The sequence below is a fragment of the Stieleria marina genome (genome assembly GCA_007741555.1).
Classification (GTDB): Bacteria; Planctomycetota; Planctomycetia; order Pirellulales; family Pirellulaceae; genus K23-9.
In genome coordinates, this window is sequence record CP036526.1 from 1,326,443 (window position 1) to 1,787,815 (window position 461,373).

Annotated in this window: 325 protein-coding genes, 3 tRNA genes and 2 pseudogenes (2 of these 330 only partly in view); 134 read left to right on the plus strand and 196 right to left on the minus strand. The window is 54.8% G+C overall.

The annotated features are described in order from the left end of the window. Positions 1–1,178, plus strand: partial view of a pre-peptidase C-terminal domain-containing protein gene (locus K239x_RS04665; protein ID WP_145416475.1) — the final stretch only. The gene continues 24,331 nt to the left of window position 1, outside the view; only the last 1,178 of its 25,509 coding nucleotides appear in the window; its start codon lies off the left edge, out of view; the stop codon is at positions 1,176–1,178. A 426-nt stretch (positions 1,179–1,604) separates the two neighbouring features. Here the strand turns inward: K239x_RS04665 and K239x_RS04675 are convergent, their stop codons facing one another. Next, on the minus strand, positions 1,605–3,854 hold the full coding sequence (locus K239x_RS04675; RefSeq protein WP_145416477.1) for a cation:dicarboxylate symporter family transporter: 2,250 nt from the start codon (positions 3,852–3,854) through the stop codon (positions 1,605–1,607). 107 nt (positions 3,855–3,961) lie between these two features. Here K239x_RS04675 and K239x_RS04680 point away from each other — a divergent pair, with 107 nt between their 5' ends. After that, positions 3,962–5,749 (plus strand): arylsulfatase, encoded by a 1,788-nt coding sequence (locus K239x_RS04680; RefSeq protein WP_145416478.1) that lies wholly within the window; start codon positions 3,962–3,964, stop codon positions 5,747–5,749. 402 nt (positions 5,750–6,151) lie between these two features. After that, positions 6,152–7,042, plus strand: coding sequence for a serine/threonine-protein kinase (locus K239x_RS04685; protein WP_145416479.1), 891 nt, complete (start codon positions 6,152–6,154; stop codon positions 7,040–7,042). A 33-nt stretch (positions 7,043–7,075) separates the two neighbouring features. Here the strand turns inward: K239x_RS04685 and hemG are convergent, their stop codons facing one another. Together hemG and K239x_RS04695 are read right to left on the minus strand one after the other, a co-directional pair. Further along, complete coding sequence (gene hemG, locus K239x_RS04690) at positions 7,076–8,524, minus strand: protoporphyrinogen oxidase (protein ID WP_145416480.1); 1,449 nt, start codon at positions 8,522–8,524, stop codon at positions 7,076–7,078. 199 nt (positions 8,525–8,723) lie between these two features. Continuing rightward, on the minus strand, positions 8,724–9,962 hold the full coding sequence (locus K239x_RS04695; RefSeq protein ID WP_145416481.1) for a hypothetical protein: 1,239 nt from the start codon (positions 9,960–9,962) through the stop codon (positions 8,724–8,726). Between the two features lie 332 nt (positions 9,963–10,294). Here K239x_RS04695 and K239x_RS04700 point away from each other — a divergent pair, with 332 nt between their 5' ends. Further along, positions 10,295–11,266 carry a ferredoxin--NADP reductase gene (locus K239x_RS04700; protein WP_419189675.1) on the plus strand — a complete coding sequence of 324 codons (972 nt, stop codon included), beginning with the start codon at positions 10,295–10,297 and terminating at the stop codon, positions 11,264–11,266. A gap of 133 nt (positions 11,267–11,399) precedes the next feature. Further along, positions 11,400–12,683 carry a glucose-1-phosphate adenylyltransferase gene (locus K239x_RS04705; RefSeq protein ID WP_145416482.1) on the plus strand — a complete coding sequence of 428 codons (1,284 nt, stop codon included), beginning with the start codon at positions 11,400–11,402 and terminating at the stop codon, positions 12,681–12,683. Between the two features lie 358 nt (positions 12,684–13,041). Here K239x_RS04705 and ilvB read toward each other — a convergent pair whose 3' ends face one another. Further along, positions 13,042–14,820, minus strand: a complete 1,779-nt coding sequence (gene ilvB, locus K239x_RS04710) for a biosynthetic-type acetolactate synthase large subunit (protein WP_145416483.1) — start codon at positions 14,818–14,820, stop codon at positions 13,042–13,044. Between the two features lie 290 nt (positions 14,821–15,110). Between ilvB and K239x_RS04715 the strand changes: the two genes are divergently transcribed. From K239x_RS04715 to K239x_RS04730, 4 genes are all read left to right on the plus strand, one after another. After that, a complete protein-coding gene (locus tag K239x_RS04715; RefSeq protein WP_145416484.1) occupies positions 15,111–15,500 on the plus strand; it encodes a fluoride efflux transporter FluC in 390 nt (129 codons plus the stop codon). Beyond that, positions 15,497–18,313, plus strand: a complete 2,817-nt coding sequence (locus K239x_RS04720; protein WP_419189676.1) for a YCF48-related protein — start codon at positions 15,497–15,499, stop codon at positions 18,311–18,313. Before K239x_RS04715 ends, K239x_RS04720 begins: the two co-directional genes overlap by 4 nt. 87 nt (positions 18,314–18,400) lie before the next feature. Continuing rightward, positions 18,401–19,540, plus strand: coding sequence for a hypothetical protein (locus tag K239x_RS04725; RefSeq protein ID WP_145416486.1), 1,140 nt, complete (start codon positions 18,401–18,403; stop codon positions 19,538–19,540). A 73-nt stretch (positions 19,541–19,613) separates the two neighbouring features. After that, positions 19,614–19,898 (plus strand): hypothetical protein, encoded by a 285-nt coding sequence (locus K239x_RS04730; RefSeq protein WP_145416487.1) that lies wholly within the window; start codon positions 19,614–19,616, stop codon positions 19,896–19,898. Between the two features lie 10 nt (positions 19,899–19,908). Here K239x_RS04730 and K239x_RS04735 read toward each other — a convergent pair whose 3' ends face one another. Further along, on the minus strand, positions 19,909–21,180 hold the full coding sequence (locus K239x_RS04735) for a hypothetical protein (protein ID WP_145416488.1): 1,272 nt from the start codon (positions 21,178–21,180) through the stop codon (positions 19,909–19,911). 257 nt (positions 21,181–21,437) lie between these two features. Continuing rightward, positions 21,438–23,162: a DUF1570 domain-containing protein gene (locus K239x_RS04740; RefSeq protein WP_145416489.1), complete on the minus strand. Its 1,725-nt coding sequence runs from the start codon at positions 23,160–23,162 to the stop codon at positions 21,438–21,440. 11 nt (positions 23,163–23,173) lie between these two features. On the opposite strand from K239x_RS04740, the gene K239x_RS04745 reads away from it, so the two are divergent. Beyond that, positions 23,174–24,724 carry a sulfatase family protein gene (locus K239x_RS04745; RefSeq protein WP_419189677.1) on the plus strand — a complete coding sequence of 517 codons (1,551 nt, stop codon included), beginning with the start codon at positions 23,174–23,176 and terminating at the stop codon, positions 24,722–24,724. A 63-nt stretch (positions 24,725–24,787) separates the two neighbouring features. After that, positions 24,788–25,975: a redoxin domain-containing protein gene (locus K239x_RS04750; RefSeq protein WP_145416491.1), complete on the plus strand. Its 1,188-nt coding sequence runs from the start codon at positions 24,788–24,790 to the stop codon at positions 25,973–25,975. A 128-nt stretch (positions 25,976–26,103) separates the two neighbouring features. Here the strand turns inward: K239x_RS04750 and K239x_RS04755 are convergent, their stop codons facing one another. Both K239x_RS04755 and K239x_RS04760 read right to left on the minus strand, forming a co-directional pair. After that, complete coding sequence (locus K239x_RS04755; protein ID WP_145416492.1) at positions 26,104–27,315, minus strand: glycosyltransferase; 1,212 nt, start codon at positions 27,313–27,315, stop codon at positions 26,104–26,106. 6 nt (positions 27,316–27,321) lie between these two features. Next, entirely contained in the window at positions 27,322–28,593 is a 1,272-nt protein-coding gene (locus K239x_RS04760) for an alpha/beta fold hydrolase (protein WP_145416493.1), read from the minus strand. A gap of 292 nt (positions 28,594–28,885) precedes the next feature. Here K239x_RS04760 and K239x_RS04765 point away from each other — a divergent pair, with 292 nt between their 5' ends. The 3 genes from K239x_RS04765 (at position 28,886) to K239x_RS04775 (ending at position 33,968) form a co-directional block, all read left to right on the plus strand. Continuing rightward, positions 28,886–31,321: a DUF1592 domain-containing protein gene (locus tag K239x_RS04765; RefSeq protein WP_419189678.1), complete on the plus strand. Its 2,436-nt coding sequence runs from the start codon at positions 28,886–28,888 to the stop codon at positions 31,319–31,321. Positions 31,322–31,405: 84 nt separating this feature from the next. Beyond that, complete coding sequence (locus K239x_RS04770) at positions 31,406–32,632, plus strand: DUF1552 domain-containing protein (protein WP_145422161.1); 1,227 nt, start codon at positions 31,406–31,408, stop codon at positions 32,630–32,632. 46 nt (positions 32,633–32,678) lie between these two features. Further along, entirely contained in the window at positions 32,679–33,968 is a 1,290-nt protein-coding gene (locus K239x_RS04775; RefSeq protein WP_145416494.1) for a glycosyltransferase family 4 protein, read from the plus strand. A 16-nt stretch (positions 33,969–33,984) separates the two neighbouring features. Here the strand turns inward: K239x_RS04775 and K239x_RS04780 are convergent, their stop codons facing one another. Genes K239x_RS04780 through K239x_RS04790 form a run of 3 tightly spaced genes read right to left on the minus strand, consistent with a single transcriptional unit; the run spans position 33,985 to position 36,482 of the window. After that, positions 33,985–34,215 (minus strand): DUF5989 family protein, encoded by a 231-nt coding sequence (locus tag K239x_RS04780; RefSeq protein ID WP_145416496.1) that lies wholly within the window; start codon positions 34,213–34,215, stop codon positions 33,985–33,987. A gap of 16 nt (positions 34,216–34,231) precedes the next feature. Beyond that, on the minus strand, positions 34,232–34,630 hold the full coding sequence (locus K239x_RS04785; protein ID WP_145416498.1) for a hypothetical protein: 399 nt from the start codon (positions 34,628–34,630) through the stop codon (positions 34,232–34,234). 16 nt (positions 34,631–34,646) lie between these two features. After that, positions 34,647–36,482, minus strand: a complete 1,836-nt coding sequence (locus K239x_RS04790) for a carbamoyltransferase family protein (RefSeq protein ID WP_145416500.1) — start codon at positions 36,480–36,482, stop codon at positions 34,647–34,649. Between the two features lie 233 nt (positions 36,483–36,715). Here K239x_RS04790 and K239x_RS04795 point away from each other — a divergent pair, with 233 nt between their 5' ends. Continuing rightward, positions 36,716–38,254 carry a DUF389 domain-containing protein gene (locus K239x_RS04795; RefSeq protein ID WP_145416501.1) on the plus strand — a complete coding sequence of 513 codons (1,539 nt, stop codon included), beginning with the start codon at positions 36,716–36,718 and terminating at the stop codon, positions 38,252–38,254. Positions 38,255–38,382: 128 nt separating this feature from the next. Then, a complete protein-coding gene (locus K239x_RS04800; protein WP_145416504.1) occupies positions 38,383–39,162 on the plus strand; it encodes a hypothetical protein in 780 nt (259 codons plus the stop codon). 24 nt (positions 39,163–39,186) lie between these two features. On the opposite strand, the gene K239x_RS04805 is transcribed toward K239x_RS04800, so the two are convergent. The 6 genes from K239x_RS04805 to K239x_RS04830 all read right to left on the minus strand — a co-directional run bounded on the left by K239x_RS04805 (position 39,187) and on the right by K239x_RS04830 (position 51,327). Then, complete coding sequence (locus K239x_RS04805; RefSeq protein WP_419189679.1) at positions 39,187–43,095, minus strand: tetratricopeptide repeat protein; 3,909 nt, start codon at positions 43,093–43,095, stop codon at positions 39,187–39,189. Between the two features lie 367 nt (positions 43,096–43,462). Beyond that, positions 43,463–44,275, minus strand: a complete 813-nt coding sequence (locus K239x_RS04810; protein WP_145416508.1) for a hypothetical protein — start codon at positions 44,273–44,275, stop codon at positions 43,463–43,465. A 191-nt stretch (positions 44,276–44,466) separates the two neighbouring features. Continuing rightward, positions 44,467–46,779 (minus strand): glutamine amidotransferase, encoded by a 2,313-nt coding sequence (locus K239x_RS04815; RefSeq protein ID WP_145416510.1) that lies wholly within the window; start codon positions 46,777–46,779, stop codon positions 44,467–44,469. Continuing rightward, complete coding sequence (locus tag K239x_RS04820) at positions 46,776–49,289, minus strand: BatA domain-containing protein (RefSeq protein ID WP_419189680.1); 2,514 nt, start codon at positions 49,287–49,289, stop codon at positions 46,776–46,778. The genes K239x_RS04815 and K239x_RS04820 overlap by 4 nt, the downstream gene beginning before the upstream one ends. A gap of 88 nt (positions 49,290–49,377) precedes the next feature. Then, the gene (locus tag K239x_RS04825; protein ID WP_145416514.1) at positions 49,378–50,265 is read right to left on the minus strand and encodes a DUF58 domain-containing protein; all 888 of its coding nucleotides are present in this window, start codon (positions 50,263–50,265) and stop codon (positions 49,378–49,380) included. A 15-nt stretch (positions 50,266–50,280) separates the two neighbouring features. Next, positions 50,281–51,327: an AAA family ATPase gene (locus tag K239x_RS04830; RefSeq protein ID WP_419189681.1), complete on the minus strand. Its 1,047-nt coding sequence runs from the start codon at positions 51,325–51,327 to the stop codon at positions 50,281–50,283. Here K239x_RS04830 and K239x_RS04835 point away from each other — a divergent pair. After that, entirely contained in the window at positions 51,326–53,827 is a 2,502-nt protein-coding gene (locus tag K239x_RS04835) for a DUF4159 domain-containing protein (protein ID WP_419189682.1), read from the plus strand. The two genes, K239x_RS04830 and K239x_RS04835, sit on opposite strands and share 2 nt — an antisense overlap. Positions 53,828–54,021: 194 nt before the next feature. Beyond that, positions 54,022–54,978: a hypothetical protein gene (locus K239x_RS28270; RefSeq protein ID WP_419189683.1), complete on the plus strand. Its 957-nt coding sequence runs from the start codon at positions 54,022–54,024 to the stop codon at positions 54,976–54,978. A 201-nt stretch (positions 54,979–55,179) separates the two neighbouring features. Here K239x_RS28270 and K239x_RS04845 read toward each other — a convergent pair whose 3' ends face one another. From K239x_RS04845 to K239x_RS04855, 5 genes and pseudogenes are all read right to left on the minus strand, one after another. Further along, positions 55,180–56,508 carry a 3-deoxy-D-manno-octulosonic acid transferase gene (locus tag K239x_RS04845; RefSeq protein WP_145416516.1) on the minus strand — a complete coding sequence of 443 codons (1,329 nt, stop codon included), beginning with the start codon at positions 56,506–56,508 and terminating at the stop codon, positions 55,180–55,182. A 180-nt stretch (positions 56,509–56,688) separates the two neighbouring features. Further along, positions 56,689–58,386, minus strand: coding sequence for an SEC-C metal-binding domain-containing protein (locus K239x_RS28275; protein WP_473163589.1), 1,698 nt, complete (start codon positions 58,384–58,386; stop codon positions 56,689–56,691). After that, positions 58,384–58,872, minus strand: a pseudogene (locus K239x_RS29025) (preprotein translocase subunit SecA); the annotation flags it as partial. The pseudogene K239x_RS29025 and the gene K239x_RS28275, both read right to left, overlap by 3 nt. Positions 58,873–59,205: 333 nt before the next feature. Beyond that, a pseudogene (locus tag K239x_RS28280) lies at positions 59,206–60,384 on the minus strand (preprotein translocase subunit SecA); the annotation flags it as partial. Between the two features lie 464 nt (positions 60,385–60,848). After that, positions 60,849–61,073, minus strand: a complete 225-nt coding sequence (locus K239x_RS04855) for a hypothetical protein (protein ID WP_145416520.1) — start codon at positions 61,071–61,073, stop codon at positions 60,849–60,851. Between the two features lie 371 nt (positions 61,074–61,444). Between K239x_RS04855 and K239x_RS04860 the strand changes: the two genes are divergently transcribed. From K239x_RS04860 to K239x_RS04875, 4 genes are all read left to right on the plus strand, one after another. Then, positions 61,445–64,480 (plus strand): CHAT domain-containing protein, encoded by a 3,036-nt coding sequence (locus tag K239x_RS04860; protein WP_145416522.1) that lies wholly within the window; start codon positions 61,445–61,447, stop codon positions 64,478–64,480. A gap of 205 nt (positions 64,481–64,685) precedes the next feature. Then, the gene (locus tag K239x_RS04865) at positions 64,686–66,128 is read left to right on the plus strand and encodes a Gfo/Idh/MocA family protein (protein WP_145416524.1); all 1,443 of its coding nucleotides are present in this window, start codon (positions 64,686–64,688) and stop codon (positions 66,126–66,128) included. Between the two features lie 299 nt (positions 66,129–66,427). Next, positions 66,428–69,520 (plus strand): DUF1583 domain-containing protein, encoded by a 3,093-nt coding sequence (locus K239x_RS04870; protein ID WP_419189684.1) that lies wholly within the window; start codon positions 66,428–66,430, stop codon positions 69,518–69,520. A gap of 196 nt (positions 69,521–69,716) precedes the next feature. Further along, a complete protein-coding gene (locus K239x_RS04875) occupies positions 69,717–72,797 on the plus strand; it encodes a carboxypeptidase regulatory-like domain-containing protein (RefSeq protein ID WP_419189685.1) in 3,081 nt (1,026 codons plus the stop codon). A 119-nt stretch (positions 72,798–72,916) separates the two neighbouring features. On the opposite strand, the gene K239x_RS04880 is transcribed toward K239x_RS04875, so the two are convergent. The 4 genes from K239x_RS04880 to K239x_RS04895 form a co-directional block, all read right to left on the minus strand. Then, positions 72,917–73,822 (minus strand): cation diffusion facilitator family transporter, encoded by a 906-nt coding sequence (locus tag K239x_RS04880; protein ID WP_145416530.1) that lies wholly within the window; start codon positions 73,820–73,822, stop codon positions 72,917–72,919. Between the two features lie 127 nt (positions 73,823–73,949). Next, positions 73,950–76,703: a hypothetical protein gene (locus K239x_RS04885; RefSeq protein ID WP_145416532.1), complete on the minus strand. Its 2,754-nt coding sequence runs from the start codon at positions 76,701–76,703 to the stop codon at positions 73,950–73,952. Positions 76,704–77,055: 352 nt separating this feature from the next. Next, positions 77,056–78,099 (minus strand): type II secretion system F family protein, encoded by a 1,044-nt coding sequence (locus K239x_RS04890; protein ID WP_419189686.1) that lies wholly within the window; start codon positions 78,097–78,099, stop codon positions 77,056–77,058. 201 nt (positions 78,100–78,300) lie between these two features. Beyond that, a complete protein-coding gene (locus K239x_RS04895) occupies positions 78,301–78,546 on the minus strand; it encodes a hypothetical protein (RefSeq protein WP_145416534.1) in 246 nt (81 codons plus the stop codon). A gap of 255 nt (positions 78,547–78,801) precedes the next feature. On the opposite strand from K239x_RS04895, the gene K239x_RS04900 reads away from it, so the two are divergent. Further along, positions 78,802–79,656, plus strand: coding sequence for a sensor histidine kinase (locus K239x_RS04900; RefSeq protein WP_145416536.1), 855 nt, complete (start codon positions 78,802–78,804; stop codon positions 79,654–79,656). 36 nt (positions 79,657–79,692) lie between these two features. Here K239x_RS04900 and K239x_RS04905 read toward each other — a convergent pair whose 3' ends face one another. The 6 genes from K239x_RS04905 to K239x_RS04930 all read right to left on the minus strand — a co-directional run bounded on the left by K239x_RS04905 (position 79,693) and on the right by K239x_RS04930 (position 85,187). Continuing rightward, positions 79,693–80,418 carry a BamJ family beta-barrel-assembly machinery protein gene (locus tag K239x_RS04905; RefSeq protein ID WP_419189687.1) on the minus strand — a complete coding sequence of 242 codons (726 nt, stop codon included), beginning with the start codon at positions 80,416–80,418 and terminating at the stop codon, positions 79,693–79,695. Between the two features lie 422 nt (positions 80,419–80,840). After that, on the minus strand, positions 80,841–81,926 hold the full coding sequence (locus K239x_RS04910; protein ID WP_145416538.1) for a serine/threonine protein kinase: 1,086 nt from the start codon (positions 81,924–81,926) through the stop codon (positions 80,841–80,843). A gap of 214 nt (positions 81,927–82,140) precedes the next feature. After that, positions 82,141–82,455 carry a 50S ribosomal protein L21 gene (gene rplU / locus K239x_RS04915; protein WP_145416540.1) on the minus strand — a complete coding sequence of 105 codons (315 nt, stop codon included), beginning with the start codon at positions 82,453–82,455 and terminating at the stop codon, positions 82,141–82,143. A 333-nt stretch (positions 82,456–82,788) separates the two neighbouring features. After that, positions 82,789–83,574, minus strand: a complete 786-nt coding sequence (locus K239x_RS04920) for an enoyl-CoA hydratase/isomerase family protein (protein ID WP_145416542.1) — start codon at positions 83,572–83,574, stop codon at positions 82,789–82,791. A gap of 118 nt (positions 83,575–83,692) precedes the next feature. Beyond that, complete coding sequence (locus tag K239x_RS04925; protein WP_419189688.1) at positions 83,693–83,923, minus strand: hypothetical protein; 231 nt, start codon at positions 83,921–83,923, stop codon at positions 83,693–83,695. Between the two features lie 253 nt (positions 83,924–84,176). Then, positions 84,177–85,187, minus strand: coding sequence for an FAD:protein FMN transferase (locus K239x_RS04930; RefSeq protein WP_145416546.1), 1,011 nt, complete (start codon positions 85,185–85,187; stop codon positions 84,177–84,179). Between the two features lie 337 nt (positions 85,188–85,524). On the opposite strand from K239x_RS04930, the gene K239x_RS04935 reads away from it, so the two are divergent. Beyond that, positions 85,525–85,613, plus strand: a tRNA-Ser gene (locus K239x_RS04935). A 169-nt stretch (positions 85,614–85,782) separates the two neighbouring features. Then, positions 85,783–85,855, plus strand: a tRNA-Lys gene (locus K239x_RS04940). Here the strand turns inward: K239x_RS04940 and K239x_RS04945 are convergent. Further along, complete coding sequence (locus K239x_RS04945; protein WP_145416548.1) at positions 85,853–86,836, minus strand: class I SAM-dependent methyltransferase; 984 nt, start codon at positions 86,834–86,836, stop codon at positions 85,853–85,855. The two genes, K239x_RS04940 and K239x_RS04945, sit on opposite strands and share 3 nt — an antisense overlap. A gap of 511 nt (positions 86,837–87,347) precedes the next feature. On the opposite strand from K239x_RS04945, the gene K239x_RS04950 reads away from it, so the two are divergent. Both K239x_RS04950 and K239x_RS04955 read left to right on the plus strand, forming a co-directional pair. Continuing rightward, positions 87,348–88,349, plus strand: coding sequence for a VanZ family protein (locus K239x_RS04950; protein WP_145416550.1), 1,002 nt, complete (start codon positions 87,348–87,350; stop codon positions 88,347–88,349). Between the two features lie 98 nt (positions 88,350–88,447). After that, positions 88,448–89,674, plus strand: a complete 1,227-nt coding sequence (locus K239x_RS04955; protein WP_145416552.1) for a CNNM domain-containing protein — start codon at positions 88,448–88,450, stop codon at positions 89,672–89,674. Between the two features lie 74 nt (positions 89,675–89,748). Here K239x_RS04955 and K239x_RS04960 read toward each other — a convergent pair whose 3' ends face one another. The 5 genes from K239x_RS04960 to K239x_RS28285 form a co-directional block, all read right to left on the minus strand. Next, on the minus strand, positions 89,749–90,285 hold the full coding sequence (locus tag K239x_RS04960; protein WP_145416554.1) for a type 1 glutamine amidotransferase domain-containing protein: 537 nt from the start codon (positions 90,283–90,285) through the stop codon (positions 89,749–89,751). 62 nt (positions 90,286–90,347) lie between these two features. Beyond that, positions 90,348–90,695, minus strand: coding sequence for a P-II family nitrogen regulator (locus K239x_RS04965; RefSeq protein WP_145422171.1), 348 nt, complete (start codon positions 90,693–90,695; stop codon positions 90,348–90,350). A gap of 904 nt (positions 90,696–91,599) precedes the next feature. Beyond that, positions 91,600–92,826 carry a porin gene (locus K239x_RS04970; RefSeq protein ID WP_145422172.1) on the minus strand — a complete coding sequence of 409 codons (1,227 nt, stop codon included), beginning with the start codon at positions 92,824–92,826 and terminating at the stop codon, positions 91,600–91,602. Between the two features lie 764 nt (positions 92,827–93,590). Beyond that, positions 93,591–94,880: a porin gene (locus K239x_RS04975; protein ID WP_145416556.1), complete on the minus strand. Its 1,290-nt coding sequence runs from the start codon at positions 94,878–94,880 to the stop codon at positions 93,591–93,593. A 274-nt stretch (positions 94,881–95,154) separates the two neighbouring features. Then, positions 95,155–95,277: a hypothetical protein gene (locus K239x_RS28285; protein ID WP_419189689.1), complete on the minus strand. Its 123-nt coding sequence runs from the start codon at positions 95,275–95,277 to the stop codon at positions 95,155–95,157. A gap of 168 nt (positions 95,278–95,445) precedes the next feature. Here K239x_RS28285 and ftsY point away from each other — a divergent pair, with 168 nt between their 5' ends. The 3 genes from ftsY (at position 95,446) to K239x_RS04990 (ending at position 98,516) form a co-directional block, all read left to right on the plus strand. Beyond that, the gene (gene ftsY / locus K239x_RS04980) at positions 95,446–96,519 is read left to right on the plus strand and encodes a signal recognition particle-docking protein FtsY (RefSeq protein ID WP_145416558.1); all 1,074 of its coding nucleotides are present in this window, start codon (positions 95,446–95,448) and stop codon (positions 96,517–96,519) included. Between the two features lie 32 nt (positions 96,520–96,551). Then, on the plus strand, positions 96,552–97,133 hold the full coding sequence (locus tag K239x_RS04985; RefSeq protein WP_145416560.1) for a MiaE family protein: 582 nt from the start codon (positions 96,552–96,554) through the stop codon (positions 97,131–97,133). Between the two features lie 336 nt (positions 97,134–97,469). Continuing rightward, positions 97,470–98,516 carry a hypothetical protein gene (locus K239x_RS04990; RefSeq protein WP_145416561.1) on the plus strand — a complete coding sequence of 349 codons (1,047 nt, stop codon included), beginning with the start codon at positions 97,470–97,472 and terminating at the stop codon, positions 98,514–98,516. An 80-nt stretch (positions 98,517–98,596) separates the two neighbouring features. Here the strand turns inward: K239x_RS04990 and K239x_RS04995 are convergent, their stop codons facing one another. Both K239x_RS04995 and K239x_RS05000 read right to left on the minus strand, forming a co-directional pair. Further along, a complete protein-coding gene (locus tag K239x_RS04995; RefSeq protein ID WP_419189690.1) occupies positions 98,597–98,902 on the minus strand; it encodes a hypothetical protein in 306 nt (101 codons plus the stop codon). 552 nt (positions 98,903–99,454) lie between these two features. Beyond that, positions 99,455–100,225: a methyltransferase gene (locus tag K239x_RS05000; RefSeq protein ID WP_419189691.1), complete on the minus strand. Its 771-nt coding sequence runs from the start codon at positions 100,223–100,225 to the stop codon at positions 99,455–99,457. Between the two features lie 543 nt (positions 100,226–100,768). On the opposite strand from K239x_RS05000, the gene K239x_RS05005 reads away from it, so the two are divergent. Beyond that, complete coding sequence (locus K239x_RS05005; RefSeq protein ID WP_145416567.1) at positions 100,769–101,056, plus strand: hypothetical protein; 288 nt, start codon at positions 100,769–100,771, stop codon at positions 101,054–101,056. 95 nt (positions 101,057–101,151) lie between these two features. On the opposite strand, the gene K239x_RS05010 is transcribed toward K239x_RS05005, so the two are convergent. The 3 genes from K239x_RS05010 to K239x_RS05020 all read right to left on the minus strand — a co-directional run bounded on the left by K239x_RS05010 (position 101,152) and on the right by K239x_RS05020 (position 104,899). Next, the gene (locus K239x_RS05010) at positions 101,152–102,504 is read right to left on the minus strand and encodes a DUF11 domain-containing protein (RefSeq protein WP_145416569.1); all 1,353 of its coding nucleotides are present in this window, start codon (positions 102,502–102,504) and stop codon (positions 101,152–101,154) included. Positions 102,505–102,569: 65 nt separating this feature from the next. Then, positions 102,570–103,367, minus strand: a complete 798-nt coding sequence (locus K239x_RS05015; protein ID WP_419189692.1) for a hypothetical protein — start codon at positions 103,365–103,367, stop codon at positions 102,570–102,572. A 95-nt stretch (positions 103,368–103,462) separates the two neighbouring features. Then, positions 103,463–104,899, minus strand: a complete 1,437-nt coding sequence (locus tag K239x_RS05020) for a hypothetical protein (protein ID WP_145416571.1) — start codon at positions 104,897–104,899, stop codon at positions 103,463–103,465. Positions 104,900–105,230: 331 nt separating this feature from the next. Between K239x_RS05020 and K239x_RS05025 the strand changes: the two genes are divergently transcribed. From K239x_RS05025 to clpX, 5 genes are all read left to right on the plus strand, one after another. Next, complete coding sequence (locus K239x_RS05025; protein ID WP_145416573.1) at positions 105,231–106,298, plus strand: hypothetical protein; 1,068 nt, start codon at positions 105,231–105,233, stop codon at positions 106,296–106,298. 65 nt (positions 106,299–106,363) lie between these two features. Continuing rightward, a complete protein-coding gene (locus K239x_RS05030) occupies positions 106,364–107,362 on the plus strand; it encodes a UbiA family prenyltransferase (protein ID WP_145416575.1) in 999 nt (332 codons plus the stop codon). Next, positions 107,359–108,240 (plus strand): TIM barrel protein, encoded by an 882-nt coding sequence (locus tag K239x_RS05035; RefSeq protein WP_145416577.1) that lies wholly within the window; start codon positions 107,359–107,361, stop codon positions 108,238–108,240. The genes K239x_RS05030 and K239x_RS05035 overlap by 4 nt, the downstream gene beginning before the upstream one ends. A gap of 329 nt (positions 108,241–108,569) precedes the next feature. Beyond that, positions 108,570–108,887 (plus strand): SHOCT domain-containing protein, encoded by a 318-nt coding sequence (locus K239x_RS05040; RefSeq protein ID WP_145416579.1) that lies wholly within the window; start codon positions 108,570–108,572, stop codon positions 108,885–108,887. Between the two features lie 471 nt (positions 108,888–109,358). Beyond that, entirely contained in the window at positions 109,359–110,642 is a 1,284-nt protein-coding gene (gene clpX / locus K239x_RS05045) for an ATP-dependent Clp protease ATP-binding subunit ClpX (protein ID WP_145416581.1), read from the plus strand. A 208-nt stretch (positions 110,643–110,850) separates the two neighbouring features. Here the strand turns inward: clpX and K239x_RS05050 are convergent, their stop codons facing one another. Together K239x_RS05050 and K239x_RS05055 are read right to left on the minus strand one after the other, a co-directional pair. Then, positions 110,851–114,519: a DUF1553 domain-containing protein gene (locus K239x_RS05050; protein WP_145416583.1), complete on the minus strand. Its 3,669-nt coding sequence runs from the start codon at positions 114,517–114,519 to the stop codon at positions 110,851–110,853. Positions 114,520–114,649: 130 nt separating this feature from the next. Continuing rightward, a complete protein-coding gene (locus K239x_RS05055; protein ID WP_145416585.1) occupies positions 114,650–116,092 on the minus strand; it encodes a DUF1501 domain-containing protein in 1,443 nt (480 codons plus the stop codon). A 228-nt stretch (positions 116,093–116,320) separates the two neighbouring features. Between K239x_RS05055 and K239x_RS05060 the strand changes: the two genes are divergently transcribed. Further along, positions 116,321–118,588 carry a protein kinase domain-containing protein gene (locus K239x_RS05060; protein WP_145416587.1) on the plus strand — a complete coding sequence of 756 codons (2,268 nt, stop codon included), beginning with the start codon at positions 116,321–116,323 and terminating at the stop codon, positions 118,586–118,588. A 79-nt stretch (positions 118,589–118,667) separates the two neighbouring features. Here the strand turns inward: K239x_RS05060 and K239x_RS05065 are convergent, their stop codons facing one another. The 8 genes from K239x_RS05065 to K239x_RS05100 form a co-directional block, all read right to left on the minus strand. Continuing rightward, positions 118,668–119,555, minus strand: coding sequence for a hypothetical protein (locus K239x_RS05065; RefSeq protein WP_419189693.1), 888 nt, complete (start codon positions 119,553–119,555; stop codon positions 118,668–118,670). Between the two features lie 149 nt (positions 119,556–119,704). Next, entirely contained in the window at positions 119,705–120,973 is a 1,269-nt protein-coding gene (gene fabF / locus K239x_RS05070; protein ID WP_145416589.1) for a beta-ketoacyl-ACP synthase II, read from the minus strand. Positions 120,974–121,234: 261 nt separating this feature from the next. Continuing rightward, entirely contained in the window at positions 121,235–121,480 is a 246-nt protein-coding gene (gene acpP, locus K239x_RS05075; RefSeq protein ID WP_145416591.1) for an acyl carrier protein, read from the minus strand. A 255-nt stretch (positions 121,481–121,735) separates the two neighbouring features. Further along, complete coding sequence (gene fabG, locus K239x_RS05080; RefSeq protein WP_145416593.1) at positions 121,736–122,494, minus strand: 3-oxoacyl-[acyl-carrier-protein] reductase; 759 nt, start codon at positions 122,492–122,494, stop codon at positions 121,736–121,738. A gap of 114 nt (positions 122,495–122,608) precedes the next feature. Further along, positions 122,609–123,565, minus strand: coding sequence for an ACP S-malonyltransferase (gene fabD / locus K239x_RS05085; protein WP_145416595.1), 957 nt, complete (start codon positions 123,563–123,565; stop codon positions 122,609–122,611). A 154-nt stretch (positions 123,566–123,719) separates the two neighbouring features. Next, complete coding sequence (rpmF, locus tag K239x_RS05090; RefSeq protein ID WP_145416597.1) at positions 123,720–123,902, minus strand: 50S ribosomal protein L32; 183 nt, start codon at positions 123,900–123,902, stop codon at positions 123,720–123,722. 129 nt (positions 123,903–124,031) lie between these two features. Beyond that, positions 124,032–125,015: a class I SAM-dependent methyltransferase gene (locus tag K239x_RS05095; protein WP_145416599.1), complete on the minus strand. Its 984-nt coding sequence runs from the start codon at positions 125,013–125,015 to the stop codon at positions 124,032–124,034. Positions 125,016–125,099: 84 nt separating this feature from the next. Continuing rightward, positions 125,100–125,903 carry a PEP-CTERM sorting domain-containing protein gene (locus K239x_RS05100; RefSeq protein ID WP_419189694.1) on the minus strand — a complete coding sequence of 268 codons (804 nt, stop codon included), beginning with the start codon at positions 125,901–125,903 and terminating at the stop codon, positions 125,100–125,102. A gap of 429 nt (positions 125,904–126,332) precedes the next feature. On the opposite strand from K239x_RS05100, the gene K239x_RS05105 reads away from it, so the two are divergent. Then, the gene (locus tag K239x_RS05105) at positions 126,333–127,910 is read left to right on the plus strand and encodes a PQQ-binding-like beta-propeller repeat protein (protein ID WP_419189695.1); all 1,578 of its coding nucleotides are present in this window, start codon (positions 126,333–126,335) and stop codon (positions 127,908–127,910) included. Positions 127,911–128,183: 273 nt separating this feature from the next. Here the strand turns inward: K239x_RS05105 and K239x_RS05110 are convergent, their stop codons facing one another. Then, the gene (locus K239x_RS05110) at positions 128,184–130,106 is read right to left on the minus strand and encodes a c-type cytochrome domain-containing protein (RefSeq protein WP_145416604.1); all 1,923 of its coding nucleotides are present in this window, start codon (positions 130,104–130,106) and stop codon (positions 128,184–128,186) included. 102 nt (positions 130,107–130,208) lie between these two features. Continuing rightward, complete coding sequence (gene galE / locus K239x_RS05115) at positions 130,209–131,201, minus strand: UDP-glucose 4-epimerase GalE (protein WP_145416606.1); 993 nt, start codon at positions 131,199–131,201, stop codon at positions 130,209–130,211. A 151-nt stretch (positions 131,202–131,352) separates the two neighbouring features. Between galE and xerD the strand changes: the two genes are divergently transcribed. After that, positions 131,353–132,306 carry a site-specific tyrosine recombinase XerD gene (xerD, locus tag K239x_RS05120; RefSeq protein ID WP_145416607.1) on the plus strand — a complete coding sequence of 318 codons (954 nt, stop codon included), beginning with the start codon at positions 131,353–131,355 and terminating at the stop codon, positions 132,304–132,306. 71 nt (positions 132,307–132,377) lie between these two features. On the opposite strand, the gene K239x_RS05125 is transcribed toward xerD, so the two are convergent. Together K239x_RS05125 and K239x_RS05130 are read right to left on the minus strand one after the other, a co-directional pair. Further along, positions 132,378–133,043: an FHA domain-containing protein gene (locus K239x_RS05125; protein WP_145416609.1), complete on the minus strand. Its 666-nt coding sequence runs from the start codon at positions 133,041–133,043 to the stop codon at positions 132,378–132,380. A gap of 344 nt (positions 133,044–133,387) precedes the next feature. Continuing rightward, positions 133,388–134,635 (minus strand): class I SAM-dependent rRNA methyltransferase, encoded by a 1,248-nt coding sequence (locus K239x_RS05130; RefSeq protein ID WP_419189696.1) that lies wholly within the window; start codon positions 134,633–134,635, stop codon positions 133,388–133,390. 402 nt (positions 134,636–135,037) lie between these two features. On the opposite strand from K239x_RS05130, the gene K239x_RS05135 reads away from it, so the two are divergent. After that, the gene (locus K239x_RS05135) at positions 135,038–135,316 is read left to right on the plus strand and encodes a ferredoxin family protein (RefSeq protein WP_145416611.1); all 279 of its coding nucleotides are present in this window, start codon (positions 135,038–135,040) and stop codon (positions 135,314–135,316) included. 184 nt (positions 135,317–135,500) lie between these two features. On the opposite strand, the gene K239x_RS05140 is transcribed toward K239x_RS05135, so the two are convergent. Beyond that, positions 135,501–136,103 carry an HNH endonuclease gene (locus K239x_RS05140; RefSeq protein ID WP_145416613.1) on the minus strand — a complete coding sequence of 201 codons (603 nt, stop codon included), beginning with the start codon at positions 136,101–136,103 and terminating at the stop codon, positions 135,501–135,503. A gap of 297 nt (positions 136,104–136,400) precedes the next feature. Between K239x_RS05140 and K239x_RS05145 the strand changes: the two genes are divergently transcribed. The 7 genes from K239x_RS05145 (at position 136,401) to K239x_RS05180 (ending at position 148,063) form a co-directional block, all read left to right on the plus strand. Continuing rightward, positions 136,401–138,170 carry a hypothetical protein gene (locus K239x_RS05145; RefSeq protein WP_145416615.1) on the plus strand — a complete coding sequence of 590 codons (1,770 nt, stop codon included), beginning with the start codon at positions 136,401–136,403 and terminating at the stop codon, positions 138,168–138,170. A gap of 300 nt (positions 138,171–138,470) precedes the next feature. Beyond that, positions 138,471–140,024, plus strand: a complete 1,554-nt coding sequence (gene gltX / locus K239x_RS05150; RefSeq protein WP_145416618.1) for a glutamate--tRNA ligase — start codon at positions 138,471–138,473, stop codon at positions 140,022–140,024. 102 nt (positions 140,025–140,126) lie between these two features. Continuing rightward, a complete protein-coding gene (locus K239x_RS28290; protein WP_419189697.1) occupies positions 140,127–141,791 on the plus strand; it encodes a cytochrome c in 1,665 nt (554 codons plus the stop codon). 293 nt (positions 141,792–142,084) lie between these two features. Then, positions 142,085–143,773, plus strand: coding sequence for a glutamine--tRNA ligase/YqeY domain fusion protein (locus K239x_RS05165; protein ID WP_145416620.1), 1,689 nt, complete (start codon positions 142,085–142,087; stop codon positions 143,771–143,773). A gap of 585 nt (positions 143,774–144,358) precedes the next feature. Continuing rightward, positions 144,359–145,483: a DUF1559 domain-containing protein gene (locus K239x_RS05170; protein WP_145416622.1), complete on the plus strand. Its 1,125-nt coding sequence runs from the start codon at positions 144,359–144,361 to the stop codon at positions 145,481–145,483. Between the two features lie 55 nt (positions 145,484–145,538). Further along, the gene (locus tag K239x_RS05175; RefSeq protein WP_145416625.1) at positions 145,539–145,982 is read left to right on the plus strand and encodes a carboxypeptidase regulatory-like domain-containing protein; all 444 of its coding nucleotides are present in this window, start codon (positions 145,539–145,541) and stop codon (positions 145,980–145,982) included. A 188-nt stretch (positions 145,983–146,170) separates the two neighbouring features. Then, the gene (locus tag K239x_RS05180; RefSeq protein ID WP_145416627.1) at positions 146,171–148,063 is read left to right on the plus strand and encodes a caspase family protein; all 1,893 of its coding nucleotides are present in this window, start codon (positions 146,171–146,173) and stop codon (positions 148,061–148,063) included. Between the two features lie 15 nt (positions 148,064–148,078). Here K239x_RS05180 and K239x_RS05185 read toward each other — a convergent pair whose 3' ends face one another. From K239x_RS05185 to K239x_RS05195, 3 genes are all read right to left on the minus strand, one after another. After that, complete coding sequence (locus tag K239x_RS05185) at positions 148,079–148,732, minus strand: RNA polymerase sigma factor (RefSeq protein WP_145416629.1); 654 nt, start codon at positions 148,730–148,732, stop codon at positions 148,079–148,081. Between the two features lie 140 nt (positions 148,733–148,872). Further along, the gene (locus K239x_RS05190) at positions 148,873–150,675 is read right to left on the minus strand and encodes a patatin-like phospholipase family protein (RefSeq protein ID WP_145416631.1); all 1,803 of its coding nucleotides are present in this window, start codon (positions 150,673–150,675) and stop codon (positions 148,873–148,875) included. 107 nt (positions 150,676–150,782) lie between these two features. After that, entirely contained in the window at positions 150,783–156,812 is a 6,030-nt protein-coding gene (locus K239x_RS05195; protein ID WP_145416633.1) for an alpha-2-macroglobulin family protein, read from the minus strand. A gap of 346 nt (positions 156,813–157,158) precedes the next feature. Here K239x_RS05195 and K239x_RS05200 point away from each other — a divergent pair, with 346 nt between their 5' ends. Then, positions 157,159–158,304, plus strand: a complete 1,146-nt coding sequence (locus K239x_RS05200; protein ID WP_419189698.1) for a DinB family protein — start codon at positions 157,159–157,161, stop codon at positions 158,302–158,304. Between the two features lie 11 nt (positions 158,305–158,315). Here the strand turns inward: K239x_RS05200 and K239x_RS05205 are convergent, their stop codons facing one another. Then, entirely contained in the window at positions 158,316–160,475 is a 2,160-nt protein-coding gene (locus K239x_RS05205; protein WP_145416637.1) for a glucuronyl esterase domain-containing protein, read from the minus strand. A gap of 135 nt (positions 160,476–160,610) precedes the next feature. Between K239x_RS05205 and K239x_RS05210 the strand changes: the two genes are divergently transcribed. After that, complete coding sequence (locus K239x_RS05210) at positions 160,611–161,372, plus strand: glucosamine-6-phosphate deaminase (RefSeq protein WP_145416639.1); 762 nt, start codon at positions 160,611–160,613, stop codon at positions 161,370–161,372. Between the two features lie 126 nt (positions 161,373–161,498). Here K239x_RS05210 and K239x_RS05215 read toward each other — a convergent pair whose 3' ends face one another. The 12 genes from K239x_RS05215 to K239x_RS05270 all read right to left on the minus strand — a co-directional run bounded on the left by K239x_RS05215 (position 161,499) and on the right by K239x_RS05270 (position 177,928). Further along, positions 161,499–162,788 (minus strand): sodium:calcium antiporter, encoded by a 1,290-nt coding sequence (locus tag K239x_RS05215; protein WP_145416641.1) that lies wholly within the window; start codon positions 162,786–162,788, stop codon positions 161,499–161,501. A gap of 108 nt (positions 162,789–162,896) precedes the next feature. Continuing rightward, on the minus strand, positions 162,897–165,953 hold the full coding sequence (locus K239x_RS05220; RefSeq protein WP_145416643.1) for a PVC-type heme-binding CxxCH protein: 3,057 nt from the start codon (positions 165,951–165,953) through the stop codon (positions 162,897–162,899). A gap of 53 nt (positions 165,954–166,006) precedes the next feature. Continuing rightward, positions 166,007–167,443, minus strand: coding sequence for a DUF1501 domain-containing protein (locus K239x_RS05225; RefSeq protein ID WP_145416645.1), 1,437 nt, complete (start codon positions 167,441–167,443; stop codon positions 166,007–166,009). 4 nt (positions 167,444–167,447) lie between these two features. Beyond that, positions 167,448–169,769 carry a PSD1 and planctomycete cytochrome C domain-containing protein gene (locus tag K239x_RS05230; protein ID WP_145416647.1) on the minus strand — a complete coding sequence of 774 codons (2,322 nt, stop codon included), beginning with the start codon at positions 169,767–169,769 and terminating at the stop codon, positions 167,448–167,450. Between the two features lie 95 nt (positions 169,770–169,864). Continuing rightward, a complete protein-coding gene (locus K239x_RS05235; RefSeq protein WP_145416650.1) occupies positions 169,865–170,512 on the minus strand; it encodes a hypothetical protein in 648 nt (215 codons plus the stop codon). A gap of 37 nt (positions 170,513–170,549) precedes the next feature. After that, positions 170,550–171,428, minus strand: coding sequence for a DUF1571 domain-containing protein (locus K239x_RS05240; protein ID WP_145416652.1), 879 nt, complete (start codon positions 171,426–171,428; stop codon positions 170,550–170,552). 98 nt (positions 171,429–171,526) lie between these two features. Beyond that, complete coding sequence (locus K239x_RS05245) at positions 171,527–173,248, minus strand: hypothetical protein (protein ID WP_419189699.1); 1,722 nt, start codon at positions 173,246–173,248, stop codon at positions 171,527–171,529. A gap of 509 nt (positions 173,249–173,757) precedes the next feature. After that, a complete protein-coding gene (infA, locus tag K239x_RS05250) occupies positions 173,758–173,979 on the minus strand; it encodes a translation initiation factor IF-1 (protein WP_145416653.1) in 222 nt (73 codons plus the stop codon). 238 nt (positions 173,980–174,217) lie between these two features. After that, positions 174,218–174,631: a 30S ribosomal protein S9 gene (gene rpsI, locus K239x_RS05255; RefSeq protein ID WP_145416655.1), complete on the minus strand. Its 414-nt coding sequence runs from the start codon at positions 174,629–174,631 to the stop codon at positions 174,218–174,220. Positions 174,632–174,742: 111 nt separating this feature from the next. Continuing rightward, positions 174,743–175,192, minus strand: coding sequence for a 50S ribosomal protein L13 (rplM, locus tag K239x_RS05260; protein WP_145416657.1), 450 nt, complete (start codon positions 175,190–175,192; stop codon positions 174,743–174,745). Between the two features lie 180 nt (positions 175,193–175,372). Continuing rightward, positions 175,373–176,767 carry a cryptochrome/DNA photolyase family protein gene (locus tag K239x_RS05265; protein WP_145422185.1) on the minus strand — a complete coding sequence of 465 codons (1,395 nt, stop codon included), beginning with the start codon at positions 176,765–176,767 and terminating at the stop codon, positions 175,373–175,375. Between the two features lie 252 nt (positions 176,768–177,019). Then, complete coding sequence (locus tag K239x_RS05270; RefSeq protein WP_145416659.1) at positions 177,020–177,928, minus strand: response regulator; 909 nt, start codon at positions 177,926–177,928, stop codon at positions 177,020–177,022. A gap of 206 nt (positions 177,929–178,134) precedes the next feature. On the opposite strand from K239x_RS05270, the gene K239x_RS05275 reads away from it, so the two are divergent. Next, positions 178,135–179,589: an A24 family peptidase gene (locus tag K239x_RS05275; RefSeq protein WP_419189700.1), complete on the plus strand. Its 1,455-nt coding sequence runs from the start codon at positions 178,135–178,137 to the stop codon at positions 179,587–179,589. A 91-nt stretch (positions 179,590–179,680) separates the two neighbouring features. On the opposite strand, the gene K239x_RS05280 is transcribed toward K239x_RS05275, so the two are convergent. Beyond that, positions 179,681–180,139 (minus strand): GNAT family N-acetyltransferase, encoded by a 459-nt coding sequence (locus K239x_RS05280; RefSeq protein ID WP_145416661.1) that lies wholly within the window; start codon positions 180,137–180,139, stop codon positions 179,681–179,683. 9 nt (positions 180,140–180,148) lie between these two features. Further along, a complete protein-coding gene (aroE, locus tag K239x_RS05285) occupies positions 180,149–181,639 on the minus strand; it encodes a shikimate dehydrogenase (protein WP_145416663.1) in 1,491 nt (496 codons plus the stop codon). 375 nt (positions 181,640–182,014) lie between these two features. Between aroE and K239x_RS05290 the strand changes: the two genes are divergently transcribed. From K239x_RS05290 to K239x_RS05305, 4 genes are all read left to right on the plus strand, one after another. Beyond that, positions 182,015–183,268 (plus strand): outer membrane protein assembly factor BamB family protein, encoded by a 1,254-nt coding sequence (locus K239x_RS05290; RefSeq protein ID WP_145416664.1) that lies wholly within the window; start codon positions 182,015–182,017, stop codon positions 183,266–183,268. A 133-nt stretch (positions 183,269–183,401) separates the two neighbouring features. Beyond that, positions 183,402–184,721: a coproporphyrinogen-III oxidase family protein gene (locus K239x_RS05295; RefSeq protein ID WP_145416666.1), complete on the plus strand. Its 1,320-nt coding sequence runs from the start codon at positions 183,402–183,404 to the stop codon at positions 184,719–184,721. Continuing rightward, positions 184,721–185,200 carry a glycine cleavage system protein H gene (locus tag K239x_RS05300; protein WP_145416668.1) on the plus strand — a complete coding sequence of 160 codons (480 nt, stop codon included), beginning with the start codon at positions 184,721–184,723 and terminating at the stop codon, positions 185,198–185,200. Before K239x_RS05295 ends, K239x_RS05300 begins: the two co-directional genes overlap by 1 nt. Before the next feature lie 104 nt (positions 185,201–185,304). After that, positions 185,305–185,562 (plus strand): hypothetical protein, encoded by a 258-nt coding sequence (locus tag K239x_RS05305; RefSeq protein WP_145416670.1) that lies wholly within the window; start codon positions 185,305–185,307, stop codon positions 185,560–185,562. Between the two features lie 65 nt (positions 185,563–185,627). Here the strand turns inward: K239x_RS05305 and K239x_RS05310 are convergent, their stop codons facing one another. Then, positions 185,628–186,110, minus strand: a complete 483-nt coding sequence (locus K239x_RS05310) for an FxsA family protein (RefSeq protein WP_145416672.1) — start codon at positions 186,108–186,110, stop codon at positions 185,628–185,630. A 134-nt stretch (positions 186,111–186,244) separates the two neighbouring features. Here K239x_RS05310 and K239x_RS05315 point away from each other — a divergent pair, with 134 nt between their 5' ends. From K239x_RS05315 to K239x_RS05335, 5 genes are all read left to right on the plus strand, one after another. Continuing rightward, entirely contained in the window at positions 186,245–187,063 is an 819-nt protein-coding gene (locus K239x_RS05315; protein WP_145416674.1) for a ThuA domain-containing protein, read from the plus strand. Between the two features lie 89 nt (positions 187,064–187,152). After that, on the plus strand, positions 187,153–188,010 hold the full coding sequence (locus K239x_RS05320; protein WP_145416676.1) for an alpha/beta fold hydrolase: 858 nt from the start codon (positions 187,153–187,155) through the stop codon (positions 188,008–188,010). A 30-nt stretch (positions 188,011–188,040) separates the two neighbouring features. Then, the gene (locus K239x_RS05325; RefSeq protein WP_145416678.1) at positions 188,041–190,173 is read left to right on the plus strand and encodes an outer membrane protein assembly factor BamB family protein; all 2,133 of its coding nucleotides are present in this window, start codon (positions 188,041–188,043) and stop codon (positions 190,171–190,173) included. Then, positions 190,173–191,546 carry an outer membrane protein assembly factor BamB family protein gene (locus K239x_RS05330; RefSeq protein ID WP_145416680.1) on the plus strand — a complete coding sequence of 458 codons (1,374 nt, stop codon included), beginning with the start codon at positions 190,173–190,175 and terminating at the stop codon, positions 191,544–191,546. The genes K239x_RS05325 and K239x_RS05330 overlap by 1 nt, the downstream gene beginning before the upstream one ends. Beyond that, complete coding sequence (locus K239x_RS05335; protein WP_145416682.1) at positions 191,543–192,667, plus strand: hypothetical protein; 1,125 nt, start codon at positions 191,543–191,545, stop codon at positions 192,665–192,667. Before K239x_RS05330 ends, K239x_RS05335 begins: the two co-directional genes overlap by 4 nt. Here the strand turns inward: K239x_RS05335 and K239x_RS05340 are convergent. From K239x_RS05340 to xseB, 6 genes are all read right to left on the minus strand, one after another. Then, the gene (locus K239x_RS05340; RefSeq protein ID WP_145416684.1) at positions 192,664–193,971 is read right to left on the minus strand and encodes a tryptophan 7-halogenase; all 1,308 of its coding nucleotides are present in this window, start codon (positions 193,969–193,971) and stop codon (positions 192,664–192,666) included. The two genes, K239x_RS05335 and K239x_RS05340, sit on opposite strands and share 4 nt — an antisense overlap. Before the next feature lie 130 nt (positions 193,972–194,101). After that, entirely contained in the window at positions 194,102–194,986 is an 885-nt protein-coding gene (locus K239x_RS05345; RefSeq protein ID WP_419190051.1) for a hypothetical protein, read from the minus strand. Positions 194,987–195,201: 215 nt separating this feature from the next. After that, positions 195,202–196,119, minus strand: coding sequence for an NAD(+)/NADH kinase (locus K239x_RS05350; protein WP_145416685.1), 918 nt, complete (start codon positions 196,117–196,119; stop codon positions 195,202–195,204). A gap of 115 nt (positions 196,120–196,234) precedes the next feature. Continuing rightward, positions 196,235–198,136 carry a 1-deoxy-D-xylulose-5-phosphate synthase gene (gene dxs / locus K239x_RS05355; protein ID WP_419189701.1) on the minus strand — a complete coding sequence of 634 codons (1,902 nt, stop codon included), beginning with the start codon at positions 198,134–198,136 and terminating at the stop codon, positions 196,235–196,237. A gap of 123 nt (positions 198,137–198,259) precedes the next feature. After that, positions 198,260–199,213, minus strand: coding sequence for a polyprenyl synthetase family protein (locus tag K239x_RS05360; protein WP_419189702.1), 954 nt, complete (start codon positions 199,211–199,213; stop codon positions 198,260–198,262). An 81-nt stretch (positions 199,214–199,294) separates the two neighbouring features. Next, positions 199,295–199,735 (minus strand): exodeoxyribonuclease VII small subunit, encoded by a 441-nt coding sequence (xseB, locus tag K239x_RS05365; protein WP_145416687.1) that lies wholly within the window; start codon positions 199,733–199,735, stop codon positions 199,295–199,297. A 250-nt stretch (positions 199,736–199,985) separates the two neighbouring features. Here xseB and K239x_RS05370 point away from each other — a divergent pair, with 250 nt between their 5' ends. Further along, positions 199,986–201,665: a hypothetical protein gene (locus tag K239x_RS05370; protein ID WP_145416689.1), complete on the plus strand. Its 1,680-nt coding sequence runs from the start codon at positions 199,986–199,988 to the stop codon at positions 201,663–201,665. Between the two features lie 474 nt (positions 201,666–202,139). Here K239x_RS05370 and K239x_RS05375 read toward each other — a convergent pair whose 3' ends face one another. From K239x_RS05375 to rpe, 10 genes are all read right to left on the minus strand, one after another. Then, on the minus strand, positions 202,140–202,928 hold the full coding sequence (locus tag K239x_RS05375) for a CPBP family glutamic-type intramembrane protease (protein WP_145416691.1): 789 nt from the start codon (positions 202,926–202,928) through the stop codon (positions 202,140–202,142). 51 nt (positions 202,929–202,979) lie between these two features. Then, entirely contained in the window at positions 202,980–204,722 is a 1,743-nt protein-coding gene (locus K239x_RS28295; RefSeq protein ID WP_419189703.1) for a hypothetical protein, read from the minus strand. 84 nt (positions 204,723–204,806) lie between these two features. Then, positions 204,807–205,382, minus strand: coding sequence for a hypothetical protein (locus K239x_RS05390; RefSeq protein ID WP_145416693.1), 576 nt, complete (start codon positions 205,380–205,382; stop codon positions 204,807–204,809). 245 nt (positions 205,383–205,627) lie between these two features. Next, positions 205,628–206,551, minus strand: coding sequence for a DUF4339 domain-containing protein (locus K239x_RS05395; protein ID WP_145416695.1), 924 nt, complete (start codon positions 206,549–206,551; stop codon positions 205,628–205,630). Between the two features lie 124 nt (positions 206,552–206,675). Beyond that, on the minus strand, positions 206,676–208,754 hold the full coding sequence (locus K239x_RS05400; protein WP_145416696.1) for a hypothetical protein: 2,079 nt from the start codon (positions 208,752–208,754) through the stop codon (positions 206,676–206,678). Positions 208,755–208,764: 10 nt separating this feature from the next. After that, positions 208,765–209,418, minus strand: a complete 654-nt coding sequence (locus K239x_RS05405) for an RNA polymerase sigma factor (RefSeq protein ID WP_419189704.1) — start codon at positions 209,416–209,418, stop codon at positions 208,765–208,767. A 56-nt stretch (positions 209,419–209,474) separates the two neighbouring features. Then, a complete protein-coding gene (locus K239x_RS05410) occupies positions 209,475–210,749 on the minus strand; it encodes a DUF1501 domain-containing protein (RefSeq protein ID WP_419189705.1) in 1,275 nt (424 codons plus the stop codon). A 73-nt stretch (positions 210,750–210,822) separates the two neighbouring features. Further along, positions 210,823–212,487 carry a DUF1549 domain-containing protein gene (locus tag K239x_RS05415; protein ID WP_145416698.1) on the minus strand — a complete coding sequence of 555 codons (1,665 nt, stop codon included), beginning with the start codon at positions 212,485–212,487 and terminating at the stop codon, positions 210,823–210,825. A gap of 175 nt (positions 212,488–212,662) precedes the next feature. After that, complete coding sequence (locus K239x_RS05420; RefSeq protein WP_145416700.1) at positions 212,663–213,244, minus strand: histidine phosphatase family protein; 582 nt, start codon at positions 213,242–213,244, stop codon at positions 212,663–212,665. After that, on the minus strand, positions 213,241–213,951 hold the full coding sequence (gene rpe, locus K239x_RS05425) for a ribulose-phosphate 3-epimerase (protein WP_145416702.1): 711 nt from the start codon (positions 213,949–213,951) through the stop codon (positions 213,241–213,243). The genes K239x_RS05420 and rpe overlap by 4 nt, the downstream gene beginning before the upstream one ends. Positions 213,952–214,634: 683 nt before the next feature. Here rpe and K239x_RS05430 point away from each other — a divergent pair. Then, the gene (locus K239x_RS05430; RefSeq protein WP_145416703.1) at positions 214,635–215,540 is read left to right on the plus strand and encodes a hypothetical protein; all 906 of its coding nucleotides are present in this window, start codon (positions 214,635–214,637) and stop codon (positions 215,538–215,540) included. 90 nt (positions 215,541–215,630) lie between these two features. Here K239x_RS05430 and K239x_RS05435 read toward each other — a convergent pair whose 3' ends face one another. Next, a complete protein-coding gene (locus tag K239x_RS05435) occupies positions 215,631–216,614 on the minus strand; it encodes an NAD-dependent epimerase/dehydratase family protein (RefSeq protein WP_145416705.1) in 984 nt (327 codons plus the stop codon). A 413-nt stretch (positions 216,615–217,027) separates the two neighbouring features. On the opposite strand from K239x_RS05435, the gene K239x_RS05440 reads away from it, so the two are divergent. Then, a complete protein-coding gene (locus K239x_RS05440; RefSeq protein ID WP_145416707.1) occupies positions 217,028–220,786 on the plus strand; it encodes an AsmA family protein in 3,759 nt (1,252 codons plus the stop codon). Positions 220,787–220,836: 50 nt separating this feature from the next. Here K239x_RS05440 and K239x_RS05445 read toward each other — a convergent pair whose 3' ends face one another. The 7 genes from K239x_RS05445 to K239x_RS05475 all read right to left on the minus strand — a co-directional run bounded on the left by K239x_RS05445 (position 220,837) and on the right by K239x_RS05475 (position 230,079). Further along, positions 220,837–221,310: a TFIIB-type zinc ribbon-containing protein gene (locus K239x_RS05445; RefSeq protein ID WP_145416709.1), complete on the minus strand. Its 474-nt coding sequence runs from the start codon at positions 221,308–221,310 to the stop codon at positions 220,837–220,839. A gap of 18 nt (positions 221,311–221,328) precedes the next feature. Further along, positions 221,329–222,735, minus strand: a complete 1,407-nt coding sequence (locus K239x_RS05450; RefSeq protein WP_145416711.1) for a PDZ domain-containing protein — start codon at positions 222,733–222,735, stop codon at positions 221,329–221,331. Then, entirely contained in the window at positions 222,735–223,454 is a 720-nt protein-coding gene (locus K239x_RS05455; RefSeq protein ID WP_145416714.1) for a P-loop NTPase family protein, read from the minus strand. The genes K239x_RS05450 and K239x_RS05455 overlap by 1 nt, the downstream gene beginning before the upstream one ends. 8 nt (positions 223,455–223,462) lie before the next feature. Next, positions 223,463–224,257, minus strand: coding sequence for an ABC transporter permease (locus tag K239x_RS05460; protein WP_419189706.1), 795 nt, complete (start codon positions 224,255–224,257; stop codon positions 223,463–223,465). A gap of 308 nt (positions 224,258–224,565) precedes the next feature. Then, the gene (locus K239x_RS05465; protein ID WP_145416718.1) at positions 224,566–226,299 is read right to left on the minus strand and encodes an adenylate/guanylate cyclase domain-containing protein; all 1,734 of its coding nucleotides are present in this window, start codon (positions 226,297–226,299) and stop codon (positions 224,566–224,568) included. Next, positions 226,296–227,813, minus strand: coding sequence for a serine/threonine protein kinase (locus K239x_RS05470; protein WP_419189707.1), 1,518 nt, complete (start codon positions 227,811–227,813; stop codon positions 226,296–226,298). Before K239x_RS05470 ends, K239x_RS05465 begins: the two co-directional genes overlap by 4 nt. A gap of 136 nt (positions 227,814–227,949) precedes the next feature. Beyond that, entirely contained in the window at positions 227,950–230,079 is a 2,130-nt protein-coding gene (locus K239x_RS05475; RefSeq protein ID WP_145416722.1) for an alpha/beta hydrolase family protein, read from the minus strand. 174 nt (positions 230,080–230,253) lie between these two features. Between K239x_RS05475 and ribA the strand changes: the two genes are divergently transcribed. The 6 genes from ribA (at position 230,254) to K239x_RS05505 (ending at position 240,370) form a co-directional block, all read left to right on the plus strand. Further along, entirely contained in the window at positions 230,254–231,465 is a 1,212-nt protein-coding gene (gene ribA, locus K239x_RS05480) for a GTP cyclohydrolase II (protein WP_145416724.1), read from the plus strand. Between the two features lie 144 nt (positions 231,466–231,609). Beyond that, the gene (locus K239x_RS05485) at positions 231,610–232,446 is read left to right on the plus strand and encodes a prephenate dehydrogenase (RefSeq protein ID WP_145416726.1); all 837 of its coding nucleotides are present in this window, start codon (positions 231,610–231,612) and stop codon (positions 232,444–232,446) included. A gap of 71 nt (positions 232,447–232,517) precedes the next feature. After that, entirely contained in the window at positions 232,518–235,478 is a 2,961-nt protein-coding gene (gene purL / locus K239x_RS05490; RefSeq protein ID WP_145416728.1) for a phosphoribosylformylglycinamidine synthase subunit PurL, read from the plus strand. A gap of 52 nt (positions 235,479–235,530) precedes the next feature. Then, on the plus strand, positions 235,531–236,529 hold the full coding sequence (locus tag K239x_RS05495) for an ATP-binding protein (RefSeq protein WP_145416730.1): 999 nt from the start codon (positions 235,531–235,533) through the stop codon (positions 236,527–236,529). A gap of 150 nt (positions 236,530–236,679) precedes the next feature. Next, positions 236,680–239,274 (plus strand): hypothetical protein, encoded by a 2,595-nt coding sequence (locus tag K239x_RS05500; RefSeq protein ID WP_145416732.1) that lies wholly within the window; start codon positions 236,680–236,682, stop codon positions 239,272–239,274. A 142-nt stretch (positions 239,275–239,416) separates the two neighbouring features. Continuing rightward, on the plus strand, positions 239,417–240,370 hold the full coding sequence (locus tag K239x_RS05505; RefSeq protein ID WP_145416734.1) for a DNA integrity scanning protein DisA nucleotide-binding domain protein: 954 nt from the start codon (positions 239,417–239,419) through the stop codon (positions 240,368–240,370). A gap of 112 nt (positions 240,371–240,482) precedes the next feature. On the opposite strand, the gene K239x_RS05510 is transcribed toward K239x_RS05505, so the two are convergent. The 7 genes from K239x_RS05510 to K239x_RS05540 all read right to left on the minus strand — a co-directional run bounded on the left by K239x_RS05510 (position 240,483) and on the right by K239x_RS05540 (position 248,945). Further along, on the minus strand, positions 240,483–241,802 hold the full coding sequence (locus K239x_RS05510; RefSeq protein WP_145422193.1) for an NAD(P)/FAD-dependent oxidoreductase: 1,320 nt from the start codon (positions 241,800–241,802) through the stop codon (positions 240,483–240,485). Positions 241,803–241,854: 52 nt separating this feature from the next. Continuing rightward, the gene (locus K239x_RS05515; protein ID WP_145416735.1) at positions 241,855–242,700 is read right to left on the minus strand and encodes a glycosyltransferase; all 846 of its coding nucleotides are present in this window, start codon (positions 242,698–242,700) and stop codon (positions 241,855–241,857) included. 214 nt (positions 242,701–242,914) lie between these two features. Then, positions 242,915–244,252 carry a glycosyltransferase family 87 protein gene (locus tag K239x_RS05520; RefSeq protein ID WP_145416737.1) on the minus strand — a complete coding sequence of 446 codons (1,338 nt, stop codon included), beginning with the start codon at positions 244,250–244,252 and terminating at the stop codon, positions 242,915–242,917. Positions 244,253–244,392: 140 nt separating this feature from the next. After that, positions 244,393–245,175, minus strand: coding sequence for an indole-3-glycerol phosphate synthase TrpC (gene trpC / locus K239x_RS05525; protein WP_145416739.1), 783 nt, complete (start codon positions 245,173–245,175; stop codon positions 244,393–244,395). Beyond that, entirely contained in the window at positions 245,175–246,695 is a 1,521-nt protein-coding gene (purH, locus tag K239x_RS05530; RefSeq protein WP_145422194.1) for a bifunctional phosphoribosylaminoimidazolecarboxamide formyltransferase/IMP cyclohydrolase, read from the minus strand. Before purH ends, trpC begins: the two co-directional genes overlap by 1 nt. Positions 246,696–247,077: 382 nt before the next feature. Next, the gene (hisF, locus tag K239x_RS05535; protein WP_145416741.1) at positions 247,078–247,845 is read right to left on the minus strand and encodes an imidazole glycerol phosphate synthase subunit HisF; all 768 of its coding nucleotides are present in this window, start codon (positions 247,843–247,845) and stop codon (positions 247,078–247,080) included. 212 nt (positions 247,846–248,057) lie between these two features. After that, the gene (locus K239x_RS05540; protein WP_145416743.1) at positions 248,058–248,945 is read right to left on the minus strand and encodes a fructosamine kinase family protein; all 888 of its coding nucleotides are present in this window, start codon (positions 248,943–248,945) and stop codon (positions 248,058–248,060) included. A gap of 228 nt (positions 248,946–249,173) precedes the next feature. On the opposite strand from K239x_RS05540, the gene K239x_RS05545 reads away from it, so the two are divergent. Continuing rightward, positions 249,174–251,093: a redoxin family protein gene (locus K239x_RS05545; protein WP_145416745.1), complete on the plus strand. Its 1,920-nt coding sequence runs from the start codon at positions 249,174–249,176 to the stop codon at positions 251,091–251,093. Between the two features lie 157 nt (positions 251,094–251,250). Here the strand turns inward: K239x_RS05545 and K239x_RS05550 are convergent, their stop codons facing one another. Together K239x_RS05550 and K239x_RS05555 are read right to left on the minus strand one after the other, a co-directional pair. Continuing rightward, on the minus strand, positions 251,251–252,435 hold the full coding sequence (locus K239x_RS05550; RefSeq protein ID WP_145416748.1) for a phospholipase D-like domain-containing protein: 1,185 nt from the start codon (positions 252,433–252,435) through the stop codon (positions 251,251–251,253). 509 nt (positions 252,436–252,944) lie between these two features. Continuing rightward, positions 252,945–254,339, minus strand: coding sequence for a hypothetical protein (locus K239x_RS05555; RefSeq protein WP_419189708.1), 1,395 nt, complete (start codon positions 254,337–254,339; stop codon positions 252,945–252,947). Between the two features lie 363 nt (positions 254,340–254,702). On the opposite strand from K239x_RS05555, the gene K239x_RS05560 reads away from it, so the two are divergent. The 3 genes from K239x_RS05560 to K239x_RS05570 all read left to right on the plus strand — a co-directional run bounded on the left by K239x_RS05560 (position 254,703) and on the right by K239x_RS05570 (position 262,871). Further along, on the plus strand, positions 254,703–257,507 hold the full coding sequence (locus K239x_RS05560; protein ID WP_419189709.1) for a hypothetical protein: 2,805 nt from the start codon (positions 254,703–254,705) through the stop codon (positions 257,505–257,507). A 141-nt stretch (positions 257,508–257,648) separates the two neighbouring features. After that, on the plus strand, positions 257,649–260,240 hold the full coding sequence (locus K239x_RS05565; RefSeq protein ID WP_145416754.1) for a DUF4347 domain-containing protein: 2,592 nt from the start codon (positions 257,649–257,651) through the stop codon (positions 260,238–260,240). Positions 260,241–260,354: 114 nt separating this feature from the next. After that, the gene (locus tag K239x_RS05570) at positions 260,355–262,871 is read left to right on the plus strand and encodes a DUF4347 domain-containing protein (RefSeq protein ID WP_145416756.1); all 2,517 of its coding nucleotides are present in this window, start codon (positions 260,355–260,357) and stop codon (positions 262,869–262,871) included. Positions 262,872–262,904: 33 nt separating this feature from the next. On the opposite strand, the gene thrS is transcribed toward K239x_RS05570, so the two are convergent. The 6 genes from thrS to K239x_RS05600 all read right to left on the minus strand — a co-directional run bounded on the left by thrS (position 262,905) and on the right by K239x_RS05600 (position 270,280). Continuing rightward, positions 262,905–265,124 (minus strand): threonine--tRNA ligase, encoded by a 2,220-nt coding sequence (gene thrS / locus K239x_RS05575; protein ID WP_145416758.1) that lies wholly within the window; start codon positions 265,122–265,124, stop codon positions 262,905–262,907. Between the two features lie 175 nt (positions 265,125–265,299). After that, positions 265,300–267,486 (minus strand): sulfatase family protein, encoded by a 2,187-nt coding sequence (locus tag K239x_RS05580; protein ID WP_145416759.1) that lies wholly within the window; start codon positions 267,484–267,486, stop codon positions 265,300–265,302. Between the two features lie 253 nt (positions 267,487–267,739). Next, positions 267,740–268,069 (minus strand): thioredoxin, encoded by a 330-nt coding sequence (gene trxA / locus K239x_RS05585; RefSeq protein ID WP_145416761.1) that lies wholly within the window; start codon positions 268,067–268,069, stop codon positions 267,740–267,742. Between the two features lie 130 nt (positions 268,070–268,199). Beyond that, on the minus strand, positions 268,200–268,868 hold the full coding sequence (locus K239x_RS05590) for an NUDIX hydrolase (protein ID WP_145416763.1): 669 nt from the start codon (positions 268,866–268,868) through the stop codon (positions 268,200–268,202). A 2-nt stretch (positions 268,869–268,870) separates the two neighbouring features. Continuing rightward, positions 268,871–269,617 (minus strand): sugar phosphate isomerase/epimerase family protein, encoded by a 747-nt coding sequence (locus K239x_RS05595; protein WP_145416764.1) that lies wholly within the window; start codon positions 269,615–269,617, stop codon positions 268,871–268,873. Positions 269,618–269,746: 129 nt separating this feature from the next. Beyond that, positions 269,747–270,280, minus strand: a complete 534-nt coding sequence (locus tag K239x_RS05600) for a shikimate kinase (RefSeq protein ID WP_145416766.1) — start codon at positions 270,278–270,280, stop codon at positions 269,747–269,749. 41 nt (positions 270,281–270,321) lie between these two features. Between K239x_RS05600 and K239x_RS05605 the strand changes: the two genes are divergently transcribed. Beyond that, positions 270,322–271,848 carry an SGNH/GDSL hydrolase family protein gene (locus tag K239x_RS05605; protein ID WP_419189710.1) on the plus strand — a complete coding sequence of 509 codons (1,527 nt, stop codon included), beginning with the start codon at positions 270,322–270,324 and terminating at the stop codon, positions 271,846–271,848. Between the two features lie 83 nt (positions 271,849–271,931). Then, complete coding sequence (locus tag K239x_RS05610; protein ID WP_145416768.1) at positions 271,932–273,131, plus strand: hypothetical protein; 1,200 nt, start codon at positions 271,932–271,934, stop codon at positions 273,129–273,131. A 66-nt stretch (positions 273,132–273,197) separates the two neighbouring features. Here K239x_RS05610 and K239x_RS05615 read toward each other — a convergent pair whose 3' ends face one another. Continuing rightward, entirely contained in the window at positions 273,198–276,203 is a 3,006-nt protein-coding gene (locus K239x_RS05615; RefSeq protein ID WP_419189711.1) for a c-type cytochrome, read from the minus strand. 409 nt (positions 276,204–276,612) lie between these two features. On the opposite strand from K239x_RS05615, the gene K239x_RS05620 reads away from it, so the two are divergent. Together K239x_RS05620 and K239x_RS05625 are read left to right on the plus strand one after the other, a co-directional pair. Next, positions 276,613–277,236 (plus strand): peptidylprolyl isomerase, encoded by a 624-nt coding sequence (locus tag K239x_RS05620; RefSeq protein ID WP_145416772.1) that lies wholly within the window; start codon positions 276,613–276,615, stop codon positions 277,234–277,236. A gap of 229 nt (positions 277,237–277,465) precedes the next feature. After that, a complete protein-coding gene (locus K239x_RS05625; RefSeq protein WP_145416774.1) occupies positions 277,466–278,113 on the plus strand; it encodes a GNAT family N-acetyltransferase in 648 nt (215 codons plus the stop codon). A gap of 28 nt (positions 278,114–278,141) precedes the next feature. Here the strand turns inward: K239x_RS05625 and K239x_RS05630 are convergent, their stop codons facing one another. Together K239x_RS05630 and K239x_RS05635 are read right to left on the minus strand one after the other, a co-directional pair. After that, complete coding sequence (locus K239x_RS05630) at positions 278,142–279,494, minus strand: DUF1552 domain-containing protein (RefSeq protein WP_145416776.1); 1,353 nt, start codon at positions 279,492–279,494, stop codon at positions 278,142–278,144. A 5-nt stretch (positions 279,495–279,499) separates the two neighbouring features. Beyond that, complete coding sequence (locus K239x_RS05635) at positions 279,500–281,803, minus strand: DUF1592 domain-containing protein (protein WP_145416778.1); 2,304 nt, start codon at positions 281,801–281,803, stop codon at positions 279,500–279,502. A 150-nt stretch (positions 281,804–281,953) separates the two neighbouring features. On the opposite strand from K239x_RS05635, the gene K239x_RS05640 reads away from it, so the two are divergent. Next, a complete protein-coding gene (locus K239x_RS05640; RefSeq protein ID WP_419189712.1) occupies positions 281,954–282,385 on the plus strand; it encodes a hypothetical protein in 432 nt (143 codons plus the stop codon). 20 nt (positions 282,386–282,405) lie between these two features. On the opposite strand, the gene ispH is transcribed toward K239x_RS05640, so the two are convergent. From ispH to K239x_RS05665, 5 genes are all read right to left on the minus strand, one after another. Beyond that, the gene (ispH, locus tag K239x_RS05645) at positions 282,406–284,001 is read right to left on the minus strand and encodes a 4-hydroxy-3-methylbut-2-enyl diphosphate reductase (RefSeq protein WP_419189713.1); all 1,596 of its coding nucleotides are present in this window, start codon (positions 283,999–284,001) and stop codon (positions 282,406–282,408) included. Between the two features lie 70 nt (positions 284,002–284,071). Next, positions 284,072–284,494, minus strand: coding sequence for a transcriptional regulator (locus K239x_RS05650; protein WP_145416784.1), 423 nt, complete (start codon positions 284,492–284,494; stop codon positions 284,072–284,074). Beyond that, positions 284,494–285,105, minus strand: a complete 612-nt coding sequence (locus tag K239x_RS05655; RefSeq protein ID WP_145416786.1) for a hypothetical protein — start codon at positions 285,103–285,105, stop codon at positions 284,494–284,496. The genes K239x_RS05650 and K239x_RS05655 overlap by 1 nt, the downstream gene beginning before the upstream one ends. 120 nt (positions 285,106–285,225) lie before the next feature. Beyond that, entirely contained in the window at positions 285,226–286,686 is a 1,461-nt protein-coding gene (locus K239x_RS05660) for a DUF1501 domain-containing protein (protein ID WP_145416788.1), read from the minus strand. A gap of 68 nt (positions 286,687–286,754) precedes the next feature. Continuing rightward, positions 286,755–289,226 carry a PSD1 and planctomycete cytochrome C domain-containing protein gene (locus K239x_RS05665; protein ID WP_419189714.1) on the minus strand — a complete coding sequence of 824 codons (2,472 nt, stop codon included), beginning with the start codon at positions 289,224–289,226 and terminating at the stop codon, positions 286,755–286,757. Positions 289,227–289,636: 410 nt separating this feature from the next. On the opposite strand from K239x_RS05665, the gene K239x_RS05670 reads away from it, so the two are divergent. From K239x_RS05670 to K239x_RS05680, 3 genes are all read left to right on the plus strand, one after another. Next, a complete protein-coding gene (locus K239x_RS05670; RefSeq protein ID WP_145416790.1) occupies positions 289,637–291,064 on the plus strand; it encodes a hypothetical protein in 1,428 nt (475 codons plus the stop codon). Beyond that, positions 291,061–292,284 (plus strand): XylR family transcriptional regulator, encoded by a 1,224-nt coding sequence (locus tag K239x_RS05675; protein ID WP_419189715.1) that lies wholly within the window; start codon positions 291,061–291,063, stop codon positions 292,282–292,284. Before K239x_RS05670 ends, K239x_RS05675 begins: the two co-directional genes overlap by 4 nt. Positions 292,285–292,439: 155 nt before the next feature. Then, complete coding sequence (locus tag K239x_RS05680; protein WP_145416791.1) at positions 292,440–293,126, plus strand: DUF374 domain-containing protein; 687 nt, start codon at positions 292,440–292,442, stop codon at positions 293,124–293,126. Positions 293,127–293,142: 16 nt separating this feature from the next. Here the strand turns inward: K239x_RS05680 and K239x_RS05685 are convergent, their stop codons facing one another. The 11 genes from K239x_RS05685 to K239x_RS05735 form a co-directional block, all read right to left on the minus strand. Then, positions 293,143–293,793 (minus strand): PEP-CTERM sorting domain-containing protein, encoded by a 651-nt coding sequence (locus K239x_RS05685; protein WP_145416793.1) that lies wholly within the window; start codon positions 293,791–293,793, stop codon positions 293,143–293,145. 139 nt (positions 293,794–293,932) lie between these two features. After that, a complete protein-coding gene (locus K239x_RS05690; RefSeq protein WP_145416794.1) occupies positions 293,933–294,601 on the minus strand; it encodes a hypothetical protein in 669 nt (222 codons plus the stop codon). A gap of 349 nt (positions 294,602–294,950) precedes the next feature. Beyond that, positions 294,951–295,394 (minus strand): TadE/TadG family type IV pilus assembly protein, encoded by a 444-nt coding sequence (locus K239x_RS05695; protein ID WP_419189716.1) that lies wholly within the window; start codon positions 295,392–295,394, stop codon positions 294,951–294,953. 129 nt (positions 295,395–295,523) lie between these two features. After that, a complete protein-coding gene (locus tag K239x_RS05700) occupies positions 295,524–296,615 on the minus strand; it encodes a vWA domain-containing protein (protein WP_145416797.1) in 1,092 nt (363 codons plus the stop codon). 63 nt (positions 296,616–296,678) lie between these two features. Then, on the minus strand, positions 296,679–297,068 hold the full coding sequence (locus K239x_RS05705; RefSeq protein WP_419189717.1) for a TadE family protein: 390 nt from the start codon (positions 297,066–297,068) through the stop codon (positions 296,679–296,681). Positions 297,069–297,293: 225 nt separating this feature from the next. After that, positions 297,294–297,845 (minus strand): TadE/TadG family type IV pilus assembly protein, encoded by a 552-nt coding sequence (locus K239x_RS05710; RefSeq protein ID WP_145416801.1) that lies wholly within the window; start codon positions 297,843–297,845, stop codon positions 297,294–297,296. Between the two features lie 39 nt (positions 297,846–297,884). Further along, positions 297,885–298,994, minus strand: a complete 1,110-nt coding sequence (locus K239x_RS05715; protein WP_419189718.1) for a vWA domain-containing protein — start codon at positions 298,992–298,994, stop codon at positions 297,885–297,887. Positions 298,995–299,044: 50 nt separating this feature from the next. Next, positions 299,045–299,530, minus strand: coding sequence for a TadE/TadG family type IV pilus assembly protein (locus K239x_RS05720; protein ID WP_419189719.1), 486 nt, complete (start codon positions 299,528–299,530; stop codon positions 299,045–299,047). A 145-nt stretch (positions 299,531–299,675) separates the two neighbouring features. After that, on the minus strand, positions 299,676–300,539 hold the full coding sequence (locus tag K239x_RS05725; protein WP_419189720.1) for an alpha/beta hydrolase family protein: 864 nt from the start codon (positions 300,537–300,539) through the stop codon (positions 299,676–299,678). A 15-nt stretch (positions 300,540–300,554) separates the two neighbouring features. Next, positions 300,555–301,484 carry a flotillin-like protein FloA gene (gene floA, locus K239x_RS05730; RefSeq protein ID WP_145422201.1) on the minus strand — a complete coding sequence of 310 codons (930 nt, stop codon included), beginning with the start codon at positions 301,482–301,484 and terminating at the stop codon, positions 300,555–300,557. 275 nt (positions 301,485–301,759) lie between these two features. After that, entirely contained in the window at positions 301,760–302,011 is a 252-nt protein-coding gene (locus K239x_RS05735; RefSeq protein ID WP_145416803.1) for a hypothetical protein, read from the minus strand. Positions 302,012–302,407: 396 nt separating this feature from the next. Here K239x_RS05735 and aroH point away from each other — a divergent pair, with 396 nt between their 5' ends. Continuing rightward, positions 302,408–302,833 (plus strand): chorismate mutase, encoded by a 426-nt coding sequence (gene aroH, locus K239x_RS05740; protein ID WP_145416805.1) that lies wholly within the window; start codon positions 302,408–302,410, stop codon positions 302,831–302,833. Positions 302,834–302,838: 5 nt separating this feature from the next. Further along, entirely contained in the window at positions 302,839–303,786 is a 948-nt protein-coding gene (locus tag K239x_RS05745) for a hypothetical protein (RefSeq protein ID WP_145416807.1), read from the plus strand. Between the two features lie 202 nt (positions 303,787–303,988). Here the strand turns inward: K239x_RS05745 and K239x_RS05750 are convergent, their stop codons facing one another. Beyond that, positions 303,989–305,224 carry a DUF418 domain-containing protein gene (locus K239x_RS05750; protein ID WP_145416809.1) on the minus strand — a complete coding sequence of 412 codons (1,236 nt, stop codon included), beginning with the start codon at positions 305,222–305,224 and terminating at the stop codon, positions 303,989–303,991. A gap of 200 nt (positions 305,225–305,424) precedes the next feature. Here K239x_RS05750 and K239x_RS05755 point away from each other — a divergent pair, with 200 nt between their 5' ends. Together K239x_RS05755 and K239x_RS05760 are read left to right on the plus strand one after the other, a co-directional pair. After that, the gene (locus K239x_RS05755; RefSeq protein ID WP_145416811.1) at positions 305,425–307,251 is read left to right on the plus strand and encodes a sigma 54-interacting transcriptional regulator; all 1,827 of its coding nucleotides are present in this window, start codon (positions 305,425–305,427) and stop codon (positions 307,249–307,251) included. A gap of 174 nt (positions 307,252–307,425) precedes the next feature. After that, positions 307,426–308,952, plus strand: coding sequence for a sulfatase family protein (locus K239x_RS05760; RefSeq protein ID WP_145416813.1), 1,527 nt, complete (start codon positions 307,426–307,428; stop codon positions 308,950–308,952). A 56-nt stretch (positions 308,953–309,008) separates the two neighbouring features. Here the strand turns inward: K239x_RS05760 and K239x_RS05765 are convergent, their stop codons facing one another. The 4 genes from K239x_RS05765 to K239x_RS05780 form a co-directional block, all read right to left on the minus strand. After that, positions 309,009–310,556 carry a serine protease gene (locus K239x_RS05765; protein ID WP_145416815.1) on the minus strand — a complete coding sequence of 516 codons (1,548 nt, stop codon included), beginning with the start codon at positions 310,554–310,556 and terminating at the stop codon, positions 309,009–309,011. A 71-nt stretch (positions 310,557–310,627) separates the two neighbouring features. Further along, the gene (locus K239x_RS05770; protein WP_145416817.1) at positions 310,628–311,968 is read right to left on the minus strand and encodes a DUF1501 domain-containing protein; all 1,341 of its coding nucleotides are present in this window, start codon (positions 311,966–311,968) and stop codon (positions 310,628–310,630) included. Between the two features lie 12 nt (positions 311,969–311,980). Beyond that, positions 311,981–314,209, minus strand: a complete 2,229-nt coding sequence (locus K239x_RS05775; RefSeq protein WP_419189721.1) for a DUF1549 and DUF1553 domain-containing protein — start codon at positions 314,207–314,209, stop codon at positions 311,981–311,983. A gap of 297 nt (positions 314,210–314,506) precedes the next feature. After that, the gene (locus K239x_RS05780) at positions 314,507–316,975 is read right to left on the minus strand and encodes an FAD-dependent oxidoreductase (protein WP_419189722.1); all 2,469 of its coding nucleotides are present in this window, start codon (positions 316,973–316,975) and stop codon (positions 314,507–314,509) included. A gap of 178 nt (positions 316,976–317,153) precedes the next feature. Between K239x_RS05780 and K239x_RS05785 the strand changes: the two genes are divergently transcribed. From K239x_RS05785 to K239x_RS05795, 3 genes are all read left to right on the plus strand, one after another. Further along, complete coding sequence (locus tag K239x_RS05785; RefSeq protein WP_419189723.1) at positions 317,154–318,656, plus strand: cryptochrome/photolyase family protein; 1,503 nt, start codon at positions 317,154–317,156, stop codon at positions 318,654–318,656. Positions 318,657–318,819: 163 nt separating this feature from the next. After that, a complete protein-coding gene (locus K239x_RS05790; protein ID WP_145416825.1) occupies positions 318,820–319,758 on the plus strand; it encodes a DUF6268 family outer membrane beta-barrel protein in 939 nt (312 codons plus the stop codon). 388 nt (positions 319,759–320,146) lie between these two features. Further along, entirely contained in the window at positions 320,147–321,094 is a 948-nt protein-coding gene (locus K239x_RS05795) for a GGDEF domain-containing protein (protein WP_145416827.1), read from the plus strand. Positions 321,095–321,134: 40 nt separating this feature from the next. Here the strand turns inward: K239x_RS05795 and K239x_RS05800 are convergent, their stop codons facing one another. From K239x_RS05800 to K239x_RS05810, 3 genes are all read right to left on the minus strand, one after another. Then, complete coding sequence (locus tag K239x_RS05800; protein ID WP_145416829.1) at positions 321,135–322,961, minus strand: alpha-amylase family glycosyl hydrolase; 1,827 nt, start codon at positions 322,959–322,961, stop codon at positions 321,135–321,137. A gap of 108 nt (positions 322,962–323,069) precedes the next feature. Further along, positions 323,070–324,425 carry a Y4yA family PLP-dependent enzyme gene (locus K239x_RS05805; protein ID WP_145416831.1) on the minus strand — a complete coding sequence of 452 codons (1,356 nt, stop codon included), beginning with the start codon at positions 324,423–324,425 and terminating at the stop codon, positions 323,070–323,072. A 252-nt stretch (positions 324,426–324,677) separates the two neighbouring features. Then, positions 324,678–325,640: an SHD1 domain-containing protein gene (locus K239x_RS05810; protein ID WP_145416833.1), complete on the minus strand. Its 963-nt coding sequence runs from the start codon at positions 325,638–325,640 to the stop codon at positions 324,678–324,680. 350 nt (positions 325,641–325,990) lie between these two features. On the opposite strand from K239x_RS05810, the gene K239x_RS05815 reads away from it, so the two are divergent. Continuing rightward, complete coding sequence (locus tag K239x_RS05815) at positions 325,991–326,554, plus strand: type 1 glutamine amidotransferase domain-containing protein (protein ID WP_145416835.1); 564 nt, start codon at positions 325,991–325,993, stop codon at positions 326,552–326,554. Between the two features lie 172 nt (positions 326,555–326,726). Here the strand turns inward: K239x_RS05815 and K239x_RS05820 are convergent, their stop codons facing one another. The 15 genes from K239x_RS05820 to rho form a co-directional block, all read right to left on the minus strand. Continuing rightward, the gene (locus K239x_RS05820) at positions 326,727–327,311 is read right to left on the minus strand and encodes a DUF421 domain-containing protein (RefSeq protein ID WP_473163568.1); all 585 of its coding nucleotides are present in this window, start codon (positions 327,309–327,311) and stop codon (positions 326,727–326,729) included. 133 nt (positions 327,312–327,444) lie between these two features. Continuing rightward, on the minus strand, positions 327,445–332,097 hold the full coding sequence (locus tag K239x_RS05825) for a PAS domain S-box protein (RefSeq protein WP_145416837.1): 4,653 nt from the start codon (positions 332,095–332,097) through the stop codon (positions 327,445–327,447). Positions 332,098–332,340: 243 nt separating this feature from the next. Next, on the minus strand, positions 332,341–333,117 hold the full coding sequence (locus K239x_RS05830; RefSeq protein ID WP_145416839.1) for a hypothetical protein: 777 nt from the start codon (positions 333,115–333,117) through the stop codon (positions 332,341–332,343). 23 nt (positions 333,118–333,140) lie between these two features. Next, complete coding sequence (locus tag K239x_RS05835) at positions 333,141–333,737, minus strand: CIA30 family protein (protein WP_145416841.1); 597 nt, start codon at positions 333,735–333,737, stop codon at positions 333,141–333,143. Beyond that, positions 333,718–333,891, minus strand: a complete 174-nt coding sequence (locus tag K239x_RS05840) for a zinc ribbon domain-containing protein (RefSeq protein WP_145416843.1) — start codon at positions 333,889–333,891, stop codon at positions 333,718–333,720. The genes K239x_RS05835 and K239x_RS05840 overlap by 20 nt, the downstream gene beginning before the upstream one ends. Before the next feature lie 225 nt (positions 333,892–334,116). Continuing rightward, positions 334,117–334,806 carry a ligase-associated DNA damage response endonuclease PdeM gene (gene pdeM / locus K239x_RS05845; RefSeq protein ID WP_145416845.1) on the minus strand — a complete coding sequence of 230 codons (690 nt, stop codon included), beginning with the start codon at positions 334,804–334,806 and terminating at the stop codon, positions 334,117–334,119. 89 nt (positions 334,807–334,895) lie between these two features. Further along, on the minus strand, positions 334,896–337,403 hold the full coding sequence (locus K239x_RS05850) for a ligase-associated DNA damage response DEXH box helicase (protein ID WP_145416846.1): 2,508 nt from the start codon (positions 337,401–337,403) through the stop codon (positions 334,896–334,898). A gap of 93 nt (positions 337,404–337,496) precedes the next feature. Continuing rightward, on the minus strand, positions 337,497–339,092 hold the full coding sequence (locus tag K239x_RS05855; RefSeq protein WP_145416848.1) for an ATP-dependent DNA ligase: 1,596 nt from the start codon (positions 339,090–339,092) through the stop codon (positions 337,497–337,499). Beyond that, a complete protein-coding gene (locus K239x_RS05860; protein WP_145416850.1) occupies positions 339,089–340,123 on the minus strand; it encodes a ligase-associated DNA damage response exonuclease in 1,035 nt (344 codons plus the stop codon). Before K239x_RS05860 ends, K239x_RS05855 begins: the two co-directional genes overlap by 4 nt. A 76-nt stretch (positions 340,124–340,199) precedes the next feature. After that, positions 340,200–341,609 (minus strand): UdgX family uracil-DNA binding protein, encoded by a 1,410-nt coding sequence (locus K239x_RS05865; RefSeq protein ID WP_145416852.1) that lies wholly within the window; start codon positions 341,607–341,609, stop codon positions 340,200–340,202. Positions 341,610–341,615: 6 nt separating this feature from the next. Next, positions 341,616–342,869, minus strand: a complete 1,254-nt coding sequence (locus tag K239x_RS05870) for a putative DNA modification/repair radical SAM protein (protein WP_145416854.1) — start codon at positions 342,867–342,869, stop codon at positions 341,616–341,618. A 164-nt stretch (positions 342,870–343,033) separates the two neighbouring features. Continuing rightward, positions 343,034–343,384: a hypothetical protein gene (locus tag K239x_RS05875; protein ID WP_145416856.1), complete on the minus strand. Its 351-nt coding sequence runs from the start codon at positions 343,382–343,384 to the stop codon at positions 343,034–343,036. Positions 343,385–343,713: 329 nt separating this feature from the next. Continuing rightward, on the minus strand, positions 343,714–344,934 hold the full coding sequence (locus K239x_RS05880; protein ID WP_419189724.1) for an AI-2E family transporter: 1,221 nt from the start codon (positions 344,932–344,934) through the stop codon (positions 343,714–343,716). Between the two features lie 339 nt (positions 344,935–345,273). Next, positions 345,274–345,356, minus strand: a tRNA-Ser gene (locus K239x_RS05885). A 68-nt stretch (positions 345,357–345,424) separates the two neighbouring features. After that, a complete protein-coding gene (gene rho, locus K239x_RS05890; RefSeq protein ID WP_145416858.1) occupies positions 345,425–346,768 on the minus strand; it encodes a transcription termination factor Rho in 1,344 nt (447 codons plus the stop codon). A gap of 1,095 nt (positions 346,769–347,863) precedes the next feature. Between rho and K239x_RS05895 the strand changes: the two genes are divergently transcribed. Next, on the plus strand, positions 347,864–348,925 hold the full coding sequence (locus K239x_RS05895; protein WP_145416860.1) for a thioredoxin family protein: 1,062 nt from the start codon (positions 347,864–347,866) through the stop codon (positions 348,923–348,925). A 253-nt stretch (positions 348,926–349,178) separates the two neighbouring features. Here the strand turns inward: K239x_RS05895 and tkt are convergent, their stop codons facing one another. Then, the gene (gene tkt, locus K239x_RS05900) at positions 349,179–351,230 is read right to left on the minus strand and encodes a transketolase (protein ID WP_145416862.1); all 2,052 of its coding nucleotides are present in this window, start codon (positions 351,228–351,230) and stop codon (positions 349,179–349,181) included. 509 nt (positions 351,231–351,739) lie between these two features. Between tkt and K239x_RS05905 the strand changes: the two genes are divergently transcribed. Beyond that, a complete protein-coding gene (locus tag K239x_RS05905) occupies positions 351,740–353,431 on the plus strand; it encodes a GAF domain-containing hybrid sensor histidine kinase/response regulator (RefSeq protein ID WP_419189725.1) in 1,692 nt (563 codons plus the stop codon). Positions 353,432–353,713: 282 nt separating this feature from the next. Here K239x_RS05905 and surE read toward each other — a convergent pair whose 3' ends face one another. Continuing rightward, entirely contained in the window at positions 353,714–354,475 is a 762-nt protein-coding gene (gene surE, locus K239x_RS05910; protein ID WP_145416866.1) for a 5'/3'-nucleotidase SurE, read from the minus strand. A gap of 281 nt (positions 354,476–354,756) precedes the next feature. On the opposite strand from surE, the gene guaA reads away from it, so the two are divergent. The 5 genes from guaA (at position 354,757) to K239x_RS05935 (ending at position 363,653) form a co-directional block, all read left to right on the plus strand. Continuing rightward, on the plus strand, positions 354,757–356,376 hold the full coding sequence (gene guaA / locus K239x_RS05915; protein WP_145416868.1) for a glutamine-hydrolyzing GMP synthase: 1,620 nt from the start codon (positions 354,757–354,759) through the stop codon (positions 356,374–356,376). Between the two features lie 6 nt (positions 356,377–356,382). Continuing rightward, on the plus strand, positions 356,383–358,059 hold the full coding sequence (ettA, locus tag K239x_RS05920; protein ID WP_145416869.1) for an energy-dependent translational throttle protein EttA: 1,677 nt from the start codon (positions 356,383–356,385) through the stop codon (positions 358,057–358,059). Positions 358,060–358,180: 121 nt separating this feature from the next. After that, positions 358,181–358,510, plus strand: a complete 330-nt coding sequence (locus K239x_RS05925; protein WP_145416871.1) for an RNA polymerase subunit sigma — start codon at positions 358,181–358,183, stop codon at positions 358,508–358,510. Between the two features lie 147 nt (positions 358,511–358,657). Continuing rightward, positions 358,658–362,725, plus strand: a complete 4,068-nt coding sequence (locus K239x_RS05930; RefSeq protein WP_145416872.1) for a hypothetical protein — start codon at positions 358,658–358,660, stop codon at positions 362,723–362,725. 16 nt (positions 362,726–362,741) lie between these two features. Next, positions 362,742–363,653 (plus strand): sugar phosphate isomerase/epimerase family protein, encoded by a 912-nt coding sequence (locus tag K239x_RS05935; protein ID WP_419189726.1) that lies wholly within the window; start codon positions 362,742–362,744, stop codon positions 363,651–363,653. A gap of 70 nt (positions 363,654–363,723) precedes the next feature. On the opposite strand, the gene K239x_RS05940 is transcribed toward K239x_RS05935, so the two are convergent. The 4 genes from K239x_RS05940 to K239x_RS05955 all read right to left on the minus strand — a co-directional run bounded on the left by K239x_RS05940 (position 363,724) and on the right by K239x_RS05955 (position 369,213). Further along, positions 363,724–364,923: an EF-hand domain-containing protein gene (locus tag K239x_RS05940; protein WP_145416873.1), complete on the minus strand. Its 1,200-nt coding sequence runs from the start codon at positions 364,921–364,923 to the stop codon at positions 363,724–363,726. A 247-nt stretch (positions 364,924–365,170) separates the two neighbouring features. Beyond that, on the minus strand, positions 365,171–366,520 hold the full coding sequence (locus K239x_RS05945) for a DUF1552 domain-containing protein (RefSeq protein ID WP_145416874.1): 1,350 nt from the start codon (positions 366,518–366,520) through the stop codon (positions 365,171–365,173). A gap of 60 nt (positions 366,521–366,580) precedes the next feature. Further along, complete coding sequence (locus tag K239x_RS05950; RefSeq protein ID WP_145416875.1) at positions 366,581–368,536, minus strand: DUF1592 domain-containing protein; 1,956 nt, start codon at positions 368,534–368,536, stop codon at positions 366,581–366,583. 248 nt (positions 368,537–368,784) lie between these two features. Continuing rightward, a complete protein-coding gene (locus tag K239x_RS05955) occupies positions 368,785–369,213 on the minus strand; it encodes a hypothetical protein (RefSeq protein ID WP_419189727.1) in 429 nt (142 codons plus the stop codon). Positions 369,214–369,582: 369 nt separating this feature from the next. Here K239x_RS05955 and K239x_RS05960 point away from each other — a divergent pair, with 369 nt between their 5' ends. From K239x_RS05960 to K239x_RS05975, 4 genes are all read left to right on the plus strand, one after another. After that, complete coding sequence (locus tag K239x_RS05960) at positions 369,583–370,452, plus strand: hypothetical protein (protein WP_145416876.1); 870 nt, start codon at positions 369,583–369,585, stop codon at positions 370,450–370,452. 234 nt (positions 370,453–370,686) lie between these two features. Continuing rightward, positions 370,687–372,858 carry a tetratricopeptide repeat protein gene (locus K239x_RS05965; RefSeq protein ID WP_145416877.1) on the plus strand — a complete coding sequence of 724 codons (2,172 nt, stop codon included), beginning with the start codon at positions 370,687–370,689 and terminating at the stop codon, positions 372,856–372,858. A 5-nt stretch (positions 372,859–372,863) separates the two neighbouring features. After that, positions 372,864–373,991, plus strand: a complete 1,128-nt coding sequence (gene ribD, locus K239x_RS05970; RefSeq protein ID WP_145416878.1) for a bifunctional diaminohydroxyphosphoribosylaminopyrimidine deaminase/5-amino-6-(5-phosphoribosylamino)uracil reductase RibD — start codon at positions 372,864–372,866, stop codon at positions 373,989–373,991. A 640-nt stretch (positions 373,992–374,631) separates the two neighbouring features. Next, positions 374,632–375,492, plus strand: coding sequence for a hypothetical protein (locus tag K239x_RS05975; protein WP_145416879.1), 861 nt, complete (start codon positions 374,632–374,634; stop codon positions 375,490–375,492). A 59-nt stretch (positions 375,493–375,551) separates the two neighbouring features. On the opposite strand, the gene K239x_RS05980 is transcribed toward K239x_RS05975, so the two are convergent. The 3 genes from K239x_RS05980 to K239x_RS05990 all read right to left on the minus strand — a co-directional run bounded on the left by K239x_RS05980 (position 375,552) and on the right by K239x_RS05990 (position 377,945). Then, a complete protein-coding gene (locus K239x_RS05980) occupies positions 375,552–376,385 on the minus strand; it encodes a cell division protein FtsQ/DivIB (RefSeq protein WP_419189728.1) in 834 nt (277 codons plus the stop codon). Positions 376,386–376,519: 134 nt separating this feature from the next. After that, a complete protein-coding gene (locus K239x_RS05985) occupies positions 376,520–377,398 on the minus strand; it encodes a UDP-N-acetylmuramate dehydrogenase (RefSeq protein ID WP_145416881.1) in 879 nt (292 codons plus the stop codon). A 142-nt stretch (positions 377,399–377,540) separates the two neighbouring features. Further along, the gene (locus K239x_RS05990) at positions 377,541–377,945 is read right to left on the minus strand and encodes a thioredoxin family protein (RefSeq protein WP_145416882.1); all 405 of its coding nucleotides are present in this window, start codon (positions 377,943–377,945) and stop codon (positions 377,541–377,543) included. An 893-nt stretch (positions 377,946–378,838) separates the two neighbouring features. On the opposite strand from K239x_RS05990, the gene K239x_RS05995 reads away from it, so the two are divergent. Beyond that, positions 378,839–380,002 carry a Gfo/Idh/MocA family protein gene (locus tag K239x_RS05995; RefSeq protein WP_145416883.1) on the plus strand — a complete coding sequence of 388 codons (1,164 nt, stop codon included), beginning with the start codon at positions 378,839–378,841 and terminating at the stop codon, positions 380,000–380,002. Positions 380,003–380,129: 127 nt separating this feature from the next. Then, positions 380,130–382,931: a hybrid sensor histidine kinase/response regulator gene (locus K239x_RS06000; RefSeq protein ID WP_145416884.1), complete on the plus strand. Its 2,802-nt coding sequence runs from the start codon at positions 380,130–380,132 to the stop codon at positions 382,929–382,931. A 48-nt stretch (positions 382,932–382,979) separates the two neighbouring features. Here K239x_RS06000 and K239x_RS06005 read toward each other — a convergent pair whose 3' ends face one another. The 5 genes from K239x_RS06005 to K239x_RS06025 all read right to left on the minus strand — a co-directional run bounded on the left by K239x_RS06005 (position 382,980) and on the right by K239x_RS06025 (position 390,570). After that, positions 382,980–383,876: a hypothetical protein gene (locus K239x_RS06005; RefSeq protein WP_145416885.1), complete on the minus strand. Its 897-nt coding sequence runs from the start codon at positions 383,874–383,876 to the stop codon at positions 382,980–382,982. 2 nt (positions 383,877–383,878) lie between these two features. Then, complete coding sequence (locus K239x_RS06010; RefSeq protein WP_145416886.1) at positions 383,879–385,126, minus strand: Glu/Leu/Phe/Val family dehydrogenase; 1,248 nt, start codon at positions 385,124–385,126, stop codon at positions 383,879–383,881. Positions 385,127–385,263: 137 nt separating this feature from the next. Then, positions 385,264–386,946 carry a DNA polymerase/3'-5' exonuclease PolX gene (gene polX / locus K239x_RS06015; RefSeq protein WP_419190053.1) on the minus strand — a complete coding sequence of 561 codons (1,683 nt, stop codon included), beginning with the start codon at positions 386,944–386,946 and terminating at the stop codon, positions 385,264–385,266. A gap of 179 nt (positions 386,947–387,125) precedes the next feature. Then, positions 387,126–388,346, minus strand: a complete 1,221-nt coding sequence (locus tag K239x_RS06020; RefSeq protein WP_145416887.1) for a hypothetical protein — start codon at positions 388,344–388,346, stop codon at positions 387,126–387,128. 94 nt (positions 388,347–388,440) lie between these two features. Then, positions 388,441–390,570 carry a hypothetical protein gene (locus K239x_RS06025; RefSeq protein WP_145416888.1) on the minus strand — a complete coding sequence of 710 codons (2,130 nt, stop codon included), beginning with the start codon at positions 390,568–390,570 and terminating at the stop codon, positions 388,441–388,443. An 870-nt stretch (positions 390,571–391,440) separates the two neighbouring features. Between K239x_RS06025 and groL (K239x_RS06030) the strand changes: the two genes are divergently transcribed. From groL (K239x_RS06030) to K239x_RS06060, 7 genes are all read left to right on the plus strand, one after another. Then, complete coding sequence (gene groL / locus K239x_RS06030; protein WP_145416889.1) at positions 391,441–393,156, plus strand: chaperonin GroEL; 1,716 nt, start codon at positions 391,441–391,443, stop codon at positions 393,154–393,156. Positions 393,157–393,352: 196 nt separating this feature from the next. Further along, positions 393,353–393,649, plus strand: a complete 297-nt coding sequence (gene groES / locus K239x_RS06035; protein WP_145416890.1) for a co-chaperone GroES — start codon at positions 393,353–393,355, stop codon at positions 393,647–393,649. A 58-nt stretch (positions 393,650–393,707) separates the two neighbouring features. Beyond that, positions 393,708–395,327, plus strand: coding sequence for a chaperonin GroEL (gene groL / locus K239x_RS06040; protein ID WP_145416891.1), 1,620 nt, complete (start codon positions 393,708–393,710; stop codon positions 395,325–395,327). 199 nt (positions 395,328–395,526) lie between these two features. Then, a complete protein-coding gene (gene dnaJ, locus K239x_RS06045) occupies positions 395,527–396,690 on the plus strand; it encodes a molecular chaperone DnaJ (RefSeq protein ID WP_145416892.1) in 1,164 nt (387 codons plus the stop codon). Then, entirely contained in the window at positions 396,687–397,256 is a 570-nt protein-coding gene (locus K239x_RS06050; protein ID WP_145416893.1) for a nucleotide exchange factor GrpE, read from the plus strand. The genes dnaJ and K239x_RS06050 overlap by 4 nt, the downstream gene beginning before the upstream one ends. An 86-nt stretch (positions 397,257–397,342) precedes the next feature. Beyond that, positions 397,343–397,645 (plus strand): FmdB family zinc ribbon protein, encoded by a 303-nt coding sequence (locus tag K239x_RS06055; protein ID WP_145416894.1) that lies wholly within the window; start codon positions 397,343–397,345, stop codon positions 397,643–397,645. 157 nt (positions 397,646–397,802) lie between these two features. Beyond that, on the plus strand, positions 397,803–398,366 hold the full coding sequence (locus K239x_RS06060) for an isochorismatase family protein (protein ID WP_419189729.1): 564 nt from the start codon (positions 397,803–397,805) through the stop codon (positions 398,364–398,366). 9 nt (positions 398,367–398,375) lie between these two features. Here K239x_RS06060 and K239x_RS06065 read toward each other — a convergent pair whose 3' ends face one another. From K239x_RS06065 to K239x_RS06085, 5 genes are all read right to left on the minus strand, one after another. Beyond that, on the minus strand, positions 398,376–400,337 hold the full coding sequence (locus K239x_RS06065) for a tetratricopeptide repeat-containing sulfotransferase family protein (protein WP_145416895.1): 1,962 nt from the start codon (positions 400,335–400,337) through the stop codon (positions 398,376–398,378). A gap of 192 nt (positions 400,338–400,529) precedes the next feature. Beyond that, the gene (locus K239x_RS06070; protein WP_145416896.1) at positions 400,530–402,533 is read right to left on the minus strand and encodes a matrixin family metalloprotease; all 2,004 of its coding nucleotides are present in this window, start codon (positions 402,531–402,533) and stop codon (positions 400,530–400,532) included. A gap of 66 nt (positions 402,534–402,599) precedes the next feature. Continuing rightward, on the minus strand, positions 402,600–405,719 hold the full coding sequence (locus K239x_RS06075; protein WP_145416897.1) for a serine/threonine-protein kinase: 3,120 nt from the start codon (positions 405,717–405,719) through the stop codon (positions 402,600–402,602). A 129-nt stretch (positions 405,720–405,848) separates the two neighbouring features. After that, entirely contained in the window at positions 405,849–406,445 is a 597-nt protein-coding gene (locus K239x_RS06080; RefSeq protein WP_419189730.1) for an RNA polymerase sigma factor, read from the minus strand. Positions 406,446–406,855: 410 nt separating this feature from the next. After that, the gene (locus K239x_RS06085; RefSeq protein WP_145416899.1) at positions 406,856–407,995 is read right to left on the minus strand and encodes a DUF1570 domain-containing protein; all 1,140 of its coding nucleotides are present in this window, start codon (positions 407,993–407,995) and stop codon (positions 406,856–406,858) included. Between the two features lie 159 nt (positions 407,996–408,154). Here K239x_RS06085 and K239x_RS06090 point away from each other — a divergent pair, with 159 nt between their 5' ends. From K239x_RS06090 to K239x_RS06100, 3 genes are all read left to right on the plus strand, one after another. Continuing rightward, positions 408,155–409,513, plus strand: coding sequence for a hypothetical protein (locus K239x_RS06090; RefSeq protein WP_419189731.1), 1,359 nt, complete (start codon positions 408,155–408,157; stop codon positions 409,511–409,513). Continuing rightward, complete coding sequence (locus tag K239x_RS06095; RefSeq protein ID WP_145416900.1) at positions 409,510–410,478, plus strand: peptidylprolyl isomerase; 969 nt, start codon at positions 409,510–409,512, stop codon at positions 410,476–410,478. Before K239x_RS06090 ends, K239x_RS06095 begins: the two co-directional genes overlap by 4 nt. Positions 410,479–410,542: 64 nt before the next feature. Beyond that, positions 410,543–411,898 carry an NTP/NDP exchange transporter gene (locus tag K239x_RS06100; protein ID WP_145416901.1) on the plus strand — a complete coding sequence of 452 codons (1,356 nt, stop codon included), beginning with the start codon at positions 410,543–410,545 and terminating at the stop codon, positions 411,896–411,898. A gap of 105 nt (positions 411,899–412,003) precedes the next feature. On the opposite strand, the gene K239x_RS06105 is transcribed toward K239x_RS06100, so the two are convergent. The 3 genes from K239x_RS06105 to K239x_RS06115 all read right to left on the minus strand — a co-directional run bounded on the left by K239x_RS06105 (position 412,004) and on the right by K239x_RS06115 (position 415,130). Next, complete coding sequence (locus K239x_RS06105; protein WP_145416902.1) at positions 412,004–413,047, minus strand: hypothetical protein; 1,044 nt, start codon at positions 413,045–413,047, stop codon at positions 412,004–412,006. 208 nt (positions 413,048–413,255) lie between these two features. Further along, positions 413,256–414,443: a S1 family peptidase gene (locus K239x_RS06110; protein ID WP_145416903.1), complete on the minus strand. Its 1,188-nt coding sequence runs from the start codon at positions 414,441–414,443 to the stop codon at positions 413,256–413,258. 132 nt (positions 414,444–414,575) lie between these two features. Further along, a complete protein-coding gene (locus K239x_RS06115; RefSeq protein WP_145416904.1) occupies positions 414,576–415,130 on the minus strand; it encodes a hypothetical protein in 555 nt (184 codons plus the stop codon). Positions 415,131–415,537: 407 nt separating this feature from the next. On the opposite strand from K239x_RS06115, the gene K239x_RS06120 reads away from it, so the two are divergent. Both K239x_RS06120 and K239x_RS06125 read left to right on the plus strand, forming a co-directional pair. Then, positions 415,538–415,945: a hypothetical protein gene (locus K239x_RS06120; protein WP_145416905.1), complete on the plus strand. Its 408-nt coding sequence runs from the start codon at positions 415,538–415,540 to the stop codon at positions 415,943–415,945. A 137-nt stretch (positions 415,946–416,082) separates the two neighbouring features. Continuing rightward, on the plus strand, positions 416,083–416,886 hold the full coding sequence (locus K239x_RS06125) for a hypothetical protein (RefSeq protein WP_145416906.1): 804 nt from the start codon (positions 416,083–416,085) through the stop codon (positions 416,884–416,886). 154 nt (positions 416,887–417,040) lie between these two features. Here the strand turns inward: K239x_RS06125 and mqnC are convergent, their stop codons facing one another. From mqnC to K239x_RS06140, 3 genes are all read right to left on the minus strand, one after another. Beyond that, on the minus strand, positions 417,041–418,207 hold the full coding sequence (gene mqnC, locus K239x_RS06130; protein ID WP_145416907.1) for a cyclic dehypoxanthinyl futalosine synthase: 1,167 nt from the start codon (positions 418,205–418,207) through the stop codon (positions 417,041–417,043). A 30-nt stretch (positions 418,208–418,237) separates the two neighbouring features. After that, entirely contained in the window at positions 418,238–419,017 is a 780-nt protein-coding gene (locus K239x_RS06135) for a menaquinone biosynthetic enzyme MqnA/MqnD family protein (protein WP_145416908.1), read from the minus strand. 320 nt (positions 419,018–419,337) lie between these two features. Then, positions 419,338–420,027 carry an RluA family pseudouridine synthase gene (locus K239x_RS06140; RefSeq protein WP_145416909.1) on the minus strand — a complete coding sequence of 230 codons (690 nt, stop codon included), beginning with the start codon at positions 420,025–420,027 and terminating at the stop codon, positions 419,338–419,340. Between the two features lie 298 nt (positions 420,028–420,325). Here K239x_RS06140 and K239x_RS06145 point away from each other — a divergent pair, with 298 nt between their 5' ends. The 9 genes from K239x_RS06145 to K239x_RS06180 all read left to right on the plus strand — a co-directional run bounded on the left by K239x_RS06145 (position 420,326) and on the right by K239x_RS06180 (position 430,314). After that, on the plus strand, positions 420,326–421,756 hold the full coding sequence (locus K239x_RS06145) for a DUF6513 domain-containing protein (RefSeq protein WP_145416910.1): 1,431 nt from the start codon (positions 420,326–420,328) through the stop codon (positions 421,754–421,756). A 113-nt stretch (positions 421,757–421,869) separates the two neighbouring features. After that, entirely contained in the window at positions 421,870–423,318 is a 1,449-nt protein-coding gene (locus tag K239x_RS06150) for an anthranilate synthase component I family protein (protein ID WP_145416911.1), read from the plus strand. Between the two features lie 667 nt (positions 423,319–423,985). Then, positions 423,986–424,588: an IS630 family transposase gene (locus K239x_RS06155; RefSeq protein WP_145416912.1), complete on the plus strand. Its 603-nt coding sequence runs from the start codon at positions 423,986–423,988 to the stop codon at positions 424,586–424,588. A gap of 1,628 nt (positions 424,589–426,216) precedes the next feature. Continuing rightward, the gene (locus K239x_RS06160) at positions 426,217–426,729 is read left to right on the plus strand and encodes a hypothetical protein (protein WP_145416913.1); all 513 of its coding nucleotides are present in this window, start codon (positions 426,217–426,219) and stop codon (positions 426,727–426,729) included. Between the two features lie 378 nt (positions 426,730–427,107). Then, positions 427,108–427,764, plus strand: a complete 657-nt coding sequence (locus K239x_RS06165; RefSeq protein WP_419189732.1) for an ankyrin repeat domain-containing protein — start codon at positions 427,108–427,110, stop codon at positions 427,762–427,764. A 158-nt stretch (positions 427,765–427,922) separates the two neighbouring features. Further along, positions 427,923–428,288, plus strand: a complete 366-nt coding sequence (locus tag K239x_RS06170) for a DUF2200 domain-containing protein (RefSeq protein WP_145416915.1) — start codon at positions 427,923–427,925, stop codon at positions 428,286–428,288. A 117-nt stretch (positions 428,289–428,405) separates the two neighbouring features. Beyond that, positions 428,406–428,984 (plus strand): hypothetical protein, encoded by a 579-nt coding sequence (locus K239x_RS28300; RefSeq protein WP_419189733.1) that lies wholly within the window; start codon positions 428,406–428,408, stop codon positions 428,982–428,984. Positions 428,985–429,150: 166 nt separating this feature from the next. Beyond that, on the plus strand, positions 429,151–429,684 hold the full coding sequence (locus K239x_RS06175) for a hypothetical protein (protein ID WP_145416916.1): 534 nt from the start codon (positions 429,151–429,153) through the stop codon (positions 429,682–429,684). 24 nt (positions 429,685–429,708) lie between these two features. Further along, positions 429,709–430,314: a hypothetical protein gene (locus tag K239x_RS06180; protein WP_145416917.1), complete on the plus strand. Its 606-nt coding sequence runs from the start codon at positions 429,709–429,711 to the stop codon at positions 430,312–430,314. 17 nt (positions 430,315–430,331) lie between these two features. On the opposite strand, the gene K239x_RS06185 is transcribed toward K239x_RS06180, so the two are convergent. Further along, positions 430,332–430,577 carry a hypothetical protein gene (locus K239x_RS06185; RefSeq protein ID WP_145416918.1) on the minus strand — a complete coding sequence of 82 codons (246 nt, stop codon included), beginning with the start codon at positions 430,575–430,577 and terminating at the stop codon, positions 430,332–430,334. A gap of 45 nt (positions 430,578–430,622) precedes the next feature. On the opposite strand from K239x_RS06185, the gene K239x_RS06190 reads away from it, so the two are divergent. Beyond that, the gene (locus tag K239x_RS06190; protein ID WP_145416919.1) at positions 430,623–432,491 is read left to right on the plus strand and encodes an SHD1 domain-containing protein; all 1,869 of its coding nucleotides are present in this window, start codon (positions 430,623–430,625) and stop codon (positions 432,489–432,491) included. Positions 432,492–432,612: 121 nt separating this feature from the next. Here the strand turns inward: K239x_RS06190 and K239x_RS06195 are convergent, their stop codons facing one another. After that, a complete protein-coding gene (locus K239x_RS06195; RefSeq protein ID WP_145416920.1) occupies positions 432,613–433,878 on the minus strand; it encodes a lactonase family protein in 1,266 nt (421 codons plus the stop codon). A gap of 309 nt (positions 433,879–434,187) precedes the next feature. Here K239x_RS06195 and K239x_RS06200 point away from each other — a divergent pair, with 309 nt between their 5' ends. Further along, positions 434,188–434,868 (plus strand): hypothetical protein, encoded by a 681-nt coding sequence (locus tag K239x_RS06200; protein WP_145416921.1) that lies wholly within the window; start codon positions 434,188–434,190, stop codon positions 434,866–434,868. 150 nt (positions 434,869–435,018) lie between these two features. On the opposite strand, the gene K239x_RS06205 is transcribed toward K239x_RS06200, so the two are convergent. Beyond that, positions 435,019–435,693, minus strand: a complete 675-nt coding sequence (locus K239x_RS06205; protein WP_145416922.1) for an RNA polymerase sigma factor — start codon at positions 435,691–435,693, stop codon at positions 435,019–435,021. A gap of 264 nt (positions 435,694–435,957) precedes the next feature. Here K239x_RS06205 and K239x_RS06210 point away from each other — a divergent pair, with 264 nt between their 5' ends. Then, positions 435,958–438,237, plus strand: a complete 2,280-nt coding sequence (locus tag K239x_RS06210) for a serine/threonine-protein kinase (RefSeq protein WP_145416923.1) — start codon at positions 435,958–435,960, stop codon at positions 438,235–438,237. Further along, positions 438,230–439,483 carry a M16 family metallopeptidase gene (locus tag K239x_RS06215; RefSeq protein ID WP_145416924.1) on the plus strand — a complete coding sequence of 418 codons (1,254 nt, stop codon included), beginning with the start codon at positions 438,230–438,232 and terminating at the stop codon, positions 439,481–439,483. Before K239x_RS06210 ends, K239x_RS06215 begins: the two co-directional genes overlap by 8 nt. Positions 439,484–439,501: 18 nt before the next feature. Here K239x_RS06215 and K239x_RS06220 read toward each other — a convergent pair whose 3' ends face one another. The 7 genes from K239x_RS06220 to K239x_RS06250 all read right to left on the minus strand — a co-directional run bounded on the left by K239x_RS06220 (position 439,502) and on the right by K239x_RS06250 (position 446,921). Continuing rightward, positions 439,502–440,755, minus strand: coding sequence for a cadherin repeat domain-containing protein (locus K239x_RS06220; protein ID WP_145416925.1), 1,254 nt, complete (start codon positions 440,753–440,755; stop codon positions 439,502–439,504). Next, positions 440,752–442,332, minus strand: coding sequence for a type IV pilus biogenesis protein PilM (gene pilM, locus K239x_RS06225; RefSeq protein WP_145416926.1), 1,581 nt, complete (start codon positions 442,330–442,332; stop codon positions 440,752–440,754). Before pilM ends, K239x_RS06220 begins: the two co-directional genes overlap by 4 nt. Positions 442,333–442,414: 82 nt before the next feature. Continuing rightward, positions 442,415–444,058, minus strand: coding sequence for a type II secretion system protein GspK (locus tag K239x_RS06230; RefSeq protein WP_145416927.1), 1,644 nt, complete (start codon positions 444,056–444,058; stop codon positions 442,415–442,417). Beyond that, on the minus strand, positions 444,055–445,053 hold the full coding sequence (locus tag K239x_RS06235; RefSeq protein ID WP_145416928.1) for a prepilin-type N-terminal cleavage/methylation domain-containing protein: 999 nt from the start codon (positions 445,051–445,053) through the stop codon (positions 444,055–444,057). Before K239x_RS06235 ends, K239x_RS06230 begins: the two co-directional genes overlap by 4 nt. Further along, positions 445,050–445,625 carry a type II secretion system protein gene (locus K239x_RS06240; protein ID WP_419189734.1) on the minus strand — a complete coding sequence of 192 codons (576 nt, stop codon included), beginning with the start codon at positions 445,623–445,625 and terminating at the stop codon, positions 445,050–445,052. Before K239x_RS06240 ends, K239x_RS06235 begins: the two co-directional genes overlap by 4 nt. Continuing rightward, positions 445,622–446,245, minus strand: coding sequence for a pilus assembly FimT family protein (locus K239x_RS06245; RefSeq protein WP_419189735.1), 624 nt, complete (start codon positions 446,243–446,245; stop codon positions 445,622–445,624). The genes K239x_RS06240 and K239x_RS06245 overlap by 4 nt, the downstream gene beginning before the upstream one ends. Before the next feature lie 235 nt (positions 446,246–446,480). Continuing rightward, positions 446,481–446,921 carry a type II secretion system protein GspG gene (locus K239x_RS06250; protein WP_145416930.1) on the minus strand — a complete coding sequence of 147 codons (441 nt, stop codon included), beginning with the start codon at positions 446,919–446,921 and terminating at the stop codon, positions 446,481–446,483. Positions 446,922–447,571: 650 nt separating this feature from the next. Here K239x_RS06250 and K239x_RS06255 point away from each other — a divergent pair. Beyond that, positions 447,572–449,080 carry a hypothetical protein gene (locus K239x_RS06255; protein ID WP_145416931.1) on the plus strand — a complete coding sequence of 503 codons (1,509 nt, stop codon included), beginning with the start codon at positions 447,572–447,574 and terminating at the stop codon, positions 449,078–449,080. A 131-nt stretch (positions 449,081–449,211) separates the two neighbouring features. On the opposite strand, the gene K239x_RS06260 is transcribed toward K239x_RS06255, so the two are convergent. Next, positions 449,212–450,834, minus strand: a complete 1,623-nt coding sequence (locus K239x_RS06260) for a sensor histidine kinase (RefSeq protein ID WP_419189736.1) — start codon at positions 450,832–450,834, stop codon at positions 449,212–449,214. Positions 450,835–451,010: 176 nt separating this feature from the next. Here K239x_RS06260 and K239x_RS28305 point away from each other — a divergent pair, with 176 nt between their 5' ends. From K239x_RS28305 to K239x_RS06280, 5 genes are all read left to right on the plus strand, one after another. Continuing rightward, positions 451,011–451,295 carry a hypothetical protein gene (locus K239x_RS28305; protein ID WP_419189737.1) on the plus strand — a complete coding sequence of 95 codons (285 nt, stop codon included), beginning with the start codon at positions 451,011–451,013 and terminating at the stop codon, positions 451,293–451,295. Between the two features lie 225 nt (positions 451,296–451,520). Beyond that, complete coding sequence (locus K239x_RS06265; RefSeq protein ID WP_419189738.1) at positions 451,521–452,576, plus strand: sugar-binding protein; 1,056 nt, start codon at positions 451,521–451,523, stop codon at positions 452,574–452,576. A gap of 87 nt (positions 452,577–452,663) precedes the next feature. After that, entirely contained in the window at positions 452,664–454,187 is a 1,524-nt protein-coding gene (locus K239x_RS06270; RefSeq protein WP_145416934.1) for a sugar ABC transporter ATP-binding protein, read from the plus strand. 51 nt (positions 454,188–454,238) lie between these two features. Then, on the plus strand, positions 454,239–455,759 hold the full coding sequence (locus K239x_RS06275; RefSeq protein ID WP_419189739.1) for an ABC transporter permease: 1,521 nt from the start codon (positions 454,239–454,241) through the stop codon (positions 455,757–455,759). 81 nt (positions 455,760–455,840) lie between these two features. After that, positions 455,841–457,097, plus strand: a complete 1,257-nt coding sequence (locus tag K239x_RS06280; RefSeq protein ID WP_145416935.1) for a DEAD/DEAH box helicase — start codon at positions 455,841–455,843, stop codon at positions 457,095–457,097. A gap of 234 nt (positions 457,098–457,331) precedes the next feature. On the opposite strand, the gene K239x_RS06285 is transcribed toward K239x_RS06280, so the two are convergent. Further along, positions 457,332–457,550, minus strand: coding sequence for a BON domain-containing protein (locus K239x_RS06285; RefSeq protein ID WP_145416936.1), 219 nt, complete (start codon positions 457,548–457,550; stop codon positions 457,332–457,334). Between the two features lie 1,119 nt (positions 457,551–458,669). Here K239x_RS06285 and K239x_RS06290 point away from each other — a divergent pair. Continuing rightward, positions 458,670–458,975 carry a WYL domain-containing protein gene (locus tag K239x_RS06290; protein WP_419189740.1) on the plus strand — a complete coding sequence of 102 codons (306 nt, stop codon included), beginning with the start codon at positions 458,670–458,672 and terminating at the stop codon, positions 458,973–458,975. Between the two features lie 87 nt (positions 458,976–459,062). Here K239x_RS06290 and K239x_RS06295 read toward each other — a convergent pair whose 3' ends face one another. After that, a complete protein-coding gene (locus tag K239x_RS06295) occupies positions 459,063–460,760 on the minus strand; it encodes a hypothetical protein (RefSeq protein WP_145416937.1) in 1,698 nt (565 codons plus the stop codon). Between the two features lie 375 nt (positions 460,761–461,135). Here K239x_RS06295 and K239x_RS06300 point away from each other — a divergent pair, with 375 nt between their 5' ends. Further along, positions 461,136–461,373, plus strand: partial view of a dockerin type I domain-containing protein gene (locus K239x_RS06300; protein WP_145416938.1) — the 5' portion only. The gene runs 2,777 nt beyond the window's last position; the window shows 238 of its 3,015 coding nt (coding positions 1–238); it begins with the start codon at positions 461,136–461,138; its stop codon lies off the right edge, out of view.

The following is a 461,373-nucleotide window of genomic DNA, read 5'->3' on the forward strand; positions in this document are numbered from 1 at the left end:
ACGACACGATTCAGGGCGGCAACGGCGTCGATGTTTTGGATGGTGGTGCTGGCAACAACGACATACGTAACGATGGCGGAAACTACCCGCGGCTGAATGTCAACGATGCGTTGGGGGCCTTTGAATTTACAACGATGACGCCGACAACCAAGCAATTGTTGCTCGATGCTGCGTCCGGCGCCGAATCGCCACAAGGTTGGGCAGTCAGTGGAGGCACTAGCGGCACAGGGAACGGAGATACTGTCGTGACGACGCCTCCTGAACCTCGAGTCGTAACTGCCGACGGAGATACTGAGACGGTTGTGGGGCAGCCAATTGTCTTCAGCGCGACGATCTCTGGATCGCCAGGTGGCGCCGCGCAGCAGATCAAGTGGGAGATTCTTGATTCGGCAGGAGTGTTGGTCGCGACCGGAACAGGAGCAACCTTCACGTTTACGCCGACGATTGCCGGTACCTATACCGCAAACGTGATCGGCACCGATGACGCCAACGGAGAAGGAACGACTAGCCTGACACGCGATGTGCAAGAGACACGTCTGATGTCGGACGCTGCCAACCCCGGGATGTCGATTCTGGTTGTCGGCGGTACTTCGCTACGCGATGACATCCGATTGAACGATGTTCGCCGCAAACCCAATTCGGTCGAAGTTCGTCATCAGGCGGGACGCGGTGATTGGGTTCGGGTAGTCTATGACAACATTAGTCAGATTAACGTGTACGGCGGCGAAGGCGACGATGACCTGACGGCCGATCGTCGCTTGACGATTCCAGTAAGACTGTTCGGTGGAGCCGGAAACGACAAACTGCGTGGCGGCACGGCGGACGACTATCTGGACGGCGGCGCGGGAGATGACCGCATCTTTGGCCAGGATGGCTCCGACATTCTGATCGGCGGTCTTGGTACCGATCGTCTGCGTGGCGGCAGAGGTGACGACTTGATGATTGCCGATCGCTTTGAGTGGGAAGACACCGATGCGTTGTTGCTGCGGTGGACGGATACGAGCACCTCAGTTGCTGATCGAATGAGTAGTCTGATCACCGATCTTTCAAACGCGATCACTTCCGATGGTGCCAAAGACGACGTTGACGGAGACAAAGGCAACGATGGGTACTTCAGCGAATTGACTGACAAAATTCGCTCGGGAATCCGAGACCAAGACATCATTACGCTATTTTGATGCCTGTCGGTTAAGAAGAACGTCAATCGCGCGATACTCCGATCAAAGATCTGCGATTCGCTGTGAATAGCTGACGGGATCAGCGTCCGATTGCTCAGGCCTATGCGAATATTGTCAGGAAGCTAAAGTTGGTAGCAGAGCCTGTTCCAGAGACTGTGCCGAATTATCCAGCTAAGCCATGATGAAAAAATCTGCCATTCAAACCGAATCTGGTTCCATTGAACCGCAAGGTTCGCCGTCCCAAACCAAGACCGCGAAGCAGAGTAACTGCAGTACGATGCCCGCTTGTCCTGTGTGCGGCGGAAGCTTGGTGAGCATTCGCGCCAAACTCCATTGCTCACGTTGTCACACGATTTGCGAAACCTGTTGCGAAGGCGGGCCTGGCTGAACGCTGTTCAGCCAGTGATTCCTGAAAGCCTTCTTCTTCTAATCGACCCATTGCAGCACGTTGCGAATCACGGACCAGCGTCTTGGTTGGATACTTGCCGTTTTGCCCAGAATCCAGTGGTCGTAGAATTCTTCGACGGTTCCGTCTTTTTCGCGAAGCATGATCCAGTGTTCCATGAAGTCTCGCATCTCCGCGTCGCGATTACCAATGCCGTAAAACAGCGGCAGCTTGACGTGAATTTCCGGTGGCACGACGACTTCGAAATCTGGGAACATAAGTGTAAATGCCGAACCTGATTCGGCACTTACCATCAGGGAATCCAATTGTTGGTCGTTGTCGTTGAAGAAGCTCTTGTTTTTTTCGATCTCAATAAACTCTGCTTCGGGCATCAAACGCCGAACACGATCGACAAATCCGCGGCTTAGGTCGACGAAACCGATTCGTAGATTGGACATTTCACGTATCGACGCAACCGTTTGGAATTCTCGGGCACGGTAGTCCGGTACGACCAGCGCCAAGTTGACATCGAGGTAGCCGCTGGTGTGCTGCATTTCTTCGGCGCGTTCCAACGTGCCGACTAATCCCGACATGATGATGTCAAAATGATCGTCGCGTAGCTGACTAACCAAAGTGGTGTGTTCGAATCGGACAAATTCGATGCGGACGTCTAAATCACGCGCCAACGCGTGGGCCATGTCCATGTCGTATCCAACCAGCCGATTCTCTAAATTGAAAAACGCAAACGGCAGTTTGTCTTCGTTGTATCCGATGCGAATCGCTTTGCGACGGCGGATTCTTTCCAGGATCGTTTCACCGGGCATCAGCGGCGACGGATTTGGAGAGGGGGTTTCGATGACCGAAGCCTGGACGGGGCGCTCGATCAATTGAAGTTTGGAGAGAACGTGACTTCGGTCATCCGCGTTGCTGATGGAACTTCCCAGCCATGTTCGTACACCGCCAAAGATCAGCAATCCAACGACGATGATAAGGAGGGCATCTTTCAATAAGGCACTCGCGTTAAACAACAGCTGACGTCGAAAGGCAAAGATCGAAATCAAAGTAAACGTAGTCAGGTGGACGGCTCCCACCGCGTCGCCGATGCGTTCGCCAATGGTGCCCGAGAGCAGATAAAGCTGGAATAAGTCGTGAGGTAGATGCGCTTGATCCAGCAGATAAGGAATTGCGACGATGGGTCCGCCAAAAAAGGAAAAAACTCCCGTCGTGAACAGGCTAGGGAATTCGTTCCACTGCATCGGGTCGCCGACATACCAGGCTGCGAACGGGATGAACAACATGCTCAGTAGCTTGCCGACGTGCGGAAACGGATACGCCGTCGCGTAAAGTACGTCGCACGTCGGGGCAAGGTCGTCGCCCTCGGGTGAAATTTCCGCTAACAGGCGTTCGGTGTTCTGAATCAACATGGGAAGAACAACGATCAATTTGCCAGTGCCAAAAGCAGTGATAGCAGGCTGTGTCATCACTCCAAACACTTGTCGGTACGTGAGCGGTGTTACGGTCGTGACCAGCAGCGGCAACACCAGTAGCCCCAAGAATAGCGCGCCGGCCGTATAGGCGACCAAGTAGGCCTGCAGGCGAATGAGTTCGTCGAAAGAAACGGTTCCCGCCGTGCTAGCGGCAATCGCGAAGACACCGATCGGGGCGAGCAGTGTGATGAAACCGCTGACTTTTAGGAGCAACGCTGAAACGATATCCAATTGGGTGATCAGTTTCTGGCGGTTCGGAATGGTCGAAAGAGCCAGGCCAGCGCAAATGCAAAAGACGATGATCGCGGGGACTTGATTTTCCGAAAGCGAGTGGAAGATGTTTTCCGGAACGAAGTACGAAAAGAGGTCCGTCTGGCCGCCGGATTCGATCAAAGCAGAACTAAAGAATGCCCCCGTCGTTAAGGTTGGAAACGTCAGCGTCAAAATGGCGATCAGGGCCAGGGCAGCCAACCAAAGCAATCCGATCGTCAATCCACCCACCCACGACAGACGCCGCGAATCTGCCAAAGACAGTCGCCCTAGATTGGCGATCAGCGAAACGCCGATGTACGGCAACACTGTCATGCGAAGGAGTCCGACAAAGGCATCGCCGACGATCGATAGTGACGCGCAGTAGTCGCCTAGAAACAAGCCGCAGGCGACACCCAGCAGCAACCCGATCGTGATGGCTGCCGAGAGGCCTAGTTTGACGGGACCGATCGAAATCATCGCCGGCGCAAACGCAGTTGTCGCAGTTCGCTTGGGGCCAGGACTAACCGAGTCTTCGGAAGCATGACTGCTCATCGCTGTTCGCTCTGATTGACCGTCGGTAACGAGCTAGTGACAATAGCCTGCTGATTCGTTGACGAAGTGGTTGACGATTTCGTGTCCTGCATTATTCGAGCTCCACTATGCCGCCGTTCTTGCATCGTTTGTTCATTGCTCTTGCGGTATCGGCGTGCTTCGTCGGTTCCCTGTCAGCAGCTACAGCGAAGCAACCTAACGTGATTGTGATTTTGACGGATGACCAAGGCTGGGGTGATCTTAGTCTGCACGAGAATGTCGACGTTTCCACGCCAAATATTGATTCTTTGGCTCGTGACGGCGCCGAAGTCGAGCACTTTTATGTTTGTGCGGTTTGTTCGCCCACGCGTGCCGAGTTTTTGACAGGGCGATATCACTCGCGAATGGGAGTTTATAGTACTTCGGCTGGCGGCGAGCGTTTCAATGTGGATGAACAAACGATCGCAGAAGTTTTTCGCCGTGGCGGATACGCGACCGCCGCGTACGGCAAATGGCACAGCGGCATGCAGTATCCGTACCATCCCAATGCACGCGGCTTTGATGACTACTACGGATTTTGTAGTGGACATTGGGGCAACTATTTCTCGCCGATGTTGGAGCACAATGGCAAAATTGTCAAAGGCGAGGGGTTTCTAGTCGATGACCTGACGACGCATGCGATCGATTTTATTTCCGACCACCGTGATCGACCGTTCTTCTGCTACTTGCCGCTCAATACACCTCACTCGCCGATGCAAGTTCCCGATCGGTTTTGGGAAAAATTCAAAAACAAATCGATCACGCCCGATCCTGAATCGGACAATCAGAAACGACAAAATCTGACACACACTCGTGCTGCCCTGGCGATGTGCGAAAACATCGATATGAACGTCGGCCGCGTTTTGAGTCACTTGGACGAAGTCCAATTGGCCAACGACACGATCGTCGTTTACTTTTCGGACAATGGACCCAACGGAGCCCGATTCAATGGCGGAATGCGTGGTCGCAAAGGATCGACGCACGAAGGCGGTTTGAGATCACCGCTGTTGATTCGCTATCCGGCAGTGATCAAGCCGGGCACCAAGGTGTCGCGGATTGCTGCTGCCATCGACTTGTTGCCAACGCTGTCAGATTTGGCGGGCATCTCACCGGACGGTCCGAAGCCGCTGGACGGAAAATCGATCGCGCCGTTGCTGGAGGGGGATAGTACCGGGTGGAGCGAGCGTTTCCTGTTTTCGACGTGGAACGGAAAGACCACAGTTCGCAGTGATCGCTATCGACTGCAAGGGACCGGGGAGCTGTTTGATATCAAGACTGACCCACGTGAGCGCGTCGATCTTGCAAAACAACAGCCGGACATCGACATTGCCAATGACTTGCGTCAGAAACTGGCTGCCTGGACCGACGAAGTCAAACCGGTTCAATCCAAGAACGACGGCAAGTTGCGGCCAATCACGTTGGCTGATCGGCGTGCAGAATTTCACCAGTTGCCCGCCCGTGATGCGATCGGCCACGGCGGTGTTCAACGCAGTAATCGGTTTCCGAACTGCACCTACATGCGAAACTGGACGTCGACCGAGGACGAAATCACATGGGACGTCGACGTGCTAGGCGGCGGACGCTTTGAGGTCGAAATGTACTATGCCTGTCCGGCCGATAGTGTCGGTGCCAAGATTCAGCTAAGGATCGGTGGCGAATCGATTAATGCCACCATCGCTACCGCGAACGATACCCCCCAAATCGGCGCCGACGACGACCGCTTCAAACGTGTCGAAGGGTACGTAAAGGATTGGAAAGCGATGACGTTGGGGCAGATCACGTTGCGGCCAGGACGCAAAACACTACGATTAAGAGCGACCGAAGTGCCTGGCAGCCAAGTTGTTGAAATGCGACTACTGATGTTCCGCAAACTGTAATCCGATGCGAAGTGATAGGTTTTGGTAAAAAGTGTTTTGCCGCCGCGCAGTCGCAATCTTCGCATGCTCGAAACGCTACGCTTAATATCCAAATGGGCTCAGCACAGTAGAGAAACGCAGTGGACTTACACCGTGCCATTTCGCGGTTTGATCGCGGCGGGAGAAATAGCATCACTGCGAAACTTTGACGACTTTGCGGTTTGCGAGTGCTGATGGCGTCGGCAAAGCGGGGTCGAACCGAATCAATCGCTTGCCGCACTGAGATTGTGTTTAACGTCCCGCGTTAATTTGACGACTAACACAAGGTGGCGCCGTTGCTTTTGGCTGCCATGATGACCAGCGTCGCTGGTGGCATCGTTGCCTGTGCTGTGCCAGCGTCTGTTTTGTTTCTCACTGCCGAAAATGCTTGTGCCACCGTCTTTGAAAGTTCATCGCGATGCTCCTGTCCGTTCACTCCGTGTGGGAGCACGTTTAGACAAATACAAACTGATCGGTCGGTTGGGCGAAGGTGGATTTGCGACGGTCTACTCAGCGATGGACACGATCGAGAATCGCAAAGTTGCGTTAAAGATTCCCGATGCACGTTACAGCAGCAACGTCCAAAGTGTGGATGAGCTCCAGCGTGAAGTGCGGATCATGGCTCAGTTGAATCACCCGGGGATTTTGCAGTTGAAAGACGCCCGGACCATCGATGGTCATTTTGTCATGGTCTTTCCGCTGGGCAACGAGACGTTGGGGGACCGCCTGACACGGCGAACTGCCAGGGCGACCACGATCGATTACGCGATTCAGATGGTCGACTCGCTGGCTTATGCTCATGAAAAACGCGTGCTCCATCGCGACATCAAACCTGACAACTTCATTCTGTTTGACGAAGGAAAAATTCGGCTGACTGACTTTGGGTTGGCAAGAATCCAGCAAGGGTCACACGATCTATCTGCTTCAGGCACGCTTGGCTACATCGCACCCGAGCAAGCGATGGGAAAACCGGGTTATCGCAGCGACGTTTTTTCGATTGGACTGGTGATCTACCGAATGCTGTCAGGCGAATTGCCCGAGTATCCGTTTGCGGCTCCTTTGCCGGGATACGCGCGGCTTCGCAAAGGTCTGTCCAAGGATCTTGTGGCATTGATTCGCAAGGCGATCGACCCGGTGCCACAGCGGCGTTTTCGTGATGCGGTGGCGATGAACAACGCCTTGAAGAAGATTCGTTATCCACTGAGCGACCGATCGATCGTTCAAGTCGCGGCGACTCAGCGGACGACACGTCGCTCCACACGCCGCGTTGCTTAAAAGTGACCCCGCCGTCAATGCACACTTGCGAAGCTAAGTCTTTACGATGCCGTCGGCGATGCTCTTGGCTGCTTTGATGACGGGTGCGATCCCGACTCCGTGCATCGCATTGCTGATCAACGAAAGACCGGGCACATCGGCGATCGATTGGTCAATCTGACGCACTCGGTCGAGATGCCCGACATGATACTGCGGCATGGCTTGGTTCCATCGCACAACCCGCGACACGACCGGATCACCTTGCAGCCCGATCAGATCGTTGAGCTCTTCTCTTGCGATTTGAATCAGCGATTCGTCGTCGTTCTCCAGTAGCTCGCTTTGCAAGGCACCGCCGATAAACACGCGTACCAAGACGTGATCTTCCGGAGCACGGCCCGCGAATTTGGTACTCGCAAAGCTACCGGCCAGAATTCGTCTGTTCTCGATCGGTGGCACGACAAAGCCAAACGTCGTGACGGGGCGGAGAATGTCTGCGCGGCGCACACCAAGGACAACAATTGCAGTCGATGCAGATTCGATCGCTGAGAGTTGTTCGGCGGCGATCGGAGCGTGAGGCTGAAGAATGGTCGATGCGATCCGCGCGGGCGTGCCAACGACGATGTGATCAAAGGGAGCAGTGGCGGCGTCGGACTGGATTTCCCAAGTCGGTTGTTGCTGTGAACCGTTTCGCTGGTTTTCCGATGGAAGCGTCGTCTGGCGAATTGATCGAACAGGGCTATTCAAATGAATCGCCCCTGCAGGCAGCGACTGTGCGATTGAATTGATCAGGCCGACCATGCCACTGCGAAAAGCGCGAAACTGGTTGTAGCGTGCTCCCGCGCTGTTTCGTTCTGAGGAGTCCTCTCCTTTGCGGCGACGTTTCAATGTGGCTTTCGCCAGCGATCCATGCTGACGTACCATTTCGGCGATCGGATTCATGGTCGCCAGTAGGCTCAGCTTCTCCACGTCGGCGGTATAGATTCCGGAAACCAGAGGCCCCACGATTCGCTGAAGCACTTCGTTGCCCATTCTGTCACGGACAAAATCAGCGACGCTCTGGTCCGTTTCGCTGACGTTGTTGGGTTTAAATATTTCCGCGGCCAGACGCAATTTTCCGGACACTGAAAGCAACGGTGTCGTCAGCATTGGCAAGATTTTTGTCGCCCGCATCAGAACGAATCCGTCGGGAATTGGCACCAGTTTGCCATGGTGCACGATATTCGCACCGCGGCCTTCCATTTGCGGTTGGATCAACTGATCGGTTACACCCAGTTGTTCGCACAGTTGCAACGCGTGCGGGGGATTCGATGCGAACATGTCGGCACCGTGATCGATCAAAAAACCATCGGCGGTCTCGGTTGTGATGACACCACCAAGTCGATCAGCCGATTCCAGCACGGTCAGATCGATTGATGGATCCAGTAAGTGCAGGTGGGCGGCGGTAGCGAGTCCGGAGAGTCCGCCGCCGATGATCGCGACACGACGTGGAGAAGAGTCTTGCAAGCTTCTTTCGTTTCAAATCGAAGGTGGGTTGGTCGCCGAGGTGATTGTGGATCCTAAGTTGTCATGACGTTTAGAAAACCACGTCGTCGGACGAAAGCGATGGAATCAGCGGCAGTAATAAAGACAGCGGCTATAGGGGCGTGAAAGTAATGGTCACGCGAAAGAAGCCGTCAGAGGCACGTGTCGGCGACTAACTGCGTTATTGATTCATGCCCATGTCTTGATTCATTTGCATCTCCATCTCCATTTCCATTTCCATTTCTTCTCCCATATCATCCATTCCCATGCCCATCTCCATATCCATGTTCATCATGTCGTTGCCGCGGCGGTTGCCTTGGGCTCCCAACATGGTCGGCAGCTGGGCTATCAGCGGCGATAGTTGCATGAAGACAGGTTCCATCGCGGCATGAAAATCTTTTTCGTTTTGTGCTTGCATGATCGGGTCTAAATTGGCACCGATCATTCCGGCGACGATCGTTGCGGCTGCTTCAGGGACGAGGCCTCCATTTGGCATTTCGGCCAGCTTCTTATTTTCCTCTGCCATGTTTGTTTCCCAATCCGTAGCAGTCGAGGTTGGCACCCAGAAACCATCGACTTGGGTAAACGATTGGTTGCTGCCCGCGCCGTCGTAGGTGATTTTCACAACCGCGACGCCATCTTTTTCGGATACCGCTTCAAAGCTGGGGGTGGGGAAATTGAAGCCGGGGAGATTCATCAACGCCGCTAGATACGGAGCGATCTCGTCGCTGCGTTGGCCCAGCCATTGGTCAAACGGCATGGATTGCATGGTCGCGAGATCAAACGCTTTGGGATCGAAGCCGGTTCGCATCAGGCCACCGACGTTGAGCAAGACGCCCTTGACCGTGTCAAACGCGCTGGGCTGCAAAGCGGCTAGTCGCGGATGCGAAAGCAGCCATCTTTGACGGGTCACAATCATGTCGCCCGTTTTCTGCAATCCGCTGGCCAAGGTTTGATTCAAAGCGGGGTCCGATTTGCTCAGGGCAGCTTTGACATAGTTGTTCACATCGGCGCGATAGGACATCGGCAGCGCATCCAGCGATGCCCGCAACAAATGCCCTGCTCGGGTTTGATCCGCTTCCCATTGTAACTGGGCAATGCAAGTGCCTCCTGATGCCGGTGGCACATAGGTCGCTGCGGGCGACGGAGTCGGCAATGGCGTCGGGGCGGGAGCGGCTGCTTCGGCGGCTTGGCCTTTGAGTTCGCCGATCAAGGTGTTGCGAGTTTGAACTTTGTCGCGAGAAAGTTTTTGAGCTTGGATGCGACTCTGAGCATTCAAGTTGTTTAGCGCGACGGTCACTTTGCGGCCATCTTGCAACTGCAGCACGACGCTGTCGTTCCAAAGTCCCATCATGCGTGCTTCGATGGTGCGTGTTCCATTCAGGTCAGTCCACGACTCGGCTGATGCGGTAGTGGTCATCAAAGCCGCCAGCGCCAGCAACGAAGCGGACTTTCTCAGGCATGCCATGGAATCGAACGCGAGAATCGCGGGCACGAAGGTGACGAACGATCGGGAACGTGAAAAACAGGAGTGAGACATATTAGTTTTGGCGATAAAAATCGTGGGGGTGTGAATCGACGCGGAACCCACGAGCGATTGGGATTCATTATATTGGGGCATCGGCAAAAATGCGGCCCCGAAACTCTCTGATCTTGAAACCTTTCTCACCGGCAATGGGTTTTGGGTCGTCGGAAGGCCCGCGATGCCAGGTCCGGCCGAAACGACTGATGGATTAGAGCGGAGAAACGACTTTGAGCGAACAGATCGATTCGGTGCCGGTATCGGCCGAAGAGGCAGTCCGGCTGAGCGAACAGCATTACAACGCGACCATTGTGGAGCGGATTGATCACAACGATGATTTATCCCGATTTCGCATTCGTCCCGACAAAGGTGTTCCGCCTTTCAAGCCGGGCCAATACGTCACACTTGGCCTTGGAAATTGGGAGCCACGTTTGGAAGGCACTCAGGTCGAGGTATTGCCGGAAAAAAAGTGGCGACGGATCGCTCAGCGTGCGTATTCGATTTCATGCCCCATGATCGGAACCGACGGCAAAGTCGCTCCGATCGATTCGGTTGACTACATGGAGTTTTATGTGACGCTGGTTCGCCGCTCCGATTCGCCTGACAAAGATCCGCCCTCCCTGACACCGCGTTTGTTCAAAATCGGTGCCGGTGATCGATTGATGATCGGGAAAAAAATTACCGGGCACTACACCTTGGGTGACAGCATTGGCCCTGATGACACCGTACTGATGCTGGGCACCGGCACCGGAGAAGCTCCTCACAACGCCATGGTCGCTACGCTGCTGGCTGGTGGTCATCGAGGCCGAATCGCCAATGTGACAACGGTGCGGCACAAAGCTGATCTGGCCTATCACAAAGAGCACGCGATTTTGATGGAGCAATATCCACAGTATCGCTATGTGCCCTACTCGACTCGCGATCCCGAAAACACCGACGCCGCTCATCCCAATTATGTCGGCAAACGTTACTTGCAGGAACTGTTTACTTCGGGAGATCTGGCGACGGCAGTGGAGGATCCGCTCAGTCCAACCAACTCGCACGTATTTCTTTGTGGCAATCCGTCCATGATTGGTTTCGTTCCCCCGGGCGGTGATCCGCCTGCGAACCCCGGCATGTTGCCACTGCTGCGCGAGGCTGGGTTTAGCGACGATTCGGATTGCAGCGGGCCAGGATGCATTCGATTTGAAAAGTATTGGTAGTAGTGTCGCATGCAAACCTTCCAATCAGTATGCATGCGCGATAAAACACCGGTGTTGCATCTTTCAGCAGTCACGTCATACGTTTGATGCAAAAATTCTGACGACAACTTGTTAACTACATGAGGCTGAAACGATGGACTTGTCCAATACAATTGCTTTGATTCTGGGTGGCGGACGTGGAACGCGATTGTTTCCGCTGACAAAAATTCGCGCCAAACCTGCCGTCCCACTGGCGGCAAAGTACCGATTGATCGACATCCCAATTAGCAATTGCATCAACAGCGGGCTGAACCGCGTGTATGTGTTGACGCAGTTTCTGTCTGTCAGCCTGCACCGCCACCTTCGTCAGACCTATTCTTTTGACCATTTCAACGGCGGTTTTGTCGAACTGCTTGCTGCTCAGCAGACAGTCGATGAGGGTACCGACTGGTATCAAGGCACCGCGGATGCCGTTCGCAAGAACTTGCGGTACATCGAACAGCCTTGGGTCGAACATGTTCTGATACTCTCGGGCGATCAACTGTACCGAATGGATTTTGAGGACATGATGCGTTCGCACATCGAAGCGGATGCAGCAGCAACGATCGCGGGCATTCCAGTTTCGCGGAAAGACGCATCCTCTTTGGGGATCATGCAAATCGACGAATCCGGTCGCGTCAACGGTTTTGTTGAAAAGCCGCAGACCGAAGAAGAAATCGAATCGGTTCGTATGGATCCCGAATGGATCGATGCTCGAGGGATCGACAGTAAGGGCCGCGATTGCCTGGCCAGCATGGGTTTGTACATTTTCAAAAAGGACGTGATGGTCGATCTGTTGACTCAGACGAATCACTCTGACTTTGGTAAAGAGGTGTTTCCTCAGGCCATCAAGTCGCACAAAGTCCAGGTACACCTTTTCGACGGCTACTGGGAAGACATCGGAACGATTCGAGCTTTTTACGAAGCGAACTTGGCATTGGCTAGCGAGAACGCACCCTTTGACATTCGCAACCGTGACGCACCTATTTTTAGCCGCCCACGGTTTCTGCCACCGACGATCGTGTCGGAAGGTGACATCCAAGGCAGCTTGATCGCCGATGGTTGCAAGATCGGTAAGAACGTCACGATCAAGAACAGCGTGATCGGTCTGCGTACCGTCATCGGCGATAATGTCACGATCGAAAATAGCGTCGTGATGGGAGCTGACTACATCGAGCACGAAGAAAATCTGACGGAAGGCCAAATTCCAGTTGGCATCGGCAAAGACAGCGTGATCTCAGGAGCGATCTTGGATAAAAACTGCCGAGTCGGCAAAGGTGTCAAAATCACCAACGCAGCCGGGACGGAAACACAAGGCGAAGACGAGCCGTATCAAATCCGCGACGGCATCTCGATCGTCATCAAGAACGGCCAGATCGCCGACGGGTTTGAGTATTAGTTTCGGATAACCCGATCGATCTTATCGAAAGATCCGCGACGGACAGTGTTCCTCGCGGATTTTTTTATGCGCGTCTTTGGGGCCGGTCATCTGGGCGCTGATGCGCTGTCGAATTGAGACCGTATTCTGGTGAGTCGGGACGCGCAAGTGGCAGCGACTGTGCGACTTGTCTTATGCGTAGCCTCACGGCGCACGCCTTGCATTCGCGTGGAATTGTCTCGCCAGGCGGGCGGAGGCGACGGCGTGTTGTGGCCCTCGGTTCCCACCCAAAGACAATCGCCGCCATTTGCATGGCGGCGATTGGGATGAATTCAGTGAGATGCCTTTGCAACAGTCGTCGTAGCGTGTCTCCGGCGACCTATTTCAGAATCATGTCTTCGACGGTTTTGCCGCCGGGGATCATCGGCAGGACATGTTCTTGGTAGGGCACTTCGACATCCAGAACATAAGGTCCCTTGTGCTCGATCATTTCTCGGATCGCACCTTCTAGGTCGCCCTTCTTCTTGATCGATGCTGCTCCGCAGCCGTAGCCTTGAGCGATCTTGACGAAGTCGGGGTAACGCGTTTCGGCGTACTTAAACCGGTCCACCTTGCTCTTGCCAGACGCTTCGTTGTGCGAAATTGGTCCTAGATACGTGTGGGCTCGGTTGCCGTCCATGAAGCGATCTTCCCACTGAACCACCATGCCGAGGTGCTGGTTGTTGAGCAAGAAAACTTTCACGGGAAGTTCTTCGCAGAAGCACGTTGCCAATTCTTGCACGTTCATCTGAAAACTACCGTCGCCGTCGATGTCGATGACCAGCGAGTTCGGCAGAGCAGCTTGGACGCCCATGGCGGCAGGTAGACCGAAGCCCATCGTGCCCAGACCGGAACTGGAGTGCCAAGTACGTGGCTTGCGGAACTTGTAGAACTGGGCGGCCCACATCTGGTGTTGGCCCACTCCGACGGTGATTTGCGTGTCCATGTCAGCGGTGATGTCGCTGAGGGTCTTGATGGCGTGCTGCTGCAGGATGCCATCGAAGTTTTCGTCGTAGGAGAAGGGGTGCTTGGCCTTCAATGCTACGCAGTGCTTTTGCCAATCGGAGATCTCGGGCTTTTGAACCACCTTGTTCATCTCGGTTAAGAATTGCTTGACATCGCCGCGAACGGGGATGTGCGCTTCCTTGTTTTTGTTGAGCTCACTGCCGTCGATGTCGACGTGAATGATCTTGGCGTCTTTGGCGAACGCTTCGACTTTGCCAGTCACGCGGTCATCAAATCGAACGCCCAAAGCGATCAGCAAATCACAATCGCGAACGGCGTAGTTGGCGTAGGCGGCACCGTGCATGCCCAACCAGTCCAAGCTGTGTTCATGCTCGGGGGGAACGGCGCCAAGGCCCATCAGCGTGGTCACGGTTGGGATACCGGACTTGGTGATGAATTCGCGAAGCTCTTCGCTGGCTCCGCCCAGTACGACGCCACCACCGGCATAGATGACGGGGCGCCGTGCCAATTTGATGGCGGCCGTGATCTGGCGAATGGTTTCGGAAGGGATCGCGGGCGCGGAAGCTTCGTAGCCGGGTAAGCACATGGGTGGATCCATGTCGATGTCGGCCAAGTCGCCCAGTTGGACGTCTTTGGGCATGTCGATCAAAACAGGTCCGGGGCGCCCGGTCGCTGCGATGTGAAACGCTTCCTTCATGATCCGCGGTAGGTCGCTGACTTTTGTCACCAAGTAATGATGTTTGGTGATGCCGCGACAAATCTCGGCCATCGGGGTTTCTTGAAACGCGTCGCTTCCGATCGCTTTGGTAGGAACCTGACCGGTGATGCAGACGATCGGCACGCTGTCCAGTTTGGCGTCAGCGATGGCGGTGACCAAGTTGGTTGCACCGGGGCCACTGGTGGCCATGGCGACACCGACTTTTCCGGTCGCTCGGGCGTAACCTTGGGCGGCAAACGCTCCGCCTTGTTCGTGGCGAGGCAGGATCGTACGGATCGAATCGCCGAACCGAGTCAGGGCTTGGTGCATGGGCATGCTGCATCCGCCGGGGTAGGCGAAAAGCACTTCGACACCATGCTCCACTAGAGATTTGACCAGGATGTCGGCTCCCGTCATGGTGCGAGGCTCAGCAGAAGTGGCTTTAGCAGTGCTCATATCTCAATCAACAGCAAAATCGTGGTGGTTGTGTGCGTGTCTCGCGGTGAGACACTGCGGGGGGGGTGAGGTTGTCGTTATGCGTTCGTCTGAAGCAGTAGAACGCGGTGTTTTCCCTGCTGAATCTCTTTCAAAACCCAGATGGAAAGGATCTTGGACAAGATCCGCTACCTCTTGGCAGGAAACGTCTGCAAAAACTGACATTTACGTCGATCACAGAAATCCCGACCCTATCCAGCTAACGTAAGTTCGTGCCCATTCCAAGGCAATGGTTAAAACGGCCAGTGGAAATGACAACTTGGCTCAATCTAGCAGCGGTCGCCGTCGGCGGAGGCCTCGGATCAGTCTGTCGCTACCTGCTGACATTAGCATCAGCTGCCATTCCTGGTGGCTCGGGAATGCTGGGTACATCAGTCGCCAATGTGCTCGGTTGCGCCGCGATTGGCGCACTATTGGCTTATGGTGCGGACGATGGCAACCTTAGCGAGCGCACGACACTTGCGATTCGGGTCGGATTTCTGGGCGGGCTGACCACTTTTTCGACGTTCGCGGCCGAATCAGCGGGGCTGGTTGGGGATGGTCGCTGGTTGGGATCAGGGCTCTACGTGGCGGCGAATCTTTTTATCGGTTGGGCGGCCTTGATGGTGACTTCGACGATTGTCAAAGGATGGATTGCATGAGCAAGTGGCAAAAGCAGATTTCAAACCAGGTAGCGTGGGCGGTTTGTCCGGTATCGACCGGCGTGCTCGTGTTCCTGGCCACTTCACTGGTCATGTTTCTGTCGACGCTACTGGTCGGCACTGCCTCGCTGGCCGCGCCGCCGGCGTTTGAGCAAGCTTCGCTGCAACAGATTTCAGCACTAGGGCAAGTTCCATCGCTCGGGCTGGCTCCAACACCCAAGGCGACACGCGGTGGCAACACGGACACTGGAGCTCCCGAAGCGCTACCGTCCTACGCCAACACACAAGCAATGCGCGAAGATGCCTCGCTACACGCGGTTGCTTTTGCCAACGATTCGTTGGGGGTGGTGGTGGGAGATCGCGGTTGCGTGCTGCTCACGACCGACGGCGGAGCGGTTTGGCAAATTAAAAACAGCGGCGTCGAGTGTCGTTTAGAAGACGTCCTTTGGATCGATCAACGAAACGCCGTCGCGGTCGGAGGTGCTTACGACCGCATCACCGGCATCAGCCGCGGCGTTGTCATCACAACTCAAGACGGCGGTCGCAGCTGGCAGCGGTCGGATGACCGCGAACTGCCCCGACTGCAAAGTCTGTCCCGGCGAAAAGACGGCCGAACCATTGTTGCCGTCGGTGACTGGGGAGCGTCCGCATTGTCGTGCGAGTTTGAAAGTCGCAACCAAGGCGCAACTTGGCAGAACGGAGGCGAGCTGGACGGCATGAAAAATTCGCCCAACGACCCATCCGCTATCGAACTTCTGCGATGGACCACCACGGCCAAAGTGAACGTGCCGATTCGTGATGCTTGTCGCTTTGGTGACAGCGGTTTGTGCGCCGTTGGTGACAATGGTGTTATCACGCAAAGTCTTGATGCCGGCAAAACTTGGCAAACGACTCGCGGCGCCGATCGGCATGCCGCCATGTTGGTGATCGCAGCGGCGCCGGCAACTTTGCCATGGCCGGTGATTGGAAGCGAATCGCTGGAAATGCGGCACCGCGTTTCAGTTTTGATAGCCGCAACGAAAGATCCCAGTCCGGATCCTGCAGTCGGCCAACCGATCGACCGAATTCGCCAAGCTGCCGTGGCATTGGGAGCGTCCAATGTCGATTTGCTAAATGTCAACAGCGAACGAATGCAGCGAACCAGCTCAACGCCAGAGATCACACGATCTGCCGAGTTGATCCAATCGTGGGTCGCAATCCATCGCCCTACCGCGATCGTCGTTGACCAGACTTTGCCGTCGGCACTGCGCGGTTTGATCATGGAGACAGCGATCAGCCAAAACGTCGACCGCGTTTTGGGATACACGATCGGTTCGGTGGGCGAATCTGGGGGCGACAAAATGCTACATAGCAGCGCGCTGTTGCCAACCACCGGCGTGTTGGCTCGCGATCTTTGGCAAGACGCCCTGCAGTTGGTCGCGCCCAACCAAGCGATGCCCACATCGATTTCGCTGACAAGTCTGTACGACAAAAACGGCGACAATCTGCGTGGCGAATCAGTGCTGATCGGATGCGCCGTAGACGAGGGGCAAAAGTTGGCATCGCAGTCCAAGGTGGTGTCGCGGCGCCATCTGCAAATTCTGCAAGGTCGGCTTGCGCAACCCACTCGAATCGCCAATTTGATTCGCACCAGTCCAACAAGTGACGAATTTGCGACGGGGCTGACTGCGATTTTGGATCAAACGTCCAAGGAAGATCAGTTTCGACTCGCTTGGAGTGTAAGGCAACAAATTCAGTTGATCGAAGACCGAACTGCTGACTTGGAAACCAGTTGGCTGGCCGTGATCGCGGACCGTTTCGCTCATCGATCGGCGGGCAAATGGGCGCGGCTAAGATTGACTGCCATCGAAAACGGGCTGGAATGGAATCGTTTGCGAATGGCGACGACAACCTCTTTTCTGCAAGCGAGTCGATCAGGCAAAGTCGGTGAAACGCAACGAATCAAGCAAGCCTCCGAGATCGTTGCGGTGTCTCCGTTTCAAAGCAATGAAAATCGAGTGGTTCAGGCATCAGCGACTTCGCCATTGTTGGTGCCCAAACCGAGGATGATTCGGCAGAAAACCAGTCCGCAGCCAACCGCTGGAGTCGACTTGGCATGGGAGTTTCATCCGTTGGTGTTGATGGCGCGTGATGCATCACGCAATCGAGGTGATGGCGATGGATTGCAGGTCGCTGAGGAAGAGTCCAGCAACTTGAAACGTCTGATCGATGACAGCCGCGCGGTGGATTGGAGACGCTTGGTGGATCGATCAGCGACGGGTCGCGGAAACACGATCGTTGCATTGCGAACGCCGACTCGGCCCAATCTGGACGGCAAACTTGACGAACCAGTTTGGCGTTCCCCCGCGTTGGCTCGTGCCGGAGCGAAACCGCTGCCGCAAATCGCCTACGATGACGATTTTGTTTACATCGCTGTTCAGTTTTCCGCCGACGAAATCGATCGCGATCCGGGCACGCAGCAACAAACGTCTCGCGTTCGCGATCATCAACTTCAATCATCGGACCGCATCGAATTGGCGCTGGATACCGATCAGGATTTGATCACGTCGATGCAGTTTACGGCAACCGATGCGGGGCGGACGCACGATGCGATCGACGGTCACCGACAGTTCAATCCCACGTGGTACATTGCTGCGGACCGAAACCAGACGTTCGTCAACTTTGAAATTGCGATCCAACGCCGCGACCTGACCGATTTGCCGATCATCCCCGGGCAAAGCTGGCTGCTTCGATCGCGTTGTGTGAAAGCAGGGACAGCGGAAGACTCTGTGCTGCCAAATCCATCGCAGTGGTTGAGAGTCGATTTTCGATAGATCCGATGCCGCGAACTGACTGGCCATTCTGCAATTGCGATTTTGGTCGCACCCTGCCCTGATACTCAGCAACGATATTCAGCACCGATGCTCAGCAGTAACTCAAACGATTCGCCTGACGACGTAGCGTCCCAAGCGAACTCTACCGACCAGGTCCACCGCGGTTACGACTTCGAGACCGGTTTCTTGTCTCGCGCTCGTGAATGGACGGACTTGCTTCCCTGGCTAAGGTTGGTGCGAACCATGCGAGTTGCCGCTTCGCCTCCGCTGGTGCTGTTGGTCGCGCTGACGTTCGCGATTTGGCTGGCCGGGCATTCCAATTGGTTTGATCCGTCATTCGGCCCGGAAGTCGGTGACCAAAGTGCAATGCTGCAATCCAGTAGTTTTCAAGCCGCGCCCCAGTCGCTGCCAATCGCATCGTCAATTGACCGTGCAGAGTTGCCGATACGAATGATGATTCCCACGCGGGTTTTTGACTCGATCGCAGAAGGGTTCGGTTGGCAAACCATTGCCGCGATTTTTTGGGCGTTGTTTGTTTGGATGCCAGTCACGCTGTTGTTGGTCCGCCAAGGAGCACTTCTGACAGCTGGTCGTCCGATGATGGGAATCGTCGATGGATTAAAACACGCCGTCCGCCGATTTCCCTACGCGTTTGTGATCGCCTTCGTCCCGCTCGTTTGCGTTCTGTTCATCGCGATCGGGATTGCATTGCTGGGATGGCTTGGCCGAATCCATGATTGGATCGCGATGGTCGCTGCACTGCCGATTGCTTTGGTCGGTATCCTATGCGGATTATTGGCGTTCGGTGCAAACGTCGCCGTGCCACTGGGCTGGGCCTCATTGGTTAACGAAAAAGACGCTGATCCATTGGATTCACTTAGTCGCGGTTACGAATACCTCTACCGCCGACCGCTTCATCTGGTCGTCGCTTGTTTCGTCGCAACCGTGATACTGATGCTCATCGCATTGGTCGCCGGCGGCATCGCAATGGCAGCGTCAACGATTACCACATCAGCGTTGGAATTGGCTGGTGCATCGACGCATTCTGTCACAGGTGTCCAATTCTTGTTGGCTTGCTTTCCTACGGTCGTCACGCTCACCTTGTTCTGGGCACTGGTCGGTGGTGTTTATCTGATGATGCGACGTGAAGCGGGGGGGCAGGAAATCGAAGACATTTGGGTGGCACCGCTTCCAACGCCACTGCCTCTTCCAAAGCTGCCAAACTAGATCGCGAACAACCGGCGGGATAAAAATCTCGATCGATTGCCAAGACCAGTGCCTCGAAAACGAATGCCTCACTATGAATCCATCCAATCCCAATGCCGACGAAAATTTGGACGACGCCAAGCTAGTGGAAGTTGCTAAGCGGGCGACGGAAGCCGAAGCCATGATGCTTGTCGCTGTATTGGCCGATGAAAACATCAAAGCTGTCGCCACGGGGGGATTTACCGCAGGGTTTGTCGCCGAAGCCCCCGGTTGGGTCAGCGTTCAGACGTTGGAATGCGACGCGGAAAGAGCCAAGCAAGTTTTGTCGGAACTGAAAGCTCATCCTGCGGAATGGTCCGATAACGAAACTGATGACTGAATTCTTCGACTCAGATTCCGTAGCGTTGGCTCAAGCATTCGCGATGCGTTTTGGCCAACGCAGTGCGAGCGGTTTGTGATGCATCGGATTGCGACAGTTTCGACAGGATGTCCGCAAACGCAGTGATCGGTTCGGCGCCCAAATCCCATCCAGCAGCCAGGTAGGCATCGAATCTGTCAGCCGGATTCGAGCTTTGTTGGGCCACAGCCAGCCAATACTCTTTGACCGCGATTCGCCGTTGTTCTTGCGTGCCGTTGGTAAGTGCGTCGAGATAATCAGCAGGCATGCTCAAGGGCTGATCGGAATGAGAGTCGGCCGAGATGACCGCCAATCTTGCTGCAGAAAATTTTGCCGCGGTATGTGCCGTCCAGTGCGTGCGAAGCTTCACCGACTGATCCGCAAAGACTGATTGGGTGACGCCTTGTCGGTAGGCAGCAGTAGCCTGGTCGATTCGCTGCGTTTTTTCGTGGCAGTAACCCAGCAGATCCCAGCCCCAAGTGATGTCCGCAAATGAGTCCGTGACCGCTTGAGCGTGCTGCTGGGCCAGTTGCCAGTTTTGTGCTGGGCCAACCTTGTAGCCGTACCTTGATTCCAACTGATGTAGTTTTGGTTCAGGGATGAGTTCGTTGTCGAACATCCAGCTGACGGCGGTGGGCCAATCGATGCCGATCGACTGTGCGGTGCGATGATTCAAAACTTCGCTCAGCGATTCCGCAAGCGCCGATTGCACCAGTTCGCAGCGAACAGCTACTTCGGCAACGCCGTGCTCCAACAGCACGCAGGCCAGTTCTTCGCCGCTTAAAGCACCGTCCTGCAATTGATGATGCTCGATGGTCACATGATCCGATGCCCAACGAAGTAGCGGGTCGTCGGCGGTGTTCGACGTTGATTCGCGAAAATCATCCGCGGGAATCGCGTGGCGTCTTCGTGGACCCGGCAAGCGATTGCAAACCGCGCCGAACACAATGGCTTCGCTGATCTTCTTTCCCCACGGGATCCAGTCACCACCTCCGTGATACCACTGAATGATTTCGCTTGCCTGGTTGTTTCGGTCAAACTTCACACCCAGCCAGTCCCCGGCGTGGCTGCCAATGAGCGGCAGAAAATCACACGGCATCAATCCTGGCCAAATCACTTCGGGCGCGTCGCTGAGCAATTCCTGAGGATCGACGGGGTCGCAATACTCGCTCAGTCCGGTTTGTTTCCAAACGCCGCTGTCAAACCAATCCGCCAAATCCGGGGCCAAATGGCATTGGTAGCGGGACGCGATTTGCGCAGACAAACACGATGGCTGTCCTCCTGCGGGAGACTCGCCGGGCAATTCAGGGGCGTTTGACGAGTTCGCGTTGTTTGGCAATTTCGCTTGGCAATTTCGCGTTGATGGTGACGAACAGGACGAGGACGACGAGAACAATACCGCCCCAAAGCATCTGGCGGGATGTATTCGTCGGCAATAAGACGCGGTCGGTATTATCGTTTGAAGAGACCGATGCACGCAAGCTGTGAAAGACGCACTGAAAAGATCTCGCCCAGGGCGTCCTATTCGTTGACTTTCAGGTTGGGCTTGTGCGTTTTCAGACTCCGAAGTCCAGTTTGCGTAACAGCGGACTGCTGCAAGTTTACCATCTGTAGTTTTGGCAAACCGGCGATCGTGTCGATACTCTGGTCCGTCAATTTTGTACCCGTCATCCAAAGCACTTCCAGGAATTTTGCCGACGAAATGGCCTGCATCACACCATCGTCCATCGGCGTGTGACTGAGATCCAGTTCGCGGAGCGACGTTGCTTGCCCCAGCCAGTTTTGCAAATCTGGATCGACTTTGGTCAGTTCCAGCGTCAGTTGCTCCACCGATTCGGGGCTCGGTGCCAGCCGCCTGATCGCGTCATTGCTGATGGGTTGCCGTGACAGGTCCAGCCATCGCAATCTAGGCGACGGCGGTATCTGGCCAAGCGTCTCGTCGGTGACTTCGCATCCAGCCAAACAAAGTTGCGACAGCGGATGCGAAATCGGATTCGCCTCGATCACCTTGTCATCGATCGACAAGAAACGGCGCAAACGTTGCTCGACACCACGATCGATCGCTCCGCCAGCGATCTTGGCTCCGGTCGCATAGCGTTGATTCAGAAGTTGATAAATCGCGACGCGTTGCTTGGTATCGCCACTGTCCAGCAAATGATGTGTTTGCGCGATCGCGTGCGCATACCATCTGGCAATGTCCGCACGTCCTTGCGCTGCCAGCCGCCCGTCGGCACGAAGCTCGCCAATTGGCATCAGGTCGTTGTGAACCAACATGCGGTAGCGCGCAAATTGTAACCGAGGTGCATCCCATCCGCCGACTGTCGCGATCGAAGTACCGATTCGCAATGATTCAAAGTACCCTGCAATGCCTTCGACGATCCAAAACCCGTTGTCGTCGCCGGGTTTGGCACGCCCCAGTTTTGATCGAGTGGCTTCGCGAAACAATTGGTGCACGAGTTCGTGTCGGCGTGTTGCCACATCATCGTCATTCGATGCGTACAAGAAAATCGTTTGCTTGTCATCGTTGTAAAAACCCGTCGACTGTTCGATGCCTGGGATTTCACCGCCAAGTGTTTGCTGATATTCGGCCGAATCACGAAAGAGAACGACCCGCATTTTGCGACGAATTGTGATGCGACCTGGTTGGCTTTTCAAATACGCACTGACGTCTTGCTGGTTGAGTCCCGCCAAGTTTGTCGCTACCTGCGCACGAGCTTCCCACATCGGAAAAAACATTTGCGTCCAGATCCAGTAGCAAACCTCCAAGTCATTTGCCATCTCTCTGCTAAAGTCATCTTCTGCGCGAGAGTAGACGGTGAAGTGAGGCGTCGTGACTTGCTGGTACGAACCGGCTGACCATTGCAACCAACGAGGCGCGGATCGACCGCGAGCGATTTTGGCTTCGGTCGTGCCCGTGACCGGCAGTCCCAGAAACTGTCTGATTGGTTCACTGGATGGATCATCGTGATGAGCCCGCCAAAGCCGCAGATAGGCTTTCCAGCCATCGCTTGCGCCGTCACCGAACGCTTGGTCAGCAAACACGGCGTTTGCCGGAATTGGCTGGGCGACCGAATTGCCGTCTCGGGGGACAAAAAACGAAGTGCGATCGGCGGCTTCGGCACGGATGCCGCCTACGAACACCAAGCTCAACGCCAGAGAGCCCAGCCAAGCCTGCGTGAAGGACGCTTTCAAGCTAAACTGCTTGTCCAACTTCGTCTCCACTCCGTACGCACTGCATTTTTTCAAAGCACAACCTTATGTCGATGCAACGATTTACTGGATTGATTACCGCGATCACCACGGCGATCCTTATTGTGACTGGATTTTTCGCCGAAAGTAACGTCAACGCGGCAGAGAAAAACGTTTTATTCATCATCACCGACGACGAGAGCCCGACACTAGGCTGTTACGGTGACACCGCCGCTGTTTCACCCGCGATCGACGCGGTGGCTGCCGACGGAATGCTGTTTCGCAATGCGTTTGCGACCACAGCGTCGTGTAGCGCATCGCGAAGTGTGGTGATGAGCGGTTTGCATAATCATCGGAATGGTCAGTTTGGGCACCAGCACCATTATCACAAATTTGCATCCTTTCATAATGTCGTTTCGCTCTCGTTGCCTCGCGTGATGCAGCGTGCCGGCTATCGCACCGGCCACATCGGAAAGTATCACGTCGCACCCGAAACGGTCTATCAATACGAAACGTATTTGAAAGGCGACGGTCGCAACGCAGTCGGGATGGCAGAGAAATGTCGCGAATTTTTGACAAGCAAGTCCGACGATCGTCCTTTCTTTTTGTATTTCGGAACCTCCGATCCTCATCGCGGTGGTGGAAACGACAAGACATCCTCACGCGAACTCAAACCCAACCTTTTCGGCAACAAACCCGGTCGCGGTGCCTTTGAAGGTGTCGACGAAGTCTTCTTTGATCCGGCCGAAGTTGTGGTGCCACCATTTTTGCCCGACACGCCCGACACGCGTGAGGAACTGGCTCAGTACTACCAGTCCTGTGCTCGCATCGACCAAGGTGTGGGGCGTCTTGTCAAAATTCTCAAAGAAGCCGACTTGTACGACAAAACCATGATCGTCTTTACCAGTGATCACGGAATGGCGTTCGCAGGCGGCAAGACGACCGTCTACGAAGGTGGGCTGCGTGTTCCGATGGTGGTGCGTGATCCGTATCAGAAAAACCGCGGCGCCAAGTCCGATGCGTTGATCAGTCATATCGACATCACGCCTACGCTATTGGATTTTGCGGGTGGGTTGGACACCAAAAAGAACGCCCCCAAAGACATGCTCAATGCCGATCAGTTTTGGAAGAAACGGGGCGAAGCGGTCAAAGAGAATCGCAACGGGAACAAGAAGTTCGACAGCTACCACGGCAAATCATGGATGCACTGCTTGGCAAGTCCCAAGGATGACCACCACGACGCCATCTTCGCGTCACACACTTTCCATGAAATCCAGATGTACTACCCAATGCGAGTCGTTCGAGACGCAAAGTACAAGCTGATTTGGAACATCGCTCATCCACTGCCCTATCCTTTTGCGTCGGACTTGTGGGCCGCTAGTAGCTGGCAGGCGCAATGGGCCAAGGGCAAGGATGCACCTTACGGAACGAAGACCGTCGGGCAGTATGTTCAACGCCCGCAGTTTGAGTTGTTCGACATCGCCAATGATCCGGATGAGTCGACGAACTTAGCCGCTAGCGATGGTCACAAAGATGTCTTGGAAGCCTACAAGGCAAAGCTGAAGCAGATGCAAAAAGACATGGACGATCCGTGGATCATGAAATGGGACTACGAATAGTCAGCAAGATTTAGAAGGCGAATCGGCGGTTAAATCCACATTGGTTAAATCAGGAGCTGGTTGATGAATCGTATCGTAATGCTGCTTGGTCTAGCGGCTAGTATGCTGTTGGCAAGCGATCTGGTGGCAGCTCATCCGCCCGGGTTCAATGAGCTGGCGATTGGTGATGCCGCTCCTGTTTTTAAGCTGCCTGGAATCGACGGGCGGGATTGGTCGTTAGCGGATTTTTCCGACGCCCAAATCTTGATGGTTTATTTCACCAGTAATCATTGTCCCGTCTGTCACGCGCACGATCCACGGTTGGTCAAACTGCTGGCGGAACTAAAGGGGAAACCCGTTTCGGTCGTTGCCATCAACCCAAACTCGGGTGACGGATTGCGGTTGGATGAACTGGGCTACTCCAAGTATGACGATAGCTTCGACGACATGACTCCCTATGCCAAAGACGAAGGCTTCACGTTTCCGTACTTGTACGACGGCGAGACACAAGCGACGGCCAAGAAATACGGATGCTTGGCGACTTCTCATGTCTTCTTGTTTGATCAAGATCGCAAACTGCAATACAAGGGAGCGTTTGACGATTCGCGTTACCCCGATCCGTCGACCGTCAAGAAACAGTCCACACGCAACGCCCTGCTCGAAATGCTGAGCGGCAAACCCGTCACGGTCGCAGTAACGAAACCGTTTGGTTGCTCAACAAAATGGCGCGAAAAAATCTCGTTGGTCAAACAAGACGACAAAAATTGGGCCAGCGCCGACGTGACGCTTGACGACATCGACGCAGGCGGAATCGCCAAGCTGGTCGCCAACGACACGGACAAGTTCCGTTTGTTCAACGTTTGGTCGACCACCTGCGTGCCGTGTGTCGAAGAATTCCCTGGTCTGACGCAAGTATCACGACGAATGGGGCTTCGCAAGTTTGAATTGATTACGATCAGCACCGACTTGCCGAAGGATCGCGCCGCAGTGACTCAGTTTCTCAGCCGCAATCGCGCCGTGTTGCCAAAGCGACTCGCTAAGTCGCTGGAAGCCGAAGGTCGCAAGTCCAATAACTATCTCTACACCGATCCCAGCATGAGTGATTTGATCGAAGCATTGGATCCCGCGTGGGAGGGGCCGCAGCCGCATAGCGTGTTGGTCGCTCCGGGCGGTAAAGTCGTCTTCCGCCACAACGGTGCCATCGGAGCGGACGAGTTGCTGGATGTCGTGCTGAAGGAAATGTCGACAGGTTACCAGCCGGATTCAAAGTGATCTTGCGGTTGCACGAATGACATGTTGGGTGATCAAGACACGGATCGAATTCCGATCGTTTGCTGGTCAAAACTGTCGGACCTGACTTCTCCGTGTGTAACCTGCCACGGAAAACTGCATTTTGCAAGCTACAACAGAGCGACGATCTGATCGGCAGCAATCTTGGCTCCAGCGGGCTCTTTCAGTTTTGAAGCGATCAGCGAGCACGTGTCCGTCATGGTCGCATTCGCTAACACGTGGCTGAGCATGTTACCGAGCTTTGCGTCACGCCGGAGCCAGTGACCACAGCGAAGGTTTTCGACCCGCCGGGCGTTGTCAAACTGGTCGAATGCCATTGGTCGAATGATTTGGGGGACGCCCGCGGCAAGTGCTTGGGACGTAGTGCCGATGCCTCCGTGGTGCACGATCGCGGCACAGTGCGGCAACAGCTTTTGCAATGACACGTAGGGGCAGGTTCGGACTTGTGCTGGCAATTGAGCGGGAAAATTTTCGGAGTGCGACGAGAGCAAGATGCCAGGGTGATCGAGCGACTGGCAAGCTTTGGCGGCACGCTGAAAGAACTGCCGACTGTGATAGTGCGCCGTGCCCATTGTGAAAACAATCGGCCGATCCTTTGGAGGATCGAACGGAGCATCATCGTGATCGGCTAGCGGAAAACCCGCATGAACCAATCGCGGTTGGAACAGGTCCGTAGCCGGTGCAAACCACTGGGGATACATGCCAATCACCCGGTCTGGAGACAGCCACCATTGGTCCAACACGCGGCGAATAGGTGGCAGATCGTATTGTGCACGCAGTCGATTGACTGGCGGACGAATCACGGGATCCAGTCCCAAGTGATCTGCCAGATAGTAGCCCGCACGAATCAACCATGGTGGTCCGGTGGGCTCAATCGGCCAAGGTGTCAGACGCGGCGGGTCGTCGGGAGTGCGCAGCAAAACAGGCTGCAAATGCACGGCGGCAAGCTTCGCGTTTTCGTCGGCTTCGCGCACAACGCGTGATGCGAAATCTAGCGGATGCGAAACCAAGACCGTTTCGCCGGCGCGATAGTGTTTGCGAATGACGTCGTGATGCGGAACAACAAAATGATCCGCCATTGCGCGTAGAACTCGGCGTACGCCGCGGACGGTTTTCCAGACTGCCGGATCGCCCACCATTTCGTGGAATTGTGCTTCGCTGATGATGACTTCAGTTTGCAGCCCGGATCTCTCTGCGATGGACGCGTAAGGCTGCGAGATAGAGATCACCACATCAAATCCGCGCTGCCGGAGTTCTTCGCCGATTGCGATCATCGGATTCACATCGCCGCGTGAACCCGGAGCGGACAAAATTGCAAGCACTTTGAGTTACTGTTCAATCCTTTCCAAAATCGCCGACCACACTGGTTGCGGCTGATTGCCCTGGAGAGGAGTAAACATGTCGACATGTGAAAGCGGAACGGTGACGATGTCGTCGACGCCCTGGATCGTGGCGTGTACCGCAGCGACCACGCCATCCCCTTTGCCTTGCACCAATTCGTCGAAGCTATGCAGCAATGGCTGAATTCGCGGGCGAATCAATCGAACGACACTGCCGTCTTGATCCAATTTTAGCAGCGTCGATCGCAAGCGATTGACTTCGTCTTGGGTTACCGGACTGCCGGTGCCGATGATGGTTGTGTAGCGGATGTTTGGTCGGATTTTTCGCTGATGCAATTCTGTCAGGTACGGAGACTGTGGCGCTAAGTCACGCAGGCCGGGCGCCGACGGTCGATGCAGGATCACGTCAACAAGATCACCTGAATCCACCTTGCCCTCAGCGAACAAGTCCAACAACGGCGGTAGGCTTGCCCAATTGGAACCGCCGTGGGGCGTTGCCACGGTGATTAGCGATTTGATTTTCGGTCCAGCGTACTTGGGGTTTTCTGTCAGCTCGCGTGCGACCAATCCTCCCATGCTGTGACCAATCAGAACCAACGCGGGTGGCGCGTCATCAAAAAGCTGTTGCGCAAGCTTGTAGATTTCGCCCGCCGAATCGGCAATCGATTGGTGGTCGTCGTAGCTGACTGCGGCGGTAGCAAAACCGGATTGGCGGATGAAGTTGCGAAATTCGTCGAACTTAGCCGGCCGGCTTTTCAATCCGTGAAAACAAACGACTAACGGCAATTTTTCCGTTCGCGTTTTCCAGTCGTGGTCCAACTGGATGTTGGCCGGACGTATCTGTTTGACCTGGGGCGTGATGAACCCAAGTGATTTTTTGTTGCAACGAAACCGCAACGCTGGCATGCCGGCTGCATCTTGGGTCATCTGGATCGAGATTGCTTCACCCAGGGCCAAATCAATTCCGAACAACGCCAGCATCGTGGTTGGCGATCGCAGATCCAGGCTGCCGGTGGGAAACATTCGTTCCACCGATGGTGCGTCCAGACTAAGCGAACTTGCGAGACTGGTAGAAACATCTTTCCAGACAAGCGTGCCGTCGACGGTCGGGACAACGACTTCGACAAAATCGCCATCGGCCAACACAGTTTCGTTCTTTGGATTTTGATCGTTCACTTGGGCAACCAAATGGGAACTGGAAGAGGCAACTAGCAAGGCCATCGCCAGCAGTCGCCATGATGCGAGGCAGTATAAATTCATTGGAATGCCTAGAGGATCGAGTCCAGGAAATCGGCCGGGTGTCTGAGCAATTGCTGGAATATTTCGCTTTATCGCAATTGGGTTTTGGTCTCCGATTGGCTGCGACAAAGTAGCTTATCAGAGATCTCCCGCAATAAATGGTCGCTTGGCGACTGGAATTGTCTCGGTTTGGGCATGCCGCTGAGGAATGTTTGAGGATCTAGCCTGATTTCCAACCTCGATCAAATCGGTCCACTGATCTACACTAGAGGTCCCGCCTTTTACCCCACCTCCCAATGTGTTCTTGCATCCGATGATGAACTTTACTGTTCGTTTTCAGTTTTCGTGTCGTCCGAAGATGACCTTCGTTGGAGTGATTTTCAGCTGCCTGTTGGTTGGTTGTATCGCCTTGTCGTCCGTCGGTCTCTCAACCGTCGCCCAGGCTGCGAAGCCCGAGATGGCTGCGGATTTCTTGCGCACCAATTGCCTGGACTGTCATGATGGTGAATCTGCCGAAGCTGCGTTTGACGTTTCCAAAATCAAACGAGACCTGTCCAGTGAAAGTTCCATCGCTGCGTGGATCAAAATCGTTGACCGTGTGAATTCAGGCGAAATGCCACCAGCGGATTACGGTGAAGTGGATGCGAAAGAGAAAGTTGCCTTTGTCGGAGAAGTAGGCGATTGGCTTCGATCGCATCAAAAACGTAACCACGCCGACTTGGGGCGAGTTCAAGCTCGACGACTGACCAACCTTCAGCTCGAACGAACACTTCAGGATTTGTTGGCAGTCGATTTACCGCTCGCCAGCATGATGCCCGAAGAACAGCGGACCGAAGGATTCACCAATATCGCGGACACTCAGTCGATCTCGCATTTCCAGTTGGAGACTCACTTGCAGGTGGTCGATGCGGCATTGGACGCCGCATTCGGTCGAGCTACCAGCGAGCGGCCTCTTTTTCTGAAGAACTTTTCAGCGCGAGAACTTTGCCGCAACAACCCTCGCCGAAGATGTCGCGAGCCGGAGTCGTTGGGAGGCAAGGCTGTCGTCTGGTCCGGTGGTCCGATTTTCTACGGCCGCCTGCCGATGACGATGGCCCGCCGCGGAGCTTGGTACCGCTTTACGTTCACGGCGTCGGCCTTGAATTCTCCGAAAGATCATGGCGTGTGGTGTAGTGTGCGTACCGGTCAATGCACTTCGGGAGCTCCGTTGCTGGCGTCAGTGGGATCGTTTGAGGCCACCGAAGAACCCAAGACGATGACGATGGAGGCGTGGATACCGGAAGGTCACATGCTGGAAATTCGGCCCGCGGATTCAACGTTAAAGAAAGGTCGCTTCCAGGGGGGCCAAGTTGGTGCAGGCGAAGGTACACCGCAGAACATCTCGGGCCTCGCACTCCATTCGATGCAGCTGGAGGAGATTCGACCGTTTGGCGATGTTCAACGAATCCGCGACGTACTGTTTGGAGACGATGCCAAATTTGCTAACCAAAAGCGAAGCCGAAGTTTGAAGGTTTCTTACGACGATCCAAAGCATGCGGCATCGAAACAGCTGCGTCGCTTCGCCCGACGAGCGTTTCGCCGGCCCGTCGAAGAAATTCAGCTGCAGCCGTACTTGAAGATGTTGCACGAATCCATCGCCGATGGAGTGTCAGTCTCCGAATCGTTGTATTCGACTTACCGAGCCGTCCTCTGCTCGCCGCGATTCATGTATTTCTCCGAAACTCCTGGTGAACTGGACGACTATGCCGTCGCGTCGCGACTGAGTTATTTGTTTTGGAATAGCATGCCGGACTGGAAACTGTTTGGTCTGTCCAAAGAGGGCAAGCTTCGTGATCCCGGTACGGTCGCTTCGCTGGTCGACCGGATGTTGGCGACTCGTCGCGGCAAACAGTTTGTGACTGACTTTACGGACCACTGGTTGGACCTGATCGACATCAACTTTACCGAACCCGATCGCAAACGGCATGGTGATTTTGACGTGATCGTTCAGGATGCCATGCTGGGCGAAACTCGCGCGTATCTCGCCAGTATGCTCCAGCGAGACGCTCCGGTGAGTGAGCTGATCAAATCGCGGCATACGTTTTTAAACAGCCGGTTGGCTCGCTACTACGATATCGATGGAGTCCAGGGCGACCAACTGCGAAAAGTTTCCTTGACAAAAGATTCGCATCGAGGCGGTTTGTTGGCTCAAGGTGCGATTTTGAAAGTCACCGCCAACGGCACCAATACATCACCGGTGCTGCGTGGCGTGTGGTTAGCCGACCGGATTCTTGGCACTCCGATTCCGCCGCCACCCTCCAACGTGCCAGCCATTGAACCTGATATTCGCGGCGCCAAAACCATCCGGCAAATGTTGGCAAAGCACCGCGAAAGTGACTCGTGCGCTAGTTGCCACCGAAAAATCGACCCCGCTGGATTTGCTTTGGAGCATTTTGATGCTGCGGGAAAATGGCGTGACCGATACTTTCGTGTTAGGGGCAAAGGGCTACCGATCGAGTCGGCGGATGTTTTGCTCGATGGCCGCGAATTTGATGGGTTTGATCAATTCCGTGATCTGATCGCGGCGAAGCCAGAGCCACTGGCGCGAAATTTTGTCGAAAAACTGATTGTGTACGGAACCGGCGCAGCGATTAGCTTTGCAGACCGCGAAGAAATTGATCGAATCGTTGAACAGAACCGTAGTAGTAAGTACGGCGTGCGTTCGTTGCTAACGTCCGTCGTGACCAGTTCAATTTTCCTCTCCAAATAGTTGGTGCCCATCGTGAAATGCGTTCACTTTAGTTTTCGGCGTCGTCTGGAGCGACGGACTTTGCTGCAAGGCACCGGCGTCTCGATGGCTTTGCCGTGGCTGTCGTCGATGACGCCTGCATTCGCTGGCAAACCTGATGAAAAGTCCGCTGCACCCAAGCGGTTTGTTGCGATGACATTGGGGCTCGGGTTGATCGGTGACAACTTGAATCCGGCGATTGCAGGTCGCGACTACAAACCTTCGCGTTACTTAAAATCAGCGCAAGATCTTCGTGATCAGATCACCGTGGTCTCCGGCAGTTCGCATCCTGGCGTCAAAGGCGGGCACCGAGCCGAAGCCAGCATTTTGACGGCCACGGCAATGGGTTCGGCCGGATTGGTACGCAATACGATTTCGCTGGACCAGTACCTTGCCAAGCATCTTGGCGACGCAACCCGATTCCCTTCCTTGGTGCTTAGCAACGGAGGCAGCACCAGTCCGTCGTACACGGAAAACGGATCGATGATCCCGCCGGAGGATTCGCCTTCGGCACTGTTTGCAAAACTGTTTATCGACAACTCTGCCCGACAACGTGATCTGCAAGCTGATCGGGTTCGTCAAGGTCGCAGCATCATGGACTTGGTGGGCGAAGACGCAAAGTCACTCTCGCGTGAATTGGGTTCCGGCGACCGAGATCGATTGGACGCCTATTTTACCAGCGTGCGTGACTTGGAAAAACGCATGGCAGCGAACGAACGCTGGGCCAAGATGCCCAAGCCCAAAGTGGACGCCAAACGGCCCGTCGACATCGGCAACGGCAGTGATCTGATCGGACGGCAACGCATGATGTCTTCTGTCATCAAGCTGGCTTTGCAAACCGACAGCAGTCGCTACATCACCTACCACATCCCCGGTGCCGGCGGCGTGATCCCAATCAAAGGTGTTGACGAAGGCTATCACGGTTTGAGCCATCACGGACGCGACGAAGAAAAATTGTCACAGTTAGCGTTGATCGAAACCGAAATGATCAATGCCTGGGCGGATTTCTTAAGAGACCTACAGTCGACCAACGAAGCGACCGGAAATTTGCTCGGCAACACAGCGGTTTTCATGACCAGCAACCTTGGCAATTCGTCCAATCATGACAATCGAAACATGCCTGTGCTGTTGGCCGGTGGTGGTTTCCGCCACGGTCAGCACTTGGCGTTTGATCAAAAGAATAACTATCCGCTGCCCAATTTGTATGTTTCGATTTTGCAAAGAATGGGCATGCCCGTGGATACTTTTGCAACCAGTACAGGTACGATGACGGGATTGGAAATGGCGACCTAATCGCCGCTGAAAGCTCTTCGACTGCATCAATAGGATTAGCAAAGTCGTGCCCGACAACGAGCCTTGTGGCGATTTTGCGCGACCTTTGCACGTGACCGTCGTGGCTTGGCAATCGCTGCCTGCAATCCTGACTGATTCTGCACGCAACGTCGGCGGCCTTGAATTAGCTGCCTGGAAATGGAGCAAGGCGCTGGCCGTTCACAGCGACATGGATGTTCGCATTATTGCTCGCTCTGACTGGCGAAACGAAGAACGAACGATCGATGACGTTCGTGTTTCCATGATCGCACATCGTCGAGAGAACGTGCGCAGGAGCGTGTCGGCGTGCATTCAAATCGACAATGGAGTTCGTCTGAAACGGTTTTCGCCAAAGTTGCTATGGCAGATCCCATACCTGGCGCTAAGCTGGCCGTGGCGAACGCCCGATCCAGAACCCCTGTCACCAGACGATCGACTTCGCAAGTATCCGACGGATGTGTGGATCGCGTTGGGGGCGAGTCGCGAAAGTGCGGGGGTGGTTGCTACGGCGATCGAGCAAAACAAACCTTCGCTGTTGTTGCTCCAATCCAATAATGATGTCGACCCGACCTTCATCAGTAGTCCACAGCAGCGCAGCGCCTACGGGGAGTTGGGCGAACACTGTGTTTACGCACTCCGGAATGCCACCGTGATTGCATGCCAGACCAAGCATCAACAGGAAATGCTCGCCAAACACTTTGGCCGCGAAAGCGTGCTGCTGCCAAATTCCACCGATCCCGGTCCGTGGCGAGACGCGGCCCGCACCGAGGGAGACTACGTTTTGTGGGTCGGCCGCTACGATCGTTTTCACAAACGTCCGCATCTGGCATTGGAAATCGCTCGTCTGGTGCCCGAAGTTCCGTTTCGCATGATCATCAACGAATCGGATGAACAGGTCCGCCGAGAGGTTCACAAGAATCTGCCAGCCAATGTGCAAACGACGGACTACGTAGCCTTTGACAAGATGCCTGAGCAGTTTGGGCGAGCGCGTGTCTTTCTTTCCACCGGAAACGCTCAGTACGAGGGGTTTCCGGCAGTACTGCTGCATGCCATGTCCGTCAGAAAGCCGATCGTGTCGTTGGATGACTTTTCCGGTTTCATTTCCGATAGTCGCAGCGGAACGGTGGCAGACGGTTCGGTCGAAAAAGCCGCCGCCGCCATTCGCGACTATTGGAATGGTGGTGCAAATTATGACCACCAATTCGCGAGTGATTTCTTAGATCAAAATCACTCGATCAACGCGGTGGGGCAACAACTGGCGGACCTGATCCGCCAGATGGTCGCGGACAGCAAAGCGGCTGTTTCGACGAACAAATGATGCGACTTTGCTTGATCTAAAAAAGCGAGTAGATGAATGGTGCTGCGGGCGACGCGGACAGAAACGCCAGTCCGATCAGTAGTAGCGTGATCACCAAGATCGGCGCGAGCCACCACTTTTTGTTGTTCGTCAAAAAGTCAATGAATTCACGGACGATACCGGGGTCCGTATCCTGCGAGAGGCTCTCGAAATCGTCGGCGTCATTCGTGTCGGACGAGTTTTTCGATGAATCGTCAGGGGAGTTCATGGTATTCAGCGTCTTGTTAATAGGTGTCAAAGTAGCGAGAAGGCTTTGACGCAGTTTTGCAATCAGTCCAAAACGAATCGCTGTGTGGGGCGTCGCTACGCAATCCACGTCCACTGCATTGCAGGATCACACCGATCGGTGTCAGAATTCCATAATAGACGATCGCCAGGATAATGATGGTCGCCACCACTTGGATTGGCTTCGTTACCGCCGCAAAACCTCGGTAAATCGGACGCCGAGTATTTGGAGCGAGGTAGTAAATGGCCGCTAAGATGACACCAAAAGCAGTCAACCCGGCGGCCACCGAGTTAGCTTGCCAATTCCAATATGCCACCGCGCCAAACGCGACGAACAATCCGGCCAGAGAAGCTCCGAAGTAGCGTAGTTGTTGATCGTTGAGTTCACGTTGAAACATGTTTGGAAAATCCAGCTCAGTCCAGATCAAACTTAGAAAGGTGATGGTCGATTTCGTGACGCGTTGCTTCGGGTTGATCGGCTTTGCGTAGCAAAAAACCTTCCACCACCAACACATCCATGTTGGTCGCCATAAAACACCGAAAGGCATCTTCCGGAGTGCAAACGATCGGTTCACCACGCACATTGAAACTGGTGTTGATCAACAGCGGACAACCGGTTCGACGAAAGAACGCTTGGAGCAAGCCTTCTAGCAGTGGATTTCGATCTCGATCGACTGTTTGCACGCGAGCCGAAAAATCAACGTGCGTGATCGCGGGGACCGTGCTGCGGATTTCACGCACTTTTTGCAAGCCTGATTCGCCTGCCTCGTCGTTCCTGATTTGATGTCGCTGTGCAACGTCAAACACACAAAGCATGTAGGGGCTGTCGACTCCATCGGGCATGTCGAAATATTCTTGCGCGTGGTCCGCCAGTATCATCGGGGCAAAGGGCCGAAACGATTCGCGAAACTTGATCTTCAGATTCATGATCGACTGCATTTTGGCACTCCGTGGGTCGCCCAAAATACTTCGATTTCCCAGAGCTCGCGGTCCAAATTCCATTCGCCCCTGGAATCGGCCAATCACTTTTTCGTTCGCCAATTCTTCGGCGACGGTTTCGCATAGTTGCTCTTGGTCGTCGTAGAATTCGTACTTGGCACCCAGCTGATCCAAGGATTCTTTGATGTGTGAATTTCCAAACGACGGTCCCAACAAGCTTCCGGATTGTTGATCCGTGTTGCTATTTGCGATGCGTGGTTTGTTCATCAACTGATGCCAGATCAACATCGCGACGCCTAATGCACCGCCCGCGTCCCCGGCAGCGGGTTGTATCCAAACATCGTCAAAGATTCCTTCGCTGATCAGCTTTCCGTTGGCGACGCAGTTCAAAGCAACCCCTCCGGAGAGACAAAGGTTTCGCATCCCCGTCGTCTGGCGCAGATGCCTAGCAGTCTTCAAGACCACTTCTTCGGTCACCACCTGAATTGACGCTGCCAAGTCCATGTCCAGCTGACTGATCGGAGTTTCGCTTTGCCGAGGCGGACGGCCAAAGAGCTGATGAAACCGCTGCGACGTCATCGTGAGACCTTGGCAGTAGTTGAAATACTCCAAGTTCAAACGGAACGAGCCGTCGTCGCGAATCGTAATCAGCTTTTCGCGGATGGCATCGGCATAGATTGGCTGGCCGTACGGCGCCAAACCCATCAATTTGTATTCACCCGAATTGACACGAAATCCGGTGTAAAAAGTAAACGCGGAATAGAGCAGCCCAATCGAATGAGGAAACCGAATCTCTTGGTTCAATTCGATCTGATTGCCGCGGCCAACGCCCAGGCTGGTCGTGGCCCATTCACCTACGCCATCCATCGACAAGATCGCGGATTCGTCAAAAGGCGACGGATAAAACGCACTGGCTGCGTGCGATTCGTGGTGTTGGCAAAAAACGATGCGACGTTTGTACTGTCCGCCCAGTCCACTGCGGATTTCACGTCGAAGGTGTAGTTTTTGTCCGACCCACTGCGGCATCGCTTTCAAAAACGAACGATAGCCTCGCGGTGCAAAACTTAGATAAGTCTCCAGCAATCGATCAAATTTAAGCAGCGGTTTTTCGTAAAACCCAACTTGATCCAGTTCGTCCGCCGAGATGTCCGCTTGGGACAAACAGTACTCCACAGCGTGCTGCGGAAAACTGGCATCGTGCTTTTTCCGGGTAAAGCGTTCTTCTTGAGCTGCCGCGACGATTTCGCCATCGACAATCAGTGCGGCAGCTGAATCGTGATAAAAAGCTGAGACGCCAAGAATCGCAGTCATGGTGTTCGTTGATGGGAAATGATCTGCGATATAACGCTAGGCCGAATCGGCAACCGGGGAGGATACAATCTAGCGGAACGTCGAGCTCGATGCAGGTAGGTGACTTTTACCGGAATTCTGAGCGTGGTGCGCGGTGCAATGACCGCTGAGGTGTCGATTGCTAGACTAGGCCGATCGAATTCTAGATCGCTGTCGTTTGCGATGCAGTCGCCCCGATTGAGTCAAACTCGCTGATGAGCATTCTTTTTGTTGTTGACTCCGATGACCAGTTGCGCGTGGGCATGCCTTGGTGCTTGCGATTCGCGACCGAAACCCAATCGGATTTTCATTTGGTTGTGGTCGGCGACGATCGAAAAGTTCTGTTGAAGCATGCTCAGCTGAGCGTCGCGTCTCATTTGGAACAGTTTGATTCGCCGATCAAAAAGCCGTCGGTCACACAGATCGCTGCGGATGCCAAAACCATCCTGCGGCATGCCGACTCCATTGGATGCCGAAACGTTCTGATGATCCGGTCCGATGGCGATGAATTGCAATGGGCAATCTTTCGGCAATCGCGCCACATCGTTGTTTTGCTGTCGACCAACGAATCACCTCCGGTCGAACGCGAACATGTTTTCAGCGTGATGGCGGAAACCCATCCGACGACGAACCGAATCACCGAAAAATTGCTCGGATTGATTCCCAGCAAAATTGTCTGTGACCAGCTGATTTCCGATGATCGAAACGCCGCCGATACCAATCGACAGGAGCATATTGGTTGTGCAATCGAAGACCTCAAAGCGGAGGGCTACACGCAGCACGACCTGCTTTGCATCGGAGTCGAGACGCCGGATCAGAACGATGTGGCATTTCAATTTGGCAAAGTTCTGATGAGTTCGGACCTGCCCGCTTCGATCGCGCTGATCAGTGACGGAGATTCTTTTTCGCAGGCAATCACTCGGTCGCTTTCCGAACGAATCACGATGTGGGTATCGACCATCGCCCCGCCCATGGAACGCGATGAGCGAGTCACATTGGTGCAGAATTTGGAGACGGGCTCGGTACCGAATCTGGAGTTTCTTGGTCTGATTTCGGCGTCGTCCATGTTGGCCGCGTTTGGACTGCTGCAGGATTCTGCGGCGGTGATCATCGGTGCAATGTTGATCGCTCCTTTGATGACACCCATTCTGGGTGCGGGACTTTCTCTTTCGTATGGAAATCGCCCGCTGTTTAAATCTTCGTTGCTAACCATTTTGCTTGGGTTTGTCGGAGCACTCGGTGCGAGCATTCTGTTCGGATGGCTGGTGCTGTTGGTTCGGCCGGCGAGCGATAATCATTTAGATTGGATTACCCCCGAAATGTGGTCGCGTTGCCGTCCTTCGCCGCTCGATTTTTGTGTCGGGTTAGTCGGTGGCCTCGCGGCGTCTTATGCACAGACTCGAAAGCATCTCTCGTCCGCGCTGGCCGGTGCCGCGATTGCCGCGGCGCTGGTGCCGCCCATCTCTACGGCAGGACTGCAAATCGCATTTGGGATTTGGGGCAACTTGGATCCGTCGCAAGTACCCGCTGGGGTTCTGCCGATCGGAGGCCCCATTCTGTTAGTGACTGTTAATGTTCTGACCATCATGATCGGCGCTTCGTTCGTGCTTTGGGCAAGAGGATTGCGAAACGAGTCGACGAGTGCGACGCGGTCGAAATGGGTTCCACGCGTTGTGTCGCTGTTGCTTTTCTTGACCTTAGTGATTTTGGTGACCGTCGTCGGGCCAGAATTCATATTCCCGTCCGACGGATGATTTTTCGGTGAGCATCTGGTCAGGCATGACCGCCAGGAAGTTTGCCGAAATCGCGCCCTGTTTTGTAAATGGCTGTGCCATACTGTTAATCAACCAAACCGCGATCGACGACGAAAGGGAAATTGACGATGTCCAACACCATGTATGAAGACCAGCCGCAAGCAGCTCCGCAGTCCACCGGAAATACCCGCGGTTGTCTCTTTGGCTGCCTAGTCGCCGTTGGATTGGTGTTTGGAGCCGTCCTTTGTACGGGGATCGGCGGGTATTGGTTTTTTACCAGCCAAGTCGAAAAATACACGGCCGACGCGCCACTGGATTTGCCTCAAGTCGAATATGCCCCCGAGGAACTTTCGGCATTGCAAGATCGCTTGAAATCGTTTGAAACCGCGGTCGAAGGCGGTGAAATTTCATCACAAGAAATGGAGCTCTCAGCCGATGACATCAACGCACTGATCGCGAACGAAAAAACACTCAAAGGCAAGGTTTTTGTCAGGATCGCAGACGGACAAGTGACCGGCGATGTCAGTGTTCCCGCCGACATGGTTCCCGGCGGATCGGAGAGGTATTTCAACGGCTCGGCGACGCTGGACGCATCGATGGAGAGCGGAGTTTTGATCGTGACGTTGGTCGATGCCGAGGTCAACGGCGAAAAACTGCCTCAGAAATTCATTGACGCCATGGCGCAAGAAAACCTTGCCAAGGAAATGTATAAGAATCCCGAAAACGCCAAGACGATGCGGCGGTTCAAGGACATCCGCATCGAAGGTGATAAAGTGATTTTGACGTTGAAGCCGACCGAAAAAACCGATGCCGCGGAAGTCGAATCTGGCGAAGAGACCGCGACACCCGCTCTGGACGAGTTGGACGACTTGGATGAGGCAGCGGCGTCTGATCCTGATAACGCGTGACACGGATTGTCCAACCGGTCGCCGTCAAAAACGCGCCGGTTTGTTGGACTGGTATTCGGTCAATCGCGTCTTGATGTCATCGCGAACCGAATCCGAAGTGGCGACCTCCATCGCCTTTTGGGCAAAGCGAATCGCTTCTTTAAAATTTCCTAGCTCGGCGTGAGCAGCCGCCACGTTGTCGATAATCCAGGCTTCTTTCCACTCGGTCGCCTCACTCGCTTTGGTAGCGTATTTCAAAGCAAGTTGTCCGTCGCGGATCTGGTCGTCAGGACAAGCCGCCAGTAGCCAAGAAAAGTTTCCCAAAAGGTCACTGTCATCTTCACCGACGACGGCAACAGCGGATTCGAAGTCGGCCTTTGAGAGAGTAAACCGTTTCAGGGTCATGTAGGCCGACGCACGCCAGGTGAGCGCGTAGCCGTACTTTGGGTCCAGCTTCAATGCACTCGTGTAGTCGTCCACCGCATTGTCGAACCGGTCCAGTTCTTTCCAGCCAATCGCTCGGTTTGCGAAGTCATACTTGGTAGGTTCCATCGCGATAACGCGTGTGTAAGCGGCAACCGATTGCTCGTAGTCTTCCATGTCGATGAGAGCACTGCCGCGACCACGGAGAGCAGCAACGTGGTCAGGATCCAAGCCGATCAATGAATCGTAGTCGCGGACGGCAAGTTTTGGCTGGCCGTTAGCAAGGTATTCATCGCCCCGATACTCCAAGGCCGTTTTGTCTAAGGGATTGGACTTTAGCCGTGAAGTGAAATCTGCGATCGCCTTCTTTGATTCTCCCAGACGCCGATATACAAAAGCCCGATAGAGATACGGCTCCGAGGATTTCGGTTGCAGTTGGATGGCTTTGCTGTAGTCAACGATGGCTTCTGGATTACGTTTTAGCGCATAGTACGCATTGGCCCGCATGTAGGTGCCAAGCCACTGAGCGGGATCTAAGTCCAACGACTTCGTCAGTGAAGCGATCGCTTGTTCGTGGTTACCGAGCGAATTGTTAGCCAACCCATGGTAGAGCCAAGCCTTCGCCGACGCGGGTTCAATCTTGAACGCTTGTTCAAAAAACGGGAGGGAATCTTCGTTGCGATCTTGCACCCAAACACTCATTCCGTGCCCCAGGTAGCTTCGGTGATCTTTTGGTTGCAGTTGGATGCATTTGGCGAATGCTTCTTCGGCTTCTTTGTATTGCTTCAGTTCGTACTTTGCGCCGGCCAGTCCAAGATTGGCACGGAAATGATTTGGGTCTGCGACCGTCACTTTGGTGTACTCAATGATCGCCTCCCAAAACTTGCCGGCTTTCTCCAACTCTTTCGCACGCGCCAGTGAGGATTCATTCGCTAGCGGAGATCCAATCGGAATAGGATTCAGCAAAGTCATAGCAGGCAGCGAATTGCCTATCGCGGCGTCGACCGGCATTTCGGTCGATTCGTCTCTCGTCGCTGCGGTCGGAAGTGCTGCGGGCGCGGCGTCTTCGTCCGGCTTGCTCTCCGTCTGCTTGTCCGTTACTGGAACGAAATCGCTTTCTTCCCGTTTGACCAGAGTGGCCCACCCTTCGGTGCTGATGGGGACGCTAACGGTTTTGACCGCACCGTTGGCAAATCCGATGACCAGTCCCTGATCTCTTTGTCGCAAATGCAAGGATAGATTTGACCCGTCCTGGTACGTCAGATCTTGAGGTTTGGTCCATTCAACTGCCTCGGCATCGCTTGCCTCAAGCAGCATGACGGTTTCTCCTTTCTTGAAATCAAAGCGTTTCATGTTCAGTTTTTGGTCGCTGGGCATCGAAGATTTCGGATGTCGAACCGCCAAGTAGCTTGTTTTTCCAATCGCCTCTTTTGTATCGATCGAGCGGAAGACGCCGGGCATTTTGTTAATCAGTGGGCGGTTGGCGGGACTGTCCCATGGCTGATCCCTTTTGAATTGCTCGTACAAGGATTGTTCGCCCAACATCGGTAACAATTCGACTCGCCAGCTCAACAGTCGTTTTCCCTCTGCGCTGCGAATGTCCGTTGGCAACCCGCCGTTGAAATCATTGTGGTCTTGTATCGCGAACAGGAGGTTTCGCATTTGCCGACTGACAGCGCGAACGGGATTACTCTTGTCAATCGAAGCAGTGATTAGATCATCGAGCGGATCGGCGATCAGCACGCCCATTACGACCGTCGCTGCGCCCGTGGGGGGAAGCGTTTGCCGGCGAACCAGGTCAATGCCGTCATCCAACTGCACGGTTAGCGATGCTGCGGACATGTGCTTGGTAACGGTGGGTAGCGAAGGCAAAAATCCATAGTCGATCTCCACCAATTGCGTCAGATCATCATCCAGTTCGCTGATTGCCAGTGCCGCGCCGATCTGAAGAAATGGATACGCGATTTCGGCAATCGCTTTTTCATTCAGCTGGATTCGCGCCGCACCGCTCAAGTGGTCGTCGCCGAAGACAGGTTTCGTGTTGTCGGATTGGCTCGTGCGGTCCAGCAACGCATAGATGTTTTGCGGAAAGGTTGAAACAATGAGTCGATTATCATCCAGACACCAAGCTGGTACTAACCCGAGACCGGGGCCGCGACGATAACGACCCTGCGGCCGCTGGTTCGTCAAATACGAAACCGTTTTGCCGCTAACTTCGCGGCTTTGGATGCGAAACGGGACGCCTGCTTCGGCAAGTCGCCCTTGCAGCTTTTCGATTGCTTTCTCGAAAACACTTTGATCATTCAATTTGATCGCGCCCGTCCAACCGGTCAGGAGGCGACCGCCTTCGCTAGGCGACGAATAGAATTGGATCGAATCGCCCAACGCTGGAATCAGTTCTTCACGAAGATCCACGCCGGTCGCTTCCCGGACGAATTCTTCGATCTGCTCATTCGCACCCGGTTCAATCAGTTCAAACGCCTGCATCGCCGATTCCGTTGTCGCCATCGCGTTGTACTTGAGTGCCGACCACAGCGTGGCGTCCGCGGGTACCAAGGCTGCATCGGAATCCTGGAGTGTGCCGCCCCATTGCTTTAGCTTGTTCAAAAGAGCGTCGTCGCAGTCAAAGTGTGTTCGAACGACGATTCCGTTTTCATCTAAGCCAGTCGCACACACCATCGAACGTAATCCGTCGATATCAAGTGCAGCCAGTTCTGGCGGCATCTGCGATCCACCATTCAACGCCTTGGCAAAATGCTGGACGTTGACAAAAGAAAGGTTAGCCAGACGCGGAACGTCGACTTGTTTTCGAGCTGTTTTCAGCCAAGACGCGACGCTCGTTTGCCCGCCCGCGGGAGTTTTTAGACGCGAAATAATGGTCGCTAGTTCGTTTTCGCCCACGGCCAGGATCATGAAGCGGTTGCCGATCGTCACTTGAGCTGGCAACGGTGCGTCCTTGAACGAGTAAACGTCCAACGTTTCTAGCACGCTTGGCACCAATTGATCGCCGCTCATTTTGGCAAGTGAACGAAGTGCTAAGTTCAGCTGGCCAGCATCTTCACCCAGGTCACAGACCAAGCCGCCTGCAAGACTTCCTTCGTTGATCCGAAGGTAGAGGGCGGTTTCATGCGACAGAATCGCATTTAGAAACTGGGACCCGATCACGGCGATCGCACCCGCCGAAGGATCTTTCTTTCCGACCCGAATCGCCGCATCGCGATAGTTTTTCATCACATGCCCGAACAAGGCCTGGATCTCTGGCTCGGCCAGCAAACGTTCGGTGCGATTTTTACTGTTGGCTTGGGGAGCGACCACTCGGCTCCACGTCACATAGGCCCCCACATCATCCGGAGGCACCGACAACATGCGAGTATCTCCTGGCGACGGCGGTATTCCCAACGGAAGCCCTTGCGACAGGCCCCCGGCGGCGACTCCGCCAAACAAGTAGCCGTCCTGAGCATGGGTGACGGAGGTTGTCATGGTCGCGACGATACAGGCAATCGCGAACTGAAGTTTCACTTGGCTAAACATGAGGCAGATCGGTAAAAGGTTGAAACGGAATGTTTCTACAGCGTCAAAGAACGCATTTTGTGACGATGAAAACCGAACCATTTTCAAAAATGATGTTCGGCCGACTCATGACAATGTAAACGTCCTGCAGGCCAAGCTGATCGGGCCGAAAAATTTCCGATCAGTGGCGGCACGAAGCGGCCAAGAACGCCGCTGTGTTTTGCGGTTCAGGCAGTGAATGATGCGTGAGCAAAGGTTCACTACCTGCGTCGTCGATCACGGCAGTTTGCGGCGAGAGGAAGCATGAAACACAGGCCTGAGTCCGCGATTCGGGATCGAAGTTGTCGCTGGACTGCCGTGCTGCGGTGGCTTGTGGCGGGGAAACGACCTAAACGCTTTGCAGGTGCAATTCGGAGCTCGCCGAGGCGACGGATTCTTCTTGGCGATAGCACGCGTGAAGCGATCGGAACAACTCTGCAATGGAAAAGAAGTTTACATGATCAGTCGACAGCACTAAGAACGGCATCGCTTCGCCGCATTTTGCGAACTTCATTTGGTTGTCAGCCACGGTGCACTGTGTGATGTCTTCGATGGGGATCGATCGCACGTTGCCGTTGGGACCATCGTGAATCCGCAGTGCATCCATGGTCAAGTAAACCTCGGGCGTCCACAGTAGTTCGCCTTCGCTTTCCAATACGGAACTCAGATGATTGCGAATGGCTGCGACGGACGATTCCGCTAAACGCGCCATCACGCCTCCGGTCGACTTGTGCCGTTTATGTTCAAGTTCGCAACTGATCGGCCGAATGCGACCATCGATCACGAAGTGCAGGCGAGCACGCGTGCCGATGTACATTCCATTGGCGTGATGATCCGTTTCGGAAATTTTGAACTCTCTGAGATCGGTAAAACGAAACGCGTCTTCGGTGCCCCTCAAGTTCAGCCGGACGCCTTCGGGAAAGACTTCCAGACGCTCGGAAAACCGCCGTGTCTTTTTGCAGACCAAGTAGCAGACAAAGACTGCCAGTCCGATGCCAAGAACCGTTGCAAACATGACTGTCGGCGATTCCTTCAGCATGGAAGCCGCAAAGCCAGTAACGACAGCTACGCCGCAGATGACCAGCTGAACTTTTTCGGAGGTGGATTCGATGACTCCCAGTGAGGGGCCAAAATCCTGAGCGTCTGCGATTTGAGTTTGCATATCGTTAACATGGCAAGTGGATCGATGAACCCCGAAAACTAGCTTGCGAGTAACGCTGCGGAGGGGCACCCCGTTCGTCCACAAAGACGATTCTTCGGTGCATCCGCGATCTGAAGACCGAGTGAACCGGATGTGCCGATTAGTCGGGATCAAGCTGATGCGTCCGTGGGCGGCTGCACGTACGAGGGAACTTACGCCATGCCCCATTTGCGACGGAGAAACCATTCGCTGCTGAGGCATCCGGCGAAAAGAAGAAAGACGATCCAACCGCTCAGGGGACCGTCGCCCAATCGATGCTTTTCGACGACCGGCGTTTCGGCTTTCCGACGACGCTGCTTGATCGTCGAGATCAATTCGCCTATCTCATCGGACGAAAACGCACGCCCTCCATGATCCGACGTGAGATCAGCAAGTTGTTTTAGGTAAACGGGATCCGCCATCACACGCGCCATTTCGCGACTCTCGTCGATCACCTGAAACGCAAGTTGCTTGGGCTGGAGATTTGACCGATCGTCGGACGGTCGCACTTGAAGATGAAAGAACCCAGCAGGCAGCTTGGGCAAGCGACCTGCGACCGAGATGTTTCCGTCGGCGGATGATTTGGTAACTCCGCTAACGGAGGTGACTTGGCCTGCTGAATCAATGATTTCGGTGATCAAATCCAGTTCGGAGGTGTCGCTGCCGATTGATTCGACTCGTCCGCTGAATTCAGGTGGTTTGTCGATCGAAAAACGCCGCGCGTCCATTTTGATCACGATCTCGTCGCCACCACTTTCTTCGCGAGCGAGCAACCACAAAACCAGTTGACGCCAAAATCGACGGTGCAATTCGCTTTTGCCGGCTCGCCACCATTGGTAGGTCGAATCGAAAGCCAACGCCGCGACTCGCCCGCTACCGTATTCGCCAGTGACCAACAGAGGCTGATCTTTGTCGGATTGCAGCAGCACCTGCACACCTGGTGTCGATTTAGTTTTGCCAAATCGGTTGACGCCTTTCATCGGTGGCAATTCGGACCAAGTCTTCGCCGGATCTTGGCCACCCAACTGAGTGATCGGATGGTTGCGAGCCAAGATCGCTTGCACGGGACCGGTAAGTTGCCCCGGAAGCAAATCCAGATTTAGGTTGACACCCTGACGGCGTGCATCATTTCGAGTGGATCCATCCATTTGAATCGGTATCGCCGCGGCCAAAGGTGTGTCGGCATAGCCGCCGGGGCCATAGGTGTTGAACCCGCCAAGCATGACTAAGCCAGCGCCCTGCCCCACTACTTCTGTCAATTGTTCCAGCTGTTGATTGCCCAACGCCGCCGAATCCAAATCACCGATAATGTAGACATCAAATTTTCCAGGTTTGAAAACAGTTCCCAGATCGACTGGCCAACTGCGATCGGTCCGTAAAAGGTCGTAGGTCAGGAACAAGTCGGGTGATCGCCGAAGGGATCGACGCAAAAAACGTTGTTCTTCTCGAGCGGTACCTTCCAAGTAAAGAATCCGCCCGCCGCCTTCGCGAACATCCACAAACGCGATTTGCCGATTGTTGTTTTCAACCAATTCGCCCGCTTGGGTTGGCACGCTGACGACCAACCGGTACTGGCCAGGTGAAGGCGCGGTGAGCGGGACTTTCAACGAAAACACTTCCGACGACCGCTCAGGAACCACGGCCCGCTGAGCCGCTTCGGTCGACTTGCCTGAGGCATCAATCCAAGCCAGTTCGATCGGTATTTCGATCCCCGAAAGACCTCGTGCCTGCACTTGGAATGAAACATCGAAACCGTTGTCGGCAAACAACTGATAACTTTCGTTCAGCGCGCTGACGTCCGCATCACGTCCGGCGTCGCCGCCACCGGAAGGTCCAATCGGAATCGGCCAAAACGGTGCACCGAGCGAGTTGAGTGTCTCGATAGATCGTTCGACCCCGATGCGACCGGTGGTTTGCGTTTCGTCGCTGCCGTTGGACGCGAGCGGCGCGGTCTGTGCCCCATCGCCGATCAAGACGATGCCGGCGATCGGTTTTCCTGCAGCGGACTGAATCGCTTTTGAAGCCGCCAAGTTCAGGTCCGTCAGATCACCGCTGGGCGACAGTTGCTCCAACGCATCACTGGCATTGGCCGTCAATTGGCGAACGTCTCGGTCATACGTCAGCAACTTGATTTCTAAGGAAGTGTCGCCTCCGCTCAGGCCTTGTGATAACTGCTTCCACACTTGTTGCTGAGTTGTCCAGCGATCACGGCCGTCGCGATCGGGGAGCGTCATGCTTTGCGACGTATCCGCGGCGACTATCAGCACTGCTTCTGCCGGCAGGTTGTCGGTGCGAATCAGAGAAGGACGCAGAACGGCCAGCAAGAGTGTGAGCGCGGCGCATGAGCGAAGTGCAATCAACCAGTAGCGTTGCGACGAAGTCTTTGTCGGTGGTGTGACCAACGCGATCACCGCGACGACAGCAACCGCGCATACGATCGCTAGAACGATGGAGCCATAGATCGGTTCGAAGCCAAACTGGGTCATGCGGTCGCGCTCCGACGGGACACGCCGCTGGATTGACGTCGTGGTGATGCATAGAACCGATTGCCCAAAATCAGTTCCAGCAAAAACACCGCCAAAGCCAATAGCAGTAGCGGCGAGCGGAGCGATACTCGGTGAGACGTTGCGACTTCGGCTAGTTCCACTTCATCCTGATTGGTCGCGACGGCGTAGAAATCGGGGCCAAACCAGTCACTCAAAGCAGCGACGTCAATCCTTTTTAAGCGAGTCAGAGCGGCAGGCAGATTCGCGCTAAAGCCTCCGGTGTTTTTACCGCCACGCAGCCAATAGGTTCCTCCGCGAGCGACATCAGCGATCACGACTTCCTGAGCAGCTGGATCAACGTCAATCGGCACGGGCAACGAGTTGCCAGGCGGAAAAAGCTGCAAACGCAAGTTGTCCGTTTCTTCCGATGTGTTCGTTTCGTTCGTCGCGATTCCGTCGGTGGCGTTGCCGATTTTGACTAACTGAGGCTGCCCGACGGTCGGCATCCAGTTGTGGGAACTGCGGCCTGTCAGTGATTCGGCGATGAACCTGACCAATAGAAACGCGGGCCAAGCTTCGGCACCAAAAAGATCGTTCCACTGCTTTTTAAAGTCACCGGTGTCGGGGATGGGAGTCGTCAACATCACCCAACTGCCTGTTTTCGTAGTACCCGAACTGCTCGCATCGCCGGAATTTTGAACGATCCGCTGAATCAACGCCGGGTGTTTGGTGCCTGCGTAACGCATCAAGACTCGATCGCTCGGTTGTGTTTCTACTTGCCAGTACTGCCGAACTCGAAAGTCTGCCCAGGGAACACCATCGGAAATCTCGGAGAAGATCGCCAGGATCGGATGCGCTGATTGAACGACGTTTAGAAACGTGTAGGGTTCAGGGACTCGCCATGGTCGCAATAAAGTTGGCAAGGCATCGCTGCGAACGGAAGCCAAGCCGGCCGCCGGTCCCACACAGACAAACACGTTGCCTCCGTCAGTGACATACTGTGCAAGTGACTCATCGGTCAGAGTCTCCGTTGGCGGATCCAAAAGCAGTGCGGCATTAAAGTTGGTGAGTTGCACGACGGGCAAATCGTCGTAGCCGATGCGTTGGATTTGGTACTCGGCGTTGGGGTCGTCAACCGAGTAAGGAGACGTGATCACTTCGGCGATCTGGTCGGCTTGCTCGGTGTCATCACCGACAAGCAGCACTTGTGACGGTGGCAAGACTTCGACTGTGAAGTACCGTTTGTCGTCCAAGCCGAGGGCATCTTCGCCGATCAATTCGATCGTGCCGTGGTGGATTCCCGTGGCAAGTGGCGGGATCGTCAGCACCAACTCGCGGCTTTCACCCACCGTGATTTCAGCGTTCTTTCGATCGACCTGCTTCAGTGCTGGTCGGACGACTTTGCCGTTGCGAACAACGGGCAACGCTGGGTCGCTTTCGTAGAGCGACAATTCGGCGGTTACCGATTGCGTGCCTGCGATCTGCTGATTTGTTTGCAGCGGTTGGTCTGCGGACGAATTGGCGGTTGGCAAAACCTCCCCCGCGGATGAGTCCGTCGGTGGAGTCGTCGTTTGGGCAGCCGAAAGCGAAAGCACGGTCGTGAGTTTGACCGGTACGCCAGCAGGAGGCGTCGTGTCTTGTATGGTTGGTACGCCAAGCGAACGATTGGATTCCTTGAAAACGCCGAGGTCAAAAAAAGTGACCGGGACGGTCGGCGATTCAGCAATCGTGGTCGACAACTGCGGATCGAGAGCTGATTCTCCCCAAGTCGGTTCTGCCAGATCACTGATAATCAACAGCTGACGATTTTCTAATTCACTGGTGCGAACCAAACGAACTGCTGCATCGATGCGGTTGGAGATCGGTTGTGTGACTTCGGTGGTGCGAAGCTGATCGACTTTGGCTATCGCGCTGGACGGATCCATGGCAAACGTTACCGGCACGTTGGATCGATCCACGATGGCTATGCGACTGGTGGGCGGCAAACGCGAGATCATCCAGTGTGCAATCTGTTTGATTCGGACCAGCCGATCGTCTTCGGCCGTTTTCCAAGCAGCGGTCGGCGAATTGTCCAACACAATTGCGATCGCGGCGGGCGATGCATTGTCAATCGCAGGCCGTTGGCCCGACGCAGATGTGTAGGCTCCCCATCCAATCGAACCCAACAAAAACGCGATTGCAGTCGCAGTCAGTCCGTAAGTCAGTCCCCGTGACTGCCCGCGTGACAGAGCCAGGGTTGCCATCCCTAAAAGCACGATCCCGACCAGGGCCAGGATTCCAATCGTCAACCAAGTCAGCGATAGGGCTTGGTGAATAGCGGGCCGAGCCAAGGCGAGTGCCAATAAAGCCAGTGCCGCGATTCGCAAAGCCAATAGCCACCAACGACGAACTTGCAGCTTGCTGCGATTGTTTTCGTATTTCTTGGTCAAGAAACGGATGGACGGAAAAACCACTTTCTTGGGTTCCCGGCGCGCAACCAAATGCAGCACGATCGGGATAGCGACAGCCATCACAGCGAAAATCAGACTGGCATTAAGAAAGGTCACTAGCGAATCGGTTAAGAGGGGCGGACAAAAAGCTCGTCGTAAGATCGGTCGCTTAAAAACGGCTTTGGCGCTGGATCAAGTATTCTGTCAACGCTTTGTCGAACGGCATGCTGGTATCCAGCGGAACGTAGTCGATCTGCAAGTTTGCGCAGCCGGATCGAAACGCGTCGCGAAACTCATCCAGTTGCTGCAAGTACTCGCTGCGAAAGCCGGTGGCATCGACCGAAATGGTTTCGCCGGTTTCAGCGTCCTCGAATTGCACGGGGCCTTCGTACGGAAAGTCGACTTCGGCTGCATCCAGTACATGAAATAGGATCACGTCATGCCCGCCGTGGCGCAGGCGGGCCAGAGACGACAGGACTTCCTCGGGATCCGACAAGAGATCCGAAAACAACATCACCAGCGAATGTTGTTTCAACATCGCCGCGACTTGGGTGATGCACTTGGGCAAGTCGGTGTTGCCTTCTGGTTTAAGCGTCGAAAGCTGCGCCATCACATCGCTAAGGTGCCCCCGCCGACTTCGTGCTGGCAGTCTGGCTCGCATTTTTTCGTCAAACGTGATTAGTCCCACCGGGTCTTGTTGCATGTTCATCAAGTAAGTCAGCGACGCCGCCAGGCAGGTCGAGTATTCAAACTTGGTCATCGTCTGGCTTTCGGTGAACCCCATCGATGAAGAAAGGTCCATGACCAGGTAGCCGGTTAAGTTCGTTTCCGCTTCATAGCGTTTGGTGTAGTACTTGTCGGTTTTGGCATACACTAACCAATCAATCAGTTTGGGATCGTCGCCGCGGTTGTATCGCCGGTGTTCGCTAAACTGCACCGAGAATCCTTGCGCCGGGCTGCTGTGCAAACCTTGCAAGAAACCTCGTACCACCATTCGCGCACGCAAATCCAAACGTTTGATTTGCTGAAGCGACGCAGGCGAAAGAAGTGCGGACATTGGAGGCAGTCTACGTTAGGCTTTCAGCTTTTCGGGTTCAGGCGGCAGCACATCTGTTAGCAGACGGTCGATCACCGCGTCGGTGTCCATGCCTTCGGCCTGGGCTTGAAAATTAGTGGCGATCCGGTGCCGAAGTACCGGTTTGGCGATCTTTTTTATATCGCTGGGGTCGACGCTGAATCGGCCGTCCATGGCCGCGAGTGCTTTCGCGCCCGCGATTAGGTTTTGACCCGCGCGCGGTCCGGCGCCCCAGTCGACCAAGTCCTTGACGTATTGAGGGGCCGTTTCGTTGCCTGGCCGCGTCGCGCGGACGAGCTGCGATGCGTAGCGAATGACGAATGGATTGACCGCGACGCTGGAGACCAATTTTTGAACATTCAAAATCGCTTTGGCCGACAGCACTTTGTTGACAATTTGCTTTTCGCCTCGAGTGGTCACCGTCAAAATCTGTTCTTCTTCGTCCGCCGTGGGGTAACCCACTTTGATGTTGAACATGAACCGGTCCAATTGGGCTTCGGGCAACGGATACGTGCCCTCTTGCTCAATGGGGTTCTGTGTCGCGATCGTAAAAAACGGTGCCGCCAAATCGAATGTATCGCGTCCGACCGTCACTTGCCGCTCCTGCATCGCTTCTAAGAGAGCGGCCTGGGTTTTCGGAGGCGTTCGGTTAATTTCGTCGGCCAGCAAAATATTGGTAAAGATCGGGCCTTCGACAAAACGAAACGAACGTTTGCCCGATTCGTCCTCTTCCAAGACCTGGGTGCCAGTAATATCCGAAGGCATCAGGTCAGGGGTAAACTGAATTCGCTTGAACGATACATCCAGGATTTCAGCGAGCGTGCTGACCATCAACGTCTTTGCCAGTCCCGGAACGCCCTCCAAAAGACAATGGCCTCGCGTAAAAATGGCAACCAGCAGTTGCTCGATGGTGTCGCTTTGACCCACAATGACTTTGGCCAATTCGGCTCGCATCGTTTGCTGGTGTTCGGCAAACTCGCGCAGCACGTCGCCGATATTGCGACTGGCACTTGGTTTTGGTGGGGGAGTAGGAGAACCGCTCATGATCGAAAAGCAAAACCGGGTAGTTGGCAAACAGGCTGGCGAGAGTTCATGGATGTCAATCGATCCAATCCCCAAAGGGTTCGCTCGAAAGTCATGGCACTATCTTACGCGAGCGACCGGAGATTCGCGAAAGGGGGTGCCCGGTTTAATGTTGCTGTTGGCCGTCGGTGTTTGCGTCGTCGGCATTAGCCTGGTGCAATCACAGCATGCGGCCAGCGCCGAAGTGGATGCGACTTCCGTGCAACGTTCGATCGATCGCGGGGTTGCCTATCTTCGCAAAACACAATCCGATCGCGGCGGCTGGGAAGAGTTCAGCGGACAATCGTGCGGAGCATCGTCGCTGTGTACGTTGGCACTTTTGAACTCCGGCGTTTCGCGAGACGATCCCGATCTGACTCGCGCGATGCGTTATTTGCGCAATATCGAGCCGAGTGAAACATATTCGGTGTCTTTGCAGACGTTGGTGTATTGCCAGCTAGGCGCTGCCGGAGATCTGCCGCGGATTCGACGCAATGTTCAAGTCTTGGTTCGAGAACAGGTCAAAGACGGCGCGTTTGCAAAACGCTCGGGTGCTTGGGGTTACGGCGGTGATCGTCTCGGTGGCGATCCGTCCAATACGCAGTTCGCATTGCTGGCACTCGGTGCCGCGCAGGACCGTGGGATCGAGGTTGATTCGGCTGTATTCGAACGTTCGTTAAAATACTGGCTTTCGCGGCAAAATCCAAAGGGTGGTTGGGGGTACGGGGGCGGGACTTCCGCATCAGGCAGCATGACGTGCGCTGGGATAGCGTCGGTGATCATCGCGCAAGGCCGGTTATCAAAAGGCAGTTCGCAGATCACCGGCGATCAGATTCGCTGCTGCGGTGGCGCGGATGCGGACGACGATCCCGTTCAAAAGGGCGTCGATTGGCTTACCGATTCGTTTTCGGTAACGGTGAATCCTGGCGGCCATCTAGGAACCTACTTTTACTTTCTCTATGCGCTCGAACGAGTCGGTCGACTGTCGGGGCGGCGATTCATCGGAGACCATGATTGGTACCGCGAAGGGGCCGAACAACTGCTGGATCAGCAAGACAACTTTCAGGGTTTTTGGGCAGGAGGTGGCTGGGAGGAGGATCGCAACATTACGACAGCGTTCGCATTGCTTTTTTTGAGCAAAGGAAAACGTCAAGTCGTGATCGGCCAATTCCAGCATGGCGATGGCAAGAGCCGCAATTGGCAGCAGCATCCCGATGGAATGCGCCAGCTGGTGCGTCATGTCGAAAAAGCTTGGCGGCGCGATCTGACTTGGCAAACCATCCAGGGCAAAGATGCCAGTGTTGCCGATCTGCTGCAAACGCCAGTGTTGGTGATCAGTGACAGTCAGTCTTTGCAATTGACGAATGAAGCCCTGGAGCGTTTGAAGCAATACATCGACCAAGGTGGAACGATTCTGTTTGAAGCCGACGGTGGCGATGGCTGTGGCGATGCATCGGCGTTTGAAAAGAATGTCAACGAAATTTGCCGGCAATGGTTTGGCGGGACCACGCTTGCCAAGTTGCCGCCGACTCACCCGGTTTGGTTTGCCGAGCGTAAGGTCGACATTGGCGGCATCGACGCCGGAGTGATGGGGGATGACTTTTGGGTGTACGGTGTTCAGGCGTGCTGTCGGACATCTGTGTTCTATGTTCCCCGTTCGCTGTCGTGTCGCTGGGAGCTAAGCGATTTGCTGATGCGGCGAAACGAAGTATCGGCGTCTGTGACAGGCCAGCTAGATACGTCGGTACGGATTGGCCAAAACATCATTGCGTATGCAACGGGCCGCGAGTTGAAGGACAAGCTTGATAAACGAGTGGTTCTCGATAGCGGGCCATCGATCAAGTCGGATCGGGGCACTGTTCGCTTGGCCTATCTGAGCTTGGATGCGGGCGGGGAGGAAGCACGACGAGCCCTTCCCAATGCAGCGGCCATCATCGGTAAACGCGCGTTTGTTCGACTCGCTCCGTCCCCGGAACCTGTGTCGTTCGACGCCGACGAACTGAAGGATGTGTTTGTGCTTTGGATTCATGGACGCACTGAATTTCAATTCACGATCCAGCAACGAGAGGTGCTGCGGGAGTATGTGCAAAACGATGGCGTGATCATCGCGAGCGCGATTTGCGGCAACGAAGCATTTGCCGCTTCATTTCGAGAGGAAATAAAACGAATTTTGCCCGGTTCGCCACTGCTGAAGATGCCTCCGGAGCATCCTGCCTTTACCCCCTCTTTTGACGGTGATGATGTGCGTCGTGTCACAGTTCGCAAACCTGTGCTCGGTGGCGGTGGTCAAAGCATCAACCGCCGGCAATCGCATCCCGTCTTGGAATACGCCGAAATCGATGGCGTGGCGAATGTTTTCTTTTCGCCGTTGGACCTTAGTTGTGCCCTGGAGAGCAGCAATTCGGTTCAATGTCCGGGGTACGATACGAAAACGGCAGCCCAAATCGTCGGGAATTTGGTTCTTTTTGCCCTGCAGCAATAGCCCTCACATTCTGTGCCAGCCGCCAGGTCGCCCGTTGCTTTGGGCTGCTTTCGTAGGAAAATGGTCGCTTTTCTTACCATTTGCGAAACCCACCGAGCGGCTCTTGGTTTCATATCATGACAAGACAGTCGGTCGACTTTCTCGGCGATTTTCGGCCCACAATTCTCTTTTTAACCTTTTCGGATACTGATTTGATGAAAATTTCACGCGCGGCGACTGGGTTGTTCGCTTTGGCTCTACTGGCATTCATTGCTACCGATGTGATGGCTCAACGTGGTGGCGGACGTCCTGGCGGCGACGGTGGACGACAAGGAGGAGGAGGAGGAGGAAGAGGAGGCCCAGGGGGTGGCGGAGGTTTTGGAGGCGGCGGTTTCGGTGGTGGTCGTGGCGGTGGAGGCGGCGGAGACGCTGTCGCTGGATTGCTTCGCATCGAAGAGGTGCGCGAAGAAATCGAATTGATGCCTGACCAAGAAGAGGCCTTGGAAAAGATCGCCTCGAACCGTGGCAACCAGGAACGCCCCAATTTTGATTTCCGAAACGCGAGCGAAGAAGAGCGAAACGAGTTCTTTGAAAAAATGCGAAAGCAGCGAGACGAAGCAACGGCGAAGGCCCGCGCTCAATTGGAAGAAATTTTGCTGCCTGAGCAACTCGATCGCCTGGACCAAATCGCTTTGCAACAGCGTGGCGTCGGAGCGTTGATGGACGAAAAGGTGATCAAAACCCTGAAGATTTCGACAGCGCAAACGGCTAATCTGAAAAAAGTTGGCGAAGGCATGCAAGAGAAAATGATGAGTCGCATGGCTGATCTTCGCGAATCGGGTGACCGCGAGAAAATGTTCGAGGGAATGACCAAGGCTCGCGATGAGCTGAAGAAGGAAGCCGACAAGGGAATGATGGACGTTCTGACGGCGGATCAAAAGAAGCAGTTTGAAGACATGAAGGGTGAACCATTTGAAATGCCTGAGAGCGCACGCCGAGGCGGCGGACGCGGCGGCGCTGGTGGTGGTGGCCGCGGCGGCGCTGGTGGTGGTGGCCGCGGCGGCGCTGGTGGTGGTGGCCGCGGTGGCGGTGCTGATCGCGGCGGAGATCGTGGCGGACGCGGTGGCGGAGATCGTGGCGGACGCGGCGGTCGACCAGCTGCTGAAGAGTAGGCCGCGAGTCGACTACAAGTCGAACTGAGTTTGCCGCCTATCGGGCGACACAACTGAATTGAATTCGGAATCGCGGCGAAGCGCTCCGCCGTGCCGATAGGGGTGAGTTTTCGTTGAAAACTCACCCCGCTTTTTATGCGCAGAAACAACTCGTTCGTAGCATGACGAGCTAAGCCAGGCCATCGATCGCGTCGATGGCGCTTACGCAGCAGCGCGATGTGAATTGGACACGACTATCAACGCTGCGACGGTTTTGTCCGTCGCACCGCAGTGTTCGTCGATCACTTGCCGCGCGGCACGGCCCAGTGAATCGGCGGCAGGCACGTCACTGACGCATCGGCGAACAAAGTCGGTTAGTTCCGCCTTGTCGGCGACTCGCACAGCACCATGGCCATCGATCAGGCGTTCTGCGATCTCGGCAAAGTTTTTGGTGTTGGGCCCAAACGAAACGGCACACCCGTATCCCGCTGGCTCCAGCATATTTTGTCCGCCACGATCACCAAAACTACCTCCGACCGTGGCAATTTGACAAACGCCCCACCAGTGCGGCAGTTCGCCGATGGTGTCAATCAAAATCGCGGTGTCTGCATCCCACTGGCTGTCGTAGAGTGAATGGTCGGTCGATCTTCGGTGGGCTTTCATTCCGTGGGCTTCGACCAGGCGAGCAACGGTATCGAAACGTTCGGGATGCCTGGGGACAAGTATCAGACGCAATTCGGGATGCAAGGTTTTCAGTTCTTGATAGACACTCAGTCCGAGTTCTTCTTCGCCCTCCTGTGTGCTGCCAAACATCCAGACACGCTGCCACGGGTCAATGCCCGCCCACTGCTGCCGGGAAGCAACATCCGGAGTATTGCGATCCGTGGGAGCGTCATCAAATTTGATCGAACCGGTCACGGCGATGTTCTTCGCAGGAGTTCCACACGATTCGAATCGCTCGGCACAGGTTTGGTCTTGGCTACCGACCCAGGTCAATCTTGCGAAAGTAGAACGAGTCAGTTTCGAGAATTTTTGATAGCCGCGGGCGCTTTTTTCGCTCAGCCTGGCGTTTACTACCATGATCGGTAGCTGCGATTCGTCGGCGATTCGGATCAAGTTAGGCCATAGTTCCAGCTCAGCCAAAATCAATTTTGACGGCTTCAGATTACGGAGAGTGCGACGCACGGCCCAAGTGAAATCGAGCGGGCAAAAGAACACAGCGTCTTCACCGAAATGTTTGACAGCTACGTCGTACCCAGTGTCCGTCGACGTGCTGATCGCAAAAACAGTGTCGGGGCTGCGTGCTCTTAGCTTTTCTACCAGCGAAGGCAGCAAGTTTACTTCGCCGACACTGACCGCATGCAACCAAAAACACTGTTTGGAATTTGCATTCAGTTTGGCAGCTTCGTGAATCTTTTGAGCGCCGCTGGGCGAGAGCCCCAGCAATTTGTTGGCGACACCGCGACGATAACGCCCGTGGCGAATGATCCGGTAGGCGACCACGGGGGAAGCCAAAAACAGCGCTAGCGAGTAGATCAGATTGGCAAGCATCGGAATCCGTTCCCGTATTGTTCGTCATCACAGGTTGGCAAGTCGTCCCCCGCTGCCAAGCTCATACGCCTGAACTCCGAGCGGCTAACCCCGCGACGAAATCCGCACGTTTGGCTTCGCAGACCAAACGCCGCAGCAAAGGGCTGAAGCTAGTCGTCGGTCGACTTGCCGTCCGTTGTCTTACTTACGCATGTGGCAAGCTTTGTACTTCTTTCCGCTTCCACACGGGCAAGGATCGTTTCGTCCTACCCGAGGAGTCGTGTTGCGGATCGTTTCAATCTTTGTCTCTGTGCTTTGATTGCTGGCGTCGGCAGCCTGTTGAGCTTCCGTATCCGAATCCATTTGGATTCGTGACGTGGATGCTGCATCTTCATGCTTGGCTTCGCCATCGACCCAGGTGCTGCGAATGAAGTCTTCGTTGAAGGACTCCATTCGGAAAATCAAATCGGTGACTCGTTCCCCGACCGATTCCCACATGGTGTCAAACATACGCATGCCTTCGCGTTTGTATTCGACCTTGGGGTCCATCTGAGCGTAGCCCTTGAGACCGACACTGCTGCGCAGGTGGTCCATTGTCAGCAAGTGGTTCTTCCAGGCATCGTCAACGATGCTGAGCAAAATTTGACGTTCCATTCGTCGCATTTCGGGGTGAAAGCGATCGTCCACCGCACCATCGAGCGCCAAAGCCAACTCGTGGCGGTTCATCCGTGACAAATCTTCCTTTTGTGTCTTGTAGTTCAGTTCGTCGTGTAGCCACTGAACTAGCGATTCCAATTCGCCACTGTCACCGCAGGCCACTGCAGCAGTCGTGCCAGGATCGGATTTTCCAAACACGGATTGCAACTTGTCTTCAGCGACTTGATATTTCGCTTCGGCAGCGTCTCCCGTCTGGCGACTGTACTGAACCAGTTGAACTTTCAGTTCGTCGCGGTTGAGCCGAATGTCATCGATATCCAGGTCCACATCAAAGCGACGTTTCACCCAATCAACCAAGCCTTCACGATCCAGTGCGACCTGATCGCCTTGCTGATTGGTGAATCTCGAAATTCCGGCCAGGACGGGATACTCCGACTCTTTGGACGCATACTCTTCTTCGGCCCGCTGCATCAACGTGTCGGAAACTTTGCGTACGTCTTCTTCGTCGCGAAATTCATCGGGCGTCGTTTCGATTCCGAATTTGTGCCGCATCCAGGCGCACATCGTTTGCAGTCCGAAATCGGCTGACAGAAATGGTTCGCCTTCACTGAGGTCGGCCTTTTTGATTTTCTCGTGAGCCTTTTTGATCAGCTCCTGATTCATCTCTTCGCGTTGCATTCGCTGCAACTGATGATCTTTGTAGTTGGTGCCCAGCGTGGTGTTGGACCAGTTGGCCAGAGCCTTCCAGTTCCATTCGTCTTCCATGCTCTCGGGCAAGTTTTCTTCGATGATGTCATCGACGGTCACTTCAGCCGCACGTTCTGCTTGATCACGCGCGTAGACTTCTGCCATCTGAAGATCCATGTTCAGAAAATCACGGGGCTCCAATTTGCAGTCCAGCTGTTTTCCCGCGTAAGTGGCGAACGTGTCGACACCGTAATGCTGATCCAAAAACGTTTCGACGTACTTGTCGATCTGCCCACGGATCAATTCCAGAACCATCTTTCGCGAACTGTGTCCGTCCAACAGGTTTTGGCGGTACTGGTAGACGCGTTTGCGTTGTTCGTCCATGACTTCGTCATAGTCCAGCAAGCTTTTGCGGATCTCGTAGTTGCGTTCTTCCACTTTCTTTTGAGCCGCAGCGATTCGCCGAGTGACCAATTTGGATTCGATCGCTTCGCCTTCCTTCATGCCCAGGCGTTCCATCATGCTTTTGACAAAATCGCCGGCAAAAATTCGCATCAGGTCGTCTTCCAACGACAAAAAGAACCGGCTGCCACCGGGGTCGCCTTGACGTCCACATCGACCGCGAAGTTGCAAGTCAATTCGGCGTGATTCGTGACGCTCGGTACCAACCACACAGAGGCCGCCAATTTCGCGAACCACAAGGCCTTCTTCGCTCATCTTTTCTCGATCGTCGATCTCTTTGACCAACGCGTTCCATTCATCGTCGGGGACTTCCAGTCGAGTCGGATACTTGTGTTGCAGTTGTGCCCAAGCCATCGTTTCGGGGTTTCCGCCCAGGATAATGTCGGTACCACGACCAGCCATGTTGGTTGCGATCGTGACGGCACCGATACGGCCAGCCTGCGAAACAATTTCCGCTTCGCGACCGTGCTGTTTTGCGTTGAGAACCGAATGCGGGATGCCTCGACGTTCGAGCAATTCGGAGAGACGTTCGCTTTTTTCGATACTCACGGTACCGACCAAAACAGGGCGTCCGGCTTTTTCGATCGCGTCGATTTTGGTTCGCGGAATGTGCTCGGGGATGCGCTGTTCCTTTTCAGCGATAACCACTTCGCTGTCCGATTCGCTTTCGATGGTGCCCCAAATTTCGCTGCCATCTTTTAGGACCAAAACATCCCATTTGTGATGACGTTCGACTTCCGCAGCCAGTGCTTTGAACTTGTCTTTTTCCGTCAAGTAAATCAAATCGGGATGTTCGATTCGCTGCATTTCGCGGTTCGTCGGAATCGCGACCACATCCAAGTCGTAGATCTTGCGAAACTCGTTGGCTTCAGTCATCGCGGTACCGGTCATACCGGACAGCTTCTTGTACATTTTGAAAATGTTTTGCAGCGATGCTGTGGCAAATGTCTGCGTCTCCTGTTTGATCGGAACGCCTTCTTTTGCCTCGACTGCTTGGTGCAGACCATCGCTCCATTGCCGGCCGTCCATCAGGCGTCCGGTGAACTCATCGACGATGACGATCTGGCGATCTTTGACGACGTAGTTGACGTCTACCTTGTACAGGAAATGTGCCTTCAGCGAATTGTCGATCAGGTGCGGCCATTCCATGTTGCCGGCTGTATAGAAACTCTCCACCCCGGCGAGTGTTTCTGCTGCACGCACACCTTCGTCGGTCAGCGTGACGTTGTGCTGTTTTTCGTCGACAGTGAAATGCTCTTCTTTGACCAATTGACGTGCGACTCGGTCGGCTTCGCTGTAGCGGCCAAGATCCAAGTCGGCAGGGCCGCTGATGATCAAAGGAGTTCGCGCTTCGTCGATCAGGATATTGTCAACTTCGTCGATGATTGCGTAGTTCAACGGGCCTTGGCACTGTTGCGCATCGCGTGGAAAGCGATCGTCGCCCTTCGCTGCGGGACGCATGTTGTCACGCAAGTAGTCGAAGCCAAATTCGTTGTTAGTGCCGTACGTCAAATCACACTGGTAGGCGTCTTGTTTGGCGGCGGTGGACATGCCCGACTGGATTGCGTTGACCGTCAAACCCAGGTTCATATAAAGCGGAGCCATCCACTCCATGTCACGGCGAGCCAAGTAATCATTGACCGTGATCACGTGAACGCCTTTGCCTTCGAGCGCATTGAGGTAGGCGGGCAAAGTTGCCACCAAAGTTTTACCTTCACCGGTCACCATTTCAGCGATGCCACCGCCATGCAAAACCATGCCACCGATCATTTGGACATCGTAGTGACGCATGTTCAAAAACCGCTTGCCTCCTTCGCGGCAAACGGCAAAGGCATCCGACAAAATGTCGTCAAGCGTTTCGCCTTCGCGCAATCGTTTGCGCAGCACTTCGGTTTGGCCACGAAGTTCGTCATCGCTCATCGCGGCATACTTCGTCTCCAGATCGTTGATTGCTCCCACGCGCTGACGAAGTCGTGCCACATGGCGTTCGTTGGCTGAACCGAAAACGCGAGTAATGGCTCGGTCGAACGATCCAAATAGGCCACCAAAAAAGAGGCCTACTAGATCCCAGAGTCTTTCGAGAAATGACATATGTGTGTGTTGCTCGCGACGGTGATCGCAAGTGCAAGGTCGGTGAAAATTTGGCTTAGCAACTCAGAAGACGCCGCTAAACAATCGTTCTAGTGAAAATCGTCAATTACGTTTCGGTAGCGGCAGTCGCCAGCCGGTCGAAAGCAAAACCGTGTTGGCTATCGAACCGAAAATCTGGCGAACCGTCTGTCAAACTATTCGCTCCAACATCAGCAGTCTTGCCTATCGACTTTTGCTGCCGAACTCAGGTTCATTTTTCGACGTCGATTGATCTTTGTTCTTGCCGAGAGAAAGCTACCATTGCCGCTGGGGCGGGCGTTCGCGACGTAGGTCCAAGGTGTTCCTGCGCGCGATCCAAATGGTGTCCCTAAATGACTCCAGGGATTAAGGTTAGGTGTTCTAGGAAAACCGGTCAACTGCGTTTGAGCGTCACTCGCTGAACCATGTGTACCAATGTTTTTAGATCAGATTGGATGCTCGTCGGGACGGTTTTCGACAAGTCGTCGGCCGGGCGGCAGAACGTTTTCTCCGCTGTCGCCTAACTTGTGTAGCGGCAATGGTTTGGGGCGTATCGCAGCAAGCCTGTCGGGCCGGATTCGAGAGTCTTTTGTCGTCGAATCGAAGCTTTCGTCCCAGTAAATCAGCGTACCGGCCTGCGAAACATTTGGCCAAGCGGACGGCAACGGCATCGCTGGCCAGAGCTGTTGGAGAACCCACGCGACAGCTCGCTGCGAAGATAGGGGGTTTGGGCGGCTCGTTGATTCAATGTTGGTCGCGAAGCAGCTGAAGCTTTACTGAACGTTTGCAGGGCCCTTGCTTTGATTTTGCGAGGTGACAGCTTTCTGATTTGGCCATCAATTCGACGACCGAGCGGAGCACGCTTAAGATAAGCGTTGTCTTTTCTTGCTCACTGTATCCCTGGTGAACCTCCAGATTCCGGGTGAACCTCCCACCAGAGTGTGTTTGCCAACCCAGAGTGTTCGGCGGGTTTGTGCGCACCTAATGCAATTGACGCTTCCCATCTTGCCGCTTCACAAATTAGCCAGCGATCTAACCTGCGATGCAATCTTTTCCTGAAGCCAAGCACCTAGAGCCCGAGCAACTGTCGCTCCTAGGGCTCCCCCGGCTCTTTACCGCTGGCGTCCTGCTGACGGTCCTACATGCCACTTGTGCGGTTTCTTTACTGGCCCAGGGTGGCGGGCTGGGAGGAGGATTGGGTGGGTTTGAGCCCAGTTCGTCGTATCCGTCGGACACCTACTTCGAAGGCTTGCAGTACTATCGCGACGGAGATTTGCCAACGGCGGTTCGTGCCTTCGACGCAGCGCTGAGGGATACGCGGCTAGACATCAACGGGCGATGGATCGACGCGATTCCTGTCTACGCAATGATGGCCGAATGCAACTGGCATTTAGGCGACCTGGCTGCGGCGCACCAGAACTTGGACAACGTTTACCGGTTAGCCGTTGCGCATCGCGGTTGGCTTGGTCAACCCGAATGGGCATCGGTATTGCAAGGCGGCGCTGTTACATCACGTCCGCCTGGTCTCTGGCCTGCAGCGACCGCGGTCAATCGATTGCCAATTAAAAGTCGATTGAAATTCATGTCGGGTGAATTGCTTACGGAGCAGGTCATCGCTCGTGGCGGCAGAATCGAAGAGCGGAATATCAAGATCGTCAACGTCGTCGAAATCATGCGTGGTCTGGCCGTCGCATCGTATCGCCGCCGAATGCTACTAGGGCCGCTTGCCGAACAAGATCCGCTGACAAGCGAAGCCTTGGATTCAACCAAGTATCCCGCAGGACTTCAGATTCCGGTTGCGCGGACGTTGATTGGTGCGATGCGAGCGACCGAACGGTTTTCCAACCACGATGACAAGCAGTGCCTAGCTGATGCGTCGAAGTCCAGCGTGTTTAACAACAGTGCGCATCCGTTGTCACCCCTGGCGATGCTTTGCCAAGCGTCCGTGATCGCGGAAAGCGACAAGCCTGTCATGGCCGTCCCGCTCGCTGTCGGCGTGGCGAACATGGCTGCCAATTTGGGGCAGTACGAATATGTTGGCGAAGCGATGCAGTTGGCTGCTGGTTGCGTCGACGAAACACAGGCAGGAACAATTCGTGATGCGTCGGCAGTCGCGGCAACTGCCCTACTGCGCAAATCACGACTTGCATCGATGCATTGCATGATCGCCGGCGCCGATGCCGCGGTGACTGCGGCGGATCTCAACTCTGCCGAAAAAATGCTGGCCGAGGCTCAAGCAATGGCGGCCAGGCGTGATGTGGTGCAACCGCGTCTGCAAGCCTACGGGGCTTATGTCGCCGCCCGCATCGCGGCGGCTCAGGGAGGTTCGATCGGCGTTAACCAAGCGTCCGAAGTGGACAAAGCGATGGCTTTGATGCGTGAGTTTGCACTGAACCGAAAGAATCGCAATCGTCCGCTGATTTCGATGCCGCGGATTTACCAGTTGCAAATGATTGGGCAATCCATTGGCAAACAGTTGGGCGGTGAATCAAGTGATAGGCTGCTGGAAAAATACTGCCACAATCCCCCGATCGAACTTTGGCGACGAGATCCTGTCGATGCGTTGTCATCCATGATGATCGACCGCACGTTGCCAAATACTGCCAGGCTGGAAATCGCTGCGGCTGGCAAAATGGGGCCCGAAGTATTGGCCAGGATGGACGACTTGCTTCGCCATCGGTTCGAACGGCGGCTTGCTCTCGGCGGCCGTCTGACTCAGGTGCGTTCCCTGGCTCGCGGTGATGACGCTACGATCGGAAAAGAGGCCGCTAGTTTCCGCAACAAGGCAACCGGTGGGATCAAGACGCTTCGGGCAGCAGTTTTGGCGCCCCCGCCCGCTGGAGTGGATGGCGTCATGTTGGCTGCCAGACAAATGGAGTCTTTGGCGACTCAAGTGGCACTGAGCCGGATTAATTTGCCAGACACGATGTTGCCTCCGCTGCAGTACAAGACTGCGATCGCGCGCATTCCCCGCGACACCGGTTTGTTGACCTTTTTAAGTGTCAACAAACGCTTGTACGCAACGTTGGCCGCCGAAGGAAAGGTTCAGTTTTGGTCCGTAGGAAGCGTCAATCGAATCCCCGCAGAGATTGGGCGTTTGTTGAAAGCCGTCGGTGTTGGCAAGCTGCGAGGAAACCGAATGCCCGAGGACGATTCGTGGCGAAAGGATGCCGTGAAGCTGCGGCGACATTTGTTCCCTGACGACATGACCATTACGACGCAAAAATTCAAGCATCTGGTGATCGTGCCAGACAGTTCGCTGTGGTACTTGCCGTTTGAGATGTTGCCGCTGGGGGACGAGACATCGGATTTGATCGGCGACCAAATCAGTGTCCGTTATGCCGCGACGCCGGGGCTGGCATTTCACCCGACCGGCATGCCCGCGACCAGTGATGTGGTTGCGATCGCAGCCGACAAGTTCTTTGCACCACGCGACATCGAACTCAATGAATCGATGACTCAATCGCTGGCCGATGCCGTAACGGATTCGATCCGGCTTCCACAGGATCTGAATTTGCCGACCGGCTTGCTGACGGACAAAGTAGGGCACTTGTTGGTGACGGCCCCCAGTGTGCCAAATCTTTCCAGTCCGTTTGCCATCAGTGTCGCAACGTATGACCAAAAACTGCCCGATGGAACGCTGGGAGCTTGGATGCGTTTCCCCGCCAAAGTACCGGAGTCCGTCTTGCTTCCTGGTTTTCGATCGGCAGCGGATGGCGCCAAATTGGGCGGTGGTGAAGAACTGTTTTTGACGATTTGTGCACTGCAGTCGGCCGGAGTTCGCAACGTGATGATCAGTCGTTGGATCGTGGGCGGCGAGTCTACGGCGATCGCACTCCGCGAAATGCTGCAGGAGCTGCCGTTTTCTGGAATGCTGGCCTCATGGACTCGAGCCAGGGCAATTCTCAGACGCAGTGAATTGGACCCGGCGGCTGAGCCATTGCTGACCAAAGCGGATCAGGAAATCACCGAACTTAGCGGTGACCAGCCGTTTTTTTGGGCTGGCTATGTGATTGCTGCTCCGTTTAGCGAATCGGAATTGAATCCGCCCGGTGCGGGACCAACAAATCAGCCGTAGCATTCGCTTCGTTCCCGTCAGCGAGGCAGTCGCAGAAAGTCCCCTGGGCGTGTCGTATTCGCACGGATTCGTGCGAATACGTTGGATTTGATGAGTCATCGGTCGGGCAAAGACGGATATCAAAATTGACTGCGCAGGCGGCTACGATATCGATTAAAATCTTGACCCACCAAATCAGATATTCTCTCCAAATTTCGAGATCAGAATGACCAAGCTAAATCGTCGCCAAATTCTCTCTGCCGGTGTGGCAGCTGGCGTGATGACTTCGTTGCCAGCCAAACCACTTCGAGCCGCCAATCCTAACGGTGAAATCAATCTAGGTTTTATCAGTTGTGGCGGTCGTGCAAATGGACTGATGGGACAATTCAGCAACGTGTCGGGCGTCAACATCGCGGGACTTTGTGACGTCGACGAAAAACGCGTGGCGGGTGCAAAGAAAAAGTACTCCAAGGCCGATACATGGACCGACATGCGAGACATGCTGTCCAATGCCAACATCGATGCGGTCGTTGTTTCGACCTGCAATCACTGGCACTGCTTAGCCGCCATTTGGGCGATGGAAGCCGGCAAACACGTCTACGTCGAAAAACCTCTTTCGCACAGTCAATGGGAAGGTAAGCAGACGGTTGCCGCTGCCAGGAAGTACAACCGAATTTGCCAGATCGGAACGCAGCAACGAAGCGATCCGATGCAAGCAGAAATCAAAAAGTTCTTGCACGAAGAAAAGGGGCTTGGCGAAATCAAGTCGGCTCGTGTGAACCGCTACGGTGTGCGTCCGTCGATCGGCAAATTGGACAAGCCGCTGGAGATCGAAAAGAACATCGCCTACGACTTGTGGCTTGGCCCAGCTCAAGACGAACCCATTTATCGCAAATCCTTGCACTACGATTGGCACTGGGATTGGAACACCGGTTCGGGAGAAATGGGCAACTGGGGCGTTCACGTCTTGGATGATTGTCGCAACAACATTTTCCAAGACAGCGTGTCACTTCCCAAACGCATTTTTGGCGGTGGCGGACGAGTCGGGCTGGGAGACGCTGGCGAGACTCCGAACGTTCATTTCTGTTATTTCGACACCGGATCGATTCCCGTTGTGATCGGACTATCGAACTTGCCAGCAGCTCCTGGTGGCAAGAAAAGCCCGGCGCATCCTGGTCCTAGCAGCGGCTACGTGGCTTACTGCGAAGGGGGGCGTTTTGAAGGCCAACGTGGTGGCGGCGCGGCGTACGATAACGACGGAAAAAAGATTAAACAGTTCAAAGGTAACGCCGGCAACGTCGTTCACATGGCGAACTTCATCGATGCCGTAAGGCAGCATGATCGTTCGATCCAAAACGCCGAAATCGCAGTCGGCAACGACAGCACGGGCTGGTGCAACTTGGCCAACATTGCTGCTCGAACCGAAAGCAATTTTTCCTTTGATGATGCCAAAGCAATCGACATTCCTGAGTGGAATTCGTTGCTAAAGGAAATGGAATCTCATTTAGGAGCCCACGGTATGAAGTTGGATGGTGGCGAGATCAGCCTGAGCAACGTGTTGGAATTGGATCCGGAAACCGAACAGTTTGTCGGTGACAACGCAGAATCGGGCAACCAGTTCCTCAAGCGAGATTACCGTAAGGGTTACAAAGTGCCGGAAATCGTCTAACGCGAAAATCGAACCGGTCGCGTTTCGATTGCCTCCGTTCATAGGGCGACCATCCTTGATGTTGGTCGCCCTTTTTTCGTATGTGCGAGGCGGTGGTCCATGAGACGTGCGAAGGAGTGAGGCCTGTCACTGCAATGACCAGATGGCAGGTGTTTTGGAAATGCCCTCCGGCTATACAGCATTGCAGTGATTTCTTTGCAAGCGTAGCACTGCGAATCGGAAAAAGTCCGCGTGATTTATTTCGCCGGAGCGACTTTTATGGTGTGGGAATCTTTGTAACGGCACGGAGGAAATTGCTTATGAGTCGCCAAGTCGTCAATGCGATCGGACTGATGCTGATTGTAGCTGGCATTCTGGGGCCTTCGGCGGTACGACTACGGGCTAGTGACTTGGTTTCGGCGACGCTATTTCCTGAATCGGTTCTCGCGAAGAATGGGCCTCGGGTGCTTCGCGACGCAAATCAACTTCTTCCCGACGAACGTTTCGAAACGCTCGTTCGCTGGGTGTTGCCGACGAAGTTGCATGGGTTTCGGGTGCAAGGATGGTTTTCCGATTCGCGTGTCCGCAAAAGGGATCCTGTACAGGGCAACCGCCTGCTGGTCGGCGGCGAACCCGAGTCGACATCGCTCGCTTTGGTCCGGTCGGCCGTCGAAACTGGCCGACAAAAAGAACTCACCCAGAAGATCGCGGGGGCGTCGGCGCCGACGCAGGCTGATCGACGAAGCCAAGCAGCGCTCTTGGCTCTGTTGGCTCTCGAAACTGAATCCCCCAATCATTGTCTGGCGCCTATCGAGGCCTTATTGGACCATTCGGATCAACCGCTGCACGACTGTTGGCCTGAGTTGTTAGTCGCTCAACGTCTGTCACAAATGATTGCTAACGCGGTTTCGGAAACAACGCCGGACATCCCTGTGGAATCTCTAGAGTCATCGCGTGCTGCGATGGAAGAATTGCTGCTAGAGTTGCAGCCCAAGGCGCGAGCCGACAGCGACAGCGTGGAAGCGGCGCACTTACTTCGCCTGTTGTCGGAGATCAGGGGATTTCGCAGGTCCGTGAACAACGGGAAAGGCGATGCCGACGAAAAACGTGAGCTTAGAAATTGGCACGCCGTCGATCGCGTGGGAGAAACCAGTCTCTCAAGTGGTCGCCCTTTGGGACGTTGGGAAACAAGCGGCGGGCAAGTCACGTGCACCAGTAGCCACGAGTGCGAAAGTCTGTACTACGCGGTGCCTTTGCGAGGGGATTTCCAGGTCGAGGCCGAGGTGTCGAGTTCTCCTTTCGCTCGTGGGCACTTTGCCTGGGGTGGCGACTGGGTTGCCGTATCCGACATCAACCAAGTGCGGACGGGAGGCTATTCGTCCGAGGATCAGCCCATTGTCCTGCCGCAACCGTTGACCGAGATGGACGAATGGTCTCGGTATCGCATGGTGGTAAAAGACCAGATCGTGTCGGTGTGGTGGAATGGGCGATTGGTTCAGCAGTACTCCGTCACTCAGGACTGCGATCCTTGGTTGTCGATGCGAAACAGTTGGATGGACAAAAGCCGTTTTCGAAACGTGCGGATCACAGGCAACCCGACAATCCCAACGAAAATCAATTTGCTCAGTGGCAGTGATTTGCGATCCTGGAAATCGTTCCACTCCAGCGACTCGTGGAGGCAGACCGATGGGGCCGATGGTGAATTGGTCTCCGATCGTATCGCGGAATTTCGATCTGGCGTTTATGCGCCCAGCCTTTTGTATTACCACCGTCCCGTGTTAGAAGACGGCGAGATTGGGTACGAGTTTTTTTATGAACTGCAGACTTCGATCGTACATCCGGCGATCGGAGATACTGTGTTGCTGATCGACGAATCTAGCGTGCGGCTTCATCGCACTGATCAGGCTGGCAGTCGCATCGAGTCACTCTCTGCCGCCCCAGCAAAGAAACTGTCGCTTCACGTGGGGCAGTGGAACAAAGCGGTCGTGTCGTTTGTCGGCGATACAGCCAAGTTGTTGATCAATGGTCAAGCTGTCAAAACGCTTGAGTTGTCGTCATCGAATCGGCGCACGTTTGGTCTGTTCCACTTCGCCGACCAAACCGATGCACGCGTTCGCGATATCACTTGGAAAGGAAGTTGGGCAACGCAATTGCCAGCACTCGCCGATCAGGAGTTGGCCGAATCACCGCATGAATGTCTGGCCGGGCTGGAGGGATTGACCGAATGGATCAAGCACGACTTTGCAGCCCTTGGTGTGCCGAAGAAGCGGTTCAATTTAGTCGGTGGGACTGTCAACAAGAACGTCGAGGAGGAATTTGCGGGCGTTCGAGTTACCCCGGTTGCCGACGGAACGTGGCGAAGAATTTGTTTGCAACTTGCCACGCCGATCTATGGTGATTTTGATGCGACTTTGTCGTTCGAGGAGCTGCGTTTTCAGTTTGGGACGTCCGACTATCTCGACATGGAATTACGTGCGATCGATTCATCGGGACAGGAATTTAAAGCCACCCGTCAGAAGCACAAATCGAACCAGCACTTCTATGCCAAGCTGGATCAGCAAATGCCTGACGGGGAGTGGGCGACTGCTTACAAGGGACTTCGTGACGAATCGACCAGCGGCAGGTTGCGACTTATCCGTCGAGGCGACATGTGCCACATGCTGATTTCGCACCAGGATTCTCCAAATTTTCATTGGTGCGGAAGCCAGCCGATGTTGTCGGCCGACAGCGTCGTACGACTTGAAGTGTTTGTCAAAAACGCCGGCGGCGGTTCAACATCGGTACTTCTCAAGTCATTGCTGCTTCGCTCCAACAGCCAAGCCGAAGCGAAGAACCGTGACCTGCGAATCTCAGGTCTTGAGACCTACCTTCATCGACTAAAAGATGTCAACTCGCGAACGTTCTCCGTTTTCGGGATTCCTGATTTCGATATGTCGGGGCATGCCGTCGTGACCGACGACGGGCTAGTGACCACATCGCCCGGTGCGACTCAATCGTCAGTTCTGACCTGGAAGCCACCGGTTCAAGGCGACTTTGACGTGTCGGTCACGCTCAATGCCGAGGAACTTCGGTCGGGGAACGCGGCGCTGCAGTTTTCGATTAGCGATCAGCAGCAGATGCAAGTCGATTTGTCTGCTTTGGCCGATGGAAACCTTCGCATCGGAAGCGACGTTTTGCTGACCGATGACGAACCTGTGGTGATTCGGCGTGGTCCGCAGTTCGTTGATCTTCGCTTGATCAGAATTCAAAAGACTGTGTTTCTAATTTATTCCCACGATGGAAAAACACGGCTTCTGGGCAGTCACGATTTTTCGGATAAGCCAGGTCAGTTTCGATTGGCCACGCAGAGCCGTGAGGGGCCAGCGAGTGTGACTTGGGTGAAATTTCGCAGACGTCTTGGCCTGGAATCGTGAGCGAGCAACGATGAAACAGAATAGTTGTAATCGACGCCGCCTGGGGTTTTGGTGTAGGCAATGCGTCTTCGCTTTGACGGTGATGGTTGGCCTCATTGCCTCGTGCGGCATTGTCAAAAGTGCTGAAACGCAGGTGCTGCAACCCAACGTTTTTCTGCGGCAATGGCACGTGATGGGACCTTTTCCGAAATCGCAGGTGGAAAGCTCAGGTTTGACGGAAGAGTTCTTTGCTGACGAAGAGAAACTTCGCGCCGGGTACGTTCGGCTATTTGACAATCAAGTTTTTGTTTGGAAAAGCGATGACAAGCCCGGTGTCGGTTTTCGTGACGCGTTTCGACGGTGGGGCAAAGACGGCGAACACATGGTGGCGTATGCATACACGGAATTCATCAGCCCTATGCAACAGCAACTTCTGCTTGGTTTGGCCCATGATGACGAAGTACGCGGATGGCTTAATGGAGAAGAAGTCTGTCGGAGCGAAGATCGCGGCAACGCGACGACGGATTCGTTGTTGAAACGAGTGACGGTGCAGAAAGGCCTGAACACGCTTTTGCTGAGAGTCGGTCAAGGCACGCACAGTTGGGAAGTGGCTGCTCGTTTTCGACCGGTCGATGTCGCCGATCCGTTGCTGTCTTTTCGATGTCTTCCCAACAACAACTCCGATCGCTTTCCTAAGTTCACGGTCACGCTGTTGGACCAACGCGACCGAGTCTTGGCGACACATCATTGCGGCGGTTATCGCGAAGGCACGGCGGATGACAAGCGTGGTGTCTATTCGCTCTTTGCCACGCTGCCAGAGAGTGCTCAAGCATCCATCCGAGCCAATGGCACCCGTGGCGAAAGAGAGCCTGCCAAAGTTCGGCTTACTGCCAACCCCGTCGGGATGAAGCCGATCGACGAAACCTATGATTGGGTGGACATCCATCATCGTCGCCCCATCGTTCACTTGCAGGCGTCGTCGCCATTTCGGTTGCGATTGATTGACAATGCCACCGGCAAAGCCATTCCAAATGCACGGGCTTTTGTCGAAGACGACGGCATGTCGGTCAACAAGGCGGATGACACTGGACACCTTTCGGTTGACGGTGTGAGCCCGATGCAGTGGCGGATGTTTGCAGTCGCGGAGGGTTTCGCCGCTAAGGTCGTGTACGCTGTGTTTCCGTTTGGAAATCTCCACACGGTCAAGCTGAACCGTGGCGGTAAAGTGCTTCGCGGCACGGTGGTGGATAAAGCTGGTTTGCCGCTGCCGGGAGCCAAGGTCGACGTTGGCCACACCGGTGGCTATCGTCCCATCGTCATGACAGACTCGCAGGGGCGTTTTGAGATCGTCAGTCTTAATCAAAGTCTGCAAACACTGCGCCCGATGGTTAGTTGCGATGGCTATGTCACACAGCAAGGTTTTCAGCAGTCGCTCGATCCAGATGGCCCGACCGATGTTCGCTGGACGTTACAGACGGCTGCCGAGATCGCTGGAACGATTGTCGATGCAGCAACGAACAAGCCGATCGCGGGAGCCATGGTGGTCGCCGGCACGAGTCGATTCACCAGCAATGTCCCCGAAACCACGTCCGATTTGACCGGACGATTCAAACTTCAGAATCTTGCTCACGGCACCGTCGTCCTGCATGCCATCAGTGATCGACATGCACCGCAGTTGCAAATTGTTTCGGTCAAGCAAGGCGTTGCCGCGACCGCTGATTTTGAACTTTCGACTGGCAAACACGTCACCGGAGTTGTCACGGATGAGGATGGTGATCCGGTGGCAGACGCACATTTGGTCTGCGATACGTGGAACTCTCACCGGATGTTTGCAAGGGACACGTACACCAACAGTCGTGGCGAATTCACGTTGCAAAACATGCCGGATACGCCGACGGAAGTGCACGTGTTGAAGCGTGAATTTATCAGTCAACGGAATTTGATGGTTACCGGCGGTGATCGAGTGGAGGTAGAGCTCCGGCCCGTGCTCACTCACCGGATTTCCGTTCGCGTTGCCGAAACCGGCGACAGGGTGCCGGGGCTAACGATCAACCGCGGGTACTTGTGGCAGCAGGGGGCACGTCCGTCCTGGCAATCCGGTCGCTATGAAGCGGAGCGTTACTTTGACAAGCTTTCGGGGGTGATGACGATCCCGGGGGATGAAAACACCACATACACTTCGCTTTGGCGTTTCAGAGCACCTGGGTTTCAGGATGCAATCGCAAAAATTCCAGCGCAGTGTCGTGAAGCGATTTCGATTGACATCGAGATGCAGAAAGCCAGCACGTTTACGGCGGTCGTTGTTGACGATCAAACGAAGAAACCGCTTTCAAACGTCGCCGTGGCGTTGTTTAGTGGCGAGGATCCTTTGCGATCGAACTATGTCGACTACCGTTCCTTGTGGACCTGCATTCAAGACGGAAACTTTACTGGGACTTTTGCCATCAGCAATGCTCAGGGGCAGGTGATTTTGTCGGTGCCAGCGAAACCGGAAGAGACAGCAATCGCATTGGTGTCCAAGGACGGAGCATCGCCGATCGGACGCTACAGTCGTGTAGCCTCTGAAATGACAACGACAGCAGCGGGCTCCGAAAAACTGATTACGTTGGCATTCCCGCGTCCTTGTCGTTTGAAAGGCCGTGTCATGCAGGCCGGTTCGCCGATGAGCAATGCCAAGGTTCAGCTTCGCAAATTGGGCGAATCAGCCAACGACGATGCCGCCTCCGGGCATCGCGATAGTTATTCGATCGGGTATGGCGTGTCGGGTCAGCTGGCAACCAATTCCAAGGGCGAGTTTGATTTTGGTGGTGTGGGGGCCGGCCGATACCAACTCAGTCGCTCGTTTCGCTATCAGTTTCCCGGTACGCAGATGAGTCGCTCAGTTTCGTTGAATTCACAAACCGTAGTGCTTGAACCGGGGCAAACATTCACTCACGAAATGATGCTTCCTGCGGGGCAGTCAGTCAAAGGTGTTGTTGCCAATGAAGCAGGCAAGCCCATTGCCGATTGCCTTATCCAGTTGTCCATCGATGGCGAAACCGATTCGTATGACGCGACGACTTCGGATGCGGCCGGGGAGTTTGAGTTTGTGCACATTCCTTCGGGCCATTACCGGCTGAAGTCCGAGCACTTCGACGCATCCGAACGCTACACCGGTCGGCCAACATTGACTGCTGTGGAGGACGTGAAAGTGGAGGCAGACGATGTCAGCGTCACCGTGTCCATGCGGAATGTCGACCAAAAACCGGCTGCGACAGGTTTGCTGCAAAAGTTCTTTCGCTCGTTTGGCGGCGAGTAGCAGAGCCGGGGTGATTAGGGCGTGGCTACTGCCGCGCTGACGTGTTGGGTCGCAGGGCCAGCCGTCCGGAGGCTGGCCGACGATGATTCATCACTCCACGCGGATCAAGGTCTGATCGCCTACAGCGTTCCATCGGCAGCTTGGCCGCAGTTGGTTGCGTCCACACAACGTTCGATTTGGATCGTTGTGTGGCTGATGTCAAACAAGTGATGGAGTTCGGAAGCCGTTTCCTTGAGCAAACTATCTTCGTCGTCAGCGTCCGGTTTGACCAGGTGCGCCGTCAACGCGATCTCCGTTGTGCTCATTGCCCAGATATGCAGATCATGAACCGCCGTGACTCCGGGAATGCTTGTCAAAAAGTCTTGGACGTCCGCCGGGTCAATTTTGTCGGGCACGCCAGCGACCGCCAAGTTGATCGACTCTTTGAACAATCCCCACGTGCCAAACAATATGACGGCGGCAATCAAAAGGCTGGTCAACGGGTCGACCCATTGCCAGGATGTCATTGCGATGACGATCCCAGCGACGACTACGCCGAGCGAAAGCAACGCGTCTGCTGCCATATGTAAGTACGCGCCACGGATATTCAGATCACCTTTGCGACCTTTGACAAACAGCAGTGCCGTGGCGGTATTGATGACAACACCTATCAAAGCGACTCCGATGATCACCGGCGCCGTGACTTCGGCAGGGTCCGAAAATCGCCCGATGGCTTCCCAGGTAATGCCGCCGATGGCCACCATTAGGAGCAACGCGTTGAACAACGCGGCCAGGATCGTGGATCCACGCCAGCCGTAAGTTCGTTTGGGACTGGGGGCGACCTTCGCCAGAGCGTAGCCACCCCAGGCCATCAACAATCCCAGCACGTCGCTGAGATTGTGACCAGCATCAGCCAATAGCGCCAGCGAATTGGTGGCAAACCCGAAGCCGGCTTCGACAACCACGAACACCACATTCAACAAGATACCGATCGCGAACGCGCGACCGTAACTGGCGGGGGCGGGATGCTGAGCGCACTGGTGCATGAACAATTATTCGTTGGGTGAACCGCTTGGAGGAGCGTTCAGCTTAGCTCTCTCCTGCCCGCTTTGTCTGCACCAGAAAATCTCGCCTCACGTTGTTGCACTAGCGGCCGACGTTTCGACGATCGTTTTACGGCAATGCTTTGTTGATGCGATCCACATCCAAGTGGCTGTGGTTGGCGGCCGAGTCGGGCAGTCGTGCTTCCCACGGTCGGCAGGCACGTTGTAGCGGGCCATAAAACAGCGGTCCGTTCGTGCGATCGTAGTCGGTGTGCCAGCCTTCGTGGTCCAGACAATCTCGTTCGGGATGCTCGTCCAGTTCGATGATGTGCGGGACCAGGGCGATAATGACTTCCGTGCGGGATCGCGTGGCTTCGCGTCGTTGGAACAGTTTTCCGACGTGTTTTACATCACCCAGCCATGGCAATTTGCGAATCACCGTTCGGTCATTCTCTTGAATCAATCCACCGATGACCACGCCCTGGTGGTTGCCCAGCAGGACAGACGTTTCTAGCTCGCGAGTTTCTTCTTCGGGCAAACTGGTGGTCGGATTGATTTGTCCGTTGCTGACCTCCGGTTTGACTTTCATCATGATTGTATTGTCGCGGCTAATCGTAGGCGTGACACTCAGCACGACACCCGTTTCCAGGAACTGGACATCTTCGATGGTCGAAGTTTGAGTGGTCGTAGCGACTTTGAAACCCAGCTGTTGTCCGACTTGGATGCGAGCGTCTTGCCCGTTGACAACCATTACCTTGGGTGTCGCCAACGTCTTGGCATCCGTCGTTGTTTCTAGCAAGCGAATGATCGCGTCGATGCGTGAACCTTCGACTTGGGCAAAGAATAGCGGGTTGGTCGTTGATGAGACGGCGCCCGAAAGGCCATTGGCTCCGACGGTAAGGTCGCCTCGAACCAGTGATCCTAGATCGACACCGTGAGCCATGTCGTCGCCGAGTTCGACTTCTAAGATTCGTGCTTCAATCATTACCTGACGCGGTGCCTGATCGACTTGGTACAGATAGCTTTCGACGCGGGCAACCGCTTCGGGCGTATCAACCACCACGACGGCTTCTCTAGTCTGCAAGTTGTCCGTCGCTTCGATCTTGTTGATGTGGGCGGTGCCGACGGGCGACAAAAGACCCGTGATGGCGGGTTCAACGAATTCGGCGCGAGCGTAGTCCAGAACGAAGTGCCGAACCACACGAGCTTCTTGGGGAAGGGACGCAGCGGGATAAATGAAGACCGCATCGCCATCGACTTGGGCGCGTAGATTGCAAAGTTTCAAAACACTTTGCAATGTTTTCTCCGGGCTCAGTCCACCAATGTTTGCGGTGACGACGCCTTCGACGTCCGGTGAAATTAGGATGTTCATTCCATATCCACGGGCAAGCATTTCCAGCACGCTTCGCACGTCTGTGTTTTGGACATTCAGCGAAACATTGGCTCCCTCGGCATGAGCTGGTTCGCTTTTCTTAAACGGCCACTGGGCGATTCGCAAATCGGCTTCCTCAGTAGCTGCCGGTGCATCGACGGTTGTGCTGGGGCGTGAGATCTCCGCGGTCGCGGGTTGACTGGGCGTGTTGTTGGCAACCGTTGTGTTGGCAACCGTTGTGTTTGCAGCGGGATTTGCAGCAACGACCAGGGCCGGTGCTGAGCTAGCGATCGGTTGCTTAGCCACCGTGGGAGTTAATGGCTGAGTTGGAGCCGGAGTTGGCTGCGGAATCGATTCGATGAGCGGATCGCGAATCGGCGGAGCAATTGCAACGATCGGCTGTGAACTGGCTGTTTTCGATGTTGACTTAGCTGGTGAAGCAGTCGCTGTCCTGATGGCTTCCGTTTTCTGAACTGCGATTTGATCGGAGGGAGCGTTCAGTTTGGGCGTGTGAGAAATTGTTTGGGAGGCACGCTTTGCGGCCATGGACCCCATCGCGCTGCGAGAACGCTGAGCTGCCATGCTGACGTTGACGGTTTCTGATGACGCGGGGATAGCAGTGATCGCTGCGTCGGAAGTCATCGGTTGAGCAATCGTTGGCACCAACTGCGAAGGCAGTCCAGCGTCGTTCGATACGACGTTGGCTGTTGAAAGGGAACCGGAAACGGTTTGGATAACCACGTCACTTTGTTGGACATCAGAGTCGGCTATGTCGGAGCTTGAGGTGTTTCGACCGAATGTGACTCCCGATTGATTGGACACCAGCAAACGCATGAGTCCGGGAATCGCACTGGTACGGGCTTGGTCCAGCGTCAAGCGTTTTACGGATACGGCGCGCAGTCCGATGGGCCGACTTCGTTTTTCGAGCTGTTGGTAAGCGACTTGAGTGATCCACCGGGAGACCGGCATGACGTCCAGGATGGGATCGACTCTCATCGAATCGGGGACCATCGCTTTGGCGTCGGCGGGCTGGTGCTGAGGCGGATGGTTGGCGACGTTTTTCGCAGCTTGTTTAAGATTCGCGGTCGTTTGAGTGGCAAGTTTGCTTGATGATTCATTGGGGGAGGATTTCTTATCGGACACCGCCGTTTTACTGGCGTCCGCAATCACGGCGTCGCAGCGGGCGATCAATTCATCATTTTTGGACAGCCCCAGCAGCGAGTCCATGTTGCTGGTCAGTGCTTCGTTCAATGCATGTTTATGCTGCATTCGCTGGACAAAGTCACTGACATGCGTTGGCGAACTCTTGTGCGACACCTTGTCAGGCTTTGTCGACGGCGCTGCTTCGCTACCGTTGGCGGTTAGCTCAAAAACCAAAGTGCCAATTACCCACGCGATCGCAATACAAAGAAATGCCCGACGCTGGTTCGAAAGACCTTCTGCACCTCCGCGATGCACTGATGTGGCAGCATCGGTGTTTGGAATAGCAGATTGGAGTTTGTTATGAATCATCGGGTTCTTCCGTGGACACCAAACGTTTGGAGGTGGCGTTTCTGATTCACAATTTGCGAATCAGGAACAGTCACCGCACAACAAGATCGTTCGTTGCAACTGGGGTAATGCGATCGAAACGGACTTAGTTCTAGGGAACCGGGTCGTCGTAAGGGGTAAATCGGTCCACCGGGTGGTCACGGATAAGCCGCAAGCGCCGAAGAGACCGAACCTAACAGTTCCGCCGGGTCTTACTCCGCAGCACCACGATTAGCGGCAGCACCCTGAGCGACGACGCAAGCCGAAGAAAGTCGCTAGGCGGAAAAGTTTGACAATAGATTGGGGAGTTGCCACGTCGCTGGTTCCAGCGCGTTTACAGTCCTTCGAGCGCTTTGCTGTACTCGCCCGCAATGGTCATGATCATTCGGAAAATGATAAAGATCAGTGCTCCTCCGACTGTCATCCAGACCACGCCGGTTGCAAACCCGGAGATGGTTTTCATCGCAATCTTTGCGCGTTCGTCATATTCTCGCGCCAATCCTTCAGTCGATTCGGCATCGGTGCCCGACAATTCAGCCATCTCGATACGCGCGATGTATTCGTCGGGAAAGATGTCGGTCGCTTCTAAACCGCCGGCCAGTGTTGCACCTTGATCTCGAATCGAAAGTTTGGCGTCTTCGGTTCCGGCGCGATAGTAATCGCTATCAGTACTGTCGAGCGCCAGTCCAATGGATCGAATGGGATCCAGCCCAGCGTCGAGCGACAGGGCGAGCGTCCACGAAAATCGTGCCAGCGTGATTGTTTGAATCGCCGGACCGACAACGGGCACCATGTAGAATAGTGGAATGATGTTTTGCGAGCCGCCGATGTTGTTTTTAAAGCCCCAGATCAACGCACCGATGATGGCAAAAAATCCGCCGATATACGCCCAGAAAATCAGTACTCCTTTGGGACCCCGTAGCCCAAAGCCCAGGATATCCGTCATCTGGCCGCCCGTTGCTGGACGCAGGATTCCCATGATCCAGATCAACAACGATATCGCGGCAATTCCCCCAAACAGCTGGATCCCCGGCCAAATGATGGAGGAAACAAAAGAACGACGTAGTTTGAGTTGCTGGTCGTAGTGATCGGCCAAGGTCAGCAGCGTTCGTTCGATTCGACCGGTAGCTTCACCGACGCGTGTCATCGAAATCAGAAGCGGTGGAAAGTACTTGTCGCGTGACTTCATGGTCTCGCTGAGTTGCCGCCCCTCTTTGGCACCCTGCCTCAGCATTTGCATCGCTTCTCGGTGCTTCTTTGGCCCATGCTTGGATTCCGAATCGAGCACAGCCAATAGATCGGCGCCCGCCTTGAGACTGATCCCAAGACGTCGACAGAAAGTAGCCGCAGCCGCGAGGCCCATCCGTTTCGAGAACACGCAGTATTGCCTAATGAAGTTCGCTAGGTGCCCGGGTGAGAATTTCCCGTGACGAAACAGTCGAAACGCGGCGTTTCTAATCGAAGAGAGCGGTGTCGACCGACCTCTATTGTGGTCTGGGCTATAGCAGCATTGAAAGACCAGAGATGCGAATCCAACTCCAGTTCCCCCAAAAATCCTGCCTGACTTGGCGAAAAGACTTTAGGCGACTTGTTGATCTGTAGTGGTCGGTTTTGCTTGCGTTTGAGCCAAATACGACGCTATGGATTCGTCCAGCTGCAACAGTTGTTCGCTGGCACTGTGCGAAAGATCCAAGAAGACCACTTTCTGTCGACCCAGTAAGCACCAATTCGCTGCGGGGCCATCGAGTAGTTCTGTGCGGACTCGAAAGCCCATCTGCTTTACTTCGGCAATGCGTTGATTGAGCCGCTCGACCACGTTGGACATGTTTAGTTCATCTCGCGAAATGAAAGACGCTTGCGGTGTTTTTTCTGCGCCCCGCTGCCCACTCTGGAAAGCGAACGCAGCCCAAATAAGTTGCCTAACCGGATTCGCGTAGTCGGTTTCAGACGCTGGACTAGCGAGGCAATCTGTGCGGGAGTTGCAGGGCAACATCTAGCAGATTAGGCGGTCACGACGATACATCAAAAGTGCATCACCCAATGTGTTCGTGCCATCCGAATCGTACAAACAAAATCCAAAATGCAATCTCAGCAAAACGCGACTTCGCAACACACCTCGCACGTTCCGACAGCCACCAGTGTGCCAGCCAATCCTTCTGAGCAGGCAGCTGTTAGCAGTCGGCAAGATCAAGACGCGTACATCGCTCATTTGAAAAATGAGCTTCGCAAAATGCAGGCGTTGGCAGCGTTGGGCGAACTGACCAGTACCGCGACGCACGAGTTCAATAACGTGCTGATGACGGTGATCAACTATGCCAAGCTAGGCATTCGCAACCGTGACGATGCCAGTCGCGACAAAGCACTGAGCAAGATTTTGAGCGCGTCCGAACGCGCAGCCAAAATCACCAGCACGATTCTTGCGCAAGCTCGAAACCGTAGCGAGGCCATGGAGCCGACCAATCTGGAAAGCATCATTCGCGATTCGATGGTGTTGTTGGAGCGTGAGATGCGCAAATACCGCGTTGCCGTCGAAATCGAAATCGACGAAGCGACGCCCGACGCGATGGCAAGTGGCAATCAGATTCAGCGAGTGCTCTTGAATCTACTGATCAACGCTCGGCAAGCGATGTCCGAAGGCGGCACGATCCTAGTGCGATTAACACCCAGTAGCGAAGCGGGGTTTGTCGAGCTGATTGTGCGTGATTCGGGCCAAGGCATTCCGCGCGAAAAGCTGCCGAATATTTTCGATGCGTTTTATTCGACCAAAGACGGGCCGGACGAATCGGGCAAAGGCGGCACCGGATTGGGGTTGGCCGCGTGCAAAGAAATCATCGATTCGCATCAAGGGCGAATTCGGGTAGAGAGTTCCGTTGGCGTCGGCACCGCATTTATCATTCGGTTACCGGTCGCCACCGACGCCCAGGCTGCGGCATAGAATCAGCCCAGGCGTTTACGTTTTTGAAACGCCGGACTAGTTGATGCCCAACAGTTCCACTTCGAATACCAGAACTTCGTTGGGGCCGATTGCGCCGCGGCTACCGCGTTCGCCGTAGGCCAGGTCGGATGGGATGTACAGCATCCACTTGTCGCCGACTTTCATTTTCTGCAGTGCCATTTGCCAGCCTTTGATGACTTGGCCGACGCGGAATTCAGCTGGCTCTCCTCGTTTGACACTGCTGTCAAATTCTTTGCCGTTGGTCAACGTGCCGGTGTAGTGAACTCGGACGGTATCGGATTCCGATGGTGAACCGCCTTTGCCGGCTTTCAGTACTTTGTACTGAACTCCACCTTCGATTTCTTTGACGCCTTCTTTCTTAGCATTCTGTTTCAGCCACAGTTCGCCCTTCTCTTTGTTCAAGGCTCCCGCCTTCTTTTGCTCCGCCATCATTTCTTCTTGACGTTTGCGAAGCAACTTTTCGATGTCTTCCTGGACTTTTTTCAATTCTTCGGCCGACAAGGCGGGCTCCAGCTTTTCCAAGCCATCGGCGACACCTGCGGCGAGCGAACTAACGTCGAAGTCACCGTTTTTGAATCCCTGCTGAGCCATTTGCTGGCCCACGGAGACTCCCAGGAAGTAGCCCATCGGGTTTTCTGAAGCGGCGGCTTTGTTTGCTTTTTTATCTTGGCCCATGGCCTGACCTGCTGAAATGGTGAGGGAGACGACAGCAAGAGCCACGCCAATAGTTCGTAATGACATCAATCGTATTTCCTAAGTGAGTTGCTCATAGAGCCGCGACGCTTGGGTCGGTACTCGATAAGTCGTGTGGGACAAACCAACTGGAACACTGGTGCCAGTGTTTGCAATGGGCATCCATGCGTTGGGGAGAGCCGTCGCGATTCATTTCGATTCGGACTGCCGCCTAACCGTGGGATATCTAATTGGCCCAAAGTTGCTCGGAGACAGCGGTAAAAGGATACCAGCCGACTTCCATTTCAGCAGGGGCCTGTAACGTAAACGCGTTTAAATTTGCAAACACCACCAAAGCGTCGCCAATTGTTGGCCGTCGAAATGACGCGGGCCTAAGTAATCGTCGTCGTGCGGCCCAGTCCTCGCGTCATGGTCCAATGTCACTTTATCTCGCGGTACAGCCCAATGTTGCCACTGCGCTGCGGTGCAGCCTATTCCTTGAGCACGAATGCGGCGGCGGCGATTGCGAGCACGACAGCCGCCACCACGACCAGTCGCTGCCAAGAAATCGCTGCCTGGGGGCTGCCTAAATGTGGGTTGCGAATGCGGTCGATCAATATCTGACGCCCCTGTTCGCGGACGTCTACCGTTCCCTGAGGTTCCGAATCTGCGTCAACAGGCAGGTTTTCAGTGAGCGGGTCTTTCCTTTGCGAGTCCGTTGATTGCAGGCCATTGGCTCGGGGATTTGGCAGCTGATTTTGTTCTGAACTGAACAGTTGCAACAGTTTTGCCTGAACCTGTCGCGCATTGAAGGGACGTTGATCAGGCGTTTTGCTAAGTAGCTGATCGACCAGTAAGTCCAGCTCGGGGGGGCAGTCGCGACAAAAATCGCTTACTCGCGGTGGGATTACTTTTAGGTGCTGGTCGTAGAGTTCGCGGTGGTTGTCGGCGAGAAACGGTTTGCGATGAGTCAGCATCTCAAACAAGCAGCATCCCAACGCGTACAGGTCGGCTTTTTCTGATACCGATTGCTCCCCGCGAATTTGTTCTGGGGCCATGTAAGCGTGGGTTCCGACCGTCTGGCCTTTTTCGGTCAAATCCTGGCTAGTCAAATCGCGTGCAATCCCAAAGTCAGCCAATTTCAGGACGCCGTCGGACGTCAAAAAGAGGTTGCCCGGTTTTAGATCGCGGTGAATCACACCGTTGTTGTGCGCACACTGCAACGCACTGCACAACTGAATTCCTAGGTCGGCAACCACCGGCCAAGGCAAACGACCTCCGTTGTCCAGCAGCGATTTGACCGTGCCGCCGTCAACCAATTCCATGCTGTAATACAGCACGGTTTTTCCACCGGCGTCTTTCAGCGCGATGATGTTGGGGTGACGCAGCCGCTGAAGAATATTGATTTCACGGCGAAAACGCGCCCGAATCATAGGGTTGGCAGCGGCGTGCGAATTCAGCGTTTTGAGCGCAACGACTTCGCCAGATTCGCGGTCGGTTGCACGATGAATGATCCCGGCAGCGCCCACGCCGATTGTGTCACCCAGTTCGTATCGGTCGATTAATTCGGTCGACATATTTTGGGAGACACCTGACAGCCAAACAAATCGATGGGTTGCTTATCTACCGTTGCATTTTAGTCCATCGCGCTCGATGCCAACAACAAAAGCGTTCCGGTGATACCGAAACGCTTTGTGAAGACTTGATGAGTTGCCGCAGAAGCGGATCTATCGCAGCAGCTTTTGCTGCAGCAACCCTTGGATCGCAACGAGTGGATCGCAACGAGCGACGCTATGCGCCCGCGATTTCTTCGATGCGAATTCGCAAGTGCTTTTGTCGGTGACCGATCCGCGACTTGCTGTGTTTACGACGACGGAACTTTTGGACGTAGATCTTTTTGTCTTGCTCAACACCCACGACAGAAGCTTTTACAGAAGCTCCCGAAACGGTGGGGGCACCGAGCGTCATGCCGCCGTCATTGCTGACTGCGAGGACTTTTTCAAACGTAATGCTCTCGCCAGCTTCGATGTCACGAAAATCGACATCAACTTCCATTCCAGGTTCAACTCGGTACTGACGACCACCGTCGACGATGATGGCATACATAATTCTGACTCACAAATACTTTTTTATGGGACGCCGGCAACGCCGTCAGGGACGACTGTGCGAGCGAATTTTCGATCATTCGAGCCGCACAGCCTAGCGGGTCAAGGTCCAGTCGGATAGGCCTATCGCGAAGGTTTGGCATAGTGTTTTTCCGCCTTAGCGGAGGGGTTTTGCAGGTTTCGGCGGATATCGGGCCAAGCCGGCCGAGATTTTCCTGGGTGAACCAGTGAAATTCCCGCGTCAGCTGAGATTGCCTGCGTGAGCTGAGCATTCTCCAGCCGAGCATTCTACTGGGGGCTCCAGCCCGACCCCAGAGCAGACGCCGCCTGGGCACTACGGCCACTGCGGAGGGCGGTTTTCCAAGAATGCGCGTATGCCTTCGGTCGCTGACTCGGTCGTACAAGCTGTCGCGCTGTCAGCAGCGGCTGCCGAAAGCTGCGAAAATAATCGTTCGCCGACGCCTTCGTTTAACAAACGCTTATTCGCCTGAATGGCTTCCAGCGGTGCTTCGGTGCATCGTGTGGCCAGTTCATTGGCGGCTACCCAAATTTGGTCAACCGGCACCGGCGTATCGCAGACACCCATGGCAAAGGTCCGGTCCGCATCGATTTCGTCGCCGCTGAGTGCCAAGCGGGATGCGATCGCGCCTCCCAGGCGAAACTCAAGCAACGTCGTCGTGGCACCACCGACCAATCCCAAGTTAACGGCGTTGGCTGACAATTTTGCCCGCTGCGACAGCACCATCATGTCTGAAGCAAGTGCGAGAGCGAGTCCCGCACCACACGCAGTGCCGTCGATCGCTGCGACGACGACTTTCGGACAACGCAGAATTTGTTCCAGGAGTTCGGTGAACTCCCGCCAAAGAGCAAACCACTGCTCAAGTGATTCGTGCTGAGGCAACGCGGCGATTTCGGCGAGGACTTTGAGGTCGATTCCGGAGCAGAAGTCATTTCCCGACCCAACGAAAACGATCGCTTTGACTCGCTTCTCTTGATGAACATCCGAAAACGCGGTTTGCAAATCTGTGATCAGGTTTATATCCAAAGCGTTTCGAGAATCGGGACGATCCATGGTGATCGTCGCCACTCCGGCGTGGACTTTGACGCGGACATGTTGCATGGACGTTGGGATTGCCTGAGGGCTGCTTTCACGAATGAACGATTGTAGAAGTGCAGCCCTCATCATGTCTGATTCCGGCCATTGATGCCAGAATCGCCTACAAAAACAGAGGAGCCGCTTACTCTTCGGCGTTCATTTCTTTCAGCGTTTTCCCCAGTCGTTTGCGGCCACTACCGCGTGTTTTCCGGGCCTTGGTTTTTCCAGCTGCATCGCCAACTTGCAGCAGTGCCGAGACATTGGGATGGATTTCTTCGTCGGTCGATGGCAGTCCGATTTGCTCCACGGCGTCGCTAAATCCCAGTAGCACCGAACGCCGCACACTGTCGCGGACCCATTCAAAGAGATTCATATTGGCATTCATTTGTCGCTCCACGCGAATAGTGGTTTGTCGTGATGAAATTCGAAAGCGTTCAACTCACCGGTCACTGCCCTTTTAGATAATCACCGGAAACCAAGTCCAGTGCAGAAAGACCAGTGCGGAAAGCCTATGGATAAACCAGGCGTAGTGATTTGCAACGGCAAACAATGCTGCCCGGGACGGTGCTGCAGGCCAAATTGCCGGCAAATCTCGGCATCGCTGTTTCACAGGGTGCGTTTCCGGATCAGTCCTGCACCCAATCGATCTTGCCATACGACTGCAGCTGGATCTCGTCTTGTCGTTTTGCCGGCGCGATCGCCAGCATCCCGACCCCCAGCATTCCATCGTCCAGCATTCCACGCTGCGAATCGGCTGATCGTTGCGAAGCCGATTCAGAATGCAGATTCGCGATCACTTGCGATCCAGCCACAAAGTATCCCGTCGCGCCTGCATCAGCGTCCGCGGCCGACCGCGTCAGCACGGTCAACGAAAGCAGGTCACCCGCCGGGAAACCGGTTCGCGGGTCAATGACATGTCCGTACCGCCGACCCTGGTGGTGAAAAAACTGCTTGCCGCTGCCGCTGGTCCCCAAGGCCATGTTGTGCAGCCAGATTCCAGCGGCGCGACGCTGTGGTTTGGTGGGGTGCGCGATTCCCACCGCCCAGCCCTGTTCGCTGCCATGCGTCTGATCGCCGCGGGCGACCACGCTGCTTTGGCCCCCATGGAGCAGAAAGTTTTCGATCCCGCTGCTTTCCAGCTTTTGTGCCAACTGGTCCAACGCATAGCCTTTGCCGATACCGCCCAGGTTGATTGACATTCCGGGCAGGCCAAATTCCACCGTCTGACGGGCTTCGTCCAAAATCAGATGCTCAAAACCAACGCACGCTCGGGCGGTTTGGATCTCTTGAGCCGACGGTTTGCGTCCGGTTCGCTTCGTAAATCCCCAGGCCTGAACCAGCGGGCCCGCCGAGATGTCAAACGCGCCGTCAGTCTGCCGACTCCAGTGAATCGCCCTTTGAAGGATGCCAAAAACGCTGGGCGAGACGCTTACTGGGCCACGGGATGCCTCGCGGTTCACGGCCGCGATTTGGCTGGTCGGCTGGTAAATCGTGAGATCCGATTCGATCTGGTCCACCATTTCCAGTGCTTCGAGTGCTCCATCCGCCTTGGCCGCCTCGTGGGCTGGAAGCAGGACCACAAATTCAGTCGCCATCGCACGGTGGGTCAGCGTGGTCAGAATTCCTGGGTCCGTCATCGGCGGATGTATTCCAGTTTGGGGCAGAATGCAGTGCGGAAAAGATCGCTTCGGGCGACAATCCGGCACCCAGTCACGTAGCTTACAGCGTCCAGTTCCGGCTTCCGGGTCGTCCAACATCAAACTTCAGAATCGACCGAACCCACCCGACCGTCAATTGGTCCCAACTTTATCCTGGTTGTCCAACAGAGAGTGGGTTGCGTTCCCGGTGGTGATTCTGCACAATCTGCCCTCCAGAGAGAAAACGCAAGGGCGAAAGTCAATGTGAAGGTTTGTTCTCAGCAGGCCCCGTTCTGATGTAAAGCGATTGTATTTCATCGGACAGGCCTTTGGAAAAGGAGCGGTGGCTGAGTGGTCGAAAGCGCCGGATTGCTAATTCGGTGAAGGGGTCAAACCCTTCCGCAGGTTCGAATCCTGTCCGCTCCGCTTGACGAGAGACACAGAATAAAAAGCAGACGCAGACTTAAAAAAACACAGACGAGAGATACGACTGGAATTACTGTGAGGACTGAGCCTCGCAGATGAACGGCACGGCAGTGATGTCTAGGCAGTTCAAGAATTTTCGGTCAAACTTCGGCAGCAATGCCAAAAAGATGAGGGCGTAGCTCAGTTGGTAGAGCATTCGACTTTTAATCGAATGGTCCTGGGTTCGAGTCCCAGCGCCCTCACTTTTTCTTTCTTTCGCGGTTGCTAGCCGCGGGCCGTGGCTGCCACGGTTGGTAGAACGCTCGATTGCTGAGCGAATAATCTGAACGCTGTTGTTTGCCGTTGATCCAATGCCGAACTGTTATCGGTAGAGCTTTGGCGAATCGTCGCTTTGCGTTGCCGACGAACCTTCGCGTCTTTCCAATCAACGTTTTGGGCACTTCATCCGCTACGGTTGCTTGAACATTGGCGTCCGCGGCGGCCTGCCACTTTGTTTGGTAGTCGCTCTGCTGTGGACTTGGCCGAAAAATTTCTTGGTCCGAAGTCCTTCGTGCGAGCACCATCACCATGGCCGGACGGTTCGATACCAAACCGACTCGCTGATTGACCGCGTCGGGGTCGACGACGGAGTAGCACGTTTGTTGGGGGGACAATTCGGCGCCGGGAAAAGGATGTTCGACCAAGACCAAGTCGAGCAGCTCGAATCCGTTTTGCACGCTGAAAACGCGGCAAAATAGTTCCGGCGAGAATTGGTAAAATCCATGCCCGCAGTGGTTGTTGGCGTTGGTGCAAATCAAAACACATCCGCCCACGCGAACCATTTTCATGTAATTGGCTAACGCGACCGGGACGTTGAAAATGTGTTCCAGCGTGCCTCCATCGATCACCGCGTCGAAACGGTTTTCCCATTCGCAGGGAATGGGCTGATTCAGATCGTGAACGAGCGTCGCTTGTTCGAAGTCACTGAAATCAATTGAATCGATCGATTCAGACTTCAAGGCACGTTCCAAAAACGGCTCTGCGAAACCCGCCCATGTCGAAAGCTTCTGTGCCTCTACTAGGTCATGGCTGGATTCATTGTCGGAAAACTCTCTCGCCAGCTGCGTCGCTTCTTCGGGCCATAAGAACAGCTGCTGCCGGCCGATCGTGACTACTTTGTCAAAGACGCAGCCTTGTTGTTTTGCATTAAGCAGCAGTCGAAGACTTGAGTAGAGCAGTCCCATGGAGTTCCTTTGAACGACAGCGCCCACGGCAAAGTGGGCGACGATTTACGCAGCAATATGCGCGGTGCGAAACGGTGCTTGGTGCGAAACCATGCTTGGCACGAAACGGCGTAGTGGGGCCAGAATACGGTGGGCGAGTTTCGGTCGGGCGAGCAATGCTGTTAATCTAGCTGACACGGATGCGTCACGGGACGCCGCTGGTCGATCTCGGCACGGGCTTCGCGTTGATTGGCAAGGTTGGTGTGCGGCAAAATCGACTTGCGGCAAAATAGTTGTGCGGCTGCTTCGCCGGCGAAGTTCGGATACGATCATCGGCAAACCGGCAACCAGCTTGAGAGGCAGCGGCGACTGTGCTTTGGCCTTTCGAACGTCTGTTACTTGGTTGGTGCAAACTGGAAGATTTGTTTCTTAGTGCCTCGCTGGGTGTTTCGTTCAGTGCCCAGTTTAGTGTCCCATTCGTGCTGGCTCAGTTAAGAGTCGTTCCATTTTTTCTCGACCCGCGAACCGATCGATGAACGACCTCCGACGAAGAGCCATTGCCGCAGCCGCTGCGTTGATTGCTCTGGCGATCGGTTTGTTGTTGATGCCGGTGCCCGCTGGCGGCCGGTTCTACAGCTCGTTGGGCGATTTATTTCATACGCCTTTGTTCTTTGGGCTGACGATCATCACGCTCTTGCTGCTGGAAAAAGTGAAGCCAGCGGGGCAGAATCGTCGCCGAGTTCTTTCGCGCTGTTGGATTTTGGGGCTATCGCTGTTTGTCTTTGGTGTCGGGATGGAACTGGTTCAGCACTTTGCAGGTCGAACCGCGGCGATTCACGATGCCGTTGCCAATGGCATGGGAGTGCTGATCGGCGCGTCGACTTTTTTGCTGATCAAGCGTGATGTGGTCTGGCCCGGCAACCGACACGTTAAACGATGGTTCGTGGGAGCGGTGTTGGCAGCGCTCGTTGTGGCTTGGTCCGGTCCGATCGTGATGCTGATCGATCATCAAAAAATGCGTTCTGAGTTTCCAATGTTGTCATCGTTCGATTCCAAGGCTGAAATCAGTCGTTGGTATTTTCGCGAAAGTTCCGCGAAGCTGACCGAATCGGGAGCCACCGACGGCAGCTACGCGATGCTTGTGACGTTTCCTCAGGATCAATCCAGCGTCACGCTGGTTGAAATGAACGCTGACTGGACCGACGTCGAATCGTTGCAGATGGATTTGCTATTCCCCGGCAGGCCGGATGGTCAGCAAGCTATTGACGGTCAGGAACCTGAGGAATTGATGGTCCTCTTGAGCGTGGTTGATCGGCACCACAAGAACTATGTGACCGACTTGTTTGAAAAGCCCTGGACGCTTCGGCGGGGCAAAGTCGAACACATCACCATCACTCGCGATGAGATTCTCAGTGGTCCACGAGATCGGGAAATGGACCTTTCTCAGATTCGCTATGTCACGGTGGGACTGAAAGATCGTGCGGCGCCGGTCGAGATCATCATCGACGCGGTTCGTCTGACACTTCGGGATTAAAGCCAGCGGACTGCGAGGAATGCCGCAAAGACGTTAGACTCTCTGGCGTCGCCGATGCGGTTTTTCGCAAGGCATTTGTTTTATGCTCTGGTCTATCTATGAAACGCACAACGATTCTCTTCTGTGTCGTGCTTCTGTTCGCTTTGCTTTGCCCATCCGATGCGTTGGCAGCGGGTGTTGCTGCGACAGGAGACGCGGAAGGCTCCGGCAATCCGACCGATCTATTCCTCTGCGTACTCTACGCTGCGATCGCCCTGCTCTTTTCGTCGCTGTGCTCGGTGGCCGAAGCGGTTTTACTGAGCGTTTCGCCGTCCTACGTCGCTAATTTGGAAAGCAGCGGTCAAAAGGACGCAAAGCGAATCAAGCACGTGAAGTCGAACGTGGATCGTTCGCTGGCCGCGATTTTGACGCTCAACACAATCGCTCACACGATCGGCTCCGGTGGTGCAGGTGCGTACGCGGCCAAGTACTGGGGTGCCGGCGCGGTGGGCATCGCCATGATCATCCTGACGCTCTTGATCCTCTTTGTTTCAGAGATCATTCCCAAAACCATCGGCGCACTTTACTGGCGAGGTCTGGCGCCGCTGACGGCGCGATTCATTCAATTTCTGAGCTTCGTGCTGTACCCGTTTATTTTTGCATCCGAATTGATCACTCGTTGGTTGACCGGCGGGCACAGTCACCATGCGTTTAATCGCGCCGAGTTCGCGGCAATGGCCGAAATCGGCGCCGCCGGCGGGCATTTGGATGAAAAAGAATCTCGGATCTTGCGCAATCTGTTTCAATTTCCAGACCTGTGTGCCGAAGACATCATGACTCCCAGTACGGTGGTCTTTGCCTTGCAACAAGATCTGATGTCGCGACAAGTTTTGGAAAAACACGACAAGCTGTTCTTTTCACGCATCCCGATCTTCGGTGAAAATCGTGACCAGATCAAAGGCTTCGTGCTGAAAACAGATTTGTTGATCGATGACATTCGCAACGGTGGTACGACGGCGCTAAAGGATTTTCCGAAACGCGAGTTGCGCGGCGTGCTCGATTCGACTCGTTTGAGCACCGTGCTTGAGAATCTGTTGGACAACCGCGAGCACATCTTGTTGGTGGTCGACAAGTACGGTGGCATGGAGGGCGTCGTGACGTTGGAAGACGTTGTCGAAACGCTCATTGGCATCGAGATCGTTGACGAAGCCGATAGTGCGGTCGACATGCGCAAAGTCGCTCGGGAGAAATGGGCCCGACGAATGCAAAGTCTAGGCCTGGAAGTGGACACGCAGATCGCTCCGCCAACGGATGAGTCCAACACGGGTGAGTCCAACCAAGCCTAGGGGCAACGCCAGTCGCTTTGCCAGGCATCCTTCGGACTGACTGCACTTTTCAGCAGCGTTACGATTCAACAATGCTAGGTGGACATCACTGCGATGAGGGCTCGGCAAAAATCTGGCAAATCGTCCGGTCGGCGGCTGCTTATGTGGTGACCGTCGACGACGACGGCCGCGTCTTGGTAGATGGCACCGGCGTTGACGAGGTCGTCTTTGATGCCGGGTGATCCGGTCACTTTGACGCCTCGGTAAACCCCAGCCGATATCGGGATCCAGCCACCATGACAAATCGTTGCGATCGGTTTTTTGGCGGTGTCAAAGGCCGCTACTAGATCGAGAACCGTTTTGTCGCGGCGGAGTTTGTCGGGCATGAATCCGCCCGGGACGACCAGGGATTCGAAGTCCGAGTGACGCATCTGGTCGATGGCGGTGTCGCTGGTACAAGGATAGCCATGCTTGCCGTTGTAATGAGTGTCAGCTTGGGGGCCGGCGACCGTCACGGTTGCACCGGCTTCTTCGAGTCGAAGTTTGGGGTACCAGAGTTCCAAGTCTTCGTAGATCTCGCCGACCAAAATCAAGACGCGTTGGCCGGAGAGTGGCAAGTTGGGATCGGACATGGAGTGGCTACCGGCGGAGTTGGAAGGCAAAGGGTGGCGAGAGAATGGATTTGGCGAAAACGTCAAATCGCGTCGCTGCCGCGTTCGCCGGTACGGATGCGGACACAATCGTCCATTGGCAACACAAAGATCTTGCCGTCGCCAATTTCACCTGCTTCGCCCGAGCGGCCGCCTTCTAAGATGGCTTCGACGGTCGGCTGAACGAATTCTTCGTTGACTGCAATTTGCAATTGCACTTTACGCAGCAAGTTGACTGAGAATTCATGACCGCGGTAGACGCCGGTGTGGCCTTTCTGGCGACCAAATCCTTGGCAGTCGACGACGGTCAGACGGTGCACGTCCACGTCGGTCAGTGCTTTTTTGACCGCATCCAACTTCGACGGCTGAATGATGGCGATGATTAGCTTCATGATCACGAAAAGCAGCGACGAGTTTCGGTACGGCCGAGTTTTAGGCAAACAGGACAACACTGTTTCCTACTGGACCGTCATACCGTAGCGAATCGTACTCAAAGGAAAAGAGCTGGCAAGAACTCTGACGATTCATTCGCGGGAATCAAATTCGGTTGAGCGGATCCTGTCGCGAAAATACTTTCCGTTGGCACCAGTAGGCCCCTGTCACCCTTAACGATGAGTAAAAACCCCGACCCGAGCAGACGAGGCGGACGTCTACTCGAGCCGTATGGGGAATCTTCCGGCCCCGTGAGGGACCGAGAAGCCAGAAAGGCTTGGGATATCCTGCCAACCAGGTGCTCCGCCACCATCCGAAGGCGGCTCGGGTGATGGCGGAGCAATGGCAGGTAGATCATTGAGAGATTGAGTTTGGTAATTGATCTCTATGCAAGGAGGGTGCCAAACCACGTCGTGGGACGTTGGATTGGAACGCAAACACTGCATCGGTAAGGACTTAAAAAAATCGTTAGGTGGTCACGGGTCCGTTCATGCCAAACGAAATCCCATCTGGATGCATGAACACTGCGCATCTTTGAAGTACCCCCTGCGCATCTTTTAGGCACTGCGGTGAGGTGGCATCCGCAAGACTGCCATACGGCTCAAAGACGAAATGACGGCCGTCGATTTGAAACCGAGCGTGTCAGGAAGCTGCCAATGGGGCGTAGAGGCGGCATTCGCGCAGGCGTTTTTTGCGTCGTTTCTTCGCGCTGACCGTTCTTTTATCCAAAGCCCTTGATCAACGGAGTGACATTCGACTGAATGTCACCAGAAGGACGTAACCGAGTTTGCCTGAACCGAAAAAAGGCCGCCTTCCTGAATCAGGGAGGCGGCCAAGCGGGAATCGATTCGAGCGGCAGTCGCTTTAGAAAGTGAAGATCGTGTCGATGCCGAACGTCGTTTGGCTGTCATCGGCGTCTTCCAAGATGGTGTTGTCCGCCAAGGCCAACGCATTCATGTCGCCATCGATCCAGTCCCATCGAATTTCGGGTCGGACAATTACATTGGCGTGTGGCTTGTAATTCAAACCAAGCGTAAGCGCGGTCACATCAAAGTCACCTGTCGCGACATTGGCTAGGCCAGCGGGGGCAGCGTCACCGTAGAAACCTTGGCTATCAGCACTGACGTTCCACCATTCGTAACGGGCACCCAAGGACAGACAATCGTTGACGCTGTAGATCAGGTAGTTGTTCAAGCCGATGGTGTCGCGGACCGTTTCACCGGCGTTGTTCTCTGTATCGAGCAAATCACTTTGCATGATGTACTGCAATGAATCGGTCACGGCCAAGTCGGCTACCAGCGAGTGCATGTAGCCTTTTTCGAGCGTTCCGTTAGGACTGTCTGCAAAACGTCCGCCGGTCGAAGCGTAGGTCAGCGAAAGTTTGTCGGTCAGCGAAACCGACACGCCACCCAAGAATGAATCGCCATTGTCCTCGAATCCACTGTCCCAGCCCAACGTGTAGCCCCCATAAAAGGTCAGGTCTTCGCTGGCGGTCAACGTGGCAAGGACACCGGTGTGGGTGAATGGCTCGCTGTTGTACATCGTGTAGGCATGCGAGTAGAAAAAGTTGTCCGGGGCTGTAACGACTTCCCAGCCAATGATGGTGAAGAAGTGCCCTGCTTTGACGGACAAGTTTCCATAAGCGGCTTCCATATACAATTGTGGCAATGCACTGCCGTAGATACCGTGATCCCAATCGTTGTCCCAATGGTTGTTGGCGATGCCAAATGACTGAGTGTCTTGTGCGTCCACGCCGTAGACATAGTCGATGCGTCCGCCCAAGCCCAGTCCGTTGGAGCCGTCGGCTTCTTTTTCTGCGTACAGCCAAGCCTGATGAACGTTGACTCGGTCAGCGTGCGAATTGAATAGCGGCAGATTCTTGGAGTGGTAACCGATTGATACCCAGCCACCGGCGGAAAGCCCACAGGTTTCGCCGAACAGCGACAACGGGTCACCCAGGTTGCAACTGCCGCAACTTAGCGGGCAGCCACCGCCACATCCGCCACCAAAAGCGGAGCCACAGCCGACGCCCAGTTCACATCCGCATGACGGTACGCCGCAGCTTGGCTGAGCGCCACAACTTGGCCCCATTTCGCATGATGGCGCCGCTGCACAACCGGGGTCGTTGCATTGGGCGTTTCCACAACTTGGGAAACCGCCACCAAGGATGCCGCCTCCGACTACTCCACAGCTTGGCTCTGGAGCCACTTCCATCCCACAAGCCGGACCATCGACGCCGCAACCGGGCGACATATCGCACCCACAGTTGGGAGCCGCACTGCAGCAGTTCACTTGCGCGACACGGCCTTGCAGGCCTGCGACAGGAATCGCTTGCCGGACCTGGTATCGGTTGGATGCATGTTGGTACTGTGCTTGAGCAGAGTTTTGGGCGGTCAGGCCCGATGCAAAAGCTGTTAACAGCAAGGTTGCCGCTAGGTTGTGGAATTTCATTTCGATTGCGTATCCAGTGATGGCGCGAGAAGTCGCGAAACATCCTGCACGAAAGGCAAGCGTCCGGACGGAACAATTAGGGTTCGTAATTGCTTCCATGCACACGCCGCCATCTGCTCGTCCGCCGTGGGTTTCCCGCGTTGCCGCAGGACCCCGCAAGGGCGTGAGGTGACATCGAACCAATTACATCATGCCTTATCGGGCCAGATAATCCGAAACATCCACACAACATGTACAACCCGCAGAGTCGTTTTGATCGAAATAGCCTTCGGCTGTTAATCCGTGCCGGTTAGGTTGACTCTCCGCAGCAAACACGAAAAAACCCCCTTTGCTACCATTGGCAACAAAGGGGGTTTAAGGTTCGTTTCGTCTTTCCCGGACGAACGTTTTAGCTGTGCTTCACCTTAGAAAGTGAAGATCGTGTCGATGCCGAACGTGGTTTGATCATCGCCATCTTCCAAGCCAGTGATCTGATCGTCGTCCCAGTCCCAGCGGACTTCAGGGCGAACGATGACGTTGGCGTGTGGACGGTGGTTTACACCCAGGGTCAGGGCGTAGACATCGCTGTCACCCGTTCCGCCGAATTCAGCATTCCACCACTCGAAGCGTGCTCCGACAGAAGTGCAGTCGTTGATCGATTTGATCAAGTAGTTGTTGATACCAAAAGTATCGCGAACAGCCACTCCGTCACCGTCTTCGCTGCTCAGGTAGTCACTCTGGCCGATCCACTGCAAGCTGTCGGTGACAGCGTAGTCAGTGACGATCGAGTGCATGTAGCCTTTCTCGACACCATTGAAACGAGCTTCGCCGAAGCGACCGATTGTCGTGGCGTAGGTCAAAGCAAGCTTGTCAGTCAAGGTTGCCGAGAATCCACCCAAGAAGCAGTCGCCATTGTCGTTGAAACCACTGTCCCAACCGAATGTGTAACCACCCCAAACCGTCAGGTCATCGCTGGCGTTGTGAGTTGCCAATACACCGGTGTGTGTGAAGGGCTCGCTGTTGTACATAGTGTAAGCGTGGCTGTAGAAGAAGTTGTCCGGGGCGGTCACGACTTCCCAACCGATGATGGTGTAGAACTGTCCAATTTTTACGGAAGTGTCGCCGTAAGCAGCTTCGATGTATGCCTGTGGCAATGCGAAACCGTAGTCAGGTCCGTTGTCAAAACCATTATCCCATCCACGGTCTGCACCGAAGGATTGAGTGTCTTGGGAGTCAGTACCGTACATGGCGTCGAAACGACCACCAAAGCCAAGCCCATCGCTGCCGTCAGCTTCTTTCTCGATGTACATCCAAGCCTGGTGAACTTGGAATTCATCGGGACGACTGTTGAACAGGCCGTTGCCTTTGTCGTGATAACCCATCGACAACCAGCCACCAGCGGTCCAGCCACAGTGTTCGCCGAACAATGTCCAAGGGTCACCTAGATCGCAATCGCCCAAGCAGCTGCCACAGGCACTGTCGCAGCCGCTGTCGCAACCACCGTCACAGCTGTCGCCGCCTAGGCATCCAAGTCCAGCGAGTCCACCGACGCTTTCGCATCCGCAGGCTGGTTGTCCGCATCCGCAAGGCGCTGCTGCACAACTTGTGTCGGCACAGCCGGAGACCAATTGAATCGGTCCTTCCTGTGCCATTGCGTTTCCTGTGTAGCTAACGCAGGCAATTGCGGCGGCCAAAGCAATTTTCTTAAGATTCATCGTTTTATTCGCTCCCGAATATCCGTATTGGGTTTAGTGTTTGATGTGAAGCACCGGCTACGACAACTCGTGTAGCCAATCCAACAATGATGGACCGTGTGGTTGAAACGATGGAACTGATTTGTGAATCCGCCTGCCTGACTTCACAAAGCATTTCCAGTGCTTCCTTCCCGTACGGTGTTCAGCATCCTGATCCTTCCGTCAGGGTTTGATATCGGAGAACAGTTTTGCAATTGCAGCGAATTAATGCCAAAACGCTCTTTGTTTGCATCAATTACTCGTCGGTCGTGCCGCCCAATCCTGTCGTAGCGACGGTACCGCTATCAACAGTGGCGTAGCCGCTGCCGCTGAGTAAAGGATTGTCGATTAGCTCAATGCTGCCGGTTTTTGCGGCCAAGATAGGGGCATGCGTTCACCTCTCTATGGCCGAGAATGAGCCGCCTACCCTTGAACGGGCGGTTGGTTCAAAATCAGCCCCTTCAAGCTAGACGGTTGTGCCGCATTTCGCGTGGCCATGAGCATTTTGAGACAGCGACGCTGTCCTCCTGAGATATTGAGAACACCAATGGCGTTTTGGCGATCCAAAAAGAAAAACGATTCTGCACCGGATGATTCCAGCGATTCCGAAGGATCCCGCGATGTCGCCGCGAGTGAACCGGCTGACGAAACGCCCCAGGTCTCCAAAGAAGTCGACGGCGCAGCGGAAAGCCAATCGCCCGGTGGCGGGCTCTTTTCCAAAATGCGTCAGAGTCTGCAGAAGACGCGCCGCGCACTCAATACCGATATCCGCGACCTCTTTAAGAGCGAAGGACGCTTGGTCGACGAGGATTTCCTGGGCGAGTTGTTTGCCCGATTGATTCGCACGGACATGGGAACCGGACCAGCGGAAACCATCCGCGATGATGTGGCCAAACGCTTTCGCGGTCGTGTCGTCCATTTGGAAGAAATTCTGGAAACGATCACCCAGCAGACTCAGTTGATGCTGCAACAAGAGTCGGCTGAGATTCAGATGTCCGAATCCAAACCGACCGTGATCCTGGTGGTGGGCGTCAACGGCAGTGGCAAAACGACTTCGATTGGCAAATTGGCAAACCACCTTTCCAAAGCCGGACACAAAATCGTCCTGGGCGCTGGCGATACCTTCCGCGCCGCCGCGGTGGAACAATTGACCATCTGGGCCGGCCGCATCGGCTGCGACATTGTCACTGGCAAACACGAAGCGGATCCGGCCAGTGTTGCCTTCCAAACCGTCGACAAAGCCGTCGAAATCGGAGCCGACATCGCGATCATCGACACGGCGGGTCGTTTGCAAACACAAACGAACTTGATGCAAGAGCTTGATAAGATTCGCCGAGTGATCTCCAAGAAAGTCGACGACGCGCCGCACGAAGTCCTATTAGTCTTGGATGCAACCGCAGGTCAAAACGCGATTAGCCAGGCGCGTGGATTTAGCGAAGCGGCGGGATGCACAGGCATAGTGTTGGCAAAACTAGATGGATCGGCCAAAGGCGGTGTGGTGCTGCCCATTCGTGAACAGTTTCAGTTGCCGGTCAAGTTTGTGGGGCTGGGCGAAGGCATCGACGATATCGCTCAGTTCGATCCGGCAATGTTCGCAAAAGCTCTCTTTGCTCAATCCTAACACTCGCTCGTTGCCTTCCTACTAGTTGTTCCATGCTCCACCTGCAATCTGAATCGACCACGCAATGGCTCGGGCAAGTCGACGCCCATTTGGACGAAATCCTGATCGATCATGCGCACTGCGAACGAAAAGCCGCTTCGACGGCCATGAACTTGATGGATGCGTACACTGACAACCGAGCCATCACGCGGGAAATGACGGTGATCATCAACGAAGAACTCGAGCACTTTCATATGGTGATTGAGATCCTTGATGAACGCAAAATCGTATTTCGCCGGCAAGGTAGCGCCCCATATGGTCGCAAACTGAATTCGTTGATTCGCAAAACCGAACCCGATCGCGCGGTTGATCGACTTTTGACCGCCTCGCTGATTGAAGCTCGCAGCTGTGAACGATTCAGTTTGCTATCGGGTCATCTGAAAGATCGCGATGCAAAGCTTGCTGGTTTTTACGGCAGTCTGTTCGAGAGTGAAGCACGTCACCACACGACTTACGTCAGGCTCGCCGAAGAGTTTGCCAGTCGAGAAGTCGTCCGAGAGCGGCTCGACCAACTGTCCGCCAGCGAGGCCGAAATCATTGCTGCCGGCTGCGATCTCGTGCGAATGCACTCGTAGCCAGTTTCACGCATCGTCGCGCGGCGCGTCTCGCCGATTCTTTGCATCGGTTTCACGATTGAGCACCGATCTGCAATGTGTTTGCCACGTGTGGGTGTCGCATTGCCCACGACCATGACGTTTCTATTGTTCTACTGCCATCAGAACCGGTGACCGACCAAGCGGCTGAGTCGCGGTCGACCCAGAGCCGGTTTTGTTGGCCCCTTCCCAGGACGGAAGCGGTGTTTGCGGCGAGCGATTCGCGGCAAACTCCCGGATGATCCGGACAGGCTTGGCGCAAGACTTGCGTTAGCCAGTTGTTACGATCACTTGATTCGCCCGTGAAAGGAAACCCAAATGTTGCGCATGCATCTGCGAAACGCTTATCCAATCGTGATAGCTGTCTTGTTCGCTTCGACAGTGGTGGCAGACGAAGATGCCATTCGTTTTGACATGCCGTCGACCGTCGTAGCGACCCAGGTCAACACAGGCGACTCGATCGCCGACAGTAGCAACGCTGAACTCAAAATCGTGCAGTGTCAATTGAGACTGTCCTCTCTGGTTGCATCGCCTTCGCTGCCGCGCATTGATCAATGGTTGGTTCGATGCACACCCCGCGACTTCGAGATGCACATCACCGACTACGCCCCACGCACCGAGACCAGAAGTGCATTGGAAGGCCCGGTCGAATTCAAAATCACCGATGAAGAATCGCGTTCGCTGGGAATGTCGCTCAACGGCGACTACTGCGGTGTGGTTGATGGCAGTCTTGGTGCGGATGTGGGGACCAAGAACTTGGTGACCAAGCAATACAAGCAGGTTGCCGCTGTCCAAGCCGTTACCGCTGCTGGCACCATCGATCGTGGTCGCGGTGTTTACTTCAAATTACGCTGGACGGCGACGCAGGTTCTTGAAGGCGAGAAAGTGTTTACGCTGTCGATGCGGGTGCCAGTTTCTTGGCGCGGTGGTTTGATCGACGTGGATGTTACGGCGCAGTCAGCCGTGCAAAGCTTTGGCCGACTGGACACGCACATCAAAACGATTGGTGCTGCCAAGTTCGTCGTCGCCACCTACCGGGCGGGTGATGCCGAAGCGGGACAGCGGGCGTCGGAGTTTGCTTCGGCCGAACAACGACTGCGTCGAATCAGCGAGCATGTCAATCATCAGAAGAAACCGTCGACGCTTCCATCAATGCTGCGACACGTTGCTGCGAAACTTGATTTGGATTCGCCACCACCGACCAACGGCTGGATCAATCGTCTTACCACCGGCCAAGCAGACCCATACTTGGATCGCGAGATCAGTCGTTTACCGATGAAGGTCCGAGTTGCCGCGATTGAGTATCACGACAAGAAGAGGGAGTTCAGTCGCTTGGCAGTCGCATCGGCGACCCAAGGGAGCTAACCGCAGCGGAACAGAAATTCGGGTCTGCGGGGCGTCGCGTTGTCCTGCAACGCGATTTCATTGAAACGCGATCGACTGAATCAGTTGTTGCTGAAACCAAGTGGCAACAAAGCGTCGCGGCCTAGGGGGTTTTTTAAATACTGCTTGTGGCACTCGGGGCACAGATCGTAATCACCACTGAGGCAAGTGTCCGACTGCGCGTCATCGATCTCGTCATCGGTCAGGCCTTCTAAGACTTGATGAAGTTCGGAGAGGTGATCAACATCGTCATCAAAATCCGGCGAGCAATCTTCATGCGCCGTTTGGACTTCGATCTTCACGACGTATCGAGTTTGACAAGTTGTATCGATGTTACGTTTACATCGATCGCAGGTGTAGTGGATCATCCGAAACCATTTCCGCTGCGGTGAGTAGATTCACAACGTGATCGGCGACAACGCGCGATCAAATAAATAGGCCACAAAGACGGTGTGAATAACTCTCATGTTAGTGACGCCGAACTACGGTGTGCAAGTCAAATCGCCATCGCTTTTTGAGTGGTTTTTGAAACTAATTTTGCTGCTTGACACCACTGTTCCCAACACCTAGGTCAGGCGTCTGCCACCGATGGGTTGGATTCACACCGTCAGTGGGTGACTGTGGTAAAACCCGTTTGCGATTCAAACCAATGTGCGGGGGCACGGCGCGTAGAGCCCACTCCACTGTGGAAATGCATTGCGGCACTAGCCGTCTGCTTTGGAGTTTGATCTTCCTTAGCGTTCAGTCGATGTCGCAAGGGTTTCTAGTCGGAGACAAGTTCGGGAGGCCGTTGAGCAACTTGATGACTAGGCCGGTGATCGCGCAACTTGGGGCGTCAACGATTCATGTTTTCCGTTCGAGGCCAAAAGTGATGGAATGAATGGACACTTTGTGGCAACTCACCACCCGGGCAGCTCAAATCAGGGTTTGGCTGTGGGTAGCTTCATCGGAATTCGTATTTCCACCAGCATGCCCGGCAAGAAGTCCTTGTCGAGTTCGTCAAGCTTGCGGTCGTCCAAGATTTTGAAATCGAATCCGCGCTGCTTAGCTTGATCTCTCAATCGGACGATCGCCGGTGCGTGTCCATACGCCAACAGGCATCGCCCTCCCGGATTCAGGTGCTTGGGCAATCCATCCAGTAGCGAGTCCATCAATTCAAAGTCGGGGTCGTAGAACGCATGGTCTGCCGGTTTCGCGATCTTTCCGTCTTCCCAGGGGGGATTGGAAATGATCAGATCAAATTTTTCTTTGTCCTTGATGACCGCAAAGGCGGTTGGCGCGTCAGTCGACACACTACGGACTTCTAATTCCATTTCTTCGGCAAGCATCGCAGCGTTGTAGCGCGCGTTCGCAACCGCTGCCGGATTGATGTCCGTTGCAACCACTGAATCGGCTCCGTTCTGAGCGCAGAGGATTGCGACCAGGCCGGTTCCCGTGCCAATTTCCAGCACGCTCCTTCCTGTACAAATCGAGTCGTCGACAATCAGCTTGCGAAGCGAAACGGTGTCGTCCGGTTCCCAAAAGACAGTGTCGAACTGAATGATTTCCCCGTGTTGTAGTTCTGGTAGGCTCCACGTTTGGACGACGTCATATGAATAGTCCAGGTCCTCGCGATGGCGAGTGCAGGATGACGTGACGCTTAGTAAGAAGCCCACTGCAAGTAAAACGCAAACGATGTTTCGTTGTTTCATTTTTTTCTCGTCGTCGACTCTTGTACTCGGTTTCGCAAACAAGCCTGGGTTTCGGTCCTGGTCAGGCACCTTCTGCATCGCTCGAACACTTTCGTCACTTGAAGGCGACAAAAAGCAGCGTAGCGAATCACGCGGGTGTTTTGTTGTTAGAGCAGTCCATCGTTCCTGTTCGTTGGGTTTGATGTCGCATCGGATCCACTGACTGCAACTTAATCCAATGGGAATATGGTTAGTCGCGTACCGTTTTTGATCTCTGTCAGAATCGTCGGCTGTCGCCATCAAAACCGATCACGGCGAGTTGCTCTGGCAATCGTCTGACTTTGCGTTCGCACACCACGTGTCCGACGATCGAAAGATCGGAGCGATTTTTTGTCGCCATTGCCGTTTGAGCTGCAAAACGTAACGAATTGCGGGACTGGGCAGATCAATGCTGATTGTTGCAGCGAGCCCTTGCTGGCTAATATCGGAACCTGGACAAACGTGCATGCGTCTAATGAGGGCAGAACGTGGGTTCGCCACGTCACTATCTATTGGAGAAGTTGTATGAGTTTAGTTCCTTTGTTGATCAATCTGGTTTGCGGCGCCGTAGGTGGAAATGGCGTCGCGGCCATTTTTAAGAACCTGAACCTGGGCACGCTCGGGAATTCGGTCGCTGGTGTTGTCGGTGGCGGAATCGGAGCAGGCGTCTTGGGGATGCTTGGTTTAGGTGGAGGAGGCGAAGGAACGCTGGACATAGCGAATCTTGTTGGCAGCATCGGCTCGGGCGGCGTCGGCGGCGGAGCGGTGTTGGCAGTGGTTGGCTTGATCAAGAACGCGATGGCCAAAGCCTAGTCTCTGCGGAGAGACAGCCATGAATAGCAAAAGGCCGAAGAGAAAAATCTCTTCGGCCTTTGTCAGTTGAAAATACTGCGATGTCGTGCAGACACTTAACGCATCTTGCAGCGGAATTCGATCAGCAGGCTCTCGCCTACTTTCAGCTCTTGAGAGAGCCGCCATTCCAATCGCAACGATTCGCTCGAGTTGGGGAACGCTTCGAAGTCCGCTTTCAAGTCGGTGGTTTGACTCTCGGCGACGTACTCCAAGCGAGACACCAAGTTGTCCGTGATGACGACGTTGTTGACGGTCGAATCACCGACATTTTGAACTCGAATCACAAAACCAACTTCCTCGCCGGGTTGAGCGTGAGCTTTGTCGGCCATCTTGATAATTCGCAGTCGGCCAGCATCTGGGAATTCATAAACGGTGAACGCTTCGACGCTGTCATCGCGAGTCAGAACGGGCGGCTTCATGTCCTCGATAGCGACTTGGACCGATTCGCCGATGGTCCAGGCAATGGCCGCGGAGGCATGTTCTTCCAAGAGAGCTTTTTGCTCGTCAAGCAACAAGTTCAATTCCAATGCGGAAATGGTCGTCATCATCTCCAGCACATTGCTTCTTTGGATCGGTGCCAGATCGCCTTCGACGCGGACGCCCCGATTGCGATCGCGAATGAAATCCAGCCGTTTGACCATGTCGGCGCGAGCCAATTCGGTAGTGTCTCGCATGACCAAACCAGGAAGGTCTTTGTTGATGCCTTCGGTACCCAGTGGTCGATCGACTTGATTCAGACCGGTTACTTTTTCGCCCGCGACGGCTCCGGTGATTTTGCGAATTGATGCAAATCGAGGCGAATAGACGCACACTCGATTACTGGGCTGGAATTTGATGTCGCCCGCTTCGCTGGTGTAATGAACCACCGTGTCTTCTGGCTGAAGCCCGTTGATTTGATCGTCGCGTGTCAGGCGTGCCTTGGGTTCGTGGTCGCCGCCGTCACAAATGAATTCTTGCGGATCGACTCCAAACGCATTCCATCCTTGTGGCACGTATTCCACGTATCCTTGCGGACCACAAGTTTGGCAATCACCGGTTTTAGGACCACATGCGCCCGAATTGCATGACTGGCATTCGCTGGCGTGTTGATTGGTATTGCAGTTTGCACCGCGATTCGCGAGGGCGCCGACGGCCACGCGAAGTGGTCCATTGGCAAACCCGACCGTTTCGACCGGCACGGATTGTTCAAACGCGACCTGCGTTACACCCGCAGCGGCAGGAGCCGAAAGTTCCACGTTCTGCTGCGCATCATTGGAGGCCTGCGGTGCGTGCAGCGAGGCCTGCGGTGCAATCAGCGGCGTCCCGAAAGAGCCAGGTCCCATTGCCGACGGATTGCTGGTTTGGCAGCCCACCAGAAACAGGCACACCAACGCGCAAACGGTCGTCGTTTCAAAGAATGAACGTTTCATAGTTCGTACTGTTGGGGTCGGGGCGAGTCGGTTCGTTTCGGAGCGGCTACAGAGGTCGCAAGTGACTACTGATACTCAACCGCTGTCGGTTGATCGTTTTCGGGCTGGAATATGGGGGCCCAAGACGGATAGCCAAAGTAAAATTCTGGCATGAGGGACGGAGCACGTGGAGGTGCTAGTGAACCAATGCGAATGATTGCGACAGCGCGCCCGAAGTGATCGGCCACGCCGAGTGCATCTTGATGTTCGCCAATGTCCATGACGTTGGCTTGGCGGTCGGTTTGCACCAGGGGAATGGCTGTTTGTGGATCTTCTAAGTAGACGACCCGGGTGACCAATTTTCCGTCCAGTGCGGCTTGCATGTCGATTTCGTCAATCTTCAGCACGATCGGATACGACGTCGCCAATCCATCGGGCGGATACATGCGATCGATCAGTTCGACCGTTGGATACAGTTCGGCGCCTTCGGCATTTGGGATTCCGGTGACGCGGAAACGATAAACACCGCCGATCAACAGTCCCGCCATCAAATTGGGTTCGCCGCGGGAGATCGCCGCGCCTTGAGGCAAGGCAAACATCGTTCCTTCGGGGCCAACGAATTTCACCGGTTGGTAGTAATTAGCGACCGGTCCACGTCGTGTCAGACGGGCTCGCCCGACAACGCCTGCCGGCATGTCAGCGCTATACAAAGCATGCTGTTGATCCGGTGGCAAAAAGTCCGAGGGATCCGCGGCACTGGCCGATGAGCACAGAAAGTAAGCCGCGACGCAGATCGCCAACAGCAGCCAAAGCCGGAGGGGGCGTTCGAATCGCCTCGTCGGTGTGATGGCTTTGGTGGTCGTTTTAGGGGCTTCGTTTGACATTGGCTTGCATGCGTTGTGTCATTTTTAAAATCAAAAAAACGCGGCCCATCGTTTTCGTTTGGGCCGCGTTTCGTTTTGTTTATCCGATGGCCACTCTACGGTTGGCAGTTCGGATCGACCGCTTGGCTACGGTGCTGGTAAAGTCCCCGTCCTGCTGGAACACCCGGGTGGATGTTCTGCTCGGTGATCTTCACGCGGCTAACCGGGTTGGGATAGCTGTATCCAGGTTGGTGCCGAACATCGATTCGCATTTTGTCGACCGGACGCGGAATGTGCATCGGTGTGTGGTTGCGAATCACGTGCTTGGTCAAGCCAGCAGGTGCACCCAAAGGAATGTGAGGTGGTCCAGGCAATCCGATCGGTGTTCCTGTGATGGGCATGCCATACTGAGGAGCGTTGACACCGGAGATCATGCCGGGCAGTTGCGGAGGAGTGGTTGAGCACCCTGGTCCGCCGCCCATTGGTCCGCCACAGCCTTCGGTCATCGCCGGAGCGAATGGAGCAGGCAAGCCAGCGATCGGAGGTCCCATCATTCCGCCGTTGGCACCCATGCCTAGGCGAGCAGTGCCGGGCATTTCGATGTCTTTGTCACCCAAGCGGATGATGGCAAGAATGGAACCGCGACGATCTGCTTCGACGATGGGATCGATGCCCGGATCAAGACGCGTGCTAACAAGCGTGTCGATGCCAGCCAAAGCAGGGCCTTGGAAGTCGGGATCTGGAAGGTAGATGACTTTGGTGACAAAGTTGCCAGTGACAACCTGGTCAAAGTCTTCTTCGGTGAATTGAATCGGAATTGAGTTGTGAGCGAGGTAAGCACCTGTACGAGGGTTGGCATAAGCCAGCTCGATGGTCGGGTACAGTTCGACGCCTTCGCGGTTCGGGATGTTCGTCAACTTCACACGGTACAACGCACCTTGTGGAAAGTTTTGACGAGCAGGCACGATCAACGGCTCACTGTCGAACATTCCGCTACCGGATTGATCGTAGCGAACTTGCATGCCTTCGGGACGACCGAACGTGACTTGCGCCGTCGTTGCTGGTCCGCCACCCATTCCCATGCCAGGCATCATGCCCGCATTGATGATGCCGCCGCCGGCGGGAATCTGACTGCCAACTCCGGGGTCGCCAAAGCAACCGCCGCCGTTGCATCCCTGACAGGCAGGTCCGCAACTGCTGAAGCCGACTTGCATGACACCGCTGTCGGATTTTTTGCTCATTGGCTGAGGAGCCGTGGCAAGTTTGACTGCGTCGCCACCAGGCATCGCCGACCCTGGCAGAGGAGCACTCGGCATGCCGAACTCACCGGATACTTTGTTGACGCCATACTGGCCAAAGTGAGGTTGGCCGGGCATTGGCGGGCGACCGCCGTACTGTTGTGGTCCCAAAACTCCGGGGCCAGGGCCTCCGACGCCAGGACCGGGCTGCATCATGTGCTGCTCAGGTGGCAGATTGTGACGTGTCGGTGCACAGCCAGTGGCAATCACTGCCACAGCCGCCAGCAGCGATAAATGAGTGATGAATCGTTTCATCTGTTGCCTCGTTCCCTTCGGTGGTGCTCGGCGTCCCACTCGCGTAGTTTGCGGTGACGGCGCCGGGTCTTAGGCTGGTTTGCTCTGTGTAAATCGGATCTAGCGAAGCCGATGAAATCTTGCGGGCGTCGATCTGAATGCAAACTCGGCCATCCGCCGGACCAATGATCCGGCTAGACGTGCCTGCATGCACTTCTTTACGATCCGCACGCTCGCGGGCAGACCGACTCCGTAGGAACTCATCGGCACTTACGACCTGTATCTTTGAAAAAATCGGCATAACCGGACCATGAAGATTCATCGGCATAGTTTTCCAACAAGCCAACGGTCCGTGAAACTCGCGTCGGTCGCGTTGCTAGCGATCTTTCTGACAAGTGATTTCCCGTTACTTGCCCAAGAAAACCCGCTCCAAGGCACGCCAGCGATCACGCAGTCGCCACCGCTGCAAAGCAACGAATCGACAATCGATGTCGCGACCGAAAAACCCTCCGGCGTGGCACTGGATTCAGAATTCGATCTGAATGGCGACTCGGAAAGCCAGCAAGTTGCTCAACAGGCCACTCAGGAAGCAGCCCAACAACTGATTCAGCAAGTCATCCACCGGTTGGCTTTTGGGCGACCGTTTGATGCCAAGATCCGTCATCGCATTTGGACAGCGGGACGCGAAATGGTCGGAGTGGGGACTTACGAACAGGCGGGCGGCGGAACCGGTCGGTTTAATATGCAAGTCACCATGCACGACGGTGATGGCAAACACACGTTGCAACAGATCAGCGATGGCCGCCTGGCTTGGACACGATCCGTGATTAGCGACAAGATTACTTTACGTCGCGTCGACGTCGGACGGCTAAACGAATGGGTTCGTGATGCTTCACGTCAAGAGAATACGTCACCTACGTATGTACCACCGAAATTGAAAGTCGGCGCGCTGACAGAGATGTTGGACATGATCCAACGCGACTACGATCTGAAAATGGGCAAAATCAGGTCCGCACCTCTGCTGGGCATCTCAGGCACACTCAGCAGTGAAGCCCGAAAGCGAACGCTTTTGGAAAGTGGTGCAAAGGACTGGCCTACCCTGTTGCCGACCCGGATCATGATCGCGATCGCTGCAGAGCCGCTTCCCAATACAAACTTTGGCCAAGGTTTGCCGGTCAGGATTGAGTTTTGGAGCGATCCAGTGATCGGGGACGATTCCAGTCAGCCAGATCATCCCGAAGGAAGACTGATTTCGCTCTTGGAAATCTATAGCGTCCGTGCCATTGATGCTCCGCCGGTCGAGCGGTTCCGATTCGAGACGCAGGACTATTCGATCAAGATCATCAACGAAACCGATCGCTACCTGCGACGCTACGGCGTGCGATTGACCGACAGTCAACGAAAACAACTACGTCGTTAACGGTTACAATGGATCGCACCCGTCCTCTCAAGTAGCTCGACTTCCTCTGGTGCCCATCTAGATCCTTGACCACTAGTTCCCTGACCTCTGATTCTCCTGTCCAGCCCCGATCATCCCTGGCCGCTTGGACACAGTTGGTGCGATTGCCCAACCTGTTCACTGTCTTGGCTGACGTCAGCGCTGCGTTCCTGTTGGTGGCTCACGGCCCATTTCCGTTGGGAAGGTTCGCCTGTGTGCTGATCGCTGGAGTATTGCTTTACTGGGCCGGCATGGTGCTCAATGACGTTTTTGACGTCGAGCGAGACCGTCAGGAACGACCGACACGCCCGATCCCTGCAGGTGACATTTCGATTTCCCAAGCCACGATCGCGGGCTGGACTTTGTTGATTGCCGGAATCGTGCTGGCGGCAGCTTCGGGTTTGATCTCGTCATCGCAGTTCGCCGTGACATGGCTGCCAGGTCTCGTTGCGCTGGTGTTGGCAGTCATGATTGTTTTGTACGACGGTCCACTGAAAAAAACACCGCTTGCACCCGCGGCAATGGGTAGCTGCCGTGTGCTCAGTTTTCTCCTGGGCGCTTCACCGTGCATCGCGATGGTTGCGGGCGAAGCACTTTTTCCTCAGCACGTGATGGCAATCGCCTTGGGATTTGGCGTGTACATCATGGGCATTACCACGATGGCGAGACGCGAAGCGGTGGGCGAAACCGGTGCCTGGGCTGGTTTGAACATTACAACCGGATTCGTCGTCATGTTGGTCGGGATGGGGATCATCGCGTTTGGCCCGAGTGTCTCCGGTGATCAAGTCAATTGGCGAATGGACCCGCACAATGCTTACCCGATACTGGTCGGGTTGATTTCGTTGCCGGTTGCTTTGCGGGCGCTGAAAATTCAGACCGCCCCGACACCCAAGAACATTCAGAACGCGATCCGCGCAGGCATCTTGTCGATTATTCCACTTGCATCGGCGGTGGCGTTGCTGGGAGCGGGACGCATTGCAGCGATCTGTGTGTTTGCATTAGTGGTTCCCGCCATCATCTTGGCCAAACGATTGCGAGTCACATGAGTCTTGGTTTTCACACGGTTAGTTTATTGCTGCACGACGAAACGACGGCAGTAAAAGAGCTGGCGGCCATGGGATATACGTCCGTGGCAATTCGTCCTCGGCTAAGTGGTCTGAATCCCTACGCCAAGCACGTTGTCGAAAGCATGCAGTGTTTTGGTGATGCGGCGAAACGCTTGGACGTCCAAGTCGTCTTGGAGACACAGGCACCCTTCTTGTGCGATGCCAGCTTGGCGAGTGCCGACATTGGCGAATCGGCGAAGGCGAAAGCCTGGATTGATATTTGCATGCAGGTCGCACGCGATTACATCAGCGACGACGTGATCTTGGTCATCGAATCTGGCAAGAGCAACACGTCGGCCGACACGGGCGGACTAAGTAAGGACGCAGGCACCGGGATCGAACTGGCGGGCGGTAAGTCTGCGGACGAAGAACCGCTGGAGCGTTTGGCTTTTCAAATCGATACGTTGCTTCGGCAAGCTGACAGCCGCGGATTGCGATTGGCGATTCGTCCTCGCACAGGAAATGTGATCGCAAAAGTCACTCATTTTCAGCGGCTATGCCAATGGCTCGGTGGGCCACATCGTCTGTACTTGGCTGCCGACACGGCCCAGATGATGATCGGTGGCGAGTTTCCGATCGGTGAACGATTGGCACTCAACGCGTCCGAACTGGCTTGTGTGTTTTTAACCGATCCTGAAACCACGTCTGTAGCGTCTCGTAATGCGGCAAGCGTGTCCGATCTGCCTGGACGGGTCGATCTCAGTCGAGTGGTTCAGTCGATTCGGCGGCAAGAGATTCTGGTTCCAATGATCGTGCAGATCGACGGGCAGAGCGAGCGAGGTTTAGAGATCGCGCGCGAAGCTTGGGCAAAGCTCTAGGTTCTTCTGGCTGCTGGGACTTGTCTGTTATCGGGAATGTCTACCGATGCGGCCGAGCCGTTGTCAGGTCACGGGGAGCCTTGTTCAGGGGCGTTTCATCCGTGAAACACGAAAAAAGCGGGGTTTCGGGTTCTCAAAGCTGGACCACGCTTACTGGACACCCCTATCATTCGTTTATCAGCCAAAGCAAGTAAGCGACATATTCCGCAGAATGCTCTTGGTCGAAACGTCGCCGAGGATCAAACTATCTCCCGCTGTCACGAGACAAACAAGACTTTGCAACGCACATTGAATCGACCGCTTGCCAACCGCTTCTCTGACACCGGGTTATGCGTGATTTATTAGATGACCCAATGGTCGTAGCTGCGGGCGCCTTTTTGGTCATTGCCGGTGGATGCGCGATTGTGTTTTATGTCGCGCGAAGTTTGCGCGACTCTGCCGACGAAGACCAGCAAGACGCCGAACAGATGCTTGCAAACTTGAAAGAAATGCATCTGCGAGGTGACATCACCGACGAAGAATTCCGAGTAATAAAACTAGCAAACCAGACTCACACCCAAGCCAAGGCAAACGACCTGACCTCTTCTGATCACTCAGAAGACCAAACCGAATCAACCAACGACTCTGACGAACCAACGCAAAACTGAATCAGCCGGCTCCAACTTATTCCGGCCACGTTCCTTCCCAAGTTTGGCTTCACCTAGTCACGTTGTGCACTCAATCGGTTCGGCGGTCGGATTGACGACGCTTGAATGTGAAAAACGGCGAACTACCTATTTCTGAATCGCTGCCCTCCCAACACTACGGGCCACGGCTTCGGAAAAACCGATACCACTTTGTTTTGATTTTATAAACCACGATCAGCTCGAGCTTTCGAGGATAAGGATGTTCCATCCCGGTCGCACCTCCCGCTCTGAAGGCGATGTCTAGCACACTGTGTTAGCCCTCTTCTTCAAAGCATACGCGAACTGGGAAAGCATTCGAGCAGTGGCCCGAACCGTAGCGCGGCAATGTGTCTCGTGTTTGGTTTCGGTAAGTGTGCGAACAGCAATGTTCATGAAGTCACACGGACCGATGTCCAACACAGGATTGTCATTGCTGTTAATCAGGAGTCGCGTATGCCCTCGAAAGATACCCCCAGCTCACGCCGCAGCAGTGGCACATCCAACAAAAAGAACGCCTTTTGTTCGTTCTGTCGAAAAAGTTATCGCGACGTCGGACCCTTGGTCGAAGGCCCTGGCGATGTCTACATCTGCAACGAGTGTATCGAGCTATGCCAGTCGATCTTGGATCAAGAATCCAAGCGACGTGGCCCAAGTAAGTCGTTGTTTGGCGAAATCCCTGCTCCCAGGGAAATCGTCGAGCATCTTGATGAGTATGTGATTGGACAAGGGTCCGCCAAGCGTGTCTTGGCGGTTGCCGTTCACAATCACTACAAACGCCTGACCAGTGAATGGGACGGCGGTGGCGAGGTCGAAATCGAAAAGAGCAATATTCTGCTAGCTGGCCCAACGGGTAGCGGAAAAACATTGCTTGCTCGATCACTTGCCCGAATGCTGAATGTTCCCTTTGCAATCGGTGATGCGACGACTCTGACCGAAGCGGGTTATGTTGGCGAAGACGTTGAGAACTTGTTGCTGAAACTGTTGCATGCGGCTGACTTTGATGTCGAAGCGGCACAGCGAGGCATCTTGTATATCGACGAGGTCGACAAGATCGGAAAGACAAGTGCCAATGTCTCGATCACCCGTGATGTCTCAGGCGAAGGGGTTCAGCAGAGTTTGCTGAAAATGTTGGAAGGCACTGTTGCAAATGTTCCTCCGCAAGGCGGACGGAAACATCCTGAGCAGCAGTACATCCAATTGGACACGAGCAATATCTTGTTCATCGTAGGCGGTACCTTCGTCGGCATCGAAGAAATCATCCGTAAACGACTTGGACATAAAACGCTCGGTTTCGGCGGCGGTATGGGTGACAGAAATGAGCAGTCCACCGCGGAATTACTGGCTCAAGTGCAAACCGAAGACATCCTGCAGTTCGGATTGATCCCTGAACTTGTCGGACGTTTGCCTGTGGTCAGCTATCTGCAACCATTGGACGAAGACGGATTGGTCAATGTGATGACGGAGCCTAAAAACTCGCTCACCAAACAGTACCAAGCTCTCTTTGCTATGGAGAACTGCGAGTTGAAGTTCACCGATGGCGCACTCCATCAGATCGCTGCGAGAGCACTCGAAAAGGGCGTCGGTGCCCGAGGGCTTCGCGGGATCTTGGAAGAAGTCATGCTGGACATCATGTACGACCTCCCTGACCAAGAAGAGGGAACGGTTTACACCATTGACGAGAGCGTTGTCCTGGGATCGCGCAAGCTATTTCAGATGCCTACCACCAAGAGTGCGTAAACAGGCGACGACCAGCTGACGACTTAAACAAAAACGCCGCAGTCACAATTTGTGACTGCGGCGTTTTTTGTGATGGTGCTGCAGCGCCGATGGCAGGATCCGACGATTTGACCTGCCAAACACGCTCCGTTTGATACACCGGGTGTGACGCGTCGGACAACGTGGTTGCCTTGTCCGACTCTCGCATTTTAGATCGAAAATTCGACGATCAATACCTCGTGATCGTCTCGTGCAAATTCAAAATCACTCGGCAGACCTGTGCCAACGCGGCGTGCTGGATTGGATCGGCTGGACGATACGCTGACTTTCTATCGACGGCCAGCGTCTTGTTCATGTCTTCGGAGTTGTTCTTGAAATACTCCGTCTGCGTCTGAAACAACTTGCTCAGTGCATCGCGTTCGACGTCGCTCGGCGACCGCGACAGCGCAATCAGGAACGCTTGATCAAGTAGGTCGTCGAATTCGCCATCGGCGTTTTCACGTAGCAGACGATTGGCCATTGCCACGGCGGCTTCGACGAACTGCGGGTCGTTCAATAGCGTCAACGCCTGCTGCGGGCTATTGCTTTGCGTCCGATCAGCCGAACATTCGTCCCGCGCGGGGGCGTCAAAGTTGACCAGCATGGGATGCAAGAACGTTCGCTGCCAGTGCATGTAGACACCACGCCGATACTGACGCCCGTCGGATGTGTTCTTGTATTTTCGACTAGGGAATTGCAGGTTGGAGTAGTGACCAGCGGGCTGATACGGTTGGAAACTCGGTCCGCCGATGTAGTCGGCTTGCAGCAACCCCGAAATCGCCAAGGCGTTGTCACGCACCAGTTCTGCCGGTAAACGGCGGGCGGACTGTTGGGCCAACATGCGGTTGTAGGGGTCAAGGTCGCGTAAGTCGTCGCGTACCGCGGCGGCTTGACGATACGTGCGGCTCATCACGATCTTGCGCACCACGTGTTTGACATCCCAGCCGCTGTCGACAAATTCCGAAGCCAACCAGTCCAGCAACAGCGGATGACTTGGCCATTCGCCTTGATTGCCAAGGTCGTCCAAGATTCCAGACAGACCCGCACCGAAAAACTGTTTCCAAAGTCGATTGACGAAGTGACGTGACGTCAGCGGATTTTCTCTCGAAACGATCCAGTTGGCCAAGTCCAATCGACTTAGTCGCTCGTCGGTATCGTGCTTAGGTTTAGGAAGGAAATCAGGAAAACTGGGAGGCGCAAGGTCGCCGTTTGTGTCCAGCCAGTTGCCGCGTGGCAAAATTCGGCTAACCGGAATCTGATCCTTCGGTAGCGGTTGTGATACCAGCGTCATTTCCATTCCCGAATGCAACGCGAGGATGCGATCACGGTATGCCGTCGCGGTGGCGGATTGCTTCGCAAACGATGTTGTCGAGAGGTGAAAACCACCAACCAAAGCAGCCTTGTCCGTCTGCGAAAGTTCATTGCTGGGTTTGCGAAGCGATTCGGAGAGCTGGGCGGACGCGGCGTCCCAGCCGGCGATTGCATGCCCAACTGGTGTGACCGAAAGTCGAACGCGTCCTACGTCTCCGCTTTGGATCAGCACCACCAGACGTTCGTCTGCTTTGATCGATACCGGCTGGTCCAGATGGTAGACAGCTGTGTGGAGCATTTTGTTTTCGTCCGACGGTAGTTGCCATCGTTCTGGACCGCTCTGCCACTTGTCGCCCAACGTCAGCGGCGGACGGCCATTGCTGTAACTAGGTGGATCCCTCCGGTCGGCTTCGGACCAAGCAAAATTCAGCGGACTCGTCGACTCGGGCGAGACTTGGTCGGGCACGCTTACGGTCGTTGTCGGTTTGGGTGTGGCTGGATGGGCAACGTGAAGTGTTTTGCGGTTGTCATCCAACAGAACCAGCTCGAATCCCTTCAGCCGTTGCAAGTAGTTGCCATCGGTGCGACTCCACACCACGATCTTTTCGATCTTCTGCTGGCTCCCCAAGTCGACTTCCCACCAAGGATCTGATCCGTCCAGGCTGGTGTGCGTCACCGATTTGGATTTGTAGTAATCGCCGTCGGTAACACCGTCGATGGCAAGTTCCGCTCGAGCAGCCGATTTGTAGTTGGTCGACTGCGACGCTTTGCCTTGGAGAGCAGTGTTTTTCAGAGAGCCGTTGTCGTCTTTGACAAAGACTTGCAATTCGGCAAGGGACAAGATTTTCTTTGCACCTTTTAGCTGGACGCGGACATAGCGAGGACGGTTTGCGACCTTCTTGGCCTTGGCCTGCTTCACACTTTCGATGCTGGCTGACAAGCCTAATGTGAATCGTCCGTCATCGGCGCGGCCGATGAAACCATCGTTTTTGTCGTCCGGTAACACTTCCAAGCGAATGGCGTTGATCGTTGTCGGAGCCTGGTACTCGGTCACGATGCGAATGGTTTCGTCGGAATCGCCTTTGCCTGTCAGAAGAACGCTGCCGTCCGCCAGGACTTTGGAGTTGGTTTTTTCAGCCGTCGTCACGTCGGTTACGTTGGCCGGAATCCATCCGTTGGGATATTGCTGCAGCGTTTGGGTCAGCGATTTTGCCCACAAACGAAACTCGTCGGATTCGATCGTCTGGCTGCCTAATTCGGCGAGCAGTTTAGCGCTGCGTTCGTTCTGTAGATACCGGATCTCTGCCTTTGACGCGGGGCTTTCGACTCGCATCTCGGGTGGGAAGGGATAATTGTTGTTGAACCCAGCCAAGTCTGGATTCGGTGTGTACCCGTAGGATGAATAAACGCCCCACTGACGTAGATCGTCAAAGAACGCACCGAACGAATAAAAGTCTTTGATCGAAAACGGATCGTATTTGTGGTTGTGGCATTCGCAACAGGCCAACGTCGACCCGAGCCAAGCGGTGCCGAGGGTTCGGACGCGATCGGCTTTGTACTTGGCCAGATATTCGCCCGGTTGCGCGCCGCCTTCGCGAGTGACCATGTTCAGCCGCAGCGCGCCTGTCGCAGTCAGTTGCTCCGGCGTTGGATCCGGCAACAGATCGCCTGCAATTTGTTCGCGTGTGAAAACGTCAAAGGGTTTGTTCTTGTTGAACGAATCGATCACATAGGTTCGGTAGGGCGCATTTCGTAAGTTTTGGTCGCCGTGAAAACCAACGGTGTCGGCAAACCGAACGGCATCCAGCCACGAACTCGCCATCCGTTCGCCATAGTGTGGAGATTCTAAGAGACGCTCGACTTGTTTTTCGTAAGCGTTGTCGGAAGTGTCGGCGACGAACGATTTTAGTTCCTGGACCGTTGGTGGCAGTCCTGTCAGATCCAAGCTCAACCGTCGTAGCAAGGTCGACTTTTCGGCCAGGGGCGCGGGGGCGATATCGTTGGCTTCCAGTTTGGCCAAGACAAACGCGTCGATCTCATTGGCTACTTTGTCTGCGTGCTTGCTCAGCGAAGGTAGGCCGGTTTGAAGGATTGGCGCGTACGACCAGTGCTGTTCGTATTTGGCCCCTTGCTGAATCCATCGATGGAAGAGTGCTTTGTCGTAGTCGGTCAAATGATGGCGAAACTCTTCGGGCGGCATCTGTTCGCCATCGCTTTCGCCGATGATTCGCAAATAGACTTCCGATGCCATTGGGTCGCCGGGAACGATGCCGACGAGATCATCGTCTGACGGCAGTTTGCTGGTTGCCGACGCGAACGAATCGATGCGAAATTCGCTCTCGTTGTCTTCTTCGTCGGGACCATGGCACGTGAAGCACGTGTTGGACATCAGCGGACGAATGTGTGCATTGAAGCTGACCGTTTCAGGCAGCGTCTTTTCTACTGACTTTGATACTAGTGTTCCGGCTTCTTCAGATCGGCTTGGCACCACCAACCAGCAAGCGGAAATAACGATCGCCAAACAAAGTGTTGTTGCTTTATGAATCATGTTTTGATGAAAACGGTAAGGTTATTTGAGCGGCGATATGTCGCGCTGATCCACCACTAGCGGGTGCTAAATGGCGGTTTGGGGGGAAAGTTGTGCTGTGTCGTACGATGGAATGGATCTCAGCAGGTCGTTAAGCCAAGATGTCTTTGACCACTCGAGAAGGTTCGACGCCGGTGAGTTTCAAATCGAGGCCTTGGAATTGAACCCGTAGCTTTTCATGGTCGACGCCAAAAAGGTGCAGCATGGTGGCGTGCAGGTCGTGAACCGAAACGGTGTTTTCGACGCTGCGGTATCCCAGTTCGTCGGTGGCACCGTACGTCATGCCGGATTTGACACCACCACCGGCCATCCAAATGCTGAACGCATTGATGTGGTGGTCACGCCCGGAACCTTGCGCCATTGGTGTTCGACCAAACTCGCCGCCCCAAATTACCAGCGTGTCTTCGAGCATGCCGCGATCTTTGAGGTCTTGGACCAAAGCCGCTGTGGGTTGGTCGGTGGCTTTTGCCGAAGTCGTAAAGTTGGGGATCAAGTTGCTGTGGTGATCCCAACCCCGATGGTAAAGCTGAACGAAACGCACGCCTCGCTCCAGCAATCGACGCGCGAGCAAGCAGTTGGAAGCGTAGGATCCGTCGCCAGGTTTTTTGACACCGTAGGCTTCCAGCGTTTGCTTTGATTCCTGCGTCATGTCGGTCAATTCCGGAACGGCCGACTGCATTTTAAACGCCATTTCGTACTGGGCGATTCGCGTATCGATTTCCGGATCGGAGTGCTGCTGCGCCAACATGCCGTTAAGCCGTTGGACTTCGTCGATGACTTGTCGCTGCGTGGATTGGCAAACACCATCGGGGTTTCCGATGTAGTGCACCGGTGCACCGCTGGATTGAAACGCGACGCCTTGGAATTTGCTAGGCAAGAATCCTGCGCTCCACTGCCGTGCAGAAACCGGTTGGGCGCCGGGGCCGGACGAAGTCATCACTACGTAGCCAGGCAGATTGGCGGTCTCCGCCCCCAATCCGTACAGCAACCAGGAACCCATGCACGGACGGCCTTTGATGATCGACCCACTGTTCATAAATGCGTGGGCTGTGTCGTGATTGATTTGCTCGGTGGTCATGGACCGAACCACGCACAGGTCGTCGGCCAGCTTGCCGGTATGCGGGAACAGTTCTGACATTTCAATGCCCGATTCGCCCCATTTTTTGAATTTGACGAACGATTTTCGAGCCTTCAGTTCCGTGTTCTGGAGCTGTGCCAGTTGTTGGCCTTCGGTAAAAGATGACGGAAAAGCTTGGCCGTCAATTCGATCTAGTTCTGGTTTGGGGTCCAGTGATTCAACATGCGACGGTCCACCTGCCATGCAGAGGTGAACAATCCGCTTGGCTTTGGGGGCATGATTGGGGAATCCCGGTAGCGTTGGCCAGGGATGTGCTGGACCATCGCTTGCCGCAGCGAGTGGTTTGTCGCCGAGCAGAGACGCCAGGGCGAACGACCCAATTCCAGCAAAGGACCGTGACAAAAAGGTGCGTCTGGCCCAGTCTGTTTTTAGCCGATCGAAATTTTGTGGTTGCATGATTGTTTTTGACGAAAAAGTAGCTCAAACGTTGGTGATCTAGTCTTAGTCTAACCGGATTTGCTCGAAAATGCGGGTGGGAATTCGCAATGAATGCGGCGACGACGGATCCCCCCCGAGCCGATTCTGGATTCCGTGCGTAATGCCCAAGATTCGTTGTCTGGATTAGAATAAACGACTGATGCGGACTCCCTTCGCACAGCCATTTTTTTTCAAAGCTGGTGCCTCATGCGTAGCCTGTTAGACACGATTGATGACGATGGTTCGCTGGCGAAACGCCTGGCCGAAATGCCTGCGGACGCGAAAACGATTACGTTGGCCATTTCGCAGTTTCGTAATACGCTGCAGCATCCCTCGTGGGCGGACGATGAACAGCTCCCGCTCTTTAGCGAAGTGGACACCGATTCGCTGAACGAAACAATTGATGGTGGACCGATCGAGGGTGCCAAGCCCATCGATGACGGCTTTGTACCGCCGCGACGAATTCGATCGCTCAATGATGCTGCCAACGATGACGACGATGATGTTGAGTATCGATTGATTGGCAAACTTGGAAGCGGCGGAACGGGGATCGTCTACCAAGCCCATCAAAGGGCGATCGATCGTGAAGTCGCGATCAAAGTGCTGCGAAGCGAGTTGGCAGCCGATCCATCAAGTCGTTCGCGATTTTTGGCCGAAGCTCGCGTGATCGGTGCGTTGGATCACCCCAATGTGATCGCGTTGCATGATTTATGTATCGATGACAAAGGGCAGCTTTTTTATGCGATGAAACGCATCGATGGGACCAGCTGGGATCTGCAAATCGATGAGATGGATGTTGAGAAGAATCTCAGTATCTTGCTGCGTGTCGCCGATGCGATCCGCTACGCGCATTCACAAGGTTGGATTCACCGCGATTTGAAACCAGAGAACGTGATGTTGGGGCGGTTCGGCGAAGTCTTGGTGGCTGACTGGGGATTGGCCGTGAATTGTTTTCCTCACCAAGAGCATCGCGAGCACTTAGTCGCGCAAGCCAGCTCGGCAATTGGTGGGACGCCAGCTTACATGTCGCCGGAATTGGCAAGCGGGAATGTCGCGTCGCTCGGTTTTGCGACAGATGTGTATTTGCTTGGCGCCATTTTGTATCAGATCCTTTCGGGCCATCCGCCGCATCACGGCAGCAATTTGCTGGACTGCATTCAAGCGGCGGCGCGAAATGACATCCGTTCGACGGATGCGCAAGGTGAGTTGGTTGACGTCGCGTTGCGTGCGATGGCAACACGTCCCGAAGACCGTTACGCGTCGGTCGAAGATTTCGTCGCCGCGATCGAAATCCGGAGAACTCACGAAGAAAGCGAACGATTGGTGCGGCGTGCAAAGCGTCGCGCGTGGGATACGCCGCCTGAGGATTCGGACGATCCCTACGAAAAACTCGGTAGCGCGATCACGCTGACCAACGAGGCCATGGAGCTTTGGCCAGAAAACCGACGCGCCGCCGAAACGCTTCGTCGATTGCAAGTTGATTTTGCACGAATTGCTGCCAATCAGGGTGACTTGGATTTGTCGATTCGACTTTATGAATCGGCGGGGGAAGGCGAAAGCGAAGCCGCTGCTCGGATACGCGCCGATCGTGACCGTCGCGATAAAGCACGAGAGAATCAGGCGAAATTTTCGGCACTGTTTACTTTCTCGCCAGAAGCTGGGTTGTTGATTCGCTGGTCCGACAAAGTGGTGATCGAAGTCAACGATGCTTGTACGGAATTGTTGGGCTACGAAAAAGAAGAGCTCGTCGGTCAGGTTATCTCGAAGTTGACGATATGGGCGTGTCCGAGTCGCCGGCAGATCTTCGTCGAAGAATTGGCAAAGAACGGACGCATCGACAATTTTGAAACGCAGTTTTTGCATCGTTGCGCAACGATGCAAGATCCCGAGTGCGAAAAGTTCGCGTTGAACAAGCAGCGGACAGCCGATGGTGCAGAGTTGAGTGGCGCAGAGTCAGACGGTGTGGGACCGGACGGAATGATGCCCGAAGGGATCATGATCGCACAGCCAATCGATGTTCTGATCAGCGCCCGCACGGTCGAAGTCGGCGGCGAAGAGATGCTGCTTTCGACGATCCGTGATATTTCAAAGCGTCGTGAAATCGAGCGGGATCTCGAGCAGAGTCGTCAAAGACTGAAAGATCTCCAGCGTTTGGCCGGGCTAGGTACATGGTCCTACGACCCCGTTGCGGACGAAATTCGATGGTCCAGCGAAACGTACCGCATCACTGGCCGCGACCCCGCAAAAGGGGCGCCCAGCCTGAGGGAGTTGATGAATCTTGTCCATCCCGATGATCGTTTGATACTAAATGACGCGATTACCATGGCGATGCAAAACGGAGCGTCATATCAAATTCGTTTCCGGCAGAAAGACGACACGGGCGTCTATCGGAATTTGTTGGCTCGTGGCCAAGGTGACGTAAACGAGTTCGGTCAAACAGTAGACCTCTACGGCGTCCTGATGCCTGCACGGTAGTGTCAAGCTGCCGCTATTGAACGCCTGCTTTGTTTGAAGCCCTAGGTCGTTGGCGGTCCAGTTCCTGTGCCAATGGATTTCACTCCGGCAATTCCGGTAGCTTGAAGTTCGGTTTGTCTTTGTTTTTTTCGTAGAACCGTGTGATGTCCATTCCGCCGCGACGCTCGTCGTCAAGGATCTTCAGTCGAGCTTCGACTCGTTCGACACGGCGCAACAGTTGCGGGATTATCTCGCTTGTTTCATCGGCGGGAATGGGACGTGGCACTTTGGGATAGCCTAAGTGCCGCTGGACAGCGCTGAATAAGAACAACGGATCTTTGCGACGATTGGCAAACGCAATGCGGCCTTCTTTGTCGCCAAACAGAAACGGACCTTTGTCTTCGATCGACTGCCCTGCTTCGATCATGCGCCGCTTGTATTCTTCGCTCGCCAAAAATATCAAATCGGCGAAATCGACCAGGCCGACTTGCGCACGTAGATTCAAAATCCACTTGGTCCATTCATCGTTGTAGAGCGGATCGTTGCTCATCGCTGCCAGCCCGCGATCGTAGCTAAGCCGGTTGCGACAGAGGGCCTCGAATTGAAAAAAGAACATGCCCTCCGGTGTGACCGAATCGAGCCGATACTTGGCGTCGGCTTCTAAAATTTGCAACGCCGTGCTCATCATGAAGCGGCCCGTATCCGCTTCGGACTCTCGGATCAGATACGTCTGGAAATCAGTGAAATAATGCCTGAGTTTGTACATCGCAGGAGCGAGCAAACCGGAGTGCTTTACTTCCGTCAGCAGATAGTCCATCGCCATTGGAAGCTTCGTCGTAATCAAAATTTCATGACGCAGCTCGTCCAGTAGTTCCTGGATCGGCATCGACTCTTGTCCGCGCTGACGTAGGAGGCCGTACAAGTGAGCTTGTTCGACGTATTCGTCTCTTGGGAGCAGGTTGGGCGAAGCTGGTTCTGGGTTGGACATGTACTTATCCTAACCGATCACTGTCACTGCGAGACTGACGGCACGCCGATGACGGGGGATTGATTGCCAGTCGGCGTTCACCGGTTGGTCACCCGTTCGCAAATGAGGCGAGGCCAAATTTGCGAACAGAACGATATGCCAAAATCGAATTAACCGTCGTACCGGCCAAAGACGATACACGCGTTGTGGCCGCCGAAACCAAAGCTGTTGCTCATGGCGATCTTCACATCCAACTCTTTCGCTTCGTTGGGCGTGTAATCCAAGTCGCAGGCCGGATCGGGAGTGTGAAGGTTGATCGTCGGTGCGATCAGCGACGTTTGCAGCGATTTGCTCAGAATCACCGCTTCGATACCACCGCTGGCACCGAGAGAGTGGCCTAACGCACCCTTGGTGCTGCTGATTGCCACGCTCTTGGCATGTTCGCCAAACACTCGCTTGATTGCCTGCGTCTCTGCTTTGTCACCCAACGGCGTGCTTGTGCCGTGGGCGTTGATGTAGTCGACATCGCTTGGGTCGACGCCAGCGTCATCGATGGCCGCCTGCATCGCTGCAGCAGCGCCGGTGCCTTCTGGATCGGGTGCTGTGATGTGACCGGCGTCGCTGGTCGTGCCGTAGCCGAGCACTTCGGCGTAGATTTTTGCACCGCGTGCTTTGGCGTGCTCCAGTTCTTCAAAGACCAAAACGCCCGCGCCTTCGCCGAGTACAAATCCGTCACGATTCGCGTCGAACGGGCGACTCGCTTTGGCGGGATCATCGTTGCGGGTCGAAAGCGCTTTCATGTTTTGGAAAGCTGCCAGTCCCATCCGCGTGATCGCCGCTTCGCTGCCGCCGGTGATGACCAAGTCGGTTTCGCCAAGGCGAATGCTACGCAGGGCATCGCCCTGAGCATTGGTGGCACTGGCACAGGCGGTTGCTACCGCGTAGTTAGGACCTTTCAGTCCATAGGTGATTGAGATGTTTCCGCCTGCGGCGTTGACCATCATCTTGGGGACGGTGAACGGGCTGACGCGGTCGGGCCCCTTGGTCAGCATGCGTTCGATTTGATTTTCGATCTCCATCAGACCGCCGATGCCACTACCGAGAATCACTCCGCACTTGGTTCGATCGATGCCATCGAAATTCAAGCCAGCGTCGGCGATTGCTTGTCCGCCCGCGTGCACTGCGAACTGGGTAAAACGATCGAGCCGCTTGGCATCCTTGGCCGAAACGTAATCGGCGGTATCGAAATCGGGGATGTCACCGCCGAAGTGAACTTTGTATTTGGTCGTGTCCAAAGTCGTCAGGTCGTGAATGCCGCTTTCGCCCGCAATCAGACGTTTCCAAAAGCTATCGACATCGACAGCCAACGGTGTGACAACGCCAACGCCGGTAACGACAATTCTTCGTTGGTTGTTTTTTGCTTGGTTACCGTCTGCCATCAGACTGTCCTCGGGATCTTTATCTATGGGGGTGATCGCAAAACACGCTTGCGTTGTGATGAGCGGCGCGGATTGGTCGAACGTGACGTGCTGATTAATCGAACCAGTCGTCAAGGTTGTTTGATAAGCGCCGCGAACGCAGCGGTTGGGTCAATGCAAAAAAAATGCCGCCCGAGAAACGCCACGTTTCACCGGGGTAAAACGTTGGTCGGATTCGAGGGCGGCAATCCTATTTGCACCTGAATCGATTCGAGAATCGAATTAAGCGTCGTCGCCTTTAGTGCTCTCGATGAAGTCGACTGCTTCACCGACCTTCTGAATTTTTTCAGCGGCTTCGTCGGGGATGCTAATGTCGAACTCTTCTTCTAATTCCATCACCAATTCCACGGTGTCCAACGAATCGGCACCCAAGTCATTGACGAACGAAGTTTCGCGAGAGATTTTGTCTTTATCGACGCCGAGTTGTTCAGACACGATATCGACCACGCGTTCTTCGACGGTAGCCATAAGCTTCTCCGGTTTCTGCAGCAAGTATGGTGGTGTGCTGCGTGCCGAACAGGTTCAACACGCAACGAATGTTCACAACAGGAAATATAGTGCCCCAGTGGGCCAAGTTGCTTCGGTGAAAAGATAGGTGAAACAAGCAAAAGGCGTCAATACACCGCCGAAAACTTCGTGTTGGCGTAGAGGAATTTTTAAGTCTTGGATCGACAGAACGCATTTTTTCGATGAATTCTGCCACCGAATCAACTTTGCGAGGGCTTAGCCAGTCATTCCGCCATCGACCACGATGGTTTGACCGGAGATATAGCCAGCGCCTTTGCACGCCAAAAAGACTGCCGCGGCGGCGACATCTTCGGGCTGGCCGACCCGTTTCGCGGGGATTCGCTTCTTGACTTCTTCCATCACAACATCGCCCAGCTCTGCCGTCATTTCGCTGGCAATGAAACCGGGGGCGATCGCATTGACGGTCACGCCTCGGCTGATCAGTTCTTTGCTAAGCGTCCGGGTCAGGCCAATCATGCCTGCCTTGGAAGCCGAGTAGTTGGCTTGCCCCGGGTTTCCGATGAGCCCCGAAATACTGGCCATGTTGATGATCCGGCCATACTTTTGGCGACGCATGATGCCTGCGGCGGCGCGGCAGCAGACAAAGCAGCTGGTCAAGTTGGTTGCAATCACGCTGTCCCACTCTTCGTCGGACATGCCACGCATCAACTTGTCTCGCGTGATCCCGGCGTTGTTGACCAAGATGTCCAGGCGACCGTGATTTTCTTTGGCGGCTTCGATTGCGGCTTTGGCAGCGGCGCGATCGGTGACGTCACAGACGACCGCTTCGGCAGTTCCGCCAGCGGCTTCGACTTCCTTGACCGTGGCCGCCAGTTTGTCCGCGTTTCGAGCGACACACAGAACTTTGGCGCCGTTTTGTCCCAAGGCAATGGCGATGGATTTGCCCAGGCCTTGCGATGCACCCGTAACGAATGCAACTTGGCCAGAAAGGTCGGTTTTGATTGAAAGTTCCATGACAGCTTCAAATGAGAAAGGCGACTTCTGAATACGCAGTCGCAAGTTTAGTGAATCGGTGCGGTGAATGGGCAGCGTTAAAACGGGTGGTTTTGTCCCGTTTGTGTAAACGCTTTAGGCTTCGTCGCCGAATCCCGCGGTTGGCAGTTTGCGTTGAATGCGTTTGAGAGTGCCACGCAAAACGCGGCCCGTACCAGCTTCCAGGAAACCTTCGACTCCATCGCCCAACATTGCGGCAACGGACTTTTCCCAAAGCACGGGGCCGACGACTTGACGTGAGAGTAAATCGCGGATTTCGTCGGCTGAATTGTGCGGGCAGGCGTCCACGTTGCTGTACACAGGAATGCTTGTTTCCTGGAGAGGGATTTCATCGAGCGCCTCTTTCAAGGCGGCTACCGCGGGCTGCATCAGCGAAGTGTGAAAGGCACCTGCGACAGCCAGTCGAACCACCAGTTTTGCGCCTGCTTCGGTAGCGGCTGGCTCCAGTCGATCGATGGCGGCCGTATGTCCCGAAACGGCGATGTTGCCAGGGCACAGCAAATTCGCTGGCTGGAGGACTTCTCCGTCGCCGCGAATGTCGTCACAGAGCTGAGTTAGTGTTTCGAGCTCCATTCCAACCACGCTGGCCATGCCGCTTTGCACGGCGTCGGCGGCTGCCTGCATGGCTTGGCCGCGGCGTTGCACTAGTCGCAGTCCATCGGAGAAAGTCAGTCCACCTGCAAAACAGACGGCCGTGTATTCACCAAGGCTCAGTCCGGCAGCGGCCTTGATCTTGGCGACCAGCTCAGGCTGTTGTTCTTTCAGTACGCTGGCTGCCGCCATGCCGACGACAAACAGAGCCGGCTGACTGAATTCTGTTTCGTTTAGTTTTTCAGCCGGACCGTTAAAACACAGATCCGCCAGGTCGTAGCCAAGCACATCGTTGGCCGTGTCGAAAAGTTCTCTGGCCGTCGGGTAGTTTTCGGCAAGCCACTTGCCCATGCCAGGAGCCTGCGCGCCTTGGCCCGGAAAAACGATGGCAGCGGAATCAACTTCCAGTGAGACGTTGGCGTGAGAGGTGGTCGCTGTCATGCGACGGCTCCTTAGATGGGCGGCATCGCACAACATGGGCATGCCGTGACGGCGTGCCAGCATCGAACCGGCGTGATCGGACAAATCCGATCACCAGCCAGCGACTACCGCATGAGAGTTGCAAAGAGAAATTCAAACGCGAATTGCCGGAGGCTTATTCGTCGGCTTGAGGTGTCACGGTGCGGCCTTGGTAGTAGCCACACTTCGGGCAGATCGTGTGCGTCGGCACTGCGTTGCTGCACTGCGGGCAGTAGCCGATCTGTCGTTTCTTGACGCGATCGTGGCTACGACGTTTACCGCTGCGGCTGTTGGAATGTTTTCTTTTAGGGACAGCCATCGCTGCAAACCATTTCTAACGAGAGGTGAGAACTGTTCAAGCCGCGTATCGTAGAAAACAGAGGGCATTTTCGTCAACGCAACCGAGCCCTCTTTTTGCCAAAAGAGCCCCAAAAGCCCTCTTTTAACTTCAAGCAGTGGCTTCGGAGCTTGGTTTGACACCCACCATCAGCCCCAAATTGGTCCGACTGGCCGCCAAAAAGGAAAATTGCACCAGCCCCAAGCCGGCTTCTGCAAAGAGTTCTTTGCCCTGTTCAAGGCTCCGCATGTGGCCCTGCTGGGTTTCCAAATTCAGTTTCAGGGCCTCGATCGCCTCTGACAAATTGGGTTTGGTTGGGAGCCGAAACAAGTCAATCACCACGACCCGCCCCCCCGGCCGGACAGCCTGGACTGCGCGTTTCATCATTTTGGCCGCGGCGTCATCTCCCAAAGCCGAGACGCGTTGCGCGATGACCGCGATGTCAAACTTGTCCGATCCTAGTTCCGTGGTCATTGGGTCGCCCACGACCGCGTCAAAACGATCCATCAAGTCAATCGAATTGGCCATCGTCCGAGCTGCTTCGATGGCGTTTTCTTGATCGACAACGGTAAGGTTGGCTTGGGCGTCTTGATGAGCCATTGCACAGCTCCACACCGCCGATCCACCACCGATGTCCAGAATCTTCGGACCCAAAATTTCATCCTCGCCACCGATATTCAGAATCTCAGCCGCTTGGATTGCAGAGGGCGTATGCACCCACTGCGTTGCTGCGACGTAAGCATGGTGCGCAGCATCGTCGATGTCGCTACCGCTTTTCTGCAAGGCATCCGCCAAGCGTCGCCAACGTTGGTCGCCTAGGTCTTCGTCGTACTGGCAAAGCAGCGCGGCTGCCCGTGACAACGCATAGTCGTCGTCGTATCGTTCGACAGTTCCAATAGCTACCAACGCATCCAACATCAAGGCCAGCGTGCCAGTTTGCAGCGAGAGCGTGTCGGCAAGTTCGCCGGCGGTGTGCTGACCTTTGCGAAGTTGATCGATGATTCCCACTTGTCGTGCGGTTCGCATTAGATGCGAAACTGCATTGACCTGCATAAATTCGTGGTACTGGTCCAGCGTGCGATCTTGAGCTGACATGATGATTCTCTGGGCATGATTTGCGAATCAACAGTGTCGCCCAAAACGATGGCATCAATCAATCGGGGGATCGCTGGAGCCCTGTTAGTTGGCCCGGCGTCGTTTGCGCCGCGTGAATCCGCAAAGCATCGCTACGCCAAGCAGTGCAAAGGAAGATGGCTCCGGCACAGCGGTTACGGTTCCTTGCGAGATATTCGCTGAAACTCGAAACGAAGTGGACGCCAATGTAAAGTCAAGATCACCTAACGCAGTTGAGTTGTGTTCCAGCAAGACGGTTGATTCCGAGGTCGTTAACCCATCGGTGCCGAATTCAAAGGTGTCGTTGCCACTTCCCCACTCACCAGCGTCGTCGCCCCACGTGACGGTTGATCCGCCGGACGTGATGTCGATCAACGATTGATTGGGACCGGGCAGAATTCCCAGGAGCCCCAGAATTCCGTAATCTCGGTCGTCAAACGTGACATCGTGTAGCGAAACAGAGGAACTGTCCAGTTGAGGATTGGTGATCCCGCCGACCGAGCCCGAAATGTAATTGTCGAATCCGACCGACAAGTTGGAAACCGCGACGGTCAGTGTTTCGGTGTCCTGGATTGAACCGCTGGTTCCCACGCCCAGTGAGTTGGAGTCGCCATCAAGAAACTCTACCGGCCCTCCGCTGGTTGGGCTGGCTGTCCAAGTGATGTCGAACTGGAATTCAATTCCGGTGGACCCATCGGCAAAGAAGAAGGTATCCGAATAGCTCGGGACGCTTGCATCCGGGATGCCAACTGCACCGCTGGTTGAATTCGAGTCGTAACGGATGCTCGCGCTTGTGTTGGTGCCTACCACCGAAGCATCCAAGGTTGGCATGAAGTCGATCGTCGCTGAAGTCGCCGTTTGACACGTCATCTGTAAGAAGCAGACGATTGCCAAGCAACGAAATCGAGTTCTGGATAGATTCTTCATATTGCTTACAGCCACCAGAGGCAGCTTCCCAATCAAGTGTCGATTCAACTGGTGAGTTATTGATAGGCAAGTACCTGTCGACGCGTCGCCTAACAAAAAACAGTACGACACGGTTAGCATTTGGGGGGGCATCGCTTCTGACTGTCTCGCTTTGCCTAGTTCCTCTAACCGGTTGTGCGACTTGTAGCGGACACAGGGGAAAGCGGCTGCCAGGCTGCCAGTGGGGAGCGGATCGCCAAAGACAGTTTTCGCAAGCCATTGTTGAAGTGGCACGACTGTTCTCGTTTCGAGAAGCATATCGAGGCGTGATTTGGCGTATGGTGAGCGTCGTACTCTTCATCCACCGATGGCACCTACTCAGAAATTATTGGCATGCCCTCCGCGAAAACCGCTTTGATTCGTATCACGTGTTTCATTCTCGCTGGAGCGGTCATGTTGTCGGCTGCGATGGATTCGTGGACGGTTAGCAGCTCAGCAGTGGCACAAGAAAATGCACGAGAAGTCGTTGCGGGCGATTCTCGCGGCGGGTTTCGGCACTGGACGACCAGTGACGGCAAACGCAGTGGCACCCGCTTAAAGCTGGTTCAGCAAAGCGGTGCCGAAGTTCGCTTGCAGCGTGAAGACAACGGTAAAATCGTGACGTTTTCCATGGCAAGACTTTCGACGCAGGACCGGGCATTTTTGAAGATGCCAGTTGCTGCCCCACCAAATACTCCACCATCGATCCCGTCGCGAAACCGCGCGACGCAAACCGGGGCTGCAACTGCGAATTGGCCCCAGTGGCGTGGTGCCAATCGTGACGGTAAGAGTCACGCTAGCGGTTTGATGTCCAAGTGGCCGGATGCCGGGCCAGACTTGCTTTGGCAGATTCGTGGACTTGGCGAAGGCTACTCAACTCCTGCCGTCGTCGGCGAGACAATCTATCTGCTGGGGACCGAAGACGATGCTGCCTTCGTGCTGGCGCTATCCCGTGACGATGGGCGTCAGCTTTGGAAGGCCCCGCTGGGTAGCAAAGGCGGAGGTGGTGGATTTTCCGGGCCAAAAGGCACACCCACGATCGATGGCGAATTGTTGTTCGCGATTGGCTGTGATGGAACCCTTGCTTGTCTTAGACGCGATGACGGAAACCTCGTCTGGGCGAAAAACTTGAAGCAAGATTTCGGTGGGGCTCCTGGTCACTGGGAGTACGCCGAGTCACCGCTGATCGACGGGCGAAAACTGATCTGCACGCCTGGCGGAGGTACGCAGACGATTGTCGCGCTCAACAAAACTAGCGGCGTCCCGATTTGGAAATCACCGATCGGAAACTTTGCCGACGGCGGTTATGTGACGGCCGGTTATGCGTCCACGATCGCAGCCGACATACTGGGGACGCGGCAGTACATTGCCTTTTTGCACGGAGGCGTCGTTAGTGTCGACGCCAAAACAGGAACTCCGCTTTGGCGATACGATTCACCCGCAAATAGCACCGCAAATTGTTCGACGTCCGTTGTGTCGGGAAACAATGTGTTCGCAGCGAGCGCCTACGGTACCGGTGGTGGCCGCGCGACGCTGACTCGCAATGGTCGAACGTGGAATGTGAAGGAAGACTATTTCGTAAAGAAGATGGAGAATCATCACGGCGGATTTATTCTTCATGAGGGCTACATTTACGGGACCAATAATAGCGTGCTGTTGTGCCTGGATTGGAGAAACGGCGCCCTCCAATGGCAGAATCGGTGTGTCGGCAAAGGCTCAGTGACTCTGGCCGAAAATCACTTGTACGTTCGAGGCGAGAAAGGCGAAGTCGCGCTGGTCGAAGCGACACCGGATGAGTACCGCGAGAAAGGACGTTTCAAACAAAGTGACCGCAGCGACAAAAACGCCTGGGCACATCCCGTCGTCGCAGGAAAACGTCTGTACCTTCATGATCAAGATCGATTGATGTGCTACGACTTGAGCGATGGCTAAGCGATTGGGCTGATTCGTCGGGTGAATCGCTGGCAGGGGAAATTGGTGGCCATGCGAATCGCTGGCCGGGCAAATTGACGGTTGGCAATTCTATGGTGGTGATCGAGAATTGTTTTCCTCAGTCAAATCGGACAGAGTCCCATGATTCGCCAATGCCTTGATGCCTGTCTGGCCTATGCATGCGTCATGTTGTTAGCCGGATGGAGCAGTCCACCGCGACGACGTCGTTAGAACGCTGTGCTCATTAGAATGCTAAGCATCAGCATCTGTCGATTAAGATCCCTTGGCCCAGTTCAGCCAATTGTTGACCCAGGTGTTTACGGGAGACTGAAAGGCTGCAGCGAAGGCAGCATTGAACGGTTTTCCTGAGTCCAGAGCTTGCAGGCAGGCGTCAAATCGCTTTCGGTTCTGGCGGTCCATCAAAGTCGCCACCATGGCAGCTCCCATTCGATCGGTGTGAACCGGGCTCAGTTTACCACCGAGGAATCCCTTGGCATCTTTGCACGCGGCCACCGCTTCTCTTATCTCGGCCTCCCGTTGCGACTTGGCGATGCGGTCCTGTGACGAGCCTCGCAAATCCACGGCTGTCCCGACGCCTTCGGCAAACCAGCGTGGCACGTCATTGCCGCGTGTCGCAACGGCCAGCGAGGCGATCGGCGAAAGCAGTCGGTCGGAAATCGTGTCCTCTTCCTCGCGGTCCGACGCGACAACCGCGACGTACGCGTCTACTCCATTGAATTTCCAGTGGCTGGTCCAAGACGTGGGGACGCTTCGCTGTTCGACCATCTTGGCAAACTCACTGTAGTCGTAACGTTGCGGTAGAACAAAAATGCTGGCTCTCCCGTGGAAAAAATCTTCGCCGGGTTTTCCACTTACGACCGACTGGACGTCCTTCATTTTCTGTTCGGCCGCTGCCCCTACCGTTTCCAGAGTTGCTTTCGAGGACGTGCCGGTGACGTAGAAGTGATCGGTGACGACAACACTAACGGGGTTGGTGGCATTGGCCACGAGGGCAAGATTTTCGCTGGCAAGGCTTTGACGTTTGCTACTCATTTCGGCTGCCGAAGCATTTGCCGCCCAAGCCAATTGCGCCATGACCGAGATCGGTTGCGTTTCACTGGCACCATCGAGAGTGGCTCCCTCGTCGATCCAAGTCGAAATCAGGGTGATATCGGCGTCGGAAAGCGCGGGGCGTCCGCCAGCGGGCATTCGTTCGCCTTCGATTCCCATTCCTTTGATCTTTTTGATCAATAAGCTGTCGGCTGATTTGCCGGGCACGATGATTTCACCACTGTCACCGCCGCGGAAAATTTGATTGAAGCTATCCATGCGCAAGCCGCCACGCACTTGCATCGCATTGATATGACAGCCGTTGCAATTGCCTACCAATATTGGAGCCACATCGCGGGCGAAACTGACGGTTTCATTTCCCGTCGCACGTTTAACTTCGGCGCGTGGATTTTCAGCAGCCGGTGCGGGTGTCATGCCGCTGGCGATCGAAGCAGTCGGGTCTGCGCCGTCAAACTTGGCTCCCTGGATGATCCAGCCATTCAAGATCGCCAACTCTGGTGGAGTCACTTTCCCTCCGCCGCGTGGCATATCGCCCGTGACGATGGTTTGGATCAAGCGGCTGGCCACCGTATCGCCCGCGAAAACGACGACTCCTTCGGGAGGACCCTTCATCAGACTGGCGAAGGTGCCCAGGTTGAATTGGCCTTTGGATCCTTCGATGTGACAACGACCACAGCGCGCGGTCAGAATCGGAGCAACTTGTTTGGTAAAACTGATTCCCTCTTGACTGAGTCCCGGCGAACCAGCGAGGGGAGAATCAGGTTGCGGTGATTCAGCACTGGACTTCATCGTGCTTGCCGCCGGCATTTTGGGGCGACGAAACGGCGGAAGCGAAACGCCCTCGAAATCCAACATGGCATGCGCCTTGGAAATTCGTTTCATCGCGGGGGCGAGCGCCTCGTACAAGTCGGCGGAACCCGCTTTCATTCCGACGTCGATTTTGTTCATGGCCGAACGAACGTGCTGCCCGGCCGAGTCGAATTTGCCCGCTGCGTAGTCGGCGCCAGCGTTTTTGACGCTGGTGTTGACCGACGCGACGATCGACTTTTCACGCGACGAGAGTTCCGCTGCGTGTGTGATCACGCAGCATGCAACGGCAATGGCCAGGCTAGAAAATAAACGCATGGGGTATCCAAGAAAACTCAACGAAAGCGACGTCTTCACGTATTCGAACGCACTAGCCGAGTATAAAGTACCCAACTTTGATTTCCCGCTTGTTTCGTCGGATCAAACGGCTTTTGTTGCGTAACCGTTCGGATGATTCCGATGCCAGTTCCAGGCGGTTTCGATGATCGAACGAGCATCCATGTACTGCGGTTTCCAGCCAAGCAGTTGGCCGGCCAGCGTCGCATCGGCGATCAACTTAGGCGGATCACCTTCGCGTCGCTCCCCCATTACTTCGGGAATCGCGTGACCCGTGACTTCGCGGCAGGCTTCCACAATTTCGCGAACACTGGTGCCCCGTCCCGTTCCCAGATTCACACACAGCCCTTTGCCGCTTTCGAGTTTGTCCAAGGCCAGCAAGTGAGCAGCGCCGAGGTCGTCGACATGGATGTAGTCGCGAACACAGGTGCCGTCGGGAGTGGCGTAGTCGTCACCAAAGATGGTGATCTTGTCACGTTGGCCGAGTGCAACTTGCAAGACGATCGGAATGATGTGTGATTCGGGATCGTGGTCTTCGCCAATCGACCCATCCGGTCGAGCGCCGGCGGCGTTGAAGTAGCGAAGCGCTGCGTAGGCGAACCCGTAGGCTTTGGCGTAGTCGGCTAGCGCATTTTCAAAAACGAGCTTGGTAAAACCATACGGATTGATAGGTTGCTGCAAAGTGGTTTCGGCAATGGGAACAATGTCGGGTTCGCCGTAAGTAGCCGTGGTGCTGCTAAACACAATCTTCTTGACGTCCGCTTCGCGCATCGCGTCGAGCAACTCAATCGCGTCGACGACATTGTTGCGGTAATAGATCGCTGGATCGTTGACGGATTCGTTGACCAAAGCAAACGCTGCGAAGTGCATAACCGCGTCGATTTTTTTCTCCCGCAAAGTCGCGACGACTTTTGCGCGGTCCGATAATTCGCCGTGGACCAGCATTCCATCGGGAACCGCCGACGCATGGCCTCGGGAGAGGTTGTCATAAACGGTGACACCGTGCCCGGCGTCCAATAGGAGTCGCACTGCGTGAGAACCGATGTAACCGGCACCGCCGACAACCATGACGTTCATGTTTTATCTCTTGAAGTAAATGTTCAGGGCAAAATCGCTTCGAGGTCGATCAACAGGATACGAAGCGATAGACAGCATAGAAACCAAGGCGATTCGCAGCCAGGACATTTCTGCCTCTCCATTCTCCTCCTCATCACGCTGTGAGCCCCCCTTGGCGAAACGACCCACCAAATTGCAGATGCTGCAGAAAGCCGGCCCGGCGACCAAGACGGGCCCGGCGATGGAGTCGATTTGCGAGGATTTTTTGAGCTATTTGCGCGGGGAATGCCATTTGGCGGCCAATACGATTTCCGCGTACGGACGCGATATGAATCGCTTTGTCGCGTGGTTGGAGAAACGGCCGTTGAGCAAACTGAAGGTCAAAGACCTGGGACGCTTCATCGAATCGCTTCAAGAAGAAGGCCTGGCTCCGGCGTCGGTCGCACGCAATATCGTGGCCGTTCGTACTTTTTTTAAATACTTACAGCTCGAAGGCGTGGTCACCGAAAACCCCGCCGAATTACTTGCCACGCAAAAGATGTGGCAACGTGTTCCTGGAGTTTTGACGCGGCGGCAGATCGACCAGTTTCTTTCAGCCCCCCGAAAATCCGACCGGTTTTGGCAACGCGATATCGCGATGTTGGAAGTGTTGTACGCGACCGGATGCCGTGCATCGGAAGTCTGTAATTTGCGGACGCGTGACCTTTCTCTCGAAGAACGACACCTTCGTTGTGAAGGCAAAGGCGGCAAGCAACGGATGGTGCCGATCGGAAGTCAAGCGATCGCCGCGATCAATCGCTACCTGGAAGAACTTCGTGGGGAATTGGCCGAAAAGAATCCGCATCCCGTCGAGACGCTTTTTCTGTCGCGTGGCGGACGGGCTTTGGACCGAGTTCAGCTGTGGCGATTGGTAAAACACTACGCGCGAAAAGCCGGCATCGATGACACGATCAGTCCCCACAGTTTGCGTCACAGTTTTGCAACGCACTTGTTGGCTGGCGGTGCCGATTTGCGACAAGTCCAAGAGATGTTAGGTCACGCCAGTATCCAGACCACGCAAATCTATACGCACGTCGAACACTCACGGCTTAAGAAAGTGCATCAGCAATATCATCCGCGAGCTTGATTCAGCCGTGTTGGAATCAAGCTTGGTCGAAGGCGAATCTGGTTGTGCAGGATTGATTGGACCAATCAGGGTCACTTGGACCAATCAGGGTCAGCGACTTCGCGTGCCATGCTGGCCAAGCGAGCTTGGGCGTCTAGTAGGCGTTGCCACGCATCCAGTTTCAAGCTGACGTCACTCTTTCCATCTTCATTGCGAGCAGATTCGATCAAGCGGTGCAGTCGCGATTGCAGATAGTCCAGCACTTCGCAGAACTGAGCTTTCTGTCCCGGGCTCAAGTTGTCCGGAATTGAAGGCACTTCATTCAGCTGAAGAATCTCGGCAGGAAACGGTGACTTGGGTTCGTTTTCCAATACCAAGGCGATCGAACTATCCGAAGACGATATGTCGCGTGACAGAGTCGGGTTATCCGTGCCCAGCGCCGCAAGTCGAGCCGCGATCTCTTCTTCGCTGCCGACCAACATCAAACTCCGGCCGACTGCGATCAAATCACCGCAGCGAAGGATTTTTAACTGGCACTCGGTTCCGTTGACTTTCGTACCGTTGGTGCTGTCCAAATCGGTAAGCACCAAGCGGTCGTTGTCGCGCTGTAGCTTGAAATGACAACGGCTGACTCGTTCGTCGTTCAGCTGGATGTCATTGCCTTCTTCACGACCAACCGTTAGCGGAGGCGTGAGTTCATCGTAAACTTTACCACGGTCGGCGCCGTGCAGAATTTTAAGCGTCACGGCTGTCGACATGAGACACCCAGACCTGAAAGGGTTTGCATGATGAGAAAGGACCTGTCGGCCTTCAGCGTTTTTGGAGAAGCCGCCGCAGAAACAGTCACCTGAGTATAAGCACCTTGGCGACCAAAGTCTGCCACATCCTGCTCAGGCTAGCTGGCAAAATTCCGACTTAGTGGTTTATCGGTCAAATTAAACCGCCTGTACCAAACAGCCTGCCTCCCAATTGCAGGGTGCGGATTGCAGGATACCGAGCGTGTGCTGGCAGTCAAAACGCCTTGGCTGGGCAAACCCATCAATTAACGGGAACACCAGATAACCCCGCTCTCAGTCGGCCCAGCCGTCAGTCGACCCAGCCCTTAGTTAACCTGCGCGATGATGCATTTCAGATAGTTGCTCTCCGGGCACGAAACCGCCACAGGGTGGTCTGGTGCAGGCCCGAGGCTCTCCATGATGATCAAATCACGCCGCCGACGACGTCCCACGTCCAATAGCATGTTCAAAAATTCGGCTCGCGAAACGCGTCCTGAACAACTGCAAGTCACCAGGATTCCCCCCGGCGTCAAAAGGTCCACTGCCAGCGAATTGAGACGTCGGTAGGCTCGCATGGCCGAGTCGATTTGGTGGCGCGATCCGGCAAAACGTGGTGGATCCAGGATGATCGCGTCAAATTTGTCCCCGGCGTCGCCCAGGCGTTTTAACGCATCAAAACAGTCTTCTTTGACCAGCTGCAGGTTCGTGATTCCGTTGGCAGCTGCGGTCGCCGCAGCGGAATCAAGTGCTGGCTGGCTGCTATCGACTCCCGTGATCGACGCCGCGCCGTGTTTGGCGGCGACCAACCCAAAACCACCGGTGTAGCAGCACACGTCCAGTACATTTTTGTCTTTGAAGTACTTAGCAGCGGCAACATGGTTTAGCCGCTGGTCGAGATAACCGCCTGTTTTTTGGCCGGCACGCAAGTCGACTGACAGTTGCAATCCGTTGAGCTGGTAGTGGATGGCAGTATCGGGTGCGTTGTCTTGATACCACTCTTCAATCGGCTCGATTCCTTCGTGTTTGGCCGTTTTGGGGTCCACGCGAACCATGATGTGCTGGGCGGAGACCGCGGATTTTAAGTGTTCCAGGATCGGTTCTTTCCACCTTAGCAAACCGCCAGCGGTGAACTGGATACTGAGGCAATCCGCGTAGCGATCAACGATCAATCCGCTTAGCAAATCAGACTCGCTGAACATCAGGCGTTCGGCGCCGGTCGCTTCAAATTCGCTGTGCATACGTCGTCGGGCGATGGCTGCATCGATGCGACATCGCCACAGATCGTCGTCAATCGTGACCGACTGATCGAAACCGTAAAGGCGAACCCGCAGGCGACTTTGCGGATTAACCACTCCGCGACCGACCCAATTACCGTCATGGTCAATCACATCAACGACTTGTCCACAGGTCAAATCATGACCGTTTTCTGCCAACGCATGAGCATGCACCCAGGGATGTCGCGCGAGAAAAGGGAATTGTCGATTGGGTTTCAATCGCAATTCGACCGGAATATCCAGTGATGAACTTTCCTGGTTGTCGGCCGATTGGTCATTGTTCGATTCAGATTGGGTCACTTAGACAGCTCAGTCACTCAGGAAGCGGGCGTAGCAAGGAAGTTTGGGCACCACGGAAGTATATTTCAATCATCGCAGAATGACGCATGGCGACCGTTTGCAGAACGTGGGGCAAAAACGCTCTCGTTGGCTCAGAGAACGCCCTGCAATTGCGACACGTTCTCAACAAAGGCCGCCGAGCTAAAAAAAACGGATTCAAGGCCAAGAAACGGCCTCGCAAACGACCCAGGCCGCTCGCCCAATCAATGTTAAGACGTAACAATCAGGATGTTTGAGGTTTAGTCGGCCACTTGGTCGACCGATATATTCAAGGCAGTGTGTTTGCGAAAAGAAGCTGTCATCGTTTGGCTCCCTGTCGATCGCAAACCTTCCCTTGGAGCGTTTTTGAGAAAGGTCTAAATCATGACTCACGTCGTAGCCGAGCCATGCTCGGGATGCAAATACACCGACTGCGTAGTGGTCTGCCCCGTGGAGTGTTTCTACGAAGGCGATCAGATGCTGTACATCCACCCCGAAGAATGCATCGACTGTGAAGCGTGCGTTCCCGAATGTCCCGTCGAAGCGATCTTCCACGAAGACAACGTGCCCGAGGAATGGAAGAGCTATACGGAACTGAACGCAACGAAGTCCGAAGAGTGTGAAGTCATCACTGAAAAGAAAGAGCCATTGGCAGACGATTGATTCGTGTCAGTTGATACTGATAACGAAAAAGCCCGCCGCGATTTTAAACGCGACGGGCTTTTTTTATTTTTGCGTGAAGGCTTTCATGCCGGAAAGCGTTCACAGCCATGGCATGCTGTCTGGTTAGGCCTCGGCGTATCAGCGACCGCGCACTCAACCATTCAGAACACGCCGCGGGCTAACACTAAATGGTTGGCAAAAAAGTCTTCCAGCATTCGTAACGCGGGTCTTCGGCTGACTGAACCAGCATCGGATTCACGCGAGGTTTTTCGGGGACACGCAACAGATCCATCCTGGCCTGCTTGGGCGTACGCCCACCCTTGCGACTGTTGCATCGCAAACAGCAGCACACGATGTTTTCCCAAGTGGTTGGGCCACCGTGAGACCGAGGTACCACGTGGTCCAAGCTAAGCTTGTGAGTCGCCTGGACTTTTCCACAGTACTGACATTGATGGTCATCGCGTGCGAACAAGTTTTTGCGGTTGAATCGCACGGTCTGCATCGGCATCCGATCAAACCGAGTCAACCGCGCGATGCGTGGCACCTGCAATTCAAATCCCACCGCACGGATGTAGTCTTCGCCAGGCTGCTTTTCCAGCGAAGCCAATTTGCTCAGTTCGCACCAAGTGTCGAAATCGTAACTGACGAATTGGCCGTTTTCATTTGCGATCACTTCTGCGCATTCGCGATACAACAGTGTCAACGCGCGACGCACATTGATGACGCGGATCGCCATGTAAAAACGATTGAGAACTAGGACATTCGTTTCAAGCAAGCTTTGTGACATTGCGTTTAGATCCCTCTGCCTTATTGAACGCGGTAGCACGTGTGGCCAGTCAGGTAGAACATTATTTTAGGCGCCTCACAAATCCGGCGCAAACAGAAGTCCGCATCTAGCGGCGGCCAAACACCGAAAACCTCGGCGGTTGGCAGTAGTCTCGACACGCAAAAACGGGCGGAGGGTTCGCAGTTGAGCGGTCAGACTAACTGTCTTTTAAAGATTGGGTGAGATTCCCGAGGCCATATGAACGCGACTTTTGAGGGTGATTTGCTAGCTGCTGAGTGGTCCAGAGGGGAAAGCTGATTGCTTGCGCCGGACGCCGACCCAAGGCTGTCGAGCACGCTGGACGTCGTTTTTCTGGCGAAACGCGGAATCAGCAACGCTTTTGTCGCGAAGGCACTGGCAGCGGGAAGGCACTGGGCAGCTCGGTTGACCCCGATACTGGGATTTCCGTATCTACAGAGCTTGCCGCATCGTACCGCGGCGAGAGCGCGGACCAAAAACGCAAACCATTTGGCAAGGATGCCTCCCGAACGACGCACCACGACAGGACGGCGACGCCGAGTACTTTACTCGGCTCAAAACGCCAGTTCGTCACGCCCGACGGCAGCCAGCCGCCGAGCGAAGGAGAAACTGCGCGAAGCCCGTCAGCCGGTCAAAGCGTATGGAGCCAAAGTCCAGCGGCGCCTGCGCGGTCGCTGGTTTTCGCTCGTGCCCGTCTCCCGATCGTCGCTTGCCATCGCCTCCAGCTGCATCGCATTGACTGCCCTGCTGCTTACTTTTGCACATTACGCAGCGGTCACTTGGCCTTCGCTGGTCTATCAACCCGACATCGCGCGGCCGTTGCGATTGGATCGTGCCGATAGTTTTGGGCGATGGTTCACTTGCGCCATCTTGGCTGCCTCATCGGGTGCTTCGCTGCTGATTTATCAACTGCGCCGTCACCGCAATGACGACTATGCCGGACACTACCGACTGTGGCGAATCGTCATCGTGGTGCTATTGCTTGCCAGTATCAATACACTCGTTTCGGCTGTCTCGTGGTGCGGATCACTGCTGGACGCGCTGGTGGGAAAACGAGTCGCTTTTTCGGGCTACGACTGGCTCCGGATTTTCTTGGGCGTCGGCGGTGTGGTTTTGGCCATCCGCATGATCGCGGAATTGCGACGTTCTCGGTGGGCGCTGGCATTCATTGCAATCGCCTGCGGTTTGCTCGCGCTCCCCGAAGCGACCAAGTGGCAGCTTTTGGAAATCGAAACAATTAACCGTTGGGTGCTCGTTACGGCCGCACCCCTGCTTGGCTACACCGCCCTGTTCTTGGCAGTCGGCGGCTACTTGCGAATGCTCTATCGCGACGTCCGCGGAATCGTCGAAACCGAGACATTTACGCAGCGGATGGGGAATCTCCGGCGCCGAATGTTTGCAGGCGAAACCGCCGCTGATCCTTGGCAATCCGATCGCGACGTTGACGCCGACGCCGGCGAGCCAGCCGATGATTCCGACGAAACAGACGAATCCGAAGTCAACGCAGACAACGATGTGAAGCCGCTGCGTAAAAAACGTCGTTGGTTTGGTTTGCGAGCCGCCAGGGAGGATGCGGCCCGGACGGACGAAGAGACCGATGAAGAGGAACCAGCCGAAGCCACCGAGCCAGCGCCTCGGAGCCGGAAAAAGAAACGCCGATTTGGACTTCGATTGGACCCGACGGAGCTAAACGAATCCGAAGATGATGATTCGGTCCAAGAGGACAGCGAAGAATCCGTCGATACGAATCAGGAAGATGAACAAGCAGCGCCCAAGAAACGCCGATTCGGTCTGTCTTGGCGAAAGAAAAAGAAGCCTGTTGATGCCACTGACGCTGCGGAAGACGAGCAGTCTGACGATCAGCAGCAGGATGAAGAATTTGCCGAATCGTCTCCGCTATCGTCGGCAGCACGGCAATCCGGCGGCCAAGATGCCGCTGCTTCACAAGACGACTATATCGACGAAGATGAAATCGATTGGGATTCGCTCAGTAAATCAGAGCGTCGACGGCTTCGAAAGAAAATCAAGCGACAAGGCCGCGCCGCCTAACGCTGCCCCTCAGCTGGTGGATATCACCAACTGGTGTTTGTCGCCGTGCCAAAGCGGACCGAGTGTTGGTATCGAGCAAGTATCGAGCGAGCGACTGCAAAACAGGCCCCGAAACTGGTCAATCGTGCATCGGGCCCTGGCGATGCAGGGGCTTTGCAAATGCGACGATCCTCTTGATCAGCGGGGCTTCAAACAATTCGATGGAGCCACTTGATCAAAAAAGGAGCCTGCTCAACTTCGGCGGGGGCATCGGGTATTCTTCCGGCCTCCCACCACGACGTCGTTACCCCCTGAGCAACCATGATTCGCACTCGTTTCGCACCCAGTCCTACCGGTTACCTCCACATTGGCGGCGTCCGTACAGCTCTTTTTAATTGGTTGCTCGCCAAGCGGACCGGTGGCCAGTTCGTCCTGCGGATCGACGACACAGACGCCGAACGAAACGTTGCCGAAGCGATCGAGCCGATTTTGGACGGCTTCCGCTTTCTGGGAATGGATTGGGACGAAGGGCCTGGTGTGGAGGGGCCGCACGCTCCTTACTTCCAGTCGCAGCGGGCTGACGCCCACAAAGACGCCGCCGCAAAGCTGCTCGCAAGTGGTCACGCTTACCGCGACTATTGCACGCCCGATGAATTCGCGGCGCAGCGGGAAGCAGCCAAGGCAGCGGGCGAACCATTTGTTTACGATCGCAAGTGGATGGCAGTCGACGACGCAGCGGCAGCGGCATTCGAAGCCGAAGGGCGGTCGGCGGTCGTGCGTTTGAAGATGCCACGCGACGGCGAATGTGTCATCGATGACCTTGTCCGCGGTGAAGTGCGAGTCCAGTGGGCTTCCGAAGCCGACCATGTCATTCAACGCGGCGATGGAAGCTGTCTGTATCACTTGGCCACCGTTGTCGATGACGGAGATATGGAAATCACGCACGTCGTTCGCGCCGAAGAACACTTGCCCAACACGCCACGGCAGATTTTTATCTTGGAATCGCTCGGCTATGACCGACCGCAGTACGCTCATTTGCCGTACGTCGCAGAGCCCAGTGGGACGGCAAAGTTAAGCAAACGCAAACTAGCTAAATACGAAAAGAACAAAGACTTCGCAGATTTGTTGGCTCATGGGCGAGCGATTGCCGAACGATGCGGGCTCACGACCGAGGCAGATACATTCAATCCGGTGATCGTCGACTTCTATCGCGAGATCGGATTCTTGCCCGAGGCGATTTTGAATTACTTGCTGCTGCTAGGCTGGTCGCTTGATGGCGAGCGAGAAAAGTTTACGGTGGCTGAAATGATCGAGCTGTTCAAGCTAGAGCGAGTCAACAGCTCGCCCGCATCGTTTGATCCGCAAAAACTGCTGTCGTTTCAGGCCGATGCGTTCGCAGCGCTCAGCGCCGACGACAAACTTGCTGCCGTGACGCCATTTGCGCAAAAAGCAGGCTATTTGTCCGATGAGGACGGCACTGCCAAATTGGTCGCTGTGGTCGACGGAGCTGGCGACCGACTGAAGATGGCTGGCGATATCATCGACTTCGATTATTGCTTCACCGATGAAGTGGCCTACAACGAAAAAGCTTTCAAAAAACGAATTCTCAAACCCGATGATGCCTGTGATTTGCTAGGCAAATTGGCAAAGCACTTCGCCGACGTAACCGATTTTGACGCGGCAGCCTGCGAGACACATATCAAGGATTTTTGCGAAGGTGAGTCGATCGAGTTAAAACAGATCATTCACGCTTTACGAATCGCAACGACTGGCGTGCCCGCGGGATTTGGGATGTTTGAAACGCTGGCCGTTCTCGGTAAAGAGAAAGTGATCGCACGCATTGATGCCGCGATCGTTCACGCCGCGACAAACTGACGCGCGCCAAAGCGTCCCAAGGTGCACTTTTCTGCCTGTTCAGCGTGTTGATCTTGCAGATAATGCAGTTGATCAAATCGACTTGTTTTCGCCGGAAAAACTATGCTCAAGCCAAACGCTTCCCCCGCTACCCGTTTTCGTTTCTGCTCGCTGACGTGCCTTGTTGGCGGACTCGTTTTGTTTGTGGGGTGCTCCCAGGGAGAACCCAAACCGGCTGCGTTTGAACCGAACATGGTTCACGCGATGAAATACCAGATCAAAGACGATGTCTCGTACGACCAAGCACTCCAAGACGCCAATTGGGTCGTCGACAAGATGTTTGGAACGCCGGATGAGCCAAAGTTGCCCAAGGTGATCACTGACGAGGAAGACTACGGCGATTTGGTTTCGTTGGAGCGTCTGGATCAAGCTGCCGGCCCTTTTGCGGAAGGCCGCGGTTTGTATCGCCAGTACTGTGCAACTTGCCACGGAATCACCGGCAACGGTCGCGGGACGACTTCGGCAATCCTGAATCCGTACCCACGTGACTATCGAATGGGTGTGTTCAAATTCAAATCGACTTCGCGAAGTGCCAAGCCGACGCGCGCCGATATGGTGCATCTGATTGCCAATGGAATCGACGGGACGGCAATGAAGAAGATTCCCGAATTGAAGGACGATGATGTCGAAGCACTCGCTGACTACGTGGTGTACCTTTCGATTCGTGGCGAACTGGAACGCTCCCTGATCGATTACGCCAGTCAGGACTTGGATCTTGAATCAGGTGATCGCGTGTTGGACTATCAGCTCTTTGGCTGGATCAAGGCAGAAGCCAAGCAGCGATCCGCAAAAGGCGAAGTACCTGAAGACTACGAAGCTCCGGAATTCGCGCCAGAGGATTTGGTGATCGACAATCAGGAAATCGACGAAGACGTCTTCGATGATTTTCGCGACATCAAAGAAATGGCCCAGTGGATTGTTCCAGGCCAAACCGTGGCGCAAGAGCTGAACGATCTGAAGTCATTGGTGACGACCTATGAATCAAAGTACAAGGCAACGCCGCCGGTCGACATGGATGATTCGGACGAAGACGACGCCGATGACAAGGAAGCAGTACCACCGACTTGGTCAGAACGGGCCGAAGAAATGCTGGAGCAAATCGACTTTTGCTTGGAGTCGTGGGAAGCTGCCGAGGACATCGTTTTAGATACGGCCGACGCCTGGTTGGAAGCTGAAGACGAGATCATCGAAGTTCCCGAGCCGCCCGCCGACATTCCTGTTGCTAACTCGTATGCGGAGTTCGTCGAATTAAAAAATGGCGATCAGGCGGACGCGATGAAAAAGTCAATCGAGCGAGGCCAAAAATTGTTCGTCGGCAAAATCGCTTCCTGTAGCAAATGCCACGGAGAAAAGGGGCTCGGCGACGGTACGACCAATGACTACGACGACTGGACCAAAGATTGGACCACGCGTGTCGGTCTAAAACCCGAAGACATGGATAGCTTGGTCCCACTGTTGGCTCGCGGGGCATTGCCGCCGTTGAACGCCAAGCCGCGAAACTTTGCCGAAGGCGTCTTCCGTGGCGGTGCAAAAGCAGAAGATCTTTATCGTCGCATCGTGGCTGGAATTGCCGGATCACCGATGCCGGCAGCTACCTTTGTTGAAGGGCAGTTTGAGGAAGACGACGTCTGGCACTTGATCAATTTCATCCGCTCTGTGCAGGTTGCTCCGGTAGTCGACGAGTCCACGCCGGCTCAGCCGGAGCCACAGCAAACCGCAGCGAAATAGTCCCTGCGGCTCGCTATTTCGATCAACGATTCGGCGTCAGCCGGATCGTGGCAGTTGCCGCGGGCTCGCATCGGCCCGTTCTAGACGCCCGTTCTGCCTAGTTCGTCGCTGCGAGATCATTTTGGGCAGAACCTACTGGCAACCAGCAGCGTTCGGAGTGGCCGCCGGCTGACATTTTGGCTTGGAAATTGCTCCAGCAACGCGGCCTACGTGAACTTTCTGACTTTCGGTAAGCTCTCTGCTACCGAACCACTAACTTTTGCACAGCCTGCCAAGGCACGGAGCCCATCGCCATGAGTGAGTCGTCCGAAAAACGTCCCTCCAAGCATTTCATCGAACAAGCCATCGAAGCCGATTTGGCCGCTGGCAAAGCGTCCGGGGTCTTTACGCGGTTTCCGCCCGAGCCCAATGGTTATCTGCACATTGGTCACGCAAAAAGCATTTGCTTGAATTTTGGGCTCGCCAAGACTTATGGCGGTACTTGCAATCTACGATTCGATGACACGAACCCGTCCAAAGAGGAAACCGAGTACGTCGAATCGATCAAAGAAGACGTCCGTTGGTTGGGATTTGAGTGGGACAATCTGCACTTTGCCAGCGACTATTTTGACCATCTCTACGATTGGGCAGAGCAACTAATCCAGGGCGGTCACGCCTACGTGTGTGATCTTACGCCCGAAGAAACTCGCGAGTACCGCGGGACGCTGACGGAGCCGGGAAAAAATAGCCCTCATCGAGACCGTTCGGCGGAGGAAAATCTTGATCTCTTTCGCCGCATGAAAGCCGGCGAGTTCGAGGACGGATCGCGGACTCTGCGTGCCAAAATCGATATGGCGTCGCCCAATTTCAACATGCGAGATCCCGTGATGTACCGGATTTTGCGGGCGCACCATCATCGTACTGGTGACAAATGGTGCATGTACCCGATGTACGATTGGGCACATGGGCAAAGTGATTCGATGGAAAATATTTCGTTTTCGATTTGCACGCTGGAATTCGAGCACCATCGCCCGCTTTACGATTGGTTCTGCAAATCGCTGGAAATTCATCACCCGCGACAGATCGAATTCGCAAGGTTGAATATCAACTACACGGTGATGAGCAAGCGAAAGCTGTTGCAGTTGGTCAAGGAAAATCACGTCAACGGATGGGATGATCCTCGCATGCCAACCATTAGCGGTTTGCGAAGACGGGGCTACACGCCCGAGTCGATTCGCGATTTCTGCGCCGACGTTGGCGTGGCCAAATTCAATAGCACGATTGATTTTGTGAGGTTGGAAAACGCAATTCGCAATCACTTAAACCAAGTGGCTCCGCGGCGCATGGCGGTGCTCAATCCCGTCAAGCTAACGATCACAAATTGGCCCAAGGATAAAGTCGACACCAATGAAGCCGTCAACATTCAGGGCAATGAAGACGCCGGTTCGCGCCAAATCCCGTTTTCGGGCAACCTTTGGATCGAACGCGATGATTTTCGCGAAGAAGCTCCCCGCAAGTTCTTTCGCCTGAAGAAAGGCGGGGCCGTTCGGCTTCGTGCCGGATACATCGTCGACTGCACCGATGTGGTCAAGGATGACGATGGAAACATTACCGAAATCCTATGCACGTATGATCCCGAAACAAGAAGCGGCGAAGATACATCGGGTCGCAAAGTCAAAGGGACCATCCACTGGGTCAGCGCCGACCACGCTGCAGAAGTCGAGGTGCGAAATTACGACCGATTGTTTACCGCAGAGAACCCGGATTCAAACGATGACGGCAAAACGTTTCTGGATCACATGAATCCTGACTCGCTTAATGTTCTCACTGCTTATGTCGAACCAGAGCTTTCAACGGCAAACGTAGGCGACCGAGTTCAGTTTGAACGCCTGGGCTACTATGTCGTGGATTCCGACAGTACGGATGGCAAGTTGGTGTTCAATCGAATCGTTCCGCTTCGTGACTCTTGGGGAAAAATCGAAGCCAAAGGCAAATCCAAGTAAGCGATTTAGCCTCTGTGTAGCGGCACTCCGCAGATTCACGCGGGTGCTTGTGGCCTGCTCAGGAATCAAGCAAACGCGGTGGGCGTGTTTTTCAGCACACCGACACGCCACGAGTACTGCCTTCTTTGATCGCCAGTGCGGTGGATTACGGTCAAGTTTTCCATCGCAAAGTGCGTTTTCGCATTCTAGGTCGCCGTTGCGATCGAACAGATCTGCTTGGAGTCGTGCGATGCGCAACACTTGTGCAACTTGCTCGGCAGGCTGCTTGAATCGTAGTCGCGTCTAATACTGCGGGTGGGGGATCGGTCGGCATCGCCAAAAAGAATCTTGAAACGATTCAAGCAAAAAGTTCAGATGCCACTCGGGTTGGAAGCCTAGCCGCGCAAGCTGGCTAAGGCGCTGGAGTCTTACCAAAAGCCGACCGAGCACATCGAGGTTCGGAGCACTTCGAGAACCAGTTTGCGCGGTTTGGAACGCTGCGTGCAAAGCCGATGTACCAACTGCGATCTGCAAACAGTGGTCAATGGAGATTACTGAAAGAGTGGCAGATCCAACTCCAACATCAAGCGTAAGCGCAGACCTCCAATGGATTCACGAACAAGAAACCTATCGGCTCCATCTAGCCAATCGTGCAACACACGACGACAAGATGCTGGGCGGCAGAGCAAGACGCAAGGTTTCACACTTGTCGAACTGCTCGTTGTCATCGCAATCATCGGCATCCTAGTTGGGTTGCTTCTACCAGCTGTTCAATCAGCTCGCGAAGCGGCTCGTCGGATGCAGTGTTCCAACAACCTAAAACAGATGGGACTAGCGATTCACAACTACCACGACACCTTTCGGCAGTTGCCGGCCAATCAGGGAACCAAAAAGAAACCCGTTTCCGGGCAAGCCTGGGTGAGCGGCCCGTCATGGATGGTCGCAATTTTGCCTCAGATCGAACAAGGGCATGTATTCAATCGATTGAAATTCGGAGTCGGGACCGATTTTGCGGACACGACATCGACTGCCAATGAGAATTGGGAAATCATGTCGCAAACCAAAGTGCCCTCTTACAACTGTCCCTCCAGTGCTTTGCCAAAGCAACGGATTCACGAGGCGAGTGAAGCGACCAAAGCATTTGGGTCTCCGGACACCTACGATGTTCAGATTCCGGACTATGTTGCCAGCGTAGGCTACTACAACCCGCCGGGATCCACGACATTCTCTTGGGATCGGTACTATGCCAACAAAGCAACTTGGTCGTGGGGATGGTTGCAGGACAACGGTTTTCTTGCGATCAACAACAATCAATTTCGACGCAGGCGATTTTCAAGTATCACCGACGGACTTACCAACACGCTTGCTGTTGGCGAACACGGTGCCGAGATGGTTCATTTCGACGGCACACGCGAAGACACTCGGCCTGGACGCGGACCCGGTGGCATGTGGGCCGCACGTACGGCTTGGTTTGAATGGGGATCGTGGTATGGCATGACGGCCAACGTTACCGTGCCGCGCTATCCCAACAATAGTTTGTTCTCCGGCAACTGGACTCAAAACCGCGAACACACGTTGCACAACGGATTTCGATCGCAGCACGTGGGTGGAGTGCAGTTCCTGATGGGAGATGGTTCAGTCCGGTTTGTCAGTGACAGTATTGACTTTGACAATATTTTCACGGCTCTGAACGGTCGCGACGACAGCTTCGTTTTCGACCAAGACTATTAATCGACGCCCACAACCAAAAACTCATTTGCCCATCGATAAGAGGAATAGCTGAACCATGATTTACTCTCCACCAACAACCTTATTCACCGCCAAAAAGAAACTGAGCGTTCTGCTTGCCGGGTTGTCACTGATCGCGGTTGCAGGCTGTGGACCCAGCGGTCCTGAGCTTGCCGCTGTTACAGGTGTACTGACGTTTGACGGTGAACCCGTGAAGAACGGCAGCATCGAGTTCATTCCCATCGAAGGCGGCCGTCCTTCGCTTGCGCTTTCGGATGAAACGGGAAAGTTCGAGATGTTTTACTTGCCGGGGCAACCCGGAGCATTGCTCGGAAAGCACCGCATTCGCTTCGAGATTGCAAAGGCACAACCAGGTGATCCTGGATTGAAACGTCCTCCACGACGCGGCGGAAAACCACCGGGCGAAATTTCACTCGAACCTAAAGAGTTTGAAGTGGCGTCCGGTGATAATCAGATCGATCTGAAACTCGTAGAAGCTTAAGACGCAATGCTGTCACACGAACGATTTCGTTGACAAACCACTTGCGAACCAAAACTACCTCGGTTAGGCAGGATGCCAGTCGAGGTAGTTTTTTTGTGCCGTTGACTCACTGTGGTTCAAATAATCGCAAGTCATTTGTCAGTCGGCTATCATCGAAGTCGTCCCTTCCGATTCAGGAGCGTCGATCGATGAGATTGTTTGTCTGTTTGTGGCTCGTGCTGACCGTCTGTACTAGCGCCAACAGCGATGAAGTCGGCAAACTAATTCCAGGCCAAACCTATGCTGTGATCGTGGGCGTACTGACGTGGCAGGAAAAATCGCTGACCGAGTACCCGGCTGAACGACGCCAAGACGTGGCACTACAGCAACAGTTGGCAGCGATCGGGGTTCCCGCCGAAAATGTCACGGTATTGCTTGATCAAGCCGCGACACGCGATGCAATCGAGACTGCCGTCACGTCGGTTGCAAAAAGGGCCGGCGAAGATTCGACATTGATCATCTACTACGCCGGCCACGGCATGACGCACGACGGGAAAGGAGTTTTTGCCTGCTTCGATATCGATACACAGCAAATGGCTCAGACTGGTTGGTGTCATGATCGTTTGGCTGAGTCAATCAAGTCAAATTTTGGCGGTGACAATGTCTTGCTGTTCGCAGACTGTTGTTACTCGGGCAAGCTGCAGGATGTCGCCAAACAACTGGGCGAAAGCGGTTTTCGTGCCGCCAGCCTGTCGTCGGCGGGTGTCGATAATCTATCGACGAGCAACTGGACCTTCACGCTAAGCTTGGTCGAAGCTCTAAGCGGGCATCCCCTGAGCGACGTGAATGTCGATGGAGCGGTCACGCTAGGTGAAACGGCCGTCGAAGTGAAAGAGGCGATGCGTTTTTTTGAACGACAGCGAAGCGGTTTTGCGTCGCATCAGCTTCCAGAGGAGTTTCAATTGGCGACGACGCGCCGCGATCCGATTCTGACTGGCGCGGCCAAGCAAAAGCAAATTCTCCAATACAAGTTCGGTCAGTTCGTCTTGGCCAAACCCAATCAGAAGTGGGCGATTGGCCGCGTGCTCAGTCAGCGCATAAGTGAACTTGGCAAGCCCGAATTGCTGATTCAGTCTCAGGACTACAGCGATCGACCAACGCATTGGCTAGGAACTGACAAGGTCCGCTTAATCGATGCGGTGGTTCAGAAGCAGTTTCCGCCCGACCCATTGCCAGACGATGAAGCCCAGCAGAAGGCGAGCGTTGATGGTAAGTACACCAACCTGTTGGCGAAACTGAAGGTCGAAACTGATTGGAAGAGCTATGGCGCGTTTCAAGATTTTGGCAACTGGGCCGGTAAGTCTTACTTCCAGCACAAAGACTTACCTGCCGGACACTGGGTCTACGTGTATCCGCATTGGTACATCTGGCAAACCAACATTGCCGGTGAAGTCGCTGTTCCCCCGAACGTCGCGCCATTGAAAAACGTTCCTCATTGGGACGCTAAACAAATGATCGGTCGGCCCGATACGCTGCAACCTGGCGACCAAATCACCGCCTGGGCGCCGGGCAAAATCGATGATGGAAAGGTCTGGGCCGAAGTTGATTTTGGCGAAGCGATTGTGGCAACGGAGATTCACATCTACGAAAACTGCTCTCCCGGTGCGGTCTATCAAATCACTGGATTCGTCGACGCCAAGGAAATCGTTCTCTGGAAAGGAACTGATCCCACGCCTGCCAGTGCGGCGATGGGGACCAGTAAATTCGCCCTGTCCAGCGACGTCACGATTGACCGGATTCGCATTTATGTTGACTGCAAACGATCCGCTGGCTGGAATGAAATTGACGCTGTCGCGTTGATCGACAGAAACAACAAAGAACACTGGGCCGTCGATGCCAGAGCCAGTTGCACGTACAACCAGGCAAAGGTCATCGCATTCGTCGATCCCTTTCAAGCTGACGCAGACCGTAAGGCTGAAAAGTGGGCGGAGGTCAAAAAAAACTTGCGGGATCGCAAGCAACGAATTCGGCAGTACGAAGCTGCTATCGAAGAAGAACGCAAGGCAATCAAAATGCTTTACGAAGAAATGAACGATCTGTAGACCGTCGATCGAACGTTAAGAAGCAAGTTCTGGAAAAACGCTTTCGTCCAACTCCATTCGTTTGACAATGGAACGCAATCGAATTTGAAAATCGCTCTTATAATTGGCGACTTGCTGTTCCGTCAGATTGCAGTGAGTTGCCACGTCTTTATTGGCCACTCCGCGGACGAAGATCATCTCAATGGCACGCAGTTTTTGCCAGTCACCGTTGCGTTTCCACCGATCGACCTGTTCGGCCAGAGCCGCTTGAATGGCTTCTTCTTCAATTCGTTTGCGTTCGACACTGCGGACGATCGAACTTGCGCCACGGCCAACTCCCGGCGGTTCGATATCGCCACCGTTTGAACTCGCGCGCCCATGCATCTGGATCGTTGGACGCCGGCCTTCGCGACGCAAATGGTCGGTCAGTTTGTAGGCACAGATGGAAAAGAGATAGCTCTCCAGCGGACGGGATCCGTCGTAGTTAGGCAGGCTAATCAAAAAACCCACAAATGCTTCTTGGACAATATCTTCACTTGACGCACGATTGCGGATTCGGCTGTCGGTGTAGGCCAGAAGCCGGCCTTCATATCGGTCAATCAACGACTGCCAAGCTTCCGAATCGCCTTGCCGAATCTTGTCGACCAAGTACGCATCGGCATCATGGGACTTTTTCTTCGGGTCAGTCATGGAAGTCAATTTTGCGGAGCGTCATGGATGGTAGAAGGCGACTTTGCCGAGTTAGTTATTCGCTGTGATCAACCGTTCCTTGGCAATACGCTGCGAAACCGAGGCAGAAAAATTCGGGCAGGCTTCTGCGGTACATTGTTCTACGGCGCCACCATCGGAGTAACGCTTTCGATCAGTTTGATCACGTCGGTGTATGATTTTTCACCGGCGGCAATCCCAGCTTCAATCAAGGGATCGACTGCGTGAAAATCTTCGATGCGAAAATCCTGCGTTTCGGGGACAACAATCATATCACTGTCCAAAGCATGCAGTTCGCTGGAGTGTCGGCGGCTCAATTCCATGGTGCGGAGCAAAGTTGACAGATAGCTGGGTTTGTACAACTTGCCGTTTTTGCCGGTCGCAAAATCAGTTGCCAACGTGGATCCCACATCGATCGAAATCACAAAGTCACATCCTTCTTCACGCAGTACTGATGCAGGGACGTTCATCAGAACTCCCCCGTCGACCAGCATTTCTTTGCCGTGAATGATGGGGCTGCCAAAAACAGGATGATTGATGCTTTGCAAAATCGAATGCACAACGTCGCCTTGCCTGCGAATCAATTGCACACCGCTGATCAAATCCAGCGTCGTAATTGCCAGTGGCAAATCCATGTGCCCAAACGCAAGTTGGTGGAGATAACGCCGTAACTTTTTCTCGAATCTACCGCCGCGAAAACTGTGCAGCAAATGGGCGCGTCGCAACGCGGGGCGACTGGCAAAGATTCGCGGCGGAATCATATCGTCGCGAAAAAACTGCCCGACAGCTTGCGGGGTGTAACCGGCTGCCAACGCGCCGCCCACGATGGCTCCTGCACTGGTCGCTGCAATGGAATCAAACACGATTCCGTGCTCAGCAAACACTTGGGTCACTCCCACGTGCGCGATCCCGCGTGCGCCTCCTCCGCCCAGGGCCAGCCCAATTCGGACACCTGACAAGTATCGAGCGACCCGGACGACGCCGGGCTGGTCCAGTTGAACTTCGTGAGGCTTGCGGCGTTCACTGCGGGAAAACGACACTCGCATGCAGCGAAACTGATCGCTTTGTATCAGTTCCGGAGGCGAACCGTCCTGATCCGATGGGTGAACAATCGCAACAATCGGGCGTCGGTGCAATGGGATCAATTCGACTACCTTGCCGATCGCGCCGGACAATCGTTTTGGATCGTCGATCGCCAGAATCACACGGTCGCATTCTTTGGCGGCCGCTTGAATCGATGTCTGGCCGTAGGCGATCGCCACGGCCAGTGAAATATCGCCCGCGTGCTGGGCAACCTTTATGGCAAGTTCATCGCTCGAAACCAGGATCGCGTCGTTGTCGATCTCTTTCGCGTCGAACGGCAGTTCACCGTCAGACACGATGAGAGGATGAAGAATCATACCCTGCCGACGAAGCTGTCCCAGCATTGCCGCGCCCAGCGCCCAGCCCTGATCGGTGTCGACCAGAATCGCCAACGAGTGAATACCGCGTTTGGCATTGCCTTTCTGATTCGTAAAGGTGTTCATCGTGGTCAGTCGCCGGGTGAGCGATCGACTGATGTTGTGCAGCAATTCGGGATGCTTGGGGAGTAGCCGTTGGTAGCCTTCGCGGCGCAGAACCAAAGTATCCAAATAGGTCAGCGCGGTCACGGTCGCGCTACGCGGTTTGCCAGAAATCATGGACGCTTCACCGAAGTGTTCGCCTGGTCCCATCACGCTCAGCGTTCGCTCGTTCGATGCCGGTCCGTCGCCCGTCCAGACGCGAACCTTCCCGGTCACGATTAGGAACAGCTCGTCGCCTTCGTCGCCCATTTTGACGATCGTCTCACCAGCTTGGAAACTGCGTGATTCAAACGCATCGAGTACTTCTTGTAGTTCTTCGCCGACGAGTCCAACGAACAGCGATCGTGTAATCGTTTCGTCCATAAGGGCGTTACTGTTCCGGCAAGCTCAAGAGGCAAGGCATCGTGAAATTTCAGGTAGCATCGTACCACCAATTCATCATCGGAAAAAAGACAACACAAATGCAGTCTTTACTTGGCCTCGATCGGCAGGCTTTCGCTATGACTATTGAATTCGGGTGCGTACATGCACTGAACACTTGCGATGCCTGTTTGGTACTGCCCGCGTAACTGAACCCTCGTCGAGTACTCGAATACGTAGACCCCTTTGGGCAGGTAGTCGATGAAAAAATGGCTTGCCGTGTCACGAGTCGATTCGTAGTAGCCCAATCCATCTTGGAATTTGTAGCGAGAGAGTACATTGACCGGTTCGGTACCGCTGCCACGGCCGTCTTTCAAGTGAACGTACTCCATGTCGCGATCGGTTCGCAGTACGACCCGGACGACCAGTTCATCGCCAACGTCGACAGGGCCGTCGACGGCGACCAGCGTTGGGCCTTTGTCCGTATTCTTTTTGACGAACAGTTGCTTGGTCAGTTTCAGTGGTGTGTCCTGGTGCGGCGTGACCTTGCTAACGTCTTCCAGATACTGCCAATGCAGGCTGCCCCAAGCGACACCATCGTCCACTTTGGTCAAACGTACTTTCCCCAGTTCAGGCGTGATTTGTTTTCCAACGAAACGCTGCTCAAAAAATCCTGTGCCAGCTTCGACTTTGTCGGGCTGTAGTTTGGTATCAGCAAGTGAAACTTCGACCAAAGCATCCGACGCAAGCACATCGGTGCCGCGTAGGAGCAAAGCGTAGACTGCATCAGCCGTTGCTTTGGTGGTTTTCCAGTCTTGTGTTTGCTTTTGCTTGATCAGCCAAACCTTGCAATCTTCGACCGCTTGCGCGTCGTTCATGACTTCATCGAACGCTTCGATCATCATTGCTTGAGTTTCGATCGGGGCGCGGTACCACCACCAGGACAGTTCCGTGTCACGCCAAAACATGCCCATCTCTTCGTCGCTGACGCTGCGTTCCTTGATGGACGCCATGATGGCTTGCGCGTTTTTTAAATCGCCAAATCGTTTCAGTGCGATTGCCAGGTGAGCTTGCGATTGGCGGTGTGCGAGATCCAACCAGTACTTGCGCGATTGACTGAGCCAATAGTCGACGGCTTCCTTGTGCTGCGGTGCGATGGGTTTGTCTTGCAGAAAGAATGAACGACCGTAAACGTAGAAAGCCATCGTCGTCGATAGATGGTTGCCATCGCGGTTGGCGGGCTTGATTTCGCGATATCGATTCGTGGCCCAAGCATCCAGACGGTCCAGCGATTTGATCGCTGCAGCCGGATCAATGTCGACACCTAAATGCCGCATCCGTCCAAAACCAGTCGTGATGTAAAGAGTGATGTACTCGCTTTCGGGGCCGCCGGGGAACCAAGGCCAAGCGCCGCTGGGATACTGCAGATCCGATATTCGCCGGGTCAACCGCTGCGTTTCACTTGCCAATCGATTGTCGTCAAACAGGATGCCGACATTGCGACGTGCTTGGCTTTCTGCTTCGGCTTGGCGAACCCAAGGGGTTTCTTGGAGCATCACAGATTTTAGATCTTCGTTTTTCTCCAGCGGGCTATCCAGTGCAGGCGTGTTTCGCCATTGGTCAAACACGCGGTGGATTTTCGGATCGCTACCGGCGATGTGCTGCGCAATGGAATTGGCATACAGTCGGTTAAAAGTCTGCTCGGCACATTCATGCGGATACTCCATTAAGTATGGCAGTGCCATCACGGCATACCACGATGGATTGCTGACCATTTGAACCGTCAGCGACTGATGCTTCAGTGAATCGGAGTTGCCTGATTCAAGTAGCTTTTTAAATTCAAAGTCTTTGGTTTGCTTTCCGCGAATCGGCAACGGCAGCGATTCGGTCACCAGGAGGCGACGCGAGAGTACCGGCAGATAGCCTTCTTCGCCGTCAGAGAGTCGGCCCGTCGACCCGATGACTTTGTAAGTTAGAAACCCAAGTCCGTCGGGAACGCTAATTTTCCACGCGTAGGACTTTGACTCTCCTGCTGCGACTTCAAATGATTGTTCACGCTCGACGTTTTTCAATAGGTCGTCCACGCTGTCGCCTGTTCGAGCATCAGACAGAGCCAGTCGGATTGTTCCGGTTTGCCGCTTTGGGGATTGATTGCTGACTTTGGCCGTGAACTCCAGCATGTCGCCTTCGCGGATGAATCGCGGCGGATTGGGCTGGACCATCAAGTCCTTGGCGGTGACGGTGGTTCCCGTGATCGCACCGCCACGAAGTTCGCGGTCGTGTGCAAAGCCTATGAATTTCCACTTGGTCAATGCTTCGGGCATCGTGAATTCCATCTTGACGGAGCCATCTTGTCCGGCAGTCAAATGGGGAAAGAAGAACGCGGTTTCGTTTAGATTTTTACGAGCGGTAACATTCTCCAAGTCGATGTTGGGCGTCTGTTGCCCTCCCGCCTTGCCGTCGTCGTTTCTGCTTCCGGGTTCATTGACGATTGCACCGGACTTGTCGTCGCTAGTCACGGCCAGTGCAGACATCGGAGCTGATTTGGTCATCGCCATGCCCATGTCCATTCCTTCGGCACTGTCCATTTCCATCCTCATGTTGTCGGCCATTCCCATCCCCATCATGCCACCGCGGCCGAACGCGCGGCCGCGACGGCCGAACTGGTATCCATAGAAATTCTGGATGATCTCTCCAGGGAAACGGCGATACGTCCAGGAAGTGTGGCGTGAATCGCGTCGCCAATTTCCGTGGATTCGTTGCAGACCGCGCAGTTGATTCTCGAAGTGTGCATTGACGGACGCGTAGTCACGCCGGAAAACATTGAATCCACTGATCCAGTTGTGGCTGGCGTACGCATCAAGTGACGCGTCATAGAGCGTCGCAACCATTTCGGCAGCTGCAAGCTGGGCATCGGGACCCGAGACAATCGCCGTCCAACGTTCTTTGGCGCCCGGCTTCAGCTTGGAAACAAAACGTTCCCACTTGATGTTCAGCTTCTTATTGGACCAGGGAACCGGAACATAGTTGGAGGTCAGGTAAGCCCGGTTTTCCCGTACCATCGTGCAGCGAACGTTGAATCCGCCACGCATCGATTCGTCCGCGTTTTGCTCGATGACGGCCTGCGTCACGTCGGGAGCGGTCCAGTAACTCTTCAGCACTTTGCCGCGGTGGATGATTTCGATGAAGGCCCGGGCTTGGTGATAGCCGCTTCCCCAAACCGCCTTGTACTGCTCGCCCACTTCAACGGTTGATTTTTCGGCATCAAAAAGATGTGGGATCTTGATGGAAAACGTTTTCGATTCGGGCGCGATGACACGCAACTGAGTTTCGGCGGTGACCTTTTTGCCAAACTGGTCCTGTGTTTGCACCGTGGATCGGAACATTCCTGCGGTAAGTTCGACAGGGATCTTGATGTTTCCGCTGGCATCGGTCTCGAATTGCTTTTCAAAAACAACTTCGCCAAGCTCCCACGAATCCGGATTCGATGGGTCTGGTGAAGGCGGATTGCCGTAGCCGCGATAGCTGTAGTAACGTCGGCGCAACGGTGGCCGTGCGACTCGCTCAGGTTGTTGCAATGAATAGACTTTGACGACGCCTTTGGCACTTTCACCTTGCCCGCTGAGCGTCGTTGTTCGAATCGTAAGCTGGACGGGTTTGTTGTCAGTCAACCAGCGGTCCGCCGAAACGGTTGCTGACAGCGATGTGTAGCCCACCGGCACCATTCGCTGGTTCGATCGAGTCTCTCCCGTTGTATCGGTGACGTCGGCGTAAACCGTGTAATGAAACGTCGGTTCGCTTTCCTGGGGAATCGATAAATCTGGCAGAGCGTCAAACTGGATGTCAAAGGTTCCGTCCGCCTTGGTTGTCAAAACGCCGTGCGAGATTTCTTGATTGCTATTTCCAGTCGCGGGCATCCACCAACAGCGTCGAAACCACCAGGCCGGATAGTGGACACCGCGAACGACTCGGTACGCCACTTTGGCGTCGTTGATCGCTGCACCGGTGTACGCAGTCGCTTTGCCTGTCAGTTTTACAAGGCCGCCCAATTTGGCTGGTTCGATGGGCGGATCGACTTCGACTTGAAACTTGGGCCGCTTGTACTCTTCGACGCGAAACTGTGTTTGCCCGGTCGGTCCGCCCTTTACGACGATCCGCATTCTGCCCATCAACCGATCGCGAGGCGCGGTCACACTGCCGCTAAAGCTGCCGTAGTCATTGGTGCGGTGTTTTCGAGTCTCGATTTCCTTTCCATTGACGTCCGTGAATTGAATGGTCAGTTCACGATTGGCGATGGTTTGATAGTCGTCCTTGGCTTTGTTTACATTCAGGCAAATGCCTTTGTAGTGAATCGTTTGTCCAGGCCGATAAATGGCACGATCCGTAAAAAACTGAGTCTGTTGATAGGGTTTGTTTTGACGACCGGAGTAGCTGGAAATGTAGTTGGCGGTCGCAAGTTGTTGGCCATCCTTGCTGGCGTAAAACATCAGCTGGCGATTGTTGTTCACAGCAAATCGAAACATGCCGTTGCGATCAGTGGTGGTCGCTGGCTGAGCAAGCCGTTGATTCTGATTGCTTCGCGCCCACGCCTTGACTGTCGCGCCGACAATCGGCTCCCCCGACTTTGCATTGAGAATGAAGCCATCGACAACCCCTTTGCCATTGTGGTTGCGTGTGATCAGTGCAAGTTCGCTGACCCAGATTTGTGTGAAGCTAACCACATTGTCGGCTTCCGAAAAATCAGCTTTGTGACTTGCCATCAGATAGTAACTGCCAGCAGGAATGTCTTCAGGCGGGGGCACGGAGTGGACCCGCTGCTTAAAGTCGTCGGTCTGCGGAAGATCTGATACCCACGATTTGATCGGACGCGCTGCCAAGAGGGCTGCCCGTTGTTCACGCGACATTTGTTCGGGCGACCAAAGATTCGATCGAATGAATCCATCGAAATCGAATCGGACCAAGCGAAAATGAAATTTCGTGACGTTGCGATACGTTACGTCGATCGTTGCTGCGGATTGATTCCAAACTCGCTCTGTATTGACGGAGCCTTCGCGAGATTCGATTTGTTGGATCAGGTTGTAGCAAAGATTGGACCCGACACTGCCGGGAAACAACTGCATGCCAGCTTTTGCGATTTCGCGTGCTTTGACCCAATCGCCACCGGAGTGGACCGAAGTGGCAAGTTGATGGGCCGCGCGAGATGAGATGTTGTGATCGTTGTGACCCTCCATCATTCGCTTTATCGCTGATTCGAACCGGGCCGTTTTCTCTTCGCCAAACGCCATGTTTTTTGCAAAGATCAAACGCTGTAAATCCGCGTCCAGGAATGCAGATCGATCGTCGTCATCGGCATGGAATGAAAGCAACTCTTGATAAAGCAAGATCGCCTTGAGCGTGGGAGATTCTTGGTCCGTCGAATCCGGTTTCCACGCGATGAAATCATTCGCCGATGAAAAAACAGGACTGTCAGCCGGCAAATCATAGGCATCCATGCTGCGACCGCCGGCTTGCTCGCCCGCAGAATAAAACTCCAGTGCGTTGTGCACCAAGACGTCGTACATGGTTGGCCGATACGCATCGGGCGCCGTGCCTTTGTCCAGCAAGTCGTCATAGTCGGCGACAGGCGTTTGCTTCAGTGTTTCAGCGCCGGTCAGCGTCCGCTGAAACTGCTGGTCGATTTCGGCCAAAATGCGGCTCAAATCCCAGGTCGTGAAGTCCTCTCCCGGTGGTGCGGCGGTTTGTGTTCGTTGCATAAACCGCCAGCGATTTTGTTGGAAGTAGTGCCAGTACCAATTGGCAAGAATCGCATTGAGAACCGGTTTCATCTCGTTGGGAGCCGCCGCGATCTCGGCTTTCATACGAGTGATTTTTTCTTCGGGTTTGTTGCCTTGGATGTTTCCTTCCAATGCAATCTTCAAACTGATGGCTCGAATCGCTTCGTCATAGCGGCCCGCATCACGCGCAGCGGTGATGATCGGATCGAGTTTTTCTATCGCCGATTTCGGTAAGCCTTTGTTGATTGCCTCGCGGACCGCTTTCCACCCAGCGGTGGTGGGGTCAGCCGCGATCGAATAGGTGAACGCCGCGGCAGCAACGGTGAACAGAAGCAAGCAAGTCGTCAGGATTCGTCGAAAAGTCACGGGCAGATATCCTTCGGTCCGATTCAGAGAAGTCAGGCAGGTTGGATGCGTGTAGAAAAGCACAGTTCCCCTCGTCGCCAGATTGTGGGCAAATGGAGCAGAGCATGTCACTTTTTGAAACTGGGGCAACTGTGAGCGAAACGGCGCGAGCCGTCCGGTGCGTCTAAGACCGGATGGCTTGCGTCAGTCCGCCAAAAAAACAGCCTGCTATGTTTGAAAAGTGATTCGCCCTGGCAAATGGAGGCTAACAACACAACGGATGCTCTCGCGATATCTTAGGGGGCACTCGTCGATTTTGTCGAAGTCCATTCAAAACACCGCTTTCCGGACTTGGGAGTCCAATAATATGTCACGTCAAATTTCGTTTATCGCCCTCTTTTTGTCATGCATTGTGGCTTCGGTGGCTCATGCAGAATCGGGCGATCCCGTCGCGCTGATTCGATTGCCGGGAGGCGGAATTAAAGTTGAATCGATGGGAGGGCTTTCAGTCGTGCTTGCCAGGGATGTGCAAAGTGCGGCTGTTACGTTGCCGTCGGTCATCCTGGTGCATTCTGCTGCCGACCAGAAGGTTGATTCGCCGCATGTGCTGTTGCAGATCGATGGCCAGCTCAATCTAAATCACGTTTGGGATCGAATGCCCAATGCCGATACACCCACTTGGAAACCGGCGACAGAAAACGTGCAGCCTTCGGACAATGCGTTTCTTGTTCAAGGGGCTAGCGAATTTGGTTTGATAGAAGTCGATGGCGTGCGAATCGCGATTGTTTCTTCGGCAAAACTAGGGAAAGAGCGGCTCGATAAAATCAGGCATTGCGATGCGTTGGTGGCATTCGGGACGGAGGCTCAAGAGACATTGAAACTAGCAAAACAAGCCGCCGCAAAAAGACTGGTTGTAGGGCCAGAAATGAAAATTGACGGTGCAACGACTTGGGCCGGCAATACGATGCCACTTTCTGCGAAGGCAACGCAGGAAGCCGAAGTGCAGGTGATCACGTTGGGTGAAGAATCGGTGGTGCTTTCCAATGAGATCACCGATTTGATAGAGCGAAAAGAAGCGTCTTGCCGTGCTTCGCAGAAAGTGTTTGCTGAACTATCGGTTCAGCAAATGAATTTTCGTCCCGCAAACGGTTCTCATACGCCTCGTTGGAATGCGGAGCACATGATGGGCCGCGAGTTGCTTTTCTTTTCGCAGATTTTTCATGCGAAAGACGCTACCATCCCAGTGATTGATTTGAATCCCAAGCAGATGCCGCCCGACTACCAAGCCAAACACCCGGATTGGACAGGTGCAGAAGAGGCCAGGCAGATGGAACGTGTGACAGCGTACGTCCGACGATATTCCTATCTGTTGAAGGACATGCCGCTTGATGAAAAGGCGCCATCAAGTCGATGGGCGCCGCGCGGTTTGCTAAAGCAAATGGACCGCCACTACAGCGAGCACACGGCAAACGTGAAATTAAAATTCAAGTTGCCTGGCTGGCCGCAAAAGTAGAAGGGCGATACTTAACTCGCCAACCACTTCAGATTATCGGCCGAGTCAAAATCAGTGCTACTATCGTCTTTCTCTGTTCGTAATTCGCCTGGACACAGTTCCAGCAAAACGGGCAAGTCACCGTACTTGACGCTGCCGGGAACAAAATTTGCGTCGCGATAAGTCTGGACATCGCCAAAGCGAAAGTCCTGTGTGTCGAAGAGCGTTTTTGACAATTGTTGATCCGATAAGAAAGCGGCCGCAGCGGCCGCCCAAGGCACCGCGCCTCCGCTGGCCATCAGTCGTACGGAAGCTCCCTTGGTCTGATGTGCGAATCCAATGACATCGAACAAATCGTTGACACGTTGCGATACCAGCGTCCGGTTGTAGCCAAATGTAAACGCGGAATAGGAGCGTTTGTCATCGATCAACCGCTGGTGAGTGACGGAGTCTTCGGATGCATTGAATTCGCCTTGGCCTAGCAAATCCGGTAGCAGGACGGTTGCCGTTTCACAAAGTGTTTTCAGGGTTGTCGACGGTTTGCCCGCTTCGTCAAACGCCGCATTCTTGCCTCGTCCGTGTGTCCAGACAACGACGCGTTTCGCTGCCGAATTGTTTCCGCGAACGACCAGCATAGGCAATTTCGATCCTCGGTTGGAATTGCTGAGCAGTCCGCGCTCGACGACTAGCGAATCGATGTTCGCTTTACCGACCGACTGGAATTTCAATTCATCGTTGCCTGCAAAACCCAGACGCATTGGAGGCCGATCAACGCCGAACAAGGTTGGCAATGCGGTGTCGCGAATTTTGGTCGGCTCCCATTTTCTGATTTCCGCTTGGGCCTGTTCGTACAACCAGCGGCAGACTTCGCGCTCGTGCTCTGGACCTTTCTTTAAAGGTGCCGCATGAACGTCGGTCCAAACCGTTGTTTCAGCTTTGGCTAGCGGTTTGTAATCGCTTTCAATAACGGGATCATCCAAGCCAAGCTTTAAGTGACGATTCATCCAATGGTACATCGTCGCGCGAGTCACGTAGTTGTAGTTGTGTTTGAAGTGCAACATTTCGCGGCAGTACACGTCTTCTTCATTGCCCAGCATTGCATAGAGCCATCGCAATTCAGGGTATCCGTCTTTCATCATGTCGCGTGTCCAGTCATCGGCCGCCGTCATGGCCTGCGGCTTGGGAGCAAATAACGCGGCTAGTTCGACGTTCCCCGTACCGACTCGTAGGAAGTTGCAGTTTTCGCAATAGCAGCCGCCTTGCATTGAGGTCGAAACCATTCCGTTTGGAAAGGAAACTTTAATGCGATCATCTATCGCTCCTAGCAAAATGGATTGAGTTCCGCCACCGCTGCCGCCCGTCACTGCTAATCGATCGGCGTCGACATCGGGAAGCGACGCTAGAAAGTCCAACGCTCGAATCGCGTTCCACGTTTGAAGACCCATGATCGACTGCAAATGCAAATCCGCATCGGGGCTAAAGAACACCCAGTCGCCAGCTCCCTCGCTGCGCGCTTCGTTGGGTCTCGCTGACGCGTGGCGGTGCGCAGCTTCGAATTCGATTTGGATCGAATCCTCGTACCCAAGCATGTCAAAGATAAACGTGACGCAGCCCATGCGAGCTAGTTGCGCACACCGAGCCAGTTTGGGCATGCTGCCTGAAGCCGCGAAATGCTCGCCACCAATCTGCAGTTGTTGCTGGATCGCTTCGTCAGACAATTGCATTTGTCGACCGCCGTGTCCGTGTGGCGATAAAACGCCAGGTCTTGGGTCAGCCGATGGCATTTGAGGGCGGAACAGTAGCCCCGTTACGTAGTGTCCGGGTAGGCTTTGAAAATAGACTCGTTCAACCGTGAAACCAGGCCGTTTGACTTTTCCATGCAAGACAGCCTGAAGCGGAGTCTTGGCCGGCATTGGCCAAAGACCGTTGGCGATCAAAACGCGTTGCCGCAATTCATCAGCGCGTGCGTACCACTGTCCAGGATTGTCGGGCACTTTGAATGGAAAGTGACCATTGAGCGTTTTTAGCTCACCCAGGCGTTTGTCATCCGGCACTGTATCGGCAGGCAAAACGCGCAACGAAGAAGCTAGTGAAGACTGGTCAGCATCGCTTTTTGCTGCCTCTTGTGCGGTCAAATCCGTGCAAAGCACTGCCGAAACAAAGCCGACCGTCAGCATCCATCGAAATAACACCCTGCACCTCTGTCATGTGAAAAAGGGAATATCAACTCTCAATGACAAGCCACTCGCTTTCGCGGGCATTTCTGCCAACAATGGCGTCGCCAAAACTAACTTTGTAGCAATCGAATTAAGGATCAGAGTCGAACGATGCACACGATTTTAACCGCGGACAGCGAATCGATGGGACGAGTGGCAGCGAACTTGGCTGCGAAAGCACTGAAAGAAGCGATCGAAGAACGCGGGCAAGCCAATTTGATTGTTGCAACCGGAGCTTCGCAATTTGAAGTGCTCGGTCATCTCGTCGCGGCCGAAGGAATTGATTGGTCGAAAGTCCATGGCTTCCACTTAGATGAATATGTTGGGCTATCGATCGAGCATCCAGCGTCGTTCTGTCGTTACCTGAAAGAGCGGTTCGTCGATCACGTCAACTTGGCTGCATTTCACTATCTCTCTGGTGATAAAGATCCGCAGAAGACGATCGCTTCGGTTGGCGTGATCTTGAGCAAGACAGCGATTGATGTCGCATTGGTTGGGATTGGCGAGAACGGGCACTTGGCGTTTAACGATCCGCCAGCCGATTTTGAAACCGAGGAACCGTATCTGATCGTCGAGCTGGATCTGCCGTGTCGCGAGCAGCAAGTAGGCGAAGGGTGGTTCGCGTCGTTGACGGATGTTCCGACTCATGCCATCAGCATGTCCATTCGTCAGATCATGAAAACGGCATCGATTATCTGTAGCGTTCCAGATCGACGCAAAGCCGATGCGGTAAAAGCGACTTTGGAGGGCGACGTTTGTCCGGAGGTTCCCGCCAGCATCCTGAACGACCACGCGGCGACCACATTGGTGATCGATCTAGCGGCGGCAAGCAAATTGTCAGCGTCGACGCGAAATCAAATCGAAGAACTCTAGCGGGCAGCGGTTTTTCGTCGTGTTCGCAGGTCTTAGATAACTGCAGCGTTCAACATTTACTGACGTTTGTATGTGTCAAAACGTCATGGATATCGCATAGTCGACTTGCCTAAAAGGACGCAATAGTTATCCCCACTTGGGAAGAATGTTAAGCATTTCTTGCAACAGGCTTGAAACGCCTGTCACCCACTGATGATCAGCGCTGCGGCCGATGATGAAAGCGACAAAAGTAAGGTAGATCAGCAACAGCAGCAACGCTTTGCCGCGGCGCATTTCGACGTACGTCGTGCCGTCATCAGCGATGCCGCGTTGCCCAAAGAAATAAACGCAGAAGCCCAGGATCGTAAAAAACAGCAATAGCAATCGTATCTCGCTACTTTGCTTCACGACTTCGGGGGCCATTTCGATCGAACCAAACAAACACGTGTAGACAAAAAGCGGAAAGCCCAGGGCAAAGCAAATGTCAAAAACATTGCTGCCCAAGGCATTGGCCACCGCATCGTCATAGTCTCCATCGCGTGCGTCACGAATTGACATGATCGTGTCGGGAACACTGGTCGCCATTGCCGCAAAGATCACGGCGACAAACATGGCCGGCATCCCGATGCCGGTAAACGTTTGGTCCAGCAGCGAGTAGTTCGGGTGAGCTTGATTGGCCGGTCCCGTGCCCAGCCATTCGCAGGCGATCACCAACAGCCAACATGCGATGCCGATGAACGCGGTTGACGAAAGCAACAGTGGCCACGCATTCCACGTTTCGTCTTTCATCTTTTGTCGGTGATGATTGCGAACAAAAATCCGCTCGAAATCTAGCAGCGGACCGCCCGAAATCCAGTAAATCATCGATCCGATGAATCCGGGTTGCTCGGATTCTTCCCCTTCATCGTCCACCTCCTCGGAGTCGATGTCTTGATCGCTTTCGGTTCGTTTCATCGAAAGCAGCATGTAGCTGAAGTATGCAAAATACAGCAGCATCAGTACGAGCCCCTGCCACCAGTGCAACGCAGTGCCGTTGATCAGAAGTATCAGCACGACGTTGCAAAATATCAGTGACAATCCATCACGCAGGATGACTTTAGTGGACACGTTAACGCTGTCGACTCGTTTGCCGCGGACTGCTTTGCCGACAACAAACATGATGCAAAGAGCGGGGATGATCATGCCGTTGAAAAGCGCACTGCCAGCCGTGGTTCCCAGGCCAATCGAAAATCCTTCCTCGTCACGCAACACAAACAGAGCGATCAACGTCGTAAACAGCTCCGGGATCGAGCTAGAAATTGCATTGATTGTTCCGCCGCGCACGCCTTCGGACATATTGCGGCCAACATACTCTGACGCAATCTCAAAGCCGTCGCAGGCACGCCAAATGATTAGGCAGGTAAACAGAATCAGAAGCAGCGGGATTGCAATTCCCATTCGTTGGATCAGTCTTTCGATGCGAGTCGTATTTCCGCAGGAGTCAAGCAAGATGGCCGAGATTGGCCGTTTGGCGGGCGCGGATTGTCGCTGGTGAGCCAGAAATGGTCAATCGACGCTCAATGGCACTTGGCTGGGATGTGCCAGATAGCTGATCAGGTCGCGGATTTGATTGGCCGTCAAATTGTCTAACATGCCTTCGGGCATGGGCGATTTGTCAGTGATTTTTCGTTGCTCGATCGCGTCTTTCGATAGAGTCAAGGCTTCCGTGGCAGTCTGAATTTTGATCGTTCGATCGGTTTCGTCCGTGACCATTCCACTAATCACACGGCCATCGTCTAGCATCAAGATCGTCATGCGAAAATCTTTGTCGACGACACCGCTGGGATCAACGATGTTGCTAAGTAGGTAGTCCATGTTGTCACGGTTTGATCCTGTCAGGTCCGGGCCGACTTTTCCGCCTTCGCCATACAGGAGATGGCACGTCTGGCAGGACTTGGCGAACAGCCGTCGGCCATTGCTGCGATCCGCACCGTCAAGAACGGTGCGAGTGAGCGTTGTTTTGATCTGGTTGATCGTCTGCTGCTTTTCGGCGGATGTTTCACGCACTTCTCCCCAGACGTTGCGGACCAGCGACGAGAGTTCTTTGTCTGCAAAACTATTGATTTGGCGAACTTGATAAGCAGATAAATCATCGCGTGGGATTCGGCCCTTTTTGATTGCCGTCAGCAGTGACGTTGCGAAGGACTTGCGGGACGACAAAATTGAGATGACTTGCGGGCGGAACGGTGCGCGGAATTTTCCGTAACGCGCAACAAGTGCGTCGCCAATGGCGGGATCGTCAAATTTCGCCAATCCCTGCGCGGCAGTGACGTTCATGCGATTATCAGTCAGCAATTTTTCGCAGATGTCTCGCAGATCAGCCGGGTTGCTTTGAATCAGCGTTCGCAGTGCGTCCAGACGCAACGAATCGTCCGCATCGGTTTTGCCCAACGCGATCGCTTTCAGGTCATCGAGTGCTCGGCCGTCGCCGAAAACGACGCTCAGTTGACGGATGTACTGGGAGAGTTCGGCTGTATCTAGTTTCGCCATTTGGTCCCACGCAGCGGGTTTTGGTGCGCGGGCCCAACCTTGCAGTCCTACATTGATTCCATTGAGTACGTTGGTTTGATGCGCCAAGTCCGACGATGCAGCGGCACTGGCGATCAGTGAGTTGATGGCAGCGGGCTGTTTTTCGATCTCTTCTGCCAAGCATCTTGAAATGCAACGCAGCGTATCGGGCAATTGGCAGACGGCCGCGACATCGGCTAATTCAGCGGCATGACCTTGGGCAACCGGAATCAATCCGTACCAAATCATCATGGGCAAATTGTGATCGTCAGCGTCTTCGGCGTGCGCAACCAGTGGCTTGGCCAAGTCCGCACGCATCGAAACCGGCAACCGCTGTAACGTGGATGCTAAAGTCAAACGCACCAAGGCCGAGTCGTCTTCCGAAGCGATTTGAACGAGTCTGGGAAGCAATTGCTGGGCGGACGTGGTGGTGTCTTTGAGCTGCGTGTTCGTTTTCCAGCCTGGCCCATGCGTGTCGTCGATTGGCCAGTGGTCGGTTAAGAAACGGATCGCCCAGGCTCGGACGTGTTCGTCTGAGTGATCAAGTTGTTTCAGCCAAAATGATTCATTCGTTTTTCCGAGTGAATGCATCGCGAAGGCGGCTTGCACGCGATCAGTCGAAGTGGCGTTGTGATCCGATAGCTTTGATAGAAAGGTGTCGGCAGAGACTTCATTCGCAATGTCAGCGACAGCCAATCTTGCTTGCCGGCGAACCCAGGCGTTCTTGTGTGTCAGCAACGACGCTTTTTCTGGAAAGGAAAGCTTGGATAAGTCGGATACCGTGTCGCCACTCGTGTCGGCGTAGGACACTTTGAAAATCCGGCCACTCGTTCGGTGGACACCGGTGTGTTCGTGGCACTCGCCGGTGTCGCTCCAGTCCAGCACAAACACGCTGCCATCGGGACCACTGTCCAAATCGATGCCTTGAAACCAAATGTCACCTGAGAGCAACATGTCTTTTCCGTGCTTGGCGACGTACCCGCTGCCTTCGCGTTCCAGGATTTCCTGGTTCGCGCGGCGACCGTGTTGGTTTAGCGTGAAGAGTTTTCCCCGGTATTGCTCGGGCCAGTTTTGGCCCTGATAAATCATCGTGCCGATGTGTGCGTGCCCGCCGCCCAAGTGGTTGGCTGCGCCGTCGCGTGATTTTGTCCAGCTCTGCCCTGTATCAAAGTGCCAGTGATCGGCGTGAAAATCGATCAGCTTGTATGTCCGACGATTCGGATCCAGAAGAAATGGTCGTGTGAAGTGCGCGCCAGGCATCATGTGCCAAAGGTGACCGTTGACGGTGTTGCAGAAAAACATTTCACCGACGCCGTTCCAGTCGTGCCCCCACGGGTTGGTCGTGCCTGATGTCAGAACTTCCACGGTCTTGCGAACGGGGTGGTAACGCCAGATGCCGCCTTCCATCGCCAATCGATTTTGATCGGGGGTTCCGGGCACGCCAATTCGGCCGGGGCATGATCCGCCGCACCGACCATACAGCCAGCCGTCGGGACCAAATTTCAGTCCGTTGGCAAAATTGTGGTAGTTCGCTTGAGCGACCGTGAATCCGTCCAGTACGACCGTGCCTTCGCCATCGGGCACATCATCGCCATCGGCATCCGGAATAAAAATCAATTTCGGCGGGCACATCAGCCAAACGCCGCCCTTGCCCACTGCGATACCTGTCAGCATTTGGACGTTGTCGGTAAACACAGTTCGCTTCTTGAATTGGTCGCCGGTCGTGTTATCAAAAATGACGACACGATCTCGCAGGTCCAATCGAAAGCGTTGGCTTCGCTGCGCGTAGGTGTAGTTTTCGGCGACCCAGAGTCGACCTTTCTGATCCCAAGACATTGCGATCGGGTTTTGAACATCCGGTTCGGCCGCAAAAACACTGACGTTGAAGCCTTCTGGGAGTTGGAACTTGTCAGCCGCCTCTTGAGGCGAAAGTAACGTCTCTTCGGAGAGTGGTTCGGTGTTAACGGGCTGGGGAAAATCGTCCGCGCGGACTGCCGGTGCAAGCAGGAAGGCTAGCGAAGTGAGCAGAGTGAGCGATGACAGATTGTTTAGCATGAGGAGTTTCCTTGGACCTGCAAGCGTGTTTGCTGGAAAGCGGTGCAGCAGAACTACGTTAGCAACGGTTTGACAACTTGGCCGTGAACATCGGTGAGCCGAAAATCGCGACCTTGGTATTTGTAAATGAATCGTTCGTGATCGACGCCCAGCAGATGCATAACGGTCGCATGCAAGTCGTGGACGCTCACTGGATTTTCGGCAACGTTGACGCTGTAGTCGTCTGTCTGACCGTAGTCTGTTCCGCCATGCACACCGCCACCGGCCATCCACATCGTAAAGCAACCGGGGTGGTGATCGCGTCCGTAGACTTTGTCGGTCAGTTTGCCTTGCGAGTAGATGGTGCGTCCAAACTCACCACCCCAAATGATCAGTGTGTCATCCAGCATGCCGCGTTGTCGCAGATCATTGATCAGTCCGGCGGTGGCTTGATCGGTGTCTTGGCACTGTTTGGCGATTTGATTTGGCAAATTAACATGTTGGTCCCAACCTTGATGAAAAAGCTGGACGAAGCGAACCCCACGCTCCACTAACCGTCGCGCGATCAAGCAGTTGAACGCATACTTGCCCGGCTTACTGACGTCGTCGCCGTATTGATCCAAGACATGCTGTGGTTCGTCGGAAAAGTCCAGTAGATCAGGCACCGACATTTGCATTCGGTAGGCCAGTTCGTATTGGGCAATTCGAGTCTGGATTTCTGGGTCGCCGACTGCTTCGTATTTCTGTTGGTTCAATTGAGCGAGCGAATCAAGCATCGTCCGCCGTGTAGACCGCGACACGCCACTTGGATCGCTAATGTCCAAAACCGGATCGCCTTGATTGCGAAACTTGACGCCTTGAAAACGAGTCGGCAAGAATCCGCTGCCCCACAATCGATCGTAGAGTGGTTGGCCTTGTTTGGCACTTCCTTTGCTGCTCATCGCGACAAAGGCGGGCAGGTTCTCATTTTCGCTCCCCAGTCCATAGCTGAGCCATGATCCGATGCTGGGGCGACCTGGAATCTGAGATCCGGTTTGCTGAAACGTGATAGCGGGATCGTGGTTGATCGCATCGGTGTGCATCGATCGAATCACGCAAAGATCGTCAGCGACGTTTGCCAAGTGCGGCAAGCTTTCGGTCATCCAAGTTCCGGCTTGGCCGGCGCGTTTGAATTTGAATGTAGATGGTGCAACCGGAAACGAGGCTTGCGCAGAACTCATCGTCGTCTTGCGATCGTCAGGATAGACGCTGCGCGGCACTTCTTTGCCGAATTGCTCTTTCAGATTGGGTTTGTAATCGAACAAATCCATCTGTGCCGGTCCACCTGACTGAAACAGGTAAATCACGCGTTTGGCTTTGGGGGCGTAATGCGGAAGTGATTTTTCGCTTGTTTGGGCGGCCGATGCAGAACCTTGCAGCAACGATGACAGTCCGACGGATCCCAAGAAAGGCATGCCGGCGGCCGTCGCGTTCTGGATAAACGCTCTCCGGGAGTTCCTGTTGCGGTTCATGGCATTATTCCTTGGTGATCGTTTCGTCAAGGTTCATCAACAACGACGCGGTCATTGTCATGGCGGCATGCTGGATCGGGGCGATCGACGCATTGCGTTTTGAATCGCCGATCGCCAGCAGCTCTTTTGCGGCGGACGGCTGCGATTGAAATTGCTGAAGGAACTTTTCGTGAGACTGTGTCAAAATCTCCTTTTCCGGGGCCGTTGGAATTCGTCCGCATGCAAGCTGAAAGCCGAGCTTGATTTGGCTGGAGGCATCGCTGCCGGACGATTCTAGGATCATTCGCTGAGCGAGACCGCGGGCCGCTTCAACGAACAATTTGTTGTTCATCAACGTGAGCGCCTGAAGCGGTGTGTTGGTGCGCTGCGTGCGGACGATGCAAACTTCTCGCGCCGCTGCGTTGAAGTTCATCATCGTTGGCGGCGGAATCGTGCGGCGCCAATACGTGTAGATACTGCGGCGATAGAGATCTTGGCCGGCATCTTGTTCGTATTTGTTGTTGGAAATGGAACTCCAGATTTTGGGTGGCATGTAGGGTTTGGCTGAAGGGCCGCCGATCTGATTCGTCAACAGTCCACTGATCGAAAGTGCTTGGTCACGCAAAGCGAACCCGGGCAATCGAATCCGAGGACCACGCGACAGGTAGATGTTCTTTGGGTCTGCTTGGATCTTTTTCGTCGTTGCAGCGGATGATTGTTGGTAGGTGCTGCTGTCTAAGATCAGTCTTTGGATCCTTCGCAGATCCCAGTCACTGCGAATCAATTCGATCGCGAGGTAGTCCAGCAACTCGGGGTGGCTGGGAGGAGTGCCTTGCGAACCAAAATTTTCGCTCGTCGCAACCAACCCCCTGCCAAAGAACTGTTGCCAGATTCGGTTGACTGCGACTCGCGCCGTCAAAGGATGATCGGGGGCGATAAGCCATCTTGCCAGCTCAAGCCGATTCGATGGCGTCGGTGTGGTGGAGTCGCGGCTGTCAAATGCAGCGGGGACGGCGGGCGACAGTGGGTTTGATTTGTCCGGCATGTTGTACTGTCCGCGAAGCAGTACAAACGTCTCACGGGGGCGATCCAGTTCGTGCATCACCATGACCGTCGACGGTGGTCCGGCTTGCGGACGGCGCAATCCATTTCCCTTCGTCTTTCTGGCGTTGGTAAGTTTGACGGGATCGGGAGGGATAAGGCGATCTTGATCGGGGGAAAGCAGCGGCCAGCTCTCAGGCACTTCAATAAACGGTGGACTATTTCCGTTGTTGGGACCGACGCCCCATTCGGCGACGTTGTTGAAGTAGGAAAACAGTTGGTAGTACTCTTGCTGCGAAACAGGATCGTATTTGTGATCGTGGCAACGCGAGCATTCAATGGTTAGCCCCAAAAATACCGTTCCAAATGTATCGACGCGGTCAACGACGTTGGCGATTCGCCATTCCTCTGGGATAGATCCGTCTTCGCTGTTGATCCGGTGGTTGCGGCCAAAGCCGGACGCAATCTGTTGCCGCAAAGTTGCATTGGGCAGCATGTCGCCCGCGATCTGTTCTGTGATGAACTGGTCGTACGGCATGTTTTGATTCAATGCGTCGATGACCCAGTCGCGCCAAACGTGTTGATATCGATAGCGGTCGTTTTGATAGCCGTCGGTGTCTGCGTAACGTGCCGCTTCCAACCAGGGCACCGCCATGTGTTCGCCGTAGCGTGGTGACGCCATCAGCGAATCGATCAGCGTTGCAAATGCGTCAGGCGACTGATTGTGTTGGAACGTATCAACCTGACCAGGCGTGGGGGGCAAGCCCGTTAGGTCAAAACAAACGCGGCGAATCAGTTCTTCGCGATCGGCTTTTGGTGAAGGCGAAAGTCCCGCTTTGTGCATTCGATGCAGTACAAACCGATCGATTGGATTGGACGAAAAATCATCCGCCGCATTCCGCGCTGGCGGAGAGACTTGTTGGGGAGGAATGAACGACCAATGGCGGTCAAACACGGCGCCTTCGGCGACCCAGCGTTTCAAAAGATCTCGTTGTTGTTTGCTGAGCGTCTTGCCGCTGTCGGGCGGTGGCATTTGAACGTCAGCATCCGTCGACGAGATTCGTTGGACTAAATCGCTGCCTTCGACGTCGCCCGGAGCGATGACCGTCATCGCTGATTCTTCCTGGTCCAATCGCAGGCCTGATTCGCGAGTGGCTCGGTCGGGGCCGTGGCAGTGGAAACACGCCTCCGACAGCAAGGGGCGGATGTCCCGATTGAAATTCAGATCATCGGCACAGCAGACGCTAGCTCCAGCCAGCAATCCAAAAATCAATGCGAAGGAGAATGGCTTGGGGCAGGAGGGCATCGCAGCATTCGCTCAAACAAAAAAAGGCGGGGCACGCACGGCTGCGTGACCCGCCATTCTAGTTGATTGGAGCGGTGGCGTTTTCGATCGCGTCTTTATTTGGACGATGAAACTTCGGCCGATTCCGTCTTTGGTTTCTCGCGTTTGTCGGCTTTCGCCTTTTCGACGCTCTCGGTCGACAGCGTGACGTTATCAAAGAACGCCCGCTTGAACTTGAATTTGTCTCCTGTCTCGTCGAATGTCATGCCGCTGCATGTTCCGATGATGGTTGTGAAATCGCTGGGATCTTCACCGCCATCGCCGCTTCCTTTGACCATCGATTTGATTGGTACTTGGACTCGGTGCCACTGGCCATCGGCAGGCACCATGGTCTGCGGCACAAAGACTTCCCAGTACGAATAGCCTGCGTCAGTTTGGTTGATCAATTGGAAATAGAAGTTGGCGTTTTCTTCCACCGGCTGGCCTTTTTCGACCATAACGTCGACTTGATAAGTCTTGAACTTCGAAAAATCGTGGCTCTCGCCCGTCGACGGAATGCCGCTCCATTTGGTCGCCCATGACACGCGTGCGACTTTGGACGACACGATCGCTTCATTGGCACGACCGTCGGCGTCTTCAAACGTGTTGGCCCAGTCAGCTACGGAAAAGCAGCCGCCATACTGGAAGTCTTCGAGCAGTTTTTCTTCACCAACGGCAAGGGGAGTGAGGAGCGAAAAGACGAGAAGCAAGTAAACAGGACGCATGACATTTCCAGAGAAGAGAAAAGGTGTGAGGCTTAGCTCACGGAAAAGTGTAAGCAGGATTCTTGTAGTCAAAATCTGCTTCGGTCAGACCAACATTGGTCTTTAGGTTCTTATAAGTGTACGACTCTTGCAGCGGCGGTGGATCGCTTTCGTTTGCCGGCCATCCAAAACTGCGGTACTGCAAGATAACTTGGCGGACCGGATCGATGGAAATTTCAGCGAGCGAAAAATCTTCTTCTTTGTCCCCGCTGGGTTTGGCTCGGTGAACTTGAATCAAGTGAGCCGGTGTTCCATCAATTTCATGTTCGTAGAGTATCTTGACTCGCACATCGGGATTGGTGCGGTCGACTTCGCCACGCTCAATGAGTTTTTCGACCAGTTTGGTTAAACCGATCTCGCTGATCGGATACCGCTGGCCTTGCATCGCAAGCATACCGTTGGGGTCGATCCAAGCGGATTTCAGTCCGACTAAAAAGCCAACTTCGTGGACACCCATTTTGCCATCGTAAAGATCTTCGCCCCAGAGAACTTCGCGTCCTTGGTTGGCTTCTGGCTTGACGAACTTTAGGTAGACACGCATCGGAGCGTCGTCCGTTTCGTTGCGAAGCCGCGTCTGGATTTTCATCTCGATGACTGTTTCTTCGCCCAACACTCCATTGGAGTCGGCTTCTTGTTTGACAAAAGTCGCCGTGTAGTCGTTCAGTGAGGAAGAGATGTGCTGGCGTGCTGCGATCGCCGTGTCCAAGACATCGGACATCGTCGCTTGGTCGGTTGTCATGGACGTCGCCGACAGGTCCGTCGGGGCACCGGTGGTGCTCGCCACACTTGTGCCGCGTTGCAGTCTGACGGCCAGGTATCCGCCGACGATCATGGCGCAAATGGCCAGTGCAGCTGTGCGTGATTTTTTTCGTTTCACGATTGATCTCTCGTTGTCGATTTTGCTTGCGCTATGACAAAACGAAAACCGCTCGACTTGCGAGCAAGTCGAGCGGCAAAATTCAAAAACTAATCGAACTAGAAACCGCGAGCGGCAGCTTTTTGCTGCTGAGCCTGTGCAGCTGCCGCGCCGATCGCTTTGATCAGGCCTTCGCCGACAGTGAAACGCGATTTCGTTCCATTGGCGATGCCATCGCTGATAACTGTTACGACGCCGGGGTCAGCGGCGCCAGTCAGCGTGGTGATCATCGCGGCAACCGCTTCGTTGTCGTCAACGGATTGGGCAAACTGAAGAATCGGCAGCAGTTTTATGCGAACTTGTCCAAGCGGACGATTGCCGGCACCTGCGTCTTGGCCACCTGCATCGATCAGCTTTTTCAGCGTCGATTCGCTGTCTTTACCGACGGCTAGGTAAACTGCTTTTGGACCTGTTCCAATGTGAACCTGAAGCATTTCGCCAAAGACGCGGCGTGCTTCCTCTTCACGTGCTGGCACGTCTGCTTCGATCACGTGCATTGTGACACCGTTGTACTGACCTTGGTCGAACTTGAATCGTGGCGCATCAGGTTTGCCAGCGACTTCTTTTTCGACTTCGGCAGCCAAGTCCTTTACGATTTGAGCGGCTTCGTTTCCGTCAGACACAAAACCGCCGAATACGAAACGAAAATCATCTTCGTTGGCCAGCAGCATGCCACCCATGTCGACTTTTCCTTCGGACACGGAGTCGACATACAAGTCAGCCAATCGATTGATTAGTTCAACAAATTTGGCCTGTTGATCGGGAGTCATCTCGTCGGAGTTTTCGATTGCACTTCGCACTGCACCGAGTGAATTGTTCAGGCTCGATCGCGTCATTTCGACCGCTTCGGGACTGATCGACGAGGCAACGTGCATGTATCCGGCAGCGTCGTCGCGAATCACCGATCCAAAAGCGGATGGGATCGGTTTTTGGTTGCCGTACAGGGACGCCAGTTTGGTGCCTTGCAGGGCGGTGTAAGAAAAATCGATGACCATTTCTTTGGCGGTCTGGTCGACGTTCCAACCAAAATTGATTTCGTCACTCTGTTCGATCATCATCTGAATCTGATCCAGCGTGCCTTCGGCCATCTTGCGAGTCGCTTCGGCTTCCTCTTCGCTCTGTTGAGCCATGGCTTGTTCAAAGCCCTGGCGCAGTTGAGCCGTCAGCATGTCGCGTGTTTCAGCGGGGATTTGCTGCATCTTGACGCGAAATGCCAAGTCATAGCTATTGCCCATTCCAGTGAAAAGGGTGGTTGGATCGGCCGGTGCCATGCTGAGCACGTCGCGCGAGCGAGCAGCGATAGCCCAGTTGCCGACTTGCCGGATGTAGACAACGTTTGGTCCAACCGCGATCACCAAGGTGCCATCGTCTAGTTCGTCGACAGGTCCCGTCTGTGCTTCAAGCCTCTTAAGAACTGTTTTGACGTTGGCGGTTGGGATCACTGCAATGGGTTCGGGCATGCCGTTGACCATTGGGACCAAGACAGCGATGGGCTGTGTCATGTCGATACCTTGGGTGAAGGTACCTGCCATCATCTGGAACATTCCGCCTGCTTGCGGTTGTCCGGCGAGGCTAGAAAGATAGTTCACGTCTTGCATCAATTTATTGATCGACGCCACGGTTACTACGACAACAGGTGCGTTATCGACACCCAGGGCTGCACCGGCAGGCTGGAGTTTTTCTTGAGCAGGCAGGCTGCTGGGCGAAAGCAACGCACCCATCGTGATGGCGATTACAAACGACGTGATTCGGTTGCGAATCGAGAGATTCGAGAAACCCATATTGAAGTCATCCTTTTTGGGACTAAGTAGGAAGCAAACAAAGCGGCCAAGGTTTTCTTGGACAAAATTGATCGCAGGATTGTTGGCGACTAGGAAGCGGTTCGACTGAAGGCCGAAAAGCTCTGGCAACGAGGCGCTAGTTTATAGGTCGGCGAACAGGAGTACTGGCATAAGGAAGTGCTGCTTCCGTCGCAGCAAACTCCTCAATAGTGTTTACCCAAAGCAAGTCCGTGTAGTTTCATAATTGCGTCAAAGAACGACAACCGGACACAAAAATTTCGTTCACTCGCCAGCATTGCAGGGCTCGTAGGTCCCGCGCGGTGGAGCTTGGTGCTGGGCGTGCGGTGGAGCGAATGTGGCTCTGCGAAGCAAGCGACATGAACTGACGTTCAGTCGATTCGGTCTGCAGCGGCCGAATCGGAGGGCAAGCGAAGCGAAGAAAGCTGCGCCGAGAAGAAAGCGAGTCTGGTCGTCGAATGACGGGCGTGCTCGCAAAACGCCGAGGCTGACTACCGTTCGCGATAGGTAATCCGACCTTTGGTCAAATCGTAAGGCGATAGTTCAACACGGACTTTGTCGCCTGGAACGATACGAATAAAGTGTTTACGCATTCGACCTGCAACGTGAGCCATCACTTCGCTGCCGGTTTCCAATTGGACCCGGAATCGAGTGTTGGCGAGTGCCTGGGTAACTGTACCCTCGACTTCAAAAGCTTCTTCTTTTTTTCCCAAAACCTAAACCTTGATTGCTGATTCCCCGGCGACCGTACTGCAGGTTCTGCAGCCAAATTAAGCCAGTCGGGAAGACTTTAAATTACCCTGATCTTATCGATCATTGCAAATCACTTGATTAAAAGCACCAAACGGAAAATGCCAGGTTGGCAGCCCAGGTTGATGCTTCAAACGTAAGTGATGCATTTGGTATGCCAACAGCCACTCTCGGGAGTGGTTGCGGCCAAAAACCAGTGATTTAGCGTTTGCTAAACTGGACACCACGACGGGCACCACGTAGACCTGGTTTCTTTCGTTCTTTCATTCGCGAATCTCGCGTCAGGTAACCACCTTCACGCAAGTCTTCGTGGAGAGCTTCATCGTAGCTGACCAGCGCACGGGCAAGTCCCATTCGTACAGCACCGCTTTGACCGGTTGTTCCGCCACCGTTGACGCGAACGAGCACGTCGACTTTGTCGCCAAATTCAACAGCAGTCAGCGTGGACGTGATCGCAAGGCGATCTTGGTCGTTCACGAAGTACTCTTCCAATGGCTTGCGGTTGATCGTGATTTTGCCACTACCGGGACGGATGCGGACTCGTGCAACGCTGCTTTTGCGTCGGCCGGTTCCCAGTGCATCGCCGTTAATTTTGTCTTTTTTGACCGCAACCATGAATCAAATCGGGTTTGTTAAATGAGGTGAAATTGTATTGTTGGCATTCGGATCCCTTAAGAACCCGAATTCATTTTGCAGAGTGATTTGCGAGTTTAACTGCCGAAGCAATCAAACTTTCTTGCTGGTTCGTTCCAATTCGGCGGGCTGTTGTGCCGAGTGGGGGTGATCGGGGCCGGAGTAGATTTTCAATTTCTTGATCACCTGGCTGGCCAATTTGTTCTTTGGCAACATGCGACGTACAGCGTGGTAGATCAGGTCTTCTGGTTTGCGCTGTTGGCGATCGCCGTAGCTTTCCAGTTTCAGCCCGGGATAACCGGTGTACCACGTGTAGTGACGAGCGTCCATTTTGCGTCCCGTCATCGCGACTTTTTCCGCGTTGATAACGACAACGAAATCGCCGCAATCGACGTGTGGAGTGTACTGCGGGCGATGCTTGCCCATCAAAACGACGGCGATGTCGCTTGCGAGTCGACCGAGCACTTCATCACTTGCGTCGACGATGTGCCACTGCTTTTCGACTTGGCCGGCTTTGGCCATGAATGTTGATTGAACCGCCACAGAACTGACTTTGGGAGGAAAGTATCGAATGTCTAAACACGCCCGGGACTCTGTCTTCGCGTCAACGGAAAGCGAAAATGGCCCTCAGGGAATCCAGGAACTTATCGACCGACCTGAAACTGGGCAAGGCCTTTCGGCGGGAATTACGGGGATTTCATGTCGATGCCCGTCCGCTCCGATTCAACCGTCTTGGGAATTGAACTGCTGCAGGTACTTTTTAAGCCGCAGCTTCTTTCGTGCGCTGTCGCTGGTCATGTAGCGAACACTGCCAAATATAGGGCGTTTGGGGCCCCAAGCCCGGTCGTAGCGGCCCAGCACCCAGAAAATCCCGCTATATGAATTAGGGTCACGCCCGTCCAAGCCATATTTGTTGTTCAGGTGAATCATGATCTCCAAGGCTTCATGGGGCGTCGCAGTCCAGTGCAAGATTTTTTTGCCCCAAAGCATCCGCATGTAGTTGTGCATGACCCCTGTTCGGACCAGTTCGGTCTGAGCCGCGTTCCAGAGTTCGTCGTGCGTTTCGGCCTGCTCGAACTGCTCCAGCAAATAGCGATAGGGCCGTGGCGTGGCTGTTTCGTCCGAAAGCGTTTTCTGAGCCCAGTTGGGAAGGGATTCAAATTTGTCGTAGGCATCAGGTTCTCGGGACGACAGATTGAACCCCATCTCACGCCAGGTCAGGACTTGATCCAAGAACGCTTCGGCTTGTTCGCTGGTATTCCAAAATGAGTGATTCTTGCCGTTCGCTTGGCTTGTTTGGTCGGGCGTCCAAGACTCCTGATCCAGAACGGACGTAACAATCTCGTGCGCCGAAATATGGCCAAAGTGCAGATGTGGGCTCAGGCCCGTCGTCGCGTGTTCGTCAGGATGATTTCGGTCGTCGCCATAGCGTGCCAGAGTTGCGGTGACGAATGTCTTCAGTCGTTTGCCTGCTTCGACGGGGCCGCCTGAAAGGTTGGGGTTGGGCTTAACTGTGTGGTCGATGGGGATTTTGGAAAGACCATCGGTTTCCAGTAAGGCGTCGAGGTCAGCCGCGGGCCATTTTTTTTGAATGGCTGCCGGGACGCCAGAAAGCGTTGGTAGTTTGATTCGCGATAGCGGGTCCGCTTTGGGCCCCTCTAAAAGTACATCTAGGATGTTCTTTTGCATCCATCGCCGATAACTGTGTGCGACGGTGAATGTCCGTTCGGCGTGACGTAGCGGCATGACGCCGTTGCTGTCGACCAGCTCCAGGCGTGCCGGAATCCGATCCTTGACGGCATCGATCATCGTCGGCAAAAAGAAACAGGGATATTCATCGGTGACCACCGTGCACGCTTTGCCTGCCAGTTGATGCAGCAGCGGTGTGCCAGCGCCCGGTTTGGGTTCCACGTACGGAAAGTACGTTACCGGTTTCTTGGCCAGGGCCGCGGCGTTGTCACGCATTCCCTGAATAATGAACCGGTGCAAACGGTCGCTGGCCCATTGGTACCGAACACGCAGAGGTTCCAGGATAAGAAGAGGTTTGCCGAATTGTTTGGCACGATCGACGGCATGCTGAAGCGCAAAGTTGTAGCGAGTCCGGCGAAAGGCGATCATCCAGTACAAGACGTAGTCGCCATCTTCGCGGACCGCGTGATCGTTGGCGTAGCGGTGACGAATACTAGGGATGGGCACGAAATTGCCTGAGAATTGCAGTGAAAGTAAGAAAGCACGACCGATGGAGGTCGGTGGCCTCGTGACGTGGATTTGCGTGACGTGAACGCGCGTGATGTGCACTCGCCGGACGCGTTACGCCATCAGAGCATACGTGCGGGGCAATCGGTTTGGGCTGTCACGGGGTTGGGGCTGTCACGCCTGCACCGCTTCGGGCTTGCTCTTGACCATCATGATTTCGTTGCCCGTTTCGTTGTGCTGGACGGAGTCCATAAACGCATTGATCAAAAGTAAGCCGCGGCCACCGACGCTTTCAAGATTTTCAGGGTCGGTGGGGTCTCCCAGAGCGGACGCATCAAAGCCAGGTCCTTCGTCGCGAATCAGGAATTCTGCGACGTCTTTGGTGGCATCCAATCGCACCAGTACTCGGCGGTCGCAGTACGGCGATTCGCTCCGTCGTTGGCCGATCATTTTGATGTAAGCCTGGCCGTCGTCTTTTTCACGCAATTCCGACGATACTTCCAAGTTGCCGTGAATCATGGCGTTGAGCAGAGATTCGCCCAAAGCCATGGCGACTTGCATCCATTCGGATTCGTCAAAGAGCTCCAGTTCGCGCGCGGCTTGTTCCAAGCGAGCGATCACTCCGGGAACCAGCGAATCATCGTTTTCGACTCTCAGTTCCAATGTCATTGCCGTCGTGTAGGGCAAGACCGACCGGATTTCCAAGTTGCCGTGGATGAGCGAAAGGACTTGGCGAATGGTTGGAGCCAAGGCGCGAGCGAGATCACGTTTGGGCACATAGCTCGCGGCACCTCGCTGAAGTGCTGCGGCGGCGATTTCTTCGCTGCCCTGGCTGGTCGTCAGCACCACCGGGACCAGTGGCAGCTGCATTTTGAGCTGTTCGGTTAGCTCCAGCCCGTCCATGCCCGGCATTTGCAGATCTGTGATGACGATGATCGGCGGATCGGCCAGTGCAGATTTGAGAGCCTCTTCTCCGTTGGCTGCCGTCTGCACTTGGAAGTCATTTTCTTCCAGCAGAATTTTCAACAGCTCCCGTTGCGTGGGGCTGTCGTCAACAACAAGGACTTTGTCAGATGCGGGCATTGACTTGGGAAATGGACGTGCAAACGAACTGAAGTTCCCGCCTCAGCCACAGAACTTAACCGGCCATCGGGAACGAAACGATACGCTCTAACATGGTAGCCTATTGAATTGAAGCGTGTGGCGTTTGGGGCGGATGCCGTGTGGGCAGGGCCGCCATAGGCTGACCGGTGGACCCCTTCGAATGAACCCCCATCGAATGAACCGCTGTGAACACGTCCTCGCGGGCGACATTTCACACGGCGAAGCTTGCAGGTGAATTGCTTTGGGGCGAAAAAGAGTCGACACTGTCACAGCGAGATGGTCCCGGGTGGCTGAGATCGCAACTGCTCCGAGCACCTTCTTTTAACCACGGATTTGACGCTTTGAATCGCCGGCGTTTTCGTTCTCGTTTGCCTTTTCTATTAGTGATATCGTCGGTCGCGATCGTCGCTCTTGCCTACATCTTTGGCATGGCGTGGTGGCAAAGTCGCGATGCAGCGTTTTTCGGCGCCGATGAGCTTTGGGTGCCACGCAGCATCGATGTATTGATCACGCTGTGGTTGCTTTGGATTGGTTCTGCAATCGGCAGTTTTTTGAACGTCGTTGCCTGGAGAATGCCGCGAGGCGTCAGTATCAATGGTCGTTCGCGGTGCCCGCGTTGCGAAACTGCCTTGAAACCACGCGACAACTTTCCCGTGCTCGGATGGCTGATGTTGGGCGGGCGATGCCGAATGTGCAAGCTTCCGATCTCTCCTCGCTATCCGATTGTCGAAGCCGCGGTGGGAGTATCTCTGGCTTTGGTCGGGATTGCTGAACTGTACCGGTTGGCGATCCCGCATCAATGGAACCATTGGCATGGCGGTCCGTTTTGGGCTCCCGTGGTCGATCGTTTTGTGATCATTGTGCTGATCTATCACGCCGTCGCAGTAGCCACGTCATGGGCGTTGGGGCTGGTTCGGTTGGACAAGCAAAGGTTGCCCGTGAACTTGACTGTGTTTGCGTTGCTGGCAGTCGTGGTGCCAATGTTGGCTTACCCGACGCTGATGATTGTTCCGTGGCAAACCGCTCGGCCAAGTGGTTGGATTCCAGACGGACTGCACATTGAGGCTGTGATGCGAGTCGTGTCGGCGCTAGTCGCTGCCGGACTTCTTGGTCGGTCTTTGGCATCGGGGCTTTGTCCGACCGCTGATCCCAAACTGGATCCACTAGGGCAAGGTACAACGCGGCTACTGGACTTGGTCGTCGTGATTGCCGTCCCCGCCGTGGTGGTTGGGTGGCAAGTAATTCCAGCGGTCGTCGTGGTCGCGTCGTTGATCGCGCTCTTGCTACGGAAAGTCGTCCGTTTGCAATCCGACATGTTCGGTTTTTTTTCGTTGGCGATGCCGATCGCATTGACGTTGCAGATCGTGCTTTGGCGGCGCCTTCACGGTGCTGCTTTCTGGCCGAGCGACGAAACTTCGCATTGGGTGATCTTACTTTGGGCTGCTGCCGCGTTGGCGTCGCCAGCCTGGCTGCGCGAGCCCCCGTCCAAGCCGGAGAGAATTTCTTTCGGCACCGAAGATGAACCGACCGAAGAAAAGCCGACTGAAGAAAAGCCGACTGAAGAAAAGCCTGGTACAGACGAGCCGGCTGCTGAAAAAGTGATGCCGGGCGATTGGGATGACTCTCGAGAGTCACGCTGACGACGGTAAAACGCAAGACAGCGCGGGTCGATCCGCGGAGTGACCCGCTGGCCAATCAATCAGAAAATTGGCCAGTTCAGCTCTGGCTGATTCACTCGGGATGGCGAGGTCGAAGCTGGCAAAAGAGTGCCTTTTTCTGGTCTGGCAACGAGTAGTCGAAGCCGCAGTTGTGCAGGAAATCTTCTGACGAACTAATCGCCAGCACTTCCATCACATTGAGTTCGCGTGCTCGGTCGACGCATTTCTGAACCAGTGACCGGCCCACTCCATCGCGTTGGTATTCTGTGGACACAGCGAGACACTGAAGTTCGGCCAGTTTGGGGCTGTAGACCTCAATCGCTGCAAACCCAATGCATCGTTCGCGATCATCGATGTTGATGGTCGCAACGAATCCGTGACGCGTCAGTTCGATGACTTCTGCTTCGGTGCGATCAAGCAACAAGTGCTGAGCAACGAAGGGTCTCATCAGTGCGTGGATCGATGCCGCATCGCTGGGCAACGCTTGTCGGATCGAAATGTTGTCGGGGAGTTTTTTCGTAGATTGGGACATCGGGCTGGTTCAGTGCAGCTGCACCGGGTTGGTCGCCTGTTTGATAGTTTGACGCATCAACAATGAAGGGGCTTCTTTGCCGGTGAACAGTTTGAATTGATACGCCGCTTGTCGCACAAACATGTCCACGCCCGTGATGAACCGGCTGTTGGCTTGTTTAGCGTGTTTGATTAGCAACGTGTTTTCGGGATTGTAGACGGTGTCAAAAACGACCATGTACTCGTTTAGCTGAGCGGCATCGTAGGGCGATCGGTCGACGTCCGGGTGCATTCCCACCGGCGTGCAGTTGACCAGCAAGTGCGGCTTGAGGGAGTGGCGTTCTTCCCATTCGATGGATCGACAACCAATTTCGGCAGCCAAGATTTGAGCTCGTTCGAAAGTACGCGAAGTCAGCGTGACTTCGGCGTGCCGTTGGCGTAGTCCCCAAGCGAGCGCCCGTGCGACGCCGCCCGCGCCTAGGATAAGAGTTTTCTTTCCTTTGAGCGATTCTTCTGCACCACGTTCGACGTCAAACGTTTGTTCGATGCAGTCCATCGCTGCGCGGTAGTCGGTGTTGTAGCCCAATTTGTCGTCGTCATGAAACACCATCGTGTTGATCGCACCGATGCCGGTCGCACTCGATTCGGCCTGAGTGCAATATTCGATCGACTTTTCCTTGTGCGGAATCGTGATGCTGATTCCATGGACGCCCAGTCCTGCGCAATTTTCCATGAAACAAGGCAGGTCATCTGCGGCAACTCGAAACGGCAGATAGCAAGCGTTTATATTGGCATCGCGGAAAGCAGCGTTGTGAATCAACGGGCTGTGACTGTGAGCGACCGGATCCGCGATGACTCCAAAGATGGCAGTGTCTTGGTTGATCTCTTCGTAGTGATAGAGATCGTTCATCTCTTTCCAGTTCAATTGGCCCGGCGCCATCTTTTTGTCAACGCTGAAGGTCGCATAAGTAAACGGCGATCCAACGCGGTTGGCCAAGATGCGTGTGACCATCCCCATTTCGCCCATGCAGATACCGATCGTGGGCACCTTGGCATTTTGAACCAAGTTCATCATGCGAAGGTTGTCGTCGAACGTGTTTGCCATCGACGCAATTTTGACGATGTCGGCGTCTTCCTCTGACATCGCTTCGTGCAACTCTTTCAAGTTATCCGGAGTGCCCGAAAAATCGTGGTAGCTGATAATGCGTTTGGTGTTGCCGTAACGCGGGATTTGAGATGCCACATCGGCTTCGATGTCGACATAGTCGGCACCTGCGGCGATGGACGATCGCAACACGGTCAGTCGCTCGTCTTCGCTGCGCATCCAGCGTCCGCCGTCTTCGCGTCGACGTGCGGTGATGACGACAGGGCCAGGGCGATCGTTCAGCAGACGCCCCAGGTTGATGGCGCGACCGATGTAGTCCAGACGCAGTTCGACAAGTTGGGCCCCTTGTTCGACCAAGTACTTGTGCTCGGCGATCATTCGCTTGTGTCGGGATCGGCCTAGGCTAACGCAGATCATGTATTTTGAAATTGAGTTGAGAATGAAGGGTCGAAGCTCAAGCCCCAGTAGCTTGGCCCGTCGGCGATTTGCCAATCAGCAACCGGCTAGGGAAAGAGACGGGGACTGTTCGGTTCGGTTCGCTCTAGGCCGGTTCGCTTCGCATTTGCGAAGGTTCGAGGCGAGTTGCGTAGTTTTGTCTATAATGACGCTTATAATAGACAGCGAAACCATCCCTGGCAGAGGGGTTTGTGTAGGTTTTTGAACTCACTGCGGTTGTTTGTTGAATTCCATCCCTAACAATGCACTTAACGCGAAAAGTCGTCGGACTCTGCCAATCGCTTTCTCGCCATTTCGCATTGATTGTCTCTCATTACTTCGGCAGTGAACTTGCTCATGAACAACAAATTGGCTTTCGCAGGGGTTAACAATCCGTTGGTGATTTGCCTGGGCCTGTTGTTATTGATGCGACCCGATGTGCCATCGGCTCAGTTGGTCGCGCAAGACAGTGGTTCGCCCGTTGCGCCCTCACCACCCGTCGCACCCTCACCAGCCGAATCGTCCTCGGTAGTTCCGACGAGCGGCCAGAGCGATTCAGTGCAAAACGACTGGTCGTTGCCGCGTGGAGACGCGGGGGCTTCCGGATCGACCGCGCATCAATTGCCCGACGACTTAGAGGTGCTTTGGGAGTACAAAGCGGCCGAGGCAATCGAATCGACTCCCGCTATCGTTGGCGATCGGGTGCTGTTGAGCGACGTGATGGGCCGGCTTTATGCGGTCGATCGGAAAACAGGAAAAGAGCTTTGGCAGAAAAACTACGACACCGGTTTCCTGGCTTCGCCCGCCGTCAAAAATGACCTGATGGTGATTGGCGATGTCGAAGGCAATCTTTATGCGATCAACACCGCCGATGGTGCACAGCGTTGGAAACAAACGACCGATGGCGAAATCAGCGGGTCGGCTGCCTTCTATCAAGACACGGTTTTGGTCACCAGCCAGGACGGCAGTTTGTATTGCTTCGAACTGAGCGACGGAACACTTGCTTGGAAATACGAAACCGGCGACCAGATCCGCTGCAGTCCGGCCCTGGCGAATAGCCGGACTTTTCTTGGCGGATGCGATGGACAGTTACACATTGTAGATGTCAAAACCGGCAAGTCGGTTTGCGAATCGTTGCCACTGGGCGGTCCAACGGGCAGTACCCCGGCGGTCAGCGGTGACCACGCGTTTTTGCCGACCATGGAAGGGGCGGTGCTGATGTTCGATTGGAAAAAACACTCGCAGCAATGGCGTTACGAAGATGAAGAGCGTTCGCAAGAGTATCGTGCCAGCGCTGCGGTTTCGGGAGATTATGTCATCGTCAGCAGCCAGTACAAACAGATCGATGCGATTTCGATTGCGACGGGCAAACGAGTCTGGCGACATACTTTAAAGCGTCGGGCCGATGCGTCGCCTGTGATTGCGGGCAACGATGTCTGGGTCGCGGCAACCGACGGCCGATTGGTTCGACTTGGGTTGAAAGACGGAAAAGAAAAATGGCACTATGAAGTCAAGGGTTCGTTCATCGGTGCTCCCGGAATCGCCGGGGGCCAGTTGTTCATCGCGGACGACGAAGGCATCGTGCGATGCTTTGGCCAGCGTGCTGGCTAAGTTTCGGCCAGCTAGCGGGATAATCCTTGTCCACGCGGCCGACTGACGCGTTTTAGCGACCATGGCGAACCGCCTCGCTTACACTAGACTATCTGCAACGATTCCTTGCAGTTCATTTAAATAAAGACCGCTCATGTCATCGGCAGCCAGCGACAAAAAGAAAACCGAAGTCGGTAGTTACTTCATCTCGAACTACCCTCCGTATAGCCAGTGGAACAAAGAGGAACTGCCCGCGGTGAAATCCGCGTTGGGCGAAACGGCCAAGGACGATACGCCGCTGGGGCTGTACTTGCACATTCCGTTTTGTCGCAAGCGTTGCAAGTTCTGCTATTTCAAAGTCTTTACTGATGTAAAGGCTCCCGAAGTTCAGCGTTACGTCGATGCGCTCTGCAACGAAATTTCGATGGTCAGCGAATTGCCAGTGATGGGCGATCGACCGTTTCGGTTCGTTTACTTTGGCGGAGGCACGCCCAGCTTTTTGTCACCCAAACAGCTGACGAAGTTGGCGGACCGATTGCGGCAACACATCACATGGGACGGAGCCGAAGAGGTGACGTTCGAGTGCGAACCGGGCACGCTGAGTGAAACCAAAGTCAAAACGCTGCGTGACCAATTGGGCGTGACGCGAATCAGTTTGGGGATCGAAAACTTCTCGGACAAACTGCTCGAAGAGAACGGGCGAGCTCACCTTTCCAAACAAGTCTTCAACGCTTGGGATTGGATCACCGCGGCGGATTTTCCCAACGTCAATATCGACTTGATCTCCGGGATGGTCGGTGAGACTTGGGACAACTGGCGCGAAAACATTCGTCGCACTTTGGAGTTGTCACCCGAGAGCGTGACGATCTATCAAATGGAGTTGCCGTTCAACACCGTTTACAGCAAAGACATTTTGGGCAACAAAGTCGAAAGCCCGGTCGCCGATTGGCAAACCAAGCGTGACTGGGTGAGCTACGCGTTTGACGAATTTATCAAAGCGGGCTACGCAGTCAGCAGCGCCTACACGGTCGTCAAAGATCCGTCGAAAGTGAATTTCTCCTACCGTGACAATCTCTGGCAAGGCGCCGATTTGTTGGCGACTGGCATCGCTAGTTTTGGGCACGCCAGCGGCGTGCATTACCAGAACCTGCCCGATTTGGAGCAATATCTGTCAACGATCGAATCAGGCGAATTGCCGTTGGGACGTGGGTTCGTTCCGACGGACCACCAGCGACTGGTTCGCGAGATGGTCTTGTTGCTCAAACGCGGCTACTTGGACGTCGGCTATTTTCGTGACAAATTCGGTGTCGATATCGTCGATCATTGGCGCGAGCAGTGGGATGGCTACATCAAAGACGAATGGGCGACGATTGATGGCGACACCATTCGTTTGACGCGTGATGGATTGCTTCGAGTCGATGCCATGTTACCGGCCTTCTTTGAACCCGAGCATCAAGGTGTTCGCTACACCTAATGGGTATCGACGAGAGCCAGCGATTTGAATTTGCGATGGGGGATTTTACGGCGGAATTCCCAACGGATCGCAGCTACGCAAAAAATCACATGTGGGCTTTGTGCGTTCAGCCAGATCGTTGGCGTTTTGGGCTGACCGCGTACGCTGTGCGACTGCTGCAGGACGTCTACTTTTTGGATTGGTTGGTAGAGCCTGATTCTCCCGTGGCCCATCGTGCGCATATCGGTTCGATCGAAAGTAAAAAAGCCGAAAGCGATTTGTTTTCACCGGTGCAAGGCAACCTCGTCGCGGTCAACGATCTGGCTCTGTCGGATCCCGCGATCATCAATGCCGATTGTTATGGCGAAGGCTGGTTGATCGAAATCGCAGCGACCGACGAATTTGCAAAAGTGCTGCTGGACCCCGACCAATATGCGGACCATTTGATCACGGCATGGGACGTGGCTCAAAAGACGATCAAGGGCCAAGCCAATACTTAGCGCAATGGCCAGGGTGATCGGAACGATGTTTTTCGGGCGTCGTTTTACTGCAAATGACAACGTCTGCGAGTGACCTATCTCGCCCTCCTGTTGGGACAATCTCAGTGATAGACAATTTTGTTGAAACCCGCGCGCGTAGCGTTTCTAAATCTTTTGCTTGGCGGTTTCTGGCCGTACTGAATAGCTTCACGGTTTTGACGTGGATGCCTACCAGTCGTCCGATTACCTACGCGATCGCGATGAACGTGAGCGGGTTTTTTCTGTTCTACTTCTTCGAACGAGGTTGCAACAAAGTTTCGTGGGGGCGAGTCCCGGCCAATGACTCTGCCCTGTCGGCCGAAACGGAAACCAAACCCGCTTAGGGACGTTTCATCAACATCGTTTCATTGATCAACGGTGTCTCAATGAGACGACCGAGCGTTGCAGGTCAGCTACGATGCACCGCTTTGGCGTCGATCGTAAACCCGTCGTCTCCCGGCCGGGCATTGTCGCGAAAACTAGCTGGCTGTTCTTCGCTGGCGTTGCCAGCTCCGGGGCCAACCTGAACTTTGAATCCACGCAAGTAGCGTGACAATACAAAGCGACGGACCAAGGCGCGTCCTGGCGGAATCAAAAGCGTAAAACCGACTGCGTCTGTCAGTAGTCCCGGCGTCAAAAGCAACGCGGCAGCAAACACGATCATCAATCCGTCTTGAATTTCTTTGCTGGGAGCGCGGCCTTGCCCAAGAGCTTCTTGGAATCGATACCAAGCCATGGCGCCTTCGCGGCGAGCCAGCCACGATCCTAGGATCCCCGTTCCGATGACGATCAAAAACGTCGTCGCAACGCTGGTTGCATCGGCCACCTGCAGCAGCAGATAAAGCTCTACCAACGGAACAACGATGAAAGCGGCCAAGAGCCGAAAGAACATGATATTGAAAATCCAAAAGGTGTATTTGTCAGACGATTCGCCGATGATCCCGTCACCTTGGCATTGTCGACTTGGTTAAACTACCAGTCACGCAGATTTCGTGCCAATCAACCAGAGCCTGTAGGAAGCCAGACATGTCGCTGATTCGTCCTTTTTGCCAGATTACCAAGCCGATTTGGCTGATCGCGTTGGCCGTAATCGTTACGACCGGAGGTTTTTCCGGAAGCCTCCTCGCTCAGTCCAAGGCTGACACCGATGGGACCAAGGGCGCAAAAAACGTGCGGGCTCTGCTGGTGACGGGCGGCTGCTGCCACGACTATCAAAACCAAAAACAAATCATCAGCGATGCACTTTCTGAAAAAATTGGCGACATCGACTGGACGATTCTGCACTACGGGGACAAGCGAGAGATCGAACCTGATATCTACAAAAGCGGCGATTGGATCGAAGGTTACGATATCGTTATTCACAACGAGTGTTTCGGCGGAGTGACGGACGGCGATTTTGTCAACGGAATCGTCGATGCCCACTTGAAGAGCAAGGTGCCTGCGATTGTGGTTCATTGTTCGATGCACTCGTATCGCAAAGCTCCCACGGCCGATGCGTGGCGTTCTCTGTTGGGAGTGACCAGCGTTCGTCACGAAAAGAAAAAGCACCCTCTAGACGTCGTGCCCACGGATGCCGGCAAGTCTGATCCAATCCTCGCGGGGATGGGCGACAAGTGGACGACGCCAAACGGGGAACTCTACATCATCGAAAACGTTTGGCCGACAGCGAAGGTGCTGGCAACGGTTTACAGCCAAGAGACCAAAAAAGACGAACCGGTGATCTGGAAAAACGAAATCAATGGGACGCGCGTCTTCGGCATCTCGCTTGGGCATCACAACGAAACGATGCAGGATCCCAAATGGAAAGCGATTCTCGCAAATGGCTGGAAATGGGCCGTCGAGTAGCCCGCTTTTCGCTGGGGCCGGTCAAGGAATCCGGTGTCAGCAGAGAAGAAACGCCACTTGGTTTTTGATGCGGGACGGAGAAGGCACCCTTGCACGAAACGTTCTTTTTGACCGGCCGCAGTGGCAAACTCGATGGACGTGTTTGGCGTGACGAAGAGGTCCAAGCACACCGCGTCCTGCTGTTTCTGCATGGCCTAGGGGATCATGGTGGACGTTTCAGAAAGTTGGCCGCTGAGTTCGCGGCAAACGGCTGGATCGTTGCAGCATTCGACTTTCCTGGCCACGGTCGATCGCCGGGCAAACGTGGGCAAGTTGAATCTTACGATGGACTGATCCATGACATTGCTCGCGCTCGAATTGACTTAAGAAAGCAATTTCCACATCTACCCCAGGTCTTGGTCGGCCACAGTATGGGCGGCAACTTGGCTCTCAACTATGCGATTCGGGCGGACGAATTTGATGAGAGCGATCATCCCTTGGCCGGGCTCGTTCTCTGTGCCCCGATATTGTTGCCAAAGAATCCACCGCCGCGTCCTCAGATTTTGGCTGCTTGGTTGACCGGGATCGCGATGCGATGGGTTTGCTTCAACAGTCCAGTGCCGATCGATTCTCTTTCGCGTGACAAGGATCGCGCGGCTGCGATTCAATCAGATGAGCTGCGCCACGAACGTGTGTCGCTCTATTTGGCCACGCAAATTCTCGCTGAAGGACGCTGGGCTCTGGATCATGCTCGCGATTGTGACGTCCGTACACTGGTTCTCTATGGTGATGACGATCCATTGATCGACACGACGGCGTGTCGCAATGTCGCGTTGCGAATCGGTGACAATGCAAGCAGCCGTGGCTTTCCTGAAATGCGACATGATCTTTTTGAAGACATCGGTCGCGAATCAGTGCTTGGTTGCTTGAACGAGTGGCTCGGGACGATCGAACGTCTATACTCGTGATTCCTACGACTCATTACGTTTGATGTATACATGAATCCTGTCAATCTATTGTCGATCGGAATTGTGATCGGCTGCACCAGTCTAGGCGTCGGCCGCATTGCTGCCGAAGAATCGCCGCCGTTTGCAGTGCACGCGGGCGTACGTTTTGTGAGTGCGTCGTCGGCGGAAATTCGATGGGAAACCACAAAGGCTGGGCCCTGCACGGTTGCCTATGGTCCGAGCAAAAAGCTCGGGCGGTTTGCTCAGTCGGACGTCAACGGCACATCGCATCGTGTCGTGATCGACGATGTGCAGCTTGGTCAAATGTACTGGTACCGATTCGGCAAGAAGCAAAACGGCAAAATGGTTTTTAGTCCGTTTTACCAATTCGATGCCAGCATGAATTACATGCCTGCGACAATGCCTAGCAGCACGACGACCGGAGAGGCAGCCGAAGTAATGAAGGCGATCGTTTCTCATTTAAAACAGAACGGTGGCTTTGCCGTGCTGTTTGAGTCGATCGATCGAGCCTGGGCAGAAAGCTTGGCGGCAAAGACCACGCTGTCGGTCGTTGCCGCCAAGAGTGATCCGGCTGCAGTCGATCAACTTCGGCGGGACTGGTACCAGCGAGCGATTTATGGACCGCGATTGTCGTCGCGTCTGATCAATACACTGCCGAAGTCGTTTGCCAATTTGATCATCACGCCGCTTGAGAACTTCAAGGACGCCGCGGCATACGTCTCTTCGTCGGGGCAAATCGTGTCGGTAGGCGGAAAACCGACCGCACCGGGTTTCGAGTGGACTGAGCTGAGCGAGGGAGTGTTTCTGGGTGACGCAATCGAGAGCCAGGCACTTGCTCAATGGGGACATCAGTACGGTTCAACTGGCAATGCCTCATTTTCTGGCGAGACACTTCGCGGGGTCGACAAAGCATCCGATTTGGCGATGAAATGGATCGGTCGTCCCGGGGCTGACTTTGGAATCGACAGAAATCCGCGGATGCCGGCACCGCTGGCTACCGGCGGTCGTCTGTTTCACCAAGGCATGAATCGAATGATTGCTCTGGATGCGTACAACGGCGCCGTGTTGTGGTCGCTGGAAATCCCCGATCTCCGCCGCGTCAACGTTCCCCGCGACAGCGCAAATTGGTGTGCCGATGAAGACACGGTCTACGCCGCGATCGGAGACCGCGCTTGGTTAATCGACGCCGCGAGCGGCCAGATGAAACAAACGTTCGAATTACCGGACAGCGAGGACGCGAACCTTGATTGGGGATACATCGCGGTTGCCGACGATGTCTTGCTGGGAACGTCGATGAAATCCGGGAGCGATTACGACAGCTTTTGGGGCAAGGCGTCTTGGTACGATGGCAAGGATGACGCCGCGACAGCGAAGGTGTGTGGCCAATCCTTGATCGCGTACGAAAAACAATATGGCGCCATTAAATGGCAGTATCCTGCCGATGCAATTGTTCATTCGACCATCGCCATTGCAGACGGGCGAGTGTATTTCGTCAAGGTTGATGATCCGTCTTTAAAGGACCAACCCACCGGAAAACTAGAAAACAAACAGATCTGGCAAAAAGCTTTGGTTGTTTGTCTCGACTTGCAAACAGGCCAACCGCTTTGGGAGCAGCCAGTGGCGAAGCAGAAGGATCAAGTGATCGTTAGCTTTGGATTGGCCGACGCGTCTCAGTACCTGCTGGAAACGTCCGGTGAAAACGAGTTTCACTTTGCCGCCTTCGACGCGGATTCTGGCAAGTCACGTTGGTCGCGCAGCGTGGCGTGGCCCGAAGACAATCATGGTGGTCACATGCAACACGCCGTGTTGATGAACGACAAATTATTTGTCCAGCCGCATATCATCGATGCAAAGACAGGTGCCATTTTGCAGTCCGACACGCTTGGCAAACGACGCGGCTGCGCAACGCCTGTCGGAGCTGGCAACTTTGTGATTTATCGTGGTGGCACCGGACCGTTGTCACTTTGGTCGCTTAAGGATGACAAGCCCACCGAATTTGCGCGTCTGCGGCCAAGTTGTTGGCTCAGCACGATTCCGGCACAGGGGATGTTGTTTTCTCCCGAGGGCGGTGGGGGATGCTCGTGCGGAGGTTGGATGGAAACGTCGATCGGTTTTGAACCCAACATGCGAGCGGTGAACCGCCAAGCAAAGGAGATTCGCTAATGCTGGGTCTGAATCCGCACACTGCAAAGGCTGGACTACTGAGTGCAGTTTTGTTGCTTGGGATGTTGAGTACCACGTACGGCGACTGGCCGACGTACCAGCACGACATTCGACGCAGCGGCGTCACTGACGAAACGCTCACCCTTCCGCTGGCTCAGTCCTGGGTCAACCAATCACTGCATCCGCCTGATCCTGCTTGGACAGGGCCAGCGAAATGGGATGCTTGGGCGGGCAACCGTGATTTGCAATCGATGCGGAATTTTGATCCGTGCTTTTTCGTGACTGCCAGCGAAGGCCGTGTCTTCTATGGTTCATCCGTCGATGACGCGGTGCATGCCGTTGATCTGGCAACGGGAGCCGAACAGTGGGTGTTCTTCACCGGTGCTGCCGTACGTTTTCCGCCCACGTTGCATGCCGGTTGGGCTTACTTTGGCAGCGACGACGGAACTGTTTGCTGCTGTGATCAAGCGAGTGGTGAACTCGTTTGGAAGAAAAACGCGGGGCCAGAAAACCGAGCGATCACCAGCAATCGCAAAATCATTTCGACGTGGCCCGTGCGAACCGGAGTTCTGGTTCACGAAGGGCATGCGTTTTTTGCGGGATCACTCGTCCCTTGGGAAACGTCGGTATTGTGGAAAGTCGATGCGCTCACAGGCAATCATTTGGCGGACGATTGTTTCCGGCGTGAAGTTGCAGAAGTCACTTTGCAGGGCGCGATGTTGGCTTCCTCTGATCGCCTTTATTTGCCCCAAGGTCGAGCGGCGCCGTTGGCGTTCGATATCGCGAGCGGCAAATCGCAAGGCGCCATCGGCGAAGCGGGCGGTGTGTTCTGCGTGCTGACCGAAGATGAATTGCTAGTCGCCGGGCCAGCAGATCAGAAGTCGGCCGACAACCAAATTCGCATCGCTGATGGAAGCAGTCGGCGGAAACTGGCCACCTTTGGCGGGGCGAACCGTATCTTGATCGATGGCACGCAAGCCTGGGTGCCCACGGACGGCAAGCTTCGAATGCTTGATCGAAAGGCTTACGTCGATGCGCAAGCAGCCATTGATGCGGCAGCGGCAAAAGTAAAATTAGAAAAACCGCCCACCGAAGCGGCGCAAAACGCATTGGCAGCCGCAAAGGCTGATCAAGCCGCTGCTTGGCGCTGGGAAGTCAAGTGTGCGACGCCCCAAGGGTTTATCAAAGCTGGCGACAAACTCGTGATTGGTCTGTCTAACCAAGTCCGCGTGTTGTCGGCCGTCACTGGCCAAACCCTTTGGTCGAATCCGCTGAATGGCATCGCGCACGGGCTGGCTGTTAGCGACGGGCGACTGTTGGTCAGCACAGGCAAAGGGCACATCTACGCGTTCGCACCGGAGTCGCTGCCGTGATCCGCGGACGAATCGCAGCCGCATTTGTTGCCATTTGTTTGATTGGTGTCAGCGTGGCTCACGCGTGCAAAGTGCCAGTCTTTCGCTACGCATTGGAACGCTGGCAAGCCGACAACTACCGAGTGGTGGTAACCAGTTCGGGGCCATTGAACGAAGAGCATCAGTCCGCGATCGAAAAACTGAAGCAGTCTCCAGCGAACACGGTGGTGGAGGTCATTGATTTGAGCTCTTTGAGCGAAGCGGACCTTTGGCAACTGGAAGGCGGCGGGCAGGAAATCGAATCGCCGACGTTGCAAGTTTTCTATCCCGAACGCAATGGACAACGAAAGCTCTGCTGGCAGGGGGAACTGTCCACGGCAAACTTGTCGGCTTGGCAATCGTCGTCGTTGCGAAACGACATCGCCAAGGATTTGCAGTCAGGGGTTTCAGCCGTTTGGGTGATCGTCGACGGGAAAGAACCTGCTGCCAATGACAAGTTCGCGGTCGAGCTCCGCCGGAGCCTCGACCTGGCATCGCAGTCGATCACTCTCGCTGATGGGGTGATCCTTCGCGCCAACGCAGCCGAGTATTTTAAAACTCATCCCGATGCATCGATGGATGACGTGCTCCGAAGTGATGTACCGTTGAGAATCGAGTTCAAAGTTCGACGGCTCGGTTCGCAGAGCAATGAGTTAGCGTTTCGCGCGATGATCCAAGGGTTTGCCGAGAACGTTTCAGCGCCCTATGCGTTTCCTGTGTTCGGACGCGGACGAATGATCGAACCACTTCGGGCCGATCAGTTGACCGACGATACCATTGTTTCTGCTTGCAACTACTTGGTTGGCCAATGCAGTTGCACCATGAAATCGTTGAACCCGGGCGTTGATATTCTGCTGGACACGAACTGGCAACAATCGCTGGGAAACGAAATTGTGTTTGTCGATAATTCGGCCCACCAACTTTCTGGTCCGATCCAGATTCCCGTCGGATCGATTTCAGACGACGCCAAACGCGATACTCAGCAGCCCAAGAAAACGCTTCACGCAGGTCGAGTGCTGTTGGCGATTGGTTTGCCTGTGGCGATTGTCATGTCACTGATCATTGCGGTTTCGATCGTGATGCGACAATGGACCGAGCGTTAAACGGATCTTGAAGGCCGAGCCGATGGATCCAAGTTGAAGTGAGGGCCGATACTGGGGGATGTCTCTCTCAGTCCGGCAGCGAGTTGTGAAAAACTGAGTTTGTTGTACCCGCCAAAATTAGGTTGGGCGGGACCATTCATTCCCCAGCGTTCTAGATCCGTCGGCGTGTTTAATTCAGCCAGCGCGGCAGCTGAAACCGAGTTTGATTGGGCTAGTAGTTCGTCAAACTGCCGAAAGATCTGGCCAAGCTCTGGGGCTTGGGTGACTTGCTGAAATCGCTGCTTTGCAGTCTGCCAAAACGGCGTGTCGTACTGAGATCCAGCGGCGTAGTGCCAAGCGATGAAAATCGAGATTTTGATCAGGGTGTCTTCGTGGATTCGATTGATTCGATCAGTCGCTAGGACCAATGGCAGGCCTTGATCTTGCAGCGTTTTCCAGTGCGACAGCAAGTGCAACTGTAGCGTGATGACACTGATCGCGGTTGCTTCGAGTGGCTCCAGGAATGAGGCGCAGTTGCCGATGTGAAAAACGCCTTGGTCAAAGACACGCCGACGGGCAAAATTCGGGAAGTCCAACTGACGAAACGGATTGTGCCCGGAGACGCCTGTCTCCTTCAGAAATGCCAGAAAGTCCCGTTCGATGCCGCTTCGCGTGGTTAGCTGTGAATTGTAGACATAACCCCAAGATGTTTCGTTTTTTAGCGGAATGCGAAACACCCATCCCAGCGGTCGGGCGATCGCTTTGGTGATCGTCTCGCCGTCGGCAAAAGGAGACTTGGTCACCAGGGCGCTATTCGTCGGGATCCAATCGAATCGATGGATTTCGGTTTCCGATGGGCAGGGAAACCCTCGGGCATCGATCACTAAGTCGGCATCGATTTGCCGTCCGCGATGCGTCGTGATGATTGAACGGTCGCCCGATGTGTCGATCGATTCAACCGAATCGTTGATGTGATCAAACGAACTGCGACTGGCCAATAGCTCGGGAAGCCGAGCGGCGGAGAAATGCACGGCTTGCTGAGACCGTGGCAAAAATTCGTGTTCAAAATCACTTTCGCGTGTTCCCCAGCCATGAAAGCTGATGCCACGTTTGCGAGTCACGTTGCAGTGATTTACCAGATCGTCGAACGTGATGCCGATCGTTGAGAGCCAATTGACAAAGTCCGGCGTCGTTCCTTCGCCAACACCAATGGTTGGCCGGTCGCGATCATACAGATGAACCAACTGAGCATTCGGCCATTGTTTGGACAGGTGTGCCAAAGCCATGTGCCCAGCCGTACCGCCACCGATGATCGCTACCCGCATCTGATTGCCCCCAGTTGTTTGCCAAAGTTTGCCCAGTCGCCGGCGCCTTCGTCTGCCGAGTGATCATCCGGCAACCTGCCCGGTGCCGGACCACATGGCAGGTCAGATTTCGGCGTCGTTTGCCGCTGGTTTACTTGTCCAGCTTGGCAGTTCGTTGGATGCCGTCGATCAACTTTTCGGTCATCCGAGCTCGATACTCCATCAAGCTGGTTGCTCCCTGAAAACCCACCACGGTTTCGTCCCAGTCCAGTTGTTTGCTGAGCATGTGGCCGTTGTCCATGTCAAAGCGGATCTCGCCATTGCTCAGTTGTTGAACGACCTGTGCTTTAACGGATTCGTCGTCAATTGGTGTCAGCGGCTCGCTACGAATCGATAGCGTGGCGACGCCGGTTTTGACTTTTTCTAAAGTGTAGAGTTCGCGGATTTTGATCGGTTTGATCAGCCCGTCTTCGGTGCGAGTTTTGATTTCGCGAGGGACCGCCCAGGAGTGACCGATGGTGATGGCCTTTTCGGGAAGCGCCAACGTGAGCGAGCCCATGCCGAGGGAGGCTTTGGTGCCGCCATGGTTTTCACGGGTCGTTTCTTGCCCGCGGGCGTTGACGGTCAGAGTGGATAGTTTCTTTCCGATTTGCTCGGCGACGCGTTCAAAGATAGCCGGGGCTTCTTCGCCAGAATCGCTATTCCAGCGTTTTTCTTCTTTGTCGTCTTGTTGCTGCGTCATGTCGACGCTGTCGATGACATGGTCGAATGTCATTTCGCCGTCAGCTACTTTGCTGACATCCCAGTGTCGACGGCTGACGGTGTGGACGTTTGTGATTTCTTCGCTGCCGTTGATCCGAGTCTTTGTCTTGGCAACGTGCGTGACTTCGTAGTGAAGCTGCTGAGACGGCTGCAGCTTGTATCGCAACAGGTAGGTCGGCTGATTAGTCGTTGGCTGGCTAACTGCTGATTGTTTGGCGTCGTCCGCGAGGACTGGCGGCGATAACAGGAACATCAACAGAGCTGGCAGAATCATTCGGCACACGATCACGGTCTCCCTACACAGACTTGAAATGGGCTTGGGAGCGTGAAACTCGCAGATTCGCCAATCGAGGGCAAGAGAAATCTGGCCGGCACCAGTTCGGCAACGATTTTCGATGAAATAGCCGTCGCCGCCGAGATCACTTGGCGATGGAAATACCTTGCAGGCAGTTCGCGTGCTTGCGTTGAGTGGCGGTTAGAAACGCGGCTTTACACGTGGTTCTTTGCGGCGACGCTGCCGCCCCAACCGAGTTTGTCGCGCAATGTCCGGTAGTCGTTTTGACCAGGGACGGACAGCATGCGGAAACTGCTGGGAGCTCGCTGCACTTTGATCCGGTCGCCTGCTTGAAGGCTATCAATGATGCGGCCATCAGCAACGACGCTGGTCGATTCCTGTGGATGCATGACTTCCAGTTCCAATCGCGTTTCGCCCGAATCGACCAAGGGACGGTAAGTCAGCGTATGGGGGCTGATTGGCGAAATCACCATCGCGTCCAAATTTCGCCGCAAGATCGGGCCACCGGCGGACAAGTTGTGTGCTGTCGAACCTACTGGAGTTGCGATGATCAATCCATCACAGCGATACCGCGTTGCCAAATGTCCATCGGCGTACAGATCGATGTCCAAGATGGTGTAAGGCGGACCGCCCAAGATGGCAATTTCGTTGAGCGCTAACTGTTTGCGAATTTCTTTTCCGCTGCGGATCAGTCTCGCGTCCAGCATGAGGTGGTCGATCACATCGAATCCGCCGCAACAGACATCGGGCCACGTGTTGATGAAATCGTCCGGCGATAACGCGGCAAGAAAACCCAAGTTCCCGCAGTTCACGCCCAACACGGGCGTCTGTTTTTCACCCATCTGCCGTGCTGCTTGCAAGATCGACCCATCGCCACCGAGCACGATGACCAGATCTTGATCGGTCGATTCGAAGTCGTGAGCGAAATCCAGGTCTTCGACAACAATGTCGGCGGTCGCTGCAATCACTGGTCGCAATCGCTCTAGTTCGCTGCGAACTCGATCGCGATTTGGTGCTCCCAGAATCGCCACGCGAGGCACTTCGCGTTCACCAAGAATCCACCGCGAAGTGCGTCCGCGGGATGGGCTTGGCGGGTCGTTGGATTGGCTCATCAGTCGGCTTTGCAATTTCGATCGAGCGGTCGGAAACAGTCGAGCCTCAGTCTAGTGCAATTGCCCGTCGACGCGTTGATCGACGATCGGTAAATCATCCGAGAACGAGAAAGGATTAGACGACTGCCACACCTGCTGCATCGCGACAGGTCTGCGCGATTGCTTCGGGAGAAAGCCCATGTTCGTGCAATAAGTGGTTGCGATCGCCGTGATTGATGAATTCATCCGGCAGTGCCAGCGTGGTGATCACGCGAGTGTCCAGACGCTGTTCGTTGGCACATTCCAGGAAAGCCGATCCGAAGCCGCCCATCTTTGCACCTTCTTCGACGGTCACGACAAAGCGGCCGTTTGGGACCGTTCGGGCAACCATTTCTTCGTCGATCGGTTTTACAAAGCGAGCGTTGACGACACCAACCTCCAACCCATCGGCGGCTAACAAATCAGCCGCCGCCAAGGCTTGGTCCAACATCGCGCCAAACGCCACGATCGTGCCGTCGGCGCCGTCACGGATTGTTTCGCTCTTGCCGATTTCGACCGGGGCAGGAATCCGGTCAAGCTGCAAGGCGGATGCTTTTGGGTAGCGGATGCCTGACGGATGATCGTGTGCCAGAGCGGCAGAGAGCATTGGTGCCAATTCGCCCGCGTAGCCGGGGGCCATCATCACGATGTTAGGAAACAATCGCATGTAGCCGATATCGAAAAGACCATGGTGCGTTGGCCCATCTGGTCCAGTTAGTCCGGCCCGATCGAGCATGAACACAACCGGTAAATCTTGAAGGGCGACTTCTTGAAAAATCTGGTCGTAGCTTCGCTGCAAAAACGTGCTGTAGATATCAACGATCGGACGCAGGCCGGTTTTGCATTGGCCCGCTGCAAAGGCGACAGCATGTGATTCGCAAATGCCAACATCAAAGAAACGATCCGGGAACTGTTCGCGAACTGGTTCCAGTTTGGTGCCTTGGCACATGGCCGCCGTGATGACTGTCACTCGTTTGTCATCAGTCATTTGATCGCGAATGGCATCGCGAGCGTGGACGGTAAATGGCGGAAGCCCATCGCTGCTTTGGGTGATGGGGTCGCCATCGTTGTCTTTAAAAGCTGGCGGCGTGTGAAAGTAAACGGGATCCGCGGCAGCCGGTTTGTAACCGTGCCCTTTCTCCGTCACGACGTGCAGCAATACAGGTCCCTTCATGTCGCGAACCATCGCCAGATACTTTCGCATCAAAGCGATGTCGTGCCCATCGATCGGGCCGATGTAGTGGATGTTGAGTTCTTCAAAAAGCATGCCGCCCAACAGGCCTGCTTTGACGCCTTCTTTCATCTGCGCCAAGAGTCGTTCGGCCGGGTCACCAAACATTGGGACTTTGTCCAACAGACGGACGACTTCGTGTTTCAGTCCGGTGTAAAACGGGTTGCTGCGAAGACGGTCCAGGTAATTTGCAACGCTGCCGACGCGCGGACAGATCGACATTTTGTTGTCGTTTAAAATGATCGTTAGATCGTCTTCTAGTTCACCGGCATTGTTCATCGCTTCAAACACGATGCCGCTGGGGAAAGCACCATCACCAATCACGGCGACGGTCCGGCGATCCGCGTTGCCACCGACGACATCACCACTGCGCAATCCAACCGCGGTACTGACGCTGCATCCCGCGTGGCCGGTCATGAACAGGTCGTACTCGCTTTCGGCGGGATTGGGGTAACCCATCAGGCCGCCGGCTGTGCGAATCGTTTCGAATTGGTGGTAACGACCGGTGACCAATTTATGAGGGTAGATTTGGTGTCCGGTATCCCAAATCAAACGGTCCGTGCGAAAATCAAATTCGCAGTGCAGCGCCAAACACAATTCGACTACGCCCAAGTTGGATGCGAAGTGAGCGGTGCGGGTCGCTAGCAGATTGCACAGGACGTCGCGGATTTCGGCTGCCGTCGATTCGAGCTGTTCCAGCGAAAAATCCCGGAGCGGCAAGGCATCGTCAAGGCTTGCCAGCAGTGGGTGTTGTGGTGCTTTAGTCAAAACTCGGTCCAGTGGTTCATCGCGGATAATGGAAGCGGGCGCGGGGCTTTTGCCGCCTCTCGCAGTCTAATCAGTGGGGCTGTGTTCGCGGAAGCTCGGTTAAAAACAGGCTCTCGGCGCGATTCAGTGCGTTCGCTGGAGCACGAAGTTTGCCAGGGTGTTTAACCGCCAAGCGGCGTCCCCGAATAACTTGACGTGTGATTGCGCCGATTCGATCAATTCGCGGGCTTTTTCCCTCGCCGCTTCGATCCCTAGCAAACCCGGATACGTCAGTTTTCCCCGTTCAGCGTCTTTGCCAGCCCGTTTTCCCAGGCGGCTCTCGTCGGCCTCGTAATCCAACAAATCGTCAACTACCTGGAATGCTAGCCCCAAGTCATTGGCGTAGTCCACGACCGCATTTCGGGCCTGTTCTGACGCCCCTGAAAGAACGGCTCCCAGTTCCAAGGATGCTGCAAACAACGCACCTGTCTTGCGACGGTGAATCGATTCGAGTTGTTGAAGACTACGGTCGTCGCCCTCAATCGGTTCGCCGTTGCGGGAATGGTCACGTGATTCGGCTGCCAAATCGTCTGCCTGGCCGCCGACCAACCGTTCGGCTCCGGCTGCTTTTGCCAACACTCGAACCGCTTCGATCGCTCGGACGGGATCAGAGACATTTTCGCTCAAGTGCAAAAACGCTTGTGGCTGGAGCGCGTCGCCCGCCAAGATCGCCGTGGATTCGTCAAAGGCGATGTGTACCGTCGGTCGACCACGACGCAAGTCATCGTCATCCATCGCGGGCAGGTCGTCGTGGATCAGCGAATAAGCGTGAATCATTTCCACGGCAACGGCACCCGGCATCGCGTCATCAATGGATCCGCCACAGGCTTCGGCGGCCATCAATACCAAGGCCGGACGCAGGCGTTTGCCGGGAGCAAGCAACGCGTAGCGGATCGCCGAACCGAGTTCGTCTGGGCATCCCGAGTCGAACTGGGTTGCATCGCGCAGCGCCTGTTCGATCCCCTGACGCAGATCATCCATCGCCGCTTTGGCGTCGGCGGGAGAGTTCGATGTGTCCGCGGAAGAAGGGTCGGTCACGGCTTTAGTCATGTCCAAGGGGAATGCAAAAACAAGGTCACGGAAACCAACGGCTCCGCTGAAAATTTGGTTCTTTAGAGCTTAAAAAAGGCCCGGTGAATCGTCCACGGTGGAATCATCGTCTGCGCTGTCACCGGAACTCTCGGGTGGTTCAGCTTTTGCGGGGCGTTTGCGTTTCTTAGTCGGGGCATCGCTAGGGCGTCTTGCAGACCGCGACTTTCGTTTCGCTTCGACCGGGGCACTGCCAGAAGCTGCGTCGTCGTCCTCAAAAGGCTCCGTTATAGGGTTGCCATCCGCATCAAAACCGGAGAGCAACGAAATGCGGCGTTCGGCTTTCTGTAACAGACCATGGCATTGCTTTAGCCGTTTGATGCCGGTTTCGTAGAACGCCAGCGACTGTGTCAGTCCGGCGTCGCCGCTTTCCAATTCGTCGACGATCTCTTCGACTTCGGCCAACGCTTCCTCAAACTCGATATCAGATTCAGGGGCCTCCGAGGAAGCGGTTCGTTTTTTCTTTGCCATATTGGTCGTTGGTCGCTTTGGGATCCGATGGTTGCGTTGGCCTTAGACCTGCAGCGATGCGTGCAAGAAATCTTAAGGTTGCCGAGCTAGTTTCTTTTGACAACCGCGTGTCAGCAACCTAGGGAATAGTAGTGGCGTTTTCTACCGGCGTCACTGCACCACACTGTACGAATTTGCAGCCCTCGTCGGTTCGCCTGTAGCGAATCGGCTGATTGTAACGTCACTAGTCAACATAAAGCCAAGCCCCCCCATGGCACGCAAGAACCGCAAACGCAAGCGTAAATCACGCAATCCGCAAGGCCGCGCTGCTGAGTCAGTGGGTGTGAAAGACAAGTCGAATGCGGACAAGAACGCTCTCGATTTAGCCCGTTTGGCAACCTCAGCAACGGCAGTGGTAGACGAGCCAACAAGGGAAGCCGTAGACGCCGTCCCATTCGTGCCAGCAACGATCGATCAAATAAGTGCCGATCAAGGCGACGAGCCCAATCAGAGTGCAGCAACCCTCGACGAGTCAGGGGCAAGTTCTCAATCAGCCGAGCGAAACCGTCTTCGGGACTCACAGAAGAAAACGAATGACACCGAGCCAGAAGCTGCATCGGATGAACTTTCCGAGCAGCTGTGTGAATCCATCAACGAACAGCTTGACGCCATGGTCAAAGCGGTCGATGAAGCGGTTGCTGAGCAGGCACGAGCCGAGCAAATGCAGCCCGAGGCACCTGAACTGATCAACGACGATCTTGTACTGGAATTGCCAGCTCCGGGTGAAGGACATGGCATCGCGTCGAATGACACTCTGGAGTCGACCGCTGACGAGGTTGAGCTTGGTCGGTGCGTAGATCAGCAAGTGGCGGCTGACGAGGAGGTTCGCGCTGAAGAAGCAGTTGTGGAAGAAGTAGCGTTCGAGCACGTAGCGTTCGAGGAAGCGGCTGCGAAAGAAAGCGTCGCGGAAGAACTTGCAGTCGACGAGCTTGCTCAAAGTTTGCTCGCTCAGGCCGAGGCAGATGTGGTGCGGGTAGCGGCTGATTCATCGCAGCCGATTGGTGACATCATTGCCGCGAATACAGCTGTTTTACAGCAAGTTGTCCAGCACATCGAACTCATGCATCAAACCAGAAGTGTGGAGGCCCCAGTTGATCAAGATCAGCTTCGAGCCAACGCGGATCTGATGGAGGAGTTGCAGCGAACAAGTGAGCAAGTGGAAAACTTGTACCAGCAAGTTGCCGACGCTGATCAAAAACAAATCGATCTTCAGCAGCAACTGGATGATGCTTGGTCCCGAAACGATCAGTTGGCCGAAGAGCTTAGTCAGGCGAAAGCCAATCGAGGCAGCGAGCAAGTGACTTCTGGTCCGGACCCCACGAACGCCGGCGTGATGACCTGGGAGCAACGCAAAGAACAGATGCTCCAGCAGATGGAAGACGATTCGTTTGACGCCGAATCGTTTGTTGAAAGCCTTCAGAGCGAACCGGATAGCGAATTCGTTGACAACGATGAAGAGCTCAGTCCAGTGGAATACGTTTCGCGACTGAACGACGAACTACAACGGATGCGAGATGAATTGACGACACGCGATCAAGAAGTGCAGGAGCTGCATGCACAGCTGACCCTGGCGAAGAACTCCACGCAGTCAGGAATTGAGCAAGGCACAGTAGCGATCGAAGACTTGGTTGATGTGGATGCTCTGATTCGCGACGAACGCGAGCAGTTGCAACAGCAGCAACGTGAATGGGAAGAACGTTTCCGCGAAACCGAAATCGCCGCTTCGCTTGAACGCGCAAGACTTTCGCGTGAACGTCGCGAGCTGGCTCGTCAAAACACCGAGCTGGAAGAGCAACTGATTCATCATCGCCGAGAAACCGAAGCCGATCTGAAGTCAGGCGGCAAAGGCAAGCGACGCTGGTTGGCGATGCTCGGTTTAGCAGAAGATTGATCGACGTCGCGACCGCTGGTACCGATGCAGTGACCCGGATCCCAGCATGCTGAAAAACACGCCAACACGGCGCATAAAAAAGGCCAAGCGTTTGCTTGACCAGGGCACGCCATGAACCATGTCATGGCGAATCAATGCAGGACCAGACCGTTATTTCTTACGGTGGCGAATCTTTGCTCGCATGCGTCGCTTTTTCCGTCCTACCTTGCGTCGTCCCTTGCCTGTTCGTTTGGTACCCACCTAGTGTGCTCTCCAGTCGGTTGATCGGATGCGTCGTGGCGTCCGAAAGCTAAAATGCGAAATGTAATGTTGTGCGTTTGGGTCGCGAAATCTACCGACAATGGCGATCGCCGCGAACCCGCTACCTTACCAAAACCATCGTTTCGAGCAAGACGAAATGGTGGTGCAGAGCGACTTGTCGGCGACTTGGGCGGTTTTTGACCGTAATTTCCGGATAAACAGGGCCGCCATTGCCTACCACAGATGCCAGTTTTCGGTCTGGCAGACGTAAACACCCAGGATCAGGTTGGTGATCGAATGGGCAAGCACGCAGTTCCAGAACTTGCCGGTTTTGACCATCATGACAGTTACTAGGGAAAACCAGATCGCCGCCGCGACCGCTTCGTTCGGGTGTGCAGCGACGCCATAGACAGTGCCTGCCATCAGGCCACTCGAGCCGATTTTTGTCAGCGGCATCGATTGCCAATCCTGGGAATCGACTGCTCGCATCAGAAACCCGCGAAGAAACAGCTCTTCGGCGATCGGCACCGCGACGACCAGCAAGGCGAATCGCACAAACAAAAAACCGCCCAGCATTTCCGGTTCTCGATAAAGCAAAAAGGGGTTGGCGGCGTCGCGCTGCCCCAATGCGTCGCCGGCCAAACCGACCCAGGAAAGCACCGTGGTCTCGATCTGTAGGTGGCAAACGCTGATCCAAATCGCTGCGCCGATCACACCTGTAATGACGCCCCAGTAGTCTGGCCAGTGAGTCGGGCTGGACTCGAATGCAGGCTCTAATTCACGCCCGGCTCTGAGCGGGAACGACTGAATGTAGATCGGTGAAAACGCTGCGATAATCGCTCCCATCCCAGCGACTCGAGCAGCCACCAGCGCCAAGTAACGCATCGCGTTTATCCCGGGCTCCGATTCCCTGCCAGAGATCTGGTAGGGAAAGAAATTTTCAAACACCGATCCAATCAAAAAGAAAGCTGCCAGTGGAGCCACCAGCGCGATCGTCAGTCGATGCTGGATCCAAAAGGGCATGTGATCAGACGACTGTCCAAACGGGGGCACGTGTTCTAACTAGCAGTTGACTTAGCCAGCCGTCGGATTGGCTTCTCGGTCGTACACCGCATGAACCGTCTCGAACGTCTCGGCTTTAATTTGGAACTCTGGTTCTGAGTCGGTGTAACGATTGCAGTGGTCGACCAACACGCGGTACAAGAAACGAAACAGGTGACGGGGCACTCGCAACGTTCGAAACGCTGAGATTAGCCGCTTGTACTCCAAGTCATCTGCAAACAAGTGTTTCGGTTCCGGCGAAGCTCCGTCGGCGGCACATGCCATCATCCGAGCACGCGTCAAATCGTAGAGCGACTCGCCCGTCCACTGAAAAGCTGGGATCACATTCTGTTTGTCCAAGCGAGCTCGTTCGTGAAATTCGCGAGACTCGCGTTCCATGTCGCGATGCAATTCTTGCGGCAGCATCATCTTGAAACCCAGTCCCGGGTGTTTTAGCAGTTTGTTGTCCAACAACGGCCACACAAATCGCCGCATCAGTTCCGGTTTTCCGCCAGTCAAATGGGGTTCGTCAACACGGTCCATCAAGACAACCGTTCCGGTGTAGCCCATCTGCTCCAAGATGGCTTGGAACTTGTTCAACAATTCGTAGCGATCATCCGTGCGATCGAAACGCGGAAGTGGCTGAGATGCCAACTCTTTGGCCGGGATCCCCATCAAGACCCGACGAATCGAGCCGACTTCGCGTTTGCCGACTCGCATGTGCTTTTTGATGCCCAACGCGATCAAATGGCATTTCACCCAGCGAATCAAATACGGCAAGCAGCCGAGCAAGATGACCAGTGGAGCAAGCCAAAGCCATTTCCAAGCGGGGCGAGTTTGAAAAACGGAATTGAACCAGTCAAAGAAGCCAGCGGATTCTCCCGCGGCAGCGACGTCGCCTGCTGGTTCATCTGTTTTTTCAGCGACAAGCGTGTGGCCCGTTTTCAATGGGAACGCATCTGTCGAACTGAAGGGGGCGACCTGTGAATCTGTGGCAAGCACGCTCGTCGCGGAGGGATAAACGCTGGCAAAATGCTCCTGCGCCCTCACCACGTTTGCTTCGGCTGCATCACCCGAATCGGAATCGGCCGCGGGACGCAGAAATAGCAACGCAAAAAACAGAATGACCAGGATCGACCAGACCCAAGCAAGAATACAGCTCCACTTGGCGCGCCAGTTTCCGTAGCGAAGTTTCTTTCGCAGCGAATTCCATCGTGTGACAAATGCGGAGTCAGTTGATTGATCGTAGCAGGACGCCAGCAGCAGCATGTCGCGGGCCGCTGTACGGTCGAGCTTCTTCAGCTTGGCGGGATCGATCGAACTTTTTGAGTCCGGTTTGCCAGCGTCCACCACGTCATCGACAAAGTTCGTAACGCCCAAGCACAGCAGGGAATCCATGTGATCCCAGAGCTTCCATGCGTCCAGCACTTTCTCTGGTTTACGCGTCGTGCGGCGACTCATGCGTTCACAGAAGTGATCCAAGAACGGATTGAAATCATCGTACCGAATGATAAAAACTTGCTCGGCTGGATTGTCTTTGTTGTACTTTTGCAAGTGCTGGTCGATCTGCAAACGCATCGCGGTTTTGCCCGAACCTTTGGGGCCAAACACGATTGCCGTCGATGGATCTTTCGGGTCGCCGTAGACTTTGTCCCAAACCGGATGGTACGCGCTGCTAATGCAGTATTCCTTGAACACCTGGTCCGTTTGCGCGTCTTCTTCGGCAAACGGATTGCGGACGATTCCGTGGTGTTCCAGAAAGCTTTGAATATTCATCAGCAGGTGTCGTATCGTGGAGGTTTATCGCAGTGGGACGCAGTCAGAGAACATTGCCAATGGTATGGCAGCGATTCTTGATGCTTATTTTTCGATGCTCTTGATCATTTTTACAAAAGCCTTGCGGTTCTTTGTGATCACTTCTTGGGGGCCGATCATTTTGACAAAAAAGGTTCGGCCTTGTTTGTGCGCGATGATTGCTCCGGCCATCGCATAGTTTTCTCGCTTGACGGTTTTGCCGGGCGCGAATGGACCGCCTCGCATGCTTTCGGCGTAGGTGCCATTGACGTCCACTAAGTGCACTTTCCAATCACCAAGTTCCATCGCTTCGGTTTTTTGGTCTTCTTCTTTGCCGCCGGCGAACTGTCCCTTCCAACGCGTAATGTTGGCCTCAACCCCGCCGCTGGCTCCCATCATCGTGACCCGTGCCGTCTTGGCATCGTCGCCTTCGCCAGCTTTGGCTACGAATTCGTGCTGGATGATCGATGACTTGGGTTTGGTGCGTTGAAAGTCGGCTGGTACTGAAAGCGTGCCTTCACCAAAAACATTGATGGTTTCGGTTTTCTTTGCAGTGGCTTCCTCAGCCAGCGATCCCAGTGGGCAGGACAAGACGAAAAGGGACGCTACGAGTGATGTGATCAAGTGCGAACGGTGAAACATATTTCAGTCCAATGGGTTGTGGTACAGGGCTCAAGCAGCGAGAGCGTGACGGTGTCAAAGTCGACGTCGACTTAGCGCTCCGACTGAACAGTAATCTAGCGTAAGGGAGGCCAATTGCGGAACCATCGGTCGGGCTGTCAGACCCGCGATGCCCGTGCGAGACGGCAAATCTGGGCGAAAGTCGCGGACGAAATTTCCTTGCGAAATTCCTGGTCGACGTTTTTTTGAAGGACACTCGCGGCGGCTTAGCGTATCACCAAATAGATAATCGCAACCACAAGCACCAAGGCAACCAATCCCAGCCAGATAATCGATTGCGTCCGTTTGCTAGTACGATCGCGGCGCACCGAACCCACGTCATCGCGTCCCTTCAATTTGGGGGATTCAGTGGTGAGCGTTGTATACGGGACGCCATTAGCGAAATCGGAATCCTCGTAGCCGAATTTGCTGCTTTCAACTGACGCGGATTGGTTCGCCGATGCATCGCTTTGACTCGATTCGACCACGTGGGCCGTTTCATTGGCCGGGTTAACTGTGCCCGGATTCGCTTGGCCATTGCTCGGCTGCTGTGCTGAAACTGCCACGGGCAAGGTCTTGGCGGTAGCCGATCCGTTTGCGTCCGACGTGGTTCCCTTTGCGGCGACATCGGGAAACTGGGCTGCCAGTTCTGGCAATGCTTCGGAGGCCTCTCGCCATTGCGGCCATCCGTCACGCCACAGCAACGCAGTCGATGCAACGCGTCCTTCGCTGATCCATTGTCGCAAAACTTCCGCGTCGGCGGGCCCGTACTGTCCGCCGGTAGGAGGTCGAACGTACCAAGTTGCTTCGGGGTCACCGGTCAGTAGATCAAGCGACGATACGCCGGGCGATGCAACAATTGGGGCTACGGTACCAGACGCCGTTATACCGGCCGCCGATGTAACGGGCATTTTTGTCGCGACGGCTGCCGCATGCGTGCCGCCGCGATGCACTGCACCGTCGGCAACCTGTGCCGTCGCCGTTGTTGCGGGCGAAGCATGGGATGATTCGATGGGGCATGATTGCGCCGCATCCTGAAGCGGAATGCGAAAGCGAGTCGCGCAGTTCGGGCAGATTCCACGCCGTCCGGCGAGTTCCTGTTTGATATTCAGATGCTTGCCACAGCGATGGCATGCAAAACGAACGCCCATTGATGGAGTCCTGAATAGAAGAGGCTGAGCGAATAGTGGTCGACAAGTCAGGTGCCGGATCCTTCCACGCACCACATTATTATAGTCGATTCGCGTCGACCTGCCTGTTGTCTCAGCCCGATTCCTAGGGACGGATTAGCCACCAGACACGGTGAAGCGCCAAGTTGTCGTCGGCCTGCCCTTCATGCAGTACATCGGCAGCTTGCAAGATGGCGTCAGGCAACTGGGATTGGCCCGCTAGATAGCCCAGGTGTTGAACTCGATTTTGGTAGGAATCAATCGATGAAAGCCACTGGACCGGCAATTGACTGGCTTTGCTGGGAAAGTCAACGTCGTCCAATGAATGCGACATCGAATTGTCGCGAGCTGCATCCGCTTTCCGCGATCCTGCATCGCTCGCGATCGATGTTCCGATATTTGCCAACAGCTCACTGCCGTCCAGGTCTTTCACCGAAGCACCGACAGATTTAAGAGCAACCGCCAACCGCCGTGACAGCGGCAAATCGCGATTCAGCGGCTGGGCGGCGGCGAACGCATCGACCGCATGCATCGAATTGCGAATGGATTGATCGGACGCCATCAATTGGTTTTTTGGTAGTAAAGCATCAGGCACCGCTCGATGAGTTGGCGGCGACGCAATGATGAGAGCAAGTGTTCGAGCAGCGTCAAAGTCCGACGCGATCAAATCCGATGCCAGCTGGTTTTGCACGTCATCCAATAGTTTGTGATGAGGCGCCGCAATCGTATCGATCACATGGCTTTGCAACGGTCGGCCGTGGACCAGCTGCCAAATCGAATCCACAACTCCTCTGGCAAGCTCCGGCGAACGCTTCAGGTTTGTCGCCCAGGCAGCCACGTCATCGGCCGGACGCTGGGATACCCAAGCAGGATCGACGGCGGCTTGGACAAACCGTTGTCGACCGTCTGGCAATTCGTAAAACGAAGGCTGGCTGGAAAATTGGTCTCGCGAAACCACCGACCAGGCTCCGTCACGAGTTCGTTGAACGCCCTGCGTCAGGAAACTGGAAAATGCCCAGAACGAGTTTTGCCGCCCGTTGCCTTCAATCAAAGCGTCATGGCATTTTGTGCAACGAAGATCGACGCCCATCGTCACCGACGCCAAGCGGAGTACCATCGCGTCATGTCCACGCGAAGACGCCGCCGAGTAAAACGATGACGCTTGTGGGCTATTGCCGCTGATCCAGGCGACTAGTTCTTGGTCCAAAGGTTGTTCGGATCGGAATGCCTTGGCTGCCTGATCGACAAGCGAACGGAGTTGGTCATTCTTGAGTTTACCCAGGCCACCCCCTGTGATTTGGTCGAGCCATCGCTGGGCGACTTTCTGTGAAGCCGAATGCGAAACAAGCTCGGCTTGCAGTTTTCGTGGATCGCCAACCGCAGCGGATGAAAGCTGGATGCCCAACGTTTCCGCCAAACGACGCGTTACCACGTCGGCACTAGCTTCCTCGGTCGGAGTTACGCCAGCAGCTTTCCAGTAACCTTGCCATTTCTGGTTAAGCGTCGCGGCAACCTGTTGAATCGGTTCAATCCGATGGGATGGATTCGGGTTCGGTGACTGTCCTTGCAAATCATCCACCAACGTTCGATTTGGCGATGGATTGTCGCTGGATACGATCATCGGGACGCCGCGTGCAACCGAATTGTCGCGTCTGTCGTCACCGCCTTTGTCCGGTGCGGATTCTGAATCCGCACGCAGTGGTGCATCATGATCGGCCAGTTGGGGCGAACGATTTGTGTCCGTGTTTTCAGAGGTTCGATCTTGGGATGCGATGTCGTTATCGACTTTGGCCATCGATTCATTATCAACCCGACTGGTGCCTTCGGCGATCGGATTTGGCTGGGCCGGCCCAGCCAAAAACACAATCAACGCAAGCGAAGCGGCGATCGCTCCGAGCGCGGCGGCAAAGACAAAATAACTTCGCTTGCCGGAGCGGCCGCGGGCTGGTGATGGGCTGGCTGCGATTCGAATGCTGGAATCACCGGCTGACGGCTCACTGGCAGACGAATCGCTGGCAGAAGGGGCGTGATTTAGTTGCGACAAGATGGTCGCTGTCAAATCAGGTGGGCTGTTGTTTTGCAGCACTTCACCGATCAACGCGTCGATCGCTTGCTCTTGCAAGGCAGCTAAGTCGCCGGACGCGCCTTGAGGAGCATCGTCAGGATGAGGTGAGGCGTCGTTCATCGTTTTTGATTCATGTTTCGGTTTCGGTTTTCAATTGTTCATCAACGCAGGTGCGAAGCTGCTGCTTTGCTCGCTGCATCAAATTTCTCGCGCCGTGGTCCGTGATGTTCAGTGCCTTGCCAATGTCGACCCGGCTGGCTTGCTGTGCGAATCTCATTTGTAAAGCCAGTTGAGCCCGCTCGGTCAACTTTGACAAACAAAGTCGCAGAGCTTCGACAGCTGCGTCGCCGGTTAGGTCTTTCCCGGCCCAACGACACCACTCTTCGTCCAGCACGGCGGGCTCCGCCACCGTCTGCATTCGTCCATGTTTGCGGTGATCGGACACCAGCAGGTTGTAGGCCGTTCGTCGCAAATAGGCGGACGTCGCCGCACTACTGTGTTGAACGAAATTTTCGCGCCGGAGTACTCGCAAAAACGTCTCCTGCGTCAAATCGTCCGCTGTGGAATCATCGCAGCCCAACATGCGCAGATATCGCCAGACACCGCGTTGATGCTGCTGGATCAACTCGCCCGGCGCGAGCTGATCGAATTGCGCAGGTTGGTCACTCTGCACAGGTTGATCGCGGTACTGGGGCACGGTGTCGCGAGTCGTCGATGATTTATTCGCAGACGAAGACGGGTCGGAATGTTCGTCGGCGAAGTGCGTTGGATTTGGCTCGGGCAACAGTCCCTCCGTAATTGACGCTTGTCCGGTAGAGGATGTGTCCGGGGAAAATGACGCTACGAAACAAGTTCGCTGATCAACTTACCACCACCCGCGATCTTCATGGGGCGACCGTTTTTGCTGGTAAAGGTGGTTTCCGTCGAAATGCCCAGGCCTTTGCAAACCGTTGTCATCAGGTCTTCGCTGCTAAATGGTTCTGATTCGACCGCGGTTCCGTCACGTCCGGTATCACCTACAGCGATGCCGCCTTTGATTCCACCGCCGCCGACCACACATGACCAACTACGTGCCCAGTGATCGCGTCCTGCGTTTGCATTGATGCGTGGTGTTCGACCGAATTCGCCCATCCACATCACGACCGTATCGTCGATCAGTTCGCGTTGAGCCAAGTCTTCGACCAAGGCACTCATCGCTTTGTCCAGCTCCGGCAGTTTGGTGTTTTTCAGAGTTGCGTGAACATTTTGGTGCAAGTCCCAGCCGCCCAGATCCACTTCGATAAATGGCACGCCCGCTTCGACCAACCGTCGCGCGAGCAAACAGCCTTGTCCAAAACCCGTTGTTCCGTAGCGTTCTTTCACGGCCTGAGGTTCTTCGTCGACTTTGAACGCTTTCATCTGATCGCTAGTCATCAACGCGAGCGTCTTGTCCAGCACTTTGGCGTGCTCGCTGGCCGGGGTGTCACGCGTTTTGGCTGCGAACCCTGATTCGATCGTTTGAAGCGCCGCCATGCGTTGCAGCAAACGACGGTCATCCAGTCGCATGTCCAGATTGCGAATACGGCCGTTGCTGGTCACCGAAAACGGAGCCCAAGCCATGCCCAGAAAACCCGGTCCGGCGCTGGCGCCACCGATCGAGACGAATGGTGGGATTTCCAACTCAGGCCGCTGGCTCATCAGTTCGTGCGAAAGCACGCTGCCGTAGCTGGGGTGTTCGATGTTGGGGTTGGGGACGTAACCGGTGTGCATGTAGTACCGGCCGCGATTGTGATCTGCTTCGCGAGTCGACATGCTCCGCACGATCGACAAGTGTTTCATCTGCTGAGCGACCTGAGGCAGGTGTTCGCAGATTTGCATGTCGCCGGTCGTCGAGATTGGATTGAACTCGCCGCCGGTGGGCGCTCCAGGTTTGAGGTCCCAGAGGTCGATCGTTGGCGGACCGCCACCCATCCATAGCAGGATGGCGCTCTTACGGTTTTTGCGAAGTGTTTCGGCGTGCGCTTGAATCGAACCGCCCATCAATGCCGATGCACCGACGACCGCCGACGAACCAGCGAGGTGATTCATGAAGTGCCGGCGAGACATGCCTGCGGGTGTTTGCCAAGTTGAAATCATAGAGAGAATACCTTTGCGGCGGTGACTAGAGTTTTGGTGTTCATGCGACACGGTCGGATGTGATTGTGGCAGGCTAGTGCTGCATGATGAATTCGTTGCTGTTGATGATGGCCCACCAGAGGTCTTGCATCATTTCTTTTTCATTTCCTTTGCGAGCCATCAACAATTGTCGGGCGATACCGATTTCTTTGGTCGTTGGTCTGCGGGCAAGCCCCGACATAAACAGGTCAGTGACTCGGTCCGTGGGAGACTTGCCACCTTTGTAAATTCGGTCAATAAAGCCGCCAGTCTTGGTGTCGGTAGCGTTTTTGGTCAGTTCACCATTGAACAACATCAATGCTTGCGGGATGGATCCATTGAACGTAGTCGCCTCGTCGCCTTCGTCCGTGCCAAAGGCAACGACAAACTGCTGAAGCCAACGTCGGCGCTGTTGTTCTTGCTCTTCATAACTGCCAGCTGCCGTCGCTTTGGTTGCGGTGACAAGTGATTGATAGAGTTGTTCGGCGCTCATCTGACGCAAGTAGAATCGCGAGAATTTTGGCATCTCGCCAATCGATGGATCGTCGATCTTGTTGTTGCCACCCAGGACCGGAGCCAAGTTGTACGGCTTGCTCAACGTGATCCAAGTGATCAGTTGTTTCAGGTCGTAACTGGACTGGCGAAACTCTTTGCCCAGTGCATCCAGCAGTTCTGGATGCGACGATGGATTGTGGGGGCCCAAATCATCGATCGGTTTGGTGAAACCATGGCCCATGAACAGGGACCACATTCGGTTGACGATCATCTTGTCCAGATACTCGCTCTCCAGCATGAGCCGGCCCAATTCTTCGCGGCGATTCACATCGCTGACAAAGCCACTGACTTTGATCGCCGTGCCGTCGGTGAAAACCGGATACGCAACTTTGGTCAATCCGTTTCGTAGTTCATAAAAAACCACTGCGTCTTCGGGTTCGTTGGATTCACCCTTGAAGTCCTCGTTGACTAATTCAGCAGATGCGATGTCACGCGTTCCATCGACGAACTTGCGAAGCGCTCGGGTCTGACGAAAGAACGAATTGAACTCCCAGAACTTTTGCTGTTTCCACTGGTTGAACGGGTGGTTGTGGCACTGGGTGCATTGGACTTGCTGGCCCAAGAAAATCCGCGACGTGCTGCTGGCTGCCAGGACCGCTTTTTCATCGTTGACCTTGTTGATCAGAAAATTCACGGCACCGTTGAAGTCCGGCGTGCCGGGTTTGCTTCCTCCGGTCGCGCTGACCAATTCAAACGCCATCGTGTTGTAGGGTTTGTTGCGTGCAAACGAATCACGCAGATACTTTTGCATGCCGTCCCGACTGGTCAGGTCACGCCGGTCGTTGCCGCCCGAGCGACCGATCAACAAATTGGTCCAAACCGTGGCCCAGTGATTGGCATATTCTTCGGTGTACTGGTCGTCATGCAGCAGCTTGTCGATCAGCTTGGAGCGTTTGTCGACGCCACGCGTCGATGCGAATTGGTCCAATTCGGTGGCGGTGGGGATTCGACCGATGATGTCTAAATGGACGCGTCGGCACCAAGTCAAATCGTCGACTTCTTTGGCCGGGCGGATTTCGTAATCAGCCCAGCCCTGCTCGATGGCCTGATTGATCTTTTCGACCTGAGCTGGCAAAGCGGGACCCGCTGCGGTTGCCACCGAATGAGCCGGAAATGCCGCCAAGCAAAGCAAGAGGGAGGCCAATGAGAGCACTGATCGCGTCATGTCGGGCGGTGTCCTAGAGAGATGAATCGTCTAAAGCAAGAACGGCGGCAGGTACGAAATGTACCCGTCTGCATTCTATTCCAACGATTTTAGCCGCTCAAAGAGCAGTTCGATCCTCTGAAACACCGCATCGGAGGGGATTTACGCCCTCTGGTCCGCGTCATTCCGATTCTGCCTATTGCTGGCGATCGATCAGATTCCAGCTTCCGTCATCCAGCTCCGAAGCCCACAAGTCGTGGAGTTCTTTGCCGCTGATCAGACTGTCCAGCACCGCTGCCATGGGGTCGGCAGCGACAATAGCGATTACACGGTCGCGGTGACGGCGAAGGCATTTCTTCAACGATTTCGTCACACGCTCGCGTGCTTCGTGGATCGGTTCGCCTTCGGGTGGGCAGACGTCTTCGGGCGAATCGATGCCTTGGCGATAGATCCGCGGGTGGTTGCGGCGAACTTCATCAATCAGTTTGCCGTGCCACAATCCGTGATCCACATTGCGAAACGCATCGACGACTTTGACACGAGTTTCGCGTCCTTTTGCCAGCCGCTGGGCTGATTGTCGGGCCGATTCATCGGGGGCACAGTAGACAACGTCGATATGGACATCGGCCAGTTCGCGAGCCATCCGGTCAACTTGTTGTTCGCCATGCACGCTGAGCGGCATGTCCAACGACCCTTTAATGCGCTGTTGATCGTCAAACTCAGTTGACCCGGGACGAATGATCAAAACGTGGGCGAGGGAAGGTGATTTCAAAATCATGATCCGCTGACCTCCCCGGCTTTTCCAGCCGCCGAAATTGCTTGATCCAGAGATCCAATCGCTGCGGCGTAGTCCTGTTTGCCAAAAATGGCAGAACCCACCACAAACAAATCGCAGCCGGCCGCCGCAGCTTGACCGATGGTTTGTTCATTGATTCCGCCGTCGATTTCGAGCAGCAGATCTGGGTGAGACGCACGAAGGGTACGAAGTCGTTCCAGCGCGATGGGGTTGAACGATTGACCGCCAAAGCCGGCTTCCACGCTCATCACCAGCGCCATGTCGACGGCATCAAGGCAGCCGTCGAGCTTTTCCATGGGGGTGCCAGGGTTCAAGGCCACGCCCACGGCAACTCCTAAGTCGCGGATCTGCTGGGCAACCGATTGAGCGTCTTCAACCGCTTCGACATGAAACGTCAGCAGATCAGCGCCGGCATCTACCATCGGTTTGGCGTACTTCAGCGGATCGCTAATCATCAGGTGCACGTCCAACGGCATGTCGGTGTGCTTTCGCAGACCTTCAATGATCGGCATGCCATAGGTGAGGTTGGGAACAAAGTGCCCGTCCATCACATCCAGGTGCAACACTCGCGTTCCGGCTGCCTCGAGACGCTGGACTTCGGTTTTCAAATCACCAAAGTCGCACATCAATAAACTAGGCAGGACCGCTGGCGCGGCGTCGCGAATCGTTTGTAGCTTGTCTTTCGACATGCAAGTGGTCTCACTGAGTCAACAAATGTTGGTCAAACGAATCAAATCCGTTCGCCAACAGTCAAATCGGTTCTTTCCGCCCAAGATGCTACTTAGTCGGGCAAGTAGCGTGTGTAGGGAGAGCCAAGCTTGTCAATCGAGCCGAAATAGCTATCCACCCGATGGGGCGGGTCGCTGCGAAGGAGTGATTCCTGCGATTCCCGTGTTCTGCGTAGGAGTGATTACCACAATGTGGAGATAACCGCCGTTAAAAAATTGTTGAATCTTTTGATCCAGGCTTTGTTTGGCCCTGAGTCGTCGCCTGACACGTGTGGCAACTCCGATCGCCCACCTCGGCCGGTGAAACCAGCCGACGTTGGCGATCCCAAAAAATCGATGAAGCGTTGGTGTTGTCATCACCCGCTGGGAGCCCACCTGTGGAAGACGGCACTGCCAAAACACTTCCCAAACACTGCCAACAACTGTGTTCATTTTGTCGGCGCGCTATCACGACGACGACGCTGCTAGCAATCGCGTTTTAACCGTTTGCACCGACACGCATGCGCCAACGGCGTGCATCGAGCGGGACGTCGTACCAATCAAGTAGAAAGCCGACGATGACAAATCGTTTGGCACGCTGCATGCGTTGACTGTCTGACCAGATTCTCAATCAAGTTGGACAACCAAGCCATGGATCGGCAACGATGAAACAGTTGTTTTTAATCAGTATCGCCGTGTCGATTTGCTTTTCGCTGATGGTGCCGGCGTTGCACGCCGGGAAACTCAGCAGTGTGCGCGATGCAACACGAAAACCTCGTCCATCCAAACACAAGTCGTCTTCGCGTGATCACGATGATGATCAAGACGACGACGATGACGATCACCGCCACTCTGGCAAGCGTCGGGGCTCGACTCGCTCACGCCATCGCGCGTCAAACTCCAATCAGTTCGGAATCTCGTTCTACTCAGCGGATGACTGTCGTTCGACTTGCCAGCCATTGCGAGTGCAATGCCCCAGTGCACAGTCCAATCAGAATCTAGATGGCTGTTACACCGCTGACAGCTATGTGGTGGACGAAATCATTTCGGCTCCGCAACCGGCACCTGCTCCGATCCGTCAGCAGCTTGATGCATGGAGCCACCGAGTCACGCTCTTCGGTGGCACGGATTTTGATGATCTCGAACAGGCACAATTCGCTTGGTTGGCTCAGCAGCCCGGCGGTTTAGGGTTAGATCTGAGTGCGATGATGTTTCGTGAAGAAGATGGCCACTTTCGTGATTCGCTTTGGATCGGAGACGCCAACTTGATGGTCGAACCGGTCACCGGAGCACTGCGAACACGCTTTGGACTGGGAATGAATTGGTTGGGCGATCGCGAAGGTTTCGAAGCAGGCGTGAACTTCACCGCTGGATTCGACTTGCACCTTGATCCACTGGTCGTCAGTGGCGAGGTTGATCTGGGAACACTGGGGACGGCTGACTATTCGCATTGCCAACTGACGCTTGGTTGCCAAGTCGAATCCGTCGAGTGGTTTGCCGGCTACAACCGCTACGAAATTGGCGGCACGACGCTGGACGGCATGATCTATGGAGTCCGGCTGCGATTCTAAGGGCGATATTTCCTGCCCGGGCCTCGCTCTCTGCCCGGGCGATTCTCTCTGCCTGGGCGTTACGTCTGAGCATTTCGCTCGGCAGCTGATTTAGAGGTGCATCGATTTTATCCATTCAACCGAAGCGTCCAAACTCTCGTCGGCAGGACGAATTTGGTAACCCAGTTCGTGGATCGCGCGGGAGCTGTCGTACCAGTGATACTGACTACTGATTTTCACGTTAGCGCTGTTCATGTCGACTTCGTGGCCGGTCAATTTGCTCCAGCAATCACCCGCGACGGCTCCGATCAGCCGTTGCAGCGGTCCTGCTCTCATGAAGGATTTTTGCGTGCCGATTCTCTCGCTCATTTCGTCCCAGAGTTTGCGGTACATCCAATTGTGACCCGCCAAAATGTATTGCCGCCCGTCATCACGACCCTTTTCAATCGCGGAGATCACTCCCGCTGCCACATCCCGCGAATCACAAACGCTGCAGCCACCCGAAGGCGCAATCGGAGTCCAGTTGCGAGCCAGTTCCAAAATCATTCGCCCGCTGCTGGGTTTCCAATCCCAAGGGCCGAGCATGAAGCCTGGGTGAACAATGCTTGCACGTAGACCTTGAGAAACACCCTTCAAGACTTCCGCGACGCCGGCTCGTTTGCTGACAATGTACGAACAAGGAACTTGTCCGCCGGCGTGATCGAGGGAGGTTTCTTCATCGGCAATTGCTTCGCGAGATCCAACCGCCAGCGTATTGACGGTGCCAACAGCGACCAGTTTGCGGTCGTGTTTCAAGCAAGCATCCACGATCGCTTTGGTGCCATCGCGATTGACTCGCATCGATTCGTCACGTTTTTTCCAGCCCAAGTGAATCAGGGCCGCTGAATGAATGACGGCATCGCAGCGACCGATCGCATCGTCAATCAGCTGCGTGTCGGAGAGGTCTCCGACTACAAATTCGGGCTGAAGTTCACAAAACGGCTGGGTGTCTTTGCCGTTGCGTAACAGTGCGACCGATTCATGGCCGTCGGCGGCAAGCTGACGCAGGATGGTGTTTCCCAGTAGTCCTGTGCCCCCTGTAACGAAAACTTTCATGTCGCTTTTAATGAATGCAGTGCTTGGCGGCCAAGTGAGTGATCGTGAAACACGACGTCCAATCGTTTCAAAAGCTTGCTTGCATTCGGCGAACTCTGCAAGGCTTATCGGCAACGAAAACCAAATGTGGACGAATCGTCGCAGAATTCATCTTGGGATCGGCGAGGTCAAATCGCTAGACTCCAGACCAATGACCGACTTGCCTGCTGCGTTGAACGGACTTGTCTAACGCGCCGAGCAGTATGGCTGTCGATGGCGGACCAATGAATCGTAGCTGGCGGACAATTGCGTTGGCGAACGAAATTACGCGGGCGTTGGAATTGTGCCAACGAAGTATGCACGGATAAGCACGCGAAAACACGGCCCACTCGGGTGACGGTTTTCCGCTGGATTAGTTTGACAAGGATGTGACTGTGGCCACCGACGATTATTTGCTTGACGAAGTCGAACGATCGCAACGCAATCATACGCGTCGACGACGACGCGGTCGCGCGGCCCGCCGCCGCATCTATCTTTTTATCGGGATTGCTCTGCTGGGCTTGATCGTGCTGTCGACGCCGACGTTTGTTAGCCAGTCTCCGCTGGGCCGGTCGATGGTGAAGCGGACGGCAGCAAGCTATGGACTGGACGTCGAAGTGGATTCGATGAGTGTCGGTTGGATCACTCCTTTGAGCTTTCAAGGAATCCAAGTCATCGGCACACAAAGTGGAAGCCAAGTGTTGATCGATGAAGTGGATACGACCTTAACCGTCCGCGAATTGATATCCGCAAACGCCTCCAATTTTGGTGATGTGGTTTTGCGTGGCATTGATGTGACGTGCAGTATGCAAGACGGGCGATGCAGCCTGGAAGACGATCTGCAGCAGCTTCTCGCTCCATCGGACCAGCCAAGCGATCCCGTCGAAGGCTCCGTGGAGATTCATGACGCATCGGTTGTAGTCACCGACGTGCAAACTGGTCAGGCGTGGCAGTTGGCTCAGTCCAACGCGACCGTCGCCCTGACACCCATCGAAATTCGCACCACGTTCGCTGGGGTTCTAAACGAGCCCGCCGGCGGCGGCGGTGCTATCCAGGGCAGCCTTTCTTACTCGCTGACGAATGCTAACTCGGGCAACGCACTCGCTGAAGCGGCCGCATGGGATTTGAACCTCGACAGCGAATCACTCCCGCTATCGGTCGTAACGCTGCTGTGTCGTCGGTTTCCCTCGGAAACTGCCGGGATGCCAACTGATTTGAGCGGCGATGCCACCGGCGCGATTCGCGCCACTGGACAAGCAAACGGAAACATCCAGGCAACCCTCAGCACACTGCAGATTCGCAACCTGAATGCCACCGAACCGCGTCAGTTGGGCGACGAACGTGCTGCGCGCGTTTGGAAAAACAAATTGGCAACCTTCGACGGCGACCTTGTTTTGGCCGGCAACCGCGTCATCGGCCGGGACCTTACCGCGCAAGCCGACTTTGCAACGGCAACTCTCAACGGCGCATTTTCGCGATCGATCACTTTGGCCGGGGAAAGCAACAACCCCATGAGGTGGCTGGAAGCTTTGGACGGAAGTGCCCAAGCGGAAATCGATTTGGCACTCTTGGACGCAGCGCTGCCGGGGTTGCTACCGCTTCGCGACGAAACACAAATCATTAAGGGCCGCGCGACCGCACAAATCAATTCGCAGTCCGCTGTCCATGGACGACGTAGCCGATTGACGATCCAGAGCGATGCTTTGCACGCTCGGGCTCGCGGACGTGCAATCGTTCTCCAGCCGATCACTATCAACACGACCGTCCTGGATGAACAAGGCAATGTTCGGGCTGAATCGTTTCAGCTAACCAGTTCCTTTGCCAGCGCGGTTGGCGAAGGTGATTTTCAAGCGGGCCGCGCAGATTTCCAAATCGATTTTGGACGTCTTTCTGCGATCCTGCAGCCGATCGTCGATATGTCCGACACCAGCCTGGGTGGTTCAGCGAAAGGGAACTTTCAATGGAACGCATCGAATCAAAACGTCTGGCGACTCAGCGGAGATGCCGACGCTTCGAATTTGCTGGTCACCTTGCCAAGCGGGCAAAGTCTAAAGCGTCAGTCGCTTCGTGGGACTCTCGAGGCCGTGGGCCGATGGGGTGGCAATTCGCTGGAAGAATTGACCCGCGCAAAAGCGTCATTCAGTAGCAGTGGTTTGAACTTGGATGCCGAACTATCTGGTTCGGTTCAAAACCCAAGCGGCACCATTCCTCTGCCGATCAAACTGACCGCGAATGGTCGCATGGAAACACTTGCTGAAACGCTTGGGCCATGGCTGCCTGCCGAATTGCACGATGTCCAAGGTGGTTTTGATATTCGTTCCCAGGGCGAATTTTCCACCGTCGCAGTACTGCTAAGCGACACGACAGCACAATTTACTGACCCACGCGTCGCTTATGCGGACCGCTGGTTCAGTCAGAAAGACGTCAAAGTGGATTTTAGTGGCGAGCTGAATTGGCCGTCGGGCGATTTCTACAGTCGTTCGCTAACGGTTGCCGGTGATGCCGTTTCGCTTGCGATGAAAGGTCAGGCAACAACTAAAAATGTTGACTTGGAAGTAGCGTGGCGAGCAAAGTTGGATCGGATTCAAGGCAGCGTGCGGAAACGCGTGGCGAATTGGCGTCGAGAAAAACCCGTGGTGGCCAAGTCACGCAGCAAAGACAACGAAAGCGTTTTTCGACACGTTGGCTATCAAGCAAACACGGCTCGCGAAGTTGCGCAATCCGACGATTGGCTGGTCACAGGAGATTGCGAAGGAAACTTCAGCGTCAAAAGCAACGGAGACGTGCTCAGCATCGACTCCAATTCGACGGGCAAGAACGTGTCCGTGATTCAGCCACCCGATGCCAGCGCCCAGTCATACACCGTCGGTCCTATGCCACGGCAATCCAATCAAGGTCGCTCGCCAGGACGCCTTCATTCGCGGGTCGTTTGGTCCGAACCAAATGTTTCCGTCAGCGGACCGATTCGCCTGAACCGCCAAAACGGAAAAATCAACGCCGATGGAGTTCGCATCGTCGGCGACTGGTTCGCCACGACGTTGACCGGCCATGCGATCTGGAATGAATCCGTCGGGGACGTGGTTTTGAAAGGCCCCGCTGGCTTCAAGATGGACGAGATTTCAAAACGTCTGACCACTCTGACCGGAACAGCCATCGCCGTGGAAGGCGTTCATGAAACGCCACTGGAGATCCACGCCGCCCGAGACAATGTTGGCAATGTTGCTTTCACCGTGCAAGGAAACTTGGGCTGGGATCTGGGTGAAATCGCTGGGGTCCAGTTTGGCGGTGCAACGGTGCCGGTACAGCTGACCGAAACGACCGTGGAGATTTCGCCTGCGACTGTCCCGGTAGGCCAAGGGCAAGTGAATTTGGCGGGCGAAGTTTTTTATCGTCCCGGACCAGTCTACTTGCGTGCGAGGCCCGGAACCGTTGCGACCAACTTGCGGCTGACGCCTGACATGACACGCCGATGGCTCAAGTATTTGGCACCGCTGGCGGCGGATGCAGCGCAAGTGGACGGCACGATGAGCGTCGAATTAGATGAAGCGATTGTGATCATCGACACGCCTAATCTGAGCCGAGTGAAGGGACGCATCAATATCGAACAAGCTCGAATGACCAGCGGGCCGCTGACGTCGCAAATCATCGGTGGTTTGGAGCAACTCAAATCACTTGCTCAGATGTCGGTGCCCGGTGAAGCACGCGATCCGTCGACGTTAATCACTTTGCCAGCCCAAACCGTGGACTTTGCTTTGGAAAATGGCGTCGTCAGTCATCAACGACTGTTTTTTGACATCGATCGCGCAAAGATGATGTCCAGCGGTCAAGTCAGCCTGGATTCACGAGTCGATCTAGTTGCTCAAGTTGAGCTGGACGAAAATTGGCTTGGCAGCGACCTCAAAGGACTGGCTGGAAATTCGGTTTCTTTGCCAATCACAGGCACCCTCAGTCGTCCTACTCTGGACCATGGCGGCATCAGCGACGTGCTGACTCAACTAGGAACTCAGGCGGCTGCGAACGTCGCACAGAAAACCGTAAACGATTTGCTCCAGGGGCAATTGGACAAAGGCATGCAGGGCATCAACAAGAGCTTTAAGAATCTCGAAGGCGGATTCAAAAGCATCAAAAGCTTTGACAAACTTTTTAACCGTTAGGTCGGCTGTCGCAGGTTGTTGGACGCTCCCTCGCGGCATGCGAATGTGAGCTATCTACGGCCCGGTGCATTGGCCAGCTTTGTTAATTCGCCTTGATCCAGAAAAACGACTGCGCATGTGGTGCACGTGTCGATCACGGCGTTGCCGGGACCGCCATAGGCGTGAGTCTCGAACAGACTGGTGCACGTCGGACAAATTCGCCGCACTTGCAATTGGGACGCATCCATCGGTTCAGGCATGATGCCCGAGTCTTTTTTTGATGCCCGAAGGTGCTGGATTAGCATTGCGAATACGTCTTGCTGAAACAGCATACTTTGGCACGACGGGCAGCCTGCGAACTGGCACCCCGCTAACTCACCGATTTGCAATTCGCACTGGCATTTGGGGCACAAGACTCCGACCCCGCGATTGAGCGACTGGCCGCCCTCATCAAATCTTGGCGCGGGCGATGCTTGTTTCAGCGATGCAACACTGGCCAGAAAGTTATCCAGGTTGCTGGGAGATTCTTGGTCGTGGGTGTGCATTGGATTTCCTTTGTGTAGTCAATGGCCAAAGAGCGATCGGAGCGGGCCGGTCCGTTTAACGCCAGCCTTTTTTTCCTGGTTTCGTTTGACTGAGCGACGAATCAACCAGTGATCTTTGACACCGTCGATGACATCGTTGGCACCATTGATCGCCATGTTGGCTTGGCCAGCGGCGCGATTGATTTTGGCGGCGGTTCCGGGCAGTTGATTGACTTCGCTTTGCAAAACGTCAACGACTTCGCGGCTTTGATCCAAGACCTCGTTCAGCGTCTGCGCGGCCTTTTGCAGATCTTTCATCGCGACTGTGGTTTCGGTGCCAATCGTGTCGGACGTTTCTTTCAGGCTGCTGGACGCCTCACCAAATTGCTCTGACGCCTGATTAAAACTGTCAAACGCCGGTCCCGCGCGTTCGTCGACGAGTCCGTTGAATGATTGAGCGATTTGGTCCAATTTGTCGTTGAAAACTCGGGTCGATTCGTCGATCCGTGCCAGAGTTTCGCCAACGCGTTTAAGCGTCTTGTCGCGTACGTCGTCGCTCGTTTTTTCAAGCGATTCACCGGTCTTCATGAACTGGTTAAGTGTGGGCACCAGCGAATCGGTCATGTTCTTGTTCGTTTCACCCAGCGTATCGACCATACTGCTTTCGACATTGGCGATCGATTCTTGCACGAGCGAAAGTTTGCTGGTGAGTTCTTCCAGTCGGTCTGGTTCAGGCTGGAACTGAATGATCGTGCCGCCGGCTTCCAGTCGCTTGGGTTCGACCAATTTGGCGGTCACCGCGACGGGGTATTCTCGGCCGTGAATGCCCACAAACAATTGGCTCCCGCGAGCAACCCGCGACATGTAGTCGTACAGTTCGCCCAGGTTGTTGACGGGCGCACCGTTGAAACTGGTGATGATGTCGCCTTTTTTGAGCTCGGCTTGTTGCGCCGGGCTGCCTTCGACTAAGCGTTGGATTTTTACCCCGCGTGCTTTGGCGCCAGCCGTCCGAATCGCGTTTGCTTCTTGGTCCAGCAGGTTCGAAACGATTGCTCCCAGCAAATCGATGCCGCGTTCAATTTCGAGGTAGGGTTCGCCGATCCCGAAGCTGCGCGCGACGACGATTTGCGAGTTTTCCCAGATGACGTTTTTAGTGTCGTCTTCGTGGACTTTCACTTGCATCGTCAGTCGAACTTCGTTGGAACTGCCCACATAGGAAATGTCATTCACGGTTCCCACGGGTTCGCCCAAAATGCGAACGTCCATCGATTTTCGCAGCCCACGCAACTGCGACTGATCTGCTTGTAAGTAGTACTCATTGCTTTCACTGAAAAATTCGTTCTTGTGCAGCAAAAGCAAAATGGTCGCGGCCGCAACGATCAGAAGCAGCAAAATGCTGGTTCCGACAATGCGCTGCGCGTTACGCTGGCGAAAGACCTCTGTCATCACGCGGCTCCCGTTTGAGGGATGAAGCGTTCATCGATGATTTCGTATTTGGCCAAGTGAGTGGAATGGACCTTGTTCCAAAGGTTGCGATTGTCGGTCACCCAGATCGTTGCACCGCCACGCTCGCGGAAACGTTTTTCGACAGCGAAAACACGTTCGCGAAATTCTTTGGGAACACCTGCAAACGGACGTTCGGCAATCAGCAGTAGGGGCTGACAAATGAGCGCTCGCACCCATTGATAAAGCCGCAGTTTCCAAGCGTCAACAAATGCGGGGCGACGGTCAGGAAAAGGAACCCCCAGTTCGCCGACCAGGCTGCGTGCGTGAGCAAACAGTTCGTGTTCGCTTCGGTCGGTGTGATGACGCTGGGCCAATAAAATGTTGTCGATCACACTTAGGTTTTGCAGCCAACCCGAATGATCAAAAACGCGACCTATCTTGGCACGCATTTCTCGCTGCTTTTCTCTGCTGGCCGATCGCCAACGTACTTCGCTGAATCGAACTTCGCCGCGTCGCGGCGTGATCAGCCCCAAGGCGCCACCGGGTAGCAACTGCTTGGTGGGGCCAGTTGGCCTCAAAATAAACGCCAGCTCACCGGCGTAGAGCTGGAGATTGATTCGTCGCAGTCTTGATTCGCGGCCAAATTCGCGCAAGGTCACATCCCGCATTTCCATGACTGGAATACGTTTTGGCTTTTCGCTAGCTGCGTCCTTTGCCATTTACTTTTCTAAAACAGGTCGAAGACCAATACCTTGCCGTAAATCAAAAACGATAGCAGGGCAGAGATCACAAAGACTGCTGTCAAACTTCTCACGCTCGCGCGGCTCGCCACGCGGGGCGTTTCGGTAATCGCGGTTTTTACCCCCAGGCCTTCGATGCAGCAGATCGCGCCAATGAACGCACCAGCTACAAAGGTTTTGGGAAGGAAAAACCACGCGTCATCCAGGCTAATTGCCCGGGCGATTTCGTCCAAATAGGCCAGTGGTCCGACGCGGACGACATTGATTGCCAATCCTACGACATAGCCACTTGCGAACATCACCAACAAAATAATCGCTGCCAGAAACGGGACTGACAGCATGGTGCTGATGATCCGCGGCATAACCAAATAGGACATCGGGTCGATACCGTGCGATTCGATTACATCCGTTTCTCCCGTGACTTCCATTAGCGACAGTTCCGTCGCCATCGCACTGGCACTTCGCCCAATCACGATCAACGAAGCAATCATCGGTGCCAAATCTCGAATCGTAATGCCAACAATCAGCGGCCATGCCGCTTGCATGCTGCCGCCAATCGATTCGGTCCACATCGCTGTTTGCACAATCAACAACAGTCCGGCCGCTGTCGAAATGCGAATCGCCACCGGCACGGCGTCTACAAACGTAAACAACAGTTGTCGCCAAAACACGCTTCGCACACTTCGGCGGTGATAGTTCATCATCAACTCGGGAACGGCTTGCGCGACGATCCCAAATAGATCCAAGTATTCGTTTAGCCGTCCAACGACGGCTTCGCCCATTGAATCGACGTTTCGCCAAAACCATGTCGTACGCGCTTTCCGAACTCGGGCAGACTGCACGTGGATAGCTCCGGCGAAGGAATTGAATGGGAAACGAAACCGCGCAGCGTTTTACTTGCAACGATACTTGTCTCTTGTCCAATCGGAGGTTTGCGAGCAAAAGAACGCATAAACTCCGTTCTCCTGCGGTGGTTCGTTGGACCGGTATCACGTGATCGCGATTTTGCCGCTCACGCCGGTTGGATGCGTCTCGGAAAAGTCGCCGCAATCGATCGATCACGAAGTCACGCAACTTTTCTCAAGCCAAACTATTTTCCGGAGAGCACCCAAGGGCCGTACGTTCCGTCGGAACGATCAATTCGATCAGCGAGGATTTGCAGGGGGCGGTCGTCGGGAAATTGTCGCGAAAGCTGTTCGACAGCCGCTCGGGCTTGGGCGTGTTTTGCCTGCTCAAACGTTCGCACTACCGATTCGTACTGTGACCACCAAGTGTTGTCCGCCGCCGAATCGAGCGGGGCCAGCTGAAAGACTCGCGTGGGATGGTCGATGCCGACCACGACGATCTCGCCTAAATCGCGAACACAAAATCCGTCTCCCATTCGTTCGCGGGTGGCTTGGGTGATCAGAATGGGGACGCCAAACGATTTGGTCGCACCCTCGACACGGCTGGCCAAGTTAACGGCATGTCCCAGCGGGGAGTATTTCAGTCGTGCCTTGCTGCCGGAGTTACCGACCAACGCGGAGCCGGTGTTGATGCCGAGCCCGACTTTTACGGCTCGGCCAATCCTCTGGTGCCAACGTTGATCGATTTCGCGCAGGGCGGTCTGAATGTCGATGGCTGCCAAACAAGCTTCTCTGGCATGCGTTTTTGTTCGGCCTGGCGCATTCCACATCGCTGCGATGCCATCGCCAGCGAAGTTAAACACAAAACCGCCGTGGTCATGAATCACGTGCGTCATGCAGTCCATTACTTCACGAACAAACGAATAGATCTCGTGAGCTTCGAGTTGTTCACCCAATTTGGAAAACCCGCGAATGTCACCAAACAGCAAAGTGAGTTCGCGTTCTTGGGCTTCCAGCCACTGCGGATTATTTTGCATCTCACGCACCAATTGTGGCGACGCAAATTGTTCCAGTTGAACCTGAGTACGAGTTTGTTCCGCTTCGGCGGTCAGTCGAGCCAAGCGGCTGCCGACGATTCCCGCAGCCACCTGCACAAGCTGCGCTTCCAAAGGCCGAATGCCATCGCAGTGAGAATGTTCGTTGACATCACGCGCGCCAAACAGGCAAGCCACCACTGCGCCGTCACTGTCAAAAATAGGCGCGCCCACAAATGCTGATACGCTGCTGAGACTTTTGGCAGATGCGAATTGGGGGGCATCCGCAAAAACAGTTTGCCGATACGCCAGAACATGCCCGACCACGTTGTGGCTGTAGACCGTGCCATCGGGGCTTTCGCTTCCGTACTGAACTTCGACTTTCCATTCTCCGTCACAGTTGACCACAACACAGCGGTCCAGGCCGATCATTTCGACAACCGCACGTGCAGCTTGTTCGTAAAATCCCGAGGCGCCCGAGGCTGATTCTTGAAGTGAAATGAGCCCCTCGAACCATTCGACCAAACACTCCGGGGAAATCTCTCCTTGAGTGGACAACGCGAGCGTGCCGACGGGTTTTCGTTCGCGGCCTTCGATCACTTGAGTGGCCGGAGGTTTCAAGAAACTGATGCCGATATCCAACGTTTCGATGCGGATATCGGTGCGGCCGATTCGTAGGTCAGCAGGCAATGGGAGCACTCGCTGGTTGGTCGATTCGATCGTTTCGCCCGATGCCAATGTGATCGCGCTGCTGCCAACGCACCGGACTAACAAACTGTTTTCGTCTTCGGTGGATTCCAATTCGACTTGTCGACGTGAAACGAACGGATCGGCAACGCTCAGTTCGGGATTGGCCGGGTCAGCTTGGCGACCAAAACCGCAAGGTAGTTTGATCGCCGCCAGCTTCTCTTGCTGATTCGGGCCGTTGATCGTGATTCCAATCATTGCAGGAAGATTCCTTTTTCCGATGCCAAATTTATGGAGTGGCTCGGGAAGAATTGCGCAGACGGGTTGGTCGATTGCATCCACCACGTCGCAGCAACACCGGCGGCAAAGAACAGGATCGCAAAGACGATCATCAAAACAATCGACACAGGGTTCTGTTTTGAATAATGCCCGACATCGTAGATCCACGATCTTGGCGCGACGGTCACGGCACGTCCATCGCGATAGCGCCGCAGGTCGTCAGCGAGATCACCGGGGGACTGGTAGCGATGCTTTCGGTCTTTTTTCAAGGCGTGCAAAACAATCCATTCCAGTTCGCGCGGTAGTTGTTCCACGCGAGTGCCGGGCGCGTCAGGTTCCGTTTGCCGAATGATTCTGAGCGTTTGGTCGATTGCTTTGGTGCTCAAGTCGGCCTGAGTAAAGGGCGGTTCCCCGACCAGCATTTCGTAAAGCACGACTCCGAGCGAGTAAACGTCGCTGCGAGTATCCACGTCCGATGGTTTGAAGGAAGCTTGTTCGGGGCTGATGTATTGGAGCGATGCCGTCGATCCGCCGTAGTGAGTCGCCACGGTCTGTTGCCCGAGTTGGCTGCCGATTGCTCGCGAGATTCCGAAGTCGATCACGTTGGTGTGTGGCTGTTGGTCTTGTTCGGCGACCAGTATTTTGGACGGTCTTAAGTCGCGATGGATGATGCCTTTTTGATGTGCGTGCTGCACGGCATCACAGGCCTGGATGAAAACATCGACGCGTTCGTCAAAGGAACATGCGTTGTCGATGGACCATTGGGTGATCGGCACACCGCTGATCCAAGGCGTCGCGAAATAAGTCGATCCGTCCGGCGTCGTCGCGGCTTCGGACACGCCGACGATGTGAGGGTGGTCCATGATTTCCATGGACTGTTGTTCAAAGCGAAATCGATTCAAGACGTCAGCCGAATCGAACTCGCGTTTGAGAAATTTGATCACCACCTGCTGGCGAGTTGGACGGAACTGGGTTGCTTGGTAGCTGACGCTGAAACTGCCGTCGCTGATTTTGGAAACAATTTTAAACGTTCCCACCGTCGACCCGATCAATCGATCGTTGCCTTGAGCAAGGTGGTTAGCGTTCAGGTCGTCGACCAACCAGTCATTGGGGTCTCCCAGTTGCGCAAACCGTTTGGAATACTCGGGAATCGACGGTTTGTCGCCGATTTTTTGCCGGAGCAGAAGTTCCCACTTCGCCAATCGCTTCAGAATCTCCGGCGCGCTGAGCAGTGAGAAACGTTCGGCGTACGTTTCGACGGTGGGTGGTTTGACGTAGGTTGCTTGTTCAATTTCGACCGGTCCTGCGAAGCTGATTTTTTGCCAGCGAAACGCCATGTCGGCTTTCACTATCGTTTCGATCACATCGGCGTTTGATGGACCGTCTGCTTGGTCAAGCCAGTCCTCGATCGTCAGTGTGGGAGTCTTTTCGAGCGACGAAACAAAGAGTTGTGCCGTTTGTTCGTCGTAGTGATCGGGAGGGATAAACGGCATGTCAATTATGGAATCAGTTCGGGCTGGAATGAGACACTCGGTCATCAGCATAGTGCACGATCCGGCGAAGTTTGCTCCGCTCACTGAACCAAATCGGCCGACGCTGTTTCTTCGGCACGCTGTTTTTCGGGCGTCGTCACTGTGATTCAGTGTCGGTGTTTGCAGCTGTTTTACAAGTTGCCTTGGTGCTGACCATGGCGCCGCGTTCATCTGTCGCCGTGACGAACCAAGCCGTCGCGTTGGCGAAGTCGGCCGTCGCTTTGATCTTTGAACCTTCGATCGTGGCCGCTTGGCTGAGCCACTTTCGCTCACGAAACAGTCCTTTGTCATTGGTGAGATGAAGTCGAGCAGATTTTAGTTTTGATTCGCTGGAAAAAGCGACTTGCAATGCGTTGTCTTGGATTTCTGCATCGCTCAGCTTCGGCAGTGGTAAATCGCCGTTTAACTGGCTGTCGATGAAGGAGTCGATTTCTTTGGGCTCCCATCCCGCTTGATGACTGTGTTTCATGTTGGGTGCGATACGAATCGAGTTTTGATCCGGCACCAAATCAAAGCTGCGAGAATAGCTTGGTAGTGGGTAATGTTTGTCATTCGTTCCATTGACAAAGAAAATCGGTACCCGGCAATTGGCCAAATGGCTGGACGGATCGTACTGTTGAATCCATTGCTCGCGTTGTGCCGGGGGCAACGCATCGATCAGCGGGCGCTGCACCGATTCTCCGTCGTGCAAAAATCCGCAACCATAAACCGGCACCGCCGCTTTGAAACGGTCGTCGATCGAGGCTGTGATGCACGTCGTGTATCCGCCCCAGCTGATGCCGGTAATGGCCGTTCTGTCGGCGTCGATTTCGGGAAAGCTGCGTACGAGTGAATGAGCGCGAATGACGTTGCCGATGGCATGAAAGGGCCAGTCGTCTTGGAGTGTGCCTCCGACGCTGGAGAATTTCTCGGCGTGTCCTTGATTGGGGCCGCCGTTTTCAAGTCGTTTACGGCCGGCTCGCATGTCGACGACCAATTCCCCGGCATCAAATTTGGGAGACTGCGGTCGATGGCCTGCTAGATCCATTGCGATTGCTGCATAACCTCGTTTCGCCCACTTCCAAACCCAAGGAGCAAACGCAGTGCCGCCTCCACCGTGGACCAATACGACGCAGGGCAGATTTTTGTCCAGTGACGGATCGTTTGCGATCGATCCAGGCGTGGCGTAAAACGCGAACACATCGGTTGGCACGCCGTCAACGGTTTCGCCTTTGTAGATCAATTCGCGAATCGGTTTGGCTTGGTCGATCCATGTTGCTTGGGGGGATCGGCCAAGTCGTCGCATGTCCCAAACCGACAGCGATGGTTTGATGAAAACGCTTTGGAAGAACTCCAGCGCTGCTTGCCGAGTTCGCGGATCAAGGAACGTGACCATATGGCCTTGGCCGGCCAGCGCCAGGAAGCGAACGTCGCAGCCAGCGTTTAGTAGTTTTCGACGGAGCGAGCGGCTGCTGGCGATTGGGACCATGAAATCTGATTCGCCGTGAATGATTTGCATGGGTGGATCACCTGCCGACGCGTGCGCGGTGGGGGAGGCAGCGGTGTAGACGTCGCTTTTTTCGCGGCGCGAACCTCCCAGGAAATACGACATGCCCGTATTGTCGATTGGCAAAGTACGAAAGTCGCAGGGCGGCCCGCCGGCACAAACCGCATGGACGGTGGGAACTTGGTTCCAACGCGGGTCGTTCGCTTTCCATTCACTGGCAGCTTGCTGGGTGGCGGCCGGTTCGTCGGCCAACATTGCGACCAGAGTCGATAGATGTCCACCGGCCGAATAGCCAAACAGTCCTAGACGCTCCAAGTCAATTGCGAACTCGTCAGCGTGTTGGGCCGTCCAGATCAAAGCTTGCCGAACGTCGTCGACCTGACGCGGGAACTTATGCTTGGGCGCCAGGCGATAGTTGATGGTAACGACCACAATGCCGTGGCTGGCCAGCAGGCGCGAGTAGCCTTCCAAAGTCCATTTGTCGCCGGTCATCCATGCCCCCCCGTGGACGATTACCACGGCGGGCCGTTTTTGAGTCACTTTTGGCGACTGTTCTTCGCTAACCAACGCGGGCTTTGGCAGATACACGTCACACAGGCCAGCTTTGCCTTCCGCGTCGCTGTACTTCAGGTCAGCCAAGCATTTCACGGCAACCTTGGTCGTCAGCGGGTTTGGCTGGGCAAGACAGGTTTGCCCCCCCACAACCCAGACAGCGATGATCGCTAGGATCCGGGGGCTCATGCGGTCAGTCGTTGGCACATTGGTTCTCATAAGCATCGGTAGAAAGTCGCCTTGTGGGGCTAGCACGTCGTCGCAGCATGAAAAATGGGGCGGTGGGCTGATCTGGGTTCAGCCGTATAATAGGACCCGCGACCAACTTGGTCCCCGCAACCCTTTTACCAAAAAAGCTAAACCATGCCGGTCGAGCTCAATTCGGTGCCCGAAGCCGTTGATGCGATTCGTGGCGGCGAAGTCATTATTGTCGTCGATGCCGAAGATCGTGAAAACGAAGGCGATTTTATCTGCGCAGCTGAAAAGGCTACGCCCGAGACGATCAATTTTATGCTGTCCGGGCGTGGTCAGCTATGTGTCAGCGTGCTACCAGAAGTCTGCAAACGACTGGAGTTGTTGCCGGTGGTCGCACAGAACGACGCGCCACTTAAAACCGCGTTTATGACTCCGGTGGATATTCGCGAAGCCAAAACGGGGATCACGGCCAGCGAACGCAGTGAAACCATCCGCCGACTGGCATCGCCGGATTGCACGACCGACGATTTCGTTCGACCCGGGCATGTGTATCCGTTGTTGGCGAAACAAGGCGGTGTGCTTCGTCGCGCCGGACATACCGAAGCCGCCATGGATTTGTCACGCATGGCTGGATTGGCGCCGGCGGGCGTGCTCTGTGAAGTGTTGGATGATTCGGGAGACCGAGCATCGCGTGACGGGCTGGTCGCAATCGCAAAAAAACACGATCTGAAGATCATTAGCATCGAGCAGTTGATTGCCCACCGACGCGTCAGCGAAAAACTGATCCGCCGGGCGGCTGAATCCAAGCTGCCAACGAAGTACGGTGATTTCCAGATCGTTGTATTCTCGGTCGAGTATGAAGCTCAAGAGCCGATCGCATTGGTCTTTGGCGATCTGACGGCACCAGGGACTGCGCCGTTGGTTCGGATGCACAGCAGTTGCTTTACCGGCGACCTGATCAATTCGCTGCGTTGTGATTGTGGCGATCAATTGCACATGGCGCTCAACATGATCAGTAGCGAAGGTCGTGGTGCGCTGGTGTACTTGCCGCAAGAAGGACGCGGGATCGGGCTGGCACAAAAAATTCGCGCCTACGCGTTGCAAGACGAAGGGATGGATACGGTCGAAGCCAATCACGCACTGGGGTTCAAAGCGGACATGCGTGACTACGGCATTGGTTTGCAGATTCTGAAAGACTTGGGGCTGAGCGACGTTCGCCTGTTAACGAACAACCCAAAGAAAACCGAAGCCTTCAACTTGCGAGGCTTCGACCTAAACGTTGTCGACCAAGTGCCCATCGTGTCTGCGGTCAACGAGCACAATAAGAGTTACCTGGAAACCAAACGCCAGAAGATGGGCCATAATTTGCCAGAAATGTAGGCCAGTTTGATGTGGCCTCCGTCTACGTCGGACAACTCTACGCCGGACAACTCAACGTCGGTCCCCGTGACAAACGTGGGCCCGCTTTGACGACGCGAGATATTGACGACGCGAGAATTCGATTCGACACCTTGATGTTTTGAAATGACTCCACCCTTTTTACCGAAACGCGTCGCGATTCTTGGCGTCGGACTGTTGGGTGGCAGCCTGGCTCTTTCACTGCGCCGGAAATTGCCGCAAACGCAATTTGTTGGCTACTCGCGTAGCGAAGCGAAACGTCGACTCGCGATCGACTTGGGGGTGATCGACGTAGCGGCACCGTCTATCGAAGAGGCCAGTGATCACTCCGATGTGATTGTCGTCGCCGCACCCGTCGACAAAATTGCCGAAGTGGCCAACTTGGCGGCGGCTGCGGCACCGCCAGATTGTTTGATCACGGATGTGGGTAGCACCAAGGCAACCATCGTCGATGCCATTTCACTGCCGAATTTTGTTGCCGCGCACCCTATCGCTGGCAGCGAAAAGACCGGGGCCCAGAACGCAACGGCGGAGCTGTTTGACGGCAAGTTGATCGTGATTACGCCGGGGCCGATGACCGATTCGGCAAAGCTGCAGGCTTGTGAACAGTTTTGGCAGCTCACTGGAGGCCGAACCGTTCAGCTGAGCCCGGCCGAACACGATGCCCACTTGGCAGCCGTCAGTCACGTGCCACACTTGATGTCGTCGCTGGTGGCAAGGCTGCTGCCCGATGCGGCGGGCGATTTGGTTGGCTCTGGCTGGCGCGATATCACACGCGTCGCGGCGGGAGATCCAACGCTGTGGACGGCGATCTGTAGCGAAAATCGTCTGGCCATTTTAGAGCAGCTCAAACGACTGACGGACGACGTCGAAAGTCTGACGGCCATTTTGCGAAACGCCGACGACCAACGATTGCACGAATGGCTCCGCGAAGCACAAATGCTGAAGCAAGCTACTGAGTGACGAGAAGCGTAAGTGACCAAAAACCTGTTTGCGAAATCCCTTTCTTTTAAGTACGAAAACGAGTAACCGCTATGCCGCTTTGGCAAATCGATATCTATCCCGCCGAGGGACAAGTTGACCGCGAAGGCGACCGTACCAGCGAAGAGATTCGCGAGCTGGGGCTCGGCGAACAGGTCGACGTTATCTTTGCACGTAGCTTTTTGGTTCAAGGCAATTTCAATCGCGACGATGCCGTGCGTTTAGCCAGCACGCTCCTTTCGGATTCGGTGACCGAGCGTACGGTCGTGGCGATTGCTGGGCAAGCAGATTTGAATCAGCCGCCGCAGTTCAGTAGCGACGCGGGTGCCGGTTCGCGCTTGGTCAATGTGCTGCCCAAACCAGGAGTGATGGATCCCGTTGCTGCCAGTACGCTGGGAGCAGCCAAAGACGCGGGCATCGAAGTCGACGCGGTGCGGACGATGCGCAAGTATTGGTTGGACAAAGCCGTCGATGATGCGGCGTTGGAATCGATTTGCAAGAAAGCTCTGTCGAACGATTCAATCGAACAAGTGGTCGTCGGACCTTTGGAGATGGATCAGCTTGACGTAGGCGCGCCCTATGATTTCGAATTGACCACGGTTCCGATGAGTGGGCTGGATGACGCAGGCTTGGAAACGCTTTCGCGTGATGGCCAGTTGTATTTGACGTTGGTCGAAATGCAGACGATTCGCGATCACTTCAATTCGATTGGTCGCGAGCCGACGGACATTGAATTGGAAACGATCGCACAAACTTGGTCCGAACATTGCAGCCACAAAACGCTGGCCGGCCGCATTCACTACCGCGGCCCTGGGGCGGATGGATCGCCCAACGGCGATGAACGTCAATACGACAACATGCTGAAGGAAACGATCTTTGCCGCCACGCAGCAAATCCGAAAGAATCTGGGCGACGATGACTGGTGCGTTAGCGTTTTTAAAGACAACGCCGGCGTTGTGACCTTTGACGATGAATTTCACGCCTGCTTTAAAGTCGAAACCCACAACCACCCTTCGGCGTTGGAGCCGTACGGCGGTGCGAACACGGGGATTGGTGGTGTGATTCGCGACCCGATGGGCACCGGGATGGGAGCAAAGCCAGTCTGCAATACGGACGTATTTTGCTTTGCTCCGCCGGAGACCGATGTGGATTCCCTGCCGCCTGGCGTGTTGCATCCACGTCGCGTCATGAAAGGCGTCGTGGCCGGTGTACGTGACTACGGCAATCGGATGGGAATCCCGACCGTCAACGGTGCGGTCTACTTCGACGAACGCTATCTGGGTAATCCGTTGGTCTACGCCGGCAACGTCGGCATGATTCCGGTTGGCATGGAAGAAAAAGAAGTCAAGCCAGACGATTTGATCGTCGCGATGGGGGGACGAACCGGGCGTGATGGCATTCATGGTGCCACGTTCAGTTCGGCTGAGCTGACCAGCGAGTCCGAATCGCTCTCTGGCGGCGCTGTTCAAATCGGAAACGCCATCACCGAAAAAATGGTGTTGGATGTTTTGTTGCAAGCACGAGACCGCGGACTCTACAACGCGGTGACGGACTGCGGAGCCGGTGGATTTTCCAGTGCGGTCGGCGAAATGGGCGAAGAGTTGGGCGCCGAAGTTTGGCTGGAAAAGTGTCCTCTGAAATATGACGGCCTGACCTACACCGAGATTTGGATTTCCGAAGCGCAAGAGCGAATGGTGTTTGCTGTTCCGCAGGAATCGGTAGACGAATTAATTCAACTTTGCGAAAGCGAAGGTGTTGAGGCCGCGGTCATCGGACGTTTTGCGCCAACCGGCCGACTGCAATTGACTTACCACGGTGAAACCGTCGGTGACTTGTCCATGCAATTCATGCACGACGGCAGGCCGCCGATCATCCGCGATGCCGTCTATTCACCACCGGAAACGGTGGCTGTCGATTTGCCAGCGATGTCCAGTGATGATCACCGCGATGCGTTGCTGTCGATCATGGGCAGCTACAATGTTGCCAGTAAGCACTGGGTGATTCGTCAGTACGATCACGAGGTCCAAGGGGGTAGCGTGGTCAAGCCTCTGGTCGGTCCGCAATGTGATGGCCCAGGCGACGCCGCCGTCATTCGTCCGTTGGTCAGCAGTAGGCGTGGACTGGTCATCTCCTGTGGAATGAACCCACATTACGGCGACTTTGACACTTACCACATGGCTGCGTCGGCGATCGACGAAGCGATGCGAAACGCAGTGGCTGTGGGAGCGGATCCATCGAAGATCGCCATCTTGGACAATTTCTGTTGGGGCTACACCGACCGCGCCGAAACACTCGGCTCGCTCGTCCGGTCCGCGATTGCTTGCCAAGACTTGGCAATAGCGCTCGGGACGCCATTCATCAGTGGCAAAGACAGTCTGAATAACGAATTCAGCTACTTTGATGACGATGGCACGAAGAACACGATTGCAATTCCTCCGACCTTGTTGATCAGCGCGATGGGCCAGATCGCCGACGTGTCGCAAAGTGTCACCATGGACGCCAAGGAAGCGGGCAACGTGGTTTTCCAAGTCGGAGCAACGAAAAGTGAACTGGGTGGATCCCACCTTTGTTTGGTCAACGGTCTCAGCGGCGGGCAGGTCCCAACGGTTGACGCCATGGTAGCGAAAACAACGTTCGCAACTGTTCACGGCGCGATATCGTCGGGGCTGCTACGATCCTGCCACGATTTGAGCGAAGGTGGGCTGGCAGCCGCTGCGGTCGAAATGGCCATGGCTGGCGGGCTTGGGATGAAGCTTGCTATCGATGGAATCGGTGGCAAATTGTCCACCACCGAAGTGCTGTTCAGCGAATCGAACACGCGATTCCTGGTTGAAACGACACCTGAAAACGCGGCCGAATTTCAAAAGCGTTTCACCGATGCCGGGATTCCAGTTGCTCGACTAGGTACAATCGAATCAGGCGACCAGCTGACAATCACCCAGGGCGGAAACGTCACGTTAGATGTGAGCGTGTCAGCAGCGAAAAGTGAGTGGCTCAAGCCGCTTGACTGGTAGCATATCACTCTCCTGCCAACGCGAACTCCCTTCCTCCTCCTCGCAGCCAAATATGATCTCAGCCGCAACTCCTGATGTTTCGACGACGACCTTGGTTGTTTCGCGGGGACAGTCCCGCAATCCCAAGAAGCGAGATTTGGAACAAGCGATCGTCGACGCGGCTGAAAAAATGGCAGGCGTGGACGTGATCGTCATTCCCCACTTGTACGACCTGCCCAGGTCCAGCGAGTCGTATCAGCGGCTTGCCGAAGTCGAAGGCGATATTGTTTTTGTGTCGTGGATTTATTCGCGTGCTGCGCACTGGGTTTTGGATCGCAACGGCGTGCAAGGGCAGTCGGGCGAAGTGATGATGGGCGACGAGGATGATGACGCAGAAGAGCCTCCCGCACCGGACGCTCCTGAAACTGAAGCAGTCGACCGAGTCGTGGATTTGTATCCGCGGCCTGATCGATCGATTCATTGTTTGGATCTGAAACTCACTGACAAAGCCGGGCCGTATCTAGAAGAGATTCTGCGGATTGTGGGACTGCCCAGCGACGAGCTCGTCAGTCTGCCTGTTATTGGTGGCAAGATCGTTCAAGTCGACGAAACGACTTCGCGACGCTGGTACCCTGTGATTGATTTCAGTCGCTGCACCAATTGCATGGAGTGCGTCGATTTTTGCCTCTTTGGTGTCTACGGTGTCGATGGTGCCGAGAACATTTTGGTGGAGCAACCTGACAACTGCCGAAAAGGTTGTCCCGCGTGCAGTCGAGTCTGTCCCGAGAATGCCATCATTTTTCCACAGCACAAAGCGCCAGCAATTGCTGGTGCCCAGGTTGATGGCGAAGAAGGATTCAAGATTGACCTGTCGCAGCTCTTTGGCGCTCCGGCCGGAGGAGATGATCCGATCGCCACGGCCGCGCGTGAACGAGACGAACAGCTGCTTTTAACGGGGCGAGACGCTGTTGGTATCGATGATCAGCTGAAACGTCGGCAGGAAAATTTGGCGGTGAAGCCCAAAGACAAGCTGGATGATTTGCTCGATTCGCTCGAAGAATTTGACCTTTAGTCAATCGCGTGACTTTGCCGCAAAGATCAAAATGGTGATGTTAAAGTTGACGTAGCTTGCGGCCCTTTTCACCCGTCAACTCGGGGTCAATTCGCGCCACCTGAAGTCCGATAGCACTGAGAGAGTCTCTCGCAAGCTATGGAGTCAGTTGTGCCCGCAACACATCATCAGATATCTGTTCGTCGTCAAACCCGTCGTCTTTCTCTCTTCGCGGCGCTGTTAGCAGCGACCACGTTGACGCCGGCGACTTCGTTTGCCGAGCAACGGTCAACGTTGCATTTGATACCGCCCAAGAATGCTCCGGAAAATACTGAAGTAATCGGCCCGCTGAAATTGCTGAACCCGGCCGCAGAGGTGGCTGAACGAGAGTCTGTCCTTGAAGCAGAAGTCGTCAAGGACACTGCCAAGGACGTCGCGGTGCGAAAGCCCGTGCCTGCTCAGACGAAACAGTCGACCGCATCGGTGCGAAATAATACACAGCGATCGATGAGTGCCGTCCCGACGCAGAACGCTACTTACCGTGGTGTGCAAAGCACGTTGAAAATGCAGCCTGTAGCGGGGCCAATCTTTGGGCGAGGAAATCGAAACGGGCAGCCGCTGTTTCGATTGCGAGGCCGCACGAACCAGCATCCGGCTTCCAACCACAAGCACCAGCAACCGAGCCAATCCGGCGCCACCCGCGCGCCGCAAAACTTGCCGCAACCGCCTCGTTCGGTCGCGGCAGCCAACGCACCGAGTGCCCGAGTCGCTGAGCAGACGCTTCGTCATACTGAGACCGGTGGTTGGGTATCACGAAACGGAACACAAGGTTCGCAGCCTTTGCGAGATCCCAATGCGCGGTCGGCGGAAAGCTACACGCCAAGCTATGCCAGCGAGAATCGCGCGGAGGCGGAACGCCGGTATGCAGTCGGCGACGTGGGGAGTGCGGCAAGGGATCAGCGATCCGCCGATCCCCGTTTGGCTGAACCTAGCGCGCGGGAGCCTCGCACGATCTCGCCTCGTTTGAGCGAGCCTCACGCCATTGAACCTCGTGCGATCGAGCCCCGACGTCCTGTCGCATCGACGCTGGAATTCAAAACTCGCGCTCCACAGGTTGATCCGCCTTCCTTGACGCCACCGGCCGATCTGCGTGCCAGCGAGCGTGTGGACTTGCAAGTGGATGATCAAGTGCAGGCTGTCGAACCGGGGCGAAGTGTGCTCAGTTTTAAAAAGCAGCCGGCGCCGCGATTGGAAAGTCCAAAGACAAAATCGCAATCTAGCACCAACGATCAGATCGCCGAAGCGCTTGAGCGACTGGAACAGCTGGTGCCGCCCGCGAACGAGACACTAAATGAGCCGATGAGGCTTGCTCCGCTGGCGAAAAAGCCCGTCGAGCGTCTGGCTCCCAAGAGCGTTCCCGCGGCTGACGTTGCCCTGCGTGAAAAGTCAGAGTCGTCCACGGAGCCGTCCGAAGCAGAAAGAGCGAAGGACGATATTCGCGAAGAGCTTGCCAAGGAGGCAAAACGCCAGCAAGAACGGTTGGAAGCCGCCAACAAGACTGACGCGCCTCGCGTGGCCAAACGCTCTGAGATTCGAAGAGATCCCGCAAAGGCGTCAGCGAGTGCTTCGCTTTCGCGACAAGAAACGGCCAGTCGTGGCAGCAGCCGCGTTGGTGACTTGGACACATCTTCGCCGCAGTCTGGCAGCTCCGCCGAACAATCGGTCACGTTGGACTACGTCGGCATGCCTGCGACACCGATTCAAATCACTCCCTACGTTCAGCGAATGCAGCCCGGCATCGCACGAGTGCTTCAGTACTATCACGATCGACCTGAAAAGGCGGCCGGGCGAAGCAACTGGGGCATGATGCACTCCATCATGGTGTACGGCGTCAACACGCGTTGTGCGGTGGGCAGTCGTCACTACAGCACGATCGCTTGGATTGCCGGCAACAATGTTTGTCGTGGACAACGACTGTTTACCTCGCAGGGCGGCAGAATCCAAGTCAAGAGCGGAGTGGGGCTTCAAGGTCACCAGGCACAGCTGTTAACGGTGTTATCACTGTGCGATGTTCCGTCGAACTACCCGATTTACGCCGACAACGTCCGCTACTCGATGCAAGACATCATCGAACAAGAGAAATTGGCGTGCAAAAGTGGCGAGGAGCTCACGTTCACATTGATCGGGCTTTCGCACTATCTCAATACCGACGACCAATGGATTGCCTCAGATGGGCAGCGTTGGGACTTCGAGCGACTGATCCGCGAAGAGCTTCGCCAGCCGATCGTGGGTGCCGCGTGTGGTGGTTCGCACCGTTTGATGGGTTACGCCCACGCACTGAGAAATCGACGTGCCGAAGGAAAGCCGATCACTGGTCAGTGGGCGCGAGCCGAAAAGTACGTACGTGACTTTGTGAACTACACCTATTCGTTGCAAAATCGCGATGGATCGATGGGCACGAACTGGTACGAAGGCCGCGGCGACAGTGGAGACGTTGATCGAAAAATCCAGACGACCGGCCACATGGTCGAGTTTCTGCTGACGACGACTCCGGATTCTCAGTTGCAAGATCCGCGGCTCGTCCGCGGCATCGCATTCTTGTTGAATTCGATGAATCGCGACCTGGGCCACGACTGGAAAATTGGTCCCAAAGGCCACGCACTTCGTTCTTTGGCGATGTACCACGATCGGGTATTCAAGTCTGGACCTGCGTACCGTCCTGATTCGATTGCCAAGCATCCGTCGACCTATGGATCGAAACGCTGATCCAGCGAGATATTCGCGGTCGTTTTGCCCAAAGATCGACGGGTTTCGGAGGCAAATTCGCTTCGGTTGGCTATTGCAGATGACGCGAATGAGCTAAAAAGATGCTTCTTGATTTGCATCCTTTCGACCTCCGTTGCCACCGATGGCGAACCAGCGACTAACCAAACACAACACGGCCATGTTGAGGGCCGCTTTTGAGTTGCAGAAGGATTTGAGCGCTGATGCTCTCTTAGTACTTCTGGATGGTCATACGGACTGGAAAAAAATCTCGCAAATGTCCAGCGATATGGAGCTGGATAAGCCTGTGATCGTGGCAGTCGATTCTTCGGACGATTTGGAAGGGGCGGCAGAAGCTGGCCTCCGGCCGCTCGCTCTTAACAAAGAAAAAGCTCCTCTGCTGGAACGTTTGCAGCATGCTCTCTTGGAAGCCGCTGCGGACGAAATGATCAAGATTAACGGCGAAGTGATTGCACTGTATGGTGGTTTTCAGCAAGGTCGACTCGATTCGATCAGCCACCTAAAGCTAGACGAACGGATGCGTCGTCTAACCACGCGTGATCTGCAGATGCTGGAAAGCAGCGTTCCGCTGAAGACCATCAAGACTGTGGTCGATTTAGCGGTGCAGATTGGTTTGGAGGGGCGCGAGGGCAAGCCCGTCGGGGCCTTGTTCGTCATCGGCGATACTCGCAAGGTGCTGGATCACGCCAGTTACTCCGGTTGCGATCCGTTTCGCGGCTACAACCGCAAAGAACGCAGTCTGATGGACCCCAAGGTTCAAGAGGATGCGAAAGAGATCGCGCAGTTGGACGGTGCCTTTGTGGTGACCAGCGACGGCGTCATCGAACGTAGCCGGCAGATGCTGGAAGTGCTGCACGAAGAATTGAATATGTCCAAGGGCCTTGGATCGCGTCACTGGGCCGCCGCGGCGATCACGCGGCGAACCAAGGCCATCGCCGTGGCCGTCAGTCAATCGACAGGCACCGTGCGTCTTTACCAAGACGGGTTCTTGATGTTGCAGATTGAGCCCATGGACAAAGGCATCAAGTGGCAAGAGATCGCGTTCAAACCGCCTAGTGCCAGTGGCTCGGAACAGTAGATTCGTCTCGCCGCAATGTTTCTGCCGCAATGTTTCTGCCGCAATGTTTCTGCCGCAATGTTTCTAACGCGGTGTGGGTTCAGCCGACTGGGTGACTGTCACGCGTTTTCGTTCAGGCCGATTCGGCTTTGCAACGAGACAGGTAGTCCGTCCAGACTTCGCCCGCCAGCTTGTCTTCACCTAAACGGATCGTCTCGTTGACATTCAGATTGCCTTCCAAGATGTGCGCTGAATTCAAAGCGTAGAATCCTGGGACGCTGGTGACGATCGGTGGAAGACGAGTGCTATAGTCGATCGTTGCGAGTGCCGCGACGTATTTGGCGCGGGCGATCTGAAATGCTGTGACGTTGTCTCGCGAAAAATGATCGTACATTTTCTCCAGCGTCGAAAGGCATTTCTCCTTGTAGTCTTCGTCACTCTCCTGCAGGCCGTCATGGTCGTCCGGCAGGTACTTGGGCAGATAGACCAAGTGTTGTCCGTCTAGCTGTGTCTGGGAATCGACGATCGTCGACATTTCGATCACAGCCGTCAGGGGAACCCAAGTATCGGTAATGTTCGTGACGTAATAGGGGCTGATCGGCTTCTTCAACAGCATCGATGCACAGACGACGCCGATGTATTTGATGCCGTTGAGTTCTTGTTTCTCTTGATCGCTCAGTTCTTCGCATTGTTTCGCGATCAGCGGGGACGCGATTGTCGAGACAACATTGTCAAAACGTTCAATGCGGCCTTCGCCAAAATCGACTTCCAGTTGTCCACTGGGCGAACCATCATTGCACTGGCGGACCGATGTGACGGGATGCCCTGCCAGCAAACGAACGCCTTTATCCGTCAAGTATTCGCAGAAACGTTCTAGGATGCGTGCGTATCCACCGGGCACGTAACCGAACATTTCCTTTTTGGCGCCACTGCGTCGGGCTTTGTACATTCGCGCCGTGTGTGCCCAGATAAAAGCGGCCGACGTCTGTTTGTAGGCTTCGCCTAGTTTTGCTTTGAGCAGCGGCAGCCATACTTTTTCAAACGCCCCATTGCCTGACCAGCGACGAAGCCATTTTTCGACCGACAGCTTTTCCATTCTTCGCCAATTGCGAATCTTGGAGGCGTAAAAAATGGTGCCGCCCAGACGTAACCGCTCAAACATCGATAGCGGTGGGAACTTCAGAAACTCAGCCGTATTGCTCATCGAAAGCAATTCGCCACCGGCGTAGAACCCGGTTCGAGTTTCGACCCAGTCGAGTTCTTTTTCCAGGCCAAGTTCGTCCAGTAACTCACGAAGGTATGAATCACTCAGCAACGTCACGTGATAAAACCGGTCCCAGGTGATGTCACCCAGTTTCCAGGCACTCGCAAGTCCGCCAAATTTCGGGGCCGCTTCGGCGATCGTGACGTCTTGTCCTTTGGCTACCAAGTCCTTGGCAATTTTGAGACCCATGACGCCGCCGCCGACGACCAGCCACTTGCTCTTCGGATTGGTGCTCACAGGACTACTTCTTAATCCCGAAGCGATTACGGGCGAGCAATTTAAGTGTCAACCAAATGGTCTTGAAGACTTGCATCTTGCTTTCGCCGCCTTTGCGATCGTAACGCAAACGCAGGGGAGCTTCGCCGAACAGGACGCCTTGCTTTCGCAGTTTCAGCAGGATGTCTGCCATGCAAGAGAATCCTTTTTCGCCGACCAAGTCGTCGCCGTGGTCAGCGAAACCTTGGCGGATCACCGAAGCGCGGTAGGCGCGATAGCCGGACGTGTAATCACGCACACCGCGTGTGGGGAACATGACGGTGAACAGTGCTCTTGCACCTAAGCTAAGGAGCACGCGTTCAAAGGGAACGCCAACCGCACAGCCGCCGCTTTCAAAGCGAGATGCGATGACGACGTCGCAGCCTTCGTGGATCATTTGCACCATGCGGTTGATCAATCCCGGCGGGTGCGTGTTGTCGGCATCCATCGTCACGATGATGTCGCGTTCGCCAGCACGGTCGACGGCTTCGCGAAGACCATCGCGAATCGTCACGCCCAAGCCAGCGTTTTGTTCGTGCTGAAGCAAGTGGATCGGCATTTGAAACGACATTTGTGACGCGATCTTTGCCGTGTCGTCGCTGCTGCCGTCGTCGACGATCACCACTTCGTAGGGCAAGTTGCTGTCGGCAAATGCTTCGCCAATTCGTTCGAGCAGTTCAGGAAGCGATTCTTGTTCGTTGTAGGCCGGCAACGCCATGATGACTTTGGCGGGGCGAAAACGCACGGAGTCCTTGGACGCTTTGAGCTGTTCGCTCGGCTCCAGAGACGCTTTTGCGGGTTGAAAAAATTCGTTTTCTGACGGCTGTGGCATGCTTCGTCTCAGTGGGCAATCTAGGTGGGCAACAACAGGCCATGCCGGTCACAGTGGATATCACACCTGACAAGGTGGTGTCGTGACGGGCAAGTGCATACATATTACTACCTGTAACGCCTTGAACAACTGCTACTTTGGCAATGGATATGCCGGTCTGCCTGATTCCGAGTGGGTAACCCCAAAGAACCGGATAACCGTTAGGATCCCACCTTTACGTCGAGACCGCCGGGATGGTTCGATCGGTGTTTTCGCTATCCTGGCCCAATTGCTTCCAGGCCATCCAGCACGCAAGTAGCATCAGGACGGCGACGCTGACACCAGATACGCTCGTCAAAACTCGCAGCACAACCGGGGCCGGATCAGCGCGACCGAGCAAAATTCGAGTCGAATAAAAACTGTACAGCGGAAGCACGATCAGTCCAGCAATCGTCAGTAGTTTCCATCTCTTGTGGCCTTCAGCACGCCGCCAGATTGCGGGTGATCCGATCAAAATTCCCACCAGCGGAGCGATCAACACCATCGCGTCATAGGATTGGTGATAGATGCTGGCCAGGAACGCACTGAGAATCAGAAGCCCAGTCAGCCCCGCTGCCCCGTCGTCGACGCCCGCCTTGTTTCGGCGGAAAAGCACAACCATCGGCAATGCCAAAACAAAAAACATGATGCCGACCAGTTTCGCTTGGCTTGGGTCAGCCTGCATCCATTTGGCGACGATGGCGGGCAAGTCGATTCGCGTCCATGTGTTCACAGGCATTTCGTCGGCAACCAGCATGTGCACATCCTGTGTCGCGCGGATGTCTTCGGCAATTTCCCAGACCCCGGTGATCAGGTTTCCTTCGCTGGCATGGGCGGCCAACCAAGCAAACGGAATCCCGGCTGCAACGAGACTCAGGACAGCCCCAATGGCCAGTGCTTTGTAGTTGCCGCGTGCCAGCATCAAGAAGCCCAGTGGCAAAATGTACGTTGGTTTCGCTGATACGATCACCAGAGCCAATGCCGCCAACCAAGGTCGCCGCGGTGCCCAGTGGATCGCCAGCAAAGTGGCCAGCACGATTTCCATCGTAAAATAGCCGACATACAAAGTCGATTGCCCGCCACGTGACAGCAGCAGCAGTCCGGTGATCATCAGTATCAGATCCCAGCGTCGATACCGGCCCACCATCGAGGCGACAAAAAAGCCGATCGCAAGCGCGGTCAGCACGATCAGGACGAAGTAGGCGACTTCTGCAATTCGCAGCGGCAGTATCGCAAGAGGTGCATGCATCGCGAAAAAGCCGGGCGAAAAGAACGGGACTTGTCGGTCGACCGGATAGGTCGTCGCGTAGACTTCGCCGTAAGGCGAGATGCCTTCGATCAACGCCGCGGTTGGAAAATACAGCCCGTTGTGAAAGTCACAGAAGCCTGCGTTATCGTGCGAAAACGGCCCTGGTACTTGGTATTTGGTGATCGCGCGGTAACCACCCAACGCGACACTAAACGCGATCAGCAGCAATCCGATAATCGTCAATCGATGGTCGTAGACGCCAAATCGCTCGCCTTCGGGACTCATCGCGGGCTGTCTCTGGGGAATAAATTCATTTGGTCTGCCCGCGATCAGATGTCGCCAACAATAACTTTGATCACAATTGGCCGTGTTCCCAAAGTCAAACCCGACTTCCAAAACTTGGCGAAGAATCTCGATTTGGAATGCTATTTCCCGGTCAGCAGTCGACGAGTCGCTGAAACAATATCATCCTGCAGCATCAATGATTCGCCCACCAGGACTGCTTTGACGCCCCCGCTCCGCAAAAGGACCAGGTCATCATGGCTGCGAATCCCACTTTCGCCGACGATCAGGCGGTCTGTGGGAACCGATGGGCACAGATCCAGGGTGTGCTGCAGCGTGGTATGAAACGTCCGCAGATCCCGATTGTTGATGCCGACCAAAGAGGTGCCGGTGGCCAAGACAGCTTCCAGATTATGGGCGTCGAACAATTCGATCAGCGTCTGCAGGCCCAATTCGGCGGCCTGGTCGTGAAGCTCTCGCAGTTGGCTGGGCGTCAGGCATTCGGCGATCAGCAAAACGCAATCTGCCCCAGCCTGTCGAGCTTGCAGCAGTTGGTATCGATCGACAATGAAGTCTTTACGCAGAAGCGGCAACTCCACCGCCGCGCGAATCGCTTTCAAAAATTCCAGTGACCCTTGAAAAAACGGTTCGTCCGTCAGCACGCTGATGCACGATGCTCCGCCTTGTTCGTAGGATCGTGCGATGGTGACGGGATCAAAATCTTGGCGTATCAATCCTGCCGAAGGGCTGGCACGTTTGACTTCGGCGATCAAATTGACGAAGTCGCCTGTCGCCAGCGCCTCATGAAAGTCGCGGCAAGGTGGCAGGTCTTTGATCGCCGCTTCTAATTCTGACGCAGGCACCTTGGACCGATCCGTTTGGATCGTTTCGCGTGTCTTGACAAGGATGTCGTCCAGAATTGTCATTAGTGCTTGAAGTGCCGGCGACCGGTCAGGACCATGGGAATGCCGTGCTCGTCACACGCATCGATTACTTCTTGATCGCGACGGGAGCCGCCCGGTTGAACCACGGCAACGACACCGGCTTCGGCAGCCGCTTCGATCGAATCGGGAAACGGAAAGAAAGCGTCTGATGCCAGGATCGATCCCGTTGATCGGTCGCCCGCTTTGTCGATCGAAATTTCGACGCTATCGACCCGGCTCATCTGTCCCGCACCAACGCCGATCAGAGAAGTGTCTTTGGCCAGCACGATTGCGTTGCTTTTGACGTGCCGAACCATTTCCCAGCCAAAGGAAATGTCGTCCCACATTTCGCTCGAGACTTTTGTTTTGGTGGGAGTCGACCACTGAAGCGGCGAACTGGTCATTCGGTCGGCGTCCTGAGCCAGCATTCCGCCGCTGATAAACCGCAGCTGCGTCGCGGGGGCCGGCAGATCAAGGCGTCCGACCTGCATCAGTCGAACGTTTTCTCGCCAGCGAGGCCGTGTCGTCAGCATGCCCACTGCACCGGCGGAAAAGTCTGGCGCGACAATCGCTTCGATAAACAGTCCGGGCTCGCACAGCATTTCGGCTGTTTCTTCATCGACCGTTCGGTTAAACCCGAGGACTGATCCAAACGCGCTGAGCGGATCACCGGCAAGTGCTTTGCGACACGCCTGGGCGAGCGAATCATCGGTCGCTGCACCACAAGGATTGTTGTGTTTCATCACCGACACGGCGGGCCGTGCAAAGCCGCGGACGATTTCCAGTGCGGCATCCAAGTCCAACAGATTGTTGTAGGACAATTCTTTGCCACTGAGCTGCCGGGCGGCAACCACGCTGGCGCTGCGAACGGTTGGATCCGAATAGACCGCGGCGCGTTGATGAGGATTTTCGCCGTATCGCAGCTGGGCTTTGCGACGCAGCGACAAATGCATGCTGGATGGAAATTCACCGGCGATTGATTCGCCACGCATGAAGTCAGCGATCGCACGGTCGTAGCTGGCGGTGTGCTCAAACGCTTCGGCAGCTAGCTTTTCGCGAAACTCAAGCGTTGTTCCGCCGAGATCGTCCAGCTGTTCTAGCAGTTGCCCGTATTGTTGAGGGCTGGTCGATACTGCAACGTCGACGTGATTCTTTGCGGCAGCGCGAACTAGGCTTGGCCCACCGATATCAATCTGTTCGACACATTCTTCGCGCGTCGCGCCGGGGCGTGCCGCCGTGGCTGCGAACGGATAAAGATTGACAATGACCAAGTCCATCGGAACGATATCGTGTTCGTCGATGGCATCCATGTGATCGTCGCGGTCGCGAATTGCCAGGATCCCGCCGAAGATTTTTGGATGCAGCGTCTTCACGCGGCCATCGAGCATTTCGGGAAAGCCGGTGTAGTCGGCGACGTCCAGAACTTCGATTCCAGACTGTTCCAGGTGTCGACGGGTTCCGCCGGTGCTGTAGATCGTCACGCCCGCGCGCTGCAGTCCAGCGGCCAGATCAGCCAGTCCCATTTTGTCGCTGACGCTGATCAGTGCATTTTGGACGGGAACGACTTCCGCTTCGGTGGCATCGGACACGGTTCAAGACTTCAAAGAGGAGGGTGGAAAAACGGCACTTTCGACGTGGTTTTCTAATCGCCCAGCCCGCCTTTGGTCAACTAGCCCAGCGATCAAACGCCATGTTGCCCAGCGATTAAACGCCGTTCGTGGCGGTCAAATCGTGCGTGATGGTACTGAGATTGTCCGCCATTGGCTCGGACAGTCGCGATCCCCGGCGTTGCTACGTCGCCGAAAAGCCGGATGGGCATGCCGGCCCGTTGTGACTTATTAGCTGCCAAAACGCCTTTGCTGCGAGGCTCTCTGGCGGGACTTTTTGAGGGTATTCAAACGCCTGCTACAGCCGGACGGCGATGCCAGCGTCTCGCATGATCTGTTTTGTTTCGGCGATCGTGAATTCGCCAAAGTGAAAAATGCTTGCCGCTAACGCCGCGTCCGCTTTGCCTTTGACAATCGCATCGGCAAGGTGGCTCGGGTGCCCGGCACCACCACTGGCAACGACCGGGATCGAAACGGCTTCGCTGACCGCTGCGGTGATCGGAAGGTCAAAACCGTCTCGCGTTCCGTCCGCGTCCATGCTGGTCAACACGATTTCGCCCGCGCCGAGCTTTTCGACTTCCAGTGCCCACTCGACTGCTTGCAGGCCCGTCGGCTTTCGTCCACCGTTGATATGGACTTCCCAAAACTCTTCGCCGTCCTTCTGCACTCGCTTGGGGTCAATGTTGACCACGATGCATTGGCTGCCAAATCGATCCGCTGCGCGACGTACAAAATCCGGGTCTTTGCAGGCGGCCGAATTGATCGACACCTTGTCACAGCCAGCGGACAAAAGAGCCCGCACATCGTCGACGGTTCGCACTCCGCCGCCGACAGTCAACGGCATGAATACCTGTTCGGCTGTTCGTCGCACCACATCGATGATGGTGTCGCGTTGTTCGTGGCTGGCCGTGATGTCGAGGAAAACCAATTCGTCGGCGCCTTCGGCTTCGTATCGCCGCGCGACTTCGACGGGATCACCTGCGTCCCGAAGATTAACGAAATTTGTGCCCTTCACGACACGGCCTTCATGGACGTCCAAACAGGGGATGACGCGTGCAGCAAGCATGATGATGGTACGTGAGAGAAAACGGAAATTCCGCTTCCATCGTAATCATCTCGCTGCAAAAGCGCAAGCCGAGGTGGTACTGGCGAAGTGGTGCGAGGTCCCGGCCAGCAGCTGTTTCGCGCCTTTGTCGGTTTCGCCCACCTGCCGCTTTAGCCCAACCGCAGCTTTAGCCCTGCTGCCGGTTTAGCTGCAGTGCATTTACTGCCGAGCGTTTAGCTACGCAGAACCTCTGCCGCGACGGACCGGCACTGTGGTAGATATCCTTGTCCAAACAAATTTAGATGATTGAGCAAGTGATACAGGACGTACACGGCCACTCGGCGTTCCCAATCGTCCGGCATCGGCCAGGCGGCTTGATAAGATTCGTAAAACGAAGCGGGGCACGAACCAAACAGCTGCAGCATCCCAAATTCGGCTTCGCGACAACCTCGGTACACGGCCGGGTCAATCAGCACGGGTTCGCCGCTCCTATCGCAAAGGTAGTTTCCGCTCCATAGGTCACCATGCAATAGCGATGTGTAGTCGTCGCGGCCGTGGAGTAGCTCCGGCATCCTGCGGACAATTTGACCGACGTTTTGGCGAAATGCTGCGTCGACTAATCCTTGGTCGACGGCCCAACGCAGTTGATGCTCGATTCGCTGCGAAGCAAAAAACTCAGCCCAGCCCGACCGAGACGCATTGATCTGCTTGCTACTACCCAAGTAGTTGTCTCGGTGCCAGCCAATTTCGTCACCGCGGCTGTCCCGATGAAGCCGGGCTAGTTGGCTGCCAAATTTTGCAAAAAAGTCGCCCGATTGTGGCCCCTTTTTGACCCAATCCGTGACCAGCCAGGACTTGCCGACCGCGAGCCCCTGGGCGGCCAACTTGGGGACACGGACTGCCTCGACGTTTGCTAGCTGGGCCAATCCTTCGGCTTCGCACTGAAAATTCTCCTCGAATAACGGTTTGTTGCTTTTCAAAAACAACATGCGTTCGCCGCTCTCATCTCGGACCGCTACCCCGTAAGCCTCGCTAATGCACCCGCCGGCGACATCGCAAACGTCGATCACGAGCACCGATTCGGGCAGCAGGACATCGAGGGCGGATTGAATTTCAAGCATGGAAGATAGCGTAACGTCTGGCCAATCGTGATAAACTGTTTCAGCGAATCAATCCTGTCGCCCCAAGGACGGTCATCGGTGCTCGGTCGCCGAGCACGCAGAATGTTTTGCCGCAGAGCCCTCAGCTCAGCACAGCGTTGGCGACAGCGGCGGGGCATCATCCTTGACCATAGCATTCCGGCGCGGATTTTTCCCGCGTCACTCACCTTGTCTCTTGTAGTGAATCACATGCGATACCCTCTGTTTATCCTGTTGTCACTTTGCATTGTGCTTCCGTCTTCCGCCCAGACGCTGGATAGTTTGAACCTTGTCGATCATCGCGGAAAGCAGTGGACGCTGGACGAATTTTCCGATGATTCGATTTTGGTGGTGGCGTTCTTGGGGACCGAGTGCCCTCTGGCGAAACTGTACGCTGTCCGGCTGGGGGAAATCGCGAAAGACTACCAAGCCAATGGGGTTCGCGTCGTCGCTGTGATGAGCAACCGGCAAGATTCGCTCGAAGAAATCGGCGCGTTCGTTGCCAGACAGAAAATCGACTTTCCGGTCTTGAAAGACGCGGGCAATGCTTTTGCCGATTCCGTCAGCGCTAAGCGCACGCCCGAAATTTTTGTTTACGACGCCAAACGCAAACTTCGCTACCAAGGCCGCGTCGATGACCAGTACGGGATCGGCTATGTGCGCGACGAGCCACGACGCAAGGATCTCCGCATCACGCTGAATGAACTGACGTTCGGGCAAGATGTCAGCGTGCCGTCGACTCAAGCCGTCGGCTGCCTCATCGGACGCACCAAAACAACGGACCCCCAGAGTACGGTCACCTATGGCGCTGAGGTTGCCAAGATTCTGAACAACCGATGCGTTTCATGCCATCGCGAAGGTGAGATCGCTCCGTTCGCATTGACTGACTACGAAGAAGTCGCTGGATGGTCAGACATGATTGCCGAAGTCGTTCGTGACGGCCGCATGCCACCGTGGCACGCCACCGATGACCATGCCACGTTTGCCAATGATCGTGGCATGTCACAGGAAGAAAAAGAAACACTTTACGCATGGGCCGATGCTGGCGCGCCCTCGGGCGACCTGACCGATTTGCCGTTGCCTCCGGAGAAGGTCGCCAACTGGCGCCTGCCCCGCCAACCCGATCGGATCATTCCGGTCAGTCCCACACCCTTCGATGTGCCAGCTGCCGGCGCGGTTCGCTATCAGTACTTCAAGTTTGATCCAGGTTTTACCGAAGACGTTTGGTTAGAAGCCGCCGAACTGAAACCAGGTAACCGCGAAGTCGTGCACCATATTTTGGCGTTTGCTGTTCCCAAAGGAAACTACGACCGCCTCGACGGCGCTCGCGGCTTTCTGGTCGGTTACGTTCCCGGCCAAAGTCCCGACATTTGGCCCAGCGGGCACGCGAAGTTGATCCCAGCGGGGAGCGAATTGGTCTTTCAAGTTCACTATACACCGGTCGGGACGGAGCAGCAGGACCAAAGTCAGCTTGGGCTTTGCTTTGCCGATGCTGAATCGATCACTCACGAAGTCGTCACGACCAGCGCCCTCCAGACTCGGCTAAAAATTCCGCCGGGTGAATCGGATTACACCACCACCGCCAACAGCCCCCCGTTTCCAGACAAGGCGACCTTGCTAAGCATGAGTCCCCACATGCACGTTCGCGGCAAATCGTTTCAGTACGAATTGGTGACAGGCGGCAAGCAGACAACGATTTTGGAAATTCCTGCCTACGATTTTAATTGGCAAACCAGTTACGTGCTCCAGCAGCCGATGGCGGTTCCCGCTGGCAGCCGATTTTTGTGCACCGCGGTGTTCGACAACAGCGAAGACAATTTGAACAATCCCGATCCCACCGATACCGTTCGCTGGGGAGACCAAACTTGGGACGAAATGATGATCGGCTATTTCAACTACGCCGTTCCCAGATCATCCGCGTCAGCAGGAAAGTCCGGGATGACCGTGCGTCAGCGAGCCCTTCGGATGGCCGAGATCGCTGCAAGACTGAAAACCTTTGACAAACTAGACACCGACAATGATGGCAAGTTGCAGAAGTCGGACACGCCCAAAAAGATCCACCCGATCTTCGACGAACTGGACAAAGACAGCGACGGCACACTGACCCGAGACGAAGTGCAGCAGCCGTAATCTCGCGTAGCATAGTTTCCGGGGAGTGAATCTTGTTAAAGATCCGACGCGCAAGGGATCTTTGAAGTACAACCATTTCCTCGAGAAATCTCATGCGAATCCGCCCCGAATTGGGCCGGCGTCAGCAGCAGAGCTAGCCAACGTAAGCAGCGTTGCTTCAAAACCAGCCCTTGATTGGGCGAAAGAGTTTGGTCGAAACTCGCTGCATCAGAGGCCACTTGTTGAGCTCTTCGGCTGTCACAAGTTCATTGTCTGGATCAGAATCAAGCCCCTGAAAGATAGCTCGGATCACAGCCAGAATCGACGGATCCTTTGTTGTGAGCATCGCTTCTGCCCATCGACTGTCGGCCGCATCTTCAAAGTTGTAACTCCCAAACGCGGTCCATTTGTCGTCGATCAGAATGATTTTGGAGTGTTCGCCGTGTTGATTCTCGTAGATGTTGGCACCCTGTCGCACCAGAGATTCATAGCCGGTCGCGGCAGCCAACCATGGCAGTGGCGTATTGAGGGACGAAGCATTGGAGTGAAAAATGTCTACCGTCACACCACGCGAAGTGGCCTCTTTGAGCGCTTCGACGATCACGCGGGCTGGTTTGTAGTAAAAACTGGTAAGCCGGATGGTGTGTTGAGCGTTGCGGATCTTGTCGGCCAACATCGCGGTAAGCGGATTCGTCTGGCAGCGATGGAACGCACCCCAACGACACGGGTCCTCGGTCGGGTTATACGACCAATAGTCCATCGGGATGTTCTGCGAGGGCAGGGATGGCTTGCTTGGCAAAGGAGTGCTTGCCGGAACCGATGATCCAAGCAACTCGTTGAAGTTTCGCGACAACACGTCCACGATGGGGCCACGCAGCGCGACGGAGAATTCATTCCATTCTTTGAACGAGCTTCGCGAGAGGTTGCTGCTTCCGAAGATCGCTTCCCCTCGATCAGAAAGCTGAATCTTGATGTGATGTCCGCACCCCACATACCGATCGATCACATGCTTGGGTGAGTACATCACCACCTGGCCACCCGCTCTCCTGAGTTCGTTCAGCTTATCGCGCAGCCGTGCTCGATCGGTCCTGGTCATGAGGTAGCCGCCAAGTCGCTGGCCGAAGCGATCTATCAGGAGGATGGTCGCGACGCCGCGTTGCTGCGCTTTGAGCAATTCGGCCAAAGCCTCGCGTCCAACTTCATCCCATTCCACATACAGCGTCGACAGGTGTAAGAAAGAACGCGCCGTCGCGATCATCTCTATCCGCCGATCCCATTCAGCGTCACGATCCCACAACGCGGTGAACTCCGTCGCCGACGAAGCTTCGATGATCGAACCCACGGACACAGCAGGTCTGATCAAAGAGGGGCTCCGTTTGTGACTTAGCTAGCGTTCTGGAGCATGCGGGTTCTGAGTAGAACCAAGTGGCCGATGCCCAAGAGATCACTTACCCTAGCACTTTACTGGCTACCTGTCCCTGGAGTCTTCGCTTCGCTCCGTGTTTACCCTCATGGTCGTCCGGGATATAGCAAAAATGGCAGCGAAGTAACTGAGCAAGAGTAATCCCGCTAGCCAAACTTCCCCGTAGTGGATCTTGTTAAAGATCCGACACGCAAAGGATCTTCCACCCCGAAACTAGAAGCGAGACCTCAACCAAACCCACCCCCAATGCGGCGAATGCCGGTGGAGAAGATCGCTGAGTCGATCAGTGCGGTGACGAATCACATCACGTTTCTGCTTCGCCAGTGCGTTGATCGTTCCTTCATTGGGAACTTAGCAAATCGAGGCGGTACCGAGTGGCATTCCCATCGACTCGAGCAAAGACATTGCTTGAAAGAGAGGAGCAATGCGGCTAAGGACAGCTATTTTTTTTACTTGTCGCAAGGCTCCATTTTCGACTTCATCGCTTCGTCGATGAGTTCTTGATAGCGAGGGCTGCTTCGCCTCGCATCGAATCGCTGCAGTTTTGAGTCCCAAGCGATGGGAGTCGATTTTGCCACTTCGATTAGACGACGCCAGAGATCCTCGGGAATTTCCGGTCCTGCGTAGTGCGGTTGCTCAGGGTTGATGGGTAGGCCAACCATCGCCAAGGCTTGCCGACGGATATAGTTGATTTGAACCGAGCCAGAAAATGGCTCTTCAGTCTTGTCCGTGATGGCCTTGATGATTGGGCTATTGAGTAGTCTTTCAGCGGCGTTCAACGGATCAACTGTCGGTTCAAATGGCTGATTGCGAAGTCGACCGTGTTCCTTGATCCAATTGGAGAAACGATCAATCGGCGGCATCACTCCCGCAAATCCACCTCTTTGCCGACCGGCAACGAATGGGATGCCACTTGAGAACATGACGGATCCATTCGGCCACTGCTTTTTGAGAGCTTCGCCATCGTCACCGCCCGCAAAATCAAAGAAGCAAATGTAACTCGGCGGAGGCGGGCTTCCATCCTTGGACTCAAAGACCAAGTGCGTGATCATTCCGACCACGCGTTCGTCGTCGAAGTCCCCAGTTCGCCATTGACGATCGCCGATTCGGACATTGATGAACGCGTCGATTGCATCCAGTGCCGAGTCCTTCCCTGCTTTCTGCAACGACATCGCGGTACGAAGCAACTGTGTTCCATCGAGGTCATCATCGGGCCAACTGCGTAACCGATTCAGTTCGTCAGTGGCCGGAGCCAACTTCGGTGCCGGGGGCAGTTTCAACATCTTGACGCTGGACGAAATCCCAGGCCGATCATTCCGGCGGAAAACCCAGCGTTCCCGGCCTCTTCTGCCAGCGCTCGCTGACGCGATGGCAACTTGGACCGTACCATGATTATCGAGAGCCAAGCTCGTCTTTGAAAGATCGGCCGATCCAACGAAGTTTCCTTCCTTGTCGCTAAAACCGTCGACCATCATGGTCTCGCTGTAGATCGCCTTCTTTGACCAATCGAGACGCTTGTCGCTTTGTCTAGCTAGGTAGATCGAAAATGGCTGGTTGCAGAGTGGTCTTGCCGTATCGGTTTCTTCGACATGCAACAACTTGCCCGAGAGGATCAATTCGTTTCCGAGCGCATCGGTCTTGATCGGAGACCAGCGAACCTCTAGCTCCTGTCGCTCGAGGTTCCCGTGAAAGGGAATCGGCGTTGCCGTTGGATCGTCAATCGATTGACCGCGTGTTTCCAGTCCCGTTTTGCCATCGATGGAAAACGAAGAACCGCCTGAGTGGGCCGCCGAACCGGCCAGGCACACAGTCAGGTAGAAGAAGATCCCCGTCAATTTTTGCATGTCCATTGCCTCCTCCATCGCCGTCGAGTGAACAATTCAGCAAACATTGAAGTTGATCATTGTATCGAAATTGATCCGCCAGGTATAAAACGATCAGCGAGTCGCGAGAACTCTGCGGTGTCCGATGCAGGTTCAGTAGATCGTCTTTGTTTCTGTCAGCCGTGGACCAATGGCGTTCAGGGCGTTCGATGGGTTGCTTTGGAAGAGTCGAATTCGATACCACATCGAAAAAGGGGTATGCTTCGTCTATCAGGATTGAACGATCGGGCCGAGCGTTCTCATTCGGAGCGGGAGCGATTTGTGCAGCCGCGACGTAGGGCCGAATCAATCCATTTCAAGCCCGCGCCAGGAGTGACCCTTTCAATGCGTTTTCCTAGTTTGACTCGTTGCTTGACGTTAGCAGTGTTTGCGTTGAGCATCGACTCGCGACACGCTTGCGGGCAGGAAGCCGAATCGCTTGGCGAAGCAAAGCCGGCCTCATGGGTGAAAACGCTCGCCGGTCGCAATGGCGAAATCGAACTGCACCGAATCTCGCTCTCTGGCATGGCGAAAAATCTGAATGATGAGCCGGTGGCCGGCGCGACCATCATCGTGGGGATTGCGGATTGGAATCGCATCAGCGGAACTGATCAGGCTGGCGAGAAGCAGGAGTTTCAGTTTGAAATCGCTCGTGTCAAAACCGACGACGCCGGCAGTTTTCTTGTCGAGGATTTAATCGTTCCCGCGTTCAAACGCGTCGGCAATAACCCCGATAGCATCCCGCTGCGCACACCGTTGCAACTGATTGGCATCGCTGGAAATCACGGACTCACTTGGTGCCGCGAGTTTCAGTTTCGACCAGGCAAGCGTCCGGGCAAGACGTTTGAAGATGAAGAGGGCAAGGTGTTTTTCAGCGGCGAAGCGATCGCGGTCAAGTTGGTCTTCGGGCCTGCAATTGCATTGCACGGACAAATCACCGACCAAAACGGCAACCCGATCGCAGGCGTGACGGTTCGCGCCGGATTGGTCAACCGTAGCAATGATGGGCCCGACGATCTGCCGCGCTCGACCAGTTTTAGCTTCGGCAAGGACGGCCCATTGGCCAATCTGGGCTACCCCACGATGCCGCTGATTCCCGAAGACTTGCGGATGACGCAGACCGACGCGAAGGGCGAGTACCGTTTTGGTTCCATTCCCGATGGCATCGGGATGTCGATGAGTTTTTCACATCCCAGTTTTCTGTCGCATGTTTCCAAGCAAGTTGCGACCACGCCAGGGCCTGGCCGCAGAGTTCTGATCGGTCCGGATGGTCAATTGGATGTGTCAGTCAACTTGGGCAACACGCTTGCAGTTGGAGCAACCGATCCGGTCACAGGTAAATTGGTGCCGGGAACGAAGTTTGAACTGATGGGGGCTCGTACGATACAGCACAACTCCGTCGGCACGGCAGATGATTCGGGGTTGGCCAATATCCGCATCTTCCAGGGTAATTACCAGCTGCGCATCGTTCCGCCCGCGGGCGACCAATACTGGGTCACAACAAACGTGCTGCTGGTCGATGACGAACAGAAGGCGGGCGATAAGCTGACTTGGGATCTGTTGCCGGCGAAAAAAGTGCAGCTCAAGGCAATGCGTGGCGACGTACCCGCGGCGGGAGTTGCGTTTGAGTACACGAGCGACCAAGTCACTTGGGATCCGGTACCGACGCAGGGGAGCTACACGGAATACGCCAAGACGGAAGCGGACGGGATCATTGCCGCTGTCCTGCCGCTCGATGCGGTCGCGATTCGAATTGCCGACGATGACGGTTCGATTCAGCAAATTAGCGATTCAACGGAACTGGTATTTGCGTCGTCAACACAGCGCGATGAGACGGTGGCCAAGGGGCCCACGCCAGATCCACGTTATACCGAACGGACGCTGCGGGGAATTTATCGATACCGAGCAAACAATAGCTTGGAAAAGGACATTACGCAGGCCGAGTTTCGAGATGCGATCAACAAACTTGTTCATCTCGACGCGAACGAAGCTGAACGAGCACTTCGTGAGTTTTTCGGTGAAATCCCAACGAGCGAGATCACTCTGACGCAGGACGTAGGTCGTCGTCGCGTGGATCGGACTTTCTTGTATGAAACGGGGAAGGTTATCGATCGGCATCTAGACGATGGCGTGAACGAAATTCGTTGTGGTGCATTTAATCGTCAGTGCAATGTCTACATGTCCGGGAAATCGCGAATCCATTTGCCAAGTGTATTTAGTATTCTCTCGCGACCGATTCCGCCCGGTACCGAGGAGATGACGCGCGAGAATGATCGCTTGGTCTATTCAAAAGAGATTCAGGGCGGCAGCTTTCGCATCGAACAAGACGCGACCAGCGGGTTGGTTCATCTGCGTGAATACTTGCACGCCAATGGCGGCGAGAGTCGCTGGCAGTTGGCACCGTTTCAAGTGGGAGCTTTGTCGATTCCAAGGGTCATTGTGAGCGGTGACTATCGCGATGGGAAATTGAGTCGAGCAAAAGTTTTCTTTATCGATGACGTGCAATTGCTAGATAGCATTCCGCCGGAGACTTTCGGCATGAGTGTGCCCGCTGGCACGAGCGTTTTTGACGAACGAGCGATTGAACGCGACCAAGTTTCGCGACGTGGGCGACACACCAGCATCACAACCGATTGTTTGGATTTGATCGCACGCATTGGCGAAGTGAAGACGCCTCGCGACGCCGCCGAGCCAGTGATGCGTTACGGTGATCCGGCACCCCAGCTGCAAATACAGTCTTGGATTCGCGGCGGACGCACGATCGATGCGCCGGACCTGAAGGGCAAGCGGCTGCTATTGGTCTTCATGCCAGCCGACGAAAACGATTTTCGCAGCGCTCTGCCAGCGCTGCGCCGAATGAATGAGGCATTTGCGGGGAAGGACGACACACACGTCATCGCGATCTTCAGTCCCCCGCTTCGTGCGTCCAGCGTGGCGAAGCTAGCCGTGTTGCGTGATTTGGACTGCGTCGTCGCATTGGATCAACCATCAGGCGATCGTCTTCACGGGGGAGCCACTCGATCGTCGTACCCCGGCTATTCCAAACAGATCACAGTCGTGGTCGATGCGAATGGCAAGGTCCAAAACGTTGCCAACTACAACGACAATATCGACGGCGTCACTCACAGAATCCAGCAGTCGGCCAAGTAGACGACGCTTTACGTGCGTTTTCGCCTCCTTCATCTCTGCGGAGGATTGCTTCTTCTCGCTTCGTGTCGCAAGCCAATCGGACTACAATTTGAGCCGCAACTTGACTGACCGGAATTGCCTCTTTATTTCACGCAACGCAACATGATTCGCTCGCTCAGAAAACGATTTCATAAACCAAGCCGCACGCGGAATCGCAACCAGCGTTGGAGTCTCAACGCTCTGGAGCCTCGGCTGATGTTGGCTGCCGATGCGGGGGTGCAGGTTGCGGCTACACAAGTTGCGGGTGCACAAGTTGGTGGGGAGGCATCCGCGCCAGTTGGAGAATTGCGATTACAGGACGCGTCGCCGTCGATTGTGTTTGTCGATTCGTCGCTGGACGATGTTGATACGCTGTTGGCGGGTGTTGCGGATCCGTCGGCCGAAATCATTTTGCTCTCTCCCGATGCGGACGGCGTTGCACAGATCAGCCGCGTCTTATCGGGACGCTCCGATGTTCGGAGCATTCATTTGGTCACACATGGCAGCGACGGCGTCGTTCAACTCGGTTCAACTCAGCTTGACGCCCAAACGCTGCGGCACCGTGGCGATCAAATAGTGGCTTGGCGAAACTCGCTTGCTGCCGATGCGGACATTCTACTGTATGGTTGCAACGTCGCTGCGGGAGCGTCCGGGAAAGCACTTGTTGCTCAGCTTGCACAACTGACCGGGGCCGATGTTGCATCGTCGGATGATGTCACGGGCAGCCCGTTAAATGGTGCTGACTGGGACTTGGAACATCGATTGGGTGACATCGAAACAGCATTGGCGTTTCAAGCCGCACCGCTTCAACGTTTTCAAGGACTGCTAATTAGCAATGTGCAATCGCAAACGATCGAGATCTATGCGGCGGGGCAGACCGGCGAAGAGAACTTGGACATCTTTATCGACCAAAACTATGTCACCACGTTCTATGGCGTGGGCGGCAATGTAGGCCAGCGACAATTCGAGCGGTTCGTTTACGAAACGGATTCGCCGGTTTCGGCCGATCAGGTCTCCGTCGCATTCGGCAACGATCTGTATGTCCCTGCAGTTGGCATTGATCGCAATTTGGTCGTCGACCGAATGGTGCTCGGCGGGGTCGCATTTGAAACCGAGGACCCAGCCACCTTTAGCACCGGGATTTGGCGAGACGGATTGACCGGTCCCGGCAACTACGAAACCGAAACACTGAACATCAACAGTATTTTTACCTACTCGAGTGATAGCGACTCGCAGCCAGCCGGGCAGATTTCGGTTGAAGCTCGAGGGGACAACGGTGATGAAGTACTCCAGATTCACGTCGACGGTAGCTTGCGGGGCGAATTCGAGGTCGATACTAGTCTCAATACCTACTTTGTCGCGGTGGAGAACGGCGTTACAGCTGACCGTGTGCAAATCGTATTTGCTAACGATTTCTATGATCCGGACAATGGCATCGATCGCAACTTAATCGTTCAGTCATACGATGTGAATGGAACCCAATTTGATCCGGCCAGCGAGAACGTCTTCTCCAACGGAACTTTCTTAGCAGTCGACGGCATAACGGATGGATATGGCCGTGGAAACACTCTGCACACCAATGGCTATTTTCAAGCGGGCGATCAGGGGCCGTTGAGCCAGGGAACTTTGATTCGATTTTTTGCGAAAGGCAGTACCAGCGAACAAACGGTGCGGGTGACGACGCGCAGTGGCGAACTGGTCAAAGGAGTCGTGGTGGATCAGGGAGTCAGCACGCGGTTCCTGCCGATTTTTCGTGAGTTCGTGATCTATACCCAGAAGGATTTGGCTCTGGAGGATCTTCGTCTTGAGTTCATTGACGATGGCCAAGTGGACGAATTTGGCAGAGATCGCGAAGTTCAATTCTCAGGAATTGTGGTGGAGGATCTCGACAGCGATCGTGTGCAACGATCATCTGTGCTGGACAACCAAACTTTCGCGACGGGCGTTTTCAGCGAAGAGGACGGTGTGCAATCCGGTTTTGGTCTCGGCGATACGCTGGTCGATAGTGGGTACTTTGAATTTCAAGAAAGCTCTCGCATCGTGTTCAGTGTTTACGGCGGTGGGGGAGCCATGTACGACGTCTTCATTCGCGGTGAAAAGCGTGCGACGTTTACAGCCGATGAAGAGCGAGTCCTTGATATCGATGACGCTGTCACGGACCGAGACGTACGGATTGAATTCATCAACGACGGCGTGGATGAATCGGGTGTCGATCGCAACTTGAGGTTGAGTTCCATTACGATCGATGGTCGCCTACATAGTGTGACGCCCAAAACCGTGGTTGCATCGGAGCCACAAGATCCACTTCCCTCCTCGCTTGTTCTCTACGAAAACGGCTTTGCTCAGTTCGGAATAGAAGATCCGGGATCCATTCGGATCCTGAATGAAAACGGAGGTGGTCTGGGAGCTGGGCTGTTGCCTCCTGCGAGAGGGACCACGTTTGCATCTGAAGGCAGCTACACGTTTGGCATCCGACGCGATGGCGAACGGGATGGCGTCGTTCAGCTTCAGTGGACCGTAAGAGAGTCACAGCCCGGAGTCATTCCGGTCGCAGTCAGCTCGGGAACGGTTTCGATGCGTGATGACCAGAGATTCACGGAGTTCACAGTCCCGTTTGAAAACACGACATCGACCGGCACTCTTGAAGTCGATCTGGTCAGTTTGACACCCGGCGTGAACTTGATCGCCGGCTTGGCAATCATTCAAGTCCAATAGTTTCGCAACTACAATGTTTCGTCGCTCTCCAGGCGGTGTGGCCCAACGAGACGACAGCACTTTGCTGCGCGTCATGACGTACTAACTTTGCTTATTCCTCCGCTGATTAAAACGATGATTCGCTCTCTCAAGAAACGAAACCGAGTTCACAATCGCACTCAGCTGTGGACCGTCAACGCGCTCGAGCCGCGCCTGATGTTAGCCGCCGATACTGGAACACAGGTCGCAGCACAAGTTGCTGGGGATGTTTGCCCGCCGGCCAGCGAATCGCTTGTGCAAACAGAATCGCGATCGATTGTTTTTGTCGACCAGTCGCTAGATGACGTTGGTACGTTGCTTGTGGGCGTAGCGGACGCTTTGTCCGAGATAGTGTTGCTTTCCCCTGACGCCGACGGGATCGAACAGATTAGCAGAGTCTTGGCGAACCGCTCGAGAGTGGAGAGCATCCACTTGGTCACGCACGGAAGTGACGGAGCAGTGCAACTAGGCACGGCTCAACTTGATGCAGAATCGTTGCAGCGTCGCGCCGGTCAGATTGCACAGTGGCGTCACTCGCTTGCCGACGGCGCTGATATTTTGCTTTATGGTTGCAACGTCGCTTCCTCGGTCAGCGGAAAAGCGTTTGTTGCTGAACTTGCACGTCTTACTGGGGCAGACGTCGCTTCCTCGGACGATGTTACCGGTAGCGAGTTACGCGGAGCCGATTGGGATTTAGAGCACCGAGTCGGAGAAATTGAAACGGCATTGGCTTTTCGTTCCGCGCCACTGCAACGTTACGACGGCGTATTGAACAGCGATGTTCGTTCGCAAACGATCGAGATCTATGCGGCGGGGCAAACCGGCGAAGAAAGCCTGGATATTTTCATCGACCAGAACTTCGTGACCACGTATTACGCAGTTGGAGGCAACGTCGACCAGCGACAATTCGAGCGATTCGTTTATGAAACGGATGCGCCAGTGTCTGCCGATCAGGTCTCGGTTGCGTTTGGAAATGACGCTTACGATTCTGCGACCGGTCGCGATCGCAATTTGGTCGTCGACAAGATGGTGCTCGGAGGTGTCACGTTTGAAACCGAAGACTCATCCACGTTCAGCACCGGAATTTGGCGTGACGGTCTAACCGGACCGGGGAACTATGATACCGAGACGCTGAACATCAACAGCATTTTCACTTACTCCAGCGACGGCGGATCGCAATCAGATGGCCAGGTTTCGGTAGAAGCTCGCGGAGATACTGGGGGCGAAGTTTTCCAGATCCGGGTCGACGGCAACGTCGTGGGCGAGTTCAACGTTGGGACGGCATTCAATACGTACAACGTTGCGATCGAAAACGACGTGTCGGCTGATCGCGTGCAAATTGCATTTGTCAACGATCTTTTCGATCCCGGAAACGGAGTCGATCGCAACTTGGTTATTCAGTCCTACGACGTCAACGGCGAAACGATCAGCCCCGTCAGTGCGAACGTGTTTTCGACCGGCACGCACCTTCAGGCGGACGGTATCGCTGATGGGTTTGGTCGTGGCAATACGCTGAACTCCAACGGCTATTTACAAGTACAGGACGATGACCCCACGCAATTGGGAACACAAATTCGCTTTGATGCTAAGGGCACCACGGAAAGCCAAATTATCCGAGTCACCACTCGAACTGGCGAGGTGCTGGGCGAAGTGGAAGTCGACCGAGGTTTTCCGACTCGCTACTCACCCGCATTTCGACAATTCGTGATTAGCACTGATCGGGATATCCAGCTGGAGGACATTCGACTGGAGTTTGTCAGTGATGGATCAGACGAATTTGGTCAAGATCGCAACGTGCAGATCGGTGGAGTCCTGGTCGAAAACCTGGACACGGGACGGATTCAACGTACGACTGCGATCGACAATCAGACGTTTTCGACGGGCGTGTATCTTGAGGCAGATGGAGTGCAGCCCGGGTTTGGCCGGGGCGACACCTTGTTTGCCAACGGCTATTTCGAGTTCCAAGAAAGTTCACGAATCGCATTCAATGTGTTCGGGTCGACTGGAACAGAGCAGTACGATGTTTTCATTCGCGGCGAAAAACGAGCGACATTTACTGTCGGTGAATCACGTGTTTTGGATTTAGATGAAGTCGTCGACGACAAAGATGTGCGACTGGAATTCATCAACGATGGAATCGATGATCAAGGGCAGGATCGCAATCTTCGTGTGGCGTCCATCGAAATCGACGGGCGACTACACCAAGCCAGTCCGCAAACCATCGAGACGACCGGATCCTACGATGGTTTTGCTTCTTTGCTTCTCAATGAGAACGGATTTGTGCAGTTTGGCGTCGATGACCCAGGCGACGTGCGAGTGTTCACAACGAGCGCTATTGTCCAAGCATCTCAGGGATTTGTTACCGTGCGGTTAGATCGATTCGGCGAACTGGATAGTGCGTCGACGCTACAGTGGACCGCCACGCCGACGGTCGATGATTTCCCGCTCGCACAAGAATCTGGAACTGTCGTCATGCGTGAAGATCAGCTCCGCGTGCCCTTCAATGTTCCCTTTGCAGGCACAACATCGACGGGCACATTTGACCTTCAGATCTCGAGCCTGACGCCAGGAGTCGATCTGTTGGGCCCAGTGATTCGCTTCAGCGTGATCTAATTCACGCCAAGGTCACAGGCACGGCGATGTCTACTAGTACTCGTTGCCTTTGGCGTCGCCTTCGATCGCGGGTGCCGCTTCGCCGCTGCCCTGGTAGACCTGACGAACAGTTCGCTCTTCGATTTCTTTCTTCAGCTTCGCCACGGCTTGGGCGACAGGCATGGAACCCAGGTCGCCGTCGATGCGATCGCGCAAGGCTAGAGCGCCCGACTCCGCTTCCTTCGGTCCCACCACGGCCATGTAGTTGACCAAGTCCAGCTGCGCGTTGCGGATCTTCGCTTGCACTTTGCCGCCGCTGGTATCGACGGTGACCTTGATGCCTTCGTCACTCAGTTGCTTGCCGACTTGGACAGCGTATTCGATCGACTTGTCACTGAGCGGGCAAACACGCACTTGCTCGGGTGACAACCACATCGGGAACGCACCGGCGAAGTGTTCGATCAGCATGCCCGTGAATCGTTCGAGCGAACCGAATGGTGCACGGTGGATCATGACAGGCCGGTGAGCTTGATTGTCGCTGCCGTTGTATTCCAGCTTGAAACGGTCGGGCAAGTTGTAGTCCAACTGCACGGTGCCTAGTTGCCACGATCGACCAATGCAGTCGCTGACCATGAAATCGGCCTTGGGGCCGTAGAAAGCCGCCTCGCCGGGCTCTTCGTTGAAATCCAGTCCGGAATCTTGCAACACTCCGCGCAGAGCACCTTCGGCGTTGTCCCAGTTCTCTTCGCTGCCGACGTACTTGCTGCTGTCGGGATCACGCAGTGACAATTGCACGCGATAGTTGTTCAGGCCGACCGATTCGAGCACGAATTTGGTAAGGTTGATCGTCGCGCGGAATTCTTCTTCGACTTGGTCAGCCGTGCAGAAAATGTGCGCGTCGTCTTGCGTCAGTCCGCGAACGCGAAGCAATCCATTTAGCTCGCCAGTTTGTTCGTGGCGATACACGGTGCCGAATTCAAAAAGACGCAGTGGCAATTGCCGATACGAACGCTGCTGGGCTTTGAAAATGTGGCAGTGATGCGGGCAGTTCATCGGCTTGAGCAAGTAACGCTCGTTTTCTTTTTGCCAATCGTGCAGCACGCGTTGTTTGTCTTCGGTCGAAGCGGACGGCTTGTAGCCGGGCAGTTCCACGCCCAAGACTTCCACGGCAGCCATCAGTTTGTCTTCGCCGTCTTGATCCAATTCGCCTTTCTCAAGCCGAGTGCTCCAGGCGTCCAGCAGACCACCGACTTCGCTGCCGAACAAAGGTGCGAATTGGCTGTCACGGTAGTACGGAAAGTGACCGCTGGTTTCGTAAAGCTCGACGCGGCCGATGTGCGGGCTGTAGACCGGATCGTAGCCGCGCGAGAGGAGTTCCTTTCGCAGGAAGTCTTCCAAGGTCACACGGACACGTGCGCCTTTGGGTAGCCAGAGTGCCAGGCCGGAACCGACTTCAGGGTTGATCGCGAATAGACCGTGTTGTTTGCCCAGTACGCGATGATCGCGGCGTTTGGCTTCTTCCAGGCGTTCCAAATAGGCTTTGAGTTCTTTCTTGTCAAAAAACGCGGTGCCGTAGAGTCGCTGGAGTGGGCGACCGGAGACGTCGCCCTTCCAGTGCGAACCCGCGACGCTCATCAGCTTGATCGCTTTGATCTTGCCCGTGTCGGGAATATGCGGTCCGCGGCAAAGGTCAACGAACTCGCCTTGGCGATAAAAACTAACAGTGGCTTGTTCGGAAAGGCCGGTGTCGATGTGTTCGACTTTCAGATCTTGATTCAGATCTGCACAGAGTTTTCGTGCTTCGTCGCGATCAAGCACTTGCCGCTCGAAAGGCTCCTTGGCCTTGATGATCTTTTTGATTTCCGCTTCGATCTTGGGAAAATCTTCTTCGCTGATCGTTTCGGGAATGTCAAAGTCGTAGTAGAAGCCGCCGTCGGTGGTCGGACCGAACGCCAACGAGACACCTTCGTAAAGACGCATCACTGCCTGCGCCATCACGTGCGCCGACGAGTGTCGCAGGACGTCCAGCGAGTCTGAGTCTCGACTGGTAAGCAATTTCAACGCGACCGGCGTGTCGCCTTCTGCAAAATCGCTCAGGGGCCGCACTGCGTCGACGATCTTACCGTCGATTTCAGCAGCGATAACGCCACGGGCCAGGCCTTCACTGATGCCCTTGGCGATGTCTAGCGACGTGGTGTCGGATGGATGCTCGGCGATGGTTCCATCGGGCAGTTGAACTTTTACGTTGGCGTCGGCAGCAGAAGCAGTACTCATCAGGAACTCGGAAATAAGCGTCGTGAGGGTTTCGTCCCCGCGTTACGGATGCGGAGAATCGATCACCCAAGAATGGCGTCATCGGAGTAGGAACGTCAATCCCGATCAATTGACGCCAGTTTTTCCGTGGAAGTTCACGGGAATTTGTCGTTCCATGGCAGCTGACGACAATTTGTCAGTCAAGTTGTCGCAAGGTTAATGCTCCCAGTCGCCATCGTCCTGGCGCCTCGACACCATAGTGAGGACTGCTATCTAGACGCAGGGTTTCGCCTGCTTTGACCACGCCAATATCGCTGATGACACCCGATTGGTCGTTGAAATCAATGTCGTCGTCGGTGCAATAGATTGCCAGCGGAGCTTTGTCGCCGACTTGATAGAAGCCGCCTGCCTGACCATTGCCAGCCACGATCGCGACGGACTGGATCAATACGTCTTTGCTGAATGTCAGCACGATGGCTTCACGGTAGTCAACTTGAGCGACCTTGCCGCCGACGATGCCCAGTCCGCGACTGTTGACGTCGAACGTCGCTTTTTCGAGTTTGGTTTCACGTCGAAAGGCTGTCAGGTTCATCGTGACCGGCGGCCCATTATGGGATAGGTCTACCGAGAAGAAAGCCGTCGGTGCGGACTGTGTTCCCGCCGCCAAACTAATTGAATCGTCATCTTGATAGGCATCGGCCCACGCAAGCGTCACGCTTGCGTGATTCGCCAACGATACCATTCGGTGGCCGCCGCAGTGGCGATGCAGTGCAGCGGTACTAGCAAGTTGTTCGGCAAGTGGCTTGCGGGATGCGTCGTTGACGACGTTGTTCTGTTCCTGTGGGTCGGCGATCAAGTCATATAGTTCCGTTGGCTCAATGTTCCCACTGCGAATCAAAGTGGCATCACAAAATAGTTTCCACTTGCCCGGTACCACTGCGCCATCGACAACTGGATTGTCTATTCGCATCGCCATCGCGGCTTTGTCTTTTGCTTCGTTATGATCGTTATGAAAAAGCGGGCCGCGCTGAATCGTTTCACCGCGCCAAGCGGCCAGCATGCTGGTGCTGTCTTCGCCGCCTTTTTGGCCGCGCCGTAAATCCGGCAATGGCTTGCCCAAGACATCGCTGAAGGTCGCGAACATGTCTTGCAGGCCGGTCAGTTGATCGCTGGAACGCCCCGGCGTCTGGTCGTTGCCATCGCCGACTTGACCGGCCGGCCATGCGACCATCAATGGCACGCGATGCCCGCCTTCGTACGCCGAACCTTTGTTGCTGCGAAACGGACCGGTCGCGTAGTCGGCATTTCGTTCGGCGCCATTGTCGCTGGTGAAGATCACGATCGTGTTTTCGATCAGAGTGTGCCCGGGACGTCGGGGGTCATCGGTTCGCTGCAAGTAGTCGATCATTCGCCCCAGCACGACGTCGTTTTCGAAAATGAAATCGTGACGCAGATCGGTCTTTGGTGATGGCTTCTTGGATTTCTTGTTTTTCCAAGCCGCCATGGGTTTTCCGGCGACATTGCGTGCTGCGCCGCTGACGGCTTGCCCGCCGATCTGGTCGTCAGGTGTGTACGGCGAATGATTGGAGTTGCTGGCGTAGTACAGAAAGAACGGTTTCGGTTGACTCTCGCCGGTCACACACTGCGTCATGAATTGAATCGAGTGATCGCTGTGGCGGCTGCCAAGTTTGTCCAATACATACGCGTCCGGATCGGATGGTTGTTTCAGTCGTTTACCGTCACCGGTGGCACTGACGACGATTCGTCCATGAATATGCCCAGGGCCGACGGACTGATTCGGATCGTTCTTGGCCTTTTTGTTTCCCGGCGAGACACCGGACGTCCCGTGGGAACGTGATGTGAATCGGCAATAGTCGAATCCGTGATCGGTTGGGCCATCGAAAATCGGCTGCGTCAGATCAGCGTCTTCCCAGCCCGCGGCCGGTTTGCCGTCGGACCGTCGGTAGCGAAGTCCGATGTGCCACTTGCCGACCATCCCGGTGCTGTAACCGCTGTCTTTCAAAAGCGTGGCGATCGTTGGCCGATCACGTTCGATCATTGGATCACCTTGTGCGCCAAAGAGCACGAAGTGTTTCAGTCGATTGCGCCACGGATATCGTCCGGTCATCAAACCGTAACGCGTACCAGTGCAACGTGATGTGGGTGTGTGGGCGTCGGTGAATCGCATTCCCATTCGTGCCAAGCGTTCCATGCTGGGCGTGTGGATTTGCCACTGATCGGAATTGCCAGTGATGTTTTGGTACGCACTTGTGTCGCCCATGCCCATGTCATCGGCCATCATCAGGACAATGTTCGGAAGCGGATCGTCAGCGGACGCGATTGTCAGGCAGGTGGCAAATAGTAAAAAAGTTGTGATCCGCACTTGTCGATGCTCCCAGGAAAGTTGGACGGGAGCTGTAGTCTAGCGGAGGCGAATTGGCGAAGCACGTTTGTAGGTCGCTGTCAGCGCGCGTTGTCAGATTAGGCCGTTGACTCTAGGCCGCAAACGCCCGCGGTTCACAGCCAATGGCGAGCTCCGCGGCGGTTCAGAAAACATCGCTAGGTCAACCGTTCGCGCATAAAAAAAGGCACCGTGCTGACACGGTGCCTTTGGATTGTCATCGTTGATCGGAGCGTTACGCGATGGCCGAATCAAGTGCTTCTTGCAAAGCCGTTTTAGGACGCACGCCGACAAAGCTTTCGTTGACTTCGCCACCTTTGAAAACCAACAGCGTTGGAATGCTGGTGATGCCAAATTTCTGAGCGATGCCAGGATTGTCGTCGATGTTGACTTTGCCGATCTTGATGGATGGGTTTTCGCCAGCCAATTCGTCGATCATGGGAGCGATCTGACGGCAAGGCCCACACCAAGGTGCCCAGAAGTCGACCAAGACCGGACTGTCCGACTGGAGAACTTCGCTGTCGAAGTTGTCGTCGGTAAATTCTTTTACTGCATCGGAAGCCATGGTTCTTTCCTTCGTCTATGAAAGTGTTTGTTAAAGGCTGGTCGAATTGAGGCCACAACCGGCGTGGCAGCCGAATTGTAGAGTGACCGCCGAAAGTGTCAATTTGCCTGTTGGCGTTAAGATCAGGAAGCTAATGCAATAAATGGGCCAAATCACCCAGGATCATCGCAGTTGCGCCCCAAATCACATGATTGTCCAATTGAATCGCTGGTGCAGAAAAAGCGAGCTCGCCGACAATGTTGCCATCTTGGCGTACGGGGCGGGATTTGGGGACCACGGTGTGACTGTCCGGCTGCAAAAGTGTTCTCAGTGGCAGCGAAACGACTTCGTCGACTTCGACCGGATCGGGCATCCAGTCGCTGTCTGGCATTTGTGCTGTGATGACCATCGGGTGGACACGATTGTCACTGCCAAACACGTATTGTTGGCGAAGCTCACCGCAAATGTTGTCGACGGTTGCCGCAATCCCCAATTCTTCTTCGTATTCTCGCAGGGCTGCATCCAAAGGCGTCTCGTCCAGTTCGATTCGGCCCCCAGGCAGACAAATTTGTCCGCCATGATGGCTTAACGTCATCGGCCGCAACGTCAGCGGTAGCACCCACTGACCGTCGACATAGTTCATCGCAATCAGCACGGCGGCGTGTCGCAACGAGCCCTGAGCTAATGCATCGGCCGGACCACGATGTCGTCCATACGCCAAAGCAGGTGAAAAAGACGACTTTTTTAGATGGCCAACGCTGCTGGCGATCCGCCGGCTCAAATAGTCGCCTAGATTCGGATCAGCCCACCGTTCTGCCATGACTAGATCAACGTTTCGAGCAGACGACGCAGTTTTCTCAGTTCAACGCGGTGATCCAAGTCATCGCTGGGCGTCATGTGAACGGTCAGAGCGCGATCGTACTTTTCACGTTCCAGCTGCGTGACGATTTTTCCGTAGTCGACTTCGCCTTGTCCGACGCTGACCTGAAATGCGTCTGGGCGTGAATCACGCAGGTGTGTATTGCAAACAAATTTCAGGATCTTGTCGACGTTTTTATCGTCGGTGCCGGTCGCAATGTACACGCTTGGGTCAAACGTAATGCCCAGGCCGTCACAATTGTTGCACAGCACCATCAATGTGTCGGGGTCTTCGCTCATGCAGCCCAGTTGGCTGCGAACACTCACGCGGACACCTTCGGTTTCGGCCACTTCGACTAGCTTGCGAAGGTGTTCGACCTCTTCATTAAATGGCGTGCCTTTTTCCGCAGAGGGCACCGTGATATTGACGACTTTGGTTGCCTTGGCAATCCGGCAGATGTCTTTGAAATCCGTGTAGTGCTGCTCACCGGTCGAATCGAGTTCGACGCAGTAACCTGCGATATCCAAGCGGTGTGTGTGGCGCAGTAGCTGAACACCGCGGTCGAGGTCCGCCAGCAATTCGCTTGGTTTGACTTTGCCTGATTCACGAATGGCGATTTCGACGGCAGTGAATTCGAGGTCTGACAATGCCTCGATCGACTCCTGCAACTCCATCTCGGGCCAACACTCAGTCGAAGCTGCAACAAACACGATGCGTCCTTTCTCTATTTGCAATCATTTCGTGGCACCGGATTCCGGCCCACCCACTTAACTTAGAACGCACAGCTTACCGAGATGCGTCTCCCAAGCGTAGTGCGGTTTGCTGCAATTCCGGGCGGACTAGGTGGATAACAAATGAATGATCTCGGCAGCGATTTCTTCGGGAGTTTTTCCCCCCGTGTCGACGCGGTAGTGCGAAGCTTCTTGGTACAGCGGAGCTCTCTGATCGAGCATTTGGCGGATTTCGTCGGCAGGACTCAGCTGCGTGAGCGACGGTCTGCGGTCGGCGGTTGATTCGTCTGCAAAGATGCGTTGGGCAAGCGTGTTGGCATCCGCGTCCAGCCACACGCATAGGCCGCTGTCAGCAATGAGCTGCCGGTTCTGTTGCCGCAAAATCGCCCCGCCCCCTAAGGCTACGACCTCATTGGCTTCGGCTACGACCAATTCCAGGCACTTCGTTTCCCAATCGCGAAACGCAGCCTCGCCGCCGTCGTCGAAAATCTCGCGGATCGTTTTGCCGGCGGCCGATTCGATTCGATCATCCAGATCGACCAAAGTTCGCGTCATTCGCTGGGCAAGAATTCGGCCGACGGATGACTTTCCAGTTCCGCGGTACCCGGTCAAGTAAATATGCTGGTGTGATTCCTGATTCATCGTCAATCAGATCGCTGGGTGTATCGTCAACAGAATGTGCTTTGAACCACGAGCCTAACACAGTCGCCACGCCGCCACGAGCTAGCCGACGCACCCAATCCGCCGAGAGCGAATCTCGCGGTTGGAAATTTCGACTCGCAGCGATCGCCTTGGCTTGCCTGCCATTCGTGCTGTTGGAGTTGGGTGTGAGGCTGTTTGTCGATCCGCCCACTGCGGTCGAAAACATCGACCACGACCCCTACGTCGATCTGCATCAACTGCGGCCGCTGTTCGAATTGGACGATTCGACGGGGCGATGGGAAATCCCGCCGAGCCGCTACAACTTCTTCCGGCCTGAATCGTTTCCGGTCGAAAAATCGGCCCAGACTCGGCGGGTTTTTGTGCTGGGTGGGTCGACGGTCCAGGGGCGACCATACAGCACCGAAACGGCTTTTTCGACTTGGTTGAAATTTCGATTGCAGGCCGCTGGTCCGCAGTGGAATTACGAAGTCATCAACTGCGGCGGTGTTTCGTACGCCAGCTACCGGGTCGCAAAAATCTTGCAAGAGGTTTTGCGGCATCAGCCGGACGCAATCGTGCTTTACACCGGACACAATGAATTTTTGGAAGATCGAACTTACGCCGACGTCCGCAGCGACAGCTTGCCGACCCGTTTGATCAACATGCTTGCTGCCCAACTGAGAACGGTTGGCTGGATCAAGCGACAGTTCTTCGCTGACAGACAAAGGCCCGCGATCGCCGCCGAAGTGGACGCAAGGTTGGATCACTCCGACGGACTGGAAAGTTACCAACGCGATCCAATCTGGAACACGGCAGTCGAACAGCATTTCCAATCGAAACTGTCCGATATGATCGATGCGGTTCGCGATGCAGGCGTTCCGCTGGTTCTGTGCACACCGGCGTCGGACATCGTCGACACGCCGCCCATCAAATCGCAACTCAAGTCTGGATTGAGCAAGGACCAGCAGGCCCGATTTGAAAAGGCGTTTAAAACTGCCAGCGACAATACTGCTGGCGTGCCCGATCGCATCGCCGCAGCAAAGGTTTGTCTTGCCATCGACGATCAACATTGCGGATCGCACTACATCGTAGGCCGACTGCTTTATCAATCCGGCAAGTCGGCAGCGGCACGTCCGCACTTGATCGCTGCACGCGACTTTGACGTTTGTCCTTTGCGAGCGACGTCGGCCATCGTCAATGCGACCCATCTTGTGGGCAAGCAAAACGGCGTGATGTTAGTCGATACGGAGACATTGTTGGATCGAAGCGGACCAAGTGGCCAGAGGGTGCCCGACCAAATCCCCGACCCCGAGCGTTTTGCCGATCACCTTCATCCGACCATCGCGTCACACCAGATCATCGCCGCACAAATTGCATCGTTGTTGTCTGCAAACGTTTGGCCTCCATCGGAAAAAAACGCTGATCTTGTCTATCAGAAATTGGCTCATCAACATCTCCAGTCGCTCGACGAAGCTTACTACGCCCGCGGAAAACAGCGACTCGAAGGCCTGCATCGTTGGGCAACCGGACGAGCCGGACACTTGGGGACGCAGAACAAAACGCCCTGATCCGGTAGAATCAAATGTGCTGCAAAGCCGCGTGATGAATTTAAACATCGCAGGAAATGACGCGATACGATTTTGGATTAAATATGCGACAAGTTATCTGTCTTACGATCTTGGTTGGGTTCATTGGATCAAACCTCTTTGCCCAGCAGTCTGATTCCCAAGCCGATCCTTCGTCGGGATTGAGTCTCCAGAGCGTTCAAGACAATTTGGAAGGCGACTTTCGCGCAGAAGATATCTCTGCTGCTAACTCTTGGGCACAGTCGTTGCAGTTGGCGGATTGGCTGGGCCCGCTCGCTCCCGTTGCACTTTCACCGTTTTTTGGAATGGCGTGCCTTTCGGGACTTGCGCTCTACGGTCCTGACTGGGTGACCAACAATGCTCTGCTGGGAGCATCCGGGCCACTGCAAAACGAATGGCTGTTTGTTGTATTCATCATCCTGACATTGCTGACCAGTTTGCCTCGTCTAAGCAAAGTCAGCAAACCGTTTGCTCAGGCGATGGATCAACTGGAAACGTACAGCGTGATCATCATTTTGCTGGCCATCAAAGTCCTTGCTGATGTCGGTGCGGGCGCGGATCAAACGACGGAAATTGCGATGGTACAGTTGGGCGTGTTTAGTGTCGCCGCCGATACTCTGCTGATGATCGCGATGGCAATCAATATCATCGTGGTCAATACGGTGAAGTTCTTTTTTGAATTTCTTGTTTGGTTGACACCGATCCCTGCCCTCGATGCGATCTTTGAAGTTTGCAACAAAACGGTTTGCGCCGCACTGATGGCCGTTTACGCGTTTAGCCCCACGATCGCTACGATCATCAACGTCGTGATCTTGCTCTGCGCGTTGGTCGTCTTTCGTTGGGTCAGTCGCCAGGTTCGTTATTATCGCACGATGGTCATGGATCCGGTGGTTGCGAAACTTTGGAGCAACTATGGGGCCTGCCCCGGCGGTTCGATCGTCGTCTTTCCCAAGGATGCTTGCGGGCCGTTCGCAGCCAAAAGTCGTTTGAGGATTTGTCGCGATGGAGACAGCTGGACGTTGAACGAAGCGAATTGGTGGATGCCGTCAAGCAATCACACAATCGCAGGGAGCACGACGCCGCCGACGCTGCGTCGCGGCTGGGTAATGCACACGATCACTTTTTACGACGGCGACCAAAAACAGGATTTCAAAGTCAGTCGTCGATACGATGCATCACTGGGTGAAATTGCCGTTTTACTTGGCATCGAAATGCCAAGTGAAACGTCAACAGAACGCCAGGACGCCAAAGTCGAATTCGCATGATCCCAATTCGCCGCGTCTTTTCTTGAGGAATTTGGTTTCTTGCGTCGTTTGCGCAGGACCAGCCAGCTACTTGTAGACCTTGTCTTTTCGGTTTCCGCCGGACAGCAGGTACGCGATCAGATCTTTGAGCTCTTCCTCGTTGAGCGTATCGATCAATCCGGTTGGCATCTGCGATAGCTTGGACGGTGCGATTTGTTCCACGTCGTCTTCGTCGATCACTTTGGGTTCGGCGTCAGCGTCGATCGTATAAACGTGCAGTTTGTCATCGATTCGCACGACGCGTCCGACAAGCGTATCGCCATCGGTGGTGAGGATTTTTTCGCTTCCGTACTGATCCGAAATCGCTTTGCTGGGTTCGATCACCGCATCAAGCAAATCAGGGAGCGGATACTTGCGACCGGCAGTCGATAGATCCGGGCCGATCGCGCCACCTTCCCCGCCCAGTCGATGGCACTTGGCGCACGATGTCGCATGAAAAAGATCGCGGCCTTTTGCTAAATCCCGTTTGCGCAGATTCGTGACCAGTGGCAACGCTTCTTGACGAGTCCATTTGCGTCCCGGCCCCTTCGGTGGTTCAACTTTCGGAGCGGCTTGCATCAGCGAAACGCTGGCTAGGTCTTCCAATTGGACTCGTTCGGTCGGCGAACACAGCAGTAGCGCGTCGTCGCGAAACTGCGAAAGGAATTTTCCGTAGCTATTGCCACCAGGAAAATCCGACGCGTCGATAAAGAACTGCAAGTACTTGCGCCGGCTCTGAAGCGTCCAGCCGCTCTTTTGGTTGCGAAGCATAAAAGCAAAGTGGATCCCACGCGCTGGTGGCATGTTTTCCAGCAGTTTGCCCACCGTTCCGCCGTATCCCTTGTGCCGCTCAACGAGGTAGCCCCAGTCCGGAGCAGGTTCGTCGCCTAAGTTGTCCATTAGCGAAAGCGTTTTGTCGACGACGGTTGGATCGTCCAAGTAAACCAACAGCTGGACAAGTTCCGCATTGATCGCGTCGGAATCACTCGGGTACAGCGGGCTCAGTGCGGCTATGACGGCCCGTCGCTCTGCGTTAGTCGGTTCGCCCAGTCGCGTAAAAATAAGTTGCAATGCTCGCAGCGCTCCGAGCTCTTCTGCGGGATCTAAGTTTTTGTTGCCCACTGACGCGAGCATCGTCAGTGCCAGTTCGCGGTCGCTGTTGGAACCCTGATGCGAAATCGCAATGACGCCGCTGATGATGGCCCACGCACTATCCAGCTCACTTAGTCGGTTGCGCCAACTATCGACAGGACGTGTTTCCAAAGCCACGCGGGCTGCGTAACGAATGAAGCGATCTTGGTTGCCCAGTTGGGCCATTATTTGGTCAAGTGGCTCCCGATTTGATGCTTGGTTTTCTCCGTGCCACGATTCCAATTGCCGTCGCAGTTGCCGATCGGCTTTTCCCGCTTCATCACTGGCGTCGATCGCATCGGAAGGCTCGTCGCCGGTGTAGGTCACGCGATAGAGGGATGATTGTGTGCCGCGGCCGCCGGCGGTGAAATAAAGTGCTCCGTCGGTTCCAATCGTCGCGTCGGTGACTTGCAGCGGTTGGGCCGAAACGAAATCTTCTTTTTTGCCGCGGTACGTCGATCCTTCGGGCGACAAATGCACCGCGTAAATCGTGCTATACGTCCAATCCAAAATGAATAACGCTCGTTGATACTTGGCAGGGAATTTTGCACCGTATCCAAAAACGATTCCCACGGGAGAGCCGGGGCCGATGTCGACCGATGGCGGCAACGAATCTTCGTAGTACGTTGGCCACTTGCCGGTGCCGCTTCGCCAGCCAAATTCGCTTCCGCTGGTCGCATGAACAACTCGCGTGGGACGGTACCACGGCGAGCCCAAGTCCCACTCCATGTCCGCGTCGTAGCTGAACAGTTCGCCGTCGGCGTTGAACGCAATGTCGTACTCGTTGCGGTATCCCATGCTGTAAACGGTCCAGTCCTTGCCGTCTCGGTCGACTTGGCAAATCCATCCGCCCGGCGCTAGTTTGCCGGCGGCGTGTCCATTGGCGTCCCAACGTCGGGGCAGCAAGTGATCTTCGGCCCAGTTGCGAGGAATTTTGCTGTCGGAAATCGGGTCGGGCAGTTCGGTGTGATTGCCACAGCAGACGAAAAGCGACTGTTTGTCTGGGGACAAGATCACGGCGTGCGGACCGTGTTCGCCACCACCTCGGATAAATTTCAAATGCTCGGCAGTGTCCAGTTCACCATCGCCGTCGGTGTCCGTAATGCGGTGTAGCCCCGATTGCTCTCCTCCGTTGACGACTGCGTAGAGCGAATCAAATGCCCACAACAAACCTTGAGCACTACTGAGTTTGACGGGCAGTTTCTGTACCTTGGACTCTCCCCCGTCGACACTCGGAGTGATCCGATACAGGCCCGCTTTGCCTTGGTCCGATGCGATCAAGGTTCCGTTGTCCGCGGTGGTCAAGGAAACCCAGGATCCCATTTGTCGTGGAACGTAGACCAGTCTTTCCAGTTTGAATCCGTCCATTGTTTGGGCGCCCGCGACAGGCTGAGGCAAAAAATCGCCCTTGCCCGCATCGGCTGCGTTGACGAAAGCCTGCGCGTTGATGCGTCCCGACCACGGAAGCGACTTTTCGCCAACGGTTCCCAGCGAAACCGCTTGGCTCCACTGCGAATCGTCAAAGCCAGCTGTCTTCCAGCCTTTCGTTGCCGCAGGCGAAGCTTTCCATTTGCCCGATGTGACGACACGGGTTTCAGTGCCGTCGCGCCTGGTCACGTCGGCACGCAAGGTAAACGCAGCGATGCCACCTTGGTTGGCTGCTTGCACCGCAAATACGTTCTTGCCCTCTTTCAAGTGGGAGGTCAGATCCGCCGTCTCAAGCTGCTCCCATGCTTTGCCACTCATGACACGCTCGCCGTTGACGAACAGCGTGAACTGGTTGTCCGCCGATGCCGATACGCTGGCGGATTGAACTTTGCCGATCAGATCAAATGTGGTGCGCAGATAGACCGTTTGGTTGTCAGCCTTTTTTTCAAACCAGATCCATTCTCCGGCTTCGCTGCGTCGGGAATCGCTGTTCACCGTCTTTGAGGAAACTTTGCCAGTATCTTGCGCGGAAACCTTCGGCAACCAAGAACACACCGCGAACAAGGCGACCAATGCCGCTACTGATCGAACCGAACCATATCGTCTCATATGTCAAAATCCACTTCAGAAATACGCTAGCAAACCTACCGAAACGTGGACGCATTTTGCGCAGACGGCCCAGCCATACACCGGTGCCCTGTTCTCACTTTACGTCGCACGGATCAATAGCTTACACCGCAGCACAGTCAGTTGCAGAATTGCAAATGGGAATCGCGTCCAGCACACATTCTCTTGTTCTGCGAACCACCCCCACCAAAGTTTGGGCCTTGGCGAGTCAGTCGCTCGACGCTGTGCTCAATACCGCATGTCAACGCGGAACCATTTCAGGAGAAGTGTTCTAGCAATGAATTACCGTGCTCTCTGCGCCACCGGCGCAATCGTACTTGGCAGTGTTATCGCGGTCGCCAATGCCGCGGACGAACTCAAGGCCGATGCGGCCGTCACTGTCGAAATGACCACCAACCTGGGAACGGTTGTGATGGAGTTGGATGCCCAAAAGGCTCCCCAGTCGGTCAAGAACTTTGTCACTTACGCTCGCAAGGGCCACTACAACGACACTGTATTTCACCGAGTGATCGAGGGCTTCATGGCGCAAGGAGGAGGACTCGATAAATTTCTGAAAGAGAAACCGACTCTGGCCCCGGTGCCCAATGAAGCCGCCAATGGTCTGAAGAACGCCAAGTACACCGTCGCGATGGCGCGAACAAGCGATCCCAATAGCGCGACCAGTCAGTTCTTTATTAACACTGGCGACAACCATTTCCTCAATCGCGACGAAGCAGAAGACGGCTATGGCTATGCGGTGTTTGGCAGAGTCGTCAAAGGCCAGGAAGTCGTCGACAAGATCAACGAAGTCGCCACTCAGCCGCAGCCCAACCCCGCGTTTCCAGCCATGCTGATGCGAGACGTGCCAGTCGAACCCATCGTCATTACCAGCGTCAAAATCCTGGGTGACAAGGAAGGTTGATTCGGGGGCGACGCTCGACGAAAGGGCACATATCAATCACGCGAAACGTCGCCGATTAGTTTGTCGTCCAACAAACGTCACAGACGCTACAACACGAACACCTCGCCAGGTTTACTTGACGGGGTGTTTGCTTGCGCGGGTGGTTGGCACAAAAGTGATGCTATGGTGGTCCCTTCACCCCCGCATTGCGCGTCTGGCCCCACCTTCATCTTCGTATCCGTCCACTCGAATGCAAAGCCTCTTTCGATTCTTGTACGTCATCGTCCGTCGCCTACGGATTGTCGACGTGACGCAACTGTTTCATCTTCCAGCTGAAAAAGAATCGGCATCGGTCTGCTCCGGCGAATACACCATCCGCATCGTCAATTCTGCGGAACTGGACGAATGGGAACAGGCGGGGTTTATTGATGAACTAGCGAGCAAAAAGGCCAGTCTGGCTGATCCGCGTCGCGCATTGGTCGCGGCCTTTCACGGCGGCCAAGTCGTTTCGTATCTCTGGATCGCGAACGACGCCGTTGATAGCCGCGACAACTACAGTCGGTCCGAACACTTGGGGACGTCCATTGCGATGCCCGATGGAACCGTCTTTGTCTACGATGCTTGGACGGCGCCGGAACATCGTGGTCGACGTCTGATCGCATCGCTGCTGAGCTGGTCGTTGCGAAATCGAGTTCTTGGGGCCCGGGCCTATCTGACGATGATCGATTGGACCAATCAAAAATCGATCCGAGCTTTCGAATTTCTAGGCATGCAGCGATTGGGATGGATCGTTCGCTTTGGCCGTGGAAGATACCAATTCAGCATCGTGCCGCAAAAAGCCAAACAAATTGGTTTGCAAGTCGCCAGGCAAGCTCCGGGTGTCAAGCTGGCTTGGTAACGCGATAGCCTTCGGTGCACCGGTACACCTAAGCCAGTTTGTCGATCAGGCCGTTGCTATCGCCAAACTGGTCTGCTTTGGCTCCCATTTGTTGCATCATCCACAAGTAAAGATTGCACAGCGGTGTGCCATTCTTGTAACGAATGTGTCGACCGGATTGAATTTTGCCGCCAGCATTTCCAGCCAATAGTATCGGCAGGTCATCGTGGTTGTGGCGATCGCCATCACTGATCCCACTTCCGTAGATGATCATACTGTTGTCTAGCAGGCTTCCTTCGCCTTCGCGAATCGAACTCATCCGATTGATCAAGTAGCCAAATCGATCGATGTGATAGCGATTGATCGTTGCGATCTGCTCCTGCTTGTGGGCACTTTTGCCGTGATGCGAAAGCTCATGATGGCCTTCGCTGACACCAATGTCGCTGTAGCTGCGGTTGCTGCCTGCGTTGGTAAACATAAACGAAACAATTCGCGTGCTGTCGGTTTGCATCGCAAGGGTGATCATGTCCATCATCAATTCACTGTGCTTGTCCAAGCCTCGTGGGACACCCTTGGGGCGAGGATAATCTGGTACACCGTCTTCGCCGACACGCAGCAGTTCTGTGCTGCCCAAACGTCTTTCGACGTCGCGAACCGAATACAGGTACTCGTCAAGTTTTCGCTGATCGACTGATGGCAGGATTTTGTGCAAGCGTTTGGCATCATCGAGCACAAAATCCAAAACGCTTTTGCGGTACTTTTCACGTACCGACTTGGCTTGGCGAGTTTGCTTGACGCTATCGCCAGCGAACAAACGGTCAAACAACGCACCGGGATCGATCTCTTTTGCCATCGGGTTGGCTGGTCCGCGCCACGACATGTTTGATGCATAGGCACAGCTGTACCCGCTGTCACAATTGCCGGCCTGAGAACTGGTTTCTAAACCCAGTTCCAGCGAAGCAAATCGTGTGGCATTGCCCACTTGCTGTGCGGTCGCTTGGTCGACGGAAATGCCGTTTTGGATGTCCGCGCCATTTGTTTTGCGGGGATGAGCACCCGTCAGAAAAGCAGCGACGCTTCGCGCGTGGTCGCCACCACCGTCGCCATGCGCTCGCGCGCCGTCCAGCGTCAGTCCGCTCAGTACATTGAACTTGTCTCGGTGGTCCTTCAGACGCTCAATGGTTTTAGAAAGCTGGTAGCGGCTTCCTTCATCCCTGGGGGTCCAGTCTGGCATGTGAGCGCCGTTGGGCACGTAGAAGAACCCCATTCGCAGCGGCACGGGAGTCTCGGTGGCCGCGGCAGCTAGTAGACGCGTTGGCGACATGACGTTCATCATCGGCAAGGCAACTGCGGTTCCCATGCCGCGCAGCAGGGTTCTGCGGGAGAATGTTTGGCAATTCATTTTAACTATTCTCGGAAACCTTGTTTCTGAAACGGATCGCTTTGGATGATCGCAGCGATCAAGTACGCGAATTTGTAGTCGTAACGTTTGATGCCAGCGACAATCCGGTCGATGGCACATTTGTCATAGTATTCGGTGCCGCGGCCGAGCGAATAGATCAACATCTTTTCGGCGATGCAGCGTACAAACTGTTCGCGCCGTGTTGTTGAAAGAACGCGACGTAGATCGGCTGCTCCGTCGAACTGCGTGCCATCGGGGAGTTCGCCGCGTGCGTCGACCGCATCCTTTCCGTCTCGGTCACGCCAAAGTCCCACGGCGTCAAAATTTTCCAACGCAAAACCAAGCGGGTCCATGACGTTGTGGCACGCCGCACACGCCGGGCTTTCGCGGTGCTGTTCCATGCGTTCGCGAAGCGTCCCCACCAGCTTACTCTTTTCCAGTTCAGGGACGTCGGCGGGAGCGGGAGGCGGCGGCAGGTTCAGCAAGTTGTCCAGGATCCATTTACCGCGTTTGACCGGACTGGTTCGCGTTGGATTGCTAGTGACCGTCAAGACGCTGGCATGAGTTAGCAAGCCACCACGCTGGGTTCCTTCGAGCGACACGCGGCGGAATTGCTCGCCACTGACGCCACGGATTCCATAGTATTTGGCCAGCGGTTCGTTCAAATAAGTGAAGTTTGCGTCCAGGAGATCGGTGACCGGGCGATTGTCTCGCATCACCCCCAAAAAGAATGTAAGCGTTTCGCGTCGCATCAGTTTTCGGATGTCGTCATCAAACGTGCGGTAGATTCGCGTGTCAGGATCGACGATGTCCAAGTTGCGAAGCTGCAACCACTGAGAGGCAAAGCTTTCTACGAACCGATTGGATCGCCGATCATTGATCATGCGACCGACCTTTTTGAGCAAAAGTTTTGGGTCACGAAGTTGCCCGCGATGAGCCATTAGCAATAGCTCGTCGTCCGGCATGCTGCTCCACAGGAAATAGGAAATGCGGGTCGCCAATTCGTATTCGCTGACAGGCGGCATCGGACCGCCCTGCGTTGGAGATCTGGGTTGTTCGACACGAAAAATAAAGTGCGGTGAAACCAAGATCGCCTGCAATGCGACCTGAATTGATTCTTCGTACGTGCCTCCATCGCCGCGAACCTTTGCCGCCAAGCCGCTGAGTCGATTGACTTCGTCATTCGTCGCAGGTCGACGAAAGGCTCGGCTCGCCAGACGTCCAATCACTTGCGCGGTTGCAGATTCGACGGACGTTTTTTGGTTTGGCTTGACGAAGATTAATTTGCGGTGACTCGTGGGCAGATCGTTATCGCTGGGCTGCAATAGTTTGCGTTGCTCGCCGGTGAGATACACGTTGTACAGATGGAAATTGCGATCGATTTTGTTTTTGACGTAAAAGTCATTGAGGAACGAAATTTCGATTTTTCGTTTGCCGCGACCAAGGCGAAATTCGACGGTGTATTCTTCCTCGGTGCTGGATGGAATCTCCAGGACTTTTTTTGTGCTCCCCGTTCTGATTTCGACTTTGACCGGTTCGTCGCCGCCTTGATCGCCCGCGGCGGCCAGGATCAGTTTGAATCTGCCTCCAAACGGCACTTGGACCTCCATTCCCACCGTGCCATTGCTAGCCATGGTGAGCCGGCCATTGCCAACGTAGTTTTCGGCGCCGATAAGCGAACTGGCTGCAAAGCTGGTTTCATAGATTTCGGCGGGTGGCGGAGTGTAGATCGCTTGGCCTGTGATGTACTCCGCCGCGTCCAGGTACTTTTCAAACAAGATTGGCGGCAAGGAAAGCACGTCGCCGATGTTGTCAAATCCGTAGCCCACGTCGTCCCCTGGAAAACCTGTTGCCGGTTCGTAGTCGACGCCCGTCAGATCGCGAATTGTGTTGCGGTACTCGTGTCGATTCAATCGCCGCAGAGCCACTTTTCCGGCGTTGGGATTTTGAACGCAATTGACCGCATTGGCCAATCCATCGATCAGCTGTTCCATGCGTTTACGTGTGGCAGCGTCCATGCGTTCGCCGTCTTCGGGCGGCATCGAACCAGCACGAACATGGTTGAGCGCGCTGACCCACAGTTTGCGGTTCTTCAAGACTGCGGCAGCCGATGAGTCCTCTTCGAGCGAAATCTCGCTGCCCGAATCATGGCAGTCAAGGCAATAGGTGCGCAGAAGCGGAAGCAACTGTTGCTGAAACGCGGCTTCATATCGAGAGTCTTCGGCCTGACAAGTCAGTGTGCCGATGGCAAGAAAAAGGAACGCGACGAACGGAATGAAACATGCCGGGGCGATTCGAATGAGTTGCATCAGATGTGCAGCAATAAGTTGCGTAGATTAGAATCGAATTCCCCTTGGGCAATCATGGGGATCGATACACTAGATCTTAGTCGACAACTCGGGTTGGCTGTGATGTTAAAAAATCCATTCGACGATCCTCTTTGATAGTGCCTTTTGACGATGCCCCCTGTGCTAGGCCTTAAAGCACCCCACGAGCGATTGATGTTTGGTATCAGCCCTGTTGAAATGTTTGCTCTGGTGATCCCGTCTATCTGGCTGGGCAGCGCAATTGCCGGATTTGTCTGGTCACGGAGGGACGCGAGCAGTGGCGTCTACAAACCAGACGCACGTTCGTTGAGGATTGCATCTGTATCCGCGTTCGTCGTCATTTGCTTGGTATTAGTGACGATGAATGGCGTGGGAATCGTGGCTGGTGGCTTTATGACTTACCTAGTCACCGCGCTATTTGCACGAACGGGCTACGCCATTGGGCCAGCATCAGCGAATCGACCGCAGAGGTCCGCGAAACCAATGCGCCGCTACACCAACGCGATATCTGAAACCGGCAATCCCTATCAGCCGCCCGTATCGGATACGGACGTCGATACGTGATTTGGAAACACAACACTGTTTTAACGAACCCGCCGCGCAGAGAGCCAACGGCGAGAAGTCCGGTCGCGGTATGCTTTCCAGTTCATACCGGCGGCCACAAACACGCTGCGATGGTCGTGCCAAACGATGCGACGCGCGATTTGAAATCCGATGGATTCGGCCTGCGAGACCAACCATCGCCGACCCCGACTCCAGCGGCTTGCCAGGACGTTGGCTTGGTTTTGCTGGAATTGCACATGGGCGCGCTCGTCACGCAAAATTCGTTGGCAGATGGTTCGCAAAGTGGGCGAATCGGTCGACCGCAGCAGTGCAAGGTAGTAGACCTGTGCCAGAATTTCAGCGGTCAGCAGCACCATGATCGACGTGCGAAGCCCCGCCAAATGTCGGACCGAACGAAAGCAATGGTCTGACCAATGGTGGGTAAGGATCGCTTCGCCTTCTTGTTGCAAGAATTTTTCTAGCCAAGCTGCGTGGCAGTTTTCTTCTTGTAGAAAAAGTTTCAAGGCAGACAGGTAGTCTTCGTCACCACCGCGATCGGTCCAATTTTTCGCCGCTCGGCAAATGTGCCTGCCCTCGCCGCTTTCACCAAGTTGAAACGTTTGGATCGACGCGATCACAGCAGCTTTTTCAGTGGCCGATAGCGTCGGCGTCTTTGACCATGCAACGGTAGGTGGATGGTTCATGTTGTCGTAAAAGTAATCCGCCCAATCACGATTGCTCCACGCATCGCACCACACCTGATCGCGTTGCATGCGTCGGCCTCGCACGCTGGTGATTCGTCGCAATTCTTGTTCGACGGCATCAATCGTCGTATCGGGAGTTGATGTTCCGGCTGTCAGTCCGATTCGTTGATGGCCGACAAACCAATCGGTTCGCAGTTCGTCAGCGGATTGCACGTGGTAGGCCTCGACGTTGTGCGACAAACAACGTTGCAGCAGACGCTGAGTGTTGTTTGAATTCTTGCCGCCAACGACAATGACCAGCCCGACTTTTTGGCACAGTTGATCCACCGCGTTTTGGCGTTGGCGAGTCGGTCGACAGATCGTGTTGGTCCAACGAATGGATGCTTGGTGGTTTTGCTTTGCAATTTCGTCGCGACATTCCTGAGCGATCGAATCGGGGATCGTCGTCTGAGCAATGATGCCGATTTTGGGCGTGCCGTAGTTGGCGACTTCGCTGGCATCGGCGACGACAGCGCAGCGATTCGCGGGCAAGTCTTCGATGATGCCTTGGACTTCGACGTGATTGCGGCTGCCAATGAGCACGACGAAGTGGTCGCGATCGATCAGTGCCGTCGCCGCTTGATGGACTCGGCGAACCAGCGGACACGTCGTGTCAAGCAATTCCTTGCCCGACGATTGCAGCAGATTGCGCCGGCGATCACTGATGCCGTGGGCGGTTACCATGACGATCGGCCGCTCGGGAATCGAATCGCGGTCGGATTCGCCTAGCAACTGAAATTCGCGCTGCTCAAGGGCGTCGGTGACGTCTGTGTTGTGCACCAATTCACCGTATATGGCGGTCTTTTGCGGCTGAGTAGCTTGTTGGGCAGCCTGAAAAGCATCTCGCACGCCAAAGCAAAATCCCATGTGTTCGGCTCGTATGATCTGTGTCATTGGTGCTCTCTCTCTTTGCTCTTTGGCTTTGCAATGCAAAGCTTGGGGTGAAATAAAAAGGACGTGCGGTCTATTGGCCTGCCAATCGATTTGGCGAATTTTGGCTGCGTCGCGTCGTGTTTGGCAGCGTTCCCATTTGGTTTTGCGCATCGCCGATGACGCGCTGCAACTCACTCAAGTATTCCAAGAAGCGTTCGCGTCCGGCGTCGGTCAGAAAACAGGTTGTTTGCGGTCGACCTGCGGAGTCATCGCGGACCAATCGAACCAGGCTCGCGTCGGTGAGGTGTTTGAGATGGCGATTGAGATTGCCGTCGGTCAAATCGCAAAGTTGTTTCAGTTCGCCAAACGTGAGACCTTCGTCGGCACCGGCCAAACACGTCATCAATCCCAATCGCGCTTTCTCGTGCATGACGCGGTCCAAGCCGTCATAAGAAAATCTTCCTGAAGGCCCTTCGACGCTAGCGGTCTGCTTCGATTTTGGTTTTCGTGCCATCAGATTGCCTCCCCGTTGGCAGTGTTGATGTGCATCAAGCCTGCCGCTAACACTTGACCGCCACCGAAGGGAATGGCCATTGTTAGTGGATGCATTACCCAGTCGCCTTGGCCCAGGATCAGAACCGCAAGTCCGCAGCCGATGTACCAAATGCCAACTTTTTGCAACGAGCTGGGCAAGAGAGAGGACGCCGCAAAGACGCCCATGCCCAACAATGCCGCCCACAAACCTGGCAGCACCCAGGCGATTTCGATCGCAGTAAAAAACACTACGGTAGTGATCGACGCACCAACGATGATGGCAGGTGATAGCCGAGCCAGCACGTCAAGCGTCATTCGTCGTTCCCGCGCGGTTGGATCGCGATAGTATCGCAACACCATGTCCGCCAAAACGATCACCAACGCAATCGCAGCAACCGAGACCCAGAGCATCAGAAAAGCTCGCGTCGGATCGGTCGATTGAGCCACGATGCCAGATTGCAGGCAAGCCGCCGCGATCGCGACTAAGCTGGTTAGCGCCGTCGGAAATGCGCGTAGGCCCTCAAACGTGTTGGAGCGGTTGGCCACCGACTTGATTGCATCGAGGTGCTCCAAGGCTTCGTCGAGTTTCATAAACGCTCCCTCGGTTCGTGCTGGTTCTGGATGCTTTGCATTGCAAAGTATCCAGTCGCCCATGCCGAGTCAAGCGGTTTTTGGGTAGCTGGAGTCTTTCATCTGACCCGAATCTTTTCGCTACGCGATGATCTCGTGGATTGGTTCGACTTCTTCGACGCCGACCAGTTTTTGCTCCAAACCACTGTAGAAATACGACAGTCGATTGGGATCCAAGCCCAGCTGATGAAGAATCGTGGCGTGCATGTTTCTGACATGCAACGGGTTTTCGACGGCTCTGGAACCGAGTTCGTCAGTGGTTCCATGGGACACACCGCCTTTGATTCCGCCGCCGGCCATCCACATTGTGAACCCGTAGGCATTGTGATCGCGACCGGATCCTTTCGCGTATTCGGCGGTTGGCTGACGACCAAATTCGCCGCCCCAAACGACGAGCGTTTCGTCCAGCATGCCACGTTGTTTCAGGTCAGCCAGCAAAGCAGCGACCGGTTGATCGGTCGCACCTGCGTGTCGATTGTGGTTGACTTCCAAATCGCCGTGCGCGTCCCAGTTGTCATCATTGTGCGCGCCGCCACTGTATAGCTGAATGAAACGGACGCCCCGCTGAGCCAGTCGGCGTGCGATCAAACATCGCCGACCAAAATCATCCGTCGGAGCGTTACCGACACCATACATGTCCAAGGTTCGCTGGTCTTCTTGCCCCAGGTCAACGGCTTCGGGGGCAGTCGATTGCATGTTGTAGGCAAGTTCGTAGCTGGCGATTCGCGAAGCTAGATCGCTGTTGCCGCCGCGGGATTGCAGGTGGCGAGTGTTAGCGTTTTGAATGGAATCAAGCAGCTCGCGTTGGACGCCTTCGGGAAGATCTTTGGGAGCTGCTAAATCTAGGATCGGTGCCCCTTTGCCTTTGAATACAGTGCCCGCGTACGTTGCCGGCATGTAACCGCTGCTCCAGTTCTTGGCGCCGCTAATGGGACCACCAACCGGCTGCAACATCACGACAAAGCCTGGCAAGTCTTCATTGACGGTGCCAAGGCCATAGTTGACCCATGAACCCATCGCGGGGCTGCCCGAGAGAATTTTGCCGCTGTTCATCATCAACATCGCCGATCCGTGGATCGGCGAATCAGCTGTCATCGAATGCAGAAATGCGATGTCGTCGACATGCTTGGCCACATTCGGAAACAGCGAACTGACCCACTTGCCGCATTCGCCGTGCTGCTTGAAATCCCAACGCGGTTCAACGATACGTCCGCCCGGTTTGTGGCCCCCACGGCCAAATGTTTTTACTTCGACCGTTTTGCCATCCATGCCTTTCATCTTTGGCTTGTAGTCGAACGTATCCATATGGCTGGGACCGCCATACATGAACAGGAAAATAACGGTCTTCGCTTTCGGGGCAAAATGTGGCAGTTTCGCGGAGAGAGGACTTTGGAAAGAAGCTTCCGCTGCATTGGCACTTCCAAAAAATCCGTCACCCGAAAGCATGGACGTCAATGCGGCTGCGCCAAAACCACCTCCTGTTTGCCACAGGAATTCGCGTCGCGTGCGTCCGCAAAAGTTTCGTTTCGATGAATTTGACATGGCACTTAGTTGTGTGTTGAGATGAATTGGTTCGGCTGGCTAATTCGACTAGCTATTCGGAGCGTCGATTAATCGATAAACAAAAACTCATTCCAGTTGATGACGGTCAGGCAATAAAGCTGCGCGGCCCGTTTTCGTGAAACGCCTTCTTTGGATTCCAGGCTGGTGATCAATTGGTTGCCTTCGGCGATTTCTTTTTCCGAAGCATCGCGGCCCAAAACTGCTTGAACCGTCTGTCGGACAATCTGTTCGTTGGCCTGCTCGCTGCCGCCGACATGCGTCAATAAACGGTCGGCTTGGGCATGGATGAAATCGCTGTTCATCATCGAAAGAGCCTGGCCGGGTTGAAGCGTCATGAATCGAGCTTCGCAAGTCAGGTCGGGATCGGGGAAATCAAATGCCGACAGCAGCGGAGTCACCAAGGACCGTTTGACGTGAATATAAATACTGCGGCGATTCTCTTGCTCCGGCGTTGATTTGCCCCAGCCGTCGCCTGGTTTTGATTGACTTGCGACGACCTCTTTGGACAACGTCGGATACATGCTTGGCCCGTAAACTTTGCGATTCAACGATCCATTGGAGACCAAGATCGAATCACGAACTTCCTCGGCACTCAAGCGTCGCGGATTGAACCGCCAGAACAAGCTGTTGTTGGGGTCTTTGGCGATTCCATCATCGTTTGCGGCCGACGACATTTGGTAGGTTTGGCTACTCATGATCAGGCGATGAATGGGTTTTAGTCTCCAACCACTATCGATCAATTTGTAAGCCAGCCAATCAAGCAACTCGGGGTGGGTGGGCGGCGAACCAAGCTGTCCGAAGTTGTTGCTGCTGCGAACGATCCCACGCCCAAAGTGATATTGCCAAATCCGGTTGGCCATCACTCGCGCCGTCAGCATGTTTTCTTCACTGGCGATCCAATCAGCCAAAACACGCCGTCGTCCTGACGATGTGTCGGCGTCGTTGACTTGGCTAGGAAACGCAGGTTTTTCTGCATCAAAGATCGTCGGAAAGGACGGGGTGACTTCGTCGCTGGGAGAACCCGGGTTGCCTCGGAAAAGAACAAACGTTGGTTTGTCGACTTTTCGGTATTTGGCCAACCCCATTACCGATTCGCGGGGCGGCAGTTTTTGTAGTGCTTGAGCGTTGCTTTTAAGTTTCCGTTTCAGCTTTTGGTATTTGGCCCACTGACCGTCGTCCAAATGGTCTCTCAGCTTTTCTTTCAACACGCGATTGCGATCACGTTTTGTGCCTTCGGTTGCACGTTGGTCGGGGGCAGGCATTTTGACGATGCCAGCTTGTTCGATTTTCTCCATCGCCGTTTCGATGCCGCGTTTTTCTTCTGTGTTGGCAGCGTACTTGGCACGAAGGTCCCCGCTGGAAATGTCGATTTGGTTGAACGTCCGTAGATCGCGACGGTTCGCGTACGGCGTCAGGTCTTCCAGAAACGACAGCATGCTGTAGTAGTCAGCCTGCGGGATTGGGTCGATCTTGTGATCATGGCAGCGAGCGCAATTGATCGTCAGGCCTAAGAATGCCTGACCGGTGGTCATGATGATGTCGTCCAACGCATCAAACCTGGCTTGCGCTTCATCGACCGGTTCGTCATCCCAGACTCCCAAGCGGTAATAGCCGGTCGCAGTCAGCGATTCCATCGTGACATCGTCTAGTTCGTCGCCAGCAATCTGTTCACGGACAAATTGATCGTATGGTTTGTCGTCGTTGAACGATTTGATGACATAATCGCGGTACTTCCACGCATTGGGTTTTACACTGTCGCGTTCGTACGAATTGGTTTCGGCGTACCGCACCAAGTCCAACCAATAGCGTGCAAAGCGTTCGCCGTAGTGCTGTGAATCGAGCAGCTGATTGACCGAATCGGAGAACGCACTGGGCGATGTATCGTTTGCAAACGATTCGATTTGCGACTGGGTGGGCGGTAGTCCGATCAAATCGTAGTAAGCGCGGCGGAGCAAATGTGTGCGGTCCGCAGGTGGATTGGGGGTCAGTTGCTGTTCGGCCAGCGAAGCGTACACGAATGCATCAATCGGATTCTTATTCCACGCCCGATCATCGACTTGGGGTGGTTCGTGCCGCTGCATTGGCAGGAACGCCCAGTGTTTGTCCCATTTCGCGCCTTGCTGAATCCATCGCGTCAACGTTTCCACTTCCTCCGGGCTGACCGCGTCGCCTTCGGGAGGCATGCGTTCGAATTCATCATCGGTCGTGATGCGAGCAATCAAGGCGCTAGCTTCCACGTCACCGCTGACCAAGGCGTGTTCGCCCGATTCGGTTTCGGCGAAGGCAGCTTCTTTGGAAGTAAAACGAAGACCACCTTCGGCTTCGTCAGGTCCGTGACAAGCGAAGCATTTCTTCGCCAGTATCGGCTGGACATCTTTGATGAAATCAACTTTGGACTCCTGCGCTGCCGAGTTCGACAATCCGCTGGTTGCCCCAATCGTGAACAAGAACATCAGTGCACAACGAAATTGAATGGCAGTCCGTTTCAGCGGCAGCATGGCTTCCATGTTTGAACTCAAGGGAAAGAGATCGTTTGGATGGGCAATGGGGTTGTTTGCGGCACGATCGAGCAGCAAGCAATCTACGTCATCAGAATCAATGTGCCGCGACGCGTTTGCAAACGCGCAAGACAGGACAGCACTACCTCCATTCTGGCAGGTAAACCATCATAAGCCAATGAGAATCGCCGTACTTCGAATGAGAGATATTGTCACCCGCCCCACCCCACCGGTGCCTGCTGATTGGTCTCGAAATACGGTTGTTTGTGCCAAAACGGTTTGTGTGGGCCCGCATCGACGGATAAATTGAATCAGTGGCTTTGAGAATAATTTCACAGCATATTTTTCGCGGCTCGTTTCATGAGCACTGCGAATGTTGCTGCAACGCGATTCGTCCTCGTTGGTGCAGTTGGGTATTAGGGTGAATAAACATGTCGACCAACAAACCTGTCTCAGCTGAAACCGATTTCGACGACAATTCCTATCATTGGCAGCGACATCCACGCGCATCGCAAATCGTCGGCCAGTTGGTGCGGCAGTTCTCTTGCCAAAGCCCATTTGCGGAGCGTCTGCGATTGGCTATGCGAGACCACACCGGTACGCGTTTGATCGATTGGCTCGACCATATCGGCATCTGTCAAGACGCAACGATTGACGGAGTGAAAGCGGAAACCGCTCTTGTTGATGTCGGTTTTGTGACGCTGCGCAACGATCGCGATGGTCACTGGCTGCAACATCGCGGGGGGCTATTTCCAGCCGTCGTAATTGGTGACGACGATTGTTTTCGATTGGCAATCAAGGTGGACTGTGTTGATGCGTTCTTAAAGGCTCATCAGATGCAACGGGAGATCACTGGTCAGGCTGGCTCTCCGTTTCGCAAGTCACTGGTTGGAGAATCAACCGCGCAGTCGTCCAGTCTTGGCAGCGCCGCGAAGTTGTTTGTATGCCAACGTCATGGTTGGACCAATTGGCAAACTTCCGAAGCCACAGATGAACAAGTTTTGCTCGCCGGGGAATTGGCCTGCGGTTTTCAATCACGCCCGCGACAAAACTTTGATTCGACCAAACAGTTGATCCAAGGTGCCGTCGCCAAGATCGGAGCGGACTGGGCTTGCGACTTGTTCCTTTCGGCCGAGCGAGAGTATTGGCAAAATCGCAATCAAGCTGCGCGAATCCAACGCGAACGTCAGGACCGACTGGGCCTTGGTTGGGGAAATCACGACCACCACACCTACCGAAGTAGTCGCGCCCACTTTGCTGAACTGATCGAGTGTTTGGAACTGTTCGGTTTCGTCTGCCGCGAGCGATTTTATGCGGGAGGTCAGGCTGGCTGGGGGGCTCAAGTCTTGGAACAAACCAACACGGGAATCGTGATCTTTGCAGATGTCGACCTATCGCCAGAAGAATTGACGGTCGATTTTTCTCACGATGGCCTGCAGCCCAACCCGAAGCTCGGCACGGTTGGTCTGTGGTGTCAGTTGCATGGTGAAGCTTTTTTGAAAGCCGGCATGCATCATTTGGAATGCCAGTTTGACTTTGATGTGGCACGCCGCCAGTTGGCTGAATTGGGAATCGAGACCATGGAGCCGTTTACTGATTTTCCCCATCTACGTCAGGCATTTACGCGCGGGGAAATCTGGCCGGTGGCTTCACCACGAATCCAGCTCGCTTTGCAGGAGGGCTGGATAACACGCCAGCAGGCTGAATCGTTCGAACGCGACGGCGCGGTCGGTTCGCATCTCGAAATCCTGGAACGTAACGATGGTTTCAAGGGATTTAATCAGACCGGGGTCAGCGAAATCATACGAAAGACAGATCCACGCCACTCGCAGTCGCGTCATCAGGGGCACGATTCGTGAGCGACAATCCACCGACCGCCGGGACGAACGAAAGCAGCAGACGATCTAGCCCTGCCAACAAGATCGAGCGAGGTGACCGACCGCACGTGCTGTTGATTGTCGAAACATCAATGGCATTTGGTCGATCAGTGCTGGAAGGGATTAGCCGCTATTTGGTGCAGAATCCGCCCTGGTCGGTTCAGTTGGATTTGCGAGAGCTGCTTGCGACGCCTCCCGCCTGGCTTCGTGACTGGGAGGGCGATGGCATTATCACGCGATCGACGACACCCCAGATGGCCGAACTGATCTCGCAGTGGGGAATTCCAACAGTCAACCTGACCGATGTGTTTGGCGATCAAGGATTGCCGTCGGTGTTGAACGACCACGAAAAAATCGGGCGTGTTGCGGCGCAGCACTTAATGGCGAAGGGGCTGACGCGATTTGGCTACTGTGGTTTTGCGGATCACGATTGGTCGTCGATTCGCTTAGCGGGATTTCGCGATGAACTTCAGAAACGCGGCTTTTTTGTCGACGATCATTCGTCGGATTGGTCGCACTCGCGACAAGTTGGTTGGGGAGCTCAGCAAAGTGAACTGGTCCAATGGATTGATCAGCTACCCAAGCCCGTCGGAGTGATGGCGTGCAATGATTTTCGTGGGCAACATGTCTTGGAAGCTTGCCAAGCAAACGGGATGTCCGTGCCAGACGAGATCGCCGTGGTGGGGGTGGACAATGATCATGTGCTTTGTGATTTTTGTAACCCGCCGCTTTCAAGTGTGATGCCGGCTGCTGAGCGAATCGGCTTTGAAGCCGCTGGCATGTTGGACCAGTTGATGCGTGGTGAATCGATCCCGAGCAAACGGTTGTTAATCGAGCCACTTGGTGTGGCCGAACGACAGTCCACGGAAGTTTTGGCGATCGACGACGTGGATATTGTGGCTGCCTTGCAAATGATCCGCGATCAAGCCTGCGCTGGTCTGACGGTGGGCGACATTTTGAAAGAAGTGCCGCTGGCTCGGAGTTCGCTGGAACGCCGGTTTCGCAAATTGGTAGGACGATCTCCCCAAGCGGAGATTCGCGCGGTCCAAGTCAAACGTGCCTGCCAGCTGTTGTTGGACACGGACTTGAATTTGACCCAAATTGCGACGCTGACCGGCTTCAAACATTCGGAATACTTCAGCGTCGTATTTAAACGCGAAGTCGGCAAAACCCCAGGGAACTACCGCCATACCTCCCGGTGACCAACTGATCGGGCGGATGCTAGTCGCTCGAAAATCACGCATCCGCATTGCAGATGTTCAGGTCAGTTCGTATTGATAAACCAAGCTGACTCGGCCGACGGTGCAATCGTTGGATTGGGAAGTGATAGCAATTCAATCACTGTGTTTAAAGATTCATGATGAAGCGTTTGTTGCCGTATTTTGTGGCAGGCTATTCGTTGCTGGTTCGTTGGACGTGCCGCGTGCGCGTGCACAATGACCCGCGTCAGACGATGACCCAAGCTGGAGTTCCGCATGTTTTTGCGGCGCTGCATGCGCACCAAGTGGCGGCGATGGTGAGTGCCGACCCGGGCACCGGCGCGATGGTGTCGCGTAGTGCTGATGGGCAAATTATCGTTCCTGCACTGCGGGCGAACGGCCATGTGCCGGTGCGAGGAAGCGGCGGTCGAGCTGAAAAAGGCGGTGCGACTGCTCTGAAAGCCTTGGTCGAATACTTAGGCGTCGGGACACCTGTGATCCTGGCTGTCGACGGACCTCGCGGCCCCCGCGGCACGGTTCACAAGGGGATCGGTGTATTAGCTAGAAAGTCAGGAGCGGGCGTCTTGCCGGTTTTAGTGATCACCAACCGGCGAATCATTTTGTCCAAGGCATGGGACCGTTTGCAGATTCCGCTGCCGTTTGGAACGATCGACGCGTTCTTTGTCGAACCGATGTTTCAACGCAAAGGCGAAAAACTGGATGGGTTTGCCAAACGCATCGAGACCCAGTTGGAAAAACTAGAGCAGCAGCACGATCCACAAGAGGCGACAAAAGTTCGTCGCGAAATCGCACTCGTCAAAACACCAAGTCGTCGCGCCGCGTAATTCGCAGCAAACAGAACTAACGCTGCCTGCGTCGCAGTCCAATGGCAGACATCGATACGGCTAGTAAGAAAAAAGTCGAAGGCTCAGGCACTGCAGTGACGGAACTGTCATAGAGCGTCTGGAATTGATAGTCAAAATTGAAGCTAGTCGGTGAGGAATTTCCCATGCCCGTGAAGGAATTGCCGCCAGCGTATGTCCCAGGATTCTGACCGAGAAAGTCGCCTCGTGGAATGGTCGAGCTAGGTGTGTTTACTTCTCTGAACGCCCAGTAATAGGTGTCGTCGGGCGTCACCATGATCGGGGTATCGAAAGTGAATTCGATAAAATCATCCGCTCCGAAAATCATCGTGTCGGACTTGATTTCGGTTGTCGATTGGATGCCACCGAGTATGGGCGTTCCATTGACCGTGTTTCGTAGTTCCAGTTCAAAGCTATGGCCGTCCACCGTCTCGCCAGCTCTTAGTCTCACACCAATCCGAGCGCCGGCCACATTTGACTGTGCCGGTGTAAACGACTGACCCGCCCAAGTATTGAACCCCGCGAGTGGGTTTAGGTCCGAGTTCTCCTGTGACGCGGCAGTGTCGACCAAGATGGCGGCCTCGGCCGCTCGATCGTACGAGAGTAGTCCTGCTGCAAACAGCAGCATCCAAAGTTGCGTCCGTCTCATCGCCCGCGCTCCCAATAATCACAAACCTAAAAATCGTTGCGATCATTAAAACGGGCACGACGCCTGTATACTAGCGTTCAGTACTGTAGGGGGGGCGCGCAGTGCTATTTGCTCCTGGACTCCCTTGCGAGACGGAGCTTCAATTCAGCTCGGGTAACACGATGCGTTCGCTGGCATGTTCGATGACGAAGGCAGTGATGGCTTCTTGCTGTTGAGCGAGAGATTCGATCGCTGCCTTTGCGACTTCGCTGTCGGCACGGCCGGTGAAAACGCTGGGAACGCGAATCTCGATTTCCATTTCCAAGGACAACTCGATGTGAGTGGCATCTTCTTTGGGGGACGCCGAAATGATGGTCACATAGTCTTTGATTTGACCTTGTTGACCCACTGCTTTTGATTCGACATGCAATCGATCAGCATTGACTTGGGCGCGGCTGCGCAAGGTGAGTTGTTCTGTGTCAACTTGTTCGTTGTTGATTTCCACGGTAAGCATTTTAGTTGCATCCACTGCCGCTTTGGACTTGCCGCGAATCGCATTTAAGAGCGGTCGATCATCTGCCGACAAATCCAGTTTCAGATCTTCGACGCCTTCGCTGATAATCTTCATGCCCCCGTGGCTAACGATCGCCTTGGTGGCGTTCTTGCGGACCATGATCTGGCGAAACTTGTCGTAGCTGACTTGAAGGTCGAACTGATGCGTTTGCACGGTATGGACACGGTGCGAAACAGGGCGCAGTTGCCAAGCAAGCACTCCCGCGATGAACAGTGTGACGATTCCAATGACGACATAGCGAGCGGTCTTGGACAAGTTGGACCCGGAAGTTGCGAAGGGCGTTGAAAGCAGGAATGCGATCAAACATAGACGAAGCTGCCCAACGGTCAATTGGATTCACGCGATGGCAAGCTCGCCGAGGACGTCGGCAAGCAGCGGAGGGCGTGATTGACTTCGGTCCTGGCTGTCAATCGAGCCGCAAGACGAGAGCCTTTCGCGACGTCAAAGAATGCTTGGGCCGTCGTGCCTGCACGAACAAAAGATCCCAGGAGGCTGAATGGGCCGGCTGCTTGGGCTGCAACAATCGGCGATGCTGACATTTGCGACAGCCGGGAGAAGTGAACGGCAGGGCGAACCAATTTGCGTCACATTGCCGCGACGGTGATCAAGAGCTTGATCCGCTAGCGGCAGCCGCGGCAGATCGCATTTCTTCGGCGGAACGTTCCGCCAGCATACGGGTTTGGCCCGAAACGGTCCCGGTAAAGAACGTGGGTGTGATCCAAGAATTGTCCGACATGGCTGCACTGACGGTGACGGTTACCATCCCGGTGTCGTCACTGAGCGGGTTGGGCGAAACCGTGATGTCGGCGTCATTGACGTCGAAGATAGCGAGTTGGTTTTCCACGGCAGCTTGGACTTCGGCAGTCGTCGCTCCATAAATAATTGCCGTGCGCGCACCTGCATAAGATGCGTCCTCCACCGTGTGCGCGACGATGCTCAGTCTGACAAATTCGATCATCGCAAACAAAATCATCATCAAGACGGTTGCTGCAACGGCAAATTCGACCATGGCCGCCCCGCGTCGTTCCTTAACGCGGCGATCGCTCACACGGCAGTCGCTTGGCCGGCGACTTTTTGTGTGGCCGCCAATCGTTGAACGCCTGATAGTTGAGGGTCGGAACATGATTCGTCAGTGGGTGGGTGGTGTCAAGAAAGAGTGTCGATAGCTGCCGTTTTCTTACTGCGTCAACAGCGAAGGAATGGCTTGGGCGATACTGCGGAACGCGTCTTCAAGCTGCGCGCCCGTGTCGGCATGAAAGTGTCGACCGCCTGTGTCTGCAGCGATTTGTTCCATTAAAATTTGGTCCGCTTCTTGAGAAAAACTCACCGTGTAGATGGGGATCTCAAGCGAAGCGGCTTGTGCAGCGGCCAATAGTGGATCGTCACCGGCAGTCGCGTTTCCATCGCTCATCAATACGATCGCCCGTGTCGCCCAACTGCGGCTATAACCGCTCTTGGTGACCGAGTTAATTCCGAACATGATTCCTTCGTGAATGTTGGTGTATCCGCCTGGGAAGGAATCCGAAAATGCATCCATTTGACTGCGGATCGCAGAATAATTCGAACTCAGATTGACATCGTCGGACGCATTGTCGGAGTAGCTCACCAAGGAGGCTTTCTCCGTACTGGCGGACGAATTCAGTTCGTTCAGGAAGATGTCGACCGCATCGACCAGGTCCAGCCATCGCGAATTGAGAGGGACATCGTCGGGTTCGGAACCGGGGATTTGGGCTTCGGCTGGATCAGCAGGTGATCGCATCGATCCGCTGCGATCGACAACCAATGCAACATCCAAAGTGGATTGAGTATTGGTGGCTGTCAGAGTGGGGCGGATTTCAAAGTTGGAACCCAACACCGCAAAGAATGGAATCGGCGCGTCACCGCCACCGCCGGCAAATGTATTGGTCGTCAACCGAACCGCGTTGCCCTGTCCGGTTGTTGGATTAAAAGAGTACTTTTGGTTGGAGCCGAATTTGTAACTGGATCCAAACTCCAAGTCGCCTGATGACAATGCGATGGTGGTGGTTCCCACGGGGTTAAGGTTGGACATGTTTTGAGCTGCTGCTAAAGCTAAGTCTCGGTCACCTGAGTCGACGTATTCGCGTCCTGCCGCACGAACTGAGGCATCCGCGACAATCTGCATTTTGGTTTTGCAGACTTGAATGTACGAATAGTTGACCGCCATTCCTGCCAGGGCAAAAATGATGGGCAGCATAATCACCACGAAAACCATGGTCGATCCGCGACGGTTTGGAATGGATCGGTTCATAGGAGTGCCTCGATAAAAGGGGGCAAGCGAAAAGGTGGTTAGTTGGCTGGCGAAACGGCAGGCTTATTCAGCTCGCATTACAACGGATTCGGAGAGTTGTTTGCCTTCGTACAGAAAGCCACCGAAGACGGCGTTGTCAGCGCAGTTGACGTCAACCGTGACGGTAAACAGTTCACCCGGCACCATGGATGTTGGATCAGCAGGGTTCATGGCGATGCTGTAGTTTTCGATCCCGCGATCGTCCAACAGCATTTGGCATTGCTGGATAACCAAGTTCTGGTCGGTTCCCGGCAAGATTCCGATACGTGCTCCTTCGTAGGCCGTCACGGCTGCATTTTGCTGAAGATGCAACATCGCGCACGCTTCGATGGTGGCCATCGTGACAATTGCCAGAACCGGCAAGCAAACCGCGAGTTCAACGACGGCGACTGCTCGGCGTTTTCTTCGTTGCAAATTGCGTTTCTGTTGAGCAGCGTGGCGCACGGTTTTTGACCATCGGATTGACGTGGAAAAGAAAGAACTTTTCCAAAGCTAGGTCATGTCCAGGGCTTGGTCGGTGGTTTGCCGCATTGCACCAAGATCCAATTGCATTTTCCGACAGGAGGGTTCCGGAGATGACGAAAATACCGGTGCTCTCCAGTTGGGTGCCGACCCCGCAAGCGTGTGAAGCATGGGCTTCTACAGCATTGGTGGCGGTGGTGGGGGAGGAGGAGGTTCAGACGGCTCGTCGTCATCACCTCCATCACCATCGTCGTCGTCACCATCGTCATCAGAGGGCGGCGGTGGAGGTGGCGGCGGCGGGGGAGGAGGCTCAGGCAAGTTCGCCGACATCTGCGACCCTGATCGTTCGGTCATCAGACGCGCTTTCCCGACCACATCGCCGGATGCAAAATTTGGAATGACAAGTGAGTTGCTCGCGACGGGAAACGTCACCGTGACTTCGACCGATTTGGTGGAATCATCAATGGTGGCCGGATTGATGGAGATTACGGCATCCTTGACACCGATCACGTCCAAATGGTTTTGAGCGTTTAGAATGACTTGTGAAGCTTCCGCACCCGGGACAATTCCGTCACGCGCCGCGATGTAAGCTGCTCGATTGGCAGTGTGTCGGAGCATGGCAACCCGCGAAAGTTCGATGCCGCCAAAGATCAAGAGCACCAAGACAGGGAGCGCCATTGCAAACTCCACTGCTGTGGTTCCGCGTCGTTTTTGAAAAGGTCGTGTCATGCTATCTCTCGGTCTCACGCTGCGTGGCTTGGTGGGGATCTACTTGGTCAGCATCGTCGGAAGGCTACGGGCGATCGATCGGAAGGCTTCTTGGAGCTGAGTCGCTGTGACGGCGTGGTAGTGCTGGCCGCCGCAACGATCGGCAACGTCTTGCATCAAATACTGGTCGGCTTCATCGCTGAACGTAATCGCAAACAAGGTGATTCCAGAATTGGCCACGGAGTAAGCTGCAGACATCGGATGCGTTCCATAGTTGTGAACACCATCGGTCATCAACACGATGACTTTCGAGGCATGCGAACGGCTGTAGGTCGTGTTCAGCAGCGCAGAACGTCCTTGGTACATTCCGCCGCCGATGTTGGTGCCGCCAGCTTCGTAGCTGGACGAGATGTTGATCAGTTTGGTTTTGACGGCGTCGTAGTCCGTCGAAAGCTGAACGGGCGTGTAACTTTCGTGGTCGTAGATCGTCAGTGACAGAAATTCCTGAACCGGGGAATCATTGAGTTCGTTGATAAAGACTTGGGTCGATGCGATCAGGTCCAACCATCGTGCGTTTTGAGGAACAGGATCACCAAAGTCCCAGCCCGGTGGCGCCGACGCGGGAGCCGGCGGGTACTCGGCAACTTCCGATGCGCTGTAGGCCATCGATCCACTGCGGTCGATTACCAAGGCAATGTCGATGACCCCTTGGGTGCTGACGGCTGACTTGGTGGGACCAATTTGAAATGCCGAACCAAAGAACGGAAAAACCGGATCAATGCCCTCGCCCGGAGACGCCAGGGTTCTGGTCGTCAGTCGGACGGCATTTCCCGCTCCCGATGGCGTGAAGGTGTACGGTGTGTTGGCGGATGCTCGATCGCTGATGCCGAATTCAAGATCGCCACTATTGACGGGCAAGACAAAATTGCCGATTGGATTTCGAGCGGCCAGGTCGCGTGCCGCAGCAAGCGAGCTTTGTTCGTCGCCAGTCAAAACGTACTCGCGGCTTGCCGCGCGCACGGCCGCGTCAGCTGCAATTTGAATGTCGGTGCTTGCCGATTCCATGTGTGCGATGTTGATGGCCAGAGCCGACAGCGCGAACAAAGCGGGAAGCAAAACCGCGACCAAAACCATGGTGGCTGCGCGGCGATAACGTGGATGAGTTCGCATAGGGGTTTCTCAGAAAAAAAGGATCAGTCACACGTGCACTTGCGGGGAACTTATTCCGCACGGAGCGTGACCGATCGAGTCAGTGTTTTGTCTGCGAATAGTCCGCCCACTAACGCGTTGTCTTTGAAGTCCGCCGAGATTGTGACGGTGAAATAGTCGCCAGCTTTCAGCGTGCCTGGGTCACTGGGCTCCATTGCGATGCTGAAGCCGTTTACACCTTGGGCATCTAACAGTGATTCGCACTGGTAGCTGACGTTTTCGGCTTCGGCTTGCGGCACGATCCCCACGCGAGCACCTTCGTAAGCAGCCACTTTCAGGTTCTGCTGAACATGAAACATCGTGCACGCATCGGTGGTGGCGACCACGACGATCACCAGGATCGGAATGCAAACGGCAAGTTCAACCACGGCTGCGCCCATGCGAGCGGAACGCCGCGAAGTAGGAGGCTGTGAAGCCGAGTTTCGCAAAGTGCGGCGGTTTTGGTTTCCGTAGGTGAGCATGGGATACCAGTGGGGAGACTCTAAGAGATGGATCACTGGAAACCTATGTCACGATCCTCAGGGTCGCGCGGTTTACGACTGCACGAAACAGTCATTGCCCTCACTTCGGAGGAACTTAGACCGATCATGGTGATTGGAGCAATCGTGACGAACACGTCAATTGTCCACACGCCGCTTTGCTTCACGCACAGAAACGACGAAAGAATGCACTTGCCAGTGATGCCACATACTGGATGTCCGCTGGATTTCCTGCCAGCAAATGATCAGCCTCGCTCAGAGAGGCTAGGCTGACTGACGCTTCGAGTGAGCTGCTAGAATTAATCAGACTCATGATCCGCAACGCGTGGTCGAAACGGACAGTTTTGTCGACTGGCGAATGCAGCAGCAGCACTGGGCAGTTGATCTCGCTGATGCGTTTGGGCAGATCATGATTGCGAAAGTCATCGAGCATCTCGCGCCGAATCGTCCACTCCAAGCCGCCGATTGTCACCTTTCCGAATCCCTCACGCTGAATCGCGGGATTCATGGAAGACAGTAGATCCGCTAAGTGAGTGGTGTCGCTTGGTGCAGCCAAAGATACGACGGCGCGAATTGGTTGCAGACCGTCACTCGAAGCTTGCGACGCGATCGCCAAAGAGGCAGCGCCGCCGAAACTGTGCCCCAGTAAACCGCCGACAGGTCCCAGTTCATCGGTTGCAAAACGAATCGCGGCCGAAAGATCAGCTAGGTTGGTCGAAAAATTGGACTGAGAAAAGTCGCCTTGGCTGCCGCCCAGCCCTGTCATGTCAAACCGCAGCACAGCAATACCGCGATCTGCCAACGCCCGCGCGATGCGAACTGTTGACTTCAGATCTTTGTTGCAAGTAAAGCAGTGGCTGAACACAACCACGGGCCAGTTTTCCACCTCGCCTGACGGTCGATGGTCGACCGGAAGATTGGCAGGGGAATTGGCGGCTGATGAGTTTTCCGGACGATCGATGATGCCGGCGAGCATTGACGAACCATCGCCGCCAAGAAACTTTACGCGATAAGATTTACGTGTCACGGCCAAGAAATCGAGCTACGCATCGGGAGCGTTGATACGTCCAGCCTTGAACGCTTCGGCCATCGCCATTGGCACCTCGGCTTCGGCAAGCACCAGTTGGGATTTGTTCTCAGCGACTTTGGCTTTCATCTTTTGTTCTTCGGCGATCGCTTCGGCCCGACGACGTTCTGCTTTGGCCCGTGCGACTCGTGTGTCGGCTTCCGCTTGATCGCTTTGCAAACGAGCACCAATGTTTTCGCCGACATCAATGTCACCGATGTCAATCGAAACGATCTCAAACGCCGTTTGAGCGTCCAGTCCACGCGAAAGCACGACTCGCGTGATCATGTCAGGATTTTCCAGCACCTTGAAGTGAGTATCGGCCGAACCGATAGAGCTAATGATGGCCTCGCCGACACGAGCAATGATCGTGTCTTCGGTGGCTCCACCGATCAGCTGTTCAATATTGGTTCGGACGGTGACGCGAGCACGCACACGAAGTTCGATCCCGTTTTTTGTGATCGCACTCAGCGTTGTTTTGCCGCTTCTTGCCGGATCGGGACAGTCGATCACTTTGGGATAGACGCTGGTTTGAACAGCGTCCAAAACGTCCCGTCCTGCCAAGTCGATCGCGGACGCTTGATCAAAGTCCAAGGGGATTTCTGCACGGTGGGCTGCGATAATCGCGTGAATCACATTCATCACGTTGCCGCCTGCCAAGTAGTGGGCTTCCAAGCGTGCGGTACTGATTCCGTTTGCGCGGCTGATGTTCAACCCGGCCTGCGCCGACATGACTTTGGCTTGCACAATCACATTTGGATTGACTTTGGTGAAGTGCATTCGGATCAAGCTGACCAAACTAACGTCGGCAACCGACATGTAGGCTTGGAACCAGAGCTTACCGTAGCGAACGAAGAAAAATCCGAGCACCGCAATCAGGAATACGACCAGCAAACCAACGGCCATCGCGATGATGGCAGCAGGACTGGTGGCTTGACCAATCAGACCCAGCGAGATTGAGTCATAACCAATCTGCAAAGGTAAGATGGAAACCGAATCGAATGAGTTTGTGACGGGCAGCATCGCGAAAATCCTTCAGGCAAGCAGACACGAACATGCGACCAAATCGAAGGCTGGCACCAAGCAATCTGGGTGAGCTTGATTCAGGATCGATTTAGAACCCACATGATAGGGGCCCCAAGCTGCCGTGAGAATCACCGGTAAAACTTTGCGACGTGCTTCTAGACCAGTTTGGCAATCGCCTCGGCGACCAAACTGGGATCGTCTTTCTCTTGCAAATGTTTGATTTGAGCCGGTTTCATGCCAGCCTTTTCCAAATGGCCCACAAGGCGTTTCCAGACTTGGACTCGCTTCTTGCCTTCGCTCAAAAATAACTCCGAAACGGCTTCTTGAGCCTTCTGCACGCCAATCGCATCGCGGTTTTGGTAGTAGCTCTTGATGATTTTTTCTTGATGTCGGCTATGGTTGGCCATGATTGACGGTTCACTTAAAAACGAGAGCGAGCGGGAAGCAGATGCGAAAAGCTTGCACGTCTGTCGACGAATTTTTGGGTCTGCCCGAATGTCCATGCGATTGAATCTGATCGAAGTGACAAATTGGGCGGCTTGCACGGATTATCGACCGGGCCGATCGTATTCTATAGTATCGCTTGCCAGCGAACGGAATATGACGAGAGTGTGACTGTGGCAGGCGGACACCCGAGTGCCTGTCACGAAATGCAAAAAATGGCTGATTGCCGGGGGTTGATTCCCTCGCGGGCGGGCATTTTTTTGCTCGCGTGAAACCGACCGAGGCGATTCGGCTGAGGTGGTGAATTGAATCTGATGAAAATGCTCTAGTGAAAGTGCTCAATTGAAAGAGATCGTCGAATGACCGTTTGCCGAGGCGTCCGCGGTGCCACTACCGTCGATGCAAACGACCGCGACCAAATTTTGATGGCGACGCGGCAATTGCTAGCGCTGATGATCCGTCGCAACGACATCGATTCGGTCGACATCGCCAGTGCCACGTTCACCGTCACCAAAGACCTGACCGCCGAGTTTCCGGCGGTCGCCGCCCGACAGCTTGGTTGGTTGGAAGTTCCTTTGCTGTGCGGCTACGAGATTACAGTCGAAAAATCGCTGCCACTGTGCATTCGCGTTCTGCTGCACTGGAACACCGATAAGTTGCAAGCAGAGATCAATCACGTTTACTTGCACGGTGCCGTCAAGTTGCGGCCCGACCTCTCGAAGCTGCCTCCGGTTGATTTCGCTGAATTGGAAGAGTGGATTCACAATCATCTGGCGGAGGAATAGGTCCGATGGCCGGCAAAGTTTCGATTCGATGGCAAACTGATTCGCCGCTCAGCGCGATCCATGCCGCGCATGCTGTCGCGACGGGGGCGGTTTGCAACGATCGAAAAACCGAACAAGCTTTGGCGGGGCCGATCTCGGACATCAACAACCGGCTGCTTTCGGCGTCTTTGGATATCTCAATGTTTTGGCAGCGATTGCTTTCCGAAACGCTTTATCAGTCGCCGCCTGAGCAAGCCTGCTTAATAGCATTGACCGCATCGGGGTGTAGCGAACTCCAGGTCGAACAGATTGCTCGAGTGATCGTCAATCGGCTTGGCGAAAGTCGAATGGCTTTTCAAGGACGGTTTCCTAAATTATCCGACCAGTTGCAGTTGCGTGGTCGTCCGATGCGAGATCAATGGGAAACCTATGGCACGGGTTTGCTGGCCGCGATTGCAAAATTGATTTGGATCGATAGCCCGCCGACCGATTGGTGGCCACGACGCGTCGACGCTTTGCTGGTGCAACCGATGCGTGGCGGAGCGGGAGGCTACGATGCCGAAACAAGCCGCATTTGGATCGAAGCGGTGCTGACGGACGTCGATCCCGCGGTGCCCGAAGTCCTGCGGTTGGCTTACCTGATTACGCAGTTGGCGATCGACACGCACACACTTGAACGCACCACCGACGGAATTACCTCGCTGCCTTGGTCGATCGCAACCATCTCCATCACGCTGGCCGCCGCAGCCGATTTGGGACTGATCAATTCTTCGCAAAACGCCACGGAGACGGCCATGCGTCTTTGGGGCGTGGGGCAAATTGGTGCCGCCAAAGTCGTTGATGAGTGGTGGCGAAATCAAGTGGCCCATCCGGTCGCGATGCCGATGGCGCTCAAGCAACTTGGCAAGCAGTTGCAGCCTCTCAAAGCGCAGCCTTCTGCTGACGTCGGCATCGATCTGACGGATTTTGATTGATCATTTCCAGAGCCACGGCAGCGAACGCCACCACGCGAATGTAGCTTTCAACTCCATGCGATAGCATGAACGAACCCAGTTTCCAACGTGACCAAGCTGCAGTTCCTTACGGTTGGGTTTCATGTGCGTGCCCGTTCGACATGCCGTCCCAATCTCCCGTGGGGCACTCTGCACAGAAAACTGATGCCCCGTTTTTTCCACGTCAACGCGTTGGTTTTCCGTAGGTCATCACTCGCCACACTGATTCCGCCGGACCAAATCGGTGTCGCTGCAGCCAACAGTGTGAAAAAACGATTTGAAAACACCAGATCGCAACCACAATCAGGGCTTGTCCTGACCGTTGAATACTCATGAAGTATCCGAAGCCATGGCCGTAGAAAATGGTGGTGCAAATCAGTGTTTGCATCAGGTAGTTGGTCAGAGCCATTCGGCCCACGGGCGCTAGTAGACGGCCCAGTTTCTGTCCGGTGGCACTCTTCAGAATGAGCCCCCAGAATCCGATGTAGCCCATCGCCATCAGGAGGCTGCCGAAATAGTTGAACTGCGTCCCGAGTAAGATCGAGTACTGCATGTCCCAGTCGTGGCTTTCGTTTTGATGGAGGCCCCAAATGACCAGGGGCAGCCCGACGCCGAAGCCTAGCAGTGTGATGATCGCGTACAGTCGTTTGGAAAGTTTTCCTGTCAGGACGCCCGTTTCCAAAAGCGTCATGCCAATCAACATTAGTGCGGTGACTTGCCAAAACAGAAGCATGGGGATGCCCACGATTTGGAACTCGAACGTCATTCTTGCGCGGTCCAAGAATTGGTTCCACCAAGGGCCGGAGTAGGCTTCGATCTCGGCGTCTACCATTTCTGTACTGGGTTGCCACATCTCCTGCTTCATTGAGATCAGTTCGGATTCCGGCCAGTAGGGCATCGACAAACCTGTGAGAGAAATGATCAAGCTTCCCATTAAGAACAGGCAACCTGCCGTGGCGAGACGCACCCGATTGCGGCAACGCCAGAACGGGTACAGCACGGCGCCGCACAGGGCGTATGTCACCAGAATGTCGCCGGACCAAAAAAAATAGGCGTGAATCAGCCCGAACACCAAAAGACCAAGTAGCCGCCGATAGTGGACGCCAGCAGGACTGCGCCCGGTCGCTTCACATCGCTGTGCCATCAGCAAGATTCCTGCGCCAAACAGAATCGAAAACTGAGACATGAATTTTGCATCGAAGAATACATGTCCGATGTACCAGACGACGTAGTTCAGCCCAGTCATCTGAGCGGCTAGTTCCGGCGTTGCGACAGGATTCAGGTAGGCAGCCCCGATCATCGAAAAAGCCTGGATGTTCATCACCAGAATGCCTAGCAATGCAAAACCGCGGACCGCATCAAGCGTCAGCAATCGATCCGCGGGACCGTGGGGCGGGTTTGTCGATTGGGGGGGATGCAACGTTCGGATCGCGATATGGCTGAGGTTGGAATTGCGAGGGCAGGTTCGTAGGACCGAAGCGGACTGGGAGGGGGGCGCTTAAAAATTTCTCGGCGCGCACCCGCTAACTCGCTCGGCGCCCTAAAATGAGACAGACAGCCGAATTGTTCCTTAAATAACGGCCTGTACCCTATCTCGATTTTAGACACAGCTTATCTCCTATGGTCACCTACTTGACGGTCCAATCAGGTCCGGAGAAGGGAAAACACTTTCCGCTCGACCCAGAACGTCCGATGCACATCGGTCGTGGGTCGACGTGCGAAATCATGCTTTCGGATCCGATCAGCTCTCGGTTCCATGCCGTCGTGTATTTCGAGGACGGCAATTGGCATTTACGTGACACCAGCAGCAGTAATGGGACATTCGTCAACGGGCAGAAGGCACAGCACGCACGCATGCTGGATCAGGCAGTGTTGCGAATCGGTAGCACGGAATTGCGATTGATCGAACCGGAGGTAGATCCCGACAGTGATGACGAGTCAAACCGAACGGTCATTCAAGGTGTTGCAGCGGACCGCGAACCCGATCAAGACCTGGATCCGCTGGGGCATCTTTCAGACACGGGGCACTTGTTGGATCTCTATTCGCTAAGCCTCAGTTTGTTGCGTTCGGATGATGCCAATGACGTGAGCGAGAGTGTGCTGCGGCTTTTGCTAGATCGTTCGGGCGCCGACGCCGTGGGGCTATCGTTTGACTCAGGCGATGGGCGGTACAAGCCGCATCAAGTGGTTCCGGCTGATTTAGTCAAAGCGGTCAAACTTAGCCGCTCGCTCATCAGGCGAGTGGTCGGCAAAGGGGAAGCCATTTGGACAGGAGACCGAACCAGGCAAGACGATAGCGATTCGGATTTGGCCAATAGTGAACACTGGTCCGACGCGATCTATGTGCCGTTGGACAGTGGAGAAAACAATCTAGGCGTTTTGCATTTGTATCGACGCGAGCCATCATTCAATGAAGCAGACTTCGAACTGGCGGTTGCTGCGGGGCGACTGTTGGCGGTCGCTCTGTCGCGAGCTCTCAAGTCAGATTCATTGAAAGTAGAAAGCAAACGCATCGCTCAGCGCAATGCCGACACGGACGAATTGATTGGCTCAAGCGCGACGATGGCCAAACTGAAAGAAAAAATCGCCCGGGTCGGTCAAGCGAGCGGAAGTGTTCTGGTCCGTGGCGAAAGCGGTTCGGGCAAAGAACTTGTTGCCCGCGCGGTGTATCGGCAAAGCAATCGCGCGATGCGGCCCATGCTGACAGTCAACTGCGCAGCCATCCCGCAAAGCTTGATCGAAAGCCAACTGTTTGGGCACAAGAAGGGATCGTTCACAGGTGCCGACAGCGATCACATCGGCTGGTTTCAACAGGCACATACTGGCACGTTATTTCTGGACGAAATCGGCGAGCTGACTCTGGAAGGACAAGCGAAGCTGCTCCGAATTCTCGAAGGCCACCCGTTTCTGCCCGTCGGGGCGACCGAAGAAGTCTTGGTGGATGTACGAGTCATCGCGGCAACCAACCGGGATCTCGCAGAGTTTGTGCGCGAGAAAAAATTTCGTGAGGATCTCTTTTACCGACTAAGCGTGTTTGAATTAGTCGTGCCGCCGCTTCGTGAGCGGGGCGATGATATCGAATTGTTGGTTCAGCACTTCCTGCATCATTTCCGTGTTCAGCACGGGCGCGGATCGTTGGGGCTGTCCGACGACACGCTCCAACGCTTGCTCGACTACGCTTGGCCGGGCAATGTTCGTCAGCTGCGCAATGTGATCGACAGCGCCGTCGTCATGGCAGACGATCCCGAAATAATGCCGGAGGATCTGGGACTACGTGATGCCGGTCTCAGTCGACTCGATACGCTGCGGATTGACGAATGGGAGAAACGCCTGATCGACAAAGCGCTCCGGCGTACTTCGGGGAGCGTCCATGATGCCGCCAAGCTATTGGGCATCAGTCGTGCGACCGCCTATCGCAAAATTTCCGAGTACGATATTCAGCGTTAGCCAGTCTTGAGCGATTGCCAGTCTTCCGCGATACACCGTCATGTTCCGCGATTCACACCAGTTCGCTGCTGACTGCAGTTGTTGGCAATCGTAATGCCTTGCTGCGGCGGACTTGGTAAACTGCCTGGCACTTCTAGTGATGTTTCTCTTTTACTCTATGTGACTTGATCCTTGATGCAAAAAATTACACTCACGCTAGCGATTCTTGCGGTCAGTTACGCCGCGAATCTGTCCGCTGCGGACAAACCCAACGTCATTGTGATCATGGCCGACGACTTGGGTTACGGCGACATTAGCTGCTACGGTGCAACCGAATTGTCGACGCCCAACATTGATGCGTTGGCAGAACGCGGGCTTCGGTTCACGCAAGGCTACTGCAGCGCGTCAACGTGTACGCCGACGCGGTTTTCGTTTCTCACTGGCAAGTATGCTTTTCGCCAACCGGGCGCCGGCATCGCTCCGCCCAATGCGACAGCGCTGATCCAACCGGGGACCGACACGATCGCGTCGCTATTGAAAGGTGCCGGATACAAAACCGCTGTGGTCGGCAAATGGCACCTGGGCATCGGCGGTGGCGACGCGCCGGATTGGAATGGCGAATTGAATCCCGGACCGTTGGAGATCGGGTTTGACTATTGCTACCTGTTGCCAACGACCAACGACCGCGTGCCTAGTGTGTATGTGGAGAATCATCGCGTCGTGAATCTTGATCCTGCGGACCCACTTTGGGTGGGACGCAAGAAACCCACTCCCGATCATCCGACGGGCACAGACCCCGATGTGCGAGCCAAGTTGAAGATGGATTGGAGTCACGGGCACAACAACACCGTCCACAATGGTATCGGACGAATTGGCTATTACACGGGCGGTCACAAGGCGCGTTGGCGAGACGAAGATTTGGCTGACAAATGGGTAGAGAAATCTGTCGAGTGGATCGAAAAGAACAAGGATGATCCTTTCTTTTTGTTTTTCGCGTCGCACGATTTGCATGTGCCTCGAATGCCGCACGAGCGTTTTCAAGGTATGACAAAACTGGGTTTCCGTGGCGATTCGATTATTCAACTGGATTGGTGCGTCGGTGAACTGACGAAAACACTCGATCGACTGAAATTGACCGACAACACGTTGATCGTTTTTTGCAGTGACAATGGCCCCGTGCTGGACGACGGTTATCAAGACGGCGCGATTACTAAATTGGGCGACCATAAACCGGCGGGCATTTACCGCGGAGGAAAATACAGCATCTACGAAGGCGGCACGCGAACACCTTTCATCACCACCTGGCCTGGGAAAATCAAACCCGGGACGTCAGACAAAATCGTGTGCACCGTCGATTTGCCCGCCAGCATGGCGTCAATGGTTGGCCAGTCACTACCTGAGGACGCTTGCCCGGATAGTTTCGATGTCTTGCCAGCGTTGCTGGGTAAGTCGGACGCCAAGGGACGCGATCACCTATTGCAACAACCCAACAAGGGGCCGACGTTGGCACTTCGGGTTGGCGATTGGAAGGTTCTTTCCTACGAAAAGACTGCACCGCACAAGAAACTGACATACGAAAAAGGCGAAGGGAAATACGAACTCTATCACTTGGTTGATGATCCAAGCGAAAAGAACAACTTGGCCAGAGCCAATCCCGAAAAGTTGCAGGCCATGTTGGCAAGGCTGGAAGAAATCAAAGCGGATGGCCGCAGCCGTCCGTAGTGAACTTTAAGCGAGAATCACAATAGGCTCTCTGCAAGGAGAGCCTTGCGGGGTTTCTATTGACAAGTCAGCCAGAGCTTTTTCACCGCGACTTCGGGACGCAGTTGGTAGATGACAGGTAGTTTGGTGTCGGCGGGCATGTCGTCTTTGTCCAGTCTTTGTGCTTCGATCCTGAATGCACCTTGGAAAGGTTTGTCATTCTTGCAAACCAATTTCAGCTTCGCTGACTTCGCCTTCGCGTCCACGGTGACTTCGTCGCATTGAATCCCGTCGGGCAGGTCTGCCGCTGAAAAGCGGATCTTGGAATCAAAGCCGCGGTCACGATTTACCGCGATGTCGATCTCCAGTGGCTTGTCTTTTTCGACCACGAAATGATCAGCCGCCACCGACAAGTTTGCACTTGGCGATGATTCGGCAAGGAGCAACTGGTAAGCGTGGCGCGGCCCCCAATTGTCGACAAGGTCACGAAGTTCAACGATGAGTTCTCCGTCGGACTTTGCGGTGTACTCCAAGACCGAATCGTACTGGCCGCGTGTCTGGTCGTCGTTGATGGCAAGCTGCTTGTCGGTTTCAGGATCGATCAGTTTTAGTTCTGAATCAAGCAAGAAACCCGCAGCCTTGGACCAAGATTCGATGCGGTATTTTCTGCCCTTTTTGGCACTGAATCGGAATCGGTCAACTTGTCCCTTGGCTGTGATATGTCCCATCGCGACGGCAGGCAATTGCTTTGCAGTGTCGCCAGAGCTGATTCTGTGCGCGTCATCGGGAACAAGGTTCGGTAACCACGACCATCCCAGTGCATTGCTTGCGGCAGCCGACGCAGGAGAAAGCTCTGTGGCGGGATAGACTTGTAGCTTTGACTCCTCTGACAAATTTGATCCGAAGCCACTTGGTTGATCATCGTCGTCAATCAAAACGTGATCTAGAAAAGGGCCCGTCGTGACGTCGATGGTGTAAACAAACGCGGCCGAACCGGCAAAGCCAACGGTGCCGGTGGGGACTTCTGGAAACGCGAACAGCCGCAGCAGTAGGTCTTGGTTTGATTTAACACGGTGAATGATCTGCGGGTCCAGTCCACGGACATCTTCACTTTGCCGGATCACGTTGCCATCCGCATCGGTCAACTGCAGGACCCCGTCCATGGGAGAACGAAGCGTTTGATGCGCTGTGAGAGAAGCAACCAGTTGCTGACCTGCCTTAAGGGAAATCGCAAAGGTGTCGATCTCGCCACCTTTATGAAGTTTGCCAGTGACCGTCGTTGGCAACGTCAGTTTTGTCGCTTCATGATTCTGATTGTTGGGTTCGACTTCGTTGGTGATCGACCCTTGGCCAATCAAGATCGGGACAAGATTGCTGGCAGATGTTTTATCGTGAAATCGAACCCAGGCGACTCCGGGGACGGAATTGGCGTCCACTGCCACTTTGAATTTGCCGGCCTCTTTCTCGGCGGTCAACTTGACTTCCTGGCGGTCGCACGAGTACGCCGACGGCCAATCGGGGAACTTACCTTCGGCGACGACGATCGTTTCGGTGCCCGACGCAACCACGGGGGGATAAAACCGATCTAGCTTGATTTGTGCCTGCGCGTCGTTGAACCAGCACAAGGTTGCAAGAACAGTAAGAAGGCTGGTCGCATGGCGACCGCCGGATCCGGTGAGTTTCAAGCGCAAGACGACTACCCCATCAGCTCGGTGATCGGATCTTCATTGCTAACCAAGTGAACGGGGCGTCCGTCGGGGGTGTGCATCATTTGGCCAGGATCGATGCCCAGTTTGCGGTAGATCGTTGAAACGAAGTTCTCTGGAGACAAAACTCGCTCGATCGCGGCGTAACCTTGTTTGTCGGTTGCCCCAATCACTTGACCGCCTCGTGTGCCACCGCCCGCAAACAAAACGCTCATGGCGTTGGACCAGTGGTCGCGTCCCCCGCGTTCATTGATCTTAGGCGTGCGTCCAAATTCACCCAGCACAACCACCAGGGTTCGTTCTAGCATGCCTTGTTGTTTCAAATCTGCGATCAACGCTGCCACGGAAGCTTCAAATGGGGGCAGCTTTTTGTCGAGTGCTGAAAAGATCTTTTCGTGATGATCCCAACCACCGTGATAGAGCGTCACAAACGGGACGCCTGCTCCCACAAGACGACGGGCCAGCAACGCTCTTTGACCAAACGAATCGCGGCCGTAGGCATCGCGGACCGAATCGGGTTCTTTGTGGATGTCAAAAGCAGCTTGCGCCTCAGGGCTGCTAATGATCTGCAGACTTTGTTCGTAGAACTGGTCAACCGCCAACGTCGGGTCCCCTGCGGCGGCGTCATTGATACGCAGCATTTGATCGACCTGCGCTCGGATCGCCTGACGCGAATCGTAGCGATCTTCGCTGAGTGATTTGGGGATGGTGACATCGCGAACACGAAAGCTGCTGCTATTGGGGCTGTCGGGAACGACAAACGGTGCGTAGCGGCTGCCAAGGAAATTGGGCCCGCCGCTGCGAGACATGTTTGGAATCGAAAAATACGCAGGAATACCATGCGGCGCTCCGATTTCTTTAGAAACCACGCTGCCCAAGCTGGGATGAAAACTGACAAATGCGCCGCAGCCCACCGGGATTCGTGGCGGCGCGCCAGTCATCATGTAGTGATTGCCTGCGCCATGGTTTCCTTGGTCGTGACGGATCGATCGCACGATTGCCAAATCGTCGGACAAAGCAGCCAGTTTCTTCATCGGCTGCGAAAAATGGATGCCCGGTGTCTGTGTCTGAATCGTCCCGTAAGATCCGCGGATTTCGACCGGAGCTTCTGGTTTGGGGTCGAAGGTTTCGTAGTGGCTTGGGCCTCCGTCCTGCCACACCAGGATGCAGGCATCGGCCTGTCGCGTTGTGGATTGCGACGGTTTGGATTCAGATGCCATGCCACGGCTACGCAGCGCACCTGACAGCCCGCCCGCGACCAATCCGCTCAGTCCCATGCGGATGCAATCGCGACGCGAGACGCCTTCACAATTTCGCCAACTATTAGACATCGAATCAGTTTCCTAGTTTTGAATCGTAAATTCGGGAGCGTTCAGCATGGCCCACATCAAGTCTTCGATCGCGGATCGTCGTTCGTCACCAGCCAGGCGAATCAACTTTGCAGCGTAGTCCTGTTCTCGCTGGTTTGGCCAGCGAGAAAAAATGGACAGATACAATTCGTCGGCAACTTCTTCTGCCGTCAGCTTGCTCTTGGCCAGAGTGTCCGCTCGGCTGCCATCTTTGCGAATGCGATCGTTCAATTCTTGTGAATTCATCAAGTGAAGCGTCTGAGTGACGGACGAATCGGGTAGCCGCTCGCAAGGCGGGTCTTGGTTTTCGTTGGGTCTACCAAACGTATCCAAAAACACCGAATCGATTCGGTGAGTCCAGACTTGGTTCGCTCGTGAACCAGGCGGCATCGCATCCAAATTCTTGTTCGATCCGGTGATGTCAGCAATTGCATCCATCAGGACCTCCGCTCGCAACCTGCCTCGGTAGTGCCGTGAATAGTTCAGTCGGTCACCGGAGTTTGTTTCGTCGGGAGTTGACGAGAGCGAATAAACGTTCGAGAGCGTGATCGTTTTGATCAATTCTTTTTGACGGTACCCGCTGTCTTGAAAGTGTTTCGCCAAAGCGTCCAGTAGTTCAGGGTTTGTCGCCGGGTTGGTGCTTCGCAAATCATCGACGGGATCGACCAATCCTCGCCCCATCAATTGAGCCCAAACTCGATTGACTTGAACTTGGGCAAAAAACTCATTTTCCGGTGACGTCATCCAATCCGCTAACGCCTCGCGGGGATCGGAGTGGTCGTCCAGGTCTGCTTTTCCAAACAACGGGCGTGGAGGTAATACTTCGCCAGTGACGGGATGTTTGACATCGCCCTTGGTGGATGTGAAAACGATTTCTTCGCCGCCAGATATCGGTGGCGACAGGCCTTTGCCCTTGCGCCCGACGCGGCCAAAGAAGGCGGCGAATGAGTAGAAATCTGCTTGGCTGTACTTTTCAAACGGATGATGATGGCACTTGGCGCATTCCAATCGAACACCCAGGAACAGCTGGCTGATCATCGTCGCGACTTCGTCCGGCGTACGTCGGTCGCGGTAAAGCGTGGCCGGCCCGTTTTGCCAAGTGCTCCCCCGGGCGGTAATGATCTGGCGGGCAAATTCATCGTAGGACACATCGTCGCGAAACTGTTTGCGGATCCAAGCGTCGTAGTTCAGCACCGCTTTAATGCCGACCCGGTACGGATTTGGCCGTAGTAAATCCGCCCAATGATTGGCCCAGTGATCCGTGTATTCAGGGCGATCCAGCAGTTGGTCGACGAGCAGTTCGCGTTTGTTTTCCAAGCTCGAATCCAGGAACGCTTCTGCTTCGGCGACCGTGGGGAGCCGACCGATGATATCGGTGTAGACGCGTCGCATAAACGTCGCGTCGGCGGCTGGCTGCGAAGGTTTGACACCTAGCTTTTCTAGTTTGGCATAAATCAGTTTGTCAATGAAATTGGCCTGAGGCAACTTGCTAAAGAACCCTTCGGGCAGCATTTCTGTCTGCGGGATGCTGACCCGCGCAACGCAAATGTGATTCATGTAGCGAGCCATCACAGCGGTTTCGCCTGGGAGCGGCCCAGCGGTCAATCGTCCGCGGTCGTCCACACTGACGATGGCCGCGTCGTTGGACAAGTACGATGTCGACAGCGTCACATCGCGGGAGGTTGAATCGCTGTAATAAGCGGTGACTTTCTGTGCAACACTCTGGTCTGGCTTAAGCGAGTAGATCTCTTTGCTCAGTTCAACGCGTTGAAGCGTTGGTTCGTTGGGAAGTCGCCGCGGTGCTCCTTGAGAAATCCAATTCACCAGTGTTTCGTAGTCAGGCGAATCGATTTCGATTTTGCGGCCGCCACCATGCGGCACCTGAGCCGTGGCTTTTCGCAGCAGAAGACTTGATTCTGGTGATGCGAACGAAAGACGTCGGCTTCGTGCGTTTGTGCCCAAAGCATGAAAATCGTAGTCGGAATCGAATCCCAACAGCGAAAGTTGAAAACCGTTTTGTCCGCGTTGTTTGCCATGGCAAGCGCCCTGGTTGCAACCTCGGGCCGTCATGATTGGCTGGACATCCAACTCAAAACTGATGGGGGCGTAATCGCTGACCTCCCCGACGGATGCAACGTTATCGTTGGCTGGTTGTTCCGCTGCGACGCTGGCTGCGCACAGCAAAACACACAAGCAGGCAATCAGCTGGCATTGTGATGACAAGCTTGGAAGCAACGGTCTGCTTACAGCTAGCGCGCGGGAGGGGGGATAATGTCGCATGGAGAGCCGAAAAACGCAGGTGGGACGTGGCGTTTAGGAGGGGCTATTAGCTTAGCTACTTTTTCCTGCGAACGTGCAACCGAACTCTGGCGATCGTCTGAAGAATCTGGAGCGTTTCGCCCGGACGGAGGTTCGTGGCAGTTTAATCGCTCTAAATAATCGGTTTGACGCCAATTTGCATCCGTTTTTGGTCCTGCTCATTCGTATACGCGGGCCGGTCATCCGTTGGCTCGGGCTCGCTCAAACTTCATCGTTTGTTGACCCCGCAAGCGACATGATGCGTCCGGCCATCGACATCCCGCTTAAAAACGCGCCTTCAACGCGCGGGCCTCCGCACCAATCGCCGCAGGCACCGATCTGCAAATCGCGATCAAATAGGCAGCTGGTTGGTAGCGGATTTTGCGGCAACGCAAAACGCCACAGATGGGCCTGGGCGTGAACGGGCTTTGACGGCGAAAGGCCGACCGCATTCCAAAATTCATTCACCAGCAGTTCTTCGACTTCGGCCGCAGACGCGTTGATGTGTTGTTCCGTCCATTCGGCGGTCGCATGCAACGTCCAGGCACTCTGATCACCGTCGCGACCTGGCTTGGTGTTGTTCAGCGCAATCCAAGACAACGGTGAGTGCTGCACAAATGCCGCGTCGAAATCCAGTGCGGAAGTCGTATCGGTGGCCAGCATGACTGCCCAGCAACCACTCATTTTTGTCGCCTCGGCCTGATCGGCAAGGCAGGGAACGCTGGACAGCAGTTTGGCGGCTTGCCCGGCTGGCACGGCAACCACGGCCGCATCGAATTGGCCCAAGTCATCGCCGCTATCAGATGCCAGCGACCATTGCTTGCCGGATTGTTTGCCGGATCCTTTGGCGGTTTGTTTCAGGCTGGCAACTCGCGTTCGGATGTTGACGTCGATTTCTGCTGCCAGATGTTTGCCGATCGCATTCATGGTTGGTGTCGCTACAAACCGATCCGTTCCCCGTTTTTCCTCTTTCACGTTTCCCTGTTCCAAAACGACGATGCGTCCTTGCCAAGGCTGAACGATTTCGTCTTGCACCCACGAGCGAACGTATCGTTTGAATCGTTCGTCTCTCGCCGTGAAGTACTGGGCGCCGTGATCGAAGCTCAAATTCGCGTTGACTCGCCGGGTGGCCATTCGTCCGCCCATGCCGCCGCTCTTCTCGAACACCGTGACATCGAATCCCTGATCCATCAGCGTGCGAGCGCAAATGAGTCCCGATAATCCCGCTCCGACAACTGCGACCGTCGGCGCCGACTGAGTTTGCCTTGGGTTGATCTTGTTTTGGTACGCACTGGGATCCAGACGACGCGCATGCTGTTGGGGCGAACGAGTTCGGACTGTTCCAAAGACCGGCTGTTCGGGCGAAAACGGACGGTCAAACTGTCCCAGGCACCAGAGGATTCCACCATACGACGCCGGGTCTCGTCCATCCAACGCATAGCGATGGTTCAAGTCGATGATTTGGGCCAACGCTTTCTTTGCGTTCGGCGTCCAGTTCAAGATCGCCTTGCCCCAGGTCATTCGTACGTTGTTATGGAGTTCGCCGTGGATCAACAATGACCGCTGGGCAGCGTCCCACAGCGCATTGCCGGAGCGACCGCGTGCTAATGTTTCCCACGAGAGTAACTCGGGGCGTTCGTCGCTTTCGTGATTCGAGAGCGTCTCGATCGCCCAATCCGGTATCGCAGACATTCGGCCATGGTCCCGTCTGTAAAAGCAAAAGCCGTATGCAAGTTCTCGCCAGATGAGTAATTCATCCAGATACTTTTTGGCCCCGCTGGATTGTTCGGCAGCCGCTTCCCGAGCAATCCGCAGGGGAGAAACCATTCCATAGTGCAAATACGCTGACATCCGGCTAACACCATCGATCAAGGCGTCGTTGCGTTGGCGATCGTACAAAGAGAGTCCGTTGAGTTTGAATGCTTCCCAGCGTTCATAGCCAGACTTGGAACCACCGACGGTCGACGCTACCGGGCCAATCGAGTGGTCGATTTCGCACTCGGCTACTAAGTTAGCGATGTTCGTATTTTGCAGGTCGACCGGATCGAAGCGCAGATCGATTGTTTCCGGCAAATCAAACTGCGGTGCAATCTCCTGCAACGGTTCGGTCTGAATGCGGTCGACGTAGAGTTGCTTGGTCGCGTCGCGGAATTCAAACGCCCGATCGTAGGCTTTGCCGACCAGAGACATTGGCACCACGCAGGCGCAATCGACGGCGATCACCGGGCAGTCTACTTCGCGGCAAAGCAAACGTGTCCAACGCCGCAATGGTTCGGTCGGCATGTCTTCGGTCACGACCATGGACGCGCGCTGTGCGAGCGATTTCAAATGGGGGCCGCGGTTTCCCGGGCTTTCGACGTGCAACGCGTACGCAATCTTTCTCTCGGCCAATTGTTGCTGCACATCGCGAGCACCTTGCAGCAGAAAGCTGTGATGGCGATCTGAAGCAAAAGGATATCGCTCGGACACGCCTTGATAGACCAGTACAGGCAACTGCCATTCATTGGCTGCGTGGATTGCCACCGAGAGCGCCTGGTTGTCGCAACTGCGCACAGCGGTTCGCATCCAGTACAAAACGAATTCGCCGATGGCAGACGTTTCATTTTCGGGTGACGATCCACTGTGAACCTCGCGAACTCGTTCGGCAAGTCTCGCAGGAAGAGACGGTAGTACATTCTTGAGGGGCGGCATATTCAGCTTGGTTGCCTGGGAAAGTGACTGGAATAAGTGATGCCTAAACCGAAACGATCGATCGGCGGTCGAATGCGAACGGGCACGGATCGCAGGGGATAGGCATGTCTCTATCATTGAGTCAGGTGGCGTGCCCTCACCTTCGATAATGCAGTCCAGAAACACTGACGGATTTGGCGTGAATTTACTGATTTTTCCCAACCAACTTTTCGCGGATCATCCTGGTCTGCAGCTCAATCCGTCGGCAGTGATATTGCTGGAAGATTCATTGTTCTTTGGTGACAAGCGTTATCCGATGCAATTTCACAAGCAAAAGCTCTGGTTGCATCGTGCGACGATGAAAAGATATGAATCTAGTCTGAACGATCGCGGATTTGACACGGCCTACATCGACTACGACGCGCGGAAGCCTGCCTTGAAGCATCGGTTAGCGGAGACGCTTGCGGATTTAGGGAAACGCGGCGAGAAACTGTGCGTTGTGAATCCGACCGATTTTATTCTTGAAAAACGCCTTCTCGCGAGCTGTGAAGAGCACGGAGTTGAGTGTGAATATCTGCCTCATCCAGGTTTCTTGAATACACCGGAGCAGAATCAGCAATATCGAGCTGGCAAGAAACGCTGGTTCATGGCCGATTTTTATAAGTGGCAACGCAAGCGGCTTGACGTGCTGATGGACGACGGCGAACCCTTGGGCGGGCAATGGAGTTTTGACGAAGACAATCGCAAGAAGGTGCCCAAGAAAATGCTTGCAGCGATTCCCGAGAACCTGAGCTTAAAACGAGATGCGATTGATTTGGAAGCGGCAGAGTATGTGGGGCGTTGTTTTGCCGATAACCCTGGCCGGATCGAACAGCTGCATTACCCCAGTTCGCATGCTTCGGCTGAAAAGTGGCTTCATCACTTCTTGGCGGAGAGGTTCGATCGATTCGGTGATTTCGAGGATGCGATCGTCGAAGGAGAGTCGTGGTTGTGGCACAGTGTTTTGACGCCGGCATTGAATATCGGGCTACTGACGCCGGATCAGGTGGTCGACACCGCCGTACGTTTTGCCAAGCAGCAGAACGTGCCGATTAATTCGCTGGAAGGTTTTGTTCGTCAGATAATTGGGTGGCGCGAATTTATACGTGCAACCTACGAAGACCTTGGCGTCCCAATGCGGACGACGAACCACTGGAAGCATCATCGCGCAATCCCGGATGGTTTTTATGACGGCACGACTGGTGTCGAGCCGATCGATGATGCCATTCGGCGGATTCTGGACACGGGGTATTGTCATCACATCGAACGACTCATGGTCTTGGGAGGGTTCATGTTCCTTTGCGAGATTGATCCGGATGATATTTACCGGTGGTTTATGGAGCTGTTTGTCGACAGCTACGACTGGGTGATGGTGCCCAATGTTTATGCCATGAGCCAGCATGCCGACGGGGGCGCGATCACAACAAAACCCTATTTTTCTGGATCATCGTATGTGCGGAAAATGAGCCATTACAAGAGAGGTCCCTGGTGTGATGTTTGGGATGGTTTGTATTGGCGTTGGATTTGGAATCATGCGGATGAATTGGCAAAGAATCCGCGCTGGGCCATGATGTGCAGCATGGCTAGGAAGATGGACGAACAGAAACGTGAAAAACATCTAGCCAATGCCGAGGCCTTCTTGTCGAAGATGGACTCTGCATGAACACCGTTGGTCTCTGATCGTGAAATGGAATGTTTCACGAGACAACTTGCGGCGCAAGGGTAAATTTCGATACGTATGAAATCGGTCTGCTCTGCACAAACGGTACTTGTTCTGTCCGGTAAATGGTGTTGATAAGAATTTTCGCTCTGGCACGATGCTCTACATGATGCGTTACTTTCTCTCGATTCTCAGTCTGCTCGCCTGTGCTTTTTGCGCTGCGCAAGAATCACTGCCAGGGCTGATCGAATTCTCGCCAGGTTCGCTTGTGCAGAGTGTCGATGAATCCTGCGATCGAGTTAGCGACGAAATTGAACTTTCGCGATTCAAGAAACAGGCTTTGCAGAGTGTTTCCGTTTCGGGTGGGTTTCTCGGTGACGTCGGTGATGGGCTGCTCAGTAGCAGCAATCTGGAGTTGTCGGTCGGCACTGGCATTCCGCTAGGAAGTTTTGACAACATTGTTGGCGTGACTCCCGGATTCCGAATCGATTGGATCGATGCGGATGCGGGAATCGATGTGCCGGACGAACTTTATCAGTTCGAGATTCAGTTTTTCTATCGGCGCCCCATCAGCAAACGATTGTCTGCCATGGCGATTGTTTCCCCTTCGATTCGCAGCGACCTGACGACTAGTGACAACGCGTTCCGTGTGTTTGCACTCGGGCTGTTGAATTGGGAATGCATCCCTGGTCGCCTAACCCTCTCCGGTGGTGTTGTCTACCTGGGGCGTGCTGATTTGCCGGTGGTGCCAGCCATTGGCGTGTTGTGGAAACCGGACCCCGATACCAAAGTCGATTTGCGGTTTCCGGTTGCGACCATTTCACGCCGGATCGCCAAAGACATCGGTCGTAGCGAGGTTTGGACGTACTTGGCAGGCGGTCTGGGCGGAAACACGTGGGCAGTTACGCGAGCAAACTCTCGCGCGGATGAACTCTCTTTGCGAGACTTTCGATTGACAGCCGGTATCGAAAAGGTTGTCGATGGCGGTGGAGGCTGGTTTGCAGAAACTGGCTACGCTTTTGGTCGACGAATCGAATTCGAACGGGACGACACGGAACTAAAACTTGACGATGCGGTGGTACTGCAAGCGGGATGGCGATACTGAATCTCGTATCGCTGCGATTTTATCGGCGTGCCATCGGCTGCGTTTGCGATGAGCACGCGTTTGGGGCGGTCCCAGGTCAGCCGTGTTGCGTCATCGATGAACCTTTGGTCAGCCATGTGAAACTCCTGGAGGATACTGCGATGCAAACGCTTGCAGCCGCAGAACAAAGTTTGACTGCCGGTGTTGTATCGCAATGCTACGGCTACGTGCACCACTTGAATGACCTCGACAAAGCGGCGGGCCAAACGCCAGTGTGAACATGCTACTTTCAGGCTGTCCGTCACCTTGTCAGTTGATTCGCTGGTGACTTGGGCAGGACGTTCTTGATAAAGCTGAATTGAACCACGCAGCGACTGTTTTAAGTTCTCTTGCAAGCATCTGATTTAAAATGAATCTGAACTACAAAGAACCGAGCAAAATGCAATCCTATTCACCGGCCTTGGACGGAGGTACTCTTCGAGATGACGAAGGATTTACACCGACACAAGTCCCGGTCAGCAAGCGTGGTTTTTTAACTGTCATCCGCAGTCGCGCCGACATAGGTGTCCACTCGTTTTTGCAAGGAATAACAATCATTGGCCGCAGCCCGGCGTGCAGTTTCACACTTCATGATCACAAAGTTTCGGGACGTCACGCGGCAATTACGCCAACTACCAGTGGCGAATTTGTGTTAGAGGATTTGGGTTCGACCAATGGTACGAAGGTTGGTGGATTCGCGGTCGTTGGTCCGCAATCGCTCAGCGATGGTGAGAAGATCATCATGGGCGAAACCGTCATTCGCTTTTCGCTAGCCGACGAGTTTGACGTCGACTTTCACAGCGAGGTTGCCACATTGGTTGGAACTGATCCGCTGACCGGTCTGCCGTCGAAGCGTCGGTTCGATGAATCGCTTGACTTCGCGATTCAAAACGCAACGCGTAACAAGATGCCCCTGACGGTTCTGATGATGGACATGGATGGCGTAAAGCAAATCAACGACACGCACGGACACCTTTACGGGGCACACGTCATCGGCGAGACCGGAAAATCAATCTCGACCGTGCTGGGACGGTATGGTGAAGCCTGTCGATTTGGCGGCGATGAATTCAGTGCTTTTTTGCCCGGATATGACCTCGCTTCCGCCTGCACCATAGCTGAAAACATTCGTGAATCAGTGCAGACAGCAGGGTTTCAGAAAGACGGCATCGCCTTGCGCCCGACGATCAGCATTGGCGTTGCCAGCGTCGACTTCGCAAGCCAGAACAGCGAAACTGCCAGTCTTCTTTCCTTGATCACTAAAGCAGATGAAGCGTTGTATCGTGCTAAGGCGGCCGGCAAAAACTGTGTGGCCAGATAACGCGTGCGGCCGAGCAACTGTTACTTCCTGAATCGCGATGTTACTGCTCTTGGTCTTGCGAAAGGATCAGTGCAGCGTACGCGCCAAGATTTGTTTCGGCGGAATATGGCATACCGTCGTAGCCGTGATCCTCACTGACTAGAACACCGACGGGATGTCCGTCGAATGCTTCGCTGTAGCCATCAAAGTCAGTGTTTAATCGAAGTTTCCAAGTGCCGGGCGTTGGCAAGCCGATTCGATAGCGATCGAACGAACGATTTCCGAAGTTCGCGACGACAAGTGTGTCGTCGCCGGGACCTCCGTCTCTGGAGCGTTGAAACGCAATCACTTTGTCCTCGTGATTGACATGGAAAACGTGCAGGCCTTGTCCCGTCAACCCAGACGTGGTGCCGGCGCGATTCAGTCGATGAGCAACCAAATCACTAAACACTTTCTTGATGCCTGCGTACTCCCTGCTGTTTTTCCAGTCCAGTTCTTCGGTGTCTTGAAACCACCCGTCTTGAAGCAGTTCTTGCCCCTGAAACAGCATTGGGATTCCCGGTGCAGTCATCACCAACGCAGCACCTAGCACGGCGCGTTTCTGCGCAAAGCGATCGTCCCCGTTTTCCGAATCGATTTCGGTCGGCACACGTGATTTTCCGTTCGCGACTTCATCGTGAGATTCGGTGTAGATCACACGCTGAAAAGCGTCCATGTTGTAATTGTGATGCAATGCGTCACAGACCTTTTGCATGTCGCGATCCGCATCGTCGGCTACGGTCAAAACATCGCGTATCGGATGCACGAAACCGGCATCCCACTGAGTCGAAAAATCAGCTCCGCCTTCGATGCTGGATTTTGTGAGATACGGATTGTTCTGCAAGTCTTCTGCGACCGTTAGAGCGTCTGGCTTAAATTCATGCACATCACGGTTGACCCACTGAGTCAGTCCCCAGCCTTCGGGAATCTCAGTCGCTCCATCGACACTTCGGATGTACAGCGTCATGTCGTATCGTAAACCATCAACGTGGTAATCTTTCAACCACATCATCGCATTGTCGCGAATGTAGGTTCGTACTTCGCCGCGGCCATAGTCCGGACGCGTGTCTCCCCACGGTGTGCTGGAACGATGATCGTTGTAGAAGTAGATGCCACCCTTGTTGTTTTCCGACCAACCATCGAATTGCCATAAGTCCAAATCCGATGGTCCAAAATGGTTATACACGACGTCCAGAATGATCGCAAAACCGTTCGTGTGCGCTTCGCGGACAAAACGTTTGAACCCTTCTGCACCACCGTACGCTGACTCGATCGCAAAGGGGTGTGCCGGGTTGTATCCCCACGAAACATCGCCGGCAAATTCAGCGACCGGCATGATTTGCAGGGCGTTGACGCCTAGTTCACGAAGGTGATCAAACTTTTTTTGGTAGTCATCGAACGTTCCCACGGTGTCGTCATCGCTACGATTGAACGTTCCGATGTGAGTTTCGTAGATGACGATCTCGTTCCAGGCAGGCATCGCAAATGAGTCATCCTGCCAATCGAAGTCTGGGTCGTGAATGATGCCCTCGCCAACGGAGTTTGTCACTTCGCGGACACGAGGGTCGATGTGATCAAAGGCGCTGTCGCCATTGGTGAGATGAAACTTGTAGCGTTGGCCTGGTGTCGCGTCGCTTACGTCGACGTACCAGTTGCCACCATCCTCTCTCTCCAGCGGCGTCACATCTTGTTTCCAGTCGTTGAAATCGCCAACGACGCTCACCGAATCAGCGTTGGGGGCCCACACGCGGAACGCGACGCCGTTTGCATGCGGCAGTGGTCCCATGCCGAGTTGTTTTTTGCTGGAGTGGTTTGATGTTGATTTATCGGAGAGGACAGTGACTGACATCGTTAGACCTTTGTGGTTCGATTCACATCGCGACGTTGCGATCATATATCGAATAGCAACAACCGTGCCGATCCAAGTCCCGACGGAGTAAGAAATCTGCGTCTGTCGCTATCGATCGATGGGGTCGAGTTGCAAAGCAATTTCGCGAGACTCGAAGACGACATTGCGAGCGAGTGGAAGCTGATGAGAACGACTTTCCAGAAAGTGCATCAGATACCCTGCGGTGTTAGGAAAGACGACTAAATCACCGCGTTGGATTCCGTTTGGGAAATGCAACCGACGCAACGACAGCAGTTCGGATTCGGTGCAGTACGCCCCGACCAGAAATCCCGTCATCGCGGCTTTGGGATCGTTGTCCTTCGAAACCAGGATGGGATCAACCAAAAAGTCGTCGCTGGAAGTTCGGCATTGGGTTCGATTCATCGACAATCCGATTAGCCAGTCTCCTTCGGCGTTTTGTTTGCGGAACTCGACTTGGGCCACTGTCATACCGCAACCGTCCATCAAGCTACGACCTGGTTCGCAGCGAAGTTGCAGACCTCGCGAGCTTAACGCTTCAGCGACTGTATTGCCTGCATCACAACTGGCGTCCAGGATGCTTGCAAACCATGGTGCGCGAGAGGGTTCTTGAAAGTACGGGTAACTGTTGGGGCTGCCATGGACTTCGCCATTCACGGTGGTCAGTCCGAGCGAATGGTTGCGATAGGTGATCGGATCGCGTTTCCCCAAGATCGCCTGCCGCAACTCAGCCCAGAACTCGTTCCACTGCTGCGCGTCGTCCAAATAGGACATCGGAAATCCACCGCCCATATCGAGAAACGATGGCTGATGGCCATTTGCACGCAACCGGTCCAACCAAGCTATCGAATCGCGGATTGCGGTGATCCGCTGGGAAGCGTCGTATCCGTCAAGATGAAAGTGCACCCCTTCAACCTTGACTAGAAGATCGCCAAGTTGAATCGCCAGATCAGCGTCTCGGTCTACATCAAACCCGAATCGCGTAACTAATTTTTGACCTTCATGGAGAAATCCACCCAGGCGAATTGCGATCGATGCGGTTTTGCCGGCCGCGATGGCACGTTCGCAGATTACCTGCAGTTCGTCGTGATTGTCGACAACGACCAAAACGTTTTCGCGGATACATCGATCGATCAATGCCGCCGATTTGACTGCGGCAGTACAGATCACGCGTTCGGCTGGCATCCCGATTTCGAGCGATTGAATCACTTCGTTTTCGCTCGCAGTATCGACACCGATTCCACGATCGAACGCTTGCTGTATGAAAGAAAGACACTTGTTCGATTTCCGGGCAAAGAAGATCTGTAGATCCAAGCTGCGAGCCGAAGCAACTTCCATCAACTCGTCAATGTTTCGTGCCATCGGCCCGGTGGAAACAACATTCAGCGGCGAGCCATGCGTTTCCACCAATTGATGCAGTGCGCCGTCGTCTAGTAAATCACGCATCCACTGCTCGAGTCTAGCTGTGAGCTTTGATTCGGCAAAGCAGTTGGAGTGATTGATTGCCTGGTCTGTGGCTGTCGTGATCATGATTTTTCAGTGTATCGTTTGGGAACGTGGCTCATCACTTTTCGCTGCGTGGTAGTGGACGACATCTGAATCGGCGTGCCAAGCACAAGGGAGCCATCAGTGGTCGGCGTCCCCTCCTGTGAAAGATGGCATGGGGCAAGCGAACGCAGACGCTCCGCAAGTCTTTGGCTAGTAACTACGTTTTGCGATCGCGCCGATCTGCCATCGTGCATACTTTTGAGCGACCAACTGCTTCGCTTGCAAGCTGTTTTGGGCGTTGACCAAGACGGTTCTGCCGTAGCCATACTGATACGGCGATCGAATCTGAACTTCCCAGATGTCCGATACTCCCGAGGCTGCCGACAGAAGGCTCAGCTCCATCATCTGCATCTGGCGTTGGCGTGCGGATCGCTTTTGCTGCCGAAGACGATCTCGGCCCTGCAGCGCCAATCGCTCGCGGTTTGCCGTTTCGTAACGATCTTGCTCACTGACATCTTCCTCCTGCGAAGCTTTCCAACGCTTGAAACCAGGTGCGATCTCAGCGGCCTCATCGGTCGTCAGTAGGCTGAGCGGGATCGTAATCGTTCCCCAGGTCTTCAGGTCGATCTGAACTCCTTCGACAGAGTACTCATACGGGCCAGCCCCGATCGCGACGAGATGTCTTTCGAGGTCATCAACGTCTTCGATTCGTTTCTTGTCGATCGCTTGAACCACGTTCGGAAGGATTTTCCGGTATGCAGCAGGAAGATTATCCAGACGTCGATTGTTCACCCAAATGTCCCCTCGCTCGCGTTTGACGATCAAGTCCTGGCTACCGAATCCCATCAAACGCCCAGCTACCACGTCGCCATCGCCAAGTTTCCACTCGGAATCGATCTTACGCACGGAAGATGATTTTTGCTTTGCATCGAACTGGTCTACAAACTTCTGATCAACGCTGGAGAGTTGCTCGCGGCGAAGAGCAATTAGATCGCCACTTTTATTTTCTAGCACGATCAGGTCGGTGTCGGTGCTGATCAGCTTTCCCTCCACTCCAAATTGACCGCTTGCATCTGACCATCTGCGGCTTTCGTTTGCCTGGGCACTTGCTGTCGATACGGGTGAGATAAACAGAATCAACAGGACCGCGAGGAGATAGGGAGAGAATCGCATGGAGATGCCTTGACCGAGATTGTGCGAGAAAGAAGTTGAGGTCCCATCAACGCACCTCGTGTGCCAATCGGATAACGGCGTTCGATCTTAAGCGGATTTGTCGTACTAGGCATGTGAAACAAATGTCGCTGGCAGGAAACCAGCCAGTGCGAACTCTTTGCGATCAGTCGGCGCAGTTTGCTTTGAATTATGTTGCGTGCGCTAAAAACGGATTGCTTCGGCCGACGAATTCATTTGGGGTTGCTCTAGATGGCTTGGCATAGGTTTTGCGTTCGTGTTTGCAGATCGTTTGGCACGTCGCCCCTGGCGTTGCCTGTCAAAACTTCAGCAAACTCCCAAAGGAAGTACACATGAGTAAGCGATTGAACAACAAGAAGATTGCATTTTTGGCGACTGATGGTTTCGAACAAGTGGAGCTGACAAAGCCCTGGGATGCGATCCAAGCCGCCGGCGCCACCGTTGAGTTGGTGTCGCTCAAGAGAGGCCAGATCCAGGGCGTTCACCACGACGAAAAGGGCGAAATGTTCGATGTTGACAAGACGGTAGACACCGTTTCAGCATCGGACTACGACGGCTTGGTCTTGCCTGGCGGAGTCTTCAACCCGGACGCGCTTCGAGTCAACGAAACTGCGGTGGATTTTGTGCGTGACTTTTTCAAACAGCACAAGCCTGTTGCCGCGGTGTGTCACGGGCCTTGGTTGTTAGTCGAAGCTGACGTCGTGCAGGGGCGCAGGGTGACGTCCTGGCCCAGCGTCCGTACTGACCTGATCAACGCTGGAGCGCAATGGGTCGACGAAGAATGCGTTTGCGACGAGGGGCTAGTAACGAGTCGCAACCCCGACGATCTACCTGCGTTTTGCGAAAAAGCAGTGGAGGAGTTTGCCGAAGGAAAGCACAGCCAGCAGACAGCGTAGTGTGTAGGACGATCGCCCTTCCCGGCGTGCGGGAAGGGCAAGCAGGACGTGCCATTGCGTATTAATGAGGCACGCTGGGTCCTCGTACCAGACTTGATTCATCAGCCAGCGTCACTGAGAAATCCCTCGTGCTGCTGGGCTGGAAATCACGGCAGTGAATCAGGGCTGGGGATTAGTTTTTTGCGGGGAACAATCGATCGGAGCCACGGACACTGCTCAAAAAATCAGCCTCCAGGTTTGCCTCTTGATCGCTAGAGTGGAGGACCGATATATCTCCGGTCGTTTCGAACACGACAGCAAGAACTTGTTCGTAGTTCAGCGTATTGGATTCGCGAAGCTTTCCGTAAATATCGGATTTGGTGACATTGGCTTTGTTCAAATTTTCTTCGATAAAATCACTGCCAGCCATCAGTAGCAGTGGTTCGTTGTCGACCGCACGCGACAGCCAGTTTGATTGGCAACGAAGCCAAGCGAATGTCCATTGCCCTAGGTAGAGACTCGCGATCGCGAATAAACCTAAAAACAGCGATGGGCTAGGCGATGAGATCGTCGACGCGAATAGCGAGCCCACGGCGACCGTCATTGCAAAGTCCGTCGCAGACATTTTCGAGAAACTTCGTAAACCGACCAACCTCGTGTAGATCAGGATGGCAATGTAAGTCGCTCCGGTCGACAGAAACACCATGGCGAGTTCATTTGAGTCGACGCTGATCCATTTTTCAAACATGCTGATCGAACTTTTTCGTGCGGGAATCATGAGGAAAATATGCTTGCCATTAAGTAAGCAATTTTTACGCCAATTCATCGCGACGGTTCGACTACGTCTTCAAGACCGCGATATGCAAGTCAGCGGAGCAGTTCAGTTCGCTGTGCTGGGGCAACGGATTCGCTTAAAGCGGTCCACTGGTCAACTCCGCGACCAGTTTGACTAACCGCGTCGCGTCGATGGGTTTGCTTAGATAGTCGTTGCAGCCACATTCGATACAGCGTTTCATATCGCCCTGCATCGCGTCGGCAGTCAACGCAATGATTGGCCCCTCGTAGCCTAACGCTCGTATTTGTTGCGCCGTTTGATAGCCGTCTAGATTTGGCATCTGCATGTCTAAAAGAATTAGATCAGGCGTTTGTCCGTCTGTGATGCGATTGCGCATATATTGGACTGCCAGTAGCCCGTCTTCGGCTTCGTCAACTGTCGCACCAGCTTTAGTAAGAAGTCGTTTGCCTAGGAAGCGAATGTCTCGGCGGTCGTCGACAATCAAGATATGTGAATTTAACACGACGGCATGGTCGGGGACTGCGGTTTGCGGAACAGTCGGAGCCTTTTTCGGAAAGATCATGGGGACGCCAGCAATGTCGCCGACTGAGATCGATATAGAGAATTCGCTGCCGTGTCCGACTTCGCTTTCGACGACAATGTTGCCGCCCAACAAGACAGCGAGCCGGCGGCTAATCACCAAGCCCAATCCTGTACCACCAAACTCGCGGGTGACCGATGCATCGCCCTGGGAGAAAGGTTTGAATAGCTGGTTTCGTTTATCGTGTGAGATGCCGATGCCTGTGTCGACGATCTTGATTTGCAGAGGTGGCTGCTGGTCGGCGTCGAACTGGACTTCCAGCCGAACGTGACCTTGCCGAGTGAATTTGATCGCGTTTCCAACCAAGTTGATCAAAATTTGCTTCAGCCGTTTCGGATCGCTCTCAATTTCTCTCGGGATTTTGGTTAGGTATTTGACTTCCAATCGCAGTCCCGTTTCCTGAGCTCGGACCTCCATCACGCTGCGCACATCTTCGACCAGTCTTGCCAGCGAAAAACGCTCCGGTGCGACTTCCAGCTTTCCGGCTTCGATTTTCGAGATGTCCAGAATGTCGTTGATGATGTCGAGTAAGAATTCGCCATTACGGCGGATGATCGTGAGATGCTCGCCCGATTCTGGATCGTCGATCCGTTCGCGCAACAGATCGGTATACCCGAGCACTGCTGTCATCGGTGTGCGAATTTCGTGACTCATATTGGCCAGGAATTCGCTTTTGGCGATGTTGGCCTGCTGAGCTGCATTGAAAAGCCGAGCATTGTCGACCGCCGTAGCGGCTTGCTGGGCGAGTTCTTTTGCCACTTTGACGTCGTTCTTTGTGTAACGTCGGCGCGAATCGGTTGTGATGAGCGTCAAAGCACCCAGGCAAACGCTGCGCGAAATCAGTGGAACGACAATGAATGACCGCGGTGCGACTGCTCGCATGACGGCTTGGTGCTCTTCGTTTTGTGCGGCTTTGACCAACATCTTGTCAGTGAAATCGCGGATCAGTAGAACTTGCTCGCCGAATAAACCCTGTGCAGGTGGATGTTCGATCGAATCAGGTTTGGCTGAAAACTTCGCAACCCTGCGCGCAAGTTCGTCGTCTTTCGGGTCGGCATGCGAAACGTGAACGCGGTGGGTGGTTCCTTCGTCATCAAGCAAGTCGATGAAAGCCCAGTCCGCCAATGTGGGAACACAAAGATCGGTTGCATTGGCGAGCGTTTTTTGGTAGTCCATCGAAGACGTCAGCACGGAGCTAGCCTGGAGCAAAAAGTGCTCGAATTTGGCGGTGCGAACTCGGCGAAGGTCACTCTTTTTGCGTTCGGTGATGTCCCAGTTCAGGCCATAGACTCGCGTCACATTGCCTGCTTCGTTTTGCTCGAATTCTCCGGCGGCGGCGACCCAACGAATCTCTCCGTCACTTCGGACAATCCTAAATTCGTGAGAGTACGGCTTTTCGCCCCGAGTCGCCGCGCCCCAGATTTCATGTAACTCAGCCCGGTCATCTTTGTGCACGAATCGAAAGAACGTTTCGGGTGATGCATGTTCGTCGGTCGAAAGGCCAAGCATTTCGTAGAGGGCTTCGGTCCAGACGCTGTGCGCCGGCGTCCATTCCCAGGCCGCCATTCCGCCGGCACTAAGTGCCATCTTTAAGCGATCTTGGTTGTCGCGTTGTTCGGTCACATCACGCGATACTGCTACCAAACGATTGACTTGTTGCGAAGAATCTCGGACAGGCGTGACAAGCACATCCCACCACTTCGTAATTCCACTCGGCGTGCTGGACGGTGTTTGAAAACTACCTTTGCCAAATTCTTTTGCATCTTCGATCGCACGCTGGGCCGCAGCCCGGCTATCGTCTGGCCACAATGAATGCCACTGTTTGTCCTTCAGGTGCAAGAAATCTGGGATCTCAAACGCCGCCAGTCCGGCGGTGTTCATGCTGAGCAAACATCCATCGAGATCCAAAACGTTGACGCAGTCGGGACTGCTTTCGATGATCGTACGGTTAAATTCGTCGCTTTCACGCAACGCTTCTTCGGCACGTGCGCGCTCGAGACGCAGGTGTACATTGCCCGAAATTTCTCGCAGCAATTGAATTTCATCTTCACGCCACTGATACGGCTGCTGCCGCGTCGCAGTCAGCATGAATTCGAGCCGTCGATCGCTGACGTAAGCACTGTTGATGATCGCGCCAATTTGCAAATCGGCAAACTGATCACTCGCTGCGTTGGAAACGGCATCGCTGCGCGTATCGTTTAAAACCAACATGCCACCATCGACTAGTTTGCGTCGATCATCGTCGTTGAAAAAGTCGGACATTTGATAGATGCCCAGCAAGCTTGGCAAATCATCTGCGCGGTGATCAAAAAATGCGATGGCGGTTTCGGCTTTTTCATCTAAGTCGACCAAAATGCAATGTGATAGATCTATGTAGTCGGCAATCATCTTGGTCGACACACTCGATATCTCTTCGACCGACGCCAGCGGTGCTAGCGCGGATTGGAGTTGGGCGACAAACGCGATATTGGATTCGTGCCGTTTGCGCTGGGTGATGTCGACAGCAAATCCGGTCACCATCAGCGGCTTGCCAGTAGAGTCTCGGTCGACGATCCCATGGCATTGCACCAGGATCTGTTGCTGGTCGTAACCGCGAATTGTGCGGCATTCAAACTCTTCGCGTTCGGATTGGCTATGGAGCACCGAATCAATCACTGCTTCGACGATTTGGTGGTCCTCGGGGACGACGATTTCTAAGAATCCCGCCGTCGTTCGTTTGAATTCGTCACGGCCGTAGCCGAATACTTCGTACAAGTGATCGGACCAAGTGATACTGTCCTCGGCGACATTCCATTCCCAACTGCCCATCCGACCGGCTTCCAAAGCAAGGTTCAGATGTCGTTCGCGCTGGATCGCAGCCGCTTCTGCCATTTTGCGTTCACTGATGTCCATTCCCGAGGGGATCAAATGCGTGACCTTTCCTTCAATGTCATGAACCGGGAAAAGCATGAAGTCGATTACCATCCGCGAGTCGCCCGCCATTCTCACTTCTTCGTCATAGCGGACGGGTTCGCCGGCGGCAGCGCGCTTGACGGAGTCTTTTAACCGAGCGACGGTCGCGTCATCAAAGTTCCACCAATGGCAATCCCAGAATTTTTTGCCGACCACGTCTTCGCGTTTAATTCCGCCTCCGATCAAGGCCGTTTCGTTTGCATCGAGGAGTGTACCGTCGGTCGCCAGGATGCCGACGAAACCAATCATGTTGTCGATCACACGGCGGAGATCTGCTTCCCGCTCCGCCAATCGTAGCTCCATCGATTTGCGTTCGGTAATGTCGCTGGCGACGGCTGTGATAGACGTTGGATGGCCGCTTGCGTCGCGAGCGATCACGCCGCGTCCGGTTGTCCAGACTGTCTGTCCGTTGTCTCCGCGGATGATGCGGAATTCCAAAGTGTAGGTTTCGCAGGTTCCGCTAAAGACACAGTCCAGCCGACGTTTGACTTCATCACGATCATCAGGATGGATGATTGATAGGAACCCATCACTGGTATGGACAAACTGTTTTTCCGTGTACCCAAAAATCTCGTAAAGTTGCTGGGACCAACTGATTCGGTCGCTGCCCGTTTCCCATTTCCACGTACCAAGCCGGCCGGTGTCCAGAGCCAGTCGCAGTTCGCGTTCCCAATCGACTAAGTTTTGCTCCGAACGTTTTCTCGCGACGACTTGCGCGAGCGCGTCTGCCATCGGTCGCAGATTTTCAAAAAGGTCGCGTGAAATTTGATGCGTAGCAAACAGTGCGACGACGCCGACTGCTTGACCGTCCACCAGAAGCGGATGAGCCATGTACGCAGAAAACCCGTTCGATTCCCACTGCAAGTTCTCGCTGGCCGGATCGTTGGCCAAGACTGCTTGCTGCTGGGACGCAACTTGACCAATCGCTGATTCGCCGATGGGAACTGGGGAATCAAACCCTGGTTTTTCGACGGGCGCACCGGCTTGGGAAACTAGCTCGAGCGTTTGATCTTGTTCATTGAAAGTCCAGATCTGTGCAAAGGCCAGATCCAGGATCTCGACGATCTGCTGGCAGGAGAACTGAAAGATTGCTTGCAGCGACTGCGTGCCTGCGAGCGGAACTGCCAGCGTCGCGTGCAGACGGAACAGTTTGGCGATCTGGTCCGACGATTCCGTGGTTTCGCCAGACTTTTTGCTTAACGATTCGTTCAATGCGTTTGGATTATCGCCTGTCATGGTCGCTTCTTGACTAGATCAACAATTTTGATTTTTACCGACACGCGGAACGGGCACGCGATGTCCAAGGCGACATCATACCAAGAGTGCAAAAATTTGCCCGTGTGGGCTCGCGTTGACAATCTTGCCGTGCCGGGCTGCATCAAAACGTTTCGGCGAGAAAAGAAAAGCACAGACACGGCGATTCTCTGCGTTTGAAGCTTCTGCGTTAGCATCTCGCGAACGCATCGATGCTGCTGGGAACTACTTCTTTGGCAATCGCAAAGCATCCGCTGCCGCGTAGAAAGATCGATTGAGGATCATAAAAGTGATAATGAAAACAGTGAGCGCGGCGGCTCCCAGCCAAGCGGTCCATCGGATCAACGGAAAAGCGGATTGTTGCACGCCGATCGCAATCAATGCCCACGCGATCGTTCCACCGTAGACAGGGTCACGTGACCAAGTCATCAAGCTCGCGATCGTGGTGATCAAGGCAAGTGCACCGATAGCAATTCCCGTCGCGATTTGGTCGGAGACGTCAACGCCGTTTTCCTGAAGCATCAACGCAGTGCTGATCAATGTCGCAGCACTAATCCAACCACAATACATCGATGGCCCGACAAAAGACCAGCGTCCGTTGACGACTGATACGGCATGGCAATGCCGACGCAGGAATACCAATGCGGCGATCAAGGCAACTAGGTGCAAAACGATATCAAGCCAGCCAATTGTCTGGCTCGCATAGAGACTGATCGGTACGAAAAAAATTGACGCGATACCGGCGATGATCAGTGCCGCAGTGGCAGCGGTCAATGACTTTGATGACTCAGTTAGACGTTGGACCAGGATGCTAAAGGCGATCATCATCGCAAAGATGATTCCCCAAATACTAAATGCGTATCCCGCGGCATCGACCCGTGTAGAGACCATGTTGGCAAATTGTCGGTCGCCGCCAGGGAGCAAGAAAACTCCAAAGTTGACGATCGGAACTAGCAGAAAGACCGCTAGTAAAGTGCGTTTTAGAAATAGTGGCGTTGCCATCGACGGGCATGGTGATTGGGCACTCACTTCTTGGAATCAACCTTAATCCAGTCAAGCAATAACGTAAAAGGACCAGCGTTCTTATCAGCCAGCATGACGCCCAGCGAATTTATCTTGCTTGGGGCCAGGTTCATCCCGTCCACACGACGACCGAAAGAGGTCGCGGCAAACTTGGTCAGAGGCAATTTTACAGTTGTCCACTGGTTTTTTGATGTTTCAAACTCGGATTGAAATGAAAATGCCATTTGGCGATTTGGAACGTACAAATTCAGAATGTACTTTCGCCCATCACCTTTGACTCGCAGCACTATTTCGTCGCCGTGGTTTAGATGAATTGGTGCAGGCTTGGACCGCACCGATGCGAACCCGCCGTTGTTCTCCAGAGAGAGATTGCCATCGAATTGAACATGGCCATCGCTGGCCGTCGAAAGGCTGCTGTTGGACCTTCCACCCATAACGCCATCGTTGACAATCTGCCATTGCTTGTGTGAGTCCGGACGATCGAAGGCGAACAAAACGCGTCCGGGGTTTTCCGTTGGAGCCGGATCGGCAAATGCGTTGCACGTGATCGCCAAGGTGATCACGGCAAGCGACAACGTTCTATTGAGGGGCAATGTCATTGGTGCTCTGTTCTAATGGAGGATGTTTGGTGGGAGTGATGTCTCCGGGACTGATGACGTAAATTTTCTCGCCGCAACTTGGGCAGGCGGGGGCACGATCATCGACCTTTCTGCCGCAATTGGGGCATTCGGTTTTGTTCAAAGGAGCGGTCATGGCCAGTTTCTACCGGGGGATGTTAGCATTTTTGGAAGCTGATGGTTTTCGATGCCGGTGCTGGCGCGTTGTGCATCGATCGCGTGATGGCTGTGCTGCGATTGCTGTGCTGCACGTCGAACCTCCAGTAGCAGATCGCATGCCGAACGGTTGGTGCCAGTAAGCAGGTTCGACATTTGTTCGCTTATTCCGTCAGACGTTTCCTTAACGTTGCTTGGCAAACAATCAGCGTGATCGTTTTGCGTTCGGTCGTTGTCGGTACTCCAATAATTCGTCTTCCAAAACTAGCCAGGTTTGATCTTCGGGTTTGGGATGGACGCGGTGCGTTCCCGTGAACTCGCCCACTGCAGGCAATACCAAGCACCCTTTGCTGAGCCAAAAACACGGCAACTTGCCAAGCCGGTCAGTGTCTGACTCAAAGCGAACGGCGGGGTGCAGATGGCCGCACATCATCAGTTTTGCGGTGCTAGGTTTTTCACCGGGGTGATGGGCAAGCGAGATACCGTCAATGATCTTGCCCGACTCGATCACATCGATTGGCCATCGCTGGGGAAGGTGTCCGACGTGAGCGTCGTGGTTTCCTGGCACCAATGTGAATTCGACTTTCGGGTAGCGCGAGAACAGTGCCTCCACTGATTCGCAGACATCCGGTGAGAGGGATGATCGCGCATGAAACATATCACCCAAGATCACCAATCGTTCGGATTCTGTGCGGTCCATCATCCGGCAGATTGTCTTCAAAGTTCCGACCGTGCTACCGCGAGGAACGGGCATGCCGTTGCGGCGAAAAGTCGCTTCCTTACCGAAATGAGTGTCCGCAATGAAAAGTGTTCGATGTGCATCCCAGTACACACCGCGGTCTCCCAACAGCATCAACTCAATTCCCGCGATCCTTGTTTCGATAAATTTTGACATGGATTCTTTAAGCGATCGATCCGCGGTCTGGCGAGATTCGGCAGTGGTTCGTAAATCAGCAGGCCAGCGTCGCGGCGCCCGACGGTAGCTTAATCTTTCAAGGCAGCTTTCTCGCACTGCGCCTGCAGACGCGCGATCCGGTCTTCCAGGCTTTCGCTGCTGACTCTTTCACGCAGTTTGTCGACCAATAGCGGAAACGCCAGCGGTGTTACTTTGGGTGGATCGGTGACCACGATCCGTGATCGTCCAATCCGCTCCAAGGCCGAAACCATGCGTGAGGTTTCTAATTGTTGTTCCAGAACCTCGCGGCGACTTTGCAGCAACAACAGATTTTCTGGATCGTACTGAGCGAAGACGTCGAAGAACAGATTGCTGCTGGCTTGCAAGTTCTTGTTCGATTTGCGACTGTTGGGATAACCTGGATGGACCAGCCCAGCGACTCGAGCGATCTGACGAAACTGTCGCTTCGCCATTTCCGTCGAATTCAAACTCGCCAGAATGTCAGGCAAAAGATCGTCGGTCGAAAAAAGTCCCGACCGTATCGCTTCGTCGATTGGGATTGGCTGAGGTGATTGCAGAACGACTCCGTAATCATTGCACGCCATCGTAAAGGTAATCTTTTGCAATCGCGAGATGCGATACGCCCATAGTGCTGCCAAGCCCTCATGAACGAGGCGGCCCTCAAACGGAAAGACAAACAGCTGATGACCGCCCTTGGTCTGAATGCGTTCGATCAGAAGTTCATTCTGCCCCGGAATCGCACTCCAGCGTTCTTGGATCTGGAATAGTCGCTTCAACGCCTTCATCTCACGACCGATCAGCTTTCCATCGGCGGCTTCCTGAAGCTTGTTTCGCAATGCGTCACTCAGTTCACTGGACAAGGGCATTCGTCCGCCCATCCAGCGTGGCACAGTGTCGGGTGTGCCTTTGGCACGCCGTACGTACGCCGCGTTGTCTTGGACGCGAACGAGTTGTACCAACTTTCCCGCGAACAGAAACTTGTCACCTGGGTTCAGTCGAGACAAAAAGTACTCCTCGACCCTCCCGAGCGTCGCACCTTTCATGTATTTCACCTGCATCGACGCGTCGGAGACAATCGTTCCGATATTCATGCGGTGCATCGATGCGGTTCGACGCTCAGTCACTTGATACGTATCTCCATTGACCTTGACGCGATGGTACTCCGGGTACGCGGTCAGTGAACTTCCGCCCTGCACAACAAAATCGAGAACCCATTGCCATTCATCGTCGGTCAGTGACTGATACGCAAGCGTGCTGCGAACTTCGTTCAGCAACTCTTGTGATGTGAATCCACCGCCGATGGCGACTGTGACGACATGCTGAGCCAGCACATCGAGCGGTTTGCCAAGAAGCGGTCGCGATTCCAAGCGTCCGGCGCGAATCGCATCCTGCGCGGCGGCAAGCTCAATAAGTTCCAATGCGTTGGTCGGAACAAATGCTAATCGACTGGTCGCGTCGGGCTGATGACCACTGCGACCGGCACGCTGCAACAAACGCGCCGCTCCTTTAGGACTGCCAATCTGCACCACCAAATCAACGGCGGTAAAGTCAACGCCCAGATCCAAGCTGCTAGTGCAAACGACTGCCCGCAGCGATCCAGCGCGGAGCCCCGATTCCACCCATGAACGAACACTGCGGTCGAGCGATCCGTGATGCAGAGCGATTTTGCCAGCCCAGTCGGGGCGTTGCTTAAGTAAGTGCTGATACCAGATTTCGGTTTGCGAACGCGTATTTGCGAAAACCAGCGCGCTGTGGACATGTTCCAATCGCTCGGCGACTTGCGGAACCATCTTTGTGCCGATGTGACCGGACCACGGGAAGCTTTCAATCTTGGCCGGAATGATCGATTCAAGTTTGGTCTTCTTGTTCTTATAGCCCTCGATAATACGAACTTCACCAGCAGGCTGTCTGCCAACCAAAGCATCACGAGCTTCTTCCAAATTTCCAAGGGTCGCCGAAACACCCCAGGTTCGTAGTTGCGGATTCAGCTTCCTCAGACGCGACAGAGCCAGTTCGGTTTGGATGCCTCGTTTGGTACCGAGCAGTTCATGCCACTCATCGACAATGACCGCCTCGACGCCGGCAAGTTGTTCCAGCAGATTTTGATGGGTCAGCATCAACGACAGGCTTTCGGGGGTTGTTACCAATGCGGTGGGCAACTTTTTTAGCTGACGTGCTTTGGCACTGGCCTTGCTGTCGCTCGTTCGTGACTCCAGTCGCCAAGGCAGATTTAGAAAGTCAAGTGGAGCACGCAGCGATTGTTCGGTGTCACCGGCAAGAGCGCGCTGAGGTGTGATCCAAATTACTTTCAAAGGCGGTGGTCGTTTAGGATTCCATTTTTGCCGATCGGGATTGTCTTTTAACCATTTCAGAATCGGGCCCATCCAAACAGCGAGCGTCTTGCCTGTGCCTGTGGCTGAGTGCACCAACCCGCTCGAACCGTCTAGGTACGAACGCCAAGTCGAACGTTGAAATCGAAACGCCTTCCACCCCAATGCATCAAAGAACCGCTGGACTTCGTGCCGAGGCTTCGGCGGGCGGGCTCGCGGTGATTTGGGGGTGATGGTGTCTGGCATGGTGAATGATTAGTTGTGCGACCCGAGTGCTGTTCGCTCTGCTGAGTGGAGTTCTTTGCTAGTTCGATGGCGAACGAGCGATTCAATTCAGGGCTACTCCGGGAGCAGTTCCAGTAATTCGTCAAGTGAGTTCGCGTCTTTGGGATTCTTGTCGTGTCGCCATCGCAGAATCCTCGGAAAGCGAGTCGCGATGCCGCTTTTGTGTCGCTTGCTTTTCTGGAGCCCTTCAAACGCCAGTTCCATGACCAGGGTGGGCGTGACACTTCGGACCGGGCCAAACTTTTCTTTCGTATTTCGGCGGACGTAGTGATCGACTTTGCGAATTTCGGCATCGTCGAGTCCGCTGTAGGCTTTGGCAAACGGCACCAACGCTTCACCGTCCCACAATGCGAATGTGTAGTCCGTAAACAAGCTTGCTCGTTTCCCGTGACCTTTCTGAGCGTAGATGAGCACGGCATCGATCGTGTATGGTGCGACTTTCCATTTCCACCAAGTCCCACGTACACGGCCGACGTCATAGACCGCATCCTTTCTTTTCAGCATCAGTCCTTCGGAATTGCGTTCGCGACTGGTCTGGCGAATTTCCTGCCAGTCTTGCCACTTTGTTGCAGGGATCAGTTCGGTGATTCGCAGGTTGGGATGAGTGATGTCGCATAGCAGGTTTTGCAATTGTTCCCGGCGCTGGCTAAACGGCAATTCACGAACGTCTCTTCCGCCATGCTCCAGCAGGTCGAAGGCATGGAAGACGACGGGGACTTCTGTCAGCAATTTTTTGCCGACTGTCTTACGACCAATCCGTCGTTGTAATTCGCCAAACGACAGGACCTCTCCATCGGGCAAACACGCCAAGATTTCACCGTCCAAAACCGTGCCATCTGGCAATAACTCGGAAGCGGCTTCTATTTCAGGCCAACGATTTTCCATCAAATCCTCGCCGCGCGACCAGATGAAAGTTTGGCCGGATCGACGGATGACTTGTCCGCGGATGCCGTCCCATTTCCATTCGGCAACGTATTGGTCAATGTCTCCCAACGGTTTGGGACCAGCGTCTGGATCCAACGGATGAGCCAAACAAAACGGATACGGTTGGCTGACGATCGTATCCTGGGCGTCCGGGTCAGTGAGCCGCAGGAAGAACTCCGCGGTTGGTTCCCAGTTGCCCATCAGGCGGTGTGCCACCACTTCCGGCGCAATCCCCGATGCGAGTGCGACGGAGCGAGTGACTAATCGCTTGCTAACTCCGACGCGAAATCCTCCCGTGATCAGTTTCATCACAACCAAGCGAGTCAGCGCCGGCGTCTGCCGCCAGAGGTCGATGACCGCTTGCCGCTGATGGTCCTCGTTCATCTCCCGTAGCGGCATCAGTCGGTCTTCGATCCAAGACGTCAACGATCTGTCGTCGGTGCTTTCACCTTGCGGTACGACGAGCGACATTGCTTCTGCCAAATCACCGACAGCGTGATAGGATTCATCAAACAGCCAAGACGGGATCCCCGCTTCGTCGGCAGCCCACCGGCGCAGAAGTTTTCGGGGAACAGGCTGCTTGAGTTTTTTGCCTGACAAGAAGTGCACTGCCCAAGCGGCGTCGGCGGGTGACGCGTCGGTGAAATAGTCCTTCATCGCCGCGATCTTATCGTTTGTCTTCGTGGTCGAATCCAGTGCGTGGTAAAGTTCGGCAAAGCGAATCATGACGTTGCCTCTGGAATTTCAGCGGTCGTATCCTCTTCGTCTTCGCCACGTGATCGGTTGTCGATGGCGATGGCGTCGCGGCCTTGTTCGTTAAGGTATCGTGCGACGACGGCAGAATAACCGTGGGTAACCCAAGTCGTTTGGGGGGCGCAAGCTTCGACGGCAGTCATTAGAGACGGCCAGTCGACATGATCGCTTAAGATGAAGCCGCGATCGACGCTGCGGCGGCGACGGGCTCCGCGCACCGCCATCCAACCGCTCGCCATCGCAGTGCTGACGCGGCCAAACTTTTTCATCCAAGGACTGCCGTGAGCACTCGGTACGGCCACAACCATCGCGCCGCGCCAGTCATGTTTGCCCGCGATGTCACCCACGTAAATTGTCTCGGGTAGTTGGACGCCCGATCGGCGATACGCATCGTTTCCTTTCTGCACCGCTCCGTGGCAGTAGATGGGGCCGATGCTGGGATCCAAGCTCGCGATCAGTCGTTGGCTTTTGCCGACGGCATAGCCATACAGCACGCAGCATTTGTCCTGGTCGCGGCTTTCTTTCCACCATTGATTGATGTCCGCCGCGATTGTTTCCGGCGGCGACCAGCGATAAACCGGCAATCCGAAGGTCGATTCGGTCACCAATAAATGGCATTTCACGGGCTGCCATGTTTGGCAAGTCGGGTCGGTTTCCAGTTTGTAATCGCCGGTGACGACGGCGACTTGCCCTTGATGTTCCAAACGAATCTGTGCGGATCCGAGCATGTGTCCGGCCGGATGAAAACTGATCTTCACGCCGCCGATCGTGATGGTTTCTCCATAAGGCAGAAACTGAAATTCGGCATTCTCATTCATCCGCATACGTAGCAAGTGTTCGCTGGGTGCAGCAGCGAGGTACCGTCGGCAGCCCCAGCGAGCGTGATCGGTATGCGCGTGGCTGGTCACTGCGCGATCGACGGGGCGGCGAGGATCGACGTAGAAGTCGCCCGCTGCGCAGTAAAGTCCCGAATCAGTCGTCTGCAGGATGGGTTGAGATAACATTTCTTCGTTCGAACGTTGCAATGGCAGTACTTGTGCAGAACACTGTCTTCAGGCTCCGAAGACCGACAGGAAACCGTCAGCCTCCGACTAACTGTAGATCGTTGACCATTTGGTTTCGCATTTGCTGGCGACGGGTTTCGTCGGGCATTCGCAACACAGCGGCGGGATGCCAAGTGGCGATCGTTCGCTTGCTCCACTCCGTCGCCGTCACCAGTCCACGTTGCTGCGTGATGCGAAAATCACGACCAAACAAAGCTTGCGCAGAAGTAGCACCGAGGCAGACGATTGCTTGTGGCTTGATGCTTTGCAGCTCCGCTTCCAGCCAAGGCCGACACGCGAATATTTCGCGTGAATCGGGCTTCTTGTGCAGTCGCCGCTTTCCCCGAGAGGTTTCCTGTTGGGTGAACTTAAAGTGTTTGACCACATTGGTGAGGTAGATGTCGCTACGAGCGATACCGGATTCTTCGAGCACAATGTTTAAAAGTCGGCCAGCGGGACCGATGAACGGCTCGCCGGCGATGTCTTCTTGGTCGCCTGGTTGTTCGCCAACTAGCACGACTTTCGCATCGATGGGGCCCCGGCCAAAAACAGTTTGTGTGGCATGTTGGTGGAGATCGCAGGCCCGGCAACATTCGGCAGCGTTTGCCAACGAATGAAGCGAGCGATCAGTGGGCAGAAAACTGGTTGCGGTCGATGCAAATCCTTCATGCGTCTCGATCATGGTTTCGACGCGGGAAGAAGCCTGCCGTAGCAGTTCCGGAATCAATTCCGTTTCGGGGAGTGTTGGCCAATGGCGGACAGGCATCTCGCGTTTCATCGTCGCAACCTTTACCCGTGCGGGATTGAAGATCGAAGCATAGTACGCTTTCCATAAGTCCTCCAAAACGTCCGCATCCGGCGTCTCGCTAGACGGCACACCGTCGCCATAAGTCAGCGTGGTTTGGTCCCACGAAGCGGATTCTTCGGGCGTGAAAATCGCCCAGTTCATCGCCTTGAATCGGCGAGCAAAAAAGGGGGCGGCTAGACGGACAATGCGGTGATCGGGGCGATGCCAAGCGACGTAGGCTTCGATATCGTCGTTGTGCTCCAATCGGCGAAAGCGGACAAAGGCTTTCATCTTGTGTACGTCGCGCGAGACCGCTTTTCGCATTTGCCCAAGTCGATGCACATCATCGTCGGTTTCGACTACCAACAAATGAGGTTCGCCATGTTTGATACGCCAAAGAGTGCGGTACAGCAGTTCCCACCGCTGCGGATCTTTATGGCAGGCGACGATCTTGGCAAGTTCGATGAAATTCTTTGGGACCGTAAACGCAGGTGCCTTCTCCCGCTCCGCCAAATTTCTGTCTTCGTCGTCGGAGGAAAACAGCGACGGTTGATTCGCATCACCGTTCCAGCTGACTTGGTCGGGGGGAGTCGTTGATGCGATGAGCGCGCGGGCTGCGGCACGCCATTGATCAAACGTTTCGGCTTCGATGAATTGCATGTGCGACTACACCTCGCCTGTGATCGCAGAGGTTGCGGCGTCGAAAAGCATCAATTGCTTATTCTTCGGCTGCACTTTCTTTTGCAGATTAAGAATGTCAAGATCGCCCAAGGCGGGGTTGTGATCGGCAGTGATTACAAACACCTTGGTGCGGTTCCAAGCGACACGCAGCTTCTTCAAGTCTTCTATGCGAAGACTTTGGTGGCGACGAATCTTTAAGATGCGTTTGACGTTTCGCACACCGATGCCAGGGACTCGAAGTAGCTGTTCACGGCTGGCTCGATTCACATCGATCGGAAAGTAGTGGCGATTCGCCAACGCCCAGGCAAGTTTCGGATCGACTTCCAGCGAAAGATTGCGGTCTTCGCCAGAAACGATTTCGTTTGCTCCGAACCCATAAAACCGAATCAGCCAGTCAGCCTGGTACAGCCGATGTTCACGCACTAACGGCGGCGACTTTCCTGGCAGCCGCGCATCGGCATGCGGGATCGGACTGTAAGCGGAATAGTAGACTCGTCGCAGACCTTGCCCCAAATACAGTTGAGATGCCGTTTGCAAGACATCCGCGTCGGGGGTCTCAGTCGCTCCGACAATCATCTGGGTACTCTGGCCGGCTGGCGCGAATCGCGGCGGCTTAAAGCCAGCTTTCTTTTCTTGTTTCGTTTCGGTGATTTTGTCGCGTATCCCATCCATGGCACCGACGATCTGCGGCTTCTTTTTCTCGGGTGCTAAAGTTTGCAGATCCTGGTCCGTCGGCAGTTCGATATTAACGCTCAGTCGATCCGCCCAACGACCTGCTTCTTCAATCAAAGTTTGAGCCGCGTTGGGGATGGTTTTCAGATGGATGTAACCGCCGTATTTGTGATCATTGCGCAGTGACTTAGCCACCGCGATCAACTGCTCCATGGTGTAGTCGGAGTTTTGAATGATGCCCGAGCTCAGAAATAATCCTTCGATGTAGTTGCGTTTGTAAAACTCCATCGTCAGCGAGACAACTTCGTCGACGGTGAACCTCGCTCGTGGCGTGTCACTGCTGATTCGATTCACACAGTACTGGCAATCGTAGATGCAGTAATTGGTGAGGAGGATTTTGAGCAGCGAGATGCACCGACCGTCGGGCGTATAGCTGTGACAAATTCCCATGCCCTCCGTGCTGCCGATCTTGGCTCCTGGGCGAGTCGATTTCGACCCACTGCTGGCGCAAGACGCATCGTATTTTGCCGCGTCGGCCAGGACCACTAGCTTTTCTCTGACGTCCATGTTGGTGGTCTCCGAGCCGGTAGATTATTTGTTACAAGGTTGGCCAGAGTCTTTGCCTATTGGCCAGTCGGGGTAACCGCAGATCGGCGTCGTGAATAACGCGTTTGCATGTCACTGCGCAGTTAGTTGACGGGAGCCATTCCTAGGCGACTTAAAGATTGAGATTAGGATTTCGTAGCCGAGCTGATATTGGCTGCTTTTGACTGAGTCTGGCTATCAGGTTGTTGCGATTCCCAGCGAACGAGGTTGTCAAATTTGGATTGCAGCTGGCCAGTAATACTCGTCAAAGCTCCTCCGCGGTTCATCGCTGAAGATTCGCATCGCGAGTTCACGCGGTTTTCAATTTGGACCTGCAGAGGGGCACCTTCCATGCGAGCGAAGCCGCTCATTACCAGGGCTCTCAACACGGCTTCCGTTTCGGCTGTGATGTCAGGGGTTTGGCTGTCGAGAGCTTTGCAGCAAATGTCTGTCAGTTTACTGAGTTGCTCTTCGATTTCAGGGTTTGTATTGTTCATTGGGTGGTTTCCGTATTTGGTAGAAGTCAGAAGACGAAGGGGAGCCAATTGGCGGCAGAGGGAAACGCAAACATCGTGCCGTAGTTCGTGCCGTAGTTCTTGTCGTCGCTTACTTCGGTGTTTATCGGAGAAGTCGTGATCGATACCGACTGGCGAACTACCAGGATGGCTGATTGGCAATCAGCTCCAAACGTTTAGGGTGGGAGAACGCTTGCCCAGTCGCAGCCAGTTCACTCTCTGTCACGCGTTGTGGCAGACCGAACCTGTTTGTAGGTGCCATTGGCGGTGGGTATGCCAATTCGAAGAACCGGGGCGACCGCCGAAGGCTGCTAGTGCTGATTCCGCACCTTTCCCGAGACGACGCCGTAGGTTTTTGCGGAAGCTGATTCCAAATAGTCTTCTACGTACAATTTGCGAATCCAAAGCAGAGCGAGCGCGACCAAGGGGGTTGCGAACATGATTCCCCAGACGCCGAAGAGCAGACCGGCGATCACCTGCGAAAGGATGACCATCGCCGGTGGTAGGTTGACCTGGCGTTGTTGGACGAGCGGTGTGATTAGGTAGCTCTCTGCAAACTGAATCATCAAGTACAGGGCGAGCACACCGGCAACGGTGTGGGACCCTTCGTTGCTTGCCAGCAACATTGCTGGGATAACGGCAGCAATGCCGCCAAGGTTGGGAACGAACGTCACCAGCCCCGCAAAAATCGCCAGTTCCACGGGCATCGGTACGCCCAGGACGGCCAGCCCAATTCCAAAGCTGATCCCTACGATCGTCATTGCCAGTAGGCGTCCTAACATCCAGTGCCAAAGCGAGTCGGCGGATTCGTCGAAGAGATCTGAAAGTCGAGTCCGCCAATCCACTGGAACCAGTCGTAAGCATCCAGTCCGGTAAACTTTTGGTGAAATCGAAAAGTACGCGGCCAGGATTATCAGAATCAAGACATCGGTTAGCGCGCCAAACGTTGATGCAAAAAGCGTTTGAACAAGTCCAAGGGACCGTCCGGATGATGGCATCACGGATTGCAGGCTGATTTCTTCGCGCAGACGCTGCACGATCGGTTGTTCCTTCGCCGCTTCGAGCACCCGTGACGCCGAATTGTCGATGCGATCAGTTAGCTTCACAACTTGATCGTTGATCGAATTGGTAAAGCCGAAGGCTCCACCAACTACGATCAGTATCGCGAATAAGATCACAATGCCGACTCGGTGCACTCGCTTTAGATCCCATGGCACAAGTCTGCCAAAGACCTTGGCGACTCGGTTGACGACGACAGCAATCAGGATCGCACCGAATATCAGCATCAGAATGTTGCGAGCAACGACAATGAGTCCGAGCACGAGCATTGTTGCGATGACAAGTCCGATCACGGTCATCGTTGTTCGAATGATTCGTGGTTGTTCGGCTTCGGTCGTTGTCATGTTTGCCAAAAAATGCTTGTCGTTATGGTTGCTGAAAGAACGGTATGAGTCGATGGAATCGTGTCCCACGCTGACTTGTAGATTCGCGACACCCAGCGAAGGCGTTGGCAGTGTTGGTTTAAGTGGCAAGGCTCGGAAGAACTCGTTGCAAAAGCCAACGCGGGCTTGAAGAGCGAACGAGTGTAAGAGCAGATGCCGTGCCGGGGATTTGACGGCTAATCAATGCAGACGGGATCGACGGTGATTGCGAAGGCTTTCGCCGATGTGCTGCGGGGATTTATTCAGCGATCCGCTCCGGCGGCGCGACACTTTGGGTAAATCTCAACCAGGGTGGTCGATGAGCGTTCAACGCGACAATTTTCGCCCGCGGTCTGGGCGCCCGGTCGTTCCATGAGTTCAGCGGTTCCGCGAGCGCAATAAAAAAAACACCGCCTCAAACTAATTGTTTCAGGCGGTGTTTTTCGATAGCGGAGGACACGAGACTCGAACTCGCAGCCCCTTGCGGGGTACCTCAGTTCCAGTGAGGCCGCTCACCAATTCGCTTATCCTCCGGTTGAAACAGAATCAAACGTTTTGAATCCGTTTCGATTGGCTAAGTGTACGCTGTCGTCTTGTTTTTTTACAAGGACGTCTTGGCACCGCTAATTAGCTTAATGAATTCGTCGTTCGATTCAAATCGCCCAAGCTGTTTAGTCAGTTGTTCCATTGCGTCGCACGGGTGCATGCTGCTGAGCGTTCGCCGCAGCATTGTGACCGCTTCGTAGGTTTCTTCGTCGTGAAGCAGTTCTTCGCGGCGAGTTCCACTTTGGCTGATGTCGATCGCCGGCCAAACGCGTCGGTCGGCTAATTTGCGATCCAGAACAAGCTCCATGTTACCGGTGCCCTTAAATTCCTGGAAAATCGCTTCGTCCATCCGACTGTTGGTATCGACCAGCGCTGTGCCGACAATTGTGAGCGATCCGCCTTCTTGGAAAGCACGAGCGGTTGCGAACAACTTTTTGGGAATGTCCATCGCTTTGATGTCCAGACCACCGGACATCGTTGCTCCGCCGCGCCCACCACGTCCGACCCATTTGTTAAACGCACGAGCAAGTCGAGTGATCGAATCGAGCATCAGGAACACATCTTCGCCTTTTTCGGCGAGTCGTCGTGCGCGGTCGATTACCAATTGGCTCAGTCGTACGTGGGATTCCACGTCCATGTCCAAGCTGCTGGCAATCACTTCGCCACCGAGCACATTTCGCCGCATGTCCGTGACTTCTTCAGGACGTTCGTCGATCAGTAGAACCATCAGCGTCAGCTCGGGATGATTCTCGGAGATTCCGCTGGCGATATCTTGCAGCATAATCGTTTTACCGCTGCGAGGCGGAGCAACAATCAGTGCACGCTGGCCTTTCCCGAGCGGTGCCAAAAGGTCGATCACACGATTGGTCAACGGTTTCTTGCCGCGTTCCAGCTTCAGCCACTCTTCAGGGTTGATGGCGGTGAGCGTGTCGAACGCTTTGACTTCGGTGTACTCTTCGGGTTTTAAGCCGTCGACGTCCAGGATCTCGCGAACGCGAGGTCCCTGTTGGCGACGTGCTTGCTGGACCATTGCTTTGATCTTCACGCCTTGGCGAAGACCGAATCGCTCGATCATCGTGCCAGGGACAAACGGATCACTTCGTTCTCGCGAATAGTTGTTGTCTTCACCGCGAAGAAAGCCGTAGCCATTGGGGTGCATTTCCAGAATGCCGGCACCTTCTTCGAGCGGTGCGTCGCTAGGGATGTCCGCTGGTTCACCATTGTGGTTCCCACCGCCCTGACCACCTTGGCCGCCACCACCACCACCGCCGCCGCGTCTTCGGCGTCGTGATGTACGGGGTTTTCCGTTGTTGCTGCCGCTGCCGCCGCCGTTTTGGCCGCCACCTGAGCCTTGGCCACCCGAGCCGCGACCGCGACTATTCCGTTTCTTTTTCGCCATGTGTCATCCAGAAGAGCTGACGGTTCTTTGTTTAGGTCGACTAAGTCATCGACAATTCAATCGTTCTTGCAGCGGTTTGGCCGACTGCAGCGAGCTCCGTTTCGCACTCAAGCGGTTGGCATTCAGTGGTGCCAACCACAATCATGTTTGTGTTGAAGGGAGATCTGTTGCAGGCTTTTAAAACCGCATTGAACGAATCGCATTGTCTGCGAATTAGTCAATCCAGATTGTCAGCGTGATTAAAGAAATACCGCGTGGTGAGGTTGCGAAGGATCGAGCTGATGGACAGCGGTAACGTCTAAGGATCGATCAGACAGTTGAGTTAAATCTTGTAGATTGGGGGCCGAATCGGGCAGAAGTCATTTCAGCAATGAGAGACTTCCTAAGCGGCAGTAGATAGATTGGGTAGCAAGTTTCACTTGTTTAGCCAGTGGGACTCGTACGCCCTGAGGGCATCTATTTTTCCAAGCCAATGGTTGTTTGAATTTTAGGTGGCTCTGATTGGCAACAGAGCGAGCACTACGGCTCATCATCGGGGATGATCGATCCCTGGTCCGAGGTTTCGCTAAGCGACAAACTCTCGCACTCAGATTTTCTCTTGGCCAAGGGATTTTCCCATGGTGAGGTTTACAAGGCGTAGCTTCACGAATTGTCAGTGAATGCCACCCATTGAAACCATCATTTCTGCCTTGGATGTTTCTCCACCACAGTGGAATCGGATCCATGAAAGCAAGGTTCCCAGAGAAGGACGCGATCAAATTTCGTCCGGGGAAGACCACTAACGTCAATTTAGCGATCTATCGTGTTCAGCCGAAATATAGCCCTCTGGAGATAGTTGTCAAGCAAGAAAACCGTCTTTTCTCTCCGTAGAGGGGGGCTTCGCCGCAAAAATTCCCCTGGCGTCAAAGTTGACGCAATTTGTACTTTCCGATCAAGCCGAATTGTCGATGTGGCCGAATAATGACGATGTAACGCTGATTTGGGGGTTCTGGCCCCGCGAGTCTCCAGTCGTGGCAGCGTTGGACAGTCACGAGTTGGACGCGCAAGACAAATCCCATTCAAGAACCTTTTTAGACGAATTACAGGACAGGCTCGATGCGAACCGTCGCCCAATTCCCTGCTGTGCTAGCCCTTGTTGCCCTCGTGGCCACCACAGCCAGTGTTGCACAAGGACAGATTGCTTGGCAAACGAATTTGCAAGCAGCTCACGCGCAAGCCAAAACAGAAGGCAAGTTGCTGCTGTTGCACTTTTACAGTGATAACTGCGTATTCTGCGATCGATTGGAAGCAGGGTCTTTCAAGTCACCGCAAGTCGGTGAAGCAATCAGTCGGCAGTTCGTTCCCGTCAAAATTCATGGCGGAAACAACACTCATCTGACCAGCATGTTCAAGGTGACCAAGTATCCGACCGACGTGGTTGTCAGAGCTGATGGGACGACTTTGTCGCACACCGTCAGCCCACAAGACCCCGCTAGATTCGTCGCGATGCTGAACGGAGCAATGCAAGCATCAAAAGTCAACGTTGCTGCCAAGCCTGGGGCATCGCAAGTATCGGCTGCCACGCCGCCTGCCAGTTCCAGCATTCAGATGCCGGTTCAAGTCAAATCAAATCACGTTGGCGATGGCCCGCAAGTTAATCAGTTTGCTTCTGCAAAGGCTGGCACCAAGTCGCCCGAATCGGCTGCGACTGAAGGAATCAAAGTTCCGGCGAAAACCGTTTCGGCCAAAATGCCGTCGAACGAATCGATCGCCAAAGCGAAATCTTCGTCGGCGACTCCTCAGTTGGCGATGCAGGGCTACTGTCCTGTCACCGTGATCAAAAAAGATGAGTGGGTCGAAGGCAATCCGAAAATGGGTGTGGTTCACCTAGGAAAGCTCTACTTGTTTGCCAATGCCGACGCGATGGAGACGTTTCTGGCGGATCCTGTGCCTTACACACCCGTGCTGAACGAAATCGACGTCGTGCGATACTTCGAGGAACGCCGAATTGTTCCTGGCAAACGCGAGTGGGGGCTGAAGGATCCAACTCACAATCGCATGTTCTTCTTTGCCGATGAAGCGGCGATGAATCACTTCTGGAACGAGTACGAACGGTACACGGCACCCGCCATCAAGGTGATGGAAAAAGCCGTCAAAGACGCTAATCCAGGCACTTAGTGCTGCGGAGCGTGCGGATCAAACAGGCTGAGCTTGAAGCTAAGCGGCTGTATTAATCCCGGCTGTATTGATTCCATCGGAGTCGGCTTCAGTGGCACGACTCTACGACAAGAAACGCTACGACAAGAAACTCTGCCCGATGTTGCTAAAGCAACATCGGGTTTTTTCTTGCGCGTTGATCACGCGCGACTGGAGCGGCACTGCGTCGTTTGCAATGGCACGCGACGCTATCGAGATTGGCCGGAAAACAGCGTTACGCTTTGGCGGCCGCTACGACTGCATCGGCGTTGATGCCAAAGTGCTCGTAGACTTGATCGTACGGGCCACTGGCTCCGTAACCACTCATGCCGACGAACTTGCCTTCGCTACCGATCCAGCGGTCCCAGGACATCCGAATGCCGGCTTCGGCTGCGACTCGGTTGGTCACTGCTGGTGGCAAGACTTGATCGCGGTACGCTTGGCTCTGTTCAGCGAAGATGTCCATGCACGGCATGCTAACGACACGAACTTTTTTGCCTTCGGCAGTCAACGTTTCGGCCGCGGTCACGCAAAGACCTAGCTCGCTGCCACTGCCCATCAGGATCACATCCGGTGTGCCTTCGCAGTCGGCCAGCACGTAACCGCCTTTGGAGCAGTTGTCTGCCGACGCATACTTGGTGCGGCACAGCGTGGGCATGTTTTGACGTGACAAAACGAAGGCTGCGGGATGGTCGTCAATCTGCATGGCGGTGCGGTAGCACTCAGCGACTTCGTTGGAATCACCTGGACGAAAGACATTCAGGCCAGGAATCGCTCGGCAGGCGGTCAAGTGTTCGACGGGTTGGTGAGTCGGTCCGTCTTCGCCAACGCCAATACTGTCGTGAGTCAGGATGTAGATCACTGGTTGGTGCATGATGCTGGCCAAACGCATGCCGCCACGCATGTAGTCGGTGAAGACAAAGAAAGTCGCACCGTAGGCCTTCAGTCCCGAAAGTGACAATCCGTTGACGATGCCGGCCATGGCATGTTCGCGAATGCCAAAGTGTAAGTTGCGTCCTGCGTACTGGCCCGGCAGGAATTCGCCGGCTCCGTCGAACTTCAGGTCCGACTTATTGCTTGGTGCCAAGTCAGCACTGCCGCCGATCATGAAAGGGATGTTTTGCGCGATCGCGTTGAGGACTTTGCCGCTGCTGTTGCGAGTCGCGTCACCTTTCTCGTCGGCATCGAACACAGGGATGTCTTTGTCCCAGCCAGCTGGCAGTTCGCCGTCAAACATTGACTGCAGCTCAGCAGCTTTCTCTGGATTGGCCGCTTGGTAGGATTTCCAAGTATCGGACCACTGCGAGTAAGCCGCGGCACCACGCTGGCCCAAGTTGGACTGGAAGTGCTCTTTGACGCCTTCGGGGACGTAAAACTTTTCTTCAGGCGGGAAACCGTAGGCTTTTTTGGCCAATTCGACTTCGTCCCAGCCCAAGGGAGCTCCGTGAGCCCCGTGGGTGTTTTGCTTGTTGGGGGCACCCCAGCCGATGATGCTTTTGACGACAACGATGGTCGGCTTGTCGTTGCAGGCTTTGAACGAATCGACGGCTTTTTGCAGCGATCCCAGGTCGTTGGCGTCGCTGACGTGGACGACATTCCAGCCCATCGCCTCGAATTTTGCACCGATGTCTTCGCTGAACGCCAGGTCGGTGTCGCCTTCGATCGTGATCGAGTTGTCGTCGTAGAACCAGCAGAGGTTATCGAGCCTTAGGTGACCGGCGACCGAAGCGGCTTCGGTTGCGATGCCTTCCATCAGGTCGCCATCGCTGCAGATCACGTACGTGTTGAAGTCAAAGAGTTTGTGGTCGGCGGTGTTGTAGTTGGCTGCGAGCCATTTTTGGGCCATCGCCATGCCGACGCTGTTGCTGACGCCTGCGCCGAGTGGGCCGGTGGTAGTTTCGATCCCGGCGGCTTCTTTGTATTCCGGGTGGCCAGCACAGACGCTGCCGATTTGGCGAAAATTCTTGATGTCGTCCAGCTTGATCGACAGTTCGTCGGCCGAGACTTTGCCAGTTTTGAAGTCGACGGCTTTGACGCCAGCCAGGTGCAATGTGCTGTAAAGCAGCATCGATGCGTGCCCACAAGACAAGACGAACCGGTCGCGGTTAGGCCATAGCGGTTGGTCTGGGTCGTAGTCCATCGCGTGGTTGAACAGCTGGTACGCGATCGGCGCCAGGGCCATCGGCGTTCCGGGGTGGCCGCTGTTTGCGGTTTGGACGCCGTCCATGCTCAAGGCGCGAATGGTATCAACAGCAGTGTTTTGAATATCAGTCGATGCAACGGCCATCAGCGTGTTCACTCAGACAAGGAAACGAAAAAATCACCCGAAACGTAGGCGAAAGCGTAATGATTTGCGGTTCCAGCGGAAAGGGCTGCGGATCAGTCTTGCCGCGAACCAGTTCGCAGGGCCTCGGTCGTGACATGCGATAGGGATGGATCGGCGGATTCTGTTGGAAATCGGTTGGCGTCGATCAATGCCAGGTGCGTTTTCTGAGCCCGTTTGCAATCTTGTCGCCGGATATCTACGCCTGGAAAATGGGCTCTCGGTGAGCGATTTTTTGCGAATCTCGCGATTGCGCGTTGCTGAAATGGCCGCTCGGTCGGCGACGTTATTTTTGGTCAGAATTTTGCAATTGCATGATCCGGCGCGATATTCTGATGAATTGTGTGAGCAACGTGGCGGATGGGGGGTATTGTTTTCCTTGCCGGGACGGGGGGCGTGCGTCCACTTGGTTGGCTGTAAATTGATTTGTCGTGTCTGCACCCCGCCGTTGTCGTTTTTCAGGGAATCTCCGCTTGAATCGGCCAGTCGAAACCTATTCCGAAACCATTCAGCGCTGCAACGATATCCTGGCCGCGGTCGGATTTGCGTCGAGCCTCTTTCTGCAGTCAGCGAACTGGCAGGACGCGTTGGAAAATGCGTTGCAGCAACTTGGTCAGGCAACTCGTGCGAATCGGGCGTATTTCTTTGAAAACCACTTGCGAGACGATGGCGATGTGCTGACGAGTCAGCTCGCGGAATGGGCTGCGCCGGGGATCCAACCGCAAATCGACAACGAAGCGCTCCAGAATCTGTCTTACCAAGAGTTGGGATTGCTCCGGTGGGTGGACGTGATGAACGATCGCAAGCCGATCCACGGTTTGATCTCCAGTTTTCCCAAAGCCGAGCAGGCCATTCTGGAGTCGCAGGACATACAGTCGCTAATTGCGATGCCAGTGTTTTCGCAGGGGCAGTTGGTCGGGTTTCTTGGGTTTGATGATTGCGAAAGTTTGCGTGAGTGGTCCCGTGCTGAGTTTGATGCGTTGTTTGCTGCGGCGGTGGCGTTGGGGGCGGCGATCGATCGTCAACATCTCGAGCATCAGATTCATTTTTCGCAAAAGATGGAGGCAATCGGCCGGCTCGCTTCGGGCATTGCTCATGATTTTAACAATTCGCTGCAAGCGATCGTTGGTCTTACCCAAGTCGCAAAACTGAAGATCAAGGGGCAAGATTCGGTGCAAGGAAATTTGGACGGAGTGCTGCTGGCGACCGATCGAGCGCACGGTCTGACGCGGCAGTTGCTTAGTTTTTCGCGAAAACAAGCGTCGCATCAAAAGAACGTCAATCTGGGTCAGGTCTGTGAATCGGTCGTCACAATGGCCAAGCCGGTGCTTGACGGGCGAGCTGAAATATCGGTCAGTACTGCTTCGCCGCCTCCCGTTGTGTTCGTCGATGAGAGTTTGGTCAGCCAAGTCATCTTGAACATGTGTTTGAACGCGCGTGACGCTGTGCCTAGCGGCGGCGTGATTCAAGTCCGGTGCGGACGGGAGTTGCTGAGCAAAAAACGCTTGGATCTGTACCCGGAGATTGAGCCGGGCGAATTTGCGGTCGTCGAGGTCCGAGACAATGGCTGTGGAATGAGCCCGGAGGTGCAGGATCGCATTTTCGAGCCGTTTTTTACGACGAAGGCAGTTGGCGAAGGCACGGGGCTTGGGTTGTCAGTTGCTTACGGGACGGTCCAGCAGTTTGGCGGTTTTATCGAAGTAACCAGTGAGCTTGGCGACGGAACTGAGTTTCGCGTTTACATTCCGATCGCTACGGACCAGGAGATTCTCACTTCCGCCAAAATGTCCGTAGCGGACGGTGGCGGCGAGATGATTCTGTTGGTCGACGACGAAGAAATCGTGCGAGAATCGTTCAAAGAGTTGCTGATGATTGCCGGCTATCGAGTGCTTACCGCCAGCAACGGTGTCGAAGCTCTTCAGCAATACCAAGTGCACTCAGACGAAATTTCACTGGTGGTGTCTGACACGGTCATGCCGGAGATGGATGGCGTGGCGATGGTGGATTCGATTTTGAAAACCAACGAGCACGCCAAAATCATTTTGCTCAGCGGTTATTCCCTTTCCCCGCCAAGTTTCATTAAGAACCACGACAATTTTCTGATGTTGCAAAAGCCCATCGGCGGACCAACTCTCTGCCAGGCGATGCGTCGATTGTTGGATTGACGATTCGATTCGATTCGATGGCGACTTAAGACGCCGTTTCGCAGTGTTAGGAAACCTCTGCAGGGGCAAGTCACTCTTTGAATCTGAATCAACGGTTAGCGGAACGACGCGAGCCGTCCGGTGCGTCAAAGACCGGCTGGCTCGCCCCATTCCGCTGCAAACAAACCTGCTTTCTTCCGAAAAGTGCTACGCCCAGCTTACCTCTGCGGGCTGCTTGCTTAGGCGACTTACCGGCATGGATTGCCTAGTCGGTTAGCTTGATGTCTTCGCTAACTTGGTGCCCTAAAGTTTCAGGTTCCACGAATCCATTTCCCCCAGCAATTGGTGGTTGGCTAGGTCAAAATTGAGCGGCGTCAGCGTCACGTTGCCTTTTCTCAGTTCGGTCAGATCGGTTCGTTCGGCGGGCGGTTTTTCTGGTTCGCTCCATAACGCCCAGTAGTAGTCGCGGCCGCCAGGGTCGGTGCGTTTTTCATAGGAGTTGCCGTACTGGGCCAGTCCCATCGGCACGATTTTTAGCTCGGCCGGGGCGACCGTGGCGGCGGTGGGAACGTTTAGGTTGAATAGTTTCCCAGCCGCACCGGGGTGTTTGACCAGTCCGCCGATGACGTTTCGGGCGATCACGGCGGCCGACTGAAAGTCAGCGTCTTCGCTGTATTCCAGAGAGACCGCCACGCTGGTGATTCCAAAGAAGGCGGCTTCGATGGCGGCTGCGACGGTGCCGCTGTAAAGCACGTTGATTCCGGCGTTTAGTCCACTGTTGATGCCGCTGACAACCAGATCGACGGGGTTGTCTCGCAGCAGTTCGGTGATGGCCAGTTTGGAGCAATCCGCCGGCGATCCGTCCACGGCCCAGGCCCAATGGCGGCCGTCGCGGTGGATGGATTTGCAAGTTAGCGGCGTCAAATACGTGATCGAATGGCCCACACCGCTCTGTTCGGTGGCCGGGGCAATCACGACGACTTCACCCAAATGGCGAAGCTGTTGTTCCAAAGCGGCCAGTCCGGGGGCGAAAACGCCGTCGTCGTTGGTCAGCAGGATTCGCATGGTTTGTTGTTCCTAGCAGTCCCGCGACGCCGTTCGCAGGTCCGGATGACGTTTGTCACTTGGATATCGGATGTGGAAAGCAGTTGACGCTTCTTTGGGCTCGCGAGCGGCGTCGCGAGACTACGTGGTGGAGCCAACCTGCACGGCCCCCTCAGGACCAACCTGCACGGGGCCTCAGGACCAACCTGCACGGCCCCTTGGGATTCGCACGGTCATTTTCTACACTTCGTGATTGCATTTCGCGACACCTCTTGAATCCCTTCGGGTAAGAAACAAAGCGAATGGTTGGATCAGACACTTTCTCCGCAGACGCCGCCGACACCACCGCCGAAGCTCTCTCGGGCGAGTTGCCAGACGAGCTGACCGAACAGCGCGTCATCGTGCTGGATTTCGGCTCGCAATACGCACAGCTGATTGCCCGTCGTGTCCGCGAACAGAACGTTTACTGTCAGATCGTCCGGCATGACTTGTCAGCCGATCGCATCGCTGAATTGGCTCCCAAGGGAATTATCCTGTCGGGCGGCCCCAACAGCGTTTACGAAGACGGCGCGCCCAAGTGCGATCCGGGGCTGTTCAAGCTGGGCATTCCCGTGATGGGAATTTGCTACGGCATGCAACTGACTTGCGAAGCGTTGGGCGGCAAAGTCGACAACACTCCCAGCCGGGAATATGGCCGCGCTGCGTGCAAAATCACCAATCACGAATCGCTCTTCGCCGGAATGCCCGACGACATGGAAGTCTGGATGAGTCACGGGGACCAAGTCTCCGCGATCTCCGACCAATTTGAACCGCTCGCTCAAACCGGCACGTGCCCCTACGCCGCGGTCAAGCATCGCGAACTGCCGATCTACGCGATGCAGTTTCACCCCGAAGTCACGCACACGCCGCTGGGCGGTCAGATTCTGCGCAACTTTGTGATCGGTGTTTGCGGCTGCGAAGCGAGTTGGCAACTGAGTGATTTTGCGGAAGCGACCATCGCTCGAGTACGCGAGCAAGTAGGCGACCGACGTGTGATCTGCGGGCTCAGTGGCGGCGTGGATTCGTCCGTCGTCGCAGCCCTGCTCTACAAAGCAATCGGGCCGCAGTTGACTTGCATCCTGGTCGACAACGGACTGCTGCGTAAAAACGAACAAGACATCGTCATCAACGAATTCAGCAATCATTTCAAGACGGACTTGCATGTCGTTGAAGCCGAAGATCGTTTCCTGGCGTCGCTCGCTGGCATCGACGAACCGCAAGAGAAGCGTCGCCGCATCGGCCACGACTTTATCGAGTGTTTCAAGGCCGAAGCCGAAAAGATCGAAGACGCGCACTTCCTGGCTCAAGGCACGCTGTATCCCGACGTGATCGAAAGCGGTGCCGACCCGGACGGGCCAGCCGCGACCATCAAACTGCATCACAACGTGGGCGGATTGCCCGAAGAGTTGGGGTTTGAACTGATCGAACCGCTACGAGATTTGTTCAAAGACGAAGTTCGTCGACTTGGTTTGGAATTAGGCCTGCCGGAGATCTTGGTTTGGCGTCATCCTTTCCCAGGTCCTGGGTTGGCAGTGCGTTGTCTGGGCGAAGTCACCAAAGAAAAACTGGATGTGCTTCGCGAAGCCGACTCGATTGTCGTCGCCGAGATCGAAGCGGCCGGGTTGTACCGCGAAACCAGCCAGTCGTTTGCCGTGCTGTTGCCCGTGCAAAGCGTTGGCGTCATGGGCGACGCAAGAACCTATGACAACGCGATCGCGGTTCGCAGCGTCAACACAGACGATTTTATGACGGCCGATTGGAGCCGTCTGCCATACGATTTGCTGGCCAAAATCAGCACGCGCATCATTAACGAAGTCAAAGGAGTCAATCGGGTTTGCTACGACATCAGCAGCAAACCTCCTGCCACGATTGAATGGGAATAAGAGAACATGGGTCAACAATTTATCTATCAGGTCACGGACCTGACAAAGAAGCACGGTCAAAAAACGATTCTCGAAGGCGTCAACTTGGCGTTTTATCCGGGAGCCAAAATTGGTGTGCTCGGACCAAACGGTGCGGGTAAATCCACGCTGCTGAAAATCATGGCCGGCCACGACACTGAATTCGAAGGCGAAGCTCGGCTGTCCAAAGGTTTCACGGTCGGATATCTGGAACAAGAACCACCGCTGGATGCGACGAAAACTGTTTTCGAGAACGTTCAGGATGCCGTTGCCGATCGGCAAGCAGTGTTGGATCGGTTCAATGAAATCAGCATGATGCTGGGCGACGTGACCGATGACAAACAGATGACCAAGCTTTGCGATGAAATGGCAAAGCTCCAAGATGTGATCGACACTCAAAACTTGTGGGAGCTGGATCGCCAAGTCGAAATGTCGATGGCGGTGATGAATCTGCCGCCCGGTGACGCCGACGTGACGAAACTGTCCGGTGGTGAACGACGTCGTGTCGCGATGTGCCAGCTTTTGATTCGTCAGCCAGACTTGCTGCTACTGGACGAACCGACCAACCACTTGGATGCCGAATCGGTTTCTTGGTTGGAGCAGCACTTGGCTCGCTACGCCGGAACCGTCGTTGCCGTAACGCACGACCGTTATTTCTTGGACAATGTTGCGCAGTGGATTTTGGAAATCGACCGCGGCCAAGGCATTCCGTTTGAGGGCAACTACACCGGTTGGTTGGAAGCTCGCGAAAAACGAATGGCGATCGAAAAAAGCCAGTCCAAGGCACGTCAGCGAACGTTGTCGCAAGAGCTGGAATGGATTCGCATGAGTCCCAAGGCAAGGCAGTCCAAGAGTAAGGCGCGGATCAGTGCTTACGAAAAATTGGCGGCTCAGCAATCCGAAGATCGCACGGAGGAGTTGGAAATCCAGATTCCTGTCGGCCAAAAGTTGGGCGATTTGGTCATCGAGGGCATCAATATTCACAAAGGATTTGGCGACAAAGTCTTGATGGACGATTTGTCGTTCCGTTTGCCGGCTGGTGGTATCGTTGGCGTAATTGGGCCCAACGGTGCGGGCAAAACAACTCTCTTTCGCATGCTGACCGGCCAGGAAGAACCCGATAGCGGCCAGATCCGTGTCGGCGAAACGGTTGACCTGGGTTACATCGACCAGAGTCGCGATTCGCTTAACGGCGACAAAACCGTTTACCAAGAAATCAGCGGCGGCACCGACACGATTGTCGTCGGCGGCCGAAACGTATCGTCGCGTGCTTATGTCTCCCGGTTTAATTTCAAAAAGACAGACCAAGAAAAGAAGGTCGGCAATTTGTCGGGGGGAGAACGCAACCGCGTTCACTTGGCAAAGCTGTTGCACCGGGGCTGCAACGTCCTGCTGCTGGACGAACCGACGAACGATTTGGACGTCGATACGTTGAGGGCCTTAGAAGAGGCGATTGCAAACTTTGCAGGCTGCGTTGTGGTGACATCGCACGACCGCTGGTTCCTGGATCGGCTCGCGACGCATATCCTTGCGTTCGAAGGCGACGGAAAACTCACTTGGTGCGAAGGTAACTTTGACACCTACGAACGCGGACTGCGTGAGCGAATGGGGGAAGACCCCGACGCTGTCAAGCAAGCAAGATACAAGAGCATTCACGCCGGCTGATTAGCTGGACATCGTATGGTGCACCGCCCCAGGCAGTTTCGTTCATTGAACGGTTGTCGGCGAATGGCGGCACTTTAGCGAACTCATTTTGAAATACACGTCGAACGACAAAGGGATACCGATGACGATTTTACGAATAGGCGCTACTGGGAAATACTCCGATGGCTGGGGAGCAGCTTTTGGTAGCGGCAAGTCGACGACGAAGAAGAAGGCGGCCAAAAAACTGACCAAGAAGGCAGCCAAGAAGAAAGCGACGAAGAAAAAGACTGCCAAGAAGAAGGTCGCTAAGAAAGCACCGACCAAGAAAGCACCGACCAAGAAAGCACCGACCAAGAAAAAGGCGACCAAGAAGAAGGCTGCTGCAAAAAAAGTGACAAAGAAACAAGCAGCGAAGAAGTCTGCTAAGAAAAAGGCTGCGAAGAAGAAGCCCGCCGCGAAGAAAAAGAAGTAGTCGATTCGAACGCAATCGTCGTCTCGCGATGCCGTTCGCGAGTCCAAATTGACGCCAGCCACTTCGCCCGTCCAGCGTAAACGACCCTGTGGTCGTCATGGGCGGCGAACGGCGTCGCAGGACTACCAACACATCCCCACCTAAATCATGTCCAGTTTCCCAGCGCCCGACGCATTGAGCGATTCGCTCCAGCGGCTGGCTGGCTACTTGAATTTTTCGTCGGGTGCCTGCGACCCCGCGACGATGACAGCGTGGAACCGTGTCTACGCCGAAGCAACGATGGGCGACCCGCTATCGGGACCGGCGCCTTGGTTGGTGCTCAAGGATTGGCTGAACGAAACCCTTCGTCGGCTGAAAGAATCAGAGTCCGCGTTTCGTGATGTCACGCAGGCACGCCGGGTCGTGCGATTGCTGTGGAGCGAATTCCTGCCGGCCTATGCTGACTTCCATCGGGACCTGCTGTTTCACCAAGAACCCGAGGTGTTGTTCAACGGTTTCTTTTTAGCACGAGCCTCTGAGGTCATTCTCGGCCTCGACTTGGGGGGTGAAAACGACGCGATTGTTTCGCAAGCGATCGACCAGCTCAATGATTTTACGGGCTATCGACCGGTCGCGGTGTTAGAGAACAGACGCTGCGAACCGTATCCGCACGAATTCGTACGCCCGATTCCGTTGTTCATCCGCGATGCCGGCGTGACTGCAGGGCCGTACAAAGATGTCATCACCGAAGCGATCGCGATTCTTAGGAAAACCGATCCCGACGTTTTGCGTGCGGCGTCGTTTGATTTAGAGCAGTTGGACGAACTGGCTCTGGACCCGCGGGCCTACGATTTTGATCACCCCGTCAATCGCCGCCCCAATTATCACTTTGGTGAATGGGACATGCGTTGTGTTGGTAACGATGGCTACTACAAACGCTATGTGCTGCGTCAGGTGACGTTGGACGCTTTGCTTAGCCGGACCTATGCGACAGGCGAAGTCGAACCGTACGAATTGCTCGTCGAAGCCGCGTCGGTCCTGGCCGGCACCATCTTGATGGGTTCGGGAATCTGCGGTTGGGGCCCGGGAGCTTACGGAAGCGACATTACGATTGGTTCGCTGATGAAACCCATCGCGACCTACCGCGATGCTTTCTACAACGATCGGCTGAACCAGATCGAAGGCGACCATGCGGCTCGACTGGCAAAGGAGCAGCAACTCCGGCGTCAGCCTTTCGGTGCCGCCCGTCAGCACCTGAATGCGGCTCTTGCCGAACGACGCGCGGCGCAACTGCAGCACGTTCAGCTTGCACGGTTGTACGCGCGAATGGGATATCCGGATGCAGCCAAGCGGCAGTCCGACACCGTTCCAGCGACATCGGCGCGAATGATGTGCCGGATCGATTGTGTAATGACGATGGGCCTGCGTGCCCTGCGCGCGGGCGACTTGAAATCCGCCGCAGTGATTCCCGGTGAAGTCTACGGCCTGATTCGCCGCGGAATCGATTGTGGTGCGTTGATTGATCCGTGGGACATGCTGGCGTTCGGCGGGAACTTTAGCCTGTATCCTGGCCCCGAAAGCGGTGTCCATGATTCACGCGTCGACGAAATTCTGCATCTGGTGGAGCAACTGTTTAGCTACATGGCGCGGCTTTGGAGCGACGCTGCCGCACAGGATGATCAGCAGATCTACGACAAAGTCGGGCAACAGTATCGCGACATCGCTGATTGGTGGCGGACGTATGCGGCGCATACCATCGAATCGATCGAAGCGGCTGACCCTTTGGAGTCGTATGATTCCGCCAAGCTGGTCGCCCATGCGTTGAGGGTTTGGCACAAAGGCGGCGCGGCAGCCGGGGACGTCGCGTTTTGGGCGCCGCATGCGGATCTGTTTGATTCGCCACGTGCTTACGCGTTGGTGATCACCGCTCTGCTGGAACGGCGTGATTTTGTACCCGCGATGGCGTTGTTGATTCATTGGTTGGGCAACGCAGAAACCATCGGACTGCGGCAGGGAGGCAACTCATTGCCGCGATTGGCCGAGCGTTGGCTGTTGCGACTTCGCGCGTCGATCGGTGACGAACTGGATGAGTACGGCGAACCGTCGATCGATCAATCCAAGGATCGTGACACGTCGGAAATCTGGCCGATGGTCCGCAAGTGCTTCGACTATCTGGAAGCCAACGCGGAAGTGTATTGGTCGGCTCCGACCTTTATGCTCGGACGGAGCAAGCCGCCCAAGCGAGACTGGGATCGCGAGCTAACGGCCGCCGAAGAATCTGAGGATGACGACGGAGGTTTGTTCGACGCTGCTTACGAAGGCATGACGTACCGCGACACGACCGATGACGGCAATGATGGCGCGATCTTTGAATTTGGTGATGACGGCGGAAGCGACGAATTGGAAAGTGAATCCAAGCGTCTTGTCGAACACCTGATCTTCTTGCAATCGCTCGCCAGAATGTGGGCGGTTGCGGCCGATATCGCGATCGCCGATAGCAATCCCGAAAATGCTCAAAGCCGTCTACACGCGTTGCAGTCGTGGGCCGACCGCGCGTGTCAAAATCGCATCGGGCTACTCGAACTTCTCGACGCGGTTCGTAGCTATACCGTCAAACCAGCCGGTAGCGACAAAGATTCGATGCGCAGCTACGACCGGCATCGCGTGCTGCGTGATTCGTTGATGGAACGCATCATCGGCACAGCTGTCGAAATGTCCGACTCCAGACGTCTCGTTTGTGGTGCGTTGTTGGCTCATCAAAAAGCCACGGGCAATGGAAGTTCGCAGCAGCACATCGAAGAGATGGCGGCCGAGGATTTGCAAGCCGTGCAAATGTTTGCGGCCTTGATTGCGGGCGACGCCCAGGCAATCGAAGAAGTGTTTCCGACGTTTCTGGGCGAATTACGCGACAAAAACTTGCTGTACATTCCGCTCTCGCGCGGGGGCGATCCAGTCAAGATCTATGTCGCGCGTTTGCGTCAGCGAGTTCTGCGTCACCTGATGCACTGGTTGCCGCGTCGAGGATTGATCTCGCAGGCGTGCCAGTTGATCGAAACGGCTCGCATGATGGAGCAACAGAACTCGATCGGCATCGGAGCGGTGACTGAATTTGACAGCCTGTTTCGTGCAGGGTTTCGATCATTGGTGGCGTCGTTGGTCGAATCCACGCGGCAATTGTTCGCGCGTGATGGCCAAGCGGACGACGAGAAAATAATCGCTAAAGAGTTGATTCCCCAGTTGGAGCATTTGACGGAAATTTTGCTTGCCAGTTGGTTGGCGCATAGTCAGACGCTGCGACTTTCGCCGCTGGAAACGGTAACGGATCCCAAAAAGTGGGATCTGTTTGTCAGGTTTGTTACCGATTATGGCGATCCGATTTTTACGCAAATGTTTTTGCAGCTTGGCAATGTTCGCGCGGTATTGCATCAAGGCGTCGGGCCTTGGTTGGAACGTGCGATCGAAGAAGGCGACGATCAGTTTTGCGATACACAGTTGGTGGCTGATCTGGAGTCGGGGCTGCTTAGTTTTAAACAAGCCGACCGTTGGATTTCGCTGGTTTACGAAACCGTCATCGATCACCACAGCGAGTACCTGGACTACAACAGTACGACGACGCAAAGCGACCGCGGTGACCTGATTTACATGTTCATGGATTTCTTGCGTTTGCGAACACGCTACGAACGCATCGCATGGAATCTGAAGCCGGTGATGTGGGCTCACGAAGTGCTGGTGCGCAGTGGACTTGAAAACGCCGCGATGATGTGGCGCCGATCATTGAGCGAGCGAATCGGTAGCGAAGCCGAAAGGTACGTCGAAAAACTTCGCGAACTGCAACGCGACTACGCGATGCGAATGCCGACCGTCGCCGATCGGATCTTGGAGCGTTTTGTGCAGCCGATGACGATCGCGCGCATGCGTGCTCTGGTAGGCCCGGCGATGCGTGACGCCGAAGCGAATCGCGAGAGTCCCAAGTTTGAATTGTTGGAGCAAGAAGCCGAATTGCTGACACGTCATCCCACTGGCGTCGGCCTGGACGTGCCGGCTTGGCTGGACGCGTTGGAAGAAGAAGTTGAAACGCTAGCAAAGCGAAGAATGAGTAGCGAGATCGATCCGCAAGCATTGATGACGATCCCGATTGTGCCCATGACGATGGACGCTTTGAGCCAGCAATTAGCGACCGCGCGGTCGCAAGGGCGTCGTTTGCCGCACATGAAAAACGAAGAAGAAGACGGCTGAAAAATCGTTTCAGAAAATGGGTGTCAAGCCCCGCAACATCAGTGATGTGTTTCTGTACAATCTGCCGCTCGCTACTTCTTTGTTCTTCTTTTTCAGCAGGCCGCCACGGATGAACACGCTTGCCATCAGCCAACTCTCGACGCTCCGCTGGAGCATTCAAGAAGACGCCGCGGCCTATTCACGACGTGGCTTCGGCGGGATCGGAATCTACCGTCCCAAGTTAGAAGATTTTGGCATCGATCGAACGGTCGAATTGTTGGCCGACTACGAACTCTCCGTCACATCGCTCTCGTGGGTCGGCGGTTTTACCGGCAGCGATGGACGCGGTTATGACGAAGCCGTGAGTGATGCCATGGATGCGGTCAGTGACGCAGCGAACTTGCAAGCCGAAACATTGATCGTGTTAGCGGGCGGACGCAATAACCACATTCGTAATCACGCCCGCAAGACGCTTTGCAAGGCGCTCAAAGCGATCGCTAGAGTCGCCGAAGATTACGACGTGCGTATTTCGCTTGAACCAATCCATCCCGGTTGTGGTGAAGAGTGGTCGTTCGTCAACGATTTGCAGTCGACGCTGGACATCATCGAAACCGTCAACAGTCCTTCGCTGGGCATGGTTTTGGACACCTACCACGTCGGCATGGATGAGGAAGCGTTGCGTTGGTTGCCCGACGTGATGCCCCACCTGCATCTAGTTCAGCTCGGTGACGCGCGGCACAGTCCTCACGGCGAAATGAATCGCTGCTTGTTGGGACAAGGCTGTGTGCCGATCCGCGAAATTCTCGGGCTACTTTCCGATCACCAATTCAAAGGTCCTTTGGAAGTTGAATTGATCGGCGAAGACATCGAACCACTCAGCTACGAACAGGTCCTGGACCACACCAAGTCCTTCGTCGACACCATGTTCGGCCCCGTTAAACAAGACTGAAAGTTGGAGCTCAGGATCAACGTCGACCTGAAGCAACGCCGTGTAAGTTGGGCCTGCTAACTAAGTTTGCTTACTTGTTGGCACCAAAATGCGCAGCAAGTTCTTCGAGTGTGATTTTCCCATCCTTGTTTGCGTCTGCGACTGCAAATAAATTTTTGGGTAATTGACCTGCAGAGACCGCCGCATCTAGTTCGGCTGTCTCGATATGTTTTGATCGATCCGAATCGTATCGAGTGATCAACTGACGAGCTTTTTGGTACTCGGCCTGAGCGTAGCCCAGCCCTTTGCGGATTTCCGCCAATCGAGCCTCGACCTCGGCGATCGTCACGACGTTGTCTTTGTTCGCGTCAAACTTGCCAAGTGTGTTTTTTAATTGGAGCGTCAATGGGGATTCAGCCAACGAGACCTTGGCTCCTTTGCCAAATTGTTTTTCGGTCTGTTCCCTTTGTTTCTCCATTTGCTCCTTGCTAGGCCCAATCAGTATCTTTCCGTCTCCGTCAGGGTCGTGCCGTACGAAGATGCCGTGAACCTTTTTTGTATCGAATTTTGACAAGCCCATGTCTCGTCGGTGGACGGCATACATGGTCGCCAATTCCATCAGGCTCAATTGGTCATCATCCTCGTCAAATTCGGAGGCAGGTTTGGGAAGCGGTGATTGACTTGCCTCTTCCGTGCTCAGACGCTTGTCTGCATCGGTGTCAAAATGTTTGACCACACGGTTGGCGCGGTTTTGATCGACGGGGTCGATCCCCATTTCACTCCGCAGGACTCGATCAAACGCAAGCTGAACCGCCAGTTCACGAGCTGTGATGATTCCATCACGATTCGAATCAAATTCGTCGGGGCCTGCCGGCAAGTCGGCTACCTGGACTTCGTCTTGATCAAGTTGTCCGTTGCGATTTTTGTCGTAACGAGACAAAAACATATTCACGTTATTAATGTCGGCTTCTGTAATGTCGTCCCGCGAACGCAGATAAGCCTGACGAATACCGACCTCTAAGTGCGTCAACTCGCCGTTTTTATCGAGGTCGAAATCGGCGGCTTCAGCGCTCCATTGCAACCGCTCTAATTCAGATTGGTCCATCGCGCCGTTGTCATCGCGGTCGTAGACCGTCATCGTTCGAGTCGCTTCCTTCAAATCGTAAGGAATCAACTCCAGCTTCATGAGTTCACGACGCTCGGGGCCGTCTTGCGAAAACGCTGGCGTGACAAAAATTGAAATGCACGCCAGGCAGGCCAGTGATCGAAAAAAACGCAACGGTTGATTCACGTTTGAGCTCGCAGGTTTGGGGGGAGAGTCGCCAAGTTCTCGTTATGCCAATCGATCGAGTGTAGCGAATGGGCTGGCGGATCGTCGACTTTTGTCGTCGAAGCAAACCGGCATTGGATTCGATCAGCTGCGGCCAGCTTTTGTGATCCCGGTGTGCGGATGGAGACTCCCGGTTCACCTTTAAGCTCCCCTCAAGACCCTCGGGGCCTTGGGGGATTCTACGCAGTGCGCTGCATGATGGCAGCGATCAAGCCAATTCGCCAGCAAGCTCCAAGAACTCTCCGTTGCTGTCGCCGAAACTCTCTAGTTCGATGCCGTTTGCTTTCAGCATGGATTGATACAAGTTGCATAGCGGCACTTGTCCTTCGGCAGCCAGGTGCTGGCCTGATTTGATTGCCCCGCCCGCTTTCCCGGCTAACAGGATTGGCAAGTTGTCGGGATCGTGTCGGTTTCCGTCGGAGAAACTGGAGCCGAACATCACCATGCTGTTGTCCAGAAGGGTTCCGTCGCCCTCGGTGATCGCTTTCATTTTTTCCAGCATTCGTGCGAAGCGTGCGACGTGCCACTGATTGATCTTCTGGTACTGGGCAATCTTTTTTTCGTTGTTTTCATGATGCGAAAGTTCGTGGTGTGATCCCTTCACGCCGTCCAAGAAAGAAAAGTTGCGGCCGGAAACATCGTTTGCAAACATAAACGATGCGACTCGTGTCGAATCGGTTCGGAACGCCAGAATTATCAGGTCCAGCATCAAGTCGATGTGCTGCGGAAACTCCGAGGGGATTCCGGGGGCCAAATTGGCGAGCGCCTTTTCCGATTCGCTGGGCTGCCAAGATCGCGGCTGATTGCTGCTTGCAAATTCGATTTGCTTTTCCACGCTGCGGACGGAATCGAGGTACTCGTCCATTTTGAATTGATCATCACGTCCGAGTCGTTTGCGAATGTCTCGGGCGTCTTCCATGACAAAGTCCAACAGATTTCGGTACGACTTTGCTTTGTCCGCGTTCTCCTTGTTTCGTTGCCCAAACAGTCGATCGTAGACGACGCGCGGATTGATTTCTTTGGCCATCGGCCGCGTTGCGGTTTGCCAAGAAATGTGCGACCCGTACAGTCGCGTGTAGCCGACATTGCTGTCGATGCCACTGATGACCGGTTCGGTGCCTAGTTCCAACGAAGGGATCGGTGTTTGGTCCGCAAAATGTTGGGCGATCAATTGGTCGGCCGAAACGCCGCCGCTGCTGATGTCCTTGCCGGTGGTCTTTGCGACCGGCATTCCGGTCAGAAAGTTAGCCGTCTTGGCATAGTGTCCGTCGCCGCCATGGCTGTTCTTTTTGTCCAACCCCGAAAGCACCGAGAAGTCGTCTTTGACCGATTTCAGTGGTGCAAGGGACGGTGACAATTCGTAGTCCGCCCCGGTTTGGTTGGGCACCCAGTCTTTTTCCCAGACACCGTTGGGAAAATACACAAAGGCAGTTCGGAGGGGTGGTTTTGGCGGCGTTTCACCGCTAGCAGCAGCCAGTGACGGTAGGAATGGGATGCCCAGGGCGGCTCCGGTGCCGCGTAGGAATTGTCGTCGCGTTGCAGGTTGTGGTCGTTTCATCGGACGAATTTTCGGTAGGGAGGATCGCAATCAAATCGTCTCGCAACACGGTTGGCGGGACTACTTCGATGCCGACACTGCAGGTTTAAAGAAACGGTGCTGAAACGGATAGCTGGTGACAATCGTATCGATGATGGCCGACGAACGATGGTGCCGTTGCGAAAGCAGTTCAAGGCAGTCGTCGATCACACAGTCATCAAATTTGTTGAGTTGGCGGCCCAATGCAAAGCCAAGCATTTTGGTGGCTAGATGTTTCTCGAATTCGTCGGAACGTTGCAGCAGAATCTGTTTCAGCTGAACCGGTCCGCTGAATGATTCGCCGGCCGGGAGTTTGCCGGAGGCATCAATCGGTTGTCCAGCATCCGAGTCGCGCCAGCGTCCCAAAGCGTCGTAGTTTTCGAGCCCAAAACCCAGCGGGTCCATGCGGTTGTGACACGCAGCGCAGGCCGGGTTTTTGCGATGTTCCTCCAATCGTTCACGAAGTGTCTGGTGTTCTGCGACAACGGATTCTTCGAGCGCTGGTACGCCCGGTGGCGGCGGGGGGACGTGTCCGCCCAGCAGTTCTTCGAGTACCCAACGTCCTCGCAACACCGGGCTGGTTCGACGTGGGTAGGATGCCGACATCAAAACCGCGCCCAGCGTCAGTACTCCGCCGCGGCGGTGGTCGTGGTTGTCGACCGACTGCCAATCAGCGTCCGGTGGCAAGTCGTAGCCATAGTAGGCCGCCAGTTTGCCGTTCAGCTGCACTTGATCGCTGTCGATCAGTTCCAGCACGCTGCGATCTTGACGAAAAATACCCGCGACCAGACGAACCGCTTCTTCGGTGAGATCGCTGGATATCGATGGATCAAAATGGGGAAAGACTTCTGCGTCAGGTTTGACCTTGGTTTCAAACCGGTTCAAGCCCAACCACTGCAGACCAAAGTTTTTGCCCAACGCACGAGCACGATCGTCGGCCAACATTCGCTGCGTTTGTGCCAGGATTTGATCCTCGCTTTGAAGTTCGCCTCGGTCAGCCGCAGCCAGCAATGCTTCGTCAGGAATGGAGGACCAGAGGAACAGGGCCAGCCGAGTGGCCATTTGGTGATCGGTCAGTCGCTGCACACCGCCCTGGGGTGTTTCGGTTTCGACCACAAACAGAAAATTTGGCGAAATCAAAATTGCTTTCAGCGGTTGCGCGACTGCTGCGGTGAAATCATTGCCCTGCGAAAGTGATTCGTCGAACAATGACATCAGACGTTTTGATTCATCCACTGATACGGGGCGACGCCAGGCTTTCCGCGCAAATTGATTGACGACCTCGACGGTGTGCGTGCGTTGGAGTTGGTCGCTTGCAACACTCGCTGCGTCACCAAGCAGGCGGTCGCGAACGCCCGGTTTTTCCGAAAGAGCTTGATCGATTATCTGGGTGGCAACTTCCAGGTAGCGCTGCACGTGCACCGCTGAAGTGAATAGTGCGTCACCGGCGGTATCGAATCCTTCGCCGCCGGAACCGTCCGAAGGAATGGCCGCGGAGCTGGGAACCGAGATGCCTACCAAATCATAGATCGCGTTGCTGTATTCTGTTCGCGTCAGTCGGCGGCTCATGACGTAGCCTCGGTACCACGCTTTCGTTTCGTCGGTGGCTAGTTGCGAGCAGAGATCTTGTTTGGGAGTAGCGTCAATCCAGCCGTGTACGATCGCTTTTTGTGGATCGTTCAAACCCGGGCTGCCTTCGGGCGGCATCTCGTTTAGTCGCAGACGTTTGCCGACTTGTTCCCACACATCGGCTTGCGAATCAAAGTGCGTCGCTTTTGCGAATTTATCCAGATCAAAGGGGCCATCCGCTTCCTCTCCGGCGTGGCATTCTGCGCAGCGGTCGCGCAAGATTGGCAAGACTTGGTCGAGATACCGTTTCTCCCAAGCACTCTTCGCATCGGGCTCGTCCGCTAGTGACAGCGGCGGCGTCGACGAAGACAGGAAGACCAGCAGCAACCAAGCGACCAAGAGTGATCGGCAATTTCGCGCGACGGGCATCGGCGAATCAAGGGGAGGGAGGGAATTGGTGGGATAGGAGGCGGGAACCAGATTATAGATCGTCGAACCCGCGAAGTCGAACCTGTACACAACTTCCGCACGGCAACTTCGTTGTTGAACCGGGGCATTCCCGCTTTCGATTGTTTCTGGCGAAGCAATCTTCAAGAGTGCTTTGGCATGATGCGGGCCATCGTAGCGCGGCGCCCACTGACGATCGCGAGATTCATCGATTCATTCCGGCGGGAACGCTATCGTGTCGTAGGCTGCTTAGTAGCGATTTTGGGAGTCCACAGGGGGATGCGCTGGTCTTCGGGTAACAAGGCGCGGTTGACGCGTTCGGGATCGCGCTGGGTCCAGGTTTCTCTCATCGACGGTGCCCAGACATGTCGCAAGATGCCTTCGTCGTGCCAGGTGCATTGATACTGATCGGGATTCCACCGCCGCTCGGGTAGTTGCGATGGTTTTTTGATCAGTCGCCACGCACGGACGTGGAATTGTTTTTCGGGTTTGGACCAGTCATAGAAAATGACTTGGCGAAACACTTCGCGGCCTTGATCGTCGATGAAGTGATTCAGTTCGATCATGTCGACGCGTTGGCGAGCGACGGAAGGGGCTTCGATCGCGTCGGGAGCGACACTTATCACCAGCAAGCCTGCGATGGTCGTCATCAAATTCATGTCTTTGACTCCGGTTCGATTTGCGCGTACCCCTACGAACGATGAGTCGGAGCTAACAAATCCAGTGCCGGTGTGTAAAGAGCGATAAAGACCTTCGGCTCGATCACAAGGATTCACCTGGCGGCAGTGAAAAGGGGCAATCAAACGCGGAGCCAAATGCGGGGACACCCAAGATTTAGGTGCAAACTCAGGAATAACGCAAGAATATTGCACGGGACGACGCCTGATTTGCGCACGGCGAGAATGATCGGGGCGGTATGATGGAAGCGTCTTCTTTGTACTCTTTTCATGTCGCCAGCAAGACATTTTGCGGTCCGATTCTTCTGCTTGGCCGACACGGCATTTCGCTGACACAACGAGAAACCTGGTTTGAAATTATTGGAAACACGTCCTTGTTTTTCCTCGCCGATGTTTGTCGGTGTGTTGGTGGTGGGACTGAGCGTCGCAGAGTTGCCCCTTGTTGCCAGCGACATTGCTGCGCAGGAAATTTCTGCGCAGGAAGCAGGAGACAGACAGGTCGGTGGCCAGGGAGTTGGCGAGCGGGAACAAGCCTCTGCCGAACTTCGTGCGAAAGCCGTTTCGACCAAAGCGATTGAGCTTGACGATTTGCCGAAACCAGCCGCGGAGCTTGCGGCGTTGATCGACGAAGGAGCGGTTTCGTTTTGCACGGGCAGGATACCTTGGAGTGAGATGCGTGATGCTCGCGATCGCACAGGTGTCGCGGGCACGCGGTATCGATTGGCGGCCGAAACCCGGGCCGAGTTTAAGTACGACTACAAGAGTCGCATGCGTTGGCGGGAGCGTCGCGAGCGAGGCAAAAAGATCGTTTGGATTTCCGTGCGATTCAGTGCTGCCGAATTGAAAGTGGTGCACGTGATTTGGTTTCGTCGTCCTCCCGCAGCCGACGACTTTTGGAGCGATTCGATCGTGCAGCACGAGTTTGATCATGTGCGTTTGTCGACTCATCCGATGTTGCGAAAATTGTTTGCTGAGAAGCTGAAGGCAACGAGTCGTTTTCAGCACGAGTTGCCAGCCGACCAGCAAGTCAGCGAGGAGCTGGTCAACGGACTGGTTCGAGAGCGAGTCAAGGATGCGTTTGAGGAGATCTCGGACCTTGTCAAAATTCGCTACAAGGAACTGGACCGCCAGACGCGTCATGGACTGGAGCCGCTACCGGCGAAGTCGGAATTGTCCCAGTGGCTATCTGAAAAGGCGGCAAGCGACGACAGCAAAAACTGAGAGCGTATCGCTAGATCCTTCCTGGCGGATCGCTGAATCAATACGCTGGCCAGCTGGATTGCTTTGCCCGTCGTGGAGTCGGCAGAGGGCTCAACTGCGAGGGGTTGGGAATGATGCACTACGCATGGTAAGTTTTTACGTCCGTAATCGTGGTTCGGCGCGCAAGTCCAATGGGATTTGCCAGCGGCGTGATCGCGATCTCCAGAAACCCATCTCAGCCTTGGCGAATCATCGATGTCCGTCGACACCTACGCAGTCTGTCCTTGTGGCAGCGGCAAAAAAATCAAGTTTTGTAAATGTAAAGATTCGGTCGGGGAGCTTGATAAAGTTCTCAAAATGGTCGAAGGCGGACAAGTCGTGCCGGCGCTCGATCGGCTGGCCAATATTTTGCAGGAACACCCGGACGCCGCCTGGGCGTTGGCGATCCGTGGGCGTTTGTTGTTGGACTTGCGTGAGTACGATTCGCTTTCGGAAAATGCCGATCGTTTCATCCGCTTGCAGCCCAGTAATCCGCTGGCTCTGACGCAGCGTGCCGCCGCAAGTATTTTCAAAGGCGATGTCGACGCTGCCACCACGACGATGTTGGAAGCGCTGACCGAAAGCGGCCAAGACGTCGACGCATTTGTCTTGGACGTTTCGTCCGTGCTTGCGTACACGCTGGCGCAAAGCGGACGTTTCTTGACCGCGCGTGTTTACGCAACGCTTGCGATGATGGCGTCTGGCTATGAAGGCGGACAAACAGCGGTCTCCGTGCTGCGTCAACTGAACTCAGCTCCGTCGATCAACCAACTCCTCAAAGCAATCCCGCCGACCATCGAACGACCAGCGGATGCTGACTGGGGAGAACGATACGACGAAGCGTCATCGTTGCTGCGAAGTAACAAAGTCGCGATGGCGGAAACTAAGTTTGAATCGCTTCAGCGTACTGCCGCTGGGCAACCTGCTGTGCTGTCAGGTTTGCTGACGTGTGCGATTTGGAGTGGCGATGTCGAAAAGCAAAGCGAACTGTTGAAGAAGCTTTCGGCGTGTGAGTCTTTGGACTTCGAGGAACGTGTTCGCTACCGAGCAATGTCGGCGTTGGTCGACCCCGAGATGCCTGAACTGTCCGTCGGCGTCTTGAAATTGGAAGCCGAAATCGAAAAGGCAGACGAAATAGAAATGGCGATGACAGCGGATTCGCGATTCGTTGCTTTGCCTGCCGAAATGCTGAGCCAAATGCGGGTCAACGAAGACGACGTGCCGCCAAGAGCTGGTTTTCAGATTCTGGATCGTGATAAGCCCGAATCGTTGGACAAGTTGCCTGCTGCCGACGACGTGCCCGAAGCAAAAGCGATTGCGTTTGTGTACGGAAAACAAACTGACCGAGCTGCTCGGGTGGAAGTGTTGGACGTAAGGACTCAAGACGCTGACCAAGTGCGCGAACTGCTTGGCAAGGTCGTCGAAAAAGCGGAGTTCAAGCAAGAGCCCGGCGATGCGTTGCCGCTGTTGGTCGCTAGCCAACCGCCAGTTGCGATGATTCGTTATCAAGCCAAGCCAGATGAAGCGGAAGCTTTGCAGCAGGAGATCAATGCCAAGCGCGCACCAGCAGCGATCGCGTCCGCTGAGTTGCCCATTCTTGGTGGTGGATCGCTTCTGAGCACTGCCGATGACGATTCCAAACGACTGGAACGAACCGCTGTGATTCGCGTTGTCGAGCAATACGATGCGATCATCAGCAAGGGCACCAATGTGATTGAAGAGGTTTATCGGCTGGCAAAAATCGAGGCACCCGCCGCGATTGAACCAACGGATGACGAGATCGAAAAGATCGCCAATGAAGACCTCAATCGTGTGAATCCTTCGAAATTGAATGCGGAATCGCTGATCTATCTGCTGCAACGTTCGCAGCAAGTTGCGGCGACTCCTGCGATTCGTGTTTTCGCCCAATCGCTGATTGGTGCGGAGCTTACCGAAGAGCAAATGCCGGCCAAAATGGTGGCTTACATGACGTTGATGAATGCGTCGACCAATAGCACGGCTGCTCTGAAAACGCTCGAAGAAGCAAAAGCGTTCGCTGCGGAGAAGAACCTGTCGACGGCCAACTTGTTGCTCAGCGAAGTCAGTTTGCGATTGCAAGCTGGTGACGGTGAAGGTTTCCAACGTACGCTAGGCGAATTGACCAGCAAGCATGGCAACGAGCCTGAAGTCATGGCGCAGCTACAGCAAATGCTGGTGCAATATGGGTTGATTCGGCCCGATGGATCGCCTGCTCAAGGACCCCCTCAGCCAGCTGGCGCAGTCGCTGGCGGACCGTCGGCAGGCGGAGGCGGCGAGCTGTGGACACCAGATGGCGGTGGGTCGGCCCCGGCAAGCAAGCCAGCCGGTGACGGCGGTGGCAGCAAGCTTTGGGTGCCAGGGATGGACTGATCGGAATGTCCGATTCCACTCACTCTCAGTCCGTCGATTCGGTCGACGAAGCTTGGATGCGGGTCGCGCTCAATGCGGCTCGCTTGGGACACGGCTACGTCGAGCCCAACCCGATGGTCGGCTGTGTTATTGCTCGTGATGGCGAATTGATCGGCCAAGGTCATCACGAACGATTCGGCGGACCCCATGCGGAAATCATGGCTCTTCGTTCGCTTGGCTCCCTGGATCAGGCTCGAGGTGCGACGGCTTACGTAACGCTAGAACCGTGTTGTCATCACGGCAAAACGCCGCCCTGTGCCGACGCCCTGATCGAAGCCGGGATTGCTCGCGTCGTCGTGGCCATGAAGGATCCGTTTCCTAAAGTCGACGGCGGCGGATTAGATCGTCTGAGCGATGCTGGTATCGAGACTACGTTGGGAATCCTGGCCGACGAGGCCAGTGAAATTGTCGCGCCGTTTGTCAAGCAAGTGCGGACTGGCAAGCCTTGGGTCATCGCGAAGTGGGCGATGACAATCGATGGAAAAATCGCAACGACAATAGGCGAGAGCCAGTGGATCACCGGCAAAGAATCACGTGCCGAAGTCCACCGCTTAAGAGGACGCGTCGACGCGGTGCTGGCTGGGATGGGAACGGTCATCGCTGACGATCCGATGTTGACGGCTCGGCCGCCAGGACCACGCCCCCAGATTCGCGGAGTTTTTTGTCGCAGTCGGCTTCCGGATGTGAAGAGCAAACTCATTCGTACGGCCACTGACAGTCCCGTTCGGCTTTTTGTGAGCGACCTAATCGCGGCGGAACAGGTTGATTGCCAAAGAGGTAGCGGCGCTGCGGTAGTCATGCTGGGAACTCACAATCGCACGGAAATGATTCAAAAAGCGATTCACCATCTCGGTTGCGACATGATGACGAACGTGATGGTAGAAGGCGGCGGCGAACTACTGGGCAGTTTTTTTGAGGCCGACGAAGTGGACGAATGTCATGTCTACATCGGGGCCAAACTGTTTGGCGGCAATGCGGCGCCGGGGCCAATCGGCGGTGACGGTGTGGCTGCGCTGGCGGACGCGAGCGTCTGGGTGCGGCAGGGAGTTGATAGCTTTGGCGATGATGTCCGCATCATGTACCGCAAACGCTAGCTTTGACGCCAGAGTTTGACGCTGGGTTTGGCGGCTATGTTGACCAGCAGGGGCAGTCGTCTGCTGCGGTGGCCGCGTGACTGCTTTGCGGGCAACGACCGGCCCGACTTTGCGATGACTTGAGGGCCTGTTTGTCGCCATTCGTGATTTTTTCGGGAATCACTCTTCAATCGGTGGACAGATTTATCCGACATCTAAATTATGGACTCGTCGGGCTGCGCCCGAAGAGGTTCGGCCCGAACGTCCACCGTACTTGCGGCGGCGATTCGTTGGCGCCGCAATGGCTCTGCGAATCAAAGCACAAGTTCCCGAGGTGGGTTTGACCGCTCAGCCTTGAGCACATCGTTTCACCTACGCAGACTTATTGACCGCAACTAGCGACCACTGAGCCAGACGGCGCGACGATCGAACCCGCTTTGCCCAATACCCGCACGAATGAGTCGTGCTAACAGGGAGGGTTCTCAGGATGAGGTGGTGTTTAAGTTTTGCCGTCATACTCGGCTTGTCCGTCACGGACGCAGTGTCTTTCGCCCAGCAGATTGGGGCTCCGAGACAGGGCGAGGCTGAACGTCTTGCATCAAGGCGACCAGGCTCAGGATATCTTGAAGAAGGCGGGGCGGGCTATTTTGCCACTGCCGGAGTGGTCCGCTTTCAGCTGATCGAAGGCCGCTTGCAGCTTGATGCTCCTCGGCATCGCAAAGGTTCACAGAGTCTGGACCAAAACGGAATCTACGAGAGTATCACGGTCACAGCCTCACGCGGCATTCCTTCGGTTCACTACGTGTGTCAAACCGACAAGCAACAACTGACGCTCAGTGTTGCCGAGGCGACAAAGTTGCGAATCGAATCGTATTTGCCTGAGACAGGCGACCGAGCGGTTTTGGAGCAACCTGAGTCAGGCCCAGTGACTTGGACGGTCGCCCGTGGCGATTTGAAGGATGAATACGAAGGCCCGACTTTGTTGCACATCCACCAAGCCGATCCCGTTGGTTTTCGGCTGCATTGTGGAGTGATTTTCAAGTGTTTGATGCAGGGACGTTCGCTTCGCCAGATCGAAGCGGAAACCACCGCAGCGATGATCCGGCAAGTCCAGAATGACGACCTGATCGCTGTCAGTCGTGACGAGGTGCTTGATTGTGTCGAACGACTGGGGGCGTCACGGCGATCGGTGCGATTTGCGGCATCGAAGCAGCTCCTGCGTTGGGGTACGCCGGTGATTCCGATCATCGATTTGATCGATGCAAATCAATTGAGCTGCGAACAGAACGATCGCATGCAATCGATACGGCGTCGGTTGAAGCGAGTCGAAAATGACACGCCCGAATCATTGGCGACCATGTTGGTCAATGATTCAAGGCACTGGCAATCGATTGCACGTGGGTTAAGCGATGATCAGATTCGACTGGCCAATCAGCACCTGGGCCGCATAGGCTTGGAGCGTTTGGCGATACCGAATCGGCGAATCGAACAAATCGCCCGAGACGAAAGCGGGCTGCGATAAAGCCGAGCCGCTTTGAAAATGGATGCGTCAGAAGCGGATTGCGTTTAGAGCGTGATCCGCTAGTGCGTTTCGTTGGCAGGTAGCCGTGCGATCCGCAAGTCAATGTTTTCGTCGCCGCTGGAGACAAGCACACGAAGTTTCATTTCGGCGGTCGGTTCGCCGGGCAATTCCATGCCGGGCGAACTTCCCCAGAACTTCTTTTTGCCCGATGCGGTTTCCAATTCCAATTGGGGAACCGTGGTCTGACGCGGATCGCCATGGACGCCGATCGTTTTGATTGTGACCTGCCGATTGGCGGCCGCGTGTTGGTTGTACGGAGCAATGATTGCGGCAACTTTCGCGGCGGCTTCGACCCGAAAGTCTCCAAATTTTCGGCCGACAGATCCACGCGGGTACGTATCCGGTACCGCGATGTGGACGTACTGGCTGGTTTCTTCGCGTGAAAATTCGCTCGGTGGCAGCAGGACGCCTTCGCCATCGACGGCAAAGAAGGAGCTGCCACGAACGTCAGGGTGTTTGCTGATCACACGAACCATGGCGACCGGTTTTCGGTAGTCCAGCCGGACATCGATTTGACCGCCTGGCAACTTGCGCACGCTGTTGACCTGCCGCACCCAAGGATGAGTCGCAAAGGCGGACGCGATTTTGGAAGTCGCCTGTGTGTCCAGCAGTGACAGATTCTCCATCGCCGTGTCTTGATAGACCGTCTGCACGATGTCGCTGCGCACGTACTTTGGTGGCTCGGAAACTTGAAACTGGGTTGCCGCAACGCCGTAGTACTTGCTGTTCATGTACTCGGCGCCCCATTGGTGCCAGGCGACATAGCCGCCGATGATCAGCATGGCGGGCCAAACAAACGATAGCATGGCCGGAGCACGAATCAGTCGGCGCATTAAGCTACGAATTGGCCGATTATCTGGCTCGTCCGATCTCATCCCCACGTGTGCCTCGGCGATTGGTTAGTTTCGGGCCTCAAACGCGGATGAATCGACAATTTTCGTCGATGCAACTGCTTCCAAGCCTTCCACTACCAAATCTGCAGATTCAGTTGCAAGTCGATCCCGCTTTGCATCAACACTTGCTCGCGAACTCGCTGGATCAATCGCACGCACTGTTCGCTGGTGGCGCCTTCATGCGAAATCAGATAGTGCGGTTCTTTTGAGTCGAGCGACACGTCGCCTTCGCGTACGCCAGCCAACCCAACGTTTTGGATCAAGTCTTTTGCTGGCATTCCGTCAGGATCGATAAACGGCATCGCGATCCGTCGTTCTTCAGACGGCCGCGACGCGTTGCGGCTGATCCAGAGTTTTTGTAGCCGTTTGGTCAATGCGGGAGCCTCTCGCTGCTCCATCTCGAAAATCACTTCCAAGACAGTCAGTCCGCTCAGCGACGTTTTGCGGTGCGAAAAACCGACTTCCGACTGAGGGATCGTGCGACTTGTGCCGTCTTTTTCCAAAACGACCACGCTATGCACAGCCGAACCGATATCACGACCATCGCTGGAAACATTGCCAACAACGGCGGCGCCAACGCTGCCAGGGATACCGACAAGGTGCTCCAGTCCGCCCAGGCCCGCACCGACTGCTTTGATCACCGCATGCGATAGCTTTGCACCCGCTCCGGCGGTCAGCCGATTGGCGTCGATGGTGAGCTGGCTCGTTGGCGCGGCGGCCAACGAGATGACGATTCCATCAAATCCTGCTTCGCGGACCAGCACATTGCTGCCACCACCCAAGATGCGCGTGGCAATTTTGGCTTCGTGGGCCGCCTGAATGATCCGGACCAATTCATCTTGATCGACGGGTTCGGCGAAATAGCGTGCTGGGCCGCCAATTCCAAGCCAAACGTGAGGGCCGAGCGGTTCGTCGGCGCGAATCAGATGTTGCAGGTCGTCAGGAAAGCTCATCGCGGATCTATTGTGCAGGATTCAGTTTTGCAGGGTGCAAATCGTCGCCCCAAGGATAACCCATCGCGCAAAAAAAAGCGTCGGGCGGAAATAGATTTCGCCGCCGACGCTTCGGAATTTTGATCGATTGGGATTTGGCTGATTAACCGCGACGTTTGTCGATTGCTCGTTTGACCAGTTTGCGTACCGGCTGCTTGGGTTGGTAGCCCATCAGCTTCTGGCGTTCCCATTTGCCTTCGGCGTTTTGCGTGAAGACGATGATTTGGGGAAGCATTTTTTCGCCCTTGCACAACTGTTCGCACAATTCAGGTTCGGCGTCACGATCCACTACAGCCACGCTGACGCTGTCTAGCTCGCCGGTTTGGACCATGGGGCGGATTGTTGTGTCCTTGAGGACATTGCAGGCAGTGCACCATTCGGCTCCCACAACCACCATCAGTGGTTTTTGCTGAGCAACTGACTCTTTGTACGCAGTCTTGTAGTCGTGAGTGTTCGTCGGCTCGCTTGTTACACTCGCGAGAACGGCAGCCAAAAGCAACGAAACCATTCCTAACTCCTTGTATCGAGGATGGACCTTCCCTAGCAGTGACCGACACCATGTCGGCGTGGATGATTAGGACCACAAGAATCGAAAAGTGGTGATCCAGAACCCAGATAAGAACTACTCAGGCGTCTAATCTTCCTCGTCACCCTGCATCGGTCCTTCAACGTTTTCGTTCGCCATACCATGGCGAAGCGGGGCAACGTGCGGGCCATACTTTCTACGATCGGCTCGGATGCGTAGGAAAACGGCCCTAACTCAAAACTGCCGATTACGGTTAGCTAGCAAAGCATTTCCGATCATGCGGCAGGCGTAAGTTGGGCGGAGTATATGGCTGCACTTGAGCCCAGCAAGGGTCAGGATCAAGAATTCCCCAGATTGAATCTTTTAGAATTTATTTAAAACTGTAGGCAGCAAGATGTCACGCTGCTCCAGAGACGCTAAGCTGTTTCATAGAAAGAGTTTGTGGATGTGCCAAAGGCATGCGGCAAATTGTTTCACCGACCAGCCTGGGGGTATGGGCAGTTTGCAAAAGATTTTGATTTTGTAGCCGATAAAGAGGTCGGTTTTACGCTTCCTAAGCTCTCATTTGGTGTGTCTTCCCGAAGGAGGCGAGGAGCTGCTTACCAAGTGCGACGGACCGAAGCTTCGCTGGCCAGGCTGTGCGTGCATTCGAATGGATTACGAATGGTTGTGAGCAAACGAAGCTGTCGTCAGAAAACGCCTTTGTCAGACGTTTCTATGTCATTTCTGGGTTCATTGAAGCGTCGCCCCCCTCGTCGCACGTCGAAATATTTCCAATGATTTAGGCTAGCCGTTTTGCGAGGATTTCGTTTCGCCGGCGCAAACTGATTTCCATCGTTTCTTCCAACACCCATCGAAGCGACAAGTATTTCTGCATGAAGCTTCGCATCGGACTGATCGGACTCGGAGATGCCTGGCAAACCAGGCACCGCCCTGCGTTAAGAGTATTGCACGAACGATTCGATGTTCGCGCGGTCTTCAGCACGATCTCAAAACTGGCGGAAAACTCGGCTGCCGAGTTTCAGGCTGACGCGGTCGACGGATACCGAACCCTGCTGTCGCGTTCGGACATTGACGCGGTGCTGATTTTGGAGCGGTCTTGGTTGGGGTGGTTGCCGGTTCTGGCGGCCTGTGAATTTGGCAAGGCGGTGTATTGGGCGGGCGATTTAGATTTTGACCCGCATCAAGACGAAGACGTGCGGAAAGCTATCGAAACGTCGGGCGTTGCTTTCATGACCGAGTTTCCGCGTCGGTTCGCGCCGGCGACGTTGCGGCTGAAAGAATTGATCGCGACGCGTCTCGGGCCGCCGAAATTGATTTTTTGCCATCGCCGTCTTCAACTGGCCGAAAAAGCGACAACCCGTACCGACAACAAGTTCAATCTGGTCGAACAAGAGCTGGTCGAATTGGTGGATTGGTGTCGGTACGTCGTCGGTCGCGAGCCAAACGAAGTGAGCTGCGTCTCTCACGCTAGCGCGACCCAGTTTGCCAGCGAGACAATGGGTGGCGAGCTTGTGGGTGGCAACGCAGTCGGAGGGAACTCACAGGGCGTCGAGCAAACCAACAGGTTGTCCAGCACAGGTCCGTCATCCAGCACAGGCCCGTCATCGGGCGCAGCAACGTCGGGAGAAACGACAGCGGGGGAACCCACGTCGGATTACCAGTGCCTTAGTCTTCAGTTTCCCGCTCAGGGCGACCTGTCATCGGTTACGGCGCAGATCAGCTGCGGCAGCTACATTCCGCGGAAGTGGTCCGAGGCCGTCAATTTTCGACCGCCTGCTGCGATGCAGATTTGTTGCCAACGTGGCGTGGCGTTCATTGATCTTCCGTCCACCATTACATGGTTCGATGAAGCGGGCCGGCACATGGAGTCACTCGATACGGAATCACCTGTCGGCGAACAGTTGCTCACCCAGTTTCACCGCGCGGTCACCAGTTTGGTTCGCAATCTGGCCGATCTGAATGACGCCTACCGCGCCGCTTCGATTCTGGCGCAGGCTCGTCGTAGTGTCGAATCAGGTCATCGCATCCGCATTTGAATTGCGGATGCTTCAGCCATTAAGTTGAACTGGGAGCGAGAGCGTCCTAGATTGGACGGACGCATTGCGATGAAGTTTCGCGACATGCGTTCGCATTGCCAATCCTCTTTTGTCTACTGAGTCGTTCATGGCCTCATCGGATTCCGATCAAACTGACGGCCAGGCCTCTCACGGCGATCATCCGCCCACCGGCGAGTTGCTAGCCACGTTGATCAATTCCGCGGATCACTTGGTCTGGTGCACGTCGCTTAGCGGCCGACGGTTGCTTTACGCCAATCCGGTGGCGGCTCGGATCTATGGTCAGCCATTCGAGGTGCTGAAATCGAATCCGGACTATTGGGTCGAAGCCATTCATCCGGATGATCGTTCGGCGGTGCTGATGAATTTAAACGACCTGATGAAACGTCAGCAGATCGAACAGGAGTACCGCATTGTTCGCCCCGACGGATCGGTGGTCTGGCTGCACGACCGAATCAGCGTGGTGCAAGACGAAGAGGGCCGGCCGTTGTATGTGGGCGGCATCGGAACGGACATCACTGCGATTCGGGAATCCGAGGCGATGTATTCGTCGCTGGTCGAGAATCTTCCGCTGCACATCATCCGCAAGAACACGAATTTCGAGGTGGAATTTGGCAATCAACGTTACTGTGAAGCAATCGGATTGCCGCTGGACGAAGTGATCGGCAAAACGGACTTTGATTTGTTCCCGCCCGATCTAGCGCAAAAGTACGTGGACGATGACCGCCGAGTGATCGCGACCGGGCAAGTGTTTAACGATGTCGAAGAACATCAGAATTCCGATGGCGAGCGGGTGTTTGTCGAGATTTTCAAAGGACCCAACCGCGATTCGCAAGGCAACATCAACGGCGTCCAAATCATGTTTTGGGATGTCACTCAGCGAAAGCTTGCCGAAGAACAGGTTCGAATCGCACGCGATTTGGCCGAACAAGCTAGCCAAGCGAAAAGCGAATTCTTGGCAAACATGAGTCACGAAATTCGCACGCCAATGAATGGCATCATCGGCATGACGGAGCTGCTTCGCAGCACATCGCCGACGCCTGACCAACGCGGTTACTTGAACATCATCAAGCAGTCGGCGCATTCGCTGTTGCGATTGCTAAATGACATTTTGGATTTCTCTAAAATCGAAGCTGGCAAGCTAGATCTGGAGAATAGTGAATTCGATTTGCGAGACTGTGTTGGTCACGCCATTCAAACGCTCAGCGGACCGGCCGGCGAGAAGTGTTTGGATTTGCTGTGCTCGATTGATCCCGAGTTGCCGGATGTCCTCTTGGGTGATCCCGGTCGACTCTCTCAGGTAATCGTCAACCTGGTCGGCAACGCGGTGAAATTCACGCAAAGCGGCGAAGTCGAACTGAGTGTCACGCAAGATGTGCTTGTCGATGATCGGATCCGACTTCGGTTTGCCGTTCGCGACACTGGGATTGGAATTCCTAAGGAGCAGCAACAAAAAATTTTTGAATCGTTTCGCCAAGCGGATGCTTCCACGACGCGCAAGTACGGCGGCACCGGATTGGGGCTGGCGATCTCGCTGCAATTGGTCGAAATGATGAACGGCGATTTGGCTGTCGATAGCTTGGCGGGGCAAGGTTCCACGTTTCATTTTGCGGCGGACTTCAAGGTGGTGGCACGTCATAAACCTGTTTTACAGCTCAGTTCGATTCGGGATACACACGTATTGGTGGTTGATGACAATGCCCGCAATCGCGTGATCTTATCTGGCATGCTGAACCGCTGGAATCTTTCGCCCGATGCGGTTTCGTGTGGCGACGATGCGTTGGCAAGAATGCGAGCGGCTCGCTCCGCCGGAAAACCATTTGGCGTCGTAATCATCGACTGCGTCATGCCGCTGATGCACGGGTTTGAATTGGCCAAGCAGATACGCCACGAAGAAGCGATCTCCGACTGCAAAATCATTATGCTCTCACCCGCCGTGCAAGCAGGCGATGTCCAGCGGTGCCGTGATTTGGCCGTTTCGCGTTACATGCAAAAGCCAGTCGTGCAGACAGAGCTGCTGGAAACGATTCTTGAAATCGCTGGGCTAAAACAGACGCCCCGATCGGCCGCGGACAGCCAGCAATTTGCGACCGGGTTGAAAATTTTGTTGGCGGAGGACGGCAAGGTGAATCAGCAAGTCGCGGTCGGGTTGCTGAAACGAAATGGTCATGATGTCACGGTAGCCAATGATGGTCAGGAAGCTGTCGATGCGATTGGTGCCGGTGAGTTCGACTTGGTTTTGATGGACGTCCAGATGCCCAATATGGACGGGTTGGAAGCGACGCAGAAAATTCGCGAGTCCGAGCAGGCGACGGCGAAACGGATTCCGATCATCGCCATGACCGCCGGCGCAATGAAAGGCGACGAGCAACGTTGTTTGGAAGTCGGGATGGATGCTTACCTCTCCAAGCCCATCAATCCGGATTTGCTGTATACAACGATCGATCAGTATGTTGGCGCAAAGGAAGCTCCGGCCAGCGTCTTGGCAGCAACAAACGAATTGGAATCTTCGCTCGGCACACCCAGTCCTAGCTCGATTCCAGGTCCTAGCTCCATTCCTAGTGCGATCGATTTGGTGGCCGTTCGACGGCTTTGTCAGCAAGATGATGTCCGAGTTCGGCGGTTGGCTACGTCATTGCTGAGCGAATCGTCCTCCTTGATTGATGATTTGCGGACCGCGATGGCCGCAAACGATGTGCAGTTGGTGCACCGAAGTGCGCACACCCTGAAAGGTTCCGCGGGTATTTTTGGTGCCTCGGAAGTAGAGCAAGACGCTTTGCAGTTGGAACTGAAAAGCATGGAGTGCGTGCACGACGCTCGGTCGGTCGAAGCTCTTGAACCGCTGGTCGAAAAATTGATTCAAAGCGTAGGGCCGATGGCGACGGCATTGCGGTCGCTGGCAGATGAGTAGTGGTCCGTCATGGCGACAGTCTGCTCTGCTGGCACAATTGCTTGGGAATCAATCGCTCATTGAAGAGGGGGCTTTCCGCTGCAAACGGAACAGTCGCTCGCCCTGCCACCAAAACCAAAACAGTGCCAAGCTGGCGCCGGCGACCGACAAGAGGGCATCGATCAATTGCTGCCCGAAATCAATGGCAAACGGAAAACCCGCGTAGCGGCAAGCCAGATACAGTTGGCTAACGTTAGCGATGACGACGCAAAAGGTTGCGAGTGCTATGCGAACCAACAGATGCCCCGGGACGACTGCCAAAACTAAAACAGGTGCGATGCGGCTCAGGCATCCAATCGCAAAGGCCAGAACCAGCATCCAGTACGGCCACGTGCTTCCGGAACGTTCGACATATTCGTTCAGGAGCGGCACGAGCGAAAAGACAACAGCAAACCCAGATGTCCAATAAAGCAACTCCGCGATTGATAGCGGCGATTTGGGCGGAAGTTCACGTACGTCTTCGTCGACAATGCACAGCCCAAATGTTCGTCGCAGCAGGGCAAAGCATGCCAAAGTGACGGCCAGGACAATGAACTCGAGAGTCAGATAGGCGTACCCGTCGACGCTCAGCAACCAAGGCCATTGGATGTTTTCGGGGTAGATCGCGGCTGCTGCGATTTCCTTGACGGCAGGGATGCCAAGGATCGCACATGTGCCCGCTAGCGCAATGGCACCGACGCGGCGAACAGACATGGGACTGCGCCAGGTTAACAGCAGCGCCAAGCCAATCAGAAAAGACGAAAGTAGGCTGATGATGAAAAACGTCGTGGTCGCCGTGCCCCAGCGTGACCAATCAAATACTGTCAGGTAGAACCCGCTTCTGAACGCCCAGAGCGTTAGCGGGCCAAGGATGACCGCTAGCAGGATGGATTTTTCGATGCGTTTGCGACGTTGCTCATCGTCCATCACTAAACGAAATCTCGGGCTTCGGCGTAATGGCGGCGCGACATCGCCGCTTTGCCGACCCGCTGCGTTCCCAATACGAACGCGGCGGTGCGAAGATCGACTTTGTGTTTCTTAGCTGCCGCGGCAACCGAGTGGTAAGCTTTTTGCATGTGATTGGTTAACTCAATGCGAACACGATCAATGTCCCAGCAAAACTGCTGGATGTTTTGCGCCCATTCGAAGTAGCTGACCGTCACACCGCCAGCGTTGGCCAGGATGTCAGGCACGACCAGGATTCCACGTTGGCGAAAAATCGCGTCGGCTTCGGGCGTCGTGGGAGCATTCGCGGCTTCGACGATAATCTTGGCACGCACATCCTTCGCATTTTCTTCTGTGAGCACGTCGCCCAGCGCGGCCGGAATCAAAACGTCTGCGTCCCAGGTCAAAACATCGCTGCTGTGGAAGGCATCACCACCGGGGAAACCTTTGACGCTACGGTGTTCGCGAACCCACGTGCTAAGTGCTTCGACATCGAGCCCTTCGGCACGGGACGTTCCGCCCAAGTGGTCACCGACGGCGACGATCTTCGCGCCCGCTGCGGCCATCAGCTTCGCGGCAAAACTACCGACGTTGCCGAATCCTTGCATCGCGACAGTAACATCGGCCAGCGTTTTGTTTTGCTCCTTGAGGGCCTCTTCCAAGACGATCGTGACGCCGCGGCCAGTGGCTTCCTCGCGGCCTTCGCTGCCGAACAAATGCAGGGGTTTGCCGGTCACGACACCCGGAGAAAAACCGGCGTACTTGGAGTACTCGTCCATGATCCAGCCCATGACTTGAGCATTGGTGTTAACGTCCGGCGCGGGAATGTCGATCGTTGGACCGATGACTTCTTTGATTTGGCCGACAAAGGTTCGCGTGATCGCGTCGAGTTCTTTGATGCTTAACTGACTTGGATCACAATTGATCCCGCCTTTGGCACCGCCGTAGGGCACGTTCACGACGGCGGTTTTCCAAGTCATCAGATTCGCCAACGCAATGGATTCGTCTTCGTTGACGCTGGGGTGAAACCGCAGCCCGCCTTTCATCGGCCCGCGAGCCCGGTTGTGTTGGACGCGGTAACCGTAGTGGTGTTTCAGTTTATCGTCGTCGCCTTCCGTCACGATGACGACTTTGACGATCCGAAACGGGGCCAGCAGAATGTCGCGTAGTTTCGGCGTTAGCCCCAGGACATCCGCAGCTTGGTGAAAGTAAACATGGCTCGATTCCAACATTTGATTTTTCCTGTTCGTTTCGATTCTGTTAGCCGTTGGCGCTCACCACGGGCGCTTTGCGGTTTGCAAATCCAAGTCACTTCTTGACAAATGCCCGTGGCTAAAGCTAGCGGCTAATCAATCAGCGCGTCGCGTGACTACAGGATACTCTGGAACTCTTCCCACGACTTGGTGTTTACGACGTCGCTGGCTGTCAAACCGCCTCGTCTGGCTTGCTTGATTCCGTACTGCATCACGTCCATGCCGTCGGTGCTGTGTGCGTCGGTACTGATGACGATTGGGATGCCCATTCGCTTGGCGGCGGCAAGATGCAATTCGTTTAAATCCAAGCGTGCTGGATTGGCGTTTAACTCCATTAGCGTGCCGTGTTCCTTGGCGGCTTTCATCACCGCGTCCATGTCAACTTCGTAGGGAGGTCGGCGGTTGAGTAGGCGACCGGTCGGATGCGCGATGCAAGTGACGTGAGGATTTTCGACGGCTCCCAAAATGCGATCGGTGATTTGGTCGCGAGGCTGTTTCTGCCCGTAGTGAACACTGGCCAGCACCCAGTCGGCTTGTGCCAGCACATCATCCGGCAGATCCATGCCGCCGGCTTCCAGAATGTCACATTCGATGCCTTTGAGAATGACGAGTCGGCCTTCGTACTCAGGGCGGATTTCGTCAATTGAATTCCATTGCGCCAGCAGACGCTCGGGAGTCAGTCCCATCGCCATCGAGACGCGCTGGCTGTGGTCGGTAATCGCGATGTACTTCATGCCGCGTTCGATCGCGGCATCGGCCATGTCGCGAATCGTGCCTTTGCCGTCTGTCGCCGTGGTGTGCATGTGCAAGTCACCGCAGATGTCTGATAGCTCGATCAAATCTGGCAGACTGCCCTGCTCTGCCGCTTTGAATTCGATGCGGTCTTCTCGCAATTCCGGTGCGATCCACGGAAGCCCGATCGCTGCGTACACGTCCTCTTCGGTTTCGCCAGCGACTTTCGTTTCATCGTCGGTGCGAAACACGCCGTACTCGTTGATCTTCATGCCTTTTTCTTTGGCGATCTTCCGCGTGTGAATGTTGTGCGCCTGCGAGCCGGTGAAATACTGAAGTGCCGCGCCGAACTGGTCTGCTTCGACGCATCGCATGTCGACCTGGAAAGCTTTGCCGACGCGAATCGAGATCTTTGTGTCGCCGCGTCCGATCGTTTGGCTTCTATCGGGGTAAGCTTCCAGGTGATCCATGGCTGCGATGCGATCGTCCGCAACGATCAGCAGATCCAAGTCGCCGATCGTGTCGCGACCGCGGCGGTAGCTGCCCGCCCACTGCATCTTTTCGATGCCGCTGCACCGCGACATGTGATCGCTGATATGGTGAGCGAGTTCATCGCCGGTGGCCCAGTAGATTCGCTCGCCGGCTTGTTTGGCGATCGCGATGCCTTCCAGGATGGAGTCTTCGGTTTTCTTGCCAAAGCCTTTCAGCTTGCCCACGGTGCCTTCTTGGCAAGCACGTTTTAGGTCGTCGAGCGATTCGATGCCTAGCTCCGCGTGAATCTTGGCAGCTTTCTTTGCACCCAGTCCTGGAATGCGAGCCATCACGATGACGATCTCAGGAACTTCACCGCGGAGTTTTTCTAGTTGTGGCAAGTTGCCCGTGTCGACCAATACTTGCGTCTTTTCGACCAGCGTTTTGCCGATGCCAGGAACGTCTGAAAGTTTGCGCGACGCATCCGCCAAGATGTCAGCCACCGATTCGTCCAGTTCGCGGATCGCTTTGGCCCCGTTTTGGTACGCTCGAATGCGAAACGGATTTTCTCCTTTGAACTCGAGTAGCTCTGCCATCTCCTCAAACACACTTGCGATCGCTGCGTTGTCCACTGCTTGATTATTCCGGTACGTGGTGTGCCAGTCGGTGTCGTGGCTTGTTTGCTTTCCGAGGCGTTTAAGATTAACCGAACTCCCGTCGATTCGGGAGTCAGCCAGTAAACGCACTTTCGCAGCGTCTTTTGGATGGTTTCGCGTTAGTCAAATGCTGCTGGCCTTTCCACTACTTTCCATGTGTCGCTGCCAGGTGCTCGGAATTGAATGAACCTAAGGTTGTTGGATCCCCAAAGTTCATTCACCCTGGCTTCTGTGATGGGGTCATTCAGTCTTAAGTGTGTGCGGCCAAAGAAACGGATTGCTTTTCTTAGTTTGTCGGTGCTGCTGTTTGAGGTCGTCAGACGCCAAGCGAACCCGCTTACGTCGACAGGGGGAACGCGAGGAGATTCGTCCGTTCGTTCCGGCACGTTTTGCAGGTCGATCGCCTGTAGATCAAGGCCTTGGCAGGGCACACCGGCAAGAGCGTTCCACGCCGCGTCGCTCAAGTGGCCCGATTTGATACGCAGATTGCCGTAGCCGCTACCGATTTCTAGGGCTTGGAGAGAATCAGCGGAATGTTCAATTAGGTTTAGCTCAAGTGTGTAGAGGCTTGGGAGGGCGGAGATTTGTTTTGCTTGAACTGATGTCAGCACGTCGCCTTGGAGATTCAGGTTGCTCACTCGGCCCAGTTTTGAAAGATCGCCTGTGCGGTTGTTGATCGAAAGTGAGAAGTTGCTGTACCTGTGCTGCAGTTTGCTCAGTGCCTTGCCATCTTCGTCCGAATAGTGGTCGATGGAAAAGAAAAGTCTCGGCTCTTCGAGTTTATTCAGCCAGTCGACCAGTTCTGGCGAGACCGCAGGTGCGCGCTCATCGCGTCGCAGGTTCAGCGATCGGATAGACGATCCCAATTCTCGAAAGGGGATGCTTTGTAAACGCCCTATATCGCCATGGATGGACGAGATCTTTGTCATGCAGTCCGGGCCGATCCGGTTGGCCAGCCAGGTGGGCAGCATGACCCCGTCGTGTGTGCGTTTCCATTCACCCAGTTCGTCGGGGGCGCGCCCGCGAAAAGTCAAGCCAGCGTCGCGAAGCATGTTCGCGTGACGTTGCAATTTAAAAAACGGATCAAGGGCCGCAAAGCAAGCGAACCCCAACGCGATCAAAAGTGGGAATCCAAAGACGGTCAGCGACAAAGTCAGCTTGCCGCGTAGTTGAAACAGCCGAACAAGAATGAACACGCTCAGCGAAGACAGGGCGGCCAAAGCAACTCCCAGCATCGGTTGGCCAGCGAAGTAGCTTGTGCCGAAGTAGACCGGCAGGATTACCGCGATCGAGGCGAAGTACGGCAGCAGTCGGCGTCGTGTTCGCGACGGTGAGATCACGGGCGAATTTCGGAAATGATAGGCAATCGAAACAGTAACGATGTCAGTCTATCACAAAGTCTCTGTCCTCCACTGTGAACCGGCCTGGTTGCGATTACAGCGGCAGCCAGCCGTCGGTGTCTCGCAAGATCGGCTCGATCGATTTGGCTGGTGCTGAGGGCCGCTTGCCTTGGAACTGCTTGAGCGAAAGATTGGCTTCGCGGACGGGAACACGAACGCGAGCCGAAGCACTGTTGGCGGTGCCACGTTTGTACCAGCCGTCGTCGGCGGATGGTTGCTCGGTGGCGGGCGGAAGTTTTGGAGCTCGAATATCGAGATCGCGAACACTTGGGGCTTGGATGCCGAGACTTTCGCTATTGGGACTTTCGCTATTGGGGCCTGGCATCTTGGATTCGTAGCGAGGTGTGATGTCAAAGCTTGGCTGAGTGACGCGATTGGCTTCGGCGTCGCGTTGGCGAAAAGGCGATGGTTCAGGATTGGGATCCGGGATCGGACGCAGCGTGCTGTAGGCTGGCGCGACGGGTCGTTCTGCAGTTGCTTCGGTGCGACTGACAGGTTGTTGTGCGCGTGGTTGTGACAGCGGGGGAGCAACAGGGGCAAGCTGCGTGTAGCTTTGCTCTCGCGATTGACGTGGCTCGGGCGTGTAGCGAGGTTGTGCTTGATAGCGACTGCGTCCCAAAGGGCCGTTCAGATCGACCGGCTCGTCGTCGATGGGTGACTTGTAATACGAGCTTTGGTCGACGTCCTCTTTCTTGTTGAAATCTTCGTCGGCGTACGGCGTCACGTCGCGGCGATACAAGCCGTCGCGGTAGGTGTCTTCGTCGTTGCGTGGGCGTGCCGATTCAAGACGAGGCTGTCCAACGTTGTCTTGGTCAGTTCCACGGGCTGACGACTCGGGGCGTCCGGTAAGTGGCTGGGTGTTTTGTTGGTAGTAACCACCGCGTGGTTCGGTCGATGGAATGGGGATCACATCGCGATCGTTGGGCGAATCGATTCCGCCAACTTGACCAACCGCGCCTTGGTTGTCGAATGAACTGGAGTTGTCGAACTGTGGTCCGTAGTTGGGTGCCGGAGCGTAGTTTGGATTTTGTGCGTAGCCAGGATTAGCCGCATACGGATTGGGGCCGTAAGGCTGCGGAGCTGGGCTCGCAGCTATCCCGCAACCGCCGCTTCCGCAGGGCATCGGTGGTCCAATGGGAGTGACAGTCGTGCCTTGGTTGCCGAAGCCGCCAGGCAGTAGTCCACCGCCAGGCTGAAAGCTGTTGTAGGGAGTGCGCTGAAGTTGTTGTACGTAGGAGCTGCACGCTTGCTGGGTCGTGACCGTGGTGCCGGTGATCGGGTCAACGGCCGTCATTGGACGGTAATAGGTGATGGGAGCTCGGTAGTACGACGACTGGTAGTTGGTTCCCAGTAGCGATCCAAAGAATCGGGCCAGGCCACCGACGCGTGGGCGCGGTGCATTCGGAAACAGGGGATCAATGACAGGGCCGTTCAGCGATGCCGCGGGGGTGATTTGCGAAGTGCCGTATCCAGCTGCGTACGGCTGTGGCACCGCTCCGAAGGTGTTGGGGTAAACGTTGCCAGTTCCGTAAAACGGATTCGAAGTCGTGTTGGCGCCGCGGAGTGCGCGAGCAATCGGGACTTCACCACCAACATTGGGGCGACCGAAAGCCGGCTGAGCCAATGATGGCTGAACTAACGACGGACGGTACGAAAGTGCAGGAGCCGCCATCGTCGGAACCGTGTTGAACGGCTGTGCGCCCACAGGTGGGCCGACAGTCGTATTGGTGACTGCCCACGGTGTCGGTGCGGCTGCCGCTGGCGGCAAAGTTGGCTGCGCACCGTAATTGGCTGCATAGCCGCTGCCCGCCGGATTCAAAGGCGTCCAGTTGCTAACGGGAGCGACAGTTCCGCTAGGCGGCAATTGATACGCAGTTCGATTCGCACCATAGCCACTCGGTGTACCGTAGCCACTGACAACGGGGCGTCCGGTGTAAACCGACGGATTGTCGTACGTCTGCATTTGGGCCTGGTAACCCGCGACTGGGGAGACACCCACCGGAGCAGCGCCCATGGGGACCACGGCCGTGGGCGCGTATCCAGCGGCGTAAGTCGTGGGGGTTCTGCCGAAAAGCCAATCGCCAAAACCTGCGTCAGCTGAGCTGGCAGCGACAAACGAGGTGGCGAGGGTGAGCAGTACGGCTGAAAGGTGTCGAGTCGACATCGACCAAATCCCATGCAGGTGTGAGTTTCACGGCGCAAAAGCACGCCAGCGAACTCCGCACGGACGGTTCCAGCAGAGTTCCGTTGTAAATGAACGCCGCAGCTAGGGTTTGGTCAACGAAACATGAGTGTCGCTGGGCAGCTTGGAAAAGTTTTTGGGCCGTCCCGCAGCGGATAAACCGGCTGGGCGGGTTGTGCCGAATGATTTTGTCGCCGACTTGGACAAAACGATTGGAGCGAAATGAAAGCAAAACCGGGGAGAAGCGTGAAACGCGGTGGGCCGCTGGCGCTAGCCACGGGCCCATCATCCAGCACTCTCCATTTCCAGAACTCTCAATCCGTGTTTTGTTGCGGTGCGTCATCAGGTCGCACCAAGGTCGGGGCGTAGTAAGACGGGGCGCTTCAAGAACGCCCGGCCCCATCTGTCTCGGCCTTTGCCAAGCAGGTTTTTGGCAGGCAGATTGATGTCCCTAAATGTCCGTGGCTAGCGCCAGCGGCTCACAACTTGGGCGGTCCTTGGTCCGCGCCGGCGGCTCAGTTGTGGTTTCCGCCCCTTCTGCCAAGCTGGCACAGCCGCTAGGATCTCGGCCCGGGCTGGTATGGATAGGCAGCTGCTAAATCGTTGGCTTGTCGCGACTTGCGGCACAATGTGGGTCTGGCGAAATGCCATTGGCACACAGGTTGCTCTAGTGGGGACATCAATGATGGCCCTGCCAGCGGTGCGCTGTCGAAAGGCTGCGGCGCAGAGTTGCACTCGGGATTTCCCGACATGATCCGGACATCACAGAACCATTCAAATTAACTATCGGGACTGCCAAGCGACTTTGGCTCTCACCGATCCCCTACTGACGAACCACAGGAGACAAACGTCGTGGCAAAGCAAATCGTTTTCGACGACGACGCACGCGGGCCATTGTTGGCTGGTGTGAGCAAATTGGCGCGAGCCGTCCGCAGCACGCTTGGCCCTCGCGGCCGTAACGCGGTGCTGGACAAAGGCTGGGGCTCGCCCAAGGTCACCAAAGATGGTGTGACCGTTGCAGAAGACATCGAACTGGATGACCCGTTTGAAAATTTGGGTGCTCAGCTTGTTAAAGAAGCTGCCAGCAAAACCAACGATGTTGCCGGCGACGGAACCACTACAGCAACCGTTTTGGCTGAAGCGATTTATCGCGAAGGTCTGAAAATGGTTGCCACTGGTGCCGACCCAATGGCTCTCACTCGCGGCATCAGCAAAGCCGTCGAAACTTGCGTCGCTCAGATCGAAAAACTTTCGACTCCGATCAACGAGAAGAAAAAGAACGACATCAAGCAAGTCGCCACGATCGCTGGCAACAATGATCCTACGATCGGCGAAGTACTTGCAGACGCCTTTACCAAGGTCGGCAAGAACGGTGTCATCACGGTCGAAGAAGGCCGCTCAAACGAAACCTACGTCGACGTCGTCGAAGGCATGCAGTTTGATCGCGGATTCCTTTCGCCACACTTCGTCACCAACCAAGACGACGTGTCGGTCGAATTGGAAGACTGCTATGTGTTGTTGTTCGAGGAAAAGATCAGCAACAACAAAAAGATGATTCCTTTGTTGGAAGCTGTCAGCAAAGCAAAGAAACCTTTGTTGATCATCGCCGAAGACACCGAAGGCGAAGCCTTGGCGACTTTGGTTGTCAACAAAATGCGTGGCATCCTGTCGGCTTGTGCCGTCAAAGCTCCCGGCTACGGCGATCGCCGCAAAGCCATCTTGGGTGACATCGCTGTCTTGACTGGCGGCAAAGCGATTTTCAAAGACTTGGGCATCGATTTGGAAAGCGTCAAGCTGACCGACTTGGGCCGTGCCAAGAAGATCCGCATCACCAGTGAAGCGACCACCATGGTTGGCGGTGCTGGCAAGAAAGCTGACATCGAAGGCCGTGTCGAACAGATCCGCCGCGAAATTGAAGCGACGGACAGCGAGTACGACAAAGAGAAGCTGCAAGAACGTTTGGCCAAATTGGCTGGCGGTGTTGCACAGATCAACGTCGGTGCTGCAACTGAAACCGAAATGAAAGAGCGTAAAGCTCTGATCGACGATGCTCGTGCAGCGACTCAAGCAGCACTCGAAGAAGGCATCGTTCCTGGCGGCGGTACTGCCCTGCTCCGCTGTCGCGCCGCAATCGACAAGCTTGAAAAAGCGACCGAAGGCGACCAGAAAATGGGTGTTCGGATCATCCGCAACTGTTTGGATCAACCTCTACGAGCGATCGCAAACAATGCTGGTTTGGATGGAGCCGTTGTCGTGAACCGCGTCTTGCAAATGAAAGGCAAGACCGATGGTTACGACGCCAACGCCGAGAAGTACTGTGACTTGGTTGCTGCTGGAATTGTTGATCCAGCCAAAGTCGTGCGGACTTCGCTGACCAACGCTGCCAGTGTTGCATCACTGTTGCTGACGACCGAATCGCTTGTCACCGAGATTCCTTCGCAAGAAGAGGAAGAAGGCGGCGATCACCATCATGACCACGGCGGTGGCATGGGCGGAATGGGCGGCGGCATGGGTGGCATGGATATGGGTGGCATGGGCGGAATGGGAGGCATGGGCGGCATGATGTAAGCCGCTCTGCGATCCCGTTGGTGAGCCGTTGGCGCTCGCCACGGGTCTTTTCACCAAGACTCGTCATTCCGATAAGGGCTCGAGGCTAGTGCCAAGGGCCAACAAGTAATCGAAGTGCTATTTGGCCGACTCGCCCGCGGGTCGGCCTTGCAAAACAAACCAACAAACCAACATTCAATAGAAGAAGATCCAAACGATGGCAAAACTTAACTTGCGACCTCTCGACGACCGCGTTGTTGTTCAGCCCGAAGCTGCCGAAGAAACCACTGCTGGCGGAATCGTGCTTCCTGATTCGGCTCAAGAAAAACCACAGCGTGGCAAGATCGTTGCCGTGGGCCCAGGCAAATTGCTTGATAGCGGTAACCGTGGCGAACTGAGCGTCGATGTCGGCGATACCGTGATCTACGGCAAGTACGGCGGAAGCGAAATCGAAGTGGACGGCCAAGACATGAAGATTCTCCGCGAGAGCGACATCTTGGCAAAGGTTCTGTAGTTCGACCTGACCTGCAAAACTCTCTTACAAACCACACAAACAATCGAGGAATTTTCTCGTGGCAAAACAACTCTTATTTGACGACCACGCACGTGCTCGCATGCTTGCTGGTGTCGAAAAGCTGGCCAAAGCTGTCGCAACGACGATGGGCCCAACCGGTCGCAACGTGATCATCGACAAATCTTTCGGCGGTCCAACCGTGACGAAGGACGGTGTCACCGTTGCAAAAGAAATCGAACTCGAAGATCGCTTCGAGAACATGGGTGCCAAACTGGTCATGGAAGTCGCTCAGAAAACGAGTGACTTGGCTGGTGACGGAACTACAACCGCGACCGTTTTGGCTCGTGCGATCTTCAAAGAAGGTCTGCGAAACATCGTCGCTGGTAGCAATCCTGCTGCGATTCGTCGCGGTATCGATCATGCTGTCGCTGCCGCAACTGAGCACTTGATGTCGATGGCCAAACCGGTCAAGAACAAAGAGCAAGTTGCCAACGTCGGTGCGATCAGTGCCAACAACGACAACGAAATCGGTGGACTGCTGGCTGACGCGCTTGAGCGAGTCGGCAAAGACGGCGTGATAACGGTCGAAGAAGGCAAAAGCCGCGACACCGAGGTCAACTACGTCGACGGAATGCAGTTCGACAAAGGCTACATCTCGCCTTACTTCATCACCGACCCCGGCACGATGGAAGCGAATCTCGAAAACGCTTTGGTGCTGTTGTACGAGAAGAAGATCAGCAACATCCGTGACTTGGTTCCGTTGTTGGAAAAGTCAGCTCAAACCGGTCAGCCGTTGTTGATCATCGCTGAAGACGTCGACGCCGAAGCTTTGACTCTTTTGGTTGTCAACAAACTGCGTGGCACACTGAATGTTTGTGCTGTGAAAGCTCCTGGTTTCGGCGATCGCCGCAAAGCCATGTTGGGCGACATCGCCACATTGACGGGCGGAACGTTGATCAGCGATGACTTGGGCATCCAATTGGAAAACGTCACGCTGGAACAACTTGGCCGTGCCAAGAATGTCACCGTCGACAAGAGTAGTACGACGATGATCGAAGGCGGCGGAAAACGCGGCGACATCGATAAACGCGTCGCTCAGATCCGTGCTCAAATCGATCAAACCGATAGCGAGTACGACAAAGAGAAGTACCAAGAGCGTTTGGCAAAACTTGCCGGTGGTGTTGCTGTAATTAGCGTCGGTGCCGAAACCGAAGCTGAAATGAAGCAAACCAAGGCTCGCCTGGAAGACGCCCTGCACGCAACTCGTGCAGCAGTCGAAGAAGGCATCTTGCCAGGTGGCGGTGTCGCTCTGGTTCGTTGCCGCGAAGCGGTCGAAGAGTCCAAGAAGAAGGCCAAAGGCGACGAGAAAATCGGCGTCGACATTGTCTTGAGTGCTCTGGACGCTCCCATGCGTCAGATCGCCGACAATGGCGGCATCGACGGCAGCGTTGTTGTCGACGAAGTCAGCCAGAAGGGCACGAACATCGGGTTCAATGCTCACACCGGCGAGTACGGCGACATGCTCAAAGAAGGCGTCATCGACCCGGTCAAAGTCGTGCGTACCGCACTGGCCAATGCTGGCAGTATCGCTGCCTTGTTGCTGACCACCAATTCCTTGGTGACCAACTTCGAGGACGATGACAAAGACAAGCGACCTGTCGAAGGCGTCGTTAGTTAGAGCATTTGTTTTAGCCGCTGGCGTTAGCCACGGGCCTTGCGGTCCGATAGCGGTGAGAAGGCCCGTGGCTAGCGCCGGCGGCTCCAGATGAGAGCCGCCAACGCAGTCCTGGCCTACGATCAAGTTCACGATCACACATAACGGGTCGCTCGCCATTGGCAGCGACCCGTTTTCGATATTCATTCGCCGACGCACCATCATGGCAGATAAACGCGACTACTACGAAATCCTTTACGTCGAACGAACTGCGTCGAAGCCGGACCTCGATCGCGCGTACCGTAAACTTGCGATCAAATATCATCCGGATAGCAGCAAGGACGAAAACGCGGTCGAGAAATTCAAGGAAGCCTCCGAAGCTTACGAAGTTCTCTCTGACGCCGAAAAACGTGCTCGCTACGATCAGTATGGCCACGCGGGATTAGAAGGCGGTGGTCACCAGTTCAACGACGTCGAAGACATCTTCGAGGCCTTTGGTGACTTGTTTGGCGGCGGCGGTGGTGGCGGAAGCATCTTCGGCGACCTGTTCGGTGGTGGCGGACGCAGAAGCGGAGGCGGTCGTCGATCGCGACGTGGCGCGGACATTCGCTGTAACGTCACGCTGACTTTGGAAGAAGCCGCTCGCGGAACCAGTAAAGACATTTCCTTTCGCCGACGCGTTTTGTGCGAATCCTGCGAAGGCAGCGGAGCAGCACCCGGCAGCCAGCCCGTCACTTGCAACACCTGTGGCGGTCGCGGACAAGTGATTCAGTCAGCGGGCATTTTGCGTGTCCAAACTGCGTGTCCCAACTGCAATGGCGCGGGACAACAAATCAGTGAACCCTGTGGCGATTGCCGCGGAACGGGGCTGGAGAACAAAAAGGCCGAGCTGACGGTCGAGATCCCGGCCGGTGTCGACGATGGTATGCGAGTCCGAGTGCAGGGCGAAGGCGAAGCCAGTCCCGATGGCGGACCACGTGGTGACTGCTACTGTTTTATCACCGTGCGCCCGCACGATTTGTTCAAACGTGACGGCAGCCATCTGATACTGCAGCTACCGATTTCGTACACACAGGCAGCGTTGGGGGCGAACATCGAAGTGCCCACCTTGGACGGTCCCGAGCAACTGACCGTTGCAGCTGGAACTCAAACCGGCGAAGTGTTCACATTGAAAGGAAAAGGCGTGGTCGATCCACGCGGCGGCCCTGCTGGCGACTTGATGATTCAAGTGTTCATCGAAGTGCCAAAGAAGCTGGCGGCCGAACAGGAAAAGCTGCTGCGAGAGTTGGCAGACCTAGAACACCAAGATGTTTTGCCACATCGAAAATCATTTGTTGAGAAGCTGAAGACGTTTTTTGACACCGACACACAACCGCAAGAAACATGAGTGAAGCGATGAGTGAGAACGAAATCGACGAACCAATTGACGATGAATCCAATGCAACGGACGACGCGTTTGCATCGGGCGATATCGACGAAGTGGAAACACGCGATGAGGAAATGGATCGGTTGCGCGAAGCTGCCGATTCAGCCGATAAACGCGTGTTGATGGCGCAGGCGGAAGCGGAGAACTTTCGCAAACGGATGCGTCGTGATTACGAAGACCAGCTGAAATACGCAGCCGTCCCACTGGTCAACGACATCCTTCAAGTACGCGATAACTTGTGGCGTGCATTGGAAGCTGCCCAGTCAGCAGAGGACAACGCGGGCCTGAAAGAAGGCGTCGCCATGGTTGCCAAGCAGTTGGACGATCAACTTGCCAAGCACGGGGTCAAAGAGATCCCGGCTGCTGGCGAGCTGTTTGATCCCAATTATCACGAAGCGATCTCGCAAATGCCCAGTGCGGATCACGCCGAGGGCATGGTGGCGCACGTCGCTGCGACGGGTTTTCAAATGCATGAACGTGTGATTCGCCCTAGCCAAGTCGTTGTCAGTACCGGATCGCCTTCTTAATCATTTACTTCGCCGAACGCTCTGCGATCGGTTCTTTCACTTCCCGACCGCGGAGCGTTCGGCCACTTTCAACTGTTCGATCAGCCATGCCCACCTACGATTACGAATGTGAAGCCTGCGGTCATGCCTTGGAGATTTTCCAAGGTATCAATGACCTTGTTAAAAAGAAGTGTCCAGAGTGCAAGAAGAACAAGCTGAAACGCCAGTTCGGCACGGGCGCCGCGATCGTGTTCAAAGGCAGCGGTTTTTATCAGACCGACTACCGCAGCGAAGGCTACAAGCAGGCCGCGAAGAAAGACAGTGAGTCCAAGTCGGAAAAGAAATCCGATAGCAAGAAGTCCGATGCAAAATCGTCCGATCCCAAAAGCAGTAAAAAGAAGTCCGACTAAAACTCGGTCGCAGGTTTGCCGTCAACGATGATTGCGCGTAGCCCAGCGAGGGCCAAGGCCTCGCTCTCTTCTGTGTCGGCAGACGTAGCACGGTGTTAGCATTACGGTGCCGCATTATCGTTCGCTGTTGAATCGAAGCGGAACAGGATAAGAAATCATGCCACACGTTCGGTCGCCACTCAGGCTTCATGCAGAACGCAGCGCCGTCTTGGTGATCGATCTGCAGCAAAAGCTGGTGCCAGTGATTCCAGGAGGCGATCAACTTGTTGCGATCGCGGAGCGACTTCGGCAGGCTTCGCAGTTGCTGGGCGTTCCTAATGCCGCGACAGTGCAATATCCCAAGGGGTTGGGCGGGCTCGTTTCACCGCTTGCGGAACGGTTTCCGAATGCGGAAGAGAAATTGGATTTCAGTTCAGCGGTATGTCGCGGTGCCCTCGCCCAGTGGGCAACCGAAGGCCGCGACCAGATTGTCTTAGTCGGAATCGAAACACACGTTTGCGTTCAGCAGACCGCCTTGGATCTATTGGCCGAAGGCTTGCGTCCCGTCATTCCGGTCGACGCTGTTGGGGCGCGCCGAGAATTGGATCACGACATTGCGCTGCAGCGAATGCGGGACTGCGGTGTAATTTTGACGACGACCGAATCAATTTTGTTTGAATGGTTGTCGACCGCAGACCGTCCGGAGTTCAAAGCGGTTAGCCAACTGGTGAAGTCGTCATAGGGCGCCCGACTATTGATCGAATTCGTCGCGAATCGCTTGGACTTTCTCCGCGATTGGCTGCAGTTGCTGTTCGTAGCGACGCCATTTTTCGACGGATGAACGGTACATTGGCTGACGCACTTGCCACTTGCTGGGTGTATGGACGGCTCGGTCGTTTTTATGGAAATCCAAGCATTCAGGGGCCCACTCCAGTCCGCAGTGCTGGATCAAGTCGCGTGAATGGCGCGTGGGATCAGCTGTCAATGATTCGTACTGCACGGTGTGGATCTTGGTCGGCAAGACACTTTGCCAGTGGTGCATTAACCGGCGATAGTTGTGGTAGTAGTCGACGAGTTGCTCGAGATCACAAAACGGCGCATTCAGGTTTTGGCAATAGCTAGAGACAAAGATGTCCATTGGGTTGCGACTGCAGTGAATGATTTTTGCGTTTGGAAAAAGTGTCGCGATCAGGCCCAAGTGCATGAAATTGGTGGGCATCTTGTCAGTGATATGCTGCAGGCCATGGCGATAAGGCTGGATCTGCTGCAGATAAAACTCAGCTGCTTTTCGGAAGCACTCAGACGTCATTTCTCGCAACGTGTCAACGCTCCTGGACTGCATCATGTCATGGTAAACATGATCCATCAAATGAAGTTCGCCGGCACCTGAAACGCTTGGATGGCTGCTAAGAATTTGCTCGGTCAGCGTGGTGCCTGAACGCGGCATGCCGACGATGAAAATCGGTGTGTCGCTGGAGTTCCCGACGCTTGAAAAGGCATGGAAGGACGCTGGCGTGAAGGCGTTAATCTTGTTGGACGTTCGGCTGCTAGCAGTCTCCGCCTTGACACTGGGGCTTGCCGATTTGGAAGTCGCGAGAGCTGACTTAAGACGGTTGGCTTGGTCATAGTGGTGCCATGCTTCGTCGTAGGATCCGGTGTCTTCAAGTACTTTCGCCAAAGCGAAGTTCAGTAGCACGCGGGCGGACCGTTTCACGTCGGGCTGATCAAGCAGTGCCCGTAGTGAGGCGATGTAGGTGCGTGATTCGGTTCCTTCGCTGAATTTTTGGGCGCGTGAATATCTGAAATGAGTAAGTGCTCGCTGGGGATCGATTTGCAGGGCAGCTCGAAAGAGCGAAATCGCGGTTGATAGATCGCCGCAGTCGACATTGGAGATTGCCAGCATCGTTAGCGCAGAGGCGGACTGAGGTTCGCGCTGGAGAGCCTGCGTGAACGACTCTTTTGCTGCGTGGAATTGGTTCAGCTTTTGTTGGAGCACTCCCTGCGCTATCAGCGACCGTGTGTGCGGAGCACGCGCGTTGGCCGTGCAATAGCAGTCAAGTGCTTCATGGGACAGTCGAACACTTTGGATGTGTTTGCGTTTGCGTTTCAGTATCGCGGCGCGTCGTAGCAGTAGTCTCGCCAATGCGATGTTCAGTTTGGCCGAACGCGAGTCTCGCAGGAGGCAGACACGTAGCGTGTGGATAGCACTGCGGAGATCGTTCTTCTTAGCGTAAATTTGCGACAGGGCAATTGCGGAATCGAAGGACGATTCGTCCAGCACGATCGCGCGTTCGTAATATTCAATTGCCCAAGATTCCTGGCCGCTCTGTTCGGAGAGTTTCCCCAGCAAGGTCCAGCAATCAGGACGATGTGGGTCCAGTTTGACGCAGCGTGAAAGGTGTTCGTGTGCTTGCTGGAACTGCTTGGTTAATACGCACGCAAAACCCGCGATCTGGCTACTGTCCGAGTTCTGTATCCAGTCGTTGGATGACTGTTCCAAACGCTGAAGCGATTTCTCCGGACGATTGCGGATCAAATCGTTTGCTGCAACGACGTTGACTGCGATCGCATCAAAACGCTTGCCGCCCAGACGTTGCTTTGACTGCTGGACAATTGACTGATGTGATTGGCTGGACGAACTTCGTGACTGGTCGCATAGTTTTGCAAACAGTCTTTCCAGTTTTCGCGGTTCCATTCGAAGTGATGTTTGCATGGTTCGGTCTCCGTCGGCGCATACCGGTAGCGTCGGTACCAGTTTGGTTGAAAAAAATTGGTAGTCGCGTCAGCCAAATTGGAAAGCTAAGTCCGCGACAAGATTCTGCCCTACGTTGATTTGCAACCGATCATCGGCTGCAAATCAATTTGGGGACGACGAAGGGGGCGTCTTTACAACACCCCAAGAATGCTAATATTCGTAATAGTAGTTGTAGTAGTAGCTGTAACCTGATTGGTCTTCGTAGGTGTAACCATCGTCGCTTCCGTCTTCGTCTTCGTAGCTGTATCCGTCTTGGTTATCGTCTGGCTCGTCATCGTCGTCGTCTTGGTCATCCGACAGTCCGTCACAGGACAGCGAATAGGAAAGCGTGGGAGACGTGTTGGGATCATCCGAGAGAGCGGTGAATCTCAGGATGTAGTCACCCTGCTGCAACAGCGCAAAGGCACTTCGGCTCGCACCGGTATCAGTCCGCAGAGTCATTCGGATTTCTTGCGTGTGGGCATCGTAGATAATCAGCCGAACACTATCGCCCGAAGGAACTCCTCCGGCTGCGAGATCGAATCGGAACAACTTGGTTTTGCCCGCGGTCCAACGCACGAACTTGTCAACTGATCCATCCAGTTGACCGTCCATCATGTGGTTCATTTGGGCCGAGGGAGTTTCAAACTCGGCCGTGACCAGGTAGTTGCCAACACTGACTGCCGAATTGGGATCGACACTAACGCGAATGACATATTCGGCGTTGGGCTGGGGATGTTGAACTTCCATCGTCCACGTTCCATCGGAATGCAGACGCCCGATGGCTCCGGCATGGTTGCCCTCCGCCGAAAGCAAGTTCACTTTCAGACCGGGATGCTCTGCACCGACGCCGACGACATTGACCCGCAGCATTCCATCAGGCTGTGCCGGTGCAGTCACTTTCCAGTGATCAACGTCGGCCAAGTCGCTCGATGACGAGGTCGTTTCGTATCGGTTCGCAATACCCGAAACACTCGCGTCCATCTCCACTGCGTTGAGGATCGTGTCAGTGGGATTGTTTTCGGTGTCGGCCAAACCAAAGTTCGAGAAAATCGCATCCGCCCCCGCATCATACGATTGCGGGGCGAAGTCCAATTGTTGGGTTACAGAATCGCGATAGTCGACTTCGATGCTGTAGTCACCTACTGAATAGATGTCATCCGAATCTGCGGCCGCGATTCGCAAATACAACTTGCTGTAATTGCCAAGGTTTTCGATTTCGATGCTATGGTCATTGTCATATACGGAAGCCGACGCGGACTGGGCCAACACGTTTCCGTTTTCGTCGACCACTTCCATACGTGAGTTCAGCAAACTGATGCCCGCGGCTCGCAGGCGAACCGAAACACTCTCTCGGCCTGCGATGGGAGTAATTTCGTAGTGGTCGACATCCGTATTACTGGCAAGGCTACCGCGAACTCGGATCACGTTAGCTGACGATTCAAAACCGACTGGAGTCGGGATTGTTGTGGCCATCGTCAATTGATCATTGCTGATTGATTCGTATGGATCGCTACGCTGTCCATACAACGACTGAATCGCGTCGATGTCGGGTTGCGTAAGAATTCCCTTAGGCGCCGTGTACTGCCGGAACATGATCGACAGGGTGTCGAGATTGTCGTCGATTCCGAGAGTGTTGCCTGCTTCATGCAGCACGAGGCTGAAAAGGTCTCGGTCACCTTCGTTGATTGAATCTGGGTCAGGCCCTGTGTCATCGGCCCAGTCGTGATAAGTAAAGGTTTCGTTTGAATTGAGAACCAAGTCACCGGAATAGGTTCCAGCGACGGCTTGAAACGGCAGCGAGTTTGCCAGCAGGCCTTGCTGGGGAATCGCTCCAATTCGGAATTCTCCAAATCGAGGGTCGTCGGTCATCAACCCGGGGGCACCGAATCGGACGTCAAAGTCGTTTCGAAGCCCAATGTTGATGTCAGCGTGAATCGCCCATGTTTGGTAAGCACGCAGCGCCAGTTCTTGCCATTCGTGTCGGTCGGCAACTTGATCCAGCGTTTGATGCAAGTCGTTTTCATACTGGCCGACCGCAACTCCGTCGGCTGGGAAGCTGATCGAAAGGTCTCTTGCTTCTGGCCAGGGCGTGCCAAACGCGGCAAGTAAACGACGGGATTCAAGGGATTCGACCGAAATCGATTTGGTTTTTGAGCGGTTCTTGGCGGACATAGGGTAATTTCTAAAACTGAGGCAATAGAGAGCGTGGCGGGAGGGAATTGCAGTCGACGATTCCAATTACAGTTGGCTGCGCGTCGGGTTAGGCGTCCGGCTGCGTCGGGAAATTGAGTAGGCCGTTCGAACGTGCTTGTAGCCTTCCAACGACCGCAAATTGTTGAGGTCTTCGTCGTCGTCGAAACGCTTGACTTCGTACCCCGCGTGAACCGCTTTTGCTAGAAACATGAGTCCGCGTTGGTGGTTCACTTTGCCGGGCATCAGTGCATAGGTGCATGCTGCCTGGTAATACGTCCTTGGATCATTGGGTTCCTGGATTGCTAGTTCCAGCGAACCAATCGCTTCATCGAATCGCGCCAACCGAGCGTATTGAATCGCGCGATCGATCAAGGCTCGCTCGTTCGTCGGTTCAATCTTGAGGGACTGGTCGAATGCTTCAATGGACTCCGGATATTGCTTTAAATTGACGGAATAGACTTTGGCGATGTTGCGAAGGATCATCGGATTGTCAGGGTCAAGCTGCAGAGCACGTTGCAGGTCTGCCAACGAACAGAGAGGTTCTTGTTCGTCGATGGCCAGTGCGCGGGAAACCAACGCGTCAACGGAAAGCTCACTGCTCTGTTTCGCTGCTTCAAGATCTTTCGCGGCGAGTTCGCTGTGCCCCATGGCTTCATGTGCCTTCGCTCTCTTGACCAAGGAAAAAACATTTCCGGGTGACCGACGTTGCACTTCTGAATAATCTTTGATCGCTTCCTTGTATTTTTTCCAATTCAGATAGTTCGTGGCCCGCGCGTTCCAGGCGCGGACATTGTTGGGATCCAGTTCAATGGCTTTGTCAAAATCCAGGAGCGCGAACTGACGTTTACCTAGTCGTTGATGACAGCGGCCACGAAGGACATGCAGATCGGAAGAGTCCGGGGCATGCAGAATCGACCTCGTGAGCGAGAGTTTCGCATTTTCATACTGCTCGTCGGCGTATTGCGAGCGCGCCTTCAGCGTCCAAAGCGAGACGGACGGAACGATCTTTGAATCGTTCAGTGTGTTGAAAAACTGCATCGCTTGACGGTGTTTGTGTTGAGTCATCAGCCGGACCGCTTCCAAGTAGCGTTCCGAATCAGTGACTGCCGCAGTTTGCTCGGCCTTCTGGAGATACTCTCCCATGCTGGAGTCTCTGCCCAGTGATGCACGCCTGGCTTTCAAGAAAAACAGGGAGCGAGAGTCGCCTGGCAGTGGCAAGTATTCTGCAGCTGCAATCAACTGGTCAAGTCGTTGGAAATCTGAATCGGCAAGTCGCGTGTCGGTTGATTTCACCCACAGTCGTCTCGCTTCCAGTCGGCCGATTTGTAAAGCATGACGCTGGACACTCTCTAGCATTTCAGTGCGCTGCGGCGGTGATGCCTGACTTGAAATCAGTTTTGTGTAGCCGTCGGGATCGAAAAGCCCGTTAGATCGCAGTACTTCGATACCATCTTCGATATTACGAAGGCTCTCGCGGGCAGGGTCAGCGTTGATTCGCATCAGCGTGGCAGCCGACTGGGCCAAGAAATCACGAGAGCGTTCTGCCACCATCATCTGCTGTGATGTTTGACGCCACTGCAAAGCTACGTAGGCAGGCGGTATCGAAATCGCCAACAATAAAGCTGCGACTGTTCCGGCCGAAGTGAGTTGGGGATTACGTCGAAGCCATTTTTTGACCCTCGAACCGATCGGTTCTTCGGCGATCGCCAGCGAACGGCTAGCGTTTTCGTTTTCCAGATCGATACGCAGATCTTCGGCCGACGTGTAACGTTGTTGTCCCGAAAATTCCAAGCATCGGTTGATCACGCATTTCAAAGACGCCGAAACTTCATCGCTGGCTTGCCACGCAGGCGGCTGTTTTCTTTCTTCGATGGCACGTTGTAGATCGGTCGGCGCCATCGACGGAGGCGTCGTGTGCGGTAACCGTCCTGTGACAAACTGAAACATCATCACGCCCAACGCGTAGATGTCCGACTCTTTCACCGCTTCGGATTCTTGCAGCAAGAACGATCGGTAGGACTCGGGAGCCATGTAGGGCAACGTTCCGCCGACGACACGACTGAGGTTGTGGTTGAGTGATTGAGCCAAGTTGAAGTCCAACAAAGCTGGTTCGCCGTCATTGCGTATCAGCACGTTGCTGGGTTTAAGGTCGCCGTGCAAAATTCCTCTCGCGTGGGAATGAGCCAGGGCCGAAGCGAGCCGGACAAAGATCCACGTCGTCAGTGCGTTGCGATCCAGGTGTCGGAGGCTTTCCAAAGGCTTCAAAGCCGCTTGTTCGTCGGCCGCGGGGGCAAGCGAAAGCGACTGCGGAAACGAATCCTGTTGAAAGTCCGACATCGTCTTGTCGATGCGAGCTTCCACTGTGTCGATCAGGCTTTGACCCGCCGAGGATTCATCGTCTGCTTGGCCGCCCAGGACGTCATTGAGTGTCACGCTGCCCGCGTAAGGCATGCAAATGACCGTTCGCGAGTGGATTCGATGAACGCTATACAGAGGCACAATGTTGGTGTGCTGTAGCATCGCCATGCTCCGCGATTCGCGAAGATCATCGTCAACGACTTTCAACACCACGTAGCGATCCGCCAATTCAAGCTGCGTCGCTAGATACACTTTGCTAAATGCACCTGTGGCGATTTCGTGCACGATCTGGAATCCCGACGATTCAATTGCCTCGCGAAATTCTGAATCGAAATTTCCGTTCGCATCGGTCGGCGTTCCGCCCGAAAATGGTCGGATGGAACCTGTTCCTGGTAGCGGACGTGGTGAATTGTTCACCAGTCGTTGAAACCACTGTTCGTCTTTGACACCCGGCAGATCACGCCAACGCGAAACAAAGATGTCATGGCCATGGGCGGACCTCGCGCGAAAGTCTTCAAAGGCGATGTCAGCGACATTGGCGGGACGATCCAGCAGATCATTCCACTGTTCAAAGTACTCGTTCAGTTTGAGAGACAGGCCATGTTTGTACCGGAGTTCGATGTCAATCCGAATCAGTTCGGTGAGGGCATCGTGGTCGCCTTTGAGTCCATGCTCGGTCAGCAACGGACTGATCGTTGATCGTGAATCAGGCGTCCAGTTTTCCTCGAACTGGTCGATGGCTTCGTCCAAGCTGTCATTCATAGTGCGATTGATCATCGTGATACCCAAAGCCTTGTCGTGACGCATTGTTAGAAGAGCACGTTGGCGAACGAAACGTGCTATTTAATTAGGTAGAGGCAAATAGGTGGCGTTTGACCGCCACCTATTTTTGATAATTCGCAAGAGTTTTTAAAATGCAGATTGCATCGGCCAAACTCATTCGTTCAGCAGGATTCCTGCGAGACGTCGGCGACTATTTTGCAAGCTGCGTTCGACCGATCGACAGCTTCGATTAACCAACTCGCTGATTTCATCAACAGCGTGCCCTTGGATTCGCAAACTGAGGACTTCCCGATCAAGAGGTCTTAATAGCTCGAGAGTTTCTCGGACACAGATCTCGAAGAATTCGATCGATGATTGATCGCTTGGCACCGCGTCAATGCAATCCATCTGTTCGAGGGGGACATTGCGTTCAGTGTCGCGTCGTTGGGCTTGGTGATGGACTGCTTTGCTGCGCAATTTGTTCATTGCGATCACAGCCATCAGGTTCCACAGCGTCGCCCCGGGAGGAGCTTCGTAGTTGCCTGATTGCATCCCGCGAAACACACTTTTGAAAACCGATTGCACAATGTCTTCCGGTTCGGTTGACGCGGCCAACTTTTCGCCCAGATTTGATCGGACCAGCCCAAAGATGCGCCGTGCATATCGTTCGTACAGAATCGTCGCGGCTTCTTCGTCGCCATCACGAACCTGCACGACCAACGATCGGTCGGATGGGCTCAGCACACTGTCATGGCTCTCGTCAGTTGTCACGAATGTTTCAGAAAACGAGGGGCGAAGTCGACCGAAGACAGTGCGGACTACTTTATCAAGTTCGCGAATCATCGTCGCCCGCCGCTGTGAGAACGGCTGGGGCTGCACCGGATTAGTGTGAGCCGCAGCTCGCCGCAAACTCGCGTGACGCTGAAAGAATGTCCACCAGAGCATTGAAGCGGCTGCGGTCGCGTTTCCTCGCAGGTCGAGAAATGCCCCAAACGTCGACCGCAGCCGCCAATGGCAATCACTGGGAGTTAAAAAAATCTGCCGCTGACCCAGCAGATCTGCCCCAATTGGTAGAGGAGAATTCGACAAACATGTCCGCCAACTAAGTACAGGTTTTCTGTATTTAATTTTCGGTGAGTCGAAAGCAGCGTTATTTGCCGTGTATCAGGCGACTCGGATCCTTAGAGCGATTCGATGAACCACTGCACCCGTTTGCTGAAATCCAGGGGGTTGAGTCCCACGATTTGCTCGAAGTCTCGGATTCGGTCAGCTTTTTCGTAATTGCGAAAAGCTGGTCGCTTGGCGGTGTGATTCATCCATTTGGCAAATTCTCGCGGCTGACGTTCCGCCAGATAAAACATCATCGCCCAGCTGACCGCGTAGGCCTTGTCGACGGTTTTGTCGCTGTCAAACAACATGTCGTCGCCGATGAGTTGCACGACCGCTTTGTAAAAGTGGACTTCGTTTCGATCGCTTAGGGTGGATCGGATCAAGTTGATGCTGTCGGTATTGGCTCGATTGCTTGCCCGGGAGCCTGATTGCCGGCTGGTCATCGCCGGCGATTCGAACATTTGTCCGATGCCTTCGGTAATCCATTTGGGCGTATCGGTGACCCGGGAATGAACACCGGAGTTGAATGCCGATTGATGAGCCGCTTCATGACGCACGGTGGCCGCGATCAGCGACAAGTGTCCGCCGTCGTGCGTCAGCACGCGATTGGATTCGTTGGAATAGACACCGGCGACTCGCGACACATCGATTTTCAGTTTGCGAAACTCTCTGTACATGGCTTGCTGATCGGGAAAGACAACCGCGACCATCGGGAAGCGGCCTTCGCGAACGTTGACGCCGCGTTTGGTCATGTACGCAGTAAACGATCGGTGTGACTGTTCGAACAGCTGTGGCCAACGATCGCCGCGGCCTTTGGGTTGCACGACCAAGAAATTTTTCGTCGACGTGACTTCATACTCCGGACCATATTCGGCTCGTAACTGGTTGCGAAGCTCCGTCACTGGCATGGGCTCGTAGGCGTCTCGGATACGCCGCACGTTGTTTCCTTTTCGCGGATCCACCGAGTGAATGCTTCCGTCACGTCCGAGCACGATCATCTCGTGTGCCAGTTCGACCAACGCCATTCCCTGGTGTTGTTTTCCGGCGGAAAAAAATTCGACCATCCCGGTCGTCTGAGCAGAACAGTCGCTTGGAATCCAGCCGATCACCAAGGCGACGACGACTGCTAGGACAGCGATGGCCGGGCGGCGTGACGCAAAAACGAAGTCGCGGGTTGCCGGGCGTGCGGTTGGAAACGTTGCTTTTGTCATCAATTCTGACACTCTGAGGACACATCGGTTGGGACGGACGACTGAAGGCTAGGTTAGAATTTCAGCTGCGAAATGTGGGTTGCCTGTTTCAGCCTTCAATGTGCGAATGCGATCAGCGAATCCGACAAAAGGAGTCCGGTTATGAGGACAATGACAAACATGCCGTCAAATCAAATGGGAACTGCACGCCCTTTCTTTCGCAATCTGTTTGGTTTGCTAGTGGTCGGTCTGGCAACTTTTGCGGCATCGTCGGCGACCAGCCAGGAGGCCAAGGAGGTTGCGACCGAGCAAAACGAAGTTGACTCCGGAGCCGATGCCGATGACGCGGCTGAGCTAAAGGCCGATGTCTTGGAGTGGGTCGATCAATTGGATGCACCTAGCCTGAGCAAACGAAAACTGGCGGAAAAGCGATTGATCGAAGCCGGCGCCGACGCGCTGAAGTATTTGCCGGAAAAGAAAGCGGGCGTTTCGATCGAAGCCATCGAACGATTAGTACGCGTGCGCAAGGCGCTGATGATGTCCAAGACACAGACTCAGTCGTCTGCCATCACGATTCGATTGAACGACGTGGCTGATCTTGGCGAAGCACTCGAAGCGATCAGTCGGGACTCGGGCGTCGAATTTGAGCACCAGGCCGACGAATCGCAAAAGATCGATCCCGTTGCGACGCCGTTGTCGTTTTGGCATGCATTGGATTTGGTTCTGGATCAAGCCAACTTGGACGTCAACTTTTACGGCGGTGATCGAGGTGTCTTGGCACTCCAGCCACGCGAGGAAGGTCGGACTTCGCGAGTCGATTCGGCGGCTTACACAGGCGTGTATCGAATCGAGCCGATGTCCGTAAATTCGCGGCGTGTTCTTAATCAGCCATCGCAAAGTGGAATGAACGTGGCGATGGAGATTGCCTGGGAACCACGTATGACGCCGATCGGTTTGACGATTCCGATCTCGCAGTTGTCCGGAAAACTGGATGACGGTAACAGCATCAAGCCGCAAGAGTCCGGCGAGAAAATCGACATCGCGACCAACGCCGATTTGGCGTTCAGCGAGTTTTACTTGCCATTGGAACTCCCTGTGGGACGCCCCGGCAAAATTAAATCACTTTCGGGAACGATCGAGGCGCTGTTGCCCGGCAAGACACAGACGTTTGAGCTGCCGTTGAAAGAACCGAATCCCAAAAAAACGATCGATGCGTTGACGGTCGAAGTCGAAGAGATCCGTAAAAACGGCACGCTGCACGAAGTGCGTGTTGGATTGAAACTGGTGGATCCGGATCGATCCTTGGAAAGTCACCGGCATTGGATTTTTGAAAACCCGCTGTACGTTCGACTGAAAGATGGTTCGCGTGCTGAGCATCTCGGTTACGAGACTTATCGACAGTCCAAAGACGGTGTCGGTATTGGGTACCTCTTTGAGCTTGGTGACAGCTACTCCGAAGCCACGCTGGTCTACGAGTCGCCGACCGCAGTGGTCAACAACGAAGTTAATTTTGTGATACAGGACATCAAATTGCCGTGATTCGATTTTTCCTTGGCGTCTGCCTGATTCTGGGCTTGGGCACCGATTTAGTTGCTCAAGAAAACCTGCAGCCCGATGATCCCATTGCGTCGGTGGATGGTAAGCCTATTTTTCTGGGCGAATTGAATTTGGTCGTCGTCGATCGACTGAAAATACGGGACGTCAGCAAAGCGACGCCGCAAGTTCAACAGGCCATCGCGGCGACCTTGGTGCGTCAGCATTTAGCGATGAAGTCACTTCGGATACAGGGAGGAGAAAACCTTCAGCGGATCATCGACCGTTCGATCAGTGATTTGCAGAAGGACTTAGAACGCCGGGGGAGCAATTTGCAGGATCACGCCAAACAACGCAGTAGTGACGAAGCTTCGCTGAGAGAAACATTGGCGTGGCAGATCGCTTGGAAGGGGTATCTGAAGAGCCGTATGACGGACAAGAACCTGCGAACGTACTTCGCGCGCAATCAATCCAAGTACGTTGGCGGTCGGTGGGATGTGTCGCAGATCTTTTTGAAAATCGATCCTGCTGATCAGGCGTCGCGGGATGCCGTTCGTGAGCGACTTGCCCCGCTGATCTTGGAGCTTCGCCAGTCCGATGCACCCGAAGTATCGTTTGCCGCTGCGGCTCGCAAGCACAGCGAAGGTAGTGCGGCGTTGGCGGGAGGACGAATCGGCAGGGTGCAATCCAACGGTGATTTGCCCGGTAGTGTGATGGCGGCGGTCCGGTCGACCCCGGTGGGCAAGGTGAGCGAACCGGTGCAGTCGCCGCTTGGGCTGCACGTGGTGTTTGTGCATGATCACGAAAAAAGCGAAAGCGGTTTCGAGGATTTGACGGACCAATCGCAGCTGCGACGTGATGCAACGGATGCCTTGTTTGGGCAGTTGGTCGGGCAGCAGAAAGACGCCAAGATTTCATGGTACATTCCCGCTTTGAAACCGCCTGCCAACGTGAATCTGATTCCAAAGTAGGCCGCCGCATCGTAGAGGATCGCTGGCGGCATTCTTGGCGGGCAGTCAATGACCCAATTGGAATGTGTCCGCTCTGCTTATGTCGATCCTGCAACGATTCGAAAACCATATCGTCGGCGAACTAACGGATCACGAGAGGACGACGCTTCGCTGTAGCGCCGCTTGGTTTTTTTTGGTGCTGTTCGGGTACTACATTCTGCGGCCGATTCGCGAACAGATCAGCACCGAATATGGCATCAAGAATCTGTCTTGGTTGTTTTACGCGACCTTGGCGACGATGTTGATCGCGATTCCAACCTACTCGTTGCTGGTGTCAAAGTTTCACCGAAGAAAACTTGTACCTAGCATCTACGCATTCTTTTGTGTTGCGTTGTTGTTTTTTTGGGCGGCAATGTCCTTTGTTCCGAAGACGGCCATGATTGGTGGCACTCCGACGCTCGAATGGGTGGCGAGGTTTCTTTTCATTTGGATCAGCGTTTACGGTTTGTTCATCGTTTCGTTCTTTTGGAGCGTCGTCGGCGACATGCTTGCACCGGAGCAGGGGCGACGTTTGTATGGAATGATTGCGGGCGGTGGAACGGCGGGCGGAATGATCGCATCGTTGGTTGCCACATTCATGGTCGATGAATTGGGACAAGAAAACCTGCTCTTGATTCCAGTCGTTTTGTTGGTCGTCGGACTCTTGGTTTACTTTCGACTTGAAAAGGCCTGGGAGAGTCAGCAAGCGAGCGCTGTTGCCTTACCATCAAGCAGCGGAAAGCCGACGGGGGGAAATCCGTTTGCAGGGTTCACGGCGGTATTCAGTTCTCGGTATCTGTTCGCAATTTGTTTATATGGATTGTTTTTAGCGACCTGCGGCACCACGATCTATTTTCAGCAGTCAGAGATTGTCGAAGCCGCGTTTGACACAAAAGAAGCCAAGACGAAGTACTTCGCAATGATCAACTTTGCGGTGCAGGTATTGACGCTGGTTCTTCAGACGGCAGTCGTGGGGCGACTGATGAAACGCTTTGGACTTGGCCTGACCTTGGCGATTTTGCCGATCGCCTACATTTGCGGTATCACTTCGCTGGCGATCGCCCCAACGCTGGCAGTGCTTGCTGTTATTTCTGTGACGGGGCGGTCAGCCGAATACGCGATCGCGAACCCAGCACGCGAAGTGCTCTTTACGGCGGTACGTCGCGAGGATCGATACAAAGCCAAGAGTTTCATCGACACGATCGTGCGACGAAGTGGTGATGCTTCGGTCGGAACCGTTTATCGATTGATGCGAGAAAGCTGGGGGATCGCGATGACGACGTTGTCTTGGTGCATCATTCCGATTGCCATCGCGTGGTGTTTTTTGGCATGGTTTATCGGATACGAAAACAAACGGGTCATCGCGGAATTGGATGATCAAGTGCAAGCGGACAACGACTGAGCCCAAAAGGATCACGCTTCGGCGCAGTAGCAATTGGCAACGAAAAAACGCTCGCAGCTGGTGTTAGCTACGAGCGTCAAGTGGGAGCATCCAGCTGTCTTTGCACTAGCTGCGTTTAAAGTTCAGGCCGCCCGTCTTGGTGCCATCCAGCTTGAAAGCGAATCCGGAATCATTGGCCGTCCAGTCGCCAACCATCTGCTGAAGGTCAGCGGAACGCACTAGAGTCAGGCGTCCTTGGGCTAGTCGGTACTCGCCGTCGAATTTGCTGGATTTGCCATTCTTGGTTGCCGTCCATGTGAACGTGCCATCCGATGCCAAGTTGAGTTCAACCGATTGGCTGCCGGGGAGACTGACCCGCCAAGTTCCCACGTGTCCTGCTGTCGTGTTCGGCAGAGTAGCCGTCGCTGCGGTGAACTGCGGAATGGTTGTAGTTGTTTCCGGAGTCACTTTGGTCGCTTCGCCGCCAGCTTTTGAGATCGACGCTAGAGCCTGCAAAGCACTTTGCTGAGCCGTTGTTGGAGCCGACTTCTGAGCTGGCGTTTGGGTGGTTGCCGGTTGGGCGGCAGGTGAGGTAGCCGGTGTGGCGACGTTGGCAGGGTTTACCGAATTTGTCTGGCCAGTGATCGTGCTTGCCATCGTTTGTGTTCTGAGCGAAGAGGTCGCTGAAGGCTGTTGATTGGTTGTTTGGCTGACCACAGGCATAGACCGTTGTGGCACTGTGCTTTGTGTCGTTGGCTGGGGCACCGCCTGTGCCGAGATCGATGGCGTAGACGGTTGCTGATAAGTGACTTGGCTGGAAGCAGGCTGCGAGTAAATCGTCTGCGGTTGCGTGGGCTGTACGTAGACGCTTTGCGAGTGAACGGATTGTGAATAAACGGGCTGCGAGTACTGCGGTTGAGCGTAGGAGGGTTGCGAGTATACGCTGGTGGCTTGGGATGTCTGGTACTTCACCGTCGGGCGGCGAAAGTTCATCGATGGACGCGAGATGGATGGCCGCGGAAAGGACCGGCTGAGTCCGCCGCCGAAGCCGCCCCCAAATCCGCCGAACCCACCGCCACGTCCACCGCACGCAGAGGCGGGGAGAGTGTTGGCAACGATTCCGGCAAGAGCGGCGACGACCAGGATGGTTGATTTAAGCTGACGATTCATTGTTTCGCTCCAAAAAGTGTTTTCAGTGGATGGATTTCGGTTTTGCACTCAGTGGGATGACTGCGTTGCTAAATATCCAAGCGGGGCACGGTTCAAACTGTTACGGCATTTCACGAAAAAACGGGAACGCGGTTCGTTTTGGTTTCACAAAACTGCAAAACCTCACGCCCACGTCCCCGCCGAGCCATCCTCGAATCAAGTATTCAGGTCAGTCAGCGAGCCATGACGCCAGGGTTTCTTCGGCTGTCTTGGTCGCTTTTTGCGGAGCCAGTTCTTTTTCCATCGCGTTGGCGATGCGTGCGACGTATTCCACTGTCGCTTCCAACGCGTCGTCCGATGCGGTGGCATCAAGCTTGGCCACAAAAAGGATCAGGTACTCGCCTGCCGAATTCTTTTCGATCGCCCAAGATCCAATCTTGGTGGCCGAGCTCTGACGCATCAGTCGCATCATCAATTTCGTATCGGGGGCTTTGGTAGATGTGGAAACCAGCGACCAAATGCGTCGGACGTCGGCCAATCGGTAGTACTCGGTTTTCTTCGTGACAAAAACAGACTGGGTTTTGTCCTTTGCGACTTCACGCTGGATCAAATAATTGCCTGTGCTATGGAGCGTGTACTGAATTTCGGCGTTATCCAGGACTACTTTGGTAGGCAGCGGTGACTCTTTCCACGTCCCATCGATCAGAGCTTTGATCTCGCTGATGTCCACGCAAAAGCTGACTGCACCGGCCGTCGGCGAAAACGATTGAGCGATTGCGACCAGTTCGCCATCGCTGTTGACGACCGGTCCGCCGCTGTCGCCACGCCGAATCGCCGTCTGTGTTTCGACGACTTTAAAATCATGTTCGCCGTGGTCCGAGTCGAATTTTTTGTCGTAGACGGCGCGGACCGTTCCCGAGGAGTAGACCCACAGCACATCACTGCCGCCGGGGTTTCCAATCAAATCGACTGCCGTACCTGGCTTGGTGCTGGACTGGGCCAATTCGATCGCTTGGGCCCCCTCGGGAAGTTCGGGCAATTGAATCAAGGCTAGATCACGTTTGCGATCGACTGCGACGACTTTGCCTTGTTTGCCAAGCTTGAGGATGTTGTCCAAGTAGCTCTTGCGTTTCACGGTTGGCAGGTCGCCCTTCATTTCGGGAAAGAAGATAACGGCGTTTCGGCTATCTCCTACAACATGTGCGTTGGTGATGACCAAGCGTTTTTCGGCGTTCACCAGCACGCCTGTTCCGCTCGATGTTTGGTCATCGGCGTCGGCGGTGATGATCCAAACTGTCGAAGGAAGCGCTTTTTGGTAGTTTTCTGCATCCGCGTAAACGCTCGCTGGGAGGCTCAGCAGCACAGCAAGGCCGCAAACGCAGATCAGCAGCTTTCGGTCGATTTTGGGCGTTAACATTGGTTTTTCTCGCTCTTGGGGGATGGCTCGCGGCGGTTGATCCGCCGCTGGATGGTTTGACTCTCCTTTGAAAGCGTGATCCGTGTGGCCGTGTTACAGAAAAAAACGGGCCGGCAAAAATCGGCAGTGTTTTCACCGAGCCTTTTTGAAGTTCAATGCCAAGCTGGGGGAGACTTCCAGACGAAACGCTTGGTTATCGGTTTGCGTGACGGTCCCGGCGATTGATGTTTTGTCATTGCCGGTCAGGGTCAATCGGTTGCCCGATTTGGCTGCTGTCCCCACTGAGACGTGCGATTGGCCGTTCTTTTGGTGGACAAGCTGAAATTTGCGATCAGCCGTGATTGCGATTGCAAACGCTTCGGTGCTGCTGATGGCTGCTGACCAAGTCCCAACCAAAGTCAGTTTTGGGACTTCAGCTCTCGTTTTGACCGCGTCCGTCTTTGCTTTTACGACGGTCGGTAGGGGAGGCGAGGATGGATTGATCAGCGACTGAATATTGATTTTTCGCTGGGGCTTCCTTGCGTCGGCGCTGGTCGTTTGCTCGGCGAGTTTCGTGGAGCTTTCAAAGACTGCGGCCATTGAAATTTCCGAAAACAGGTCGTCCTTGGCATGGGCGATCGTCGGGTGGATAATTTTTGACGCAAATAGGATTGCGAGCAGGGTGGCGATTGCAAACGTGACACGCATGGCAGCGGTGACCTCAAAACGAAGGGATGGCACAAAGGGCGACGATCGATTCTGGCGTTCGTCTCTTTTCCTGAGCGTCAAAAGACACCGTTTGTTACATCGTTGCTTTTTCCCCTTATGAATTCGTGTCGCCGACGCTCGCCCATTTCTCCGGTCGCTGCAATTGCTTGCCAGTATCGATCGAACGCTTGGCAATCGTTCCGCACGGTCGGCATCCGAATGTTATGGCCAATCCAGGCAAAAGAGCGTGCGGTAGCTGCCAATCAAAGCTCTTTGTTTTTTTTCGGTAACACATTTCGATGCTCGTCGCTTGGTCTCTTAGTCAACAACAACCACGGAAACGACGAGCCGCGGCAAGCTCACTGTTTCCTTTTCAATCAAACCTGCCGCCTTTGGAGAACAGAACGATGTTGAAACGAATTCTATTTGCAGTTGCCCCGCTGATGTTGGTCGCTACTTCCGTGATGGCCGAAGACAACTTGATGTCACGACTGGCCAAGTTGGACGTCAACGACGCCGCCGCCAATGCAGCCGAAGTGGCCGACGCCGATGACTTTGGCCAAGCCGACGTCGATGCACTGCTTGGCGACGACGAAGACAAGAGTAGCGAGGATGCCGTGGCCGCCTGCTTCCGCCGCGTCGGATACGGCTACAACTACTGTCGTTCGTACAACAGCTACAGCAACTACCGGTACCACAACTACTACACCCCCGTGTACCACAGCTACCGCTACTGTGCTCCGACCTATCACTACACACCGGTGACGTACAGCTACTACACACCTGTGTACACCAGCTACTGGGGATGCTGGTAATCAATAAGCATCTCACGATGCTCTACGCCGAACCTGACAACCTGCTTGTCATCAACCAAAGCTTGGCGATCTGCGACTCAACGCGGTCGCCAAGCTTTTTTTGCAAACACGAATCAATCATTTACGAAAGCAAACCGATGAAAAAAATCATTTACGGCGCTGTGCTCGCAGCCGCATTTTGCACGACAATGTCGTGCGTAAAGGCCGACGAAGTCGATTTGGCTCGCGTGTTGGGCCACGGTCAAACCTGTGACCACGTCATCAACTTGGTGATGCGACATGGCATCAATAATCGTGTCGATAACTATTCGGCAGGGATCGTCCACAACGCTGGTTTTGGACCGATGGCGATCTCCAGCACTGACATCGGTGACTTGGAGCTGATGCAAGTCACGTCGATGCCGCATAGCGATCCAGCCTGTGGGCCCAAGTTCGCTGTGGTGCTACGAAACAACAGCACCCGAGAAGTCTGTGGGCCTCGCGTTTCGGCGGTGGCACTGTTGGGTCGCATCCGTTCCACGTCGCCCACGTCGGTGGTAAAGGTCGAAAAAATCTGCGCCGGTCAGTCCATCGAAGTGCACGTGCAATTACCCGTCGAAGCGCTTTCGATGGGGAACCACAACGGCACGCTTGTGGGTTTTCGCCGCTTGTTGGTCGCGGTCGATAGTTTCGATCAGTTCGTGGAAAACAACGAAGCGAACAATATCAAAGTGTTTGACCTCGCTTCGATTCCTATGGCGGCAACGACGGTCACGCCAGCGTTGTCGGTAGAGACATCGGCAGGGCAGCAGTCGGCTTCGGTGTCATCCACGACGCCGACTCCAGCGACGAATGCGATGCCTGCAACTGCCCCGAGCGTCGGTACGGCGCCCGCCGCGGATGAATTGCAGTCGGCCATGCAAAAGCTGAACGCTGCAACTCCTGCTGAGTCAGTCCTCTAGTGCCGAGTCGCCTTTGTATTGGTTGCCGGTTTTGCGTCAGACTGTCGGAAGACATCGGATCGCGGTCAGGAGCGTTCAATGAACGACGTTCGGCTGCGATCCGAAATCCGGCAACGGTTGCAACTGACTTGGGCAATGAAGCTCAAGCCGAACGCTACTTGGGCGACGCTGTCAGTTCAACCAAGTCCTTGGGGCCTTGGTTGCGGTTTGCTTCGATCGCTTTTTGTTCCAGTTCGGCGTCGACCAAATTGTAGAAGACGTCTCGCTGACGCGGCTGGAACCCGAGTTCTTCGATCGCTTCGCGGATTTGATCCAGCGATAGAAAGTGCACCGTACCCGCTTCGGCGACCACGTTTTCTTCGATCATCAAACTGCCCATGTCGTTGGCTCCAAAGAGCATGGCCAACTGCCCCATTTTCAGTCCCTGCGTGACCCAGCTGCTTTGAATGTTGGGGACGTTGTCAAGGAACAGCCGCGAAATCGCTTGCGTCTTCAGATACTCAAACGAGCCCGCAGGAGCCACGTGATCTAGCTCCGTATTGTCTGGTTGGAACGTCCAGCAAATGAAGGCCGTAAAGCCACTTGTTTCATCTTGAAGGTCACGCACACGTTCCAGGTGTTCGATGCGCTCGGCCAAGGTTTCGACGTGGCCAAACATCATCGTCGCGGTGCTGATGCCACCGAGTTGGTGCCAGACACGCATGACGTTCAACCAATCATCCGTCATGACTTTGCCGCGAGTCAGTTCGTTGCGTACGCGGTCGACCAGTATCTCAGCTCCGCCACCTGGAATACTCCCCAGTCCGGCGGCTTTCAAACGCGTCAACACTTCCTTGATCGACAAGTTGTTGACCTTGGTAAAGTGATGCAGCTCAGGCGGGCTGAATCCATGCACATTCACGCTGGGAAACGCCGTCGTGATATCGCTGAGCAGTTCTTCGTACCACTCCAACTTGTACTTGGGGTGCAGTCCGCCCTGCATCAAAATTTGATTGCCGCCTAGTGCGACCGTCTCTTCGACTTTCTTGAGCAACTCGGCTCTGGGCAATACATAACCTTCGTCGCTCTTGGGGCCGCGGTAGAAGGCGCAGAAATTACAGACCGCGGTGCAGATGTTGGTGTAGTTGATGTTTCGATCGACGTTGTATGTCCGGTACGGTTCCGGGTGCATTCGCCGCGAAACCTTATCGGCAGCGGCACCAATCGCGGCCAGATCATGGCTTTGCAAAAGCTGCAGGCCGTCAGCGGCGGAAAGTCGTTCTCCCGCGACGGCTTTGTCGAGAATGTCACGGATCGAAGCGTCGGGGGCGGAAGCAATCATGGTGTGTCTTTGAGTAAATCGATCGTTTTTTTAAAGCGTTGATTTGGGTGTGTCTACCAAACCCAATGCCGTTGCTTTCTCTTGAAACGCTTGCAGCCCCGCTCGTTCGCCGGGCCCCAGATGAAAGTGGAGGTTTTCTACAAAATAACGGTGCAAGTCTTCGTTGGTTAGCCCGTGCGTTGCAGCCTCGCGGCTGGCAATCGTTTCCAACGACCTTAGCCCCTCATCGCGGCTGGCCTGCAAAATCTCTGCCAGTCCTGTGGTGTCCACGCCTGGCCGGGCCACCCACATCGCAAACACAAAAGGAAGCTCCGTCCATCGGCACCAGCGATCGCCTAAATCCCAGATTTCTTCGTACACGCCGTGCTCGGGATGCATCGCACGATCGCCGATCACCAAAATCGCATCGGCATCAACCGTTTCGGGGGTCTGGTCGATCGCTAGCGGAATCGTTTCCGGACTCAGCCCATGCATCTCGCTTAACAAAACGCGTACCATCGCGGCGCTGGTGCGACTGCCTTCGTCCAGTGCCAGTCGCTTGATTTGTTGGATAGGTACGCGGCTTAGCAGCCGGACGCTCCAGACGGGACCGCGGCAACCGATCACTGCGTTCGACACGATTGAATAACCGGTTGCCCGAAAGTACTCGACCGACGGAATCAGCGCGACGTCTAAACGTCCCGCGGCGAGGTCTTGCGCCAGCCGGCTGGGCAAATTCAGCGACAGCTTGCCAATGCCGCTCAAACGTTCGCGCAAACCACAGATCAGCGGCTTGGTGTTCAGATACGATACGGCGCCAATGCGGATCATGTTTCTAGTGACAAAGAAAGAAATCGGGTGCCTGGGTGGCCAAATACGAGTCTGCGATTACTAAGTGTGCGATTACTAAGTGTGCGGTTACTAAGTGTGCGGTTACTGCGGGTACGATCTAGTGCGTGGCAGACGGATGTATATTGTCGCCAGTTTGACGTTCCCGTTTGCAAGCCATCTCGGACCGCCCCGTTCAATTTCCCAAAGAGGAAAGTTCACGAAGAATCCACAGCCGCTGTAAGTCACCAACATGCGGAAAACCGCATTCGGCACGCTTCCTTTACCGCAAAAGACTGGCCCCGCATAACGTTTGCCGAATTTTACACTGCGAAGCGAAAATCGTCGTCGGGGCACTCAACGGTCGTCTCACGACCATTTTTCGGGTCGTGGAAGGTAATTCTGTCAGCGTGAAGCCAGATTCGCTTCGCAGGCTCTTCAATCGAATCGGCGGGTTTCGAGGGAACCGTCGCCGGAAATTCAGCCCCGTACTGGTGATCGCCCACGATCACGTGCCCTCTCTGAGCTGCCTGGATGCGCAATTGGTGCATGCGACCAGTGATCGGGCAAAGTTTCAGCAAGGTGCGGTTGGTTGCAGGATCAAAACCTACGGTCTGAACCTGTGTTTGTGCAAGTTTGGCTCCGTCGGCCGATTCACTGCAGACTTCGCCACGCGGTTGATCTGGAATTTTGCGTAACCAGTCTTTCCAAGTCGATGTGGCGTCGGTCGCGTTGCCGACGACCCAGGCGAGATACGTTTTACGGACTTTGCGAGCCGCAAACTGATCACTTAACAAACGTGCGGCGCGTTTGGTGAGTGCCACCAGGATCACGCCGCTGACGGGACGGTCCAATCGGTGAGGAAACGCGGCATAATTGCTGCGATCGCGGATTTGTTCTCGCAGTCGGCTTTCTAAACTCTCTGCACCGTGGGGCGCTTGAGTCGACAAACCCGCAGGTTTGGAAACCGCAAGAAACGATCCGCCATCATGAAGGATTTTGATCGCGTTCATGATTCAAAATGAGGGAACCGAGGTGCTGCGTTAGCGCATAAAAAAAGCAAGAGATTCCGGCCACGAAAGGTTTGTCGCCGAAGCAACGAACCGTTCACGAATCTCTCGCTGAATATGTTGTAAGGGTTGACAACCATTCGTCAAGAGCGACAAGGCGTTTGCAGAAATAAAATTGAGCGCACGCATCGCGATGCGAAGCCGTTTTTGCGCAACAAATTCGATCAATGGTCGTTAATCCGCGCGAATTCAATCGCTTTGGCTTGTACTGCGCCTCCATCATCAATCAAGATGCGTCGTGATGGCTTCTTCATTCAATCCGCAGCCGAATCATCACTACCATTTCGTCACTGGGCGTTTGGCTGCACCAGCGATGCGCGAGATTGTTTCGGCGCTAGCACAACAACACGGTTTTGCGCACACGATCGGTACGATGCCGATCACAGTCGCCGCGCTGATGACACCGCGGTGGTTGATACGGCAGTTTGCAAAACCGGAGGTCGCGATTCCGGCGGACGCCACGCATGTGATCGTGCCAGGCTACTGCGAAACAGGCATCGGCGAATTGTCTGACGCTCTTGATATTCCCGTGATTTGCGGCCCCAACGATTGCCGTGCGATTAGCGAATGGTTTGGCGGCAAACCGCTGAAGGATGATTTCGGGCAGCACGACATCCAGATCATCGCCGAAATCAATCACGCACCACGGATGACGGTGGAGCAAGTGTTGCAGTACGCCAGCGCATTGAAAAACGACGGCGCCGACGTCATTGATTTTGGTTGCGATCCTGTCGCGCGGTGCGACCGTCTCGGCGAATATGTTGCGGCTTTGACGGACGCAGGACACCGCATTTCGATTGATACGTTCGACCCATGGGAAGCACAGCAAGGTATAGCTGCGGGCGCGTCGTTGGTGTTGTCGGTTAATTCGTCCAACCGCCAACAAGCCGCCGACTGGGGCTGCGAAGTCGTGGTGATCCCGGATAGTCCGGATGATGAAAAAAGTTTGCATGAAACGGTCGAGTTTTTGGCCAGCAAAGACGTCGCGATGCGTTTGGACCCCATTTTGGAACCCATCGGGTCGGGCTTTGCCGCCAGCTTGCAGCGTTACTTGAATTGTCGCAAACGTTATCCCGATGTTGGCATGATGATGGGCATCGGCAACTTGACCGAATTGACGGACGTGGATTCGGCGGGCGTGAACCTGATGTTATTGGGGATCTGTCAAGAATTGGGCATTCATAGCGTGCTGACGACGCAGGTGATCAACTGGGCGCGGACGTCCGTGCGCGAATGCGATGCAGCACGCCGTCTGACGTACTACGCGGTGAAGCACCAGATTCCACCCAAGCGACTTTCGCAAGAATTAGTCATGCTACGTGACGCCAAACTCAGACCCTATTCACCCGCGTTGCTGCAATCGCTTGCCGATTCATTAAAAGACAACAACTATCGCTTGTTTGCGCAAGACGGCGAAGTTCATCTGCTGGCTTCACAGCTTCATCTCAGCGACGCCGATCCGTTCGCATTGTTTGATCGGCTGCTACAAGAAAGCAGCTCCGCCAACGTCGACTCAGGGCATGCATTTTATCTAGGCTACGAAATGGCCAAAGCATCGATCGCTCTCACATTGGGTAAACAGTATGAACAAGATCAAGCACTCGATTGGGGCTTGCTGACCAAGGACGAGGACCTCCACCGAATCAAGCGAAGCAGCCGGCACCGCAACTGAACTCGCCCTTAAAATCAACTCTGCTGACAGTCGCGGCTAGAACAACGCGGCTCTTTTAGCATCTGCACTACACCCGGCTGCTTGAAATGACTCAGCCTGCTAATTTGGCAACTATGAGCCTTCCGACAAACCAGCTTCCCTATGTCCGCGAGCTGCCTGCGAACTTTTCGATCGAAAAAGGGTTCGCGGTTCTCTCACAGCTGCCTGGTTGCATATGGTTTGATTCAGCTTCGCGAAGCATCCCCGGCCGCTCCGGGGATCAGCCGCATTTGGATCGCTATTCGTTCATTACCGCTGACCCCATTCGGCGGCTGGTCGCTTCGATCGGCGATCCGAATCCTTGGCCTCAGTTGCATCAATGGGCCAGCGAATTGCCTAACCAATCACGCAGCGATCTGCCGCCATTCCAAGGTGGTCTCGCGGGGCTGATCGGGTACGAAGCGGGAGCTTGGCTCGAAGACGTCAACATCGCCGCGGACAACGATCTGCCAACCGCAGCCCTGTCGGTTGGTCTCTACGACTGGACCATTGCCGTCGATCACGAACAAGGCAAAGCGAGTTTGATTTGCCAAGGCCTCTGCGTCGACGGCACCACTTCGTTGGATGTCGCTGTCCAACGAGCCGATCAGATCGAGACCCTGTTAAGTGATTGTCGCGAAAGTGAAGGCTCCGACGACGCTAATTCCAAAGCCGTCGATCGATCCACCCTACAAACGCCAGACTACGCCGCCGACACGCCCAGTAATTTCACAAGCGAATCATTTCGCGGTGCCGTGGCTGACATCGTCGGCCGCATTCGCAAAGGAGACTGTTTTCAGGTCAACTTGGCGCAGCGGCTACTGCGCGATGTCGACTGTCCACCTAGCGAACTTTACCAACGTCTGCGAAAAACCAATCCAGCTCCCTTTGGCGGCTACTACGACGGCGGCGATTTTACGGTGCTAAGTAGTTCGCCCGAAGGCTTCCTGAGCGTGCGTGGTTCGTTGGTTGAAACTCGTCCGATCAAAGGCACGATCTCGCGCACGGGCAACGCTCATTTGGACGCCCTGCTTGCAGAACAACTTCGCGATAGCGCCAAAGATCGCGCGGAGAACGTGATGATTGTCGATCTGATGCGCAACGATCTTTCGCGAGTCTGCACCGACGAGAGCGTCACCGTGACTCAGCTTTGCCAAGTCGAACGCTACCAGTATGTGCAGCACCTTGTGTCGGTCGTCCAAGGTTACATACGCGAGGATGCCAGCGTGGTGGATTTGCTAGAAGCGTGTTTTCCAGGTGGCAGCATCACTGGAGCGCCCAAGATCGAAGCGATGCGAGTGATTGCCGAATTGGAACCCAATCCGCGAGGCCCTTATTGTGGTTCGTTGGGGTACATCAGTTGCGGCGGAAATGCGGATTTCAATATCTTGATTCGCACGATTACGGCGACCCAGCACCACTGGCAAATTCCTGTCGGCGGCGGCATCACGGCGCGTAGCATTCCGTCTGCCGAAGAAGCCGAAACGTGGGCGAAGGCCAAAGGCATGCTGCAAGCGATCGCAAACGAAGAATCGCTAAGCTGAGCGGTCGCTATCTGCCGTTTTAACCCATCCACGGCGTGTTCCGGCAAGAATGTGATCCGATTCGTCTGGCCTTCGCCATCACGGACGATGATGTGTTTATCATCCCGAGCTGATTGCTTCTTTTCCGTGACAACGCCGTGCACCCGGCCAAGGGGCTTAGGCGTCAAGGCTTGCCCTGGCAACGAAATCCCAGCAAACCGACCGCAAGGCAGCTCGGGGCTCCGAAATTGGGTGCTTTTCAACCCTAGAGCATTTTGCAAATTGATATAGGTCGATTCTTTTCCCGGCGATAAATTGTGCGCTTCTCGTTCATGGAGGTGCACAGATGAGAGCGTTGAGTATGGATTTGCGGGAACGGATCTTGGCAGCCGTTCACGAAGGTAAGGAGAGCATGCCGAAGATCGCGATCCGGTTTTTGGTGAGTCACAAGATGGTTCAGAAGCTCGAGTATCAATGGCGTGACATGGGGACGCTTGAGCCTCAGACAACACAAGGTTGGGCGGAAACGATTATTGACGGACAAGCAGTGCGAGCGACTTGATAAGTTTGTCCGCGATGATCCAAGCCTAACGCTTGAGCAGCTTCGTACGAAACTGCGTGTGGACTGCTGTTTGAAGACGATCTGGATGGAGCTACGGCGGCAGGGACATACGCATAAAAAGAGACCTTGCATGCCAGCGAGCAAGAGCGAAGTGACGTCAAAGAACGAAGGATAAGCTGGAAAAAGCAGCAAAGTCGACTGGAGATCAGCAAGCTTGTGTTTCTGGACGAGACAGGTGCCAAAACGAACATGACGCGTCGCTATGGCTGGGGCCCAAGTGATGAGCGAGTGATGGATTTAGTTTCGCACGGGCACTGGGAGACGACAACACTGATCCACGCGATTGATTGTCGTGGCAGTCGAGCGTCGACAATCACCAACGGACCGACCAACGCGTGGGTCTTCGAAGCCTATGTGGACTGGTTGTTGGCTCCCGCTCTGCGTCCCGGCGATATCCTGATCATGGACAATCTGTCGAGTCACAAAGGCGGGGCCGTGCTCGAGAAGATTCGCGCAACGGGTGCGGAAGTTCAATTCTTGCCACCCTACTCACCGGACCTCAATCCCATCGAGCAGATCTTCTCCAAGATCAAAGCTCATCTACGTCGTCTAGCTGTTCGCACCGAACGCAAACTTTACAACGCAATCGGTAAAGCGATCGACACAGTTACACCTGCTGATTGCCTCAATTGGTTTCGCAACTCAGGCTACATCGCACAGAAAAAGTAAAAATGCTCTAGTAGCCGGTTTACTTGTCGGAGAGAACGCTCGGCGTGTAGCGATCCGTAGCTTACGGAGCATTCAAAAAGGCGGTTTGACCATCGTTGCTTTGTCGCTCGACCGCGGGGAAACCGGACGATCGTCGATCGGTTTTTCGCTTTGTGTTCAACCGGCACCACGCCCCGTCGTTGGTGCTGCCCTGGATGGTTTTAACTCCACGTTCCCGGCATTCTTTACTGATCCATGCTAACTGTCTCCTGGTTTCCATCACGACCAAGTTGGCAGAGTGCGAGTCCAGCAAAAGATCCGCATGCGATCGCTTGGTCACGAACGTCTCAAGTCAATGTTTGCGATTCTGGGGAGTGCAGAGGGAGCAAGCCGTGTTGAACTTGCCCAGGTCCATCGAAAGGATCATCATAGAGGTGTAAGAAGTTGGAATGTCTGACTGTGACGTCTCAGGGAAACGATCACGGCTCGGTCAGTAGGGAAATCCAGCCGACTTGCCTCAAGCCACACGCTTCATAGATTGTTTACGCGACCGAAACACGCACCGGGCACAATCTGCGCAAATGCAACTTATCGCGGTTTTACTCGCCTGCATCGGCTTTGGTCTTTACGCGATCATCAAGCGCACACTGCCAATAGGGCCGCGTCGAAAAGTTATTGACGCGCCAGCCAGTTGGGCTGGCGTTACGCTAGTCATCTTGCCATTTGCTGCTGCTAGCGTCTTTTTTGCATGGAGATGGGTTGCAAGGACATATTATTCAAGCTCTCACTTAGCCGACCAATGGTCGGTTTTAGGGCCTGCGATCATTCTTTTTCTCTCGATCGCTGGTTGCCTATCCATTGCGAAACGTTGGTCTGTTCCAAAGCACTACGATGGAACGTGGATAGCCTACACACCCTACCAATCGAAAGAACGGTCTCCTGATTTCTCAATGCTTGAAGCTTCAACTGACATGACTGACCAAGTCTCGGAAGGTGGATAGCCAATTTGATACGCCGACGCCAGGAATGCATGCAATTTGAATTAAAAGATCGACCGTGCGGACTCGGTGAACCCTGCCGTTTTCCGGATGAATTCCACGAGGTGCATCGCGCTTTTACGTTTTGCAATCCACTATCCGGCGACGCATAAATTCTTGATGTGATTCTGATTCAGTCGCCTTTCGCATTCTTTTTGCTTTGGGTCTTGTACCTCTGTCGCAAGCTACGGCGACACTGCCCTGGATGCCAGCGTGCAACATCGCTGATTCAATCCCCCTTCAGCAAAACGAAGCGTCAGTGGACTCAGGGCGGATATCGTTGCCCAAATTGCAGTTGCGAGCTCAACATGGAGGGTGAGGTTGTCGCGTACAGTTCAGAGTCAGCGAAACCACGATTCGCAGCCGGTTGGATGATGATGTGCGTTACGCTTGCGATCCTAGGGGCCGTCCCCGGGATCGGGCTCATGTGGTTCTTGCTCCGCCGCTAAACAAACTGGCCGGGGCATCGATTTGCTTCTGCCCGCTACAATCGCGGATAGCCAGTGTGATGCACCGCAGTCCGGCTTGCCTGCGTTGTGAATTGGAAGATCGACCATCCGGATTCGGTGATCGCTGGGGTACGTCGATAAGCATGCCCGAAATCAATGCATAATGAAACGCTCTACGATGCTTGTCGCTACCTCGGCATCGATCCTCGGCTTCGCCTTGGTTCGTGGCTTCGTTTTGCTGGACTTCTATGGAGCGATTTTATTTTCGTTTTTCGGGATGGTAAGCGCGCTGGCGGTTGCTTGCTCAGTTCGTGCTCTGTCCGAAGGCAAGCGTCTATCCGCGTGTATTTGTGGACTGCTGGCTGTGCTGACGCTTGCTCCCGTTGCGTTTCCTAAAGCTTGCTTTGCCGATTATCCATTCATGGCTACAATGGCCGACATTCAACGGCGAGTTCGATCGATCCAACGCGAACTCAATACGGATCCCGAGTTGTCGGGCGTAGACCTTGAGTTCATGGCACCATCGGGAACCAAGCAGAAATGGGTTCAGGCAACTGGATCGGTGGAAACGAAACACGCGTTTGAACGCCTGAAGTCGAATCTGGAGCGGCTTGAATTTCTGATACGCTACAATCTTCTCGTCGGTGGCGAAAAGATTGAAGCCGACCAGCCATGACGACGAACCCTGACATGGCCAGAGTGCGCGATCCGGGGCTTTGCAATCGGTACATTAACCGCGCTTGCTCGATCATGTCCAACATTTTCGGGCGGCGTACGAAAACGTCGACTTTGCAGCATGCTAAACGAACACGACTATATCGAGGCCATCACAAGCGGCGATGACGCTCGATTGGCGCAGCTACTTCGCTCTTGCAACGGCGACGAACCGCTTGTCGCGTTGATCGCGGCCAGACGGCCAACCAACCACTCGATTGGTTTCGGCATGACTCTTTTGCAGCTCGCATCGATCAGAGAGCGCAAACCCGGGCACCCGTCAAAGTTGTTGATTGATCACGGTGCCAAAGTCGATTTGCATTCAGCCTGTGGGTTGGGCATGACCGAACGCATTCAATACCTTTTGCGCGACCGCCCTGTGGGGGTGAGTGATCAAGTTGATACCTACTTTCCGATCCAGTTTGCGATCACCGCTGGGCGACCCGAAGTGATTCAATTCCTGGTGGAACACGGCGATGACGTGAACCGCAACTTTAAAAAGGTCGCGTATTTCGGCTGGGAAGATGACGCGATCGGCCAGGACTATCTCCCTTGGAATCCCATCCATATGGCATCGCTTTGGGGATTTAACAAGGAGCGTGTGCCGGTAGCTCAAGCACTCGCTGCAGCTGGGGCTAACCTGAACGCAGTCTCTCCTTTGGACGGATTCAGGCCAATTCACCTCGTCGCGATGTCCAGTCGCATTGAAATGATAGAATTCTTTGTGTCCGAAGGTGTCGAAGTTGATAGCCGAACCGAGGCATGTGCTGTGATCAACTTGCCGAACGAAAAAGGGCCCGTGCAGGGCTACGAATGTACTTCGCTGATGGTCGCTGCTGCAGAAGGCTTTCTTGAAGCAACCGCATGTTTGCTTGACTTGGGGGCTGACCCACTGGCTGTTAACAGCGAAGGGGATACCGCGCTGGATTTTGCTCAGCGGCGTTTTTGGGATGGTCAGCCGTATGACGGTGTCATTGATTTGTTAAAAAAGAGGTAGCCTACCGCCTGAAGGAAGAGACCGGCGAACGATTGCATGCACCGAACCGCGCGATCAAGATTTTGGGAATCTGCACAGCAACTTCGCGAGTTATCTGACTAAGAGTGCTGCCGTGAAAATGTTCTATGTGCCGCTTTTAGCGGAAGGAGGAATCCGAGATGACGACCACGAAAACGCATGACGATCGAATCGCCAAAATGACATTTGCCTCCGTCTATCCACATTACATCGCGAAAGTCGAAAAGAAGGGACGGACCCAAGAGGAACTTCACCAAGTCATTGAATGGCTGACTGGATTCGACATCAGGAAATTGCAGAAGCTTATTGATAGTGAGGCAACGTTTGAGCAATTCTTCGCTGCGGCAACGATCAATCCTAATGCAACCCTGATTACTGGGACAATTTGCGGATACCGTATCGAGGAGATAGAGACTCCGTTGACCCGACAGACCCGATACATGGACAAACTTGTCGACGAGCTTGCCAAGGGTCGGAAGATGGACAAAATCCTCCGAACCGCGTAACGGAAAAATCCTCGAATATTGAGCGCGTGAAGCGGTGTGGCGAATCACGCAAAATTAAATCAACGTCAGCCGTCGCCGCGCGGCTGCGCCCAACGTTACTCCAACGAGACCAGAGCCATGCGAATCAGCCCTGCTTCAAGTCGATGCCTGCTGTTTGGAATCTCATTATTGATCACGACGCCTGGGTTTTCACAGAGCTCATCGGAGGACGCCTCATCGAGATTGGTTGTGACGGTTGCCGAGTACCGAACTGAGCTCAATCCGCCGCCCAATGCCTCGTCCACCGTCATACTTGGCCTACTTCTTCAAGGAGATGCAAAGCCCGTCAGAACGATCCGGGTACCAACACTCACTGATTGCCCAGCCATTTTTCGCGCTGGTGAGCGTGTTGGTTTTCCAAATCCGGCGTCGGGCAAGGACGGTGATTTAGCATTCGTAGAAGTGGGGACGACGATGCAGTTCACCACGCAACGTAAATCGTCTGATATCCTCATGCAGCTGGACTATACGACCGCGAGCTTAGCGGACAAATGCAAAGTTGGAGCCCAGCCATCGGTTAGGAATGTGACTGCCCAGGGCACTTATTCGTTCAAACTTGGCGAGCCTGTTCTTGTTGCAAGTCTGACCGCTACCGACGGTTTCTATTTGATCGCTACCGTGACTGAACCGGCTCCATGGTCGGAGCCAAACGACTAGGCATCACTTCGCATCAAGTGGTCGAAGACGCGTCTGTGTGCGTGCGAATAAGAGTGGGCCTATGGCGTGCAGTGAAACACAGCATGGGAAGTTAGCAAATAGAAGCCACCTAAGCCGTGCTCAGTGACGCCGGTCGTTCTGCTATTCAAGGATTGCTCTTCGCCACATGAGAATTCGCCGCCGAGCCAGTTTGCCGTTCTTGTTCGGGATTCAGACGCTGCTGGCGCTGATTGCGTTCTCTGCATTCATGATGTGGTTCGGCGCATTCGGAGCGTTGATTGCGATCGCGAGTGTTGCTGTGCATTACAGCGTGTTGTCATTTGCTTCGGTCTTTCTGGCACGCTCAGGTGGCATGGCCGATCCTTCACGCTATTGCGATTGGCAATTCGTAGCCCCGGACGATGGCACCGTGCTTCGTGTTGTTGTCACAACCTTTCTTGTTTTTCACTACGTCTGGCAGTTGTTCTGGCTGATAGTGATGCTGCCGGCAGGTTTCCCCGCGATTTGGCACAGTCGTTCACTAGGGCCGCTTTCGTTGGCGCACGTCGAACACCTTTGCTTGGCCGCGTTTTCGTTGCTGCTTGTTACGTCTTTACTTTCGCGTGCGTATGCAGGAGCACGCTTTTCGCGCCGAATTTGCATCGAGACATCGACACTGCTAACCTTCTTGCTTGCGTCCCACTTTGCCATACCGCCGTAGTAAATCGAAAAGCAGATCCATGCGATGGATCGAAGTCGCGGGCAGGGCGTTTTGGAGAGGGGAAGCCACAATGGCGTCGCTCGGTCAGCGTCTTTTTTTGCCGAAAGGAATACGTTGGACAACACAGAGCTTTTAGCAGAACTGCGGTCGCAACTGCGGGCCCTCATCACGTCGAACTATGCGGACCTTACGCAACAGTTCGGCGACATCTGCGGTTATGCGATTTGTGCGCCTCCGTATTTCGAGCACATCTTTCCGGCCTATCAGCGCGCGTCCGCGTTGCAGAAATGTGCAACCGATTCCCTGGGACTGAATGCGCATTTCCCGCCGCAATGGCAGTCCATTGGGACGCAAATGTTTGATGCCAAATTCAATGAACTCACTTCACTGATCTCAGAACGCCGATGCGACAACGAAAGCCTTGAGGCAACTGCGGTTTTTAATACGATACTCGATGTCTTGATCGACGTTGAACACGACGGTGTTTTCGGGCCACGATCAGGTGAGCGGTTTGTGACGATGTGGGACGTGGGTGGAGACGAGTCAATGATTCTCGCAGCCTCCCAAAAACTGAATTCAGCAACAGTCCACGCATCCGCCATGGAAACATTTGGCGTCGAATCCTCGTGAGCGGCGAACCATGCAAATCACCGGAGGGCGAGTCGATTGTCTTCTGGCCTGTCTTTGCGATTCGTTTTGCCGGCGCGGGATGCGATGATGCGGCGGATGTACTTATGGCATTCGTTAGATCGCTTGGCTCCGACGACCTCAAGTTGTGATTGAAAGTGAGTTGCCCCTTTTAACAGCGGTTTTGCGATATTCCTACCGGCTTTGTTGACCACAAACCGCGAGGAAACGCGATTCGTTGGCTCAGTTACAATGAGCGTTTTCACGAATAGTTCGATGGGGCATTTGCGCCGGATCGGTAGGGAGAACGCATGTATCGCGTAGCAGTTGGGATTGTTTGGTCACTCACGTTCTGGTTGGTGTCCGTCGGTGCTCAGGATGGACTTTCAAGCTCGGAGCGACTGTGGACGGATTCGACCGGTCGCTTCCAGGTGAAGGCGAAACTGATTCGGAAAGATCCGACGCAGGTCGTTCTGAAGAAGAGCGACGGACGGACGATCGAAATTCCTATCGCCCGTCTTAGCAAAGCAAACCAAACCTATCTAAAGCAGTTGAAAACGCCTGCGGAAGGCGACGCGAAACCACTTTCAACAGAAAGTCTGATTGACGGTCCGCAGAAGCCTGTTGATTCAAAACTGAGTCTCGGTTCGGCCCGCCGTTTGGACTACTCTCAGCCCATCTGGAACGTCAAAGTTGCCAGTGCGCAATCGCCGAGCAACGGGTCACGTACGATCAGTTTGCCGAAGCCACATGGCCGCCGACAGCCTCATGCGATCAATGGTCTGTTTAGGAAAGCCGCCGTCAGCGATGTGAGCGGTTCGGGCGCATCCGCTCAGACACGCCTCTTGGTCGGCGACTTTCGATCGGGGGAACTGACCGAGCTACCACCAGAAACCGGTGCAGCGATGCACCCGGTTGCCCTTCTGGGAGACGGGACCACGATCGTGATGGTTGGGACAGGAAAAGACGGGACAACTTCGACGGCGGACCTGCAATCCTGGCGCGTCAAAAACGGTGTGCTTCAGCGGGGCGAAATCTGGACGCCCTACGCTGACCGACGCAACAGTACCATACGGTTTGCGACGGCAGGCCCCGGAAACAGTCTGATCACCTGCAGCAAAGGTGGCCATGTGGTGGCCTGGGAGATGCCAAGTCGACGAGCGATGTGGCAAATCGAAATGGGGTCGCCGCCTTACTGGCACACGACGGAAGACCAATCTCGGTTGGCCATCGCATCGGCGACGCAACTTGTCATCGTCGATCTTTCCGATGGCAAGATTGTCGGTTCGCAGCCGCTGAGTGTACTTGGGCGTATCAGCTATCCCAAGCTTTCGTTCAATCCCAGTGAAGACAAACTGTATCTGTCATCGATCGGGCGCGTGCTGATTTTGGATTTGCAGAGCAACCGGTGGATTCAAGATATAGACGTAAGCGGCGTTGGCACCAGCAACGGAGCGATCTTTTGCGACGACAAATACGTTTTGATCGATGGCAGCAGTCTGGTCGACTGGCGCAGCGGTGCGAAGGTCGCCCGGTACAGCGGATTGGGTGCTCCGCTCCAGGCGGGCCACTTCACCTACGTCGTCTCTGACACAGAAATGCGGATGATCGATCTGCCTTTGGCGGAATCCGCGGGCAAGCCTGCGGATTCGTCTGCTGGCCAACCTGCCAAATCAGAGGGGCGCCCCCAAACGATCGCCATGGATCGCGCCCAAGTTGGCAGCGCCCTGGGTGGCAGCGGGGAAGGCAACAGCGCTGACATAAACAAGCAGGCCGCCGGTCTGATAGGTCGGTGGCAGATACAGGCAGAAGATTCGTATGGCAGTGGGAACATCGGAAAGAGCCGTAGCACCTATCGGTTTGCCACCGACAAGACCTACGAAGTCTACTCCACTTTGACCGTGTTAATTGCAGCAACTGGAAAGCAGGTTTACACCGTGACTAGTCGCGAGCAGGGGACATGGACTCAACAGGGAAAAGAGATTTGCTTGACAGAAAAGGAGAGCAAACTGGTCGAATTTAAGTCCGCAACATCGGCCGTAACACGCGAGACATTTGAAACCGCGATTGCGAAAAAGGCACCGCCGGTGACGTACACCATTCTTTCGCAAGACGCAAAGACAGTGAAGCTAGGTCTTGCAGGGGGCGGTGGCACAATGGTGCTTCAGCGAGTTGACTAGATTCCTAATGCGAAACGGCGTTTTGGCATCGTTCGACGTCGCCGTGCTGAAATCCCAGCGACGCGAATCGATTCAGGTTCGAATCGACGTATTTAGTCGGTGTGTTTTTTGTTCTCGGTTTCTATTGCTTCTTGGGCTGGAGAAAGACAATGCAGGATGGATTGCCGACCGGGACGTACTGCTCTGTGAATTTGAGTTTGCCGCTGTCTTGGTTGACTTGGAAGATAGCGATGTTGTCTGCTCGCTGATTGCACGAGTAGAGAAACTCGCCACTGGGATCAAAGGCGAAACTGCGAGGATAGTTGCCTCGCGTCCAGGTGTAGTCAACGAATTGCAATTGGCCATCAGCGCCCACGGCGAAGATTCCGATACTGTCGTGAAGTCGATTGCCGGCGTAGACGAACTTGCCATCTTGGGAAACAAGAATCTCGGAACAGAAATTACTGCCTGCGTACGTGGGTGGCAGGGTCGAGATCGTCTGGCGATTGGTGAGTTTTCCGGTGGAGGATTCGTAATCAAAGAGCGCGATCGTCGAACCCTCTTCTTGAATCGAATAGAACCAACGCCCGTGAGGATGAAAATGAAAATGACGCGGGCCATCTCCAGGCGGAAGACTGACGACGTGGTTTTTGCCGGGCGAGAGTGTTCCGTCGACGGCGTTGAATTTCCAGACATAGATTTTGTCTAATCCCAGGTCGACATGAATCACGAACTGACCGCTGGGATCGGACTGAATCATGTGGGCGTGCGTGCGGTCATGGCCGCTAAATGCAAAGCTGCCCTGAGGAGCATTGGTCGCTCGGGTGGGGCCGATTGGACCGGAGTCATTCTGGATATCGGTCGCGTTTCCCAAACTGCCATCGGACTGAATCGGGAGTACCGACACGGAGCCTGCAAAGTAGTTCGCCGCAAAGAGGTATTTGCCACTCGGGTGAATGCTAACGTAAGTCGGGCCCGCGCCACCGGCATCCACGGTGCCCAGTGGCCGGAGGTTTCCGTCGGTCGGGTTGATTTCAAAGGAGCTGATCGAACCATGCTTGTCCTTTCCGAACCGATCCGTTTCGTTGGCTGAATAAAGCCGAGTGCCGTCCGAGTTGATCGCAAGATGACTTGGGCTGGTTCCCAGCGGGAATGTCCCACGTGGAACGAGTGCGCCGGTGCTCCGATTCACTTCGAAAATGTGAATGCCTGCTCCGTTGCCGGGAGGAAGATCTACTTGAGTCGGCAGGGTGTCTTTGAGCGGCGAGCTGAACGTTCCGACGTAGGCAAACAAAGGGCGCTCGGGATCGTCTGCCATAAGCGCAGCGGGCGAGGCAAGCAGGCAGGTTGCCAACAGACATAATCCAGCAAGAAGCTTTGAATAGAAACCTGGCTGAGTGACATTCATGTGATTTGATCGGTGGAGGGGCTGAGGCGGGAGGACAAGATGCGTCGCCATTCTACGCCAATCTGGCGAGGTGTTCTGCATGCGTTTCGCAAGCATGAAAGGGGGGCGTCTGAGTAAAAAAAATCTTGGTTCGCATTTTGATCCGACGGATGCATTAGCACAAAGTAAAGGCGTATTGATCTGCAAACGGGAGCAAAAATGCGCGGTACCGAAACGGAGGTGAACTTGGCAAACCAAGCTATTCGCTGGCACACGTGTTAGACTCTGGCTTGGATCGGTGTTTTTTCTTTCTGCGTCGGAGATAGTTTGATGAAGTCGGTAGTAAGGCAGGCAGGACTCGTTGTGTTTTTGATGTTCTTGATTCCGTGCACGACGGTTTCGGCTCAGTTGTCCGGCATTGGGCAGGTGTTGGAACGGGCCAATCAAACGGCGTCCAGCGTTGCTGGCACAAAGAGCTTGGAAGAGTTTCGCACTTGGGTAAACGCCTATGTCGCCAATCCCCAAGGCGATGTGCTAGTTCCTTTGAAATGGTTTGATGAGCACTTCGACGCCGAAACTGCGCGGGCTTTGAAAACTGAGTATCGTCAAGCAGCGTCGATGTACTCTGGCATCGGGAACTTGGTCGCCAAACAAAAGGCTCAGGGAAAGACCAACTTGGAACTTGCCATGCATACCAAGGCCATCGACCCCACGGCGACGGGCTGGCAGAACGCAGCACTTCAGCGAATGACCAAACCGACGCCGTTGTATTCGCTGCGGATGGTCCGCCCGGGCGCAACGAGCGGTTTCAGCTTGGTTTCGTTTGTTTATGTCGATGGCCGGTTTGCGTTTGCAGGAAAGCTGAGCGCACTGCATGATCCCCAAGACGATTTAGCCACCAAGATTCTTTGCACGACCGCAATCGAAAAGATGGAAAAAGTGTTGCAGGAAAAAGGCCTGATCAAATCGTCGGCAGTGGAACATCTGAAGCAAGCCGGTGTGCTGAAGTAGCGTTGACTGATGGCTCGTTGGGGATTGCCCGCCAGTGTTAGCGAGAGGCTTTAGACGCTGGCAATCCGCTACATCGCAATCCGCTAAATGACAACGCGGGTACGTTGGGTTGAAATATTGCGGCTGGGCCCAACGTCTGGGCCGGCCCATTTAGCCGCGTGTGGGGCGGACGTCTTCGAGCTGTTTTTCGAGCACTCGCATGCTGCGGCTTAGGAGGACGCGGATGGCGACGTCAGTTTTGCCGAGCGCTTTTGCGATTTCCTTGGTCGGTTTGCCTTCGGCGTATCGCATTCGAACGGCTCTTTTTTGTTCTTCGCTTAGTTCCGAAATGGCTTCGTTCATTCGTACCATGCGGATGTCGCGGCTAACTGCGGCACTGGGCGACGTCATACTGGCCGAAAGCAGCGCCTCCATGCCCAACGATGAACTGGCACCACTTCCACCTGAATTGCTGTTGATCGATTGTTGTCGGCTGACGTCGCGACGTTGGGCATCGAAATGAAAGCGGTGTGCATCGACGACGCGGCGGCGGGCGATTTGCTGCAGCCATTGGTACGGTTCGTATTCTTCCATCGGCGCGGTCGGTAAACTGGTCAGGGCAGTGGCAGATACTTCTTGGACCAAGTCATCGATCTCGACCACCGCCAATAAATGTTCGCCCGTGATCGAGCGGATGAAACCGGCCAGGCGGTCGCGGTTTTGATTGATTAATTCGGCCAGTGCTTGCGGATCACGTTGTTTGATACGTTGGACCAAATCGGCATCAAAGTCGCCGGCGTCGGCATCGTCGGCATCGTTCGGCGGGGTTGGGGGCGATTGATTCATGTCGATGTCGTCCTTGGGCGGTGGATTTGGCAGCTACGGCGATGAGAAAGAACTCGCAAGAAGATCGTCCGGACCAATGATCTTGCTTTGAAAACCGAATCGTCATTCTCAGGCCGATTCTTAGTATAGAACGGGTAAATGAGTTGGGAGTTCTCTGCAAGCGAGAAGTGTTTAGAATTGTGACAGCAATGATTGCCCGTTTTCGTTTTTTTCCCCTGGCCGTTCATGTCGGATCCATCGCCAGACACCTCCAGGGATTTGCCGATGAAAGATGAAGCAGTGAACGGAGGGCCACCGCCAGCCTCCGGTCTATCACCGTGCGATCCTGCCGAAATCGACGTGATTTTGGAACGGTGCTTGGAGCGATTTGCCGAGGTGGCTCCATTGCGAGATCTTTCGCAGCTACGGCGTTACCTTCCCGAAGCGGATCCGCAAACGGTCAAGTTCGTTTTGATCGAGTTGATCAAGTTAGATATGGCGATGGTGTCGGAAACCGGCACGGTGCCACCGATCGAATTTTACTTAGAAGCGCTGCCAGAGTTTTTACCAAGCGGCGAAGTCCCGGTTGATTTGGTGATGGAGGAGGTGCAGCTGCGACGTGAGTCGGGCGAGACGCCCACGCAAGATGAATACAAAAATCGGTTTCCGCAGTTTGATTCGGTCATTGTGCAGCTGGTAGGCGTGGCGGAGGCGACAGCGGCGGTCAAGAATCGCGCGGCGCCACCGGAATTAGAGATCGGCAGCCAGATCGACGACTTTTTGATTGTGCAGACGTTGGGAAGCGGAGCGTTTGCGCATGTTTATCTGGCCAGACAACTTTCAATGGCTCGGCTGGTGGCGCTAAAGGTGTCGCGTGGTACCGGTGACGAACCGCGTGCTCTGTCGCAGTTTGATCATCCCAATATCGTCAGGGTGTTTGATCAACGCGAATTGGATCAGCCATCGGTGCATTTGCTGTACATGCAATTTCATCCCGGTGGCACCTTGGCAGAAGTGGTCCGGGCGGTTCGAGGCGTTGAAGCGAATCAGCGCGACGGCACGCTACTGCTGGAGACGGTCGATGAGCAACTTTTGAAACTGGCTCAGATTGTTCCCGAGCGTTCATCGGTACGCAAATGGCTGAGCGAGGCACCGTGGCCGATCGTGGTGGCGTGGCTTGGCATTCAATTGGCACGGGCACTCGATGATGCGCACGGCCGCGACGTGATGCACCGGGACGTCAAACCAGCCAACGTTTTGCTGTCCAACGAAGGCATTCCCAAGTTGGCGGATTTTAATGTCAGCTACGCGGGCGCGGCTGGGCGTGCGGGGGCGGCAGCCAGTTTTGGCGGTTCTATCGGGTACATGTCGCCGGAGCATTTGCGAGCGATCAGCGCGCGGCTGATGGATGAACCGGAAGAGGTGCGTGAGAAAGCTGATTTGTATTCGTTGGCGATATTGCTGTGGGAATTGTGGCAGGGCCAGCGGCCGTTTGTCGCCGATGCATCGCCGTCGTCGTGGAGCGAAGCGGTATGGCAGCAGCTGAATTCACGAGGCGATCCGCCGTCGGAACCACAACGCATCGGCACTGCGCCTGAGCGAGTTTTGGAATCGACGCTACGCAAAGCGTTGGCGTTTGACCCAGAAGATCGTTTGTTGTCGGGGGCCGAGATGGCCGGTCGGCTGACGCTGGCGTTGCATCCCGACGCGGCAAAACTGTTTGATCCAGGCAAAGAGACGTGGCGTTACAAGATTCTTCAGTGGTCGCCGTGGATGGTGCCCATGACGGTGGTGCTCGTACCCAATTTGTTCGTCATGCTATTCAACTTTGTCTACAACTACTATGCGCTGTTGGGGAAGCATGGCGATCGGGACAAACCCGACGATTACATCCCGGGGCTAAGAGAATTTTTTGAAAGCTTTGCCTTTTGGGTGTCTGCGGTTTGTTTAGGTGTCGGCATCTACTTCATGGTCAAACTGACCAAGGCATTTGTCGCGGCCATCCGAAACGCTGAGTCGGGAGAACCTGCTGGCGAACGTTCGATTCGTTCGATTATGAACTTGGGCCAAAATGGGGCGTTAATTGGCGGCACGCTTTGGGCGATTGCAGGTCTGGTTTACCCTTTCACTTTGCTGACCCGGTTCCCCGATCTAGAGATGGGCGAAGCGGTTCGTTTTTTCTTTTCGTTGGTGATCTGTGGCGGTGTCGCGGCGATCTATCCGTATTTTGGAATGACGATTCTGGGGACGTTGATTTACTATCCGCGATTGATCAAAAATTCGATGCAGGACACGGCTTTTTCGGATCGGTTTTCGTTAGTCGTTCGTCAAAGTGAACGTTTTATGTGGGCGGCGGTCGCGGTCCCTTTGGTCGGCGTCGCGCTGCTGACCTATAGCGACAATGAAGAAAAAAACGTGGTGTTTAGTGCGGTGGTCGCAAGTGGCGCGGGCATGTTTTTGGCGTACTACGCGTACCGATTTGTCAATCGAATTTGGTTGGACATGGCGCGAGTGCTTTCCAAAGAACATGCTTCGTTGATTCCAGGGTTGGGTTCAGATGATTGATTTTGAGTTGATCGACGGGCCGTTCGGAGTGCCAATTTATTTTCAGCATCTGAACGTCAATACTGTCTCGCTGAATCTGGTGATGTTTGTCGGAAGCGCCGATGATGACGTAGGCGGTGGTCATGGGATCTATCATTGGTTTGAACACTTACCGTCGCGTGGCACCGAAAAATTCCCTGGTGGTTACCGAGATACGGAAGCCAGACTGGTCCGGCACGGTGGTGCGGCCGATGCCGAGACGGGCTACACGCACACGTCGTTCAGTGCAGATGTGCCTCGGCGGGTTTGGGCCGAAGCGCTGGACGTGTTGGTCGATATGATGGGACGCCCGCTGCTGCGGACAAGCGACATCGAAGCGGAGCGCGAAATCATTTTGCAGGAGATCGACGAATGGCATTCAGGGCCCTCGTCACACTCGTTGTGTCAGTTGCCTGAAGTCCTTTGGCCCGGGCATCCACTGGGACACGATCAGCTGGGGACGCGTGACACTTTGGCCGGCATCGATCCGGCGTTACTCCGTCAGGCTCATCAGTTGGGTTATTCCCGCGGTCGCTGCGCTGTGTTTGTTGCGGGCAATTTACCCAAGTCCGAATTAATTGATGTGGTCGGCAAACACATCGAACGGTTGCCCAAGGGGGACATCAGCACGCGCAAATCTGCGGCCAAGTACGGTGAATTGCCCGACTGGCAAGCCGGCGCGAAAACGCAGGTTGATATGCCACACGACGATTCGGTGGTGTACCTGCTGTTTCCGATCGAGTCGCTTGATCAGGGCGAGAGCAAGCTATTGGAATGGGATTTTTTGTCGGACGTCTTTTCTGCGGGTGATCTTGGTTCTCCGTTGCAACGGTTGGTGCGTGAAGATTCGCGGTTGGCGTACTCGCCGGAATTTATCAGCGCCACTCATCCCGATGGTGGGTACGCCGGTTTGGTCGCCCAAACCAGTGCTGAACCGGAGCGAGTTTTGGAGGCATTCTGGAAGCTGATCGAGAGCGACGAGCTACGGTCACGAGAGTGGTTGGATTATGTTCGTGACACTATCCGAGGCAGCATCGAAATGCATGATCCCGATGCCGGCGAGTACACCAGCGAGGCCAGTGCATCGCTGATCCACTACGGTCGCTGTTTTAGTGACAGCGAATACGCGGCCGCGATGCTAGGCTACCGTGATGAAGATGTAGCCCAGTGGTTGGAACGACTGACGCAAGACCAGGCTCACGCCGTCGTGTTTCGCGGCAGAGGGTGATGACCTGGGGGCGAATACTTACGCTTCAGGAGCATCTTCAGGCGAATCGTCCGAACTATCAGCCGCTGCTTTGTCTTCAGCTGGCTGGTCCTGATCTTCTTGACGAACTTCATTGGCCGCGTCACCCAGAATACCGTTGGGGCTTAGTTTAAATCGCTTGCCGTCCAATTCGATCTCGACGTATTTGGCCGTGATCTCGGTGACTTTTCCGTTGACGCTGCCGATTTGGAATTCGTCATCGACTCGTAATTTAAGCGTTTTGCCTCGCGTGCGGACATTCATCCACGCAGTCCAATCGTCACGTCCTTGCACCAAGCCAGTCAGGACGGTTTGCGACGCGTCGTCGAACTTGGGTTTGATCGTGGGCGGTGTGACCTTGGGCGGGTCGACAATCCGGACACTCAGTTTTTGGTCGACCGTACGACGCGGGTAGCCCGAGTCCATCGCGCGAACGATGACTTCAAACGCGTTTTTTTCGCTCGAATTGATTTGCAGCGTCCCGCTTCGTTCGTCCAACCGGACAACGCCTTCGGGACCTTCGACCAATTCGTAGGTCACGCGATGGTTTTCGGGATCTTTGAAGGTCAGCGGAATCGGCGTGGCTTTGTTCACATAAGCTTCGACCGATTCTTTGCCTGTGAATTTGGGTGCTTGATTGGTTGGTTCAAATAGGTTGCGATTCAGGATCGGGTCGCTGTAAGCAACGGGATCGGGATCGACCCGCCACGACAAACTACCTGGTTTGGGCGAATCGACGGGCACGTTGTTCAAGCTGATCGCATCGACGTTAAGCTCCAGATCGAAGCCACCTTCTTTACGTGGCTTCAGATTCATCTGGCGAATGCGGTGCAGGTAATCCTTGGCGTAAAACGAGTGCAGAAGGTCAAGGATATTTTGTAAGCCGGCATTTCCGGTCACCCGAAAACTGTGTTTGTTGTACAGGTCGCCCACTGGCAACGAAGTCGATGGGTCGACATTGGCCGCCGACAAACGGTTTGCTTGGACCATGTCGAGCAACCATTTCGAATACTCGCTGCGAGCCCGTTCGATGTTGCCCGGTAGCGAGCGAATGTAGTATTCGCCCATCTGGCCGTCGGCGCGAGCGCCTTCGAACTGTTCTTGCAACAGCTCCAATTTTCGCTTTTGCAGCGACGTGATTTGGTTTTGACGCATTTCGACCGCGCCACGGTATTTATTGAAACCCCAATAGATCACCATGAAAACCAGCAGGCCACCGACGGCAATCGCTAAGACACGTTCACGTTGAGTCATACTTGTGCCTCCGTCGTTGTTTCTGTTTCTTGGTTGGAATCGGAATCGTTAGTCGTCGTGTCAGCTTCGATTCCCGTCGACTTGTCGGTCTCGGTGCCACCTGATTCTGGACTATCTGGCTCGGCATTATCCGATTCGGGCGGTTTCAATCCGGCGTATCGAAGTTGGCGAACGTAGTCCGATGGCACAGTGACTTTCTCGGTGTAGTTCCACCGATACTTGTCTTTGGCCCGCTCGTCGGCTTTGGATCCGTCGCCAACGATTTGGTGGGATTCGTCGCGAACGGCAGCCTCGAATTCGTCGATGACTTTGGGATCGGTCACGCCGCCTACTAGCGTCAGCGTTCCACCGCCGTTTCGTTGGTCGGTTGTACCGGAAACGGATCGAACGATCATGCTGTCCGAATCAGGCATCAACGCAACCAAACGTCGCAGTTCGTCCAGCCAGTTCACGTCGCCATCTAAGAATTGATCGACACGTTCGGTTCGCTCCACGCTCTTTCCTGCTTCCTTGACCGGATTGGCCATTTCGGCATTGGCTTGTTTGATGACGGCGATCTCGGCATCCAAGTCACTCAAACGCTTGTAGGCAAAGAAACCGATCAGCAACACCGCTGCAATCGGTCCGCCAATCATCAGGGCACGTTTGAGTCGGCTGGTTTCTTTGATCACTCGTTTGCGAGGATTCATGAAATCGATCAGCCGATGACTGCCGACTTCATCACATTGCAGCAAACCAACCAGCGGAGCCAAGCGGCCAACGTGTTGTGGCAATTTGGATTTGACGTCGCCACCGGTGTTCACCAAATCAAACGGGTTGACCACCGAGACGTTGGCGCCGGTGGCTTCGGTCAGCTGCACGACATCATCTTGATGGATGTCAGCGCGTCCCCAGAGGATCACTTGATCGGGTGAGCCAGTCGAGCCGCAGGCCATCAGGCTGCGTCGTAATTCGCCGACTAATGCTGTGGATCGTGATTGAGGATTGGTTGGTAGCCGAACGGTGCGAACAAATACCACCTTGCGGTCGCGAGCGACGACGATTTCGGCTTCTTCGGACAACAGGTCGACCAGGACGGTTTCGCCTTTGATCGTTTTGTTGTTGGCCAAGTAAAGCGATGCAGCGGCTAGCGGTCGCAGGGCAATTCGCTTGGTCGTCAGGTCAGCGACTTGGCAGATGTGCTGGATTTCTTTCAGGCTGCCTGGCCCGACGGCAGCAGCCAGCATCGAAATCGTGTTGTTTTCGCGTTTGGTGACTAGGTAGTCGACGGTCGCGCTTTCGCCTGCGGATGCAAACGAGCGAATGGCCTGGAAACGGACCATGTCGGGAAGTTCGTCGTCGGGAACTTCTGGTAGCTCCAGATCGCGCAGTTCCGCTTTGCCACGACCGATCGCGATCAGGGCTTCGGTCTTTTCGAGCCCGCGGTCTTGGATGGCTTTTTGAAGCGTCGGTGTGATCGCTCCGTCAATGATGGGGATGACCGCTGCGTCGGTGATTTTGACCGTCGTGCCGGAGCACTGCGCAGCGACGAGTCGAAGTTCGGACTCGTCCCAGTCGATGGCTAATTTTTTTGGCATGGATGTATCTTAATCAAGCCGGATGCGGGATCAGTGAAAATTTGTGTCGAGTTGAGTTTGTCTTGGTGTTGTCACTGCGCGATCATTGCGCGGTTGCGGCATCGACGGCCGAACGCAGTCCCAGTACCGACAGATCAAAGCCGCGTCCGAGGTGCGTTAGGTCGCGCCAGAAGACGACTTTGGGATTCACGGTGGTGGCGTCAATGATGTATTCGCTGCGATGTGCTGCACCGCCTTTTTCAAAATAGCCGACGATTTGTGCTCGAAAAACATCGCCGCCGCACGTCAGCAGGGGCACCAAGGTACGCATTTCGTCAAGCGTCACGATGCCTTCGGTCATCAGCCACGTTTCGTGCCGCCGATTCGGGTCGTCCGAATCGACTTCGCGAGTATCCATGATCGCTTGAACTTGTTCTTCGGTCAGCAGTGACAGGCCGTAGAGGAGTTCGACGGGGCATTCGTTGATGTTCAAACGACCCGGCATGAAATCGCCTTCCTGGGTCGTTAGGGCATCCATGATGATGGGCAAATAGACGGCCATCGCAATTGGATTGTCGGCAAACGGCGAATTGTAGCTGCGGGCCTGGTCGCCTTGGCCGACCGTCACGGTTGATCCGACCAAGTCCAGGATTTGATTCAGTTTGACACCGCCGCCTCCGCTGAGATCCAGTTGATCCAGCAAATCGGCCGACCACTCGCCGCCAGACTGCGCGGCTGCGTTGTTATTGTTTCCAGCCGCTGCCGCATTTGCGGCGGTTGATTGACCGGCGATTCGGTAGGCAACGATGTAGCTGGCCATCGACTCATCGCCCAGTTGGGTGACCAGGGTTTCGTAGAGCGTTTCTAAGTCATCGTTGTTGACGTTGATTCGCAAGGCACCGGCAAACGTTTTGCTGGCTTCGCCGCCATGGATCGTCAAGTATTGTGCCCAACCAAGGGCGCCAGGCGTTTCGACGGTCGCAGAGTATCGCTGTTGTTCGTCCGGATCCAACACGCCGTTTCGGTTGCTGTCGGCACCGAAGAGCAGCGACGGAGTGACGCCGCGAACGAGCAACAGTTCTTCGACACTCAGGATGGGCCCGTTGGTCGGCGCGTAACGCGTGTTCAAACCAGCGTAGTAGTCGGCTTCACAGCCGTTGGGATCGCGGGGTTCATCGTCTTCGTCCAGCCAATCCAAGATGGCCGCGGCGGTGTCTTCGGTCATCCCAGGGAGTGACATCAGCATAGTGACGGCCAAGTTGTCGGTCTCGACGGGCGCATCGTCGGGGTCGGCGGTGAGTGTCAAAATCGCAGTGAGCGCGTCCGAGTTGGCTTCGATGATCGGCAACGCATTTACATTCAGCCGGGCCGATTCGTTTTGCAATCCAAATCGCAGCCCGGCAAGTTGTCCGTATTCATTCAAGCTGGGCGCGACCACTGAAAAATTGCAGGGTGTCGCACCATCGATCCCCATCGATACGGGAACAGCTTGGAAAAGATTGGCGTTGTTAAAAACACCGCCAGAGTCGACGCGGGCTTCCGGTGGGTCGGCCAAGATCAAACGGATGACTTCGGAGCCTGATTCGGCTGCTACACGAGCTTGGACCAAGTCGCCGGACAGATATGCGGATTTGTCAAACGCAACCATCAATCCCGTAAAGGACTGCACGGCCATGGTCGCGATCACGATCACGATCAGCACCAATACCAAGAAGAAGCCACGTCGTTTCGAGACTTTGTGGATCATATCGCCGCTCCTTCGTCTGTAAGTTCTTCCTCTTCCTCGATCGGTTTGGCCATTGGCAATCGGACAATATGCGAAAACACCCGCGTGGCACCTTCGTCGCCGATGCTTAGTCCCGCCGCAATCGCAGCGGCATTGGTCATCGTCAAATCAATCCGAATCGCGAGCGGCAATTCAACCAGTTCATCGCTACTCCATTCCAGTTGCCAGATGATGCCGTCGTAGTACTGAAACTCGATGGCCGCGACTTCAGGAGCAAGGAGTTCGCCGGTTTGAGCGAGCTGGCTTAGGTTGCCAGTTTCCGCGGCGTACTTGGTGACGGTGCGGTCCAGGACGCGGCGGACTAATCCGCCCGTCAAAGCGTTTTCGGTAGAAACAGTCGTTTCGGGGTTGATCGAATCGAGAGGATCCGTGACACCGGCGCCAGGCGACTGGACAAAGTAGGTGACGGTTTTGATGTCGCTGGGCACGTCGTCGATATTGGCCGAGTCCTGGTCCATCATTTGGTTGTATTCCTCTAAGCGAGGCAACCGGCTGGTGTCGATTTGAATCTGAAATTGGTTGCCGATCAGTCCAGGTGTTTCCAAAATGGCGGTGCCTGAAGTCAAATCGGGGGCTTCGACGGCCGGCTCGGTCATTTCGACATCGGTGATTCCGGCGGCTTCCAAACCAGGGTCTTGTTCGCCAGTGGCTTCGCCACCACCTTGCGCGGCCAAAACGGTTTCGAGCGCGGACATGTCCACGGGCTCTGGGTGCAGCGTGGCACGCAAGTCGTCTTCGATCATTTGAATGATGGCCGATGCAAGCTGAGTCTGTTGGATTTCTAAGTGAGCTCCATTCATGTCACGAGTGTAAAACTGAAACGCCCACCCGATCAGACCCATCAAAACGACCGCCATCGCCATCGTCAGCAATACTTCCAGCAGCGAAAAACCACGCCGAGCTTGAGCCGACGTTTGCACGCGAAATGCAGGGTTTGAATTGGTCGCTGGCATCATGATGGCTCCGTCGCGGTTCCAGCGGCTTCTTCCTTGGCGGCTTCCTCTTCCAATTCGGCTTCTGCCAAACCCAACTCTGGGTCAATCATCCAGCGGTCCAATGCATAAGTGGCAATGGGGCTGCCTGCGCTGTCCGACGCGATCGCCGAAACCCGGATCATCAACAGCCCGTCCATGCTGGCTGGCTGAACTTCGACGTTGTACGTAAACACAGTGAGCGAGGCGGAGTCAAACGGATCAGCGGGAACTTCAAAAACAGGTTGCGGTGTCTGACCCAATGTCGCATCAAGCAACACTTCGGAGAGTTTGGCTTGGCATAGGATGCGTGCCAGCGAAAGGTCGCGTGCTTCTCGCGCCGCATCGACTCCGGTGTCCGCGATCTGAGCGATAATGGCCAGTGATGCGCCCAGGATCGCCAAAGCCAGCATGATTTCTAGCAACGAAAAACCACGGCGACCAACGCGTCGGTACCGACTGGCGACGTATTGATCGGGGCGTTGTCGGTTGGCGCGGGATGGATTATCGCGGTGTGGATTGGCTTGGAGGCGGTTCGTTGGTGGTCGATCACTCACTGAGCTGCCTCCACTTGGCCAATGTTGACTTCGCCCGTGATGCCACGCAGTTTGACGGTGATGCGCCCGTGGACTGGATGCGTGAGGACGACAGCGGCGGTACTGGTGGTTCCGTCGGGATAGAATAGAACCGGTTGGCTCCAGCCAGATGATTGATCGCCAGCGGTTTGTTGCTCGATTTCGAAAGCCCGTGCTGCGGACACAACGGCCACGGTTTGGATGGCGATTTCTTCTGGAAGTTCAATCTCTTTGGCCGCTTCCTGGTCGACGGGGATGGCGACCATGGTGCCCGAGTCGGCACCGCTAAGCATTCCCGATTGCGACCCCGTCATATCGGATGCTTCGACGGCATCGCTCATGGAAAAATACGGACGCGTCCGCAGTTGACCTTGTTCCAGCATTGCGTCCATCATCATGACGCGGCCTTCGCGCATCGCCTGCAAACGCAGTTCCGTCATGTGAATGCGGACCAGATCGGCGCCGCGGATTAGACGACGATCACCCAAGACCAACCCGATCTGCGGAAGCGTCACGGCTGTCAGAGCCGCGATGATTGCGATCGAAAGCAGCAATTCCAGGAGAGTGAATGCTTGACGGTTAGGATGAAGAGAGATTTTCAAGGATTGGGTACGGAGTTGGCGCAGCAATGGACAGGGTGGGAATGATCACGTGACCGACCCGAAGCTGAAAGCAATCATCCCCGCAGAAACATCCCCCCGCCGCGATTAAATTGCCGCGATTAATATTTCGCAGCAGACTTTCTTTTTCGCGACTGACCTTCATTGTCGCAACTGATTCGGCGCGGTTGAAATAACCGCGGCCGAAACGTCGAGAACTGGATCGATCGAAATCGAATCAGTCGGTCACAATGATGTCGTCATCCGTGTTGACTTGTCCGTCGATTCCGCCACTGCGAAGCTCGAAGCCATTGCCATTGACGGCGTAGACAAAGGCATTGCCCCAAGCGTCATTTGGAATGTCCTTCATCATCGGATCGATCCACTTCGCTTTTTTGGCAGCGTCGCTGGGGCCGTCACGAAGCATCTCCAGAGTTTCTGGCAGACCATTCATTTTCAGCTGATACATCTGAAGAGTGGTTTTCAGCTGGTCCATCTGGACTCGAGTAGCGTCCGCGTCGGCAGATTTCTTGGCTCCGAGCATGTTTCCTCCGACAATGCCGCCCAAGACGACCAAAATTGCCAGCACGAGCAAAAGTTCCAGCAACGTGAAACCGCGGCGAGTGCGGGAAGAAGATTGACGGGAAAACGAACGGCGGGCGTTTTGGGTGTATCGCATCGGAAGGATTCGGTGGGGATTGAAATGGAGTAATGGTGATCAAGTCGTCGGCGTCGACGATTTTGACCGAATTTATTGTAGACCAGCTCAAAACGACCATCTGGAAACCATTCAAGGGTCGAACTGGTTCGTCGAACTAGTTTATCGAGCGGATTCAAGGTGTGATCGACTGCACTTGTATTCTAACCCTCTCAAGTTGGGAAGGTTTCGTCGTCCAATGAGCGGCGGATCGTCTGAGCGGCTGATTGCCTGGCGGGCTAAATGTCTGGCGGGCTGAATGTCTGAGCAAGACTGATCAATGCTAGTGAATGTCTGATGGGGGTCTTTCAGGTCGTAATCTACACTCCTGAACCTAAAATGCTTGTGAAACACGTCAATCTGCTGGCAAAACGGCCCGTTTTTGTTCGCATGACGCTCGCTAGATCGCATTGTTTAGCGTGCAAACTGAGTTAAGAACCGAATAACCGGCAAAAGTACTCGAAACCGAGCCGCAGAAGTCCGATTCTTGAAGAACGTAGGTAGAATGGTGTTCGTCGGCAAATAAGCTGTGAAAACGGTCTTTTCCAGCACGGATGCAACCACGCTGACTAAGCTCTGCTGCACGGATTGTCCTTCTCTTTTCAGTACCTCGCTTTCCCACAAAAGAAACCATGGCGGCTCGCGACGATTCAGTCATCCGCGGCAGTTTGATTGCCTGCATGATCTTGTTGGTCCTCTCTCTGGCTCTGAACTACTTTTTCTGGCGTTGGGGCAACGTGCAGTCCATCGAAGCCGGCGACATCAAAACCAAATACGACAACGCAAGTACGTTGATCCGCGAGCAAGAGGGCAAGCTGCTCACGCTGCACGAAATGCTTGGCGTGCGACAGATGAGCGAAGACAAATTCAAATCGCTTGCGTCGACCAGCAGTGGTGACGCAGACATGGATCTGATTGCAAAGAACTTCGTCCGCGACATGTCGTACTTTCCAGCCGACGTTGCCGCCCAGCAACGCAACTACAGCGAGCTGCCAGAGTTCTTTGTCAACGCGGTCCGCGATCGGACGGCTCAATACACCACTGCCACAAAAGAACAGCAACAGATTCGTTCGCAAGCCGATAGTGACGTCCAAAACGCTCGTAAGGCTCAGCAAGTTGCCGAAGACAATCGGAAGTCTGCTGACAAAAAGCTAAAAGACGAAGTCGATTTGTTTACGCAAGATCGTGAGCGAATGAATCAAGAGAAGGAAGAGACACGTGACAGTTTGACCAAAACGGTTCGCGAATTCACGGGCTATCGAAAGAAGTCTGCCGATGAACAAGCCAAACTGAAACAGCGATCCGACCAGCTAGTCAACACGATCGAAACTCAGCGTACCCAGCTGAATCGATTGCGAAGTGACAAGTTTGAAAGCACCCAGGGCGAAGTGGTTTTTGTCAGCCAGGGTGGCAATGTTTGTACGATCAATCTCGGTGCCGCGGATGATTTGCGTCCCGGTGTGACGTTCGGCGTGATCGATGCGGACGAGACTCGGTTGGACGATGCCAAAGTCAAAGCCACGATCCAAGTGACAAAGATTCGCGGAGCACACGTGGCCGAAGCACGCGTGGTTGCGTTGCCACTGGTTTCATCGCCGATTATCGATGGCGACAAAATCTACTCGCCGTTTTGGAAATCGGGCGTGACGGTCAAAATTGCATTGGCTGGCGACATCGACATCGACGACGATGGCAAAGCGGACAACGAGCAGATCAAAGGCATGATCACGTCCGCAGGTGCTCAAGTCGCAGCGACGGTTGCAAGCGATGGCACGGTTGATGGTGTGCTTGATGCAACGATCCGGTTTTTGGTGATTGGCCAAGCACCTGAGATTAGCGAAAAAGCTGATTCAGCATCTGCTGAGCAAGCCGCACGAACTGCCGCAGCGATGGGGCGAATCAAAGAGAAAGCCACTGAGTTGGGTTTGACGGTGATCCCTGCTTGGAAATTGCAGGCTTACTTGAAAACAATCGATGACTCGGTGACCACACCATTGGGTTCGGCCGTTCGATCCGAGGACTTCGGTCCACTAAGCCGACGCGGGTCAACACGACTGCCTTCGGACTTGCCGTCGCTTTACAAAAACGACGGCGAGAAGACTCAGAAGGGCGACAAGTTGGAAGACATCTTGAAGCCGTAATAGGAAAGCCTGGGGCTTCCGAGGTCCGCCGAATCAGGACCTGTTCTCACGGCCCGTTTCTCAGGAGCTGATTCGATTCGGCCCGCGCTAATTGGGCTCGCGTCAATCAGTTCCGAGTCTTGAAAGCCTGCTCACGCGGGCGGTTTGAGCCGATGTGCTTGGTCGATAATGACTCGTGACTGACCTCTCATCTTCGACGTCAGCAGTTGAACGTCGCGTTCCAGTCGGAGCGAAGCGGTCTCGTTGCTTGGCATTTCTTCGACTTGCATGGTGTCGCCTGGGAGAAGGTGTGGTCGTGGCGAACCAGTCGTTGACTTCGGTTTGATTCGATCAGACTGAGCTTGCATCGTGGTGCTTTGGCTGCTCATGCGTCTGCTGAGCCAGTTCAATTGTTTGTCCAGACGAATGGCTGTAACGCCATTGTCCGATTCCGACAGAGCCTCGCCAGGGTCATCGGAGCTTGGGTTGGCGTACGCGGTTTCGGTGTTTAACGAATTTCGCACGATCATCTCGGTGAGCTGCACGACCGTGCGTCGTCCATCAAGTGGGATGGATTGCGGGTCGGTCCACGAAAGGCGAATGCCGTTGATTTCGGATTGAGCTTTGGCGCTGAGTTCGTCGATCAATTGGTCTGCTTGCTGCACGTTGGCATCGAAAACCCACACCCACGTTCGTGTGTCGGTTCGGTACACCAGGTCGAACATGCCAGCTTGTTTCTGAAGGAACGCGTCAAACGCATCCGCGGCATCCGCTGGCATCGCTGCACCAAGTGCGACGGTGCCTGCCAGGGCGCGGTCGTCGATTTTGGGTTTGGCACCTTCGCATTCCAACTGGATCGTAATCGATGGCGCATCGACACGAATCTGTTGCTTGTTGGGCGGTTCCGTCATGGCTGTACGTTTTTCAGCGCGACTGATCGGTGTGCGTAAAGGTTCGCGTTGGTTGACACGCCACTGAGCCCACCGTTCTGCGACCGATGCTGGCCCGCCCGCTGCGGTACGAAAACTGACCGAAGTGCCGGTGCCCGCTCGCGATTCAATTCGCAGTGGGGAAAAATGCAATGCTGCAAGTTGTCGGCAGATGCTCAGGCCTAGGCCTTCGCTACCAGAGTGCGATATTTGTCTCGCTGCGATCTCTCGCATTTCGTTCTCGGTGATCCCGCGACCACTGTCCACGACTGACCATTGCAACGATTCAGTGCTCGCGATTCGATTCACGGCAACCAATATCGATCCGCCTTCGGGAGTTTCTCGCACTGCGTTGGCGACCAAATTGACAATCAGCCTTCGGATCATCGACACGTCACCAAACACCGCCGTGTCATGTTCCGCTTGGATATCCCAGATGACATTGATTTTGCGTGTCGTGACCCATGGCTTGACGGTTTGCTGGATTCCGTGCCGAATCGTAGCAATGTTAATCCACTGGCGATGGACACGAGGCACTCCGTTTCGAAGCCGTTCCAGTTGGACCATTTCGCCGACCATCTGGTTGACGCAATTGCATTGGTCGATAGCGTCTTGCAGGCAGTTCTTTTGGTCTTGGTTTAGTTCGCCCAGTTCGCCGTCATGAATCAGGCGGACAGATTCACGGACAGCGGCAAGCGGCGCGCGGATGTCGTGCGCGGTTTCGCTGACCATCCGGATTGCGCTTTCGGTCACGGTCGCAGACGGCTGTTTGGCATCACGCGCCGGCAACGCGACCGATTGCTTGACGGAGTGGACTGGTGAAAAGGAAGCGTGCACATTTGCCATGGTATATCTCGTGTTCATCCCTGCGCATCGAGAATTGACGCGAAGAGACTGAATTGCAAAGTCCAAGAACGAAGCGGACCGCCGGTGAATGCTTTTCCGGCAAGCAAACGCGAGCAGGATTGGCATTTCTTTGATACGAACTATTTTGGGTTCGTCATTTCGCAGGTAGCTTGAACATGCAAAGTGCACGTCGCTGGTCTGCTCCACAAAATCTTGGGCGGGCCATGCCATTTGTGTGGATCATAGGTTCAGCCAAATGCCACCAGGTGATTTCCCAGGTGATTTCCCAGGTGATTTCCCAGGTGATTTCCCAGGTGATTTCCCAGGTGATTTCCCAGGTGATTTCCCAGGTGATTTCACCGTGCCGCATCGTCACGGCGGTGCCGTGGCGAACCGCATCTGTAGGCAGCAGTGATGAAGGAGAACACGTTCACGAGTGTCGTAACGTGGGCCGGAATTGATTGGCCAGATGGAAAAGGCATCCTGGTCGGAAATTGCGTTTTATTCGGCACTCCTTTCCTCATCGCCGTTGTGGACCGTTCGCGGCAAATCGCCTGTTGGGGCGACAGGTAACTGACTCGCATCGGCGACGGCACGATCGCAAATGCTTTAAGATGTTGCTCGGAAACCGAATCAGGTTTCTCATTTTTACTTCGCCCTTTCGCCAGTTGCCCCCTGAGACGTCCATGGTTTCTTTTCGAGTTCGCGGTCGAGTTTACCGTCGCCTTGTTTGTTTGATGTTCGCTTGTTTCGTTCTCACCTTGAACGGTTGCGGATCGGATAGTTCATCTTCGACGACTAGCACAGCCGACGAGGGTGATCGGGCAAAGATCGCTTTTGTCACCAATCAGATCGCCAGTTTCTGGAACATCGCCAAAGTCGGTGCCGAAGACGCCGGAAAGGATTTTGACGTGGACGTCGACGTGCGAATGCCCGCCGATGCGACTGCGGTGGAGCAAAAACGCATCGTGGAGGATCTGATCTCTGGTGGTATCGATGCATTGGCGATCAGTCCAATCGATGCGGACAACCAGATTGAACTGCTAAACAACTGGGCCGAAAAAATCCCTTTGGTGACTCACGATTCGGATGCCCCCGAAAGCAATCGTTTGATGTACATCGGGATGGACAACTACACGGCCGGCCGAATGTGTGGTGAGCTAATCAAGAAAGCGTTGCCCGAGGGCGGCGAGATCATGCTGACGATTGGGCGGTTGGCGCAAGACAATTCAAAGCGTCGTCGGCAAGGCGTGATCGATGTTTTGGTTGGCCGCGATTCGATGCCCGAATCATGTGACCCAACGGGCGACGTGATCAAAGCCGGCAAGTACACGATCTTGGACACTCTGTTGGACCAAGGCGTCAGTACGGTGGCAAAACAGAAAGCGGAAGACGCAATCACGACATATCCCAAAATCGCAGCGATGGTAGGTTTGTTCGCTTACAACCCGCCTGCTCTTTTGCAGGCCATCAAATCGCAAAATCGCCCCGACATCAAAATCATTGGATTCGATGAAGACGAAATCACTTTGCAGGGGATCAAGGACGGAACGGTCACGGGGACTGTGGTTCAAGACCCTTACAGTTATGGCTACAAGTCGGTCGAAGTGCTCAAGGCGATCTTGGATGGCGATAATTCTGTCATTCCAGAAGGCAAGTTTGTCGATATCCCCGCACGCGCGATCACGAAGGAAAACGTTGATGAGTTTTGGGATGACTTGAAATCCAAAATGGGCAGCTGATCCCTCCGTCGCCACTGATTATTTGTTGATCGGATTGTTCCTCTGTGTGTTTTTCGATTGGGCGGCATGCCAAATTCTAGAGCGTCGATGTCTGAAAATTCGTTGTCTGCAGTACCTTTGCTAGACGTCCAAAATGTGACGAAGAGTTTTCCGGGCGTCCGCGCGCTCCAGGAAGTGAGTTTTGCATTGCAGGCCGGCGAAGTGCTGGCAGTGATTGGCGAAAACGGCGCTGGCAAGAGCACGATGATGAAGATCTTGGCGGGCGTGCAAGAGCCCGATTCAGGGCAGGTGTTCATCGATGCAAAACCAGTACGGATCGATTCGACGAGGGCTGCGATGGAGTTGGGCGTCGTTTTGATTCACCAAGAGCTGAACTTGGCGGACAACCTAGATGTCGGGTCCAATATTTTTTTGGGGCGAGAACCGCGGAGAGGTGGGCTGATCGATCGCCGCAGGATTTATCAAGAATCCAAGGTGTTTTTGCAGCGTGTTGGATTGGAGGTTGCCCCTGAAACCATTGTCGACACGCTTCCAATCGGCAAGCAGCAGTTGGTCGAAATTGCAAAGGCTCTCTCCGTCAGTGCGCGTGTGCTGATCATGGACGAGCCGACCAGCAGTCTGTCGTCCAAAGAAACAGAAGCTCTTTTTGACGTGGTCAAAGATTTGCGTTCGCGAGGCGTGAGTGTCATCTACATTTCGCATCGGTTGGGGGAGGTGCGTGAACTGGCAGACCGAGTGACGGTGTTGCGAGACGGGCAAAATGCTGGCGACTTGTCACGTGACGAAATCACGCACGACCAAATGGTCAACTTGATGGTCGGTCGTGACGTGTCGCAGTTTTACGCTCGCGAGCACCATGAGATTGGTGATGTGCGTTTGGAAGTACAGGATTTGATCACCCCGGCTTGGCCCCAGCACAAACTGAATTTCAAAATTAGCGCCGGCGAGATTGTCGGCGTTGCGGGATTGGTCGGAGCCGGGCGTACCGAAATGCTGCAGGTGCTGTTCGGAATTGACAAACGAGTTGGCGGCCGGATCCTGGTCGATGGCAAAGCGGTCGCAGTGTCCAGGCCTGCCGACGCAATCGAAGCCGGGATGGCATTGGTTCCCGAAGATCGAAAGCAGCACGGGTTGGTGCTTGAGATGTCAGTGCTGCACAACATGGGGCTCGCTGGCCTGTCCCGTAATTCGCTTGCGGGTGGTTTTCTAAATCGTCAAAAAGAAAAATCAGACAGCACACAGATGATCGAAAAGATGCGGGTCAGGACGCCCAGCGACGGCCAGGTCGTGCAGTATCTCTCCGGTGGTAATCAGCAAAAAGTCGTGATCGGAAAATGGCTTTCGGTGGGGCCGCGGATTCTGTTGCTGGATGAACCCACGCGAGGCATTGATGTGGGAGCCAAAGAAGAAATTTATCGGTTGATGGAACAATTGGCTGCCGAGGGGATGGCGGTTTTTTTTGTGTCCAGCGAGATGGAAGAGATTTTGGGGATGAGCGATCGTGTGTTGGTGATGCACGAAGGACAAATTTCGGGCGAGCTTTTGCGAGATCAATTGAGCGAAGAATCGGTCATGCAATTGGCGACTGGGAACCCGCTGGCCGCTTGCTGAGTTAGACTCGTTGCCCACACGCGAAACGCATTTTCAGCTACAGCGAATTTTATGAACGCCAAAGTCATCGGTATCTTTGCTCTTCTGCTCGCCCTGTGTGGATTTTTGTCGATCTATACGCCCGAGTCTTTCTTGAAGGGCAACAACATTGAGAACCTGCTTCGCCGTACATCGATGTATGGGATTTTAGGAATCGGCGTCGCGTTTGTGATCATCACCAGCGGGATCGATCTGTCGGTGGGCTCGTTGGTTTGTCTGGTTGGCTGTCTGCTGGCGTCGTTTTTGCAAGTCGATTATCGCCCGTATGATCTGTATCAGGTCAGCGCCGTCAATGCAGATCAGCAATCGATCACATTGCGTGGTCAAGCGGACTTCGATGTGGGAGATCCGATTCGTTATTACGGAGGCAGGCGTGCGCGCAATTTGGTAGCCCAGGTGACGAAAGTCGAAAGCGTGCAGCTTGACGATGGCACAACGGCAAGCAAATTGACGATCGACCAAAAGCCCACACGCGACGATTCCGACGGTAACATCGCGAAACTGGTGAGCGTCGTTTCTTACGAAAAAGGTGACGCCGGAACGAGCGAGAACAAGCAGTTGCCTGAAGTGAATCTTGGGCAAGCTTTATTGAAGCTGGCGGCACGCGACCAAGTTTTGTTTGTTCATCCGACCAGGGGGCTAAAACAACTGAAGATTGTCGACGCGGGCGCGACGGACGGACAAACGGCCATCACGGTCAACGACACCCTAGGTGATTTCGGAACGGAATGGTTTGCGGTCCCATTGGAACGTCGGCAGCGATTCCCGATTCCGATCGCATTGGCGATGGTGCTTGGCATTGCTTTGTTTCTGGGGCTACTGCATGGCGTTTTGGTCACACGATTAAAACTGCAGCCATTCGTGGTCACTTTGTGTGGGCTGCTGTTCTACCGAGGTTTTTCGCGGTGGATGGTCGACGACCAAACGATGGGATTCGCCGATGAATACGACAACAGTTTGCGTTTGCTGGGCACTGGCAAGCTGCAGGTGTGGCAGGCGGCCGACGGCAGTGATTCATTCGGGATTCCCTATCCGTTCTTTGTGCTGCTGATCGTAGCCATCGTGGCGATCATTTTTTTGAACCGAACGGTGTGGGGACGCTACATGCTGGCGTTGGGACGTAATGAAGAAGCCGCTCGATATTCAGGGATCAACACCAACCGCGTCACGATGATTGCCTATGTGATCTCGGCTGTTTTGGCAGCGGTTGGCGGCATGCTGTTCGCGTTGGACAGCAATTCAATCTCTCCGTCCAGTTTTGGCAATTTTTACGAACTCTACGCTATCGCGGCCGCCGTTCTGGGCGGATGTTCGCTGCGAGGAGGCGAAGGGGGCATCGTCGGGGTGGTGATCGGTACCGCGGTGATGCAGACGCTCTACAACTTGATTGTCCTGATGAAGATCTCCGATAAATTGGAGTTTGCGATCATTGGAGCGGTGATTCTGCTGGGCGTGATTGCTGACGAAGTCGTCAAACGGTTTGCGGCTCAGCGTCGTGCGGCGGCGCGTGCTAGGCAGGCTGCGGAAGAATAGTCCGTAAATCCGGGGTTCAGGACGGTTTTGCGCGGCAACGTCGCGTAGTGCAATCGGCTCGATCGGGTTACACTGCCGGGCATGGAAGCTGAAACAAACGAACCGGAAGTCCAGTCTTTTGACGAACTGGATCTGTCGCCCGTTATGCGACGCGCCGTTGCCAAAGCGGGCTTTACTAAACCGTCCCCCATCCAAGGCGAGCTGATTCCCTTAGCGCTCGATGGTATGGATGTGATTGGGCAGGCCAGAACCGGCACGGGTAAAACAGCCGCTTTTGCAATCCCGATCCTTGAGCAGCTGGATCCGCTGGAGGAATGTCGTGATCCTCAGGCGATCATTGTGGTGCCGACGCGAGAGTTGGCTGACCAAGTCGCTGTGGAAACGCAGCGGTTGGCCGAGGGCGTGCCCACTGAAGTGGCCGTGCTTTCGGGCGGCAAAAACATGAACAAGCAGCTGCGCCAATTAGAAAATGGTGTGCAGGTTGTCGTCGGTACGCCCGGGCGACTGCACGATCACCTGCAACGCGGAACGCTGAGAACCAACAACGTATGGTGCGTCGTTTTAGACGAAGCCGACCGAATGCTTGACATTGGGTTTAGGCCGCAAATCGAGCGTATCTTGCGCAAGTGTCCTCGCGATCGTCAGACATTGTTGCTGTCGGCGACGTTGCCACCGACGGTTCAGCGATTGGCTGAATCGTACATGCATAAGCCAACGGTGATTGACTGCTGTAAGAACGAGATGGCGGTCGAGACCATCGAACAACGCTACTTTACCGTCGCGCAAGACCGCAAAGGCGAACTGCTGGAGCGACTTTTGGATCGCGAAAAGCCCGAGCAAGCGATCGTGTTTTGCCGAACCAAACGCGGCACGGACCGTTTGTACCGAAAATTGGCTCGGTCTTACGATGCTTGCGGCAGCATGCACGGTGATATGCAGCAGCGAGAAAGAGATCGCGTGTTGCAGAGTTTGCGCGACCGAAAATTGAAGATTTTGGTAGCGACCGATGTCGTGGGGCGTGGAATCGATATCAGCACGATTTCTCACATTTTCAACTACGATGTGCCGCAAGATTGCGATGATTATGTGCACCGTGTTGGGCGTACCGGGCGAATGGGACGCGACGGGGTGGCGTACACATTTGTCGTGCCCGGCGAAGGCGATGTGCTAACCAGCATCGAGCAGCGGATCAACAAAGAGCTGATTCGAGATACGATTGAGGGGTTTGAGCCAATGCCCAAGCCACAGCCGACCGCAGTCGAAGATGCCGCCGGAGAACCGGTGGTGAAAAAGAAGCTGAATCCGATGCATCGCAAGATCAAGCGACGACGGCTCTAGTCATTGCATGGGCGAGACAGAGGGAGAACCAAGGTTTTCCCCTCAGTGGAATCCGCCTCGGGAAGCCTGGTTTTAAGATGAGGCCCCGTCTTCTGCGTCAGGCCTGTGTTTTGCGTCAGGCCCTTCTTCTGCATCAGGCCCGTGTTTATCCGGTGCCTGGTATTTGATCGGTAGCTCGATTTCATCAGGCGAAGTTATTCAGCTGATGGTTATTCGGCTGATGGGGCGTTTTGATCAGGGGCACACGTGGACTTGATTGTCCACGGAAGCACCCGCGACGACTCGTCGTACGGCTTCTTGAGCCAATTGCTTGTGGTAAAAGCTGCGAACTTTGCCGCTGATTTGAAGTGTGTCAGCTGCGCAATCGACGCGAAGCTGGCGTAGTTCGCTGATCGAGCTTTGAGCAAGCTCGTTGGAGGCCAGCAGGGTGATTTCGTGTTGTGCTGTCGTCATAACGTTTCTTTCCGTGAGAGAATCGATGATTCACATTGATACAACCGTTCCGCATCGGTCATTCCATTTTTGCCGGTTGTCACAAGAGGAAAACCTGAACGCGTGATCCGTGCTACCGTCTTTTCGATCGTCGCTATCGAAAATATCACACATCATTAAGAATCTGGCTACGTGAATCTGGCAGATTCAGTCAACAAAGTGAATTTGGCAGCCATAAAAGGTTGCAAGCATTCTGTGTGCTGCAGTGCGAAATTGAGCGTCTGTTTGGTGCAACACTTGGTCCGATTTCACCGTGCTGAATGATTAAGACACTTACTGACCGCGGCGAAGTGTTCGTTAGATCGCCTTTGGCCTTCGTCCACTGGTGGCTCGGCATTGATGCGAAGCGTTGCGAGTCGAATGGAAATCGATATTGAGTTTTGAATTCGTTCGTTGCGGTGTTCGTTCGTCAACCGTTTTGCTTTTTCAGGTTATGGCGGCGGCGTCCGCAGCAAAGAAACGATCGAATCTTTTGTGAAACTTGGTTGGTGAAAAACCGTTTGCATGCTTGTTTCGCAACGATCGTTTGCGCGTGAAACTCATTGAGGACGCAATCTTTCGATTCGCTCCGAATCCGCCTTGACCGCGCCAAAAGCTAGTCCCTATTCTTCGCCCAGCACTGATCGGAATGGAAACAGGCCATCAGCGTGACGCAGCAAACTTGTTGGTGCTCCATTGCACGGAAGCAACCAAAGAGTGCCAAATCAACAAGTGCGATGTGTGGTTCGACGGTTAAAAAGCAAGGATGCTTTTAACGGTCGTCGAACACTTTAAAGAACCACCGGCTCCCGGAACTTGAGCGCGTTGTCCTCCGCCCCCCTAGGACTCTGTACTCTCCGGGAGCTTTTTTCTTGCGCAGACAGAATATTTTAACGCTGCTAGCTCGTTCTGAGCGTGTCTTGTGGGCGCGGCATCGCTGTTTTGACGGCTGAAACAGCGGTTTTTTGCCTGTTTTGTCTGTCCGTGACCGAACGTGTCATGCCAGCGACGAATACTGTTAATGAAGCAACCAGGGGACAAAACGTCCGAAGGCATTCGCTTCGCACAGCATCCATTCGTCTGTCCACAAAGGCATCCAAAATGAAAAGTATCCTTCGACGAGCCATGCAAGATTCCGACAACTATGTCATCGAAATGGAATACTGCGACGCCAGTGGCAAGCGAACACGACGCGTTGTCAGCCCAATTCGGTTTGTCGGCGCCGAGCGTTTTCTGGGGCTTTGCCTGTGCCGCGAAGCACCACGCCAATTCCAGCTTTCTCGCTGCGAGAATGTGCGTCTGATTCCATCAACCGAAGTTCTGATGCCGATGCCGTTGTACGCCGAACCAATCGCATCTGCCAACGCAGGCACTTCGCTGGGACAGGCAGAACTCTGTCTTGCCTAGTTGCTGCGTAAACTTGCTGGTAGCAGGCGGCGGAAACAATCTAGGTTCCCTTGGAGGTAACCCAGTCGCTTGCTGATACGAAATGGACTACTTGCCGGAACCCAGGGCAGCTAGCACCCAGTCACGAGCAATCGAGAGCCTCTCTTCTTGCGGGCCGTGTAGAATCGCTAATCCTTCCTGGCCACCAACGATCTCGAACGCGGTTTCGATGTCTTCTTCGGTCAGCAACTCTTGTGCTTGGTAGAGGCGTACTTCCGAAAGGGCGAGCAGCCGATTGGCGGGCGAAGCCGAAAGCAAAGTCCCAATGCGGCGACGCGCCACTTCCGCGGTCAGCTTTGGCATATCCGTCGTTTTGATCTGTCGATCGATCACCATGAACAAATTGGCGAGTTGTTCTTTGACGTAATCACGTTCGTTGGTGCGGCCGGCTCGAACCAGTTGGGCGACTTCTAGGCTGTCCATTGCTTTGGACACGACCAGAGACTTGTTGGCCGGAACACTCATCAAGCGGCATCGCGAGATGTTTTGGGTCTGCTGATTGCGATTCGTTTTCAACGCGATTTCAAAATGCAGGAGCAGATCGATGTGCTCTTCTTTGGCAACCTGAACCATGTCTTTGACCGAACCAGGGCCCAGGAACATCAGGCCGGGAATCCAAAGTGGTGGCGTCTCAGGGCTGGCGCCCAGCAAGTCATCGACGGGGCCGCGTGGAGTGCTCATGGGAGCGGCATTCACAGCGGGACGTTGATTTGCGGGAGCCACGTCATCCAGTCCAACCGGCCCAGCACTGACCGTGCACAAAGCGAGGCCATAGTCGCCCTGTCGGTAGCGTTTGCCAAACTCTTCTTCGACAACTTGAGCGACCAAGCCGAGGTATTTCTTCATTTGCTCCTGAGCGGCGGCATTGATCATGGTGCGTGTAATGGTGACGGGTGCGGCCGGATTGGGCCGTCGCCCACCTGGGCGCTCACCGCCCATGCCCATCTCCATGCCCATCTCCATGCCCATCTCCATTTCCATGTTCATTTCGTCCTCCATGCCCATCCCCATTTCCATGTCCATTCCCATCTCTTGTTCACGGCCCATCTCCATGTCCATTCCCATCTCCATGCCTTGGTCCATCCCTCTGGGATTGCGACCGCCGCCGGACATCGGAGTGGTTTTGCCTTCTAAGATGGGGGAGGCATCCGTGACATCGTCGCCATGCAGGGTGTAGGAAACGCCCCAGCGGATTTGCCAGACAGGGCGGCGAAATAGCTGGCTGTATTTGACGGTTTGGAGTGGCACCCGAGCCTGGTTGTACTCGGTCACCATGTGAGCGAAATGCAGTTGAAGTGCGGCAGGATAATTGCCCGATTGGTAGGCCACTTCTGCATCACGGCCCAATTCAGGACCTGCTTCGATGTTGGTGCCCAGCGATTCGGGACTCGCCGATAACGGGCTGAGGTCCATGCTGGAAACCAGCGTCGCTAACGAATTTTGTACGGCCTGTCCGAGAGCTTGCTGCGGGGTTCCACCGGCGCTGCGTCGGTTTGATCCGCCTTGCATTCCATAGCCGTCGTCCATGTACATGTCGTCCTCCATGCCCATATCCATTTCCATTTCCATGCTCATGTCGTCCTCCATGCTCATCTCCATCTCTTGGTCCATCGCATCCTGGGCCGATGTGGTCACGGGCTGGCACTGCAGAAGCACGAAGCAAGTCAGCAGGGCAAAGGCCGTTTTCAGCGAGATCGCGTCGATACGAATGGTGACGGAGAGGAGTCGCGGAAGAGGGCTATTCATGAGGACTTTCCAGGTCAAATGTCGTGCGGACTGTTTCCGCGGCAGTTTGATGGTTTAGAGCAGCAATAGAGCGTCAAAACGGGAAATTTAGAGGTCTGGATCGAGATTTTGACCAGCCGACGTGCCCGTCACTGCGTATGATAGACGCTAAGCTTTTGCCAGTGGGTGCGAAAACCACTTAGAGCAGCCAAAATCAGTGGCTCGGCGTCCTTTTTTTGCGGGGCGTCTCGCCGTCCGAAATGCCGTTTGATCGGGTTTTTTAGGGAACCGATCCACCGGTAGGTCGTCCAAGTCACGCATGGCTACGGATTGCTTGGAAGGTGTTCGCGCCAGAGATTACGTCGAAATGACAACAAACCGGTCTATCTGCTGCTCATGGATCACCGTCCCCATCGTCGCTACAACACTGCTCTAACCGGGCGGGGCAAGAAACGGACGAAACTCCGTCGACGCTTGGTCTTGGAAAGGCTTACCGACCGCCGCGTGCTGGCAGCCATCACTGGAACGGTCTTCGGCGACATCGATCATTCGTATCGCCAAGAAGCGGGCGAACAGTCGCTTCCGGATCGCTTGGTTTATGTCGACGTCAATCAGAATGCTTCGATCGACACTG

Excerpts from the sequence above, each read along its gene's own strand:
- K239x_RS04675 (WP_145416477.1), bottom strand. The coding sequence starts at position 3,854 with ATGAGCAGTCATGCTTCCGAAGACTCGGTTAGTCCTGGCCCCAAGCGA.
- K239x_RS04680 (WP_145416478.1), top strand. The coding sequence starts at position 3,962 with ATGCCGCCGTTCTTGCATCGTTTGTTCATTGCTCTTGCGGTATCGGCG.
- K239x_RS04685 (WP_145416479.1), top strand. The coding sequence starts at position 6,152 with ATGCTTGTGCCACCGTCTTTGAAAGTTCATCGCGATGCTCCTGTCCGT.
- K239x_RS04695 (WP_145416481.1), bottom strand. The coding sequence starts at position 9,962 with ATGACCACTACCGCATCAGCCGAGTCGTGGACTGACCTGAATGGAACA.
- K239x_RS04705 (WP_145416482.1), top strand. The coding sequence starts at position 11,400 with ATGGACTTGTCCAATACAATTGCTTTGATTCTGGGTGGCGGACGTGGA.
- ilvB (WP_145416483.1), bottom strand. The coding sequence starts at position 14,820 with ATGAGCACTGCTAAAGCCACTTCTGCTGAGCCTCGCACCATGACGGGA.
- K239x_RS04715 (WP_145416484.1), top strand. The coding sequence starts at position 15,111 with ATGACAACTTGGCTCAATCTAGCAGCGGTCGCCGTCGGCGGAGGCCTC.
- K239x_RS04720 (WP_419189676.1), top strand. The coding sequence starts at position 15,497 with ATGAGCAAGTGGCAAAAGCAGATTTCAAACCAGGTAGCGTGGGCGGTT.
- K239x_RS04725 (WP_145416486.1), top strand. The coding sequence starts at position 18,401 with ATGCTCAGCAGTAACTCAAACGATTCGCCTGACGACGTAGCGTCCCAA.
- K239x_RS04730 (WP_145416487.1), top strand. The coding sequence starts at position 19,614 with ATGAATCCATCCAATCCCAATGCCGACGAAAATTTGGACGACGCCAAG.
- K239x_RS04745 (WP_419189677.1), top strand. The coding sequence starts at position 23,174 with ATGTCGATGCAACGATTTACTGGATTGATTACCGCGATCACCACGGCG.
- K239x_RS04750 (WP_145416491.1), top strand. The coding sequence starts at position 24,788 with ATGAATCGTATCGTAATGCTGCTTGGTCTAGCGGCTAGTATGCTGTTG.
- K239x_RS04760 (WP_145416493.1), bottom strand. The coding sequence starts at position 28,593 with ATGAATTTATACTGCCTCGCATCATGGCGACTGCTGGCGATGGCCTTG.
- K239x_RS04765 (WP_419189678.1), top strand. The coding sequence starts at position 28,886 with ATGATGAACTTTACTGTTCGTTTTCAGTTTTCGTGTCGTCCGAAGATG.
- K239x_RS04770 (WP_145422161.1), top strand. The coding sequence starts at position 31,406 with ATGGCTTTGCCGTGGCTGTCGTCGATGACGCCTGCATTCGCTGGCAAA.
- K239x_RS04780 (WP_145416496.1), bottom strand. The coding sequence starts at position 34,215 with ATGAACTCCCCTGACGATTCATCGAAAAACTCGTCCGACACGAATGAC.
- K239x_RS04785 (WP_145416498.1), bottom strand. The coding sequence starts at position 34,630 with ATGTTTCAACGTGAACTCAACGATCAACAACTACGCTACTTCGGAGCT.
- K239x_RS04790 (WP_145416500.1), bottom strand. The coding sequence starts at position 36,482 with ATGACTGCGATTCTTGGCGTCTCAGCTTTTTATCACGATTCAGCTGCC.
- K239x_RS04795 (WP_145416501.1), top strand. The coding sequence starts at position 36,716 with ATGAGCATTCTTTTTGTTGTTGACTCCGATGACCAGTTGCGCGTGGGC.
- K239x_RS04800 (WP_145416504.1), top strand. The coding sequence starts at position 38,383 with ATGTCCAACACCATGTATGAAGACCAGCCGCAAGCAGCTCCGCAGTCC.
- K239x_RS04805 (WP_419189679.1), bottom strand. The coding sequence starts at position 43,095 with ATGTTTAGCCAAGTGAAACTTCAGTTCGCGATTGCCTGTATCGTCGCG.
- K239x_RS04810 (WP_145416508.1), bottom strand. The coding sequence starts at position 44,275 with ATGCAAACTCAAATCGCAGACGCTCAGGATTTTGGCCCCTCACTGGGA.
- K239x_RS04815 (WP_145416510.1), bottom strand. The coding sequence starts at position 46,779 with ATGACCCAGTTTGGCTTCGAACCGATCTATGGCTCCATCGTTCTAGCG.
- K239x_RS04820 (WP_419189680.1), bottom strand. The coding sequence starts at position 49,289 with ATGGCTGTCGCTATCCCGATCGTGCTGCATTTGGTTGCGCGCCGGGAA.
- K239x_RS04825 (WP_145416514.1), bottom strand. The coding sequence starts at position 50,265 with ATGTCCGCACTTCTTTCGCCTGCGTCGCTTCAGCAAATCAAACGTTTG.
- K239x_RS04835 (WP_419189682.1), top strand. The coding sequence starts at position 51,326 with ATGATCGAAAAGCAAAACCGGGTAGTTGGCAAACAGGCTGGCGAGAGT.
- K239x_RS04830 (WP_419189681.1), bottom strand. The coding sequence starts at position 51,327 with ATGAGCGGTTCTCCTACTCCCCCACCAAAACCAAGTGCCAGTCGCAAT.
- K239x_RS28270 (WP_419189683.1), top strand. The coding sequence starts at position 54,022 with ATGAAAATTTCACGCGCGGCGACTGGGTTGTTCGCTTTGGCTCTACTG.
- K239x_RS04845 (WP_145416516.1), bottom strand. The coding sequence starts at position 56,508 with ATGCTTGCCAATCTGATCTACTCGCTAGCGCTGTTTTTGGCTTCCCCC.
- K239x_RS28275 (WP_473163589.1), bottom strand. The coding sequence starts at position 58,386 with ATGCGAATTTTTGCCGGCGATTTTGTCAAAAGCATGATGGAACGCCTG.
- K239x_RS04855 (WP_145416520.1), bottom strand. The coding sequence starts at position 61,073 with ATGCCGTTGCCGTCCGCTTGGCCAAATGTTTCGCAGGCCGGTACGCTG.
- K239x_RS04860 (WP_145416522.1), top strand. The coding sequence starts at position 61,445 with ATGCAATCTTTTCCTGAAGCCAAGCACCTAGAGCCCGAGCAACTGTCG.
- K239x_RS04865 (WP_145416524.1), top strand. The coding sequence starts at position 64,686 with ATGACCAAGCTAAATCGTCGCCAAATTCTCTCTGCCGGTGTGGCAGCT.
- K239x_RS04870 (WP_419189684.1), top strand. The coding sequence starts at position 66,428 with ATGAGTCGCCAAGTCGTCAATGCGATCGGACTGATGCTGATTGTAGCT.
- K239x_RS04880 (WP_145416530.1), bottom strand. The coding sequence starts at position 73,822 with ATGCACCAGTGCGCTCAGCATCCCGCCCCCGCCAGTTACGGTCGCGCG.
- K239x_RS04885 (WP_145416532.1), bottom strand. The coding sequence starts at position 76,703 with ATGATTCATAACAAACTCCAATCTGCTATTCCAAACACCGATGCTGCC.
- K239x_RS04895 (WP_145416534.1), bottom strand. The coding sequence starts at position 78,546 with ATGTCCAACGTGGTCGAGCGGCTCAATCAACGCATTGCCGAAGTAAAG.
- K239x_RS04900 (WP_145416536.1), top strand. The coding sequence starts at position 78,802 with ATGCAATCTCAGCAAAACGCGACTTCGCAACACACCTCGCACGTTCCG.
- K239x_RS04905 (WP_419189687.1), bottom strand. The coding sequence starts at position 80,418 with ATGTCATTACGAACTATTGGCGTGGCTCTTGCTGTCGTCTCCCTCACC.
- K239x_RS04910 (WP_145416538.1), bottom strand. The coding sequence starts at position 81,926 with ATGTCGACCGAATTAATCGACCGATACGAACTGGGTGACACAATCGGC.
- rplU (WP_145416540.1), bottom strand. The coding sequence starts at position 82,455 with ATGTATGCCATCATCGTCGACGGTGGTCGTCAGTACCGAGTTGAACCT.
- K239x_RS04920 (WP_145416542.1), bottom strand. The coding sequence starts at position 83,574 with ATGCAACATGTCCGCGTCAAAGTCCACGCCGGAGTGGCGACGATCACC.
- K239x_RS04925 (WP_419189688.1), bottom strand. The coding sequence starts at position 83,923 with ATGAATCTCTTTGAATGGGTCCGCGACAGTGTGCGGCGTTCGGTGCTA.
- K239x_RS04930 (WP_145416546.1), bottom strand. The coding sequence starts at position 85,187 with ATGACGGACCCAGGAATTCTGACCACGCTGACCCACCGTGCGATGGCG.
- K239x_RS04945 (WP_145416548.1), bottom strand. The coding sequence starts at position 86,836 with ATGGGACTGCTCTACTCAAGTCTTCGACTGCTGCTTAATGCAAAACAA.
- K239x_RS04950 (WP_145416550.1), top strand. The coding sequence starts at position 87,348 with ATGAACGACCTCCGACGAAGAGCCATTGCCGCAGCCGCTGCGTTGATT.
- K239x_RS04955 (WP_145416552.1), top strand. The coding sequence starts at position 88,448 with ATGAAACGCACAACGATTCTCTTCTGTGTCGTGCTTCTGTTCGCTTTG.
- K239x_RS04960 (WP_145416554.1), bottom strand. The coding sequence starts at position 90,285 with ATGTCCGATCCCAACTTGCCACTCTCCGGCCAACGCGTCTTGATTTTG.
- K239x_RS04965 (WP_145422171.1), bottom strand. The coding sequence starts at position 90,695 with ATGAAGCTAATCATCGCCATCATTCAGCCGTCGAAGTTGGATGCGGTC.
- K239x_RS04970 (WP_145422172.1), bottom strand. The coding sequence starts at position 92,826 with ATGGGGCCAAGTTGTGGCGCTCAGCCAAGCTGCGGCGTACCGTCATGC.
- K239x_RS04975 (WP_145416556.1), bottom strand. The coding sequence starts at position 94,880 with ATGAATCTTAAGAAAATTGCTTTGGCCGCCGCAATTGCCTGCGTTAGC.
- ftsY (WP_145416558.1), top strand. The coding sequence starts at position 95,446 with ATGGCGTTTTGGCGATCCAAAAAGAAAAACGATTCTGCACCGGATGAT.
- K239x_RS04985 (WP_145416560.1), top strand. The coding sequence starts at position 96,552 with ATGCTCCACCTGCAATCTGAATCGACCACGCAATGGCTCGGGCAAGTC.
- K239x_RS04990 (WP_145416561.1), top strand. The coding sequence starts at position 97,470 with ATGTTGCGCATGCATCTGCGAAACGCTTATCCAATCGTGATAGCTGTC.
- K239x_RS04995 (WP_419189690.1), bottom strand. The coding sequence starts at position 98,902 with ATGATCCACTACACCTGCGATCGATGTAAACGTAACATCGATACAACT.
- K239x_RS05000 (WP_419189691.1), bottom strand. The coding sequence starts at position 100,225 with ATGAAACAACGAAACATCGTTTGCGTTTTACTTGCAGTGGGCTTCTTA.
- K239x_RS05005 (WP_145416567.1), top strand. The coding sequence starts at position 100,769 with ATGAGTTTAGTTCCTTTGTTGATCAATCTGGTTTGCGGCGCCGTAGGT.
- K239x_RS05010 (WP_145416569.1), bottom strand. The coding sequence starts at position 102,504 with ATGAAACGTTCATTCTTTGAAACGACGACCGTTTGCGCGTTGGTGTGC.
- K239x_RS05015 (WP_419189692.1), bottom strand. The coding sequence starts at position 103,367 with ATGTCAAACGAAGCCCCTAAAACGACCACCAAAGCCATCACACCGACG.
- K239x_RS05020 (WP_145416571.1), bottom strand. The coding sequence starts at position 104,899 with ATGAAACGATTCATCACTCATTTATCGCTGCTGGCGGCTGTGGCAGTG.
- K239x_RS05035 (WP_145416577.1), top strand. The coding sequence starts at position 107,359 with ATGAGTCTTGGTTTTCACACGGTTAGTTTATTGCTGCACGACGAAACG.
- K239x_RS05040 (WP_145416579.1), top strand. The coding sequence starts at position 108,570 with ATGCGTGATTTATTAGATGACCCAATGGTCGTAGCTGCGGGCGCCTTT.
- clpX (WP_145416581.1), top strand. The coding sequence starts at position 109,359 with ATGCCCTCGAAAGATACCCCCAGCTCACGCCGCAGCAGTGGCACATCC.
- K239x_RS05050 (WP_145416583.1), bottom strand. The coding sequence starts at position 114,519 with ATGATTCATAAAGCAACAACACTTTGTTTGGCGATCGTTATTTCCGCT.
- K239x_RS05055 (WP_145416585.1), bottom strand. The coding sequence starts at position 116,092 with ATGCAACCACAAAATTTCGATCGGCTAAAAACAGACTGGGCCAGACGC.
- K239x_RS05060 (WP_145416587.1), top strand. The coding sequence starts at position 116,321 with ATGCGTAGCCTGTTAGACACGATTGATGACGATGGTTCGCTGGCGAAA.
- K239x_RS05065 (WP_419189693.1), bottom strand. The coding sequence starts at position 119,555 with ATGTCCAACCCAGAACCAGCTTCGCCCAACCTGCTCCCAAGAGACGAA.
- fabF (WP_145416589.1), bottom strand. The coding sequence starts at position 120,973 with ATGGCAGACGGTAACCAAGCAAAAAACAACCAACGAAGAATTGTCGTT.
- acpP (WP_145416591.1), bottom strand. The coding sequence starts at position 121,480 with ATGGCTACCGTCGAAGAACGCGTGGTCGATATCGTGTCTGAACAACTC.
- fabG (WP_145416593.1), bottom strand. The coding sequence starts at position 122,494 with ATGGAACTTTCAATCAAAACCGACCTTTCTGGCCAAGTTGCATTCGTT.
- fabD (WP_145416595.1), bottom strand. The coding sequence starts at position 123,565 with ATGACAGCGACCACCTCTCACGCCAACGTCTCACTGGAAGTTGATTCC.
- rpmF (WP_145416597.1), bottom strand. The coding sequence starts at position 123,902 with ATGGCTGTCCCTAAAAGAAAACATTCCAACAGCCGCAGCGGTAAACGT.
- K239x_RS05095 (WP_145416599.1), bottom strand. The coding sequence starts at position 125,015 with ATGTCAGCTCAAGATCGCACGCTGGACCAGTACCACGAATTTATGCAG.
- K239x_RS05100 (WP_419189694.1), bottom strand. The coding sequence starts at position 125,903 with ATGACGTGTCAAACGGCGACTTCAGCGACGATCGACTTCATGCCAACC.
- K239x_RS05105 (WP_419189695.1), top strand. The coding sequence starts at position 126,333 with ATGCCCTCCGCGAAAACCGCTTTGATTCGTATCACGTGTTTCATTCTC.
- K239x_RS05110 (WP_145416604.1), bottom strand. The coding sequence starts at position 130,106 with ATGCGTTTATTTTCTAGCCTGGCCATTGCCGTTGCATGCTGCGTGATC.
- galE (WP_145416606.1), bottom strand. The coding sequence starts at position 131,201 with ATGAACGTCATGGTTGTCGGCGGTGCCGGTTACATCGGTTCTCACGCA.
- K239x_RS05125 (WP_145416609.1), bottom strand. The coding sequence starts at position 133,043 with ATGTCGACAGCCGTGACGCTTAAAATTCTGCACGGCGCCGACCGTGGT.
- K239x_RS05135 (WP_145416611.1), top strand. The coding sequence starts at position 135,038 with ATGACTCACGTCGTAGCCGAGCCATGCTCGGGATGCAAATACACCGAC.
- K239x_RS05140 (WP_145416613.1), bottom strand. The coding sequence starts at position 136,103 with ATGTCACAAAGCTTGCTTGAAACGAATGTCCTAGTTCTCAATCGTTTT.
- gltX (WP_145416618.1), top strand. The coding sequence starts at position 138,471 with ATGATTCGCACTCGTTTCGCACCCAGTCCTACCGGTTACCTCCACATT.
- K239x_RS28290 (WP_419189697.1), top strand. The coding sequence starts at position 140,127 with ATGCTCAAGCCAAACGCTTCCCCCGCTACCCGTTTTCGTTTCTGCTCG.
- K239x_RS05165 (WP_145416620.1), top strand. The coding sequence starts at position 142,085 with ATGAGTGAGTCGTCCGAAAAACGTCCCTCCAAGCATTTCATCGAACAA.
- K239x_RS05170 (WP_145416622.1), top strand. The coding sequence starts at position 144,359 with ATGGATTCACGAACAAGAAACCTATCGGCTCCATCTAGCCAATCGTGC.
- K239x_RS05175 (WP_145416625.1), top strand. The coding sequence starts at position 145,539 with ATGATTTACTCTCCACCAACAACCTTATTCACCGCCAAAAAGAAACTG.
- K239x_RS05180 (WP_145416627.1), top strand. The coding sequence starts at position 146,171 with ATGAGATTGTTTGTCTGTTTGTGGCTCGTGCTGACCGTCTGTACTAGC.
- K239x_RS05185 (WP_145416629.1), bottom strand. The coding sequence starts at position 148,732 with ATGACTGACCCGAAGAAAAAGTCCCATGATGCCGATGCGTACTTGGTC.
- K239x_RS05190 (WP_145416631.1), bottom strand. The coding sequence starts at position 150,675 with ATGGACGAAACGATTACACGATCGCTGTTCGTTGGACTCGTCGGCGAA.
- K239x_RS05200 (WP_419189698.1), top strand. The coding sequence starts at position 157,159 with ATGTCACGTCAAATTTCGTTTATCGCCCTCTTTTTGTCATGCATTGTG.
- K239x_RS05210 (WP_145416639.1), top strand. The coding sequence starts at position 160,611 with ATGCACACGATTTTAACCGCGGACAGCGAATCGATGGGACGAGTGGCA.
- K239x_RS05215 (WP_145416641.1), bottom strand. The coding sequence starts at position 162,788 with ATGGGAATTGCAATCCCGCTGCTTCTGATTCTGTTTACCTGCCTAATC.
- K239x_RS05220 (WP_145416643.1), bottom strand. The coding sequence starts at position 165,953 with ATGCTAAACAATCTGTCATCGCTCACTCTGCTCACTTCGCTAGCCTTC.
- K239x_RS05225 (WP_145416645.1), bottom strand. The coding sequence starts at position 167,443 with ATGAACCGCAACAGGAACTCCCGGAGAGCGTTTATCCAGAACGCGACG.
- K239x_RS05230 (WP_145416647.1), bottom strand. The coding sequence starts at position 169,769 with ATGCCCTCCTGCCCCAAGCCATTCTCCTTCGCATTGATTTTTGGATTG.
- K239x_RS05235 (WP_145416650.1), bottom strand. The coding sequence starts at position 170,512 with ATGCGTCCTGTTTACTTGCTTCTCGTCTTTTCGCTCCTCACTCCCCTT.
- K239x_RS05245 (WP_419189699.1), bottom strand. The coding sequence starts at position 173,248 with ATGGGTTTCTCGAATCTCTCGATTCGCAACCGAATCACGTCGTTTGTA.
- rpsI (WP_145416655.1), bottom strand. The coding sequence starts at position 174,631 with ATGGTTGCGGTCAAAAAAGACAAAATTAACGGCGATGCACTGGGAACC.
- K239x_RS05265 (WP_145422185.1), bottom strand. The coding sequence starts at position 176,767 with ATGATCGCCTTTCGCCGGACTCGCTACAACTTTGCGCTTCAGCATGCC.
- K239x_RS05270 (WP_145416659.1), bottom strand. The coding sequence starts at position 177,928 with ATGCCCGCATCTGACAAAGTCCTTGTTGTTGACGACAGCCCCACGCAA.
- K239x_RS05280 (WP_145416661.1), bottom strand. The coding sequence starts at position 180,139 with ATGTCCCAATCTACGAAAAAACTCCCCGACAACATTTCGATCCGACAA.
- aroE (WP_145416663.1), bottom strand. The coding sequence starts at position 181,639 with ATGATCTGCGTTAGCCTAGGCCGATCCCGACACAAGCGAATGATCGCC.
- K239x_RS05290 (WP_145416664.1), top strand. The coding sequence starts at position 182,015 with ATGAACAACAAATTGGCTTTCGCAGGGGTTAACAATCCGTTGGTGATT.
- K239x_RS05295 (WP_145416666.1), top strand. The coding sequence starts at position 183,402 with ATGTCATCGGCAGCCAGCGACAAAAAGAAAACCGAAGTCGGTAGTTAC.
- K239x_RS05300 (WP_145416668.1), top strand. The coding sequence starts at position 184,721 with ATGGGTATCGACGAGAGCCAGCGATTTGAATTTGCGATGGGGGATTTT.
- K239x_RS05310 (WP_145416672.1), bottom strand. The coding sequence starts at position 186,110 with ATGTTCTTTCGGCTCTTGGCCGCTTTCATCGTTGTTCCGTTGGTAGAG.
- K239x_RS05315 (WP_145416674.1), top strand. The coding sequence starts at position 186,245 with ATGTCGCTGATTCGTCCTTTTTGCCAGATTACCAAGCCGATTTGGCTG.
- K239x_RS05325 (WP_145416678.1), top strand. The coding sequence starts at position 188,041 with ATGAATCCTGTCAATCTATTGTCGATCGGAATTGTGATCGGCTGCACC.
- K239x_RS05330 (WP_145416680.1), top strand. The coding sequence starts at position 190,173 with ATGCTGGGTCTGAATCCGCACACTGCAAAGGCTGGACTACTGAGTGCA.
- K239x_RS05340 (WP_145416684.1), bottom strand. The coding sequence starts at position 193,971 with ATGCGGGTAGCGATCATCGGTGGCGGTACGGCTGGGCACATGGCTTTG.
- K239x_RS05345 (WP_419190051.1), bottom strand. The coding sequence starts at position 194,986 with ATGATTCTGCCAGCTCTGTTGATGTTCCTGTTATCGCCGCCAGTCCTC.
- K239x_RS05350 (WP_145416685.1), bottom strand. The coding sequence starts at position 196,119 with ATGAGCCAATCCAACGACCCGCCAAGCCCATCCCGCGGACGCACTTCG.
- xseB (WP_145416687.1), bottom strand. The coding sequence starts at position 199,735 with ATGGCAAAGAAAAAACGAACCGCTTCCTCGGAGGCCCCTGAATCTGAT.
- K239x_RS05370 (WP_145416689.1), top strand. The coding sequence starts at position 199,986 with ATGGCACGCAAGAACCGCAAACGCAAGCGTAAATCACGCAATCCGCAA.
- K239x_RS05375 (WP_145416691.1), bottom strand. The coding sequence starts at position 202,928 with ATGCCCTTTTGGATCCAGCATCGACTGACGATCGCGCTGGTGGCTCCA.
- K239x_RS28295 (WP_419189703.1), bottom strand. The coding sequence starts at position 204,722 with ATGAATATTCAAAGCTTTCTGGAACACCACGGAATCGTCCGCAATCCG.
- K239x_RS05390 (WP_145416693.1), bottom strand. The coding sequence starts at position 205,382 with ATGTTTCACCGTTCGCACTTGATCACATCACTCGTAGCGTCCCTTTTC.
- K239x_RS05395 (WP_145416695.1), bottom strand. The coding sequence starts at position 206,551 with ATGGGCGTTCGTTTTGCATGCCATCGCTGTGGCAAGCATCTGAATATC.
- K239x_RS05400 (WP_145416696.1), bottom strand. The coding sequence starts at position 208,754 with ATGAACGACGCCTCACCTCATCCTGACGATGCTCCTCAAGGCGCGTCC.
- K239x_RS05410 (WP_419189705.1), bottom strand. The coding sequence starts at position 210,749 with ATGATTTCAACTTGGCAAACACCCGCAGGCATGTCTCGCCGGCACTTC.
- K239x_RS05415 (WP_145416698.1), bottom strand. The coding sequence starts at position 212,487 with ATGACGCGATCAGTGCTCTCATTGGCCTCCCTCTTGCTTTGCTTGGCG.
- K239x_RS05420 (WP_145416700.1), bottom strand. The coding sequence starts at position 213,244 with ATGATTTTGAAATCACCTTCCCTCGCCCACGTTTTGATCATTCGTCCC.
- rpe (WP_145416702.1), bottom strand. The coding sequence starts at position 213,951 with ATGTCGAAAGACAAGCTACAAACGATTCGCGACGCCGCGCCAGCGGTC.
- K239x_RS05430 (WP_145416703.1), top strand. The coding sequence starts at position 214,635 with ATGAAACAGTTGTTTTTAATCAGTATCGCCGTGTCGATTTGCTTTTCG.
- K239x_RS05435 (WP_145416705.1), bottom strand. The coding sequence starts at position 216,614 with ATGAAAGTTTTCGTTACAGGGGGCACAGGACTACTGGGAAACACCATC.
- K239x_RS05445 (WP_145416709.1), bottom strand. The coding sequence starts at position 221,310 with ATGCACACCCACGACCAAGAATCTCCCAGCAACCTGGATAACTTTCTG.
- K239x_RS05450 (WP_145416711.1), bottom strand. The coding sequence starts at position 222,735 with ATGACAGAGGTCTTTCGCCAGCGTAACGCGCAGCGCATTGTCGGAACC.
- K239x_RS05455 (WP_145416714.1), bottom strand. The coding sequence starts at position 223,454 with ATGGCAAAGGACGCAGCTAGCGAAAAGCCAAAACGTATTCCAGTCATG.
- K239x_RS05460 (WP_419189706.1), bottom strand. The coding sequence starts at position 224,257 with ATGGGCGAAGCCGTCGTTGGACGGCTAAACGAATACTTGGATCTATTT.
- K239x_RS05465 (WP_145416718.1), bottom strand. The coding sequence starts at position 226,299 with ATGATTGGAATCACGATCAACGGCCCGAATCAGCAAGAGAAGCTGGCG.
- K239x_RS05470 (WP_419189707.1), bottom strand. The coding sequence starts at position 227,813 with ATGCCGTTTATCCCTCCCGATCACTACGACGAACAAACGGCACAACTC.
- K239x_RS05475 (WP_145416722.1), bottom strand. The coding sequence starts at position 230,079 with ATGAGCCCCCGGATCCTAGCGATCATCGCTGTCTGGGTTGTGGGGGGG.
- ribA (WP_145416724.1), top strand. The coding sequence starts at position 230,254 with ATGCCGGTCGAGCTCAATTCGGTGCCCGAAGCCGTTGATGCGATTCGT.
- K239x_RS05485 (WP_145416726.1), top strand. The coding sequence starts at position 231,610 with ATGACTCCACCCTTTTTACCGAAACGCGTCGCGATTCTTGGCGTCGGA.
- purL (WP_145416728.1), top strand. The coding sequence starts at position 232,518 with ATGCCGCTTTGGCAAATCGATATCTATCCCGCCGAGGGACAAGTTGAC.
- K239x_RS05495 (WP_145416730.1), top strand. The coding sequence starts at position 235,531 with ATGATCTCAGCCGCAACTCCTGATGTTTCGACGACGACCTTGGTTGTT.
- K239x_RS05505 (WP_145416734.1), top strand. The coding sequence starts at position 239,417 with ATGGCGAACCAGCGACTAACCAAACACAACACGGCCATGTTGAGGGCC.
- K239x_RS05510 (WP_145422193.1), bottom strand. The coding sequence starts at position 241,802 with ATGGGTCTCAAAATTGCCAAGGACTTGGTAGCCAAAGGACAAGACGTC.
- K239x_RS05515 (WP_145416735.1), bottom strand. The coding sequence starts at position 242,700 with ATGCCACAGCCGTCAGAAAACGAATTTTTTCAACCCGCAAAAGCGTCT.
- K239x_RS05520 (WP_145416737.1), bottom strand. The coding sequence starts at position 244,252 with ATGAGTCCCGAAGGCGAGCGATTTGGCGTCTACGACCATCGATTGACG.
- trpC (WP_145416739.1), bottom strand. The coding sequence starts at position 245,175 with ATGACAATTCTGGACGACATCCTTGTCAAGACACGCGAAACGATCCAA.
- purH (WP_145422194.1), bottom strand. The coding sequence starts at position 246,695 with ATGGGACTGGCTGATCTGGCCGCTGGACTGCAGCGCGCGGGCGTGACG.
- hisF (WP_145416741.1), bottom strand. The coding sequence starts at position 247,845 with ATGCTTGCTGCACGCGTCATCCCCTGTTTGGACGTCCATGAAGGCCGT.
- K239x_RS05540 (WP_145416743.1), bottom strand. The coding sequence starts at position 248,945 with ATGCTTGAAATTCAATCCGCCCTCGATGTCCTGCTGCCCGAATCGGTG.
- K239x_RS05545 (WP_145416745.1), top strand. The coding sequence starts at position 249,174 with ATGCGATACCCTCTGTTTATCCTGTTGTCACTTTGCATTGTGCTTCCG.
- K239x_RS05555 (WP_419189708.1), bottom strand. The coding sequence starts at position 254,339 with ATGCAAAAATTGACGGGGATCTTCTTCTACCTGACTGTGTGCCTGGCC.
- K239x_RS05560 (WP_419189709.1), top strand. The coding sequence starts at position 254,703 with ATGCGTTTTCCTAGTTTGACTCGTTGCTTGACGTTAGCAGTGTTTGCG.
- K239x_RS05565 (WP_145416754.1), top strand. The coding sequence starts at position 257,649 with ATGATTCGCTCGCTCAGAAAACGATTTCATAAACCAAGCCGCACGCGG.
- K239x_RS05570 (WP_145416756.1), top strand. The coding sequence starts at position 260,355 with ATGATTCGCTCTCTCAAGAAACGAAACCGAGTTCACAATCGCACTCAG.
- thrS (WP_145416758.1), bottom strand. The coding sequence starts at position 265,124 with ATGAGTACTGCTTCTGCTGCCGACGCCAACGTAAAAGTTCAACTGCCC.
- trxA (WP_145416761.1), bottom strand. The coding sequence starts at position 268,069 with ATGGCTTCCGATGCAGTAAAAGAATTTACCGACGACAACTTCGACAGC.
- K239x_RS05590 (WP_145416763.1), bottom strand. The coding sequence starts at position 268,868 with ATGGCAGAACGGTGGGCTGATCCGAATCTAGGCGACTATTTGAGCCGG.
- K239x_RS05600 (WP_145416766.1), bottom strand. The coding sequence starts at position 270,280 with ATGAATCAGGAATCACACCAGCATATTTACTTGACCGGGTACCGCGGA.
- K239x_RS05610 (WP_145416768.1), top strand. The coding sequence starts at position 271,932 with ATGCGACAAGTTATCTGTCTTACGATCTTGGTTGGGTTCATTGGATCA.
- K239x_RS05620 (WP_145416772.1), top strand. The coding sequence starts at position 276,613 with ATGAATTACCGTGCTCTCTGCGCCACCGGCGCAATCGTACTTGGCAGT.
- K239x_RS05625 (WP_145416774.1), top strand. The coding sequence starts at position 277,466 with ATGCAAAGCCTCTTTCGATTCTTGTACGTCATCGTCCGTCGCCTACGG.
- K239x_RS05630 (WP_145416776.1), bottom strand. The coding sequence starts at position 279,494 with ATGAATTGCCAAACATTCTCCCGCAGAACCCTGCTGCGCGGCATGGGA.
- K239x_RS05635 (WP_145416778.1), bottom strand. The coding sequence starts at position 281,803 with ATGCAACTCATTCGAATCGCCCCGGCATGTTTCATTCCGTTCGTCGCG.
- K239x_RS05640 (WP_419189712.1), top strand. The coding sequence starts at position 281,954 with ATGCCCCCTGTGCTAGGCCTTAAAGCACCCCACGAGCGATTGATGTTT.
- ispH (WP_419189713.1), bottom strand. The coding sequence starts at position 284,001 with ATGACACAGATCATACGAGCCGAACACATGGGATTTTGCTTTGGCGTG.
- K239x_RS05650 (WP_145416784.1), bottom strand. The coding sequence starts at position 284,494 with ATGGCACGAAAACCAAAATCGAAGCAGACCGCTAGCGTCGAAGGGCCT.
- K239x_RS05655 (WP_145416786.1), bottom strand. The coding sequence starts at position 285,105 with ATGAAACTCGACGAAGCCTTGGAGCACCTCGATGCAATCAAGTCGGTG.
- K239x_RS05660 (WP_145416788.1), bottom strand. The coding sequence starts at position 286,686 with ATGTCAAATTCATCGAAACGAAACTTTTGCGGACGCACGCGACGCGAA.
- K239x_RS05670 (WP_145416790.1), top strand. The coding sequence starts at position 289,637 with ATGTCGACCAACAAACCTGTCTCAGCTGAAACCGATTTCGACGACAAT.
- K239x_RS05680 (WP_145416791.1), top strand. The coding sequence starts at position 292,440 with ATGATGAAGCGTTTGTTGCCGTATTTTGTGGCAGGCTATTCGTTGCTG.
- K239x_RS05685 (WP_145416793.1), bottom strand. The coding sequence starts at position 293,793 with ATGAGACGGACGCAACTTTGGATGCTGCTGTTTGCAGCAGGACTACTC.
- K239x_RS05700 (WP_145416797.1), bottom strand. The coding sequence starts at position 296,615 with ATGAACCGATCCATTCCAAACCGTCGCGGATCGACCATGGTTTTCGTG.
- K239x_RS05710 (WP_145416801.1), bottom strand. The coding sequence starts at position 297,845 with ATGACACGACCTTTTCAAAAACGACGCGGAACCACAGCAGTGGAGTTT.
- K239x_RS05715 (WP_419189718.1), bottom strand. The coding sequence starts at position 298,994 with ATGCGAACTCATCCACGTTATCGCCGCGCAGCCACCATGGTTTTGGTC.
- floA (WP_145422201.1), bottom strand. The coding sequence starts at position 301,484 with ATGGCCGTTGGTTTGCTGGTCGTATTCCTGATTGCGGTGCTCGGATTT.
- K239x_RS05735 (WP_145416803.1), bottom strand. The coding sequence starts at position 302,011 with ATGGCCAACCATAGCCGACATCAAGAAAAAATCATCAAGAGCTACTAC.
- aroH (WP_145416805.1), top strand. The coding sequence starts at position 302,408 with ATGACCGTTTGCCGAGGCGTCCGCGGTGCCACTACCGTCGATGCAAAC.
- K239x_RS05745 (WP_145416807.1), top strand. The coding sequence starts at position 302,839 with ATGGCCGGCAAAGTTTCGATTCGATGGCAAACTGATTCGCCGCTCAGC.
- K239x_RS05755 (WP_145416811.1), top strand. The coding sequence starts at position 305,425 with ATGGTCACCTACTTGACGGTCCAATCAGGTCCGGAGAAGGGAAAACAC.
- K239x_RS05760 (WP_145416813.1), top strand. The coding sequence starts at position 307,426 with ATGCAAAAAATTACACTCACGCTAGCGATTCTTGCGGTCAGTTACGCC.
- K239x_RS05770 (WP_145416817.1), bottom strand. The coding sequence starts at position 311,968 with ATGTCTAATAGTTGGCGAAATTGTGAAGGCGTCTCGCGTCGCGATTGC.
- K239x_RS05780 (WP_419189722.1), bottom strand. The coding sequence starts at position 316,975 with ATGCCGCCCCTCAAGAATGTACTACCGTCTCTTCCTGCGAGACTTGCC.
- K239x_RS05790 (WP_145416825.1), top strand. The coding sequence starts at position 318,820 with ATGATGCGTTACTTTCTCTCGATTCTCAGTCTGCTCGCCTGTGCTTTT.
- K239x_RS05795 (WP_145416827.1), top strand. The coding sequence starts at position 320,147 with ATGAATCTGAACTACAAAGAACCGAGCAAAATGCAATCCTATTCACCG.
- K239x_RS05800 (WP_145416829.1), bottom strand. The coding sequence starts at position 322,961 with ATGTCAGTCACTGTCCTCTCCGATAAATCAACATCAAACCACTCCAGC.
- K239x_RS05805 (WP_145416831.1), bottom strand. The coding sequence starts at position 324,425 with ATGCGTGATTTACTAGACGACGGCGCACTGCATCAATTGGTGGAAACG.
- K239x_RS05810 (WP_145416833.1), bottom strand. The coding sequence starts at position 325,640 with ATGCGATTCTCTCCCTATCTCCTCGCGGTCCTGTTGATTCTGTTTATC.
- K239x_RS05815 (WP_145416835.1), top strand. The coding sequence starts at position 325,991 with ATGAGTAAGCGATTGAACAACAAGAAGATTGCATTTTTGGCGACTGAT.
- K239x_RS05820 (WP_473163568.1), bottom strand. The coding sequence starts at position 327,311 with ATGATTCCCGCACGAAAAAGTTCGATCAGCATGTTTGAAAAATGGATC.
- K239x_RS05825 (WP_145416837.1), bottom strand. The coding sequence starts at position 332,097 with ATGACAGGCGATAATCCAAACGCATTGAACGAATCGTTAAGCAAAAAG.
- K239x_RS05830 (WP_145416839.1), bottom strand. The coding sequence starts at position 333,117 with ATGGCAACGCCACTATTTCTAAAACGCACTTTACTAGCGGTCTTTCTG.
- K239x_RS05835 (WP_145416841.1), bottom strand. The coding sequence starts at position 333,737 with ATGACATTGCCCCTCAATAGAACGTTGTCGCTTGCCGTGATCACCTTG.
- K239x_RS05840 (WP_145416843.1), bottom strand. The coding sequence starts at position 333,891 with ATGACCGCTCCTTTGAACAAAACCGAATGCCCCAATTGCGGCAGAAAG.
- pdeM (WP_145416845.1), bottom strand. The coding sequence starts at position 334,806 with ATGTCAAAATTTATCGAAACAAGGATCGCGGGAATTGAGTTGATGCTG.
- K239x_RS05850 (WP_145416846.1), bottom strand. The coding sequence starts at position 337,403 with ATGCCAGACACCATCACCCCCAAATCACCGCGAGCCCGCCCGCCGAAG.
- K239x_RS05855 (WP_145416848.1), bottom strand. The coding sequence starts at position 339,092 with ATGATTCGCTTTGCCGAACTTTACCACGCACTGGATTCGACCACGAAG.
- K239x_RS05860 (WP_145416850.1), bottom strand. The coding sequence starts at position 340,123 with ATGTTATCTCAACCCATCCTGCAGACGACTGATTCGGGACTTTACTGC.
- K239x_RS05865 (WP_145416852.1), bottom strand. The coding sequence starts at position 341,609 with ATGCAATTCATCGAAGCCGAAACGTTTGATCAATGGCGTGCCGCAGCC.
- K239x_RS05870 (WP_145416854.1), bottom strand. The coding sequence starts at position 342,869 with ATGGACGTCAGAGAAAAGCTAGTGGTCCTGGCCGACGCGGCAAAATAC.
- K239x_RS05875 (WP_145416856.1), bottom strand. The coding sequence starts at position 343,384 with ATGAACAATACAAACCCTGAAATCGAAGAGCAACTCAGTAAACTGACA.
- rho (WP_145416858.1), bottom strand. The coding sequence starts at position 346,768 with ATGGCGAAAAAGAAACGGAATAGTCGCGGTCGCGGCTCGGGTGGCCAA.
- K239x_RS05895 (WP_145416860.1), top strand. The coding sequence starts at position 347,864 with ATGCGAACCGTCGCCCAATTCCCTGCTGTGCTAGCCCTTGTTGCCCTC.
- tkt (WP_145416862.1), bottom strand. The coding sequence starts at position 351,230 with ATGGCCGTTGCATCGACTGATATTCAAAACACTGCTGTTGATACCATT.
- surE (WP_145416866.1), bottom strand. The coding sequence starts at position 354,475 with ATGCGAATCCTGCTGACCAACGACGACGGCGTTTTCGCCCCCGGACTG.
- guaA (WP_145416868.1), top strand. The coding sequence starts at position 354,757 with ATGGTTGGATCAGACACTTTCTCCGCAGACGCCGCCGACACCACCGCC.
- ettA (WP_145416869.1), top strand. The coding sequence starts at position 356,383 with ATGGGTCAACAATTTATCTATCAGGTCACGGACCTGACAAAGAAGCAC.
- K239x_RS05925 (WP_145416871.1), top strand. The coding sequence starts at position 358,181 with ATGACGATTTTACGAATAGGCGCTACTGGGAAATACTCCGATGGCTGG.
- K239x_RS05930 (WP_145416872.1), top strand. The coding sequence starts at position 358,658 with ATGTCCAGTTTCCCAGCGCCCGACGCATTGAGCGATTCGCTCCAGCGG.
- K239x_RS05935 (WP_419189726.1), top strand. The coding sequence starts at position 362,742 with ATGGGTGTCAAGCCCCGCAACATCAGTGATGTGTTTCTGTACAATCTG.
- K239x_RS05945 (WP_145416874.1), bottom strand. The coding sequence starts at position 366,520 with ATGAAACGACCACAACCTGCAACGCGACGACAATTCCTACGCGGCACC.
- K239x_RS05950 (WP_145416875.1), bottom strand. The coding sequence starts at position 368,536 with ATGCCCGTCGCGCGAAATTGCCGATCACTCTTGGTCGCTTGGTTGCTG.
- K239x_RS05955 (WP_419189727.1), bottom strand. The coding sequence starts at position 369,213 with ATGAATTTGATGACGACCATCGCAGGCTTGCTGGTGATAAGTGTCGCT.
- K239x_RS05965 (WP_145416877.1), top strand. The coding sequence starts at position 370,687 with ATGTCCGTCGACACCTACGCAGTCTGTCCTTGTGGCAGCGGCAAAAAA.
- ribD (WP_145416878.1), top strand. The coding sequence starts at position 372,864 with ATGTCCGATTCCACTCACTCTCAGTCCGTCGATTCGGTCGACGAAGCT.
- K239x_RS05980 (WP_419189728.1), bottom strand. The coding sequence starts at position 376,385 with ATGCGCCGACTGATTCGTGCTCCGGCCATGCTATCGTTTGTTTGGCCC.
- K239x_RS05985 (WP_145416881.1), bottom strand. The coding sequence starts at position 377,398 with ATGAGCTTTCCTGACGACCTGCAACATCTGATTCGCGCCGACGAACCG.
- K239x_RS05990 (WP_145416882.1), bottom strand. The coding sequence starts at position 377,945 with ATGGTTTCGTTGCTTTTGGCTGCCGTTCTCGCGAGTGTAACAAGCGAG.
- K239x_RS05995 (WP_145416883.1), top strand. The coding sequence starts at position 378,839 with ATGAAGCTTCGCATCGGACTGATCGGACTCGGAGATGCCTGGCAAACC.
- K239x_RS06000 (WP_145416884.1), top strand. The coding sequence starts at position 380,130 with ATGGCCTCATCGGATTCCGATCAAACTGACGGCCAGGCCTCTCACGGC.
- K239x_RS06005 (WP_145416885.1), bottom strand. The coding sequence starts at position 383,876 with ATGGACGATGAGCAACGTCGCAAACGCATCGAAAAATCCATCCTGCTA.
- K239x_RS06010 (WP_145416886.1), bottom strand. The coding sequence starts at position 385,126 with ATGTTGGAATCGAGCCATGTTTACTTTCACCAAGCTGCGGATGTCCTG.
- polX (WP_419190053.1), bottom strand. The coding sequence starts at position 386,946 with ATGGCAGAGCTACTCGAGTTCAAAGGAGAAAATCCGTTTCGCATTCGA.
- K239x_RS06025 (WP_145416888.1), bottom strand. The coding sequence starts at position 390,570 with ATGTCGACTCGACACCTTTCAGCCGTACTGCTCACCCTCGCCACCTCG.
- groES (WP_145416890.1), top strand. The coding sequence starts at position 393,353 with ATGGCAAAACTTAACTTGCGACCTCTCGACGACCGCGTTGTTGTTCAG.
- dnaJ (WP_145416892.1), top strand. The coding sequence starts at position 395,527 with ATGGCAGATAAACGCGACTACTACGAAATCCTTTACGTCGAACGAACT.
- K239x_RS06050 (WP_145416893.1), top strand. The coding sequence starts at position 396,687 with ATGAGTGAAGCGATGAGTGAGAACGAAATCGACGAACCAATTGACGAT.
- K239x_RS06055 (WP_145416894.1), top strand. The coding sequence starts at position 397,343 with ATGCCCACCTACGATTACGAATGTGAAGCCTGCGGTCATGCCTTGGAG.
- K239x_RS06060 (WP_419189729.1), top strand. The coding sequence starts at position 397,803 with ATGCCACACGTTCGGTCGCCACTCAGGCTTCATGCAGAACGCAGCGCC.
- K239x_RS06065 (WP_145416895.1), bottom strand. The coding sequence starts at position 400,337 with ATGCAAACATCACTTCGAATGGAACCGCGAAAACTGGAAAGACTGTTT.
- K239x_RS06070 (WP_145416896.1), bottom strand. The coding sequence starts at position 402,533 with ATGTCCGCCAAGAACCGCTCAAAAACCAAATCGATTTCGGTCGAATCC.
- K239x_RS06075 (WP_145416897.1), bottom strand. The coding sequence starts at position 405,719 with ATGCGTCACGACAAGGCTTTGGGTATCACGATGATCAATCGCACTATG.
- K239x_RS06085 (WP_145416899.1), bottom strand. The coding sequence starts at position 407,995 with ATGACAAAAGCAACGTTTCCAACCGCACGCCCGGCAACCCGCGACTTC.
- K239x_RS06090 (WP_419189731.1), top strand. The coding sequence starts at position 408,155 with ATGCCGTCAAATCAAATGGGAACTGCACGCCCTTTCTTTCGCAATCTG.
- K239x_RS06105 (WP_145416902.1), bottom strand. The coding sequence starts at position 413,047 with ATGAATCGTCAGCTTAAATCAACCATCCTGGTCGTCGCCGCTCTTGCC.
- K239x_RS06110 (WP_145416903.1), bottom strand. The coding sequence starts at position 414,443 with ATGTTAACGCCCAAAATCGACCGAAAGCTGCTGATCTGCGTTTGCGGC.
- K239x_RS06115 (WP_145416904.1), bottom strand. The coding sequence starts at position 415,130 with ATGCGTGTCACGTTTGCAATCGCCACCCTGCTCGCAATCCTATTTGCG.
- K239x_RS06120 (WP_145416905.1), top strand. The coding sequence starts at position 415,538 with ATGTTGAAACGAATTCTATTTGCAGTTGCCCCGCTGATGTTGGTCGCT.
- K239x_RS06125 (WP_145416906.1), top strand. The coding sequence starts at position 416,083 with ATGAAAAAAATCATTTACGGCGCTGTGCTCGCAGCCGCATTTTGCACG.
- mqnC (WP_145416907.1), bottom strand. The coding sequence starts at position 418,207 with ATGATTGCTTCCGCCCCCGACGCTTCGATCCGTGACATTCTCGACAAA.
- K239x_RS06135 (WP_145416908.1), bottom strand. The coding sequence starts at position 419,017 with ATGATCCGCATTGGCGCCGTATCGTATCTGAACACCAAGCCGCTGATC.
- K239x_RS06140 (WP_145416909.1), bottom strand. The coding sequence starts at position 420,027 with ATGAACGCGATCAAAATCCTTCATGATGGCGGATCGTTTCTTGCGGTT.
- K239x_RS06145 (WP_145416910.1), top strand. The coding sequence starts at position 420,326 with ATGGCTTCTTCATTCAATCCGCAGCCGAATCATCACTACCATTTCGTC.
- K239x_RS06150 (WP_145416911.1), top strand. The coding sequence starts at position 421,870 with ATGAGCCTTCCGACAAACCAGCTTCCCTATGTCCGCGAGCTGCCTGCG.
- K239x_RS06160 (WP_145416913.1), top strand. The coding sequence starts at position 426,217 with ATGAAACGCTCTACGATGCTTGTCGCTACCTCGGCATCGATCCTCGGC.
- K239x_RS06165 (WP_419189732.1), top strand. The coding sequence starts at position 427,108 with ATGACCGAACGCATTCAATACCTTTTGCGCGACCGCCCTGTGGGGGTG.
- K239x_RS06170 (WP_145416915.1), top strand. The coding sequence starts at position 427,923 with ATGACGACCACGAAAACGCATGACGATCGAATCGCCAAAATGACATTT.
- K239x_RS28300 (WP_419189733.1), top strand. The coding sequence starts at position 428,406 with ATGCGAATCAGCCCTGCTTCAAGTCGATGCCTGCTGTTTGGAATCTCA.
- K239x_RS06175 (WP_145416916.1), top strand. The coding sequence starts at position 429,151 with ATGAGAATTCGCCGCCGAGCCAGTTTGCCGTTCTTGTTCGGGATTCAG.
- K239x_RS06180 (WP_145416917.1), top strand. The coding sequence starts at position 429,709 with ATGGATCGAAGTCGCGGGCAGGGCGTTTTGGAGAGGGGAAGCCACAAT.
- K239x_RS06190 (WP_145416919.1), top strand. The coding sequence starts at position 430,623 with ATGTATCGCGTAGCAGTTGGGATTGTTTGGTCACTCACGTTCTGGTTG.
- K239x_RS06195 (WP_145416920.1), bottom strand. The coding sequence starts at position 433,878 with ATGAATGTCACTCAGCCAGGTTTCTATTCAAAGCTTCTTGCTGGATTA.
- K239x_RS06200 (WP_145416921.1), top strand. The coding sequence starts at position 434,188 with ATGAAGTCGGTAGTAAGGCAGGCAGGACTCGTTGTGTTTTTGATGTTC.
- K239x_RS06205 (WP_145416922.1), bottom strand. The coding sequence starts at position 435,693 with ATGAATCAATCGCCCCCAACCCCGCCGAACGATGCCGACGATGCCGAC.
- K239x_RS06210 (WP_145416923.1), top strand. The coding sequence starts at position 435,958 with ATGAAAGATGAAGCAGTGAACGGAGGGCCACCGCCAGCCTCCGGTCTA.
- K239x_RS06215 (WP_145416924.1), top strand. The coding sequence starts at position 438,230 with ATGATTGATTTTGAGTTGATCGACGGGCCGTTCGGAGTGCCAATTTAT.
- K239x_RS06220 (WP_145416925.1), bottom strand. The coding sequence starts at position 440,755 with ATGACTCAACGTGAACGTGTCTTAGCGATTGCCGTCGGTGGCCTGCTG.
- pilM (WP_145416926.1), bottom strand. The coding sequence starts at position 442,332 with ATGCCAAAAAAATTAGCCATCGACTGGGACGAGTCCGAACTTCGACTC.
- K239x_RS06230 (WP_145416927.1), bottom strand. The coding sequence starts at position 444,058 with ATGATCCACAAAGTCTCGAAACGACGTGGCTTCTTCTTGGTATTGGTG.
- K239x_RS06235 (WP_145416928.1), bottom strand. The coding sequence starts at position 445,053 with ATGATGCCAGCGACCAATTCAAACCCTGCATTTCGCGTGCAAACGTCG.
- K239x_RS06250 (WP_145416930.1), bottom strand. The coding sequence starts at position 446,921 with ATGCGATACACCCAAAACGCCCGCCGTTCGTTTTCCCGTCAATCTTCT.
- K239x_RS06255 (WP_145416931.1), top strand. The coding sequence starts at position 447,572 with ATGGCGGCTCGCGACGATTCAGTCATCCGCGGCAGTTTGATTGCCTGC.
- K239x_RS06260 (WP_419189736.1), bottom strand. The coding sequence starts at position 450,834 with ATGGCAAATGTGCACGCTTCCTTTTCACCAGTCCACTCCGTCAAGCAA.
- K239x_RS28305 (WP_419189737.1), top strand. The coding sequence starts at position 451,011 with ATGCAAAGTGCACGTCGCTGGTCTGCTCCACAAAATCTTGGGCGGGCC.
- K239x_RS06265 (WP_419189738.1), top strand. The coding sequence starts at position 451,521 with ATGGTTTCTTTTCGAGTTCGCGGTCGAGTTTACCGTCGCCTTGTTTGT.
- K239x_RS06270 (WP_145416934.1), top strand. The coding sequence starts at position 452,664 with ATGTCTGAAAATTCGTTGTCTGCAGTACCTTTGCTAGACGTCCAAAAT.
- K239x_RS06275 (WP_419189739.1), top strand. The coding sequence starts at position 454,239 with ATGAACGCCAAAGTCATCGGTATCTTTGCTCTTCTGCTCGCCCTGTGT.
- K239x_RS06280 (WP_145416935.1), top strand. The coding sequence starts at position 455,841 with ATGGAAGCTGAAACAAACGAACCGGAAGTCCAGTCTTTTGACGAACTG.
- K239x_RS06285 (WP_145416936.1), bottom strand. The coding sequence starts at position 457,550 with ATGACGACAGCACAACACGAAATCACCCTGCTGGCCTCCAACGAGCTT.
- K239x_RS06290 (WP_419189740.1), top strand. The coding sequence starts at position 458,670 with ATGAAAAGTATCCTTCGACGAGCCATGCAAGATTCCGACAACTATGTC.
- K239x_RS06295 (WP_145416937.1), bottom strand. The coding sequence starts at position 460,760 with ATGAATAGCCCTCTTCCGCGACTCCTCTCCGTCACCATTCGTATCGAC.